The 451,022-nt window shown below is 69.9% G+C and carries 396 protein-coding genes, 1 tRNA gene and 5 pseudogenes (2 of these 402 cut by a window edge); 215 read left to right on the plus strand and 187 right to left on the minus strand.

Annotated elements, in window-relative coordinates; genetic code table 11:
- Positions 1-83, plus strand: the final stretch of a protein-coding gene (locus tag BKK80_RS30460; RefSeq protein ID WP_071018883.1) for an enoyl-CoA hydratase/isomerase family protein. The gene continues 652 nt to the left of window position 1, outside the view; only the last 83 of its 735 coding nucleotides appear in the window; the start codon falls outside the window, past its left edge; the stop codon is at positions 81-83.
- A gap of 222 nt (positions 84-305) precedes the next feature.
- Positions 306-692: a hypothetical protein gene (locus BKK80_RS30465; RefSeq protein ID WP_071072526.1), complete on the plus strand. Its 387-nt coding sequence runs from the start codon at positions 306-308 to the stop codon at positions 690-692.
- A 54-nt stretch (positions 693-746) separates the two neighbouring features.
- On the opposite strand, the gene BKK80_RS36815 is transcribed toward BKK80_RS30465, so the two are convergent.
- Positions 747-1,706, minus strand: coding sequence for a LysR family transcriptional regulator (locus BKK80_RS36815; protein WP_071072528.1), 960 nt, complete (start codon positions 1,704-1,706; stop codon positions 747-749).
- Positions 1,707-2,015: 309 nt separating this feature from the next.
- Between BKK80_RS36815 and BKK80_RS30475 the strand changes: the two genes are divergently transcribed.
- The 6 genes from BKK80_RS30475 to BKK80_RS30500 all read left to right on the plus strand — a co-directional run bounded on the left by BKK80_RS30475 (position 2,016) and on the right by BKK80_RS30500 (position 7,298).
- Positions 2,016-3,227: a M20 aminoacylase family protein gene (locus BKK80_RS30475; RefSeq protein ID WP_071018877.1), complete on the plus strand. Its 1,212-nt coding sequence runs from the start codon at positions 2,016-2,018 to the stop codon at positions 3,225-3,227.
- On the plus strand, positions 3,224-4,543 hold the full coding sequence (locus tag BKK80_RS30480; RefSeq protein WP_071018875.1) for an MFS transporter: 1,320 nt from the start codon (positions 3,224-3,226) through the stop codon (positions 4,541-4,543). Before BKK80_RS30475 ends, BKK80_RS30480 begins: the two co-directional genes overlap by 4 nt.
- Positions 4,544-4,633: 90 nt before the next feature.
- Positions 4,634-5,098: a zinc-finger-containing protein gene (locus tag BKK80_RS30485; RefSeq protein ID WP_071018873.1), complete on the plus strand. Its 465-nt coding sequence runs from the start codon at positions 4,634-4,636 to the stop codon at positions 5,096-5,098.
- A gap of 201 nt (positions 5,099-5,299) precedes the next feature.
- A complete protein-coding gene (locus tag BKK80_RS30490) occupies positions 5,300-6,103 on the plus strand; it encodes an IclR family transcriptional regulator (RefSeq protein ID WP_071040277.1) in 804 nt (267 codons plus the stop codon).
- A 358-nt stretch (positions 6,104-6,461) separates the two neighbouring features.
- Positions 6,462-6,818 carry a hypothetical protein gene (locus BKK80_RS30495; RefSeq protein ID WP_071072530.1) on the plus strand — a complete coding sequence of 119 codons (357 nt, stop codon included), beginning with the start codon at positions 6,462-6,464 and terminating at the stop codon, positions 6,816-6,818.
- Positions 6,819-6,896: 78 nt separating this feature from the next.
- Positions 6,897-7,298, plus strand: coding sequence for a hypothetical protein (locus tag BKK80_RS30500; RefSeq protein ID WP_071018871.1), 402 nt, complete (start codon positions 6,897-6,899; stop codon positions 7,296-7,298).
- A gap of 106 nt (positions 7,299-7,404) precedes the next feature.
- Here BKK80_RS30500 and BKK80_RS30505 read toward each other — a convergent pair whose 3' ends face one another.
- Positions 7,405-8,040 (minus strand): TetR/AcrR family transcriptional regulator, encoded by a 636-nt coding sequence (locus tag BKK80_RS30505; protein ID WP_071072532.1) that lies wholly within the window; start codon positions 8,038-8,040, stop codon positions 7,405-7,407.
- Between the two features lie 212 nt (positions 8,041-8,252).
- Here BKK80_RS30505 and BKK80_RS30510 point away from each other — a divergent pair, with 212 nt between their 5' ends.
- Positions 8,253-9,989 carry a CocE/NonD family hydrolase gene (locus tag BKK80_RS30510; RefSeq protein ID WP_232346422.1) on the plus strand — a complete coding sequence of 579 codons (1,737 nt, stop codon included), beginning with the start codon at positions 8,253-8,255 and terminating at the stop codon, positions 9,987-9,989.
- A gap of 106 nt (positions 9,990-10,095) precedes the next feature.
- Here BKK80_RS30510 and BKK80_RS30515 read toward each other — a convergent pair whose 3' ends face one another.
- From BKK80_RS30515 to BKK80_RS30530, 4 genes are all read right to left on the minus strand, one after another.
- The gene (locus tag BKK80_RS30515; RefSeq protein ID WP_084085011.1) at positions 10,096-11,898 is read right to left on the minus strand and encodes a flotillin family protein; all 1,803 of its coding nucleotides are present in this window, start codon (positions 11,896-11,898) and stop codon (positions 10,096-10,098) included.
- 66 nt (positions 11,899-11,964) lie between these two features.
- Entirely contained in the window at positions 11,965-12,645 is a 681-nt protein-coding gene (locus BKK80_RS30520) for an OB-fold-containig protein (RefSeq protein WP_071072534.1), read from the minus strand.
- A gap of 69 nt (positions 12,646-12,714) precedes the next feature.
- Positions 12,715-13,392 (minus strand): PspA/IM30 family protein, encoded by a 678-nt coding sequence (locus BKK80_RS30525; RefSeq protein ID WP_071018866.1) that lies wholly within the window; start codon positions 13,390-13,392, stop codon positions 12,715-12,717.
- A 359-nt stretch (positions 13,393-13,751) separates the two neighbouring features.
- On the minus strand, positions 13,752-14,642 hold the full coding sequence (locus tag BKK80_RS30530; protein ID WP_157903373.1) for a hypothetical protein: 891 nt from the start codon (positions 14,640-14,642) through the stop codon (positions 13,752-13,754).
- 209 nt (positions 14,643-14,851) lie between these two features.
- Between BKK80_RS30530 and BKK80_RS30535 the strand changes: the two genes are divergently transcribed.
- The 3 genes from BKK80_RS30535 (at position 14,852) to BKK80_RS30545 (ending at position 17,723) form a co-directional block, all read left to right on the plus strand.
- Complete coding sequence (locus BKK80_RS30535; RefSeq protein WP_071072538.1) at positions 14,852-16,144, plus strand: NAD(P)/FAD-dependent oxidoreductase; 1,293 nt, start codon at positions 14,852-14,854, stop codon at positions 16,142-16,144.
- Between the two features lie 127 nt (positions 16,145-16,271).
- A complete protein-coding gene (locus tag BKK80_RS30540) occupies positions 16,272-16,850 on the plus strand; it encodes a TetR/AcrR family transcriptional regulator (RefSeq protein ID WP_071072540.1) in 579 nt (192 codons plus the stop codon).
- A gap of 105 nt (positions 16,851-16,955) precedes the next feature.
- Positions 16,956-17,723 carry an MBL fold metallo-hydrolase gene (locus tag BKK80_RS30545; RefSeq protein ID WP_071038733.1) on the plus strand — a complete coding sequence of 256 codons (768 nt, stop codon included), beginning with the start codon at positions 16,956-16,958 and terminating at the stop codon, positions 17,721-17,723.
- A gap of 34 nt (positions 17,724-17,757) precedes the next feature.
- On the opposite strand, the gene BKK80_RS30550 is transcribed toward BKK80_RS30545, so the two are convergent.
- Entirely contained in the window at positions 17,758-19,146 is a 1,389-nt protein-coding gene (locus BKK80_RS30550) for an aminotransferase-like domain-containing protein (RefSeq protein WP_071018856.1), read from the minus strand.
- A gap of 495 nt (positions 19,147-19,641) precedes the next feature.
- Here BKK80_RS30550 and BKK80_RS30555 point away from each other — a divergent pair, with 495 nt between their 5' ends.
- The 7 genes from BKK80_RS30555 to BKK80_RS30585 are packed head-to-tail and all read left to right on the plus strand — an operon-like array spanning position 19,642 to position 25,471.
- A complete protein-coding gene (locus tag BKK80_RS30555; protein WP_071018854.1) occupies positions 19,642-20,124 on the plus strand; it encodes an MSMEG_0572/Sll0783 family nitrogen starvation response protein in 483 nt (160 codons plus the stop codon).
- An 18-nt stretch (positions 20,125-20,142) separates the two neighbouring features.
- Positions 20,143-21,183 carry a Nit6803 family nitrilase gene (locus BKK80_RS30560; protein WP_071018852.1) on the plus strand — a complete coding sequence of 347 codons (1,041 nt, stop codon included), beginning with the start codon at positions 20,143-20,145 and terminating at the stop codon, positions 21,181-21,183.
- Positions 21,176-22,255: an MSMEG_0568 family radical SAM protein gene (locus tag BKK80_RS30565; RefSeq protein ID WP_071038734.1), complete on the plus strand. Its 1,080-nt coding sequence runs from the start codon at positions 21,176-21,178 to the stop codon at positions 22,253-22,255. The genes BKK80_RS30560 and BKK80_RS30565 overlap by 8 nt, the downstream gene beginning before the upstream one ends.
- The gene (locus BKK80_RS30570; RefSeq protein ID WP_071072542.1) at positions 22,252-22,833 is read left to right on the plus strand and encodes an MSMEG_0567/Sll0786 family nitrogen starvation N-acetyltransferase; all 582 of its coding nucleotides are present in this window, start codon (positions 22,252-22,254) and stop codon (positions 22,831-22,833) included. The genes BKK80_RS30565 and BKK80_RS30570 overlap by 4 nt, the downstream gene beginning before the upstream one ends.
- Entirely contained in the window at positions 22,830-23,855 is a 1,026-nt protein-coding gene (locus tag BKK80_RS30575) for a sll0787 family AIR synthase-like protein (protein ID WP_071072544.1), read from the plus strand. The genes BKK80_RS30570 and BKK80_RS30575 overlap by 4 nt, the downstream gene beginning before the upstream one ends.
- Positions 23,856-23,858: 3 nt before the next feature.
- Positions 23,859-24,146 carry an MSMEG_0570 family nitrogen starvation response protein gene (locus BKK80_RS30580; protein WP_071018845.1) on the plus strand — a complete coding sequence of 96 codons (288 nt, stop codon included), beginning with the start codon at positions 23,859-23,861 and terminating at the stop codon, positions 24,144-24,146.
- Between the two features lie 41 nt (positions 24,147-24,187).
- Entirely contained in the window at positions 24,188-25,471 is a 1,284-nt protein-coding gene (locus BKK80_RS30585; protein ID WP_071072546.1) for an MSMEG_0569 family flavin-dependent oxidoreductase, read from the plus strand.
- Between the two features lie 36 nt (positions 25,472-25,507).
- Here the strand turns inward: BKK80_RS30585 and BKK80_RS30590 are convergent, their stop codons facing one another.
- Both BKK80_RS30590 and BKK80_RS30595 read right to left on the minus strand, forming a co-directional pair.
- Positions 25,508-26,413, minus strand: a complete 906-nt coding sequence (locus BKK80_RS30590) for a LysR family transcriptional regulator (protein WP_071018841.1) — start codon at positions 26,411-26,413, stop codon at positions 25,508-25,510.
- A gap of 132 nt (positions 26,414-26,545) precedes the next feature.
- Positions 26,546-27,319: an SDR family oxidoreductase gene (locus tag BKK80_RS30595; RefSeq protein ID WP_071072548.1), complete on the minus strand. Its 774-nt coding sequence runs from the start codon at positions 27,317-27,319 to the stop codon at positions 26,546-26,548.
- Between the two features lie 263 nt (positions 27,320-27,582).
- On the opposite strand from BKK80_RS30595, the gene BKK80_RS30600 reads away from it, so the two are divergent.
- On the plus strand, positions 27,583-29,013 hold the full coding sequence (locus BKK80_RS30600; RefSeq protein ID WP_071038738.1) for an HdeD family acid-resistance protein: 1,431 nt from the start codon (positions 27,583-27,585) through the stop codon (positions 29,011-29,013).
- 267 nt (positions 29,014-29,280) lie between these two features.
- On the opposite strand, the gene BKK80_RS37845 is transcribed toward BKK80_RS30600, so the two are convergent.
- A complete protein-coding gene (locus BKK80_RS37845; RefSeq protein WP_269466355.1) occupies positions 29,281-30,045 on the minus strand; it encodes a LuxR C-terminal-related transcriptional regulator in 765 nt (254 codons plus the stop codon).
- A 379-nt stretch (positions 30,046-30,424) separates the two neighbouring features.
- Between BKK80_RS37845 and BKK80_RS30610 the strand changes: the two genes are divergently transcribed.
- The 3 genes from BKK80_RS30610 to BKK80_RS30620 all read left to right on the plus strand — a co-directional run bounded on the left by BKK80_RS30610 (position 30,425) and on the right by BKK80_RS30620 (position 33,078).
- Complete coding sequence (locus BKK80_RS30610; protein WP_071018834.1) at positions 30,425-30,733, plus strand: DUF485 domain-containing protein; 309 nt, start codon at positions 30,425-30,427, stop codon at positions 30,731-30,733.
- Complete coding sequence (locus BKK80_RS30615; RefSeq protein WP_071018832.1) at positions 30,730-32,460, plus strand: cation acetate symporter; 1,731 nt, start codon at positions 30,730-30,732, stop codon at positions 32,458-32,460. Before BKK80_RS30610 ends, BKK80_RS30615 begins: the two co-directional genes overlap by 4 nt.
- Positions 32,461-32,751: 291 nt before the next feature.
- Positions 32,752-33,078: a hypothetical protein gene (locus BKK80_RS30620; RefSeq protein WP_071072553.1), complete on the plus strand. Its 327-nt coding sequence runs from the start codon at positions 32,752-32,754 to the stop codon at positions 33,076-33,078.
- Between the two features lie 364 nt (positions 33,079-33,442).
- On the opposite strand, the gene BKK80_RS30625 is transcribed toward BKK80_RS30620, so the two are convergent.
- The 4 genes from BKK80_RS30625 to BKK80_RS30640 all read right to left on the minus strand — a co-directional run bounded on the left by BKK80_RS30625 (position 33,443) and on the right by BKK80_RS30640 (position 38,274).
- Complete coding sequence (locus BKK80_RS30625; protein WP_084545820.1) at positions 33,443-34,450, minus strand: Bug family tripartite tricarboxylate transporter substrate binding protein; 1,008 nt, start codon at positions 34,448-34,450, stop codon at positions 33,443-33,445.
- 147 nt (positions 34,451-34,597) lie between these two features.
- A complete protein-coding gene (gene mhpD, locus BKK80_RS30630; RefSeq protein ID WP_071018828.1) occupies positions 34,598-35,389 on the minus strand; it encodes a 2-keto-4-pentenoate hydratase in 792 nt (263 codons plus the stop codon).
- A gap of 43 nt (positions 35,390-35,432) precedes the next feature.
- Positions 35,433-36,383 (minus strand): 3-carboxyethylcatechol 2,3-dioxygenase, encoded by a 951-nt coding sequence (locus BKK80_RS30635; RefSeq protein ID WP_071038740.1) that lies wholly within the window; start codon positions 36,381-36,383, stop codon positions 35,433-35,435.
- 1 nt (position 36,384) lies between these two features.
- Complete coding sequence (locus BKK80_RS30640) at positions 36,385-38,274, minus strand: bifunctional 3-(3-hydroxy-phenyl)propionate/3-hydroxycinnamic acid hydroxylase (RefSeq protein WP_083384439.1); 1,890 nt, start codon at positions 38,272-38,274, stop codon at positions 36,385-36,387.
- Positions 38,275-38,630: 356 nt separating this feature from the next.
- Between BKK80_RS30640 and BKK80_RS30645 the strand changes: the two genes are divergently transcribed.
- The 4 genes from BKK80_RS30645 to BKK80_RS30660 all read left to right on the plus strand — a co-directional run bounded on the left by BKK80_RS30645 (position 38,631) and on the right by BKK80_RS30660 (position 42,706).
- Positions 38,631-39,455 (plus strand): DNA-binding transcriptional regulator, encoded by an 825-nt coding sequence (locus BKK80_RS30645; RefSeq protein WP_071018824.1) that lies wholly within the window; start codon positions 38,631-38,633, stop codon positions 39,453-39,455.
- Between the two features lie 259 nt (positions 39,456-39,714).
- Positions 39,715-40,692 carry a chromate resistance protein ChrB domain-containing protein gene (locus tag BKK80_RS30650; RefSeq protein ID WP_071022335.1) on the plus strand — a complete coding sequence of 326 codons (978 nt, stop codon included), beginning with the start codon at positions 39,715-39,717 and terminating at the stop codon, positions 40,690-40,692.
- Between the two features lie 272 nt (positions 40,693-40,964).
- Positions 40,965-41,669, plus strand: coding sequence for a hypothetical protein (locus BKK80_RS30655; protein WP_071072554.1), 705 nt, complete (start codon positions 40,965-40,967; stop codon positions 41,667-41,669).
- Positions 41,666-42,706, plus strand: coding sequence for a S1C family serine protease (locus tag BKK80_RS30660; RefSeq protein ID WP_083384437.1), 1,041 nt, complete (start codon positions 41,666-41,668; stop codon positions 42,704-42,706). The genes BKK80_RS30655 and BKK80_RS30660 overlap by 4 nt, the downstream gene beginning before the upstream one ends.
- A gap of 82 nt (positions 42,707-42,788) precedes the next feature.
- On the opposite strand, the gene BKK80_RS30665 is transcribed toward BKK80_RS30660, so the two are convergent.
- On the minus strand, positions 42,789-44,774 hold the full coding sequence (locus tag BKK80_RS30665; protein ID WP_071072555.1) for an alkyl/aryl-sulfatase: 1,986 nt from the start codon (positions 44,772-44,774) through the stop codon (positions 42,789-42,791).
- Positions 44,775-45,053: 279 nt separating this feature from the next.
- Between BKK80_RS30665 and BKK80_RS30670 the strand changes: the two genes are divergently transcribed.
- The gene (locus tag BKK80_RS30670; protein WP_083384436.1) at positions 45,054-45,764 is read left to right on the plus strand and encodes a TetR/AcrR family transcriptional regulator; all 711 of its coding nucleotides are present in this window, start codon (positions 45,054-45,056) and stop codon (positions 45,762-45,764) included.
- A gap of 51 nt (positions 45,765-45,815) precedes the next feature.
- Here BKK80_RS30670 and BKK80_RS30675 read toward each other — a convergent pair whose 3' ends face one another.
- The 3 genes from BKK80_RS30675 to BKK80_RS30685 all read right to left on the minus strand — a co-directional run bounded on the left by BKK80_RS30675 (position 45,816) and on the right by BKK80_RS30685 (position 47,202).
- Positions 45,816-46,070: a translation initiation factor 1 gene (locus BKK80_RS30675; RefSeq protein ID WP_071038743.1), complete on the minus strand. Its 255-nt coding sequence runs from the start codon at positions 46,068-46,070 to the stop codon at positions 45,816-45,818.
- Between the two features lie 219 nt (positions 46,071-46,289).
- The gene (locus BKK80_RS30680; RefSeq protein WP_071018816.1) at positions 46,290-46,568 is read right to left on the minus strand and encodes an isochorismatase; all 279 of its coding nucleotides are present in this window, start codon (positions 46,566-46,568) and stop codon (positions 46,290-46,292) included.
- A gap of 427 nt (positions 46,569-46,995) precedes the next feature.
- On the minus strand, positions 46,996-47,202 hold the full coding sequence (locus tag BKK80_RS30685; RefSeq protein ID WP_071022330.1) for a hypothetical protein: 207 nt from the start codon (positions 47,200-47,202) through the stop codon (positions 46,996-46,998).
- Positions 47,203-47,518: 316 nt separating this feature from the next.
- On the opposite strand from BKK80_RS30685, the gene BKK80_RS30690 reads away from it, so the two are divergent.
- The gene (locus BKK80_RS30690; RefSeq protein WP_071018814.1) at positions 47,519-47,722 is read left to right on the plus strand and encodes a cold-shock protein; all 204 of its coding nucleotides are present in this window, start codon (positions 47,519-47,521) and stop codon (positions 47,720-47,722) included.
- Positions 47,723-47,822: 100 nt separating this feature from the next.
- Here BKK80_RS30690 and BKK80_RS30695 read toward each other — a convergent pair whose 3' ends face one another.
- Positions 47,823-48,107, minus strand: a complete 285-nt coding sequence (locus BKK80_RS30695; RefSeq protein WP_071018812.1) for a hypothetical protein — start codon at positions 48,105-48,107, stop codon at positions 47,823-47,825.
- 651 nt (positions 48,108-48,758) lie between these two features.
- On the opposite strand from BKK80_RS30695, the gene BKK80_RS30700 reads away from it, so the two are divergent.
- The 9 genes from BKK80_RS30700 to BKK80_RS30740 all read left to right on the plus strand — a co-directional run bounded on the left by BKK80_RS30700 (position 48,759) and on the right by BKK80_RS30740 (position 57,511).
- Positions 48,759-51,239: a type VI secretion system Vgr family protein gene (locus tag BKK80_RS30700; protein WP_071038744.1), complete on the plus strand. Its 2,481-nt coding sequence runs from the start codon at positions 48,759-48,761 to the stop codon at positions 51,237-51,239.
- Positions 51,240-51,527: 288 nt separating this feature from the next.
- The gene (locus BKK80_RS30705; RefSeq protein WP_071072557.1) at positions 51,528-52,349 is read left to right on the plus strand and encodes a DUF4123 domain-containing protein; all 822 of its coding nucleotides are present in this window, start codon (positions 51,528-51,530) and stop codon (positions 52,347-52,349) included.
- Between the two features lie 33 nt (positions 52,350-52,382).
- Positions 52,383-52,796, plus strand: a complete 414-nt coding sequence (locus BKK80_RS30710) for a hypothetical protein (protein WP_071072559.1) — start codon at positions 52,383-52,385, stop codon at positions 52,794-52,796.
- Between the two features lie 153 nt (positions 52,797-52,949).
- Positions 52,950-53,159 (plus strand): hypothetical protein, encoded by a 210-nt coding sequence (locus BKK80_RS30715; protein WP_335582963.1) that lies wholly within the window; start codon positions 52,950-52,952, stop codon positions 53,157-53,159.
- 13 nt (positions 53,160-53,172) lie between these two features.
- A complete protein-coding gene (locus BKK80_RS30720; RefSeq protein WP_071072563.1) occupies positions 53,173-53,664 on the plus strand; it encodes a DUF3304 domain-containing protein in 492 nt (163 codons plus the stop codon).
- Complete coding sequence (locus tag BKK80_RS35955; protein ID WP_084545822.1) at positions 53,661-54,314, plus strand: DUF3304 domain-containing protein; 654 nt, start codon at positions 53,661-53,663, stop codon at positions 54,312-54,314. Before BKK80_RS30720 ends, BKK80_RS35955 begins: the two co-directional genes overlap by 4 nt.
- A 158-nt stretch (positions 54,315-54,472) precedes the next feature.
- Positions 54,473-54,964: a DUF3304 domain-containing protein gene (locus BKK80_RS30725; RefSeq protein ID WP_071072565.1), complete on the plus strand. Its 492-nt coding sequence runs from the start codon at positions 54,473-54,475 to the stop codon at positions 54,962-54,964.
- Positions 54,961-57,003: a T6SS phospholipase effector Tle1-like catalytic domain-containing protein gene (locus tag BKK80_RS30735; RefSeq protein WP_084545824.1), complete on the plus strand. Its 2,043-nt coding sequence runs from the start codon at positions 54,961-54,963 to the stop codon at positions 57,001-57,003. The genes BKK80_RS30725 and BKK80_RS30735 overlap by 4 nt, the downstream gene beginning before the upstream one ends.
- Positions 57,004-57,217: 214 nt before the next feature.
- Positions 57,218-57,511: a hypothetical protein gene (locus BKK80_RS30740; RefSeq protein WP_071038751.1), complete on the plus strand. Its 294-nt coding sequence runs from the start codon at positions 57,218-57,220 to the stop codon at positions 57,509-57,511.
- A gap of 96 nt (positions 57,512-57,607) precedes the next feature.
- On the opposite strand, the gene BKK80_RS30745 is transcribed toward BKK80_RS30740, so the two are convergent.
- Positions 57,608-58,033 carry an organic hydroperoxide resistance protein gene (locus BKK80_RS30745; protein ID WP_071072570.1) on the minus strand — a complete coding sequence of 142 codons (426 nt, stop codon included), beginning with the start codon at positions 58,031-58,033 and terminating at the stop codon, positions 57,608-57,610.
- 481 nt (positions 58,034-58,514) lie between these two features.
- Between BKK80_RS30745 and BKK80_RS30750 the strand changes: the two genes are divergently transcribed.
- Positions 58,515-58,937: a YciI family protein gene (locus tag BKK80_RS30750; protein WP_071018807.1), complete on the plus strand. Its 423-nt coding sequence runs from the start codon at positions 58,515-58,517 to the stop codon at positions 58,935-58,937.
- 79 nt (positions 58,938-59,016) lie between these two features.
- On the opposite strand, the gene BKK80_RS30755 is transcribed toward BKK80_RS30750, so the two are convergent.
- Positions 59,017-59,871: an isocitrate lyase/PEP mutase family protein gene (locus tag BKK80_RS30755; RefSeq protein ID WP_071072572.1), complete on the minus strand. Its 855-nt coding sequence runs from the start codon at positions 59,869-59,871 to the stop codon at positions 59,017-59,019.
- Between the two features lie 276 nt (positions 59,872-60,147).
- Between BKK80_RS30755 and BKK80_RS30760 the strand changes: the two genes are divergently transcribed.
- The gene (locus BKK80_RS30760) at positions 60,148-61,218 is read left to right on the plus strand and encodes an MBL fold metallo-hydrolase (protein WP_071022325.1); all 1,071 of its coding nucleotides are present in this window, start codon (positions 60,148-60,150) and stop codon (positions 61,216-61,218) included.
- Between the two features lie 146 nt (positions 61,219-61,364).
- A pseudogene (locus tag BKK80_RS30765) lies at positions 61,365-61,906 on the plus strand (GNAT family N-acetyltransferase).
- Between the two features lie 58 nt (positions 61,907-61,964).
- Here BKK80_RS30765 and BKK80_RS30770 read toward each other — a convergent pair.
- The 3 genes from BKK80_RS30770 to BKK80_RS30780 all read right to left on the minus strand — a co-directional run bounded on the left by BKK80_RS30770 (position 61,965) and on the right by BKK80_RS30780 (position 65,315).
- On the minus strand, positions 61,965-62,936 hold the full coding sequence (locus BKK80_RS30770; protein ID WP_071072574.1) for a PDR/VanB family oxidoreductase: 972 nt from the start codon (positions 62,934-62,936) through the stop codon (positions 61,965-61,967).
- Positions 62,936-63,991 carry an aromatic ring-hydroxylating dioxygenase subunit alpha gene (locus BKK80_RS30775; protein WP_071022319.1) on the minus strand — a complete coding sequence of 352 codons (1,056 nt, stop codon included), beginning with the start codon at positions 63,989-63,991 and terminating at the stop codon, positions 62,936-62,938. Before BKK80_RS30775 ends, BKK80_RS30770 begins: the two co-directional genes overlap by 1 nt.
- Positions 63,992-64,163: 172 nt before the next feature.
- Positions 64,164-65,315: an ABC transporter substrate-binding protein gene (locus BKK80_RS30780; protein WP_071038753.1), complete on the minus strand. Its 1,152-nt coding sequence runs from the start codon at positions 65,313-65,315 to the stop codon at positions 64,164-64,166.
- Between the two features lie 122 nt (positions 65,316-65,437).
- Between BKK80_RS30780 and BKK80_RS30785 the strand changes: the two genes are divergently transcribed.
- Both BKK80_RS30785 and BKK80_RS30790 read left to right on the plus strand, forming a co-directional pair.
- The gene (locus tag BKK80_RS30785) at positions 65,438-66,433 is read left to right on the plus strand and encodes a LysR family transcriptional regulator (protein ID WP_071022316.1); all 996 of its coding nucleotides are present in this window, start codon (positions 65,438-65,440) and stop codon (positions 66,431-66,433) included.
- Positions 66,434-66,542: 109 nt separating this feature from the next.
- Complete coding sequence (locus BKK80_RS30790; protein WP_231908224.1) at positions 66,543-68,681, plus strand: acyltransferase family protein; 2,139 nt, start codon at positions 66,543-66,545, stop codon at positions 68,679-68,681.
- A gap of 421 nt (positions 68,682-69,102) precedes the next feature.
- Here BKK80_RS30790 and BKK80_RS30795 read toward each other — a convergent pair whose 3' ends face one another.
- Positions 69,103-69,540 (minus strand): DUF29 domain-containing protein, encoded by a 438-nt coding sequence (locus BKK80_RS30795; RefSeq protein WP_071072576.1) that lies wholly within the window; start codon positions 69,538-69,540, stop codon positions 69,103-69,105.
- A gap of 50 nt (positions 69,541-69,590) precedes the next feature.
- Positions 69,591-69,824 (minus strand): hypothetical protein, encoded by a 234-nt coding sequence (locus tag BKK80_RS35960; RefSeq protein ID WP_084085037.1) that lies wholly within the window; start codon positions 69,822-69,824, stop codon positions 69,591-69,593.
- Positions 69,825-70,381: 557 nt separating this feature from the next.
- Between BKK80_RS35960 and BKK80_RS30800 the strand changes: the two genes are divergently transcribed.
- From BKK80_RS30800 to BKK80_RS30815, 4 genes are all read left to right on the plus strand, one after another.
- Positions 70,382-70,645, plus strand: a complete 264-nt coding sequence (locus tag BKK80_RS30800) for a helix-turn-helix domain-containing transcriptional regulator (protein WP_071072578.1) — start codon at positions 70,382-70,384, stop codon at positions 70,643-70,645.
- Positions 70,646-70,754: 109 nt separating this feature from the next.
- Positions 70,755-71,612, plus strand: a complete 858-nt coding sequence (locus tag BKK80_RS30805) for an ABC transporter ATP-binding protein (RefSeq protein ID WP_071038756.1) — start codon at positions 70,755-70,757, stop codon at positions 71,610-71,612.
- 5 nt (positions 71,613-71,617) lie between these two features.
- On the plus strand, positions 71,618-72,454 hold the full coding sequence (locus BKK80_RS30810) for an ABC transporter permease (protein ID WP_071072580.1): 837 nt from the start codon (positions 71,618-71,620) through the stop codon (positions 72,452-72,454).
- A 32-nt stretch (positions 72,455-72,486) separates the two neighbouring features.
- A complete protein-coding gene (locus BKK80_RS30815; RefSeq protein ID WP_071040281.1) occupies positions 72,487-73,290 on the plus strand; it encodes an ABC transporter permease in 804 nt (267 codons plus the stop codon).
- On the opposite strand, the gene leuB is transcribed toward BKK80_RS30815, so the two are convergent.
- Entirely contained in the window at positions 73,269-74,363 is a 1,095-nt protein-coding gene (gene leuB / locus BKK80_RS30820) for a 3-isopropylmalate dehydrogenase (RefSeq protein ID WP_071072583.1), read from the minus strand. The genes BKK80_RS30815 and leuB overlap by 22 nt on opposite strands.
- Before the next feature lie 442 nt (positions 74,364-74,805).
- Between leuB and BKK80_RS30825 the strand changes: the two genes are divergently transcribed.
- Entirely contained in the window at positions 74,806-76,308 is a 1,503-nt protein-coding gene (locus tag BKK80_RS30825) for an aminotransferase class V-fold PLP-dependent enzyme (protein WP_071018795.1), read from the plus strand.
- 264 nt (positions 76,309-76,572) lie between these two features.
- Positions 76,573-77,091 (plus strand): NADPH-dependent FMN reductase, encoded by a 519-nt coding sequence (locus tag BKK80_RS30830; RefSeq protein WP_232346424.1) that lies wholly within the window; start codon positions 76,573-76,575, stop codon positions 77,089-77,091.
- A 155-nt stretch (positions 77,092-77,246) separates the two neighbouring features.
- Here BKK80_RS30830 and BKK80_RS30835 read toward each other — a convergent pair whose 3' ends face one another.
- Positions 77,247-78,155 (minus strand): LysR family transcriptional regulator, encoded by a 909-nt coding sequence (locus BKK80_RS30835; RefSeq protein ID WP_071072585.1) that lies wholly within the window; start codon positions 78,153-78,155, stop codon positions 77,247-77,249.
- A gap of 141 nt (positions 78,156-78,296) precedes the next feature.
- Between BKK80_RS30835 and BKK80_RS30840 the strand changes: the two genes are divergently transcribed.
- The 3 genes from BKK80_RS30840 (at position 78,297) to BKK80_RS30850 (ending at position 82,007) form a co-directional block, all read left to right on the plus strand.
- Entirely contained in the window at positions 78,297-79,490 is a 1,194-nt protein-coding gene (locus BKK80_RS30840) for a M20 aminoacylase family protein (protein ID WP_071072586.1), read from the plus strand.
- 76 nt (positions 79,491-79,566) lie between these two features.
- Positions 79,567-80,574, plus strand: a complete 1,008-nt coding sequence (locus tag BKK80_RS30845; protein WP_071072588.1) for a tripartite tricarboxylate transporter substrate binding protein — start codon at positions 79,567-79,569, stop codon at positions 80,572-80,574.
- Positions 80,575-80,798: 224 nt separating this feature from the next.
- The gene (locus BKK80_RS30850; protein WP_071072590.1) at positions 80,799-82,007 is read left to right on the plus strand and encodes a GGDEF domain-containing protein; all 1,209 of its coding nucleotides are present in this window, start codon (positions 80,799-80,801) and stop codon (positions 82,005-82,007) included.
- On the opposite strand, the gene BKK80_RS30855 is transcribed toward BKK80_RS30850, so the two are convergent.
- The 10 genes from BKK80_RS30855 to BKK80_RS30895 all read right to left on the minus strand — a co-directional run bounded on the left by BKK80_RS30855 (position 81,965) and on the right by BKK80_RS30895 (position 95,708).
- Positions 81,965-82,513 (minus strand): GNAT family N-acetyltransferase, encoded by a 549-nt coding sequence (locus tag BKK80_RS30855; protein ID WP_071018772.1) that lies wholly within the window; start codon positions 82,511-82,513, stop codon positions 81,965-81,967. The two genes, BKK80_RS30850 and BKK80_RS30855, sit on opposite strands and share 43 nt — an antisense overlap.
- Positions 82,514-82,826: 313 nt before the next feature.
- On the minus strand, positions 82,827-84,224 hold the full coding sequence (locus tag BKK80_RS30860) for an MFS transporter (protein ID WP_071072592.1): 1,398 nt from the start codon (positions 84,222-84,224) through the stop codon (positions 82,827-82,829).
- A 173-nt stretch (positions 84,225-84,397) separates the two neighbouring features.
- Positions 84,398-84,961: a tautomerase family protein gene (locus BKK80_RS30865; protein ID WP_071072595.1), complete on the minus strand. Its 564-nt coding sequence runs from the start codon at positions 84,959-84,961 to the stop codon at positions 84,398-84,400.
- A gap of 201 nt (positions 84,962-85,162) precedes the next feature.
- Positions 85,163-86,167, minus strand: a complete 1,005-nt coding sequence (locus BKK80_RS30870; protein ID WP_071072597.1) for a GlxA family transcriptional regulator — start codon at positions 86,165-86,167, stop codon at positions 85,163-85,165.
- A 253-nt stretch (positions 86,168-86,420) separates the two neighbouring features.
- A complete protein-coding gene (locus tag BKK80_RS37615; RefSeq protein ID WP_236903843.1) occupies positions 86,421-86,543 on the minus strand; it encodes an HAD family hydrolase in 123 nt (40 codons plus the stop codon).
- A 209-nt stretch (positions 86,544-86,752) separates the two neighbouring features.
- The gene (locus BKK80_RS30875; protein WP_071073441.1) at positions 86,753-88,690 is read right to left on the minus strand and encodes an acyl CoA:acetate/3-ketoacid CoA transferase; all 1,938 of its coding nucleotides are present in this window, start codon (positions 88,688-88,690) and stop codon (positions 86,753-86,755) included.
- Positions 88,691-89,332: 642 nt separating this feature from the next.
- Positions 89,333-91,498, minus strand: coding sequence for a 3-hydroxybutyrate oligomer hydrolase family protein (locus tag BKK80_RS30880; RefSeq protein ID WP_157903433.1), 2,166 nt, complete (start codon positions 91,496-91,498; stop codon positions 89,333-89,335).
- 242 nt (positions 91,499-91,740) lie between these two features.
- Positions 91,741-93,207, minus strand: a complete 1,467-nt coding sequence (locus BKK80_RS30885; RefSeq protein WP_071072601.1) for an extracellular catalytic domain type 1 short-chain-length polyhydroxyalkanoate depolymerase — start codon at positions 93,205-93,207, stop codon at positions 91,741-91,743.
- Positions 93,208-93,900: 693 nt separating this feature from the next.
- Positions 93,901-94,308 (minus strand): DUF4440 domain-containing protein, encoded by a 408-nt coding sequence (locus BKK80_RS30890; RefSeq protein WP_071072603.1) that lies wholly within the window; start codon positions 94,306-94,308, stop codon positions 93,901-93,903.
- A 20-nt stretch (positions 94,309-94,328) separates the two neighbouring features.
- Positions 94,329-95,708, minus strand: coding sequence for an MFS transporter (locus BKK80_RS30895; RefSeq protein WP_071072605.1), 1,380 nt, complete (start codon positions 95,706-95,708; stop codon positions 94,329-94,331).
- A gap of 112 nt (positions 95,709-95,820) precedes the next feature.
- Between BKK80_RS30895 and BKK80_RS30900 the strand changes: the two genes are divergently transcribed.
- Both BKK80_RS30900 and BKK80_RS30905 read left to right on the plus strand, forming a co-directional pair.
- A complete protein-coding gene (locus BKK80_RS30900; RefSeq protein ID WP_071038769.1) occupies positions 95,821-96,765 on the plus strand; it encodes a LysR family transcriptional regulator in 945 nt (314 codons plus the stop codon).
- A 308-nt stretch (positions 96,766-97,073) separates the two neighbouring features.
- Positions 97,074-97,874: a PhzF family phenazine biosynthesis protein gene (locus tag BKK80_RS30905; protein WP_071072608.1), complete on the plus strand. Its 801-nt coding sequence runs from the start codon at positions 97,074-97,076 to the stop codon at positions 97,872-97,874.
- A gap of 169 nt (positions 97,875-98,043) precedes the next feature.
- Here the strand turns inward: BKK80_RS30905 and BKK80_RS30910 are convergent, their stop codons facing one another.
- The 3 genes from BKK80_RS30910 to tauA all read right to left on the minus strand — a co-directional run bounded on the left by BKK80_RS30910 (position 98,044) and on the right by tauA (position 100,812).
- Complete coding sequence (locus BKK80_RS30910; RefSeq protein ID WP_071022307.1) at positions 98,044-98,916, minus strand: ABC transporter permease subunit; 873 nt, start codon at positions 98,914-98,916, stop codon at positions 98,044-98,046.
- 10 nt (positions 98,917-98,926) lie between these two features.
- Entirely contained in the window at positions 98,927-99,703 is a 777-nt protein-coding gene (locus BKK80_RS30915; RefSeq protein WP_071018752.1) for a taurine ABC transporter ATP-binding protein, read from the minus strand.
- 110 nt (positions 99,704-99,813) lie between these two features.
- Complete coding sequence (gene tauA / locus BKK80_RS30920; protein WP_071038772.1) at positions 99,814-100,812, minus strand: taurine ABC transporter substrate-binding protein; 999 nt, start codon at positions 100,810-100,812, stop codon at positions 99,814-99,816.
- Between the two features lie 489 nt (positions 100,813-101,301).
- Between tauA and xsc the strand changes: the two genes are divergently transcribed.
- The 4 genes from xsc to BKK80_RS30940 all read left to right on the plus strand — a co-directional run bounded on the left by xsc (position 101,302) and on the right by BKK80_RS30940 (position 106,563).
- Positions 101,302-103,110 carry a sulfoacetaldehyde acetyltransferase gene (gene xsc / locus BKK80_RS30925; RefSeq protein ID WP_071038773.1) on the plus strand — a complete coding sequence of 603 codons (1,809 nt, stop codon included), beginning with the start codon at positions 101,302-101,304 and terminating at the stop codon, positions 103,108-103,110.
- A gap of 241 nt (positions 103,111-103,351) precedes the next feature.
- Positions 103,352-104,404, plus strand: a complete 1,053-nt coding sequence (gene pta / locus BKK80_RS30930; protein WP_071072610.1) for a phosphate acetyltransferase — start codon at positions 103,352-103,354, stop codon at positions 104,402-104,404.
- 50 nt (positions 104,405-104,454) lie between these two features.
- Positions 104,455-105,204 carry a sulfite exporter TauE/SafE family protein gene (locus tag BKK80_RS30935; RefSeq protein ID WP_418235922.1) on the plus strand — a complete coding sequence of 250 codons (750 nt, stop codon included), beginning with the start codon at positions 104,455-104,457 and terminating at the stop codon, positions 105,202-105,204.
- A 306-nt stretch (positions 105,205-105,510) separates the two neighbouring features.
- Positions 105,511-106,563 carry a porin gene (locus BKK80_RS30940; RefSeq protein WP_071038775.1) on the plus strand — a complete coding sequence of 351 codons (1,053 nt, stop codon included), beginning with the start codon at positions 105,511-105,513 and terminating at the stop codon, positions 106,561-106,563.
- A 74-nt stretch (positions 106,564-106,637) separates the two neighbouring features.
- Here BKK80_RS30940 and BKK80_RS30945 read toward each other — a convergent pair whose 3' ends face one another.
- The gene (locus BKK80_RS30945) at positions 106,638-107,441 is read right to left on the minus strand and encodes an alpha/beta fold hydrolase (protein ID WP_071072612.1); all 804 of its coding nucleotides are present in this window, start codon (positions 107,439-107,441) and stop codon (positions 106,638-106,640) included.
- A 372-nt stretch (positions 107,442-107,813) separates the two neighbouring features.
- Here BKK80_RS30945 and BKK80_RS30950 point away from each other — a divergent pair, with 372 nt between their 5' ends.
- The 3 genes from BKK80_RS30950 to BKK80_RS30960 all read left to right on the plus strand — a co-directional run bounded on the left by BKK80_RS30950 (position 107,814) and on the right by BKK80_RS30960 (position 110,760).
- Complete coding sequence (locus BKK80_RS30950; RefSeq protein ID WP_071072614.1) at positions 107,814-108,848, plus strand: Bug family tripartite tricarboxylate transporter substrate binding protein; 1,035 nt, start codon at positions 107,814-107,816, stop codon at positions 108,846-108,848.
- Positions 108,849-108,876: 28 nt separating this feature from the next.
- Positions 108,877-109,527 (plus strand): c-type cytochrome, encoded by a 651-nt coding sequence (locus BKK80_RS30955; RefSeq protein ID WP_236903845.1) that lies wholly within the window; start codon positions 108,877-108,879, stop codon positions 109,525-109,527.
- Positions 109,528-109,626: 99 nt separating this feature from the next.
- Complete coding sequence (locus BKK80_RS30960) at positions 109,627-110,760, plus strand: acetamidase/formamidase family protein (RefSeq protein WP_071072616.1); 1,134 nt, start codon at positions 109,627-109,629, stop codon at positions 110,758-110,760.
- Between the two features lie 31 nt (positions 110,761-110,791).
- Here the strand turns inward: BKK80_RS30960 and BKK80_RS30965 are convergent, their stop codons facing one another.
- The 5 genes from BKK80_RS30965 to BKK80_RS30985 form a co-directional block, all read right to left on the minus strand.
- Positions 110,792-111,643: a helix-turn-helix transcriptional regulator gene (locus tag BKK80_RS30965; RefSeq protein WP_071072617.1), complete on the minus strand. Its 852-nt coding sequence runs from the start codon at positions 111,641-111,643 to the stop codon at positions 110,792-110,794.
- Positions 111,644-112,016: 373 nt separating this feature from the next.
- A complete protein-coding gene (locus tag BKK80_RS30970; RefSeq protein ID WP_071072618.1) occupies positions 112,017-113,084 on the minus strand; it encodes an Ldh family oxidoreductase in 1,068 nt (355 codons plus the stop codon).
- Positions 113,081-113,956, minus strand: a complete 876-nt coding sequence (locus tag BKK80_RS30975) for an alpha/beta hydrolase (protein WP_157903374.1) — start codon at positions 113,954-113,956, stop codon at positions 113,081-113,083. The genes BKK80_RS30970 and BKK80_RS30975 overlap by 4 nt, the downstream gene beginning before the upstream one ends.
- A gap of 102 nt (positions 113,957-114,058) precedes the next feature.
- Entirely contained in the window at positions 114,059-114,598 is a 540-nt protein-coding gene (locus BKK80_RS30980) for a GlcG/HbpS family heme-binding protein (RefSeq protein WP_084545827.1), read from the minus strand.
- A gap of 518 nt (positions 114,599-115,116) precedes the next feature.
- Positions 115,117-116,271, minus strand: a complete 1,155-nt coding sequence (locus BKK80_RS30985) for an RNA ligase RtcB family protein (protein WP_071072622.1) — start codon at positions 116,269-116,271, stop codon at positions 115,117-115,119.
- 795 nt (positions 116,272-117,066) lie between these two features.
- On the opposite strand from BKK80_RS30985, the gene BKK80_RS30990 reads away from it, so the two are divergent.
- Together BKK80_RS30990 and BKK80_RS30995 are read left to right on the plus strand one after the other, a co-directional pair.
- On the plus strand, positions 117,067-117,939 hold the full coding sequence (locus tag BKK80_RS30990) for an alpha/beta fold hydrolase (RefSeq protein ID WP_071072624.1): 873 nt from the start codon (positions 117,067-117,069) through the stop codon (positions 117,937-117,939).
- 55 nt (positions 117,940-117,994) lie between these two features.
- Positions 117,995-119,359, plus strand: a complete 1,365-nt coding sequence (locus BKK80_RS30995; RefSeq protein ID WP_071038782.1) for an MFS transporter — start codon at positions 117,995-117,997, stop codon at positions 119,357-119,359.
- Here the strand turns inward: BKK80_RS30995 and BKK80_RS31000 are convergent.
- Both BKK80_RS31000 and BKK80_RS31005 read right to left on the minus strand, forming a co-directional pair.
- On the minus strand, positions 119,287-121,242 hold the full coding sequence (locus BKK80_RS31000) for a cobaltochelatase CobT-related protein (protein ID WP_071072626.1): 1,956 nt from the start codon (positions 121,240-121,242) through the stop codon (positions 119,287-119,289). The genes BKK80_RS30995 and BKK80_RS31000 overlap by 73 nt on opposite strands.
- Positions 121,239-122,216, minus strand: a complete 978-nt coding sequence (locus tag BKK80_RS31005) for an AAA family ATPase (RefSeq protein ID WP_205683754.1) — start codon at positions 122,214-122,216, stop codon at positions 121,239-121,241. The genes BKK80_RS31000 and BKK80_RS31005 overlap by 4 nt, the downstream gene beginning before the upstream one ends.
- Before the next feature lie 469 nt (positions 122,217-122,685).
- Here BKK80_RS31005 and BKK80_RS31010 point away from each other — a divergent pair, with 469 nt between their 5' ends.
- From BKK80_RS31010 to pdxR, 6 genes and pseudogenes are all read left to right on the plus strand, one after another.
- Positions 122,686-124,122 carry an amino acid permease gene (locus BKK80_RS31010; RefSeq protein WP_071072630.1) on the plus strand — a complete coding sequence of 479 codons (1,437 nt, stop codon included), beginning with the start codon at positions 122,686-122,688 and terminating at the stop codon, positions 124,120-124,122.
- A 284-nt stretch (positions 124,123-124,406) separates the two neighbouring features.
- Positions 124,407-124,808 (plus strand): nuclear transport factor 2 family protein, encoded by a 402-nt coding sequence (locus BKK80_RS31015; RefSeq protein ID WP_071018721.1) that lies wholly within the window; start codon positions 124,407-124,409, stop codon positions 124,806-124,808.
- Positions 124,809-124,836: 28 nt separating this feature from the next.
- Positions 124,837-126,276 carry an NAD(P)/FAD-dependent oxidoreductase gene (locus BKK80_RS31020; protein ID WP_071072632.1) on the plus strand — a complete coding sequence of 480 codons (1,440 nt, stop codon included), beginning with the start codon at positions 124,837-124,839 and terminating at the stop codon, positions 126,274-126,276.
- Positions 126,277-126,354: 78 nt separating this feature from the next.
- Positions 126,355-127,626 (plus strand): SorA family sulfite dehydrogenase catalytic subunit, encoded by a 1,272-nt coding sequence (sorA, locus tag BKK80_RS31025; RefSeq protein WP_071072634.1) that lies wholly within the window; start codon positions 126,355-126,357, stop codon positions 127,624-127,626.
- A gap of 11 nt (positions 127,627-127,637) precedes the next feature.
- Positions 127,638-127,991: a SorB family sulfite dehydrogenase c-type cytochrome subunit gene (gene sorB / locus BKK80_RS31030; protein ID WP_071018716.1), complete on the plus strand. Its 354-nt coding sequence runs from the start codon at positions 127,638-127,640 to the stop codon at positions 127,989-127,991.
- A gap of 664 nt (positions 127,992-128,655) precedes the next feature.
- Positions 128,656-130,195 (plus strand): annotated as a pseudogene (pdxR, locus tag BKK80_RS38050) (MocR-like pyridoxine biosynthesis transcription factor PdxR).
- Between the two features lie 40 nt (positions 130,196-130,235).
- Here pdxR and BKK80_RS37850 read toward each other — a convergent pair.
- The 26 genes from BKK80_RS37850 to BKK80_RS31165 form a co-directional block, all read right to left on the minus strand.
- A complete protein-coding gene (locus BKK80_RS37850) occupies positions 130,236-131,870 on the minus strand; it encodes a methyl-accepting chemotaxis protein (protein WP_071018712.1) in 1,635 nt (544 codons plus the stop codon).
- A 680-nt stretch (positions 131,871-132,550) separates the two neighbouring features.
- Entirely contained in the window at positions 132,551-133,321 is a 771-nt protein-coding gene (locus BKK80_RS31045) for a ferredoxin--NADP reductase (RefSeq protein WP_071018710.1), read from the minus strand.
- 324 nt (positions 133,322-133,645) lie between these two features.
- Complete coding sequence (locus BKK80_RS31050) at positions 133,646-134,662, minus strand: CobW family GTP-binding protein (protein WP_071072636.1); 1,017 nt, start codon at positions 134,660-134,662, stop codon at positions 133,646-133,648.
- Complete coding sequence (locus BKK80_RS31055; RefSeq protein WP_071038786.1) at positions 134,662-136,323, minus strand: amidohydrolase; 1,662 nt, start codon at positions 136,321-136,323, stop codon at positions 134,662-134,664. Before BKK80_RS31055 ends, BKK80_RS31050 begins: the two co-directional genes overlap by 1 nt.
- A gap of 108 nt (positions 136,324-136,431) precedes the next feature.
- Positions 136,432-137,574, minus strand: a complete 1,143-nt coding sequence (locus tag BKK80_RS31060; RefSeq protein WP_084545828.1) for an ABC transporter ATP-binding protein — start codon at positions 137,572-137,574, stop codon at positions 136,432-136,434.
- Between the two features lie 29 nt (positions 137,575-137,603).
- Positions 137,604-138,659 (minus strand): ABC transporter ATP-binding protein, encoded by a 1,056-nt coding sequence (locus BKK80_RS31065; RefSeq protein ID WP_071018702.1) that lies wholly within the window; start codon positions 138,657-138,659, stop codon positions 137,604-137,606.
- A gap of 11 nt (positions 138,660-138,670) precedes the next feature.
- A complete protein-coding gene (locus BKK80_RS31070; protein ID WP_071018701.1) occupies positions 138,671-139,498 on the minus strand; it encodes an ABC transporter permease in 828 nt (275 codons plus the stop codon).
- Positions 139,499-139,508: 10 nt separating this feature from the next.
- Positions 139,509-140,486 carry an ABC transporter permease gene (locus BKK80_RS31075; protein WP_071072638.1) on the minus strand — a complete coding sequence of 326 codons (978 nt, stop codon included), beginning with the start codon at positions 140,484-140,486 and terminating at the stop codon, positions 139,509-139,511.
- 89 nt (positions 140,487-140,575) lie between these two features.
- Complete coding sequence (locus BKK80_RS31080; protein ID WP_197524055.1) at positions 140,576-142,201, minus strand: ABC transporter substrate-binding protein; 1,626 nt, start codon at positions 142,199-142,201, stop codon at positions 140,576-140,578.
- 471 nt (positions 142,202-142,672) lie between these two features.
- Positions 142,673-143,593 carry a carbohydrate kinase family protein gene (locus BKK80_RS31085; RefSeq protein WP_071072640.1) on the minus strand — a complete coding sequence of 307 codons (921 nt, stop codon included), beginning with the start codon at positions 143,591-143,593 and terminating at the stop codon, positions 142,673-142,675.
- Positions 143,590-145,272 (minus strand): glucose-6-phosphate isomerase, encoded by a 1,683-nt coding sequence (gene pgi, locus BKK80_RS31090; RefSeq protein ID WP_071073453.1) that lies wholly within the window; start codon positions 145,270-145,272, stop codon positions 143,590-143,592. Before pgi ends, BKK80_RS31085 begins: the two co-directional genes overlap by 4 nt.
- Positions 145,273-145,410: 138 nt before the next feature.
- Complete coding sequence (gene zwf / locus BKK80_RS31095) at positions 145,411-146,901, minus strand: glucose-6-phosphate dehydrogenase (RefSeq protein ID WP_071072642.1); 1,491 nt, start codon at positions 146,899-146,901, stop codon at positions 145,411-145,413.
- Between the two features lie 30 nt (positions 146,902-146,931).
- The gene (locus tag BKK80_RS31100) at positions 146,932-147,867 is read right to left on the minus strand and encodes an ABC transporter substrate-binding protein (RefSeq protein WP_232346492.1); all 936 of its coding nucleotides are present in this window, start codon (positions 147,865-147,867) and stop codon (positions 146,932-146,934) included.
- Between the two features lie 142 nt (positions 147,868-148,009).
- The gene (locus BKK80_RS31105; RefSeq protein WP_083384430.1) at positions 148,010-149,005 is read right to left on the minus strand and encodes an ABC transporter permease subunit; all 996 of its coding nucleotides are present in this window, start codon (positions 149,003-149,005) and stop codon (positions 148,010-148,012) included.
- A gap of 94 nt (positions 149,006-149,099) precedes the next feature.
- Positions 149,100-150,752: a sugar ABC transporter ATP-binding protein gene (locus BKK80_RS31110; protein ID WP_071072646.1), complete on the minus strand. Its 1,653-nt coding sequence runs from the start codon at positions 150,750-150,752 to the stop codon at positions 149,100-149,102.
- Positions 150,739-151,998 (minus strand): ROK family protein, encoded by a 1,260-nt coding sequence (locus BKK80_RS31115; RefSeq protein WP_071072648.1) that lies wholly within the window; start codon positions 151,996-151,998, stop codon positions 150,739-150,741. Before BKK80_RS31115 ends, BKK80_RS31110 begins: the two co-directional genes overlap by 14 nt.
- Positions 151,999-152,239: 241 nt before the next feature.
- Complete coding sequence (locus tag BKK80_RS31120) at positions 152,240-152,461, minus strand: hypothetical protein (RefSeq protein WP_071018689.1); 222 nt, start codon at positions 152,459-152,461, stop codon at positions 152,240-152,242.
- Positions 152,462-152,684: 223 nt separating this feature from the next.
- The gene (locus BKK80_RS31125) at positions 152,685-152,873 is read right to left on the minus strand and encodes a hypothetical protein (protein ID WP_071038793.1); all 189 of its coding nucleotides are present in this window, start codon (positions 152,871-152,873) and stop codon (positions 152,685-152,687) included.
- A 329-nt stretch (positions 152,874-153,202) separates the two neighbouring features.
- Positions 153,203-153,544 (minus strand): hypothetical protein, encoded by a 342-nt coding sequence (locus BKK80_RS31130; RefSeq protein ID WP_071018686.1) that lies wholly within the window; start codon positions 153,542-153,544, stop codon positions 153,203-153,205.
- Between the two features lie 384 nt (positions 153,545-153,928).
- Positions 153,929-154,219 carry a type II toxin-antitoxin system RelE/ParE family toxin gene (locus tag BKK80_RS31135; protein ID WP_071072650.1) on the minus strand — a complete coding sequence of 97 codons (291 nt, stop codon included), beginning with the start codon at positions 154,217-154,219 and terminating at the stop codon, positions 153,929-153,931.
- The gene (locus BKK80_RS31140) at positions 154,216-154,668 is read right to left on the minus strand and encodes a hypothetical protein (protein ID WP_071018684.1); all 453 of its coding nucleotides are present in this window, start codon (positions 154,666-154,668) and stop codon (positions 154,216-154,218) included. Before BKK80_RS31140 ends, BKK80_RS31135 begins: the two co-directional genes overlap by 4 nt.
- 128 nt (positions 154,669-154,796) lie before the next feature.
- Positions 154,797-156,275 carry an efflux transporter outer membrane subunit gene (locus BKK80_RS31145; protein ID WP_071018682.1) on the minus strand — a complete coding sequence of 493 codons (1,479 nt, stop codon included), beginning with the start codon at positions 156,273-156,275 and terminating at the stop codon, positions 154,797-154,799.
- Positions 156,272-157,171 (minus strand): efflux RND transporter periplasmic adaptor subunit, encoded by a 900-nt coding sequence (locus BKK80_RS31150; RefSeq protein WP_071038795.1) that lies wholly within the window; start codon positions 157,169-157,171, stop codon positions 156,272-156,274. The genes BKK80_RS31145 and BKK80_RS31150 overlap by 4 nt, the downstream gene beginning before the upstream one ends.
- Positions 157,168-157,377 (minus strand): DUF1656 domain-containing protein, encoded by a 210-nt coding sequence (locus BKK80_RS31155; protein WP_071018678.1) that lies wholly within the window; start codon positions 157,375-157,377, stop codon positions 157,168-157,170. The genes BKK80_RS31150 and BKK80_RS31155 overlap by 4 nt, the downstream gene beginning before the upstream one ends.
- Before the next feature lie 31 nt (positions 157,378-157,408).
- On the minus strand, positions 157,409-159,556 hold the full coding sequence (locus BKK80_RS31160) for an FUSC family protein (protein WP_071072652.1): 2,148 nt from the start codon (positions 159,554-159,556) through the stop codon (positions 157,409-157,411).
- A 119-nt stretch (positions 159,557-159,675) separates the two neighbouring features.
- Entirely contained in the window at positions 159,676-159,909 is a 234-nt protein-coding gene (locus BKK80_RS31165; protein ID WP_071038796.1) for a hypothetical protein, read from the minus strand.
- Between the two features lie 195 nt (positions 159,910-160,104).
- On the opposite strand from BKK80_RS31165, the gene BKK80_RS31170 reads away from it, so the two are divergent.
- Both BKK80_RS31170 and BKK80_RS31175 read left to right on the plus strand, forming a co-directional pair.
- Positions 160,105-160,998: a LysR family transcriptional regulator gene (locus BKK80_RS31170; protein ID WP_071018672.1), complete on the plus strand. Its 894-nt coding sequence runs from the start codon at positions 160,105-160,107 to the stop codon at positions 160,996-160,998.
- 145 nt (positions 160,999-161,143) lie between these two features.
- A complete protein-coding gene (locus BKK80_RS31175) occupies positions 161,144-163,276 on the plus strand; it encodes an EAL domain-containing protein (protein ID WP_071038797.1) in 2,133 nt (710 codons plus the stop codon).
- 52 nt (positions 163,277-163,328) lie between these two features.
- On the opposite strand, the gene BKK80_RS31180 is transcribed toward BKK80_RS31175, so the two are convergent.
- The gene (locus tag BKK80_RS31180; protein ID WP_071018668.1) at positions 163,329-163,850 is read right to left on the minus strand and encodes a hypothetical protein; all 522 of its coding nucleotides are present in this window, start codon (positions 163,848-163,850) and stop codon (positions 163,329-163,331) included.
- Positions 163,847-164,485: a hypothetical protein gene (locus tag BKK80_RS31185; RefSeq protein WP_236903847.1), complete on the minus strand. Its 639-nt coding sequence runs from the start codon at positions 164,483-164,485 to the stop codon at positions 163,847-163,849. Before BKK80_RS31185 ends, BKK80_RS31180 begins: the two co-directional genes overlap by 4 nt.
- Before the next feature lie 258 nt (positions 164,486-164,743).
- Between BKK80_RS31185 and BKK80_RS31190 the strand changes: the two genes are divergently transcribed.
- The 4 genes from BKK80_RS31190 (at position 164,744) to BKK80_RS37790 (ending at position 167,623) form a co-directional block, all read left to right on the plus strand.
- Positions 164,744-165,775 carry a 5'-nucleotidase gene (locus BKK80_RS31190; protein ID WP_071018666.1) on the plus strand — a complete coding sequence of 344 codons (1,032 nt, stop codon included), beginning with the start codon at positions 164,744-164,746 and terminating at the stop codon, positions 165,773-165,775.
- Positions 165,772-166,089: a YnfA family protein gene (locus BKK80_RS31195; protein WP_071018664.1), complete on the plus strand. Its 318-nt coding sequence runs from the start codon at positions 165,772-165,774 to the stop codon at positions 166,087-166,089. The genes BKK80_RS31190 and BKK80_RS31195 overlap by 4 nt, the downstream gene beginning before the upstream one ends.
- A gap of 184 nt (positions 166,090-166,273) precedes the next feature.
- A complete protein-coding gene (gene adhP, locus BKK80_RS31200; RefSeq protein ID WP_071072654.1) occupies positions 166,274-167,296 on the plus strand; it encodes an alcohol dehydrogenase AdhP in 1,023 nt (340 codons plus the stop codon).
- Between the two features lie 204 nt (positions 167,297-167,500).
- A complete protein-coding gene (locus BKK80_RS37790; protein ID WP_257786786.1) occupies positions 167,501-167,623 on the plus strand; it encodes a hypothetical protein in 123 nt (40 codons plus the stop codon).
- A 34-nt stretch (positions 167,624-167,657) separates the two neighbouring features.
- Here the strand turns inward: BKK80_RS37790 and BKK80_RS31205 are convergent, their stop codons facing one another.
- Positions 167,658-167,900 (minus strand): hypothetical protein, encoded by a 243-nt coding sequence (locus tag BKK80_RS31205; RefSeq protein ID WP_071022287.1) that lies wholly within the window; start codon positions 167,898-167,900, stop codon positions 167,658-167,660.
- A 513-nt stretch (positions 167,901-168,413) separates the two neighbouring features.
- On the opposite strand from BKK80_RS31205, the gene BKK80_RS31210 reads away from it, so the two are divergent.
- From BKK80_RS31210 to BKK80_RS31220, 3 genes are all read left to right on the plus strand, one after another.
- Positions 168,414-169,352: an alpha/beta hydrolase gene (locus BKK80_RS31210; RefSeq protein WP_083384429.1), complete on the plus strand. Its 939-nt coding sequence runs from the start codon at positions 168,414-168,416 to the stop codon at positions 169,350-169,352.
- Positions 169,353-169,437: 85 nt separating this feature from the next.
- A complete protein-coding gene (locus BKK80_RS31215; RefSeq protein ID WP_071072656.1) occupies positions 169,438-171,504 on the plus strand; it encodes a penicillin-binding protein 1A in 2,067 nt (688 codons plus the stop codon).
- 90 nt (positions 171,505-171,594) lie between these two features.
- Complete coding sequence (locus BKK80_RS31220; RefSeq protein WP_071072658.1) at positions 171,595-172,851, plus strand: arsenic transporter; 1,257 nt, start codon at positions 171,595-171,597, stop codon at positions 172,849-172,851.
- Positions 172,852-172,873: 22 nt separating this feature from the next.
- Here the strand turns inward: BKK80_RS31220 and BKK80_RS36820 are convergent, their stop codons facing one another.
- On the minus strand, positions 172,874-173,071 hold the full coding sequence (locus BKK80_RS36820; RefSeq protein WP_156811444.1) for an arsenite efflux pump ArsB: 198 nt from the start codon (positions 173,069-173,071) through the stop codon (positions 172,874-172,876).
- A gap of 217 nt (positions 173,072-173,288) precedes the next feature.
- Here BKK80_RS36820 and pstS point away from each other — a divergent pair, with 217 nt between their 5' ends.
- The 4 genes from pstS (at position 173,289) to BKK80_RS31240 (ending at position 176,717) form a co-directional block, all read left to right on the plus strand.
- On the plus strand, positions 173,289-174,383 hold the full coding sequence (pstS, locus tag BKK80_RS31225) for a phosphate ABC transporter substrate-binding protein PstS (protein ID WP_236903848.1): 1,095 nt from the start codon (positions 173,289-173,291) through the stop codon (positions 174,381-174,383).
- A 133-nt stretch (positions 174,384-174,516) separates the two neighbouring features.
- On the plus strand, positions 174,517-175,242 hold the full coding sequence (gene folE / locus BKK80_RS31230; protein ID WP_071022283.1) for a GTP cyclohydrolase I: 726 nt from the start codon (positions 174,517-174,519) through the stop codon (positions 175,240-175,242).
- Between the two features lie 11 nt (positions 175,243-175,253).
- Positions 175,254-175,697: a BLUF domain-containing protein gene (locus tag BKK80_RS31235; protein WP_071018656.1), complete on the plus strand. Its 444-nt coding sequence runs from the start codon at positions 175,254-175,256 to the stop codon at positions 175,695-175,697.
- A 711-nt stretch (positions 175,698-176,408) separates the two neighbouring features.
- Entirely contained in the window at positions 176,409-176,717 is a 309-nt protein-coding gene (locus BKK80_RS31240; protein WP_071038802.1) for an H-NS histone family protein, read from the plus strand.
- A gap of 70 nt (positions 176,718-176,787) precedes the next feature.
- Here the strand turns inward: BKK80_RS31240 and BKK80_RS31245 are convergent, their stop codons facing one another.
- From BKK80_RS31245 to BKK80_RS31270, 6 genes are read right to left on the minus strand one after another with little or no spacing between them, the layout of a single operon-like run.
- Positions 176,788-178,242, minus strand: a complete 1,455-nt coding sequence (locus BKK80_RS31245; RefSeq protein WP_236903851.1) for an efflux transporter outer membrane subunit — start codon at positions 178,240-178,242, stop codon at positions 176,788-176,790.
- Between the two features lie 4 nt (positions 178,243-178,246).
- Complete coding sequence (locus BKK80_RS31250; protein WP_071072660.1) at positions 178,247-180,223, minus strand: MacB family efflux pump subunit; 1,977 nt, start codon at positions 180,221-180,223, stop codon at positions 178,247-178,249.
- A 13-nt stretch (positions 180,224-180,236) separates the two neighbouring features.
- Positions 180,237-181,478 (minus strand): efflux RND transporter periplasmic adaptor subunit, encoded by a 1,242-nt coding sequence (locus BKK80_RS31255; protein ID WP_071018649.1) that lies wholly within the window; start codon positions 181,476-181,478, stop codon positions 180,237-180,239.
- 5 nt (positions 181,479-181,483) lie between these two features.
- Positions 181,484-182,977, minus strand: a complete 1,494-nt coding sequence (locus tag BKK80_RS31260) for an efflux transporter outer membrane subunit (protein ID WP_236903852.1) — start codon at positions 182,975-182,977, stop codon at positions 181,484-181,486.
- Complete coding sequence (locus tag BKK80_RS31265) at positions 182,974-186,129, minus strand: efflux RND transporter permease subunit (RefSeq protein WP_071072661.1); 3,156 nt, start codon at positions 186,127-186,129, stop codon at positions 182,974-182,976. Before BKK80_RS31265 ends, BKK80_RS31260 begins: the two co-directional genes overlap by 4 nt.
- 3 nt (positions 186,130-186,132) lie before the next feature.
- Positions 186,133-187,503, minus strand: coding sequence for an efflux RND transporter periplasmic adaptor subunit (locus BKK80_RS31270; protein ID WP_084545830.1), 1,371 nt, complete (start codon positions 187,501-187,503; stop codon positions 186,133-186,135).
- A gap of 251 nt (positions 187,504-187,754) precedes the next feature.
- Here BKK80_RS31270 and BKK80_RS31275 point away from each other — a divergent pair, with 251 nt between their 5' ends.
- Both BKK80_RS31275 and BKK80_RS31280 read left to right on the plus strand, forming a co-directional pair.
- The gene (locus BKK80_RS31275; RefSeq protein ID WP_197524069.1) at positions 187,755-188,444 is read left to right on the plus strand and encodes a response regulator transcription factor; all 690 of its coding nucleotides are present in this window, start codon (positions 187,755-187,757) and stop codon (positions 188,442-188,444) included.
- Between the two features lie 40 nt (positions 188,445-188,484).
- On the plus strand, positions 188,485-189,861 hold the full coding sequence (locus tag BKK80_RS31280; protein WP_071073461.1) for an ATP-binding protein: 1,377 nt from the start codon (positions 188,485-188,487) through the stop codon (positions 189,859-189,861).
- An 18-nt stretch (positions 189,862-189,879) separates the two neighbouring features.
- Here BKK80_RS31280 and map read toward each other — a convergent pair whose 3' ends face one another.
- Together map and BKK80_RS31290 are read right to left on the minus strand one after the other, a co-directional pair.
- Positions 189,880-190,710: a type I methionyl aminopeptidase gene (gene map / locus BKK80_RS31285; RefSeq protein ID WP_071018643.1), complete on the minus strand. Its 831-nt coding sequence runs from the start codon at positions 190,708-190,710 to the stop codon at positions 189,880-189,882.
- The gene (locus tag BKK80_RS31290) at positions 190,710-190,934 is read right to left on the minus strand and encodes a ParD-like family protein (RefSeq protein ID WP_071018641.1); all 225 of its coding nucleotides are present in this window, start codon (positions 190,932-190,934) and stop codon (positions 190,710-190,712) included. Before BKK80_RS31290 ends, map begins: the two co-directional genes overlap by 1 nt.
- 201 nt (positions 190,935-191,135) lie before the next feature.
- Between BKK80_RS31290 and BKK80_RS31295 the strand changes: the two genes are divergently transcribed.
- Entirely contained in the window at positions 191,136-191,423 is a 288-nt protein-coding gene (locus tag BKK80_RS31295) for a nicotinamide mononucleotide transporter (RefSeq protein ID WP_071018639.1), read from the plus strand.
- A gap of 53 nt (positions 191,424-191,476) precedes the next feature.
- Here BKK80_RS31295 and BKK80_RS31300 read toward each other — a convergent pair whose 3' ends face one another.
- Positions 191,477-192,112: a LysE family transporter gene (locus tag BKK80_RS31300; RefSeq protein WP_197524054.1), complete on the minus strand. Its 636-nt coding sequence runs from the start codon at positions 192,110-192,112 to the stop codon at positions 191,477-191,479.
- Positions 192,113-192,202: 90 nt separating this feature from the next.
- Here BKK80_RS31300 and BKK80_RS31305 point away from each other — a divergent pair, with 90 nt between their 5' ends.
- The 3 genes from BKK80_RS31305 (at position 192,203) to BKK80_RS31315 (ending at position 195,730) form a co-directional block, all read left to right on the plus strand.
- Positions 192,203-192,658 carry an Lrp/AsnC family transcriptional regulator gene (locus BKK80_RS31305; protein ID WP_071018637.1) on the plus strand — a complete coding sequence of 152 codons (456 nt, stop codon included), beginning with the start codon at positions 192,203-192,205 and terminating at the stop codon, positions 192,656-192,658.
- Between the two features lie 290 nt (positions 192,659-192,948).
- Entirely contained in the window at positions 192,949-194,247 is a 1,299-nt protein-coding gene (gene cqsA, locus BKK80_RS31310) for an alpha-hydroxyketone-type quorum-sensing autoinducer synthase (protein WP_071018635.1), read from the plus strand.
- Positions 194,248-194,395: 148 nt separating this feature from the next.
- Positions 194,396-195,730 carry a sensor histidine kinase gene (locus BKK80_RS31315; RefSeq protein ID WP_071018633.1) on the plus strand — a complete coding sequence of 445 codons (1,335 nt, stop codon included), beginning with the start codon at positions 194,396-194,398 and terminating at the stop codon, positions 195,728-195,730.
- A 64-nt stretch (positions 195,731-195,794) separates the two neighbouring features.
- Here the strand turns inward: BKK80_RS31315 and BKK80_RS31320 are convergent, their stop codons facing one another.
- Entirely contained in the window at positions 195,795-197,231 is a 1,437-nt protein-coding gene (locus tag BKK80_RS31320; RefSeq protein ID WP_071018632.1) for an MFS transporter, read from the minus strand.
- 63 nt (positions 197,232-197,294) lie between these two features.
- Positions 197,295-198,182 (minus strand): isocitrate lyase/PEP mutase family protein, encoded by an 888-nt coding sequence (locus BKK80_RS31325; protein WP_071018630.1) that lies wholly within the window; start codon positions 198,180-198,182, stop codon positions 197,295-197,297.
- A gap of 233 nt (positions 198,183-198,415) precedes the next feature.
- Here BKK80_RS31325 and prpR point away from each other — a divergent pair, with 233 nt between their 5' ends.
- On the plus strand, positions 198,416-200,386 hold the full coding sequence (gene prpR, locus BKK80_RS31330; RefSeq protein WP_071018628.1) for a propionate catabolism operon regulatory protein PrpR: 1,971 nt from the start codon (positions 198,416-198,418) through the stop codon (positions 200,384-200,386).
- A 73-nt stretch (positions 200,387-200,459) separates the two neighbouring features.
- Here the strand turns inward: prpR and BKK80_RS36825 are convergent, their stop codons facing one another.
- Together BKK80_RS36825 and BKK80_RS37630 are read right to left on the minus strand one after the other, a co-directional pair.
- Positions 200,460-200,624, minus strand: coding sequence for a hypothetical protein (locus BKK80_RS36825; RefSeq protein ID WP_157903375.1), 165 nt, complete (start codon positions 200,622-200,624; stop codon positions 200,460-200,462).
- A gap of 262 nt (positions 200,625-200,886) precedes the next feature.
- Positions 200,887-201,054, minus strand: coding sequence for a hypothetical protein (locus BKK80_RS37630; RefSeq protein ID WP_236903853.1), 168 nt, complete (start codon positions 201,052-201,054; stop codon positions 200,887-200,889).
- Positions 201,055-201,726: 672 nt separating this feature from the next.
- On the opposite strand from BKK80_RS37630, the gene BKK80_RS31340 reads away from it, so the two are divergent.
- Complete coding sequence (locus BKK80_RS31340) at positions 201,727-205,080, plus strand: DEAD/DEAH box helicase (protein WP_071072663.1); 3,354 nt, start codon at positions 201,727-201,729, stop codon at positions 205,078-205,080.
- A 218-nt stretch (positions 205,081-205,298) separates the two neighbouring features.
- The gene (locus BKK80_RS31345) at positions 205,299-206,021 is read left to right on the plus strand and encodes an alpha/beta hydrolase (RefSeq protein WP_071072664.1); all 723 of its coding nucleotides are present in this window, start codon (positions 205,299-205,301) and stop codon (positions 206,019-206,021) included.
- Here the strand turns inward: BKK80_RS31345 and BKK80_RS31350 are convergent.
- Positions 206,018-206,794 carry a helix-turn-helix domain-containing protein gene (locus BKK80_RS31350; protein WP_071072665.1) on the minus strand — a complete coding sequence of 259 codons (777 nt, stop codon included), beginning with the start codon at positions 206,792-206,794 and terminating at the stop codon, positions 206,018-206,020. The two genes, BKK80_RS31345 and BKK80_RS31350, sit on opposite strands and share 4 nt — an antisense overlap.
- Positions 206,795-206,942: 148 nt before the next feature.
- Between BKK80_RS31350 and BKK80_RS31355 the strand changes: the two genes are divergently transcribed.
- A complete protein-coding gene (locus tag BKK80_RS31355) occupies positions 206,943-207,572 on the plus strand; it encodes a YebB family permuted papain-like enzyme (RefSeq protein ID WP_071072666.1) in 630 nt (209 codons plus the stop codon).
- Positions 207,573-207,647: 75 nt separating this feature from the next.
- Here the strand turns inward: BKK80_RS31355 and BKK80_RS31360 are convergent, their stop codons facing one another.
- Entirely contained in the window at positions 207,648-209,084 is a 1,437-nt protein-coding gene (locus BKK80_RS31360; protein ID WP_157903376.1) for an aminotransferase-like domain-containing protein, read from the minus strand.
- A 363-nt stretch (positions 209,085-209,447) separates the two neighbouring features.
- Between BKK80_RS31360 and cyoA the strand changes: the two genes are divergently transcribed.
- The 5 genes from cyoA to BKK80_RS31385 are packed head-to-tail and all read left to right on the plus strand — an operon-like array spanning position 209,448 to position 213,813.
- On the plus strand, positions 209,448-210,314 hold the full coding sequence (gene cyoA / locus BKK80_RS31365; protein ID WP_418235923.1) for a ubiquinol oxidase subunit II: 867 nt from the start codon (positions 209,448-209,450) through the stop codon (positions 210,312-210,314).
- Positions 210,315-210,316: 2 nt separating this feature from the next.
- Positions 210,317-212,293: a cytochrome o ubiquinol oxidase subunit I gene (cyoB, locus tag BKK80_RS31370; RefSeq protein WP_071018605.1), complete on the plus strand. Its 1,977-nt coding sequence runs from the start codon at positions 210,317-210,319 to the stop codon at positions 212,291-212,293.
- A gap of 3 nt (positions 212,294-212,296) precedes the next feature.
- Positions 212,297-212,938 (plus strand): cytochrome o ubiquinol oxidase subunit III, encoded by a 642-nt coding sequence (cyoC, locus tag BKK80_RS31375; protein WP_071018604.1) that lies wholly within the window; start codon positions 212,297-212,299, stop codon positions 212,936-212,938.
- Positions 212,935-213,327 carry a cytochrome o ubiquinol oxidase subunit IV gene (gene cyoD / locus BKK80_RS31380; protein ID WP_071072667.1) on the plus strand — a complete coding sequence of 131 codons (393 nt, stop codon included), beginning with the start codon at positions 212,935-212,937 and terminating at the stop codon, positions 213,325-213,327. Before cyoC ends, cyoD begins: the two co-directional genes overlap by 4 nt.
- 45 nt (positions 213,328-213,372) lie before the next feature.
- Positions 213,373-213,813 carry a hypothetical protein gene (locus BKK80_RS31385; RefSeq protein ID WP_071018600.1) on the plus strand — a complete coding sequence of 147 codons (441 nt, stop codon included), beginning with the start codon at positions 213,373-213,375 and terminating at the stop codon, positions 213,811-213,813.
- A gap of 28 nt (positions 213,814-213,841) precedes the next feature.
- Here the strand turns inward: BKK80_RS31385 and BKK80_RS31390 are convergent, their stop codons facing one another.
- The 3 genes from BKK80_RS31390 to BKK80_RS31400 form a co-directional block, all read right to left on the minus strand.
- Entirely contained in the window at positions 213,842-215,323 is a 1,482-nt protein-coding gene (locus tag BKK80_RS31390) for a CoA transferase (protein WP_084545832.1), read from the minus strand.
- 100 nt (positions 215,324-215,423) lie between these two features.
- Positions 215,424-216,650: a DJ-1/PfpI family protein gene (locus tag BKK80_RS31395; RefSeq protein WP_071073468.1), complete on the minus strand. Its 1,227-nt coding sequence runs from the start codon at positions 216,648-216,650 to the stop codon at positions 215,424-215,426.
- A 26-nt stretch (positions 216,651-216,676) separates the two neighbouring features.
- Entirely contained in the window at positions 216,677-217,450 is a 774-nt protein-coding gene (locus BKK80_RS31400; protein ID WP_236903855.1) for a DJ-1/PfpI family protein, read from the minus strand.
- 75 nt (positions 217,451-217,525) lie between these two features.
- On the opposite strand from BKK80_RS31400, the gene BKK80_RS31405 reads away from it, so the two are divergent.
- Positions 217,526-218,536, plus strand: coding sequence for a GlxA family transcriptional regulator (locus BKK80_RS31405; protein WP_071073471.1), 1,011 nt, complete (start codon positions 217,526-217,528; stop codon positions 218,534-218,536).
- A gap of 65 nt (positions 218,537-218,601) precedes the next feature.
- On the opposite strand, the gene BKK80_RS31410 is transcribed toward BKK80_RS31405, so the two are convergent.
- Positions 218,602-219,633, minus strand: a complete 1,032-nt coding sequence (locus tag BKK80_RS31410; protein ID WP_071038816.1) for a tripartite tricarboxylate transporter substrate binding protein — start codon at positions 219,631-219,633, stop codon at positions 218,602-218,604.
- Positions 219,634-219,998: 365 nt separating this feature from the next.
- On the opposite strand from BKK80_RS31410, the gene BKK80_RS31415 reads away from it, so the two are divergent.
- From BKK80_RS31415 to BKK80_RS31475, 13 genes are all read left to right on the plus strand, one after another.
- Positions 219,999-220,541, plus strand: coding sequence for a sigma-70 family RNA polymerase sigma factor (locus tag BKK80_RS31415; protein ID WP_084085056.1), 543 nt, complete (start codon positions 219,999-220,001; stop codon positions 220,539-220,541).
- Positions 220,542-220,598: 57 nt separating this feature from the next.
- Positions 220,599-221,654, plus strand: coding sequence for a FecR domain-containing protein (locus tag BKK80_RS31420; RefSeq protein WP_071072668.1), 1,056 nt, complete (start codon positions 220,599-220,601; stop codon positions 221,652-221,654).
- Positions 221,655-221,770: 116 nt separating this feature from the next.
- On the plus strand, positions 221,771-224,233 hold the full coding sequence (locus BKK80_RS31425; protein WP_071072669.1) for a TonB-dependent receptor: 2,463 nt from the start codon (positions 221,771-221,773) through the stop codon (positions 224,231-224,233).
- On the plus strand, positions 224,233-226,071 hold the full coding sequence (locus BKK80_RS31430; protein WP_236903857.1) for an enterochelin esterase domain-containing protein: 1,839 nt from the start codon (positions 224,233-224,235) through the stop codon (positions 226,069-226,071). The genes BKK80_RS31425 and BKK80_RS31430 overlap by 1 nt, the downstream gene beginning before the upstream one ends.
- A gap of 376 nt (positions 226,072-226,447) precedes the next feature.
- Entirely contained in the window at positions 226,448-227,437 is a 990-nt protein-coding gene (locus tag BKK80_RS31435; protein ID WP_084545833.1) for an amidohydrolase family protein, read from the plus strand.
- Positions 227,438-227,500: 63 nt separating this feature from the next.
- On the plus strand, positions 227,501-228,508 hold the full coding sequence (locus BKK80_RS31440) for a Bug family tripartite tricarboxylate transporter substrate binding protein (RefSeq protein WP_071072670.1): 1,008 nt from the start codon (positions 227,501-227,503) through the stop codon (positions 228,506-228,508).
- 132 nt (positions 228,509-228,640) lie between these two features.
- Positions 228,641-229,327, plus strand: a complete 687-nt coding sequence (locus BKK80_RS31445) for an RraA family protein (RefSeq protein WP_071018593.1) — start codon at positions 228,641-228,643, stop codon at positions 229,325-229,327.
- Positions 229,324-230,259 carry an NAD(P)-dependent oxidoreductase gene (locus tag BKK80_RS31450; protein ID WP_071018591.1) on the plus strand — a complete coding sequence of 312 codons (936 nt, stop codon included), beginning with the start codon at positions 229,324-229,326 and terminating at the stop codon, positions 230,257-230,259. Before BKK80_RS31445 ends, BKK80_RS31450 begins: the two co-directional genes overlap by 4 nt.
- Positions 230,260-230,535: 276 nt before the next feature.
- The gene (locus tag BKK80_RS31455) at positions 230,536-231,468 is read left to right on the plus strand and encodes a tripartite tricarboxylate transporter substrate binding protein (RefSeq protein ID WP_071022241.1); all 933 of its coding nucleotides are present in this window, start codon (positions 230,536-230,538) and stop codon (positions 231,466-231,468) included.
- A 370-nt stretch (positions 231,469-231,838) separates the two neighbouring features.
- The gene (locus BKK80_RS31460; RefSeq protein WP_157903435.1) at positions 231,839-232,777 is read left to right on the plus strand and encodes a tripartite tricarboxylate transporter substrate binding protein; all 939 of its coding nucleotides are present in this window, start codon (positions 231,839-231,841) and stop codon (positions 232,775-232,777) included.
- A 121-nt stretch (positions 232,778-232,898) separates the two neighbouring features.
- Positions 232,899-233,810: an amidohydrolase family protein gene (locus BKK80_RS31465; protein ID WP_071038817.1), complete on the plus strand. Its 912-nt coding sequence runs from the start codon at positions 232,899-232,901 to the stop codon at positions 233,808-233,810.
- 20 nt (positions 233,811-233,830) lie between these two features.
- Complete coding sequence (locus BKK80_RS31470) at positions 233,831-234,766, plus strand: SMP-30/gluconolactonase/LRE family protein (protein ID WP_071072671.1); 936 nt, start codon at positions 233,831-233,833, stop codon at positions 234,764-234,766.
- Between the two features lie 134 nt (positions 234,767-234,900).
- Positions 234,901-235,368, plus strand: coding sequence for a hypothetical protein (locus BKK80_RS31475; protein ID WP_071018585.1), 468 nt, complete (start codon positions 234,901-234,903; stop codon positions 235,366-235,368).
- Between the two features lie 50 nt (positions 235,369-235,418).
- On the opposite strand, the gene BKK80_RS31480 is transcribed toward BKK80_RS31475, so the two are convergent.
- Entirely contained in the window at positions 235,419-236,180 is a 762-nt protein-coding gene (locus BKK80_RS31480; protein ID WP_269466356.1) for a FadR/GntR family transcriptional regulator, read from the minus strand.
- A 481-nt stretch (positions 236,181-236,661) separates the two neighbouring features.
- On the opposite strand from BKK80_RS31480, the gene BKK80_RS31485 reads away from it, so the two are divergent.
- From BKK80_RS31485 to BKK80_RS31545, 13 genes are all read left to right on the plus strand, one after another.
- Positions 236,662-237,909, plus strand: coding sequence for a branched-chain amino acid ABC transporter substrate-binding protein (locus BKK80_RS31485; protein ID WP_071072677.1), 1,248 nt, complete (start codon positions 236,662-236,664; stop codon positions 237,907-237,909).
- 140 nt (positions 237,910-238,049) lie between these two features.
- A complete protein-coding gene (locus BKK80_RS31490) occupies positions 238,050-238,991 on the plus strand; it encodes a branched-chain amino acid ABC transporter permease (RefSeq protein WP_071018579.1) in 942 nt (313 codons plus the stop codon).
- A gap of 14 nt (positions 238,992-239,005) precedes the next feature.
- Positions 239,006-240,292, plus strand: coding sequence for a branched-chain amino acid ABC transporter permease (locus tag BKK80_RS31495; RefSeq protein WP_071038819.1), 1,287 nt, complete (start codon positions 239,006-239,008; stop codon positions 240,290-240,292).
- Positions 240,289-241,047: an ABC transporter ATP-binding protein gene (locus BKK80_RS31500; RefSeq protein WP_071072678.1), complete on the plus strand. Its 759-nt coding sequence runs from the start codon at positions 240,289-240,291 to the stop codon at positions 241,045-241,047. The genes BKK80_RS31495 and BKK80_RS31500 overlap by 4 nt, the downstream gene beginning before the upstream one ends.
- Positions 241,044-241,805 (plus strand): ABC transporter ATP-binding protein, encoded by a 762-nt coding sequence (locus tag BKK80_RS31505; RefSeq protein WP_071018573.1) that lies wholly within the window; start codon positions 241,044-241,046, stop codon positions 241,803-241,805. The genes BKK80_RS31500 and BKK80_RS31505 overlap by 4 nt, the downstream gene beginning before the upstream one ends.
- A gap of 20 nt (positions 241,806-241,825) precedes the next feature.
- On the plus strand, positions 241,826-242,638 hold the full coding sequence (locus BKK80_RS31510) for an SDR family NAD(P)-dependent oxidoreductase (protein ID WP_071022235.1): 813 nt from the start codon (positions 241,826-241,828) through the stop codon (positions 242,636-242,638).
- A gap of 119 nt (positions 242,639-242,757) precedes the next feature.
- Entirely contained in the window at positions 242,758-244,947 is a 2,190-nt protein-coding gene (locus BKK80_RS31515) for an alpha-ketoacid dehydrogenase subunit alpha/beta (RefSeq protein WP_071018571.1), read from the plus strand.
- Positions 244,948-244,990: 43 nt separating this feature from the next.
- Positions 244,991-245,479, plus strand: a complete 489-nt coding sequence (locus BKK80_RS31520; RefSeq protein ID WP_071018569.1) for a VOC family protein — start codon at positions 244,991-244,993, stop codon at positions 245,477-245,479.
- Position 245,480: 1 nt separating this feature from the next.
- On the plus strand, positions 245,481-246,773 hold the full coding sequence (locus BKK80_RS31525) for a pyruvate dehydrogenase complex dihydrolipoamide acetyltransferase (protein WP_071072679.1): 1,293 nt from the start codon (positions 245,481-245,483) through the stop codon (positions 246,771-246,773).
- 9 nt (positions 246,774-246,782) lie between these two features.
- Positions 246,783-248,198: a dihydrolipoyl dehydrogenase gene (gene lpdA / locus BKK80_RS31530; RefSeq protein ID WP_071072680.1), complete on the plus strand. Its 1,416-nt coding sequence runs from the start codon at positions 246,783-246,785 to the stop codon at positions 248,196-248,198.
- Positions 248,199-248,263: 65 nt separating this feature from the next.
- Positions 248,264-249,004 (plus strand): SDR family NAD(P)-dependent oxidoreductase, encoded by a 741-nt coding sequence (locus BKK80_RS31535; RefSeq protein WP_071038825.1) that lies wholly within the window; start codon positions 248,264-248,266, stop codon positions 249,002-249,004.
- Positions 249,005-249,097: 93 nt separating this feature from the next.
- Positions 249,098-250,546 carry an NADP-dependent succinate-semialdehyde dehydrogenase gene (gene gabD / locus BKK80_RS31540; protein ID WP_071072682.1) on the plus strand — a complete coding sequence of 483 codons (1,449 nt, stop codon included), beginning with the start codon at positions 249,098-249,100 and terminating at the stop codon, positions 250,544-250,546.
- A gap of 422 nt (positions 250,547-250,968) precedes the next feature.
- Positions 250,969-251,805, plus strand: a complete 837-nt coding sequence (locus BKK80_RS31545; RefSeq protein ID WP_071072684.1) for a shikimate dehydrogenase family protein — start codon at positions 250,969-250,971, stop codon at positions 251,803-251,805.
- 69 nt (positions 251,806-251,874) lie between these two features.
- Here the strand turns inward: BKK80_RS31545 and BKK80_RS36835 are convergent, their stop codons facing one another.
- From BKK80_RS36835 to BKK80_RS38055, 3 genes and pseudogenes are all read right to left on the minus strand, one after another.
- Positions 251,875-252,072 (minus strand): hypothetical protein, encoded by a 198-nt coding sequence (locus BKK80_RS36835; RefSeq protein ID WP_156811437.1) that lies wholly within the window; start codon positions 252,070-252,072, stop codon positions 251,875-251,877.
- 21 nt (positions 252,073-252,093) lie between these two features.
- Positions 252,094-252,170: transfer RNA gene (locus tag BKK80_RS31550), tRNA-Arg, on the minus strand.
- A 159-nt stretch (positions 252,171-252,329) separates the two neighbouring features.
- A pseudogene (locus BKK80_RS38055) lies at positions 252,330-252,521 on the minus strand (RidA family protein); the annotation flags it as partial.
- A gap of 182 nt (positions 252,522-252,703) precedes the next feature.
- Between BKK80_RS38055 and BKK80_RS31560 the strand changes: the two are divergent.
- On the plus strand, positions 252,704-253,363 hold the full coding sequence (locus BKK80_RS31560) for a carbonic anhydrase (protein ID WP_071018556.1): 660 nt from the start codon (positions 252,704-252,706) through the stop codon (positions 253,361-253,363).
- A 197-nt stretch (positions 253,364-253,560) separates the two neighbouring features.
- Positions 253,561-254,139: an antibiotic biosynthesis monooxygenase gene (locus BKK80_RS31565; protein ID WP_071018554.1), complete on the plus strand. Its 579-nt coding sequence runs from the start codon at positions 253,561-253,563 to the stop codon at positions 254,137-254,139.
- A gap of 43 nt (positions 254,140-254,182) precedes the next feature.
- On the opposite strand, the gene BKK80_RS31570 is transcribed toward BKK80_RS31565, so the two are convergent.
- Positions 254,183-255,385 (minus strand): FAD binding domain-containing protein, encoded by a 1,203-nt coding sequence (locus BKK80_RS31570; protein ID WP_236903858.1) that lies wholly within the window; start codon positions 255,383-255,385, stop codon positions 254,183-254,185.
- A 379-nt stretch (positions 255,386-255,764) separates the two neighbouring features.
- Between BKK80_RS31570 and BKK80_RS31575 the strand changes: the two genes are divergently transcribed.
- The 11 genes and pseudogenes from BKK80_RS31575 (at position 255,765) to BKK80_RS31625 (ending at position 268,010) form a co-directional block, all read left to right on the plus strand.
- Positions 255,765-256,967 carry an MFS transporter gene (locus BKK80_RS31575; RefSeq protein WP_071072686.1) on the plus strand — a complete coding sequence of 401 codons (1,203 nt, stop codon included), beginning with the start codon at positions 255,765-255,767 and terminating at the stop codon, positions 256,965-256,967.
- Positions 256,968-257,013: 46 nt separating this feature from the next.
- Complete coding sequence (locus BKK80_RS31580; protein WP_071072688.1) at positions 257,014-258,144, plus strand: alkene reductase; 1,131 nt, start codon at positions 257,014-257,016, stop codon at positions 258,142-258,144.
- A gap of 182 nt (positions 258,145-258,326) precedes the next feature.
- Positions 258,327-259,622, plus strand: coding sequence for a cytochrome c (locus BKK80_RS31585; protein ID WP_071072690.1), 1,296 nt, complete (start codon positions 258,327-258,329; stop codon positions 259,620-259,622).
- A complete protein-coding gene (locus BKK80_RS31590; RefSeq protein ID WP_071018543.1) occupies positions 259,619-260,107 on the plus strand; it encodes a (2Fe-2S)-binding protein in 489 nt (162 codons plus the stop codon). The genes BKK80_RS31585 and BKK80_RS31590 overlap by 4 nt, the downstream gene beginning before the upstream one ends.
- Positions 260,104-262,392, plus strand: coding sequence for a xanthine dehydrogenase family protein molybdopterin-binding subunit (locus BKK80_RS31595; RefSeq protein WP_071072693.1), 2,289 nt, complete (start codon positions 260,104-260,106; stop codon positions 262,390-262,392). Before BKK80_RS31590 ends, BKK80_RS31595 begins: the two co-directional genes overlap by 4 nt.
- A gap of 229 nt (positions 262,393-262,621) precedes the next feature.
- Entirely contained in the window at positions 262,622-263,116 is a 495-nt protein-coding gene (locus tag BKK80_RS31600; protein ID WP_071072695.1) for a VOC family protein, read from the plus strand.
- Positions 263,113-264,336, plus strand: a complete 1,224-nt coding sequence (locus BKK80_RS31605) for an FAD binding domain-containing protein (RefSeq protein WP_071072697.1) — start codon at positions 263,113-263,115, stop codon at positions 264,334-264,336. The genes BKK80_RS31600 and BKK80_RS31605 overlap by 4 nt, the downstream gene beginning before the upstream one ends.
- A gap of 29 nt (positions 264,337-264,365) precedes the next feature.
- Positions 264,366-264,725, plus strand: a complete 360-nt coding sequence (locus tag BKK80_RS31610; RefSeq protein ID WP_071018535.1) for a DUF485 domain-containing protein — start codon at positions 264,366-264,368, stop codon at positions 264,723-264,725.
- Positions 264,722-266,364: pseudogene (gene actP, locus BKK80_RS31615) on the plus strand (cation/acetate symporter ActP). The gene BKK80_RS31610 and the pseudogene actP overlap by 4 nt, the downstream one beginning before the upstream one ends.
- A 121-nt stretch (positions 266,365-266,485) precedes the next feature.
- On the plus strand, positions 266,486-267,163 hold the full coding sequence (locus tag BKK80_RS31620; protein ID WP_083384416.1) for a TetR/AcrR family transcriptional regulator: 678 nt from the start codon (positions 266,486-266,488) through the stop codon (positions 267,161-267,163).
- Between the two features lie 172 nt (positions 267,164-267,335).
- Entirely contained in the window at positions 267,336-268,010 is a 675-nt protein-coding gene (locus tag BKK80_RS31625; RefSeq protein WP_236903860.1) for an LLM class flavin-dependent oxidoreductase, read from the plus strand.
- A gap of 45 nt (positions 268,011-268,055) precedes the next feature.
- On the opposite strand, the gene BKK80_RS31630 is transcribed toward BKK80_RS31625, so the two are convergent.
- The 6 genes from BKK80_RS31630 to BKK80_RS31650 form a co-directional block, all read right to left on the minus strand.
- The gene (locus BKK80_RS31630; protein WP_071018527.1) at positions 268,056-268,358 is read right to left on the minus strand and encodes a UBP-type zinc finger domain-containing protein; all 303 of its coding nucleotides are present in this window, start codon (positions 268,356-268,358) and stop codon (positions 268,056-268,058) included.
- Positions 268,355-268,489 (minus strand): hypothetical protein, encoded by a 135-nt coding sequence (locus BKK80_RS37795; protein WP_257786834.1) that lies wholly within the window; start codon positions 268,487-268,489, stop codon positions 268,355-268,357. Before BKK80_RS37795 ends, BKK80_RS31630 begins: the two co-directional genes overlap by 4 nt.
- 181 nt (positions 268,490-268,670) lie before the next feature.
- Complete coding sequence (locus tag BKK80_RS31635; RefSeq protein ID WP_071018525.1) at positions 268,671-269,051, minus strand: OsmC family protein; 381 nt, start codon at positions 269,049-269,051, stop codon at positions 268,671-268,673.
- A 370-nt stretch (positions 269,052-269,421) separates the two neighbouring features.
- Positions 269,422-270,450, minus strand: coding sequence for an SGNH/GDSL hydrolase family protein (locus BKK80_RS31640; protein WP_071018524.1), 1,029 nt, complete (start codon positions 270,448-270,450; stop codon positions 269,422-269,424).
- Positions 270,451-270,661: 211 nt separating this feature from the next.
- Complete coding sequence (locus BKK80_RS31645; RefSeq protein ID WP_071018522.1) at positions 270,662-271,021, minus strand: hypothetical protein; 360 nt, start codon at positions 271,019-271,021, stop codon at positions 270,662-270,664.
- A gap of 100 nt (positions 271,022-271,121) precedes the next feature.
- Positions 271,122-271,913, minus strand: coding sequence for a COG4705 family protein (locus BKK80_RS31650; RefSeq protein ID WP_071018520.1), 792 nt, complete (start codon positions 271,911-271,913; stop codon positions 271,122-271,124).
- A gap of 609 nt (positions 271,914-272,522) precedes the next feature.
- On the opposite strand from BKK80_RS31650, the gene BKK80_RS31655 reads away from it, so the two are divergent.
- Together BKK80_RS31655 and BKK80_RS31660 are read left to right on the plus strand one after the other, a co-directional pair.
- Positions 272,523-273,011 (plus strand): BON domain-containing protein, encoded by a 489-nt coding sequence (locus tag BKK80_RS31655; protein WP_071018518.1) that lies wholly within the window; start codon positions 272,523-272,525, stop codon positions 273,009-273,011.
- A gap of 117 nt (positions 273,012-273,128) precedes the next feature.
- A complete protein-coding gene (locus tag BKK80_RS31660; protein ID WP_083384752.1) occupies positions 273,129-273,275 on the plus strand; it encodes a DUF3096 domain-containing protein in 147 nt (48 codons plus the stop codon).
- 95 nt (positions 273,276-273,370) lie between these two features.
- Here the strand turns inward: BKK80_RS31660 and BKK80_RS31665 are convergent, their stop codons facing one another.
- Both BKK80_RS31665 and BKK80_RS31670 read right to left on the minus strand, forming a co-directional pair.
- Positions 273,371-275,470, minus strand: coding sequence for an acyl-CoA dehydrogenase (locus BKK80_RS31665; RefSeq protein ID WP_071022228.1), 2,100 nt, complete (start codon positions 275,468-275,470; stop codon positions 273,371-273,373).
- Positions 275,471-275,648: 178 nt separating this feature from the next.
- The gene (locus BKK80_RS31670) at positions 275,649-276,005 is read right to left on the minus strand and encodes a SpoIIAA family protein (RefSeq protein ID WP_071018514.1); all 357 of its coding nucleotides are present in this window, start codon (positions 276,003-276,005) and stop codon (positions 275,649-275,651) included.
- Positions 276,006-276,409: 404 nt separating this feature from the next.
- Between BKK80_RS31670 and BKK80_RS31675 the strand changes: the two genes are divergently transcribed.
- The 4 genes from BKK80_RS31675 (at position 276,410) to BKK80_RS31690 (ending at position 281,941) form a co-directional block, all read left to right on the plus strand.
- Positions 276,410-277,315 (plus strand): LysR family transcriptional regulator, encoded by a 906-nt coding sequence (locus tag BKK80_RS31675; RefSeq protein WP_071072699.1) that lies wholly within the window; start codon positions 276,410-276,412, stop codon positions 277,313-277,315.
- A gap of 540 nt (positions 277,316-277,855) precedes the next feature.
- Positions 277,856-279,337, plus strand: a complete 1,482-nt coding sequence (locus BKK80_RS31680) for an aldehyde dehydrogenase (protein WP_071018500.1) — start codon at positions 277,856-277,858, stop codon at positions 279,335-279,337.
- Between the two features lie 22 nt (positions 279,338-279,359).
- On the plus strand, positions 279,360-280,838 hold the full coding sequence (locus BKK80_RS31685) for an FAD-dependent oxidoreductase (RefSeq protein ID WP_071018498.1): 1,479 nt from the start codon (positions 279,360-279,362) through the stop codon (positions 280,836-280,838).
- Between the two features lie 83 nt (positions 280,839-280,921).
- The gene (locus tag BKK80_RS31690) at positions 280,922-281,941 is read left to right on the plus strand and encodes a Bug family tripartite tricarboxylate transporter substrate binding protein (RefSeq protein WP_083384412.1); all 1,020 of its coding nucleotides are present in this window, start codon (positions 280,922-280,924) and stop codon (positions 281,939-281,941) included.
- 100 nt (positions 281,942-282,041) lie between these two features.
- Here BKK80_RS31690 and BKK80_RS31695 read toward each other — a convergent pair whose 3' ends face one another.
- Positions 282,042-282,968 carry a LysR family transcriptional regulator gene (locus tag BKK80_RS31695; RefSeq protein WP_071038848.1) on the minus strand — a complete coding sequence of 309 codons (927 nt, stop codon included), beginning with the start codon at positions 282,966-282,968 and terminating at the stop codon, positions 282,042-282,044.
- Between the two features lie 323 nt (positions 282,969-283,291).
- Here BKK80_RS31695 and BKK80_RS31700 point away from each other — a divergent pair, with 323 nt between their 5' ends.
- Positions 283,292-284,485: a serine hydrolase domain-containing protein gene (locus BKK80_RS31700; RefSeq protein WP_071072701.1), complete on the plus strand. Its 1,194-nt coding sequence runs from the start codon at positions 283,292-283,294 to the stop codon at positions 284,483-284,485.
- A gap of 585 nt (positions 284,486-285,070) precedes the next feature.
- Positions 285,071-285,508 (plus strand): hypothetical protein, encoded by a 438-nt coding sequence (locus BKK80_RS31705; protein WP_071072703.1) that lies wholly within the window; start codon positions 285,071-285,073, stop codon positions 285,506-285,508.
- Between the two features lie 49 nt (positions 285,509-285,557).
- On the opposite strand, the gene BKK80_RS31710 is transcribed toward BKK80_RS31705, so the two are convergent.
- Positions 285,558-287,069 carry an MmgE/PrpD family protein gene (locus tag BKK80_RS31710; protein ID WP_157128504.1) on the minus strand — a complete coding sequence of 504 codons (1,512 nt, stop codon included), beginning with the start codon at positions 287,067-287,069 and terminating at the stop codon, positions 285,558-285,560.
- 374 nt (positions 287,070-287,443) lie between these two features.
- A complete protein-coding gene (locus tag BKK80_RS31715) occupies positions 287,444-288,319 on the minus strand; it encodes a LysR family transcriptional regulator (protein WP_071018486.1) in 876 nt (291 codons plus the stop codon).
- Between the two features lie 116 nt (positions 288,320-288,435).
- On the opposite strand from BKK80_RS31715, the gene BKK80_RS31720 reads away from it, so the two are divergent.
- From BKK80_RS31720 to BKK80_RS31745, 6 genes and pseudogenes are all read left to right on the plus strand, one after another.
- Positions 288,436-289,428 carry a tripartite tricarboxylate transporter substrate binding protein gene (locus BKK80_RS31720; protein WP_157903377.1) on the plus strand — a complete coding sequence of 331 codons (993 nt, stop codon included), beginning with the start codon at positions 288,436-288,438 and terminating at the stop codon, positions 289,426-289,428.
- A gap of 4 nt (positions 289,429-289,432) precedes the next feature.
- Positions 289,433-290,290 carry an HpcH/HpaI aldolase/citrate lyase family protein gene (locus tag BKK80_RS31725; RefSeq protein ID WP_231908208.1) on the plus strand — a complete coding sequence of 286 codons (858 nt, stop codon included), beginning with the start codon at positions 289,433-289,435 and terminating at the stop codon, positions 290,288-290,290.
- A 46-nt stretch (positions 290,291-290,336) separates the two neighbouring features.
- Positions 290,337-291,570: pseudogene (locus BKK80_RS31730) on the plus strand (CaiB/BaiF CoA transferase family protein).
- Positions 291,567-292,553 carry a cyclase family protein gene (locus BKK80_RS31735; RefSeq protein WP_071072705.1) on the plus strand — a complete coding sequence of 329 codons (987 nt, stop codon included), beginning with the start codon at positions 291,567-291,569 and terminating at the stop codon, positions 292,551-292,553. The pseudogene BKK80_RS31730 and the gene BKK80_RS31735 overlap by 4 nt, the downstream one beginning before the upstream one ends.
- Before the next feature lie 38 nt (positions 292,554-292,591).
- Positions 292,592-293,569, plus strand: a complete 978-nt coding sequence (locus BKK80_RS31740) for a Bug family tripartite tricarboxylate transporter substrate binding protein (RefSeq protein ID WP_071018481.1) — start codon at positions 292,592-292,594, stop codon at positions 293,567-293,569.
- A gap of 44 nt (positions 293,570-293,613) precedes the next feature.
- Complete coding sequence (locus BKK80_RS31745; RefSeq protein ID WP_071072707.1) at positions 293,614-294,726, plus strand: porin; 1,113 nt, start codon at positions 293,614-293,616, stop codon at positions 294,724-294,726.
- Positions 294,727-294,817: 91 nt separating this feature from the next.
- Here the strand turns inward: BKK80_RS31745 and BKK80_RS35975 are convergent, their stop codons facing one another.
- On the minus strand, positions 294,818-295,036 hold the full coding sequence (locus BKK80_RS35975) for a Tn3 family transposase (protein WP_418235906.1): 219 nt from the start codon (positions 295,034-295,036) through the stop codon (positions 294,818-294,820).
- A gap of 87 nt (positions 295,037-295,123) precedes the next feature.
- On the opposite strand from BKK80_RS35975, the gene BKK80_RS31750 reads away from it, so the two are divergent.
- Genes BKK80_RS31750 through BKK80_RS31765 form a run of 4 tightly spaced genes read left to right on the plus strand, consistent with a single transcriptional unit; the run spans position 295,124 to position 299,113 of the window.
- Positions 295,124-295,723, plus strand: a complete 600-nt coding sequence (locus BKK80_RS31750; protein ID WP_071018477.1) for a GbsR/MarR family transcriptional regulator — start codon at positions 295,124-295,126, stop codon at positions 295,721-295,723.
- 14 nt (positions 295,724-295,737) lie between these two features.
- Positions 295,738-297,105, plus strand: coding sequence for a cytochrome ubiquinol oxidase subunit I (locus tag BKK80_RS31755; protein ID WP_071072709.1), 1,368 nt, complete (start codon positions 295,738-295,740; stop codon positions 297,103-297,105).
- A complete protein-coding gene (locus tag BKK80_RS31760) occupies positions 297,102-298,124 on the plus strand; it encodes a cytochrome d ubiquinol oxidase subunit II (protein WP_071072711.1) in 1,023 nt (340 codons plus the stop codon). The genes BKK80_RS31755 and BKK80_RS31760 overlap by 4 nt, the downstream gene beginning before the upstream one ends.
- A gap of 53 nt (positions 298,125-298,177) precedes the next feature.
- Positions 298,178-299,113: an oxygenase MpaB family protein gene (locus tag BKK80_RS31765; protein ID WP_071018471.1), complete on the plus strand. Its 936-nt coding sequence runs from the start codon at positions 298,178-298,180 to the stop codon at positions 299,111-299,113.
- Between the two features lie 55 nt (positions 299,114-299,168).
- On the opposite strand, the gene serC is transcribed toward BKK80_RS31765, so the two are convergent.
- From serC to BKK80_RS37855, 4 genes are all read right to left on the minus strand, one after another.
- Positions 299,169-300,263, minus strand: coding sequence for a 3-phosphoserine/phosphohydroxythreonine transaminase (gene serC / locus BKK80_RS31770; RefSeq protein ID WP_071018469.1), 1,095 nt, complete (start codon positions 300,261-300,263; stop codon positions 299,169-299,171).
- Positions 300,263-301,528 carry an ATP-grasp domain-containing protein gene (locus BKK80_RS31775; RefSeq protein ID WP_071018467.1) on the minus strand — a complete coding sequence of 422 codons (1,266 nt, stop codon included), beginning with the start codon at positions 301,526-301,528 and terminating at the stop codon, positions 300,263-300,265. The genes serC and BKK80_RS31775 overlap by 1 nt, the downstream gene beginning before the upstream one ends.
- A gap of 715 nt (positions 301,529-302,243) precedes the next feature.
- Positions 302,244-303,725, minus strand: a complete 1,482-nt coding sequence (locus BKK80_RS31780; RefSeq protein ID WP_232346493.1) for an MDR family MFS transporter — start codon at positions 303,723-303,725, stop codon at positions 302,244-302,246.
- 309 nt (positions 303,726-304,034) lie between these two features.
- Positions 304,035-306,044 (minus strand): methyl-accepting chemotaxis protein, encoded by a 2,010-nt coding sequence (locus BKK80_RS37855; protein ID WP_071018464.1) that lies wholly within the window; start codon positions 306,042-306,044, stop codon positions 304,035-304,037.
- Between the two features lie 920 nt (positions 306,045-306,964).
- Here BKK80_RS37855 and BKK80_RS31790 point away from each other — a divergent pair.
- The 7 genes from BKK80_RS31790 to BKK80_RS31820 all read left to right on the plus strand — a co-directional run bounded on the left by BKK80_RS31790 (position 306,965) and on the right by BKK80_RS31820 (position 313,372).
- A complete protein-coding gene (locus BKK80_RS31790; RefSeq protein ID WP_071072713.1) occupies positions 306,965-307,294 on the plus strand; it encodes an RNA chaperone Hfq in 330 nt (109 codons plus the stop codon).
- A 182-nt stretch (positions 307,295-307,476) separates the two neighbouring features.
- Entirely contained in the window at positions 307,477-309,213 is a 1,737-nt protein-coding gene (locus BKK80_RS31795) for a flagellin N-terminal helical domain-containing protein (RefSeq protein WP_071018460.1), read from the plus strand.
- Between the two features lie 124 nt (positions 309,214-309,337).
- Complete coding sequence (gene fliD / locus BKK80_RS31800; protein ID WP_071072716.1) at positions 309,338-310,855, plus strand: flagellar filament capping protein FliD; 1,518 nt, start codon at positions 309,338-309,340, stop codon at positions 310,853-310,855.
- Between the two features lie 24 nt (positions 310,856-310,879).
- A complete protein-coding gene (gene fliS / locus BKK80_RS31805; RefSeq protein ID WP_071018456.1) occupies positions 310,880-311,290 on the plus strand; it encodes a flagellar export chaperone FliS in 411 nt (136 codons plus the stop codon).
- A 1-nt stretch (position 311,291) separates the two neighbouring features.
- Entirely contained in the window at positions 311,292-311,621 is a 330-nt protein-coding gene (locus tag BKK80_RS31810) for a flagellar protein FliT (protein WP_071018455.1), read from the plus strand.
- Positions 311,622-311,759: 138 nt separating this feature from the next.
- Entirely contained in the window at positions 311,760-313,079 is a 1,320-nt protein-coding gene (fliK, locus tag BKK80_RS31815) for a flagellar hook-length control protein FliK (protein WP_071072718.1), read from the plus strand.
- On the plus strand, positions 313,076-313,372 hold the full coding sequence (locus BKK80_RS31820; RefSeq protein WP_071018450.1) for an EscU/YscU/HrcU family type III secretion system export apparatus switch protein: 297 nt from the start codon (positions 313,076-313,078) through the stop codon (positions 313,370-313,372). The genes fliK and BKK80_RS31820 overlap by 4 nt, the downstream gene beginning before the upstream one ends.
- Before the next feature lie 163 nt (positions 313,373-313,535).
- On the opposite strand, the gene BKK80_RS31825 is transcribed toward BKK80_RS31820, so the two are convergent.
- From BKK80_RS31825 to fliE, 14 genes are all read right to left on the minus strand, one after another.
- Positions 313,536-314,663, minus strand: a complete 1,128-nt coding sequence (locus tag BKK80_RS31825) for a DegT/DnrJ/EryC1/StrS family aminotransferase (protein WP_071073479.1) — start codon at positions 314,661-314,663, stop codon at positions 313,536-313,538.
- Between the two features lie 53 nt (positions 314,664-314,716).
- Positions 314,717-315,823 (minus strand): class I SAM-dependent methyltransferase, encoded by a 1,107-nt coding sequence (locus BKK80_RS31830; RefSeq protein ID WP_157903378.1) that lies wholly within the window; start codon positions 315,821-315,823, stop codon positions 314,717-314,719.
- Positions 315,824-315,934: 111 nt separating this feature from the next.
- A complete protein-coding gene (locus tag BKK80_RS31835; RefSeq protein ID WP_071072722.1) occupies positions 315,935-317,089 on the minus strand; it encodes a class I SAM-dependent methyltransferase in 1,155 nt (384 codons plus the stop codon).
- On the minus strand, positions 317,086-317,946 hold the full coding sequence (locus BKK80_RS31840) for a phytanoyl-CoA dioxygenase family protein (protein WP_071018444.1): 861 nt from the start codon (positions 317,944-317,946) through the stop codon (positions 317,086-317,088). The genes BKK80_RS31835 and BKK80_RS31840 overlap by 4 nt, the downstream gene beginning before the upstream one ends.
- 14 nt (positions 317,947-317,960) lie before the next feature.
- Positions 317,961-318,776 (minus strand): cephalosporin hydroxylase family protein, encoded by an 816-nt coding sequence (locus BKK80_RS31845; RefSeq protein WP_071072724.1) that lies wholly within the window; start codon positions 318,774-318,776, stop codon positions 317,961-317,963.
- 126 nt (positions 318,777-318,902) lie between these two features.
- Positions 318,903-319,592 (minus strand): metallophosphoesterase family protein, encoded by a 690-nt coding sequence (locus tag BKK80_RS31850; RefSeq protein ID WP_071018441.1) that lies wholly within the window; start codon positions 319,590-319,592, stop codon positions 318,903-318,905.
- Positions 319,573-320,553, minus strand: a complete 981-nt coding sequence (locus tag BKK80_RS31855; RefSeq protein ID WP_071072726.1) for an ATP-grasp domain-containing protein — start codon at positions 320,551-320,553, stop codon at positions 319,573-319,575. Before BKK80_RS31855 ends, BKK80_RS31850 begins: the two co-directional genes overlap by 20 nt.
- Positions 320,554-320,555: 2 nt before the next feature.
- A complete protein-coding gene (locus BKK80_RS31860) occupies positions 320,556-321,371 on the minus strand; it encodes a WbqC family protein (protein ID WP_071073481.1) in 816 nt (271 codons plus the stop codon).
- Positions 321,364-322,596, minus strand: coding sequence for a class I SAM-dependent methyltransferase (locus BKK80_RS31865; RefSeq protein ID WP_071072728.1), 1,233 nt, complete (start codon positions 322,594-322,596; stop codon positions 321,364-321,366). The genes BKK80_RS31860 and BKK80_RS31865 overlap by 8 nt, the downstream gene beginning before the upstream one ends.
- Complete coding sequence (locus BKK80_RS31870; protein ID WP_083384407.1) at positions 322,593-323,156, minus strand: dTDP-4-dehydrorhamnose 3,5-epimerase family protein; 564 nt, start codon at positions 323,154-323,156, stop codon at positions 322,593-322,595. Before BKK80_RS31870 ends, BKK80_RS31865 begins: the two co-directional genes overlap by 4 nt.
- Entirely contained in the window at positions 323,141-324,232 is a 1,092-nt protein-coding gene (gene rfbG / locus BKK80_RS31875) for a CDP-glucose 4,6-dehydratase (protein WP_071040308.1), read from the minus strand. The genes BKK80_RS31870 and rfbG overlap by 16 nt, the downstream gene beginning before the upstream one ends.
- Positions 324,214-324,984, minus strand: coding sequence for a glucose-1-phosphate cytidylyltransferase (gene rfbF, locus BKK80_RS31880; RefSeq protein WP_071072730.1), 771 nt, complete (start codon positions 324,982-324,984; stop codon positions 324,214-324,216). The genes rfbG and rfbF overlap by 19 nt, the downstream gene beginning before the upstream one ends.
- Positions 324,981-327,236 carry an O-linked N-acetylglucosamine transferase, SPINDLY family protein gene (locus BKK80_RS31885; RefSeq protein ID WP_083384406.1) on the minus strand — a complete coding sequence of 752 codons (2,256 nt, stop codon included), beginning with the start codon at positions 327,234-327,236 and terminating at the stop codon, positions 324,981-324,983. Before BKK80_RS31885 ends, rfbF begins: the two co-directional genes overlap by 4 nt.
- Before the next feature lie 160 nt (positions 327,237-327,396).
- Positions 327,397-327,720: a flagellar hook-basal body complex protein FliE gene (gene fliE / locus BKK80_RS31890; protein WP_071018431.1), complete on the minus strand. Its 324-nt coding sequence runs from the start codon at positions 327,718-327,720 to the stop codon at positions 327,397-327,399.
- 367 nt (positions 327,721-328,087) lie between these two features.
- On the opposite strand from fliE, the gene fliF reads away from it, so the two are divergent.
- From fliF to BKK80_RS31935, 9 genes are all read left to right on the plus strand, one after another.
- Complete coding sequence (gene fliF, locus BKK80_RS31895; RefSeq protein WP_071038869.1) at positions 328,088-329,785, plus strand: flagellar basal-body MS-ring/collar protein FliF; 1,698 nt, start codon at positions 328,088-328,090, stop codon at positions 329,783-329,785.
- On the plus strand, positions 329,772-330,767 hold the full coding sequence (gene fliG / locus BKK80_RS31900; RefSeq protein WP_071018428.1) for a flagellar motor switch protein FliG: 996 nt from the start codon (positions 329,772-329,774) through the stop codon (positions 330,765-330,767). The genes fliF and fliG overlap by 14 nt, the downstream gene beginning before the upstream one ends.
- Positions 330,754-331,581, plus strand: coding sequence for a flagellar assembly protein FliH (gene fliH, locus BKK80_RS31905; protein ID WP_084545839.1), 828 nt, complete (start codon positions 330,754-330,756; stop codon positions 331,579-331,581). The genes fliG and fliH overlap by 14 nt, the downstream gene beginning before the upstream one ends.
- Positions 331,574-333,001: a flagellar protein export ATPase FliI gene (gene fliI, locus BKK80_RS31910; protein WP_071018426.1), complete on the plus strand. Its 1,428-nt coding sequence runs from the start codon at positions 331,574-331,576 to the stop codon at positions 332,999-333,001. The genes fliH and fliI overlap by 8 nt, the downstream gene beginning before the upstream one ends.
- 8 nt (positions 333,002-333,009) lie before the next feature.
- Positions 333,010-333,462 carry a flagellar export protein FliJ gene (fliJ, locus tag BKK80_RS31915; protein ID WP_071018425.1) on the plus strand — a complete coding sequence of 151 codons (453 nt, stop codon included), beginning with the start codon at positions 333,010-333,012 and terminating at the stop codon, positions 333,460-333,462.
- Positions 333,463-333,514: 52 nt separating this feature from the next.
- Entirely contained in the window at positions 333,515-335,086 is a 1,572-nt protein-coding gene (locus BKK80_RS31920) for a flagellar hook-length control protein FliK (protein WP_071072732.1), read from the plus strand.
- A 161-nt stretch (positions 335,087-335,247) separates the two neighbouring features.
- Entirely contained in the window at positions 335,248-335,901 is a 654-nt protein-coding gene (gene alkB, locus BKK80_RS31925) for a DNA oxidative demethylase AlkB (RefSeq protein WP_071072734.1), read from the plus strand.
- 84 nt (positions 335,902-335,985) lie between these two features.
- Entirely contained in the window at positions 335,986-336,909 is a 924-nt protein-coding gene (locus BKK80_RS31930; protein WP_071072737.1) for a LysR family transcriptional regulator, read from the plus strand.
- A gap of 573 nt (positions 336,910-337,482) precedes the next feature.
- Positions 337,483-338,487, plus strand: coding sequence for a porin (locus tag BKK80_RS31935; RefSeq protein WP_231908236.1), 1,005 nt, complete (start codon positions 337,483-337,485; stop codon positions 338,485-338,487).
- 390 nt (positions 338,488-338,877) lie between these two features.
- Here the strand turns inward: BKK80_RS31935 and acnB are convergent, their stop codons facing one another.
- Positions 338,878-341,469, minus strand: coding sequence for a bifunctional aconitate hydratase 2/2-methylisocitrate dehydratase (acnB, locus tag BKK80_RS31940; RefSeq protein WP_071038884.1), 2,592 nt, complete (start codon positions 341,467-341,469; stop codon positions 338,878-338,880).
- Positions 341,470-341,911: 442 nt separating this feature from the next.
- Between acnB and fliL the strand changes: the two genes are divergently transcribed.
- The 11 genes from fliL (at position 341,912) to BKK80_RS31995 (ending at position 353,255) form a co-directional block, all read left to right on the plus strand.
- Entirely contained in the window at positions 341,912-342,394 is a 483-nt protein-coding gene (gene fliL / locus BKK80_RS31945; RefSeq protein ID WP_071018417.1) for a flagellar basal body-associated protein FliL, read from the plus strand.
- A 146-nt stretch (positions 342,395-342,540) separates the two neighbouring features.
- The gene (gene fliM, locus BKK80_RS31950) at positions 342,541-343,551 is read left to right on the plus strand and encodes a flagellar motor switch protein FliM (RefSeq protein WP_071038886.1); all 1,011 of its coding nucleotides are present in this window, start codon (positions 342,541-342,543) and stop codon (positions 343,549-343,551) included.
- A complete protein-coding gene (gene fliN, locus BKK80_RS31955; RefSeq protein WP_071018413.1) occupies positions 343,544-343,975 on the plus strand; it encodes a flagellar motor switch protein FliN in 432 nt (143 codons plus the stop codon). The genes fliM and fliN overlap by 8 nt, the downstream gene beginning before the upstream one ends.
- Positions 343,972-344,439 (plus strand): flagellar biosynthetic protein FliO, encoded by a 468-nt coding sequence (fliO, locus tag BKK80_RS31960; RefSeq protein ID WP_071038888.1) that lies wholly within the window; start codon positions 343,972-343,974, stop codon positions 344,437-344,439. Before fliN ends, fliO begins: the two co-directional genes overlap by 4 nt.
- Entirely contained in the window at positions 344,436-345,230 is a 795-nt protein-coding gene (gene fliP / locus BKK80_RS31965; protein WP_071018411.1) for a flagellar type III secretion system pore protein FliP, read from the plus strand. Before fliO ends, fliP begins: the two co-directional genes overlap by 4 nt.
- A gap of 69 nt (positions 345,231-345,299) precedes the next feature.
- Positions 345,300-345,569 carry a flagellar biosynthesis protein FliQ gene (gene fliQ / locus BKK80_RS31970; RefSeq protein ID WP_071018409.1) on the plus strand — a complete coding sequence of 90 codons (270 nt, stop codon included), beginning with the start codon at positions 345,300-345,302 and terminating at the stop codon, positions 345,567-345,569.
- Between the two features lie 10 nt (positions 345,570-345,579).
- Entirely contained in the window at positions 345,580-346,365 is a 786-nt protein-coding gene (gene fliR, locus BKK80_RS31975; RefSeq protein ID WP_071018407.1) for a flagellar biosynthetic protein FliR, read from the plus strand.
- 413 nt (positions 346,366-346,778) lie between these two features.
- Complete coding sequence (locus BKK80_RS31980) at positions 346,779-348,431, plus strand: M30 family zinc metallopeptidase (protein ID WP_335582966.1); 1,653 nt, start codon at positions 346,779-346,781, stop codon at positions 348,429-348,431.
- Positions 348,432-348,532: 101 nt separating this feature from the next.
- The gene (locus BKK80_RS31985; protein WP_071072739.1) at positions 348,533-350,242 is read left to right on the plus strand and encodes a hypothetical protein; all 1,710 of its coding nucleotides are present in this window, start codon (positions 348,533-348,535) and stop codon (positions 350,240-350,242) included.
- 119 nt (positions 350,243-350,361) lie between these two features.
- On the plus strand, positions 350,362-351,897 hold the full coding sequence (locus BKK80_RS31990) for a metallophosphoesterase family protein (RefSeq protein ID WP_083384401.1): 1,536 nt from the start codon (positions 350,362-350,364) through the stop codon (positions 351,895-351,897).
- On the plus strand, positions 351,867-353,255 hold the full coding sequence (locus BKK80_RS31995; RefSeq protein WP_071072741.1) for a cytochrome-c peroxidase: 1,389 nt from the start codon (positions 351,867-351,869) through the stop codon (positions 353,253-353,255). Before BKK80_RS31990 ends, BKK80_RS31995 begins: the two co-directional genes overlap by 31 nt.
- A 32-nt stretch (positions 353,256-353,287) precedes the next feature.
- Here the strand turns inward: BKK80_RS31995 and BKK80_RS32000 are convergent, their stop codons facing one another.
- Both BKK80_RS32000 and BKK80_RS32005 read right to left on the minus strand, forming a co-directional pair.
- Positions 353,288-355,504 (minus strand): putative bifunctional diguanylate cyclase/phosphodiesterase, encoded by a 2,217-nt coding sequence (locus BKK80_RS32000; RefSeq protein ID WP_071038890.1) that lies wholly within the window; start codon positions 355,502-355,504, stop codon positions 353,288-353,290.
- 15 nt (positions 355,505-355,519) lie between these two features.
- Entirely contained in the window at positions 355,520-357,175 is a 1,656-nt protein-coding gene (locus BKK80_RS32005; RefSeq protein WP_071072743.1) for an ATP-binding protein, read from the minus strand.
- Between the two features lie 659 nt (positions 357,176-357,834).
- On the opposite strand from BKK80_RS32005, the gene BKK80_RS32010 reads away from it, so the two are divergent.
- Both BKK80_RS32010 and BKK80_RS32015 read left to right on the plus strand, forming a co-directional pair.
- Positions 357,835-359,004 (plus strand): MFS transporter, encoded by a 1,170-nt coding sequence (locus BKK80_RS32010; RefSeq protein WP_236904006.1) that lies wholly within the window; start codon positions 357,835-357,837, stop codon positions 359,002-359,004.
- Positions 359,005-359,122: 118 nt separating this feature from the next.
- Entirely contained in the window at positions 359,123-360,514 is a 1,392-nt protein-coding gene (locus BKK80_RS32015; protein ID WP_071038893.1) for an MFS transporter, read from the plus strand.
- A gap of 214 nt (positions 360,515-360,728) precedes the next feature.
- Here BKK80_RS32015 and BKK80_RS32020 read toward each other — a convergent pair whose 3' ends face one another.
- The 3 genes from BKK80_RS32020 to BKK80_RS32030 form a co-directional block, all read right to left on the minus strand.
- Positions 360,729-361,700, minus strand: a complete 972-nt coding sequence (locus tag BKK80_RS32020) for a tripartite tricarboxylate transporter substrate binding protein (RefSeq protein ID WP_071018396.1) — start codon at positions 361,698-361,700, stop codon at positions 360,729-360,731.
- A 119-nt stretch (positions 361,701-361,819) separates the two neighbouring features.
- The gene (locus BKK80_RS32025) at positions 361,820-362,632 is read right to left on the minus strand and encodes an SDR family oxidoreductase (protein ID WP_071018395.1); all 813 of its coding nucleotides are present in this window, start codon (positions 362,630-362,632) and stop codon (positions 361,820-361,822) included.
- Positions 362,633-362,706: 74 nt separating this feature from the next.
- Positions 362,707-363,600, minus strand: coding sequence for an IclR family transcriptional regulator (locus BKK80_RS32030; protein WP_071018393.1), 894 nt, complete (start codon positions 363,598-363,600; stop codon positions 362,707-362,709).
- 382 nt (positions 363,601-363,982) lie between these two features.
- Here BKK80_RS32030 and BKK80_RS32035 point away from each other — a divergent pair, with 382 nt between their 5' ends.
- The 5 genes from BKK80_RS32035 to BKK80_RS32055 all read left to right on the plus strand — a co-directional run bounded on the left by BKK80_RS32035 (position 363,983) and on the right by BKK80_RS32055 (position 368,719).
- Positions 363,983-364,846 (plus strand): branched-chain amino acid ABC transporter permease, encoded by an 864-nt coding sequence (locus BKK80_RS32035; RefSeq protein ID WP_071038896.1) that lies wholly within the window; start codon positions 363,983-363,985, stop codon positions 364,844-364,846.
- Between the two features lie 13 nt (positions 364,847-364,859).
- The gene (locus BKK80_RS32040; protein ID WP_071018390.1) at positions 364,860-365,885 is read left to right on the plus strand and encodes a branched-chain amino acid ABC transporter permease; all 1,026 of its coding nucleotides are present in this window, start codon (positions 364,860-364,862) and stop codon (positions 365,883-365,885) included.
- Positions 365,878-366,642, plus strand: a complete 765-nt coding sequence (locus BKK80_RS32045; RefSeq protein ID WP_071018388.1) for an ABC transporter ATP-binding protein — start codon at positions 365,878-365,880, stop codon at positions 366,640-366,642. Before BKK80_RS32040 ends, BKK80_RS32045 begins: the two co-directional genes overlap by 8 nt.
- Positions 366,629-367,336: an ABC transporter ATP-binding protein gene (locus tag BKK80_RS32050; protein ID WP_071072745.1), complete on the plus strand. Its 708-nt coding sequence runs from the start codon at positions 366,629-366,631 to the stop codon at positions 367,334-367,336. The genes BKK80_RS32045 and BKK80_RS32050 overlap by 14 nt, the downstream gene beginning before the upstream one ends.
- A gap of 210 nt (positions 367,337-367,546) precedes the next feature.
- Complete coding sequence (locus BKK80_RS32055) at positions 367,547-368,719, plus strand: ABC transporter substrate-binding protein (protein WP_071018384.1); 1,173 nt, start codon at positions 367,547-367,549, stop codon at positions 368,717-368,719.
- Positions 368,720-368,800: 81 nt separating this feature from the next.
- Here BKK80_RS32055 and BKK80_RS36840 read toward each other — a convergent pair whose 3' ends face one another.
- Both BKK80_RS36840 and BKK80_RS32065 read right to left on the minus strand, forming a co-directional pair.
- Entirely contained in the window at positions 368,801-371,449 is a 2,649-nt protein-coding gene (locus tag BKK80_RS36840) for a DUF6600 domain-containing protein (RefSeq protein ID WP_157903379.1), read from the minus strand.
- 261 nt (positions 371,450-371,710) lie between these two features.
- Positions 371,711-373,036 (minus strand): putative bifunctional diguanylate cyclase/phosphodiesterase, encoded by a 1,326-nt coding sequence (locus BKK80_RS32065; RefSeq protein WP_071018381.1) that lies wholly within the window; start codon positions 373,034-373,036, stop codon positions 371,711-371,713.
- 288 nt (positions 373,037-373,324) lie between these two features.
- Between BKK80_RS32065 and BKK80_RS32070 the strand changes: the two genes are divergently transcribed.
- From BKK80_RS32070 to BKK80_RS32105, 8 genes are all read left to right on the plus strand, one after another.
- On the plus strand, positions 373,325-374,944 hold the full coding sequence (locus BKK80_RS32070) for a methyl-accepting chemotaxis protein (RefSeq protein WP_071072749.1): 1,620 nt from the start codon (positions 373,325-373,327) through the stop codon (positions 374,942-374,944).
- Positions 374,945-374,961: 17 nt separating this feature from the next.
- Positions 374,962-375,429, plus strand: coding sequence for a chemotaxis protein CheW (locus tag BKK80_RS32075; protein WP_071018378.1), 468 nt, complete (start codon positions 374,962-374,964; stop codon positions 375,427-375,429).
- Positions 375,426-376,730, plus strand: a complete 1,305-nt coding sequence (locus BKK80_RS32080; RefSeq protein WP_335582967.1) for a CheR family methyltransferase — start codon at positions 375,426-375,428, stop codon at positions 376,728-376,730. Before BKK80_RS32075 ends, BKK80_RS32080 begins: the two co-directional genes overlap by 4 nt.
- Positions 376,723-377,418, plus strand: a complete 696-nt coding sequence (locus BKK80_RS32085) for a chemotaxis protein CheW (RefSeq protein WP_071073490.1) — start codon at positions 376,723-376,725, stop codon at positions 377,416-377,418. The genes BKK80_RS32080 and BKK80_RS32085 overlap by 8 nt, the downstream gene beginning before the upstream one ends.
- Positions 377,415-379,802: a hybrid sensor histidine kinase/response regulator gene (locus BKK80_RS32090; protein WP_071072751.1), complete on the plus strand. Its 2,388-nt coding sequence runs from the start codon at positions 377,415-377,417 to the stop codon at positions 379,800-379,802. The genes BKK80_RS32085 and BKK80_RS32090 overlap by 4 nt, the downstream gene beginning before the upstream one ends.
- Positions 379,802-380,833, plus strand: coding sequence for a chemotaxis response regulator protein-glutamate methylesterase (gene cheB / locus BKK80_RS32095; protein WP_071073494.1), 1,032 nt, complete (start codon positions 379,802-379,804; stop codon positions 380,831-380,833). Before BKK80_RS32090 ends, cheB begins: the two co-directional genes overlap by 1 nt.
- 65 nt (positions 380,834-380,898) lie before the next feature.
- Entirely contained in the window at positions 380,899-381,909 is a 1,011-nt protein-coding gene (locus tag BKK80_RS32100; RefSeq protein WP_197524048.1) for a response regulator, read from the plus strand.
- 258 nt (positions 381,910-382,167) lie between these two features.
- Positions 382,168-382,704 carry a dihydrofolate reductase family protein gene (locus BKK80_RS32105; protein WP_071072753.1) on the plus strand — a complete coding sequence of 179 codons (537 nt, stop codon included), beginning with the start codon at positions 382,168-382,170 and terminating at the stop codon, positions 382,702-382,704.
- Positions 382,705-382,824: 120 nt separating this feature from the next.
- Here BKK80_RS32105 and BKK80_RS32110 read toward each other — a convergent pair whose 3' ends face one another.
- From BKK80_RS32110 to BKK80_RS32125, 4 genes are all read right to left on the minus strand, one after another.
- Positions 382,825-383,151 carry a helix-turn-helix transcriptional regulator gene (locus BKK80_RS32110; RefSeq protein WP_071018370.1) on the minus strand — a complete coding sequence of 109 codons (327 nt, stop codon included), beginning with the start codon at positions 383,149-383,151 and terminating at the stop codon, positions 382,825-382,827.
- A 280-nt stretch (positions 383,152-383,431) separates the two neighbouring features.
- On the minus strand, positions 383,432-384,934 hold the full coding sequence (locus BKK80_RS32115) for a tripartite tricarboxylate transporter permease (RefSeq protein ID WP_071018368.1): 1,503 nt from the start codon (positions 384,932-384,934) through the stop codon (positions 383,432-383,434).
- Positions 384,935-384,946: 12 nt separating this feature from the next.
- Positions 384,947-385,408 carry a tripartite tricarboxylate transporter TctB family protein gene (locus BKK80_RS32120; RefSeq protein WP_071018366.1) on the minus strand — a complete coding sequence of 154 codons (462 nt, stop codon included), beginning with the start codon at positions 385,406-385,408 and terminating at the stop codon, positions 384,947-384,949.
- A 524-nt stretch (positions 385,409-385,932) separates the two neighbouring features.
- Positions 385,933-387,351 (minus strand): MATE family efflux transporter, encoded by a 1,419-nt coding sequence (locus BKK80_RS32125; protein WP_071072755.1) that lies wholly within the window; start codon positions 387,349-387,351, stop codon positions 385,933-385,935.
- A gap of 289 nt (positions 387,352-387,640) precedes the next feature.
- Here BKK80_RS32125 and BKK80_RS32130 point away from each other — a divergent pair, with 289 nt between their 5' ends.
- Positions 387,641-388,153 (plus strand): MarR family winged helix-turn-helix transcriptional regulator, encoded by a 513-nt coding sequence (locus BKK80_RS32130; protein WP_071022186.1) that lies wholly within the window; start codon positions 387,641-387,643, stop codon positions 388,151-388,153.
- 51 nt (positions 388,154-388,204) lie between these two features.
- On the opposite strand, the gene BKK80_RS32135 is transcribed toward BKK80_RS32130, so the two are convergent.
- The 6 genes from BKK80_RS32135 to BKK80_RS32160 all read right to left on the minus strand — a co-directional run bounded on the left by BKK80_RS32135 (position 388,205) and on the right by BKK80_RS32160 (position 394,895).
- On the minus strand, positions 388,205-389,167 hold the full coding sequence (locus BKK80_RS32135; protein ID WP_071072757.1) for a tripartite tricarboxylate transporter substrate binding protein: 963 nt from the start codon (positions 389,165-389,167) through the stop codon (positions 388,205-388,207).
- Positions 389,168-389,249: 82 nt separating this feature from the next.
- Complete coding sequence (locus BKK80_RS32140) at positions 389,250-389,987, minus strand: enoyl-CoA hydratase/isomerase family protein (protein ID WP_071072759.1); 738 nt, start codon at positions 389,985-389,987, stop codon at positions 389,250-389,252.
- 78 nt (positions 389,988-390,065) lie between these two features.
- The gene (locus BKK80_RS32145) at positions 390,066-392,177 is read right to left on the minus strand and encodes an acetate--CoA ligase family protein (RefSeq protein ID WP_071072762.1); all 2,112 of its coding nucleotides are present in this window, start codon (positions 392,175-392,177) and stop codon (positions 390,066-390,068) included.
- Between the two features lie 119 nt (positions 392,178-392,296).
- Positions 392,297-393,064 (minus strand): enoyl-CoA hydratase/isomerase family protein, encoded by a 768-nt coding sequence (locus BKK80_RS32150; RefSeq protein WP_071073496.1) that lies wholly within the window; start codon positions 393,062-393,064, stop codon positions 392,297-392,299.
- The gene (locus tag BKK80_RS32155; protein WP_418235924.1) at positions 393,061-393,615 is read right to left on the minus strand and encodes a cysteine dioxygenase family protein; all 555 of its coding nucleotides are present in this window, start codon (positions 393,613-393,615) and stop codon (positions 393,061-393,063) included. The genes BKK80_RS32150 and BKK80_RS32155 overlap by 4 nt, the downstream gene beginning before the upstream one ends.
- Positions 393,616-393,698: 83 nt before the next feature.
- Positions 393,699-394,895 carry a CaiB/BaiF CoA transferase family protein gene (locus BKK80_RS32160; RefSeq protein ID WP_071038913.1) on the minus strand — a complete coding sequence of 399 codons (1,197 nt, stop codon included), beginning with the start codon at positions 394,893-394,895 and terminating at the stop codon, positions 393,699-393,701.
- A gap of 161 nt (positions 394,896-395,056) precedes the next feature.
- Here BKK80_RS32160 and BKK80_RS32165 point away from each other — a divergent pair, with 161 nt between their 5' ends.
- Entirely contained in the window at positions 395,057-395,854 is a 798-nt protein-coding gene (locus tag BKK80_RS32165; RefSeq protein ID WP_071018346.1) for an IclR family transcriptional regulator, read from the plus strand.
- A gap of 180 nt (positions 395,855-396,034) precedes the next feature.
- Positions 396,035-397,462 (plus strand): NAD-dependent succinate-semialdehyde dehydrogenase, encoded by a 1,428-nt coding sequence (locus BKK80_RS32170; RefSeq protein WP_071018345.1) that lies wholly within the window; start codon positions 396,035-396,037, stop codon positions 397,460-397,462.
- Between the two features lie 96 nt (positions 397,463-397,558).
- Here BKK80_RS32170 and BKK80_RS32175 read toward each other — a convergent pair whose 3' ends face one another.
- The 11 genes from BKK80_RS32175 to BKK80_RS32225 form a co-directional block, all read right to left on the minus strand.
- The gene (locus BKK80_RS32175) at positions 397,559-399,121 is read right to left on the minus strand and encodes a flavin-containing monooxygenase (protein ID WP_071072767.1); all 1,563 of its coding nucleotides are present in this window, start codon (positions 399,119-399,121) and stop codon (positions 397,559-397,561) included.
- On the minus strand, positions 399,114-399,911 hold the full coding sequence (locus BKK80_RS32180) for an alpha/beta fold hydrolase (protein ID WP_071072769.1): 798 nt from the start codon (positions 399,909-399,911) through the stop codon (positions 399,114-399,116). The genes BKK80_RS32175 and BKK80_RS32180 overlap by 8 nt, the downstream gene beginning before the upstream one ends.
- Positions 399,912-400,050: 139 nt before the next feature.
- Positions 400,051-400,824: an SDR family oxidoreductase gene (locus BKK80_RS32185; RefSeq protein ID WP_071072771.1), complete on the minus strand. Its 774-nt coding sequence runs from the start codon at positions 400,822-400,824 to the stop codon at positions 400,051-400,053.
- Positions 400,824-401,588 (minus strand): TetR/AcrR family transcriptional regulator, encoded by a 765-nt coding sequence (locus tag BKK80_RS32190; RefSeq protein ID WP_071072773.1) that lies wholly within the window; start codon positions 401,586-401,588, stop codon positions 400,824-400,826. The genes BKK80_RS32185 and BKK80_RS32190 overlap by 1 nt, the downstream gene beginning before the upstream one ends.
- 149 nt (positions 401,589-401,737) lie before the next feature.
- Positions 401,738-402,952, minus strand: coding sequence for a DUF2252 family protein (locus tag BKK80_RS32195; RefSeq protein ID WP_071018337.1), 1,215 nt, complete (start codon positions 402,950-402,952; stop codon positions 401,738-401,740).
- Positions 402,953-403,057: 105 nt separating this feature from the next.
- Positions 403,058-403,417, minus strand: a complete 360-nt coding sequence (locus BKK80_RS32200; RefSeq protein WP_071018335.1) for a cytochrome C oxidase subunit IV family protein — start codon at positions 403,415-403,417, stop codon at positions 403,058-403,060.
- Between the two features lie 8 nt (positions 403,418-403,425).
- Positions 403,426-404,118: a heme-copper oxidase subunit III family protein gene (locus BKK80_RS32205; RefSeq protein ID WP_071038918.1), complete on the minus strand. Its 693-nt coding sequence runs from the start codon at positions 404,116-404,118 to the stop codon at positions 403,426-403,428.
- Positions 404,119-404,172: 54 nt separating this feature from the next.
- The gene (locus BKK80_RS32210) at positions 404,173-404,805 is read right to left on the minus strand and encodes a cytochrome c oxidase subunit 3 (protein WP_071018331.1); all 633 of its coding nucleotides are present in this window, start codon (positions 404,803-404,805) and stop codon (positions 404,173-404,175) included.
- Entirely contained in the window at positions 404,802-406,553 is a 1,752-nt protein-coding gene (gene ctaD, locus BKK80_RS32215) for a cytochrome c oxidase subunit I (RefSeq protein ID WP_071073498.1), read from the minus strand. Before ctaD ends, BKK80_RS32210 begins: the two co-directional genes overlap by 4 nt.
- A 25-nt stretch (positions 406,554-406,578) precedes the next feature.
- Positions 406,579-407,754, minus strand: a complete 1,176-nt coding sequence (locus BKK80_RS32220; RefSeq protein ID WP_071072774.1) for a cytochrome c oxidase subunit II — start codon at positions 407,752-407,754, stop codon at positions 406,579-406,581.
- Between the two features lie 223 nt (positions 407,755-407,977).
- Positions 407,978-408,484 (minus strand): hypothetical protein, encoded by a 507-nt coding sequence (locus tag BKK80_RS32225; protein ID WP_071018326.1) that lies wholly within the window; start codon positions 408,482-408,484, stop codon positions 407,978-407,980.
- A 421-nt stretch (positions 408,485-408,905) separates the two neighbouring features.
- Between BKK80_RS32225 and BKK80_RS32230 the strand changes: the two genes are divergently transcribed.
- Positions 408,906-409,088, plus strand: a complete 183-nt coding sequence (locus BKK80_RS32230; RefSeq protein ID WP_071018324.1) for a hypothetical protein — start codon at positions 408,906-408,908, stop codon at positions 409,086-409,088.
- Positions 409,089-409,143: 55 nt separating this feature from the next.
- On the plus strand, positions 409,144-409,305 hold the full coding sequence (locus BKK80_RS37140) for a hypothetical protein (protein ID WP_167366699.1): 162 nt from the start codon (positions 409,144-409,146) through the stop codon (positions 409,303-409,305).
- A gap of 118 nt (positions 409,306-409,423) precedes the next feature.
- Here the strand turns inward: BKK80_RS37140 and BKK80_RS32235 are convergent, their stop codons facing one another.
- Entirely contained in the window at positions 409,424-409,654 is a 231-nt protein-coding gene (locus tag BKK80_RS32235) for a rubredoxin (RefSeq protein WP_071018322.1), read from the minus strand.
- Positions 409,655-409,755: 101 nt separating this feature from the next.
- Positions 409,756-413,736 (minus strand): DUF748 domain-containing protein, encoded by a 3,981-nt coding sequence (locus BKK80_RS32240; RefSeq protein ID WP_071072776.1) that lies wholly within the window; start codon positions 413,734-413,736, stop codon positions 409,756-409,758.
- A gap of 303 nt (positions 413,737-414,039) precedes the next feature.
- Here BKK80_RS32240 and BKK80_RS32245 point away from each other — a divergent pair, with 303 nt between their 5' ends.
- Entirely contained in the window at positions 414,040-415,350 is a 1,311-nt protein-coding gene (locus tag BKK80_RS32245; protein WP_071018318.1) for an MFS transporter, read from the plus strand.
- Positions 415,351-415,375: 25 nt separating this feature from the next.
- On the opposite strand, the gene BKK80_RS32250 is transcribed toward BKK80_RS32245, so the two are convergent.
- Positions 415,376-416,461 (minus strand): extracellular catalytic domain type 1 short-chain-length polyhydroxyalkanoate depolymerase, encoded by a 1,086-nt coding sequence (locus tag BKK80_RS32250; RefSeq protein ID WP_071072778.1) that lies wholly within the window; start codon positions 416,459-416,461, stop codon positions 415,376-415,378.
- Between the two features lie 395 nt (positions 416,462-416,856).
- Here BKK80_RS32250 and BKK80_RS32255 point away from each other — a divergent pair, with 395 nt between their 5' ends.
- Entirely contained in the window at positions 416,857-417,504 is a 648-nt protein-coding gene (locus BKK80_RS32255) for a helix-turn-helix domain-containing protein (RefSeq protein ID WP_335582890.1), read from the plus strand.
- A 21-nt stretch (positions 417,505-417,525) separates the two neighbouring features.
- On the opposite strand, the gene BKK80_RS32260 is transcribed toward BKK80_RS32255, so the two are convergent.
- Complete coding sequence (locus BKK80_RS32260) at positions 417,526-417,912, minus strand: hypothetical protein (RefSeq protein WP_071072781.1); 387 nt, start codon at positions 417,910-417,912, stop codon at positions 417,526-417,528.
- 64 nt (positions 417,913-417,976) lie between these two features.
- A complete protein-coding gene (locus BKK80_RS32265) occupies positions 417,977-418,264 on the minus strand; it encodes a transposase (RefSeq protein ID WP_071018312.1) in 288 nt (95 codons plus the stop codon).
- Positions 418,265-418,923: 659 nt separating this feature from the next.
- Here BKK80_RS32265 and BKK80_RS32270 point away from each other — a divergent pair.
- The 3 genes from BKK80_RS32270 to BKK80_RS32280 all read left to right on the plus strand — a co-directional run bounded on the left by BKK80_RS32270 (position 418,924) and on the right by BKK80_RS32280 (position 422,141).
- Complete coding sequence (locus tag BKK80_RS32270) at positions 418,924-419,880, plus strand: LysR family transcriptional regulator (RefSeq protein WP_071018310.1); 957 nt, start codon at positions 418,924-418,926, stop codon at positions 419,878-419,880.
- Between the two features lie 168 nt (positions 419,881-420,048).
- Positions 420,049-420,750 carry a response regulator gene (locus tag BKK80_RS32275; protein WP_071018308.1) on the plus strand — a complete coding sequence of 234 codons (702 nt, stop codon included), beginning with the start codon at positions 420,049-420,051 and terminating at the stop codon, positions 420,748-420,750.
- A gap of 47 nt (positions 420,751-420,797) precedes the next feature.
- The gene (locus tag BKK80_RS32280) at positions 420,798-422,141 is read left to right on the plus strand and encodes a cobyrinate a,c-diamide synthase (protein ID WP_071072783.1); all 1,344 of its coding nucleotides are present in this window, start codon (positions 420,798-420,800) and stop codon (positions 422,139-422,141) included.
- 184 nt (positions 422,142-422,325) lie between these two features.
- On the opposite strand, the gene BKK80_RS32285 is transcribed toward BKK80_RS32280, so the two are convergent.
- The 6 genes from BKK80_RS32285 to BKK80_RS32310 all read right to left on the minus strand — a co-directional run bounded on the left by BKK80_RS32285 (position 422,326) and on the right by BKK80_RS32310 (position 428,225).
- Positions 422,326-422,787 carry a MarR family winged helix-turn-helix transcriptional regulator gene (locus BKK80_RS32285; protein ID WP_071018304.1) on the minus strand — a complete coding sequence of 154 codons (462 nt, stop codon included), beginning with the start codon at positions 422,785-422,787 and terminating at the stop codon, positions 422,326-422,328.
- A gap of 58 nt (positions 422,788-422,845) precedes the next feature.
- The gene (locus BKK80_RS32290) at positions 422,846-424,444 is read right to left on the minus strand and encodes an MFS transporter (RefSeq protein WP_071018302.1); all 1,599 of its coding nucleotides are present in this window, start codon (positions 424,442-424,444) and stop codon (positions 422,846-422,848) included.
- 269 nt (positions 424,445-424,713) lie between these two features.
- Positions 424,714-425,538 (minus strand): penicillin-binding protein activator LpoB, encoded by an 825-nt coding sequence (locus tag BKK80_RS32295; RefSeq protein WP_157903380.1) that lies wholly within the window; start codon positions 425,536-425,538, stop codon positions 424,714-424,716.
- 16 nt (positions 425,539-425,554) lie between these two features.
- Positions 425,555-426,166, minus strand: a complete 612-nt coding sequence (lpoB, locus tag BKK80_RS32300; protein ID WP_071018299.1) for a penicillin-binding protein activator LpoB — start codon at positions 426,164-426,166, stop codon at positions 425,555-425,557.
- 54 nt (positions 426,167-426,220) lie between these two features.
- Complete coding sequence (locus BKK80_RS32305; protein WP_071018297.1) at positions 426,221-426,637, minus strand: YcfL family putative periplasmic lipoprotein; 417 nt, start codon at positions 426,635-426,637, stop codon at positions 426,221-426,223.
- Between the two features lie 106 nt (positions 426,638-426,743).
- Positions 426,744-428,225, minus strand: coding sequence for a COG3014 family protein (locus BKK80_RS32310; RefSeq protein WP_071018296.1), 1,482 nt, complete (start codon positions 428,223-428,225; stop codon positions 426,744-426,746).
- A 715-nt stretch (positions 428,226-428,940) separates the two neighbouring features.
- Between BKK80_RS32310 and BKK80_RS32315 the strand changes: the two genes are divergently transcribed.
- Positions 428,941-429,282 carry an amino acid ABC transporter permease gene (locus BKK80_RS32315; RefSeq protein WP_071018294.1) on the plus strand — a complete coding sequence of 114 codons (342 nt, stop codon included), beginning with the start codon at positions 428,941-428,943 and terminating at the stop codon, positions 429,280-429,282.
- A 199-nt stretch (positions 429,283-429,481) separates the two neighbouring features.
- Here BKK80_RS32315 and BKK80_RS32320 read toward each other — a convergent pair whose 3' ends face one another.
- Together BKK80_RS32320 and BKK80_RS32325 are read right to left on the minus strand one after the other, a co-directional pair.
- Entirely contained in the window at positions 429,482-430,429 is a 948-nt protein-coding gene (locus tag BKK80_RS32320; protein ID WP_071072787.1) for a helix-turn-helix domain-containing protein, read from the minus strand.
- A 274-nt stretch (positions 430,430-430,703) separates the two neighbouring features.
- Positions 430,704-431,138, minus strand: a complete 435-nt coding sequence (locus tag BKK80_RS32325) for a VOC family protein (protein WP_071018287.1) — start codon at positions 431,136-431,138, stop codon at positions 430,704-430,706.
- 180 nt (positions 431,139-431,318) lie between these two features.
- Here BKK80_RS32325 and BKK80_RS32330 point away from each other — a divergent pair, with 180 nt between their 5' ends.
- Positions 431,319-432,248: a LysR family transcriptional regulator gene (locus tag BKK80_RS32330; protein WP_071018286.1), complete on the plus strand. Its 930-nt coding sequence runs from the start codon at positions 431,319-431,321 to the stop codon at positions 432,246-432,248.
- A gap of 50 nt (positions 432,249-432,298) precedes the next feature.
- Here BKK80_RS32330 and BKK80_RS32335 read toward each other — a convergent pair whose 3' ends face one another.
- The 3 genes from BKK80_RS32335 to BKK80_RS32345 form a co-directional block, all read right to left on the minus strand.
- Entirely contained in the window at positions 432,299-433,021 is a 723-nt protein-coding gene (locus BKK80_RS32335) for a DUF2076 domain-containing protein (protein ID WP_071038929.1), read from the minus strand.
- Positions 433,022-433,177: 156 nt separating this feature from the next.
- On the minus strand, positions 433,178-434,383 hold the full coding sequence (locus BKK80_RS32340; protein ID WP_071072788.1) for an MFS transporter: 1,206 nt from the start codon (positions 434,381-434,383) through the stop codon (positions 433,178-433,180).
- Positions 434,384-434,428: 45 nt separating this feature from the next.
- Positions 434,429-434,671 carry a hypothetical protein gene (locus BKK80_RS32345; protein WP_071018281.1) on the minus strand — a complete coding sequence of 81 codons (243 nt, stop codon included), beginning with the start codon at positions 434,669-434,671 and terminating at the stop codon, positions 434,429-434,431.
- 113 nt (positions 434,672-434,784) lie between these two features.
- Here BKK80_RS32345 and BKK80_RS37935 point away from each other — a divergent pair, with 113 nt between their 5' ends.
- Positions 434,785-435,423 carry a HigA family addiction module antitoxin gene (locus tag BKK80_RS37935; protein ID WP_335582968.1) on the plus strand — a complete coding sequence of 213 codons (639 nt, stop codon included), beginning with the start codon at positions 434,785-434,787 and terminating at the stop codon, positions 435,421-435,423.
- Between the two features lie 100 nt (positions 435,424-435,523).
- On the opposite strand, the gene BKK80_RS32360 is transcribed toward BKK80_RS37935, so the two are convergent.
- The 3 genes from BKK80_RS32360 to BKK80_RS32370 form a co-directional block, all read right to left on the minus strand.
- Positions 435,524-435,736, minus strand: a complete 213-nt coding sequence (locus BKK80_RS32360) for a YdcH family protein (protein ID WP_071018275.1) — start codon at positions 435,734-435,736, stop codon at positions 435,524-435,526.
- 279 nt (positions 435,737-436,015) lie between these two features.
- A complete protein-coding gene (locus BKK80_RS32365; RefSeq protein WP_071072789.1) occupies positions 436,016-438,370 on the minus strand; it encodes a cytochrome P450/oxidoreductase in 2,355 nt (784 codons plus the stop codon).
- A gap of 89 nt (positions 438,371-438,459) precedes the next feature.
- Positions 438,460-439,452 carry a Bug family tripartite tricarboxylate transporter substrate binding protein gene (locus BKK80_RS32370; RefSeq protein WP_083384393.1) on the minus strand — a complete coding sequence of 331 codons (993 nt, stop codon included), beginning with the start codon at positions 439,450-439,452 and terminating at the stop codon, positions 438,460-438,462.
- Positions 439,453-439,759: 307 nt separating this feature from the next.
- Here BKK80_RS32370 and BKK80_RS32375 point away from each other — a divergent pair, with 307 nt between their 5' ends.
- On the plus strand, positions 439,760-440,503 hold the full coding sequence (locus BKK80_RS32375) for an IclR family transcriptional regulator (RefSeq protein WP_157903437.1): 744 nt from the start codon (positions 439,760-439,762) through the stop codon (positions 440,501-440,503).
- A gap of 57 nt (positions 440,504-440,560) precedes the next feature.
- Here BKK80_RS32375 and BKK80_RS32380 read toward each other — a convergent pair whose 3' ends face one another.
- Positions 440,561-441,817 (minus strand): SDR family oxidoreductase, encoded by a 1,257-nt coding sequence (locus tag BKK80_RS32380; protein ID WP_071072792.1) that lies wholly within the window; start codon positions 441,815-441,817, stop codon positions 440,561-440,563.
- 9 nt (positions 441,818-441,826) lie between these two features.
- Positions 441,827-442,588 carry a MipA/OmpV family protein gene (locus BKK80_RS32385; RefSeq protein ID WP_071018267.1) on the minus strand — a complete coding sequence of 254 codons (762 nt, stop codon included), beginning with the start codon at positions 442,586-442,588 and terminating at the stop codon, positions 441,827-441,829.
- A 225-nt stretch (positions 442,589-442,813) separates the two neighbouring features.
- Here BKK80_RS32385 and BKK80_RS32390 point away from each other — a divergent pair, with 225 nt between their 5' ends.
- Both BKK80_RS32390 and BKK80_RS32395 read left to right on the plus strand, forming a co-directional pair.
- Positions 442,814-443,542, plus strand: coding sequence for a response regulator (locus BKK80_RS32390; protein ID WP_071018265.1), 729 nt, complete (start codon positions 442,814-442,816; stop codon positions 443,540-443,542).
- Positions 443,543-444,886: an ATP-binding protein gene (locus BKK80_RS32395; RefSeq protein WP_071018263.1), complete on the plus strand. Its 1,344-nt coding sequence runs from the start codon at positions 443,543-443,545 to the stop codon at positions 444,884-444,886.
- Between the two features lie 31 nt (positions 444,887-444,917).
- Here BKK80_RS32395 and BKK80_RS32400 read toward each other — a convergent pair whose 3' ends face one another.
- The 4 genes from BKK80_RS32400 to BKK80_RS32415 all read right to left on the minus strand — a co-directional run bounded on the left by BKK80_RS32400 (position 444,918) and on the right by BKK80_RS32415 (position 449,657).
- Complete coding sequence (locus tag BKK80_RS32400; RefSeq protein WP_071072794.1) at positions 444,918-446,243, minus strand: MFS transporter; 1,326 nt, start codon at positions 446,241-446,243, stop codon at positions 444,918-444,920.
- A 221-nt stretch (positions 446,244-446,464) separates the two neighbouring features.
- Positions 446,465-446,671, minus strand: coding sequence for a DUF2783 domain-containing protein (locus BKK80_RS32405; RefSeq protein WP_071018259.1), 207 nt, complete (start codon positions 446,669-446,671; stop codon positions 446,465-446,467).
- Between the two features lie 179 nt (positions 446,672-446,850).
- A complete protein-coding gene (locus tag BKK80_RS32410; RefSeq protein WP_084545843.1) occupies positions 446,851-448,644 on the minus strand; it encodes an FAD-dependent oxidoreductase in 1,794 nt (597 codons plus the stop codon).
- Between the two features lie 53 nt (positions 448,645-448,697).
- Positions 448,698-449,657 (minus strand): MBL fold metallo-hydrolase, encoded by a 960-nt coding sequence (locus BKK80_RS32415; RefSeq protein ID WP_071018256.1) that lies wholly within the window; start codon positions 449,655-449,657, stop codon positions 448,698-448,700.
- A gap of 335 nt (positions 449,658-449,992) precedes the next feature.
- Here BKK80_RS32415 and BKK80_RS32420 point away from each other — a divergent pair, with 335 nt between their 5' ends.
- Positions 449,993-450,781, plus strand: coding sequence for an IclR family transcriptional regulator (locus BKK80_RS32420; protein WP_071018254.1), 789 nt, complete (start codon positions 449,993-449,995; stop codon positions 450,779-450,781).
- On the plus strand, positions 450,778-451,022 hold the beginning of the coding sequence (locus tag BKK80_RS32425; RefSeq protein WP_084545844.1) for an IclR family transcriptional regulator. Its footprint extends 622 nt past the window's final position; only the first 245 of its 867 coding nucleotides appear in the window; its start codon is at positions 450,778-450,780; its stop codon lies off the right edge, out of view. The genes BKK80_RS32420 and BKK80_RS32425 overlap by 4 nt, the downstream gene beginning before the upstream one ends.

The following is a 451,022-nucleotide window of genomic DNA, read 5'->3' on the forward strand; positions in this document are numbered from 1 at the left end:
CCGCGCTGGCCGCCAGCGAGGACTACCGGGAAGGCGTCAAGGCCTTCGCGGAAAAGCGCAAGCCTGACTTCCGCGGGCGCTAGCACGCCCCGTCAGCCGCCGTGCCGAGCGCCGGGCATGGGCCTGGCCGGGGAGGCTCCCCTTCCCCGGCCAGGACAGCGAATACCCGGCGCGCCATGAAAGAGGACACAAAAGAGGAGACAAGAAAAGAGAAAACAAGCGCGCCGCCGAATCTCACAGACGTGCCCGGATAGCTGTTATGCTTGCCATTGTCTTTCAAGAGAAACAAAAGAAACAATACTCCTGTGCAAGACAATACGTCCGAGCTTCCTCACCCTGCCTCAGACCTCTATACCGTCCACCTGGCCTGGCTTCGCTTAGCCATCGCCTGCTATCGAGAATACGTTTCAGTTGCAATCACCACGCTTTCCGAGCCGTATCGCGCAGGCTGGATCGAGTGGGACGGGCGGACCTATTACTACGTGTGCGGCCTCGACGCGCATAGCGCGCTCGGCCTTGGCCAGGTCTTCAGCGCGGCCACGCATGGCACGCTGGTCGTCATCGACCCGGCCGCCTATCCACCGGCACTTCTGAGCCTCTTCCCGATCGATCCCCGGCTTCTCTGCAGCGAGACGATCTCGCCGTCCTCGCTCGCCGGATGCCAGCAGCAGCCCGGCGACACCGGGCCGTAGCAGGCCGCCGTCCACGCTTCGATCCGGATCCCCCGATTCCGGCCCCGCCGGCCATCAGCAGACGTCCACCATGCTGAAGATGCGCCGCATGCCCGTGTCGGTGGAACGGGCGTGCTCGCGCGTGGTGCGGAACAGGCAGTCGAGGAAGGCAATGACGGCGCCGGGCATCGGTTCGAAGCTGCGCGTCACCAGGCAGGTCGCGCTCTCGCCAAGAGTCTCGCCGTCCAGGTGCAATGTCGTCACACGATCGCGCATCTCCGTCGTCTCGACGAGCGGCCACGGCACGAAGGTCAGCATATCGGTGTCGCGCACGATGGCCAGCGCGGCCTGCACCGAACGGACGACGTGCAGGCGCTGCACCTTGCCGCGGCGAACCGTCGCGAAAAACTCGCGCAATACCGGCGACAGGTGTTCGACCGGGCGGCTGACCAGCCAGTCGTAGTCCTTCAGGTCGGCCAGCCGGCGCACGCCGGCGGCCGGGTGCCCGAGGCGCCCGACCACCGCGTAGGTGTAGCGGAACAGCCGGCGCGTCTCCAGCACGCCCGCCTGCGAGGCGTCCGGCGGCGGCCCGAGGGCGAAATGGAGGGCGCCGCTGCGCACGTCCGGGTATTCGTCGCCCAGGTGCTCGGCGATGTACAACTGCACGTCCGGGCGCAAGGCGCGGTACTCGCGGATCGTGGCCGGCAGCACACTCTGCAGCAACCAGGGGGTGACAGCCATGCGCACCTCACCGCCGGTCTTGCTGCCCCGCTGGAGCATCTCCTCGCCGGCGCGCTGCAACTGCCCCAGCACCAGCCGCGCATGCGCCAGCAGCGTGGCGCCCGCTTCGGTCGGCACCAGGGCCTGCGCGTGGCGCTCGGTCAGTGCCGTGCCCACCTGCTGTTCGAGTTCCCGCATGGACTTGCTGACCGCCGCCGCCGAGCGGCCCAGCGACAGGGCCGCCTTGCGCACGCCGCCGTGGTCCACCACGGCCACCAGGCACTCGAGTTGATGCAGTTTCCAGTGGATCGTCATCGCACGCTCTCCGCTTACTGACTGTGCGCCGGCCTGGCGCGGATGCGGCTTCGTTCGCTGCGGCACGCCGCGCTCCGACGGCGCGCCGCAGCCGCGCGCACCGGAAAGATCATCCTGGCCCCGCCCAATGGTGTCAATCAACGGTTGACGGCGAGCGCTCCCACGACCTTTTTCCGCGCCGACGGCTTGGCTACCATGCGCAGCAGGTATAGCGGCACGGCACCCGGTGCGCCGCCATCGCCGATATGGCCGGCGCGTGCTGCCGCCCCCTTCTCCCCCTTCTGCCACCCCACCCGCTTCCCGACGACCATGCCGACCACCGCACCCGATATTCCGCAAGCGATCCGCGACAGCGAAGCCGAGATGCGCGCGCTGCGCCACCGCATCCACGCCCATCCCGAACTGGCCTACGAAGAATTCGCCACCAGCGACCTGGTGGCCGAATGCCTCAGCGGCTGGGGCTACACGGTGACGCGCGGCCTCGGCGGCACGGGCCTGGTGGGCACGCTGCGCGCCGGCAGCGGCACGCGCGCACTCGGGCTGCGTGCCGACATGGATGCGCTGCCGATCCACGAGGCGTCCGGCAAACCCTATGCCAGCACCATCGCCGGCAAGATGCACGCCTGCGGACACGACGGCCACACCGCCACCCTGCTGGCAGCCGCCAAGCACCTGGCCGCGACGCGCCGCTTCGACGGTACCGTGCACCTGATTTTCCAGCCGGCCGAGGAAGGCCTGGCCGGCGCGCGCAAGATGATCGAGGACGGCCTGTTCGAGCGCTTCCCCTGCGACGCAGTGTTCGCCTTCCACAATATGCCGGGCTTCCCGGTCGGCAAGCTGGGCTTCCGCGCCGGCCCGGCCATGGCGTCGTCCGATACCGTCGTGCTGACCGTGCATGGCCGCGGCGGGCATGGCTCGATGCCGCACGGCACCATCGACCCGGTGGTGGTTGCCGCCCATATCGTGGTCGCGCTGCAGACCATCGTCTCCCGCAACGTCGACCCGCGCCGCATGGCCGTGGTCACCGTCGGCGCCATCCACGGCGGCGATGCGCCCAACGTGATCCCGGACTCGGTCGAGCTGCGCCTGTCGGTGCGCGCGCACCAGCCGGAAGTCCGCCTGCAGCTGCGCGAGCGCATCGAGGCGCTGGTGCAGGCGCAGGCCGCCGTGTTCGGCGCCCGCGTCGACATCGACTACCGCTGGCGCTACCCTGCCCTCGTCAACGACGAGGCCATGACACGCTTCGCGCGCGAGGTCGCGCGGGAATGGCTCGGCGCGGACGGGCTGGTCGAGGACTTCGAGCCCCTGACCGGCAGCGAGGACTTTTCCTTCATGCTCGAACAGTGCCCGGGCAGCTATTTCATCATCGGTAACGGCGACGGCGAGCTCGGCTGCAGCGTCCACAATCCCCATTACGACTTCAACGATGCCATCCTGCCGATCGGCGCCGCTTACTGGACCCGCCTCGTCGAGCGTTTCCTGCCGGTGAACGGCCAGGCCCGCGAGGAGGGCGCCGCATGAGTGCCGAGCACGCCCCTGCGGTGCCGCCGCGGGCCGCCGCCGCGGCCGGCGGCCAGGCCAGCCTGCCCAGGAAGATCGCCGCCATCACCATCGGCAACGGCCTCGAATTCTTCGACTTCGCCATCTACACCTACTTCGCCACGATCCTCGGCAAGCAGTTCTTTCCGGCCAGCTCGCCGATGACCCAGCTGCTGCTGTCGCTGGCCACCTTCGGCATCGGCTTCGTGGTGCGCCCGCTCGGCGGCATCGTGATCGGCAGCTACGCCGACCGCGCCGGCCGCAAGGCAGCCATGAGCCTGACGCTCTGGCTGATGGCCGCCGGCTCGGCGGTCTTCGTGGTGGTGCCGACCTATGCGCAGGCGGGGCCGCTGGCGCCTTGCCTGCTGGTGCTCGGCCGCTTGATCCAGGGCTTCGCCGTCGGCGGCGAGGTCGGGGCCTCCACCTCGATGCTGCTGGAGTATGCCGGCCCGCGCAACCGCGGCTTCTTCGCCAGCTGGCAGTTGTTCAGCCAGGCGCTCAGCACCCTGCTCGGCTCGCTGGTCGGGCTGGGCCTGAGCGCAGCCCTGAGCCCGGCGCAACTGGAGGCCTGGGGCTGGCGCATCCCCTTCCTGATCGGCCTGGCGCTGATCCCGCTCGGCACCTACGTGCGGCGCCATCTCGACGAGACCCATGCCCGGGCCGACGTGCGCGGCGGCAAGGCCGCCGGCACCCCCGTCATGGCCGTGCTGCGCGACCACCGCCGCAAGGTCGTGCTGGGCGTGCTGATGACCGCGGGCGCGACCTCCTCCAACTACATCGCGCTGCACTACCTGACCAACTACGCGGTCGGCGTGCTCAAGCTGCCATTCTCGACCGGACTGTGGGCCTCCCTGCTGGCCGGCGCCCTGCAGATGGTGCTGGCGGCCGCCGCCGGCATGGCGAGCGACACCTGGGGCCGCAAGCGCGTCGCCAACGTCGCCCGCGTGCTGCTGCTGGTGGCCATCCTGCCCGCCTTCGGCTGGCTGTCGGCGGCACCGGGCATCGGCCGCCTGCTGGCCGTGGCCGCGATCCTGGTGGTACCGACGGTGTTCATCTCCGTCAGTACGGTGACGATGATCACGGAGGTCTTTCCGCGCGCCGTGCGCGCCACCGGGCTGTCGATCGTCTACGGCATCGGCGTGTCGATCTTCGGCGGCTTCGCGCAGTTCCTCTCGACCTGGCTGATCGAGCTCACCGGCTCGCGGCTGGCGCCGGCGTGGTACGTGATGGCCCTGGGCGTGCTCGCCTTGTGGGCGGTCACGCGCTCCGAGGAGCAGGCGGGACGCGCGCTCGACTAGTCTCCACGGCTGCCGCGCCTGCCCGCGCCTCCCGGGCAGGCCCGCCGCGCATGCTACGATTGGGCGCTTTCCCTCCCGCCCTTCCCAGCCATGCGTGTCGGCCGCCCGATTCCTGCGCCACCGCAGCCCGTCTGCGATTTCTGCGGCGCCAAAGCCGTGCTCATGCAGCCCGGCGAATCCGCCTACCCCTACCGTGACGACCACGGCCCACTGTGGGTGTGCACCCCCTGCGAAGCCTGGATCGGCACCTATCCACGCAGCAAGCGCCACGTCCCGCTCGGCCGCCTGGCCAATGCCGAACTGCGCCAGGCCAAGTCCGAGCTGCACCAGGCGCTGGAGCCGCTGGTGGCGGCCAAGATGCGGCGCGACGGCTGCCGCGCCTTCGAGGCGCGCGCCAAGGGCATCCGCTGGCTGGCCGCCCAGCTCGGCCTGGCGGACACTTCCGGCAGCATCCACGCCTTCGACGCCGCCCAGTGCCGCCAGGCGATCGGCTTGATCGGGGCCTTTCTCGCCCAGCGCCGCGGCGCTGCCGGGGAGCCCGGCGACGAAAGCTGAGCGCGGCACCTCCCTGGCGGGCCCCTCCCTGAGCGAAGGCCTGCGGCTGCACCTGCCGCCGGGCAGAAGTACAATCTATCCGTCTCGTTTTCCGGAACGGAGGTTGGATTGAAAACCGCCACGGCTGCCCGCACCAAGTCCAGGACGGGCGGCACCAAGCCCGCCGCCAAGGCGTCCGCGCCCGCCACCGCGCGCACGCCCCTGCGCACCGCACCGCCCACGCCCACGCCCACGCCCGAAAGCGACGCCGCCGGCGAGCGCGCCGACACGCCGACGCTGCGCGCCTTCTCCCTGCTCGAATTCCTGGTCGCCGCCGACCGGCCGCTGACGCTGGCCGAGATCATGCAGGGCTTCGACGCGCCCAAGGCCTCGCTGCACCGCATGCTGGGCGCGCTGGAGGCTGGCGGCCTGGTGATCCGCGAGCCCGGCGCGCGCAATGCCTACGCGGTCGGCCCGCGCCTGGCGCGCCTGGGCGTCGCCATCGTCACGCACTCCGGCACGCGGCAGTTGCGCCACGCCATCCTGGCCCGCCTGGTGGCGGACATCGGCGAGACCGTCAACCTGACCATGCTCAACGAGACCGAGGTGCTCTACCTGGACCGCATGGAGGCGCCGTGGCCGCTGCGCCTGGACCTCAAGCCCGGCTCGCGCGTGCCGCTGCACTGCTCGGCCAGCGGCAAGCTGCTGCTGTCGCTGCTGCCGCGCGAGCAGCGCGCCGCGCTGGTGCGCCAGCTGCGGCTGGAGCGCTTCACGCCCAACACCATCACCGACGTCGAGCTGCTGGAGGCCGAACTGGACCGCTCGGCGCACAAGCAGATGGGCGTCGACAACGAAGAGTTCGTGGCCGGCATCTCCTGCGTCGCCGTGCCGGTGCACGACACCGCCGGCCATGTGGTGGCGGCCCTGGCCGTGCATGCCCCCACCGCCCGCTCGCCGCTGTCGCGCTCGCTGCAGTTCGTGCCGCGGCTGCAGGATGCGGCGCGGGAACTGGCCGGTACCTTCTGAGGCGCCTGCCGCGCATCCACCGCGCCCCGCTGGCCGGTGGTGCGGCGACGGCATGGCACCGGCCCGCGCCGTCCCGGGCGCGGCAGCGATTCCCCGCCTGATTCCCTCCCCGCCGTTCAGCAGCTTACGCACCACCCCCAGGAAAAGACTGCTTTTCTCTCCGCTCACGCATTTGGCACCGAGCCACCGCTAAACTGGCGCGCACTTGCCGCCGGGCACCGTAGCAGAATGCACCGAATCACCGTGCGGCGATTCACCGCGCGAGCCGGCGCGGCCCAGGCCAACGACGTGGAGAAACGCGCACGCGAATGACCGCGCCCGGCACGGCTTGCGCGCCCCGATGGCGAGGCTGGCTCGGATGATCGAATCGCTCGCGCCATCACTGCTTCTGCTTTGTGCCATGGCAGGCCTGCGATTCGGCCCCGACTTCTGCGCCCGGCGCGGGCCGCCGCGCCTGCTGGGCGCGCTCGCGGCCGGCATCGCCGTGTCCACGCTGTTGCTGGCGGCCCTGCTCGCGCAGGAGCGGCTCTATCCGGTTCATGGGCGGACCTATCCGCACTGGCTGGCCCGCAACCTCGGCACCCTGGATGCCGCCGCGCTCGATCGGCTGCGGCGGACCGACTGCCTTGGCCATCGTCTCGAAATGTTCGAGAAGGATGATGGTGCTGGGTGGTCCGATGCGGCTTCACGTGGCTGGAGGGTCGGACATTGCTGAGCCCGCCCTACCCCGGCCGGGTCCCCGGTGTCGGGCACCCCGGACTAGGCGTCATCCGACACATTGGAGGAAATACCGTTGTCATCCCAACAGATCTGGCTGTCCCTCTGCGTCCTGGCTTCGCTGGAAGGCGCCGGACTCTTCGTCATGGCCCTCGGCAACCCGGCCGCCGCCATGCTGTGCGCGCTGGCCGGCCTGTGCGCAGGACTCGCCCTCGCCTTCCGGCTGCTGGCCAGCCACCCGCCCCACGGCGATGCGCGCCTGCAGCGCCGCCGGCTCGCGCATGCGGCCAGCGCCGGCGCGGCGCTGGGCCTGGCACTGAGCCTCGGGCTCCAGGCCTGCGCACTGCCGGACGGGGAGATGGCCGCGGGCGCCGGCCCGGCCGCGTCTTACCACTGGCTCTGCCTGCTCGCGATGGTGTGGGCGATCTTCAGCTGGGCCGCCTACCGGCTTGCCCTGGCGGAGCGCCTCACCGCTTGAACCACCGCTTGAACCACCGCTTGAACTCAGCCGTCCCGCCCAAGGCCCCGCCCGGGGCCGCGGGCGGATGCGGAGCGGCGCCGCGATGGAACTGCCCGGAAAGCGATTACGAAGATTGCGGGGCACGCCGGACCGGCCGGCGGTCGAGCAACGACAGCTGCGCCGCGCTCAGCGTGTCGAAGTAATCCATCACGAGGCTATCCTGGCCGAACCTCCGGCGATCGAGCGCCGCGTGGGCGAGCAGCATCGAACTCTGGTGCCGCAGGGTCGCACAGACCCTGATCTCGTCGGGATCGGCCTCGGGGTGCTCCTCCGCCAGTCCCAGCGCGATTTCGTCGATCATCCGGCCGACAACCTGCTTCAGTTGTGACGGCGGGAAATCCTCCCGCTGCGTCACGGCGGTCAGGTTGAGATGCAGCATGGGATGGCTGCGGTGATCACGCAGCACTTCGAGAAAGGACAGGCGCATGCGTTCCTCGACCGGGCAGCCGCGCGAGGCGATGCGGATCTCACGCAAGAGGCCGACCGTCTGCTCGAGATGCTGGTGCAGCAGGCAATGCGCGATGGCCTCCTTGCTGCCGAAGTACTGGTAGAGCGAGCCGATGCTGACACCCGCCACCTCGGCAATGTGGTTGGTGGTCGCTTCGGCCAGCGGGACCGCGTCCAGAACGCGAGTTGCCCCCGCGAGGATGCACGCGACCATGTGCTCCGAACGTGCCTGTTTCGGGACCTTCTTCAGCATGATGCCTTTCCTGTCCGCGACGGCGAATGCGAGTTTCCGCGCCCTGTACCGCCGCCTATGATTTGACGCACCGCCTCCCCTGCAAGCCCGACGGATCACGGAAACCGGCAGATGCCTGCCATGCCGGCGATCGGATGGGCCAGGAGGAGACCACAGTGGTACGCGGATATTTGCACCTCGCCAACTTTCTGACAACCGGATTGATTTTCACCATGACCGAATCGAGCCTTGCGCAGCACGTGGAGACCGGCGTGCCCGGGATGATCTTCGAGCGCAATGTGGAAGTGCCCATGAGCGATGGACTGACGCTGCGGGCCAATGTCTACCGCCCCGACCAAGCCGGCCGCTTTCCGGTCGTGATGCTGCACGGGCCCTACGGCAAGGACACCAGGGACGCCGACGCGCCCGCCTACCAGGACGCCTGGAACAAGCTTGTCGCCGGGAACCCGGAACTCTGCAAGACCTCGTCCTGCCGCTTCATCCGCTGGGAAGCGCCGGATCCGGAGCACTGGGTGGCGGACGGCTACGTGGTCGTTCACGCCGACTCGCGCGGCAGCAATGCCTCGCCCGGCATGCTCGATCCCTTCTCGCCGCGGCAGACCGAGGACTACGCCACGCTGATCACCTGGGCATCGCGCCAGCCCTGGAGCAGCGGCAAGATCGGCCTGCTCGGCATCTCCTACTACGCGATCAACCAATGGCAGGTCGCCGCGCGCCAGCCCGAAGGGCTCGCGGCCATCGTCCCGTGGGAAGGCGCCTTCGACCACTATCGCGACATCGCCTATCACGGCGGCATCGCCAGCACGGAGTTCCAGAAGATCTGGTTTGCCCGCCAGATCCTGCTCAACCAGCACGGCAACGGCGAGACACCGTATGTCGACGCAATCTCCGGCCAGAAGACCACCGGCGAGCCCTTGCCGCAGCACGTGCTCGAAGCCAACCGCATCGCGCCGACCGAGGCGCACCGCCGGCAGCCCTTCGACACGGCTTTCTACCGCGAGCGCACCCCGATCGGCGCCCGCATCCAGGTGCCCCTGCTGTCGGTCGGCAACTGGGGCGGCCAGGGCCTGCATGGGCGCGGCAACATCGAAGGCTATCTCGCCGCCGGCAGCCGGCAGAAGTGGCTGCGCATCCATACCGGTGATCATCATGCGCCGTTCTACGCGCCGGAGTCGGTCGCGCTGCAGAAGCGCTTCTTCGATTTCTTCCTGAAAGGGGAGAAGAACGGCTGGGATGACGAGCCGCCGATCCAGCTCGCCATCCGGCGTCCGGATTCGATTGCCTGGCGCAGCGAAACCGAGTGGCCGCTGCCAGGCACGCAGTGGCAGCGCTTCTACCTCAACGCCGAGGACACCAGCCTCGCTCCCGGCCGCAGCGGCGCCCCCGCCGCCGAACGTTCCTATCCGGCCATGAGCGGCGCCCAGACTTTCAGGACGGCGCCATTCAGCGAGGAGGCCGAGTTCACCGGCCCGGTGAAGCTGAAACTGTGGGTGCGTTCTTCGACGGCCGACATGGACATCTTCGCGACGCTGCGCCTGCTCGACCCCGAGGGCCGCGACGTGACGTTCGACGGGGCGTCCGAGCCGCATGCGCCGGTGTCGCAGGGCTGGCTGCGCGTGTCGCATCGCGCGCTCGATCCGGCGCACTCGACCGAATACCGGCCTTATCACGCGCACCTCGCCAGCGAGGCGATGGTGCCGGACCGGCTCTATGAGGTCGACGTGGAGATCTGGGCGACCAGCATCGTGGTACCGAAGGATTTCCGGCTCGCGCTGACGGTACAAGGCTCGGACTGGGCGCAGCCGGGCCTCGACGGTCCGTTCCACGGCTCGGGCCCCTTCCTGCACGCCGATCGCGATGATGTGGTCTATGGCGGCGTCAACACCATCGCCACCGGCGAGGGCCAGGAGTCCTACCTGCTGCTGCCGCTGATCCCGCGGCAACGCTGACGGGGGATCGGGCAGGACGAGATGGCGCGGCCATTGCAACCGGACCTGGTGGCCGGATGCCTTCCGCTTTTGCCCCCGGCCTTGCCCCCTGCCTCTTGCCTTCCGCTTATGCTCCGACCCGCGGCGGCCGCGCCTCGCCCGCGCCGCCGCGCGCCTTGCCGCCCCGCTCCTCCTCGGTCCACCCTTCGCCGGCTCGCGTTCCGGGCTGGGCATGCGGCCCCGGGGAGGCAAGGCGCGCCGCCGGCGCCTCCTCCAGCTTCGGCGCCAGGCCCTGCAGCGAACGCCCATCGATCCCCACCTCCTGCAACAGCGAATCGATCAACGGCGCATGCGCCCGGTACGACAATGCGGCCGACATCGCCTGCTCGGCAAGGTTGCCGCCCCCGCCGGCCGCCGGGCCGGCCGCCTCGGCGCCGCCGCCCCGGTTCAGGCCGTCCACCTGGATGATCTTGATGCCGTCGATGGCCTTGATCGGCTCGACCGAGTGCTGGATGATGCCAGGCAGCGCCTGCAGCAGGGCCAGCCTGAACTTCAGGCTGGTCTGGTCGGACGACAGCGCATTGACGGCGTCGTTCAGCGCGCGCTGCGCCTCGGCCTCCGCCAGGCCCTTCTGGCGGGTCGCCTCGGCCAGCTCGACGATGGCCGCGGCCTGCAGTTCCGCCGCCTCGCGCTCCGCGCGAGCCCGCGTGGTCACGTGCACGGCCTGCATCTCCGCTTCCTGGGCAGCCTCGATCAGCGCCACCTGCTTGGCACGATCGGCCTCGGCGGTGCGCCGGGTCGTCTCCACCATCTGCTCGGCCTTGACCGCCTCGGCCAGCGCCTCGTTGGCGCGTGCCTGGGCCTGGGACTGCGCCTCCGATTTGCCGGCGATGACGATGGCCTTCTCCTGCTCGGCGATCTCCGTCACCTTGGCCTGCTCGATGGCGGCCATCTGGGTCACGCGCTGCAGTTCGATCTCCTTGACGCGCACGTCGCGCTCGGCCTCGACCTTGCGGCCGCGCACGGCCTGCTCGCGCTGGATCTCGGTTTCCTGCACCTGCCGCTCGGCGGAGATGCGGCTCTGCTCGGCCTCCTGGTGGCGCTCGGCCTCATAGGAAGCGATGCGCGCGTTCTGCTCGGCGCTGCGCGTCTTCACCTGCTGTTCCTGCTCCAGCTTGAGGAAGGCTTCCTCCTGCTCGATGGTGAGCTTGCGCTCCAGCGCGTTGCGGTTCTTCTCGCGCACCGACACCTCGGTATCCTGCTCGACTTCGTTGCGCTCGCGCCGGCGCCGCTCGGTTTCCTGCGTCAGCTTGGTCAGGCCTTCCGCATCGAAGGCGTTGTTCGGGTCGAAGAACTCCTTGGAGGTCTGGTTGAAGTTGGTCAGCGACACGCTTTCCAGTTCCAGCCCGTTCTTGGTCAAGTCCTCCGCCACCGTGTTCTGCACGCCCTGCACGAACTGCTCGCGCGCGTCCTGCAGGTCCTGCATGGTCATCTGTGCCGCCGTGGAACGCAGCGCGTCGACGAACTTGTCGTCGACCAGCGAACGCAGGCTCTCGGGCGCCAGCGTGCGCTGGCCCAGCGTCTGCGCGGCGGTGGACACGCCCTCCACGGTCGGCTTGACGCGCACGAAGAACGCCACCACGACATCCACCCGCATGCGGTCCTTGGTGATCAGGCTGTCGCGCGTGGCCCGGCTGACCTCGAGCTTGAGCGTGTTCATATTGATCGGGATAACCTCGTGAAACACGGGCAGCACGATCGCGCCGCCGCTCATGATGACCTTCTGCCCGCCCAGCCCCGTGCGGACGAAGGCACGCTCGGCCGAGGCGCGTGTGTACAGGCGCGAGAAGATCACGCCGATCACGACCAGGCCGATGATGCCGGCCAGGGCGATGACGCTCCAGAAAACGAGGGAATCCAGGTTGGCCATGGGGTTGCGAGTCTCCGTCAGCGGAAAGTGGATGAAGCAGCCGGCGATTGCCCCGGCTGGCGGCCCCTACAACAGATCGGGCCGCGGATTGGGAATCGCGCGGTAGAGGCTGCCGGAGGCGCGCGCCACCACCAGCACCTCCTGGCCGCGCGACAAGGTCTGCGTGGCGTCCTCCGGCGCGACCCGGATGTAGTGCGCGCGGCCGTGATCGTCGATCAGGCGCGCGCCGGCCGGGTGCTCGGCGCTTGCCTGGCCCAGCGTGATCCTGGCGACGCGCCCGACGAAATCGGACTCGGACACCGCCGAGCTCTCGTCCTGCGGGAAATAGCGCACCAGCAGGCCGCCGGCTCCCCTGACGAACGGCAGCGCGGCCAGCGTGGCCAGCGCCGCCGCCACGGCGCCGGGAAGCAGGTGCGCCGTGGCGGTGGCCAGCAGCCATTGCAGCAGCAGGCCGGCAATGGAGAAACCTGTCAGGAACAGGATCAGCAGCATCAGCAAGGGCACGCGTCCGACGTGCAGCCAGCCCAGGCATGCGCCGACGATGCCGGCGCCGCCGCCTTCGCCCGCATCGAGCGCGCCGGCGGCCGCCGCATGCGGGCCCGGCAGGTGGGCGGTCAGGAAGTGGTCGGCGTGGCCGGTCAGTGTCAGGCCGGCCAGCAAGGCAAGCGCCTCCAGCGTGCCGATGGCGACCATGGCACCGATAGCGACCACGAACGGCACATAGCCGGGATGCAGGAGTTCACTCATGAGAGGGCAGCACAGGACGGTTCAGGAAGGCCGGACCCGCGGGCCGCGGCGCAAGCGGTGGCGCACGGCCTAGGCGGCGGCGCTGCCCTGCCTTGTCCGCAGCCGTTCGAGGCGCTCGCTGACGCGCTGCTCCTTGAGCAGGGCGTCGAGCTGCCTGAGCGATGCCGCGTCGGCCTGGGCAGGCGCCGCCCCCCCGGCAGGGAGCCCGCTGGCGCCGGCCATCGCACGGCTGAAGCCCAGGCCCAGCTGCTGCGCCCGCGCCGATGGTGCCGACGGCGCCGCTGGGTGCAAGGAAGCCGACGCCCGCGCGGCGAGCAGGTCGGACAGTGCCAGTTCCATCTCTTCGCGCTTGGCGCGCAGGGCCAGCAGTTCGGCCTCGGCCGCGCCGGTCCGCTCGACCGTCTCCTGCAAGCGCTGATGCAGCAGCACGAGGCTGTCCTCCAGTTCGATCTGCCGCGCGGCGCCGGTGCGTGCCAGCGCCTCCTCCCCGCTGCGAAGCGCGACGGCGATCTGCGCGTCGAGCCGCCCGATCTCGTCGTTCACGCGGGCGATGGCCTTGGTCGACTGGTAGCGGGCGGCCTCGTGCCGGCCCAGGTGCACGCGCGCCCGGCCGATCACCTCGTCGAACTCGCGCAGGTATTGCTCCAGGACAGCCAAGGGAGTCCGGCTCTCGATCGAGCCGACCAGCGCATGCACGTTGGCCGCCAGCAGTCTCGCGATGCGGCTGTGAAGTCCTTCGCTGTTCATGGCGGCTCTCCTCGGTGGACGGTGGCTGCGACGCATGGGGAAAGGCGACGCTGGCAGGCAGGGCAACGACGCATCCGGCAGCGATTCTTGCGGTGCGTCTGGCGGCAGGTACGAGGCGCGGGCCGGGAGGGGGCGGGACAGGTTCAGGATCGCGCCGGCCCGCGCCGTCGCGCCAGGTACCGGGGCGATTCTCGTCGGCGCTGCAATCGCTGGGCTTCAGACCATTCTCGAGATCGGCGTAATCCGTCTGAATTGCAGGAATCGCGTGGGATGCCGCGACGCCGGGCAGCATCCGACCAGGTGCGCCCGCACGCCTTGGCCCCGGGCATGGCTGCACGGAACAAGGCGCCGCCGGTGGCTCAGCGCAGCCCCAGCGCCTGCGCCAGGCTCCGGGCCTGGGGGAACCAGTGCTGCAACGCCAAGCCCAGGCCGATGGCCAGCGCCGCCACGGCAAGCGCCGGACGCGCCGACACCCGCACGGCGGCGCGCAGCCAGCCGGCCTCGTCGGCACGGCGTGCCACGCGCAGCAGGCCGCCGGCCAGCAGGGCCTCGAACGCGATCTCGGCCAGCATCAGCGGCCCCTGGCTGAACACGTAGGCGGCACCGATCACGGCGGCGGCCAGCAAGCCGAGGGCAAGCAGGACCACGCCGAACAGGTCGTCGGCATCGGCCGCGCCGTCCAGCAGGTCGCCGGCGCCGCGCCCTGCCGCTTTCCCGGTCTCACCGAGGTCCGCCAGGCCGGGCAGGTCCGCCGCCGCCACATCGAAATCGCCGGAGGCGCCACCGCCATCGAAGGTACCGCCCTGCCCCGCCACCGAGCGCGCGCCGCGTGCGGCGCCGCCCGCCCCGCCGCGGGGCAGCGGCAGGCAATCCACCAGATCCACGCCCCCATCGGCCCCGTCGCTCGCGCGCGCCGGTTCGTCACCGGTCCCGCGGCGCCCAGCGGGCAGCCCGACATAGGCCAGCCAGACGCGCACCGCGCACAGGAAGCCGCAGTAGGCCGCGACCGTCGCCAGCCCATAGCGCAGCGGCAGCGACGACAGCCCCGCGAGCCAGAGCAGCTTGCTGGCGAGCACACCGATCGACAGCGACCACAGCGCGATCAGCATGACGTGGCAACTGATGAAGAAGCGGCTGGCCAGCATGGCCAGCACGCGGCGCTTGGCGAGCGGCTCGGGCAAGGCCCGTTCGGCGCCGGCACGCTGGCGGCGCCCGGCCGGGCGCGATGTCGGGTTCGCTTTGATGGTCATGCGGCGCATGATACCCGGCACCAGGCGCCGGGCGCCCGGATGAGCGCGACCGCGTCTATCACACGCCAGTGCAGGCAACGCTGGCAACGCAGGCAACTGGGGCACACCGACTCACACCGGCGCTCCTCCAAGCCGTCGACCACATACATACATTCACGCATGTATGTATAATCCGGCGCATCTCATGCCCGAGCAAAGGAACGCACAAGATGCAGCCGCAACAGATCGTCATCGTGGGTGGAGGGGTAGCAGGCCTCGAGGTCGCCACCGCCCTGGGCAGGCGCTCCGCACGCGCCGGACGGACCATGGCCGTCACCCTGGTCGACCGCGACTCCGCCCATGTCTGGAAGCCCATGCTCCATACCATCGCGGCAGGCACGCGCGACGTCTCCCAGCAGCAGACCACCTTCCTCGCCCAGGCCCGCGATGCGGGCTTCACCTACCAGCCGGGCGAACTCGCCGGCCTCGACCGGGCTACACGCGAGCTGCGGATCGCTCCGCTGCACGCGCCCGACGGGCGCCTGCTGGTGCCGGCCAGGCGCCTGGCCTACGACGCGCTGGTGCTCGCGATCGGCAGCGAGGCCAACGACTTCGGCACACCGGGCGTGGCCGCGCACTGCTTCAAGATCGACTCCCGCCTGCAGGCCGACGCCTTCAACCGCGAAGTCCGCCTGCGCATGCTCCAGTGCCTCGCGCAGGACGAAACCCTGTCGATCGGCATCGTCGGCGGCGGCGCCACCGGAGTCGAGCTCGCGGCCGAGCTGGTGCAGCTTGCGCAAGCCGCGGTCGCCTACGGCGCGCAAGGCTTGCCGGCCCGCCTGTCGATCACCCTCATCGAAAGCGGGCCGCGCCTGCTCGCGGCATTTCCGCAGGACATCTCGGCCGCCACCCAGGCCCGGCTCGAAGCGCTGGGCGTGCGCGTGCGCACCGCCACGCGCGTGACCGAAGCCACCGCGGACGGCTTCACTCTCGCTGACGGTGGCCAGGTGACGGCCTCGCTCAAGGTGTGGGCGGCCGGCGTCAAGGCGCCCGGCCTGCTGGCACGGCTGGACGGTCTGGAGGCCTCCCATGCCAACCAGTTGCTGGTACACCCCTCGCTGCAGACCACGCGCGATCCGCGCATCTTCGCCATCGGCGACTGTGCCAGCCTGACCCTGCCGGGCAACCAGCGCCCGCTGCCGCCGACGGCGCAGGTCGCCCACCAGCAGGCACAACACCTGATCCGCCATCTTCCCGGCTGGCTGCGGGGCGACAAGATTCCCGCCTTCTCCTATCGCGACTTCGGCGCCCTGGTCTCGCTGGGCGACTACGACGCCTTCGGCTCGCTGGGAAAATTCGGCCTGTTCAAGGGCCTGACGATACGCGGGCGGCTCGCGCAACTCAGCCACGCGCTGCTGTACCGCAGCCACCAGGCGCGGCTGTTCGGCTTCTGGCGCGGCGGACTGCTGTGGCTGGTCGACCGGCTCAACACCCGGCTGCGCGCGCCGATCCGGCTCGATTGAGGGCATCCCTCTCCGGGCGGGGTCCAGTGCCCGTCCGCGGCACACAAGCCAGTTATGGACCCAGCGGTCCATAACTGATATGCTGCCGGACATTGAAACTGCCCGCGAGCGCGTTCCCCGGTCCACCATGGCAAGGCCACAGGAATTCGATACCGCCGAAGCCTTGTACAAGGCGATGGACGTATTCTGGCGCAAAGGCTATGAGGCAACCTCGCTGGCCGACCTGCTCGACGCGACCGGACTGAGCAAGAGCAGCCTGTACGCCACCTTCGGCGGCAAGCGCGAGTTCTTCCTGGCCGCCTTCGACGCCTACCGCCAGGGGCGGGCAGCGGAGATGCACCGCATTCTCGGGCACGGCCCCGCGCGCCAGGCCATCGAGCGCTTCTTCCGCACGCTCTTCGCCGATGTCGCGACGCCCGGTCCCTTGCGCGGCTGCATGAGCATCAACCAGGCTGTCGAAATGGCCCCGCAGGACGTGTCCATCCGCGAGCGGGTCATCGGCGACCTGCAGTACATCCAGGCGGCGCTGACCCAGGAGGTTGAAAGGGGCCGCGCGGACGGCTCGATCGCCGCCACGCGCGACCCCGCCGAACTGGGACGGCTGCTGGTGCTGGGCTTCCCCGGCCTGCAGGTGATGGCGCGCGCCGGCTTCCCGCCGCAGGAACTCGAGCACGCCCTGGCGCTGCTGCTCTCCCACCTCGACTGAACCGCGCCGGGTCCATGCGGCAACCGCGCCAGCCCGCCGATTTCATTTCCCCATTATGGACTGCTCGGTCCATATCCATCCGAAGCGCCCTCTCAGGAGAACTCCATGCGCATCCAGCAAGTCCGCAATGCCACCTTGGTCATCGAGTACGGCGGCAGCCGCTTCCTGATCGACCCGATGCTCGCCGAGCAAGGCGCCTACCCCGGACTGCCGGGCACGGTGAACAGCCACCTGCCCTACCCCACCGCCGCGCTGCCGGTGCCCGTCGCCTCGTTGCTCGACGTCGACGCCGTGATCGTGACCCATACGCACCCGGACCACTGGGACGAAGCCGCCCGCACCCTGGTGCCGAAACACCTCCCCGTGTTCGTCCAGCATGAAGCCGATCGCGCCTTGCTTGCTTCGCAGGGCTTCGGCGACGTCCGCCTGCTGCGCGACGCGATCTTCCAGGGCGTCACCCTGCGCCAGACCACCGGGCAGCACGGCTCGGACGCCGCCATCGGCGCCATCGGCGACATCCTCGGCGAGGTCTGCGGCGTGGTCTTCGAGCACGCCGGCGAGGACACGCTGTACCTGGCCGGCGACACGGTATGGAACGCGCAGGTCGAGGACAACCTGCGGCGCTACAACCCGCAAGTCGTGATCCTCAACGCCGGCGACGCCCGGGTGATCGGCCTCGGCGCCATCATCATGGACGCGCAGGACGTCTGGCAGGCCTATCAGGCCGCGCCGGGCGCGACCTTGATCGCCTCGCATATGGAAGCGGTCAACCACGCCGTGCTGACGCGCCGGGCACTGCGCGAATTCGCCATCGAGAAAGGCATGACGGACCGCCTGCGGATTCCGGAGGACGGCGAGGCTTACCGGCTCTGATGCCGAGCGGCCGTCGCGGGCCGCGCCCGCCGCCTCACAGCATCGCCGAATGCAGGTGATGCGGGTCCTCCAGTGTCTCGGCCACGATCTGCAATGACTCTTCGATCTCGTCGCGCTCGCTCGGGCCGCCCAGGCACAGTCGAATGGCATCAGGCGGATTACCGTCGGTGGAGAAGGCAGAGCCGGAGACCGCGCCGATGCCGCGCGAGCGCAGATGCAGCGCCAGTTCGGAGGGGCGCCAGGCACTGCCGTCGAGCGGCAGCCACAGGTGGAAGCCCTCGCCATCCGCCTCGTAGGGATGAGCACCCAGCACGCGCGCGGCGATCGCCTGGCGCGCGGCGTTCTCCTGGCGCAGCACGGCGAGCATTTCGTCGGCGGTGCCATCCTCGATCCACGCGCGCGCCAGCAGCGTGGTGAAGGGACTGGCCATCACCGAGGTGGCGCGCAGCGTGCCGGCCAGGCGCTGGGCCTGGCGCGGCGTGGGCGCGTGGACGAAAGCGGTGCGCAGCCCTGCGCCGAAGCACTTCGACAGTCCGGTGAGGTAGTAGGTCAGTTCCGGCGCCAGCGCAGCGAAGGCATCGGGCTTGCGCCGCGGCAGCATGCCGTAGGCATCGTCCTCGATGATCGGCACGTTGTAGCGCAGCGCGATATCGGCCAGGATCTCGCGCCGCGCCTGGGGCATGGTGCGCGTGCTCGGGTTCTGCAGGGTCGGGTTGCAATACAGCACCGCTGGCCGCTGCGCCTTGCAGAAGGCTTCGAAGGCCGCCCCCAGCATGCCGTCTTCGTCGCCCGGCAGCGCCTGCAGGTGAACGCCAAGCTGGGCAGCGATGGCCTTGATGCCCGGATAGGCCAGCGCCTCGACGCATAGCGTCTGCCCGCTGCGCGCCACTTGCGACAGCAGCGCCACGAGGGCGCTGTGGATGCCCGGGCAGACCAGCAGCGTGTCGCCGCCGGCGGCCGGCACCAGCCGCCGCAACCAGCCGGACACCGCGGCCCGATCGGAGGGCGTTCCGCCGAAGTCCTGGTAGCGCAGCAGTTGGTAGGGATCGGTGCCGCCGAGCAGCGCGGCGGCCGATTCGCGCAGCCGCGCGGCCAGCGCCGGCGGCTCCGGCGGCATGTTCATGGTCATCTCCGCGCTGGTGCCGGCACGCAGCGGCAGCGCGGGGGCACGGCCGCGCACATAGGTGCCGCTGCCGGCCTTGGCATCGATCAGGCCGCGCTTGCGCGCCTCGCCGTAGGCGCGCGCCACGGTGGAATAGTTGAGCCGCAGCGCCTCGGCCATGTCGCGCAGCCCCGGCAGGCGGTCGCGCGCCTGCAGCCGGCCATCGGCGAGGGCCTCCTCGATCAGGTCGGGGATCATCAGGTAGGCGGGCTTGGGGCTGTCAGCGATGCGCTTCGCCCAATGACTGGTCAGGCCGGACACGGCTCTCTCCTTCTGGAACGTGCGCCGCGGCGGCGCCAGCGCTGCCGATGCATTTCGCGTGCCATCCGGACGTCATGGCGCCACGCGCCAGTCTCGCCTGCGCTTCGCTCCATGCATGGCCATGTGCGCCTGCATTGTTCGCATCATTGATCGCATCCTTGATTGCATTCCGGATCGCCACTTGATGGTGCGCGAGGCATCGCCTGCACCAAGCCGATGCCTCGCGCGGGCAGCCTCCGCGCGCTCGCGGTGCAGGGCCGCGGCGCCGCCAGGCGCCATGCCGGCGCGGCACGTGGCGCCGAGGCCATCGCGCGGATGCGATCAAGCATGCGATCGATCGCTCGCCGTATGAATGATCGGTCCTTGATCGCATGGTCGAGCGGCACCGATGGCATATCGCTTGCACCGCTGCCCATGCCGGCGGCGAGCGCCGGCCGGACCGCCCCGAGCCTCGCGCCGTCCGCTCAACGCAACCCATACGCACTGGAGCCAAGCATGCCCGCAGTCAACCACCCCGCCCACAAGGATGGCGATGTCCTCGTCGATTTCGAGGAGAAGGTGTTCGAGGACGTCAAGGCCGAGCCCGGCGAGAAGGCCCTGGTGACCTTCCACACCGTAGCCTTCGAAGGCTCGATCGGCTTCGTCAACCTGCTGCAGGCCACCCGCCTGCAGCGCAAAGGCTTCGACACCAGCATCCTGTTATACGGCCCGGGCGTCACGCTCGGCCTGCAGCGGGGCTTTCCCACGCTCGGTGACGAGGCCTTCGCCGGCCACCTCAACTTCAACAAGCAGCTCAAGAAGTTCATGGCAGAAGGTGGCAAGGTGTACGCCTGCCGCTTCGCGCTGCAAGCGCTCTACGGCCATGGCGAAGCGTCCCTGGTCGAAGGCATCCGCCCCATCAATCCGCTCGACGTGCTCGACCTGAAGCTGCTTCACCGCAAGGAGAACGCGCTCATCCTCGACACCTGGACCGTCTGAGCCGGCAGGGGATCCGCCATGTCCGACCCACGCATCGTGCGCGCCGCCGCCGTCCAGATCGCACCCGATCTCGACAGCGGCGCCGCCACCCTCGCCAAGGTGCTCGACGCCATCGACCGGGCCGCGCGCGACGGGGTACGGCTGATCGTCTTCCCCGAGACCTTCGTGCCCTACTACCCCTACTTCTCCTTCGTGCGCCCGCCGGTGCAATCAGGCCAGGAGCACTTGCGCCTGTACGAACAGGCCGTGGCCGTCCCCGGTCCCGTCACCGAGGCCGTGGCAGCGCGTGCGCGCCGCCACGGCATGGTGGTGGTACTGGGCGTCAACGAGCGCGACCACGGCAGCCTCTACAACACCCAGCTCATCTTCGACACCGAAGGCCGGCTCGCACTCAAGCGACGCAAGCTGACGCCTACCTTCCACGAGCGCATGATCTGGGGCCAGGGCGATGCCGCCGGTCTCCAGGTGGCAGAGACGGCCATCGGCCGCGTCGGGGCGCTGGCCTGCTGGGAACACTACAACCCGCTGGCGCGCTATGCGCTGATGGCCCGGCACGAGGAGATCCACTGCAGCCAGTTCCCCGGTTCGCTGGTAGGTCCCATCTTTGCCGAGCAGATCGAGGCCACCATCCGCCACCACGCGCTGGAGTCCGGCTGCTTCGTGGTCAATGCAACCGGCTGGCTGACGGAGGCGCAGATCGCTTCGGTCACCACCGACCCCGCATTGCAGAAGGCGCTGCGCGGCGGTTGCCACACCGCCATCATCTCGCCCGAGGGGCAACACCTGGCGCCGCCCTTGCGCGAAGGCGAAGGCATGGTGGTGGCCGACCTCGACCTGGCCCTCATCACCAAGCGCAAGCGCATGATGGATTCGGTGGGCCACTACGCGCGCCCCGAGCTGCTCAGCCTGCTGATCAACGACCGCCCGGCGGCCCCCGTGTCCGTCATGCACGCACCACGGCCCCAGGTGCCAGCAGCCGCCATCCACCCAGACGACCGGAGTCCAGACCATGCCTTCTCGCGACACGCTGCCGGCCTCGAGCCGGCAGTTGATGACTGAACTGCAGTCCATCGGGCTGCGGCTGGAAGACCCGCGCGCCGGCGCTGCCAGCCGGCGCGGCGGTGCCGGTCCGTCCGACCACAAGGCCGTCACCATCGACGGCGTGACCATCATGGTGCCGGTCCATACCAGTACCGCCTGGCACTCGCCCTACGTGGCAGCCACGCCCGACGCGCACGGGCGCAGCACGCTCATGCGCGGCGCCATCCCGATCGCCAGCGTGAGCTTTCCACGCACGCCGCGCTTCTATGCGATGCAGACGCTGGACGGCGTTCCGTACTCGCACATTGCCACCCTGCACGGCGCCGATGTGCTGGCGACCACGGTACTGCAGGACTGCATCCGCTACCAGAGCCGGCGCAAGACCTGCCAGTTCTGCGCGATCGGCCAGTCGCTGGCGGCCGGCCGCACCATCGCGCGCAAGACTCCGGAGCAGCTCGCCGAGGTGGCGCGCGCGGCGGTGCTGCTCGACGGCGTCAGGCACATGGTACTGACCACCGGCACGCCGCCGACGCCGGACCGCGGTGCCGCCCTGTTGTGCGACAGCGCCTTCGCCATCCGCGCCGCCGTGGACCTGCCGATCCAGGGCCAGTGCGAACCACCCGACGACGACCGCTGGTTCGCGCGCCTGCGCGCCGCTGGCATCGACAGCCTGGGCATGCACCTGGAAGCGGTGACGCCATCGGTGCGCGCGCGCATCATGCCCGGCAAGGCCACCGTGCCGCTGTCGCGCTACCTCGATGCCTTCGCGGCGGCGGTCGGGGTGTTCGGCCGCGGCCAGGTCAGCACCTACATCCTGGCCGGCCTGGGCGACACCGCCGAGTCCATCCTGTCGATGTCGCAGCGGCTGCTGGAGATCGGCGTCTATCCCTTCGTCGTGCCCTTCGTGCCGATCTCCGGCACGCCGCTGGAGGATCATCCGGCCCCCTCGCCGGACTTCATGCGCGCCGTGCTGGCGCCGTTGGGCCGCATGGTGGCCGCGGCCGGGCTGCGCTCGGCGGACATCAAGGCCGGCTGCGGCAAGTGCGGGGCCTGCTCCTCGCTGTCGGCCTACGAGGGGGATGCGGCATGAGACCCGAGTTATGCGTGGAGGTGCCGGCCGCGCCGGCCTACCAGGTGCGCTGGGCCGAGGCCGGCTGGGAGATCGAACAAGCCTACGCACTGCGCCGCGCGGTGTTCTGCGCCGAGCAAGGCATTTTTGCCCAGGACGACCGTGACGCGGTCGATGACGCCGCACAGCTGCTGGTGGCGGTGCGCTGCGACGAGGCCGCTGGCGGCCCGCCCGGCGCGCGCGGCCCGGTGGTCGGCACCGTGCGCATCCATGAAAGCGAGCCCGGGGTCTGGTACGGCTCGCGGCTGGCGGTACAGGCGCCCTACCGGCGCCACAGCCGGCTCGGCGCCACGCTGATCCGCCTGGCGGTGAGCAGCGCGCATGCGCTGGGCTGCCGGCGCTTCCTCGCCCACGTACAGAGCCAGAACGTGCCGCTGTTCCGCCGCCTGCACTGGACCACGCTGGCCGAGGAGACGCTGCTGGGCTGGCCGCACCACCTGATGGAGGCCGACCTGCACCACTATCCGCCCTGCCATGCACCGTATGCCGGCTTCGTCATCGACGACGGGAGCGCACAGCACGACAGGAGGCCGTCATGAGCGCCGCCACCCTGGCCGACCTGCTGCGCGCCAGCCGCGGCTTCGGCCACAAGACCGATATCGCCGGCCTGCTCGCCCGCCTGCAGCAGGCGCTGCCGGCCGGCGCGCAGGCGGAGGCGCGCGGCATCCTGCTCGGCGACGACTGCGCCGCCATCGCGGATGGTGACAGCCATCTGCTGTTCGCCATCGAAGGCATGGTCGGCGATTTCCTGCGCGCCATGCCCTGGTTCGCCGGCTACAGCGCGGTGATGGTCAACGTGAGCGACATCTACGCCATGGGCGGGCGCCCCCTGGCGGTGGTGGATGCCATCTGGAGCGAGGGCCTGGACCCGGCCGACGAAGTCGTGCGCGGCATGGCCGCTGCCGCGGCCGCTTACGGCGTGCCGCTGGTGGGCGGCCACAGCAACGCGCGCAGCGACGGCCCCCAGCTTGCAGTGGCCATCCTCGGGCGCGCGCGCCGGCTGCTGACCAGCTTCGGCGCGCGCCCCGGGCAGCGCCTGCTGATGGCGGTCGACCTGCGCGGCCGCTTCGAGGAGCCCTATCCCTACTGGAACGCCACCACCGGCGTGCCCGGCGCGCGCCTGCGCGCCGACCTCGAACTGCTGCCGGCATTGGCCGAGGACGGCCTGTGCGCTGCCGCCAAGGACATCAGCATGGCCGGCGCGGTCGGCACCGCCTTGATGCTGATGGAATGCTCGGGCGTGGGCGGCACCATCGACCTCGACGCGTTGCCGATCCCGCCGGGCGTGCCGCTGCCGCGCTGGCTGTCAGCCTTTCCCAGCTACGGCTTCCTGCTCGCCGTCGACGCGGCCGACGCCGCCACGGTGGCGGCCCGCTTCCACGCGCGCGGCCTTGCCTGCGCGGAGATCGGCATGCTCGACGCATCGCGCCGCGTGACAATCGCCCAGGCCGGCGAGCGGGCCTTGCTATGGGACTTCGGCTGCGAGCCCTTCATCCTGCCCCGGCCCGCCGCGGCCGGCTTGCCACCCGCCGGCATCGATGCCGTGCCTCTGGGAGCCTGAACCATGCCCGTCACGCACTTCCGCGTCCGCTGGCCCGACCAGCGCGAAACGCTGTGCTATTCGCCCTCTTCCGTCGTGACCGAGCACCTCGAGGCCGGCGCGGCCTACCCGCTGCCGGTGTTCCTGGACCGCGCGCGCAGCGCGCTGAACCAGGCCTCCGAGCGGGTGCGCCGCCGCTATGGCTTCGCCTGCTCGGCGGCCCAGGACCAGCTCGACGTTATCGAAGCCACCGCCGCCCGCTTTGCCGGCCAGGCCGGTGCCACGGTGACGGTACTCGCCTTCGAGCGCTAGAACGCCCTCCGTGAACCTCCCTCTGCCAAGGAACCCGCGTCATGCCTGACACCACGCCTACCCCTCCCGCCACCAGCGAGGCCCGCCACTACTCCGTCATCATTGTCGGCGGCGGCCAGGCCGGTCTCTCGCTCAGCTACTACCTGCGCCAGGCCGGCATCGAACACCTCGTGCTGGAGCAGCACACCATGACCCATACCTGGCACACCCAGCGCTGGGATGCCTTCTGCCTGGTCACGCCGAACTGGCAGTGCGCACTGCCTGGCCACCCCTATGCCGGCGACGACCCGCACGGCTTCATGAAGAAGGACGAGATCATCGCCTACCTGGACGGCTTCATCCGCGCGGTCGCCCCGCCCGTGCTCGAACACACCGAAGTACGCAGCGTCAAGGCGCGCCCGCAGGGCGGCTTTGCGGTGGTCACCACACGCGGTACCTTCGGCGCCGACCAGGTTGTGGTAGCGTCGGGCGGCTATCGCACGCCGATCGTGCCCCGCCTGGCCGAGCGGCTGCCGGCATCGATCAGGCAGGTCCAGTCGGCCGACTACCGCAACCCGCAGGCCTTGCCCGAGGGCGCGGTGCTGGTGGTGGGCTCCGGCCAGTCGGGCGCGCAGATCGCCGAGGACCTGCACCTGGCCGGGCGCCAGGTCTACCTCGCCGTGGGCGAAGCCCCGCGCTGCGCGCGCTTCTACCGCGGCCGCGATGTGGTCGACTGGCTGGCCGAGATGAAGTACTACGACCTGCCTGTCACCGAACACCCCCTGCGCGAAGGCGTGCGCGACAACACCAACCACTACGTGACCGGACGCGACGGAGGACGCGACATCGACCTGCGCCGCTTCGCCGCCGAGGGCATGGAACTGTATGGCGTGCTGGAGGACTACCGCGACGGGCGCCTGCGCTTCGCACCCGACCTGCGCCGGAACCTCGACAATGCCGACGCCACCTACAACCGCATCAACGCCGGCATCGACCAGTACATCGCCGCGCACGGCATCGACGCGCCGCCGCCCAGCCTCTACACACCGGCCTGGACACCCGCGGCCGAACGCACCGAACTCGACCCGCAGGCAGCGGGCATCGGCAGCGTGATCTGGTGCATCGGCTTCCGGCCCGACTTCGGCTGGCTGGAGGTGCCGGTATTCAACGGCCGCGGCCACCCCGGGCACGAGCGTGGCGTCAGCGCGCATCCCGGCCTGTACTTCCTCGGCCTGCCATGGCTGCACACGTGGGGCTCGGGCCGCTTCTCCGGCATCGCGCGCGACGCGCAGTACCTGGCGGAGAGGATCGCGGCGGCGTGCTCGCCGGAGGCGCTGGCGGCTTGAGGCCCACCGCTCGGCCGCATGCGCGGCCGCTCGCCGCTATGGCTCGACGCTCGGCGCGATCAGCGCCTCGAACCATTCGAAGAAGGCATTGAGGCGCGCGGAGCGCTGGCGCCGGTGCGGATAGACCAGCGAGAGCGGCATCGGCGCGGCGCGGTGCTGCGGCAGGACTTCGACCAGTTCGCCGCGGTCCAGCAGGTCCTGCACGTCGAAGCGCGGGATCTGGATCAGGCCGATGCCGGCAAGGCAGCAGGCGATATAGGTCTCGGCATTGTTCGCCACCACGCGGCTCGGCATCGACACCGTGACGGTCTCGTCCTGGTGGCGGTACTCCCAGGGCAGCGTCCGGCCGGTGAGCGCATTGGCGTAGCCGACCGCGACATGGCCACGCGCCAGGTCCTCGGGCGCGCGCGGCGTGCCGTACTCCCCCAGGTAGCCCGGGCTGGCGCAGTTGATCAGGGCCAGCCGCCCGACCGGGCGCACCACCAGGCTGCTGTCCTGCAGGGCGCCGACCCGGACCGCGCAGTCCACGCCTTCCTGCACCAGGTCCACCATGCGGTCGGTCGAACCCAGCACCAGTTCCAGGCGCGGGTGGCGCCGCAGCAGCGCGGGCAGCGCCGGTGCGACCAGCCGGCGTGCGATACGGCTGGGCACGTCCACCACCAGCCGGCCGACCGCCTTGCGCTGGCCGGCGCGGAACAATTGCTCGACCTCGTCCGCCTGCGCCAGCAGGGGGCGCACGCGTTCCAGCAACTGCAGGCCATCGGCGGTCGGGCGCACCTGGCGCGTGGTCCGGTGCAGCAGGCGCGTGCCGACCCCCGTTTCGAGCTGCTGCACCGCGGCCGAGACCGAGGCACGCGGCAGTTCCAGCGCGTGGGCGGCCTTGATGAAGCTGCCCATCTCCGCCACGCGCACGAAGACGCGGTATTGTTCGAGTCGGTCCATCTCGGCCTTGTGCTCAAGCAGGGAATCCGCGCGGCGGACGCCGCGCCACGGCCCCTCTCCGGCGCACGGCAGCGGCGCTCACGGGGGAGGCGACGGCCGCATGATAGCGCGGCACCCCGCCCGTGCCGGTTCCTACCTGGTGGTGTAGCCGCCGTTGATCAGGATGGTCTGTCCGGTGATCCACCAGCCGTCGCTGACCAGGTGGCGGACAAAGGGCACCACGTCCTCGATGTCGGTGAGCCCGGTGCGGCTGAAGGCCGACAGCGCGGCCGCGGTCTTGTGGTAGGCCACCGCATCGTCGCCCTCGGCGGGATAGAAGAAGGGCGTGTCCATCGGGCCCGGCCCGACCGCCGTCACCGAGATGCCGCGCGCGCCGAACTCCTTGGCGGCGGCGCGCGTGAAATGCTCGACCGGCGCCTTGGTGCCGGCGTAGGCGGCATAGAACGGCGTGAAGGCTCCCAGCAGCGAGGTGACCAGGGTCACGATCCTGCCGTGGTCGTTGACGTGCTTGCCGGCCTCGCGCAGGAAGAAGAAGGCGGTCTTGGCGTTGACCTCGGCCATGTCGTCGTATTCGGCCTCGGTGATCTCGGTGAAGGGCTTCTTCAACACCTTGCCGATGGTATTGATAGCGATATCGGGCCGGCCGACCGCCTGGACCACATCGGCGAACAGGGCTTCCATGGCGCCGGCGCGGCGCAGGTCGGCCTGGAAGGCGACGGCCTGCGCACCGGCCGCCTTGAGCGCGGCCACGGTCTCCACGGCGGCCGCGCGGGTGGCGTCGCTGTTGTAGTGGATCGCCACCGCGCGGGCGCCGTGCCGGGCGAGGTCGCGCGCGATCAGCCCGCCGAGGTTCTTCGCCCCGCCGGCGATCAGGACGGTCTTGCCTTGGATAGAGTGGTCAGCCATGCATGCCTCCGCATCGATTCGAGAGTCTCAAGACTAGGCGATCGCGCCGGCCTGCGCAGCCCGGCGCGGCTGGATGGATTGTCCAGGAATCCGTTCCAATCGCATGCCGCAGCACCGCAGCGCTTCGACACCGCAGGCGCCACGGCCGGCGGCTTGGCGACCGGCGGCGGCCCGTGCTATGGTCCTCCGGCAATGCATGCGGCCCGCGCGCCGGCCTGCCGCGCGGGACTGGACCCCGACAGGCCCCATACTCAGGAGGGGATATGGTCAGACTGGTGCTGCTGCTGATGGGCATCGACTACCTGCACCGCCGCGCCCGCGCCATTCTCTGGACGGGCGCGCTCTGGGCGGTCGCCGGCATCGCCATCTTCATCGACGCGCTCGACGGCGCCCTGCATTTCCCCATCCAGTTCTTCGCCTGGCTCTTCCTGATCGAAGGCCTGGCGACGCTGGTGGTCGCCTGGAGCGGCGTGGGCGGCCAACGCGTGCTGCGCTACGTCAAGGGCATCGCCGTGGTCGGCGCGTCGGCCCTGATCTTCGCCGGCCACCACTACGGCCACTTCCTGCTGTCGATGATCTTCGGCGCCCTCTTCCTCATCGACGGGCTGCTCCAGTGCGTGTCGGCGTGGGTGGTGCGCTACCGGCGCTGGCACGTCGCCCTCGCCTGGGGCGTGGCCGAACTGCTGATCGCGGTGTTCTTCTTCCAGCCCTACCCGACCCACTATGTCGGCACGCTGCCCTACGGCCTCGGCCTGTTCCTCTTCTTCGGCGGCCTGAACATGCTGACGCTGGCCGCGCGCGTCAGGCGGCTGGCCGCCAATCCGGCGCTGCGCGGATCGTCGCGGCCCGGCCGGCTGCCCGAGGCCGACGTGGCGGGGACCATGCCGGAGGAGGACGGCGGCGGCAACGCTGCACCGGCACCGCCCGCCTTCGACCGCGCCGAATGGGACGGGCCGCCCGCCGACGGCGAACATGCGCTGACGGTGCACGTGTGGACGCCCACGGGATCGGCCAGGACACCCGCGCAGTCGCCGCCGATCATCCGCCGCTACATCGCCGCGGTCGACGCCAACGGCGTGATCTCCACCGGCCATGCCGCGCTGGAAACGCCGGAAGGCATCTACATCAGCCTCTACCCGGCGGTCGAGATCGACCGCTCGCCCGACGACTTCGGCCGCCTGCTGCGCGCCACCGCCGACAACGACGTACCCGGCCTGTTCCAGCCCGACTACGCCACCGAAGCGCAGGCCTGGTGTCCCTCCACGACGCGCGTGCGCATCCGCAACTACGATCCCCTGCGCTTGCAGGCCTTCTGGCAGCGCTACCGCCGGAACACCACCTACAACCTGACGCACCGCAACTGCTCCAGCACCGTCGCCCACGCGCTGGAAGCCGCGCTCGAAGGCGCGGTGGGCCGCCTGCATGGCGATCGTGCCGGCTGGCGCAGCCTGCTGCGCGTGCTGGTGACGCCGGAGCTGTGGGTGGCCGCGCAGATCCGCAAGCGCGCGGTGACCATGGCATGGACGCCCGGCCTCGCGCTCGACTACGCGCGCGCGCTCAGCATGCTGGCCGATCCCCGGCCTTTCGCCTGGCGCAAGGCCGCGCGCGCCGCGCGCACCACGCTCGCCCGGCTGCGCCAGCAACGGCGCGACTGGCAGGTGCAGGACGAAGACGCCGGCAGCGCGCGGCGCTGAGGCCGGCAGGCTGCCGGGCGCTCAGGCGGACGCATCCCGCCAGCCGTCGCAACGAGCGATCGACGGCAGCATGCCGGGCTTCGCGCGAGTCGAGGCCTCCTGCCGGCGCGCCGGCCGCCCCTCCCGCACACGTGAACCGGCACACGGAGACGATCGGCGCCGCGCGGCAGGCGATGCGGGACACCGCCTCGCACGGCCTCGCACGGCTTCTCGACAGGCCTGGTGATTCCACGAATTCAAGAACCGGGACACCAGGGCACCAGGGCACTAGGACTCAGGGCACAAGTGCAGCTCGAACTGCCGCATCAGCGCCATCACCTGCGCGCGTCGCGGCGTCTTCAGCGCCATCAGGATGGCGCTGACGTGCTCCTTGACGGTGTCTTCGCGCAAGCCAAGCCGCCTGCCGATGACGCGATTCGAGAGACCGTCGAGCAGCAATTGCAGCACGTCGCCCTGACGGCGGGTGAGACCCAGCTCCGCCGGCGTGATCGGTTGGCGCGGGACGCCGGCGCACGGCGTGTGCGGCGGCATTGCTGGTGACAGGTCCCATTGCGCCGGCGCAGCCGCTGCCGGGGCCGGCAGCGGCGCCTGCCGGATCAACTGGCGGCGGTCGCGCACGCAGTGCTTGGCGAGGATGGCAGAGACATGCTCCTTGACCGTACCCTCCTGCAGGCCGAGCAGCAGGGCGATGCGCTTGTTGGAGAGACCGTCGACCAGCAGCGCGTACACGCTGGCCTGGCGCGCGGACAGCATGGGCAAGGCCACGGCCTGCGCATGCGGGGACCGTTCGTCCCCGGGGCAGCCCGGCAGCATCGCGCCGACGGCCTGGCTCTCGTCTGCGACCGGCGCAAGGGCGCAACCCGCCGCGCCGTCCTTGCCACCACCGTCCGGCAAGCCGTCAGCGCGCATCGGCAAGGGCAAGCCCCGCCGCGCTTCCTGCTGCTCGCCGCAGGTCCGCACCTGCGTGTCGACACATGGCATCAGAACCCCAGCCCAGCCGGTCATCTTGTCGTTGTTACCGGTGCCTGCCACAGCGCAGTCCCTTCCCGCTCGATGGGTGGCCTGTCGGCCACCACGTTGCCCCTCCATTCCCGCATAGCCAGGACAGCTCTGACGTCCGGCTGTTTTCCGCGAAGTATACCGAGAAGGCAGCGCCCGTAAGGAAGCATCGCATGACGGGTTGCGCGCGCGAGACACCCGGGCCCTTGCCGTGCAGAGAACGCCATGCGGCAAGCGCCGATGGCTGCCATCGATCGCAGCCGGAGCGCTGCGCGACGGCACGGCGCACATGGCACGCTAGGGAAAGCACTGATCCGATCGCCATGCTTCCGCGGCACCGCTGTAAGTCCCGCGTCAGGTCAACTGCCGAGAATCCAGGCTATCCAACTCAAGACACTAAAGGAGACGCTTCATGTCCACCGACCTGATCGGGAAGATCCAGGCGCACCCGAAATACGCGGCGCTCAAGCGCAGGCGCAACAGCCTCGGCATCCTGCTGACGATGCTGATGCTGATCGTCTATTACGGCTACATTGCCCTGATCGCCTTCGACAAGACGCTGCTGGGGCAGCCCTTCCGCAGCGGCGTGACCAGCATCGGCGTGCCGGTCGGCTTCGGCGTCATCCTCTTTACCGTCGCTATCACCGGCATCTACGTGCGGCGCGCCAACCGCGAGTTCGACCGCCTGACCGTGGACATCCTGGAGGACGTGGCGAAATGAAGACCCCATCCTTGCGCATCCTGGGCGGCCTCGCGGCCGCCACCGCCTGCGGCGCGGCATTCGCCGGCGGCGGCGACGTCGGCGAGACCGCCAAGCAGGCCACCAACACCACGGCCATCGTGCTGTTCTCGCTGTTCGTCCTCGGCACCTTGTGGATCACCAAGTGGGCGGCCTCGCGCACGCGCTCCGCCGCGGACTTCTACACCGCGGGCGGCGGTATCACCGGTTTCCAGAACGGCCTGGCGATCTCCGGCGACTACATGTCCGCCGCCTCCTTCCTCGGCATCTCCGCGGCGGTGATGAGCAGCGGCTACGACGGCCTGATCTACTCGATCGGCTTCCTGGTCGGCTGGCCCATCATCACCTTCCTGATGGCCGAGCGCCTGCGCAACCTGGGCAAGTTCACCTTCGCGGACGTGGCGGGCTACCGCTTCGCGCAGGGCCCCATCCGCAGCTTCGCCGCGCTCGGCACGCTGGTGGTGGTGGCCTTCTACCTGATCGCGCAGATGGTGGGCGCCGGCCAGCTGATCAAGCTGCTGTTCGGCCTCGACTACTGGGTGGCGGTGGTGATCGTGGGCGCGCTGATGATGGTGTACGTGCTGTTCGGCGGCATGACGGCGACCACCTGGGTACAGATCATCAAGGCCTGCATGCTGCTGGCCGGCGTCACCTTCATGGCCATCATGGTGCTGGCCCAGTACGGCTTCAGCCCCGAGGCCCTGTTCGCCAAGGCGGTCGAGGTCAAGACGGCCATCGCCAGCGCCTCCGGCAAGAACCCGGACGAGGCCGCCAGGATCGGCCTGTCGGTGATGGCCCCGGGCGGCTTCATCAAGGACCCGATCTCCGCCATCTCCTTCGGCATGGCCCTGATGTTCGGCACGGCCGGCCTGCCCCACATCCTGATGCGCTTCTTCACCGTGCCGGATGCCAAGGAAGCGCGCAAGTCCGTGCTGTGGGCCACGACCTGGATCGGCTACTTCTATGTGCTGATCTTCATCATCGGCTTCGGCGCCATCACCCTGGTGCTGACCAACCCGGAGATGGCCGACGTGGCCAAGGGCGTGATCAAGGGCGGCGCGGGCACCGCCAATATGGCGGCCGTGCTGGTGGCCAAGTCGGTCGGCGGCGACGTCTTCTTCGGCTTCATCTCGGCGGTCGCCTTCGCCACCATCCTGGCGGTGGTCGCCGGCCTCACGCTGTCGGGCGCCTCGGCGGTATCGCACGACCTGTACTCGACCCTGCTCAAGCAGGGCAAGGCCAACAGCCATGAGGAACTGCGCGTCTCGCGCATCACCACGGTGGTCCTGGGTATCGTCGCGGTCGCGCTCGGCATCGCCTTCGAGAAGCAGAACATCGCCTTCATGGTGTCGCTCGCCTTCGCCATCGCGGCTTCCGCCAACTTCCCGGTGCTGTTCCTGTCGATGCTGTGGAAGGGCTGCACCACGCGCGGCGCTGTCATCGGCGGCTTCCTCGGCCTGGTGTCCTCGGTCGGCCTGACCATTGTCTCGCCTTCGGTGTGGGAAGCCACGCTCGGCTACCCGAAGGGTTCGGCCTGGTTCCCGTACACCTCGCCGGCACTGTTCTCGATGGCGATCGGCTTCGCCGGTGTCTGGCTGTTCTCGCTGCTCGACAACAGCGCACGCGCCAAGGCTGAACGCGCCGCCTTCGACGCACAGGAAGTGCGCTCCGAAACCGGCCTGGGCGCAGCCGGCGCCTCCTCGCACTGAGGCATCGGCCCGGTGCCGACGGGCCCGGCGGCGCCACGCGCGCCGACGGGCCTGGTTCCTCCTCCCCCTCTGCCCCTCTCCCCCACCTCGCGCGCGGCAGCGCCCGCACCGCCCTGTGTCGACATCCGCGGCACAGATTCGGGCGTTTCTCATGTGGAATCGGAAATCTCTTGAGACACCGCTGGCGTCGCGCCGATAGCCTTGGCGCTCTCCCCATATGCCCGCCAGCCTGTCATGCCAAGCGCCTCACCCGCTCACGCCCCAGCCGCCGCCCCGCTGCGATATCGATGGTTGATCCGGGTACTGGGTATCGACTCGGCACTGCTGATCCTCGTGCCCTATCTGCTGTTCGTGGTACTGGCCATGCTGGGAGGCGGCATGTGCAACGGCTGCTCGGTCGGCTGGCGCGATGCGTCAGCGCTGATGCCCGCCTTCGGATGGGTGCTGCTCGGCGTGAGCGCACTCTTTCAGGTCGCACTCAGCGCAGTCGTCTATTTCGTGTGCCGCTGGATCGATCGTCCGCCGCACCGCTGGCGCCCGCTGGCCGTGATCCTGCTGCTGGCCTACCTCTGCTGGCCCCTGCTCGCGCTCATTGCGGGCGGAGCTTCCGCTCCCTGAGCCACGCCCCCCCGCGACATTCCCGCCGGCTCGCGGAAGCGCGCCCCGCACAAGGCAAGCAGGACAAGAAACGCGGCATCGCTGCAGCGAAAGGCATGGTGCGCATCCTCACCTTCGACAGGAAAGGCGCCAAGACCAAGCGCGGGATGGCCTGGCCTTGACGCTGACCGGTGCGCGCTACCTCGGCACGGAGGCTCGAAGGCGCGTACCGGCGGCGGCGCTTGCATTCCCTATGGCCACGGACGTGGCCGAGCAGCGCATGCCGCGCGGGTGGATAGCGGCCTGATCATGTTCTGCTCACCGGCAGCAATGGCGGCGTCAGGCAAGGCCCGGCGCCGCCGCACGGCCTCCTCCTCGCTCAGGTTCACTCCACCACCGCTCCGCTGGCCTTCACCAGCGGCGCCCAGCGCCCGCTCTCGCTCTGCAGGAAGGCGCCGAACTGCCGCGGCGACATCGGCATCGCCTGCAGCCCCTGGTCGTCGAAGCGCTTGACCACCTCCGGCGCCTTGAGCGCCTTGCGAGCCTCTTCGTTGAGCCGGTTGACGATGGCGTCCGGCGTGCCCGCCTTGACCACCATGCCGAACCACACGCCGGCATCCAGGCCGGGCACGCCCAGCTCGGCCAGCGTCGGCACCTCGGGCAGCTGGGCCGCGCGGCGCGGCGCGGCGATGGCGAGCGGCTTGACCTTGCCGCCCTGGATCAGCGGCGAGGTGGTGATGACCGGGTCGAACATCATGTCCACCTGCCCTGCCATCACGTCCTGCAGCGCGGGCGCGGAGCCCTTGTAGGCCACGTGGGTGAAACGGCCGCCGGCCTTGTCGGCGAACATGCCGCCCAGCAGGTGGCCGATCGAGCCGATCCCCTGCGAGGCATAGTTGACGCCGCCAGCCTTGCTGTGCGACAGCGCCATCAGTTCCTTGACCGACGCGGCCGGGCTGTTCTTCGGCACCACCAGCACCAGCGGCGAGGTCGCCAGCGCGGTGACCGGCTTGAAGTCCTTGAGCGGGTCGTAGGAGAAATTGCGGTACAGGCCCGGGTTGATGGCGAACATCTCGGTGGCGGCGATGAAGACGGTGTAGCCGTCGGCGTCGGCGCGCTTGACCTGCAGGGCGGCGATCTGCCCGCCGCCGCCCGGACGGTTCTCCACCACCACCGGCTTGCCCAGGCCGTTGCCCATCTGCTGGGCGAGCTGGCGCGCGATCATGTCGGTGATGCCGCCGGCCGGGAACGGCACCACGAAGGTCAGCGGCCGGTTCGGGAAGGTGTCGGTATCGGCGCCGGCGGCGGGTGCCGCCAGGCAGGCGGCGGCCGCTGCGGCGGCCGCGCCCAGTGCAAGGCGCGCGAACGCGCGCCGGGGATGGCGATGGCTCATGCTCTGTCTCCTGTTTCCTGTTTCTCGTTGTGGACGGGGCCGTCGATGCGGCCCTCTGGATGGCGGCGCGGCGCCGGTGCCGCGCCGCCGTGGTACGGCGGCCTGCGCTCTGAGGCCTCGGGTCCGGGGCCTGAGCGCCGGCGGGCCTCAGGCCGCGGCGAAGCTCGCGCGCACGCTGCCGACGCCGCTGATGCGCGCCTCGTAGCAACGGCCGGGCTCGGCCGCCACCATCGGGCCCAGCGCGCCGGTCAGCACCAGGTCGCCGGCACGCAGCGGATCGCCCAGCGAGGCGAGCTTGCGCGCCAGCCACACGGCGGCATTGAGCGGATGGCCGAGGCAGGCCGAGCCCTGGCCCGCCGAGACGCGCGCATCGCCGGCAAACATCTCCATCTGCACGGTCTTCAGGTCCAGCCCGGCCAGCGGCACCGGCACCGCGCCCAGCACCACCAGCCCGCTGGAGGCGTTGTCGGCCACGGTATCGACGTAGCTGATGTTCCAGTCGGCGATGCGGCTGCCGACCACCTCGATGGCGGGCAGCACGTAGTCGACCGCGCCGATCAGGTCGACCAGGGTGGCATCGGCGGCGCTCACGTCATGCTTGAGCACCAGTGCCACTTCGGCTTCCACCTTTGGCTGCAGGGTGCGCGCCGGCGGGATGGGCTCATCGTCGCCGTACACCATGTCGGCGAACAGCGTGCCGAAATCGGGCTGGTCGACGCCGAGCTGGCGCTGCACCGCCGGCGAGGTCAGGCCGATCTTGCGGCCGACCACGCGGCGGCCGCGCGCCTGCCAGAAGGCGACGTTGGCGCGCTGGATGGCATAAGCGGTGTCGGCATCGCCGGCGGCGATCTCGCCGCGCAGCGGCGCGACCGGGCTGCGCTCCTGCTCGGCGCGGCGCAGGCGCTCGGCCAGGGTGGCGATGAGGTCTTGCTGGGTCATGTCTGGGGCGTCCTGTCGTTGGAGGGAGGGTTGGCAGCCGGTCTCAAGCGTCCGTTCCGGCCTGCGCAGCGTGCATCACGGCGAAGCCGGCGATCCATTCAGGAATCGCACGGTAGTAATCGATCTCGGCCTGGTAGGGACCGGCTGCCGCCAGCGCGGCGAAGGCGCCGATCCAGGTGCGGATCTCGTGCGCCGACTTGCCGCCCTCGCGCGTGATGGCGGCATCGGTCATGCCGTCCACGGCGCTCAGCTCGCCCCGCTGCAGGGTGGCCAGGAAGGCCTGGTCCCATGCCGGGTTGAGCGCGTGCATGGCGCTATCGCCGGCGGTGAAGGCGCGCGCCGCGGCGACGGTGCGCGCCTGCCGCGCCGCGCGCGCCTCGGGCGAGGGATTGCGCCCCGCGATCAGCCGCTCAGCATTCTCGGGGCTGGCCGTGGCCAGCTCGGGCACCGGGGGCTCGTGCGAGATGCCGCCCGAGCCCACCACCAGCACACGCTTGCCGCTGCGCGCGGCAAAGCGGCCGATGGCATCGCCCAGCAGGCGCGCGCGCCGGCACGAGGCCATCGGCGCGGCCACCGAATTGATGAAGACCGGGATCACCGGGTAGCGGTCGAGGCTCCCGGTCAGCACTTCCAGGGCCTGGGCGCAGCCGTGGTCGACCTGCATGCGGTAGGACAGCGCCACGTCGACGTCCGCCGCCAGCACCGCCTCGGCCAGCGCCAGCGCGGTGTCGCGCGGCACGTCCAGCGGACCGGCCAGACTCTGGAAATCGCCCACCGCGCTCGCCGCCGCGCCGATGCAGAACGGCGGCATCAGGTCATAGAAGAAGCCGTTGTAGTGGTCCGGCGCGAAGGCGATGACCAGTTCGGGATCGAAGGCGGCCACCCGCGCGCGCGCTTGCGCCAGTACGCCCTCCACTTCCGCCAGCACCGCCGGCACCGGATCGAAGTAGCCGTGCAGCGGCGTGTGCGACAGGCATTCGAGATGGATGGGCATGTCAGGCTCCCGCCACGCGTGCCAGGGCCGGCCCGCCGGCATCCGCCGCGCGGCCCGGCTGCGGCGCCGGCTGCGCCGGGCCTGCCGGGGCTGCGGCCACGCCTGCGGCGACGGGCAGCGCCAGCTTGTCCGCCACGCCGAGGATGGCGCGCGAGACATCCTGCGGCGAGCAGGTCGCGGCCACGAAACGGTCCGGACGCAGCACCACCACCGAGTCGGGCTGGCCGCCGAACCAGTCCTTCAGGCGGCCATGCACATCGCCCACTGCCAGCACGCCGTCCGGCACGTCGTCGCGGAATTCCAGTTGCGGGTCGGGCTTGGCGATGACGAAGCAGGCCCCCAGCCGCTGCCACGCCTCGCGCGCCGGGGCGCTGAGCCCGAAGGTCGGGTCCATGCCCCAGCTCAGCACGGCGAAGCGGTTGCCGATCACGTCGTCCAGGCGCGCGATGCGGCCGTCCTCGCAGCGCACCAGCGGCTGCAGGAACATGCGCCCCACCGGCGAGGCACCGAGCGGATCGGGCCCGTGCACCAGGCGCCCCACCAGCGATTCGCGCTTCTCGCTCATCAAGCCCAGCAGGCGGCCGAGCGCCGAGTTGCCGGCTCGCTCCAGGCGCCGCGCGAGGAAGCCGGGCCGGGTCTCGCGCTCGGGCACCCCGGGCAGCAGCACCACGCCCTGCTCATAGCGCGGCATCGGTTTGAAGCGCATCTCGACGAAGTAGCGCTTGGCCGACGGGAAGGCGTTCATCACCCGCGTGAAGGCGTCGCGCAGGCGCGCCGCGCCACGGCTGGCCGGCGCGAAGATGTCGCCCGCCACCTCGGACAGGTGGATCATCGAGCGGGCATGGGCGCGCCGCTCCTGCGTGTAGCTGTCGAGCAGGCGGTCGCCGGCCTGGCCCTTGGCCACCATGGCCAGCTTCCAGCCCAGGTTGGCCGCGTCGCGGATGCCGCTGTTGTAGCCCTGCCCCTGCCACACCGGCATGATGTGGGCGGCATCCCCCGCCAGCAGCACGCGCCCGGCGCGGAAGCTGCGCGCCAGCCGCGCGTTGTGGGTGTAGACGCGCTTGCGGATGTAGTCGACCTTGTCCGGCTCCGGCACCAGCTTGCGGATCAGCGCCGCCATGTTCTCCGGCCGCGACAGTTCTTCCTCGGTCTCGCCGGGCATCACCATGAACTCGAAGCGGCGGATGCCGTGCGGCAGCGCGGCCGACACATAGGGGCGCTCCGGGTCGCAGTGCATATAGATGTGGGGCGTGCCGATGGGATCGTTGCGCACGTCCACCACGATCCACTGGTTGGGCTTGGTGCGGCCCTCGAAGGGCATGTCCAGCGCGCGGCGCACGAAGCTGTTGCCGCCGTCGGCGCCGACCAGGTAGGCCGCGCGCACGCGCACCGGCCGGCCGGCCTCGTCGGCCGAATCGATGGTGACGCCGTCGGCATCCTGGGTGAAGCCGCCGACTGCCTGGCCGAACAGCACCTGCACGTGGGGGAAGCGCGCCAGCCCTTCGTAGAGCACACGGTCCGCCAGTGGCTGGATGAAGGCGTTGCGGCGCGGCCAGCCGTACTCGTCGGTGCGCGGCTCGATCGAGGCGAAGCAGCGCCCGCCCGGCGTGACGAAGCGCATCCAGTGGTTCGGCGTGGTGTGCGGCAGCAGCGCGTCGGCCAGGCCGACCGACTGGAATACGCGCAGCGCCTCGTCGTCGAGGCCGATCGCGCGCGGGTAGTCGATGATCTGCTCGAGCTTCTCCAGCAGCACGACGCTCACGCCCTGCAGGCCGAGGATGTTGGCGATCATCAGGCCCACGGGGCCGGCGCCGATGATGGCGACGTCCGCGCGCAGGTCGTGGGGACGGCCGTCTCCGGCCGCCTTGTCCTTGTCGAAGGCGGGGTTCATGTCTCCTCCTTGTTCCCTGGCGGGCCGGTGCCGGCAAGCCTGGCGACCGCGGGCCCCGCAGGGAATCGATGTGGATACGGTTGGAAAGGGTGCGATGCGGGAGCGTTGCCGGACGGCTTACCGCGGCTTACCGCGGCTTACCGCAGCCGAGCGCGGTGGAACGCGGCTCGGCGCGGCGGCATGGCCGCCGCGGGCCGGGGCCTGGCAACCGCGGCGAGGCGGTGCGCGTGGGACATTGTCTGCTCCAGAATCGGTCTTGGTATGGGCTGCAGTCTAGAGTTCCGGTTGCCGCCGGACAAAAAAACGTTCAACATGTGCAAGGAATGCACGCCATTGATTTACAAGGATTTTTTTCCATGCCAGCCACCCCGGTAAAGCGCACGGTCCGACACTCGCCCTATGCCAACGTACGCGGCCTGTCACGCGGCCTGGCCGTGCTGCGGGCGCTCAACCGCATGGAAAGCGGCCGCGCCACCGCGCAGCAGCTCAGCGAGGCCGCCGGCCTGCACCGCACCACGGTGCGCCGCCTGCTGGAGACACTGATCGAAGAGGGACTGGTGTGGCGCAGCGAGTCCGACGACAGCTACCGCCTGACGCTGCAGGTACGCGCGCTCAGCGAGGGCTTCACCGACGACGAATGGATCTCCACGCTGGCCGCGCCGCTGATGGGCGAACTGCTGCAGCGCGTGGTCTGGCCCTCCGACCTGGCCACGCCCGACGGCGACGCCATGATCATCCGCGAGACCACCCACCGCTTCAGCCCGCTCTCCTTCCACCGCGCCATGGTCGGGCGCCGCCTGCCGATCCTGCTGACCTCGGCGGGACGGGCCTATTTCGCCTTCTGCAGCGACGCCGAGCGTGACAGCGTGCTCAAGGTGCTGCGCGCCGGCGGCGGCGGCCCCGAGCAGGCCGCGCTGGCCCATGACGAAGCCTTCCTGCGCCGCCTGGTCCAGCGCGTGCGCGACGACGGCTTCGCCACCAACCGCAGCGACTGGACCGAACAGCGCAAGATCGGCGCGCTGGCGGTACCGGTGCGGCACGGCGAGCGCGTGCTGGGCAGCCTCAACGTGGTCTACCTGGCCGCCGCGCTCGGCGCCAAGGAGGCCGTGGAACGCTTTGCCGCGCCCTTGCAGGAAGTGGCGGCGCGGATCGAGGCGGCCCTGGCCGGCAGGGCGGCCTAGGCATGCGTTGACGATGCGCTGACGATGCGCCGACGATGTGCTGACCATGCGCAGGTACACAGCGCTGACGCTGGCCGCGCCGCCGGAACCCTTCATGCCGGCCGGGATCCGCGCCATCGCGCATGAGGATCCACACAAGGTGCATTGGCCATCCGGCAGGACATGGATGGCGGATGGCGCGCTCGGTGCCCGGCTGCGGTGCTTTGTAGACCTTGCTACATGCTTGAAATGGGTGCTGCGCCCGCCTAGGATGAGCCGCATGAAACCCGCTCCTGCTCCGGCCGGCGCCGACTGGCGGCTCCTGGTCATCAGCCTGCCGACGACCGCGGCCACCGCCCGCATGCGATGCTGGCGTGCCATCAAAGCGCTGGGTGGCGCCGCCCTGCGCGATGGCGTCTACCTGCTGCCCAACCGGCCCGAACTGCTTCAGCCCTTGCAGGCCATCGCCGACGATGCGGCGGCCCAGGATGGCAAGGTGTGGCTGCTGCCGGTGCTGGCCATGCCGGAAGAGGCCGACTACCAGGCGCTGTTCGACCGGTCGGCCGAATACGCGGCGTGGACAGACGAACTGGCGGCGGCACGCGCGGCCATGGCGAGCCTTGGCGAGGCCGAGCTGCTGCGCTTGGCACGCCGTCTCGGGCGGGGCTACGACGCGATCCGGCGCATCGACTTCTTCCCCGGCGAACTCGCATCCATTGCCGAAGCGAAGTGGCGCGACTTCAATGCCGCGATCGATGCGGTGTTGTCGCCAGGCGAACCGCGTGGTGCCGCGCGGGGCATCATCGCGCGGCGCGACCCCGCGCAGTACCAGGGGCGCCGCTGGGCCACCCGCAGGCATCTCTGGGTCGACCGGGTGGCGTGCGCCTGGCTGATCCAGCGCTTCATCGATCCCCATGCGACCTTCCTGTGGCTCGACGACGTGCGGCAGTGCCCGGCAGACGCCCTGGGTTTCGACTTCGACGGCGCGACGTTCACGCACTTCGAAGACCGCGTGTCGTTCGAGGTCCTGCTGGCCAGCTTCGGGCTGGAGGAAGACAAGGGGCTGTCGAAGCTGGCGCAATTGGTGCACGTGCTGGACGTCGGCGGCGCGCCGGTCGCCGAGGCGAGCGGGTTCGAGGCTGTGCTGACCGGTGCGCGCCAACGCCTGCCGGATGACGACGCCCTCTTGCAGGAAATGAGCGCGGTGCTGGAGTCCCTCTACACCCACTATGCCGGCGCGGCCCGGCGCAAGCGATAGCGCTGCTCGAATGCGGCAGACGCCACGCCACGGCGCCGGGCCTGGCGAAGAACGCCGCCGGCGATCATGGCTTGCAACTGCCGACGGCTTAAATCGCCGCAGGCCGGCAAACCCGGTCGATTCTCGATCGGAGCCCTGCCCCCCCACCAACGAGGGGTGTGGTCAGCCCCGGGGGCGGACGATACGTTAGCGACGCTGGCGGAATATAGGCGATGCCGGAACGAGGCACGGGCCGCCGCGGGACAAACCATAAGACATCACGGGGAAACGATATGCGGGTCATCGGCCTGGCGGCGCTCGCCGCCTGCTGCCTGGGGAGCCGGCCGATGCCGGGCCGGGACCATCGTCCCCAGGCACGCCACCGCCCGCCAGCCTATGCGCGCCCCCAGGGCCCCGGCGCGGCGGTCGTAGCGGCGACGGTGGCGACGGTGGCGACGCTGCTCACCGCATGCACTCCCGTACAGCCCTACGTACCGCCGACGCGCGGCGACACGGCGCGCCTGCTGCTGCGGCCGACGACACCGGCCAACATGTCCTTCGCGCTCTACGCCTACGATGACGCGCATGCCTGCCACAGCCCGGCACGGGTGATGACGGGCAATGCGAGCACCGGCCACCAGTCGAGTACGCTGCGCGCCGGGCCGCTGGCGACGCTTTCCTATGTCGGCGTGGACGGCAGGCGATCCTGCCGCGTGGTCTTTTCCTTCTATCCGAAGGCAAACCACACCTATCTGCTGGCGATGTCGCAGGACGGCATGCGCTGTGCCGTGAACGTGCTCGATGCCTCCGATGGCGACAATCCCCGGCCCGAGCGCTCCTTGATCGCACGCACCCCGCGCGCCGGCGGCTGCGACCCCGTCAACAAGAATGCGCGGGCCGACGAGGCGATCAAGTCGACCTACGACGGTGCCACGCCGGACAGCGGCCAGCGTGCCGCCAACAGCCTGGACGATTTCAACGACCTGCTGCCGAAATGAACATCTTGCTCCACAAGGGATGGCGCGCCGCATGCCTGGGCGCGGCCTGGCTCGCGCTGGCGGCCCCGGCCGCGCAGGCCATGGCGCCTGACCAGTTCTTCAAGAAGACGGCGCCCAGCGTCTGGCGTGTGCTCACCTACGACGCCGACGGCATCCAGTTCGCGCGCGGCAGCGCGGTGGTGATCGGCAAGGAGACCCTGCTGACGAACTGCCACGTGCTGGCCAAGGCGAAGCGCTTCGTCATCAAGCAGGACAACATCAGCTACGAAGGCAAGCTGCAGTACCTCGATGTCGAGCGCGATCTCTGCCAGATCACGGTGCGCAACCTGAACGCACCGGCCGTGCCCCTGGGCGACAGCGACAAGCTGGTGGTGGGCCAGCACGTCTACACGCTCGGCAATCCGGAGAATCTCGAACTGACCTTGAGCGAAGGCCTGGTCTCCGCCTTGCGCCAGGATGAGGAATCCGGCCTGAAGCTGATCCAGACTTCCGCGCCGTTCTCGATGGGGTCGAGCGGCGGCGGCCTGTTCGATGAAGAAGGACGCCTGATCGGCATCACGACCCTGATCCATCGGCGCGGGCAGAACCTGAACTTCGCCATGCCCATCAACTACCTGCGGGAACTGCCTGCGCGCAGTGCCGCCGCACTGGCCAGGCGCTCGGCCGCGCTCGCGGCCGGGGCCGGGTCCAGTCCGGTAGCGGCACAGGGCCGTGCCCCCGTGGGCGACAGGCCCGGCGGACGCCCGGCACCTGCCGCTTCCGGCTATGCCGAAGTGAACGACATCGACAAGCTGCTGCAGGTCGCTCCGCGCGCCCGTGCCGGCTACGAGAGCTTCCTGAGCAAGCCGCAGCCGCGCGCCTTCGCCATCGCGGAGAACGGCGGCTGGTGGATCTCCTATGGCATCAAGCCGAAGGACCCCGCCGCCGACCCGGATCCCGCCGTCCGCGCCGTGCCCGACTGCGAGACATTCCATCGGCGCCGGTGCACCCTGTACGCCATCGACAATGTCGTGGTGTACAAGCCGGAAAAGCAATGAGCGGGCGGCAATGAGCGCGCGGCCCCTGCCCGGCAGGACCGAGGCGGAACTCGCGCGGGATTAGCGCAGGACCAAGGCAGGACTAGGGCGCCACGATCTCGAACTGCGGATCGAAGTTGTCCAGCATCCCCATCCAGGCCTGCAGCACGGCCGGGTCGCCTTCGATCTTCGCGCGCCCGGCGCCGACCGCCTCGCGCAAGGTGGTCTGGCCCAGCAGCGCGCCGATCAGCACGGCACGCGGCACGGTCAGCGTGGCCTGGGCATCGGCATGCTGCTGGTCGGCCTTGTAGCGGAACACCGCGTTCTCCACCGTGAGCGCATAGCGCTTGCCGGTATCGGGCTGGACCCAGTTGATCTTGAGCGTGCGGCCGGCGGCGCGCTCGCCGTTCAGGCGCACCGCCAGGTAGTCGAGGAACATCGGGTCGGTCATCGCCTGCACCATGTCCGGGCTGGCCGACTGCGTCGAGGCGAGGCGCTGCACGCCGTTGCGCAGTTCGCGCGCGCCCATCAGGTAGGCGCTGCGCCAGCTGGCCGACTCGGCCTGGTAGCCGAGCTGCTCCAGCGCGTCGGCCTCGAGCTTGCGCGCGGCCTGGTTGTCCGGGTCGGCGAACACCACGTGCTTGACCACCTCCGCCACCCAGCGGTAGTCGCCCTGGGCATAGGATTCGCGCGCCTGCGCCAGCACCTTGTCGGCGCCGCCCATGTACTGCACGTAGCGCTTGGCCGCTGCCTCGGGCGGCAGCGGGTGCAGGTCGGCCGGGTTGCCGCTGTACCAGCCCAGGTAGCGCTGGTAGACCGCCTTGGCATTATGGTTGACGGTGCCGTAGTAATCGCGCAGGTCCCACTGGCCGGCCAGCGCCGGTGGCAGCTTCACCCTTTCGCCGATCTCGGTCATGGTGTAGCCCTGGTTGGCCAGGCGCAGCGACTGGTCGTGGATGAACTTGTAGGCATCGCGCTGGCGGCCGAGGAAGGCGTCGATGTTCTGCTGCCCCCACTTCGGCCAGTGGTGCTGCGCGAACAGTACCTCGGTGCGGTCGCCGTAGCGGTCCAGCGTGGCATCGAGCGCGCGCCACCACTGGTTGGCGTCGCGCACCTGGGCGCCGCGGATGGTGTACAGGTTGTGCAGGTTATGGGTGGCGTCCTCGGCCGCGCACAGTGCCTTCCACTGCGGGAAGTACATCAGCATCTCGGCCGGCGCCTCGGTACCCGGCGCCATCTGGAACTCGATCTGCACGCCGTCGATGGTGCGCGTCTCGCCGCTCTTGCGCACCAGGTCGGTGGGCGCGATCAGCGTCACGGTACCGAGCGAGACCGTCTTGCCCAGGCCGGCGTCGACCTGTCCCGTCGGCCCCTTGGGCAGCAGCGCGCCGTACATGTACTGGGCGCGGCGGCTCATGGCATTGCCGGCGTAGATGTTCTCGCTGACGGCTTCCTCCATGAAGCCCTCGGGCGCCAGCACCTTGACGCGGCCCGCCTTGACGTCTTCCTCGCGGATCACGCCCTTGACGCCGCCGAAGTGGTCGACGTGGCTGTGCGTGTAGATCACCGCCACCACCGGCTTCCTGGGCCGGTGCTGGTAGTACAGCTCGAGCGCAGCGTGCGCCGTCTCCGCGGTCAGCAGCGGATCGATGAGGATCAGGCCGGTGTCGCCCTCGATCAGCGTCATGTTGGAGAGATCGAAGCCGCGCACCTGGTAGATGCGATCGGTGACGCGGAACAGGCCGTGCTTGAGGTTGAGCTGGGCCTGGCGCCACAGGCTGGGGTTGACCGTGGCCGGCGCGGCATCGGCGCGCAGGAAGGCATAGTCGCTCAGGTTCCACACCACCCGGCCCTGCGCGTTGCGGATTTCACTATCGGCCAGCGTGCCCAGCCAGCCGCGCTGGGCATCCTCGTAGTCCTGGCGGTCATTGAAAGGCAGCTGCTGCAGCACGGCCTCGTTGGCCTGGCGGGTGGCGGCGGTGGCATCGCCAGGCGTGGCGGCCGCGTCGGCCGCCAGCGCCGGGGGCATGCCGGCGGCGCCGGACAGCAAGGTCAGGGCCGCGGCCAGCGCGGCGGGCTTGCGAAGCATGGTGTCTCCTCGTTGTGTTCTCGTGGTGTTCCTGCACCTGCCAGGGGCGGCCGGCCCGGCTGCGGACGGCTCCGCCCGGCAGCATGACGCATCCCCTGCCCCGGCGGCAAGACTATAATTGTTCTGAACGTTCAGTACAATTCTAGTGTGCGAGCGATCCCCTTGCCCTGTCAAGGTGCCGGGATATCGAGGGAGGGTCCGGCACAAGGGGGCATCTGGCCGAGGCGGAGGGGCCAGTGCCCGCTGCTACAATTTTCCGCCGACCCAGTACCCCTGCCCATGACTGCCCCAGCCTCCGCCGCGCCCGCCACTCCGGCCACGCCAGACGCCCAGGCCACGCCGGCCAAGAACCGCCGCGGCCTGGAGACACGCCAGCGCGTCATCGCACTGACCAAGGGCCTGATCGCCGAACACGGCTATGCCGAAGTCACGCTGGACCAGATCTCGGCCGCTGCCAGCGTGGCCAAGAGCAGCCTGCTATGGCATTTCGGCAGCAAGGAAATGCTGCTGGCGGAGGCAGCCATCAGCCTGTTCCGGGAAATCGAAGGGGAGATGCAGGCGCGCGCCCCGGCCGGCCGGAGCCAGGCCGAGCGCCTCGACAATCTGTTCGATCGCGTCGCCGACTATTTCACGCGCCACCCCGAGACCAAGGGCGTGGTGCTGGCACTGCTGTTCTCAGGCAGCGTTCCCGAGGCCGTGCGCGAACACATCCGCGCGGGTTGGGACGGGCATGTGCGCGCGCTGGTGGAGGCGCTGGGCACGCCGGAGCGGCCGCTGCCACCGGAGATGGCGCGGCTGCTGCTGGCGGTGTTCCATGGGTGCTATTGCCATTGGTATGCCAACGGGCGCGGCGAGCCGATCGCAGCCTACCTGGCGCCGGCGCGCGAGCTGATGCGGCAGTGGCTCACGGCGCCCGCTGGCGCAGCGCCGGCGGCAGGGGCAGCGGCGATCGAGCCCGGCGCCGCTGCGGCTCGCCGCAGGCGGTCTTGATGCAGGGTGAGGGGTGATGGCCGCACCCGCGCCGGCATGCGGCAAATAGGACTAGATGCTGAACGTCGGGTTGCCGAACTGCGCCAGCAGGGACTCGATCAAGCCGATGTCCTCGGTATGCGGCGTGCGGTCTTCGGTGATGCGGGAAGGCCCCGCGTAGATCGCGGTGATGTGCCGGCGCACGGTCAGCACACCAGACTGCGGCGCATCGACCTCGACCTCCAACCAAGGTATGTGCCGGTAACTGCCGGCAACCCAGCCGGTCGAAGTCAGATGCTGCACTTCCCACTCTTCGCTGTTCGGCATGTCTTGAACTTCCTCCTGTAGTCAGATCGTTGAGATCGGTCAGATCGGATGGCGCGTGGCCATCGCGGGAGCGGCGAAGCCGCTCATGTTTTGTGTCGGCATCGGATCGGGCCCTTGGCCGGCCCGCACCGCGGCATCTCCGGCCTGGCGCGCAGGCGGCGGTCCGGATGCACCGACAACCTCCTGTCGCAGACCCGCGTTTGCCAAGGTCGTTCCCGCTCAGCGCGGGGACTTGCCGCCGGGCAGCCGAAGGCCGCCGGCCTTGGCGCCGCGCAACTGGCGCGCACGCAGATGCGCCGCGGCGCGTTCGCCGGCGCTGCGCGCGGCCTGCTTGGCACGGGCTTCCGAACGGTGCGTGGCGTGCCGCATCGAAACATTGGCGACGACTTGCTCGACACCATTGCGGTACTCGGAAATGACGTAGTTCGCGAACCAGATGCCGGGTTCTTGCTGAATGGGGTACACCGAAACGGTGAACGGGGTGATGCTCTGATTCAAGTTGTTTCCTGCTTTGCCAGTGCGCGCGCCAGGGGCCTGGCGCCGCGCACTGCGGTCAACACGGACTGGTGCGGCTTCGGCCTCCAGTCGACGTGGAAAAAACAATGCGCGTCATGCCCATCGGCAGAATCGCTTGCACTGTTCGGGGAGGACCATGCTTGCGCTCGCCATCGCGCCCTGTACATGCGCGATCGCCGCGGAGCGGCGGTGCCGCTGGTCGGATAGTGACAGGCGCGTGGCGCCCGGAAGGGATCGGGTGTACACCCGAGCGGCCGCCGAGCTTGTTCTCTTCTATTGATGATGTGTCGCGGCCTGCCTATGGCTTATCACCGGCATGCGGTGATAAGGCGCAATGATACCATCTTCGATACCTGCCAGCAGGAACCGGCCCGTTCCCCCACGCCGCCGGCACCCCGCGCGTGCAGCGCTATCGCTGCCACCCCGCCTCGGGATCGCGCTTCTGGTCGCGATACGTCCACTGCGTTCCGCAGACCTGGCACACGAAGGTGCTGACAGTCAGCGCAGGCCCTCTGGCCGGCTTGATGCGCTGGGTATCCGTGATCCGCAAGGCGGGGTGCCCGGGTGCGCCGAACTTGTGCATTTCCATGGCCTGGCAGGCCGGACAGAGCGTCATATCGCGTCCTTCGTGAGTGATGGGGGCCACGGCCAATGTCCTGGGCAAGGAACGGCCCCTGCCAAGGGTAGCCATCATGAACGGGAAAGCCGGCGCCGCACAGGCGTGACGCTCCATGCGCCCGATCGGACACAGCCGCCGGGGCGAATCCTTGACATTCCATCCACATACAGGTATAAGGAGCTGGCAAGATTTTCAGGCAGTAACTTTGAAGTACTGGGTGCGTAACACACTTCAAGCGTTTCCTCGTTTCTTCCTTGATCGTCATGCTCCGCCAGCGGTTTTTCCTGGCGGAAATTCTTTGAGGAATCCAAACATGGAAACCGGTACCGTCAAGTGGTTCAATGACTCCAAGGGCTTCGGCTTCATCACGCCCGACGCAGGTGGCAACGACCTGTTCGCGCACTTCTCGGAAATCCAAGGCAGCGGCTTCAAGTCGCTCCAGGAAGGCCAGAAGGTCCGCTACGTGGCCGGCGTAGGCCAGAAGGGCCCGGCAGCGACCAAGATCGAAGCGATCTGAGTCTCGCCTCCCAGGCAGAAAAGCCCCGCAATGCGGGGCTTTTTTTGTGCCCGCCGGGATCCCGGTTGGAGCCCGCCGCGAGACGGTCAACGGGCCCGGCTCAAAGACCGGCCGTGCTCATGCCCTCCACCAGGCCGTCGATGATTTCCTCACCGGTCTTGACGGCGGCACGCTTCGCGGCACCCAGGCTCTCCCACTGCGCGACCGGCAGCGCGAAGACCCTGCCATGCTCGGCATTCGGCGGACTGCCTTCGCGGCAGATCACGACCGAGGCGTTGTACGCGCGGTCGGGCCGGGGCTCATGCCATTCCCGCGGCGGCTCGTATGGGTAAACCAGCGGGTAGAGATCGAAGCCCTTGTAGTTGGCGCTCGGGTAGGCATCCACAGCCTTCTCCGGTTGATGGTATGCCCCCCACTGTACGCGCATTCCCCACGTTCAGCGGGAATATTTGGCGATCGCCGGCACCGCCCCCCCTGGCGGCTGAACGCCGGCACTCGCGAACGACCGACGGCGAACCGCGTGGCTGAGTCAACCGCACCGGCTGCGGTATCGCGCTGGCTCGGTTCGACCGCGCAAGCCCTTCGCTGGCATCCATTGGCGCACGCCGCGCCACTGTGGCCCGCTGCCCGCTGGCGCCAGCCTAGCCGATGCAGGCACCACCCATTGCCTTGGCCCGATGCCCGCGCATCGACCCATCCAGGCCAGTTGCAGCGTCTTGCGCCAGCGACCGCTACTCAGCTCAGGAAAACCTCCATCCTTCGTTTGGAAGGATCGGGGAATGACCATCGATTGCCGCAAATTGCCGCCAAATTTCGGTGATTTTGGGAATCGTCCTGTGGAAATCCCTCTCTTGCTGCACCAGCATCTAAGTTGCCTGGGCGCCATCTCTGGTTGACGCCGGCCCGGCTTACGCACGGTGGAGCACCGCCGCATGGGTAGCGACCGCCGCTCGCGCGTTCGCGCGGCGCCGCCCTGCGCCAGGTTTCCCATCCCCCCTTTCCGATCGCTGCGCTTTCCTTCCCTGGAGTCTGACTCATGGGTATGCCTCCGCCTTCTTCCTCCCGCACTGTCAAACTCCGCGGCGACGGCTTGCCGGAAATTCTCGCCCAAGTAGCATTGACCGTTGCCCGCGTACAGGGCTCCGAAGGCATCAACGACCTGTTCACCTATACGGTGGATCTGAAGACGCCTGATGAACGCTGGGGACTCGGGGGACCGGAGGCAAACCTGGACCTGCCGCAGATGCAGGGCCAGGAACTGACGCTGGAGATCGAACTCGACGGCAGCGGCACGGGCCCGAGCGGCGGTTTCGGCGCGGGCGAGCGGGAGATTACAGGAATTGTCACCGAGATCACCGGGCCGATTCCCGAGGGACGACATTTCTTGTATCGGCTGACGCTGCGTCCCTGGCTCTTTCTGGCATCGCTCACCACGGACTACAAGATATTCCAGCAAAAAACGGTGGTCGAAATCCTTGACGAGCTGCTGGCCGACTATTCCTTTCCGGTCGAAAAGCGGCTGGACGTGGCCCGTTACCCCAAGCGGGAATATCAGGTCCAGTACGGCGAGACCGACTATGCGTTCTTCCAGCGCCTGACCGAAGAATGGGGGATCAGCTTCTTCTTCGAGCACTCCAGCGGCCGCCATCGTCTGGTCCTGTCCGACGGCAACGGGGCGTTCCGCCGCGTCGCCAGCCCGGCCTATCACACACTCGAATGGCGCCAGTCTTCCGACCGCGCGGATGCCGAACATCTGTATGCGTTTCATGTGCGCGACCGACTGGTCTCGGGCAGATGGGCAAGCACCGACTATGACTTCGTAAAGCCCCGCGCCGACCTGCATGTGGCGTGCCACGACCCGCGCGACACGGCCCATGCCGACAGCGAGATCTACGCGTATCGCGGCGGCCACGCGCAACCGGCCACCGGTAACGACCCATGGAAGGAGGGCGATATGCTCGCCCGCATCCGCATGGAAGCCATCCGGCAGCACGGCAGCCGCGTGTCCGGGACCGGTAATGTCCGTGCCGTCGTGCCAGGCACGACCTTTGCCCTCAAAGGCTTTGCGCAGACCGCCGCCAATCGTGAGTATCTGGTATTCGCGACGCAGTTGACGCTCGAGGACGTGGGCGAAGTCTCCGGGCAGGGACAATCGTGGCGCTGTGAAGTGCAATTCGACGCGCAATCGACTGCCGAGATTTTCCGCCCCGACCGTACGCGATCCAAACCGCATACGCACGGGCCGCAGACGGCCCTGGTCGTCGGCCCCGAGAATCAGGAGATCTGGGTAGACGAGTTCGGACGGGTCAGGGTGCAGTTCCATTGGGACCGCGTCGGGCAGCGCAACGCCAACAGCTCGTGCTGGGTGCGTACCGCGCAGGCCTGGCAGGGCAACCAGTTCGGCGCAAGCCACCTGCCGCGCATCGGCCAGGAGGTGATTGTCAACTTCCAGTCGGGCGATCCGGACTGCCCCATCATCACCGGCCGCGTGGTGAACCACGTCAACCGGTCGCCGTGGAACCTGCCGGACCAGCACGCGCTGTCGGGCTTTCGCAGCAAGGAGTTGTTCGGCGAACGCCACAACACCTTCCTGCAAGACGACACCCAGGGCCAGATTCAGACACAGCTCGGCAGCGACCATCAGGCCACGATGCTCAGCATGGGCTACATCGTGCGCGTCCCCGGCCATGCGGGACGGCGCGACCAGCGCGGCGAAGGGTACGAGCTGCGCACGGATGCCTGGGGTGTCATGCGTGCCGGCTCGGGCCTGCTGTTGACCACGGAAATGCGCGCGCATGCCGCCAACCATCACAAGGACGTTTCCGAGACGACACAGCGGCTGGCACGCGCGCATGAAATCCACCACGAACTGGGCGACGCCGCGGACCACTTGCACGCGCAGCAGTCCGAGCAGCTGGACGTCGCCCGCGCGCTGCAATCCCAACTCAGCACGCTGAAAGGCCACGGCGAGCAGGGGGAATTCTCGGCGCCGCATCTCGTGGCGGCGAGTCCCGCAGGCATCGCGGTGACAGCCGGGCAGGAGATCCATCTGCACAGCAACTGCCATACGGCGATGACGACGGGCGGACACCTGTCCCTGGCAACGGGCAAGAGCCTGGTAGCCAGCGCCCTGCACCGAATCGTGCTGTTTGCGCGCAAGGCCGGACTGCGCCTGTTTGCCGCCAAGGGCAAGATCGAGATCCAGGCGCAGACCGACGACATCGAGATCATCGCGCAGAAGGTACTGCGCGTGATCAGCGCCATGGACAGCATCGAGATTGCGGCAGCCAAGGAGGTGGTGGTCAATGCCGGCAGCAGCTATCTGCGGCTCAATGCGAACGGCATTGAACACGGCACCACCGGCAGTTGGGCAGCACACGCGGCCAGCCACGCCATGCCCGGGCCGAAGTCCTTGCCACCTCCCCGGCAGATGATGCCCAACGGCATCTGCCTGGAATGCATGACGCTGGCGGCAAGACAAGGAGCAGCGCTGAGCCAGGCGAGCCGCGCCGGATGAAGCGCGGCCCCAGGCGGACAGCCCGCTTGAGAGGCTGGCGGCCACTCGCGCCGTGGCTTCTGTGGCTTGGCTGCGCCGCATCGCCACCCGCGCCGGTGCCATGCATGGCCTGCGCCGCCCAGGCCGCCCAAGCTCGCAGCGCCGTAGCGGCGATGGGCGCGCCACCGATGAGCGCGAAGCCCCCCCTTCTGAAAACGGATTGGAGCCCTCGTGTACTTTGCTGTAGCAGAATCATCGCCACAACTTCCTGGCGAATTGGTAGGCATCTTGCGGCAATGCGCCGAGGCAATGCCGGCATCGCGCCTGTATGCGCTGGTCGATTGCCTGCTCGTCAGGGAGCTGCCGGACCTGTGCCGGCAACACGGCTGGCCGGCGCCGCTCTCCGTCTACGCCGGCTCCCCCGGCTATGACAGCGGCCGCGACTGGGCACCTCATCTGCTGGAATTGCCGCATGACCTGAACCAACTCGCGCAACACACGGCGACACTCGTGTCCCGTTGCAGCGGCCTGCCGGCATTGGGCGTGCTGGTAAGCCGCCATCCGGCTCCCGTCGTACAGGCCCAACTGATGCGCACGGCCGGCATCACGGACGGCAGCGGCAAGCGCTGGCTGTTGCGCTTTGCCGATACCCGTGTCTGGCCTCCCGCGCCCGGATGGCTGAACGCGGAGCAGCAAGCGCACGCCTTCGCGGGAATTGGCGCCTGGATCATCGTCAACCGGCACGGGCAGGCCCAATCCTTCGACGGCGCGCCCGATGCCGAGCCCGCCCGGCCAGACGAACCTGTCGAGGACTTCCGGGTGACCGAACGGCAACTGATCCAACTGTTCGACGTCGGAGAGCCGGACCAGCACCTGGCCAGGATGGCCGAAAACCCCTACCACGCCCAGTTGGCGCGCAGCCCCATCGAACAATACGACACCGTGCATCGGGCATTGGCCACGCTGGACCGGATCGGCATCGATGACGATCAACAGCGCTTTCTCTACGCCCGCTTCGCGGTGCGCTTTGCGGGCGACTGCGAGCAAGACCCCGCCGTGCAGCAAGCACTGCTATGCGCGCGCCACAAGGAAGGCATCCTGTCCGATCTGCTCAAACGGCTGCCACGCTGAATGCGAGCCAACATCTTTCGAGGAGACTGTCTTATGCGAAAACGCTGCAAGCTGCTTCTTTCCGCCTTAGCGCTTACCCTGGCATCGACCTGCGCGGGCGCCGCGCCGACTGAGCGAGACAACGACCGGCCAGCGACACCGCCTTTCGCCGCGGATCCTGGCGACGAGAGCAGGGCTTGCTTCCGCAGCATTGATTTCGTACTCAAAGAAGCCATCAATAGCCGCTTTCAAGACCGGGAAACCCTGGACACCGCGCATAGGCGAATCGAGGAGAAGCAAAGCACGATGCCGACGCCGCCCCAAGTCGCCGCGATGACCAGGAATATCGTGAGCCACGTCTATTCCCCGGATTTCTCCGCGCTCTATCACCCCGACAGCGCGCAGCAGGTGACACAGGAGATCGCAGCGCTCATGACGGTTCAGTTCTGTCAGGGGCGCGCCCGATAGGCATTCCCATGCCCACGTCAGGCAAGCGCAACCAAGCCCGCATGACGTCCGCGTGAACGGCCCATCCAGCGAGGATCCTCACGCCCCGGGAAGCGCTCGTCACGAGAACGGTGCCCCGGACGGCCGCATAGGAGAGCCGCATGAATTCCCCCCTTGCCCCGCGTGGTGGGCGGCAACGTCGAGGAATGGCTCTTTCCCGGCGTGCATTCGGATGTCGGCGGCGGCTACGCGCCCGGCAACCAGGGACGCTCGCGTGGCGGGCACGCAGCGCTGCTGTCGCAGATTCCACTGGTTCGCACGTATCGGCTGAATGAGGAACGCGATTCTCGCCGCGTCTATCGCCATCCCCTGCGCGTTCACTGACAAGGACTCACCCATGCCACGGCTACACCATCTGATTGCGGTATGCCTCGTCTCCACCTTGCTGGCCGCCTGCGCCAGTAACAGCGGCGGCCTGTCTACGCGCGATGCCGACAAGGCCTATATCAACGCCTCCATCGGACCGGTCAACCATACCAGTCAATTTCTCTATGGCTTCACCGTCAATGGCCAATTTGGCGCGAATGCCAGGGCATACGGCGCGGACATCGCGAGTACATGCTGCGTCCGCTTGCCGCGAGTCTGGCGGCCGGGTCTGACGGTCGATATCCAGTACGACCTGTTGATCAATGACGGGAAGGATGACAACTGGAAGACCAAGAAAGGGGTCCCGGTCGAGCCCTACACGGAGCCCGGCAGCGTTTATGTGCACTTCTTTCCAGACGACCAAATCCGGGTAGTCGTGACGAATTGGGCCCCCAATGCGGCAGAGCACCCCATTCCCTTTCCGGTGAATCCGAACAAGAAACGCGGAGGGAGGAGCCAATGAGCCAACCCGGCAGCCAGGCGCTCAAGAATCAGGGCACTCAAGCGCCGGGGACGCGCCGCTCCTGCGGCAGCCTCGGTTGGCTCACCAGCGCCGGGCGAACGAGGCGCGAGATTCTCGCCGGTCCACATCCACGCTCTCTTACTGAAAAGGAATCCCCCATGCTACGGCTACGCAATTTGATCGCGGTATGCCTCGTCTCCACCTTGCTGGCTGCCTGCGCCAGTAACAGCGGCGGCCTGTCTACGCGCGATGACGACAAGCGCTATATCAATGCGTCCGTTGGGCCAGTCAATCATACAGATCAATTTCTATATGGATTCACCGTCAATGGCGCATTTGGAGCAAGTGCGAACGAATACGCCTGGCGTAATGCTGGTACTTGCTGTGTGCGTCTCCCCCGTGTTTGGCGACCAGATCTGACGGTCGATATTGAATACGACCTGACACTGGATAACGGAAGTAAGCACAACTGGAAGACCAAGAAAGGGGTCCCGGTCGAGCCCTACACCAAGCCCGGCGATGTGTATGTGCACTTCTTCCCCAATGATGAGATTCGCGTCGTAGTGTCGAATTGGGACCCTGATGGAGAGGGCCACCCCATCCCATATCCTGTCAACCCAAATGGGAAGCGCGGAGGCAACGCTCAATGAGCCAACCCCGCAGCCAGGCGCTCAAGAGTCAGGGCACTCAAGCGCGGGGACGCGCCGCTCCTGCGGCAGCCTCGGTTGGCTCACCAGCGCCGGGCGAGCGAGGCGCGAGATTCTCGCCGGGTCCACATCCATGCTCTCCTACTGAAAAGGAATCCCCCATGCTACGGCTACGCAATTTGATCGCGGTATGCCTCGTCTCCACCTTGCTGGCCGCCTGCGCCAGTAACAGCGGCGGCCTGTCTACGCGCGACGATGACAAGCGCTATATCAATGCCTCCCTCGGTGGCGTCAACCACACGGGGCAATACCTGTATGAGTTCTCCGTGAACGGTCAATTCGGCGGCAATGCAAGCAAGTACGGTGGCGGAAATGCGGGCGTGTGCTGTGTGCGACTGCCTCGTGTCTGGCGGCCGGGATTGACGGTCGATATCCAGTATGACCTGTTGATCAATGACGGGAAGGATGACAACTGGAAGACCAAGAAAGGCGTGCCGGTCGAGCCCTACACGGAGCCAGGCGACGTATATGTGCACTTCTTCCCCAACGACGAGATTCGTGTCGTCGTGTCGAACCCCGGCCCAAGAAGCACGCTGCATCCGATTCCATATCCCACCCGCCCATACGATCCGACGGGAGACAAGCGTCAATGAGTAAATCCGTTCAGAGCCCAAGCATTACCACGCAATACGCACCCGCGGCTAACTATTGCAAGCTGACGCTTGAGGAAGAAGATCACCTGATCGATACCTTCCCGGAAGCAATGTATTTCCGGAAAGGCGCCGAGCCGAACTGCCATCACGCTGTCAACATCGGGCTGTTCTTCGATGGCACGAACAACAACTTGCAACGGGACTACGAAAGAACAACACCTGCGGAACGCTGTCACAGCAATATCGTTCGGTTATATCACGCCTATCCAGATGCCCCCGACAATCGGAAAGGATTCAGCAATCAGTATTACCGCTACTACATTCCAGGCGTCGGCACACCGTTCAAGGAGATCGGCGAGCATCAGGAAACGACAGAAGGCAAAGCGTTCGCCAAGGGCGGACAAGCTCGCATCCTCTGGGCGGTCTTGCAAGTCTATAACGCCGTGCATCGCACAGTATTTGACGATCAACCGATGCTCCGAAGAGAGGAAATGGCCGCCCTCATCCAGGACTACGAAGCCAAGGTCGATCAAGGGAAACGCCCCGATCCAGCGTCTGCCCCACTGAAGCGCCATGAGTGGTTCAAGCCGTTGTCGGACCGGCTGTCGCAGAAGCTGCGCGAGCGCCTGCTGGCCAAGCAGACCCCGAGCGTGCCCAAGGTGACGCTCTCGGTGTTCGGCTTCTCGCGCGGCGCGGTCGAGGCCCGTGCCTTCTGCTACTGGTATCGGGATACACTGCAGGATGGCAAGTTCCTGGGCGCCATCGATACGGAAATCCGGTTCCTGGGCCTGTTCGACTCGGTGGCTTCGGTGGGCGCGTCGGCGTCTTTGCACGAGCAGTTCGCCCTCTGGATGTTCAGCGGCCATTGCAGTTGGGCAGCGGAAATCCTGCTGCCCCTGCCCGCCCTCGTCACGAAGACGGTGCACCTGATGGCCGCGCACGAGAACCGCATGAATTTCCCCCTGACCCGCGTGGTGGGCGGCAACGTCGAGGAATGGCTCTTTCCCGGCGTGCATTCGGATGTCGGCGGCGGCTACGCGCCCGGCAACCAGGGACGCTCGCGTGGCGGGCACGCAGCGCTGCTGTCGCAGATTCCACTGGTTCACATGTATCGGGCGGCACTGGTCTATGGTGTGCCGTTTGTGCGCCTGGAAAACATGGAGGAGCGGGTGCGCCGAGACTTCGAGGTTGACCCCGGCGTGTTCTCGGCCTTCAACCTCTACATGCAGCGCCTGCGTGCGGATGGGGTAACCGATTTCCGCAAGGTCTACCTCAAGCACATGCGGCTCTATTACCGCTGGCGCTCGCGGATGCTGCACACGCCACAGGGATCGATTTCGCAGCACGCGGCCACGGCGCAGGACAAGCAGGATCTGGAGGAATCGAATGAGAATCTGCAATGGGACCTGCGGGTGATGCATTCGCGCGCCGACGACAACGCGCATATCTACGGTAACCGTAACGTGCTCCTGTCCCCGGCCGAGCGCGCCGGGGCGAGCCAGATGCAGGTCCTGTACGCGGACAACGGGATCCCGCTGACGCCGTGGGAGCATTGGGCGAAAGACATCTTCGCCGCCCCCCTGGAAAACCACCAGCGTCCCCATTGGACGGAGGCTGTCCTGTTCGAGCACTATGTGCACGATTCGCTGGCCGGCTTCTATCTCGCGGGGGCCGTAACCCGGTATGACAAGGAGCAGGACTTCGAGGACATGTGCAAGGCAAAGGCCGGCGGAAAGCGCTTGAACCCGTTCTGGCAACGCCTTTATGAGCAGAACCGGCATTATGCGGATGCCCGTATCGCGTCCCTCCGCAACGGTGCCGCATTGCCCAAAGACGGCGACCAGTACGAACTGGACTATCCGCTCATGCGGGACGACGATGCCCCGGCGATGCGGGTCGCGGTCATTCGGCTGGTGACCAACAGCCGGCGCGAAGGCGGCGGGTATTTCCGGCAACGCTGGGTGTACATGCCGAAAGCGGGCGATGCCGATAACGAAACACGAGACATGGACCCGCGCCAGGGGGAAGTGCATCCGTGACGCATCCGGCTGATGCGCATGGAGCAGGAGGCGCAGCGCGCAGCATGGCCAGCCCCTCCACCTCTGCAAACGTTTCGATCCGAAACATCGCGGCCCATCAGTCCGCGATACGCTCACTGTGTTGCCGCAACCACGGCAACCGGGATTGGCGTCCCGACCACGTAGACGGCCGCGAGCACGCGGCCGGATCTTGCAATCGCCCTGGAGGACGCCCATGCCCGAACCCACCCGCCAGACCCTGGCCGCCGAACGCAGCGGCCCCGACCTCTACCTGACCACGCGCTTCCCGCTGGAAACCCCGCTGAGCGTGGCCGAGCAGAAGGCCGCCCAACTGCATGCGCTGCTGCGCCTGCTGTGCGAGCAGGCGCCGGGCGATGGCGGCCCCGACGCCGGCGATGACTGCGCGCAGCACAGCGCGCTGTCGCTCGCGGCCGAGCTGGCGCACCAAACCCTGGTATTCAGCGAGATGGCGCTGCGGCACGCGCCGCAGACCGCCGGCATCGGCTAGCAAGAACACAGCAAAGCGGCCGGCATGGCCGGCCGCGCTGGCGACGCTCCGCCGGCCAGGGCTCGACCCGACGCCCTGGCACCATTCGCGCAGGTCTTACAGCACGGTCAGGCGCACGTCGATATTGCCGCGCGTGGCGTTGGAGTACGGGCACACGGTGTGCGCCTTGTCCACCAGCGCCTGGGCGAGGTCGAGCTCCAGGCCCGGCAGCGCGATGCGCAGGTCGACCTCGATGCCGAAGCCGGTCGGGATCGCGCCGATGCCGACGTTGCCGGTGATCGCGACATCCTTGGGCAGCGCCACCTTGTCGCGCGCGGCGACGAATTTCAGCGCGCCGAGGAAACAGGCCGAATAGCCGGCCGCGAACAGTTGCTCGGGGTTGGTGCCATCACCACCGGCGCCGCCGAGTTCGCGCGGCGTGGACAGCTTGACTTCCAACGCGCCGTCGGACGAGACGGCGCGGCCGTCGCGGCCTCCGGTGGCGGTGGCTTCGGCGCGGTAGAGGACTTTTTCGATCGACATGACAGGACTCCTGCTTGGGTTGTGATGGGCGGGCCGACAGGCTTCCGCCGGAATTTTCATACGATTAAATCGCACACTACTTATTTGCTGCAGCGACACCAGGGAAAGACTCCAGCCCCCAATTCCGCACAAGCCATCAGCAAAATCAGCAAAGGCGATCCGCTGCCGCTCGGGATCCCCTCGGATCCCTGCGCCGTCGCGCTCGCCATGGAGAGGAATATAGATCGCGCACGATTTAATTGCAAGCTACTTTTCACCAATGGAGGCAACCGGATCATGCGTCCGATGCGTCACTCCCTGCGGCAGGCGTCGCTCACGTAGCGCCCCGATCAACACTTCTTCGCGCCAGCCAACGATTTTCATCTGTCCTTGTCGATTTCCGCCTGCCTCCTTCGTCGTACCATCAGAGCCGCCCGCCACGCGAGAACCGCCGAAGGAGGGCAGGCTCCCCCTATGTCCCCGATCCCAACAGGAGAGAACAATGCGAGTCATGGTGATAGTGAAGGCAAGCGCCGAATCGGAAGCCGGCGAGATGCCCAGCACGGAGCTGCTGGAGGCCATGGGCAAGTTCAATGAGGAACTGGTCAAGGCCGGCATCATGCAGGCCGGCGAGGGCCTGCAGCCCAGCGTGCGCGGCAAGCGGGTGCGCTTCTCGGGCAAGGAGCGCACGGTGATCGACGGCCCCTTCGCCGAGACCAAGGAACTGATTGCCGGCTTCTGGCTGTGGCAGGTCAAGTCGATGGAGGAAGCGGTGGAGTGGGTCAAGCGCTGCCCCAACCCGATGGAAAGCGAATCGGAGATCGAGATCCGCCCGCTGTTCGGCATGGAGGACTTCGGCGATGCCATGACGCCGGAACTGCGCGAGCAGGAAGCGCGGCTGCGCGCCCAGACCCCGGGTCGATAAGCGCGGCGGCGGCGCGCGCGCCCTACCCTGCTTCCGCAGCGCGGCCCGGTCGGCTCACCCGGCCGGACCGCGCCGCCCTTCATTCGTACTGCTTGCCCAGCGCCAGCATCCCTGGCGTGCCGATGACATCGTTGAGCGCCGCGAAGGACAGCATCTTGTCCAGGTAAGGCGTGGTGGTACCGTGCGCGCCAAGGCTCTGCAGGTAGTCGCGCAGCGCGAAGCTCAACGCGCGCACCGTGCCACCGGGGAAGATCGCCAGGCGGAAGCCGATCGCCTGCAGCTCGGCCGCGGACAGCACCGGCGTCTTGCCGCCTTCGACCATATTGGCCAGCAGCGGCGCGCGGCCGCCCAGGCGGGCGATGGCCGCGCTCATGTCTGCGCGGCTGCGCAGCGCTTCCACGAACAACACGTCGGCGCCGGCTTCCGCATAGCGCTCGGCACGCGCCAACGCCGCCTCCATGCCTTCCACCGCGACCGCGTCGGTGCGCGCCACGATCAGCGTGTCGGCATCGCGGCGCGCATCGCAGGCGGCGCGGATCTTGCCGGCCATTTCCGCCGCCGGGATCAGCGTCTTGCCGTCGAGGTGCCCGCAGCGCTTGGGCATGGCCTGGTCTTCCAGCTGGATGGCCGAGGCGCCGGCACGCTCCAGCACGCGCACGGTCTGCATCACGTTGAGCGCATTGCCGAAGCCGGTATCGGCATCGACGATCAGGGGCAGGGCCACGCGCTCGCGGATATGGCGCATGACCGAGGCCACGTCGTCGAGCGAGAGCAGGCCGATATCGGGCCGCCCGAGGCGCGTGTAGGCGATGCTGGCGCCGGACAGGTAGGCGGCCTCGAAGCCGGCCTGCTCGACCAGCAGCGCCGACAAGGCGTCATAGACACCGGGGGCGGTGACGATGTCGGGGCGTTGCAGTCGTTGCTTCAGAGTCATGAAAGGTCCTGGTGAGTGGATGACGTCTGCCCGTGGCACATGGCCGGGCGTGGCGTGGCGTGGCGTGGCGTGGCGTGGCGTGGCGTGGCGTGGCGTGGCGTGGCCGGCACTGTAGCGCGAAGCCGCCATCGGCGCACCCTGTCCCGGCATGGCCGGCCGCTGCCGTTCCCGCCACCGGCAACTGGTGGACTAGAATGCAAGCAACGCCCGGACCACCCCAGGATCCGGCCGCAGGCCCCTCCACCACGCGGCCTGCCCCTCAGGACCCCCGCCATGCTGATCTTCCGCCAACTCTTCGACCAGACCTCCTCCACCTATACCTACCTGCTCGGCGACAGCGCCAGCGGCGAGGCGGTGCTGATCGATCCCGTCTTCGAGCAGGCCCGCCGCGACCTGGCCTTGATCGCCGAACTGGGCCTGCGCCTGCAGTGGACGGTCGACACCCACGTGCATGCCGACCATGTGACCGGCGCCTGGCTGCTCAAGCAGCATGCCGGCAGCCGCATCGCCATCTCCGCGGCCAGCGGCGCCGAAGGCGCCGACCGCTACCTGCAGGACGGCGACACCGTCGCCTTCGGCCCGCGCCACCTGCTGGTGCGCGCCACGCCCGGGCATACCAACGGCTGCATCAGCCTGGTGCTCGACGACGAGAGCATGGCCTTCACCGGCGACTGCCTGCTGATCCGCGGCACCGGCCGCACCGACTTCCAGCAGGGCAACGCCAACGCCCTGTTCCACGCGGTGCAGGACAAGCTCTTCACGCTTCCCGACGCCTGCCTGCTGTACCCGGCGCACGACTACCGCGGCCTCACCGTCACCAGCGTCGGCGAAGAACGGCGCTTCAACCCGCGCCTGGGCGGCGAACTGTGCGAGAGCGACTTCGTCGGCTATGTCAGCAACCTGCGCCTGCCCCATCCCCGCCAGATCGACATCGCGGTGCCGGCCAACCTGCAGTGCGGCGCCGCCGCCAGCGCTCCGTCCCAGCAGGCCGAGCCGGTCTGGGCGCCGCTCAGCTATACCTTCGCCGGCATCTGGGAGCTCCAGCCGCAATGGCTGGAGGAACACCTGGAAGCGCCACAGATCATCGATGTGCGCGAACCCGCCGAATTCGACGGCCCGCTGGGGCGCATCCCCCACGCCCGCCTGATCCCGCTCGGCGACCTTGCCGCGCGCAGCGGCGAGATCGCGCCGGAGCGTCCGGTCGTCACCGTCTGCCGCGCGGGCGGCCGCTCGGCCCAGGCCACCGTGATCCTGCGGCAGGCAGGCTTCGAGTCGGTGGCCAATCTCGCCGGCGGCATGCTGCGCTGGCGGGCCGAGGGACGGGTGGTGGAGAACGCAGGCGTGTAGGCGGCGGCTGTCACCCCGGCGGCGATGGCAAGGCCGCTCGCGCGGCCCGTCCGGCCAAGCCGCCCGGCGAACGGATGACGCGCCGGCTGCCGAAGCGCCGGGGCGCCTCGCTACAATGCCCTCACCTGGACTTATCCCACTTGACGGTGAGAATCGACCATCCGCCCTCTTCCGGCCTCCCGGGCATCCTGCTGCGCCAGCTCGAGCCCATCGACATGGCCGCGTGGCATGCCTACCTGAGCCTGCCCGAGGTCTATGAGCACACCAGCTGGAACCTGCACGCCGCGGCGGACCTGGCGCCGCAGTTCGAGGGCTTCGCCTCCGCCGCACCGGACTCGATCCGCCGCATGGCCATCGTCGACCAAGCGACGGCCGGGGTGATCGGCACCATCGGCTTCCATACGGTGTCGACGGCCAACCGCACGGCGGAGATCGCCTATGACCTGTCGCCTGCGTACTGGGGCCGAGGCATCGCCCGCGCCGTCTGCGCCTCGGTCACCGCGTGGTCCTTTCCCACTACGGCTTCCAGCGCGTGCAGGCGGTAGTCTTGCGCAGCAATGCCCGCTCGGCGCGCGTGCTCACCGCCTGCGGCTACCGCTGCGAGGGCTTGCTGCGGTCCTATCGGATGGTGCGGGGCCGGCCCGGGGACTTCTCCATCTACTCGCGGCTGGCCACTGACCCGGCTTGACCCGTGGACCCGCGGGCCCACGCATGCCGCCAGGCGATCGCGCCGGGTCCCTCCCCGCCTACAAGTCCAGCACCAGCTCCCCGCCCGCCGCCCGCGACACGCAGATCAGGATCGAGCGGTTCGCTTCCCGTTCCGCCTCGCTCAGCACATAGTCCCGATGGTCCGCCCGGCCCGCCAGCAGCGGCACCTCGCAACTGCGGCACAGGCCTTCGCGGCAGGAGGACGGCAGGCATAGTCCGTGGCCTTCCAGCACGGACAGGATGCTCTGCCCGGCCGGCACCGTGAAACGCCCGCCCTGCCGTGCCAGCGCCACCTCGAAGGCACCGTCCGCCGGGCCCGCCCCCTCGCCGCCCTCGGCGGCTTCGCCCTGCGCGGACGGCGGCGCGAAGCGCTCGAAGTGCACGGCCGGCGCGGGCACCCCGGCCGCGCCGGCGCCGGCCGACACCGCGTCCATCATCGCGCCCGGGCCACAGCAGTACACATGCCAGCCGGCGGGCAGCTCGCGCAGGCTGGCGTGCAGGTCCGCCGGACCGCCCTGCTCGTCGTCGGCGTGGAGCCGGCAGCGCGCCGCATGGGGCGCGAGCGTCTCCAGGTAGGCTGCATGGCGGCGCGAGCGCACGCAGTACAGCAGGCGCCAGGAGCGCTGGTGGTCGATGCACCAGCGGATCATGCTCAGGATGGGCGTGATGCCGATGCCGCCGGCGATGAACAGGTGCCCCGCCGCATCGGCGTCGAGCTGGAACAGCGCGCGCGGCGCGCCGACCTGGAGCCGGTCGCCCGGACGCAGGCGCTCGTGCGCATAGCGCGAGCCGCCCCGCGAAGCCGGCGCCAGGCCGATCCCGAGCCAGTAGCGGGAGCCATCCCCGGCGCTGCTGGCAATCGAATACTGCCGCGTGCAGCCGTTGGGAAAGGCCACATCGACATGCGCGCCGGGCACGAAGGCCGGCAGCGGCGCGCCGGCCGGATCGCGCAGCTCCACGCCCAGCACCCCCTCGGCCTCCCGCCGCAGCGCGGTAACGAGCAGTTCCATCACGCCACCTTTGCCTGCGGGGACGCTGCGCGCTGGCGTGCCTCGTCTTCGAGGCGGCGCGCCACCGCCCAGCGGAACTGCGACAGTGCCGCATCGATGGAGAACGGGATCATCTTGAAATCCGGTTCGAGCGCCAGCGAGCGCTGCTGCGCGGTGATGATGTCGCGGTCCTCGGCGAAGGCGGCCACCACGCTCTCGTGGATCGAGCGCGTCACCTCCGGCTGGTCGATGGCGAAGTTGTGCGGATGGGCGAAGAAGTAGTGCGTGGAGTGCTCGGTCTCCGGCGTCAGCGCCTGGCAGCCGCGGAACTCGGCCGCATCCACGCGGTGCCCTTCCGGCGCGCCGGTGCCGGCCGGCGCCATGCCCGAATCCATCACCAGGATGGCGGGCAGCGTGAAGTTGTAGATATTCCAGCGGTCGACCTTGCCCGGCCACTGCTTCACCTGCCTGGCAAACGGCGGCGCCTCGGTGCCGAGGGTCCAGCGCGTGATGCGCACGCCGTCCTCCAGCCGCTCCACCTGCGGCTGCACGCTGGCGTAGTCCTCGCTGCCGCCCAGCGTGGTGGGATGCACGAAGGGCAGGTGCGAGAAGTCGAGCAGGTTGTCGGCGATCAGCAGGTAGTTGACGTCATAGTGGATATAGCCGTCGAGGCTGCGCCAGGCGGGATCGTCCAGCCAATGCGTATCCGGGATCAGGGACGGATCGGCGGCCTCGGCATCGCCCATCCAGATCCACAGCCAGCGGTGCCGCTCCACCACCGGGAAGGTGCGCACCTTGGCCTGCGGCGGGATGCGCTGCTGCGCCGGCGCCTCCACGCAGCGCCCGCCCGTGTCGAACTTGAGCCCGTGATACAGGCAGCGCACGCAATCGCCCTCGCGCCGGCCGATCGAGAGCGGGGCGCCGCGATGGCAGCAGCGGTCTTCCAGCGCGACCACCTTGCCCTGCGCGTCACGGTACATCAGCACGGGGATGCCGATGATGGTGCGCGCGAAGAGCTCGCTCGGGCCGACTTCCTTGTCCCAGCCGGCGACATACCAGGTATTGCGGATGAACATCTTCGTTTCTCCCAGGTGCGGCAATGGCACGGCCATTGCCAGCCTTTGCAATGTGCAGCGGCGCGATGCGCCTGCATGGTGGGGCGGGCATCGGCCGGTTTCAGTGATTCGGGGATTGGGTAATTCAGTGATTCAGTGATTCAGTGATTCAGTGATTCAGTGATTCAGTGATTCAGTCGACGATCTTCCAGTCGCCGCCCTGGATCTGCACCATCGCCACCGCGCGGCGGTCGTAGCCGGAATGGTCGGTGGCGGACATGGTGCAGACGCCCTGCGTGGTCACCACGTCGCGGGTCGTCTCCAGCGCATCGCGCAGCGCCGCGCGGAAGGCCGGGCTGCCCGGCCTGGCCGTCGCCAGCGCCTTGCCCAGGGCCTGGCGCAGCACGATGCCGGCGTCCCACACATTGGCGGCGAACACCGATACCGACTGCTTGCCGTGCGCCGCCTCGTAGCGCTGCACGAAATCGGCGGCGACCGGGCGCACCGGGTTGGCGCCGGCCAGCTGGCCGGCCACCAGCACCGGCCCGACCGCGAAGATCGCGCCCTCCGCGTCCTTGCCGGCCACGCGCAGGAAATCCCGGTTGGCGATGCCGTAGGTCTGGTAGACCTTGCCACGGAAGCCGCGCTCGGCCAGGGTCTTCTGCGGCAGCGCGCCGGGTGTGCCGGAGGCCGCGATGAAGACCGCGTCGGGCTTGGCCGCCATGACCTTCAGCGCCTGCGCCACCACCGAGGCATCGGTCTTGGCATAGCGCTCCTCGGCCACCAGCCGGATACCGGCGGGCGGTAACTGCGCGCGCAGTTCGCCGAGCCAGGCCTCGCCGTAGGCGTCGCCGAAGCCGACGAAGGCCAGCGTGCGCACCCCGTCCCGCTGCATGCGCGCCAGCGTGGCCTGCATCATCAGGGCCTCGTTCTGGATCACCTTGAAGACCCAGCGGCGCGTGGCATCCATCGGCTGCACGATCTTGGCGCTGGCAGCCAGGCTCAGCAGCGGCACGCCCTTCTCGGCGGCCACCGCCGCCAGCGGCAGCGTGGCCGGCGTCGACGAGGAGCCGAGCACCACGTCGACCTGCTGTTCGTCGGCCAGGCGGCGGAAGTTGCGCACGCTGAAGGCGGGATCGGACGCGTCGTCCAGCACCGTGTAGCGGATCGCCTCGCCGCCGACTTCGCGCGGCAGCATGTCGACCGCCTGGCGGGCCGGAATGCCCAGCGATGCCGCGGGGCCGGTGAGGGACAGCGTGACGCCGACCTGGACGTCGGCCCAGGCGGCAGGACTGCACAGGCCGGCGAGCGCAAGCAGCCAGCCCAGCGGGTGGGAACGGACCATGGTTGTCTCCTGTGTTGTGGTGATCGCGGTGATCGACGCCTTCTGCGAGGCGTGTTGACAGGAGTCTAGGCAGCGGCCCAATATGTCTCAACCTCATGACGAACATGATTGGAATGTACGCCATGCATAACGATGCCTTCGACTACAACCTGCTGAGCGTGTTCGACGCCATGCTGCGCGAGCGCAGCGTGACGCGCGCCGCCGAGCAGCTCGGCCTCACCCAGAGCGCCATGAGCCACGCCCTCAACCGGCTGCGCGACTACTTCGACGATCCGCTCTTCGTCAAGACCGGCAAAGGCATGGCGCCGACCACCAAGGCCGAGGCCCTGGCCGGCCCCATCCTCGAAGTGATGACCGCCATGCGCACGCGCGTGCTGCCGCAGGCGAGCTTCGACCCGGCCACCATGGAGCGCACCTTCACGCTATGCATGACGGACATGGGCGAGCTGGTCTTCCTGCCCCCGCTGATCAAGCACCTGCGCGTCATCGCCCCGCACTGCACGCTGCGCACCATGCAGGTCCCCATTCCGCAGATCGAAGCCCTGCTCGCCTCCGGCGAAGCCGACCTGCTGCTCGGCTCGGTACGCACCGCGCCGGAAACCTTGTTCCAGCAGCAGATCTTCATGCACGGCTTCGCCACCATCGTCAGCACCAAGAACCGCGACGTCGGCGAGCACCTCACCCGCGAGCAGTTCGAAACCATGCCGCACATCGCCGTCAGCCTGGCCGGCCGCACCAGCCCGGCCTACGACGCCGCCTACGAAAGCCACGGCCTGCGCCGCCGCATCTACCTGCACACCCCGCACTTCCTCGCCGTACCGCTGCTGATGGACGAGCAGCCCGACCTGATCGCCACCGTGCCGCAGGAACTCGCCAATGTGTTCTGCCGCTACGGCATCGTGCGCACGGTACAGCCACCCGTCACGCTGCCGCCGTTCGCGCTCAGCCAGTACTGGCATCCGCGCTTCCACCATGACCCGGCCATCGTCTGGCTGCGGCAGTGGATCAAGCAGATCTTCGACCGGTATCCGGTGATCGAGGCGGTGGGGGGGACCGTCCGGGACGCGGCGGTGGCGGCAAGGCGCAGCAAGCAGCCCGCCAAGGGCAGACGCATGTGAGAACCGCCAGAACCGGCAGCCCAAAGCAATGATGCCATCCGTCCATCTGCCTCCCCGATCCGCTGCGCAGAACGACACGCTGGCGCCAGCCTGAGCGACGGTCCTGTAAGTGCCCGCTGCCGCTGCCGGCCCGCCGCAGCACGAAAACGGCGCATCGGGTGTGGAGAAAGAGAGCACGGCTTACCACGCATATCGCCGCTTTGATTCCGCAACGCTTGGGGGAAAATCGCGACCTTCGACCTGTGCACGGGCACGGAAATTCGCGGGCGAGATTGCGGGAAACATGGGGATTTCAGGGGAAGGCGTCGGCCGCAGTGCGGTGGCCACGCCATATCACGCTTCGCACGCCGCGCCACTGACCCACGACCGCATCGCAGGATACCGCGCGGACGTCGACGGCCTGCGCGCGATATCGGTACTCGCCGTCCTGGTTTTCCACGCATTCCCGGGGTTCCTGCGCGGGGGCTTCGTCGGTGTCGATATCTTCTTCGTGATATCGGGGTACGTCATCACGAAGCACATGCTGCGCGAGATCGACGCCGGCAATTTCAGCTTCCTCGGCTTTTACAGCAGGCGGATACGGCGGATCTTCCCGGCGCTATTGCTGGTCTTCGTCGGACTCTATGCCTTCGGCTGGTTCAACATGCTGCCCGAGGAATTCAAGCAACTGGGCAAGCACATCGCGGCGGGCGCCGCTTCCATCGCGAATCTCGTGCTCTGGCGTGAAGCCGGATACTTCGACGTTTCCGCGGAACTCAAACCTCTCCTCCACCTGTGGTCGCTCGGCGTCGAAGAGCAGTTCTACCTGGCCTGGCCGGTTCTCCTGCTCGCCACGTTGCGCGCGCGCCAGTCCCCGCTCTGGCCGATCGCTATCGTAGGTCTCGGATCGTTCGCGCTGAACATCAGCAGCGTAGCGCACCACCACGCCGTCGCCGCCTTCTACTCCCCACTGACGCGCGCCTGGGAGCCGATGATCGGGGCGCTGCTTGCCTATCGGCACCATTCGGACCATGCGCGGCAGGCTGCGGCAGGGCGATCGGCACCGCTTGGCCAGGTCAAATCGATGGCCGGCTTCAGCCTGTTGGCGCTGTCGCTCGCCTTCGTCAATGCCTCCTCGGCGTTTCCCGGCTGGTGGGCGCTGGGCCCGACCATGGCGGCCTACCTGCTGATCGACGCCGGAGCCACTCGGACCATTGCTCGCCGCGTACTCGGCTGGGCGCCGCTCGTCGCGATCGGGCTGGTGAGCTACCCGCTCTATCTCGCCCATTGGCCACTCCTTTCGGCACTGCGGATCATCAGCAGCGGCACAGCCCCGGTGACATGGCGCGCCCTTGCCCTGCTGCTCAGTCTGCTACTGGCCATCCTGACCTATCGGTATCTGGAAATGCCGATCCGCCAATCGCGGCATCCGCGACGGATCGTCGGCATGCTCCTGCTGCTGATGGCGGGATGCGGCCTCGCCGGCTACAACGCCTACCAGCGTGACGGCATGGGATTCCGCATGTCGAGGATGGTCGGCGCCTTCGCCGATGGCGTGCAGTTCGACCGCGACAAGCTCTGGCGGCGCGGCGCATGCTACCTGGAAGGTGCGGACCGCGTTTTCAGTACCTCGTGCGTGGACCCCGGCACGGGAACGCTGGTCATGCTGTGGGGCGATTCCCGATCCGCCGCCCTCTATCCCGGCGTGCGCAGCGCCAGCCAGGAGCGGGGCGTGCGACTGGCGCAATTCAGCACATCGGGATGTCCGCCCCTGATCGGTGGCGAGGCCCGTTGCGCGCAGGCCAATGCACAAGCCTTGGCGCGCGCCAGAGAAACGCGGCCTGCGGTCGTGTTACTGACGGCAAACTGGACCACCGACCGCCTGCAGGCACTACGTGGCACCGTTGATGCGCTGCATACCATCGGAGTCAAGCGCATCGTCCTGATCGGACAGGTCGCCACCTGGCAAAGCTCGCTGCCCAAGCTCTATTGGCTGTTCTGGCGCGAGCACCACGAGACCATGCCAGCACGAACACTGTTCGGGCTCGACCCATTGTCGAAGCAGTACGATCAGGAGGGATCCGCAATCGCGAAGAGCCTGGGCATCGAGTACATTTCCGCGTACGACGCTATGTGCAATGCCTCGGGCTGCCTGACGCGGACCGGCCCGGGACGCGGCAATATCGTCATGTTCGACGATTCCCACCTTACCCCCGCCGGCGCCGAAGCGGTAATGGGGCGCATTGCGCCGCGGGTCTTCAACGACTAGCTGCCTGGCGGCGTGCCGGAACGCGGGAAACTGGCTTTCCCGGTGCGCTCGGGCGCAGGAAAGCAGCCCCGCGCTGCGTCACCCTTCCACGCGGAATTTGGCAGGTGGCTCCGGCCACATTCGCACTCAGCCAGTACTGGCATCCACGCTTCCACCATGACCCGGCCATCGTCTGGCTGCGGCAGTGGATCAAGCAGATCTTCGACCGGTATCCGGTGATCGAGGCGGTGGGGGGTGGTGGGGCAGGCGTCGGCGCCGGGAAGCGGCCAGGCGGTGGAAGACGGCGGTAAGCGCCGCGGCACACTGTGGTCGACTGGCAGGCGACACGGCGAAGACGTCGAGTGAGACGTCTTCCGAGTCAGGTGCTGGCGAGTGGCACCGGAAATAGCGCGTGCCTTGCGTATTGCGGCACCGTCATTGGCTATTCCGGGTAGAACTCTTGTGAGAGCACGTCATCGACGGCCCAAGGTAACGCTTCCGGGAACACATCGAGGTCCAGGCCGGTTTCATTGCTCGCAATACTGCGGGCCTTCGACCACACGATGTCGAGCCATGCTGCATCGTTGAACTTGCCGCGCAGACTGGGGGCCTCGTTCAGGACGTAGGCAACCTCCTTGCGCTGGGTACGAATGGTGAACTGCCAACTCTTGCTCCGACGTGAAGGCTGGAACTGCCACTTCAAGAGATGCGCCAGCAGGATGGACATACGGCTTGCCAGTTCGCGTTGCTCGCTTTTGCCCACGTCCTCGATCTCCTCTGCAATGTGCAGGACGTCGATGGCCGACAGATTGCCAGCGCGAAGCAGTGCGGCTTGCTCGCTCGCCCATGCCACTACGTCCGTTTCATAGGTCGTACCCATGTACTGACTCCATCCAAAGTGTTCAGTTCAAGGTGCAGATGTGCACCGCTTCAAGCTTGTTGCCTGAGCTTGCCGATAGTCTTTTTGGCGTGGTTGATGACCGCCTCGGGGCAATTGCGTCGCCGGGCACTGTCGGGGGCCGCCAAGTACGATTTCCAAGTGGACATAGGTATCGGAAAGGCCTGCCTTCTGTTGATCAATGCAAGCGCTTCGGCCTGGGTAATTCCAGCGCCCTCGATCAAGGCGCGGAGTGCTGCGCCGTTGTCCTCATTTACTACGTCCATGGCCTGGTTCTTTGGTGTACTTGTGCACCAAATAATAGCACGAGTTCACGCCTCGGATTTTCGGCAGCGGCCGCCTGCTATTTGGCGACCGGCTTCTTCCTCAAGTAGGGTCCGCAATCAGCGGACGCGAAGGACGAGCAAGGTGTGACGAAAGCACCTAAGCCAAGACCACCTCGGCGATGAAGCATCTCCAGCCCCGATGCACCGTGGCAGCACACTGCCTGTGTGGAAGTCGTCTGTGGCCCCACAAAAGGTATCATTCGGCAACGCATTGAATGCCGATACCGGGTACCGTCTTCTTGTCGCTGCGACAACAGCGACCGGGTTTAGCAGCCCGAGCCACGTAGGCGGACGCTCGCCATCCGATGGCATTCGATCGCGTCCGAAGTGCCAATGTACGCCTCCTGACGACTGCGGGCGGGTCTTGGCGGGGGAGCCTCAGGGCTCGCCGGGGCTACGTGCCGGTCTGCTAACCCTGCCTTGCGTCCGCCCACCCCGATTAGAAGCGGGGAGCGGAATCCATCCGCAAACGTAGGAGCCGATCCCATGACGAAGCCATGGCCGAGCTGTACCGCGACGACCCGGCGCTGGCGCTGGACGTGATCAACGACGTCATCGCCGGCGGCGACCAGGGCGAGCTGCTGACCGTGCTGCGGCAGCTGACGCAGGCCTTCGGCGGGGTCCAGGCGGTGGCCGGGCAGGCCGGGCTGAATCCCACGCAGCTCTATCGCACGTTGTCCGCGCAGGGCAATCCGGCATTGAGCAGCCTGACGTCGATCCTGAAGGCGATGGGGCTGCGGCTGGCAGTGCGGCCGCTCTAAGCCTTGCGGCCTGCGGCCACCGCGGGTGGCGCGCCGCCACGCCTTGCGCCACGCAAACCCATCCGGTAGAATCCCGCCCCCACCCGTTTGGCCGAGATTGTCCGCCGCCATGCCTCAGATCGTCGTCAGCCATCTGCGCAAGACCTATCGCATCCATGAGCGCGACCCCGGCGTGCTCGGCGCCCTGCGCGCGCTGGCGCGGCCGCGCTATCGCACGGTGGAGGCGCTGGCCGACGTGTCGTTCACGCTGGAGCGCGGCGAGCTGCTCGGCTTCATCGGGCCGAACGGCGCCGGCAAGTCGACCACCATCAAGGTGCTGGCGGGCATCCTGCGGCCCGACGGTGGCCGCGTCGAGATCGACGGGCGTGTGCCCTTCGCCGACCGCGAGAAGCACGTGGCGCGCATCGGCGTGGTGTTCGGCCAGCGCACGCAGCTGTGGTGGGATCTCCCGGTCGGCGACGGCTTTGCCCTGCTGCGCGATATCTACCGGGTCGACCCGGTGCGCTTCGCGCGCACGCGCGACGAACTGGTCGCGCTGCTGCAGCTCGAGCGCCTGCTCGACCAGCCGGTGCGCCAGTTGTCGCTGGGGCAGCGCATGCGCGCGGAGATCGCCGCGGCGCTGCTGCACGAGCCCGACATCCTGTTCCTCGACGAGCCGACCATCGGGCTCGATGCGCCGTCCAAGCTCGCGGTACGCGACTTCATCCAGCGTGCCAACCGGGAACGCGGCACCACGGTGCTGCTGACCACGCACGATATGCACGACATCGAGGCCCTGGCCCGGCGCGTGATCGTGATCGGACACGGCCGCGTGCTGGCCGACTGCCCGGTCGACGCCCTGCGCGCGCAGGTGGTCGCGGCCCGCCGCCTCGACGACGGCCTGCCGGAAGACGCGGAGGACGAGGGCATGACCATCGAGGCGGTCATCACGCGCTTCTACGCCATGCACGGCGCGGCCGAGGCCTGACCCGCATGCCGCCACCCGACCGCCTGCGCCCCTACCTCGCCGCCTTCCGCTCGCGCTTCCTGCAGATGCTGCAGTACCGCACGGCGGCCTATGCCGGCTTCGCCACCCAATGCTGGTGGGGCGGCATCAAGATCATGATCCTGGCGGCCTTCTACGGCGGCGCGGCGGCGGCAAGCGCGCCCATGTCGCTGGCGCAGTCCGTCACCTATACGTGGATGGCCCAGGGCCTGCTTGCGCTGCTGCCCTGGGGCGGCGACCCCGAGATCGCGCTGTCGGTACGCACCGGCGCGGTGGCCTATGACCGCCTGCGGCCGGTCGACGCCTATGCCTTGTGGTTTGCGCGCTCCGCCGGCTGGGCCGCCGCGCGCGTGCTGCCGCGCGTGGCGCTGATGCTGGTGTTCGCGGCCATCGCGCTGCCCTTGGCCGGGCTCGGCGAATGGGGCTGGCAGCCGCCTGCCGGCCTGGCCGAGGGCGCGGCCTTCCTGCTCTCGGTGCTGCTGGCGCTGCTGCTGTCCACCGCGCTCGTGATGCTGCTGAACATCGCCGCGGCGGCCGCGCTCAACGAGCGCGGCATCAATGCGCTGGCGACGCCGATCGTGATCGTGCTGTCCGGCAACCTGCTGCCGCTGGCACTGCTGCCGGACACCTGGCAGATGGCGCTGCTGATGCAGCCGCTCGCCGGCGTGCTGGATATCCCGGTGCGCCTCTACTCCGGGCAGCTGGCCGGCGCGCGGGCGCTGGCGGGACTGGGCCTGCAGGCCTTCTGGATCCTGCTGCTGGTCGGCGTGGGCCACGCGGCCATGGGCCGCACCATGCGCCGGCTCGAGGTCCAGGGGGGATGAGGACGATGAGGGGAATGCGTGAAATGAAGCCCATGGGATCGCTCGCCTTGTTCGCCCGCCTCGCCCTGTCCTCGCTGGCGGGGCAGGCGCGCTACCCGGCCTCGGCGCTGATGCTCACCCTGGGCCAGTTCCTCGCCACCGGCATCGAGGTGGTGGCGGTGTGGGCATTGTTCCACCGCTTCGGCGAGGTGCAGGGATGGAAGATCGGCGAAGTGGCGCTGTGCTACGGGCTGGTCAACTGCATGTTCGCCCTCGCCGATGCGCTGGGGCGCGGCTTCGACGTGCTGGGCACGACCCTGCTGCGCACCGGCGAATTCGATCGCCTGCTGCTGCGCCCGCGCCCGCTGGCGCTGCAACTGATGGGCTACGACGTGCGCATCAGCCGGCTGGGACGGCTGCTGCAAGGGCTGATGGTGCTGGCCTTCGCCACCGTGCAGGGCGGCATCGCCTGGACCCCGGCGGCCACCGCGATCGCCCTCTTCGCGCTGGCGGGCGGCGTGGCGCTGTTCCTCGGCATCCTCGTGCTGCAAGGCACGCTGTCCTTCTGGACCATCGAGAGCCTGGAGATCGCCAATGTGTTCACCTACGGCGGCGTCGAGGCGGCCCAGTACCCGATCGCGCTGTACGCCGCCTGGTTCCGCCGCATCCTGACCTTCGCCGTGCCCCTGGCCTGCGTGGCCTACTATCCCGCGCTGGCCATCCTGGGCAAGCCCGATCCGCTCGGCGCGCCGGCCTGGACCGGGCTGGTGTCGCCGCTCGCCGGATTCGCCTTCCTCGCCATCGCCTTCGGCGCCTGGCGCATCGGCGTGCGCCACTACACCTCGACCGGCAGCTGACCCGCGCGCAAGGCGGCGACGACGGCGTCACCCATCGCGGATGTCCCGACCCGGGTCGTGCCTGCGGCATGGATGTCCGCCGTGCGCAATCCCGAGGCGATGACATCCCTGACCGCCGCCTCGATGCGGTCCGCGGCGTCTGCCTGAGCGAGCGAGAAGCGCAGCATCATGGCGGCCGACAGGATCGTCGCCAGGGGATTGGCGATGCCCTGGCCGGCGATGTCGGGGGCGCTGCCGTGGCTGGGCTCGTACAGTCCCCGCTTGCCCGCCCCCAGGCTGGCCGACGGCAGCATGCCGATGGAGCCGGTGAGCATGGCGGCTTCGTCGCTGAGGATGTCCCCGAACATATTGCCGGTGACCACCACGTCGAACGCCTTGGGCGCCTTGACCAGCTGCATGGCCGCGTTGTCGACGTACATGTGCTCCAGCGCCACGTCCGGATAGGCCTTGCCGACTTCGCTCATGACGTCGCGCCAGAGCCGGGAGGTTTCCAGCACATTGGCCTTGTCCACGCTGGTGACACGCCGGCGGCGCCGGCGCGCTGCCTGGAAGGCGACATGGGCGATGCGCTCGACCTCGGAACGCGCATACCGCATCGTGTCGAAGCCCTCGTCATCGCCCGGGAAATGCCCGTCCGCCGCCATGCGGCGTCCGCGCGGCTGGCCGAAGTAGACGTCGCCGGTGGCATCGCGGAGGATCAGGATATCGAGGCCGGAGACCAGCTCGGGCTTGAGGCTGGAGGCCCCGGCCAGCTGCGGATAGCAGAGCGCCGGCCGGAGATTGGCGAACAGGCCCAGGTCCCGGCGCAGCCCGAGGATGGCCTGTTCAGGGCGCAGGTGGCGCTCCAGCTGGTCGTAGCGCCAGTCGCCCACGGCACCGAACAGCACGGCATCGGCCTCTCTCGCCAGTTGCAGCGTGGCTTCCGGCAGCGGATGGCCGTGCGCCGCATAGGCGACCCCGCCTGCCGGCGCGTGGTCCATTTCGATTGGCAGGTCGAGGGCATCCAGGACCTTGGTGGCTTCCGCGACGATCTCGGGTCCGATACCGTCGCCGGGGAGGATGGCGATCTTCATGGGCAGGTGCTCCTTGGCGAAATCAGGTCGCACGCTCGATCCGCTTGGAGCCGCTTGGAGCCGCTTGGAGCCGCCGGAGCCGCGCAGCCGGGTTGCCCGGCCCGCGGTCCTTGCGATGGACTTGCCTGGCTTAGCCAAGCCGGCACCATGTTCTCGCAGCACGGGGCTGGCGGCGGCAACGGATCCTCCGGTGCCCGGAACGAGCGCGCGATGGGTGAGTGAACGCGCATTGTTCGCCGGCTCTGGAAGCGCAACAAGGCAAGCATCGATCCTGGTATAGGAAGTGCCAGTATCGGAGTCCGCTCATCCGGTGGAAAATTATTCCTTTTTCTTTTTATTTATTAGGATTTCATCCCAATAAGGTCCGCACCTGCAGCCCATTTTGGAATCGCCCTCCGCGTGCGCCGCGTAACATTTCCATCACTCTCAAGGATGACGGATCATGAGCACGGACACTCTGCGGTACTTCGATTACGCGGCAACGACCCCGGCGGATCCCCGGGTCATCGCGGCAATGCTTGGCTGCCTGGGCGCCGACGGCGCCTTCGGAAACCCGGCGTCGAACACGCATGCCGCGGGGCGGCAGGCCAGGGCGCTGGTCGAGCAGGCCCGCGCGCAGGTCGCCGGCCTGATCGGCGCGGAGGCCGATGAGATCATCTGGACCTCCGGCGCGACCGAGTCGAACAACCTGGCCCTCAAGGGCTTCTTCGACGCCGAGCCGGCGCGCCGCCACCTGGTCACCAGCAGGCTCGAGCACAAGGCCATCCTGGACACGGCATGCCACCTCGAACACCTCGGGGTTGCCGTCACCCGCCTGTCGCCCGACGCGGCCGGCGAGATCTCTGCGGCCGCCGTCGCCGCGGCACTGCGCGCGGACACCGGCATCGTCTCCCTGATGCTGGTGAACAACGAAATCGGAACCCTCACCGACGTCGCGGAGATCGCGCGCGCCGTCCACGCTGCCGGCGCCCTGCTTCACGTCGACGCGGCACAGGCCGTCGGCAAGACCGGGATCGACGTGAAGGCGATGGGGATCGACCTGCTGTCGATGTCGGCCCACAAGTTCTATGGGCCGAAGGGCATCGGCGCACTCTATGTGAATCGCCATATCGCGCCCCGCATTGCCTGCCAGATGCACGGCGGCGGCCATGAGCAGGGACTGCGCTCCGGCACCCTGGCCACCCACCAGATCGTCGCCATGGGCACGGCATGCGAGCTGGCGCGCGCGGAGATGGCGTCGGACAACCAGCGCATCGCGCAATGGCGCGAACGCCTGCTGGACGGTGTGCGGGCACTGGGGGTCGTCACCCAGAACGCCCGCGGCGCCAGGCGGATTCCGCACACGGTCAGCCTGACCGTGGCGCTGCCCGGCTTCTCCCCTTCCATGCTGGGCGACGACCTGGCCATCTCGTCCACCTCGGCCTGCAACTCGGCGGCCGGCAAACCCTCCCACGTGCTGACCGCGATCGGCCTGGACGCGGACGCCGCGGCACGCACGGTGCGGCTGAGCCTCGGCCGCTTCACCACCCAGGACGATGTCGACTTTGCGGTCGCGTGTTTCCGCCGGGCCATCGAGCGCTGCCGGGAAGCGGAGGAAAGCGGCCAGACACTTCAGGTCAAGCAGCTATCGGATGAGGTGGGTGTCAGCGCGCAGTTGAGCGGCACCGACGTACGCGCCGCGCACGCCATCGGCTTCCGCTCCATCGTCTGCAACCGGCCCGATGGCGAGGCCGCCGGACAGACGCCGTTCGCGCAGATCGCTGAGGTCGCCGGCGCGCTCGGCATGACGGTGCGCTACCTGCCGGTGGAATCCGGCCGCGTCACCGACGAGGCCGCCGCGGCCTTCCGCGCGCTGGTGGCAGGCCTGCCGAAGCCGGTCCTCGCGTACTGCCGCACGGGCACGCGCGCGGAGATGCTGTGGAATTCGGCCGGCATGCCACGATGACGATGGCTGCCTGCCGAGCGGAGCGCGCCGCCGCTCGGGCCGGCTTCCACGCCGGCGATGCCGCCATCCGGCCGGCTTCCGAGGGCATGGCCTTTGCCGACGCGCCAAGGCCGTCGTCGCGCCGAGGCCACGGGGCTATGATGCGGGTAGCAGCCACCCGCGCAGAGGTGGAACCGCCTCCGTAAGGAAACCCGCCTCTACCTCGTTCCCATGCATCTATTAGCCATTTCCGGCAGCGCCCGCGAGGCCTCCACCAATACCGCCATGCTGAAAGCGATGCAGGCGCTCGCGCCGGCCGGCATCGAGTTCTCGGTCTTTCACCATCTCGACAGGCTGCCGGTCTTTTCCCCGGACTTCGAGCAACATGCCCCGCTCGAAGTCGCCAGGTTCCTGGACCTCGTCGCCCGGGCCGACGGGCTCATCATCTCGAGCCCCGAGTATGTCCGCGCCATCCCGGGTGGCCTCAAGAACGCCATCGATTGGATGGTCTCCCGCTTCGAGATCGTCGGCAAGCCGGTGGCCCTGGTGCACGGCTCGCACCGGGGCGATGACATGCTGGCCTCGCTGAGGCTCGTGCTCGCGACGGTAAGCAGCAGCTTCCTGGAGCAACCGTTCCTGCGAATCCCGCTGATCGGCAGGACGCCGGAGGACATCGCGACGTTGCTGCATGCCCCGCCATACGCCGCGCAGATCGGCGAGTTCCTGCGCGACTTCACGGCGGCCATCGCCCAAGTCCAGGGGCACGACGCCGGGCGCACGGCCCCGCCTGGCCGGGGCGGGTAAGATCGATCCTCCCGAAACGGAGGACGCATGCCAGATACCCTGCAAGCCAGCGAACGGCTGTTCTCATACGGTACCCTGCAGGCACCCTGCAGTTCGAACAGGGCTTGACGGAGCGCGCATGGCAGCGCGTGGCCGCCAGCGAGCGACCGGCGCGCTCAAACCTTCGGAAACACCTCCACCACATGCCGCAGCAGCCTGCCCGCCACCGGCGACAACGGCCGCCCGCTGCGCGTGACCACATGGATCCGGCTGTGGTTCAGGATCGGGTTGGCCAGCGGCAGCGACACCAGGTCGGTGAACTGCGCGCCTTGCAGCGGGATCGAGCGCGGCGTCATGATGTAGCCGAGCCCCAGCGCGGCGAACTCCCATAGCACCTTGAACGAGTTGGTGACGAGCGTCGGCTTCAGCGTGACCTGCTCGTCCAGTTCCGCTGCCTGCACGTGCTTGCGCACGCCGAAGGACTCGACCAGTGCCGCGCCCTGGTGCGGCGCCAGGTCGGCCAGGCTCAGCGCCTTGCGGCGGCGTGCCAGCGGATGGTCCTTGCGCACGTGCACGCGGATCGGGGAGAGCCGGGAATAATGCGAGCGCAGGCGCGCGTCGTTGGGCGGCTGGAACACCAGGCCGATATGCGCCATGTCTTCGACGATGCAGCGCACGGTCTCTTCGGTGCCGGCCACGCGGATGTTGTAGGTCACGCCCGGATGCGCGACCAGGAAGTCGCGCAGCACGGGTTCGAGCACCATGTCGATGAAGCCCTCGCCGAAGGCCAGTTCGATGTGGCCGCGCTGGGCGTTCTTCAGGCTGTTCACCTCGGCCAGGAAGGTGTCGTGCAGGTCCTGCTGGCGGCGCGCGAACAACGCGAGCATGCGCCCGGCATCGGTCACCACCACGCCCCGTCCGCGCCGTTCCAGCAGCGTCAGGCCGGTGTCCTGCTCCAGCTTGGCCACGGCGCGGCTGACCACCGACGGGTCCAGCGACAGCACATCCGCCGCGCCGCGCACCGAGCCGGTCTCGATGATCTGCAGCAGGCACAGCGCCCGCCTGCGGTCCAGCACATCCTCCATCCGTTCTTCCATGGCGCCGGCGCCTCGTATGCGGTGATTCGAATGTTGTCATTTATACAACGATTCTCCACTTCCGCTGTCATGGATGCGACGGACGCCTCTGCGGATAATGCGACCAACCACCCCCGATCCCAGCGCACCATGACCGCATCCACCGCCCCCGCCACCCCTTCCGCCTTGCTGCGCGCCATCGACGCCATCGCCCCGGAGTTCGTCGCCATCCGCCACCGGATCCACGCGCATCCCGAACTGGCCTTCGAGGAACGCCGCACCAGCGACCTCGTCGCCGAACGGCTGGCCGCCTGGGGCTACGAGGTCCATCGCGGCCTCGGCACGACCGGCGTGGTCGGCCGGCTGCGCAAGGGCTCGGGCACGCGCGCCCTCGGCATCCGCGCGGACATGGATGCGCTGCCGATCCAGGAAAAGACCGGGCTGGACTACGCCAGCACGCTGCCCGGCAAGATGCACGCCTGCGGGCATGACGGCCACACCGCCATCCTGCTGTGCGCGGCGCGCTATCTGGCCGAATCCGTTGACTTCAACGGCACGCTGAACCTGATCTTCCAGCCTGCCGAGGAAAACGAGGGCGGCGCGCTGCGCATGCTGGAGGACGGCCTGTTCGAGCGCTTTCCCTGCGATGAGGTCTACGCCCTGCACAACACGCCCGGCCTGCCGGTCGGCCAGGTCGGCCTGATCGCCGGCCCGGCCATGGCCTCGTTCGACCGCGCCACGGTGACGCTGCATGGGCGCTCGGCCCACGGCGCCATGCCCCACCACGGCATCGACGTGATGCAGGGCGCGGCCAGCATGGTGCTCGGCCTGCAGTCCATCGTCAGCCGCGAGATCGACGCGCTGAAGGCGGCAGTCATCACCGTGGGCTCGATCCAGGCGGGCGCCACCTACAACGTGGTACCCGAAAGCGCGACCATCAAGATCGGCGTGCGGGCGCTCGATCCCAAGGTGCGCACCCATATCGAAGCGCGCCTGCGCGACTTCGTCGCGGCCCAGGCCCGCAGCTTCCAGCTCGAGGCCGAGGTGGTCTACGAGCGCAAGTATCCGGTGCTGGTCAATCACGAGCGCCAGACCGAGCGCGCGCGCGAAGCGGCGGTGCGGCTGCTGGGCGAGGACAAGGTGGTGGCGCGCGGGCCGGTGATGGGCAGCGAAGACTTCGCCTACATGCTGGAGCATCGTCCCGGCGCCTATATCCGGCTCGGCAACGGCCTCGGCGAGGACGGTGGCTGCATGGTCCACAACCCCCTGTACGACTTCAACGACAGGGCGCTGCCGGTCGGGGCGGCGTTCTGGGCCAGCCTGGCGCAGAGCTACCTCGCCTGAGCCCATCCGACCGCCCCCCCCGAATCCACAAGAAACCACAAGAAACCACAAGCCATCGTCAGACAGGGAGACAACCATGACCTCGCAGACACGCCGCCGCTTCCTCCAGTACGCCGGCCTGGGCGCCGGCTCCACGCTGCTCGCCGGCCTGCCCGCCCGGGCGGCGGAACCTTATCCAAGCCGGCCGCTGTCGCTGGTGGTGCCCTACCCTGCCGGCGGCGCGACCGATGCGTCCGCGCGCATCTTCGCGGAGTCCATCGGCAAGAGCGTGAAACAGCAGGTCGTGGTGGAGAACTACGGCGGCGGCACCGGGCTGATCGGCGCCAACAAGGTGCTGGCGGCGCCGGCCGACGGCTATACCTTCTTCGCAGGCTCGATCAACGAGGTATTCCTCGCCCCGCTGCTGAACCCCTCCGCCCGCTACAAGCCCCAGGACTTCCTGCTGGCCGCCCCGGTCAGCGACGCCAACATCGTGCTGCTCGTGCGCAGCGGCCTCGCGGCCGACTCGCTGGACAAGTTCCTGGACCTGGCCAGGCAGAACCGGAGCAAGCCGCTCACCTACGCCACCGTCGGCATCGACTCGATCTACCACCTGATGGGCGACGCCCTCGGCGCGCGCACCGGCGCGACCTTCCTGCACGTGCCCTACAAGGGCGCCGCGCCGGCGCTGCAGGGCCTCGCCGGCGGCGAAGTGGACTTCGCCATCCTGCCCTACCAGTCGAGCTTCGACAGCATGCAGGGAATGGGGCGGCTCAAGGTGCTGACGAGTTTCTCGCGCGCGCTGCCGGCGCCGCTCAAGCACATCCCGCTGATCTCGCTGAGCCGACAGGTACCCGACTTCGAATACACCATCAGCGGCGGCTACTTCGTCAGGCAGGGCACGCCGGCCGAGCGCGTCGCGGCACTGCGCAAGGCCATCGGCGAAGCGCTGGCCAAGCCCGACGTCCGCGCCAGGCTGGAGGCCGAAGGCCGCACCGTGGAGCGGCCCATCGACAGCCAGGCCCAGGCCGACCAGTGCTTCGACCAGTACATGGGCCGCGTCACGCAATTGCTGCGCAGCGTCGGGCGCAAGGCGGTCGCCTAGCGTGCGGCCGGGCGCGGCCGCGCCTGGCCGTGCCGCCCGATCGGACGGCCTCGCCAGGGCGGGAACCGCCCTGGCTGCCGCGATGCCGGCGCCCGGGTGAAGCGCCCGCAACTTCGGCTCGCCCGGCGGCGCACGGATCCGCCCGCCCCCCGCGCTCCCTCGTGTTTCCCACGTAGAATTCGGCTGCCGCCGCGATGTACCGGCGCCATGCCTTGATATTCGGGATGCACGTCGATCTCCTCACCCTTTACTTTCTTGCGGTCGGAACGCTTCTCGCCAGTGCGGGGATGATGTTCTGGGAGCATCGGACACACCCACGGCGCAGCCGGTCGCTGCGGATCCTGGCGGCAGGATTCGGCACGCTGGCGCTTGGCTGCATCGCGGTGCTGCTTCGCCACGACCTGCCCGGCGCGCTCGGCTCCGCCATCGCCAACCTGGTCATGCTGTGCGGCTACCTGCTGGTCCTCGCCGGCGTCGCCTCCTTGCGCGGGCGGCAGTACCGCGCCGCCTCCGCCGGCCTGCTGCTCGCCATGGCGGTGGTCTGGGTGGCCGGCGGAGTGCATTGGCAGGACGCCATCTGGAACTACGCCAGCGCGCTCCCGATCGCGCTCATCAGCGGCCTGACCGCGTGGGAGATGCGGCGCTGCGAGGCGATGAAAGCGCTCCATGCGCGGCGCATCGTGGTCGCGGTGGCGGCCCTGCATGCGCTGATCTACGCGGCCCGGACCTTCGTCCTGCCGTGGCTGGTGACGGCCGGCGGGGAGCCCATGCAAATGCTTGCCAGCCAGATCACGATGTATGAGGGCGTGCTGTACTCGGTCATCCTGCCGATGACCCTGCTGAAGCTGGTGCGCGAGGAAACCCACGGACAACTGCTGCGCGAATCGCAGACCGACTACCTGACCCGCCTGGGCAACCGCCGCTGGTTCTTCGAACAGGGCGGGCGCCTGATGCGCGGCGCGGCGCAAGGCGGGCCGCTCGCCATGCTCGCCTTCGACCTCGATCACTTCAAGGCCATCAACGACCGCTACGGCCACCAGGCAGGCGACCAGGTACTGGCGGCCTTCGCGGAGACCGCCCGCGGCGTGCTGGGACCCGAGGCCATCCTGGCCCGCATCGGCGGCGAGGAGTTCGCCGCACTGCTGTGCGGCGACGGCGCGCGCCGCGCGCGGGCACTGGGCGAGGCCGTGGCGGGCCGTTTCGCCGAGACGGTGGCCCGGCAGGTCGACGGCCCCGGCATCGCGGCGACGGTCAGCATCGGCCTTGCGCAGTTCGAGCACGATCTGCCCACACTGGCCGACGGGCTCGCCGCGGCGGACCGGGCCTTGTACCGTGCCAAGTCACTGGGCGGCAACCGCCTCGAAGTGGCGCGGCGCGACCCGCGCCCGCCTCAACCATCCACCGGGCAGGCCGGCGTCTCCAGCGTGAGCTGATAGAAGGCGGCATCGAGCCAGCGCCCGAACTTGAATCCGACCTGCTGGATGGTCCCCGCGTGGACGAATCCCAGCCGGGTGTGCAGGCCGATGCTGCCGGCGTTGGAAGCATCGATGCACCCCACCAGCACGTGCACCTGCGCCTCCCGCGCGCGCCGGACCACCTCCTCCAGCAGGCGCACGCCGAGACCGCGCCCGCGGTGCTCGTGGTGCACGTAGATGCTGTGTTCCACCGTGTACTTGTACGCCGGGAACGCCCGGAAGGTGCCCCAGCTGGCGAAGCCCAGCAGCGTGCCCGCGCCGTCGACGGCACCGATCACCGGGAAGCCGCCGGCGCGCTTCGCCGCGAACCAGGCCGCCATCGCCTCGGGCGGACGGGGCCGGTAGTCGTACAGGGCGGTGGAATTGGCGATCGCCTCGTTCAGGATCTCGAGGATGGCCGGCGCGTGCTCCGCTTCGGTGCAGTCGATCAGGGAAATACCGTCGCGCGGGTCTTGGGGGGTCATGGAAGCTCCTGGGTGTACGGATGGGCCGGCGCCGCGCGCCAGGCCTCGTGCCGAGGATTATGCCGTGTTACCGGCCGGGCCTGGAGGCCACCGACGGAACGGACCGTACACATTGTTGGCGACCAGCGTAGCCGCCGTCATCAGGATCATCGAGCCGGCACCGCTGCGGTCAGCATGCCCGCCACGCCGATGATGCCGATACACCAGGAAGCGGAGGCCTGCAGCACGGCAGAGAAGCCGACGAACGAGAGGAGCAGCAGCATGAGCTGGCACGGACGTTCCCGCGCCCTGCTATCCCGCTTGCGATCCGGGCTCACAAGGCGTGCGGCGAATGCCCTCCGCCATGCGCCGACGCATCGTCATATTCGCGCGAGATATCCTGGTTGGTGTAGTCGCGCAGCCGCGAGGCGGCAAACACGCTGAGCGCCGCGCACACCAGCACGTAGATGGCGATCGCATAGCCGGAGTGGTAGCGGGCGAACAGCGCCGTGGCGATCAGCGGCGCCGGGCCGCCGGCGATCACCGAGGCGAGCTGGTAGCCCATCGACGCACCGCTGTAGCGCAGCCGCCCGGTGAAGGTCTCGGCGATCAGCGCGGCCTGCGGGCCGTACATCATCGCGTGCGGCACCAGCGAAAGCACGATCGCGGCAAACACCCAGGCCGGGTTGCGGGTGTCGACCATGGCGAAGTACAAGAAGCCGAACACGCCCACCGCCAGCGCGCCCGCGATGTACATGCGGCGGCGCCCCAGCAGGTCGGACAGGTGGCCGAAGAACGGGATGGTGAAGAACTCGAGCACCGCGGCGGCGAGCACGGCGGTCAGCAGCAGGTCGCGCGACATGCCGAGCGTCATCACGCCATAGGTGAAGACGAAGGCCGTGAAGATGTAGAACGGCGCCTGCTCTGCCATGCGCACCAGCGCCGACAGCAGGATGTCCCCGGGCTGGCGCCGGATCACCTGCAGCATCGGCGCCTTCTCGATGCGATGCTCGGCCAGCAGCCGCGCGAAGACCGGCGTCTCGAGGATGTTCAGGCGGATATAGAGGCCGATGGCGACCAGCACGATGCTGAGCAGGAAAGGAATGCGCCAGCCCCAGGCCAGGAAAGCGTCGCCGCTCAGCCGGCTCACGGCCAGCACGGCGAGGTTGGCCAGGAACAGCCCGGCCGGCACGCCGAACTGCGGCCAGGAGGCGACCAGGCCGCGATGCGCGTCGGTGCGCGCCCACTCCATCGACATCAGCACCGAGCCGCCCCACTCGCCGCCGACGCCCACGCCCTGGAGGAAGCGCAGCAGCGTCAGCAGGACCGCGCCCCAGATGCCGATCCGCGCGTAGGATGGCACGAAGGCGACGGCGAAGGTGGCCAGGCCCATCAGCAGCAGCGTGGCCACCAGGGTCGCCTTGCGGCCGATGCGATCGCCGTAGTGCCCGAAGATGGCCGCGCCGATCGGCCGGGCGATAAATCCGACCGCGTAGATCAGGAAGGCCTGCAGGGTGCCGACCAGGGGATCGGATTCAGGGAAGTACAGCTTGGCGAACACGAGGCCGGTCACCGTGCTGTAGAGGAAAAAGTCGTACCACTCGATGGTGGTGCCGACGGTGCTGGCGATCACGGCGCGGCGCAACTGGCGGCGAGCCTCCGTTTCGGACAGGGGTATCACGGAGGGGGATATCACGGAGGGGGACTCAACCCCGGATGGTGCGGGATCCATTTGCATGCCCCCAGCATGTCCACAGCGATAATGTATAGACAACCCGGCGGCCGGCGGGGTTCCGGCCGGCAGGGGTGCGGCACCCTGCGCCGGCGGCTGCGCGGCCGGCCGGTCTCGCATAGAAGACTTGCCTCGCGCCGGCGACGCTTGCCGCTCCCCGCCGATCCCTGGGCTCAGGATGCCTTGACGTTCTCGCTATGGTCCGCACCGCCGTCTTCACCTCCGGCCAGCGCCCCGGCCAGCGCGCCGATGAGCCGGCCGGCATCCACGCGCCGCTTTGCCGCCAGGCGGCGCTCTCCCAACTCGCGCAAGGTGGCGCCACCGAAGGACTCCATGATGTCCGGCAGCCGGCGCACCGCGCCGCGGGCGCCCCAGCAACCGTCATTCACTTCGGTGGGGAAGACCCAGACCCGCTTGCCGATGACGTCGGCCGGCACACCTTCCGCGCGCGCTACCGCAGCGGTCACTTCCTTCACCAGCCCGGCGCGCGCGGCATCGGTGTACTGCCCTTCGGGCACCGAGGGCACGATGCGGTAGATCGGCGCGGTGGCCGGCTCGCCGGCGCGGTACACCGCCGCCGGCCGGTGGACGAAGATCCAGGTGACGTCGCGCACGCGCGGATTGCGCGGGTCGAGGCCTTCGTGCTGGATCAGGATATCGGTCAGATCGCGCATCAGCTGCGCTTCGGCCTCCGGGGGCAGCGCCCCCTGCGGCAGGTAGGCATCGATCATGGGCATGGCGGACTCCTGTCGACTGGCTCGCAGTCTCTCGTGCTGCCGCCCCGACCACCGGGGCGACTGGAGGCCAGTGTAGGGATGCGCCCCGGGACCTGATAAGTGGCCGAACTGCCATTACACGGTGGCATTTCAGACAGCGGGATTTCGGACAGGGCAATACCCGCTGCAGGCACCGCCGCCGGGCCGGCGGCGGACCCGCCATCATTGCGCGGGCTGACGCGCGAAGCGGCGCCGGTACTCGCTCGGCGACACGCCCGCGATGCGCTTGAACAACTGCCGGAAGCCGCTCAGGTCGCTATAGCCGACCCGTTCGCACACCGCCTCGATGGCGATGCGCTGCTCCGCCAGCAGGCGCTTGGCCACCTCCATGCGCAGGGTCTGCAGGTACTTGAGCGGTGGAGCGCCGACGGCCTGCTTGAAGCGGCGGTTGAGCGTGCGTTCGCTGACCGCGAGCCGCTCGCACAAGCGCGCGAGGTTGAAGGGCTCGCGCAGGTGCTTCTGCATCCAGCGCTGGGCCTGGGCCACCAGCGGATCGTCGTGCTCCAGCCGGTCGATGCGGTCGAGGTCGATGAAGGTGTCCTGCGAGTCACGGTGACGGTCGATCAGCATCACCTTGGCCGTGGCCGCCGCCAGCTTCTCTCCCGCCAGCCGCCCCACCAGCTGCAACGCGAGACTCTGGTACGAGGTGACCGCACCGCTGCACAGGATGCCATCCTGCTCCGTCAGCACCTCGGCGGCGCGCAGCTCCACCGCCGGATAGCGCGCGCCGAAGCTCGCCGCCCGCGACCAGTGCGTGGTCGCCCTGCGGCCATCGAGCAGACCCGCCTCCGCCAGCAGGAAGGTTCCCGTGCAATAGGCCGCCAGCAAGGTGCCGCGCTCATGCTGGCGGCGCAGGGCCGCCAGCAGCGGCGCCAGGCGCGCGGGGCGGCCCAGCAGCTTGTCGACGTCGGACACGAACGGCCCGGCCACCCACACGGCATCGGCCGCGCTGCCGCCGTCGATGCGGCCGTCCACCGCGATCATCTGGCCGGCAGCCGAACGCACCGGTGCGCCATCGAGCGATTCGACGCGCCAGCGGAACACCGCGCCGGACTTGCCCCCGGCCGCCGCGCCGGCCAGGCGGTTGGCGGCCAGCAGGATGTCGATCGGGGCGGCAATGCCCGAGCCCAGCGCGTGGTCCAGCGCCCAGATGCGGATAAGAGGCATGGTTGGCAGGAATGGCCTTGTATGGGGCCGATCCTAACATCCCAAGGGCAAGCGGACCGGGCGGGACGCGCGCGATGCAACCGAGACACGCGCCGATGTGAAAGCGGCCGGCACGTCCTGCCCTACGGCTTTCAGCCGGACCAGTCGCCAGGGCAAATCCCGCCTGCCCGCACGCGGCCAGCCACCTCCCCGATATGCTCCCTGATCGCCACCTCGCCCCGCGCCGACCAGTCCCGGCGCGACATCGCCCCGCTCACCACGCCCACGAAGCGCCCCCCCGCCGCCCATGGCGGGTGCATTCGAGGATGCCGCTGGAAGAATCGGCCAGCGTGAGGTCGAAGTCGAACATCACGGCGGCGGTCTGCTGGCCTGTCACGTGCCATCTCCTGCGAGCCGGCGGCTCTTGCTATGCCCGGCACGCCCGGGCCCTGGTCCACTGCGTCATTCGACAAGCCCCCCCGATCGACAGCGCCTCCGTATGCGTCGTTGCAAAGGCTCGCCATCTCCGTGCCATGGCTGCGCTTTGCGCCTGGCCTGCGACCTGGAGGCACCGCCGCTCGGGTGCATTTTCCCTGACGCCGTGGACTATTCCAGATGCTCCCCCGCTTCGTTCTCGCTGGAAAACAGCCGGAGTTCTCCCAGGTGCTGTGCCAATGCGCTCTTGAGTTGAGCGCGCTCGAAGGCGCTGGTGGTATAGCGCGTCACACTGCGGTAGTAGCGCTCGCTCAGATCGGCCATCATCCCCGCATAGGCTTGGGCCAGCTCCGGCAGGAAACTGAAATGTTCATAGTTGACGATGGCGGATACCTTCTCGCCGACCGGCGCCAGGCGCTCCTCGACCGCGCGGCGGATACGCTCGATATCCTCGACGCTGCGCACCTCCATGCCCTCGAGATTGATATAGAGACACTTGCTCCCTGCGTCGTAGCGCAGGCGTTTCGCCATCGGCAGATCCAGCAACTGCGCACGCAATCCCATCGGGGCGTGGGCAAAGATGCGAGCGTCCATGATTTTCAGCGGCGTGCGCACGACCGGGCGGAAGGTCATGTGCGAAAGAATGTCCTCCTGCAGATCGATCCCCGGTGCGATCTCGGTCAGCTCGAGCCCGGACTCGCCCAGTTCGAATACGCATCGCTCGGTGATGTACAGGACCACCGTGCCGTCCTCCCGGGCGAATCCACCACTGAAGGTCCGGTGCTCCACGGCATCGACGAACTTCGATGCCGGCCTGTCGTGGCGCACGCTCAGCTTGCCGTCTGCGACGGCGAGCTCGAACTTGTCGGCGGTGAAGGTGCCGACAAAGACGACCTTGCGCGCGTTCTGCGAGATATTGATGAAGCCGCCCGCCCCAGCCAGGCGGTGGCCGAAGCGACTGACGTTGACGTTGCCTTCCGCGTCCGCCTGCGCCAGGCCGAGAAAGGCCACGTCGAGCCCGCCGCCATCGTAGAAATCGAACTGGCTGGGCTGGTCGATCACGGCCTGTGGATTGGTCGCGGCGCCGAAGTTCAGTCCGCTGGCCGGGATGCCGCCGATCACCCCTGGCTCCGCCGTCAGCGTCAGCAGATCGAAGATCTGCTCTTCGGCGGCCACGTTTGCGATGCCCTCCGGCATGCCGATGCCCAGGTTGACCACGTCGTTGTTGCGTAATTCCATCGCCGCGCGCCGGGCGATGATCTTCCGGGCGTTCAGCGGCATGCTGCCGATGCTCGACAGCGGCACGCGCAACTCCCCCGCGAAGGCCGCGCTGTATGGCGTGGAAAACGTCTGCATGTGGTATTCGGGCTTTTCGGCCACCACCACGGCGTCGACCATCACCCCCGGAATCTTCACCTCGCGCGGCTTGAGCGTGCCGCGCTCCGCCAGGCGCTCGACCTGCGCGATGACGATGCCACCGCAGTTGTGCGCGGCCATCGCGATGGCTTGTGCCTCGAGCGTCAGCGCCTCGCGCTCCATCGTGATATTGCCGTCGGGATCGGCCGTGGTGCCACGGATGATCCCGACGTGGATCGGCAATGCCTTGTAGAAGAGATACTCGCGGCCGTCGATCGGCATCAGCCGCACCAGGTCGGCCTGCGTGCGGGCATTGAGCTTTCCCCCGCCCCACCGTGGATCGACAAAGGTACCGAGGCCGACGCGCGTCAAGGTGCCGGGCTTCCCTGCAGCGATATCGCGAAACAGGTGGCAGATCACCCCCTGCGGCAGGTTCCACGCCTCGATCGCGTTGTTGACGGCCAGCTCCCCCAGGCGCGGCACCAGGCCCCAGTGTCCCCCGATCACACGCCGGACGAGACCGATGTGGCCGAGGTGGTTCAGCCCCCGGTCCTTGCCATCGCCCTGCCCGGCCGCGTACACCAGTGTCAGATTGCGTGGACAGCGCAGGTCCGATGCCTCGCCAGCCTGGCTTTCCAGGAACAACTCTTCCATCGCGACCGCGATGTTCTCGGCGAAGCCGATACCGACGAAGCCGCCGGTGGCAACGGTATCGCCGTCACGTATCCATTGCACGGCCTGGCGCGCGCTCATGAGCTTGCCGGTCTGTGTGCCGTAGAGGTCTTGCCTGGCCAAGAAATCGCTCACCTTGTTGTCTCCTGCGCGCCTTGAGCTGCGCTCCGTCGGCTGGCGCTATGGTGTGATGCCCATCCAGCCATGCACTGCGATCCCGCAGCGAATCGACGGCTGTCTTGAGGCAAGTGATTAGCCGCACGTCCTGATCCGGCTCTCCGCTTGCCAGTCCGGCCACGGGGAGCACCGTGCGGACGCGGGACTTCGCACAAAGCGTGCCACCGGAGCCAAATCCCTTGTTCCGCGCGGCACCGCGGCCGTCCTGGTGGGGCCCGGCAAGCACGCGGGCCCGCCGGGCCGGCGCTTGCAGCCACGAACCGTCCCGGATTGGAGACAACTGCTGGTGCGATCCGCGCTCCACGGGCCACTATCGCCCCCGGAAGCCGCGGAGAACGCCAGAAATGAAGGCGACGGCGATATCTCCACTCGTGGAAAAGCCGTCTCCAAATCGAGACACGAGGCCGATTTGCCGGCGTGGTGCGCACTATGTGCGACGACGACATGGCCTCAACCACGGCGGCGCACTACGGCCCGCCACCGTCACGTACACAGGCGGCCCGGGTGGCGGCGCGCCAGCAGGCCCGCCGCCACCCGATGCTCTCCTCAGTTCGGCACGGAAACCGTCGCCACGCCACCCGAGACGCTCACCTGGATACGGTCACCGGCAGCCGGAGTCATGGTGAAGTTCGGCACGTTGGCGGCCGTGATCGGCGGCGCCGCTCCTGCCGCACCGCCGCGCGGCGTCGTGCGTACCACTTGCGACGGTGGCAGCGGCGTGCCGCTCCTCAGGTTCGCGTACACGGCGTCGAGCGCGCGTTGCTCATAGACGGCCAAGGGCACGAAGAGCGAGTCGTATCCCGGCAACAGATCAATGAAGCCGTCGAAGTGCTGCGCGTTCGTGACCTCGATATACGACAGCTTGCTGCTCCCATCGACCCGCGCATTGAGGCCCAGGTACGGGCGGGCGCCGTGGTTGACCGGCAGCAGGGCATCGTTGCGCCCCTGCACGATCAGGGCTGGCTTGCCTCGCAGATTGCCGCTGCGCAGCGTCTGCGACAGGCCAAGCTGCAGCGCCTGCGAGGCGGCGTCACTGCCGCTCAGCAGGTTGCGCAGGCACAGCGCGCCATCCAGGTTGGCGGCCTGCGTACCGGAGGAGTCGATCGACTGCCTGCTCTGCGCCGCGCCACCCTGGGCAAGGTTGTTGATCAACTGCACGCCGGTCGTGGGCGGGATACCGTTGCCGGTCGCGGCCAGTTGCGCCAGCAGCGTGGCGTTCATCGTGGCCGGGTGGAACGAGCCATCCACCGCCGCAAAGCTGAGGTCGCACAGGTTGTCGAACACGCTGGCGCGCGCCAGGGCGTTGCCGAAGGTGGTGGCCACCGACGGATCGATCTCGAAGTACGCCATCGAGGCATGCAGGAGGTCGGATTCGGGCTCCCAACCGTAGTCGCGCATCTTCTGCAGCGCCTCGTCGGCCTGCGCCGCCGTGGTGGTGGCCGACAACAGGCCCTTGGCGTGCAGCGCTGCGCAGCGGTTCGCCTGCACGCTGGCAGGCCAGCCGAACGCCACGGCAAAGTAAGCCTGCGTCGGCGCGCTCGCCACGCTGGCCGACAGCGCCGCGCACAGCCGGAACTCGTTGGCATAGCTGACGTAGTCGAACAGCGGCTTGCCGTTGATCGGCAACGTTGCGCCGCCGCGCTGGACCTGCACGTTGATCGAGGGCGGCAGGCTCAGCGCGGGCTCGCCGACCGCCACGCCATCGATCAGGTTGTCGGTGTCCTGCTCCGCCGCCGCAATCGCCGCGCCGCCACCATTGGACACGCTGGAAGCGATCACGATGGTGTTGCCGGGACGCACCGGCAACTGGCTGACGGTCTGCCCGCTGGAGACGCCCAGCTTGTCGTTGATGGCCCAGAAGGCGAACTGCACCGCCTGCAGCGTGAAGAGGCCCCAGTCCTTCTCGGGGTTGCGCTGCGAGTGCGCATGCTTGAACGCCAGCCGGTTGGGCGTTGCCACGTTGAAGGCGGCAAGCCGGCTCGCGGCGAGCGGCGCGGCGAATTGCGCCTGGCTGCCGGCGAGCGTACGCGTCGTGCGCGTGCCGTCCTGCAGCGGCACCGTATCGGTGGCCAGGTCGTGCGGGCCGGCGCCGGTGCCCTTGTCGGTATAGGCGACGGCGCACTTGCGCTTGAGTCCCCACTCACCGGTCGAAATGGCCCCGTAGATACCGCGCGAACCCGACGAGGTCGCGGTGATGATGCACGGATGCGCGGCATCGAATGCGTCGGGGATCTGCACCAGCAGCACCACGTTCTGCTGGCCGGAGCCGTCATCCGAGTACGCGACATACTCCGCGCCGGCCACCATGCCATTGCCGGAGGTGACGTTGCCGTCGGCATCGACGTTGGGGCCGTAGAGTGTGCCGTAGCCACCCTTGGCGCTGGTGTCGATCAAGGCGCGATAGTTGTTGTAGATGGTCAGGCGCCGCAGCTCTGCCGCGGTCGGCGCAACGGCGTTGGCCACGGCGGGTGCCGTGGCCGAGGCCAGCCCGGAGGCGCCCAGGCCCGCGGTCAGCAAGTCGTCGCTCACACCGTCGAAGCGCCTGACGGTCACGGTACCGACGAAGGACGGCTTGGTATTGCTCACCGTATTGCCGTTGTTGTTGCCGTTGCCGCCGGCATTGCCATGGTTGGCCGCTGAGTTGCCATCATCACCGCCACCGCACGCCGCCAGGCCGATGACGCCGGACGCCGCCATCGCTGCCAGCAGCATGCCGCGCGAATACCAGCGGCCCGGACTCTTCCCTTGTATCGTTTTCATTCTGTCTCCTGTTTTTGATATCCACTGCAAATCGATCGCCGGGCGGGCGGAGGCAAGGTCGCGAAGGCATAGCCTGCCGCACCACCCGCCACGGGGTGGACTGGCAGTTCCACCGGGCACGGCCAGCCTTGCGGCGGGCGTGCCGGATCAGACCATCTGTGCGAGAGGGTCGCCCCGCGCTCCCGGCGAGGTAGTCATGGACAATTGCCGACGATGTAGTAGCCGGCGGCCGTCTGTGCCAGCGTGCTCGTGTAGAAGAGGTTGTCGAGCCCCATGCTCTGGTTCGAGCCGTTCGCGTAGGCAATGCCGCCACTGTCGTGCGCGCGCCCGGCCTGCACGTGCGCGTAGTTGCTGGCCGTGGTGGCGGTACAGGTGAAGGACGATTTGGTCGTCGCCGATACGGCGGCCGAGGGTTGGCTTTCCCCTGCCGTCGGATCGACCGCGGTCACCGTGTAGCTGTAGGTCGTGCCGGCGATCAGGCCGGAATCGGTATAAGCGGTGGCCGTCGCCGAACCGACCTTGCTGCCGTTGCGGTAGACGCCATAGCTGCTGGCATTGGCGACGGCGTTCCACGACAGCGAGACCGATGTGGAGGTCGTTGCCGTGACCGCAAGCCCCGTCGGCGCGCTGCCCGCCTGCCCCGTCCCGCTGCCGGCGCGCAGGTTGTTCTTGACCCAGTAGTCCATGACGAAGACCGGATAGTTGATGTGGGTGGCATCGACATAGTTGGTATTGTCGCCGCCGGTGCCGGCCGGCCACGCGTGGGCCATGCCGGAGACCGGGATCTCATGGGTGCGCACCTTGCCGTTGCTGTCGGTGTACGGCGTATTGGTGCCGCCGCCCGAAATCGACACCTGCGAACCCTGCGTGAAGGTGCCGCCGTAGACGAGACGCATGGCCGCCGCATCCATCGGGCCGTACGCCTGCGCCACGGTGTAGTCCGAGGTGCCCCAGACCGCGCCGGCGATCTGCGTGGAGAACTTGCCCGCGTTGGAGCCTGCCCACGCCTTGCATTGGTTCGCCGCCGTCGCCGCCGTGAAGCCTGACGGCACGTAGCCGATCTGCGCGGTGGTGGTGCCCGGCGGCGGACCGGCGTTGATGCCGATGCCGGCGAAGATGTCCGGCGCGATGCAGCCCAGCACCATGGTCATGCCGCCGCCGGAGGACAGGCCGGCCACGTAGACCTGGTTGGGGTCGATGGCGTACTGCGAATTGGTGACGAAGCGATTGACGAGGTCCAGCAGGACGCCGACGTGACCGGCCGTGCGGCTGGGCGAGGTGTTCGCGTAGTCCCAGCAATGGTTGCTGTAGACGTTCCCCGTGGCATTCGGGGCCAGGATCACGGCGCCATACTGGTCGGCGACCGACTTCCAGTTGAAGCCGGCGCCATTGGCGTTGTCGATGACGTCGCCCGAGGCCGTCTGCACGCACCCGTGCAGCACCAGGACGAGCGCGCGCTTGCCGTTGGGCGTGGTCGGCTGGCTGGCCGGCCAGTAGAAGTAGCCCGTCAGGTTACCGCCATTGACGGAGTCCGCCGCCCAGGTCTGCTGGCTGCTCCATGCACCAGGCCCCGCCGTGGCGGCATGCAATGGAAATGCGCACAAGATCGCCACGCAGGCCGCCAGCCAGCCTGCGATCCGTCGCCATAGTCTTCTCGCCATGATGTCTCCTCGCCTTCTTTTGTGGATGTCTTCGGGATTGCCAGCGCTGCCAGAACGGCAGGCTGGAGACGCCTGGAACAGGCCTGAAGCGGAGTCGACCAGTGACGCAAAGGCTGCGGCCGAGGCACAGTCCTGAACATGACAGCTGATTCATGTTTCATGCTAGTGGGAGCGCGGGGCGGCTGTCAACCCATCGTTGTGACAGGGCTCGCATGGCCTGCGCCGCCGGGCCGGCGCCACGCCGCAAGCGCTCGGCCCGCGGCGCCTCGTGTCCGGGAAGGCTGCCGGCGACCGTGCCGGCCGGCCAGCGCGATCGCCCGCGATCTGCCCCGAAATGACACGCTTCATGCCACGTTTAGTACTTTCGTCATTAATGTCATATGTACTAAACAAAGATCATGGATCTCCCCGACTGCCGAAGGCTGGGGCCGCCCCGGCCACCGCGTTCGGCCGCGGCGACGTTCCTGGCCGCGCCTCAAGGCGCCGCACCACCGCCCCACAACGTCCGGCGTCGCTGCCTTGCCCGTCAGCGCACGACAGTCGTTCGCTCCATTGACGAAGCGATGCCTCAGGCCAGAAGCCTCGATTCAGGGGCAAGCAGCTTACGGATGGTGGAACTGGACCGTGCGCCCAGCACAGACGGAAAGCACTCCAGATGCCGGGGGAGTACTGCGGCAGGTCAATACATTCTGCCTAGGCCGGCGCACCTGCGACCGCGGTCTCGTGCAGATGGCGCCAGGCGATACGCCCCGCCCCGTCGCGCTCGAATACCACGGTAGCGCGCCGCACGGTGCGGCAGCCCGCACCATCGGTCTGCGTCTCGCGGTAGGCTACGACCGCGCCGCCAGGCCACGCGGCAATCTCGCTCAGCGCATCGATCTCGATGCGCAGGCCGGGACGCTTGCCGTGACCCTGCGAGAACAGCGTGTCGAGAGCGGCGCGATCGCATGCCGCGCCGGGCAGCGTGACCATGGAGAAACGCGGCGAGAAGCGTGCCAGCAGCGCGTCGAGTCGAGCGGGCCCGGCGCGCCCGGACAGCCATTGTTCGATGTCGACGTGCGCGTCGACGACTTCCTGGAAGAAGGGGTTGTGTGGAGGCATGGCGCTCAGGTCAGGTGGAGTCATTGGGAAACGGGGCGCGCGGCGGCAGCGCGTGGCGGTGCGAGCCGCGCCACCAGCGGCAGGGGCAGCAGCGTCAGCAAGGCAGCGAGCAGCAAGCATTGCCGATACGCCAGCGGCGCCGTGCCGGCCGCCTGGCGCGGCAGCAGGAAGTTCAGCGCGCTGCCGAGCACCGCAACGCCGATGCAGAAGCTCAGCTGGCGGTTGATGTTCCACAGCGCGCTCGCCTCGCCCATGCGCGCTGAGGGCACGTCGAGAAACGCCGCGCTTTGCGACGTGCTCGTGCACAGGCTGGCGCCGAATCCCATCGCGGCGAAGGCCAGCACCCGCCCCGCCTCGTGCATCGCGATGGGCGTGGCGAGCAGGACTATGCCCGCGCAGTCCACCGCGATCCCGCTGAAGAAAAGCGGCCTCGCGCCCCAGGCCGGAAAGCCACGGCGCACGATCGCGATCGCGAGGAAAGACGCGGCAGCCCACGGCAGCATCAGGGCCCCCGTCTGCGTCGCGCTCAGTCCGAGCGCGCCCTGCAGGTAGAGCGCGGCGACCAGGTTCACCCCGGAAAAGACCCCCGGCACGCACAGATAGATCACGATGCCCATGCGCAGCAGCGGCTGCGCGAGCAGACCCAGGTCGATGAGCGGGGCGGCCGCGCGGCGTGCGTGATGCACATAGGCCGTGCCGGCGACGAGCGCGACGGCAAGCGGCGCGACGGCGAGGTGCGTGCCGCCGTGCTGGCCCGCCAGGGTCAGGCCGAACAGCAGCGCGGCCAGCGCGAGCACGCTCAGGGCCAGGCCCGGTACATCGAGCGGTGGCAGCTCGGCCGCCGCGGTGCCGGCGGGCAGCCAGGCCAGCGCGAGGCCGCATGCGGCCCCGGCGAGGGGAAGCATGCCGGCGAAGATCCAGCGCCACGATGCGTGATCGGCCAGCACGCCACCGAGCGCGGGAGATAGGGCTGGCACGAGCAGCGCGACCATCATCACCACCGATGTCAGCCGCGCGCGCGCTTCGGGCGCATAGGCTCGATAGGCCATGGCCTGCCCGACGGGTATCAGCAGGCCGCCGCCCAGCCCCTGCACGAGGCGCCAGCCCAGCAGCGCGCCGATCGACGGCGCGACGGCCGCGCCCGCGCTGGCGAGGCCGAACAGCAGCAGCGACCCCACCAGCACCCGCCGCTCGCCGCAGCGGCGCGCGAGCCACGCACCGAGCGGGATCACCACGGTCAGCCCCAGCATGTACGCATTGCCGACCCACGCAAGCTGCGCGACCGACGCCTGCAGTTCGCGCTGCAGCGCCGGGTACGCGGCGTTCGCCACGAACATATTGGCAAGGTCGATGGCGAAGCCCAGCAGGTAGACGGCAGCGACTTTCGAGCGATCGGACATGGTCGGGGCAGGCAGGATCAGGCGCCGTAGTGTAGAGTCCGGGATTCGCTCGGGTAAGGCTGATAATGTGGCAAGACTGGTCGAATACATTTGACAATCGCAGGGGCCGGCGATGGTAAGCCTGGATCGTTTCGAGGTATTCCGCGCGGTCGTCGAGGCCGGCTCGTTCACGGCCGCGGCCGCGGTGCTCGGCCAGGCGCGGGCCGCGGTCAGCTTTCACGTCAAGCAGCTCGAGGCCGAGCTGGGCGTGACCTTGCTGACGCGGACGACGCGGCGCATTGCGCTGACCGACGCGGGTGAGCGCTTCTACCAGCGCTGCCTGCGCGTGCTCGCCGAAGCCGAGGGTGCGATCGAGGAAGCGCGCGGCGAGCACGGCGGCATGCAAGGCGTCCTGCGCCTGACATCGACCGTCGAATACTCGCTGATGGTCGTGGCCCCCGCGCTCGACGCCTTCATGCAAGCGCATCCCGGGCTGCGCGTGCGGCTGGAAACGCATACCGCACAGGTCGATCTCGTGCGCGAACGCTTCGACGTGGCGATCCGGCTGGGCCGGCTCGAGCAGTTCCAGCACCTGCCCTACCGCGGCGTGTGCCTCGACACCTATGAGGTGCGGCCGGTGATGTCGCCCGCGCTGCTGGCCGGCGCCGGCCTGGCGCGCATCGGTTCGCCCGACGCGCTGGCGCGCCTGCCCCAGCTCGGCCACAGCCGGCTGGAGCGCATCGCCGCCTGGACGCTGCGCGATCGCGAGGGCCGCGAGCAGGTGTTCCGGCCGGCCGCGAAGCCGCGCCTGGTCGCGGACAATGCCTCGGTGCTGCTCGCGCTGGCGCGCCAGGGCAGCGGCGTCGCCCTGCTGCCGGAATGGCTGGTACGCGGCGACCTGGCCAGCGGGGCACTGATCGACGCGCTGCCGGGCTATCGCTTCCCCGAGCAAGGTGTCTATGCGCTGTATGCGCCGACGCGGCATGTGCCGCAGAAGATCCGCGCCTGGGTGGACTTCATGAAGCGCTATGTCCGCCGGCGCGCTGGGCAGGCCGGTCCCGATGCCGCGCCGGCGTGAGCGCGGATGCCGGCCGTGGATCTATCCCGCCGCCGGCACACCTGGCGCACGCCTCGGTACGCCGTGGGCACCGCCGCCACGGTGCCTTCCTGACCGCCGCCCAGGGCGGCCGGACCGACTGTTCGGCCCAGACAGGGACATTCGCGATCGGCCGGTACGCACGGCGTCGTCGCTTCCCGTGAACGGACACTTTGCGGTATCGCACATTGCAAACTGTATATGTTCGGCATGTGAAACGGGCTGATATCGTATTCGCCTGATACAGATGAATAGCGCCGATCCACTTCCCGTCTTGCACGGCCCGCCGAATGAAACTGCCGATCTATCAGATAGACGCATTTACCGATAAGGTCTTCAAGGGCAACTACGCTGCGGTAGTGCCACTCGAACGCTGGTTACCCGATAGCCTGATGCAGGCGATTGCCACTGAGAACAACCTGTCTGAAACCGCCTTTTTTGTAGAAAATGCCGACGGCGTGTTCGACATCCGCTGGTTTTCGCCGCTCACGGAGATCGCCTTTTGCGGACACGCCACGCTGGCGAGCGCATACGTGATCTTCAAGCGCTGCAGTGATACCAGGGCCATCGAGTTCTTTGCCGAGGCAGTCGGCCGGTTCAGCGTTCTGCAGACGCGTAATGGCCTGATCGAAATGAGTTTCCCGCAACGCCGGCCGGAAAAACTGGAAGAAATCCCTGAAAATCTTCTCCAAGGGCTTTCGATAGCACCCCGGGAAGTCCTGGTCAATCAGCAAGCCTACGTCGCCATCTACGATACGGAACACGAGGTGAGGTCCGTCGTGCCAGAACTCAATCTGCTCTCGGCACTGGGTCCGCTCGATGTCGTCGTGACAGCGCGCGGCGACAATCACGATTTCGTATCGCGCTACTTCTGGCCTGCCAATGGCGGCGACGAAGATCCCGTGACCGGGTCGATTCACGCGGCGCTGGCGCCATTGTGGTCCGAGCGACTGGGCCGGTCAGAACTCGAGGCCATGCAGGTATCGCGCCGCAGCGGATTGCTGCATTGCCGCGTGCAGGACGACCGGGTCTATGTCTCCGGTCAAGCTGTCCAATACCTAGAAGGAACGATCGAGGTCCCGGAAGCTTAAGGTGACCGTCGTACCGGGCAAGCGGCCGTTCCAGTGGAGGCCGCCGACGACTGGAGATCGCAAATCGACAGTCCGGCGGCGGCTGAATCCCAACGACTTGTGTTTCGCCACATGGTTTTCCCGGACGGCCCCCGGGGCAGCGCGCCGCCGATGACGACGCCCCCCTCACTCACATGCGGCCCTTCCACGGCACCAGCCAGGTCTCCGTCTTGCGCATCAGCAGGTCGAACAGGTAGGCGATCAGCCCGATCAGCATGATGCCCATGATCACCACGTCGGTGCGCAGGAAGTTGGAGGCATTGAGCACCATCTGCCCGAGGCCGGCGGTGGCCGCCACCATCTCGGCCGCCACCAGCGTGGTCCAGCCGAAGCCGATGGCGATACGCATGCCGGTGAGGATGTCGGGCAGCGCCGCCGGCAGCACCACGTGGTGGATCACCTGCCAGGGCGTGGCGCCCATCGAGTAGGCGGCGTTGATCTGCTCGATGGTGACCGAGCGCACCCCGGCGCGCGCCGACATGGCGAGCGGGGCGAAGCAGGCCAGGTAGATCAGCAGGATCTTGGAGGTCTCGTCGATGCCGAACCAGATCACGATCAGCGGCAGGTAGGCCAGCGGCGGCAGCGGCCGGTAGAACTCGATGGGCGGATCGAAGACACCGCGCGCGATGCGCGAGACGCCCATCATCACGCCGATCGGCACCGCCGTGGCCACCGCCAGCGCGAAGGCGCCGAACACGCGCACCAGGCTGGCGCGGAAATGCTCCAGCAGCGGCAGCCCGCCCTGCACATTGCCGTTCCAGGCGTCGACGAAGGCGGCGACGATGGCTTCCGGCGTGGGCAGGAACAGCGGCGGCAGCCAGCGCAGGTGGCTGGCCAGCCACCACAGGGCCAGCAGCGATACCACGGTGACGGTGGAGATGCGCGAGCTGGAGCCTTCGCCGGGCAGGCGGTAGCCCGACACGGTGCGCAGCGGGCGGCGCGGCGCGGCCGGCGCGGCGCGCACGGTGGCCGCGGCTTCGAGTCTCTGGGCGGGAGCGGTCATGGTCTTGTCCTCAGTGCGTGGCATGGATCAGGTCGACGATTTCTTCGCGGTAGCGGATGAACTCCGGGTCGGACTTGACCGCGCGCGCGTCGCCGCACTCGATGTAGCGCCGCGCGAAGGGCAGCTCGTAGCTGTGCTCGATGCGGCCCGGCGACGGCGTCATCACGATCAGCCGGGTGGCGAGGAAGAGCGCCTCCTCCACGCTGTGCGTGATGAAGAAGACGATCTTCTGCTCGCGCGCCCACAGCCGCAGGATCAGCGCCTGGATCGATTCGCGCGTGAGCGCGTCGAGCGCGCCCAGCGGCTCGTCCATCAGCATCACCTCGGGGTCGTTGGCGAGCGCGCGGGCGATGCCCACGCGCTGCTGCATGCCGCCCGAGAGCTGGTAGACCGGCTTGTCGGCCACCTTCTCCAACCCGACCTGGGCCAGCTTCTCGCGCGCCACGCGCAGCCGTTCGGCGCGCCCCACGCCGCGCAGGCGCAGGCCGAGCGCAACGTTGTCGACCACGTTGAGCCAGGGCATCAAGGCGTGTTTCTGGAACACCACGCCGCGCTCGGCGCCAGGACCGTGCACGGGCTTGCCGTCGAGGCGGATCTCGCCCTCGGACGGCTGCATGAAACCGGCGATGCAGGACAGCAGCGTGGTCTTGCCGCAGCCCGAGGCGCCGAGGGCGACGACGAAGTCGCCGCGCTCCATTGTGAGGTTGACCTGCGAAAGGGCCAGCGTCTGGGCGCCACCGCGGCCGCCGTAGTTGACGCTGAGATTGTCGATTTCCAGCTTGGACATGACAGACTTCCTGAAGAGGCTCGAGGCCCCGCCCCGCCATGGTGCGGGGGCCTGCTGCATTCCCCGGCGCAGGGCACTGCGTGCCGCCGCCGGTGCCACGCGTGCCCGGCTTACTGCGCCGCGCGCCGCACCCACTCCGCATTGACGCCGGTGCTGTAGTCCGGCAGCACGTTCTGGATCGTGCCCTGCTCCTTCAGGAAGAGCGCCGCCGAGCGCAGCGCGCTGGCCGCGCCGCCGCCCAGCCAGCGCGCCGAGGCCTGTTCCTGCAGCGTGGGGAAGCTGTACAGCGCCATGCTGGCGGGCACCTCGTCCGCCTTGGCGCCGGTGATGCGCGCCACCGCCTTGACCATCGGCGAGTCGGCGTTCCATGCTGCCTTGTTGTTGCGGTAGTTGTCGTCGGCGGCGGCCAGCACGCGCACGAACTTGACCATGAAGTCGGGGTTGTCGTGTGCGAACTTCTTGTTGGCGATCATGCCGTCGAAGGTGGACTTGCCGGTCTGCGCGGCGATCTGCCCCGATGTCACCAGCACCTTGCCCGAGCGCTTGACCTTGGCCAGCACCGGGTCCCAGATGAAGGTGGCGTCGATGTCGCCGCGCTCCCACGCCGCGGCCACTTCGGGCGGCCGCATGTTCATGATCTTGACGTCCTTGGGATTGACCTTGGCCTCCTCCAGCGCCACCAGCGTGTGGTAGTGCGTGGTGGAGACGAAGGGCACGCCCACGCGCTTGCCCTTGAGATCGGCCACGCCGTTGATCTGCGTGCCGTTGCGCGCCACCATCGCCTCGGCCGCGTTGATGTCGTCGAGGATCCAGAACAGTTCCACCTCCAGCCCCTGCGACAGTGCCGAGGCGATCGGCGAGGTGCCCGCCTCGCCGATGGCGATCTGGCCGGAAGCCATGGCGCGGATCACGTCGCCGCCGCCGGAGAACTGCCGGAACGAGACCTTGTAGCCGGTCTGCTTCTCCACCTCCTTCATTTCCTGCGCATAGCGCCACGGCACCACCATGTCCTGGTAGGCGATGACGACTTCCTTGCCCTGCGCGTGGGCGGCCGGCGCCAGGACGGCTGCCAGTGCCACGCTTGCTGCGAGTTGCTTGATCCAATGCATGGTCGGACTCCTCGATGAATGAGACTGCGTTCACGCCGCCCGCGGGGACGGCGCGGTGGACCGGTACCGGCGCGCCGCCCGCTTGCGGTGCGTGCAAGCGGGCTTGCTACGGTGCCTGTGCGAGGAGGAGAGGTTGATAAGCATGAGGCATGCCAGTGTCTCCTTTTGCCGGGGACGTCTCGGTGCGTCCTCTCGTTGTGCCGTCTGGCGCGCTGCCGGTGGCCCGGCGGCGCCGCGACATGCCGCTCTGCGCCGCATGTATGCGCCATGTTAGGGAGCCCGACCGGGCGGAGTTAGTGCCACCGGGGGCTTGTTATGGGTCCACCCGGCACGGTGTTCCGGTCACGCCCCATTTCTTATATTTTTCGATACGAATCGTACCGATTTACCAATTTCCTGATTGACCCCGGACGACTTCCGTCCTACATTCGCCTCACAAACTCTTTCCGGAACATTTAGTTCCGTTTTTTAACACATCGGAGACAAGCCATGCCAGAGCAACGCACCACCGCAGCCACCGGCCCGCAAGCCATGACGCCGTCCGAAGCCTTCGTCGAGACCATGGCGGCCAACGGCGTGACCGACATCTTCGGCATCATGGGTTCGGCCTTCATGGATGCCATGGACATCTTCGCGCCGGCTGGCATCCGCCTGGTGCCGGTGGTGCACGAGCAGGGCGCCGCGCACATGGCCGACGGCTACTCGCGCGTGTCCGGCCGCCACGGCGTGGTGATCGGCCAGAACGGCCCCGGCATCAGCAACTGCGTCACCGCCATCGCGGCCGCCTACTGGGCGCACTCTCCGGTGGTGATCGTCACGCCGGAAGCCGGCACCATGGGCATCGGCCTGGGCGGTTTCCAGGAAGCCAACCAGCTGCCGATGTTCCAGGAATTCACCAAGTACCAGGGCCACGTGACCAACCCGGCACGCATGGCCGAGTTCACCGCGCGCTGCTTCGACCGCGCCATGGACGAGATGGGCCCGACCCAGCTCAATATCCCGCGCGACTACTTCTACGGCCAGATCAAGGCCGAGATCCCGCAGCCGCGCCGGCTGGACCGCGGCCCCGGCGGCGAGCAGAGCCTGAACGAGGCGGCCGAGCTGCTGGCCCAGGCGAGGTTCCCGGTCATCATCTCCGGCGGCGGCGTGGTGATGGGCGATGCGGTGGCCGAATGCCAGGCGCTCGCCGAGCGCCTGGGCGCGCCGGTGGTCAACAGCTACCTGCACAACGATTCCTTCCCCGCCAGCCATCCGCTGTGGTGCGGCCCGCTGGGCTACCAGGGCTCCAAGGCAGCGATGAAGCTGATCGCGCGCGCCGACGTGGTGCTGGCGCTGGGCTCGCGCCTGGGACCGTTCGGCACCCTGCCGCAGCACGGCATGGACTACTGGCCCAAGGACGCCAAGATCATCCAGGTCGACGCCGACCACAAGATGCTCGGCCTGGTGAAGAAGATCTCGGTCGGTATCTGCGGCGACGCCAAGGCCGCCGCCGCGGCGCTGACCCAGCGCCTGGCCGGCCGCACGCTGGCCTGCGACGCCACCCTCCGTCAGCGCGCCGACGAGATCGCCGCCGAGAAGGCCGCATGGGAAAAGGAACTGGACGAGTGGACGCACGAGCGCGACCCGTACAGCCTGGACATGATCGAAGAGCAGAAGCAGGAACGCACGCCGAACGGCGGCCACTACCTGCACCCGCGCCAGGTGCTGCGCGAACTGGAACGCGCCATGCCCGCCGACGTGATGGTCTCCACCGACATCGGCAACATCAACTCGGTGGCCAACAGCTACCTGCGCTTCGACAAGCCGCGCAGCTTCTTCGCGGCCATGAGCTGGGGCAACTGCGGCTACGCCTTCCCCACCATCATCGGCGCCAAGGTCGCCGCGCCGCATCGCCCGGCCATCTCGTACGCCGGCGACGGCGCCTGGGGCATGAGCCTGATGGAAACGCTGACCTGCGTGCGCCACAACATCCCGGTGACGGCCGTGGTATTCCACAACCGCCAGTGGGGCGCGGAGAAGAAGAACCAGGTGGACTTCTACAACCGCCGCTTCGTCGCGGGCGAACTGGACAGCCCGTCCTTCGCCGGCATCGCGCGCGCCATGGGTGCGGAAGGCATCGTGGTAGACCGCCTGGAGGACGTCGGCCCGGCGCTCCAGCGCGCCATCGACCTGCAGATGAACCACGGCAAGACCACCATCGTGGAGATCATGTGCACGCGCGAACTGGGCGACCCGTTCCGCCGCGATGCGCTCTCCAGGCCGGTGCGCTTGCTGGACAAGTACAAGGACTTTGTCTGAGGGCGGAGCAGGGGCCTTCGCACTGCCGATGTTCTGCTCCCCTCTCCCACTCGTGGGAGAGGGGCCGGGGGTGAGGGTGGGCGCCGGCGCGAAGTGCATGCCGTCGTGCTGGCGCAGGCCTGCCCTCTCCCCCAACCCCTCTCCCGCACGCGGGAGAGGGGAGCCCGGTTGTCGGCAAGGCCAGGGCTTTCGCGCTGCCGAGGCATCGCCCCTTTGAACACCGCACTATCGAGTCCACACCATGAAAGCGCTCCACCGCATCATCGACCATGCCCGCGCCCAGCCACGCCGCATCGTGCTGTGCGAGGCCGACGACGTCCGCGTGCTGCAGGCCGCGCAGCGCGCAGCGCGCGAGGGCATTGCGCGCATCCTGCTGGTGGGCCGGCCCGACGTCGCCTGCCGCACGGCGCTGCAGGCGGGCGTGCCGCTGGACGGCATCGAGCTGGTCGATCCGGCCACCTCCCCGCTGGCTCCGGCGCTGGCGGCCGAACTGCATGCGCTGCGCGCCGCCAGGGGCATGACGGCGGAACAGGCGCAGGCGGCAGTCCTCGATCCGCTCTGCTTCGCCAACCTGATGGTCCGCGCCGGCCATGCCGACGGTTCGGTCGCCGGCGCGCTGCACACGACCGCCGACGTGGTGCGCACGGCGCTGCAGGTCATCGGCGCGGCACCCGGTTGCAGGCTGGTCTCCAGCTTTTTCCTGATGATGTTGTGCGAGCCCTTCCACGCCCTCAAGGGCGGCCTGATCTTCTCCGACTGCGGCCTGGTGGTCGACCCCGATGCGCAGGGGCTGTCGGAGATCGCCATGGCGGCCGCGGACAGCGCGGCCGGCCTGCTGATGGAGGAACCGCGCGTGGCCATGCTGTCCTTCTCCACCAGCGGCAGCGCGCGCCACGCGGCGGTGGACAAGGTGGTGGCGGCCACCGAGCGCGTGCGCGCGCTGCGGCCCGAGCTGGCCATCGATGGCGACGTGCAGCTCGACGCGGCCATCGTCGCCGAGATCGCGCAGCGCAAGGTGGCGCATTCGCGCGTGGGCGGACATGCCAACGTACTGGTCTTTCCCAGCCTGGAAGCCGGCAACATCGGCTACAAGCTGGCCGAGCGGCTGGGTGGGGCCAAGGCCATCGGCCCGCTGCTGCAGGGGCTGGCCAAGCCGGCCAACGATCTCTCGCGCGGCTGCAGCGCCGAGGACATCTTTCACGTGATCGCCGTCACCGTGGTACAGGCCCAGCGTGCCGATGCGGCACGCACGCCGGCGGCCGATGCCACGGCGACCGCGGCCCCGGCACCATGAGCGCCCTGCCCGCCGCCGGCGCGGCGGCGCTGTTCGCGGGGGCGCTGCCCATGCTGGCCGTGATGGCCGCCGCCGGCTACTTCCAGACGGTGACCGGCTTCGGCCTCGGCATGATCGTGATGGGCGCGGCCAGCGTGCTGCAGCTCGCCCCGGTGGCGACGCTGGCCGTGCTGGTCAGCCTGGTGACGCTGGCCAACAGCGCGGTCGCCCTGCCCGGCCGGATGCAGCGCATGGACTGGCCGGCGGTGCGCGCCGCCACGCTGGGCCTGCTGCCCTCGGTGGTGGCGGGCGCCCTGCTGCTCGATTACCTCGACCGGCGCGCGGCCGACCTGCTGCAACTGCTGCTGGGCGCGGTGATCCTGTACGGCGGCCTGGGCGCGGCCTGGCGGCCCGAACCGCTGCAGCGGCGTTCCAGCCAGCGCAGCTTCTTCCTGAGCGGGGTCTTCGGTGGCCTGCTCAGCGGCCTGTTCGGCGTCTCCGGACCGCCCCTGATCTTCCAGTTCTACCGGCAGCCGCTGCGGCTGGCGGAGATCCGCGGCGCGCTGATCCTGGTCTTCACCGTGAGTTCGACGATACGCACGCTGTTCAGCCTGAGCCAAGGGCGGCTCGATGCCGCGCTCTGGCTGCAGGCGGCACTGGCGGTGCCGGTGGTGGCGCTGGCCACCGCGGCGGCGCGGCGCTTTCCGCCACCGCTGTCGGCGGGCGCCACGCGCCGGCTGGCCTTCGGCGTGCTGGTGCTGATCGGCGGCGGCCTGGCGGCGCCGGCGCTGCTGGCCTTGCTGCGCGGCGGCGCCGCCTGACGCAGCGGCGCGACTGCGCCGACGGCTGCCAGCCCAGCCCCAGGCTCTTCTGCAGAGAGGTCAGGCCTCGCAGGGCGGCAACTGCGGCCGCCCTCGTTTCTCCACGCTCGCGGGCATCGCGCGTGCCGCGGTGCGCCGCCATCCCCGCCCCGTACCATACCCGCCACCGCATTCCGGACCCCTGCCCAATTGGCGGGACGATTGGGTTAGCGCCCGCTCCCTCCCCCCTCGTACCCTTGCTGCGCCGGCGTATCGCCGCGCGGACAACCATAACGCCTGACACGGCGGAGGAACGAGGAGAAACGCATGAAGAGAGCGGGAGCATGCCTGGTGGCAGCATTGGGCGCGGGAGCGGGTACGGCAAGCGCCCAGTCGGGCGTGACCCTCTACGGGGTCGCGGACGTCTACATGGAGTACGTCAAGTCCGGCGCCAACCATGCCATGCGCATCGAGGATGGCGGGCTGTACCAATCCCGCTGGGGACTGCGCGGCAAGGAGGAACTCGCATCGGGACTCGCCGCGGTGTTCAACCTGGAAACGGGCCTGGCGCTGGACAGCGGCAACGTCCAGCAAGGCGGACGGCTGTTCGGCCGCCAGGCGTGGGTCGGCCTGAGCAGCACCACCTGGGGCGCGCTGACCCTGGGCCGGCAGAACACGCCGATCTACTACATCGAGGGGCAGGCGTCGGCCTTCGGCTTCTCACCGTATGGCCCGCTCGGGCGCCTGCAGAACAGCGGGCCGGCCGGCAGCAGCCTGACGGCGCGCGCCGATAATTCCATCCGCTACGAGACGCCCGAGATCGCCGGCCTGCAGGCCAGCGCGCTGTTCTCCTTCGGCGCCGAGCGCACCGGCCCGCCGCGCGACGCGGACTGGCTGAAGGCGGTGGGACTGACCTACTCGCGCGGCCCGCTGTGGCTTGGCCTGGCCTACGAGCGCACGTACAGCATCGCCGCGGTCGCCAATGCCGACCGCGACGAACGCGCGATCGGCGCCACCTACGAACTGCCCTGGTTCAAGCTGTTCGTCAACGGGCGCCAGGCCACGCGCTGGGTGCCGGGGCAGGCAACGCTCAAGGACCGCGGCTTCCACGTCGGCGCCACCATTCCGGCGGGCCCGGCCGGCCTGGTGCTGCTGGCCTACGGCATGCAGCGCTCGGTCGACACGCCGAACCGCGGCCAGCAGGCCTCGATCGGCTACCAGTACTCGCTGTCCAAGCGCACCACGCTCTACGCGAATGCCAGCAAGATCTGGAACAAGAACAAGGCCAACTATACGTTCTCCAATGTGCCGAACGAGGTCACGCCGGGCGGCGTTTCCAACCCGCAGGGCATCATGGCCGGGATGCGGCACCTGTTCTGAAGTACGGCGGCAAGGAGGCCGGATACGGCCTCCGGGCGGGCGCTCCGCGCGGCAGGCGGAGTGCCGCGCCGCGCTCAGCCGCGCGGACCTTCCCCCATGCCCGCGAGCGGGATGCCGCCGAGAAAGCGCTCGACCCGCGTGGCCAGGTCCACCGGCGTCTCGTCCATCGGATAGTGGCCCGCATTGCCGATCGCTTCGATCGCCAGTTCGAGGAACAGCGCACCGTAGGTCTGCTTCATGACCTCGGCGGTCAGCGACGGGTCGTGCTCGCCGACCAGCAGCAGCGTCGGGATACGGGTGCCGGCGAGCTGGGCGGAATGATCCGTATCGGCCCAGGCCCTGAAATAGGCCGCGAAGGCCTCGGCGTCGGCGTGCCGCTCCGACTCGCGGACCATCTTTTCCACCCAGTGCCGGCTCAGCCGATTGCCGGTCGAATAGTCGATGATGCCGAAGCGCGCCTCGGCATCTCCGGAGGCGCGCTCGAACAGGCTGCGCGAGGCTTCGTCGAACGGCACCGCGGTCGGCGGCACCGGCGTGACACCGACCATGGCGGCGACGCGCGCGGGGGCGAGCGCCGCCACCGCCTGCATGCCCTTGCCTCCCATCGAGTGCCCGAGCAGCGCGAAACGCTGCCATCCGAGCGCATCGGCGCAGGCCAGCACGTCGCGCGCGATCTCGCGCATGGAGAACTCGCCCCGGACCGCCTTGCGGCTGCCGTAGCCCCGGTAATCGATAAAGGCGTAGGTGAAGCGCTCGCCGTCCAGCGCGTCGGTGAAGGCGCCCCAGCCCCGTGCATGGCCGAACCAGCCGTGCAGGGCGATGACATGCCTGGGACCGGTGCCGACCGTGAAGATTGCGGCGTCGATATCGCGGCTCATTGCGTCTCGCATTGCGTCTGCCATTGCGTCTCCCGTTGTGATTGGATCGGACGGCCATCTTGCCGCACGCGCCGCGCGGCCGGCGTCCCGGCGGCGAGATTCCCGGACCATCGGGTAAGCGCCCGGCCCGTCCGGCGCCGCCGCGCAGAACGGTGGACGCTTGGGTAAACGCCTCGCCATTGCGGGAAGCGGGCCGCCGCCAGATCCGTAGAGTAGCAGCCGGGATACGCACGGTTTTCCGGCGCGTCGCGGCCGTGCAACACGGCACATTTCGACAAGACACGACGCCGTGCGGCGCACCGCCACGCACCACCACGCACCACCACGCACCGCCACGCATCATCGGCACCAGTCATGAGGAGACAAGATCCAATGCACCACCGCAAGCACCTGACCTGGCGCGCCGCTCCCGCGCGGCTGGCCGCGCTCGCCATCCTGGCCGCCACGCTCGCGGGCCTGCCGGCCGGCGCGGCACGGGCCGCGGGCACGGACGGGGCCCCATCGCCTGCGCCGTCGCCGGGCTGGAAGCCGACCAGGCCGATCGTCTTCATCGTGCCCTTTCCCCCCGCGGGCATCAACGATGTGCTGGCCCGCACCGTGGCCCAGCGCCTGTCGACCGCGCTGGGCCAGCCCGTGGTGGTGGAGAACCGCCCTGGCGCCAGCGGCAACATCGGCGCGGAGGTGCTGTCGCGGGCAACGCCCGATGGCCACACGATCGGCATCCTGAACAGCATCCACGGGGTCAACGCCGCCTTCTACCGCAAGCTGCCCTACGACATCACGCGCGATCTCGTACCGGTGGCGCCGCTGGGCGAATCGCCGCTGGTGCTGGTCACCAATCCGCGCACGCCCTACCAGTCGGTCGCCGAACTGATCGCCTATGCCAAGGCGAATCCCGGCAAGGTCAACTACGGCGGGCCGACCAGCTACCCGCTCGAGATGATCAAGACGATGGCCGGCGTCGATATCACCAACGTGCCCTACAAGGGAAGCGGACCGACCATCAACGACATGATCGCCGGCCACATCGACCTGGCGACCGGCCCGCTGCTGGAATATATGCCCCACGTCAAGACCGGCAAGCTGAGGCTGCTGGCCGTGGGCACCGCCAACCGGCTCAAGGCGCTGCCGGCCGTCCCCACCGTCGCGGAGAGCATCCCCGGCTATGACATCACGGTGTGGTACGGCGTGTTCGCGCCCAAGGGCACGCCGGCGCCGATCGTGGAACGCCTGCGCGGCGAGATCCGCAGCCTGATGAAGGATGCCGAGATACGCGACAAGCTGGCGGTGCTCAGCGTGGATACGGCCTTCAGCCAGGCCGGCGCGAATGCGCTGCCGAACCGCGTGGCCAGCGAAACCGAGCGCGCCAAGCGCATCGTCGCCAGGACCGGCGGCTATCTCAACTGAAGCGGCGGACCGCCGAGAGGAGGCAGAGGTGAGTGACCTCTTTCCACTGCGCCGCCGCTGCGCCGCCATGCTGGCCGCGTGCGCCCTGTCCGGGCCGTTGCTGGCACAGCCGCTGCCGCCCGAAGCAGCAGCTGCGGCGGCGCGACGTACGGCGGAACAGGTCTGCGCGGCGTGCCACGGAAAGGCGGGCCAGAGCACGCAGGCCCGATATCCCAGCCTGGCCGGCCAGGATGAAACGTATCTCTTCAAGCAGCTGCGCCAGTTCCGCGCGGCCGACGGCAAGCCGGCACTGCGCCAGGACGCCACCATGGCCGCCGTGGTCCACGGCATGGGCGACGAGGAGATGCACGAGCTGGCCCGCCACTTCAGCCGCCAGCCCCATGCGCGCGGACAGGCCGCGCAGCCGCAGCTGGTCGAGGCCGGCCAAGCCATCTATTGGCAAGGCAACCCCGCCAGCCGGCTGCCAGCCTGCGTGACTTGCCATCGGCCCGACGGCGGCGGCATCCCGCCGGACTTCCCGCGCCTGGCCGGCCAGCAGCCGGCCTATGTCGTCAAGCAGCTGCACGCATGGAAGGCCGGCACGCGCGGGGGACCGGGCAAGCTGATGAGCCTGCTGGTCCCGCTGATGAGCGACGAGGAGATCGAGGCGGTCGCGCAGTATGTCGCGCAGCTGCCCTGAGCGGACCGCCCCCCTCGGCAAGAAAGGCTTTCGCCGTCCCGCCGTACGCTTGCCGGCGACGGCTCCACCAGGAAGCAACAGAGGAAGAGAGTACGCAAGATGAAGATCGACAGGAGACAGTGGTTCAAGACCGCCAGCGCCCTCGGCCTGGGGGCCGCATCGTTCAAGGCGCTGGCGCAGGGCAGCCCCGCGGATGCCCGCGCCATGCCCGGCGGCGCGGCGCCGCTGCCGGTATCGCGCCCGGGCAGGATCCATACGATCGAGTCCGGCAGCGAGACGGTGCGTGTCGGCATCCTCGACCCGAAGGCGGCACCGGTCGTGCGGATCGAATCCGGCGATCTCGTCAAGTATCCCGACACCTGGGTCAACTGGGCCAACGGCGCCAAGTACGGCATGCGCTACGAAGACCGTGAGCCGGTGCGCAAGCGCTTCCCCCAGGGGCCCTACTCGAACGTGGGGCCGGTGGAGCTGCTGGGAGCGATGCCGGGCGACGTGGTGGAGTGCCGCATGGTGCGGCTGCGGCCGATCGGCTGGGGCTGGAACTCGGCGCCCAAGGGCGTCGGCGCGCTGCCGAACGATTTCGCCAAGCCCTACCTGCGCTACTTCAAGTTCGACGAGGAACGCCGGTACACCGAGTTCGCGCCCGGCATCCGCATCAAGCTGGCGCCGTTCCAGGGCGTGATGGCGGTGCAGCCGGCCGGCGACGAGCCCGTCAGCGGCATCCTCAGCGGTCCTTACGGCGGCAATCTCGTGCTGCGCGAGCTGGTCGAGGGCACCTCGCTGTTCCTGCCGGTCCAGCGCCCCGGCGCCATGATCTGGACCGGCGACTCCCATGCCGCGCAGGGCGACGGCGTGGTCAACCAGACCGCCATCGAGACCGCCATGGAAGACATGCGCATCCAGTACTTCCTGCACAAGCGGCGCGCGCTGGCCCTGCCGATGGCGGAAACGCCCGGCCACTGGATCGTGCTCGGCTTCGGCAAGAATCTCGACGAGGCGCTGACCGCCTGCCTGCGGCAACTGATCGAATGGGTCAGCGCGGCGGCAGGGATGGATCCGCAGGATGTCTATTCGCTGGCCAGCATCGCCGCCGACTTCCGCATCACCCAGTACTCCAACCAGACCGCCAGCAACTACACCTCGATTCCGGCCAAGACCGTGCACTGCATGCTGCCCAAGGCCGTGTTCGACGCCGCCATGCTCGACCAGCTGTCGCGCTCGCTGCGCGGCTGACGGGCCCGCCCCTCGGCTGCCGCGCGGTGCCTCAGCCGGCCCGCGCGGCGCCGGTCATGCCGACGCGGCGGAACTCCGAGGGGCTGAGCCCGAGGTGCTGGACGAAGAAGCGCGTGAAGTGTCCCTGCGCGCTGAAGCCGAGCTGGTGCGCCACGTCGCTGATGCTCGCCTGCTGCTCGGCCAGCAGGCGCGTGGCGATGCTGACCCGCACCCAGTCCAGGTACTGCTGCGGCGAGATGCCCATGCAGGCCTTGAACTGGTCGAACAAGCGGCTGCGCGACATGCCCACGGCACCGGCGACCGTTTCCACGCTGGGGTTCTCCCACACATGCGCGCGGATATATTCCGCGGCACGCTTGATGCGGTAGTCGAGCGGCCTCGCGCTGGCCAGGACTTCGGTCATGGAGCGGCGCTGCACGTGGCGCGCGGCCACCTGGCCTACCAGCCCGGCGAGCGCGGCTTCGCAATCCGCCGGGCCGTCGCCGGCGTCATGGGCCAGGCAGCCGGCGAGCGCTGCCAGCGCCGCGGCGGTCGGCGCGTCCATGCGCACGAGCGGCTGCGGAAAACGCAGGCCGACGGCGGGATGGTCGGCCGCGAGCGTATCGCCCAGCCATTGCGGTTCCAGCAGCAAGGCCAGCAGCAAGGAAGGCTCGCCCTCCTGCGGCAGCTTGGCGTGCGTCGCCCAAGGATTGATCAGCAGCGCGCAGCCGTCGCCCAGCCGGTGCTGCTCGCCGTCGACCTTGAAGCAGGCGTCCGCGCCGCCGAGCTTGAAGATCAGGTGGAATTCCGCATGCGCATGGGCCACGAGCGGCCCTGCGGTCAGGTGCAGGGTGGCGCGCCCGAAGCTGCCGAGGGCGATGCGTATCTGGCGGTCTCTTGCCATTCAGAATGTCTCCGCGTGAACCGCGCCGGCCGGGCTGTCCTGCGGACGGCCCGGCACCGCCGCGCCGCGGGCCCGCGCACAGGCAGGCGTGCGGGGGCGGGCGCGGACGTTCCGGCTCGGGTGGGATCGAGTCCCTCTCGCTTGAATGCAAACGTTTGCATTCCGCCAGCGCATTATCGATGCCGCGCCAGGAGCGTCAAGAGGCGTATCGCAGACACTGGTCGCACGGACGCCGTGCCCACGCGAGAATCTCCAATGAAGACAAGGAGATAGCGCACGGCATCGGAAATCATCGGAAATACCCTAGGGTTGCCTGGGCACCACGGCAAGTGCTGCCTGCGGCGCACCAGGAACGCTCCCTGGTCCCGCTCGCTCAAGCCCCGCTCCACGGCGGCGGCACCTCCAGCCCGCGTGCCAGCCCTTCCAGCGCTGTCACGGTGGCGCCCGGCAATGCCACGCCATCCGCGCGGCGCGCCCGCGCTTCGGCATAACCGCGCTCGCCAGGCAAGCGTGGCGGGCCTTCGGCCGAAGGAGGCAGGCCGCGGATGGCCGCGGCCAGTTCGCTCACCTGCGCGTGGAAGCGGGCCGGCTCCATCAACTGGGCAATGTCGATGGCGAGGAACCACGCATTCTGCGTGTGGCGCGCTGCCCCCGCGCCCGCCTCCGCGCCGAGCGCCGGGGCAAGGATCGGATGGCCGGCCAGCAGGCTGCAGGCGATCTCGGCCATCAGGGCCAGGCCGGAGCCCTTGGCCCCGCCCAGCGGCAAGGGAGTCGCCGCCCGCCGCGCGTCCGTGGTCGGCCTGCCCTCGGCATCGATGGCCCAGCCAGGCGCCAACGGCATGCCGGTGGCGCGCGCCTGCATCAGCTTGCCCAGCGCGACGGCCCCCGAAGCCATGTCGAACAGGATCGGGTCAGACGGGTCAGACGGCCCCGGGCAGGCCATCGAGAGCGGCGCGGTCGAGACTGCCGCGGCGGCGGCACCGTGGTAAGCCATCAGCGGGCCGGAGGCCGCCATGGCCATGGCGAACAGCCCGGCCCGGGCGGACCGGGCGGTGTGGAAACCGAGCGCGCCGGTATGCGTGGTCTCGCGCAGCAGCACCAGGCTGGCCCCGGCGCGCCTGGCCCCGGCTTCGGCCAGTTCGCGTGCCGCGCGCATGCCGACCGCGCCGGCGCAGCGCCCGCCTTCCACCACGGACAGCGCCGGCAGGCACAGGCCGGGGCGCGGCTGTGCCTGGCCGTCCATCTCGCCGCTGGCCAGCCAGCGCGCATACAGCGGCAGGCGTGCGACACCGTGCCCGTGCGCGCCGCGCAGGTCGGCCCACACCAGGCTCTCGGCGACCAGCGCGGCATCCGGGGCTTGCAGGCCGGCACAGGCCAGCAGCGAGGCGGCGAAGGCCTGCAGCCGCGCGGCATCGATGCGCAGGGGAGCCGCTTCGCTCATGCCGCCTGCTCCCGCTCGCGCCGCACGGGGAAGTACTTGTGCAGCCAGTCCGCGACCAGGTTCAGGACCATGCGGTTGTCATCGGAGAAGATGAAGTGGTCGACATTCGCCACCAGGTGCAGGTCGGCCGGCATGCCGGCGTGGCGGAACAACTCGATCGATTGCTCGGTCGGCGTGACCGAGTCGTCGGCGGGATGCAGCAGCAGCAAGGGCCTGGGCGCGATCTTCGCGACCACCGCATTGGGGCGGAAGCGCAGCATGCTCTCGACCACCTCGAAGGGAAACTCCAGGAAGGAGCCGGCCGGCAGGTTGCCGCGCAGGCTGGGCGGAATGGGCACGATATCGAAGCGCGACACCGGCATCGACACCCCCTGGCTGCGCTGCGCGCGGCCGCGCGCCACCATCTCCTCGAAACGCTGCCAGGCCTGCGCGCCGGCGTGCTGCTGGCGCAGCTTGGCTTCGCCATCGCCCCAGCCGGCCGAGGCGATGCAGGCGGCGATGCGCGCATCCACGCCGGCCGCGTAGACGGCCACCGCCGCGCCGAAGCTGTGGCCCATCACCGCCACCCGCGCGGGATCGACCTGCGGCAGGCCCTGCAGGAAGCTGACCGCATGGCGCGTGTCGGCCACCTGGTCTTCGCACAGTACCTTGGCCCGCTCGCCCTCGCTGTTGCCGCAGCCGCGCATATCGAAGCGCAGCACGACGTAGCCGAGCGACGAGAACAGGCGCGTGGCCAGCTGCACCATGCCGTCGTCCTGGTTGCTGCCGAAGCCGTGCAGGACCGCGATGGCGGGCCGGCGCTCGCCGGGCTCGGCATCGGCGGGCAGATGGAGCGCTCCCGCCAGCAGGAGGCCGTCGGAGTCGAATGTCACAGGGGTATGCACGTTGTGTTTCCAGGGTGGGTTGACAGGAAGTCGTCGGCCCGGGCGAGCGGGCCATGGATACCGCCGGCGCAGCGGCGTTGTGCGAGCGGCTCAGCGGCCGCCGCGCTCCGCCAGCGCGCCGATGGCCCGGATGCCGGCGCGTACCGCATCCTCGTCGGTCTGCGACGAGGCCGCGCTTGCGCCGGCGGCGCCCACCAGCGTGTCGCCGAAGAAGATGGGCAGGGAGCCCTGGGAGGGGAACATCGGCCCGCCATACGACAGCGCGCTGATCTGGCCGAACACGATCGGATTGGCCCGGTAGCGCTCCATCAGTTCGCGCCCGCTGACGCCGCCGGTGGCGACGCTGGCGAGCGCCTTGCCGCGCGCCACGTCGAAGCTGCCGAACGGCACACCGCTCATGCGGGCAGCGGCCACCACATGCCCGGAGGCATCGACCACAACGATGGAGATACCGGTCTGCTGCGACTTCGCATAGGCCACCGCGGCCTGGATCAGCGCTTGCGCCTGGTCGAGGGAAATGTGGGCGGCCGGCACGGTGCCCGCGGGGGCCGCCGGCTGCGCGGACGCGGACGCCGCCGCGCCGAAGCAGGCGGACAGGACAAGGGAAGCCAGGGCTTTGCTCAGGGTCATGGGAGCTCCAGTGGAGTGAAACCTGCGGCCGCGCCGGCAGCGCGGCGGCGCCTCGCATGACATCGCCGTGCCGCCCCAGGGCCATCGACCATGAGGGTAAAGGCCCACCGTGCCAGCGCAGGCACCCAAGACTCCACTGGCTTGCCCAATGGTCCGATTCTGTCCGGCCGGCATCCGTGCACCCTGTCCGGCGCGCCAGGCCGAGGCGGCATGCATCACCGAAGTGCGCAGCAGGGCCGGCTGACGGCTCGCATTAGAGACATTACGGGCCACCCGGCTGCCAGCGGGCGTGGCCGGACTTCCAAGCCACCGGACGGACGGCAAGGCGGACCCGCAATGTCCCAGCACTCACAAGAAGTAGCTCTCAACCCACATTCAGCATGCGCATTGCGCCACGATGACACTCCGCCCGTGCCGAACACGATACAAAGACCGCGCGATGGCGAGCGAAGCGGAACCAGACCGCGCCTCCGGCACGCGGGTGCCGCCGCCACCGCGCCCCAATGCGGCGCGGAGCCTCACCCCCGCTGCCCCGCCCCCCGCATCCGGTAGGTCAGCACCGGCCGCAGGCGCGCCAGGATGGTCAGCAGGCCTTCATCGCGCAGGGCATGCACCACGCTGTCGATCGGCTTGTAGGCGTCGGGGGCTTCCTCGTAACGCAGCGCGTGGTCGCCGCAGATGACCAGGCTGCCGAACCGCGTGCGGGCGAGCTGGTCGGGCGTGTAGCGCCGCGCCAGCCGCTCGCGGCTTTCGCCACGCGACCACTTGCGGCCGGCGCCGTGGGCGAGCGAGAACAGGCTGTGCGCGGCGGGCAGCGGCCGCACCAGGTAGCTGTAGTCGCCGCGCGAGCCGGGGATCACCACCGGGCCCTGGTCGGCCGGCGCCGCGCCCCGGCGGTGCAGCCAGCCGCGCACGCCGTCCACTTCGGCCGCCGCCACGAGGTTGTGATGCCGGTCGAGCAAGGCCTGCCCCGCACCGCCGCCCAGGCGTGCCAGCACACGCCGCGCGAGCAGGGCGCGGTTGGCGCGCGCCAGGCCTAGCGCCTGCGCATGGCTGGCGAGGTAGGCGGCGGCCTCCGTGCTGCCTTCCGCCAGGCCATCGTGGCCGCAGCGCGCCATGTGCTCGTGCAGGACGGTCTCGCCCAGTCCGCGCGCGCCACCGTGCACCAGCAGCAGCAGGCGGGCAGGATCGATGCCGAGCGCCGCCACGGCGGCGGCGTCCTCGATACCGTCGACCTGCTGCAGCTCAGCGAAGGGATTGCCGGCCCCCGGGCCACCCAGGGCGTCGAGCACGGCAGCGTGGCTGCCGTGCGCCGCCGCCAGCCGCGCGGCCTCGTCCTGCCAGGCGGCATCGGGCGGACCGTCGAGGTCGCCCAGGCTCCGGTCGAGGCGCTCGGGGCTGGCTGCCGCGGCGTCGACGCCGGTCTGCCACAGCGCCATGCCGGCGCCGATATCGCCGCCGACCAGCGCCGGATAGAGGCGGCCGACGGCGAAGCTGGCGGCGCCCGCCGGATAGGCACGGCCGGGATGCAGGCCGGGCATGGCGACCAGCCGCCGCATGCCGGGCAGCTCAAAGGTGGAGTGGAGTTGATGGACAGCCTGGCTGTCGATCCAGGTGTCGTCCGAAGCGATCAAGGAGATCCCCTCGGCAAAATGCACGATGCCGTTGCCCATAGGCCTTTCCGGAGAGATTGCGGGAAGCAGGAACCAGAGGTGGCAGGCCGGAGCCGGGCAACGCAAGCCTTCCCGCGCAGGAGCGGGAAACGGGGAACAGGGTCAGCCGAGGCGCGGTCTGCAAAGAATCAGAACAGTCTTCATGTCGATCTCCTTTGCATAGCGGTTGGGTTGAGGCAAGTTGGCGATGCTAAGCCGGCCAGGTGTGCGCGGCAAGCCCCACGGCCGGGTGGAATGCTTCGCTGTCGCGACGGCACGACAGCGGCCGGCCCGGCCGCGCCGGCGCCCGCCGCGCCGCGGCGCCTGCTCGCAAACCCGGAGCCCGGGTGCCGGTGGCGCTGTCCGGCCTCCACCGGCGCCGCCTTTTTTCCTTGTGCATCAAGGCTGTGCAACCCTTGCACGTTTTCGAGAATCGTTTTACGCGAGGACCGGACCCGCCTAGCATGCGCTTACCCCTTCGATCCGGACACGAGACCGGCCACAGGAGACAGCATGCGATCGCACCACCACGGCAAGCCGCCGTCCGGCTGAAGCCCCGCTTCCGCTGCCACCGGACAGACCGGTGCAGCGGCAACAGGTAACAGGCCAGCCGGCCTGGCCGCCCCGCCAGGCCGCCTATTCCGACGCTTGATGCGCACGCGCGCCCGGTCCCCGCGAGGGCACCGGCCGGCCGCGCTTGCGCCCGGCGCCACCGCATTGCCGCATTACCGGATGACTTGACCGCCCGCCGCCAGCCGCGGCGGTTCCCCTCTCCGAACGAGATCAACGAGACCAACGAGACCAACGAGACCAACCATGACCCCCTCCTCGCAAGCGATCACCGAAGCCGCCACCAGCCGCTTCGTCACCATCCAGGAAGCCGGCCAGGACCTGCGCATCCACTACAACGACGTCGGCAGCGGCGCCGAGACCGTCGTCATGCTGCACGGCTCCGGTCCCGGCGCCAGCGGCTGGGCCAACTTCAGCCGCAATATCGAGCCCTTCGTCGCGGCCGGCTACCGCGTGCTGCTGGTCGACTGCCCAGGCTGGAGCCGGAGCGACACCATCGTCTGCACCGGCTCGCGCTCCGAGCTCAATGCGCGCGCGCTGCTGGGCGTGCTCGACGCCATCGACCACCCGGGCCCCGTGCACATCATCGGCAACTCCATGGGCGGCCACAGCGCCGTGGCCTTCGCGCTGGCCAATCCGGCGCGCGTCGGCAAGCTGGTCCTGATGGGCGGCGGCACCGGCGGCCCGAGCCTGTTCCAGCCGATGCCGCTGGAGGGCATCAAGCTGCTGCAGGGCGTCTATCGCGAGCCGACCCTGGAGAACCTCAAGAAGATGCTGAACGTCTTCATGTACGACGCCAGCCGCCTGACCGAGGAACTGATCCAGGCCCGCCTGGACAACACGCTGGCGCGGCGCGACCACCTGGAGAACTTCGTCAAGAGCCTGGCCGCCAACCCGCGCCAGTTCCCCGACGTGGGCCACCGCCTGGGCGAGATCGCCGCGCCGGCGCTGGTCATCTGGGGCCGCGACGACCGCTTCGTGCCGATGGACGTGGGCCTGCGCCTGGTCTGGGGCATGCAGAACGCCGAGATGCACATCTTCAACCGCTGCGGCCACTGGGCGCAGTGGGAGCATGCCGAGAAGTTCAACCGCATGGTGCTCGACTTCCTCGCGCACTGAGCCGTCCGTCCAGCGCCCCCCGCCACCACAGAACCACTACGGAAGAGACAACAGCATGGACGTTCGTGAAGCCATCCGCACGCAGCCGATGCGCCGGCTGCAGTGGCAGACCGTGGCGGTCTGCCTGGTGCTGACCATGATCGACGGGTTCGAGATCCTGGTCATGGCCTTCGTCGCGCCGCACCTGGCCAAGGCCTGGCACCTGAGCCCGGTGGAGGTCGGCTACCTGCTGAGCGCCGGCGTGCTCGGCACGGCCCTGGGGGCGATCTTCCTGTCGCCCCTGGCCGACCGTATCGGCCGGCGCCCGCACGCCATCGCCTGCCTGGTCCTGATCACGCTTGGCATGGGCCTGTCCGCGGCCGCGCAGAACGTGCCGCAGCTGGTGGCGTTCCGCGCCTTCGCGGGGTTGTCGATCGGCGCGCTGGTGGCCACGCTCAACATCACCGCGTCCGAATACAGCTCGCAGCGCCGGCGCGGCGTGGTGATGGGGATCTACGGCATCGGCCTGCCCGCCGGCGCCGCCCTCGGCGGCGCCCTCAGCGGCCTGCTGATCGCCGCCTATGGCTGGCGCGCGCCCTTCATTTTCGGCGCGCTGATCACCGCGCTGATGCTGGTGGTGGTCATCGCCGTCCTGCCCGAGTCGATCGACTACCTGGTGGACAAGCGCCCCCGGCGCGCGCTGGCGCAGTACAACGCGATCGCGCGCCGGCTCGGCTACGCTGCCGTGGAGCAGCTGCCCGAGGCCGCCGCGCAGGCCCGGCGCGGCGGCGTGCGCCAGGCCATCTTCGGCGGCGTGATGGCGCGGCGCACCGCCTTCCTGTGGCTGTCCTACGCGCTGCTGACGGCCGCCTTCTACTTCGCCAACACCTGGACCGCCAAGCTGATGGCCGACGCCACCGGCAGCCCCGAGCTGGGCCTGCGCGCCGGCGTGCTGGTGCCGCTCGGCGGCGTGCTGGGCGCGCTGCTGTTCGCCGCCCTGACCCTGGTGGTGCGTCCGCGCCTGGCGACCCTGTTCATCCTGTGCGGCGGCGCCGCCGCCTTCCTCGCCTACGCCAATGCGCTGGGCCACGGCGCGGTCGGCCTGTCGCTGGCGCTCGCGCTGGCGGTCGGCGTCTTCGCCAATGGGGGCATCGCCGCCTTCTACGCCATCAGCCCCTCGGTCTACCCGGCGGCGGCGCGCGGCGCCGGCGTGGGCTGGATGATCGGCTTCGGCCGCGTGGTGTCGATCCTGTCGCCGCTCGCCACCGGCTACCTGCTGGCATCCGGCTGGGCGCCGCGGCTGACCTACCAGCTGTTCGCGGGGTGCCTGCTGCTGGCGGGACTGGCCTGCTGGCTGCTCGACCGCACCTACCGCGGTACTGACGGCGGCACGGAGAGCGCTTCCGGCGCGGCCGGGGCCTCGCCGGAAGCCGCCGCCTGAGTGGACGCGCCGGCGGCGCCGGAGGCCCCGGCGACGCCCGGCGCCGGCCCGGCCTGGTCCGCCGGCAAGGCATGCCCGCGCGTGGCCAGCCAGCGCACCACGCCGCCCAGCAACGCGGTATCCAGCGGCCGTGCCGGGTCCAGCGCCAGGCTGCGCCGGTAGTAGGGACTCAGGTCGAGCCCCACCCCCAGGCCCAGCACTTCGATCTCGCCGCGCGCCTCCTCGCGCGCGACCACCTGCTGCAAGTGGCGGTCGAGGTAGTGCGCATCGTTGGCGAGCGCGGTGGCACTGTCCATCGGGCTGCCATCCGAGATCACCACCACGATGCGGCGCGCGCCGGGCCCGCCCGCATCGAGCGCGCGCAAGCGCCCGCAGGCCCATTGCAGGGCCTCGCCGTCGATGCCTTCGCGGAACAGGTCGGACTTGAACAGCGCGGCAATGCCGGCCCGCGAGCGGCGCCAGCCGCGCGCCGCCTCCTGGAACACCAGGTGGCAGCGCTCGTTGAGCCGGCCGGGACGGGGCGGGCGCCCGCGTGCCAGCCAGTCCTGGCGGGCGCGGCCGCCATGCCAGCCACCAGTGGTGAAGCCCAGCACCTCGGCCGGCACGCCGGCCAGTTCGAGCGCGCGTGCCAGCGTGTCGACCAGCATCGCCACCAGTTCGACATGCCCCTTCATCGAGCCCGAGCAGTCGACCAGCAGGCTGACCGCGCAAGCGGCCCGCGGACGCAGGCGCTCCTGCCGGAACACGCGCCGCTCGGCCGGCGAAGCGGCCAGCAGCGCCAGCCTGCGCCCGTCGATGCGGCCGCTTTCCTCGCCGAAGGACCAGCCCTGCGGACGCGGCTGCGCCAGGGCGGCGGCCAGTTCGCGCGCCAGCCGCGCCAGGTTCAGCCCGCGCGCGGCGAGCAGGCGGTCGAGCCGCTCGCGGTATTCGCGCAGCAAGGCTGGCCGCACCTGCTGCGCGGCCTGCAGCTCGCGGTCGTAGCGCGTGGTGAAGACGCGATAGGCATCGGCGCCGTGCACCATGCCGGGCGCGGCCGCCAGCCCGCCGGCGACCGCCATCCAGCCGCCGGCCTCCTCGTCGACCTCGAGCCAGAGCGCGAAGGCGGCGCGCACCGCCGCCTGCCTGTCCTCGTCCTTGCCGTCCTCCGCCGCGGCCGGCTGCCCGAAGCCCGCCGCCGCCAGCATGGCGCCGACCTGGCGCGACAAGGCCAGTGCATGCGTGGCATAACCGCGCTGGTCGGCGCGGTGGCGCCTGAGGCCGGCCAGCGCTGCGCCCAGCGCGGGCACGATGGCCGCGCGCGTGGCTTCGATCAGGTCTTCGGTATCTTCCAGCACCGGCCGGCCCTGCACGCGCGACCAGGCGATCTGCGCCACCGTGTACAGCAGGATGCCCGCGTGGCCGTCGGTGAAGCCCGCCTGGTGGAAGCCGCGCGACCAGTCTTCGAAGCGCGCGCGCAGGTTGGCGGCGACGCCGCGCAGCGCCGGCGGCACCAGCGCCTCGCAGCGCATCTGTTCCAGCCATTCGAACAGCAGCCGTTCGAGCGGATCGTGCGGACAGAGCGCGCGGTGCACAGCGGCATCGGAGTACGCCAGGCGCAGCGCCACGCCGTCGGCCGCGCCGCGCTGTCCGGCCAGGCCGTCGGCGGTGTCGGCGCGCAGATGGGGGGCCTGCAGCGGCAGCGGCCGCAGGCCGCGTGACAGGCGGCCTGCGCGGTAGTGCAGGCTGGCGTCGCCGCTGAGCGCGCGCGCCGCCGCCGCGCACAGTTCCTGCCGGCGGCGCAACCGGGTGGCCGCGACGTTTGCCGCCGTGCCGGCGGTGCCGGCGCCACCCCTGCCCTCGTTGCCGTCGTTGCCGTCGTTGCCGTCGTTGCCGTCGCCGCTCATGCGGCCAGCCTCTGCAGCGGTGCGGCGGGTGCCAGCGCCATTTCCAGTTCGCGCCCGAACACGCGCTGGAAGTACTCGGCCACCACCGGCCGCTCGGCTTCGTCGCACTTGTTGAGGAAGGTCAGGCGGAAGGCCTGGCCGGGGTCGCGGAAGATCAGGCTGTTCTCCGCCCAGTCGATCACGGTGCGCGGCGACATCAGGGTGGACAGGTCGCCGCTGGCGAAGCCGGCGCGCGTGAGCGCCGCCACCGCCACCATCGCCTCGGCCAGTTCGCGCCCACCCGCTCCACCCGCTCCACCCGCGCCCGCCAGCCCGGGCACGCACGCCAGCACGATCGCGACCTCCTCCCCGGCCGGCAGGTAGTCCAGCGTGGCCACCACGTTCCAGCGGTCGAGCTGGGCGTGGTTGAGCGCCTGGGTGCCGTGGTACAGGCCGTTGAGGTCGCCGAGGCCGACGGTGTTGCAGGTGGCGAACAGGCGGAAGGCCGGATGCGGCCGGATCACCCGGTTCTGGTCGAGCAGCGTGAAGCGGCCGTCGCGCTCCAGGATGCGCTGGATCACGAACATCACATCGGGGCGGCCGGCATCGTATTCGTCGAACACCAGCGCCACCGGCCGCTGCAGCGCCCACGGCACGATGCCTTCCTGGAACTCGGTGACCTGGCGCCCGTCGCGCAGCACGATGGCGTCCTTGCCGACCAGGTCGAGGCGGCTGATGTGGCCGTCCAGGTTCACCCGCACGCAGGGCCAGTTCAGGCGCGCGGCCACTTGCTCGACATGGGTCGATTTGCCGGTGCCGTGCCGGCCCTGCACCATCACGCGCCGCCCGCGCCCGAAGCCGGCCAGGATGGCCAGCGTCGCCTCCGGCTGGAAACGGTAGGCCGGGTCGACCTCCGGCACATGCTCGTCGCGCTCGCTGAAGGCGGGCACCTGCAGCGGCACATCGATACCGAACACCTCGCGCACCGGAACCATGCGGTCCGGTCCGGCCATCACGCTTTCCGTCACGGCTTCCTCCTCGTCTGCGTCACATTGCGGCCCGCCACGCGGCGGGCCCGCCTCCCTGGATGATAGTACCGTTTCGTTTTTCTGTACAAATCATTCCGTTTAATGGTTTACAGCATTGACCTTCTCGCAACCAGATCCTAGAGTCACGCTCAAACAAAGATGTTTACGGGACTAATCGTTCCGTTTAATTAACAAGAAAAGGAAACACGAAAAGGAGATCGACCGCATCCCGGATGCCGTGCGCGCCGCCCCCGCGGCCGCATGGCGCCGCCCGGGTGCCGGGCATGCGCCACATGCCCGCGCATCCGTTTTCCCCGACGCACGCGCTGCCGCCTTTCTGGCACCATGCCGACAGGCGCGCAAGGTAGTACAACAAAGCAAAGCACATGACAGCGCGGCGTCTTCCAACCCAAAGACGCATTGGAGACAGCAAGCAATGAGCAGTAATCCGCAACAAGGCAACGGGCTGCAGCACGGCCTGAAGCAGAGGCACATGACCATGATCGCGCTGGGCGGCGTGATCGGCGCGGGACTCTTCGTCGGCAGCGGCGTGGTGATCCGCTCGGCCGGCCCCGCCGCCGTGATCTCCTTCCTGCTGACCGGCCTGCTGGTGGTGCTGGTGATGCGCATGCTGGGCGAGATGGCGTGCGCCATGCCCGGCGGAGGCTCCTTCTACGAATACGCGCGCGAGGCCTGGTGCGACAAGCCGGCGGTGGGCGAGCTGGCCGGCTTCCTCAGCGGCTGGATGTACTGGTACTTCTGGGTCATCGTGGTGGCCCTGGAGGCGGTCGCCGGCGCCGACCTGATCCGCTTCTGGCTGCCCGGCGTGCCGGCCTGGAGCATCAGCCTGGTGCTGCTGATGCTGCTCACGCTGACCAACCTGATCTCGGTGAAGTCCTTCGGCGAGTTCGAGTTCTGGTTCGCCTCGATCAAAGTGGCGGCCATCGTCGTCTTCCTGTTCGTGGCCGGCCTCTACGCGCTCGGCATGTGGCCCGGCGCCAGCGCCGCGGCCAGCGTCGCCACCCTCACCGGGCACGGCGGCTTCGCCCCCCACGGCATCATGCCGGTCCTGACCGGCGCGGTGGCCGCCACCGGCTTCTACTTCGGCGCCGAGATCGTCACCATCGCCGCCGCCGAGACCAGCGAGCCGCAGAAGGCGGTGGCGCGCGCCACCAGTTCGGTCATCACGCGCGTGCTGGTCTTCTACGTCGGCTCGGTGCTGCTGGTGGTATGCCTGGTGCCGTGGGACTCGGACGGCATCGCCACGCCCTACGTCAGCGCGCTCAACGCCATGCGCATCCCGGCCGCCGCCCAGATCATGAACGCGGTGGTGCTGACGGCGGTGCTGTCGGCGCTGAACTCCGGCCTGTACGCCTCCTCGCGCATGCTGTTCGCGCTGACCGCGCGCGGCGACGCCCCGCGCGCGCTGGCCAAGGTCAGCCGCAGCGGCGTGCCGGTCAACGCCATCCTGTTCGCCACGCTGTTCGGCTACGGCGCGGTGGTGATGTCCTACGTCTCGCCGGACAAGGTGTTCGCCTTCCTGGTCAACTCCTACGGCACCGTGGCGATCTTCGTCTACATCCTGATCGCGGTCTCCCAGCTGCGCCTGCGCGCGCGCATCGAGCGCGAAGCGCCCGAACGCCTGCGCGTGCGCATGTGGGCCTTCCCGTGGCTGACCTACCTCGCCATCCTCGGCATGGCCAGCATCGTGGTGGCGATGGCCTTCATCCCCGACCAGCGCACGCCGCTGCTGCTGGGCGTGGCCAGCCTGTGCCTGCTGCTGGGCGCCTTCCTGCTGCGCCGCCACCTGCGCCGGCACGCCGAGGCCGCCATGCCGGCCGGCGCCTCGCGCCCGCGCCTGCGCAAGCTCTGACCACGGCGGGCCGCCGCCGCGGCCCGCTCTTCTCCCCCCTACGTCCTTTCCCTCTCCGCGGGCGCGCCGAGCCATGGCGCCCCGCCGTGCCGCCATGCCGCCGGCCCTGGTACCAGCCGTACCAGCGGCCGTACCAGCCGGCGGCGCCGGCCCGCCCCGCTGGCCCAATCGATTCCCGCGCCTGGCCCTACAGCATCGCCGCCGCGCTCTCTATGCTGGTGGCATCACCGACGGGGCGGCAGCGCCGGCTCCCCGCACCACCCGAGAGAACGAGGAGAGACAAGATGAGCGACACGCAGGTCACCGTGGCCACGCTGCAGGCCTTCAACGACGCCTGGAACCGGCACGACATCGACGCGCTGATGGCCTTCATGGCCGACGACTGCGAATTCCACGCGGTGGCCGGCCCCGAACTGACCGGGCGCGCCTTCCGCGGCCGCGCGGCGGTGCGCGAGGGCTTCCTGCTGGCCTGGCAGACCTTCCCCGACGCGGCCTGGGTCGACGGCGAGCACTTCGTCAGCGGCCAGCGCGGCGTCAGCGAATCCACCTTCCGCGGCACGCGCGCCGACGGCACCCGCATCGAGGCGCGCATGGTCGATGTGTTCACCTTCCGCGACGGCCGCATCGCGGTGAAGAACGCCTACCGCAAGGACCGCCCGCCGGTGGCCGCGCCCGCAGCCAACTAAGCCGCCACGCCGGACCAAGGAGACCACCATGGACGCCATCGCCACCCGGCTGATCCTGCCCGAGGGATGCAGCACCGCGCCCCAGCGGCCCTACGATCCCGCCTACGATCCGCTGGTCGCGCCCAACCCGGGCGAAGGCCGCGAGTACGCGCCGACCTACTGGATCGGCACCGCCGGCGAACCGCCGCCGGACGACGGCCCGATCACGCAGGACGTGGACGTCGACGTGGCCATCATCGGCTCGGGCTTCACCGGGCTGACCTGCGCCATCTTCCTGGCCCAGGAGTACGGCATCAAGGCCACGGTGCTGGAAGCCAACCGCGTCAGCTGGGGCTGCAGCACCCGCAACGGCGGCCAGGCCCAGTGCGCCTCGGGACGCCTCAAGCGCTCGCAGTGGATCGAGCGCTACGGCCTGGAGACGGCGCTGCGCCTGCACCGCGAGGTGTGCGACGGCATGCAGACCTTCAAGGACCTGATCCGCGACATCGAGTGCGACCCGCAGCCCGGCGGCCACCTGTACGTCGCGCACCGGCCCCAGGTGATGCCGGGACTGGAGAAGGAGGCCAAGGTGCTGCGCGAGGTCTTCCACTACGACGCGCGCATCCTCGATGCCGACACGGTGCGGCGCGAGTACGTGGACGACAAGGAAACGGCCGGCGCGATGCACGAGCCGGAAGGCATCGGCATACACGCCGGCAAGCTGGCCTTCGGCTACCTGCGCCGCGCGCGCGCGCTGGGCGCCACCGTGCACCCCGCCAGCCCGGTGCAGGGCTGGACCACGCGCGGCGGCGTGCACTACCTGCGCACCCCGGGCGGCACCGTGCGCGCCCGCGCGGTGGCGGTGGCGACCGGCGGCTACACCTCGCCCACGCTGCACCCGCAACTGAAGAACCGGCTCTTCCCCATCCTCTCCAATTCCATCGTCACGCGCCCGCTGACGGCGGCGGAGATCGAGGCCTGCAACTTCCGCACGCGCCAGGTCATCACCGATACCCGCATCCTGCGCCACTACTACCGGCTGATGCCGGACGGACGCCTGCAGATCGGCAGCCGCAGCGCCATCAGCGGCAATGATGCGCCGCAGAAGAAGTACGAGCAGAAGCTGATCCAGGACATGGTGCGCAAGTTTCCCGCGCTGGCGGGCATTGCGCTCGACTACTCCTGGTGGGGCTGGGTCGACGTCAGTCACGACATGATGCCGCGCATCTTCCAGCCGGACCCGGCGCAGAGCATCTACTATGCAATGGGCTATGGCGGCAACGGCGTGATGTATTCCGCCCAGGCGGGCAAGCGCATGGCGGCGCTGGTGGCGGGCAAGGGCAAGGAGCTGGACCTGCCCATCTTCGGCAGCGCGCTGCCTTTCCCCAATGTGCGCGAGATGGTGGAAGCGCAGGCCTTTGCGCCGTTCCGGCGCCTGGGACAGTGGTTCCTGTACCGCTGGTACCACCTGAAGGACGACGTGCTGTAGCCGCCCGCGCCAGGGCGGCGCGGGCCGGAAGCCAGGCCCGCGCCGCCGCATCGAGAACGAGACCAAGAGGAGACCGGTATGGCAGCAAGACCCCGCAGTGCCCCCTTCCCCGCCCAGGCCGAGCCGCCGCTCCATGGCGGCCGCCGCCAGGCCCTGCGCACGCTCGGCGCGCTCGGCACGGCAGCGGGCGCGGCCGCCGCGTTGCAGCCGTTCGGCGCCCTCGCCGCCGGCGTCACCATGCCTTTCGCCAACGGCGAGCGCGAGCTGGTGGCCTTCCCGCAGAAGCGGCCGCTGATCCTGCTGACCAGCCGCCCGCCCCAGCTGGAAACTCCGTTCGAGGTCTTCGACCAAAGCCTGATCACGCCCAACGACGCCTTCTTCGTGCGCTACCACTGGAGCGGCATCCCCACCGAGATCGACCCGCAGAGCTACCGGCTGCGCGTGGGCGGCAAGGTCGAGCGTCCGCTCGAACTGTCGCTGGCGGAGATCCGGCAACTGGCCGATGCGGTCGAGCTGGTGGCGGTCAACCAGTGCTCCGGCAACAGCCGCGGCTTCTCCGAGCCGCGCGTGGGCGGCGGCCAGCTCGGCAACGGCGCGATGGGCAATGCGCGCTGGACCGGCGTGCCGCTCAAGGCCCTGTTGCAGAAGGCCGGCGTGCAGGCCGGCGCGGTACAGGTCAGCTTCAACGGCCTCGACCAGCCGCCGCTGGGCAACGGGCCCGACTTCGTCAAGGCGCTGCCGCTGGACCACGCCATGGACGGCGAGGTGATGCTGGCCTGGGGCATGAACGGGCAGGACCTGCCGATGCTGAACGGCTACCCGCTGCGGCTGGTGGTGCCCGGCCATTACGGCACCTACTGGGTCAAGCACCTGTCCGACATCCAGGTCCTCGACAAGCCCTTCGACGGCTTCTGGGTCAGCAGCGCCTATCGCATCCCCGACAATCCCTGCGCCTGCGTGCCGCCGGGCACGGCCCCCGCGCGCACGGTGCCGATCAACCGCTTCAACGTGCGCTCCTTCATCACCAGCCTGGCCGACGGCGCGCGCGTGGCGGCCGGCCGCGCGGTCACGGTGCGCGGCATCGCCTTCGACGGCGGTTACGGCATCGCCGACGTGGCCTTCTCGGCCGACGGCGGCCGCAGCTGGCAGGCTGCCCGGCTCGGGCGCGACGACGGGCGCTATGCCTTCCGCGAGTGGACCGCCACCTTCACGCCGCCGCGCCGCGGCAGCTACGTGCTCAAGGTCCGCGCCACCAACCGCATCGGCCAGAGCCAGCCGATGGAGGCGCTGTGGAACCCGCCCGGCTATATGCGCAACGTGGTCGAGACCACGCGCGTCAGCGCGGTTTGAAGGAGGATGCCATGACGATGCACCATACCCTGCTCGCCGGCACCTTCTGCCTGGGCGCGCTCGCCGCCGGCCCCGCGCCGCACGCGGAGACCATCACGCTGCCGCAGGAAACCGCCACCTTCCGTGAAAGCACGCTGCCGGGCTACAACCTGGTGCTGCGCAACTGCATGGTCTGCCACTCGGCACAGTACGTGCTGACGCAGCCGCCGACGCTCGGCCGCGCGTACTGGGAAGCCACCGTGAAGAAGATGAAGGCACCGTTCGGCGCGCCGTTTCCGGAGGAGGACATGCCGGCGATGGTGGACTACCTGGTGAAGACCTACGGGGCCGAGCGGCCGGCTGGGGCGAAGGCGCCCGAGCGCTGAATGCGGCGGGACTTGCGGGGGGATGGCGATGGCTGATGGCTGATGGCTGATGGCTGATGGCTGATGGCTGATGGCTGGTGGCTGATGCCGGTGGGCGGCGGGCGTGATCGTGGCTGCATGCGCCGGCCCTCACCCCCGCCCCCTCTCCCACGATGTGGGAGAGGGGAGCAGACCGTCGCCAGCGCGAAGGTACGCAGGCACGCAGGCACACAGGCACGGAGATACGGCGGAGATACGGAGATACGGAGATACGACGGCACGCAGGCGCGAAGGCACAAGCCTCGCCAGCGCCCGGGCTCCCCTCTCCCGCTTGCGGGAGAGGGGCTGGGGGAGAGGGCGAGCGCTGGCTGCGCCGCGGTGGCTTGGCATCGCACCGTGGGCTTCGTCCCACGCCTGCTGACTGGACCACGCCGTTGGCTGCGACCCTGCACTCGCGTGCCGGACCACACCGTTGGCTTCGCTTGAGCGTGGTGCCCTGCTATCCCACCCCTCTCCCTGGCCCTCTCATGAGGGGAGAGGGAGAACACCTGTTGGCTCGCCCGGGCCGCCTGGGTGCATCCGGCAGATCCGCCCGATCGACCCGGGTGCATCCGCAGGCCCGTCCGGCTTCGGCCATAATCCCTCCAACCGCTCCATGGACACCACCACCCTCAGCAGACCCGGCATGGCGACCCCCGCGAAGACCGGCACCAATACCTTCTGGAACCGCCTGTTGCAGCTGTCCCCGGATGCCGGCGTCAGCCTGCAGGCGCAGTTGCGCCAGCAGCTCGTCTCGGCCATCCTCTCGCGCCAGCTTCCCGAGGGCAGCGCGCTGCCCTCGAGCCGCGAGCTGGCGGTGACGCTCGGCATCGCGCGCAATACGGTGATCCTGGCCTTCCAGCAACTGGTCGAGGAGCACTTCCTGGAGACGCGGCCGCGCCGCGGCTATTTCGTCGTCGAGCAGTTGCCGCGTGCCGTGCGTCCCGGCGCCGGGACGCCGGCGGCCACCGGTGCCGCGCCCGCGGCCGGCACAGCCGAGCCGCCGCCGGCCGCGGCCGGCCCCGACTGGGGCGCGCGCCTGCCGGACCTGACCGGCCTGCACGCCATCGCCAAGCCGGCCGAGTGGCAGAACTACCCCTACCCCTTTATCTACGGGCAGTTCGATCCGGCCCTCTTTCCCACCGCCGAATGGCGCGAATGCTCGCGCATGGCGCTCGCCGTGCTGGAGATCCGCGGCTGGGCCTCCGACCTGATCGACCGCGACGATCCGCTGCTGATCGAGCAGCTGCAGAAGCACATCCTGCCGCGCCGCGGCGTGTGGGCCAAGCCGGACGAGATCATGGTCACGCTCGGCGCCCAGCACGCGCTCTACCTGCTGGCCGACCTGCTGACGCGCGGCGCGCGTGTCGGCCTGGAGGAACCGGGTTACAGCGATGCGCGCCATATCTTCGGCATGCGCGCGCGAGGTGGTGCCGCTCGCGGTGGACCAGTCGGGCCTGTGCCCGGACGAGGCCTTCGGCCAGTGTGACTATGCCTTCGTCACGCCCAGTTACCAGTGCCCCACCACCGTGACGATGCCGCTGGAGCGCCGCGAGGCACTGCTGCGCCAGGCGCGCGAGCACGACGTGGTGCTGATCGAGGACGACTACGACACCGAGAACCCGGCGCTGACGCAGCCGATCCCGGCCCTCAAGAGCCTGGACCGCGACGGCCGCGTGCTCTATGTGGGCAGCCTGTCCAAGTCCTTCGTGCCCGGGCTGCGCCTCGGCTATATCGTGGCGCCGGCGGCCGTGATCCGCCAGGCGCGCGCGCTGCGCCGCTACATGCTGCGCCATCCGCCGGCCAACAACCAGCGCGCCACCGCGCTGTTCATCTCGCTGGGCCACCACGACGCGCTGCTGCGGCGCGTGGCGCCCATCTTCCAGCGCCGCGCCGACATGCTGCGCGAGCTGCTGCCGCGCTACCTGCCGCAGTGCCGCATCCAGAACTCGCCGGGCGCTTCCTCGTTCTGGATCGAAGGCCCGCCCGGGCTGGATGCGCGCCAGCTCGCCACCACCGCGCTGGCACACGGCGTGATCATCGAGCCGGGCGATGTCTTCTTCGCCGCCGGCGCGCCATCGCCGCACTTCCGCCTCGGCTTCACCGCCATCGGAGAGGAACGCATCGAGGAAGGCGTGCGCCTGCTGTCCCAGCTGATCGCGCACGCGGCGACGCCGCGGCGCTAGCGCCGCCGCCCTCCGCCGGGCACCGGCCCGGCGCAGCGCTTCAGGCCGCCCAGGCCCGCGCCGCCCCGGCCCGGTATGCTTCCTGCGCCGCGCCAGCCGGCGCCGCCGTGGCCGCGCCGGCCGCAGCGGGCAGGCGGAACACTTCGACCGCGCGCAGCATCTCCTGCGCCTGCGCGCGCAGGTTCTCCGCCGCTGCCGCGCACTGCTCCACCAGCGCGGCGTTCTGCTGGGTGGCCTCGTCCATCTGCGTCACCGCCTGGCCCACCTGGCCGATGCCGGCGCTCTGCTGCGCGCTGGCCGTGCTGATGCCGGCCATCAGCGCGTTGACCTCGCCGATGGCGCCCACGATCTCCTCCATGGTGGCGCCGGCGCGGTCGACCAGCGCGGTGCCCTGGTCGACGCGCGCCACGCTGGCATGGATCAGTTCGGCGATCTCCTTGGCAGCCTGCGCGCTGCGCTGGGCCAATGTACGTACCTCGCCGGCCACCACGGCGAAGCCGCGTCCCTGCTCGCCGGCGCGCGCGGCTTCCACCGCGGCATTGAGCGCCAGGATATTGGTCTGGAAGGCGATGCTGTCGATCATGCCGACGATGTCGGCGATCTGGCGCGAGCCCTGGTTGATCTCGCGCATGGTTTCCACCACCTCGCCCACCACCGCGCCGCCGCGCGCCGCCACCGACGCGGCGTCGTGCGCCAGTTCGCTGGCCTCGCGCGCGTGCTGCGCGTTCTGGCGCACGGTCACGCCCAGTTGCTCCATCGCCGCCGCGGTCTGCTCCAGCGCGCTGGCCTGGGCCTCGGTGCGCTGGCTCAGGTCCAGGTTGCCCTGCGCGATCTGGGCGCTGGCCGTGGCCACGCCCTCGGCATTGCGGCGCACCCCGGCCACCACGTCGCCCAGGCTCGCCTGCATGACCTTGAGCTGGGCCATCAGGCTGTCTTCGTCGCCGTCGCGCAGGGCGATGGCCACGCTCAGGTCGCCGGCGGCCACCCGGCGCGCCAGGCTGGCACCGTCGCGCGGCTCCGCACCCAGTTCCCGCGCGATCGCCTGCACGATGCGCAGGCCGGCCAGCACGGCCGCGGCCACGCCCAGGCCGATCAGCAGCAGGAAGACCATGCGCAGACGCAGGTAGCGCGCGGTGGCCGCCTCGAACTCGCGCCGCGCCTCGCTGGCCTGGAGTTGCTGCAGGGCCTGTCCGCCAGCGCGCACCGGCGCGAACAGCGGCCGCAGCTGCTCGACCACCAGGCGCCGGGCCTCGTCGAGGTCGTTGCCGCGCAGGGCGGCCAGCGCGGGATACAGGCCATCGCGCAGGAAGCGCTGGCGCGCCGTGGCGAAGGCCTCGGCCAGCTTCGTCTCTTCCTCGGTCAGGGCGGTCTCCTGGTAGGCCTTCCAGGTCGCATCGAGCGCGGCCATATTGGCCTCCACCGCCGCCACGCTGGCGGTGACGGTGGCGGCGTCAGGTGTCAGCGCGGCCGAGGCCAGCGCGAGCCGGTCCTGCATCAGGCGGTCGTTGATGTCGGCCAGGTAGCGCGTCGGCTGCAAGCGGTCGACGTAGACCGACTCCAGGCCGGCCTCGGTGGAATGCACGCCCCACAGGCCCAGCGAGCCGATGGCCGCCAGCAGGACGGACAGCGTGGCGATCAGGACGATCAGGCGGGTGGAGATCTTCAGATGATTCATGACAAGTGCCTCGCAATCGATATCGGAAGTGTTGTGGCGATGGGCACGCTCCGGCACGGAACCCGGTGCCGACCCGGCCGTGCCGGGCGCCGGGCAGCCTGCCGGAGACGCAGGACGGCCGGGCCCCGGCAGCGCTGCCTCCCCCGCGAAGGCATTGCCGCCGGCACCTGGCCTGCTGGGCCTTACGTCGCCCGCGGGGGTCGCCGCATACTACTTTCGTGGGGGGTCGGAGTCCCAGGCGTGCAATTGCGTAGAGCCCGATTTCCGCCTGGGATTGGCCTGTCAGAATTGGCTTAGAAAATCACCGGAAAGGCGGCAGTCACACTTCGGCGGTGCATTCGGCGACGAGCCGGGGGCGCACTCGCCTCCACGCGCAAGGCGGGACGAAATGAGCAGCATCCGCGCGGCGCCGGACCGATGGCGGATGGCGGGAAGCGGAGGACGCGAAGGGAAAAACGGGAGTGAAAAGCGGGAGGGGAAAAACGGAGGGAAAGGCGCGCAGCAGACAGCAGACAACGGACAGCGAACGGCTGGGGCCGGCATCCGGCATGGCGGCTCCGGCCCGCAAGCGGGGCCGGTCCGTGGCGGGCAGGCGCGGCGAAAGCGCGCCGCGGCCCGGGGAGGCAAGGCAGCGTGGCCGGAGCGGCAACGCTGCCACCCCGTGTGCGCCGCCGGTGCCGTCAGTCGACGAAGGCGCGCTCGATCACGTAGTGGCCCGGCGTGCTGTTCTTGCCTTCGACCAGGCCGGCCGGCTTGAGCAGCGCCACGGTGTCGCGCAGCATCGCGGTGCTGCCGCACAGCATCACGCGGTCGTGCTCGGGCGAGAAAGGCGCGGTGTCCAGGTCGCTGAACAGCTTGCCCGAGGCGATCAGGTCGGTGATGCGGCCTTCGTTCTCGAACTCCTCGCGCGTGACGGTCGGGTAGTAGGTGAGCTTGTCCTTGATCACGTCGCCGAGGTACTCGTGGCCCGGCAGGTCGTGCTTGATGTAATCCATGTACGCCAGCTCGCCCTTGTGGCGGCAGGTGTGGGTCAGGATCACGCGCTCGAAGCGCTCATAGATGTCCGGATCGCGGATGATGGACATGAACGGCGCCAGGCCGGTGCCGGTCGACAGCAGCCAGAGGGTCTTGCCGGGCAGCAGGTTGTCGACCAGCAGCGTGCCGGTCGGCTTCTTGCCGATCAGCACCTCGTCGCCGACCTTCAGGTGCTGCAGGCGCGAGGTGAGCGGGCCGTCCTGCACCTTGATGCTGAAGAATTCCAGGTGCTCTTCGTAGTTCGGGCTGACGATGCTGTAGGCGCGGGCCAGCGGCCTGCCTTCGACATCCAGGCCGACCATGGTGAATTCGCCATTGTTGAAGCGCAGCCCCGGGTCGCGCGAGCAGGTGAAGCTGAACAGGGTGTCGGTCCAGTGGTGGACAGATTGGACGGTTGCGATATTGAATTTGCTCATAGTCTTGCGAGTTCCAGTATCCGCCGGCACGGCAGCGCCAACGGCGGGAACGGCCCCCCAAGGGCGGCTCCCGCTTCAGCGAATGGGACGCGTCAGCAAGCCAAGCGATCACCGCGTCGACCAGCACGTCCACTTCGTCGGGCGCTATTGTAAAGCCCAATCGCGGGCAGCACCGGCACTCGGGCATGAATCTTGATAGTCATAATTCACATATGCTTATGCCGCCCCAGGCCCGGCGGCACGCCGGCCCGGCCCAGCCACGCCATTCCGGGCCATTCCTGGCCATTCCGGGCGCCCCAGACGCCGCCCGCGCGTGCGCCGGCCTCACCCCGGCACCCGTGCCCCGGTGTCGGCCAGCGCGCCCGCGAAGTGGGAAAACGGGTCGAAAACGTCACCTTTCCGCTCGCCTTGCCGCTCAGCTTGCCCGTCACCTCTCCCCTTGCGCACCGCGATCAGGACCAGGGTGGAGCGCCCCGCCGCCGCGCCAGGCTCGGGCCGGCCCAGGGACCAGCGCTTGCCGCAGAGCTGCAGCAGGCGCGGCGCAGCCTCCCCTTCGAGCCATACCATGCCTTTGGCCCGCAGCACCTGCGGCGGCAGCGTATCCAGGGCCTGCGCCAGCGCCGGACGCGAGAACGGCACATGGCTGTCGAAGCGGCTGGCGGCGAAGCGGGCCGCATGCGGTGCGTCCGCCTCCGCCTCCATATCAAGCCCTGTGGCCCCGGCGTCCCCCTCCACCCCGATGCCGAACACCAGGCGCGGATCGACCCTGCCCTGGTGGCAGGCGAGCAGGCGCGCATCCGGCACTTCGGCGGCCAGCCAGCGGCGCAGGCCGGCAAGCGCGGCCGCGTCGGCCAGGTCGGTCTTGTTGAGCAGCAGCAGGTCGGCGGCGCGCAACTGGGCGCGCACCGTATCGCCCACATAGCGGTCGTCGGCGAGCCGGCGCACCGCCTCGGCGTCCACCACGGTGATCACGCCGTCGCCGCGGAAGCCGCCGCCGGCGCGGCCGATCTGCGCGATGCGGCCCGGGTCGCCCACGCCGCTGGCCTCCACCACCACCCGGTCGGGCGGCTCGGGCAGCGCCAGCACCTTGAGGAAGGCCTGCATCAGGTCGCCGCCGACCGCGCAGCAGGCGCAGCCGTTGGTCAGCTGCAGGATGCCGCTGCTGGCGGAGGCGCCCGCGCCGCGCGCGATCAGCCCGGCATCGACGTTGACGGCGCCGAAGTCATTGACCATCACCAGCACGCGCTCGCCGCTGCCGCGCCGCAACAGGTGGTTCAGCAGCGTGGTCTTGCCGGCGCCGAGGAAGCCGCCCAGCACCGTGAGGGCGATGTCGCGCGCCATCAGGACTGCCCCGGCGCCGGGAAGACGCGCCCGCCCAGCACCGTGCCCCACACCGGCACATAGCGCAGGGCCTCGCGCGGGACTTCGAGCGGGTCCTGCTCCAGCACGGCGAAGTCGGCATACTTGCCCACCTCGATGCTGCCCGCCACGTGGTCCAGCTTGAGCGTGCGCGCCGCGCCCAGCGTCATCGCCTGCAGCGCGTCGTAGACGGGGATGCGCTCCGACGGGCCCAGGATGCGGCCCGCCGCGGTCTGCCGGTTGACCGCGCACCAGGCGGTGAAGAGCGGCCCGATCGGCGTGATCGGCGCATCCGAGTGCATCGAGTAGGTCAAGCCGCAGGTGCGCGCGGTATTGGCCGCGTTCATGCGGTTGGCGCGGTCCGGCCCCACCGTCATCGCATAGTGGGCATCGCCCCAGTAGTAGAGGTGGTTGGCGAACAGGTTGACGCACATGCCGAGCGCGGCCATGCGGCGGAACTGGCTGGCGTCGGCGAGCTGGCAGTGCTGCAGCGTGTGGCGGTGGTCCCAGCGCGGCTGCTCGCGCAGCACCGCCTCCAGCGCGTCCATGGCGACGTCGGTGGCTTCGTCGCCGTTGGTGTGGATATGCACGGTCAGGCCGGCGCCGTGGTAGGTGGCCAGCAGTTCCTTGAGCTGCTGCGGCGGCACCAGCCACAGGCCGTTGGGCGCGCCATTGTAGTAGCCGGGCCAGCGCAGGCGCGCGGTGAAGCCCTGGATGGAACCGTCGATGACCAGCTTGACCAGGCCGAAATGCAGCTTGTCGGTGTTGTGCGCGCGCGCCTGCCCGACGCGCGCCGCGCCCTTGCCTTCCAGGTCGCGCATCGGCGCGTAGGCCGGCACCAGGCGCAGCGGGTAGTCGGGATCGGCGGTGACACGGGCCAGGTTTTCGATCGAGTCGTCGCCGAGGTCGTTGACGAGGTCGGTGGCGATGGTCACGCCAGCCTGCTGGGCCACGCGCCCGAAGTTCCAGATGCCCTCCTCGGTCTGGCCGGCGTCGAAGAAGACGTTGCCGATGGTCTTGAAGACCAGGAACATCGCGGCGAATTCCTGCAGTTCGCCGCTGGGCCGGCCGTCCTCGTCGCGGGCGATGCCGTCGACCGGCGTCTCGGCGTCGATGCCCGCCCGGCGCAGCATGGCGCTGTTGACGTTCATCAGGTGCACGCTGGCGTGCAGCACCACCACCGGCCGCTCGCCCGAGACCTGGTCGAGCTCGCGCACGGTCATGCGCGCGCTGCCGAAGTGGATGGGGTCGAAGCCCCAGGCCAGCAGCGGGCGCGCCGGGTCGTCGAGCGCGGCCTCGGCCTCGCGCAGCCGCGCCACCACGTCCTCCAGCCGGGTCAGGCCGGGCCAGACACGCCCGTCCGGGCCGCGCCGGTCGTAGTAGCCGACGTAGACGAACTTCCACATGCCCCCTTCCAGCAGGTGCGAATGGCCCTCGATCATGCCGGGCATCAGGATCTTGTCGGCGAAGGTCTCGTCGATGCGGGCCGGTCCCCAGCCGCGCACCGAGGCGGCGTCGCCGACGGCGAGCACGCGGCCGTCGCGCACCGCCACGTGGGTGGCGCTCGGCTGCAGCGGATTCATCGTGAGGATCTTGCGGGCGACGAAGACGGTGGTGGATTGCGCCGTGGTCGAGTGGGGCATGGAAGACTCCGTGTCGGGTCGGGAGAAGGGTTGGCCGGCCCGCCGGAGCGAGGCCGGGCGAGCACCGGGCGGCAATCGGACGAGCGCCGGGACGCAGCCGGGACGCAATCAGGCAGCGCACGCCGCCGCGCCGTCCGCCGGCACCCCGGCGGGCGCGGCCCCGGGCGCGAACGGCGGCGGCGGGCAAGCCCGGCCGTCGCGCCACGCCACGCGGTGGCAGGCCACATGGTGCCCGCCGTCCAGCTCGCGCAGGGCCGGTGCCTCGCTGCGGCAGCGCGCCTCGGCGGCCGGGCAGCGCGTGTGGAAATGGCAGCCCGCCGGCGGATCGAGCGGGCTGGGCGGATCGCCCTGCAGCCGGATGCGGCTGTGCCCGTCGCGCCGGGCCGGGTCCTTGACCGGCTCGGCCGACATCAGCGCATGGGTATAGGGATGCAGCGGCGTGCCGAACAGCTGCGCGCGGCTGCCGCGCTCGACGATGCGCCCCAGGTACATCACCGCCACCTCGTCGCACAGGTGCTGCACTACCGCGAGATCGTGCGAGATGAAGACATAGGTCAGGCCGCGCTCGCGCTGGATGCGCGCCAGCAGGTTGATGACCTGCGCCTGGATGGCGACGTCCAGCGCCGACACCGGCTCGTCGCAGACCACCAGCGCCGGATCCACCGCCAGCGCGCGGGCGATGCCGATGCGCTGGCGCTGCCCGCCCGAGAACTGGTGGGGAAACAGCCGCTTCTGGTCCTGGCGCAGGCCCACCAGGGCCATCAGTTCATCGACGCGCGCGGCGATGGCGGCGGGCGCCAGCGCGGTCAGCTGGCGCATCGGCTTGGCGATGATGTCCTGCACGCGCTGGCGCGGATCGAGCGAGGAATACGGATCCTGGAAGATCATCTGCACCTTGGCGCGCAGCGCCGCCAGCGCGGCACCGCGCGCGCCGAGCAGGTCGGCGCCGTCCAGGCTGGCGCTGCCGCCGCTGGCCTCGACCAGGCGCAGCAGCGCCAGCGCGGTGGTGGACTTGCCGCAGCCGGACTCGCCGACGATGCCGAAGGCGCTGCCGCGGCGCACGCGGAAGCTGACGCCGTCGACGGCATGCACCGTCGGCGCCGCCGCGAAGGGATGCGGGCGGCGCAGCGCGTAGTGCACGCGCAGGTCGCGCACGTCGAGCAGGACGTCGTCGCGCGGCACGTCATCGCGCAGCACGTCATCGCGCTGGCCGGAACCATGGGAGGCGGCGGCAGGCTGGCTGGGAAACATGGGCTTGTTCTCCTGCGGGCGGATCGGGATCAGGACAGGATGGACACAGCGGCCGCACCGGCCGCGCCGGACACGGTGGCGCCCTCGTGCGGCGCGGCCGCGCGCTGCCAGCAGGCGGCGGCATGGGCGGCCGGCCCGCCCCCCAGGTCCACCAGCGCGGGCCGCTCCTGCCGGCAGCGCGGCAGGGCTTCGCGGCAGCGCGGGGCGAAGGCGCAGCCGGGGCCGAGCTGGTCGAGCGCCGGCACCATGCCGGGGATCTCCGGCAGCGTGCCGGTGCCGGCGCGGGCGGCGGCCGCGCCGGTCTCCAGGTGCAGCACGCATTCGAGCAGGCCGCGCGTGTACGGATGCGCGGGACGCGCCAGCACATCGGCCACCGCCCCCTCCTCGATCTTGCGCCCGGCGTACATCACCATGACGCGGTCGGCCAGTTCGGCGATGGCGCCCATATTGTGGGTGATCAGGATGATGGCGGTGCCGAACTGGCGCCGCACGTCGCGCAGCAGGTCGAACACCTGCGCCTGCACGGTGACGTCGAGCGCGGTGGTCGGCTCGTCGGCGATCAGCAGGCGCGGCTGGCCGGCCAGCGCCATGGCGATCATGGCGCGCTGGCGCATGCCCCCGGACATCTCGTGCGCATACTGGCCGGCGCGCCGCCGCGGCTCGGGAATCCTGACCGCGTCGAGCAGGGCCACCGCCTCCTCGCGCGCGGCGCGCCCGCGCAGGCCGCGGTGGCGCTCGATCACCTCGACGATCTGGCGGCCCACGGTGAAGACCGGGTTGAGCGCGGTCATCGGCTCCTGGAAGATCATGGCGATCTCGCCACCGCGCACTTCGCGCATGCGCGCCGGCCCCAGCCCGAGCAGCTCGGTGCCGTCGAAGCGGATGCTGCCGGCGGCGATGCGGCCGGGCGCGGGCACCAGCTGCAGCAGCGCCAGGCTGGTCATGCTCTTGCCGCAGCCGGACTCACCGACGATGCCGAGCACTTCGCCGCGCGCCACGCGCAGGTCCATCCGGTCGATCACGCGCAGGGGGCCGCCGGCACCGGCGAACTCCACGCACAGGCCATCGACTTCGAGCAGGGACATGCGGGCCTCCTTCAGCGCTGCCGCAGCTTGGGGTTGAGAGCGTCGTTCAGGCCATCGCCCACCAGGCAGATGGCCAGCACGGTCAGGAAGATGGCGGCGCCTGGGAACACCACCGACCACCAGGCCTCGAAGATCTGGTCGCGCGAGCTGCCGATCATGTAGCCCCAGCTGGTGACGTCCGGGTCCGACAGGCCGATGAAGGCGAGACCCGACTCGAACAGGATGGCCACCCCCACGTTGAGCGCCAGGGCCACGATCAGCGGCGGCGACGCGTTGGGCAGGATCACGCGCAGCATGATGTCGCGCCCGGAGGTGCCGATGGCACGCTCGGCGCGCACGAACTCGCGCTCGCGCAGCTTGAGGAACTCGGCACGCGTGAGCCGCGCCAGCGGCGGCCAGCTGACCAGCCCGATGGCCAGCACCACATTGCCGATCTTGGGCCCGAACACCGCCACCAGCACCATCGCCAGCAGGATCGGCGGCAGCACCTGGAAGAACTCGGTGACGCGCATCAGCACGTTGTCGACGTGGCCGCGGTGGTAGCCCGCCAGCGCGCCGACCAGCACGCCGATCACCAGCGTGGCGGCGGTGGCCGCGAGGCCGATCGCCAGCGTCACGCCGGCGCCGTGCAGCAGCCCGGCCAGCACGTCGCGGCCGAGGTAGTCGGCCCCCAGCGGCGCATCGGCCGAGGGCGGCGACAGCGGCGCCGCCACCACGTCCTGCGGATTGACCGCGTACAGCTGCGGCCCGAGCAGGCCCGCCAGCGCGATCAGCAGCAGCACCAGCGCGCCGAGCACGGCGCCGCGGTTGTGCAGGAACAGCTTCCAGCCCGTGTTCATCGGCGTCTCCTCAGCCCGTGGTGCGGATGCGGGGATCGAGCAGGCTGTAGAGCCAGTCGGTCAGGATATTGGCCGCAACCACCAACAGGCCGGACATCAGCAGGATGCCGAGCATCAGCGGGTAGTCGCGGTTGAGCACCGCGTCCGAGGCCAGGCGCCCCAGGCCCGGCCAGTTGAACACCGTCTCCACCAGCACCGCGCCCGCCATCGCATGCGAGAACTGCAGGCCGGCCAGCGTGACGATGGGCAGCAGCGTGTTCTTCAGCGCGTGGCGGTACACCACCACGCCTTCGCTCATGCCCTTGGCGCGCGCGGTGCGGATGTAGTCGGCGCCCAGCACGTCCAGCATGGTGGCGCGCGCCTGGCGGCTGTACTGCGCCAGGTAGATCATCGACAGCGACAGCACCGGCAGCACCAGGTGGTGCAGCACGTCGAGGACCAGGACCCAGCCCTGGCCGCGCTCGCCCATGGTGTACATGCCCGAGGCCGGGAACAGCGGCAGCCAGTAGGCGAACACGATCAGCAGCATCATGCCGCTCCAGAACACCGGCGCGGCGAAGCCGGCCAGCGAGATGAAGGTGACCACCGCGCTGAGCGCGCCGCGCGGCCGGTGCGCCGACACCGTGCCCAGCAGCGTGCCGGCCACCACCGCCAGCAGCAGCGCCGGCAGCACCAGCATCAGCGTGTTGGGCACGCGTTCCAGGATCAGTTGCAGCGCCGGCTGGTGGAAGAACAGCGAATCTCCCAGCCGGCCGTGCAGCACGTTGCCGACATAGGCCGCCAGGCGGTGGCCGAGCCCGGCATCCAGGCCGAGCTGGCTGCGCAGCGCCGCCACCTGCTCGGCGGTGCCCCCGCCCGACTGCGCGGCGATCACGTCGGCCACGTCGCCCGGCGCGGCCGACAGCAGCAGGAAGTTGAGCACGATCACGGCCAGCACCATCACGGCGCCGGCGCCGAGGCGGCGCCCCAGGTAGAACAGCGTCTGCATCGAAGCCTCTCGCTATGCGCGCGCGGCGGCGCGGCGCCAGGCGCATGGCCCGGCCCCGCCGCCATCGCAGGGGATCCTCGTCGGGCCGCTCACTTGGCCCAGTACACCTCGTCGAACGGCGCGAACACGCCCCAGATGCCGTCCGGCAGGCCGCGCAGCTGCTTGCTGGCCACCGTGCTGTACGGCGTGGTATTGAGCCAGGCTACTGGCAGCTCGGTATTGACGATCTGCTGGAAGCGGTCGTAGATGGCTTTGCGCCGCGCGGGATCGGTCTCGACAGCGCCCTGCGCCAGCAGCTTGTCGACCTCGGCGTTGGCGTAGCCCTGGGTGTTGGACCAGATCACGCCCTTCTTGATATTGCTCGACATATAGGTGCGCGCCACCCCGATCACCGGGTCGCCCCAGTTGAAGACCGCGTCGGTGGTCATGTCGAAGTCCCAGTTGGCGATGCGCTGCGACCAGGTGGGGAAGTCCGGCGAGGGCCGCAGCTGCACCTGCACGCCCACCTTGGCGAGCTGGGGACGCAGGTACTCGGCGACCAGTTGCGAGGTGTCGGGCGCGCCGGGCAGGAAATCGAGCCGCAGCGCGAAGCGCATGCCGTCCGCCTTGCGCGCGAAGCCGGCCTCGTCGAGCAGCTGGTTGGCGCGCGCCAGGTCCAGCTTGTAGGGATTGAGCGTCTTGTCGTAGAGCGGGCTGGACGGGTGGATCGGGCCCAGCGCCGGCTGCGAGCGGCCGCGCTGCAGCTTCTGCGTGATGAAGTCGCGGTCGATGGCGTAGGCGATGGCCTGGCGCACCTTCAGGTTGGCCAGCGGTCCCTGGCGTACGTTGAAGGCCAGCCAGTTGAGCGCGCCCACGCCCTCGTAGCCCGCCTTGCCCACCACCAGCTTGGGGTCGGCGGCGAGGCGGTCGAGGTCGGCGATGCGGAACGGTGCGTAGGCCACATACTGGATATCGCCGCGCTGCATCGCCAGCGCGGCGGCGGCGCGGTCCGGCACGATGTTGTAGGTGATCTTGTCGAGGTAGGGACGGCCCTTGCGGAAGAAGCCGTCGAAGCGCTCCAGCACGAGGTATTCGCCGGGCTTGTACTCGCCGAACCTGAACGGGCCCGAGCCGATCGGCGCGTTGTTGTGCGGGTTCTGCCGGATCGGCCCGTCGCCGTACACATGCTTGGGCAGGATGGGCATCAGCGACGGCGTGGACAGCGCCAGCAGCAGCGCCGGATCGGGCTGCTTGAGGCGGAACACGGCGGTATGCGGGTCGGGCGTCTCGACCTTGTCCAGCGCGGCCAGCATGGCCGGGCCGAAGGGATGGTTGGCGCGCACCGCCTCGGCCGAGAAGGCGACGTCGGCCGAGGTGACCGGCTTGCCGTCATGGAAGCGCGCCTCGGGATTGAGCTTGAAGGTGTAGGACAGGCCGTCCGGCGCCGCGCTCCAGCTATCGGCGAGGTAGGGCTTGAACTGCCACCTGGCGTCGGCCTGCAGCAGGCTGGCGAACAACTGCGCGGCCGGCACGCCGGTCGCCACGCCGGACTGGATGGCCGGGTTCAGCGAGTTGATGGCGGTGATCGACAGCACGTTGAGGTTGCCGCCGCGCGCCGGCTGGGCGGGCTGGGCGGCTTGTGCGGCGGCGCTGCCGGAGACGGCGGCGCACCACATGGCCGCACTGGTGCAAAGCCCCGCCAGCAGGCGGCGCGGGCGCGTAAGACACGTCGACATCGATGCTCCCCTTTTGCCATGCCGGCCTGGCGGCGGCACGGCAGGATCGAAGGCACCCCGCGCCGGCGCGGGCAGGCGGGGGCGGCGTTCTGCATGCTGCGTGTTGCGTGTTGCGTGCTGCGTGCTGCGTGCTGCGTGCTGCGTGGTGGCTGGCATGCGGCGCGGCATGCAGTCCTGCGGGGAAGCGCCGCGGCATCGCCGCCCAGGCGCGATGCCGGCTTCGCATGGAACCGTCGAGCGGCGGAGCGGTGGAAGGTCGGACCGCCCCGGGCCGGCTGGCGCACAGGCAACCCCCGTGGCCCCTTTATATGCGAGCCAGGGAAGCTGCCGTTAGGTCCAGTTGGGACGTATCGCTTGGGCCAGCAGGATCGGCGCGCGGCGCCCCCCAGCCGGCAGGCGGGGGAGCGGCTCGCGCGCGGTCTGTCAATGGCGGATTTCCTGGGCGGGCTGGCGGGCGCCGCCCGGCAGCGCTCAGGCGGCGGTCGCAGCCAGCAGGGCCTCCACCTGCGCCAGCGCCGGCGCGTGGGCGCCGGCATGGGTCGCGGCCACGGCGGCGCTGGCGGCGGCCCAGCGGGCCTGGCGCGCGGGCGCGGCACCGGGCTCGCGCAGCAGGCCGGCCATCCAGCCGCCCATGGCGGCGTCGCCGCAGCCGACGGTGTCGGCCACGGCCACGGCGAAGGCCGGCTGCTCGTAGCGCTGCGCGCCATCCAGCAGCACCATGCCTTGCGCGCCGCGCGTCAGCAGCACGCGCGCGCGCGGCGCCAATGCGCGCAGCGCGGCCAGCGCGCCGGCTTCGTCGTGCCGCGGGTAGAGGCCGCGCAGGTCCTCGTCCGAGACCTTGATGTAGTCGGCCAGACGTGCCAGGTGGGCGAACACCTCGGCGTAGTCCGGCGCGCGCATCGGCTCGCGGAAGTTGGGATCGAAGGCGATGCGCTTGCCGGCGGCGCTGGCCAGCGTGGCCTCCTCGCACAGGCGCGCAGCCAGCGGCTGGCGCGCCAGGCTGAGCGAGCCGAAATGCACCACGCGGGCCGCCTGGCGCCAGCCCTGCGGCAGGCGCGCCGGATCGAAATGGAGGTCGGCGCTGTCGTCGCCGACGAAGAAATAGCGCGGCGGATGCTGGGCACCGACGAAGGCCAGCAAGGGCGAGCGCGGCACCCGCTGCAGGAAGCGCAGGTCGAGGCCGGCGTCCGCGCTGGCCTCGGCGAGCTGGTCGCCCAGCTGGTCCTCGCTGATGGCGCCGGCAAAGGCCGTCGGCACGCCCAGGCGCGCGCCGACGCGCGCCACGTTCCAGCACGAGCCGCCCGGCAGGCCCAGCCATTGCTGGCCGCCCTGGTGGACCATGTCGGTCAGGGCCTCGCCGAACACGACGTAGGCAGGCAGGGTGGCATTCATCCGGCGATCTCCTCGGGCAGCGCGGCTGCGCTGGCGGCACTGGCGGCACTGGTGGCAGCGGCCGCCGTGGCGGCGGCACGCGCGCGGCGGATCAGGGCGGCCGTGGAGGCATCGTGCGCGCACGCCGGCCCGCCCTCCAGCTCGCGCGCGATGGGCGCGGCGAGCTGCTTGCCCAGCTCCACGCCCCACTGGTCGAAGGAATTGATGTTCCACAGGGCGCCCTGCACGAAGGTGCGGTGCTCGCACAGGGCTAGCAGCGCGCCGAGATGGCGCGGGTCGAGCCGCTGCAGCAGCAGGGTATTGCTGGGACGGTTGCCTTCGAACACCAGGTGCGGCACCAGTGCCTCGTCGCGCACGCCCTGCGCACGCACCTCGTCGGCGGTGCGCCCGCGCAGCAGCGCCTCGGACTGGGCGAAGCAGTTGGCCAGCAGCTTGCTGTGATGGCCGGGCACCGCGTGCACCGGCTCCAGCGCGGCAATGAAGTCCACCGGCACCCAGTGCGAGCCCTGGTGCATCATCTGGAAGTAGGCATGCTGCCCGTTGGTGCCGGTGGTGCCCCACACCACCGGCGCGGTCCCGCAGGCGGCCGGCGTGCCGTCGAGCTGCACCGACTTGCCGTTGCTCTCCATCTCCAGTTGCTGCAGGAAGGCCGGCAGCAGTTCCAGCGGCTCGCAGTACGGCGCCACGCAGCGGCTGGCGGCGCCGAGGAAGCTGCGGTTCCACACGTCGAGCAGGCCGAGCACCAGCGGCATATTGGCCGCCGCCGGCGCCTCGGCGAAATGCCGGTCCATCTCGCGCGCGCCGTCCAGCAGCGCGCGGAAGGCGTCGAAGCCGAGCGCCAGCGCGATCGGCAGGCCCACCGCCGACCACAGCGAGAAGCGGCCGCCCACCCAGTCCCAGAAGGGAAACATCTGCTCCGCGCCGATGCCGAAGGCAGCCACCGCCTCGCGGTGGGTGGAGACCGCGGCGAAATGCCGGGCCAGCTGGTCCTCCGGCACGCCCTGGCGCAGGAACCAGGCGCGCGCGGTATGCGCGTTGGCCATGGTCTCCAGGGTGGTGAAGGTCTTGGAGCAGACCACCACCAGCGTGGTGGCCGCCTGCACGCGCGCCAGCGCCGCGGCCAGGTCGCTGCCGTCGACATTGGCGACGAAATGCAGGCGCGGGCCGCCGCCCAGGTGGCCGAGCGCGCGGCACACCATGCGCGGACCGAGGTCGGAGCCGCCGATGCCGAGGTGGATCACATCGGTGATGGCGCGGCCGTCCCAGCCGCGCCAGGCGCCCTCGCGCACCGCGCCGGCAAAGCGCGCCATGCGCGCCAGCACGGCTTCCACCTCTGCCGCCACCGGCACGCCGGCCGCCTGGAAGCCGTCCTCGGGGCGCGCGCGCAAGGCCATGTGCAGGGCCGCGCGCCGCTCGGTGGTGTTGACCGGCTCGCCGCGGAACATGGCGTCGCGCTTGCACAGCACGCCGGCCTGCTGCGCGAGTTCGTGCAGCAGCGCGATGGCGCCGGCGTCGACGCGGTTCTTGGCGTAGTCCAGCGTCAGGCCGGCCGCCTCCAGCGTGAAGGCGGTGCTGCGCGCCTCGCCGGCGGCGCCGGCGAACCAGTCGCGCAGGTGGACGTGGCGGATGCTCTCGGCATGGGCCTGCAGGGCCCGCCAGGCAGGTAGGGAGGACAAGATCATGTCGGCTCGGGTGTAGTCGTGGGCGGACAGGCTGGGGACGATAGCAGAGACGGGCGCCCGGCGTCCCGCATGTCAGCGCGCTTTGTCACGGTCAATTCTTCGCTTGGGCCGGTGCATTCCCGCGGCATGCCGCTCTCACAGCTCCTCGTGCCACACCGCGCCGTCGCGCGACAGCAGCGCCGAGGACGCGGCCGGGCCCCAGGTGCCGGCGGTATAGAGCTTGGGCGCGAGGCCGCTGTCGGTCCAGGCCTGCTGGATGGGCGCCACCCAGCGCCAGGCCTGGGCCTGCTCGTCGCGGCGCACGAACAGCCCCAGGCGGCCGCGGATCACGTCCAGCAGCAGCCGCTCGTAGGCTCCGGTCTTGCGTTCGTGGCGGGCGCCCTGCCCGCGCGGCAGCATGCGCTGCAGGTCGAGCGTGGCCGGCTGCAGCGCCTGGGTGTCGCCGGGCTGCTTGACGAGGAAATGCAGGCGGATGCTCTCCTCCGGCTGCAGCGTGATCACCAGGCGGTTGCCGGGCTCATGGTCGAGCGGGCGCGGGAACACCGAGTAAGGCACGTCGCGGAACTGCACCACGATTTCCGCCACGCGCGCCTGCATGCGCTTGCCGGTGCGCAGGTAGAACGGCACGCCCGCCCAGCGCCAGTTGGCGATCTCGGCCTTGATGGCGACGAAGGTCTCGGTGCTGCTGTCGGCAGCGATGCCGGGCTCGCCGGCATAGCCGGGCACCGGGTTGCCGGCGGCGGCACCGCGGCAATACTGCCCCCGCACCACCCTCTCGGCCACCTCATGCTGGGCGAGCGGGCGCAGCGCCTTGAGGATCTTCAGCTTCTCGTCGCGGATGGCGTCGGCCGACAGGCTCGACGGCGGCTCCATCGCCACCATGCACAGCAGCTGCAGCAGGTGGTTCTGCACCATGTCGCGCAAGGCGCCGATGCCGTCGTAGAAGTTGCCGCGCCGCTCCACGCCCAGTTCCTCGGCGATGGTGATCTGCACGTCGCGCACCCACTCGCGCCGCCACAGCGGCTCGAACAGCGCGTTGCCGAAGCGGATCGCCATCAGGTTCTGCACCGACTCCTTGCCCAGGTAGTGGTCGATGCGGTAGATCTGTTCCTCGCCGAAATGCCGCCCCACGGCGTCGTTGATCGCCTCCGACGAGGCCAGGTCGTGGCCCAGCGGCTTCTCCAGCACCACGCGCACGCCGGCGTGGTTGAGCCCGGTGCGGGCGAGCTGCTCGCAGATGGGCACGAACAGGTGCGGCGCGGTGGCCAGGTAGCACACCACCACCGGGGCGCCGCGCGCCTGCACCAGCTCGGCCAGCGCGTCGAAGCCCTCGGGCGCGCGGGCGTCCACCTGCTGGTAGGCCACGCGCTCGAGGAACTGCCGCCAGGTGTCGACAGCGACGGCGCCCGGCAGCATGGGGCGCACCTCGCTCTCCAGCATATCGAGATAGGCCTCGCGCGACATCGCCTGGCTGCCCAGCGCCAGGATGCGGCCGCGCGGATGCAGCGTGGCGCTGGCATGGGCGTCGAACAGGGCGGGCAGCAGCTTGCGCCGGGCGAGGTCGCCGGTGCCGCCGAACAGGACGAAGTCGAACTCGGGCACGGCGTTGGGGTCAGGGCGGTTCATGGTGCGGTCTGTCGAAAGGAGGGGCGCCGGTCAGCGGGGGGCCGACCAGCCTTGGTATTGGCCGACGTTGGCGCGCGTGACCAGTGTCGGCGGCAGCAGCACGGTGCGGCTGGCCGGCGCCTGGCCGTGCATCAGGCCGATGCCGATCTGCACCGCGGCGCGGGCGATGGCCCACGGATCCTGGCTGGCCGAGGCCTGCACCAGGGTGTCGGACTTGAGCGCGGCCTCGATGTCGGGCGCGCCGTCGACCGAGGCGATCAGGATGCCACGGCGGTTGAGCTGGCGTGCGGCCAGGTCGGCGCCGATGGCCTGCGGGTCATTGATGGTGAAGACAGCGTCGATCTTCGGGAAGCGCGTCAGGTAGAGCTGCATCACGTTGAGGCCGCCCTCGCGCGAGCCCTTGGCATCCTGGTCGTCGGACAGCAGGTGCAGGCCGGGATGCTCGGCCAGCACGCGCTTGCAGCCGCGCACGCGGTCCAGCACCGCCGACACCGGCGGGCCGTTCTGGATGATCACGTTGCCGCGGCCGCCCAGGCGCTCGGCGAGGAAGCCGCAGGCCAGCTCGCCCGCCCGCGTGTTGTCGGTCTGCACCACGGCGTCGGCACCGGCGGCCCCGACGTCCACCGCCACCACCACGATGCCGGCGCGGCGCGCCTTGCGCACCGCCGGTTCGATGGCGCGCGCGTCGGCGGCGTTGATCAGGATCAGGTCCACCTGCGAGACGATGAAGCTGTCGATCTGCGTGAACTGCTTGTTGAGGTCGTAGTCGGCCGACAGCACGGTGACCTTGGCCTGCGGGTTGGCGGCCTTGGCCGCGGCCTCCGCGCCGCGCGCCAGCGCGACGAAGTAGGGGTTGCCCAGCGAGCCCAGCGTGACGCCGACCTTGCGCAAGGGCCGTTCCGCCGCGGCCGCCGGCGGCGCGGCGGCCGGTGCCTGCGCCGCGCTGCGGCCGCTGCCGGCGGCCAGGGCCGCCAGCAGCGCGACGGCAATGGCGGCGATGATGGCGGCGGCACGCGCCAGCGCTGTGGGGAAGTAGCGTGTCAGCACGTCGTATCTCCTGCCCGATGCGTCTCGTTCCCGTTTCCCGTGTCCCATGTCCTGTGTCCCGTCAGGTGCGCGCCGAATCGCGGCGGCGGTAGCGGTCCAGCGCCACGGCGCCGATGATCACCAGGCCCTTGACGATGTACTGCCAGATATCGGAGACGCCCAGCAGCACCAGGCCGTTGGACAGCACCGCGATGATCAGCGCGCCCACCAGGGTGCCGCCGATCGAGCCGGTGCCGCCGACGAAACTGGTGCCGCCCAGGATCACCGCGGCGATGGCGTCGAGTTCGTAGGACTGGCCGAGCTGCAGCCCGTTGGCGGCATACAGCCGCGCCGCCGACATCACGCCGCCCAGGCCCGACAGCAGGCCGGACATCGCGTAGACGAACAGCAGCACCACCCACACCTTGATGCCCGACAGGCGCGCGGCCTCCGCATTGCCGCCGACCGCGTAGATCTGCATGCCCAGTACCGTGCGGCGCAGCACGAACCAGCACAGCGCCACCACCGCGCAGGCGATCACCACCAGCCAGGGCACGCCGAGCAGCTCGCCGTTGCCGAGGAAGGCGAAGCCGATGTCGGGGTTGTAGAGGGTGCTGTCGTGGCCGGCCAGGCGGGCCAGCCCGCGCACGGCGGTCAGCGTGCCGAGCGTGACGATGAAGGGTGGCAGCTTCATGAAGGCGACCAGCGCGCCGTTGACCAGGCCGAACGCCAGGCCGCACAGCAGCGCCGCCGGCACGCTGAGCGCGCCGAGCTGCGGCACCAGCGACACCAGCATGGCGGCCACCGCCGAGATCGACAGGATGGAGCCGACCGAGAGGTCGATGCCGCCGGTCAGGATGACGAAGGTCATGCCGGCCGCCAGCACCAGGTTGATCGAGGCCTGCTGGGCCACGATGGAGAGGTTCTGCCAGCTGGCGAAATGGTCGGTCAGCACGGCGAAGGCCGCGCACAGCAGCAGCAGGATGGGCAGCATGCCCAGGGCGCGCAGGCGTTCCTGCGCGGTGGGTCCGGCGCCGGCCAGGGCCGCGCCGGGGGCGTGGGTCAGCGAATCTTGCATGGTCGTCTCCTGCGGGGGCGGGCGTGGCGCCCTTCTGGTCTGTGGGTTCCGGTCCAGGGTTCCGGTCTGTGGTCCGGGTGTGCGGCCGGCGGCCTCAGTGCCGGAGCGGACCGGCGGCGGCAGCGCCCGCTGCCGCGGACATGGCCGCCACGGTTGCCGGCATGGCGTCGTCCGGCCCGGCCGCGCCGGTTGCCAGCGCGATGATGCGTTCCTGCATGCGTGCCGCGCTGTCGCCGGGATGCACCTCGCCGGCGATCTCCCCCGCGCGCATCACCAGCACGCGGTCGCACAGGCCCACCACCTCGGGCAGCTCGCTGGAGATCAGCAGGATGGCCACGCCTTGCCGGGCCAGGGCATCGATCAGGGCGTAGATCTCCGACTTGGCGCCGATGTCGACGCCGCGCGTGGGCTCGTCCAGGATCAGCACGCGCGGACGGATCTCCAGCAGGCGCGACAGCATCACCTTCTGCTGGTTGCCGCCCGACAGCGCGCCGACGTTGACGCGCGCGTGCGGCACGCGGATGCCCAGCGCGCGGATGGCGCGCTCGGTGCGGCCGCTGCCGGCGGCGCGGTCGAGCCGGCCGAAGCGGCGCGCGTCGCGCCCCGCCACGATCAGGTTGATGTTCTCGTGCACGCTGTGGTCGAGGAACAGCCCCTGCAGCTTGCGGTCCTCGGTCAGGTAGGCGATGCCGGCCTCGATGGCCTGGCGTGGCGTGTCCAGGCGCACCGGCGCGCATGCGCCGCCGCCCTGCCCCGCCAGCCGCACCTCGCCGCGCAGGCGCGCGTCGGCGCCGAACACCAGCCGCGCCAGTTCGGTGCGCCCCGCTCCCACCAGGCCCGCCAGTCCCAAGACCTCGCCGGCGCACAGGTCGAAGCTGCAGCCCTTGACGCGGCGCCCGTCCGCCATGTCGCGCACGGACAGCACGGCCCGGCCGGCGCCGGCCTGCTGGCGCGCGGCGCCGTGGTCCTTGGTATAGAAGCCGGACAGGTCGCGTCCCACCATCATCTTCACCAGTGCCGCCTGCGACAGCTCGGCGCGCGCCAGCGTGCCGACGAAGCCGCCGTCGCGCAGCACCGTGACGCGGTCGGCCAGTTCGTCGATCTCCGCCATGCGATGGCTGATGTAGAGGATGGCCAGGCCCTGCCGGCGCAGTTGCCGGATCAGCGCGAACAGCCGCTCCGTTTCATGCGTGGACAACGGCGTGGTGGGTTCGTCCATGACCAGGATGCGCGCCTCGAAATGCACCGCGCGCGCGATCTCCACCAGCTGGCGCTGGGCGATCGACAGGCCGGCCACGGCATCGAGCGCGCCGAAGTCGGCGCCCAGGCGCGCCAGCGTGGCGGCGCAGGCCTGCGCCATGCCGGCGCGGTCGACCAGGCCGTGGCGGCGCAGCGGACGGCCGAGATAGACGTTCTCGGCCACGCTCAGGTTGGGGGCCAGGCTCAGCTCCTGGTAGATCACCGCCACGCCGAGCGCGCGCGCGGCCTGCGGCCCGTCGATGGCCGCCTCGCGCCCGTCGATGCGGATGCTGGCGCCGGCGTCGGGCAGGTAGGCGCCTGACAGGATCTTCATCAGCGTGGACTTGCCGGCGCCGTTCTCGCCCATCAGCGCATGGACCTCGCCCGCATAGGCGGTGAGCTGCACGTCGCGCAGCGCGCGCACGCCGGGGAAGGTCTTGCTGATATGGCGCAGCGCGAGCAGCGGCGCGGTGCGCGCGGCATCGACGGTATGTTCAGGCGACGACATCGCTGGCCTCCGGGATCCGGGCCGACGCACCCTTGAGCCATTCGGCGCGCGGCGAGAAATTCATGAACAGCGGCAGCGCGGCGGCGCCCACGGCGCCGGCGTTGGCGCCGAAGCCGCCGCGCACCACGCGCGGCGCCCGCCGCGCCTCCGGCGCCCCCTCGTCGAGCGCCGCCTGCAGGCGCGCGATCAGCGTGCCGACCAGGCCGGCATCGACGTCGGCATCGAAGACCAGCAGGGGCACGTCGAGCACCGCCAGCGCCGCCTGCATGGCCGGCGCCAGCGCGTCGATGCAGTCGTCGAGCCACTGCGCCACGGCCGCATGGCCCTGCGCGATGTGCGCCTCCAGGTCGGCGTGGCCGTCCACCTGCGCGCCGTGGTGGCGCAGGTGGCGCGCCAGCGCGTTGAGCGAGGCGCGCGCCAGCAGGATGTCGCGGGCCCGCCCGGTGCGGGGCGCCGAGTCCAGCGTGCTGGGCGCCACCGGCATCATGCCGATGTCGCCGGCATTGCCCGACACGCCGCGCACGCAGTCGCCGTCGAGCACCACGCCGCCGCCGATCGCCGGGCCGAGGAAGACATAGAGGAAATCCTGGGCGTGGTGGCGGCCGTAGAACAGCTCGGCGATGGCGGCCGCGGTGCCATCGTTCTCGCTGAACACCGGCAGCCCGGTGGCGGCGGCCAGCGCCGCGCCGAAATCGGTGTCGTCCCAGGCATGGAAGCTGTCGCGCAGGGCCGCGTCCTGCAGGTCCAGCTCGCGCAGCCAGGCGCCCAGGTTATAGGGCTGGGCCAGGCCGATGCCGAGCAGGCGCTTGCGCTCGGCCGGCGCCAGCGCCTCGCATAGCGCATCCAGGTCTTCGCGCACCATGGCCAGGGCCTGCTGCGGATGGGGCAGGACCTGCTGGCGCGCACGGCTGGCCAGGATGCGGCCGCTGAAGTCGACCAGCACGCACTCGATGCTGGCTCGGTCCAGCCGCACCCCGAGGCCGAAGGCGCCGCGCGGCTGCAGCCGGATCAGGCTGGCCGGCTGGCCGCGCTGCCCGTCCTGGCGTCGTCCCGCTTCGCACACCAGCCCCTCCTCGGTCAGCGTCTGCACGATGCTGCCGACCGCGGTGTTGGTCAGCTCGGCCATGCGTGCCAGGTCGGCCTTGGAAGCCTCGCCGGCACGGCGCAAGGCGAGCAGCAGGGCCCGCTCGTTGTAGAGGCGGAGGCTGGCGGAGTTGACCCCGCGTCCGGCCTTGGAAAGCGACATGCTGTCTCCTGTCCCGGTCGTGCGCGGCACCGGCTGGTCCGGACCGCGTCACGCCTCGATTAATTAATTCACGTTGAATTAAAGATTAGGACGGAGACCGGCTCAAGTGGGGACAAACCCGGAGACGACGGTTGGAGAGGGTGCGGCTACCCGCTGCGGGAAGCTGAAAATGCAGATTGCGACACTTACGACCGGTCAGCCGCTCGGCCGCCCAGTGGCGCAGGCTGCGCCCGGACCGCGCTCAGTCGGCCTTGGCGGCAGGCGCGCTGGCCGCCACGCCGGCGAGCGGGAGCGGCTCGAAGAGATGGTGGTGGAGATGGCCGCCGGCATAGACCGGCCGCTGCGTGCGCACGCGCTCGATCACGGCCCGGTCGGAGCCGCTGGCGGCCGAGCGGTACAGCAGCGGCACCGCGGCCAGCGCCAGGGTCACCACACAGGGCAAGGCAAGGTGCAGCAGTTTCATGGCCGGCCGCCGGCGCACGGGAAGTGCGCCCGCAGGCGCTGCAGCGACAGGGGAATCGACGGGGACGGCGGGGGGCATGCAATCGAACGGCGGTAGAACGCAACGCTACGGCGCAACACTGCAGCGCAGCGCAAAGACCGCGATCCTCGCACAGCGGCGGCCGCATGACCAGAGGCAGACCGGCCGCGCGGCGTGGCCGCCGCCCGCCAACGGCAGCGCAGGCTCAGCCGGCGCGGGCCGGCGTGGGCGCCGTGGCGGCCTGGCCGCAGGAAGCCTGCTGCAGCGCGGCGCGTTGCGCGGCACGCTTCTCGGCGCGGGCGCGTTCGATCACGGTCCAGTCGGGACCGGCGAGGGCAGGCAGGGCGGCGGCCAGGGTAGCGGCGCCGGCCAGGGCGAGGATCAGGGTCTTCATGGCGAGGAGGAGAGGGAGTCGGGGGGGCAAGGCGGGGGAGCGGAGCGGCCGGCAGGCCCGGACAGGCACCGGACCTGCCCTGCTGCGCCTGCCGGCGGCGCCCGCCTTCCCCGAACTGGGGGAGGAGGAAGGCGGTCCGCCGCCGGCCCGTGCAGAAAGGCCCGCCGCCCTGCCCCGCCATGCCGGCGCGCTCTCCTGGAGGACGAGGCGCGGCGGTCATGGCGGCACGCATGCCGGACGGCGGACAAGGCGAAGCCTGGTGTGATGCCTGTGCTGCGATGCCTGCGGGCAGCGCTTGCTGCCCGAGCCGGCCGTGCCGGCCGGAAACGTCAGACGGGTTGAGCGGAAACGCCGGTCAGGTCGCGGCCGGCCAGGTCCATGCCGCCGGCGCGGTTGCCTTCGCTATAGGGATCGCGCGGCGCGTTGCCGCGTGCGCCTTCGCTGTAGGGATCGCGCTTGCCGAGGTTGGCACCTTCGGAGTAGGGGTCGCGCTTGCCGAGGTTGGCGCCTTCGGAGTAGGGGTCACGCTTGCCGTTATGCATGGTGTAGCCGTAACGGTCGCCGGCAATGCCGCTATCCCGCGGACCCGATGCATTGGCCTGAGCGCTGGCCAGGACGCAGGCGCTGAGGGCGGCTGCGGTTGCAAGGGTCTTGAGGAGCTTCGTGTTCATGATGGTTAAGCAGGTTTGGGGGAGGACGGCACTTCCATTTTCACGGTGCGGGATGGGCGGATCTGCGTCCCGCGCGCCGTCCTGTTCGCCTTTTGAGCTGTGCATTCGGCAATCGCGTCGTGCACAGGAACCCAGTGTAGCCATGGGTCACTCATTCTAGAAGTGATTTATTTTTCTTTTGTCCAGTCGGTTTTTTCATAGAGAGAACCGGACAAGCGGGCGGGCAGGCAATCTGCGCTTCAGTCAGATCGGCGGGGACATGCTGGGACTAACGCCGACGGCTTGGCAGGCAAGGCATGGCAAGGCGCGTTCGCTGCCGGACGCAGCTTGGCGCTTCGCGCTTGCCTCAGGCGCACCTCACGCGAAGGGAAGAAGCCGGGCAGCTCAGGTTGCAGGTGGTCCGGGATAGCGTTGACGCGCGTGGAGCACGGCCAGCGCCGTCACGATCATCTCGTTCTCTTCCAGGATAACGAGATAGTTCTCGTGCGCGACCAGTTCGCGCGTGCCGGCAACGCGGCCCGGCCTGCGGGGAAACAAGGGGTCGGCCCGTCTAGCCACCTGGTCATCGATGTGGGGCCACAGCGTGGCGCCTGCGCGCGGATTGCCCTGCGCAATATAGGCCTCGATTTCATCCAGGTCGTCCCGGTAGCTCTGCGTGCGCAGCACGACCTTCATGGGCTATCGAGCTGACGCCGCTTGGCCGCCCGGATCGCTTCCCATTGGTCCGGCTCGATGCGCTGGTTGCTGCCGTCGTCGAGGCCGGCACGCGCTGCCTCGACCTTCTGCTGCAGCCATTCGGCATGGGACAGTGCCTCATGCGCCGCCTTCATCCGCGCCGCAGCATCCTCGCGCGTCCGCTGGCCCGCGGACACGCTGTAATTGCTGGCGTCGATCCCGTCGATCCTGACGATATGCAACTCCCTCCGCAGGTATTCGACACAACTGTCCAGGCTGCGCCAGGTGCGCGGCCTGTCGTCACGTTGGGTCCCCAACGGGGTGTCCTGCGCGCCGATCCGCAAGGTCACGGACCAGCCACCGGGCTGGCCGACAATGGCGGCACCGGTGATGACCGACGCCTCGACGAGACGACGGGCGTTGGGCGTGTCTATGGTTCGGGTCCTCACTCGCACCTCCTTCACACAACAGGAAGCAGTCTGACAAATACTAGATAAAAACTCAATTACCTCACAAAAAATGCAGCATCAAATACTTTCAGGAATGGGAAATCCGTCTCGCCGACGACGAATTGCCATCAATCGCGCGCCGTAGCCGGCACTTCCCGCACCGCCGGCGCCTGCTGCCAGCCCCCGCCCAGCGCCACGAACAGGCCGATCTGGTTGAAGGCGAGCTGGCTGTCCGAGGCGGCCAGGTCCATTTCCGCCGATGCCAGGCTGCGTTCCGCGTCCAGGCTCGACAGGTAGGGCGTGCGCCCCGCCTGGTAGAGGCGCCGCTGCTGCGCGGCGGCACCGGCGGCCTGGTCGCGCGCGGCGCGCAGCGCGGCATTGCGTTCCTGCTCGCGCCCGTAGCGGCTCAGCGCCGTGCGGGTCTCCAGCAGGGCCTTGAGCACCACGCCGTCGAAGCGCGCCAGCGCCGCGTCGGCGCCGGCTTCCATGCCGTGGATGCGCGGGCGTACACCGTTGGTGGGCAGGTTCCAGGTGATGCCGGGGCCGATGCCCCAATGCGCGGTCGGCCCGGTGCCGAAGTCCGACAGCATGCCGGTGAGGCCGGCCGAGGCGCCGATGCGGATGGACGGATACAGATCGGCCGTGGCCACGCCGATGCGCGCGGTGGCGGCAGCCAGCTCGCGCTCGGCCTGGCGCACGTCCGGGCGGCGCTTGAGCAGCGCGGCGCCGTCGCCCACCGGCAGCGGACGGCTCAGGCGCGGCTCCTCCTCGCAGGCGAAGGCCTCCGGCGCCAGCGAGCCGGGCGGCTGGCCCAGCAGCGCGGCAAGCCGGAAGCCCGCGCCTTCGCGCTCGGCCTCGAAGCGCGGCAGCGCCGCGCGCAGGGTGTCGGCCTGGGCCTGCGCGCGCATGGCGTCGGCAGGCTGGCCGCGGCCGGCGGCCACCAGCTTGCGTACCAGTTCGGCCTGGTGTTCGGCCAGCCTGGCCTGCTGCGTGGCCACCTCGTGCTCGTGCGTGGCGGCGCAACCCTGCACATAGGCACGCACCGTCTCGGCGACCACGCCGACGCGCGCCGCGTCGAGCGCGGCGGCACCGGCTTCGGCGCCGGCCAGCGCGGCTTCGTCGGCGCGCGCGAGCTTGCCGAAGAAGTCGATCAGGTAGGACACCGAGAAGCCCGCATCGCCGATGCTCAGGGCCGGGATCTTCTCCGTCTTGAGCAGGCTCTCGCCGGACAGCTGGGTGCGCTGCGCGCTGCCCCAGAGCGCGCCCTGCGGCAGGTTCTCGGCCTCCACCTCGTGGTAGATGGCGATGGCGCGGCGCAGGTTGGCGGCGGCCGCGCGCAGGTCGGTATTGGCGGTCAGCGCCTGCCGCACCAGCTGGTCGAGCCTGGCATCGTCGTACAGGCGCCACCAGTCGTCGGGCGGCGCGTCGGCCGAGACCCCGGCCGCGGCCCGGGCCCCGTCCGCGCCGTCGCCGGTAAGCGGGCCATTGGCGGCGGGCGCCTGCACCAGCGCCTGCGCCGGCACGTGGTAATCGGGGCCGACGGTGGTGCAGCCGGCCAGCAGCGTGGCGACCAGCAACGGCAGCGCAGCCAGGCGCGGGGTCCTCATGAGCGGCTCCCCTGCGGCGCCGCGGCCGCGCCGTCTTCCCGCACCGACACCGTGGCGGTGCGGCCGGACACCAGCCGCACGCCGGCCGGCACCGCGTCGAAGACGATGCGCACCGGCACACGCTGCGCCAGCCGCACCCAGTTGAAGGTCGGGTTCACGTTGGGCAGCAGGGTCGCGCCGTTGCTGCGGTCGCGGTCTTCGATGCCGGCGGCGATGCTCTGCACGTGGCCCCGCAGCGGCTGCGCTTCGCCCATGATGCGGATGTCGACCGGCGCGCCGACACGGATGCCGTGCAGCTTGGTTTCCTCGAAGTAGCCTTCGACATGGAAGGACTCCACGTCCACCATCGAGAACACCGGCTTGCCGGTGCTGACATAGTCGCCCAGGCGTGGCAGGCGGTCGTTGACATAGCCCTCCACCGGGCTCAGCACGGTGGTGCGCGCCAGGTTGAGCTGCGCCACCGCCACCGCGGCCTCGGCCTGGGCCAGCGCCGCCGCGCCCTCCTCCACGCGCGCCCGCCCCTCTTCCACCACCTCGGCCGACACCACGCCGCTCAACGCCACGCTGCGCGCCGCCTCGCGCCGCGCCTGCGCCAGCACCGCGCGGCGGGCCGCGGCGTTGGCCTGCGCCTGGCGCAGCGCCAGCGCGAAGCGGTCGCGGTCGATCACGAACAGCGGCTGGCCGCGGTGCACGCGCTGGTTGTCCTTGACCAGCACCTGCGTGACCAGTCCGGAGACATCGGGCGCCACCTGCACCACCTCGGCACGCACATGGCCGTCGCGCGTCCAGGGCGCCACGGTGTAGTACTGCCACAAGTGGAAGGCGACGCAGGCGGCGAGCGCCGCCGCGGCCAGGGTCAGCACGACGGAAAGAAGGGAACGCGGACGGAAACTCATGGGTGCAACCAGCGCGCGGCGGCCACGACGCCACCGAGCAGCAGGGTGTAGAGAGCAAGGTTGAACAGGGAACGGTGCCAGACCACGCGATAGAAGCCGGCGCGGGCCAGGCCGGCGCGCAGCAGCACCATCAGGACCAGGGCCAGCAGCATCAGCAGCAGCAGCGTCGGCACGAACACGCCATAGACGTTGATCTCGCCGCTCATCGCATCTCCCGGCGGGCAGTACGGCGGCGCCTCATGACGCACGTCCCGGCATGTCGTGGCAGGTCGGATAGAGCGTGACCTGCAACACCACCAGCGCCGCGCGGGCCTCGCGCGCGGCCCGGTTGGGCGGCGCGGCGAGCTGGACCAGGGCGGCATCGATGCCGAGCGACAGCGTGCTCGGCGCGGGAATGTGCGCGGCATGCAGCCGCCCGCGGAAATGCGCGGCCATGCCGTCCAGCACGCCGGCCACCGCCGCGCGCGCCGCCGGCGGCAGGGCCGGCAGGCTGCGGTGCAGCGCCAGCGCGCTGAAGCCGGCCTGCAATTCGGCAAAGCCATCGCTGGACAGCGAAGCGTCGCTGGCGGCCAGGCGCGGCACCAGCTGGCTGAGCCGGTCCAGCATGCGGCCGCCCAGCGCGCCAGGGCCGGCACCCGCGCCGGCGACGCGCGTCACGGCGGCGTCGGCCAGGTCCTTCCAGCCGGCGCGGATCAGGCGGTGCGCCGCCACGCGGGCGCCGAAAGGCCGCGTCACCATCGACCAGAACGGCGCGAACAGCATGGCGCCGACGCTGGCCAGCATGGTGTTGAAGATGCCGAGGAAATTGACATCGTAGACGCTGTGGAAATTGGCCAGCGAGGCGGTGTTGACCGACAGCAGCATGGCGATCAGGTTGAAGCCGGGACGCTGGATCAGCACGCCGATGCCCAGGTAAGGCAGGGCCAGCAGCGCGGCCAGGGTCTCGAAATCGTGAGTGGTGGGCACCACCAGGAACAGGTAGAAGCAGGACACCGCCAGGCACATCGCCGACCAGCGCACGAAGGTGCGTGCCACCGGGCGCGGCTCCTCGATGGTGGCGAAGAAGCAGCAGGCGATCGCGGCCACCGCCACCGCGCCACCGCCGTCCTCCCAGCCCGAGGCGATCCACAGCAGGCCGGCGCAGAACACCGCCAGGCCGGTCGAGCCGGCGTACCACAGCAGCATGCCGTGATCGTGGTGGTGGGCGCGCACCACCGGCTCGCCGCGGTGGCGCAGGCGCGGCCCGCGCAGGCCGCGCAGCCCGGTGCGCCGGCCCGCCAGGCGCCGCTGCAGCGTGCGGCAGTCCTCGCACAGCGCGGCCAGCGTGCGCAGGTGGTCGGCGGCGGCGGCAACCAGGCTGGCATGCCAGCGGCGATGGCCGGCCAGCGTATCGGTGGCGTCACCCGCGGTGGCGTCACCCGCGGTGGCGTCACCCGCGGTGGCGTCACCCGCGGTGCCGTCACCCGCGCCGGCCTCATCCGCGCCGGCGGCCGCAGGGGCCTGGCCGCTGCCTTCGAGGTCGCCGTCCAGCCGCGGCGCGGGCCCGGCAAAGCCGGCGCGGCACCAGGCGCGCAGCCGCGCCATGGCGTCCGCCAGCGGCGCCGGGATGCCCTCGGGATGGCGGCGCAGGTCCTGCATCACGCCGGCCAGCGAGGACAGCACCGGCAGCAGCAGGGTCATGCGCTCGCGCAGCGCCGCCGCCATGCGCAGCACCTGCGCATTCTCGGCATCGTAGGACAGCTGGGCGATCAGCTGGTCCAGCGCCAGGATGTCCGCCGCCAGCCGGTGGCGGCTGCCGTGGCGCAGTACGCTGGCCTCGGCGTCGGCCGACAGCATGTCGCCGGCCCACAACGCCGCGTCGGCCAGCCAGGCGGCGGCACGCGCGCCCAGCGCGCTCGCCACGTTGGCCGGAAAGACCACCGAGCCCACCACGCCGGCGCAGACGATGCCGATCACGATCTCCTCGATGCGCGCCACCGCGATGTCGAAGATCTGCTCGGGCTGGCCCACCGCGGGCAGCGCCACGATCGGCAGGGTGTAGGCGGCCAGCAGGAAGACGTAGCTGCGCGGGGTGCGCTGCAGCAGCGACAGGTACAGCAGCAGCGCGGTCCACAGGCTGACCGCCGCCATCAGCAGCACCGGGCCGTTGACCAGCAGCGGCACCGTCACCACCGCCGCGCTGGCGCCCAGCAGCGTGCCGAGCACGCGGTAGGCCGCCTTCGAGCGGGTCGCGCCGGTCAGCGGATGGGAGACGAAATAGACGGTCGCCATGGCCCAGTAGGGGCGCGGCAGGTCCATCCACAGCGCGATGTAGAGCGCCAGCATCGCCGCAAGGAAGGCCTTCAGCGAGAACAGCCACTGCCGGGCACTGGGCCAGCCGGACATGGTGACGAACCTGTTGGAATGGAATGGGAATGGATGGGGCGCCGGCACGGCCGCTGCGCTGGCGGCCGCGCCGTGCGGAAGGGGCGGCGCGCGCCGGGGCGGGCGCCGCGCGATCGTCGTCAAGCGATGCCGGCGACCTCGGCCAAGGGCAGGCTGCGGCATGCCGACCGGCCCGCGCGCCGCGTGCCGGGCCTGCGCGGCGTGTGCGCGCTGGCGCCGTCGAGACGGGCCAGGCCGCCGGACAGCTCACGGGCGCGCGCATTGCCCGCGGGGAAAATGCAACAGCCCGCCGCGGCCACGATGGCGACGGCCGTCGCGACGGTGGCGGGACGCGCATGCGCACGGATCATCATCTTGCTTCCTTCATTCTGCGAAAACCGGCGGATGGCCCGGCCCGCGCCCGCCGAGGCAAGGCGCGCGGTGTGGCGCGGGGGCCACGGGGGCATCCGGGGGCACCGGTGGAAACAAAGTGTAGTCAAATCCCCGGCATTCTCAGAATGATTTAATATTACACATCGCATTCGCTTTTTTCATACAAGGAGGCCACCGTGGCCATGGACATCCGCGCCCTGCGCTATTTCGTCGAAACCGCGCGGCTGAGGAGCTTCACGCAGGCCGCCGCCTCCCTCTTCGTGACCCAGTCCACCATCAGCAAGATGGTGCGCCAGCTGGAAGAGGAGGTCGGCCAGCCGCTGCTGATCCGCGAGGGCAAGCAGGTGCGCCTGACCGACGTGGGCCGGGTGGTCTACGAACGCGGCCAGGAAGCGCTCGGCGTGGTCCACCGGCTCCAGCTCGAGGTGGCCGACCTGTCCTCGCTCGGGCGCGGCCAGCTCACCGTGGGCATCCCGCCGATGGCCAACCTGTTCTTCTCTCCGGCGGTCAGTGCCTTCCGCCAGCGCTACCCCAACCTGGAACTGCGCCTGGCCGAGCACGGCGGGCACCTGGTCGAGCAGCAGGTGGCCAGCGGCGAACTGGAGGTCGGCGCCACCGTGCTGCCGGGCGACAGCGGGCTGGCGCTCGCCTCGCGCCAGTTCGCCAGCCATCCGATCTGGGTGGCCGGGCCGCGCAAGGCCAAGTGGGCCAAGGGCAAGACCGTCACGCTGGCCGCCCTGCGCGACGAACCGCTGGTACTGCTCAACGACGACTTCTCGCTGACGCGCAAGCTGCGCCTGGCCTTCCTCGACGCCCGCATCGAACCGCGCATCGTGGCGCAGAGCGGGCACTGGGACTTCCTAGCCTCGATGGCGGCGGCCGGCCTGGGCACGACCTTCCTGCCGCGTCCGCTGCTGGCCAAGCTGCACATCGAGGACGACCTGGCCGTGGCGCGGCTGGTCGAGCCCGATATGGACTGGGCGCTGGCGCATATCTGGCAGCCCGGCCGCTATCTGTCGCATGCGGCGCGCGCCTGGCTGGACGTGTGCAGCGAGGTGCTGGGGGCCTGAGCGGCACCGGACCGGGCTGGCCGCCTTCAGGACCGGCGCCCGGCTGCCGTTATCCGTCGCAGGGCAGTCACGACAAGCCGGAGCCTGGAACAGGCACGGCGGCGTGCGCCGGCTCGCCGCTGCCCGCCGAACCACGCTCCGACGCATGAACACCACAGACTACCGCAGCGACTCGAGGAGCGACGCTTCCCAGCTATACGGCACCGCCTGCGCCGCCCCGCTGCGGGACCTGGGCACAGACCTGCGCCTCGCCGCGCCCGCCATCGTCGACGAGTTCTACGACCGTCTGGCACGGCTTTCCGGCCGGCAGCCGCTGCTCGAGGCGCTGTCGGCCGCCGAACTGGCCCGGCTCAAGCAGCTCCAGCAAGGCAACCTGCTCGCGCTCGCCGCAACCGACCTGAACGAGACGGACCACGGCACCATGGCGATGCGGGTCGGCAAGGTGCATGCCATGGTCGGCCTGGCCAGCGAGGCCCTGGTCCACAGCGAGGACATCCTGCACACCGCCGTCCACCGGCACCTCGACGCCAGCCGGCACGGCGAAGCCCTGTCGATCTTGTCGCGCCGGCTGATCCGCGACGTGGCCTGGCAGATCCGCGCCTACGAGGAGATGGAAAGCTCGCGCCACCAGGTACTGCTGGACATCACCCGCCTGGCCTGGGCGGCCGGCAGCTATACGGACCTGATCGGCCAGGCCGTCGGGATCCTCGGCCGGCATGGCGAGATCGCCGGCTGCTCGATCGGGCGGCCGGACCAGCACGGGCGCTTCCGCTTCGAGGCGGCCAGCGGGACGAACATCGAACCCTACCTGACCTATCTGGAGCATTCGCCGGCCAGCGCCATCGAGGCCGACAGCGGCAGCCGGGGCCGTGGGCCCACCGGCCGCGCCTGGCTGGGCCGGACCATCGAGCGCTGCCTGAACTTCGCCACCGACGCCCGCATGGCACCGTGGCGCGACGCCGCGGCGCAGGCCGGCTACCGCTCCAGCGCGGCGATCCCGCTGCACCAGCCCGGCTGCGCGCCGACCGCGGTCCTGACACTGTACTGCGCCTATCCGGGCGGCTTCGCCGGGCCGCACCACGAGGCCTTCCTGACACAGCTGCAGGCCTTGCTGACCTTCGCGCTGGCAAGGTTCGACCTGCGCACGGGACTCTCGGTGGCGATCCCCTACGTCACGCGCCAGCACTGGGCCGCGCTGCTGAGGTCGGACGCTCTCGAGATGCACTACCAGCCCTTGCTGGACCTGCGCTCGGGCACCGTCAGCAAGGCCGAGGCGCTGGCCCGGCTGCGCGACGGCGAGCGGCTGCTCGCTCCCGGCACCTTCCTGCCCGCGCTGTCGCCGGAGGACTTCCTTGAACTGTATGCCCGCGGCCTGCGCCAGGCGCTGGCGCAGCGACGGCACTGGCTGCGCCACGGCTTCGACCTGGACCTGTCGCTCAACCTGCCGTTCAGCGGACTCGGCGACCGCCGCTACTTCGAGGCCACCCGGCAATTGCTGAGCGAGCAGGACTGCCCCGGCCACAAGCTGACCCTGGAGATCCTGGAGACAGACGACCTTCCGCGCGGCATCGACATCGGCGCAGAGCTGGCCCGCTTCAAGACGCTCGGCGTGCGGCTGGCCGAGGACGACCTCGGCTCCGGGCACAGCAGCCTGACGCGCCTGCGCAACCTGCCTTTCGATACGATCAAGATCGACCGCAGCCTGGTCGCCGCGCGCGCGGACCAGCCCCCGGGCGACAGCGCCCTGCACTTCATCTACCAGCTGACCCGTCTCGGCCATGCCCTGGGCAAGTCGGTCATCGTCGAAGGTGTCGAGGACGAAGACCTGCTGGAAGCCATCGCGATTCTCGGCGCGGACGCGGTGCAAGGCTATGTGGTGGCCCGCCCGATGTCCTCCGGGCAGCTGCTGGAATGGCTGGCCGGCAGGCAGGCGCGGCTTCCGGCAAGTCCGCCGGCACCGGGCAGCACGCTGGCCAGGCTGGCCCGGCTGCTGGTGTGGGAGGAGACCCTCCACCTGCTGCTGCGCGAAGCGCCGGAGCGCACCGCCGACGGCGGCGCGGACGCACCGCCGCCGGGCGCGGCCGGGGCCGGCCCCCGGCACGCTTCCCTGGCGGGCATGGCCGAACTGCTGCTGGCACCGGCGCCCCCGCGCGCCAGGAGCCGGCACCTGCATCAACGCATGCATGACCTGCTCCATGCGGCCTGGTCGCACGGGCCGCGCAGCCCGGCCTACGCCGCCGCGCGCGAACGCCTGGTCTCGACCCTGTGCGCGGCCTAGACCGCTGAATCATGGAAATAGACCAGCAGTGGACTAGTGGACTCGTGCCCCGCTACTGCAGGTTGCCCCAGCGCGGCACCGCCGGCTCGGCGGCAGCCCACTTCCAGCGCCCGCCCTGCTCGCAGGCCGTGGTGAGGAACCAGGCGCGCCGCCGCGCGGCGTCGTCGTCGACCGAAAACAGGGCTTCCTTGCAACGCGCCAGCGGCGTGTCGATGACACGGGTGACGCGCAGCCAGCCATGCGCGTTGCCATAGGGCAAGGGGTGGCGGATCTCCCAGCGCTCCAGGCGATCGGGCTCGAGGGTGCCGATGACGGCGGCGATGCTGTCCTGCTCGGCTTCGTGCCAATGGCGGAAGAAGGCCTTGCCGGCGGCGTCGGCCGCCGCACTGACGCCGATCGCCACCCCCGCGCCCAGCGCCGGATTGGCGGTCAGCGCACCGGTGGCGACACCGGCCACCGCACCGGAGATATCGCCGAACGAGGAACAGCCGCCCAGCGATGACAGCAGCGCGCCGGCCGCCAGGATGCGCAGCAGGACGCGGCGCGGCGCCTGCGCCCCCGGCACCGCATTCATTGCAGGTTGCCCCAGCGCGCCGTGGCCGGCTCCGCCGAGGCCCATTTCCACTGGTCGCCGTCGCGGCAGATGGCGGCGACATAGAAGGCGCTGCCGCCCCCCGGCGCCGCCGCCGCGGGCGACGACGCCGGCAACGATGCGGCACCGGCGGGCGCCGGCGGATCGACCGAGAACACGATTTCCTTGCAGCTCAGTTGCTTGTCGCCGATCAGGCGGCTGACCGTCACGCGGCCGCGCTCTTCCGTCTCCAGCGGCGCCGCGTGGTCGGTGGCCCAGGAGGCCACCGCGCCCACCGCCAGCGCTCCGGCGGCCTGCGCGATGCGGTCTTGCGCGGCGGCGTGCACCTGGCGCTGGCTGTACTGCAGCGCCGCCTTGGCGCCGGCCTGCACGCCGAGGCCGATGCCGGTCGCCACCGCGGCATTGTCGGTTACCGCGCCCGCGATCGCGGCACCGGCCACGCCGGCCCCGGCCGCCGTGCCCTCGTTGAGCAGCGAGCTGCAACCCGTGCCGGCCAGGGCGGCGGCGGCCAGCAGCAACGGCAGCGCGCTGCGCGCGGCCGCGCCGCGCAGGATGGCGACAGGGGAAACGAGGCGGAGCAGGCAGAGGGAACGGGGAAGGCGGCGGAGGCTGTGCATGCGGGACGGTAGGATCGGCAATGGCCGCGCCGCTGCCTCCCGCCGCTGCCCCGCGCACTCGCGCGAGGCCGGACAGCGCCGGCGCAAGGCGTGCACGGCTGGAATCGGCGCCAGCATACGCGAGGCCACCAAGTGACGAAAGCGCCTTAATGTAAGAAAATGCAATACGCCCGGACGCCGGCCCGGCGGCGGGAAAGGATTGCGGCGCCCCATGCCGATGCCGCGCCGGCCCCTGGCTTGCCCCTATACTGCGTCCCCATGGCCTACGATCTCACCGACAAGCTCGTCATCGGCATCTCCTCGCGCGCCCTGTTCGACCTCGAACAGGCCAATGCCATCTACCAGAGCGAGGGCGTGGCGGCCTACGCCGAGTTCCAGCGCCGGCACGAAGACGAGGCGCTCTCGCCCGGCACCGCCTTCCCGCTGGTGCGGGCGCTGCTGCAGCTCAACGCCCTGATCCCCGGCCGCCGCCTGGTGGAAGTGGTGGTGATCTCGCGCAATTCGCCGGACACCGGCCTGCGCGCCTTCAACGCCATCGCCGCGCACAAGCTGGATATCACGCGCGCGGCCTTCACCGGCGGCGCCCCGATCGCGCCCTACCTGCAGGCCTTCAAGGTCGATCTGTTCCTCTCGCGCGATGCCGAGGACGTGCAGGCCGCCATCGACGGCGGCGTCGCCGCGGCGCAGCTCTACGCCGCGCCCGACGGCTTCCGTGCGCGCGACGAGCAGATCCGCATCGCCTTCGACGGCGATGCCGTGCTGTTCTCGCCCGAGTCCGAGCGCATCTACAAGGAGAAGGGACTGGACGCCTTCGTGCGGCACGAACAGCGCCACCGCCACAAGGCCATGGCCGAGGGCCCCTTCGCCAAGCTGCTGCTGCGCCTGGCCGAGATCCAGCAGCAGTTCCCGCCCGGGCACGGCCCGGTGCGCATCGCCATCGTCACGGCGCGCAACAGCCCGGCGCACACGCGCGTGGTACACACGCTGCGCGCCTGGAACGTCAGCATCGACGAAGCTTACTTCCTCGGCGGGCTGCCCAAGGACCGCGTGCTGGCCGCCTTCGGCGCACACATGTTCTTCGACGACCAGGACGGCCACGTGAGCGCCGCCGCCGCGGTGGTGCCGGCCGGGCGCGTGCCCTACAAGGGGGGCGAGCTGCTGCCGCCGCGCAAGCGCGCGCGGCGCGCGGCGGCGCCGGACAACGTCCACGGCGATGCGGCAACGGAAACGACAGCGGCAGCGGCGGGCGATGCCTCCCGGTGCACCGACGGCGCAGAGCCGGCCGCATGAAGACGGTCCTGCTCTACCTGCTGACCGCCTGCGCCGAGATCGTGGGCTGCTACCTGCCCTGGCTGTGGCTGCGCCAGGGCGCCAGCGCCTGGCTGCTGCTGCCCGGCGCGCTGGCGCTGGCCGCCTTCGCCTGGCTGCTGACGCTGCACCCGGCCGCCTCGGGCCGGGTCTACGCGGCCTACGGCGGCATCTATATCGCCACCGCCATCCTCTGGCTGTGGCTGGTGGACGGGGTGCGGCCGAGCCCCTGGGACCTGGCCGGCGCGGCGGTGGCGGTCGGCGGCATGGCCATCATCGCCTTCCAGCCGCGCTGAGCCGGCACCGCGCCCGGCCCCCGGCCACCCCCGGGGGCCGGCATTCCAGCCGCCTGTCCCGCCTCTTTGATCCAGCGCAAGTCCACCCGCACGTGGCATGACATCATCGGCAGGTCCCCGGTGGCGCCGGCGGCCCGCGCCGCCGCGCCCCGGCCTGTTCCCGTTCATGCTACGAGGAGTCGACATGCCAGCGACAATGAAAGCCGCCGTGGTGCGCAAGTTCGGTGCGCCGCTCGAGATTGACGAGGTGCCCGTACCGGAGCCGGCGCGCGGCCAGGTCCAGGTGAAGATCGAAGCGTCCGGCGTCTGCCACACCGACCTGCACGCCGCCGAAGGCGACTGGCCGGTCAAGCCCACGCTACCGTTCATACCGGGCCACGAAGGCGTCGGCTACGTCTCCGCGGTAGGCGCCGGCGTCACACGCGTCAAGGAAGGCGACCGCGTCGGCGTGCCATGGCTGTACAGCGCCTGCGGCTACTGCGAGCACTGCCTGCAAGGCTGGGAGACGCTGTGCGAGAAGCAGCTCAATACCGGTTATTCGGTCAACGGCGGCTACGGCGAATACGTGGTGGCCGACCCTGACTACGTGGGCCTGCTGCCCGACAGCGTGGACTTCGTCGAGATCGCCCCCATCCTGTGCGCGGGCGTGACGGTCTACAAGGGACTCAAGGTCACCGACACGCGCCCGGGCCAGTGGGTGGCCATCTCCGGCATCGGCGGCCTCGGCCACGTGGCGGTGCAGTATGCTCGCGCCATGGGCCTGCGCGTGGCGGCCGTCGACATCGACGACGACAAGCTCCGGCTGGCCGAGAAACTGGGCGCCGAGGTCACGGTCAATGCGCGCCACGCGGATCCCGCAGCCTTCCTGCAGACGGCCATCGGCGGCGCGCACGGCGCGCTGGTGACCGCGGTGTCGCCGCAGGCCTTCTCGCAGGCCATCGGCATGGTCCGGCGCGGCGGCACCATCGCGCTCAACGGCCTGCCGCCGGGCGACTTTGCCACGCCGATCTTCGATGTGGTGCTCAAGGGCATCACCATCCGCGGCTCCATCGTGGGCACGCGCAGCGACCTGCAGGAAGCACTGGATTTCGCCGCGCACGGCGCCGTCAAGGCCACCGTGTCCACGGCGCCGCTGGAGCAGATCAACGACATCTTCCAGCGCATGCGCGCCGGGCAGATCGAAGGACGGGTGGTGATGAAGATGTAGGCCCGTTCAGGGCGGGGGGCGGGGGGCGGGGGGCGGGGGGCGGGGGGCGGGGGGCGGCGGACGGCCGCGCTGACGCCGCCGCCGTCACAATCGTTTACCGCGGCCCGCCCTGGCCCTGCCACAGAATTCCACCATGCACCCGGCGCCGGACGGAACTGCCCGGCGGCCGGTGCGCTGCCGAGCCATGCTTGTGGAGAAGCCGCCATGTCAGACATCCAGGATCCCGATACCCGCCACGCGCGCAACAACCGCACGCTGCTGTTCGCGACCGTGACGCTGGTGGCGACGCTGGCCGCCGCCAACCTGGCGCGCTATCTGCTGGGCTGAAGCGCCGGCCGCAAACGCGGCGCCGGACGCCGGCTCAGCGGTTGCCGTCGAGCAGGTCGTTCAGGATCTCGTCGAACGCCTGCTGCGCGTCCTCCAGTGCCTGCAGGGCCGCGTCGAAGGTCTGCAGGGCCAGCTTGGACGGCTTGCCGCTGCCGTCCGGCGGGAACTGCGACTGCAGCGCGTTGAATGCCACCTGCACCTGGCGCGTCGCGCTGACCACGCGCTCCATCGCCTGTGCTTCTTCTGCCCGTGCCTGGGCTGCGTTCTGCTCTTCCATCCCGATCACTCCCTTGCGCGGCCGCTCGCCGCCTTGCTGCGGCGGCGTGCCGGCGCGCATGCGCTTTCCCTGGCGGAGCCCGGAGGCCTGGAAGCGCCCCCTGTCCGCACCGGGCGCCCTCCGGCGCCGTTGCCCCACATTCTACCGATCCCCTTGATGGGCAGCACGCCCGCCGCCGCGGAACGGGCGCAGCGTCTCGTCCGCCCTGCCGCAGGACGAGGCGCACGACGACAAGCGGGCCGGGCACCACGGCGTGGCAGCGCCTGCTGGTCTGGCGGCTCTCGCTGCTGCCGTTGGAACCCCTGCTGTAGCGGTAGCCGTAGCGACAGCTGCAGCGCAACGGCACGGCATGAACCTGTGGCCGGACGCACGGTCCAACCCGCGCTGCCGCCCGACCTGACCTAAGCTCCAACAGGGAGCCGCTGCCGCAAGGGCGGCACGAGCGCGCACGCAGCGCCTACACTAGTCCACTGCCCCTGCCCCCGCTCCCACCTGCCAGCATCACCATCCGCCATGACGGCCCCTCTCCGCCCCTTGCCCGTGCTCGCGCGCACCGCCCTCAAGGCGACGCTGCTCGCTGCCGGCGGCTTCGCCTGCTATTGGACCTACCTGACCGTGAACCAGGGCCGCCTGCTGTTCGATGCGCGCCGGCGCCCGGCCCAGGAGGTGCTGCCGGATGGCATCTCGCTGTACGCGCACGAGGTGCCCGGCGGCATGCTGAGCGGCTACGTCTACCAGGATGCCGGCGCCGGCGGCGTGCGCGACCTGCTGTTCTACCTGCCCGGACGGGGCGAAGACGTGCTGCAGACCATGCAGCACCTGAAATGGCTGCCACGCCACATCGGCTTCGCCAGCTTCGACTACCGCGGCCTCGGCCATTCCGACGGGCGCCCGGGCGAGGCAGCGGCGGTGGCCGACGCCAGCCAGTTCCTGCTGCACCTGCGGCGCGCCCTCCCGGGCACGCGGGTCCATGTGGTCGGGCGCAGCCTGGGTACCGGCGTGGCGATCCAGCTCGCCGACCTGCAGGATTTCGAGAGCCTGCAGCTGATCACCCCCTACGATTCCCTGCTCGAACTGGCCAGCAAGCGCTTCCCGCTGGTGCCGATGCGCCAGCTGATGCGCCACCACTTCGACTCCATCTCGCATTGCGAAAAGGTCATGCAGCGCACCAAGGTGCTGCTGGCGGAACACGACAACGTGGTGCCGCATGCGTGCTCCGAGCGGCTCATGGCGGCGTGGCCCGGCCAGGTGGCGCGCCAGACCATGGCCGGCACCGACCACTACACCATCATCGAACAACCGGAGACCTGGCTGGCCCTGAGCGAATTCGCCCTGCAGTCCGACATGGGGTGCCAGGCGTCCCAGGCGCCCGCCGCGCCATTGCGGGAGGTCCAGCCGCCCGGCGAGGCGGCCCGGCAAGATGCCTCCGTGTTCGGTGCCGACGCCGCATGATGCGGGCCGGCAGCGGAACCAGGGCCGGGAAAAGTGCCGCCGACACCATACGGCCGCCCGTCGGCCGGCACTGTAGAATGCGCGCATGAACAGAATTGCAGCAAAAGCCGCCGGCGCCTTCCTGGCGCTGGCCGCAGCCGGTGCCCTGCTGGGCGGATTCGCCACCGTGCTCAGCCTGGAGCAGCTTCCCTCGGTGGAATCCCTGCGCGACTACCACCCCGACCTGCCGCTGCGCGTCTTCACCAGCGACAACGTGCAGATCGGCGAATTCGGCAACGAACACCGCGAATTCATCCCCTTCGAGCGCATGCCCAAGCGCATGACCCAGGCCCTGCTGGCCGCCGAGGACGACCAGTTCTACGAGCATGCCGGCGTCGACTTCTCCGGGCTGGCGCGGGCGGCGCTGGCCGACATCAGCGAGGGCTATGCCCAGGGCGCTTCCACCATCACCATGCAGGTGGCGCGCAACTTCTACCTGTCGCGCGCAAAGACGCTGTCGCGCAAGTGGTACGAGATCCTGCTGGCCTGGAAGATCGATCGCACGCTGCCCAAGGACCGCATCCTCGAGCTGTACATGAACCAGGTCTACCTGGGCGAGCATGCCTACGGCTTCGGCAGCGCGGCGCAGGCCTACTACGGCAAGCCGCTGGCCTCGCTGTCGCTGGCCGAGACGGCCATGCTGGCCGGCCTGCCCAAGGCGCCCTCGACCATGAACCCGGTGGTCAACTACCCGCGCGCGAAACGCCGCCAGGAGTATGTGCTGGGCCGCATGCTGGCGCTGGGCATGATTTCACCCGACGAGTTCAACCAGGCCAAGGCCGAGCGGGTCGCCGTGACCGATGGCGCCGGCGGCCGCTTCGGCTCCCATGCCGAGTACGTGGCGGAACTGGCACGCCAGCTGGCCTATGAGCGCTTCGGCGACGCGGCCTATACGCGCGGCATCAATGTGTACACAACGGTGTCGTCGGTGCGCCAGACGCTGGCCTACGATGCGGTGCAGGCCGGGCTGCAGGGCTATGCCCGCCGCCATGGCGGCAAGGGTCCCGCGCCGCAGGCGGCGCTGGTGTCGCTCGATGCGCGCACCGGTGCCATCGAAGCCATGGTGGGCGGCTCGGACTTCACCGTCAGCCGCTTCAACCACGCCACCCAGGCCCAGCGCCAGCCGGGCTCGACCTTCAAGCCCTTCATCTATTCGGCGGCGCTGGAACGCGGCGTGTCGCCGGCCACGCTGATCAACGACGCGCCGCTGGATACCGCATCCGGCTGGCAGCCGGGCAATGACGACGGCCGCTTCCTCGGCCCCATCACGGTGCGCCAGGCGCTGGCGGAATCACGCAACCTGCCGGCGATCCGCACGCTGCAGACCATCGGCATCCCCTACGCGGTCGACTACGCCGGCAAGTTCGGCTTTTCGCCCACGCGCCTGCCGCGCTACCTGCCGCTCGCGCTCGGCACCGGCGAGACCACGCCGCTGCGGCTGGCCGCCGCCTATGCGGTGTTCGCCAATACCGGTTTCCGTGTCGAACCTTACCTGATCGCGCGCATCACCGACGGCGACGGCAAGGTCCTGTTCGCCGCCGACCAGGACCAGCCGGCGCCGCAGCGGGTCATCCCGGCGCGCAACGCCTTCGTGATGGACAGCCTGCTGCACAGCGTGGTCGACAGCGGCACCGGCAACGCGGTGCGCCGCTACCTGCGGCGCGGCGACGTGGCCGGCAAGACCGGCACCACCAACGACGCCATGGACGGCTGGTTCGCCGGCTATGCGGCCGACATCGCCACGGTGGCATGGATGGGGTTCGACGATAACCGCAGCCTGGGCAACCACGAGTTCGGCGCCACCACGGCGCTGCCGATCTGGGCCGCCTACATGGAGGGCCGCCTGGCCGGCCTGCCGGAATCCGCGCCGCCGGCACCGTCCGACGTGGTGCGCAACGGCGGCGACTGGATCTATGCCGAGAATGCCGACGGCAGCCATGGCGTCGCCGCCATCGGCCTGCCGCCGCCGCAGCCCGACGCATCCGGCGACGCCGCCGGCGCGGCGGCGGCCGACGCCGAGGCCCAGTCCGCCGGCACGGCCGGGCAGCAGATGATGCCGGCGGCCGTGCCCACCGGCGGCGGCCCGCGCGGCGGCAACAGCGCCCCGCTCTAGTCCCAGGCAGAAAGCGGACACCGGTCGGCGGCACGCAGCCGCCGCCTCACGAACGAGAACAAGAAGCGCGCCGCGCGGCGCGGGCACGACATGGCCGATTCCTCTTCAAGCATCGCGATGATCTGGGGCGTGGCCGCGCTGGCCACCGTGGGGGTGCTGCTGCGCCCGTTCCGCCTGCCCGAGGCGTTCTGGGCCACGGCCGGTGCCGCCGTGCTGTGCCTCACCGGCCTGCTGGCGCTGCCGGCCGCGGCCGCCGCCGTGGCCAGCGGCTGGGATGTCTACCTGTTCCTGGCCGGCATGATGCTGATCGCCGAACTGGCGCGCAAGACCGGCCTGTTCGACCACGTCGCGGCACGCGCCGTGTGCCAGGCGCGCGGCTCGGCGCGCCGCCTGTTCCTGCTGGTCTATGGCTTCGGCGCCCTGGTCACCGCCTTCATGTCGAACGACGCCACCGCCGTCGTGCTGACGCCCGCCGTGCTGGCGGCGGCGCGCGCCGCGCGCCTGCGCCGGCCGCTGCCCCACCTCTACGCCTGCGCCTTCATCGCCAACGCGGCCAGCTTCGTGCTGCCCATTTCCAATCCGGCCAACCTGGTCGTGTTCGGCGAGCGCCTGCCGCCGCTGGCCGGCTGGCTGGCGCGCTTCGCGCTGCCGTCCGCCGCCGCCATCGCAGCGACGCTGGCGGTGCTGTACTGGACGCAGCGCGAGGCCCTGCGCGAGCCGATCGCCGCCGCGGTGCCGGTGCCGCCGCTGTCGCGCCAGGCCTGGCTGACCGCGCTGGGCATCGTGCTGACCGGCGTGGCGCTGCTGGCGGCTTCGCGCTTCGGCCTGCCGCTGGGCTGGCCCACCTTCGCCGCCGGTGCGGCCACGCTGCTGCTGGTGTGCGCCTCGCGCCCGGCGCTGCTGGTGCCCTCGCTGCGCGGGATTTCCTGGAGCGTGCTGCCCCTGGTGGCGGGCTTGTTCGTGCTGGTGGCCGGACTGCAGCAGACCGGCGCCATCGATGCGCTCGGGCGTGCCGTGTCGGCCGTTGCCGAAGCCGACGGGGTGGCCAGCCTGTGGGGCATCGGCACGGTGGTGGCGCTGGCCTGCAACCTGGCCAACAACCTGCCTGCCGGCCTGGTCGCGTCATCGGCGCTGGCGGCGGGACACGCCTCGCAGACCGTCACCAGCGCCGTGCTGGTCGGCATCGACCTGGGCCCCAACCTGTCGGTGACGGGCTCGCTGGCCACGCTGCTGTGGCTCACCGCACTGCGGCGCGAAGGCCATGCCGTGGGCACGCTGCAGTTCCTGCGCGTCGGCATGCTGGTGACGCCGCCCGCGCTGCTGGCGGCGCTGGCCGTGCTGGCTTGAACCTGCGGGCGGCTGGCGGCAGCTAGCGCGGCCGCGCCGGCCCCGGCGCCGAGGGGGAGGCCGATCCGATCGTCACGCGCAGCAGGCGCGCGCCGCCGGCGCCCTGGGTCGCGTCGGGTCGCTCCAGCACACCGTGCTCGACCATCGCCTGCGGCGGCGGCACGGTTGCAACGGGCAGGAGAAGAAGGCTGCTGCAGGGAAACGCGATCAATGGATTCACTTGCCCGTCCTCACAGGTTCGCCGCCTCGGGGCGCAAGCTTGTCGTTGGCGAGATAGGCGTCGTCGGGGCCAGGAACGCCCCGGTTGAGCATTATGTCTGCATAACGGTGCCCTTTTGTGGCGGCTTGAGTACTGTCACAAAGAATTCACAAGAGCCTGTGCCAAGACGTGCTTTCCTCTAGGCTTTCGGCGCCAGGCCTGGCGCCGGCTCCATCGCATGCACCGCTCCGCCTTCATGTTCCCGCCCCGCCTTCGCGCCCTCCTTACCACCTTTGTGCTGCTGGCCTGCTGCGGCGCCGCAGCCCAGGCCCAGATCCGCGGCGCCGGTTCGACCGCCGCCGCCCCCGTCTACCGCGTCTGGGCCGACAGTTTCCGCGCCGCCTCCGGCAGCGCCGTCGCCTATGACGCCGTGGGGTCGGGCGAAGGCATGCGGCGTATCCGCGCCGGCGAAGTGGATTTCGGCGCCTCGGACGTGCCGCTGGCCCCGGACGAGGCCCGGCGCCAAGGACTGGTGCTGGTGCCCACGGTGGTGACGGCCGCGGTGCCGGTGGTCAACCTGCCCGGCGTACCCGCCGGCCAGTTACACCTGAGCGGCGAGGCGCTGGCCGCGATCTACCTCGGGCAGATCGAGTCCTGGGACGCGGCGGAGATCCGCGCGCTCAATCCCGGCCTGGCGCTGCCGCGCCTGAAGATCCGCCCGGTGGCCCGCACCGACGCTTCGGGCACGACATTCCACTTCACCAGCTACCTGAGCGAGGTCAGCCCCGACTGGAAAGCGCGTTTCGGCGCGCGCTCGACGGTGGCCTGGCCGGCCGGCTTCCTGCCGGCCAAGGGCAGCGGCGAAGTGGTGCACGCGGTACAGGGCACCAGCGGGGCCATCGGCTACGTCGACTACAACTATGTGCTGGAGGCCGGCCTGAACGCCGTGCTGCTGCGCAATGCCTCCGGCCAGTTCGTCGCCGCCGGCGTCAACGCCTTCCGCCAGGCCGTGCTCAACAGCGACTGGAACCGCAAGGGCGATTTCGCCAGTCCCCTGGTCAACCGCGGGGGGCACGATACCTGGCCGATCACCATGGGCACCTTCATCGCCGTGCCGGCGGTCAGCCGTGACGGCCCGCGCACGCTGGCGGCGCTGCGCTTCCTCGCCTGGGGCTACCTGCACGGCGACGAGCTGGCGCGCCAGGCCCGCTTCGTGCCGCTGCCCGAGCGGGTGCAGGCGAGCGCCTACCGCGAACTGGCCGGCGTCACCGACCGCGCCGGCAACGCCATCGGCCTGCAAAGCATGGGCGGGCCGGCGGCCGGCGCGCGCTGAAAGCGCCGCCGCGGCGCGCGGACACCGCTTGTCCTCCCTTGCCGCCGCTTGCTTGTCGCCCCCCGGTGCGTGCCATATAGTGGCGTAAGGCATGGCATCCGGCTTCGCCGCCACTTTCCAGGACGCGAACGACATGAGCAAGCAGCACCCGGTCCCGCCCCGTCCGGACCAGGCCGACGGCCCGCCGGTGTCGGAGCAGATCCGCGCCCGGCTGCAAGCGGCGCGCCAGCGCTTCCACGCCAACGACAATATCGCCGCCTACCTGGAGCCCGGCGAATTCGAGGCGCTGCAGGAGGAAGTGCAGGCGCGCATGGAGGACGTGCTGCGCAGCCTGGTGATCGACGTCGAGCGCGACCACAACACGCGCGAGACGGCGCGGCGGGTGGCCAAGATGTACCTGCGCGAGGTCTTCGGCGGCCGCTACGTCGGCGCGCCCAATGTCACCGAATTTCCCAACGTCGAACAGCTCAACGAACTGATGATCGTGGGCCCGATGCGTGTGCGCAGCGCCTGCTCGCACCACCTGTGCCCCATCATCGGCAAGCTGTGGATCGGCGTGATGCCGAACCAGCACTCCAACCTGATCGGCCTGTCCAAGTACGCGCGCCTGGCCGAATGGGTCATGCTGCGGCCGCAGATCCAGGAGGAAGCCGTGGCCCAGCTCGCCGACCTGCTGCAGGAAAAGATGAATCCGGACGGCCTCGCCATCGTGATGGAGGCCGAGCATTTCTGCATGCACTGGCGCGGCGTGCGCGACACCGACGCCAAGATGACCAACAGCGTGATGCGCGGCTGCTTCCTCAAGGACGACAGCCTGCGCCGCGAATTCCTGACCCTGCTGAGCCTGAACCGTAGCTGACGGAGGCCGCCATGCTCGTCCGCCTGCTGTACGCAAGCCGCGCCCGCCAGCCGCTGGCGCCCGCCGCGATCGACGACATCCTCGCCACCAGCGTGGAATACAACCCGCGCCACGGCATCACCGGCGTGCTGTGCCACGGCAACGGCGTCTTCCTGCAGGCGCTGGAAGGCGACCGCGAGGAAGTCAATGCGCTATACCAGGCAATCTCGCGCGATGCGCGCCACCATGAGCTGGTGCTGCTGCAGTTCGAGGAAATCGTCCAGCGCGACTTCCCCGGCTGGTCCATGGTCCGTGTCAATGCGGCCAAGGTCAATCCGGCCACCATGCTGAAATACTCCACGCACGGCGAGCTCGACCCCTACCGCACCAGCGGCGCGGCCTCGCTGGCCCTGCTCAAGGAACTGATCGCCGGGGCCTCGCTGGTGGCGCGCAATCCGGAGCGCGGGCGCAGCTAGCCGCCCCGCCGGTCCCGGGCCAGGCCCCTGCCACGCGGCTTCCCTCGCCCTGTGCCGGCGGCACGCCGGCCGCGCGGCGGCCGAAACAGGCAGGCAATGGAAAAGCGCCCTGCCCTGGCATCGGCAGCCGCTCGCCCGCTCGCAAACCCGGCGTCGAGCGCGGCGCAATGGGAACGGCGGAAACCACGGCTTTGCCGGATGCGGTCAAATACGCTTGCCTACCGTCCCGGATTATTCCCAATCGGATTGCCAGCCTCCCTTTTTGCTGCAGCCGCGCTTGCGGTATTCGCAGCGTTTAAATCGCCTTGCCGGCAGCGCCATGCATGTGCGGGAATTGGGCGAAGGCGCTTCGCCCGGCCTCACTGCGGCGCAAGCCAGGCGCTATCCGCAGGCCGCCACGCGCGCCCGCCACATGTGCACCACATGTGTGCCACAGGTGCGCTGCATATGCGCCGTATATGCGCCGCCTATGCAGCGCAGGGACGGCGAACGATCGCGGCCATTAAAGGAAAAAAGAAAAGGGAAATCACCCGGGCACTGGAAATCACTGCAAGAGAATACATCCTGAGCGCCGCAATGGCTGGCGGATACCTCGCGCAGGCCGGCCGATTTGGTGTAATTCAACAATTCGATTTGCCCTTCCCAATGAGAATGCCATATGATGGAAAGTGTTTGATTATTTCTATGCGCCCCCCTTCAAGGATAACGACAATGGCCACTTACAAGCAGTTGCTGGCGGAAAAGAAAGCATTGGAAGAAAAACTCGCGGAAGTCCGGGCCAACGAGATTGCCGGCGTCATCGAGCAGATCCGCGCGCTGATGGCGGAATATGACTTGTCGGTGGACGACCTGGCTCCCCGCAAACGGGGCCGGCCGGCGGGCAGCAAGACCCGGCACAGCGAACCGCTGCCGCCGAAGTACCGCGACCCCAAGACCGGTGCCACCTGGTCGGGCCGCGGCCGCGCGCCGGCCTGGCTCGGCAAGAACCGCGCCCGCTTCCTGATCCAGGACGCCGAGTAATCGCCCGCGGCATCCCGGGCATCCCGGGCGACCTGCCCCGGCCAGGCCGGGGCAGGTCAACGCATTCTGCTTAAACATCTCCCCCCAGTGCCTGGAATAGCGTCACCGCCGCGGTGAGCTGGTTGTAGCGGTTCTCGGCCAGCGTCCGTTCCGCCGCGCGCGCGCTTTCCTGCGCCTCCAGCCAGGCCCGCAGCGACACCTGGCCGGCGCGGTAGCGCACCGCGTAGACCCGTTCTGCCGCGCGCGCGGCGGCCAGCGCCCGTTGCTGCTGCTCGCCCTGCTGCAGGTAGTGGGTGCGGGCCGACAAGGCGGTTTCGACATCCGTGAGCGCCACATACAGCGTCTGCCGGAACGACACGGCCGCCTTGTCGTAGCTGGCCTGGCTGGACTGGATGCTGAGGTCGCGCTGGCGCCAGTTGAGCAGCGGCAGGGCCAGGCTCACGCCGAGCGTGCCGATCGGATTCTTGAGCAGGTCCACCAATGCCGTGCTGGAGGTGCCCAGCGTGCCGGTCAGCGCCAGCGTCGGATAGTAGCTGGCGCGGGTGGCGTTGACATTGGCGAACTGCTCGCGCAGGCGCAGCTCCGCCGCGCGCAGGTCCGGCCGCCGCGCCAGCACCCCGGCCGGCACGCCCGCGTCGATGGCCGGCGCCCGCAGCGAGAACAGGGGCGGCGGCGCCGACACCAGGTCCGCCGCGGGATCGGCCAGCAGCGCGGCCAGCGACAGCCGCGCGGCGGCCTGCTGCGCCTGCAGCTGCGACAAGGTGGCACGTTCCGATTCCAGGCTCTGCTCGGCTTCCAGCATCTCCAGTGGCGAGGCGGCGCCGGCCGCACGCTGCACCCGCACCAGTTCCAGCACCCGCTCCAGGTAGGCCACGCTGTCCTGCTCGCTGGCGATGCGCTGCGCCAGGTAGGCCAGCTTCCAGTACAGGTTGGCGGTGGTGCCGATCAGCGACAGGCGCGTGCTGGCCAGGTCCTGCTGCGTGGCGAGCGCCTCCCAGCGCGCGGCGTCGGTCAGCTGGGCCAGCTTGCCCCACAGGTCGGCTTCGTAGCTGACGGTGCCGGTCAGCGCGTGCGACGTGGCACTGCCGCCGCGGGCGAGCCCGCGCGCGTGCGCGCCATCGTATTCGGCGGCCAGTGTCGGCAGCTCGCCGGTGTGGGTCAGCCGGGCCTGCAGCTGGGCGGCGTGCACGCTGATGGCGGCGGCGGCGAGATCGCCGTTGCGCGCCAGCACTTGTTCGATCAGCCGGTCCAGGCCGGCATCGCCGAAGCGCCGCCACCAGCCGTCGCCGTCGGCGGCCGGCGCGACCCTGGCGGCGCCCCCGCCGCCCCCCTCGCCACCGTTCTCGGCGGCCCCGCGCGCGGCGCCCGCCGCCTCCTGCCGCCAGCTCCCCGGAACCGCCAGCGCCGGCTCCTGGTAGGGTGGATTGACCAGCCCGCCGCAACCGCCCAGCGCGGCGGCCAGGGTCGCCAGCATCCATGCCGCGCCGGCCCGGCGGCGAAGTACGGCAGACAGACGATGCGTCATGGCCTTACTCCCGCGCCAGCGCATCGATCGGCTTCATGCGCGCCGCATTGCGCGCGGGCAGGAAGCCGAACAGCACGCCGATGGCGGTCGAGCACAGCAAGGCGCCGCTGACCGCCGCCGCCGAGAACACCATGGGAAAGCCATCGGCGAAGACCGTGAAGGCCAGCCGGCCCAGCCCTGCCAGCAGCACCCCGCCGATGCCGCCGGTCAGGCACACCAGCGCGGCCTCCAGCAGGAACTGCACGCGGATGTCGCCCGGGCGCGCGCCCACCGCCATGCGCACGCCGATCTCGCGCGTGCGCTCGGTGACCGACACCAGCATGATGTTCATCACGCCGATGCCGCCGACCAGCAGCGAGATCACCGCGATCAGGGAGATCAGCAGCGTCATGGTGGCGGAAGTGGATTCGATGGTCTGGCGGATGGTGTCCATATTGTTGACGTAGAAATCGCTGCGTCCGTGGCGGCGCTGCAGCAGGCTCTCGATGGCGGCCTGTGCCGCCGCGGTGGGCACGTCGTCGGCCACGCGCACCGTGATCGATTTCAGGTAGTTCTGTCCCAGCAGGCGCGTCATCGCCGTGGTGTAGGGAATCCACACCGTCAGGCTGTCGTTGCCGCCGAAGGTGCTCTGCTTGGGGGCGGTCACGCCCACCACCCGGCAGGGCACGTTGCCCAGCACCAGGATCTTGCCGACGGCCTGCTGCGCACTGGCGAAAAAGGCCTTGCGCGTGTTGTCGTCGATCACCGCCTGCTGCGCCCGCAGCCCCACCGCGTCCTCGCCGAACCAGCGCCCGGCCGCCAGCGTCAGTCCGCGCACGTCCGCATAGCCGGCGCCGACGCCCGCGATGCTGGCGGTGGCCGACACGTTGCGGTAGCGCACCGAGCGCGAGGCGCTGACGCCCGGCGACACGCTGGCGACGAAGGGCTGGCCGGCCAGCGCGTCGGCATCGCGCGTATTGAGCGTCTGCACGCGCGCGGCACGCTCGTCGCCGAAGCCGGCGCCCGGATAGACCTCGATGGTATTGGTGCCGATGGCGCTGATGTCCTGCAGGATGCGCTGGCGCGAGCCTTCGCCCAGCGCCACCACCGACACCACCGAGGCGATGCCGATGATGATGCCCAGCATGGTCAGCAGGGTGCGCAGCTTGTGCGCGCGCATGGCGATGGCGGCCATGCGCCCGGCCTCCGCCAGGCGCGGCCATGCCGCGGCGCCGTGCCGGCCCGCGCCGGCCGCAGGCAGGGCCGCGGCGCCGGCCTCGATCCGCGCCGGCGCCGCCGCGGCCGATGGCGCAGCGCGCCGGTCGGCCACGATGCGCCCGTCGCTGATCTCCACCACGCGCCGCGCGTGTGCCGCCACCTGCATGTCGTGGGTGACCAGGATCACGGTGTGGCCGGCGGCGTTGAGCGCTTCCAGGATGCCCAGCACCTCCTCGCCGCTGGCCGAGTCCAGCGCGCCGGTCGGCTCGTCCGCCAGGATGACCTGGCCGCCGTTCATCAGCGCACGCGCGATCGACACGCGCTGCTGCTGGCCGCCGGACAGCTGCGCCGGCCGGTAGCCGATGCGGTGCGGCAAGCCCAGCCGCTCCAGCAAGGCGCGTGCGCGCGCGGCGCGCGCGGCCGGCGGCGTGCCGGCATAGACCGCCGGCATGGCGACGTTGTCCTGTGCGTCGAGGTCGCCCAGCAGGTGGTAGCGCTGGAACACGAAGCCGAAATGCTCGCGCCGCAGCCGCGCCAGCTGGTCGTCGTCCAAGGTACGCGTGTCCTGCCCGGCGATGCGGTAGCTGCCCGTGCTGGGCTGGTCCAGGCAGCCCAGCAGGTTCATCAGGGTCGACTTGCCCGAGCCGGACGGGCCGACGATGGCCACCATCTCGCCCGCGCCGATGTCCAGGTCGACGTCGCGCAGCACCGTGACGCTGTCCTCGCCCGCGGGAAAGCTGCGCGAGACGCCGCGCAGGGCCAGCAATGGTTCTGCCGTGTGCATGCCGTCCCCGCCCTCACATGCCCATCGGCGGCGGGCCCATCGGCCCCCCGCGGGAGGACGACTGCGCCGCGGCCGGGTCGCCCACCACCACCCGCTCGCCATCCGCCAGGCCGCCGAGGATCTCGGCGCTGACATGGTTGTTGATGCCGACCCGCACCCAGCGCGGCCGTGGCCGGCCGTCGGCGCCGAGCACGCGCAGCCGGTAGCGGCCGTCGTCGCCGCGCGCGCCCAGGGCGGCCGCCGGCACGGTCAGCGCGCCGCGGTGCGCCGCCACCGTGACCGCCACCTGCGCGGTCATCGAGATGCGCAGCTTGCCCTGCGGGTTGGGCACGTCGAACTGGCCGTAGTAGTAGATCGCCGAGCTGGAAGTACTGCTGCTCGACGAACTCGAACCGGTCGACGTCGACGCGCTGCTGCTACTGGTGGCGGTACTGGTGCTCGACATCGATTCCGGGCCCGGCTCGATCGAGGCCAGCCGCGTGCGGTAGGGCTGGTCGGGCTCGCCCAGCACGGTGAACGAAACCGGCATGCCGGGCTTGACCCGCAGCACGTCCGCCTCGGAGATCTCGGCCATCACGGTCATGGTGCCGAGGTCGGCCAGCGTGACCAGGGTCGGCGCCGACTGCGCCGCGTTGACGGTCTGGCCGGCCTGCACCGGCACTGCCACCACGGTGCCGTCCATCGGCGCCACGATGCGCGTGTAGCCGAGGTTCACCGTGGCCGTGTCGACGGCGATGCGGGCCTGCTCGATCTGCGCGTCGAGCGAGGCGATGCCCGCGCGCGTGCTGTCCAGCAGGGCCCTGGCGCTGTCGTAGTCGGCCCGGCTGCCCGCATCCTGCGACAGCATGACTTCCTGCCGCGCGAAGGCCAGCTCGTACTGCTGGAGCAGCGCTGCCTTGGCGGCGCGCTGCGCCTGCACGTCGCGCAGCGCCGCGCGGGCGTTCTTCAGGGTGTTCTGCTGCGTCAGCGAATCGATCTCCGCCAGCAGTTCGCCGCGCTTGACCTGCTGGCCCACCGACACCGCGAGCGTCTTGATCTGGCCAGACACCTGCGCGCCCACGTAGACCTGCCGCGCCGCCTTGATGATGCCGCTGGCGAGCACGGTGTCCTCGATGTCGGCGCGTACCGCGGCGGCGCTCAGGTAGGCCGGCGGCTGCGGGCGGCCGCGCCAGGCGAACGCCGCGCCGGCGAGCAGCAGCACCGCGCCGGCCGCCGCCGGCCAGCGCCAGCGCGGCTGCGCCAGGATCTTCGGCATCCGTCTCATGCGCCACCACCCAGGACCTGGTAAAGCGTGACCAGGTTGTCCTGCCACGCCAGTTGCAGCGAGATGTCGTCCTGCTGCGCGCTGTACCAGCTGCGCTGCGACGTCAGCACCGTGGTGTAGGACTCGACGCCGGCGCGGTAGCGCGCCAGCGACAGCTCATAGGCCGCCTGCGCCGACGCCACCAGGCGCTGCTGCGCCGTGCGCCGGTCGGCCATGGTGGCGCGCACGGCGAGCGCGTCGGCCACCTCCTTGAAGGCGTTCTGCACCGCTTTCTGGTACTGCGCCACGGCGATGCGCTGCGCCACCTTGGCCGATTCCAGCGAGGCGCGCAGCGCGCCGCCGTCGAAGATGGGCAGGTTGACGCTGGGCGCGAAGCTCCAGTAGCCGGTGCCCGCCTTGAACAGGCTCGACAGGCCGGCGCTGGCGGTGCCGCCGGCCGCGGTCAGCGTGATGGTGGGAAACAGCGCGGCGCGCGCGGCACCGATGTCGGCATCGGCCCCGCGCAGGGTCTGCTCCGCCTCCACCACGTCGGGACGCGCCAGCAGGACCGTGGAAGGCAGCCCGGCATCGATCTCCTTGCCCGCCGCGACCGCCGTCACCGCTTCCACGCCGGCCGGCGGCGCCAGTTCCACCGGCACCGGCGCGCCCAGCAGCAGCGCCAGCGCGTTCTCGTCCTGCGCCACCTGGGCGGCATACCTGGCGACATCGCCCTGGGCCGCAGCGACCGACTGCTCGGCCTGCTTCACATCCACGGCCGAAGCCGTGCCCAGCGCGGCGCTGCCGCGCGTGATCTCGTAGGAAGCCTGCTGGCTGGCCAGCGTGCCCTGTGCCAGCCGCTCCAGCGCGCGGTCGGAGGCCCAGGCCAGGTAGGCGCTGGCGACATTGGCCACCAGCGTGATCTGGGCCGCGCGGCGCGCCGCTTCCGTGTTCAGGTAGCTGGCCAGCGCCGCGTCCTTCAGGCTGCGCACGCGGCCGAACAGGTCCAGCTCGTAGCTGGAGGTGCCCAGCGTGGCGGTGTACTCGTGCGAAACCGTGGCGGCACCGCTCGACGACAGGCCGGCCGGCGTGCGCGTGGCGGTGCCGCTGCCGCCCGCCGACAGGGTCGGCAGCAGCGCGGCGCGCTGGATGCGGTAGGCGGCGCGGGCCTTCTCGATTTGGAGCACCGCGACACGCAGGTCGCGGTTGTTCTCCAGCGCGATGGCGATCAGCTTGCGCAGCCTGGCGTCGGTGAAGTAGTCCTGCCAGGGCGTCTCGGCCGGCATCAGGCGCTGCTGCGCGGCGGTGGCGGTGGCCGCGGCGGCTGGGAACGTCGACGGCACGGCGCTCTCGGGCTGCTGGTACGCCGGCGCCAGCGTGGTGCAGCCGGCCAGCGCCAGGAGCGCGGCGGCCAGCGCGGCCGCGGCGTGGCGGCGGTACCCCGGCGCCACGGGCACGACGGCCGCGGCGGGCACGATTCGCTCGATGGTCTTGGTGGGCATGGGCATGGTCATGATCCGATCCGCGCTGCCGCCTGGGCCGTGGCGGCGCGCTCGCGCCGCCGCCCCAGCCAGCCGGCGACGAGGGTGTAGAACAGCGGGGCGTAGACGATCCCCAGCACGGTGGCGGCCGCCATGCCGCCGATGACGCCGGTGCCGATGGCGTGCTGGCTGGCCGAGCCGGCACCATGGCTGACAGCCAGCGGCACCACGCCCAGGATGAAGGCCAGCGAGGTCATCAGGATGGGGCGCAGGCGCATGCGCGCCGCCGCCAGCGTGGCGGGCAGCAGCGCCTCGCCGGCTTCGTGGCGGGCCTTGGCGAACTCGACGATGAGGATCGCGTTCTTCGCCGTCAGGCCGATGGTGGTGAGCAGGCCGACCTGGAAATAGACATCGTTGGAGAGTCCGCGCAGGGTGGCCGCCAGCAGCGCGCCGAGCACGCCCAGCGGCACCACCAGCATCACCGAGAACGGGATCGACCAGCTCTCGTACAGCGCGGCCAGGCACAGGAAGACCACCAGCACGGATACCGCGTACAGGGCCGGCGCCTGCGAGCCGGACAGCCGCTCCTCGTAGGACAGGCCGGTCCATTCGGCACCGATGCCGGCGGGCAGCTGCTGGACCAGGCGCTCCAGTGCCGCCATGGCATCGCCGCTGGCGTACCCGGGCGCGGCGCTGCCGACGATCTCGATCGACGACAGGCCGTTGTAGCGCTCCAGCCTGGGCGCGCCATAGGTCCAGGCGGCCGTGGCGAAGGCCGAGAACGGCACCATCCCGCCACTGCTGTTGCGCACATACCATTGGGCGATGTCCGCGGGCTGCATGCGGCTGGACGGCTCGCCCTGCAGGTAGACCTTCTTGACGCGGCCCTCGTGCAGGAAATCGTTGACGTAGGCGCCGCCCCAGGCCGTCGACAGCACATCGTTGACGTCGGCCACCGCAACGCCCAGCGCGCCCGCCTTGGCGAAGTCGACCGACAGCTGCACCTGCGGCGTATCGTCGAGGCCGTTGGCCCGCACGCCGGCCAGCGCCGGCTCCTTGGCCGCGGCGGCCAGCAGCGCGTCGCGCGCGGCCACCAGCTTGTCGTGGCCGAGGCCGCCGCTGTCCTGCAGTTCCAGGTCGAAGCCGCTGGCATTGCCCAGGCCCTGCACCGCCGGCGGCATCATGGCGAACACGCGCGCGTCGCGCAGGCCGGCAAAGGCGCGGTTGGCGCGCGCCGCCACCTCCGCCGCGCCCTGCCCGGCGCCGCGCGCGCTCCAGTCCTTGAGCTTGACGAAGGCCATGGCGACGTTCTCGCCGCTGCCGGCGAAGCTGAAGCCGGCCACGCCGAACACCGACTCGACCGCGCCCGCCTCGTGCTGCAGGTAGTAGCGCTCCACCTGCTCGAGCGCCGCCACGCTGCGCGCCTGGGTGGCGCCGGCCGGGAGCTGCACCGAGGTCATGATGATGCCCTGGTCCTCGTCGGGCAGGAAGGAAGTCGGCAGGTGCAGCAGCGCCGCCACCATCACCGCGCCCAGCACGGCGAACACGGCCAGCCAGCGGCGCGGGCGCGTCAGCACGCGGCGCACGCCGCCCTGGTAGCCGGCGGCACCGCGCGCGAAGGCGCGGTTGAACCAGCCGAAGAAGCCGCCGCCCGCGCCGTCACCGCCACCGTGCCCGCCCGCGTGCGGCGCCGGCGCGCGCAGCAGCGTGGCGCACAGCGCCGGCGTCAGCACCAGCGCCACCAGCACCGACAGCGCCATGGCGGAGACCATGGTCACGGAGAACTGGCGGTAGATCACCCCGGTCGAGCCGCCGAAGAAGGCCATCGGCACGAATACCGCGGCCAGCACCAGGGCGATGCCGACCAGCGCGCCGGTGATCTGCGGCATCGAGCGGCGTGTGGCCTCGCGCGGCGACAGGCCTTCCTCGGTCATCACCCGCTCGACGTTCTCCACCACCACGATGGCATCGTCCACCAGCAGGCCGATCGCCAGCACCATGCCGAACATGGTCAGCGTGTTGATCGAGAAGCCCAGCGCCGCCAGCACGCCGAAGGTACCCAGCAGCACCACCGGCACGGCGATGGTCGGGATCAGGGTGGCGCGCAGGTTCTGCAGGAACAGGTACATCACCAGGAACACCAGCACGATGGCCTCGGCCAGGGTCTTGATCACCTCCTCGATCGAGATCTTGACGAAGGGCGTGGTGTCGTAGGGATAGACCACCTCGACGTCGGCGGGCAGCTCGAGCTGCGCCAGCCGCGCCTTGACCGCGTTGGCGGTCTTCAGCGCGTTGGCGCCGGTGGCCTGCTTGACGGCCAGCCCGGTGGCCGGCTTGCCGTTGAAGCGCGACACCGAGTCATAGCTCTCGCTGCCGATCTCCACGCGCGCCACATCGGCCAGCCGCACCTCCGAGCCGTCGCTATTGGTCTTCAGCAGGATGCGGCGGAACTGCCCGGGGGTCTGCAGCCGGCTCTGCGCCGTCACCGTGGCCTGCACCTGCTGGCCGGCCAGCGCCGGCGCGGCGCCCACCGAGCCGGCCGAGACCTGGGTGTTCTGCGCCTGCAGCGCACTGGTCACGTCGGCGGGCTCCAGCGCGTACTGCTGCAGCCTGGCCGGGTCGAGCCAGATGCGCATGGCGTACTGCGCGCCGAACAGCTGCACGTCGCCCACGCCGTCGACGCGCGCGATCGGGTCCTGCACGTGGGCGGCGACAAAGTCGGAGAGGTCGGCCTGGCCGAGCTTGCCGGTACGGGAGACAAAGCCGGCGATCAGCAGGAAGCTCGACGAAGCCTTGGTCACCGTCACGCCCTGCTGGCGCACCGCGGTGGGCAGCAGCGGCTCGGCCAGCTGCAGCTTGTTCTGCACCTGCACCTGGGCGATGTCGGGGTTGGTGCCGGCATTGAAGGTCAGCGTGATCCTGGCATTGCCCGCCGAGTCGCTGGTCGAGGCCATGTAGCGCAGGTTGTCGATGCCCTTCATCTTCTGCTCGATCACCTGGGTGACGCTGTCCTCGATGGTCTTGGCGGAGGCGCCGGCATAGGTGGCGGAGATCGAGACGGAGGGAGGCGCGATGTCGGGATACTGCGCCACCGGCAGGGTGGTGATCGAAAGCGCGCCGGCGAGCGCGATCACCAGGGCGATGACCCAGGCGAAGACCGGACGGTCGATGAAGAAGCTGGCCATCGCTTACCTCGCCGCGGTGACGGTGGCGGCCGCGCCGGCGGCCGGGCTGGCGGCGGGCACGGACGCGGCGTCCTGGCGGACGGGGGCAGCGGCGGTAGCGGCGGTAGCGGCGGCGGCTTCCACCGCCTTCACCTGCATGCCGTCGCGCACCGTCTGCAGGCTGTCGACCAGCACCTTGTCGCCGCTGGCGAGGCCGCCGGCGACCAGCGCGTCGTTGCCGGCGTTACCGGCGGCCCCGGCGTTACCGCGCACCGTGACGGCGCGGGTCGCGACGCGCCCGCCGGCGTCGACCACCTTGACCGAGGCATTGCCCTTGGCATCGCGCGCCAGCGCGAGCTGCGGCACCTTGATGGCCTGCTCGTCCACCCCCTCCTGCAGCAGCGCGCGCACGTACATGTTCGGCAGCAGCAGGCCGTCAGGATTGGGAAAGGTGGCGCGCAGCGTCACGGTGCCGGTGGTCTCGGAGACCGTGACGTCGGTGAAGGCCAGCCGGCCCGCGTGCGGGTAGAGGCTGCCATCTTCCAGGCGCAGCCGGACCTCGGCGCCATCGCCGGCCTGGCGCAGCCTGCCGGCGGCCAGTTCCTTCTTGAGGCGCAGCAGCTCGGCGCTCGACTGCGTCACGTCGACGTAGACGGCCGAGAGGTCGTTGATGGTGGCCAGCGCGCTGTCCTGGCTGGCGGTCACCAGTGCGCCGGCGGTCACGCTCGACTTGCCGATGCGCCCCGAGATCGGCGCCTGGATGCGGGTGCGCTCCAGGTCGATGCGGGCGCTGCGCAGCGCGGCGCGGTCCGACACCACGGCGCCGGCGGCCGACTTGGCGCTGGCCACCGCGTCGTCGTAGTCCTGGCGGCTCACGCCCTGGATCTTGAGCAGGCCGGCATAGCGCTCGGCCTTGGCCTGGGCGGTGGCCAGCGTGGCCTCGGCCTGGGTCAGCGTGCCGCTGGCGTTGTCGACAGCGGTACGGTAGGTCGCATCGTCGATCTCGTACAGCACGTCGCCCGCCTTGACCATGGCGCCCTCGGTGAAGCGGCGCTGGCGCACGATGCCGCTGATCTGCGGCCGCACCTCGGCGCTCTGCACGGCGGACACGCGGCCCGGCAGCTCGCTGGTCACGGCGGCCGGCGCCGCGCGCACGGTCACCACGCTGACCTCGGGCACGGCGGCGGCCTGTGGCGGTGGCGCCTGGCGGCCGCAGGCGGCCAGCGCGGCGGCCAGGCACAGGGCCACGGCCAGCCCCCCGGTACGGCGCGGGTGCCCGCGCTGCGGCAGGGATTGGGGAAGCACTTCGGGGCGGTGCCCGACGAGGAATGCTGGGCCGCGATGCGAGGGCTCGCGGGTGCCGCGCCGGCCACCCGGCCCGGACGGGAATATCATGCCTTGACTCCGGTCTGCGCGCGATCGTGCGCCATGGCCAGATTGTCCCGAGAGCGCGCCGTCGCAGGGGTAAGCAGCCGGCAAGCAAGGTGTAAAGAAGGTGTAAAGGCGGGTGACGGCAGGTCACGGCGCATTGCCGGCGCCCGGGCCGCCACCCATAATGGCGCCGCATGGGGGCCATATGAACGGCCCCCTGACGAGACCCGAATGTGAAGATCCTGCTCATCGACGACGACGCCGAACTGTGTGCCATGCTGGCCGAATACCTGGGAGCCGAAGGCTTCGAGGTCACGGTATGCGGCAACGGCGAAGCCGGCACCGAGGCCGCCGTGAGCGGCGCCTACGACGCCGTGGTGCTCGACATCATGCTGCCGCGCATGAGCGGCATCGACGTGCTGCGCGCGATCCGCCAGCGCGCCGCCGTGCCCGTGCTCATGCTCACCGCCAAGGGCAGCGACGTGGACCGCGTGGTGGGCCTGGAACTGGGCGCGGACGACTACCTGCCCAAACCCTGCTATCCGCGCGAGCTGGTGGCGCGGCTGCGTGCCGTGCTGCGCCGCACGCAGCACGGCGGCGGCATGCCGGGAACGGGACAGGGGCAGGGACAGGGCCAGGGCACGGGGCCGGCGGACCAGCTGGCGGCGGCCGGCGTGGTCCTGCAGCCGGCGCAGCGCATCGCCCGCTTCGCCGACACCTTGCTGGAACTGACCGTGACCGAGTTCAACCTGCTCGAATACCTGCTGCGCAACGTCGACCGCGCCATCTCCAAGGACGAGCTCTCCGAGCGCATCCTGGGCCGCGCGCGCGAAGCCTACGACCGCAGCGTCGACGTGCACATCGGCAAGCTGCGGCAGAAGCTGGCGGCGGCCGGCGGCCCCGATCATCTGATCGCCACGGTGTGGGGTTTCGGCTACCGGCTCGAATCCCGGCCGGTGGCCTGAGCGGCCGCCCGTCCACGACCCGCGCGGAGCGCACATGCCCATGGGACGCTTGTTCTGGAAGATCCTGCTCGGCTTCTGGCTGACGCTGGTCGCCGTCGCCGGCGGCACCGGCCTGTGGTTCACGCTGCAGCGCGCGCACCCGCCGCAGGATGCCGCGCTCGGTGCGCTGGCCGCGCGCACCAGCGAAGCCGTGGTGCGCAGCGCGGCCACCACGCTGTCCCTGGGCGGCACGGATGCGCTATCGCGCTGGCTGGCCACGCTCGGCCCTGACCAGCGCCGCCATTTCTCGGTGCAGGAAGACGAGACGCCAGCCCCGTCGGAGACTCCGGCGCAGGCCCCGTCGCCGCCCGCGCCCGGCGCGGTCACGGTGGAACGCGGCGAACTGCTGGCCCCGCAAGCCACCATCCGCGCCGCCGCGCCCGACGGACGGCGCTACCGGCTGCAGTACCGCGAGACCGTCGAGGGCCTGCCCTACGAGGGCGACCCCGGCCCGCCGCCCGAGCTGCTGATCTCCTGCCTGCTCGGCAGCCTGGCCTTCAGCGCCCTGCTGGCGTGGTACCTGACCTCGCCGATCCGGCGCCTGAGCCGCGCCTTCGACCGTTTCGCCGCCGGCGACCTGGGTGAGCGCGCGGCGCCCGCCGTGGGCAGCCGCCGCGACGAGGTGGCCGATCTCGCGCGCGACTTCGACCAGATGGCCGAGCGCATCCAGGGCCTGATCGCCGAACGCGAGCGCCTGCTGCACAACGTTTCGCACGAACTGCGCTCGCCGCTGGCGCGCCTGCACGTGGCGGTCGACCTGGCGCGGCAGGATCCCGCCAGGACCGCCGGCGCGCTGGCACGCATCGAGCGCGAGGCCGAACGCCTGAACACCCTGGTCGGCGAGCTGCTGACCCTGTCGCGCATCGAGCACGGCAGCCTGGAGCTGGACGCCTATTTCGATCCGCGCGCGCTGTGCGCCGCCGTGGTCGAGGATGCCGGCTTCGAGGGCTCCGCGAGCGGCAAGGCGATCCTGCTGGAAAGCGGCGCCGCGCTGGGCGGCACCGGCGAGGCGCCCGCCGCGCTGATGCGCGGCAACCCGGAACTGCTGCGCCGGGCCATCGAGAACGTGGTACGCAATGCGCTGCATGTGAGCGCCGAAGGCGTGCCGGTGGAGGTCCGCTTCACACGCGATGCCGCCACGCAGACCTACGCCATCACGGTCAGCGACCGCGGGCCTGGCGTGCCGCCGGAGGCGCTGAAGACGATGTTCGAGCCCTTCGTGCAGGCGCACGACGGGCAGCGCGAAGGCTTCGGCCTGGGCCTGGCCATCGCCAGCCGCGCGGTGGCGGCCCATGGCGGCACCATGCAAGCCGCCAACCGCAGCGGCGGCGGCCTGGCCGTGACCATCCGCGTGCCGATGTGCGACGAGGCCGCTTAGCAGGCATGCGCGGCGCGCTCAGCCCGCTGCCGGCAGGGACAGGTCACCGGGCGGCTGCGCCGCCGGGCCCGCTTCGACCGCGTCGGGCCACGGTGTCAGGATCTCGTAGCCGTCCCGCGTCACCACCACCATATGCTCCCACTGGGCGGACAGGGAACGGTCCCGCGTCACCACCGTCCAGCCGTCGGACAACTGCTGCGTCTCCGCCCGGCCGGCGTTGAGCATCGGCTCGATGGTGAAGATCATGCCGGGAGAAAGCCGCAGGCCGGTGCCGGGACGGCCGTAGTGCAGCACCTGGGGCTCGTCGTGGTAGATCCGCCCGATGCCGTGGCCGCAGTATTCGCGCACCACGCCGAAACCCTCGCGCCGCGCCACCGACTGGATCGCATGGCCGATGTCGCCCAGGGTCGCGCCCGGGCGCACCGCCTCGATGCCGGCCATCATCGCCTCCAGCGTGGTGCGGACCAGGCGCTGCGCCAGCGCGCTTGGCTGGCCCACGATGAACATGCGGCTGGTGTCGCCGTACCAGCCGTCCTTCTCGATGGCGATGTCGAGGTTGACGATATCGCCGTCCTTCAGCACCTGCCCGGAGGGAATGCCGTGGCAGACCACGTGGTTGACCGAGGCGCACAAGGTCTTCGGATAGCCGTGGTAGCCGACATTGGCGGGCCGGGCCTGCAGGACCTCGACGATGTAGTCGTGGCAGAAACGGTCCAGGTCGTCGGTCGTCGCGCCCGCCTTGACCCGCGGCGCGACGGCTGCCAGCACCTGGGCCGCGAGCCCGCCGGCCCGGCGTGCCATGGCAACGGCGGAGGGGGGATGGAGAGGAACCCGCGCGGAACGCACCATCACGCCGCCCTCGCTTCGCCGGCGCCGTCCGCCGCGGTGCCGCCCTCGGCTTCCGCCTCGACCAGCATGCGGCAGATCTCGGCATAGCTCAGGGTCGGATTGAGTTCGGCCAGCATGCCGATGCGGAGCCAGTGCTCCGCCTGGGCGTTGACGGAACGGCTCAGTGCGCCGCTGGCCTGGCGCAGGGACGCGTGCATGGCGTCCGAGATCTTGACGATGCCCATGGCAGGTTGGGTATATACGATTTATAACGTTTCGTATATTAGCAGCACAGCGCCTCCGGCGCCACAGCATCCGCGCGCCCCGCCCTTCCTCATCACCGGTGGCGCTTGCGTCGCGGCACCGTTCCGCGCTAAAGTCGCGGCCGATTGCATGCAATTTTGTATGCAAAATATGAACACAAAATAATCGAGGAGACAGTCACCATGGAGCTTGCCCAGCAAGTCTTTCCCAATCTGCTCAACGGGCTCGAGTGGTCCGGCTGCGCGCTGGCCATGAGCGGTTCGCTGCTGGTCGCGCTGCACAACAAGGCCTCGCGCTGGGGCTGGATCTCCTATCTGTGTTCCAACCTGGTCTGGAGCGCCTTCGCACTGGTCACCGGCACCTACGGGCTGTTCGTCCAGCAGCTCGGCTTCACCGCCACCAGCCTGTACGGCTTGTACCGTCACACGCAGTACCACCGCGACCTGGACGCCGGCAAGCAGCCGGCATGATCCGGCGCGGGCCGGCGCAGGCCACCTTGGCCGGCCAGCCGGTCAGCAGCCGGTCAGCCGGCCAGGCCGCGCGCCAGCACCACCAGCTGGAGCGCCGCGAAGCCGCCCAGCACCAGCGCCGAACCGCGCCGGATCCAGCGCATCCGGGCCGGGCTGACCGCGTGGCGCAGCCGCGCCACGCACGCCACCAGCACCAGCCACCAGGCCGCCGAGCCGGCGAACACCCCGGCCACCATCCACGCGGGCGAGGCCGCACCGACGGCGGCGGCCAGCGTCGAGAAGATGGCCACGAAGGAAAGGATGGTGGCCGGATTGGCCAGCGTCAGCGCGAAGGTGGCCGCAAAAATCCCCAGGGGCCGCCCACGCCCCGGCCGCGCCACCGCACCGCCCGCGCCGGCGCCTCCTCGCCAGGTTCCCCACGCCAGCCATAGCAGGAACAGGGCGCCGCCCAGGCCCAGCGCCACGCGCGCGCCGGACAGCAGCGCGATCAGCGCGCTCACGCCCCAGGCCCCCAGCGCGCCATAGAGCGCATCCGCACTGGCCGCGCCAAGGCCGGCCGCCAGGCCGGCCCGCGGCCCCTGCTCCAAGGTCCGCTGGATGCAGAGCAGGCCGATCGGGCCGACCGGCGCGGCGATCGACAGGCCGATCAGCGCGGCCTTGGCAAACAATATCGGGTTCGTCATGTCCATGCGGCCAGTCTAGCGAACGCCACTTTCAACATGAATCGCCATTTTTAGGCAAAACTACGGTTTGGCCTGAATTTTTTCCGGCGATCCGCCATGAAGCCGAAACAGCCCGAAATCGATGACAAGTCCTGGCGCCTGCTGGGCGTCCTGCAGGCCGACGCGCGCTGCCCGTTGAAAACCGCCGCGGCGGCCGCCGGCCTGTCGATCCCGGCGGCGGCCGAGCGCGTGCGCAAGCTCGAGGAGGCCGGCATCATCCGCGGCTACCACGCCGACATCTCGCCTGCCGCTGCCGGCTACGGCATCCAGGCGGTGATCGGCATCACAGCTCCGCAACCCCAAAAGCGCAAGCTGCTCGACCTGCTCGGCCGCTCGCCGCAAGTGCTCGAATGCCTGCACGTCACGGGGGCCGACTCCTACCTGCTGCGCGTGGTGGCGGCCGACATCGCCGAATTGGAACAATTCATCGGCACTATCAACGGCTATGGCGAGACACGCACTTCGATCGTCATGTCGGAGCCGCTGCCCCGGCGCGGCCTGCAAAGGCCCTGACCGTGCCATGGCGGCGACCCTGCCCGGGAGCGGGCGGGCACGCGGCCCGACCGCACGCGCCCCGCACTCCCGGACCTCCGCGCTGAGCGGGACCAGGATTGCGGCACTGCCGCCTTGCGCGCCGCCGCCACGCCCACCGCCGGCCGGCGCGGCGAAGGAACGGCCCTGCCGCCTCCCGCGCGGAAGCGGTGCATCACCACGTCCCCGGACGCATCCGTGGCGGCGGCAGCCGCGCGGCCCGGCGCCCGGCCGGTAGTTTCCGCAGTCCACTCCGAACCGAGGAACGGTCCATGAACGCCCAAGCCGCGAACATCATCTCCCTGCGCAAGCCCGCCCCGGCGCGCGACACCCCCCCTCTGCCGGAGTGGATCCAGGCACGCATGCGACGGCATTTCGACGACCGGCTGGGCCGGCTCTGGGGTGGCGACCACCTGCTGCACGGCCGCGTGCCCGGCGCCGACGCCCTCTACCTGAACAGCAACGACTATCTCTGCCTGCTCGGCGAGCGGACGCTGGTGCGGGCCCAGGCGCGCACGCTGCTGCGCGGCGAGCGCGAACTGCTGATGTCGACCGTGTTCCAGCACGGCGACACGCCGCAACGCCGCGCCGAACGTCGCCTGGCAGCGCTGATGCAGGCCGAGGACGGACTGATCGCCCAGTCCGGCTGGGCCGCCAACGTCGGCCTGGTGCAGTGCATCGCCGGCCCGGGCATCCCGGTCTACATCGATATGAATGGCCATGCCTCGCTATGGGAAGGCATCACCGCGGCCGGTGCCCAGGCGGTGCCGATCCGCCACAATGACGTCGACCACCTGCGGCGCCAGGTGGAACGCCTGGGACCGGGCGTGATCCTGGCCGACTCCGTGTACAGCACCACCGGCGCCGTCGCGCCGCTGGCCGGGCTGGCCGATGTCGCCCAGGCCAGCGGATCGGTGCTGGTGGTGGACGAATCACACTCGCTCGGCACGCACGGACCGGGCGGCGCGGGCCTGGTGGCCGCGCTCGGACTGGGCGCGCGGGTGCATTTCCGTACCGCCTCGCTGGCCAAGGCCTTCGGCGGACGGGCCGGCTTCATCGCCTGCTCGCCGCAGTTCAAGGACTTCTTCGCGGTCGAGGCGCGGCCGGCCATCTTCAGCTCCGGCCTGCTGCGGCACGAGATCGCCTGGTTCGAAGCCGCCGCCGACTTCATCGCCGCCGCCGACGAGCGGCGCGCCCGCCTGCACGCGATCACGCGCAGCACGCGCGACGCCATCGCCGCGCTCGGCTACAACATCAGCGACGGCAGCGAACAGATCATCGGGCTCGAGGCCGGCTCGGAACCCCAGGTCATGCTGCTGCGCGACGCGCTGCAGGCCCGCGGTATTTTCGGCTCGGTCTTCTGCGCTCCCGCAACCCCCAGGAATCGGGCATTGATGCGCCTTACCCTGCATGCCAAACTGACGGCCGCGGAAATCGAGCGCCTGCTCGGTGTGCTGGCCGAGATCCGCGACGAGGTGCGGCTCGACCAATGGTCGTCGACGCGGCGCGCCCGCCGCGCCGTGCCGGGCATGCCTGGCACGCAGCCGCCGGCGCAATCGCTCGCTGCCTGACGGCGCGGGCGGCCGTGCCGGCCGGCGCGCGGTCATGCGGTCATGCGGCACAACCAAGATCGTCATAGAACGGTCACTGTACGGTCACAATGTGACAAGGCAGCAAGACGGAACGATGCGCTGCCATACGGGAAAATCGGCACACAGGATGAACAAGACGCATCAGCGCAAGCACAGCGGCGGGGCCTGGACCGGGCGCTTCGCGCGAGCCTGGCAGGCCGTGTTCGATACGGCCGCGCGCGCGGCGCTGCTCGACGAGGAGAGCGTGGCGCGGCTGCGCCGCATCCAGCTGGTGGGGATGCTGGGTGTCGTCGGCCATCCGCTCTACTACTGGATCTGGAGCCATGTCTTCCCGCAGCGCTACGAAAACCTCGGGCTGCGGCTGCTGTGCACCGCCCTGTTCATTCCGCTGCTGTTCGCTTCGCGCCTGTCGCGGCACGGCTGGCTCTCGCCCTACGCCCTGTTCGCCATCACGGTCGGCCTGCCCTTCGCCTTCGTCTTCTTCTACCTGGAGAACGCCGGCGCGCTGGCCTGGGCGGAATCGGTGCTGATCGCGGTGGTGATCCTGTACCACTTCAGTACCGCCTTCGCCACCATCTCCCTGCTGAGCGGCACCGCCGCCGCGGTGGCGGTGTTCCTGCTGGGGGGCAACTCCATGGCCAGCATCCCATGGGACGCGGTGCTGCTGCAGCTGCCCATCCTGGCCTTCGTGATCGCCGTGCTGTTCGTCATCAAGATCGACCGCCAGGTGCTGGTCGAGCAGAAGCAGCGCGGCATGGCGGCGGCACTGGCCACGGTGGCGCACGAGCTGCGCACGCCGCTGACCAGCCTGGCCATGACGGTCGACGGCATCCGCGCGCGGCTGCCGCGCGTCCTGCCCGCCACCGACCCGCAGCTGCCGGTCCTGCTGGAGGCGGCCGAGCGCATGCGCGCCGACCTCGCCCACGTGCACAACAGCATCGAGCTGCTGGTGGCCAATTCCAAGGACCCGCTCGCCGCCACCAAGGCCCTGTTCGACCCGGGCACGGCGATCCACGAGGCCATCGCGCGCTTTCCCTTCGAGCCGGGCCACGCCCGCCTGGTCCGCATCGAGGGCTGCGAGCCCATGCAGGTACTGGGCAATGCGCAGCTGTTCGAACTGGTCATCACCAACCTGACCAAGAACGCGCTCGAAGCCATCCGGCGCGCCGGCAAGGGCGAGATCCACGTGCGCTGCGCCATCACCGGCGACAGCATCGAAGTGGTGTTCCGCGACACCGCCACGGGCGTGCCGCCGCACGTGCTCAAGCAGATGTTCCAGCCCTTCTTCTCCTACCCGGCCCACCGCGGCACCGGCATCGGCCTGGCCTTCTGCCGCAACGTGCTGCGCAGCTGGGGCGCGTCCATCTCCTGCGACTCGGTGGAGCACGAGTACACCGAGTTCCGCATCCGCTTTCCGCGCCCGGAGCTGCGCGCCGAACTGCTGGTCGGCCTGCACCATTGAGGCGCCGGCACCTTGGCATGGCGGGTGCCGCCGCGCCAGCGCGCGCGGCGGCACCGGGCACGCCTCAGGCCGTGCCGCGCCGGTGCGTGCCGCCGCCGACGCTCTGCCCGGCATCGGGCGCCATGCGCCAGTAGCCCCACATCGACACCAGTGTCAGCACGCCGGCGAAGAGGAAGGCCAGGCGGAAGTCGGCCAGCGTGAAGGCGCGCCCCGCCTCCTCGCCGTGGATCAGCGCCGCCGCGCGCAGCGACACCGCGCCATAGGCGATGCCCAGCCCGATCGTCATCTGCGCCGCCGCGCTCCACAAGGTGCTGGCGGCGCTGGTCTGCGCCGGCGGCACGTCGGCATAGGCCAGCGTGGCCAGCGTCGAGAACTGCATCGAGCGCGCCACGCCGTAGACGAAGACCACGATCAGCACCCAGGCCAGCGGCGTCTGCGGCGTCAGCATGCCGCAGGCGATGGTGAAGACACCGGCCACCGCCACGTCGACGATCGAGACCAGGCGGAAGCCCCAGCGCCGCAGGATGCGCGTGGTCAGTGCCTTCATGCCCAGGTTGCCGAGCGCGCTGGCCAGCAGCAGCAGGCCCGACTGGAAGGCCGACAGGCCGAAGCCGATCTGGAACAGCAGCGGCATCAGGTAGGGCACCGCGCCGATGCCGATGCGCGTCAGCGAGCCGGTCACCACCGTCACCGAGAAGGTGGGGATCTTCAAGGTGGAGACGTCGATGAGCGGATGCGGATGGCGCGCCGCGTGGCGATAGGCGACCCAGCCCAGCAGCAGGCCGCCCAGCACGCAGCCGGCCGCCACCCACACGCCGGCACCCGGCTGGCTGGCCAGCTCGGCACCGTACAGCACCGCGGTCAGCGCTGCGCCGCTGAGCACCAGCCCGGCCACGTCGAGCGGGCGGCGCTCGCTGCCGCGCAGGTTGGGCACCAGCATGGCCACCGCCACCAGCACCGCCAGGCCGAACGGCACGTTGAGCAGGAAGATCCAGCGCCACGACGCGTAGGTGGTGATGAAACCGCCCACCGGCGGCCCCACCACCGGCGCCACGATAGCCGGCCAGGTGATGGTGGAGATGGCGCGCATCAGGCCGCTCTTGTCGGTGCTGCGCACCACGATCATCCGCCCCACCGGCACCATCATCGCCCCGCCCAGGCCCTGCAGCACGCGCGCCGCGGTGAACTGCACCACGTCCTGCGACAGCCCGCACAGCACCGAGGCCACGGTGAAGATCACCACGGCGCTGAAGAACACGGTGCGCGAACCGCAGCGGTCGGCCACCCAGCCGCTGGCCGGGATGAAGGTGGCCAGCGCCAGCATGTAGGCGGTCATGCCCAGGCTGAGGCTGTTGGGGCCGACGCCGAAGGAGTGCGCCATCTGCGGCAGCGCGGTGGCGATCACCGTGGTGTCGAGGTACTCCATGAAGAAGGTGGCCGCCACGATATAGGGCAGCCAGCCGCTGACGGCGCCGCCGCGCCCTGCGCTCCTCTCAGCCATGCCCGCTCTCCCGCGCCGGGTGCCGCGCCGGTTGCCGCGCCTGATGCCGGGCGCCGCGCGCCGTCATGCGCCGCCCTCTGCGTAGAGGCGGTCGAGGCGGTCGTACAGCGGCTTGTCGACCAGGCGCTGGCGCTCGCCGAAGGGGATCACCAGCGCAGGATCCTCGTCCAGGCGGCCCTGCGCGGCGAGCTGGCCGAGCGCGCGCTGCATGCCCAGCACCGCGCCCTGCAGCGCCGCGTTGGCGTACAGCACGATGCCGTAGCCCAGCTTGGCCAGCGCCTCGCGCGACTGCACCGGTGTCTTGCCGCCGATGACGATATTGATCAGCTGCGGCGCGGTGAACAGCCCCGGCAGGCGTTCGATGTCGGCCAGCGACTCGGTGGCCTCGATGAACAGGATGTCCGCGCCCGCCTCCAGGAAGCGGTGGCCGCGCTCGATGGCGTCCTCGATGCCGTGCACCGCGGCGGCGTCGGTGCGCGCGATGATCTGCAGGTTGGCATCCTCGCGCGCGTCGACCGCGGCGCGGATCTTGCCGACCATCTCGCCGGCGCCGATCACCTCCTTGCCGGCGAAGTGGCCGCACTTCTTCGGCATCACCTGGTCCTCGAACTGGATCGCGTCGGCGCCGCTGCGCTCCAGCGTGCGCACCGTGTGGCGCACGTTGAGCGCGTTGCCGAAACCGGTGTCGGCATCGACGATCAGCGGCAGCGCGACCGCGTCGCGCACGCGCGCGGTGTGCTCGGCGATCTCCGCCAGGCCGATGAAGCCGAGGTCGGGCAGGCCGAGCGACATATTGGTGACACCGGCGCCGGTCAGGTAGAGCGCCTCGAAGCCGGCGTCGGCGATCACGCGCGCACTGAGCGCATTGAAGGCGCCGGGCACCAGCAGGCCACGGCGCTCGGCGACCTTGGCGCGGAAAGCGGCACGGCGTTGGGCGGAAGACGAAGACATGATGGAAATTCCTGTGGAGGGAAGAAGCCCGCGTTTTGCGAGAATCGTGCCAGTCGGCCCGGCCACGCGCCGCGGCCCCCGGCGGGCCAGTCAAATCAAGGACTTGCGCGCCGTGCGGGCGGCGTACGCGCAACGGCGCCTCATGGCAGAATGTTCCACCGTTTCAAGAAACGCAAGCTGGAACGTTCCAGCCTGGAACGCTCCGGCTCCCACCCTTTCCAGCGACCGCCCGCATGGACTCCGACCTGCCCCGCCACGCCGCCTCCCCGTCCACCGCCACGCCCCCGGGCGACCGCCCCGGCGTCGCGCTGGTCAGCATCAGCCGCCTGCAGACCCTGTGCGAAAGCGTGGCGCCGCGCTACGCGGACCGCGCCCGCTTCCTCTCCGTGCGCGCCGGCTACGGCGCCGCGGTGGCGGCATTGCAGGCGCACGTGGAAGCCGGCAGCGTCGACGTGGTGCTGGCCGCCGGCTCCAACGGCGCCTACCTGCGCGACAACCTCAACGTGCCGGTGGTGATGGTCAAGGTCAACGGCTTCGACGTGCTGCGCGCCATCACCCAGGCGGTGGCCGCCTGGCCCGGCGCCGACATCGGCCTGGTGCTGCACGAATCCATCTCCAAGGAGCTGGCCGCGCTCGGCGCCTGGCTCAACGTCGGCCTCCGGCAGCGCGCCTACCGCTCCATCGACGAGGTGCGCACCGCGGTGGACGCACTGGCCGCCGAGGGCTGCAGCGTCATCATCGGCCCCGGCATGGCCTGCGACTTCGCCCAGCAGGCCGGCCTGGAAAGCGTCTTCCTCTATTCGCTGGGGGCGGTGGAAGAGGCGTTCGAGCGCTCGGTGGAGCTGGCCCGCGTAAGCCGGCAGAAGGAGTCCAAGCGGGTGCGCCTGAACACCATCGTGGCCCACTTGCGCGATGGCGTGGCCGCCTTCGACGGCAACGGCCAGCTCGAGGCCGTCAACCCCGCCATGCTGGAACTGCTGGGCCTGGCGCGCGAAGCCGAGGTACCGGCACGGCTCGCACAGGTGGCCGGCTCGCTGCTGCGCGAGGCCGGCGAACAGGGCACGGCCATCGTCGAGCGCATCGAACAGATCGACGGGCGCGCGCTGATCGTCAATTGCATGCCCATCGTGGAGCACGGACAGCGCGCCGGCTCGGTGGTGACCGCGCAGGATGCGCTGGTGGCGCAGCGTGTCGACCGTTCCTTGCGCACCAGCCAGCGCCCCAAGCACCTGGTGGCGCGCCACGGGCTCGACGACCTGGCGGGCGCGTCGCCGGCGCTGGAGCGGGTGCGGCGGCTGGCGCGCGCTGCCGCCGCGCACGACGCCACCGTGCTGCTCAGCGGCGAGAGCGGCACCGGCAAGGAACTGGTGGCCCAGGGCATCCACAACGCCAGCCGCCGGCGCGGCAACCCCTTCGTCGCCTTCAACTGCGCGGCGCTGCCCGAAGGACTGATCGAAAGCGAACTGTTCGGCCACGAGGAAGGCGCCTTCACCGGCGCGCGGCGCGGCGGCAAGCCGGGGCTGTTCGAGATCGCCCACACCGGCACCATCTTCCTCGACGAGATCGGCGAAATGCCCGCCGCGCTGCAGAGCCGCCTGCTGCGCGTGCTGCAGGAGCGCGAGGTGATGAAACTGGGCTCGGGCCGCGCCACCCCCATCGACGTGCGCGTGATCGCCGCCACCCACCGCGACCTGCACGCGCTGGTGGCCCAGGGCAGCTTCCGCGCCGACCTGTATTTCCGTCTCAACCTGCTGCCGATCCGGCTGCCGGCACTGCGCGAGCGCCGCGAGGACCTGCCGCTGCTGGCGCACCACCTGCTGGCGCGCGCCGCCTCGCAGTACGGCCTGGCACGCGAAGGCAGGCAGCGCGTGCTGGACTTCCTCGCCCCGCTGTTCGACGGCTACGACTGGCCCGGCAACGTGCGCGAACTGGAGAACCTGCTGGCGCGCGCGGCCATCTACCTGCACGCCCCCGGCGCCGCGCTGGACGAGGAGGCACGCGAGGCCTTCCCGGAATTCGGGCGCATGACCGGGCAGGCGGCGAGCGAAAGCGGCGCGGCAAGCCCGCCCGCCCCCGAGGCACGCGCGCCCGTCACGCGCGAGGCGGTGCTGCAGGCGCTGGCGCGCCACGGCGGCAACCGCGCCGCCGCCAGCCGCGAGCTGGGCATCGGGCGCACCACGCTGTGGCGGCTGATGAAGGGATAGCCGCGCCGCCGGGCCGGGATGGACCGGGCGCGCGCGCCGAACAGCGCGTTCAGAAGATGGTTGAACATGGTGATTACCTGTGCTGAGCCGGCGTACTCCGGACCGGGGCCGGGGCCTGGACCTGCGCCGCCTTCGCCACGAAGATCCGCTCGGGAACCCGCGGGTTGCGCAGCTCCAGCGCCTCCAGTGGCCCGCGCCCGACCGCTGCGCGCACCTCGAAGCGGATCGGATAGACCATGTGGGCCGGCGCCGCGAGCCCCCGGCGCGTGGCAGCAGGCTCTCGGGACTCTCAGGGTTGTCCGCCCCGGCCGCCGCGGCGCTGTCACCCGGGCCCGCTGCCTCCGTGTCAGGGACGGCCTGGAAGGTGAGCTGGACGGTCGCGCTGTCGATGGGCGTCACCTGCGCATGCTCCAGCATGCGCACCCAGGCCCAGACGCCTTCGGTCTCGTAGTGCTTGTTGGTGCCGGCGCGCTCCGTCTATGGGGTCGAGCTGGGTGGGCTCAGCCATGGGTTCCTCCCGTCGTGGATGCCTTGGGTTGGTTGCGCCTCAATTCCTCGACAAGCGGCGTGGCCAGGTTCTCCATGGCCGCACCGAAGGCGCCGGGCCTGTCCTTAGTCTCGGCGAGGATCTTCTGGATCGCGGGGTGTTGATCGAACTTCGGATTCATCAAGAGGGTGTAGTCGACATATTGCTCAAGATCCTGCGTATCGGCAAACCGGTACTTAGTCCAGCCCTCTGCAGCAATCTTTGTCGTTCTGCGGAATGCGACCCAGTCCTCAAGCGTGTCGTGGAAAACCTTACCCTGCTTCGTCAGCAGCCACGTATCAATGTCTGAGTAAAAGATCCTCGTACCTCGCAGATCCGTACGGAATTCGAATTCAATATGATCGCGGGGTAGAAGTGCAAGCCAAGCACGCGCTCGCCGAGCCCTCCTTTCACCTTGGTTGGCGGAAAGTGGGCCTGGCTAGTCTTTTGAATCTTCTTGATTGGCTCGTGCGCGTCAACTGACCGAATGGCCTCGACAGCAGCCGATCGACCGTAAGCAGAAGAGAGAGAGATAAATATGCGCCGGAGATCGAGCGCCGTCCTGAAGCCGAGGCCCGCCAGCCCTGCGAGTTTGAGTCTGGCGCCGGGCGGATGGGGCTCGAAGTACGTCCCCAGGCAACCCATCCAGCACGCCTACACGCCTACACGCCTACACGCCGCCGAAGGATCGCGTGCCGCTCGACAGCGACGATCCGCTGACCACGCCGGAGCGCCGGCCGCGGGACGTCGAAGCGACCGGCCGGAGGGCTCGCAGCGTAGAATACTCGCCGCCTGTTCAACCTGAATCCCGCCAATGCCTGTCTCCTACAATTCCGCGCAGATTAAGGAGTGGCTAGGCCCCTACACCGTATCCAAGGCCCGCTCCTACGCGCGCGCGGTCTCCAAGCTTCACTGGACGGACGACGATACCTTGGCGGGCCTGGTGCAAGGCACGCGCAGCCTCCCCTACGCTGTGCATGTCTATTTCCATCACACGAAGGAAGACGTGTCGATGAAAGGCGAATGCACGTGCCCGGTCGGCGTTGACTGCAAGCACGTGGCAGCGCTCCTGATCGCCGCTCTCGCACACGGCGCCGATCCCGCGCACCACGCCGGCCTCGCACAGCGGCCCAGGCCGGCAGCCGTCGGCGTGCGCGCGGAATTGATGTCGTGGCTGGACGGTTTCCGTGCCAGACGCGCGGCGCCCGCTTCCTCGGCCAGGCAGAAGGCCGCCAAGGCCACCCATGCGCTGGCCTATGTGGTCGGGCAGACCTATCGCGGCGTCGAGGTCTTCCTGTACAAGGCCCGTGTGGGCGTGGACGGGTCGATCCGCTCGCTCGACGCCCCCTGGCAGAACCTGGAGAGGGCGCTGATCGAGCCGCCGAAGTTCGTCAGCGAGGAGGACCTGCCGATCCTGCGCGGCTTGTGGCTGGACCGCTCGCGTGGTACCTACACCGGCAGCTTCAGCCTGCAAGGTGCTAATGGTGCCGGCACGTTCGAGAAGCTGGTCGCTACCGGCCGGCTGTTCGCGTCTTCCGCCACGGGCCCGACGCATTCCGGCACGCGCTGCCTGGTACGCGGCGGGCCTGCGCGCAGTACACAGATCGTGTGGCAAGCACAGGCCGACGCGCGCCTGCGGCCAGTCTTGCAGGCCGAGCCGCCGGCCGCCCTGCTGCTGACCGCCATCCGGCCATGCTGGTATGTGGATACGCACTCCGGCGAGGCCGGCCTCCTCGCTTTGCCATGGCCCGCGGAGCAGGTCGAGGATTTCCTGTCGATGCCGGCCATCACGCCGGAGGAATCCGCGCTGGTCGGCAAGGTGCTGCGTGACATTGCGCCCGACCTGCCCGCCCCTCCGTCGCATGAGGCCGCGCCGGTGCGGATCGTCGACACCGCGCCCGTCCCCGTGCTGGCACTGGACACCTTGCCGACCTGGGCATCACCGCAGGATTTTGCTACGGTCAGCTTCGATTACGCAGAGCACAGCCTTCCGGCACACAGCAACACGACGCTGGTGCGCAACGCCGGCGAAGAGGTCGTCCAGATCAGACGAGATGCCGACGCCGAACGCCAACGCCTGACCGAGCTGCACAAGGCCGGATTGCGGAAACTCCGGGCTGATCGCATCTTCGGGCCAAAGCCGTTCCCGGATGGCATGCTCGGTCCCGACAACAGCGGAGACTGGCCGGAGATCGTGAAACGGGGCCTGCCCGCGCTCAGGGCGAGCGGCTGGCGCGTCGTGATGAGCGACGCGTTCCGGCACAACGTGATCGAGATCGAAGCGATAGACGGCACGCTGCGCCCGACTGGCGACGGCTGGTTCGACGTGGAGATGGGCATCAGCGTCAATGGCCGTACGGTGCGCCTGGAACCGCTGCTGGCAGACCTCTTCCGTCGCGATGCGCGCTGGTTGTCCGGCAAGCTGGATGCGATCGCCGACGATGAGGCGATCGACCTGAAGACCGATCGCAACGAGCGGCTTCGCCTGCGTGCCGATCGGCTCAAGCCGGTCGTACGCGTGCTGATCGACTTGTTCGACGCGCTCGGCACCGGCCTGCGCATTGCCCGGTGGGATGCGGCCAGGCTGCATGCCCTGGATCAGTCGGGGCGCTGGCAGTTTCACGGTGATGCATCGGTCCGGCAACTCGCGCAGCGCCTGATGGCCGGGCCCGGCATCGCCGACGTGCCGGTGCCGCGCGGGCTGCACGCCGAACTGCGCGCCTACCAGCGCCAGGGACTCGCCTGGATGCAGTTCCTGCGCGAGCATGGGCTGTCAGGTGTGCTCGCCGACGATATGGGCCTGGGCAAAACCGTCCAGGCGCTTGCCCACATCCTCACCGAGAAGGAAGGTGGCAGGCTGGACCGGCCGGCACTGGTCGTGGTGCCGACGACCTTGATGCACAACTGGTGCGAGGAAGCGCAGCGCTTCACGCCGACGCTACGCGTGCTGGATCTGCATGGCCCTCAACGCCGCGATCGGTTCGACCGGATCGGCGCGCACGATGTGGTCCTGACCACCTACGCATTGCTGTGGCGCGACCGCGAGATCCTTGCCGGGCACGACTATCACCTGCTGATCCTGGACGAGGCGCAGTATGTCAAGAACGCCGCCACCAAGTCGGCGGCGACCATCCGCGAACTGCAGGCGCGACACCGCCTGTGCCTGACCGGGACCCCGCTCGAGAACCATCTTGGCGAACTGTGGGCCCAGTTCGACTTCCTGCTGCCGGGGTTCCTCGGCACCCGCCAGGACTTCACCCGGCGCTGGCGCACCCCCATCGAAAAGGGCGGCGATGCGGTACGGCGTGAACTGCTCGCGCGGCGCATCCGCCCGTTCATGCTGCGCCGGCGCAAGGATGAGGTCGCCACCGAATTGCCGCCGAAGACAATGATCGTGCGAACGGTCGAGCTCGAAGGCGCGCAGCGTGACCTGTACGAGACGGTACGTGCCGCCATGCAGGAAAAGGTCCGGGCGGCCGTTGCTGCCAAAGGCCTCGCGCGCAGCCATATCATCGTGCTGGAGGCCTTGCTCAAGCTGCGCCAGGTCTGCTGCGATCCGCGTCTGGCCAAGGTCGGGCAATCGGCCCGGGTCAAGGAATCGGCCAAGCTCGGACTGCTGCTCGACATGCTGCCCGAACTGATCGAGGAAGGTCGCCGCATCCTCTTGTTCTCGCAGTTCACCAGCATGCTCGACCTCATTGCGGCGGAAGTGGAAAAGGCCGGCATTCCCTATGTCCTGCTGACCGGGGATACCGCAGATCGCGCCACGCCGGTCAAGCGCTTCAAGCAGGGCGAGGTGCCGCTTTTCCTGATCAGCCTGAAGGCCGGCGGTGTCGGCCTGAACCTGACGGCGGCGGACACCGTCATTCACTACGATCCCTGGTGGAACCCCGCCGTGGAAAACCAGGCCACCGACCGCGCGCACCGGCTCGGGCAGGACAAGCCCGTGTTCGTCTACAAGCTGATCACCGCCGGCAGCGTGGAGGAGAAGATCGTCGCGATGCAGGAACAGAAGGCGGCGCTCGCCGAGGCGATCCTGTCGGAGGATGCCGCCGGCGCCGTCAAGTTCTCCGCCGAAGACATCGAGGCACTCTTTGAACCGATCCCGACGGCGCAGGCTGTCATGCCCGCGACGAAGGCGCGGTCTCGTACCAGGGCGGGAACATAACGGGAAGCGCGCCCATACGCGGCGGCGATGCGGCGGCTCACGCCATCGTTCAGATCGGCACAGGGCAGACTCCCCGTCCTGCGACAACGCACTCGCCGCCGCAGTGCGGCTGGCTGACGGCCGCCATCGAGAGCCATCGGCAGCCATCGACAGCCGTCGGCGCGGCGTAGAATGACCGCGCCTGCGCCGGCCCGGCGCGGCCTTGCTCACCGGATGCCATGCACGCGCCGCGCCCCTTCACCATCGACACGCCCGACGAAACCCTCGCCGCCGACCGCCTCGACGCCGCCAGCGGCATCCGCTGCCTGCTGCTGCACGGTGCCGGCACCAGCCACCGCGGCCGCTGGCTGGCGGTGCGCCAGGCCCTGGCCGCGCGCGGCATCGGCAGCCTCGCCATCGACTTCTCCGGCCACGGCGAGAGCAGCGCGCGCACGCCGAACTCGCTGGCCAAGCGCCACGCCGAAGCGGCCGCGGCCTTGTCCTGCCTGGATACCGACGGCCCGCGCAGCGTGATCGGCATCAGCATGAGCGGCGAGATCGCCGTGCGCCTGGCCTGCGACCCGCGCCACCGCATCGGGCACCTGGTCACCGTGGTCGGCGCCGCCTACGACGAAGCGGCCTTTGCCACGCCCTTCGGGCCGGCCTTCAGCGCGCAGATCCGGCGCGAGCAGAGCTGGCGCCGCTCGCGCGTGTTCCGCGACATCGCCGCCTTCCGCGGCCGCATGACCCTGGTGCGCGCCGGCCACGACCAGGTCATCCCGCCCGAAATCGCCGCCACGCTGCAGGCCAACGCCGCGCAGGCGCAGGACGCGCGCATCGTCGACCTGCCCGGCGCCGGCCACATGCTGTCGGTGCAGGCCGCGCAGGATGCCGCACTGATGGCGCGGCTGTGCGCGGTGCTGGCCGAGGCGGTGGGAGCGCCAGGTACGGCCGCCGCCTAGCTGCCGGTCAGCCGCCGGACCGTCGCGCAGGCCGCGGGAGCGGGTTGGCGCCACTGCGCGAAGCTGGCCGGCTCCCACTCGCGCACGGCCAGCAGCATGCCGACACCATGCCGCTGCGCGGGAGGGGCAGCGCGCGACTCTTCATGCCACTGGGCCAGCCGGGCGCGCAGGCGGCGCAGCTCCTGCTGCAGTTGCGCCAATGCGAGGTCGGTCAGCATGGCGTGGGCGAATTCCAGCGCCTGCCCCTGTGCGTCGAAACGGCTGTCAAGGAAATCGGCCAAGCCTTCCTGCAGGAAGAAGGCGCGGATCGGCCCATCCGGCAGCCATTGGAAATCGCGCATCACGCGCAGGCGGATGCGATCGCCGGGCAGCAATGCCAGCAGCCCCATCCGCTCCAGCACCAGCAGCCGCTTCAGGCATTCCGCGCGGGTCATGCGGTAGCTTGCGACCACCTCCTCCACCGACCAGTGATTCAATGCGCAGATGGCCACCAGCAGCAGCTTGCGGTCGGCCACCAGTTGCGCCTCCTGCGCGCGGCTGAGGCCGCTCAGCGCCGGCACGGTGTTGGCTGCCTCCTGTGCGAGTTCCGCCAGCGTCATGCCGAGCAGCGCGCTGACCTGCGCCAGGCGGTCCACGGTCATGCGCCCGCTGGCAAAGCAGCGCTTGATGCTCGCTTCCGACAATCCCAGCGCGCGTGCGACGTCGCCATACGTCAGGCCCTGCGCCTTCAGCATGCGTTTGATGACGGCAATCAGCATCGTGGCTTCGTTCATGGTCGCTCCTCTTCCGGCGGGTTCTGCTCAAGAGTAGCGGAATACGCTACCAGAGGCGGCAGTCTTCGCCACGATAGCAGCGAATCGTTTATCTATTCGATACCCATTGGCATGCTGCGGCGGACCCTATCCCTTACGGAGACCGCACATGCCAACCGAAGCCAGCCTGCACCACCTCGCCACCACGCTGCAGATCGGCGACATCGTCTTCATCCGCGTGCGCGCCCTGCCGTTCCGCGCGGTGGCGGCGGCGACCGCCTCGTGGACCAACCACGTCGGCATCGTCGTTGCCACGCACTGCGGCGGCGCACACGCCGAGGCGAGCATCGCGGAAAGTACCTTTCCCTTCAGCCGTACCACGTCTCTCGTACGCTTCGCGGACCGCTCCGAACATGGCCGCGTCGCGGTGGCGAGACCGCGGCAGGCGCTGACGCCGCCGCAGCAGCGGCACCTTCAGGCTGCCGCCGGCAAGCGCCTCGGCATCCGCTACGACACCGGCTTCAACCTGCGCTCGCGCGGGCAGTTCTGCTCCCGCTTCGTGCACGAGGTCCTGGAGGAAGCCGCCGGCATCCACGTCGGTGAGGTCGAGCACTTCGCCGCCCTGCTGGCGCGCCAGCCGGCGGCATCGCTCGGCTTCTGGCGGCTGTGGTACTTCGGCCGCATCCCCTGGCAGCGCGAAACCATCACGCCGGCCAGCCTGCTGCGCAGCGCGGCACTGGAACTGGTGTTCGACGGGCATGTGAGTCCCCGCACGCACGGCGCCAGGGCCAGGCCCTGAGCACCGCCGTGCGGCCGTGCCCGCGCGGCGGTCCTCACGCTGCGCCGGGGTTGCCGCCGGGCCGCGCCGGCGTGACTACACCACGATCTCCTGCGCCCCCTGCGGTCGCCGCGCCAGCAGCGCCGACAGCTTCTTCAGCGCCGCGCCCAGCGCCGCGCGGTCGCGCACGCCGCCGAGCGAGATGCGGATGGCGCTGGCGGCCGCGCCGCCGGCCTGGAAGGCGCCGGCGGGCGTGACCGCCAGGCCCTCGGCGCGGGCCGCGTGGGCCAGGTCGGCCGGCGTCCAGTAGCTCGGCAAGGGATACCAGACGTGGATGCCCGAGGCGCCGCCATCGAGCCCGCCCGGCGCGCCGCCCAGCACCTGCCCGGCCAGGCCGAGGCGCAGGCGCGCTTCCTCGCGCACGCCCTGGTGCAAGGCGTCGGCGCTGCCGTCGTGGATCCACTGCGTGACCAGCGCCGTGGTCAGCGGTGTCGACATCAGCGCGAACGAGCGCAGCGCCGCCAGGAAGCCGTCCTCGCCGACACCGTCGGGCAGCAGCACGAAGGCGGTGCGCAGTCCCGGCGACAGGCACTTGGACAGGGTCGAGATGTAGTAGACGCGCTGCGGCGCGAACTGCGCCAGCGGCGGCGGCGCGGCGGCGGCGGCGAAGCGCCAGTAGGGATCGTCCTCGATGATGCGCAGGTCCAGCCGCGCCGCGGTCTCGGCCAGCGCGCGCCGGCGCGCCGCGGACAGGGTCGCGGTGGTCGGGTTCTGCTGGGTCGGGTTGAGATACAGCAGGCGGGCGCCGTGCGTGCGGCAGGCGCGCTCCAGCGCGTCGGGCAGCATGCCTTCGGCATCGCACTCCACCGCCACCAGGCGCCGGCCGAACTGCTCGGCGGCGGCGCGCACGCCGGGATAGATCAGCGGCTCGGCCAGGATGACGTCGCCGGGCGCGCTGAGCGCGAGCACCAGCGCCGCCAGCGCGGCCTGGGCGCCCGGGCAGACCACCACGCGCCGCGCGTCCACGCTGCCGAACATCGGCGCCAGCCACAGCGCGCCGGCCTGGCGGTCGGCCTGGCCGCCGCCGCCGAGATGGTAGGTCATCAGCAGGTCGGCATCGGCGCGCAGCAGCACCTGCGCCAGTCCGCGCTTGAGCATGTCCTCGAGATCGAGGCCGGCCGGCGGCGGCGGGATGTTCATGCCGAGATCGACCAGGCCCTCCAGTTCCACCTTGGGCGCGGTCACGTAGCTGCCCATGGCGCCGCGCGCCTCCAGCAGGTGGCGCCGCTTGGCCTCGGCGTAGGCGCGCGTGACCGTGGTCAGGTCCACCTGCAGCCAGTCGGCCAGGCGGCGCTGGGCCGGCAGCCGGTCGCCGACGCGCAGGCCGCCGTCGGCGACCGCGCGCTCGATGGCATCGACGATCTGCTGGTAGCGCGGACCGGCGCCGCGCACGAAGCCGCCGATCCAGGCCGGCGGCGGCGCGCCGGGTGCCGCGGCGTCCTGGCTGCCGCCCGTCCCTTCCGTCTCTTGCATGGTTCCGCGCTGCGTCATTTTGTCGCTGATGTATGGATTATGTCTTACTTTAGCATCGCGCCAACCAAACCAAAACACATACATCCAACGTCTTGTATGCGCCCCCTCTTCCGGCCGCCGCGTCCCGCGCGGGTCGGCACGGGCCGTGACGGGCCACGCAGCCGGGTCGGCGGATGGACCGTGTGCTCCGTAACCAAGATGCGTGATATGTGCGATGCAGCAGCAAGAGCCGACGGATCGCGGGCCAGCCCGTCCCGTGCCGGCTTCCAGGCATTCCTTCCCCCAGGCGCCCGGGCGGCCGCCGGCAGGCTGGCCGGCGCCGGCCTGCTGGTGCTGCCGGTGCTGCTGTCCGGCTGCAGCCAGCTGGAACTGATGAACCCCAAGGGCGCCGTCGGCGAGCAGGAGAAAGGGCTGATCCTGGTCGCCCTGTTCCTGATGCTGCTGGTGGTGGTGCCGGTGATCGTGCTGACGCTGTACTTCGGCTGGCGTTACCGCGAAACCAACACCCAGGCGACCTACGCGCCGAAATGGTCACATTCGACCCCGATCGAGATCGTGGTCTGGAGCATCCCCTGCGTGATCGTCGCGGTGCTTGCCGTGCTGATCTGGAAGACCACCCACGAGCTTGATCCATACAAGCCGATTGCCTCCCAGACAAAGCCGGTGCGGGTCGACGTGATCGCCCTGAACTGGAAGTGGCTGTTCATCTACCCCGACTACGGCGTGGCCTCGGTCAACCGGCTGCAGATCCCGGTCGACACCCCGGTCGAATTCCGCCTGACCGCCGAGTCGCTGATGAACTCCTTCTTCATTCCCCAGCTCGGCAGCATGGTGTACGCGATGGCCGGCATGCAGACCCGCCTGCACCTGGTCGCCAACCACACCGGCACCTACCACGGCCTGTCGGCCGCCTACAGCGGCGAAGGCTTCTCCGACATGCGCTTCGACGCCATCGCCAGTTCCCGCGCCGAGTTCGACGCCTGGGTGGCGCAGGCGCGCCGCTCGCCGCTCAAGCTGGACCCAGCCAGCTACCGCGAACTCGAGCAGCCCAGCACCAGACACCCGGTCACCGTCTACGCCAACGCCACCCCCGCCCTGTTCGAAGGTGTGGTCAACCGCTTCATGCGCGGACCGTCGGGTGAGGACATCTGCCGCAACGATGTCCGTGACACCCCCTTCGCGCGCGTGATCGCGCAACGCAACGGGAACCAGGCCGCAGAAGAACAGTAATCATGCTCGGAAAACTCAATCTCGACGCCATCCCCACCCACGAGCCCATCATCATGGGCACGCTGGCGGCCGTGGCCATCCTCGGCGCCGCGATGCTGGCCGCCATCACCCGCTACGGCAAGTGGACCTACCTGTGGAAGGAGTGGATCACCTCGGTCGACCACAAGAAGATCGGCGTGATGTACATCCTGCTGGCGCTGGTGATGCTGCTGCGCGGCTTCGCCGACGCCATCATGATGCGCACCCAGCAGGCCATCGCCGCCGGCGGCGAAGCCGGCTACCTGCCGCCGCACCACTACGACCAGATCTTCACCGCGCACGGCGTGATCATGATCTTCTTCGTGGCGACGCCGCTGATCGTCGGCCTGATGAACGTGATCGTGCCGCTGCAGATCGGCGCGCGCGACGTGGCCTACCCCTTCGTCAACTCGCTGAGCTTCTGGCTGTCGGCGGTGGGCGCGGTGCTGGTCATGCTGTCGATGTTCGTCGGCGACTTCGCCGCCACCGGCTGGGTCGCCTATCCGCCGCTGTCCGGCCTGGGCTACAGCCCGACGGTGGGGGTGGACTACTACATCTGGTCCTTGCAGATATCGGGGCTGGGCACCACGCTGACCGGCATCAACTTCATCGTCACCATCCTGCGCATGCGCGCGCCGGGCATGAACCTGATGAAGATGCCGGTGTTCACCTGGACCGCGCTGATCACCAACATCCTGATCGTCGCCGTGTTTCCGGTGCTGACCGCCACGCTGGCGCTGCTGTCTGCCGACCGCTACCTCGGCATGCACTTCTTCACCAACGAGCTGGGCGGCAACGCCATGATGTACATCAACCTGATCTGGGTGTGGGGCCACCCCGAGGTGTACATCCTGATCCTGCCCGCCTTCGGCGCCTTCTCCGAGATCATCGCCACCTTCTCGCGCAAGCCGCTGTTCGGCTACAAGTCGATGGTCTACGCCACCTCGTCGATCGGCATCCTGTCGTTCTTCGTCTGGCTGCACCACTTCTTCACCATGGGTTCGGGCGCCAACGTCAATGCCTTCTTCGGCATCATGACCTCGATCATCTCGATCCCGACCGGCGTCAAGCTGTTCAACTGGCTGTTCACCATGTACCGCGGCCGCATCCGCTACCACTCGGCCACGCTGTGGACGATCGGCTTCATGGTCACCTTCGCCATCGGCGGCATGACCGGCGTGCTGCTGGCGGTGCCGGGCGCCGACTTCGTGCTGCACAACAGCCTGTTCCTGGTGGCCCACTTCCACAACGTGATCATCGGCGGCGTGCTGTTCGGCTGCCTGGCGGGCATCAGCTTCTGGTTCCCCAAGGTGTTCGGCTTCACGCTGGACGAGTTCTGGGGCAAGGTGGCCTTCTGGTGCTGGCTGGTCGGCTTCTACCTGGCCTTCATGCCGCTCTATGTGCTCGGCTTCAAGGGCATGACCCGGCGCATGAACCACTATGACGTGCCGGGCTGGCAGCCGTGGCTGATCGTCGCGCTGGTCGGCGCGGTCATCATCGCCCTGGGCATCCTCGCCATCGCCGTGCAGTTCTACGTCAGCATCCGCCGCCGCGACGCCAACCGCGACCTGACCGGCGATCCCTGGGACGGCCGCAGCCTGGAATGGTCCACGTCCTCGCCCGCGCCCTTCTACAACTTCGCCCACGTGCCGCAGATCACCTCGCTGGAGCAGCACTGGGACGACAAGGAAGCCGGCCGCGCCTACCAGCAGCCGGCCCGCTACGAGGACATCCACATGCCGCGCAACACCGGCGCGGGCGTGATCATCTCGGGCTTCGGCCTGGTGCTGTGCTTCGCCCTGGTCTGGCATATGTGGGTGGTGGCAGCGATCGGCCTGGTCGGCGTGATCGCCACCTTCATCGCCCGCACCTATGACCGGGATGTCGACTACTACGTGCCGGCGTCGGAAGTCGCCCGCATCGAGAACGCGCGCTTCGCGCAACTGCGCGAGGCCGCCTGAGCCATGACCACCGTACTCGTTCACCAACAACCCGGCCACGCCCACGGCCACCAAGCTCACCAGGCTCACCACGCTCACCACGGGCATGACGACGGCTCCCGCACCACGCTGGGGTTCTGGATCTACCTGATGAGCGACTGCCTGATCTTCGCCTGCCTGTTCGCCACCTTCGCGGTGCTGGCCAACAGCACCGCCGGCGGCCCGACCGGGCGCAACCTGTTCGAGCTGCCCTTCGTGCTCGGCGAGACCATGCTGCTGCTCGCCAGCAGTTTCACCTTCGGCATGGCCATGCTGGGCATGCAGGGCGCCCGCCCCGGCCGCGTCAACGCCTGGCTGGGCCTTACCTTCGTGCTCGGCGCGGCCTTCATCGCCATGGAGGTCTACGAGTTCGCCGAGCTGATCCACCAGGGCGCCGGCCCGCAGACCAGCGCCTTCCTGTCGGCCTACTTCGGCCTGGTCGGCACCCACGGCCTGCACGTCAGCGTCGGCCTGCTGTGGCTGCTGGTGATGATGCACCACGTGCGCCGCTTCGGCCTGGACGCGCCGACGCGCCGCCGCCTGGCCTGCCTCAGCCTGTTCTGGCACTTCCTGGACCTGATCTGGATCTGCGTGTTCACCTTCGTCTACCTGCGCGAGTTCGTATGAAGCCCACCTCCCTGCATGCCCACCACGGCGCCCACCATGACGGCCATGCCGGCGGCGACCATGGCAGCCTGAAAAGTTATGTGATCGGACTGGCGCTGTCGCTGCTGCTGACGCTGGCCTCGTTCGGCGCGGTGATGACCGGCCTGGTGCCGCGCGGCATGGCGCTGCCCGCCATCGTGCTGCTGTGCGTGGCGCAGCTGGTGGTGCAACTGGTGTACTTCCTGCACATCGGCACGGCGCCCTCGCAGCGCGAGAACGCCGGCATCTTCCTCTGCTCGGCCGGGCTGATCGCCATCATCGTGGCCGGCTCGCTGTGGGTGATGCACAACGCCAACACCAATATGATGCCGACCACCATGTCGGTGGAAAGCGCCAAGGCACGAGAGTAGTCCGCCATGCGGGCGGCATCGGCCGCCCCGGCAGAAGGGGGCCCCATGAACCAGGACGAAGGCGAACACACCATGGCCGGCGGCGCGGACGGCGCCCGCCTCGGCATCGAGAGCGTCGACCGCAACGGCCAGCAGTGGTACCGGCTCACGCTGGACGGCAGCGGCGCCGCGGCGGGCACGCCGGCCGGTGTCGCGGTCGGCCCGGCCTTCCGCGCCGAAGAGCTCGGCGACGCCATCGCCGCCGTGCTGTCCGCCTACCTGGCCATGCGCGACCGCCGCGCGCCGGGCCACGAGCGCCTGGCCGACACCCTGCGCCGGGTCGGGCCCGAACCCTTCCGCGCCGCCGCCGCAGCGGCCGCCACCGCCGCCGCCGCCGCGGCCGATGCGGTGCGCGCGCGCCGGGCCCCTTCCCGTCCGGCCGAGGCCGCCGCGGCCGCCGGCGTGCCGGCGCAAGCCATGAGCGCGCTGCCGGCCTGCTGCGCCTAGCCGCCGGGGCCGGCGGCCACGCCCGGCTTCAGCGCGCCACCCACTCGGGCGCCGACGACCCCAGCGTTCCCGCCGGCAACTCCCAGCGCATCGGCGTGCCGGCCACCGTCACCGGCATGCGCAGGCGCTGTGCCGGCCCCCAGCTGGTGTGCTCGATGGCCGCATCGAGATCGTCCACGCCTTCCGCCGCCAGCGTGCCGGGGCGTCCCGGCAACGGCGCGCCCGGCGCCGCCGGATGGGCCAGCAGCAGGCCGGCCGTGCGCGCCAGCGAAGCGCGCGCGCTGCCGCCCTCCCCCGTCGCCAGCCGCCGCGTCAGGCCACGCAGCGCCGCCGCCGCCAGCAGATAGCCGGTGGCATGGTCCAGGGCCTGCCCGGGCAAGGGCACCGGGCGCGCGCTGCCGGTCACGCGCATGCCCGCCTCTGCGATCCCGCTGCTCATCTGCACCAGGCTGTCGAAGCCGCGCCGGCCCTGCCAGGGGCCGCTCCAGCCATAGGCATCGAGCGAAACGTCGACCAGCGCCGGATTGAGCTCGCGCCGGCGCGCCGCATCCAGTCCGAGGCGCGCCAGCGCATCCGGGCGATAGCCATGCACCAGCACATCGGCCCCGCGCAGCAACTGCTCCAGGCACGCGCGATCGCCGGCCTGCTTGAGGTCCAGGCGCGCGCGGCGCTTGCCCACCACCACTTCCGGCACCGTGCCCGGTTCCTCCCAGCCCGGCGGATCGATGCGCAGCACCTCGGCGCCGAAACCGGCCAGCCAGCGCGTGGCCACCGGACCGGCCAGGATGCGGGTCAGGTCCAGCACGCGGATGCCGCGCAGCGGACGCTCGGGCGCCAGCGCCCAGCCCGGCCGGGCCACCGCGCCGGCGGCCTCGCGGTGCAGCAGCGGCTCGGCCGCCACCGCCCTGCCCTGCGGGTGCGCCGTCCAGGCGGCGGCCGAACGCATCGCCGCCGCGCAACCGCCGCGCCCGACCACCGCCGCCTCCAGCTCGTCGACACGCCAGCGCGCCACCGCGCGCGCCACCGCCTCGCGCTCGACCGGCGCCTCCAGCACCGCCAGCGCGGCGTCGCGGTGATGCGGCGCGTTGGTGTGCAGGCGGATCCAGCCATCGGCGGCCTGGTAGTCGCCGGCCACCGGGTCCCACTGCGGCGGCAGCGCCCAGCCCTGCGACCGCAGCGAGGTCAGGAACCAGAAGGAAGCCAGGCGCCGGTCGACAGCCACGTCGGGCCAGCGGCCCGAGGTCGAAGCGACCAGCTCGGCCAACGCCAGGCTGGCCGCGCCGACAGCGCCGGCGGCGAAATCGGTGAAGGCGAAGGCCGAAGGCGCGGCACCGGTGCCGGTGAACCGCAGCCTGGCCAGGTCGGCTTCGCTGCCGCCCGTGGCCAGCCAGAAGTCGCGCAGTACGCGCTCGGCGACGGACGCGCCGGTGGCGGCAGGCGTGGCGGTGGTGGTGGAAGGAGAGGAGGAAGGAGAGGAGCCGGCAAGGCTCGCGGAGGCTTCGTCGCGCATGATCGACCTCGGGTGTGGGAGAGACTGGATGGTTCGGACGGCTTGCGTTCGATGCGAAGCTTAGTCCCGCCAGCCGGCCAGTCAATCTTGATCCTTGCGATCAATGTATCGGCCGCCGCGCCTCCGGATACTCGAGCTGGAGCGCGACGAAGCCCGCCGTGGCATCGTCGTAGCGGGCGGCGATGCCGCGCAGCGCCGCAGCGAGCGCGGGCACGGCGGGCAGCCCCGCGCCGGCATCGGGCAGCGGCGCCGGCAGTGCGGCGCCGTGGCGCTCGGGCAGGAACACCAGTCCGCTGCGCAGGCGCACGCCGGCCGGCGATGGCGCGGTCGCCACGACCTGCGTGCGGTAGGTGCGCGCATAGGCATCGGCCACCAGGGCGAGCGCAACATCGTCGGCGCCCGGGCGCAGGGCCGCGCCCAATGTCTCATGCCGCCAGAACGCCAGCCAGTTGCGTGCCGCCGTGTACAGGTCCCGCACGCCGAGCTGGAACGGCGCGGCGTCATAGGCATCATCCCAGCCGCCGGCACCGAGACGGCGTGCCACCTCGATGGCGCGCGCGCGGCCGCCGATGGCTTCGACCAGTGCCAGCGAGACCGGCACCGAGGCGCTGACGCCGGTGGTGGTGACGACCGGGCCGTCGACCACATAGCGCCGGTCCTGCACCCACCGCGTGCGGGGAAACTGCCGCGCCAGCGCGCTGCGCGAATACCAGTGGCCGGTGGCGCGGCGGCCGTCCAGCACGCCGGCGCGGGCCAGCACCCAGGCGCCGTCGCAGATGCCGATCACGGTCGCGCCCTTGGCGCGCTGCTGCCGCACCCAGTCCAGCAGCGCGGGATCGTCGTCCTCGTGCACGGCCGGCACGACCACGTAGTCGGCGCCCTCCGGGAAGCGCGCGTCGAATGCCGCCAGCGACGCATCGGGCACCACCGAGAACGCCGGGAAGAGCCGCACCGGTCCCGGCCCGGTGCCCAGCGCGAGGACCTCGGCCACGTCGGCCAGCTTGAGCACACCGTAGGGCACGACGTAGTCGGTCAGTTCGGTGAAGGTATTGTGGCCGACCACGGCGACGACCGGCCGTTCCCGTCCCGGACGCGCCGGCGCGGGGGCGATGCGTGCGCTGGCCGGGCCGGGCGCGGCGGCTGGCGCTTGGACGGGCGCTTGGACGGGCGCTTGGACGGGCGCTTGGACGGGCGCCATGTCCCGGGCGGACGCCGCGTCCTGCGCCGCGCCGCCAGCGGCGCAGGCCAGCAGCGCGGCGCCGCAGGCCAGTCCTCGCAGCCGCCGCCGCGCGATCCTGACGCAGGCGCTCGCGACAAGCGCGCTCATGACAAACCCGGTCATGGCGAGCGTGCTCACGACAAACGCGCCACGGCCGCGTCGAGCGCCGCCACCGCGCGCGCGATGGTGGCGGCATCGGCCTGCTCCGGCCGGCCGCAGTCGAACGGCGGCGCCGGCGCGTACTCGAGCATCAGGGTGATCGCTCGGGCCTGGTCGCGCCCATGCGTCAGCGCAGCGAGTTCCAGCGCGAAGTCGATGCCGGCCGTCACGCCGCCGCCGCTCACGCGGTTGCGGTCGCGCACGATGCGCGCCGCGTCGGGGACGGCGCCGAAGCGCGCCAGGTGCTCGCGGTAGTTCCAGTGGCAGGCGGCGCGATAGCCTTGCAGCAAACCCGCCGCGCCGAGCAGCAGCGAGCCGGAGCAGACGCTGGTGACCCAGGCGGCCCGCTCGCCCTGGCGGCGCAGCCAGGCCAGCGTCGGCGCGTCGCGCATGGCCGCCAGGGTGCCGGGGCCACCGGGCACGCACAGGATGTCGAGCGGCGGGCAGGTGTCGAAGTCGGTGGTGGGCGTCAGCGCGATGCCACCGTCGCAGGGCACGCTGGCGCGCGCCTTGGCGACCAGGTGGAGGGTGGCGCCGGGCAGGTGGGAGAAGACCTGCGCGGGACCGGTCAGGTCGAGTTGCGTCAGGTGGGGGTAGAGAAGGAAGCCGATCGACAGCGGTGCGTGCATGGCGGGTCCCGGAAGGCTGCGCGGTGGCGCGGGGTAGTGGAAGGTACGGAAGGCGGCGCGGCTTCGATGCAGCGCCGCCAGGGCGAGTATCTTGACGCGCGGGTCTGGCGGCAATGACAATGATTTGTCGATTCCTGCCAACCAGCGGCGTAGCGCAATGCAATGCACAGCAGCGCGCCGGCCGCCCGCTCCCGCATGCCACCGAAATCGCCGAAGCCAGCCACCAAGCCCGCCACCGCGCCAACGCCCCTGCGCCAGGTGGCGCTGGTCGCCTTCCCCGAGTTCCAGATGCTGGACATCGCCGGCCCGGCCGACGTGTTCGCCATGGCCAACGCCTTCCACGTGGAACCGGCCTATCGTGTCACGGTGGTCTCGGCCGCCGGCGGGCCGCTGGTGGCCTCCAACGGCATCGCGCTGCATACCGAGCCGGTCGCGTCCCTGCCGGCGCGCCGCGTCGACACCTGCCTGGTCGCCGGCGGCGAGCGCGACGGCCTGGTGGCGAGCGTGGCCGACCACGCGCTGGCCGACTGGGTGCGCCAGGCCAGCCGGCACGCGCGCCGCTACGGCTCGGTCTGCACCGGGGCCTTTGCGCTGGCGCACTGGGGCCTGCTCGACGCCCACCGCGCCACCACGCACTGGGCCTCGGCCCACCTGCTGCAGCGTTACTACGGCGGCGTCGACGTGCAGGCCGAGGCGCTCTACGTGCAGGACGGCAAGGTGTGGACCTCGGGAGGGGTGACCTCGGGCATCGATATGTGCCTGTCGATGGTCGAGCAGGACCTGGGGCGCTGGGTGGCCGCACGCGTGGCCAAGCAACTGATCCTGGCGGTGCGCCGCATGGGCAACCAGTCGCAGTATTCGCTCACGCTGGAAGCGCAGTCGGGACAGTACGCGGAGCTGGTGGACTGGCTGCGCGCCCGCCTGGACCAGCCCATCGACGTGGAGGCGATGGCGGAGCGGGCCGGCGAGGCGCCGCGCAGCTTCCACCGCCGCTTCCTCAAGGCCACCGGCATGACGCCGCACGCCTTCCTCGAAACGCTGCGCCTGCAGGCCGCGCGCGCCCGGCTGGAAGCGGGCGAGTCGGTCAAGGCCGCGGCGCGGGCCGCGGGCTTCGGCTCGGAAGCCCACCTGGCCAAGGCCTTCCGGCGCCGCTTCGCGTTGACGCCATCGCAGTACCGGGCGCAGTTCGGCGCCCGGGCCGGCTAGCCGGCTGGCCGGCCAGCCGGCCGAGAGATCGGGGAGCCGGGGCGCCGCGCGCCCGGCGGCGGCGCTCAGTCGAGCGAGATGTGGCCCGCCTTGATGATCTCCGCATAGCGTGCGCCATCGCGCTCGATCAGCTTCTGGAACTCCGCCGGCGTGCTGCCCACCGCCACATAGCCCAGGTCTTCCAGGCGCTTCTGCACCTCGGGCTGGCGCACCACCTCGGCGATGGTGCGCGACATGCGGTCGACCACCGCCTGCGGCGTGCCCGCCGGCGCCAGCAGGCCGGTCCAGGAGCTCATCACGAAGCCCGGGAAGCCGGCCTCTTCCATGGTCGGCACGTCGGGCGCCGCCGCCAGGCGCTTGGCCGAGGCCACCGCCAGCACGTTGATCTTGCCGGCGCGAGCCTGCGGCATCGGCACCAGCAGCGGATCGAACACCATCGACACCTGGCCCGACATCAGGTCGGTCAGGATCGGCGCGCTGCCGTTGTAGGGAATGTGGGTCATCTCCAGCTTGCTGACCATGGCGAAGCGGGTGCCCACCAGGTGCGCGCTGGAGCCGGTGCCGCTGGAGGCGAAATTCAGCTTGCCGGGATTGCGCCTGCCGTACTCGACCAGCTCGGCCACGCTGCGCGCGGGAATCTGCTTGGCACTGAACAGGAACAGCGGCAGGTCGGCCATGTGGCTGACGGGCTTCAGGTCGGCGGGCTTGTAGGGCAGCGACTTGTACAGGCTGGGATTGGCCGAGTACGCCGCCAGCACCGCCAGGAAGGTGTAGCCGTCGCCCTTGGCGCGGGCGGCCACCGTGGTGCCCACGGTGCTGTTGGCGCCGGGCCGGTTCTCGACGATGATGGTCTGCTTGAGACGCTCGCCGACCTTCTCGAAAACCACGCGCGCGACCGTATCGGTCGAGCCGCCGGGGGTGTAGGGCACGATCACGCGGATGGGCTTGCTGGGCCAGGCGTCCTCGGCCGCGCCGGCGGCGGGCGCGGCGGCGCCCAGGCCCAGCAGGGCGGCGCACACGCCGGCAAGGCGGGTCAGGTGGGTGAGGCGGGTGCTGGCGGCCGGCAGGCGGCCGGCAAACGGTTGGGGTACTGCCATGGTGCTCCTCTTGTCGTTCTGATGTCGCTCTGGTTAGCCGCGTGCCGGGGCCACGCCGGTGCGGTCTCCGCGCACGCTGCCTAACCATGCCATGCCTTGACGGAAAGTAGGGACATTGGGACAAGAACGGCTGGTTTTTTTGTGCGGTCACCGGCAGGCGGCATGCCTTCCGTCAGCCCCAAATAATTGCGAATCATTCTCATTCGTAATATAATCGCGACTTCCGCGATACCTGCGCAACACGCAACACGCAACACGCAACACAAGGCACGGCGCAACGCACGGCACGACACAGCCGACCCTGCCCGCCCGGCGTTGCGCAGCCACGGGGCCGCGGCGCCATCGCTTTCCACCTCCTCGCTCGCATGCAAGCCACCGGCACCCCCGGCACCCCAGGCACCGCCAGCGGTGCCGCCGAGCCTTCCCTTCACCAGGAGATCCGCGCGCTGTACCGCGACCACCACGGCTGGCTCAAGCACTGGCTGCGACAGCGCCTGGGCAGCGCCGGCGATGCCGCCGACCTCGCGCACGACACCTTCCTGCGCCTGCTCGCGCGCGACGCGGCCATCGTGGCGCGCGAGCCGCGCGCGCTGCTGGCCACGGTGGCACGCGGCCTGGTGGCCAATTTCTACCGGCGCCGCCAGATCGAGATGGCCTACCTCGAAGCCCTGGCAGCGCAGCCCGAAGCCACCGCGCCCGATCCCGAGGCGCGCGCGCTGGCGCTGGAAGCGCTGGTCGAGATCGACCGCCGCCTCGACGGCCTGGCGCCCGCGGTGCGGCGCGCCTTCCTGCTGTCCCAGCTCGACGGCCTGGGGCAGGCGGAGATCGCCGCGCAACTGGGGGTCTCGCTGGCCACCGTGCAGCGCTACCTGGTCAAGGCGCTGCACCAGTGCTGCTTCGCGCCCTGAGCCTGCGTCCGCCCGATCGCACCCGCTTCCACCAGATCCTCGCCAGCCCCCGCCGCCATGTCCGCCGACACCGCCCCGAAATCCGCCGCATCCTGGCCCGCCGCCCCCGAGCCCCCGATCGATGAGGCCGTCACCCTGCGCGCCACCGAATGGATGGTGCAGCTCATGGCGGCCGCCGGCGACGCGCGAAGCGAGGCGGAATGCGAGGCGCAATGCCGGTGCTGGCGTGCCGCCCATGCCGACCACGAACGCGCCTGGCAGCACCTGTGCGCGGTCGGCGCGGCGCTGCGCGGCCTGCCGGCGCCGGTGGCCCATGCGGTGCTGGCGCGCCCGGCACGGCGCACCGGCGCTCCGGGCGGTCCGGGTGCTACGGGCGGCCGGCGCGGTGCACTGGCCTTGCTGCTGGCCGGCGGCGCCGTCGCCATCGGCTGGCAGTTCGAGCGCGCCGGCGGCTGGCCGGGCTTGCGCGCCGACTACCGCGCGGGCGTCGGCCAGCGCCGCCGCATCGCACTGGTGGACGGCACCGTGGTCGACCTGAATACCGACAGCGCGATCGCGCTGCGCTACGGCCCGGCCGAGCGCGTGGTGGTACTGCTGGCCGGCGAGATCGCCATCGCCACCGCGCCCGACCCGGACCGTGCCGGCGCCGCCCGCCCCTTCCTGGTGGAGACCGGGCACGGCCGCCTGCGCGCGCTCGGCACGCGCTTCACCGTGCGCCTGCTGCCAGGACACAGCGAGGTCGGCGTGCAGCAGGGCGCGGTCGAGATCCAGCCCGCCGGCGGCGGCCCCACGCGGACCCTGCAGGCCGGCGAGCGCACCACCTTCACGCGCGCCGGAGCCGCCCCGCCGACCCCTGCCAGCCCAACCGACACGGCCTGGACGACTGGCATGCTGGCGGTGCACGACATGCGCCTGGAGCGCTTCCTGGCCGAGCTGTCGCGCTACCGCCACGGCCGCCTGGGCTGCCGCGCGGACGTCGCCGACCTGCGCCTATCGGGCATCTTCCCGCTGGCCGATACCGAGGCCGTGCTCGAGACCCTGCCGCACCTGCTGCCGGTGACGGTGCATCGCTTCACGCGCTACTGGGTCGACGTGCGCCGGCGCCCGGACTGACGCGCCCGCGGGCGCCACAACAAAAAATAATCTGCAGGACCTGAGGTCTTTTTCCGTTTCGCGTGGCCTGGCAGGAGAAGGCCGCATCGCGGCCGCTCGCGAAAGGAAACCCTCCGATGTACAAGACCTCCTCCCGTCCGCCCCGTTCTGGCCTGCATGCCGCCGCCCTGCGCGCGCTGGCCCTGGCCGGCGCCGGCGCGGCCGCCATGGCGCTGCCGCCGCCGGCTGCGGCCCAAACCACCGCCGCCACCGCCACCGCCGCCGCCACAGACGCCACCGCCACCCGCCGCGGCTATGCCATCCCGGCCGGCCCGCTGCAGGACGCGCTGACCCGCTTCGGCATCGAGGCCGGCGTGCTCGTCTCCTACGAGGCGGCCGAGGTCGGCGGCCGCCGCAGCGCCGGGCTGCAAGGCAGCTACGGCGCCGCCGACGGCCTGGCCACGCTGCTGCGCGGCACCGGGCTCGCGGCCCAGGCCGTCCCCAACGGCTTCCTCGTCCGCTCCGTTCCGCCCGCCGCCGCCGACGGCGCGACGCTGCCGACGGTCACGGTCAGCGCCACCCGCCACGATGCCGAAGCCCTGCCCCTGCCCTACGCCGGCGGCCAGGTCGCGCGCGGCGCGCGCCTCGGCATGCTGGGCAACACCGACCTGATGGACGCGCCCTTCAGCGGTGCCGCCTACACGGCGGCCACCATCGAGGACCAGCAGGCCAGGACCGTGGCCGACGTGCTGGCCAACGATCCGACCGTGCGCTTCACCACCACGGCCGGGCATATCTACGAGAACTACACGGTGCGCGGTTTCGACATCACCTCCAGCGAGCTGGCGCTCAACGGCATGTACGGCCTGGCGCCCTCCGGCCACGCACCGACCGAGTTCATCGAGCGTGTCGAACTGCTGCGCGGCCCCACCGCCCTGCTGACCGGCATGGCGCCCGGTGGCGCCGTCGGCGGCGTCATCAACCTGGTGCCCAAGCGCGCCGGGGCCGACCCGCTGACGCGCCTGTCCACGACCTACCGGTCCTCGGCCAACTTCGGCGGCAGCCTCGACGTGAGCCGGCGCTTCGGCCCCGACAAGGCCTTCGGCATGCGCTTCAACGGTGCCGCCGACGATGGCCGCACCGGCATCGACGGCCAGTCCAAGCAGCGGCTGCTCGGCGCCCTCGCGCTCGACTACGCCGGCGAGCGCCTGCGCCTGTCGCTGGACGCTTATGCCAACCGCGAGCGGGTCAGCAACGGCAGCGCGTGGATGGCCTCCTTCACCGGCCCGGTGATCCCCGCCGCGCCCAAGGCCGGCACCAACATCCTGCGCGGCACGCACGGCGAGATCGACAACATGGCCGTGGTCGGCCGCGGCGAGTTCGACCTCAGCGACGACTGGACCGTCTACGGCGGCGTCGGCACGCTCAGCCACCGCTACGCGGGCTTCCTCAACGGCACGCGCGCCAACGGCGTCAAGCCCTCGGGCGACTACACCGGCTACACCTACAACCAGCGCGGCTTCACCGACACGCTTTCGGCCGAGGCCGGCGTGCGCGGCACCGCGCGCACCGGCCCGGTCGAGCACCGCCTGGTGCTCGGCTTCAGTTTCCTGAACCAGCGCACCGGCACCCTCAACAAGAGCTCGGGCGCCTATCTCTCCAACATCTACCAGCCGATCGCTCCGCCGCTGGCGGCCGACCCCGGCAGCGCGCCGAAGACCTCGGACAGCACGCTGACCAGCTTCGCGCTGGCCGACACGCTGGCCTTCGCCCGGGACACGGTGCAGCTCACGCTCGGCCTGCGCCAGCAGCGCGTGCAGGCCGACACCTTCGCCGCCGCCACCGGCGCGCGTACCGCCAGCTACGACGAAAGCGCGGTGACGCCCGCGCTCGGGCTGGTGCTCAAGCCATGGGGGCCGGGCCTGTCGCTGTTCGCCAACTACATCGAAGGGCTGAGCCAGGGCGACACCGTCACCGACACCGCCGCGCGCAACTTCGGCCAGATGTTCGCGCCCTACAAGACCCGGCAGATGGAGGCCGGCGTCAAGTGGGACAGCGGCCGGCTGACGCAGACCCTGAGCGTGTACCAGATCACGCGGCCCAGCCTGGTCCAGGACCTGGCGACCCGCACCTACCACCCGGACGGCGAGCGCCGCCACCGCGGCATCGAATGGAATGTGTTCGGCGAAGCGGCGCGCGGCGTGCGCGTGCTCGGCGGCGTGGCCTACACGCGCGCCGTGCTGACCCGCACCGCCAACGGTGCCTACGACGGCAATACCGCCTTTGGCACGCCGCAATGGGCCGCCAACCTCGGCACCGAATGGGACCTGCCCTGGCTGCCCGGGCTGACGCTCTCGGGCCGCGCCACCTACACCGGCACGCAGTACGTCAATACCGCCAACACGCAGAAGATCCCCGCCTGGTGGCGCTTCGACGCCGGCGCGCGCTACATCACGCGCATCGCCGGCAAGCGCGTCGGCTTCTACGCCAACGTCGACAACCTGTTCAACGAGAGCTACTGGGCCGGTTCCTTCAACGATGGCTACGTGACCATGAACGCACCGCGCACGGTCCGGCTGACGACCACGGTGGACTTCTGATGCGGCGGCTCTCCCGTCTGCGCGCCCATGCCGCCCATGCCGCCCATGCCGTCAGCGCCGCCATGCTGCTGGCTGCGGGCCTGCCGCCCGCCACCGCATCCACCGCCGCGACTGCTGCGACTGCCGACACCCCGGACGCCGCGCCCGCCCAGGCGAGTGCCGCCACGCCGCGCGCGCTGCCCGGCCAGCCGCTGCGCCTCGCCACCGCTCAGCAGGCACCGGCCACCGCCACGCTCGCCCTGCAGGCCGGCGACTTCGTCGAGGGCACGCTGGACGGCCCCGCCGCCACGCTCGACCTGCTGGACGCGCAGGGCCGCCACCTGCGCCGCCTGGTCGCCGCGGATGGCCTCTCGCGCGGCTTCCTGTTCGTGGCGCCGAACGATGCCGACTACCTGCTGCGCGTGCAGCCCGCCGATCGCTCAGCCGCCGCCGCGCCCCATGTGCTGACCATCGCGCCGCCGGTGCCGCGCGCCCGGCAACGCGCGCCCGGCACGCCATTGGAGAGCCCGCGCCTGCGCCGGCTGGCCCGGGATCTCGCCGAGGGCGGCGGCAGCGAAGCGTTCTGGCACGAAATGGCGGCACGCGGCACGCCGCTGGTCGAGGCCCTGGCAGATACCGCAAGCCCCGCGCAGACGTCCACCGGCGGCCCCGCCGAGGTCCTGGTGACCTTCCTGTGGCGCGGCGCCGCCCACGGCGTGCGGCTGCTGGGCAGCCCGGCCGGCGACCACGACCCGCTGGCCCGCCTGGGCGACAGCGATGTCTGGTACCGCAGCTACCGCGTCCCCGCCGGCACGCGCCTGAGCTACCAGCTCGCGCCGGACGTGCCGGAGCTGGACGCCCCCGCCGCGCAGCGCCGCCGCGCCATCCTCGCCACGGCCCGGCGCGACCCGCTCAATCCGCAAGCGTTTCCCGCGTTGCCCCCCGATGCCCCAGATGCCTATGCGCAGAAGTCGGTGCTGGAACTCCCGGGTGCCCCGCCCCAGCCGTGGCTCGCGCGGCGGCCGGGCGTGCCGGCCGGCACCGTGCAGCGCCACCGCCTGGCGAGCCGCCTGCTCGGCGACACGCGCGAGGTCTACGTCTACCGGCCCGCCCCGGGCGCGGCGGCCGGCCAGCGGCAGGCGCCGCGCGGAGCCCGGGCGGCAGCGCTGCTGGTGCTGTTCGACGCCCACGCCTACCTGTCCACGGTACCCACGCCAGTCATCCTCGACAACCTGGTCCACGACGGACTGCTGCCGCCCATGCCAGCGCTGATCCTGGCCAACCCGAGCGCGCAGGCTCGCGCCACCGACCTGCCGCCCAGGCCCGCCTTCGCGGATTTCCTCGCCGAGGAACTGCTGCCCTGGGCCGCCGCGCAAGGCGTGGCGGCGCCGGCCGCGCGCACCATCGTCGCCGGCTCCAGCTATGGCGGGCTGGCGGCAGCCTACGCGGCACTGCGCCACCCGCAGCGCTTCGGCCTGGTGCTGAGCCAGTCGGGCTCCTTCTGGTGGGCCCCGGGAGCGGCCCCCGGCACGGGCCCGGCGGCAGGCGACGCGGCCCCCGAATGGCTGACGCGCCGCTACGCCGCCAGCCCGCGCCTGCCGCTGCGCTTCTACCTGGAGGCGGGCCGCTTCGAGGACGGGCGCGGCCCGACCGGCATCCTCACCACCACGCGCCACCTGCGCGACGTGCTGCGCGCACGCGGCTACCCGGTGCGCCATGCCGAGTTCGCCAGCGGACACGACTACCTGCAGTGGCGCGGCACCCTGGCCTGCGGGCTGATGGCGCTGGCCGGCACCGCCAAGGCGCAGCGCGAACTGGCGGGCGACGGCGAGGTGGCGCGGGCCTGTCCGATGTCGTGACACGGCCGGCCGGCGCGCGGCCACGCCGCACCGCTTCCTTGCCAGGCACTCCTTGAGTGCCTGTTTTTTTTGGGGGAGAGCGCTGGCCCCACCCGCGGCGGGTGCTCCACCAGCCGCCTGCCGTTGCTCATCGCGCAATTCGTTTCGCTAAACGAAACGCCATTGTGCAGGCCGAAACGTAAATCTATAGTCACCTTCCAATAGCCCGGTGCAAACGATAGCGCCGGCACGACATAGAAACGGAGACAAGCCATGCCAACCCGGTTCCCGCGCGCCGCCTCGCCACGGCGGAAGAGACCCGCCAGCCGTCCCGGCACGTCGCGGGGCTGAGCGCCCTCCCGCGCTGCCTTCGCCCCGCATCCGGACCACCGGCCCCATGGATCACGCCAGCCCGCTCGCGCCCGTGCCGTTCTCGGCAGGGCATGCCGCCCCCCGCACCGCGCTGCCCGCCGGCGCCTGCGATTGCCATGTGCATGTCTACGACGGACGCTTCGCCGCCGCGCCGGGCGCCAGACTGCTGCCGCCCGACGCCTCGGCCGACGACTATCGCCGGCTCCAGCGCCGGCTGGGCACGCAGCGCGCGGTGCTGGTGACGCCGTCCACCTACGGCAGCGACAACCGCTGCATGCTCGCCGGCCTGGCGGCCCTGGGCACGGACCGCGCACGCGGCGTCGCCGTGATCGACGGCACGGAAAGCGACGGCGAACTGGAGGCCCTGCACGCGCGGGGCGTGCGCGGCGTACGGCTCAATCTCTCGCTGGGCGTGGTCGGGTCGGCCGAACAGGTCGAGCCGCTGGCGCAGCGTATCGCGCCGCTGGGCTGGCACCTGCAGCTGCTGATGGCGCCGGACCTGCTGGCCGCGCTCGCCCCGGTGCTGCGGCGCCTGCCGGTCGCGCTGGTGTTCGACCATTGCGGCCGCATCGCCCCCGCGCAGGCCGGACAGCACCCCGCGCACGCCCTGCTGCTCGCCCTGCTGCAGGCGGGGCGCGCGTGGATCAAGCTCTCCGGCGGCTACCTCGTGAGTGCGCGCCACAGCGTCGAAGACCCCGCGCTCGATGCCCTGGCCGCCGGCTACCTGCGCGCCGCCCCGGAGCGCGTGGTGTGGGGCAGCGACTGGCCGCATGCCACCGCCAGCGCCGGCCTGCAGCCCATGCCCGACGATGCCCGCCAGCTCGACCGCCTGGCCGACTGGACGGCGGCGGCAGGCGGCGCGGCCACGCTGCGGCGCGTGCTGAGCGACAACCCGGCCGCGCTGTACGGCTTCCCTCCCGCCCCGCCCAGGGGGGCACTGGTGCCCGGCCGTCCCGGCACGGCTGCGACGTCACCGCAGCAGCACGGAATCAGCCACGGAACAAGCACGGAATAAGCACGGCGATACCGCGGCGACACGACCGCGACACGACAACGACAACGACACGAGAGACGACAGATGCCCTTCCACCCTTCCCCGCTTCCCGCCCACGGCGCGACCCGCCGGCGCGTCCTGGCCACCCTCGGCGCGGCGCTGGCCGCCGGCTCCGGCCTGGCACGGGCCGCCTGGCCCGACGGCCGTGCCATCACCTGGGTGGTGCCCTATCCGCCCGGCGGCAGCACCGACGTGCTCGGCCGCAACGTGGCGCAGCGCATCGGCGCGGCGCTGGGCAGCACGGTGATCGTGGACAACAAACCCGGCGCCACCGGCACCATCGGCGCGGCCTTCGTGGCCAAGGCCGCACCCGACGGCCATACGCTGCTGGGCACTTCGATCGGCCCGCAGGCGATCGCGCCGCACCTGCTGGGCCACCTGCCCTACGACCCGATCGCCGGCTTCGCGCCGGTGATCACCCTCGGCACCATTCCGCACCTGCTGGTGGTCGGCGCGAGCCAGCCCTTGCGCAGCGTGGCCGACCTGCTGGCGGCCGCCCGGGCCCAGCCCGGCAAGCTCGCCTTCGCCTCGGGCGGCAACGGCACCATCCTGCAGATGCAGGGCGAACTGCTGCAGCAGCAGACCGGCACGCGCTTCGTCCACGTGCCCTACAAGGGCGACACGCCGGCGCTGCAGGACACGCTGGGCGGCCAGGTGCAGTTCATGTTCGCGCCCGCCGCCGCCGCCCTGCCGCACGTGCAGGCCGGCAAGCTGCGCGCCCTCGCCGTGACCTCCGCCCAGCGCCTCGCGGCCCTGCCGGACGTGCCCACCATGGGCGAAGCGGGCCTGCACGATTTCGTGGTCGAGCAATGGCAGGCGGTGTTCGCGCCGGCCGGCACGCCGGCCGCCGTGGTGCAGCGCCTGAACCAGGAGATCGCCCAGGCGCTGCGCGACCCGGCCATCGTCGCGCTGGCCGGCCGGCTCAGCGTGACCCTGGTCGGCGGCACCCCGCAACAGCTCGGCGCGCTGCAGAAGGCGGACTCCGCCAAATGGGCCGCGGTCATCGCCAAGGGGAATATCCGCATCGATTGACGCCCCTGCCAGGCCCGGCGCGCAGCCTGCTGGTCTCCGTATGCCGTACGCAGCTTTCCGCTTTCCGTTCTCGCTTTTCACTTTTTGCTTTTCGCTTTCCCCTGCCCTCCATTCCTTGATCGAGTCCGCACCATGAACCAGCTTCCCGAAGTCATCCGCAACATCGAGCGCGTCAGCGCCGAGGTCGTCCAGCAAGCCGCCACCTTCCAGGCCGCCATCCTGGCCGACGTGGCCGGCCGCCGCGGCACCATGCATGCCCGCGTGGCCCCGGTGCATGCGCGCATGAAGCTCGCCGGCCCGGCCTTCACCGTCGAGGTGCGCCCCGGCGACAACCTGATGATCCATGCCGCCATCGCCCTCGCGCAGCCCGGCGACATCCTGGTGATCGACGGCAAGGGCGACCAGACCGCCGCCCTGATGGGCACGCTGATGCTCAGTGCCTGCAAGCAGCGCAAGCTCGGCGGCGTGGTGGTCGACGGCGCCATCCGCGACAAGCTGGAACTGCTGGAACTGGACTTCCCGGTGTTCAGCGCCGGCTTCAACCCGGCCGGCCCCACCAAGTTCGTGCCGGGCCGCCTCAACCATCCGATCACCGCCGGCGGCGCCACCGTGAACCCGGGCGACCTGGTGGTCGGCGACGCCGATGGCGTGGTGGTGATCGAACGCGCCAAGGCGCCCGCCATGATGGCCCTGGCCACCAAGAAGGTGGCCGACGAGGCGGCGCGCCTCGACGCCATCGGACGCGGCGACACCGCCGCCAAATGGCTGCCGGCCGCGCTGCGTGCCGCCGGCGTGCTGGCCGAAGGAGAGGCGCTGTGAGCCGCCCGACCATTCTCATCACCGCCGCCGACCTGGCACCCCAGGCCCTGGCGCTGCTGGCCGGCTACGAGATCGTCTACGCCGGCAAGACGCCGACGGAGGACGATATCGTCGCCCTGTGCGGCCGCCACGACCCGGTCGCCATCATCGTGCGCTACAGCAAGGTCGGCGCCGCCGCCATGGATGCCGCGCCTTCGCTGCGGGTCATCTCCAAGCACGGCAGCGGCACCGACACCATCGACAAGGCCGCCGCCAGGGCGCGCGGCATCGAGGTGGTGGCCGCGGTGGGCGCCAACGCCGCCGCGGTGGCCGAGCAGGCCCTGGCGCTGCTGCTGGCCTGCGCCAAGTCGGTGCCGCAGCTCGATGCGCGCATGCACGCGGGCCACTGGGACAAGGCCACGCACAAGAGCGTGGAGCTGGGCGGGCGCACCATCGGCCTGGTCGGCCTGGGGGCGATCGGCCGGCGCTTCGCCGGCATGGCCGCGGCGCTGGGCATGCGCGTGATCGGCTTCGATCCCTTCGCCGGCGAGCTGCCGGACTTCGTGCAGCGCGTCGACCTCGACACGCTCTGGCGCGAAGCGGACGCGATCTCGCTGCACTGCCCCCTGACCGAGGACAACCGCGGCCTGCTCAACGCGGCCACGCTGGCCCGCTGCAAGCCCGGCGTGATCGTGGTCAATACCGCACGCGGCGGGCTGATCGACGAGGCGGCGCTGCTGGCCGCCGTGCAGGACGGGCAGGTGCGCGCCGCGGGACTCGACAGCTTCGCGGTGGAGCCGATGGTGGCCGGCCATCCCTTCCAGCGCCAGCCCGGCTTCATCCTGAGTCCGCATATCGGCGGCGTGACCAGCGATGCCTATGTGAACATGGGCCTCGGCGCCGCGCGCAATGCGCTGGCCGTGCTCGAGGCGGCCGGCACGGTGGCGGCCTGAGGCAGCCCCGGCACCTGCAGCGCCTGCTGCACCCGCAGTACCAGAGACGCGCGAAGCACACGAGGCACTCGGCGTGTCCGAAGTGCTCGAAGCACTAGAAGCGCAATGAGAAGTGCAACTGGAAGCGCAACCGAAAGCGCAATATGGGCGCCGGCCGCACGGCCGGCGCCCCGAAAGGAGACAACATTGATACCACGAACCTCGCCGGACGGCCCCGTCGCCGGCATCCTGCGCGCCATCGCTTCCCTGGCCTCGCTGGCCGCCCTGGCGGCGGCCATGCTGGCGCTGGGCGCCGCGCCGGCGCAGGCACAGTCCTGGCCCGAGCGGCCGATCCGCCTGGTCGTCCCCTATCCGGCCGGCGGCAACGCCGACAACACGGCCCGTCTGCTGGCCACCCAGCTGGCCGGCCGCCTGGGCCAGCCGGTGGTCGTGGACAACCGGCCGGGCGGCAGCGGCACCATCGGCGAAACGGCGGTCGCCAAGGCCCGGCCGGACGGCTACACGCTGCTGCTCGATGCCACCGCCTTCACGGTCAACCCGAGCCTGTTCCCCAGCCTGCAGTTCGACGCGGCCAAGGATTTCACGCCGATCTCGCTGGTCAACCAGGCCCCCCTGCTGCTGGTGGTGCCCGCCGCCTCGCCGTTCAAGACCCTGGCCGACGTGATCGCGGCGGCCAAGGCCCGTCCCGGCAAGCTCACCTTCGCCTCGGCCGGCAACGGCGGCGCGCAGCACCTGGCGGGCGAACTGTTTCAGCAGGCCGCGCGGATCTCGCTCACCCATGTCCCGTACCGCGGTGGAGCGCCGGCCCTGACCGACCTCATCGGCGGCCAGGTCGACCTGATGTTCAGCGCGACCACCGCCAGCGGCCCCCTCGTCAAGAGCGGCAAGCTGCGCGCCCTGGCCATCACCTCGGCCGAGCGCGGCCAGGGCTGGGCACAGGTGCCGACGATGGCCGAAGCCGGCCTGCCGCGCTTCCAGGCGCACGAATGGAACGGCCTGTTCGCGCCGGCCGGCACGCCTGGCGCGATCATCGCGCGCCTGGAGGCCGAGACGCGCGCCAGCGTCGCCAGCCCGGGCATGCGGCAGCGCTTCGCGGAACTGGGCGTGCAGGGCGTGGGCTCGAGCGCGCGCGAATTCGACGCGTTCGTCAAGGCGGAGACCGGCAAGTGGGCCGGCGTGATCCGCACCAGCGGCATCCACCTGGAATGAGGGCCCCTGCCATGGACAAGCGACATCGTGGCCACCGCGCCGGCCGCGTGCGCCGCGCCGGCCAGGCCCTGGCCGCGCTCCTGCTGGCCGTGTCCGGCGCCTGCCTGGCGCAGGCCGGCACCTATCCGGCCAGGCCGGTGCGCCTCGTGGCGGGCTTCGCCGCCGGCGGGCCGACGTGGTGGCGCGCGCCTTCGCCGACTATGCCAGCCGCGCGCTGGGCCAACCCTTCGTGGTCGACAACAAACCCGGCGCCAACACCATCGTCGCGGCCCAGGCGGTCGCCACCGCTCGCCGGCAACTGGAGACATCGACAATGAAGCGCTTTCCATCCTATCCGCGCGCCCGGCGCGCCTTGCAGGCCATGGGGACCATGCTGGCCGCGCTGGCCTGCCTCGCCCTCCCCGCGGCGCACGCGGCCTATCCCGAACGCCCGATCACCATCGTCGTGCCCTACGCGCCCGGCGGCGCCGCCGATGCCGTGGCCCGCCTGCTGGCCAACCGCATGAGCGCCAGGCTGGGCCGCAGCGTGATCGTCGACAATCGCGCGGGCGCCAGCGGCACCATCGGCGAGGCCTTCGTGGCCAAGGCACCCGCCGACGGCTACACCCTGCTGTACGATGCCACGCCGTACTCCATCAATCCGCACCTGTTCCCGAGGATGCCCTATGCGAGCCAGGCGCTGCAGCCGCTGTCGCTGGTGCTGCTGGCGCCGAACATCCTGATCGTCAAGGCCGACTCGCCGTTCAAGACCGTCGGTGACCTGGTCGCCAGGGCGAAGGCGCAGCCGGGCCAGCTCAATTTCGCCTCGGGCGGCGGCGGCACGGTGCAGCGCCTGGCGGCCGAGCTGTTCCGCCAGCGGCTCCACCTGGAGATGGTGCATGTGCCGTACAAGAGTGGCGGGCCGGCGATTTCGGACGTGATGGCCGGGCAGGTGGACTTCATGTTCAGCACCGTGGCCGCCTCCTATCCCCTGATCGCGGGCGGCAAGCTGCGCGCGCTGGCGGTATCCGCGCCGGTCCGCTCCAAGCGCCTGCCCGACGTGCCCACGGTGGCCGAGGCGGCCATTCCCGGCTACGAAGCCTACGAGTGGAACGGCATCTTCCTGCCGGCGGGAACGCCCCCCGCCATCGCCGGTACCCTGCACAAGGCCGTGGTGGACGCGCTGGAGGACGAAGACGTCAAGCGCCGCCTGGCCGACCTGGGAGCGCAGCCGGTGGGCTCCTCGCCCGCCGACTTTGCCGCCTTCCTGAAGAAGGAAGACAGCAAGTGGGCGACGGTCGTGCGCCAGGGCAATATCCATCTGGACTGAGCCACCGGGGCGCCGGTCCCTGCGACTCCTGCAACTCCTGCGCCCCTTGAGATTCCGAGATTCCGAGATTCCGAGATTCCGAGATTCCTGAGATTCCTGAGACCCCTGCCACGCCACACCCATGTTCGCCACCAGCCCCCCTCTGGATCCCGTGCCGGGCGATTCCGCCGTGCCGCACTCCGCCGGCCTCAACCGGCCGGCGCAGGCCGTGCCCGCGCTGGCCTGCGACAGCCATATGCACATCTTCGACCCGCGCTTCGCGCCGTCGCCGCACTGGCGGCGCACGCCGCCGCATGCCGACGTGGCCGCCTACCGGCGGTTGCAGGCGCGCCTCGGCACCGCGCGCGCGGTAGTGGTCACGCCGTCCACCTACGGCACCGACAATGCCTGCACGCTCGACGCGCTGGACCAGCTCGGCAACTGCGCGCGCGGCGTGGCGGTGGTCGGCCACGAGGTGGCCGAGCACGAACTGGACCGCCTGCACGCGCGCGGCATCCGCGGCCTGCGGGTGAACTTCGTCACGCCGCAGTCGTGGGGCGAGACCACGGCCGCCATGCTCACCACGCTGGCCGGCAAGGCCGCGCGGCTGGGCTGGCATATCCAGGTCTTCGTCCATCCCGAGCAGCTGGTGGCGCTCGAACCCGTGCTGGCGGCGCTGCCGGTGCCGCTGGTGGTCGACCACCTGGCCCGCATCGACCCGGCCGAGGGCACCGCGGGCGCGGCCTACGCGGCGCTGCGCCGCCTGCTCGAGCGCGGCAGCACGTGGGTCAAGCTGTCGGGCGCCTACATGCGTTCGGCCGTGCACGGGCCGAGCTACGCCGACACGCTGCCGCTGGGACGGGCCCTGGTACAGGCCGTGCCGGAACGGCTGGTATGGGGCAGCGACTGGCCCCACACCACCGAGGCCGCGGGCACGGTCAACGATGCCGACCTGATGGACCTGCTGCATGCGTGGGCCGGCTCGGCCGCCGCGCTGGAACGCATCCTGGTGGACAATCCGGCGCGCCTGTACGGATTCGAGCCCGCCGCGTGAAGCGCCAAGGAAGCCAAGCCATGTTTCTGCTGCAAGCCCCCCAGGTCCGTGAGTTCGAATGCTTCACGGCCATGCCCGAGTCCTTCCGCCGCCGCGAGCGCAGCGAGTGGGCCGACGCCAACCGCGGCGGCGCCGTCGCCGATTCCTTCCTCGAAGGCCCGGTGTTCGACGACGCGGGCCACCTCTACGTGACCGACATCCCCTGGGGCCGCGTCTTCCGCATCGACCCGCAGGGCTGCTGGACCCTGGTGGCCGAATACGACGGCGAGCCCAACGGCATGAAGTTCCTCGATGCCGGCACGCTGCTGATCACCGACTACAAGAACGGGCTGATGCGCCTCGACCTCGCCAGCGGGCGCGTCGCGCCCTGGCTGGAGCGGCGCAACAGCGAGCGCTTCAAGGGCGTCAACGACCTCGTCTTCGACAGCGCCGGCAACCTCTATTTCACCGACCAGGGCCAGAGCGGCCTGCACGACCCGTCGGGCCGCCTCTACCGCCTGCGGCCGGACGGACGGCTCGACCTGCTGCTGGCCAACGTGCCGAGCCCGAACGGCGTGGCACTGTCGCCCGACGAGCGCGTGCTCTACCTTGCCGTCACGCGCGGCAACTGCGTGTGGCGCGTGCCGCTGCTGGCGGACGGCAGCGTCGCCAAGGTGGGGCAGTTCTTCACCGCCTACGGCCCCAGCGGTCCGGACGGCCTCGCCGTGGACGCCGAGGGCCGCCTGCTGGTGGCCAACCCGGGGCTGGGCTACGTCTGGGTGCTCAACGGGCGCGCCGAGCCGGTCGAGGTCCTGCGCGGCACGCCGGGCAGCTCCACCACCAACCTGGCCTTCGGCGGCGAGGACAGGCGCACGCTCTACGTCACCGACTCGACGCACGGCCGCATCCTGCGCGCCGGGATGCCGGCGGCGGGGCTGCCGCTGCACCGTGGCGCGCCGGCCGCGCGGGGGGCCTGAAGCGGCTGCCCCTGCAGGCGCCGGCAAGGCAGAGCGGGCACTGCTAGAATCGGCGCGCCCCCGCACTCATGCGCCCATGCGCGGCCGGCGCCCCTGCCTGCGCGGGCCGGCCACGTTCCCGACGGAATCCGATCGTGCCTATCATCCTGCTCGTCCTCGCCATGCTCGGCGCCCTGGTCTACGGCGCCGTGCGCCTGTACCTGACGGTGGCCTCGGCCTTCGGCACGCTGGCCGGCGCCGGCGCCGTGCTGGCGGCCGCCGCGCTGCTGGCGGCGCTGGTCGCCGGCCTGGTGCGGCGCTACCGCAGCATCCACGGCACCACGGTCAAGGGAGAACGCATCCTGACGCTCGAAGGCCCCTGGGGCAGCGTGTGCGTCGACGCCGAGCACAAGCATGGCCTCCTGACGCTGCACGAAGCGCGCTCGCGCTTCATCTTCGCGGATATCGCCGGCGCCGAGCCCGGCGGCGCGGACGGCAAGTGGTCGCTGGCGCTGCGCCTGGAGCACAATGCCCGGCCGCTGTGGCAGATCCCCATGGCCTCGCGCAAGGAAGCGCTGCGCTGGGCCAGGATCTTCACCCTGGCCGCGGCGCAGAAGCTGTAGCGCCCCGCACCTCGCTGCTTTGATCGGGGCCGGGAAGCGCGACGGCCGCGCTATCCCTTCAGGTACATGTTCAGGCGCTTGGCGGCGTTGCGCAGGTGGGATTCGGCCGCCTCCGCCGCGCGCTCGGCATCGCCCGCGACGATGGCATCGTAGATCCGCTTGTGCTCTTCCTGCACCGCCTCGACCAGGTCCGCGTGGCGGCTCTTGGTATTGCTGCGCGCCTGCCGGATCAGCCGGCGCGCACCGTGCTCGAGGTGCTCGCTGAGGGCGCGGAAGTGCGGATTGTGGGTGGCATCGACGATGGCCTGGTGGAAGGCGAAATCCTCGTCGTCGCCGAGCCGGTCATTGGCGATCTCGTACTCCATGCCGACCAGCGCGCGGCGGATGCGCTTGAGGTCCTCCGGCGTGCGGCGCATCGCCGCGAAGCGGGTGGCGGCCACCTCGATGGTGACCAGCAGCTCCATCACCATCGACAGCGAGTGCTTCTCGTCGATCACCACGTCCTGCATGCGGAAGGCCTGGCGCTGGCTGCGCTCGATGACGAACACGCCGCTGCCGGCCTTGGATTCCACCAGGCCTTCGGACTTCAGCTGCGACAAGGCCTCGCGCACCACCGCGCGGCTCACCGAGAACTGCTCGCACAGCAGGCGCTCGCTCGGCAGCCTGTCGCCGACGGCGAACTCCCCCGCCTGGATGGCCTGGCTCAGCCGCCGCGCGATCTCGTCCGGCAGGTGCTTGGCCTCCGGATGGAACATCACGCTTGGCGCGCGCTCGGCGCCGCTCGGTGCCGGTTCTGGCACGGTCTTGCTCACGGTTCTCTCCCTCGCGCCGCCTGGCGCGCACTGTACGTGTTCGTCTTTCGTCTGGTCCCGTACGTCTCCGTACGTTCTGTGCCCGGTTCCGCCCGGCCGACAGGCAGGCCGACAAGATAGGCCGGCAAGATAGGCCGGCAACTGGCCTTACAGGTCAATGTAGCACGTCTTGCCCCGGGCGCCACCCCCGCTCTCCGGGGCAGTCGCGGCAGCCGGCGCCGGCCCTGCGGGCTGCGCTCGCGACCGCCCGCGGCAAACCCGCAGGCCAGGGCGAATGCATGATTTTCCCCGTATTTCCCTGTGTTTTCCGCTATCAGTGGAAACCCGAAGACGCCCCTTCCGCCGTTGACGCCTCCCGCCCGACTCCCTATAGTAAACCTGTCTGACCACTTTTATAACTGTCAGACCAATAATCGTCGGACAAATAAAGGGATGACGCCGCCAGGCGCATCCGGATGGCCCAACTATCAAGGAGACATGCATGAGCGGTAGCCGTATTTCCCGTCCTTTGCTCGCGGCAGCGGCACTTTCCCTGCTGGCAGGCACGGCATCGGCGGCCCCGGTGAAGATCGCGCTGGTCGAGACCCTGTCCGGGCCGCAGGCATCGACCGGGCTGATGTTCCGCGCCGCGGCGCGCTTCGCCATCGACCGGCTCAACGCGGCCGGCGGCTGGAACGGCGAGCCGCTGCAACTGGTCGAGTACGACAACCAGGGCGGCCCGGCCGGCGCCGCCGACAAGCTGAAGGCCGCGGTGGCCGATGGCGCGCAGATCGTCATGCAGGGATCGTCCTCCGCCGTGTCGGGGCAGATCACCGAGGACGTGCGCAAGTTCAACCTGCGCAATCCGGGCAAGGAGATCCTCTACCTGAACCTGGGTGGGGAGGCGATGGAGCTGACCGGCGAGAAGTGCCACTTCTACCACTTCCGCTTCGCCACCAACGCGCAGATCCGCGTCAAGGCGCTGGTTGCCGCGATGAAGCCGCTGAACGCGCTGGGATCGCGCGTGTACTCGATCAACCAGAACTACTCCTGGGGCGCCGACATGCAGAAGGCCATCGGCGACTACGCCGGCCTGGGCGGCTACACGGTGGTCGACAAGACGCTGCACGACGTCAACAAGGTGCAGGACTTCTCGCCCTACGTGGCCAAGATCGCCGCCGCCAAGGCCGATACCGTGATCACCGGCAACTGGTCGAACGACCTGCTGCTGCTGATGAAGGCGACCAAGGCGGCCGGCCTGAAGACCCGCTTCGCCACCGTCTTCCTCGACCAGCCCGGCAACGTCGGCAATGCCGGCGAGGTCGCGCTCGGCCACTATGTCGCGCACCCCTTCAATGCCGAGGCGGGCGGCGCCGACGGCGAGAAGCTCGCCAACGACTTCAAGGCCAAGGAAGGCCACCTGCCGGTCTTCATCGAGCCGCAGTCGATCTTCGGCATCGAGATGCTGGGCGAGGCGCTGAAGTCGGTCAAGCCGGAGGGCGGCAGGCTCAGCACCAAGGCACTGGCGCTGGCGCTGGAAAAGGCCAGGGTCAAGACCCCGCTGGGCGAGATGAGCATGCGCGCGGCCGACCACCAGGTGCTGCTGCCGATGGTGGTGTCGGTGGTCAGCAAGGAGGCGAAGTTCAAGGTCGACGGCACCGACCTGGGCTTCAAGCCCGTCAAGGCCTTCTCCGCGGCCGACGCCGCCACGCCGCCGCAGGCGAGCTGCAAGATGCAGCGCCCCGGCTGATCGCCCTCTTCCCGCAACGCTGACCGGCCCGCGCCATCCGTGGCGCGGCCCGGCATGCGCGCCGCGCGCCGTCCGCCCGCAGGTCGATGGCAGTGCCGCGCACAGGACCCGCTCGTCCTTACGAAAGCCCAGGAAGCCTCATGGAATACTTCATCGTCTCGCTGCTCAACGGCGCGATCTACGGCCTGCTGCTGTTCATGGTATCGGCCGGCCTCACGCTGATCTTCGGCATGATGGGCGTGCTGAACTTCGCGCACGCCTCCTTCTACATGCTCGGTGCCTACCTGGCCTACACGCTGCAGGGCGTGCTCGGCTTCTGGCCCGCGCTGGTGGTCTCCCCCATCCTGGTCGGCCTGGCCGGCGTGGCGGTCGAGCGCTTCTTCCTGCGCCGCGTGCACCGCTTCGGCCACGCGCACGAACTGCTGCTGACCTTCGGCCTGTCCTTCATCATCGCCGAACTGATCAAGCTCTTCTTCGGCAACTTCCCGGTCGATTACCGCGTGCCGCCCGCGCTCGACTTCGCCGCCTTCCAGCTCGGCGCCACCGCCTATCCCTTCTACCGCATCCTGATGGGCGGCATCGCGCTGGCCATGTTCGGCCTGATCTACCTGCTGCTGACGCGCACCCGCGTCGGCATCGTGGTGCGCTCGGCCATCTACAAGCCGCGCATGGCCGAGGCGCTCGGCCACAACGTGCCGCTGGTCTTCATGGGCGTGTTCGGCGTCGGCGCCGCGCTGGCCGGGCTGGCCGGCGCGGTGGCCGGCGCCTTCTACACCACCAACCCGAACATGGCGCTGGAGCTCGGCGTGATGGTGTTCGTGGTGGTGGTGGTGGGCGGCCTGGGCTCGCTCGGCGGCGCCATGCTGGCCTCGCTGCTGATCGGCCTGATCACCTCGCTGTCGGTCGGCGTCGACCGCAGCCTGGCCGACCTGCTGGCCCTGGCCGGCCTGCGCGAATGGGCCGAGCAGGTGGGCGGCCTGCTCACGCTCAAGCTGTCGAGCCTGTCCGCCACCATCCCCTTCGCCTTGATGCTGCTGATCCTGCTGGTCCGCCCGTCCGGGCTGATGGGCGAGAAGGAATAAGCCACGGAGCCCGCATGACCCCGATCCAGAAAACCCTCCTGCTGCTCGCCGTCGCGGCCCTCGCCGCGCTGCCCGCAGTGCTTTCCCCGGCCCTGGTCAACGCCTCGATCCAGATGCTGATCGCGGTGCTGTTCGCCGCGGCCTTCAACCTGCTGAGCGGCCAGGGCGGCATGCTGTCGTTCGGCCACGCCGCCTACTTCGGCATCGGCACCTTCGCCACCGTGCACGCGATGAACGCCTTCGGCGGCAACGGCCTGCTGCCGACGCCGCTGCTGCCGCTGGCCGGCGGCGCCATGGGCCTGCTGGCGGGCCTGGCGGCCGGCTGGTTCGCAACCCAGCGCGCGGGCGTCTACTTCGCCATGATCACGCTGGCCCTGGCCGAGCTGCTGCATGCGCTGGCGCCCCACCTGGCCGGCTGGTTCGGCGGCGAGGCGGGCATCTCCACCATGCGCATGCCGGCCTGGGGCTTCAGCTTCGGCGACAGCACGCAGGTCTACTACCTGACCCTGGCCTGGGTGCTGCTGTCGCTGGGCCTGCTCTACCTGTACACGCTGACGCCGGTCGGCCGGCTCACGCTGGGCCTGCGCGAGAACGCCAACCGCCTGCGCTTCCTCGGCTATGACGTGCACCGCCTCGGCGTGCTGGTGTTCGCCGTGTCCGCGATGTTCTCCGGCGTCGCCGGCGGCCTGCAGGCCATCAATATGGAAGCGGCCAACTACGTGGTGTTCGATGCCTCGGCTTCCGCCGCGGTGGTGCTGAACAGCTACATCGGCGGCGTCAAGCTGTTCCTCGGGCCCGCGCTCGGCGCGGCGGCCATGACCTTCTTCGGCTATGCCGTGTCCGACCTGACGCGCTCCTGGCTGCTCTACCAGGGCATCCTGTTCGTGCTGGTGATGCTGTTCGTGCCGGCCGGGCTGGCCGGCCTGGTGCAGTCCTTGCTGGCCAACTGCCGCACGCACGGCCTGCGCCGCATGCTGCCGCTCGCGCTGGCCTTCGTGCTGGGCGCGCTGCTGCTGGCGGCCGGCACGGTCTTCACGGTGGAGATGCTGCAGCGCGCCTTCTCGCAGGACTACCGCGCGATGGCAGCCCTCGCCGGTGGCGGCCTGCCGCCGATCCCGCTGTTCGGCCGCGACTGGGACCCGCTCTCTCCGTTCACCTGGCTGGTGCCCGCCGCGCTGCTGGCCGCCGGCGTGCTCCTCGCCCGCCTCGCCAACGGCGCCTGGCTGCGCGTCAAGGACGCGGCCGATGCCGCCGCGGCCCCGGCCCGGCCTTCCGCCAACGCCCACAGGAATCCGGCATGAACCCGCAAGCCATCCTTTCGCTGCGCGGCCTGCGCAAATCCTTCGGCGACGTCGACATCATCCGCGGCGTCGATCTCGAGGTGCGCGCCGGCGAACGCCACGCGCTGATCGGTCCCAACGGGGCCGGCAAATCGACCCTGTTCCACCTGATCTCGGGCCGCCTGCCCGCCAGCGGCGGCCAGGTGCTGCTGGACGGCGCCGCCATCCAGGGCTTGTCGCCGCAGGAAATCAACCGGCGCGGGCTGGCGCGCTCCTTCCAGATCACCAATATCTTCGCCGGCCTCAGCGTGTTCGAGAACGTGCGCCTCGCCGTGATGCGGCGGCACGGCCTGCAGTACGTGCTGTGGCGCTTCGCCAACCGCCTGCGCGCGGTGCGCGACGAGACCATGCAGCTGCTGGACCAGGTGCGGCTGGGCGCCCGCGCCGGCACCGTCGCCGGCGAGCTGTCCTACTCCGAGCAGCGCTCGCTGGAGATCGCCATGACGCTGGCCTCGGACCCCAAGGTGATCATGCTCGACGAGCCGATGGCCGGCATGTCGCAGGAGGAAACCGACTACACCGCCGGACTGATCCGCGAGTTGTCGCGAGGGCGCACGCTGATGATCGTCGAGCACGACATGGACGTGGTGTTCTCGCTGTCCGACCGTATCAGCGTGCTGGTCTACGGCGAGATCGTCGCCACCGGCAGCCCGGAGGAGATCCGCAACAACCCACGCGTCAAGGAAGCCTATCTGGGCGAGGAGGCCGCCGCATGAGCGCAGGTATCGGACAACAACACAGCGGGCAGGGCGTCCGGCAAGCCGGCACGCGGCTGCTATCGGTGGAAGGACTGCACGCCCACTACGGCAAGAGCCACATCCTGCACGGCGTCGATTTCCACGTCGAGCAGGGCGAGGTGGTCAGCCTGCTGGGACGCAACGGCGCCGGCCGCTCCACCACGCTCAAGGCCATCATGGGCCTGGTGCCGCCCAGCGCGGGCCGGATCCGGCTGCGCGGGCGCGATCTCGCCGGCGCCGCCCCCTATGCCATCTGCCGCAGCGGCATCGCCTTCGTGCCCGAGGAACGCGAGGTGTTCGCCAACCTGAGCGTCGACGAGAACCTGCGCATGGGCGAGCAGCGTGCCCAGCAGGGCGCGCCGAAGTGGACGGTCGAGCAGATGTTCGACTACTTCCCGCGCCTGAAGGAGCGGCGCAACACCAAGGCCGGCAGCCTGTCCGGCGGCGAGCAGCAGATGCTCACCATGTGCCGCTCGCTGCTGGGCAACCCGCTGCTGATCCTGATCGACGAGCCCACCGAAGGGCTGGCGCCCAAGATCGTGCAGGTGGTGGGCGAAGCCATCGCCGACATCCACCGCCGCGGCGTCTCGGTGGTGCTGGTCGAGCAGAAGCTGGCCATCGCCCTCAAGGTCTCCAACCGCGTCTGCGTGATGGGCCATGGCCGCATCGTCTACGAAGGCACGCCCGCGCAACTCACCGCCAACACTCAACTGATGAAGGACTGGCTCGCCGTATGAACACCGCACAACCGCAAGGCATGCAGCACGGATATCCCGACGCCCAGCCGTTCGCGCCCGCCCGCTATCCCGGCCTGGCCGGCAAGGTCGTGCTCGACACCGGCGCCGCCAGCGGCATCGGCCGCGCCATGGCGCACGGCTTCGCCCGCCACGGCGCGCGCCTGATGCTGCTCGACCTCGACGCCGGCGGCCTGGCCGCCGCCAAGGCCGAGCTGGAGGCCGCCCATCCCGGCGTGGAGGTGGAGACCGTGCGCGCCTCCATCACCGACCCCGAGGCGGTCGAGGCCGCCTGCGCCGCCACCGAGGCGCGCTTCGGCCGCATCGACGTGCTGCTCAACAACGCCGGCATCTCGATGAACAAGCCCTCGCTGGAGCTGACGCCGGACGACTGGCGCCGCGCCATCGACATCGACCTGAGCGGCGTCTTCTTCTGCACGCAGGCCGCGGCGCGCCGCATGGTGCGCCAGGGCGGCGGCAACATCCTCAGCACCGCCTCGATGTGGGGCCTGGCCTCGTCGGCCCGGCGCCTGGCCTATTGCGCGGCCAAGGCCGGCGTGGTGTCGCTGACCAAGTCGCTGGCGGCCGAATGGGCCGAGCACAACATCCGCGTCAACGCAGTGTGCCCGGGCTACACCCGCACCGCGCTGGTCGACTCGCTGCTGGCGCGCGGCGCCATGGACGGCGAAGCCCTGCTGGCGCGCACGCCGCTGCGCCGCTTCGGCACGCCGGAAGAGATGGCCGAGGTGGCGCTCTTCCTCGCCTCCGACGCCGCCGCCTTCATCACCGGCCACGCGCTGGTCTCCGACGGCGGCTGGACCGCCGACGGCTTCTGAACGCGGGCGCCCCGAGCCGCCCCGGGGCCACCCGAGACGACAAGACACCACACCACACCACACGACGCGCCGCAGTGCGGCGCATCGCAAGAACCACTGGACCACAAGGATTCCTTCTCATGTCTGAACGTAGCACCCTGCGCCCCGCCGCCGAATGGGTGGAACTGCGCGCCACCGACGAAGACTGGGCGCGCGCCGACCCCGCCCTGCTGGGCTCGCTGCTCACCCATATGCACCTGATCCGCGGCTTCGAGGAAGCCGTGCTGGAGCTGGCCGCCGAGGGCCTGGTCCACGGCCCGGCCCATTCGAGCATCGGCCAGGAAGGCGGCGCCGCCGGCTCGCTGGTCACGCTGAGCGGCGCCGACCAGATCAACGGCTCGCACCGCGGCCACCACCAGTTCCTGTCCAAGGCGCTCGGCTACCTGGCCCCGGCCGGCCTCGACCCGCGCGCGCCGCTGGCGCCGGCGGTGCAGACCCTGCTGCAGCGCACGCTGGCCGAGATCCTCGGCCTGGCGCAGGGCTTCTGCAAGGGCCGCGGCGGCTCCATGCACCTGCAGTGGGCCGAGGCCGGCGCGCTCGGTACCAACGCCATCGTCGGCGGCGGCGTGCCGATGGCCGCCGGCGCGGCCTGGTCGCACAAGCACGCGGGCACCGACGCCGTGGCCATCACCTACTTCGGCGACGGCGCGGTCAACATCGGCTCGGTGCTGGAGACCATGAACCTGGCGGCGGCATGGCAGCTTCCGCTGTGCTTCTTCATCGAGAACAACCGCTACGCGGTGTCGACCACGGTGGAGGAATCGACCGCCGAGCCGCGCCTGTCCGCACGCGGACTGGCCTTCAACATCCCCAGCTGGAAGGTCGACGGCATGGATCCGCTGGCCGTGCACCTGGCCACGCAGGAAGCGCTGGCGCACATGCGCGCCGGCAAGGGCCCGACCATCATCGAGGCCGACCTGTACCGCTTCTTCCACCAGAACGGCCCCTTCCCCGGCAGCGCCTTCGGCTACCGCAGCAAGGAAGAGGAACAGCAATGGCGCGCGCGCGACCCGCTCGAACTGATGGCGCGCCGCATGCAGGAGCGCGGCCTGGTCAGCGCCGAAGAGATCGCCGCGCTGCGCGAGCGCGTCAAGCAGGCCATGCGCGAGGCCGCCGCCGCGCTGACCGAGGCCGATCCTTCGGGCAAGCCGGGCAAGCGCCGCATCCGCCCCGAGCTGTGGCCCAGCCCGGACTTCCGCGACGTCGGCATCCGCAGCGACCTGCGCGAGCTGCAGGGCCTGCGCTACGCCGAGCAGGACAGCTTCGGCGGCAAGCTGGAAACGCGCAAGTTCATCGACGTGGTGGCCGACGTCATGCACCGGCGCATGCAGGCCGATCCCTCGGTGGTGGTGATGGGGGAAGACGTGCACCGTCTCAAGGGCGGCACCAACGGCGCCACGCGCGGCCTGCGCGACAGCTTCCCGGCGCGCGTGCTCGGCACGCCGATCAGCGAGAACGCCTTCGTCGGCCTGGGCGGCGGCATGGCGCTGGATGGCCGCTTCAAGCCGGTGGTCGAGTTCATGTACCCCGATTTCATGTGGGTGGCGGCCGACCAGGTCTTCAACCAGATCGGCAAGGCGCGCCACATGTTCGGCGGCGAGAGCGACGTGCCGCTGGTGCTGCGCACCAAGGTGGCGATGGGCACCGGCTACGGCTCGCAGCACTCGATGGACCCGGCCGGCATCTTCGCCACCTGCCCGGGCTGGCGCATCGTCGCGCCGTCCAGTCCCTTCGACTACGTCGGCCTGATGAACACCGCGCTGGCCTGCAAGGACCCGGTGCTGGTGATCGAGCACGTCGACCTGTACAACAGCTCGGGCACGGGCCCGGTGGATGACCTCGACTACCACCTGCCGGTGGGCAAGGCCGCGCTGCGCCGCCAGGGTGCCGCGGTGACCGTGATCGCCTACCTGTCGATGGTGGGCCATGCGCTCGAAGCGGTGGAGCAGACCGGCGTCGACGCCGAGGTGATCGACCTGCGCTGGCTCGACCGCGCCAGCCTCGACTGGGACACCATCGAGGCCAGCATCCGCAAGACCAACAATGTGCTGATCGTCGAGCAGGGCGCGCGCGGTACCTCCTACGGCGGCTGGCTGGCCGACGAGATCCAGCGCCGCTGCTTCGACTGGCTGGACCAGCCGGTGCAGCGCGTGACCGGCGCCGAAGCGGCGCCCAGCATCTCCAAGGTGCTGGAGCGCGCCGCCGCGGCGCGCACCGAGGAAGTGGCCGCCGGCCTGCGCCAGGTGATGCGCGACCAGGGCGCCGCCTGATGCGCGCCTGCCCCGACCCATCGATGCAGCCAAGGATTTCCCCATGACCCTGAACATGATCGTTCCCCTCGAGGTCGGCATCGCCGTGCGCGACCTCGCTCCGATGCGCCGCTTCTACGAGCAGGTGCTCGGCCTCGCCTTCGTCAGCGAGGTGCAGGTGCCGCCGGCCGCCGCCGCGCAGGCCGCCATGCACCGCGACGGCTACACCGCCGTGCGCCTGCAGACGCCGCGCGGCGAGCGCGTCAAGCTGCTGGCCCCGGCCACGCCGCCGGCGCCCGCCGCGGTGCCCGGCTATATCCTCGACAAGGCCAACGCCAGCTACCTGACCTTCATCGTCGACGACCTCCAGGCCGTGGTCGAGCGGCTGGCCGCCGCCGGCGCACGCCTGCTGACCGGGCCCCGGCGCGTCGAAGTCCGCGCCGGCACCTGGCTGGCCTTCTGCCACGACCCCGAAGGCAATGTGCTGGAGTTCGTGCAGTACGACGACATCGCGGCCTACCGGCCCGACCTGTTCCCGGCGGAGGCGCACTGACATGGCGATTCTGCTGCGCATGCCCGAGGTGGCGGCCAATGCCACCCATGCCACGCTGCAGGCGTGGACCCGCGAAGAAGGCGAGACGGTCGCCGTGGGCGACTGCGTCGCCGAGATCGAGACCGACAAGGCGGTGGTCGAGCTGAACGCCGACGCGACCGGCGTGCTGGGCCGCCGCCTCGTCGCCGCCGGCCAGGAGGTCGAGGTCGGCGCGCCCATCGGCGTGCTGCTGGTCGACGGCGAGAGCGCCATCGATATCGACGCGCTGATCGCCGCCGCCGGCGGTGGTGGCGCGACCCCGACCGCGGCCGCTGCGGCCGCCGCGGCCGAACCGACGCCGGCCACCGCACCGGCGGCCGGCGCGGCCAGCCCGGCCGCCGCGCCCTCGTCCCGCGTGTTCGCCAGCCCGCTCGCGCGCCGCCTGGCGGCCCGGCTCGGCGTCGACCTCGCCGCGCTGCGCGGCAGTGGCCCCAACGGCCGCGTGGTCAAGCGCGACGTGGAGCAGGCCGCGCAAGGCGGCCGCCCGCCGGCGGCTCCGGCCGCTGCCCCCGCCGCCTGCGCCAGCGCTGCCGTGCCGGCAGCAAGCACAAGTGCCGCCGCGCTGCCCGCCGATGCCGCTTTCACCGAGGTGCCGCACAGCAATATGCGCCGCACCATCGCGCGGCGCCTGTCGGAAAGCAAGGCCACCATTCCCCACTTCTACCTGGTGGCCGACTGCCGCATGGAGGCGCTGCTGGCGCTGCGCGCGCAGGTCAATGCCGGGGCCGCGCGCAAGATCTCCGTCAACGACTTCATCGTGCGCGCGGTGGCGGTGGCCCTGCGCGAGGTGCCCGGGGCCAACGTGGGCTGGACCGACAGCGCGATGCGCCACTACCGCGAGGCGGACGTGGCGGTGGCCGTGTCGACCGGGACCGGCCTCATCACCCCCATCGTGCGCGGCGCCGACCGCAAGCCGCTGTCGGTGATCAGCGGCGAGATCGCCGACCTCGCCGCGCGTGCCCGCGCCGGGCAGCTGCGCCCCGAGGAATACCAGGGCGGCAGCTTCAGCGTCAGCAACCTGGGCATGTTCGGCGTAAGCGAGTTCTCGGCCATCATCAATCCGCCGCAGGCCGCCATCCTGGCGGTCGGCGCCACCCAGGCGGTGCCCGTGGTGGAAGACGGCGAGCTGCGCCCCGGCCAGGTCATGCGCTGCACGCTGTCGGCCGACCACCGCGCCATCGACGGCGCGCTGGCCGCGCAGTGGCTGGCCGCGTTCAAGCGGCTGGTGGAAAACCCCTTGTCAATGTTGATCTGAGGACGCGACGTGACTGCATCCGCATTCGACCTGGTCGTCGTCGGCGGCGGCCCCGGCGGCTACGTGGCCGCCATCCGCGCCGCGCAACTGGGCATGAAGACCGCGCTGGTGGAAAAAGCGCAGCTCGGCGGCGTCTGCCTGAACTGGGGCTGCATCCCGACCAAGGCGCTGCTGCGCTCGGCCGACGTGCTGCGCCTGGTCAATGGCGCGGCCGCCTTCGGCGTGCGCGCCGGCAGCGCCAGCGCCGACCTGCCGGCCATGGTGGCGCGCTCGCGCGCGGTGGCCGCCCAGCTCAACAAGGGCGTGACCCACCTGATGAAGAAGCACGGCGTGACGGTGATCAGCGGCCACGCCCGCCTGGCCGGCCGCGGCCGGCTCGAGGTGGAGGGCGGGGCGGAGAGCGGGGCCGACGGCGGCCGCCAGGCCCTGTCGGCCCCGCACATCATCCTTGCCACCGGCGCGCGCGCGCGCCAGCTGCCGGCGCTGCCGGCCGACGGCAAGACGGTGTGGAGCTACCGCGAGGCGCTGGCGCCGCCGAGCCTGCCGCGCCGCCTGCTGATCGTCGGTGCCGGCGCCATCGGCATCGAGTTCGCCAGCTTCTACCGCGCCGTCGGCGCCGAAGTCACGGTGGTGGAGATGGCCGAGCGCATCCTGCCGGTGGAGGACGAGGAGATCTCGGCCCAGGTCGCCGCCAGCCTCAAGCGCGACGGCATCGCATTGCATGTGGCGACGGCGCTGGAGCGCGCCGAGCGCCACGGCGAAGGCTGGGCGCTGACGCTGCAGCCGCGTACCGGCGCCGCCACGCGCGTGGAAGCCGACGTGGTGCTGGTGGCGGCCGGCATCGTCGGCAACGTGGAAGACCTCGGCCTGGAGCACACCGCGGCCAGGGTCGAGAAGACGCATCTCGTCACCGACGGCTTCGGCCGCACCGGCGAGCCCGGCCTGTACGCCATCGGCGACGTGGCCGGTCCGCCCTGGCTGGCGCACAAGGCCAGCCACGAAGGCGTGATCTGCGTCGAGCACATCGCCGGCCTGGATCCGCACGCGCTCGATCCCGCGCGCATCCCGGCCTGCACCTACAGCCACCCGCAGGTGGCCAGCGTGGGCCTGACCGAGGCCCAGGCGCGCGCGCTCGGGCGCGAGGTCAAGGTGGGCAGGTTTCCCTTCGTCGGCAACGGCAAGGCCATCGCCATGGGCGCCACCGCCGGCCTCGTCAAGGTGGTGTTCGACGGCGCCAGCGGCGAGCTGCTGGGCGCCCACATGGTCGGCGAGGAAGTGACCGAGATGATCCAGGGCTATGCCATCGCGCAGACGCTGGAAACCACCGAGGCCGACCTGATGGCAGCCGTGCTGCCCCACCCCACCCTGTCGGAAGCCATGCACGAAGCCGTGCTGGCGGCGTACGGCCGCGCCCTGCACATCTGAGCGGCCCGGGCCCCGAGCCGCGCGACCGACACCTGCGCCACAGACAACCCTATCCAGGAGACACCATGTACGACTTCGACCAACGCACCCTGCTGCTGACCGGCGCCAACGGCGGCATCGGCCGCGAGACCGCCCGCCTGTTCCACGCGCACGGCGCGCGCCTGGTGCTGACCGACCTGGACGAGGGCGGCCTCGCCGCCTTCGCGCGCGAGCTCGACCCCGCCGGCGAGCGCGTCGCCACGCTGCGCATGGACGCGGCCGATCCCGGCGACAGCGCACGCGCCGTGGCGCTGGCGCAGGAACGCTTCGGCGGCATCGACTTCCTGGTGCCGTCGGCGGGCCTGTACGAGGCCCAGCCGGTCGACGGCATGAGCGACGAGCAATGGCGGCGCACGCTGTCGATCAACCTCGACGGCGTGTTCTACCTGGTGCGCCGCGCCATGCCGGCGCTGCGCGAGGGCAGCGCCATCGTCAACCTGACCTCGGTGGCCGCCCACCGCGGGGCCTACTACAACGCACACTATTCGGCCTCCAAGGGCGGCCTGCTGAGCCTGACGCGCAGCCTCGCGCGCGAGCTGGGCCCGCGCACGCGGGTCAACGCGGTCTCGCCCGGCATCATCGCCACGCCGATGACGGCCGATCTGATCCAGAAGCGCGGCGCCGACTCGGTCGAGCAGACGCCGCTCAAGCGCCTCGGCCAGCCGCGCGAGATCGCCACCGCGATCGGCTTCCTGTGCAGTTCGGCCGCCAGCTTCATCACCGGCGAGGTGCTGCACGTCAACGGCGGCCTTTACATCGCCGGCTGACGCCGGCAGTAGAATCGAAGCGGAGCCCGCCGCCGCGCGGGCACCGGTCACCTTGCAGCGCCCCCACTCTCATCGTCGCCAAGGAATCCCATCATGCTCACGCTCAAAGACCCCTCCCTGCTGCGCCAGCAGTGCTATATCGACGGCCGCTGGGTCGACGGCGCACGCCATATCGCCGTCCTCAATCCCGCTACCGGCGAGCACGTGGCCCAGGTGCCGCAATTCGGCGCCGAGGAAACCCGCCAGGCCATCGAGGCCGCCAACCGCGCCCTGCCCGCCTGGCGCGCGCGCACCGCCAAGGAGCGCTCGGCGCTGCTGCGCAAGTGGTTCGAGCTGCTGCTCGCCAACCAGGACGACCTCGCCGCCATCATGACCGCCGAGCAGGGCAAGCCGCTCACCGAGTCGCGCGGCGAGATCGCCTATGCGGCCTCCTTCATCGAGTGGTTCGCCGAGGAAGGCAAGCGCGTCTACGGCGAGACCATCCCAGCGCCGATCAGCAGCCAGCGCATCGTCGTCACCAAGGAGCCGGTGGGCGTGTGCGCCGCCATCACGCCGTGGAACTTCCCCGCCGCCATGATCACGCGCAAGGCCGGCCCCGCGCTGGCGGCCGGCTGCACCATGGTGCTCAAGCCGGCCTCGCAGACGCCGCTGTCGGCGCTGGCGCTGGCCGTGCTGGCCGAGCGCGCGGGCATCCCCGCCGGCGTGCTGTCGGTGGTGACCGGCTCGGCCGCCGCCATCGGCGGCGAGCTGAGCCACAACCCGCTGGTGCGCAAGCTGACCTTCACCGGCTCCACCGAAGTGGGCCGCGAGCTGATGGCGCAGACCGCCTCCACCATCAAGAAGGTATCGATGGAACTGGGCGGCAACGCCCCCTTCATCGTCTTCGACGACGCCGACCTCGATGCCGCGGTCGAAGGCGCCATCGTCTCCAAGTACCGCAACGCCGGCCAGACCTGCGTATGCGCCAACCGCCTGTACGTGCACAGCAAGATCTATGACGCCTTCGCGCAGAAGCTGGTGGCCGCGGTCGCCGCGCTCAAGGTGGGTAACGGCATGGACGACGGCGTGCGCATCGGGCCGCTGATCGACGGCAAGGCGGTGGCCAAGGTCGAGGAACACATCGCCGACGCCGTCTCCAAGGGCGCGCGCGTGCTCTCCGGCGGCAGACCCCACGCGCTCGGCCACACCTTCTTCGAGCCCACCGTGCTGGCCGACGTCAAGCCCGGCATGCTGGTGGCGCGCGAAGAGACCTTCGGCCCGGTGGCGCCGCTGTTCCGCTTCGACACCGAGGACGAGGTGGTGGCCATGGCCAACGACACCGAATTCGGCCTCGCCAGCTACTTCTACGCACGCGACCTGGGCCGCGTGTGGCGCGTCTCCGAACGGCTGGAGTACGGCATGGTGGGCGTCAACACCGGTCTGATCTCGAACGAAGTGGCACCGTTCGGCGGCGTCAAGCAGTCAGGCGTCGGCCGCGAAGGCTCGCACTTCGGCATCGAGGACTACCTGGTCGTGAAGTACACGTGCATGGCGGGAATCTGAGGGGGTGCCTGGTGCCGCTGGCAGGCACCATCATCCCGGATACGGGCCTGGGCGCGACGCTGGCGCCTGCCCTCTCCCCCGGCCCCTCTCCCGCAAGCGGGAGAGGGGAGCGAACCGGCGCGGTGCAAACCCCGTCGCGCTGAACGAAGCCGAAACGAGATGCACCAGCACCGCACACCAAGCATAGTGTCTTGGCTCCCTCTCCCCGCATGGGGAGAGGGCGGGGGAGAGGGGTGGTCTAGCAAGGCACCACATCCAGCGAAGCCCTCGGTGAGATCCAGCACACGAGCAAACCAACGAAGCCCTCAGCACGATCCAGCACGCGAGCAAACCAACGAAGCCCTCGGCGCCCGCATCACCAAGTCCTCCACCGACAACCCTCCCAACCACGGCAGCATCACCCAACCAACGCCAACCACACCATGCAGATCGACGGCAACACCCAACTCGTCGGCATCGTCGCCGCGCCGGTTTCCCATGTCCGCACCCCGCAGCTGTTCAATGCCGCCACCGCCAGGCAGGGCCTCAACGCGGTCTGCGTGCCCTTCCACGTCGCCCCCGAGGAACTGGCCGCTTTCCTCGACGGCGCCCGCGCGATCCAGAGCCTGAACGGACTGGTCGTCACCGTGCCGCACAAGGAAGCCGTAGTGGCCGCCTGCGGCGCGCTGAGCGACACGGCGCGCCTGGTCGGCTCGGTCAATGCCATGCGTTTCGACCGCGACAAGGGCTGCTGGAGCGGGGGCAACTTCGATGGCGACGGCTTTGTCGCCGGCCTGCGCGAACGTGGCCACGCGCTGGCCGGCAAGCGCGTGCTGCAGCTCGGCGCGGGCGGCGCGGGCAAATCGATGGCCTATGCCATGGCGCGCGAGCGGCCGGCCGAGCTGGTCATCCACAACCGCTCGGCCGACAAGGCGCAGGAGCTGGCCGCGCGCCTGCGCGCGGCGGTGCCCGGCGTCGACATCCGCGCCGGCGGCGACGATCCCGCCGGCTTCGACGTGGTCGTCAATGCCACCGCGCTGGGCCTGCGCGACAGCGACCCGCTGCCGCTCGCGGCAAAGCGCCTCGATGCGTCGACCCTCGTCTGCGAGGCGGTGATGCGGGAAGAGGAGACGCCGCTGCTCAGGGCGGCACGCGCACGCGGCTGCGCCATCCATCACGGGCAATGGATGCTGTATGGGCAGATCGTCGAGATCGCGCGCTTCCTGGGCGTGCCGCTGCGCGCGGAATGCGTGGAGCGCATCCTCGGCCCGGCGGACTGAAGCCGCTGCGCGGCGTGGACTTTCGGCAACGGCGGGATGCTGCGCACGGCACGCGGCGACGGGCAGACATCATTGTTTGCAATCGGCGGCGCAGCGCGCGGCTACGATCCAGTCCGCTGTGGCAATTCCGCTGATCTGCCGCAGCTTGCGCCGTCCGCCGCCGCAGCGCGGACGGCGCTTTTCCTTGCCGCCGGGGCCGCACCCCGGCCGGCCGGCGCGGGCGCATAAAAAAACGGCCTGGAAGCTTGAGGCTTCCAGGCCGTCCATCTGCTACATCCTGAGAATAGGTGGCGCGGCTGGCAGGATTCGAACCCACGACCCCTTGGTTCGTAGCCAAGTACTCTATCCAACTGAGCTACAGCCGCACGCGAGGACGTGACTATAACTGAACCACGGAAAAAGGCAAGTACTTTCGTCGATCGCCCTGCGATGCGGTCCGCGTCGCGGCCGCCGTGGACCCAGGCAGCCGCGACCGCCTTGATCTCGACCAGCAGGTTCGGCCGCGCGAGCGACGCCACGCCGAGGATCGTCCAGGCCGGGAATTCGCGCGTGATGCAGCGCGCCTTGATCTCCCGGAACGCGCCGAGCTGTTCGTCGATCCGGACGTGGTAGGAGACCAGCTCGACCAGGACCTCGAAACCCAGCCCCTCGTGGACCAGGACCGCACCCAGGCGCCGGAAGGCGAGCTCGATCTGCTCCTCCACGCTATCGGGCACCGTGCCGTCCGGGCGGATGCCGACCTGGCCGGAGATGAAGACAAGGCCGCCGGCAGTGCGCCGGAACGGGGCGGGTCCCCGTGCCCCGGGAGGCCCGACATCGGCGATAATCTGGGCCGCACCGGCATGGCAGCGTATCGAACGACCATGCCAGTATCGAGCATTCGAATCGGGAGGACGCCATGCGTGACATCATCGACGGCTTTCTGCGCTTCCAGCGCGAGGTCTATCCGCAACGGGTCGAGCTGTTCAAACAGCTCGCCACGACACAGAACCCAAAGGCACTGTTCGTCACCTGTTCGGATAGCCGCGTCGTGCCTGAGCTGCTCACCCAGCGCGAGCCGGGCGAGCTGTTCGTGATCCGCAACGCGGGCAACATCGTGCCGTCGTACGGCCCGGAGCCCGGTGGCGTGTCGGCCACCGTCGAGTACGCGGTGGCGGTGCTGGGCGTGCGCGATATCGTGATCTGCGGGCATTCGGACTGTGGCGCGATGGGCGCGATCTCGCGCTGCACCTGCCTTGACCACCTGCCGGCGGTGGCGAACTGGCTGCGCCACTCCGATGCGGCCAAAGCCATCAATGCGGCCCATCAGTTCGATACGCCTCGCGCCAAGCTCGATGGCCTCGTGCGTGAGAACGTGATCGCGCAACTGGCCAACCTGCGCACCCATCCATCGGTGGCGCTGGCGCTCGAACAGGGACGCATGAGCCTGCACGGCTGGGTCTACGATATCGAGACCGGCAGCATCGATGCGCTCGATGGCAAGACGCGCCGTTTCGTACCGCTCGCCGAGTCGCCGACCACCGTTGCCGTGTCTTCGCGCAACCGCGGACAGGTGTGACAGCCTTCCCGCCCGGGAACAGGAGACCTGCGCCTGCAGCCGTCTCGCACGAGACGGCATCCGCTTCAGCAGCCGTTCCCGCTTCAGCGCCCCCGCGGTGACGGGCACCGCGGCCCCGCCGCTTTCCGCGTAAGATGGAGCGCTTCGGCCACGGCGCCGCCTCGGGCCGCCGGCCTCCGCCACCCACCGGAAGCGCGATGAACCCGACCGCCCCCATGCCGCAGGAAGCGCCGCAGGAAATCGTCACCAGCATCATCGTCCATGACGTCGCGCCCGACGCCGTCGCGCAGTACGAGGCGTGGCTGGCGGACATCCGCGCCGCCTCGTCGAAATTCCCCGGCTACCTGAGCACCGACGTGATCCGTCCGGCCGGCGGCAGCCGCGAGTACGCGACCATCGTCCGCTTCGCCGACTTCCACAGCCTCAGCGCCTGGATGGAATCCGATGAGCGCCGCCGGCACATCGCCGACATGGGCCCCGCGCTGCGGCAGGGCGACCGCTACGAGATCAAGACCGGGCTCGATTTCTGGTTCACGCCGAAACACGCGCCGGTCAAGGTCCCGACCGCGTGGAAGCAGTGGCTCGTCACCTGGAGCGCCATCCTGCCGCTGAGCATCGTCGTGCCATGGGGCGTCCTGCCGCTGCTCGGGCAGCTCGGCTTCGACCACGACGCCTTCGTGAACAAGGCGGCCGTGACCGCGGCCATCGTGTTCCTGATGGTCTATGTGGTCATGCCGCGCTATACGCGGCTCGTCGCGCCCTGGCTGTTCAAGTAAGCGGCGCGCGGCGGGCCGAGCCGGCCGGCCCCGGCACCCGCGCTCAGACAGCACCGGCCGTGGCGGCCCCGTGGAACAACAGCAGGTTGCCGGTCTCGGTACCCTGGCGCCGCAAGGCCTTCCCATACGCGACCTGGGCCGGCTCCCAGCGCGCCAGCGCCGCGGCGATATCGGCCGGCGCAGATTGCAGCGCATCCGCCAGCGCCAGCGCATTGGCCGCCGCCTTGGACGTGCTGGCCGCCGTATGCGGACGCGGGATCGAGCCGGCGTCGCCCAGGATCGCGATGCGGCCGGACACCATGTGTTCGGAAGCCAGGTCCCGGATGGCCTGCGCGAACGGCTGCTCCGTCGCCGCGACGATCGCGCGGAAGGGCTCGGGCAGCAGGGCCTCGGCATCCTGCTGGAGATGGGCGAGCCAGCGCTCGTCGAGCAGGCCCTCCGGCACCGAGTAGCCGCGCGCCTTGCCATTGCGGTCGGTCATCACCGCAGCGAGCATGCGTGCGTCCGCGACGCGGTACCAGACCCAGTTGTAGAAGCGGTGGCCAGGGCGCGTGTCGTTGTGCTCGCCCGGCACCAGATAACCGAGGATGTGCGAGCCCCGGTTGTTGGCGAAGCCGAAATCGCCGGCCAGCATCTGGCGTGTCGACTCCGGCATGCGGGACTCCGGGACCAGCCCGCGCCAGGCCAGGTAGCCGGCATACGAGGGCCGCGCTTCGGGCCAGATCTGCTGGCGCACGGTCGAGTTGCCGCCGTCGGCGCCGATCAGCAGGTCGCCGGTCTCGACGCTGCCGTCGGCAAAGCGGGCGGTGACGGTGCCGGCCGCCGCATCCTGCTCGATGCCGACCAGCGTCCTGCCCTGCTGATAGCCGGCCTCGCCGAAGGCTGCGCGCAGCCGCGAGTAGATCAGGGACCACGATGTCTGCATCTGGGGCGCGAAGCGCCGGCTGCGCACCGTCCCGTCCGGCTCCAGCACGGTCCGGTAGCGGGAGGCGACGCCCAGCTCGACCTCGCCGGCATCGATGCCCAGGCGGCGGAACACCTCGATCACCTCGGGCTGCAGCACGATGCCGCCGCCGCGGCTGTCGAGGGCATGCGGCGAGCGCTCGTAGATGTCGACCTGCCAGCCGATGCGGCGCAGCAGGTTGCCGATGAACAGTCCCCCGAGGGAACCGCCGATGACCAGCGCGCGGCGCGCCGGGGTGTGCTTGGTATCTATGACAGGCCTCCTTGTTTTGTCGGAGGCCACAGTACGCGCGGCGCGGCCGCGGGAGAATCGCCACGCAGCGCTGCACAGCTTTGCGTCCGGCGCAACGCCTGCGCTGCGGGCCGGCAGGACGGTGCGGAACCGGCCGCGCCGCGCCGGCGCCAGGCCGGCGGCCCCGCCGCAAGCGCCGCCGCCGGCACTTATTGATCAATAGATCATCAACGGACCGCCTGCGGCGCCTCCTGCCCTGGCGCCGGCCGCTTGCCATGGCCGGCGCGCGCCGGCCACCACCCGCAGCGACGTCCCGACGGCGGCTTTGTGCTGGACGCAACGCTACCTTGCGCTGCGCCCTCATTCCAAGCCCGCCTTGCGCCACCTAAGCTTCGGCACATCCCAACCCCGATGCCCGAAACCCGAAGCCATGGAAACCACGACCTCCTCCCTCCACAGCGGCTCGCACCAGGCGGCCGCGCCGATGTCCCCGGCGCTGATTGCGCTGTTCTCGCTGTCCGCCGGCGTGCTGGTGGCCAACCTCTATTACGCACAGCCGATCATCGAACTGATCGCACCGGCCATCGGGCTCTCGCCCCAGGGGGCGAGCGTCATCGTCTCGCTGACCCAGATCGGCTACGCGATCGGCCTGTTCTTCCTGGTGCCGCTCGCCGACCTGCTGGAGAACCGCCGCCTGCTGATGCTCAGCGGCGCCGCCGCCGCGCTCAGCCTGGTCGGCGCCGCGCTGTCGTCGCAACCGGGCTGGTTCCTGCTCGTCTCGCTGCTGCTCGGCCTCAGTTCCGTCAGCGTGCAGATCCTGATCCCGCTGGCCGCGCACCTTGCCCCCGAGGCGCTGCGCGGGCGCACCGTCGGCACGATCATGGGCGGCCTGCTCTCCGGCATCCTGCTGTCGCGGCCGCTGTCGAGCATGCTGGCGCAGTTCTTCGGCTGGCGCGCCGTGTTCTTCTCGGCGGCCGCGATGACGCTGGCCACCGTCGCCATCATCGCCATGACCCTGCCGCGCCGCGTGCCGCAGCATCGTGCCAGCTACGCCAGCCTGATCGCCTCGCTCTGGCACCTGCTCGCCCGCTACCCGGTGCTGCGCCAGCGCGCGCTCTACCAGGGCCTGCTGTTCGCCGCCTTCAGCCTGTTCTGGACCGCCGTGCCGCTGGAGCTGGCCAGCCGCCAGGGCCTGTCGCAATCGCAGATCGGCATCTTCGCCCTGGTCGGCGCGCTGGGCGCCATCGCCGCGCCGATCGCCGGCCGTCTTGCCGATGCCGGCCATACCCGCCTGGCCTCGTTCGGCGCCATGGTCGCCGCCGCCGCCAGCTTCCTGCCCGGCCTGGCCGCAGGGCACGCCGCGCTGTACGGCCTCGCGCTGACCGGCATCGTGCTCGACTTCGCCGTGCAGATGAACATGGTGCTGGGCCAGCGCGCGATTTACGCGCTCGATGCCGCCAGCCGCGCACGGCTCAATGCGCTGTACATGACGTCGATCTTCGCCGGTGGCGCGCTCGGATCGGCAGTCGCCAGCACGCTGTATGCCCACGCCGGCTGGCATGGCGTGATCGCCGCCGGCAGCGGCCTGGCCCTGGTATCGCTCGCCGCGCTGGCACTGGCCCCGCGCCGCTGATTCGGCCCGTTCCCCGATAACGCTCACGACCGGAGGTATCCCTGTCATGGACTCCCGACTCTTTTCCCCCATCTCCATCGGCCCGCTCCAGCTCGACCACCGCGTCGTCATGGCACCGCTGACGCGCTCCCGCGCCGGACAACCGGGCAATGTGCCCACCGCGCTGAACGCCGAGTACTACCGCCAGCGTGCCTCTGCCGCGCTGATCATCTCGGAGGCCGCGCAGATCTCCCAGCAGGGCCAGGGCTATGCCTGGACGCCCGGCATCCATACCGAGGCGCAGATCGCCGGCTGGTCCGCCGTGGCGGATGCCGTGCACGCCGCCGGCGGGCGCATGTTCCTCCAGCTCTGGCACGTGGGACGCGTGTCCCACCCCGTCTTCCAGCCCGGTGGCGCCCTGCCGGTGGCGCCCAGCGCGCTGCCCGTGCCGGGCAAGACCTTCATCCTCGACGAACACGGCCGTGGCGTCTGGGGAGAGATCCCGGTGCCGCAGCCGCTGAGCGTCGAAGGGATCGCCGCCATCGTCGCGGACTACCGCCAGGCCGCGCGCAACGCCATCGAGGCCGGCATGGACGGCGTGGAAATCCATGCGGGCAACGGCTACCTGCTGGACCAGTTCATCAACTCGGCAAGCAACCAGCGCACCGACCGATATGGCGGCAGCATCGAGAACCGTGCCCGGCTCCTGCTGGAGGTGGTGGACGCGGTCGCCGCCGAAATCGGCGCCGCGCGCGTGGGCGTGCGCCTGACGCCGATGGGCCGCTTCATGGGCATGGACGACGAGACGCCCGAGGCCACCTTCGTCCATATCGCGCGGCGCCTGAACCAGTGGCCGCTGGCCTACCTGCACCTGGTCGAGCCCGCCATGGTGGGCACCGTCAAGGACGAGGCCACGGACCCGCGCTGGGACCGCATGATCCGCATGATGCGCGACACCTACCAGGGCGTGCTGATGCTGGCCGGCGGCTACGACGGCCCGTCCGCGGAGAAGGCGCTCGCCGAGGGCCGCGCCGACCTGATCGCCTTCGGCCGGCCCTTCATCGCCAACCCCGACCTGCCGCTGCGCCTGCGCACCTCGGCGCCGCTGAACCAGCCGGATCCGGCCTCGTTCTTCGGCGGCGACGCAGCCGGCTACACCGACTACGCGCCGCTGCCCGACTACGCGCCGCTGCGGTAAGCGACAGACGGTCACGTACCGGGCGCCCTGCGCGCCCGGCCTAACACCTTCGTCTGGTGCGGTCACGACCATTCCGCAATGGCTGCGGTCCGCGCCGCCTCCTACACTGCCGAAATCGGCCAGCCCGGGCATGCCGCCCACCGACGCCGGTGCCACGCACCGGAAGCCAAGGAGATTTCCCCATGCCCTCTCGACGCCAATGGTGGATGCTGATCTGCGCCATCGTCCTGGCAGGAGGCGGCCTCGCGCTGTACCTGATGCTGGAGCGGGAGATCGCCCCCGTCCAGCCGCCGGCACCGGAATCATTCGAGCGCGCGCAGGTACTGCGCGGCGCCCGCGTGGCGGCGCTGGGCGATTGCGCGGTCTGCCACACCGCGCCCGGCGGCCAGCCCTATGCCGGCGGCCTGCCGCTGCGCACGCCGTTCGGCACCATCTATTCGACCAACATCACGCCCGATCCCGAGACCGGCATCGGCACCTGGTCGCTGGCGGCCTTCACGCGGGCCCTGCGGCGCGGCATCGCGCGCGACGGCCATCAGCTTTATCCCGCCTTCCCGTATGTCCACTACACGCGCATGTCCGACGACGACATCGCCGCGGCCTACGCTTACCTGATGCGGCGCGACCCGGTATCCGCCGCCGCGCCGCGCAACGACCTGATCTTCCCGCTCGGCTTCCGGCCGCTGGTGGCGTTCTGGAACGTGCTGTTCCTCCGCCCCGGAGCGCAAGCGCCCGACAGCGCCCGCAGCGCGCAATGGAACCGCGGCCGCGAACTCGTCAACGGCCTCGGCCATTGCGCGGCTTGCCATTCTCCGCTGAACCTCATCGGCGGCGAGAAGTCCGGCCAGGCCTTCGCCGGCAACCTCATCGACGGCTGGGAGGCACCTTCGCTGCTCCACCTCGCCAACGGCGCCGTGCCGTGGACCGAGGCACAGCTCGCCACCTACCTGCGCACGGGCATCTCGGGCGCACACGGCGCGGCGGCGGGCCCGATGCTGCCGGTCACGCAGGAACTGGCCACGGTGCCTGCATCCGACGTGGAGGCCATGGCCACCTATCTGTTCTCGCTGCAGCAGCCCGCGCCCGACGACCGCGAGCGGCCGCGCGACACCGCCGGCGCCCCGGTCCCGGGCGATGCCGATGCCGTGCAGCGCGGCCGGGTCCTGTTCGCCGGAGCCTGTGCCTCATGCCACGGCGAGCGCTCGCCCATGCAATCGCTCGGCAAGCGGCCGAGCCTCGCCACCAGCAGCGCGCTCCACTCGGCCAGCCCGCGCAATGCCATCCAGATGATCCTGTACGGCGTGCCATGGCAGGGCGAGCAGGCGCTCCACTACATGCCGCCGTTCCAGCAGGTGCTGGACGACAGCCAGGTCGCCGACCTGGCGGCCTATCTGCGCGCCGCCTACGCCGGGCGGCGGCCATGGGACGGCGTGCCAGCCACCGTCAGCAGCATCCGCAAGGGAGTGATGTCGCAATGATCACGCTGAGAGTCAACGGCAAGAGCCACGCGCTCGATATCGATCCGTCCACGCCGCTGCTGTACGCCTTGCGCGACGAGCTCGGGCTGCACGGCGCCAAGTTCGGCTGCGGCCTCGGCCAGTGCGGAGCCTGCACCGTGCTGGTCGACGACCGGCCGGTCTTCTCCTGCCTGGTCCCTGTGGCCGCACTGGGGCAGCGCGCGGTCCGCACGATCGAAAGCCTGGGCTCCGCCGAGCGGCCCGGCCCGCTGCAGCAGGCCTTCATCGAACACCAGGCGGCCCAGTGCGGCTACTGCATCGCCGGCATGATCATGCGCGCGCAGGCGCTGCTCGAAGCGAACGCCCACCCCACCGAAGCGGAGATCCGCGCGCACATGGAACCCAATCTCTGCCGCTGCGGCACCCATATGCGGATCCTGGCGGCGATCCGCGCGGCCGCCGCCGGCACCCGCGGCGCGGCCAAGGCGGCGGAGGCCACGCGATGAGCCGCGAGCTCCCCGACGGCCCCGACGGCCCCGACAACCCCGCGCGCCGGGCCCTGATGATCGCGGGCTCCCTGGTGGTCGGCTTCACCCTGCTGCCGGCGCGGCGCCCGCTCGCGCAGACGGTGCTGGCCGACGAGGGTGCCGCGGTCACGGTCGCCAGGCAGTTCGTCGCGCTGGCGGGCAGCCTGAAGACCAATCCCTATCTCGACGCCTGGATCCAGGTCGCCCCCGACAACCAGGTGACGGTCTACACCGGCAAGGTCGAGCTCGGCACCGGGGTGCGGACCGCCCTGTTGCAGGTCGCGGCCGAGGAGCTGCAGATCGAGCCCCGCCGCATCGTCTTCCTGACCGCCGACACGGCGCGCTCTCCCGATGAGGGCCTGACCGCCGGCAGCCATACCATGGCGGACAGCGGCAGCGCCTTGCTGAATGCCGCCGCCCAGGTGCGTGGCCTGCTGGCCGACGCCGCCGCGCGCCGGCTGCGCGTCGACCCGGCCAGCCTCACCCTGCGCGACGCCCGCATCGCGGCGCCGGACGGCCGCTCGCTGACGTTCGCCGAGCTGCTGCCGTACGTCAATCTCCACGTGCAGGCCAAGCCCGTCTCGCCGCTGCGCGATCCGGCGGCCTTCACCGTGATCGGCGCGTCGATGCGGCGTCTCGATATCCCCGCCAAGGTCTCGGGGGGACCGAGTTACGTACAGGACCTGCGCCTGCCCGACATGGTGCACGCGCGCGTCGTGCTGCCGCCCGCCTACGACGCGCCGCTGCTCGCGGTCGACGAGGCCGGCGCGCGCGCCACGCCAGGGTTCCTTGCCATCGTGCGCGACGGCAGCCTGCTGGCCGTGGTCGCGCAGAAGGAATGGCAGGCCGTGCTGGCGCAGCGCGCCTTGTCGGCCGGCTGCCGCTGGGGCAAGGGGCGCGCGCTGCCGGCGCCTGACGAAGTGGCCGCGCAGCTGCGGCAGATCGCCACCCAGCACCTGACCATCGCCGACGCCAAGGCGCCTATGCCGGCGGCCGCGCGCACGCTGGAAGCGGCCTACAGCAAGCGCTACCTGATGCACGGCTCGATCGGCCCCTCCTGCGCCGTCGGCCGCATGGAGAACGGCCGGCTCACGGTCTGGACGCACTCGCAGGGGGTCTATCCGCTGCGCGACGGCCTGGCCGAGATGCTGTCGATGCCGAAGGAGAAGATCCGCTGCGTCCATGTCGAGGGCTCCGGCTGCTACGGTCACAACGGCGCCGACGACGCGGCGGCGCATGCCGCCCTGCTCGCGCGCGCCTTGCCGGGACGCGCGGTGCGCGTGCAATGGATGCGCGACCAGGAAAACCTGTGGGACCACTACACGCCCGCCATGATCACGCAGGTCCGGGCCGGGCTGTCGGCCGACGGCACCATCGTCAGCTGGGACTATGCCTTGTGGAGCAGCTCGCACAACGAGCGCGTGGTCAACGCGGGCCGGCTGCTGCCGGCCACCCAGCTGGCCAAGCCGTTCACACCGGCGCCGTCGGTGCCGATGCTGCAGCCGGAGGGCGGCGGCGACCGCAACGCGATTCCGCCGTACCGCCTGCCAGCCAGGCACATCGTCAATCACTTCTCGCCGACGATGCCGCTGCGCACCTCGGCCATGCGCTCGCTCGGCGCGCATCTCAACGTCTTCAGCATCGAGACCTTCATGGACGACCTCGCGCGCGCGGCCGGCATCGATCCGGTCGAATTCCGCGTGCGTCACATGGATGACCCCCGCGCGCTCGAGGTGATCAGGCTGGCCGCGCGCGAGTCCGGCTGGCCGCGCAAGGCGAAGGCCGCGCGCGCGGGCAAGCGGGGCGTCGGCTTCGCCTTCGCGCGCTACAAGAACCTGATGGCCTATGTCGCCATGGCGGTGGAGGTCTCGGTCGAGCGCGACAGCGGCAGGGTGCGCCTCGAATCGGCGCAAGTCGCGGTTGACTGCGGCCAGGTCGTGAACCCCGACGGCGTGCGCAACCAGATCGAAGGCGGCATCCTGCAGGCCGCCAGCTGGACGCTCTACGAGCAGCTCCGCTTCGACCGCGACGGCATCCGCAGCGTCGACTGGAGCAGCTATCCGATCATGCGCTTCTCCACCGTGCCCGCGCAGATCAAGGTCCACCTGATCGACCGGCCCGGCGCCCCCTTCCTCGGCGTGGCGGAAGCCGCCATGGGGCCGACCGCCGCCGCCATCGGCAACGCCCTGCTGGATGCCACCGGCCTGCGCCTGCGCGACCTGCCGCTGGGCGGCGAAGCGCTGCGCGCGCGGCTCGCCCCCTGAGCCCGCCACCGCCGCGGCAGCAATGCCGCGGCGCCGGCCGGTGGTTCCCGGCTGCCGGCTGCCCGCCATCGACTGCCGCGCCGCCGGTGCGCCTCGCACTTCATTTATCACTCGAAAAACAGCGATTCATCAGGGTAACTACTGCCTGAATCGTTCTTGGTCGCCTGTCACCTCCAACCTATAATTTATCAACCGATCACTGATCGACTGATAAATTAAGGAGAGAGCGATGGCACTGGCCAGGCTTGCACACTATTCCATCCGTACCACCGACCTGGAGCGCTCATGCGCGTTCTATGAGCGTGTCCTGGGCTTCCGGCGCGGCTTCCGGCCGGCCTTCGACTTCCCGGGCGCCTGGCTCTACCTGGGCGACGACGAAAGCGGCTTCGGCACCGTGCACATCATCGGCGTCGATCCGGACAGTCCCGCCGGCCTGTCCGCCTACCTGGGCGACCGCACCCTGCCCGCGTCCGGCACCGGCACGCTCGACCACATCGCCTTCCTCGCCACCGGTGTCCGGCAGATGTGGGCCACCCTGCGCGCCGCGGGAATTCCCTGGCGCGATCGCACGGTTCCCGGCCTGGGCCTGCACCAGGTCTTCATCGAGGATCCGTCCGGCGTCACGATCGAACTCAACTACCCCGCGGCGGAAGTCGCCGGCCTCGACATCGCCGGCCTTGCGCAGCCCGACGGCACCCATGCCCTGACTGGAGAACTGGAATGACTACCACACGGCTCACCAAGCCGAAGGCGATCGTCGTAGGCGGCTCGCTCGGCGGCCTGCTTGCCGCCAACATGCTGATGCGCGACGGCTGGGACGTCGAGATCTTCGAGCGCACGCCCGAAGCCCTGGTCGGACGCGGCGCCGGCATCGTCACGCATCCGGAGCTGTTCGAGGCGCTCGCCGCCGCCGGCGTGGCGGTCGACGACAGCATCGGCGTGCACGTGGACAGGCGCATCACGCTGTCGCGCGAGGGCAAGGTCTTGTCGGAACGCGCCATGCCGCAGACGCTGACCGCCTGGGGCAAGATCTACGAGGTCCTGAACCACGCCTTTACGGGCACTTACCGCACCGGCGCCACCGTGGTATCGGCCGATACGCATGGCGACCATGCCGTGGTGACGCTGCAGGACGGCTCGGCGCACCGCGCCGACCTCGTGGTCGCCGCCGACGGCTTCCGCTCGGGGCTGCGCGAGCAATGGCTGCCGGCGGCCGGGCTCGAGTACGCCGGCTACATCGCCTGGCGCGGCCTGGTCGACGAGGCGCAGCTCTCGGCCGGCACCCGCGCGGACATCTTCGAGCAGTTCGCCTTCTGCCTGCCGCCGCACGAGCAGATCCTCGGCTATCCCGTGGCCGGCGCCGCCAACAGCACCGCGCCGGGCCAGCGCCGCTACAACTTCGTGTGGTACCGCGCCACGCGCGAGGACGACGAGCTTCCCGACCTGCTGACCGACGCCAGCGGCAAGTGCTGGCGCAACGGCATCCCGCCCGCGCTGATCCGCCCTGGCGTGCTTGCCGACATGGAGAGCGCGGCCACCGAGCTGCTGGCGCCGCAGTTTGCCGAGGTGGTCGCCAAGACCGCCCAGCCGCTGTTCCAGCCGATCTTCGACCTGACGGTGCCGCGCATGGCGTTCGGCTGCATCGCCCTGCTCGGCGACGCCGCCTTCGTCGCGCGCCCGCACTGCGGCATGGGTGTCACCAAGGCCGCCGGCGACGCCATGGCGCTGGTGCGCGCGCTCGGCAGCGGTGCGCCGGTGGCGGACGCGCTCGCGGCCTACAGCAGCGAGCGTGTGCAGATCGGCCACGCGATCGTCGAACATGCGCGCCATCTCGGCGCCTACATGCAGGCGCAACTGAAGAGCGACGAGGAGCGCGCGATGGCCGAGCGCTACCGCACGCCCGAGGCGGTCATGCGCGAGACCGCGGTGTCCCGGCGCTTCTGAGCCCCCTGCCATTGATCGGAGACCCTGCCATGCCCCAAGCCGCCCCCTACCCCTCCCATGCGGACGCCACCGAGCGCGATGCACCGGTGGTCCCCCACCCCATCCTCGGCCGCCCGGACTTCGCCCGCCTGCAACGCATGCGCCGCCGCTTCGCCTGGACGCTGACGGCGGCCATGCTGATGGCCTATTTCGGCTTCATCCTCACGCTGGCCTTCCGGCCGGCCCTGCTGGCCGTGCCGCTGGTTGCCGGCCGGCCCATGACCGTCGGCATCCCCATCGGCTTCGGCATGTTCGCCTTCACCTTCGCGCTGGTCGCGCTCTACGTCCATCGCAGCAATACCGTCTACGACCGGCTGATCGCCGGCATCCGCCAAGGAGAACTGCAATGAAGCGCCTGCTGAGCCTGGTCTTCGCGCTGGCCGCGGCCGCTCCGGCCCTGGCCGCCCCCCCCCGGTCGGGCAGGGAATGAACCTGACCGCGATCGGCATGTTCCTGGTGTTCGTCGCGGCCACCCTGGTGGTGACGCGATGGGCCGCCCGCCGCAACCACAGCGTGGCCGACCACTACGCGGCCGGCGGCAGGATCACCGCGCTGCAGAACGGCTGGGCGATCGCCGGCGACTATATGTCCGCCGCCTCGCTGCTCGGCATCTCGGCGCTGGTGTTCACCAGCGGCTACGATGGCCTGATCTACTCGATCGGCTTCCTGGCCAGCTGGCCGATCATCCTGTTCCTGATCGCCGAGCCGCTGCGCAACCTCGGGCGCTACACCCTGGCCGACGTGTTGTCCTACCGGCTGCGGCAGCGCCCGATCCGCGCCTTCTCCGCCACCAGCTCGATCGTGATCGTGCTGCTGTACCTGGTTTCGCAGATGGTCGGCGCGGGCAAGCTGGTGGAACTGCTGTTCGGCTTCAGCTATACCTCGGCGGTGGTCCTGGTCGGCGTGTTGATGGTGGTCTACGTGTTCTTCGGCGGCATGCTCGCCACGACCTGGATCCAGATCATCAAGGCGGCCCTGCTGCTGGCCGGCTGCGCCTTCATGGCCTTCATGGTGATGAGCCGCTTCGGCTTCAGCCTGGACCGCCTGTTCGAGCAGGCCATCGCAACGCACGGCAAGCACGCCGCCATCATGCGCCCTGGCGGCCTGGTCTCGGACCCGGTCTCGGCCATCTCGCTCGGCCTCGCCCTGATCTTCGGCACCGCCGGCCTGCCGCACATCCTGATGCGCTTCTTCACCGTGAGCAACGTCAAGGCCGCGCGCAAGAGCGTGCTCTATGCCACCGGCATCGTCGGCATCGGCTATGCGCTGATCATCGTGATCGGCTTCGGCACCATCGCCCTGGTGGCCGGCGATCCGCTGTACCACAACGGCTCGGGCGCGGTGATCGGCGGCGTCAACATGGTGGCGGTACACCTGGCCCATGCGGTCGGCGGCAACCTGTTCCTCGGCTTCATCTGCGCGGTGGCCTTCTCCACCATCCTGGCCGTGGTCGCCGGGCTCACGCTGGCCGGCTCCTCCGCCATCTCGCACGACCTCTATGCGACCGTCGTGCGCCGCGGCCAGGCCACCGACCACGAGGAAATGCGCGTCTCGCGCGCCACCACGCTCGTGCTGGGCGTGCTGTCCATCCTGCTCGGCATCCTGTTCGAGAAGCAGACCATCGCCTTCATCGTCAGCCTGACCTTCTCGATCGCCGCCAGCTCGAATTTCCCCGTGCTGCTGCTGTCGATCTACTGGCGCGGCCTGACCACGCGCGGCGCGGTCATCGGCGGTACCCTGGGACTGCTCACCGCAGTGGTGCTCACGATCCTGAGCCCGACGGTGTGGGTACAGGTGCTGGGACATGCCACGGCGATCTACCCGTACGAGTATCCGGCGCTGTTCTCCATGCTGGTGGCCTTCGCCGGCATCTACGTCTTCTCGGTGACCGACCGCTCCGCGCGCGGCGCCTGGGAGCGCTCGGCCTACGCCAACCAGCAGGTCGCCAGCGAGCTCGGCATCGCCGGCAGCGGGAAAGCCGGCGGATGAACGCGGCGCCCGCCTGCGCGCCGACGCGGCGCAGGCGGGCCCGGGCCGTTGTTTATCGGTCGATCGGCGGCTTGGTAGAATCCCCGGACATCACCCGCACCCGATCGTCAGAGGGCATCCCATGGAAGCAGGCAGCGCAGCGGACAGCGACGACAACAGGATCACCCGCAGGCTCCTGCCGGAGGAGCGGGAACAGCAGATCGTCGACAAGGCCATCGAGCACTTCACCCGCAACGGCTTCGGCGGCAGCACCCGCGAGCTGGCCCGCCAGATCGGGGTCACGCAACCCTTGCTCTATCGCTATTTCGACAGCAAGGAGGCGCTGATCGAGCGCGTCTACAACGAGGTGTTCAAGTGGCGCCCGGAATGGGAGCGGCAGATCGCCGACCGCTCCATTCCGCTGGCCGAGCGGCTGTACGTCTTCTATCTCGACTATGCCTCGGTGATCCTGCGCGAGGAATGGATCCGCCTGTTCATCTTCGCCGGCCTGACCCACGAGGGCATCAACAACAAGTACCTGAGCAAGCTGCGCAGCAAGGTCTTCCTGCCGGTGCTGGCCGAAGTGCGCGAGGCCTTCGGCATCGCCCCGCCCCGCCATGCCGCCGACACCGAGGCCGAGATCGAGATGATCTGGGGCCTGCATGCCGGCATCTTCTACCTGGGCGTACGCAAATGGATCTACGGGCTGAAGGTGCCGGGCGACATGGCAGCGGTGATCCGCCAGAAGGTCGACGTCTTCCTGCACGGCGCGCCGGCGGCGATGCGCAAGCTGCGCGACGGCGGGCGTACCGCGCCATAGCGGCGCGACCGGATCGTCCGCCCCGGCCCGCGCGCAACGGCATGGCGCGCCGGCTCGATGCCGGGCGGTGAAGATCGGCGTTGCGAGCAGTACAACGCAGCTTTCGGCCTGACCCCGCTTATCGCCGTCGCGCGCGGGGCGCATCATGGCTCCATCACCTGGAGAACCAGCCATGACGGCCGGGATCGTGCTGCCGCTGCGCCATCCGCTGCATACGGCGAAGGCCGCCGCCTCGGTCGACGTCGTCAGCGGGGGGCGCTTCGTGCTGGGCGCGGCCTCGGGCGACCGCCCCGCCGAGTATCCCGCCTTCCATCTCTCGCACGAAGCGCGCGGCGCGGCCTACCGGGAAGATATCGAAGTGATCCGGCGCAGCACCGCGGAAGACTTCCCGCGGCTGTCCGGCAGCTTCGGCACCCTGGACGGCCTCGACCTGCTGCCCAAGGCGAGCGGACGCTACCTGCCCATGCTGGCGGTCGGCAGCGCGCAGCAGACGCTGCAGTGGATCGCGCGCAATCTCGACGGCTGGGTCACCTATTTCCGCCCCATCGAAGCCCAGAAGCCGAGGATCGACATGTGGCGCAGCGCGGTCGAGACCCAGGCCCACGGGGCCTTCCGTCCCTTCGCCACGTCCATGTTCATCGACCTGGCCGACGACCCGGACGCCGCGCCGTCGCCGATCTTCCTCGGCTATCGGCTCGGCCGCCACCGCCTGCTGGAAGAGCTCGACGCCCTGGCCAGGCATGGCGCGAACCACGTGGCTTTCAACCTGCGCCACAGCACGCGGCCGGCCGGGGAGGTCCTGGAGGAACTGGCCGAGTTCGTGCTTCCGCGCTATCCCAGCGCTTGAATGGATGGCAGCGCGGCAGCCGCCGGCGCAAGCCGGCAGTCGGTCTCAGACAAAGCGTGGGATAGGCCCGCGTTGCGGTGTCTGGTTCGGCAGATCGACTTCCTGCCGGTCGATGTAGCACCATCCCCAGCCCTCCGGGGGATCGTAGCCCTCGATGATGGCGTGCCCGGTCGCTTCGAAATGCGCGCGGGCATGCTTGTGCGGCGAGCTGTCGCAGCAGCCGACGTGGCCGCAGGTCCGGCACAGGCGGAGGTGCACCCACGCGCTGCCGATCCTCAGGCATTCTTCGCACCCCCGTGCGCTGGGTACGACATCGAGTATCCCGTCGGTGTGCTGGCATGAGTTCATGCTGACTCCTTGTTCAGGCTGCTGAGGTAAGCGTGGATCTGGGCGATGGCCGCCGCCCCGTCGCCGACCGCCGCCGCGACGCGCTTGGTCGAGCCGGCGCGGACGTCACCGATGGCGAAGACCCCGGGCATGCCGGTCTCGAGCCTGGACGGCCGCCAGGACGGGGAACATCTGGTGCCTGCGCCCCCGGCGTCATCTGCGTGCGGCTGGGTCATGGACCTGCTCCCATGGTCAACGGCGCCCGGCGGGCGCATCGTCCAGCGCAGCCGCCGCCGTGGAATCCCCGGGCGGTTGGCATGCTGCGGCTCCGCGCTACGCGAGGCGGGTATCGATCGGCAAGCCGGACTTCAGCGTCAGCGTCACAGGCGTGCGCTCGGCGATCTCCGCCAGGCGCGCCTTCTGGCCGTCGTCCAGCCCCTGTATCGCCAGCGTCCGTTCGATGCGGCGCTCCTCGCTGCCCACGATGCGCAGCGAGACATCGAGCGACGCGAAGGACCAGCCCTTGCGTTCGGCATACATCTTGAGGGTGATCGCCGTGCAGGCGCCGAGGCTGGCCAGCAACAGGTCATAGGGTGCAGGGCCCGCGCCTTTGCCGCCCAGCGCGGGCGGCTCGTCCGCCGTGATGGCGTGTCCGCCCACGACGATGTCCGTGCGATAGGGCGTCGATTCGATATGGGCGCTGCCGTGCGTCATGGTACCGGCTCCTCGGGATGATGTGGCGAAGCATGGAATAGGGCCCGCTCACCGCCAGCCTGCCTCCAGCATCCTCGCAAAACGACGGTGACACCAGTAAACCTTTGGTATGCACCGGCAAACCCGCGTCCTGCCGGCCCTGCGCCCACCTTGCAGGGCACGGCGTCCGGAATGTACGGTAGCGCGCTGCGGCGTGGCGGTGCGGGGCCTTGTGGACCATGGTGCAGGCATAGTCGACACGTGTCTGCCGGCTTGGAAGCGGCAGGGCCTGCCCGCAGGTCCATGCGCCCCGACGACATCGAGGCCGCGAGGTCAGGCCGGATGGGCGCGGACCCCGCGATGCAGCTTGCGGGTGGCCCCGCCCGCCGGCTCAGTGGCCAAGACCGCTCGCCGCGATCTGCTGCTCCACGAACTGGGCGAACAGCGCATGCAGCCGTGTCGTCGGGTGAAGGTCGTCGGCGAACATATAGGTCTGATCGGCATTGGCCGTCACGTAGGTGGGCGGCGAGCACAGCAGGGCCGTGTTATCGGGCGTCTTCGCCGGGTCGCAGGCGACGCTGGTGTTCGACACCAGGAAGCCATCCGCCTTGAAGTTCGCGATGACCTGGTTCTCCCATGTGTAGGAATCGATCTGGATGACCTTGCCCTGCACGCCGTCGGCCTGCAGCGCCGAGTTCAGTCTGTCGTTGAAGATCTGCGACAGCTGTGTCAGGGTTGCCCCGCCGTCGGCCGCCGCAAGCCCTTTGGGCGCCAGTCCGATATTCGGGACATTGACCACGACCACATGCGTGGCGCCATTCTGGACGATCTGCGCGACCACCTGGGCCAGGGTACTTGCCGCGGTCTGCACGGTCTGTGCCGCGGCCGGCAAGGCTCCGGCGCGCAGCACGTCGTTCGCGCCGGCGAAGACCAGCACCAGTTGACTGGAGTCGAAGCGGCCGTGCGTGTTCAGGTAGGACGAGACCTGTTGCGTGACCGGCATTTCGACATTGCCGATCACATCGGTCAGGAAATCGTACAGATTGGCCGCCGTTGCCACCGTGGCGCCGCCCTCCGCATAGCCGAAGCCGCCGTGCGCGCTCAACTGATGTGCCGCGCTGATCGTGAATGCCGCGGTGAGCGTGTCGCCATAGTATTGGGCGACGTCCTGGGTCCAGACCTGGCCCGGATTGGTCGTGAAGCGCCCTCCGCCGACGGCGCTGGCGAGCGGCGCATAGGTGCCGACATCCGACAGGCTGTCGCCGAACGAGACGATCTGCAGGTGAATGCCGCCCGCCGGGGCAGCGGCGCCATTCGAGCCCCCTCCCCCACCGCCGCCACCGCCACCGCCACATGCAGCAAGCAGTGAAAGCACCGTGGCAAGCATGGCGCCCCGTACCTTGTGATGGCTTCCTTGCATCGCTCCTCCACCGTGGAAATCGGCCGCAGGCGGCCACGAACATCAGGCCGGTGCCTCCGGGGGCACCTTCCCTTCGGTGGGCGAGCAGCGAGTCCGGGACCGGACGCGGGTTGCCCGTCGACTTTCATTGTAGGCAGCACGCGGTGGCATTGGCAGGCGGAGATCGTGACCGGCGGAGGCGGCCTCGGCCGCGAGCGTTCCCGCGCACACGCTAGCCACGGCGATCGTCGCGGTGGTCGTCGCGGCGGTCGTCACGGCGGTCGTCACGGCGGTCATGGCGGTAGTCATCTCGGTGGTCATCATGATGAAACGCCCTGCCTTGCGGATGGCGACGGTTCCACTCTTCGCGTGCCCACCACCGGCGACCGTCCCAATAGCGGTCGCCATGCCAGCCGATGACCACATTCGGCTCCTCCACGACAGTGGGCGCCTGCCCATAGACCGCCGGCGGCGCCGGCTCGACATAGGCCAGGGCACTCCGCTCGTCCGCGGACTCATGCGCCAGCGTGACGGCCGAGGCCGCCATGGCGAGGATGCCGAGGGAGAAACAGGTCGCGTAGCATCGGAGCATGATCCACCCCCATTGGGAAAGCCATCGAGTACTTCCACTCTATGGCGGCGAACCTGCCGGCTGCCTGCGGCGCAGGCTGAAAGGCCTGTCGGTCCTTGTCCTACATCGCCGAGTTCACCCGGGATGCCGCACGCTGCGGGAGCAGCAGGATGCAGCCTGCAATGAAGGCAACCAGGACACCCGACGCATAGAAGCGGCTGAAGTGCAGGCCGCCTTGCGCGACAGGCTTGTCGAGCAGGTCGCCGAGGGTCGCGCCAAGCGGACGCGTGAGCACGAATGCGACCCAGAAGAGCGCGGTGCGCGAGATCCTCGGCCAGAGCCGGAGCAAGGCCGTGATGAGAAGCCCGCCAGAGAAGATCGCCGCGCCGACTTCATAGCCGAGCCCGAGGCCGCCCCGGTCCTCGCCGGCCACCCAATCGCCGAGTGCGGTTCCGAGCGTCTGCGAGAACATGATGGTGATCCAGTAGAACCATTCCGCGCGCGCGCTGACGACGCTCCCGACGGAAACCGTGCCCTCGACGCGGTACCAGACCGCCAGGCTCGCGACCAGCAGCGTGGCGACGATGGAGACCCCGCCCGGATAGCCGACGCCGAGCGAGCGGTCGCAGAAGTCGGCCAGCGTCGTGCCAAGCGTCGTCGTGGCGACGATCGTGGCCCAGTACAGCACCGGGTAGAACCGGCTCGCACGGATCTGGGCCGAGACCAGCACGAGGAAGCCGGCAAGGAAGATCAGGGAGCCGACGAGATAACCGAGCTTGAGCGACATCGTCACCCAGTCGCCGCTGGTTTCACCAAGCGTGGTCGCTGCAATCTTGATGATCCAGAAGCCGAACGTGATCGCCGGCACCTTGCTGACAGCGTCTTCGAGGGGACTTCGGGGATTGGAACGCATAGGTAGGGTCCTTTGCTGCCGCCTTGCCGCGCACGGATGCGCGCGGATGGGAATGCAGCCGATGCGGGCAGTTCCTTTCCCTGTTCGATGCCGTGCGTGGCGAGGGTTCAGCCAGCGTTGTGACGGTTTGTAACCGGTGGTCCGATCCGCTCGCACCTGCTGGATCCGCCTGGCGCGCCTGGATCCGCCTGAAAGGGAGCAAGCGCCACGCCGGGTCTTTGCCTGGGGCGTCCCGGGCTCACATCGAGCGGTTGAGCCGGCCATCGTTTCGCAGAATAGGAGATCGTCCGACATCCGTATCGACGGCCCCATCCTAGAACGAAAGCACAGCCACGTGAAACGCGGTGTGTCAATACCAGCGGCGCGATGAGATGAAGAAGCGGCAGTTGTGATGGACTGCAGGAAAGACCCAGGGCCGATGAGCGTTCCAACACCTGATGCCGTGTCGCGGCAACGCGCCGTTCTCATCAAGCGGCAAGCGCTGGCGCGGCATGCGGGATAGATGGGATAGATGGGATAGGTGGGATAGGGATCGTGCGGCCTTTGCCGCGTCGCCTGGAGCGGACGCGGCGGCGACGAATCCTCCATGCCATCCTCAAAGGAGAGACCATGCGCAAGACCCGAACGACCCGAACGACCTCGCACACCCGTGCGTTCCGCAAGACCTGCCTGGCAGCAGCGCTGGCAGCGGCCACGGGTACCGTGCTGGCACTGGATAGCGGCGGCATCGTGCGCACAGCCGCGGACGACTACTCGACAACGGCGCCGGCCACCGCGCCGGCCAACCCTGCGGCGCCTGCCCAGTCCGGCCGCATGCAGGGCGAGCGTGACACGCAACAGCCCGCAACCCCGGCCATGAGTTCAGACAAGGCTAAGGAGAAACTGAGCGACAGCACCATCACCACCAAGGTCAAGGCCAAGCTGCTGACCACCAAGGACCTGAAGTCCACCGGCATCCACGTCAAGACCAGGGACGGCGTGGTCAATGTCAGCGGCAACGTGCCGAGCAAGGAGCAACACGATCGCGCGCTCGAGACGATCCGCAGCGTGAAGGGCGTGAACTCCGTCCACGACACCTTGAAGATCTCCTCACGCTGACGCAGCTGACGCAGCCGACGCAGCCGACGCAGCCGACGCGCCGCCCGGCCCGTCCCCCGCGCCCCGCGCGGGAGGGCCGGAGCGATGCGACCCATCGCCCGCCTCGAAGGAGTCATCGTGCACCTCATCACCAGCGCTGGCCCACTTATCTCGCTGATCGCTGGGATCCTGATCCTGCTGATTCCGCGCCTGCTCAACTACATCGTCGCCATCTACCTGATCGTCATCGGCTGCCTGGGATTGTTCGGCGGGCATGTGCGTTGAGTGCAGGCACGTACCGCGTCCTGGCGACACGGTCAGGGAGCGGTCGCAGGCCGCGTCGGCGTCGATGCCTTGGCGCGCATTGACGCCTTGACCTTCTATTCCGGGAAGCTGTCCACCTGGATCACCTTGTCGAGCGCACGCAGGAAGGCCAGCGCCTGCGGTGCGGCTGACGTCGCGGCGATTTCCTCCAGCGCCTTGGACTGGCGGATGGCGCCGGCCAGCCGCTGGCTCTCCTCTTCGCCGATCTCCTGCGCCAGTGACAGCAGATCATGCAAGTCACGGAGGCCCCCCGCACGGGGCAGACCCATATCCGGGCAAAGCCGGCCGATGACGAGCGGATCGTCAAGTGCCTCGGCAATCGCCAGGGTTTCCGCGTCACGCAAGCGCCGAATCGGCCGGAGTCCCCCCAGCGCGACCATGCCGGCCACCCTCAGCGCCGGATTGGAGACATTGCCATACAGCGCATGCAGGGCTGCACTGGCGAGCCAGATCTGCTGCCGGACAGCGCCATGCACGACCGGCGCGAGTCCCGCATCCGGCTGCCCGGCGTATCGCCACAAGCAGGCACATGCCATATAGAGATGCGACAGCGCATCGCCCAGACGCGTCGACAGCAATTCGAGACGCTTGAGCTTGCCACCCAGGATCCCGACGCAAACGTCCGTGGTGAAGGCAAAGCTGGCGGCGAGCCGGGTAATCGTGCGTGCCTCGCGCTCGAAACCCCGAGGGACCTGGCCCAGCAGCGGCGCCTGGAGAAGAATGCCGCGCAGGCAGTGCAGCACTTGGCCGCAATGCCCGAGCAGGGCTTCGCCGAGGGCACTGGCGTCGCGCTGCTCGACTGCCTGGATTTCCCTCAGCAGATAGGGATGGCAACGCACCGCCCCCTGCCCGAAGATGATCAGCGCGCGGGTGAGGATGTTCGCCCCTTCGACGGTGATGGCGATCGGCGCATGGCGATAGGCGATCGACAGCAGGTTGGACGGGCCGGCGCAGATGGCCTTGCCGGCGAGGATGTCCATGCCGTGGTTGAGCGCTCGGCGCGCCGCTTCGGTCGAATGGTATTTCACGATGGCGCTGGCTACGCTCGGCCGCTCGCCCTGGTCGAGGACGCAGGTGGTCAGCCGTCGCGCGGCATCGGTGGCATAGAGCTCGGCGGCCATCTGCGCCAACGGCGTGGCGATGTTGGGGAAGCGGTGGATGGACAGGCCGAACTGATTGCGCAGTCGCGCGTAGCCGTTGGCCACATACAGCGATGTCTGCTGCAGCGCCACGCTGAGGGCAGGCAACGATATCCCGCGGCCGGTGGCCAGGCACTCCATCAGCATGCGCCACCCCTTGCCGATGTTCTGCTTGCCGCCGATGACCCAGTCGAGCGGAATGAACACGTCTTCGCCCTGCACAGGTCCGTTCATGAAGGCCCCGTTCATCGGCCTGTGGCGTGCGCCGATGCGCAGGCCCGGATGCGGCACCGGGATCAGCGCACAGGTGATGCCCAGCTCCTGCGAGCCCGCGGGCCTGGCCGGATCGATGGCGTTGAAGGCAAGGCCGACGACCGTGGCAACCGGTGCCAGTGTGATGTAGCGCTTGGAGAAGGTCAGCGCGAAGCCCGGGGTCATGGCACCGTTCCATTCACGCTGCGTCAGTACCCCGACATCGGGGATCGCCGCCGCGTCCGAGCCCGCATAGGGAGAGGTCAACGCAAAGCACGGCAGATCCTCGCTGCGCGCCAGGCGTGGCAGGTAATGCGCTTTCTGAGCCTCGGTGCCGTAGCGCAGCAGCAATTCGGCGGGCCCGAGCGAATTCGGCACCATCACGGTCACCGCCGCGGCCAGGTTGACGCTTGCGATGCGCGTGACGACGGCGGCATGGGCGGCATGGCTGAACTCGAGTCCGCCGTAGGCGCGCGGGATGATCATGCCGAAGAAGCGATGCCTGCGCAGGTAGCTCCAGACTTCAGCCGGCAGGTCGTGCGCCTCGTCGATGGCGAAGTCGTCGAGCATGCCGCACAGTTCGGCCACCTGCTCTTCGAGGAAGACCCGCTCCTCCTCATCCAAGCGCTCGGCCGGGATCGCCGCCAGCCTGGCGAAATCGGCTTTGCCCGCAAACAGGCAGCCTTCAAACCCGACCGTACCGGACTCCAGCGCGGCCCGTTCCGTCTCGCCGATCTTCGGCAAGGCCTCGGTGAACGCGGCCATCAGGAGCCGTCCGAGCAAGGATGACAGCATCGGCGTGTGCCAGGTCGGGGGATTCGGTGGCACGCCCTGCGCCGCGCCGGTTCCCGCCAGGCGCGCGGCGGCCGGCCTAGGCCGATTTCCTCGCGCCCGTCAGGGGCAGCACCAGCACCAGCACGATGCGCGATGCGCCGGGCGGCGCTCAGGCATGGATCCAGGCCCGCGCCTGCTCCAGTTCGTCGATGTGGAACGTCTTGACTTCTGCCTTGGTGAAGAACCGCGCCAGATGCATCGAAGCGTGGATCCATCCCGCGTCGGCCACCACGGCGGCGCGCGTGATCCTGCGCGCCAGCGGAACGCCGAGCGTCAGGTCGGTCCACAAGGCCTTGGGTTCAATGCCGGTGAAATGCTCGATGCGCTCGAGCACGCGGGTCTTGCCATGCAGTTCGAGATCCCCGCGCATGCGCTCGATCGCGTCGCGCAGGTCCTGGTCGGTGACCTTGCCTTCGACCGATATTTCGACGACCGGGGAATCGGGGTCGGTGTGGTAGAGGATCATGACGGAACCCCCTGGCTGGAAAGACGTGACATGAAAGACGTGACACGCTCAGGCACGGACAGAGCCGGCGTTCGATCACGCTTTGATGGTACGCCTTTTCATCGGGCCCGGATCACAAGGGGGCTGCAACAGGCGATGTCGCCGCCACCGTGGGAAACCCAGGCCGGAGCCGGGTCCACCGCGCCGGAGCCGGAATCGGCGCCCCGGCGCCACCAAGGCTGAACGGTCCGGCTCAATCGAAGTACAACTGCGCCGCTGCCGATGGCTCGGACCGCCGGAAGCACCCTGTGACCCGGGGTAAGCCGGGGACTACCCTGTTCCCTGCCTGCTAAAGCGCCGTCTTCCGCCATTGCGCCATAATCTGCGACCGATGCGATTCGCGCACGCCAGAAAACATATGCTCTATGAGACGCAAAATCCCTAGTACGATTGCGCTCGCGGTGTTCGAAGCCGCTGCCAGGCAGGGCAGCTTTGCGCGTGCCGCGAGCGAAGTCTGCCTGACGGAAAGCGCGGTCAGCAGGCAGATCGCTTCGCTGGAGACCTATCTTGGCGTCAAGCTGTTCACGCGCGTGCGCAAGCAGGTCGTCCTGAACGATGCCGGGCGGCTTTACCTCAAGAACATCGCGCGCAACCTGTCCGACATCGAAGCGCATACCGCCGCGCTGATGTCTCATAAGGGCGTGGGGGGTGTGCTGGAGCTTGCCGTGATCCCCACCTTCGCCAATCGCTGGTTGCTGCCGCGCCTGAGAGACTTCCGCGAGCGCCACCCCGACATCATCCTGAATCTCTCCGAGCGGCCGTTGCCGTTCGGTTTTGACGAGACGAACTTCGATGCGGCCCTGAATTTCGATCATCCCTCCTGGACCAATGTGGTCAAGGTGGACCTGTTCGACGAAGAGTTGGTGCCGATCGTCAGCCCACGCTATTTCGACGCCCTGCTGCTCGCCGCGCCGGCTGACCTGGCCCGCATGCCGCTGCTGCATAAGGCCACGCGGCCGGAAGCCTGGAAGCACTGGTTCGAAGCGGCCGGGGTGGCCGACTTCACGCCGGTGCCGGGCATGCATTTCGAGCTGTATGGGATGGTGATCGAGGCGGCCCGTGCCGGCTTGGGCGCCGGGCTGGTGCCGCGCGTCTATGTGCGGGATGAAATCCAGCGCAACGACCTGATCGTTCCCTTCGATCTTTCGCTCAAGCATGAAAAGCGCTATTGCCTGGTCTATCCCGAGCGCAAGAAGGACTCTGAACTGGTGCGGGTGTTTCGGGACTGGGTGGTCGGCATCGAGTCCGGCTTCCATGCCCGGCTGACATAGCGCAGCGCCGAGCCTGTCGTCCGCAAGCGCCCCGCCTGCGGACGCCATGCTTGCGCCGTCCCCTCCTTTCCCCGGCGCCAAGGCAGTGCTGGCCGGCGTAGTCCGGGTCTGTCCGCCGACGCTTCCACTATCTACGCCGCCCACCGTCTACGCCGCCCACCGGTCGATGCCTTGCTGCCGCGCGGCATCGCTCAAGACTTCCGCTCTATCCCCCGCCGGACAGGCCTGTCCGGCTCCCGCGTCTCGAATGCCGCGCCGGCGCCGACCTTGCGCAAGCACGATGCCGACCACCGCCTCGCACCCGTGCCGTGCGCGCCTGCGTGGCAGCACGGGGCAGCCGGAGCGTGCCCGCGCAGGCGGCGGCCCGGGCAATTCCCCTCCGCCTGCGGACTGCCTCGGAGAGTTCATGACAAAACCTCATCTTCTCTGGAGTTCTTTTCGTTTGCCAGCGGCAAGCGCGATCACCAGAATCGACACGCAGGAAACGACACATCTCGACACATCCACCGGGCTTCCTGCCACTCACAGAGGACACTTTGCATGCCATCGCATTACCAGCTCCTGATCAACAATGAATGGGTCGACCCTGTCCAGGGCGAATGGTTCGATTCGCTCGACCCGTACTCCGGCGAGCCTTGGGCACGGATCCCACGGGGGACACGGGAAGACGTCGACCGTGCGGCCCAGGCCGCGGCCGCGGCCATGAAGGGGCCATGGTCCAGGCTTTCGCCCACCGCGCGAGGCATGCTGCTCTACAAGCTCGCCGGCCTGATCGAAGAGAACCTGGAGCTGCTCACCGAAGTCGAAGCACGCGATAACGGCAAGCTGCGCAGCGAGGTCCGCGGCCAGGTGGGTTACGTCGCCAAGTATTTCTACTACTACGCCGGCATGGCGGACAAGATCCAGGGCGCCGTCATTCCGATGGACAAGCCGAAGGTCTTCAATTACACCCGCATGGAGCCGGTCGGCGTCATCGGCACCATCACCCCGTGGAACTCTTCTCTCCTCCTGACTGCCTGGAAGGTGGCGCCCGCCCTGTGCGCCGGCAACACGATCGTCGCCAAGCCGTCGGAACACACCTCCGTTTCGCTGCTGGAACTGGCCAAGCTCTTTGTGCAGGCGGGGTTCCCGCCGGGCGTGTTCAACGTGGTGACCGGCTTCGGCAAGGATGTCGGCGAGCCGCTGGTGGAACATCCCCTGGTTCCCATGATTGCCTTCACCGGCGGTGACGAGGGTGGCCGGCGCGTCAACATGGCGGCCGCCGCGCATTTCAAGAAGGTCACGCTCGAGCTTGGCGGCAAGTCCCCCAATATCGTGTTCGACGACGCCGACCTGACCAATGCGGCGAATGGCGTCATCACGGGCATCTTTTCCGCCGGCGGCCAGACCTGCATGGCCGGTTCCCGGCTGCTGCTGCAGGAGAGCATCCACGACGCGTTCGTCGATCGCCTGATCGCGATCGCCGGCAAGGCCAGGCTGGGCGACCCATCCCGCCCGGACGTGCAGATGGGACCGGTCGCCACGCGTCCGCAGTTCGACAAGGTGGTCGACTATATCCGCATTGCCAAGGAGGAAGGCGCGACTTGCGCCTTTGGCGGCAATGTCCGCAGCGGCCCCGGATTCGGCGCCGGCCAGTTCGTCGAGCCCACCATCTTCACCAATGTCTCGAACGAGATGCGCATCGCGCAGGAGGAGGTGTTCGGCCCCGTGCTGTCGGTGCTGAAGTTCAAGGATGAGGACGATGCGCTGCGCATCGCCAACGACATCCGCTTCGGCCTGGCCGCGGGTGTATGGACCAAGAGCCTGCACCGGACCATGTACATGTCCGAGCGGCTGCAAGCGGGCACGGTCTGGATCAACAACTATCGCTCCACCAGCTTCACCACGCCGTTCGGCGGCTACAAGGACAGCGGACTCGGTCGCGAAGGCGGCATGGAGGCCGTGAAGGAGTTCATGGAGACCAAGAGCGTGTGGATCTCCACGGACCTGGAAATGCCGGACCCGTTCATCCGCAAATACTGACCCCACCGCGAGGAGACACATCATGAGCACTGCGCACAGTGCCGACAGCTTCGACGTGATCGTGATCGGCTGCGGCATCTCCGGCCTCTCGGCAGCCGTTGCCGCGGCCGGCCGTGGCGTCAGCGTCGCTGTCATCGAGCGCGCCACGCGCGAGGAATCCGGTGGCAATACCCGCTGGACCGAGGCCTACTTCCGCATGAAGAGCGATACCGAGGTCAGCGACGATTTCGACGAGTTGCTCAGCGCGAACGCGGGCGACAATCTCGACCCCGATGTCATTCGCAGCATGGCCGCTCCCTACGAGGACTGGCCACCCCAAGTCAAGGCTCACGGCATGCCGGATCCCGAATTGCTGTCGACGCTTTCGAGCCAGGCCGGGCCGACCGTGCAGTGGCTCAAGTCCTTCGGTATCCGCTTCGATGCGCTGCCCACTTACTTCGTCACCGCCGCGGCCCCCCGCCTGATGCCGGTAGGCGGAGGACTGGCCATGATCGAAGCGTTGCATGCCCACGCCTCCGATCTTGGCGTGCGGTTCTTCTACGAAACCACGGCCAGCCGTCTGGCACGCCGGGATGCCAGCGGCAATCTGCGGCTCGGCCTGGTGGACGGCGGTGGCAATGCCTTCGCGCTGCGGGGACGCCATGTCGTGATCGCATCGGGCGGCTTCGAGGGAAATCCGGAGATGCTGGCGCAATACCTTGGCCCGGCGGCACGCTACATCCGTCCCGTGGCTCGCGGCGGCTATTACAACAAGGGCGAAGGCATCCGCATGGCGCTGGCCCTCGGCGCAGCGCCTGCCGGCGACTTCAGTTCCTTTCACGCCGAACCGCTGGACCCCCGCTCGGCCCAGGTCGAGGCGCTGGTCATGAACTTTCCCTATGGAATCCTCGTCAACAAGCTCGGCCAGCGCTTCACCGATGAAGCACCGGGACCGGTCGATGTTCACTACGACCATATCTCCCGGGCCTTCAAGGACCAGCCCGGCGGGATCGCATTCGTGATCTTCGACGGACGGATCGACGACGTGCCGAACTGGAGGAAAGGCATCCGCACCGACCAGCCGCCCCTGCGAGGCGAGAGCATCGCGGAACTTGCCGCGAAATGCGGCATTGCGCCGGAGGGTCTGGAGAAGACGGTGCAGTCCTTCAATGCCGCATGCCGGCCGGGCGAGTTCCGTCCGCTCGAAGTCGATCATCTCTGCACTTCCGGCATCCATCCGCCCAAGTCCAACTGGGCACGGCCGGTCGATACGGCCCCGTACTACGCCTACCCGATCATGCCGGGCATCTGTTTTACCTTCGGCGGCATCAAGGTCAATCGCCACGCCCAGGTGGTGGATACCGACGGCAAGGCGATTCCAGGGCTCTATGCGGCCGGCGAAGCTGCCGGCCTGTACTACCAGGTCTACACCGGGGCGACCTCGGTGATGCGGGGCGCCGTGTTCGGCAAGCTGGCCGGCGAGCATGCCGCGGCACAGGCGGGAAGACACCAGGAACGTTGACAAGCCCCCGCGGCCGCAGGAGATGCGGTCGCCCAGGATGCGGCCGCCAAAGAACAGGAAGCTACGGAACGTAGCAGGAGACAATGATGACCAACGCAACCCAGGCGCGGCGCCTCTCGCGCGTCGTCGGGGCAGGCACGCAAGTGGCCGCCCTCGCTATCGCCCTTGCCATGACGTTCGGCAGTATCCAGCCTTCCCGGGCGCAAGGTGGCTGGACCCCGGGCAGGCCCATCCGCCTGATCGTTCCTTACGCCCCCGGCGGAGGCACGGATGTCCTGGCCCGGCTGGTGGTGGCAGGTATCGAGAACGGCCTCGGCCAGCCGCTCATCGTGGAGAACCGCCCCGGCGCGAACGGCGTGATCGGTGCGAACCTCGTCTATCGCGCACCGCCTGATGGCTACACCCTGCTCTTCGCCGCCGCCGACTTCATATCGGTCGCCCCGTACATTCACCCGAAGGTCGTGCAGTTCCAGCCCAACAACTTCCGCCCCGTGGCCCCGGTGGCAAAGATGGGATTCGTCCTCGCCGGCAGGCCCGACGCGGAAACCCGGACCGTGCAGGACATCGTCGCCAAGGCGAAGAACGGCCCTGTCTCGTACGGGCACTGGGGCCCGGGCAGCATGGCGCAGATGGGCATGGAGATCCTGAAGACGAAAGCGCATATCGGCACGATGCTCGAGGTTCCCTTTGGCGGCGCCGCGCCGGTCATGACGGCCGTGATGGGGGGACAGGTCGACTACGCCTTCATCCCGACGCCGCTGGCGGTCGCCAACAAGACCAAGCTGCGTCTCTACGCGCTGGGATCACCGGAACGGTTCCCGTCGATCAAGGATATCCCCACCCTCGCGGAAAGCGGCTATGCCGTCGATGCCGATACGTGGTTCGGCATTCTCGCCCCGCCCGGCACGCCGCAGGCCGTGGTCGACGCCATCCAGGCACAGGTGGCGCGCGTCACCGGCCAGGCCGACTTCCGCGCGCGCCTGGCCGACATGGGATATACGCCGATCACGATCGATCCGAGGAAGTTCGGCGAGTTCGTCCAGGCCGAGAACCAGCGCTGGGGCGCGGCGGTCAAGGCGGCCCGCATCCGTGTGGAAGAGTGAGGCCGTGGCCGTGGCCGTGGCCGTGGCCGTGGGCAGGCGGCAAGCGGGTCCGCCAGGCCCGACGTAGCGCGGGTCAGGGGCGTGGCGCGCGGGGGCGAAGTCACCGGGTGGCGCGGTCGGATGGCATGCCGAAGCCCTGGCCCGCGAAGAGTCTCTCGGCCATGAAGTCGATGAACACGCGCAGTTTCGGCGCCAGGTGCTTGCTGGAGGGCCAGAGCAGGCGGAAGGTGCCTTGGTGTTCTATGTGCTTGTCCAGCACGGTGGTCAACTCGCCCAGTTCGAGCGCCGTGCTCACCATGAAATCAGGCAGGCAAGCGATGCCCAGGCCATCCTTGGCCACATCGAGCAGTGCTTCGGACGTGTTGCAGACCATGGTCGCCGGCAGCACCACGTCCGCCGCCGCCGCGTGGCTGCGCTTCAGCGGCCAGGCTTCGAACTTGCCGGTGCTGGGGAACTTGTGCTGCAGGCAGGCATGGCCGGCCAGATCGGCGGGCACCCGCGGCGTACCGTGGCGGGACAGATAGCCGGGCGACGCGACCAGCAGCAGGCGGTAGGTCCCGAGCGGACGGGACATCAGGCGCGAGTCCGTGGGCTCGCCGGTGCGCACGACGGCATCGAATCCTTCCTCGATGACATCCACCAGCCGATCCGAAAAATCCACGTCCAGTTCGATGGCCGGATAACGATGCATGAAGGCGGTCAGCGCCGGCATGACCAGCCTGCCGACCAAGGGCAGGCTGATGCGCAGCCGCCCTTGCGGGGCCTGGCGCGTCTCGGACAGTTCCAGCTCGGCGGCCTCGACCTCGCACAGGATGCGCCGGCAGCGCTCCAGGAACAGCGTGCCTTCGGCGGTCAGCGTAATGCTGCGCGTGCTGCGGTGAAGCAAGCGGACGCCCAGCCGTTCTTCCAGCCGCGCCACGCTTTTGCCGACGGCGGAGGACGACACGCCAAGATTGCGCCCGGCCACTGAAAAGCTGCGCGTTTCGGCCGCCTGCACGAAGAACGCGATCCCGCTGAGTGATTCCATACCTCCATACCGCGAAGATTTAAGACTTTTTGTCCGCTATGTTCTGAACATTAGCATTATTGTCTTGCGTTCGCCATCAGCCTAAGGTAGTCGCCTGCGCTTCACGTGCGATCCCTGTGCGTGCAAGCGGCGCGCTGAACAGGCAGACCATGACGATTTCGACAGGAACAGGAACGCCCGGCAACGAAGGCAAAGCCGTGGAAGGATGCGGCCGGCTTCCCAGTTCGTGCGGGCGTTTTCGGTTGCCTGCGCGGCGCGCCGGAACGGCTTTCCGCCCTGCCCGATCGCGCTGACCCCATCCACTCAATACTCTGGAGCTTTCCATGCCGCACGCTTCGGCCCATCGTCTGCCGCTCCCCTCGACCCTGCCGCTTGCCAGCCTCACCGAGCGCGTCGATTCCGTCATCGACACCGCCATTGCGGAGCAGCGCGTCGTCGGCGCCACCGTCCTGATCGCCAGGCATGGCGAGACGGTCTACTCCCGGGCCGCCGGGTTCGCCGACCGGGAAGCCGGCCGTGTGCTGGCGCCGCACACACTGTTCCGGCTCTCCTCCGTCTCGAAGGTCTATGCATCGGTCGCGGCCATGGTACTGATCGGGCAGGAGCGGATCCGTCTCGATGCGCCGGTCACGACCTGGCTCCCCGACTTCCGGCCGGCAGCGCCGGACGGCAGCGTGTGCGACATCACGGTCCGTCATCTGCTCACCCATACCGCGGGCCTGGGCTATGGCTTCTTCGAGCCTGCCGACGGGCCGTACCATCGCGCCGGCGTATCGGACGGGATGGACATCGCCGACGTATCGCTGGAAGAAAATGTCCGGCGTATCGGCACGGTGCCGCTCCTGTTCGCGCCCGGCTCCGCGTGGAGCTACTCGCTTGCGACCGATGTGCTCGGGCTCGTGATCGAGAAAGCGTCCGGCCTGCCGCTTGCCGAGGCGATCCGGGCACTGGTGACGGCACCGCTCGGCTTGGCCGACACCGGCTTTTCCGTGGCCGACTCCGCCCGTCTCGCGGCGGGGTATATCAACGAGGGTGGCGCGTCCCGCCGCATGACCGACCTCGAACTGGTCCGCCTGCCCTTTATCCCGGAGGCGGAAGGCATGCGCATGGCACTGGGGCGGGCCTTCGAGAGCCATGCCTTTGCCTCGGCCGGCGCGGGCATGATCGGCTCGGCCGAGGATCTGCTCGCCCTCCTCGAAACCCTGCGCAAGGGCGGCGCGCCGCTGCTGTCAGCGTCCCAGGTCGAGGCCATGGCGACAGACCAGGCGCCGGGCATGGACCTCCTGCCATGGCCGGGCCGCGGCTTCGGCCTCGGCTTCACGGTGCTGCGCGATCCAGCCGCGGCCAACTCGCCCGAACCCGCGGGGACGTGGCGACTGGGCGGTGCCTACGGGCATTCGTGGTTCGTCGACCGCGCCAACGGCCTGACCGCCGTCGCCTTCACCAATGCCGGCCTGGAAGGCCAGTCGCCTGGCGGACGGTTCCCGGATGATCTCGCCAACGCCATCTATGGGTGATCGGCTGAGCGGGGAGGATGAGCCAGCGTGAAGGCGGCAATGCAGCCTCCGCAATGGCGTGCAATGGGGAGGCCGGAAGAAGACCATGCGAACGAGTCGCTGGGTTGCACCCTGAGATTGGGCCTGCTTTGCGTAGTGGGAAGCGGTGGCCGAGGATCGACGCGCAACGAATCGCCGGCATCTGAATGATCCCTGCTTGAGGAGGGCGAGATGCCAAGCGATCTTCGCTAAAGTTCCGGAAAAACGGTGCCATCCAATACAAGAATGGCAGAGATTTTCAGGGAAAAGAACCTTAGGAATCGCTGATCCATGAGGCTTGCGCTTGATGTTGCACAAGCCAAGGATTTGCCAGGGATTTCGGTTTTCGCAACGCGGCAGAGAGGGACGCTTCAAGCCATTTTTCTCTCGTTTCGCACCTTTCCTGGCGCGCTGTGCGCGCTCAGGACGGATTGCTCCCCTGTGAGGCCGACAACAGCTTCCTGGTGAGCGCCAGATTCGCCAGGCCAGACAGGCTGAACCACCCGCGTCGCCAAACGCGTGCTTCAGATGACTGCCGTGCTGATTAAATCAGTCTTTCCCTAACTCATGAAAACGATCTTGCTCCCTATCCATCTCGCAGCCATGGGCGTGTGGCTTGGTTGCGTTCTCACAGAAGCACTATTTGAGCGGGCACTTTTGGGCAAAAGCCGGGAGCATGAGTTGCTCTTGTCAGCCCTTCACAAGCGCGTCGATATCATCGTCGAAATCCCGGCGTTCATAGTTGTGCTCGTCACAGGCTGGATCATGCTCCCGAGCGCGGCATCGAGCTCGCTATTGCTCACCAAAGTGGCCTCAGGCCTTGTCGCCATGGCAGCGAATGTATTTTGCGTTGGCTTGGTCTTCAAACGCTACGCTGCCGCATCGGCCAACAACTGGGATGTCTTTGCCCGTCTTGATAGACTTCAACACAAGGTGGGCGCTGTTGTTCTTATCGGCATCCTGGGCGCGATGAGTGTTGGTTTTTACTTGTATGCACGCGCCTGACGGACTGCTGAAGTCGACTTCCTGGCACGCTCACGGCACAGTCCAGACCTCAGCCCTGCCGCGCCTGGGCGGCGGCCTCAAACAACTCGTCGACGCTGGTGGCTTTCTCCAGCGACCAGATGGCGCTGAGGAGCTGCTCACCGTGAGGCCTGCTGATCGCCGACCCCACCGTGCGCCAGAACTTCGCCTCGATGCCCGCGCGCGTCAGCGGGAACCGGGAAGAGCCCCACAGGTCCTCCGCCTGCTCGGTCAGCGTCTCACCGGACTTCAGCGTGACCGACACCCGGTTTGGAATCTGGCGCGGCGTCATTGCCGTCAGCACAGGGTCCTCGACCACCTTGATCTTCGCCATCAGCGCACGCACGTCCGGGGCCGCCAGGTTGGCTTCGGCGTAGCTGGCGTTGGTGATCGTTCCATCGAGCAGCGCGCGCGCCACCACGTAGGGCATGCTGTGGTCGGCCGACTCTTTTGTCGCCGGGGCCCACATTTCCCGCTCACTGCCGGTGAATCGGTATCCGAACTGCGTTGTGGCGACCAGCACCCGCTCGATCTGGTTGCGATCCGGAATCCTCTTCGACAGCCGGATCGCGGACTCTACGGCGGTGATGGTGTGGCCTTGCGCTGGATAGGGCTTGACCAGCACGTCATGAATGCGGAAGCCCGTGCCCCGGGTGCCGAAGCCCGCCGTGTCCAGTTCAAGACCGGCGCCGGCCACCAGGCGGTTGAACCCCATCGTTCCCTCGAAGATGGGGCTGGGACCGGTGATTCCCTCCCTCGCCAGGCGGGCGGCGAAGACACCGCTGCGCGACGCCGATGCATCGGCGAGCCCCTTCCAGTTCGAGAGCACCTGGACCCGGGTCTGATTCATGGCGACATGGTCCACCAGCGCGATGTTCACGGCTTGTGTCAGCTGTTCTACCGGTAACCGCATCAGCTTGCCAGCAGTCAACGCAGCCGTCACCACACCATAGCTGGGGTTGTCCCAGCCGCGCGCGCTGAGCGATGCCGCATCGAACAGCCGGCACTCAATCTCGTAGGCCGCGATCGCCGACACAATGAAGTCGGTGATCGAGCGGCCTTCAGACTGGGCCACGGCCAGGCACACCGAGAGGTGATCGCTCGGATGGCCCGCCTCCTTGGACAGGTAGCCATCATTGAGGTCGTAGTACCGGATTGCCGCGCCGTTCGCGAAGGCGGCCAGTTCCGCCGAGCTCCGGCGGCGCGTTCCGATCAGCGCCGCTTCGGCCGGGCCGCTCGCGTCGGCCAGGCCGAAGCACCTGGCAATGACCGGCTCGTCCAGCGCGGCCAGCGCGCAGCCGAAGGTGTCGACCAGGCGCAGCTTCAGCGCCTCCAGCGTCGCCGCGTCGATGTCGGCTTCGCCGAGCGCGTGCACGTACTCGGCCAGCCGTTGCGCCAGCGGCGCTGCATCGGAACGCGGCGCAACCGGTGCCCCCCGTGCCAGCCCGCCAGCCCCCATGAGGCCGATGGCCGCTGCAGCCGGCAAGGCCCTGAGGAGAAACCCGCGCCTGCGATCCGACGTGTGACTCGTTGCCTGTCTCACTGCCTGTCTCCTTGTCTTCCGAGTTGGTTCTTGTGTGTGAATCGGCCGGTCGCGCTGCGACTGCGGCGATGGTTGTCGCTGCGGGAGACGCCCATCACGTTTGCGGTGAGGCGACCGGCTCGCCCGCAGCCGTCATGGAAGAGCCCACCGGATCGCAATACGAACATCATGTATGCATTCGACTGATTTTTCAAGACAGGAATGCATAAAACATCATGCAATATGCCAAAATGCATACACCAAGAGAAAGGAGATCTTCACATGCCTGGCCTCACATCTATCCGCCGGACCCGTCCCGCGCGCCGGTGAACGGCGACTCCCTCCTGCTGGAGACACCTGCCGGGCAGACCAAGGCGCCGCTGACGTCAGGCTCCTTATCTCACCCGCGCATAGGCATCCTCAAACGCCCGTACCACGGCATCGAAAGCACGGGCGCCGTGCCCGCTCTCGATCCGACAGAAAGCCAGTTGCCGCCAGGGCGCCTCCTTTCCCAGGTTCATCTCCCGCAGCGGATAGGCGGCCCGCAACTGCTGCCGCGGCCGCGGTATCACGGTGGCGCCCATGCCTCCGGCAACCATGGCAACGATCGCGTCCGTGGACTCGATCTCTGCAACGGCTTTGGCATTGGGCGCGATCTGGCGCACGAAGTCGGCGGCAATTCTGCCGCCGGTGATGCCGCGGTGATAGCGTATCCATCCGTGCATGGCCAGCGCTTCGGCAGGCGAGCGGGCAGTGGAGCCATGCGGTGCAAGCAGCGCGAAGACCTCGCGCGCGAGATCGCGCCAATGCAGCCGTGACGATCCGCCCGACAGCGGCCGCACGAGGAGCGCAGCGTCGATGCGGCCGCCTCTCAGATCGTCCAGCAGTGTGGCCGAGGGCGCGGATGTGAGCCGGATCTCCAGGCCGGGATACTGCTGGCGCAGCTTCTGCAAGGCGACAGGCCCGGCGCTGACCAGCGCACTTGGAATCAGGCCCAGCCGCAGGATTCCCTCGATACCTGGGCTGCGTCGCGAACGCATCGCCTCGATCGCCGCCATGGCTTCCTTCACCACGGCCGCCGTCTCGAGCCCGAACGGCGTAGGCGTGACGGAGGCGCCGGAGCGGTCGAACAAAGGATGTCCGAAGTATTGCTCCACTTGCTTGATCTGCAAGCTGACCGCGCTCGGCGTGAGGCTAACCCTCTCGGCGGCCGCCACGAAGCTGCCGCTCTCGACCACCGCCGTCAGCGTATTCAACATGTCGAGCTTCATAAGGTTTTCTCACTTTGTGATCAATGAAAAATCAGCTTCCTTTAGGCTCACGAAGCTTAAGATCTGATGCAGCCCATGACAAGGGCGACACAAGAACAGAATCGAAGGAGACAGCATTGACACCCCATTTGCGCTGGCACCGTGGGGCCGCGGCGCTCTGCGCGGCCATGGTGATGAGTACCGGTGCGGGCGGTGCCCAGCCTGCCGCTGGCAAATTTCCGTCCCGGCCGCTGACCCTGGTGGTGCCCTATCCCGCAGGGGGTTCCAATGACAATGCCGCCCGGCTGCTGGCCAGGAAGCTGAGCGATGCGTTGGGTCAGCCGGTCGTGGTGGACAACCGGTCTGGCGCCAGCGGTACGCTGGGCGCCGAGCATGTCGCCAGGGCCGCGCCGGACGGATACACGCTGCTCTATGCATCCTCGTCCTTCCTGACGGCATCGGTGCTCCGGGCGCGCCCTGTGTACGATCCACTGAAGGATTTCGTGCCGGTGGCGCGTGTCAGCCGTGCTCAGTTCGTGATCACGGTCGGCAAACACGTATTGGCAAAAACGCTTCAGGATCTGATTGCGCAAGCCAGGACCCATCCTGGCAAGCTCAGTTATGGCAGCTCGGGTATCGGCAGCATCAACCACTTCGCCACGGAAGCCTTTGCCGAGAGCGCCGGCATCAGGCTGACGCATGTGCCCTATCGTGGCATGACACCTGCCATGCAAGACCTGGCCGGCGGCCATGTCGACATCGTGCTGGGCAGCGTCCCTTCCACCATGGCGCAGGTGAAGAGCGGGCGCGTACGCGCACTGGCAGTGACGGGGGAAAGCGCAGCGCCGCAACTGCCGGGATTGCCGATCGCGGCGTCGGCCGGCGCGCCGGGATTCACCTTCGACGCCTGGTCTGGCGTGCTCGCGCCGGCAGGCACGCCGCAGGCTCTGATCGACCTGCTCGGCACTGAGGTCGCGCTGGCACTGAAGGACCCCGCCCTGCGTGCCGCCTTCGAAGCCGAAGGCGCGAGCCTGGCACCAATGGGTTCCGCGGAGTTCAGCCGGATCCTTGCCACCGAGCTGCAGCGGTTCCGCCAGCTCGCCCAGAAAGCCGACATCCGGGCGGAGTGAAAACATGGAATATATGCGCAGCAAGCTGTTCCTGCCTGCCACCCGGCTTGATCTGGCCGGCAAGGCACTGGCCAGCGGTGCGGACGCCGTCTGCATCGACCTCGAGGACGCCGTGACCAAAGCCGGCAAGGACGACGCGCAGCGAGCCGCCAGCCTGTACCTGCAATCCGTCAGGCGCTCGGTGAGCCCGCCGCTGATCGTGCGGATCAATGCCGTGGGCGGCGACCACTGGCGGCAGAACCTGGAGGCGGTGGCCCTGCCGTCTGTCGTGCAGATCAATCTGCCGAAAGTCGAGCAGCCCGACGCGATCCTCATGGCAGCGGCCGCGCTGGATGTTCTGGAGCACCAGCGCGGCATCCTTTCGCCCATCGGCCTGCTGATCAACATCGAAACGCCTGCTGCGCTGGCCCGGGCCGCTCAGCTTGCCAGCGCGCATCCGCGCGTCGCGGGCCTGCAGGTGGGCTTCGGCGACCTGTTCCTGGCGTGCGGCATCGACCGCAACAACGCGGCTGCCCGTGACCATGTCCGCATGACGGTCTCGGTTGCGGCCGCGCAGGCAGGCATTCCCTGCTATGACGGTGCCTTCGCTGACGTACGCGACACGGCCGGCCTTGAGCGCGAGGCGCGCAACGCGCGGGCCTTCGGCTTTACAGGCAAATCTTGCATCCATCCGCGCCAGGTTGCCACCGTCAACGCGGCGTTCACGCCGGGCGGTGACGAGATGGCCTGGGCCCGCAAGATCGTCGAGGCCGCAGGTCATGTTGACGACCCCGGCCAAGGCGCCTTTCTTGTCGATGGACAGATGGTGGACGAGCCGCTGTTGCGGCTGGCCCAACGCCTGCTCGCGAGAGCGCCAGTCTGAGCGCCTTATCGCCTTATCGCCTTATCGCCCTATCCGGAACCCCATCATGTCATGTCCATCCCAGTACACGACGGGCCGTGGCGGCCCGCTCGCGGGCATCACCGTGCTCGATCTCAGCGCCTATCTGGCAGGCCCTTACGGCTGTACTCTGCTGGCCGACCTCGGCGCGCGGGTCATCAAGATCGAACCGCCGGGAGGAGACAATGTGCGCCACTACCCTTCGACACTCAAGCCGGAGGCACGTGGCTTCGTTGGAAACAACCGCAGCAAGGAAGGCATCGTACTCGACCTGAAGCACCCCGATGGGCTGGCGGCGCTGAAGCGCCTGATCCGGCAGTCTGACGTGCTGGTACACAACTTCCGCCCCGGCGTGCCGGCCAGGCTGGGCATCTCATATGCGTGCCTGAGCACTGACCATCCCCGCCTGGTCTACTGCGCCGTGACGGGCTACGGCGAGTCCGGGCCGCTGAAAGACCATGCGGGGTACGACCAGGTGCTGCAGACCATGACGGGCTTGTCTGAAGCGCAGGGCGCAGTACGGAACGAGCCACCGCAACTGCTGATGGGGTCGATCGTCGACTACTACACCGCTTGCATGGCTGCATTCGGCATCGTATCGGCACTCTATGCCCGCGAACACACTGGCTGCGGCCAGTACGTCGGTGCTTCGCTGATGCGTAGTGCGCTGGCGATGCAGGCCGGGCGTTTCGTGTGGGCTGACAGCGAGCCGCTCGACGCCGGCAGAGAGTTTGGTTCGGGGGGGCGTGACAGGCTTGCATCCGACCCGCGATGGCTGGCTCTACATTTCGGCCAATACGCCGCATTTCTGGAAGTCACTGTGCCGCCTGCTGGGGCTGCCAGCCTTGGGCGACGACGATCGCTACGACAGTATCCGCAAGCGTGCGGAGCGCGCCAGCGAAATCGTGCCGGCCATCCGCGAGGCCCTGCTGGCATGCAGCGCCCTGGAGTGGGAAGCCGTCTTTGGCAGCGAGGTGCCGTGCGCAGCCGCCCGATCGGTCAGCGCAATGTTCAGCCATCCGCAGGTTCTGGCCCAGGACCTGGTGCATCGCTACGAGCACCCGACGGTGGGCTCGTTCCTGGGCTTCAAGAACCCGATCGAGTTTGGCGCCACGCCCTGCCCCGCCCCCTTTGCCTCGCCGACGTTGGGCCAGCACACGCGAACGGTGCTCGCCTCATTTGGCTTCGAGCCAGCGGAGATCGAAGCCCTGGAGCGGCAAGGAACGACCAGCATGCATCAACCTGCCCAGGCGTCAGCATGAATACCACCCAGACCCGTTGGCGCTTCCGGCCCGATCACTCCAATTGGGGCGACTATGGCCCCGACGACCGGCTAGGCCAGTTGAATGAGATTACCCCGGAACGAAGGCGGCGCGCCCTGGAGGAAGCGACGGATGGCATCGCCTTCTGCCTGTCGCTGCCACTGGACAAGGGTCCACGGCTCAATGCGAGCCGGCATCCGCCGAGTCTCGCCGCGGCGCTCCGCGACGGTCGTCCGCGCTACAACCAGTGCGCCCGCGACCTGCATGCCGGTCTGACCGACGTGGTATGCGACGACAGGGTTACGCTCTACACGCAGTTTTCAACACAGTGGGACGCCCTGGCGCACGTCGGTGCCTTGTTCGATGCGGACGGTGACGGCGAGCCAGAGATCCGCTACTACAACGGCTGGCCGCCAGCCGACATTGGCTTATCCGCCCTCGGGATCGAGCACATGGCTGCGACGGGTGTGCAGGGCCGCGGGGTGATGATCGACCTGCACCGGCACTTCGGCACGACGCGCGTGCAGGTGGGCTACGAGAAGCTCGCCCGCATCCTCGACATCGACGGCATCGTGGTGGAGCCGGGCGACATGGTTTGTTTGCACACCGGTTTCGCGCAACTGCTGCTGGATGGGGTGCCGCGGACAGCCGAGGATCTCGCGCAGGCCTGCCCTGTGCTGGACGGCTCCGATCGGCAATTGCACGAATGGATTTCCGCAACACGCATCGCTGTGCTTGCTGCCGACAACGTCGCGGTCGAAGCGCGGCCCGCCGCGCCGGAGGCTGGCTATTCCGGGCCACTGCTGCCGCTCCACGAACACTGCTTGTTCAAGCGAGGCGTGCATCTCGGCGAGTTGTGGCACCTCACCCCGCTCGCCCGATGGTTGCACGCCCACCAACGTTATCGCTTTCTGCTGACGGCCCCGCCGCTGCGGCTGCCGGGGGCCGCCGGGTCGCCCGCTACGCCGGTCGCCACCGTGTGACAGCCGGCGATTCGTCCATCATTCGTCGGAGCTACCTCATGCAACGTACCCAATTCAGGCTGCTGACTGCTTTTCTGGTCGGTGCGGCGGCACTCGTGCCTGCCCTCCTGCACGCACAGCCAGCGTGGCCCGGCAAGCCGATCCGGCTCGTGAGTCCGGCGGCCCCCGGCCAGGCTGCCGACGTCATCGGGCGGACGGTGGCTCAGGGACTTGCCACTGCCCTTGGCCAGCCGATAGTGGTCGAGAACAGGCTGGGCGCGGGCGGAATGATCGGCACTGACGCCGTAGCCAAGGCGGCGCCTGACGGCTACACATTGCTGATCGCAAGCAGTGGCCCGCTGGTGATCACGCCGGCGGTGTTCCGGAAGGTACCTTATGAGCCGATCAAGGACTTCGTGTACGTCGCCAGTCTGGCCACGACGCCGCAAGTCCTTCTGGTTCGCGCCGACTCGCCCTACAGGACCTTGGCCGACTTCATCAACGCGGCCAAGGCCAGGCCGGGCGAGCTTGCCTATGGATCGACCGGCACCACGAGTCAACTGGCCATGGAATCGCTGGCGATGCATGGCGGCATCAAACTGAACCATGTGCCCTTCAAGGGCAATACCGAGGCAACGACACAGCTGCTCGGCGGGACAATCGCCGCGGTGTACGACACGGTTCCCGGCTCGCTGACGCTTGTGCGATCGGGCAAGCTGCGGCCGCTCGGCGTGGCAGCGCCGAGGCGCTCGCCATTCCTGCCAAACACCCCGGTTTTGGCTGAAGCCGGCTTTGCCGGCGCCGAGGCAGTGGGCTGGATCGGCATCGCCGCGCCAGCTGGAACGCCGGCGGCAATCGTGGACCGGCTGCACGCGGAGATCAGCAAAGTGCTGGAGAGGCCTGAAGTGATGGCGCAATTCCAGCGCCTCGGCTTCGCGCGTGCCGGAGCGGGCAGGCTGGAGTTCGAGTCGTTCGTCAGGGAGGAAAAGAAGAAATGGGCCGAAGTGGCCAGACGAACGGGAGTAGAGGTTCAGTAGTGCCGCAGCAATACCAAGAACAAAATACTCAGGAGGCATGTGTAATGAAGAAGAAGCTTGGACTCTTAACCTTGCTGGGCGCCGCCTCGGGGCAGGCGGTCGCGCAATCGAATGTCACGCTGTACGGGCTCGTCGACACCAATATCGAGTACGTCAGCAATTTCTCGGCAATCCCACCCACTCAGCAAGGATTCCCTGGCCCATCTCGCAACAGGTTCGCCATGGCCTCCGGCGGGCTGTCCGGCTCGCGCTGGGGTCTGCGGGGCACCGAAGATCTGGGCGACGGCATGAAGTCCCTCTTTGTGCTGGAAAGCGGCTTTTCAAGCGACGACGGCAGGATGCAGCAAGGTGGGCGTCTCTTTGGCCGTCAAGCCTATGTCGGCCTGCAGCGCAACGGCATCGGCACGGTCACGTTCGGGCGCCAGTACACCTCGATTTTCAACGCCTTATCGGATTTCTCCCCGACCAAGTACGGCTCTCAGTACGAGCCTCTCGGCCTTCAGCTCGGTTTGAACTACCGCTCCGACAATGTCGTGAAGTATGTCGGCAGCTTTGGCGGGCTGACCGCCAACGCCTACTGGTCCTTCGGAAACGGTGCCGCAGGTGCCGGCGAAGTTGCCGGCCAGTTCCGTCGCGACACAGGCTATGGTGGAGCGCTCAGTTATGCCGAGGGATCGTTCGGCGCGACCGCCGTCTATGACCAGTACAACCCTACGCTTTCCGCCACGACGGGCGCAACCGGCAGCTTCAGGAAGTTCGCCGTCGCGGCCAGCTACGAGGCGGGTCCGGCAAAACTCATGGGCGGATATCGCTGGGGGCTGAACAAGAGCGCCACCGATGCAATCCTCTTGCGGGATGACTACTACTGGGTCGGCATCAACTACAAGGCAGCCTCTGCCCTCACGCTGACGCTCGGCTACTACTATGACGACGTGAAGAACCTGGCCGGTACAAAGGTCAAGAATCCGTGGCAGCTTTCGTTTATTGCGGACTATGCCTTCTCAAAACGTACGGATATCTATCTCACCACCGCCTATGCCAGGCACTCCGGACTGAACTTTGACACTTCCGCAATCAACTTCGCCAACGGCTATTACCTTGCCGCCGGCAAGAACAGCATGACGGGCGTGGCGATCGGCCTGCGCCACCGGTTCTGATGCCAGCGCGTCGCCAGCACCGTCTGTAGGCGCTGAGTTCCGCGTACTCGTCGCACGGCTCGCTGGAACGTGTGAGCCGCCTCGCCGCGGCTCAAGGCATGCATGCTGCATGCTGCATCTCATGGTGGAACAGAGGATCGGTGGAAGCGTCGATGAGGAAGATCGTGCGGAACAACCGACCGAGATGCACACCAGCCTCATAGACGGGTTGACCTTTCGCCGCCGCGCCGAAGCGCATCAGAGCCCGCACTGTCGAGATAAAACCCGCTAACTGTGGGACGTGGCATGTGGGACGCGACACCCGCGACATCTTGTCCCACCCCGCCCATATGCAGTGCAGCAATCCGCATTCCCCACTAAACTTTCACAAATTACTAAAAATTCAAAACAGACAATCATGCAGCTATCGCCCCTGGTCCAGCGCTTCGTCCTGCATTTCGGCGAGATGGGAAGCCGCTGGGGTATCAACCGCACTGTCGGCCAGATCTACGCGCTGCTGTTCACCGCCGCGCGGCCGCTCAATGCCGACCAGATCGCCGAGGCCCTGGGCTTTTCCCGCTCCAACGTCAGCATCGGGCTGAAGGAGCTGGAGTCCTGGCACCTGGTCAAGCTGAGCCACCAGCCCGGCGACCGCCGCGAGTATTTCTCCGCGCCGGACGATGTCTGGGCCATCTTCCGCACGCTGGCGGAGGAGCGCCGCCGGCGTGAGATCGACCCCACCTTGTCGATGCTGCGCGAGGTGCAGCTCGAATCCCCCGCCGACCCCGACGACCGCCATGCGCAACAGCGCATGACCGAGATGTACCAGTTGATCCTGCTGGTGACGAGCTGGTTCGGCGACATGCAGAGGCTGGATGTCGCCACGCTGGAAAAGCTGATGCGCCTGGGTTCGCGCGTGACGCGGCTGCTGGAGGCCAAGGACAAGCTGAGCGGCGCCCTTGGCGGCAAAGCCACGCGCGCGGCCGGCAGCGGCAAGTCTTCCCGTAGCAAGCAGTAAGGAGTCGCCCCCCCATGTTTTCCGAGCTCGACCCGGTCATGCTGGCGCGCGTGCAGTTCGGCGCCAACATCACCTTCCACATCCTCTTCCCCACCATCAGCATCTCGCTGGCGTGGGTCCTGCTGTTCTTCAAGCTGCGTTTCAACAAGACCGGCGACGCGCGCTGGATGGCCGCCTACCGCTTCTGGGTCAAGGTCTTCGCGCTGACCTTCGCGCTCGGTGTGGTCAGCGGCATCACCATGAGCTTCCAGTTCGGCACCAACTGGCCCGGCTACATGGAGACGGTCGGCAATATCGCCGGTCCGTTGCTGGCCTATGAGGTGCTGACGGCTTTCTTCCTCGAGGCCACCTTCCTCGGCATCATGCTGTTCGGCACGCGGCGCGTCAGCAACCGCGTGCACACCGTCGCCACGCTGCTGGTAGCCGGCGGCACCACGCTGTCGGCCTTCTGGATCCTGGCACTGAACTCCTGGATGCAGACCCCAGCGGGCTTCGAGATGATCGACGGGCGCGCCCACGCCACCGACTGGCTGGCGGTGGTCTTCAACCCGTCCTTCCCCTATCGCCTGGTCCACATGCTGCTGGCCTCGGGCCTGACCGTGGCCTTCCTGGTGGCGGGCATCTCGGCCTACCGCTGGCTGCGCGGCGACCGCGCGCCCGAGGTCCGTTCCACGCTGCGCACCGGCGTCGTGCTGGCGGCGGTGCTGATCCCGCTGCAGATCGTCGCCGGCGACCTGCACGGACTCAACACGCTGCACCACCAGCCGGCCAAGCTGGCGGCGATGGAAGGCATCTGGAAGACCGGGAAGGGCGCCCCGGCGGTGCTGTTCGGCCTGCCCAACGCCAGCACGCGCAGCAACGACTTCGAGATCGCCATTCCCAAGCTGGCCTCGCTCTACCTGACGCACAGCCTCGATGGCGAGATCCGGGGCCTCGACGCTTTCGGCGAGCGCCATCCGCCGGTGGCGCCGGTGTTCTTCGCCTTCCGCATCATGGTGGGGATGGGCCTGCTGATGCTGGCGGTGTCCTGGCTGGCCGCCTGGCAGACCCAGCGCGGACGCGAGCCACGCCGCTGGCTGGCGCGCGCGCTGATGGCCATGACCTTCTCGGGCTGGGTGGCGCTGGTGGCCGGCTGGTACGTCACCGAGGTCGGCCGCCAGCCCTATCTCGTGTACGGCGTGCTGACCACCGCGCAGGCCGCCTCCAAGGTGCCGGCCACCATGATCGGCAGCACCCTGGTGATGTACCTGACGCTCTACGCGGCGCTGATCGCGGCCTATGTCTCGGTGGTGTTCTACCTGGCGCGCAAGGCCGGCGAGGCCGATGCGCAGGCCGATATTCCCCGCGGCATGATGCCCAGCCACTTCCGGAGCGCGCAATGACCGACCTGAGCCAGGCCTCCGGCTGGATGCCGGTGGTATTCCTCGCCCTGATGGGCCTGTCCATGCTGATCTACGTGATCCTCGACGGCTACGACCTCGGTGTCGGCGTGCTGCTGCGCCGTGCCGACGACGCCGAGAAGGACGCCATGATCGCCTCCATCGGCCCCTTCTGGGATGCCAACGAAACCTGGCTGGTGCTGGGCGTTGGCCTGCTGCTGACCGCTTTCCCGCTCGCCCACGGCGTGATCCTGACCAACCTCTACCTGCCGGTGGCGCTGATGCTGGCCGGCCTGATCCTGCGCGGCGTGGCTTTCGATTTCCGCGTCAAGGCGCGTGCCCACCACAAGCCGTGGTGGAATGCCGCCTTCTATGCCGGCTCGCTGCTGGCTGGCTTCTCGCAAGGACTGATGCTGGGCCTGTACATCACCGGCTTCCGCTACGACCTGCCCAACCTGCTGTTCGCCGTGGTGGTGGGCCTGTGCCTGGTGGCGGGCTACTGCCTGCTGGGCGCCGGCTGGCTGGTGATGAAGAGCAGCGGCCGGCTGCAGCGGCGCGCGGTCTACTGGGCACGGCGCAGCCTGTGGCTGACGGCGGTGGGCGTGAGCGCGATCTCGGTGGTGACGCCGCTGGTCAGCGAGCGCATCTTCGACAAGTGGTTCTCGCTGCCGAACCTCATCCTGCTGGCCCCGGTCCCGCTGGTCACGGTAGCGCTGTTCGTCATCGTCGACCGCCTGCTGCGCCGCATGCCGGCGCTGCTGGACGCCGGCAACGAGCGCTGGTGCTGGGTGCCGTTCGCGGCGACCGCCGCGATCTTCCTGATGGCCTTCAACGGCCTGGCCTACAGCCTCTTCCCCTTCCTGGTGGTCGACCGCATCGACATCTGGCAGGCCGCCAGCGCACCGGAATCGCTGGGCGTGATCCTGGTGGGCGCCGCCGTGGTGCTGCCCACCATCCTCGGCTACACGGTCTACGCCTACCGCGTGTTCTGGGGCAAGGCCACCGACCTGCATTATTATTGAAGATGTGAAGCCGGCCGCCCGCGAGGCCGGCCGGCTGCCCTTCCCCGACTTCGATGCAAGGCCTGCACCGTCCCGACCCTTCCCTTGCCAACGGCCTGGCGCCGCGCCTGCTGGCACGGCTGCGCGAGCGCGCCGGCGCCCAGGTGCGCGCGCTCACACGCAGCAATTCCGGCCTGAGCCTCGACTACGACAACCCGCCCGGCGACCCCGGCCTGTTCGGCCCGGCGGCGCTCTGCTGGCGGGTGCACGCGGATTTTCCCGCCATGCTGGCGGGCGGTGTCAGCGCGCTGCTGATGCAGACGCTGCATCCGCTCGCGCTGGCCGGCGTGTGGGACTTCTCCACCTTCCGCACCGACATGCAGGGCCGCCTCGGACGCACCGCGCAGTTCATCGCCGGCACCACCTATGGCAGCCGCGCCGATGCCCTGGCGCTGATCGAGCGCGTGCGGCGCATCCACGCCGGCGTGCGCGGCACCGCGCCCGACGGCCGTGCCTATGCGGCGGACGACCCCGCCCTGCTGACCTGGGTGCACGTGGCGGAAGTCTCCAGCTTCCTGGCCGCCTACCTGCGCTACGTCGGACCGTTGTCGGTGGCCGAGCAGGACAGCTACTACGCAGAGCAGGCGCGTATCGCCGAATTACTCGGCGCCACCGGGGTGCCGCGCACGCGCGCCGCCATCGCCGACTACCTGCAGGCGATGCGGCCGCAGCTGGAAGCCAGCGAGCGCACCCATGAAGTGGTGCGGCTGGTGATGCAGATGCCGGTGGCCAATCCGCTGCTGGTGCCGGCCGTGCGCATCATGGCGGACGCCGGCATCGCCCTGCTGCCCGACTGGGCGCGCCGGCAGCTGGGCCTGCACGGCGCCTCGGTGCGCCGCCCGGCCTCGCTGGCCGGCATGCACCTGCTGGCGCCGGCGCTGCGCTGGGCGCTGGGCCCCGGACTGGCCGCGCGGGCGCGGCGCCGCGCGGCACGCCCGCCGGCATCCTGACGCCGGCACGCCCGGCAGGGCCGCGGCGCTCAGCCGGCAATGCGGCCGGGCAGGTTCAGGCGTGCGCCTGGCAGAAGGACTCCATGGCCTGCGTCAACGTCCGCACCGCCCCTTCGGTGACCGCGTTGTAGAGCGAGGCGCGCAGGCCGCCGATCGACCTGTGCCCCTCAAGCCCGACGATGCCCTGCTCGCGCGCCTCGGCCATGAAGGCCTGGTCGAGCCGCGCATCGCCGAAGGTGAACGCCACGTTCATCTGCGAGCGCCACGGCCGGCTCGCGTGGATCGAGACCGCGTCGCCCAGGCTTTCCAGCGTCTCGTACAGCATGCGCGACTTGCGCTGGTTGATGCGCTGCATCGCCTCCAGGCCGCCGATCTCGTCGCGCAGCCAGCGCGTGACCAGCGTCAGCACATAGATGGCGAACACCGGCGGCGTGTTGTAGTTGGAGCCGTTGGCGATGTGCGTCCTGAAATCCAGGATCGCCGGCAGGCCGGCGGGGATGCGCTCCAGCAAGGAGCGCTTGACGATGGCGACGGTCACGCCGGATGGCCCCAGGTTCTTCTGCGCGTGCGCGTAGATCATGGAATAGCGATCCGTGCGCAGCGGCGCGGAGAGGAAATCCGACGACATGTCCGCGATCAGCGGCACCGGCGCCATCCGCTCCGGCGCGGCGAACTGCAGTCCCTCGACCGTCTCGTTCGACACATAGTGCAGGTAGGCCGCCGCCGGATCGATCTCCAGCCGGTCCAGCGAGGGCAGCTCGCGATAGCCCGTCGCGGCACCATCCCAGACCACCTGGCTCGGACGCACGCGCGCGGCTTCCAGCGAGGCCCGCTTGCTCCAGTAGCCCGAATCGATGTAGGCCGGCGGGCCGAAGCCCTCCCCGGCGAAGTTCATCGGGATCATGGCGAACTGGAGGCTGCTGCCGCCTTGCATGAAGACGACGGCATAGTCCTCGGGCAGGCCGAGCAGGCGGCGCAGGTTGTTCTCCGCCTCGAGCAGGATGTCGCGGAACCACTCGGACCGGTGGCTCATGCCCAGCACGGAGATGCCGGTCTCGGGCAAGGCCGCGATGGCCTGGCGGGTGTGCGCCAGGACGGATTCGGGAAGCGCGCCGGGGCCGCCGGAGAAGTTGAGCTGGTTCGGGTTCATCAGTGGTCGCGATGATTGGTTTCAGGGCTGGACCGGGATGCCGCGCGCAGCAGCATGCCGGCAAACGCTTCGAATACCTTGCGCATCTGCGCTGGCTTGTGGGGGAAGGTGGCGGGGTCGTCCATGTCGTGCACGACCATGGCGGTGGCAACCTCGAAGACCAGCAGGCGGCCATCGGGCGCCTCCGCGCAATCGAAGCCGATATAGTCGAGGCCCGACTGCGCCGCGATGCCTTGCAGCGCGTCGCGATGCCGGGCGGCGAAGCCGGTATCGAAGTCGGCCATGAAGCGGGCCTCTTCTTCCCTGCGCTCCGGGTGGGCGATCATCTCCTCGTAGGGATAGTGGACCATCCAGTGGCGCGAGATACCCATGTGGCAGACGTAGGGCACGCCGTCGATCAGGACGATGCGGTACTTGCGGAAGAGGCCGTCCGCGCCGCTGTAGTCGATGAACGGCGCCACGTAGAACGTATCGGCCTCGGCGCCTTCCAGGTACTGGCGCAGTTCCGCCTCGTCCGCCACCCGCGCGAGGCCCTTGCCGGCGTGGGAGCCGACCGGACGCACGATGAACGGATACTGCCCGTCGACTTCCTGCGACAGGTTCCACTCGCCCCTGGCGGCGGCCAGCAGGCGCTCGCGGCCGACGCGGACCGTATGCGCCATGGCGATGCCGGGCAGCTTGCCCAGCAGGGCATAGGCGGCCTCGCGCGTGGTCAGGGCGATGTGCTCGGGCCGGTTGAGCACCGGGCGCGCCGAGGCGGCGATCAGCTCGGCCGCCCGTCCGAGCGCGCCGGCATTGGCATCCAGCGCGCACGCGGCGACCAGCAGGACATCATGCTCGGGCAAGGCGGCGGGCGGCGCCAGGCCGGGGTCGACATAGAGCGCTTCGACCTGGATGTCCGCGCCGGCGAGCAGGCACTCGAACGGCGTGTTCGCCATCAGGTCGCCCGGCGCCTTCAATGCCAGCAGACGCACGGGCCGCGGTGCCACCGCCTCCTTGAGGCGATAGTGCGTGCGGGTATGGAGCGCGAGTTTCTGGACGTCGAGGGCGGCATCCTTTTCATACTTCATCTCGAGTACCAGGGCCAGGTCCAGCAGGGCCTGCGGATCGTCATGCGCCTGGCAGTACTCGAGCAGGTGCGCGCCGACCGGTGTCAGGTCCTCGCCTGCTACGGCTTTTCTCAGCAACGTGGCCAGTCCGAGCGGCTGGTATGCGGGCGAATGCGGCGGACGCTGGTCGACAGCGTCGGTTTCGATGGGGGTCATGGGTGCCCGGTTGCCTATGGGTTCGGTCGGTTCGGTCGGTTCGGCCGGTGCGGTCCGCGCGGAACGGGCGGCGGCATCGGCCGCCGGCGCGGTCGCCGCGAAACGTTCAGTTGCTGCGGCCTGGACCGGCTTGCGCGCATGCGCCGGAGAAGGAAGCCGCCTCGCTCACATAACCGACCTCCTCCTCGAACCACCCCCGCAGAAGCGAAGCCGACGGCACGCCGCGGCCAAGCGGCGCCGGAACGGGAACCGCTTGCGCACGGGATGAGACCAGCCTCAGCACGACGGCACCACGGCGCCTTGCCTGTTCACTCATACGATTCCTTTCATTGGCTTGTACCGACCGGCAGGCGGGCGGCGGGCAGCGACACGACGCCCGCGAGCATCACGGCGCCGGCCGGGCCGGGTAGTTGGAGCACAAGGGTACCCCTGGCCAGCGGCCCGCAATCGAATGAAAAGACATGGGAATTGACGCAAGCTTGCGTTTGCCGGCCGGAGCGTGGATAGCGCACGCCCCGTGCCCGGGCGGCCGGGCGGACAACGGCCTGCCCGGGTGACATCCGGCCGGGCAACCGCCGAAAGGCGGCGATCGAGGCGGGCCTGGCCGGTGACCGCTGATCCGCGGCCGGCGGTGAGCGCTATCCGACAGCTATCCGGCCGCTATCGGACACCTATCCGACACCTATCCGACAGCTATCGGACTGCAACTCGGCAACTACTCGGCAACCGCGGCGGAACTGCCGGCGGAGCCGCGCAGCGCGGCTTCGGGCAGGCGGGCCACCAGGAAGGGCGACAGCAGCGAGGCCGCCGCGCTGAGCAGGAACAGGGTGCGGAAGGCCTGCTCAGCGGCCTGGCGCACGGCGGCCGCGTCGCCGTCGCCGGCCCCGGACATGGCGCGATGGAACATGCTCATCAGCACGTCTTCGCCCCCCTTGAGTTCGGCCACGCCCACCCCGCTATGGCGCAGCAGGGCGATCAGGATGGTGGTCAGCACGGCCACGCCCACGGCGCCGCCGAGCATGCGCGAGAAGGCCGTCAACGCAGTCGCCACGCCGACCTGGCTGGGCGGCACGGCGTTCTGCGTGGCCACCAGGGCGCTGGGCAGCTGCAGGCCGATGGCCAGCCCCAGCGCACTCATCACCAGCGCGCACAGCCAGGTGGTGCGCGGATCGACGAAGGCCAGCGCCAGGATGGCCACCGGCGCAACCAGCGCCCCCACCAGCTGCAGCGGCTTGTACCGTCCGCTCCAGGACATCAGGCGACCGGAGATGAAGGCGCCGAAGGGGATCGCCAGCGTCAGCGGCACCAGGCGCAGCGCCGCGGTATCGGCGTGGGCGCCGCCCACCACCTGGAAGCGCAGCGGCAGCAGCACCGACATGGCGATCAGCTGGAAGAAGCACAGGAACAGCGTCACGCAGCAGATCGCCACCGTCGGCACCCCCATCATGCCCAGCGGGATCATCGGATCGGTGGCGCGGCGCTCCTGCCACAGGAACAGCGCCAGCCCGAGCACGCCGGCCAGCAGCAGTGCCAGCGAGGCCGGCGCGGTGGCGGCCTGGCCCTGGCCCAGGCGCGTCAGGAACACCAGCAGCCCGCTCAGGCCGCCGCCGAACAGCAGCGCGCCCAGGTAGTCGATGCGGTGGCGGCGCCCGCCCGCGGGCAGGTGGCGCAGCGCACGGCGCACCACCACCAGCGCCAGCAGGGACAGCGGCAGGTTGATCCAGAAGATCCAGCGCCAGGACAGGTAGTGGGCCAGGTAGCCGCCGATCACCGGGCCGGCCATGCTGGCCACCGCCCACACGCCGCTGACATAGCCCTGGTAGCGGCCGCGCTCGCGCAGCGGCACGACGTCGGCGATGGTCGCCTGCGAGACCGAGATCAGGCCGCCGCCGCCGAGGCCCTGCAGGATGCGGGCAAGGATCAGCTGCGGCATGGTCTGCGCCATGGCGCAGGCGAGCGAGGCCAGCAGGAACAGCGCGATGGCGAAGGTCAGCACCGAACGCCGGCCCAGCAGGTCCGACAGCTTGCCGTAGATCGGCGTCACCACGGTGGAGGCGACCAGGTAGGCGGAAATGACCCAGGCCATCACCTCGAAGCCGTTCAGCTGCATGGCGATCTCGGGCAGCACCACGGCGACGATGGACTGCTCCAGCGCGCCCAGCAGGATCGCCAGCATCAGGCCGAAGATCACCTGCATGACCGGCACGCCGGGCGGCGCAGCGGACGAGGGTGCGAGGGAAGGCGAAGCGGAGGCAGGCGCGGCGGCGCCGCCCTGGGCGGACGGCGTGTCGGGGGGACGGACTGTCATGTCGGGAGAGTGCGGCACGGCCGGCCGCGCGGCGAAGCGCGTGAAGACGCGCCGTGAGCCATGCCGCGCCCTGCTGCCCCGGCCGTTGCTGCTGTTTTTTGTGTTGGGGGCAAGCGAAGCCGGTATTGTAGGCTGAAGCCGGCCGCGCTGCCGGCCGCAGCATGGGGCGGCGGGGCCGGCGCGCGGCTGGAAGCTCGGCTAGAAGCTCTCCCAGTCCCCGCTGGCATGCTCCGCACTGGCGGCCCGCCGTGGCGCCTGCGCCACCGGCCGGCCGGCGGCGGGGCGCGACGCCTCGCGCCGGGCCGCTGGCAGCACACCATCCTGCGGCTTGCGCGTCACCGGTGGGCGGGCCTTGCTGGGCAGCACCGGCTGGCGGGCCGGCTCAGCGGCGGCGGAGGGCGCTTCGCTCCCGGTCCTGGCGGCCCTGGCGGACCCGGTGGCCCTGGGAGGCTGGGGGGGCTTGCCGGCCGTTGCGCCCGCATTCGCTCGCGCACGCGCGGGAATCGCCGGGGCGGCGGCCGGGCGCGCCACGGCGGCCCGGCGCGGCGCCGCCGGGGCCGGCGCGGGATCCTGGCGGGTCCATGCGGACGCGGCCAACGCGGATGGCGTGGACGGCGTAGATGGCGCCGCGACCGATACCGGCGCCGCCGGCGCGGCACCGACCTCGAAGCGAGAGGCCTCGTCGACCAGCCGCGCCGCCTGCCCCTTCAGGCTGTCGGCCGCCGCCGCGGCCTGCTCCACCAGCGCGGCATTCTGCTGCGTCACGCTTTCCATCTGCGCCACGGCGCGGTTGATCTGCTCGATACCCGATGACTGCTCCTGGGTGGCGGCCGAGATCTCGCCCATGATGTCGGTCACGCGGCGCACCGACGCCACGATCTCGTCCATGGTGCGGCCGGCATGCTCGACCTGGCGCGCACCGTCGTCCACCTGGCGCCCCGATGCCGTGATCAGCTCGCCGATCTCCTTGGCCGCGGCCGCGGAGCGCTGCGCCAGGCTGCGGACTTCGGATGCCACCACGGCGAAGCCGCGGCCCTGCTCGCCGGCGCGCGCGGCCTCGACCGCGGCGTTCAGCGCCAGGATGTTGGTCTGGAAGGCGATGCCCTCGATCACGCCGATGATCTCGGTCACGCGCGCCGAGGATTGCGAGATGCTCTGCATGGTCTGCACCACCGCGCGTACCGCCTGCCCGCCGGCGTCCGCCACCGCCGACGCGCCGACGGCCAGCTGGTTGGCCTGGTTGGCGTGGTCGGCGTTCTGCCGCACGGTGGAGGTCAACTGCTCCATCGAGGCGGCAGTCTGCTGCAGCGAGGCGGCCTGCTCCTCGGTGCGCTGGGACAGGTCGGTATTGCCGCGCGAGATCTCGTCAGTGGCGGCACCGATCGAGGCCGAGGCGCCCTGCACTCCGCGCGCCAGCGCCGACAATTGGCCGAAGGCACGATTCAGCGCCTCCAGCATGCGGCCCAGTTCGTCGCGCCCGTGCCGGGTGACGGAATGGTTCAGCCGCCCCTGGGCCAGCGCCTCGGCGGCCGCCAGCGCCTCGCGCGCGGCCGCGGTGATGGAACGCGTGATGGCGACCCCGGCCACCACCGCCAGCAGCACCGCCACCAGCGTCAGGCCGGCCAGCAGGTTGCGCGCGGTCGCATAGCTGGTATCGGCATCCCGCAAGGCGCTCACGGCCAGTTCGCGGCCGGTCGCGGCGAGTCCGTTGAGCTGCTCGAAGTAGGGTGCCTGGGCAGCCGGCAGCGTCGCCACCAGCGATGCCCGCGCCCCGGCGAACTCGCCGGAGCGCAACTGCCTCAGCACCATGTCGAGCTGGCCGTTGTAAGTGTCACGCGCCGACTTCAAGGCACGCATGCGTTCCTGCACCTCCGGCCTGCCGCTGGCATTGAGCACGCGATCGAGCTCGTCCAGCGTGGCGGACATCTGCTGGCGCAGGACATCGATCTGATTACCATTGCGCTCCACCGCCGTGGGATCCTCGCTCAGCGTGGCATCGCGCACCATCACCCCGATGGTCAGCGCCGACTCCTTGACCCGGTCCAGGTCCAGCACCTTGAACAAGCGCTGCTCGACAGTCTGGTGCATGGACACATTCAGCGCATGCAGGGAAAACGCCCCGACCAGCGCGACCGCCACCAGCAGTACCGCCACCAGCGCGAAAGCCCCCGACAAGCGGAAGCCGATGCCGACATTGCGCAAACGCATCTGCTCAATCCTCCTCAATCCTCGGTCTCTACGTTATGAACGCACACGCGCCGGCATGGCCCCGCAAGGCAGACGCTGACGCAAGCGGCGCTAACGGCCGCGCCATGCGCCACCTTGAGCGGAAAAACGAATAGAGGGGGAAAGCGCCGCCTGTTCCGCCAATGGGCAGGACAGCGCGGCGCGTCTAATACAGATGAGGTACCCCGGACAACGCCGGAAGCAGGACATCGCGGCTCCGGCCGCGATGTATCCATGCAGCGGGCCAAAAAAAGAAGCCCACGCGCGGGGTGCTCGTAGGCTTTCGAGGACTGCCAAGAGCCGAACGGCTCTGCTGTGAATATAAACGCGCTTACATGAGGTGTAAATCCTGCTTCCATCAGGGAAACCCCGGATGGCGCAGGTGTAGCTTCTGCCACTTTTTTGTGAACGGAAGGATGACGCGCACCTCTTGCCAGCGCAAAGAAGACGCCCCCTCCCGGCCGCCAAGCCTTGCAGCGACGTGGTCCGGGAGTCATGCGCCCGAACCGGCAGCCCGGCACCGGAAGATACCAGCAGATAACATTTCACGGTTCTCACGCTGCGTTTTAGAGGTAAACCTCTAAATGACGAGAGTGAGGACTGAGTCAATCTCCGAAAAACTTTGTTACTCTCGCCGGCTGAAGTGTTCCCCTTCTCTCCTGGCGACACCTCTCGGCCCCAGCCGCAGGGCAGCCCAGCGTCCCGCAACGGACCCTGCCCGATGCGCGCCGAGACGGTCAGCCCCTGCGGCCCTTGCGCCGGCACCGAGAGCGAATGTTTCATCCCTCGCCGCCATCGGGTTGCCGCGGTTTCCGCCCTGCTCTCGCCCGCAGCGAAGCCTGGAACCGATCCCCGAAGCGTAGTCAGCCGCCAGGACCCGTTCGGGCTCTTCCGGAGAAGCCGTGCACAAGAAGGTAACCAGGCCAACCCGCAGCAAGCGAAAACTGCAGTCGCTCCATTACACCGCGCACTACGGTACGCACTCGCCGGTCGTCGTCCATCTCTCCAACGGCGTCCGCCTGCAGGGCCTGGTGCTGCGCATGGACGACTACGTGCTACTGCTGGGCAAGCATGTACAAGACCAGCAGCCGCAGGTGGTATACAAGCACGCCATTTCCTGGGTGATGCCGGCCGCCGCCGCCAACTCTCCCTTCGATGCCCACCGGGACGAGGCCATCAACTCGCCCGAGTTCGTCGATCTCTTCATTCCACGCGGCCGCCGGCGGGGCTAGTTCCCTGCCCGCCGGGCTCCGGAATGCCCCGCTTGCAGATTCGACGCGAAGATCACTCTAAATCTTCTTCCCGCCCTGTCGATAACCCTTGCAACGGAGGCACCACTGATCCTGCAACGCAGGTGGCCAACGTTACGGCACCCGCCGGAATGTGCATATATCACTGGAAATAGGAGCCCACCATGTCAATGGTCATCAATACCAACGTGTTGTCTCTGATGACTCAGAACAACCTGAACGCGTCGCAGTCGAACCTGAGCACTGCGATCCAGCGCCTGTCGTCGGGCCTGCGCATCAACAGCGCCAGCGATGACGCCGCCGGCATGGCCATCGCCGACCGCATGACGTCGAACATCAACGGCATGACGCAAGCGCAGCAGAACGCCAACGACGGCATCTCGCTGGCCCAGACCACCGGTGGCGCCCTGAGCTCGATCACCGACAACCTGCAACGTATCCGCCAACTGACGGTGCAAGCGCAGAACGGCACGAACTCGGCTTCGGACCTGCAATCGATCCAGGACGAAATCACCCAGCGCCTGCAAGAAATCGACCGCACCTCGCAACAGACCCAGTTCAACGGCATCGCCGTGCTGTCGTCCAAGGCCAGCGCAGTCAGCATCCAGGTCGGTGCCAACGACGGCCAGACCATCTCGATCGGCCTGCAGGAAACCAGCACCAAGACCCTGAACCTGACGGGCTTCAGCGTGGCCGGCCAGCAGAACGCCGCCGCCAGCCAGACCGACCTGCAGAACGCCGTCGCCGCCGGCACCGCCGTTCAGGACGCCAACAACAAGAACCTGTACCAGGTCACCACCAAGAACGTGTTCGCGACCTCGGCACAAGTGCTGTCGAACCTGAAGGATGGCGACACCGTTGCAGTGGCAGGCGGCAACACCTACACCTACAACGCAAGCGCCGGCAACTTCAGCTACACGGTCAACACCACCTCGGGTAACGTTGCCGCGCTGGCCAACTCGCAGAAGCCGGCCTTCGGCCAGGCCACCGGCACGTACACCAACCAGACCGGCGCGACCGTGCAGTTCAAGGTCGACAGCTCGGGCAAGCTGACCGCCGCCGACGGCACCACCACGCTGTACGACGACGGCTCGGGCAACCTGACCACCAACAACACGACCGGTTCGTACGCCCAGGCCACGCTGGCATCGACCTTCACCGCCGCGTCGGGCGCCGCTGCCGGTAAGGCAACCATCTCGATCAACGGCACCACCTACAGCTCGGATGGCGCCAACGGCCTGAACAACACCGCCACCGCGACGAGCAGCGACGTGCAAGCGGCCATCCTGGCCGGCGGCTCGGGCAATGCCACCACGGTCACCCTGGGCAAGACCAGCGGCCTGAGCACCACGGTCAAGATCGACGGCGCCAGCGGCAAGACCGACGGCGCCAACGGCGCGACCTCCCAGTACATCGACGCTAACGGCGGCCTGACCAACACCGCCAGCTACACCACCAACTACCTGGTCGACTCGACCACGGGCAAGGTGAGCGTCGCTGCCAACAACGCCAGCACGGTTGCGGCAAACGATCCGAACATCAACGCCAAGGTCGGCCAGACCGCCTACGTGGATGCTTCGACCAACGCCTTCACCACCGCCGCTCAGTCGTCCACCGGCGCTTCGACGGCCGACCCGCTGACCGCCATCGACAAGGCCCTGGCCGCCGTCGACAAGCTGGCTTCGAGCCTGGGCGCGGTGCAGAACCGCCTGTCCTCGGCCCTGACGAACCTGGGTACCAGCATCACCAACATGAGCTCGGCCCGTTCGAACATCCAGGATGCCAACTACGCGACGGAAGTGTCGGCGATGACCCGTTCCAACATCCTGCAACAAGCCGGTACCTCGGTGCTGGCCCAGGCGAACCAGTCGTCGCAAAGCGTGCTGAAGCTGCTGCAGTAAGCTGAAGCCCCGCCAGCGCGGGGCCGGACGCCAGTCCGGCCCCGCGCGGGAGCATTTCCGCAGGGCTCCGGCCCTGCGAAAGTCCTTCCTTTCCTGATGGGTTCGGCCAAGCCAGGAACACCCCATGACGACCACCTCCTCGACCTCCAGCAGCTCCAGCCCCCTGATCACGTCACTCGGGGTCGGCTCCGGCCTGGACCTGAGCACCCTGCTGACCCAGCTGACCACGGCCGCGCAGACGCCGCTGACGCAGATCAAGAACCAGGAGACGGCCTACCAGACCAAGCTGTCCGCCTATGGCCAGCTGCAGAGCATGCTGACCGCCTTCCAGACCACGGCGCAGCAGCTCTCCAAGCCGAGCTTCTTCAATTCCACCACTGCCACCTCCAGCAATGCCGGCACGGTGGGCGCGACCTCCAGCACGAGCGCGGTGGCAGGCAGCTATGCGGTCAACGTGACGCAGCTCGCGCAATCCCAGTCGCTGGTCAGTACCGGCCAGGCCAGCCAGACGGCCAGCACCATGACCGGCACCATCCACATCAACCTGGGCACCATCTCCGATCCGAACAACACGCTCAGCAACGGCGTCTACGGCAATGGCACGACCTTCGCCGCCAAATCGGGATCGAGCGGCGTCGACATCACGATCGACAGCAGCAACAACACGCTGCAGGGCATCGCCGGTGCCATCAACAAGGCCAACGCCGGCGTCACCGCCAGCATCATCAACGACGGCTCGGGCACGCCCTACCGCCTGGTGCTGACTTCGAACGCGACCGGCGCCAACAGCAGCATGCAGATCACGACGAGCAACGAGTCCGGCAGCGGCGCCTCGCTGTCGTCCCTGCTCGGCTATGACCCCACCGGGGGCAGCGCGCAGAACATGCAGCAGGTGGTGGCCGGGCAGAACGCGAAGATGACGGTCAACAACATCGCGATCCAGAGCGCCAGCAACAGCGTCACCGATGCCATCCAGGGCGTGACCTTGTCGCTGTCGCAGACCGGCGCGTCGACCGTGGCGGTGAAGCAGGACACCAAGACGATCGAAACCGGCGTGCAGTCCTTCGTCACCGCCTACAACAACCTGCAGAGCACCATCACCAGCCTGTCGGCCTATGACGCCAGCACCAAGACGGCCCAGCCGCTGACCGGCGACTCCACGCTGCAGGTGCTGCAGCAGCAACTGCGCTCGGTGCTCAACGCCGCGCAGAGCGGCAGCGGCAGCGGCGCAAACGCGATCAAGACGCTGGCCCAGGCCGGCGTCACCTTCCAGAAGGACGGCACGCTGTCTTTCGACTCCACCACGCTGGACAGCGCGCTGTCCAGCAACCCGAACGGCGTGGCCGCGCTGTTCGCCAACACCAACGGTGTCAGCGGCTACGGCAACCAGATCAATTCGCTGGTCACCAGCATGACCGGCACCAACGGCGCCCTCACCGCTGCGACCAACGGCATCAACCAGACGCTGACGAGCCTCAGCTCCCAGTACACGGCCTTGCAGGGCACCATCAACGCGCAGATCCAGAACTACCAGACGGAGTTCAGCCACCTGGACGTGCTGATGTCGCAAATGCAAAATACCAGCAGCTATCTCACGCAGCAGTTCAACGCGATGACCAAGAGCAGCAGCACCTCGGGTTGATCGCCGGAGCCGGAGCCAAGAATCATGTATGCACGCAATGCCGCCAATACCTACGCCAAGATCGGCGTGCAGACCGGGGCCATGTCGGCCAGCCCCCAGCAGTTGATCACGATGCTGTACGATGGCGCCCGCGGTGCCATCGCCCGCGCCAAGTTCCACATGGCCGACGGCAACATCGCCGACAAGGGCAAGGCCATCGGCCATGCCATGCGGATCATCGACAACGGCCTGCGCGCCTCGCTCGATCATGAGGCGGGCGGCGACATCTCGGCCAGCCTGGAACAACTCTACGAGTACATGTCGCGCCGCCTCTTCCAGGCCAACCTGAACAACGACGCGACCATCCTCGAAGAAGTGGACCGCCTGCTGGAGAACCTGGCCTCGGCCTGGGCGCAGATCGCCGCGACGCCGCAGCCGGTCGCCATGGAGTCCTGACATGCCGGCAAGCAGCCCGATCCTTGCCTGCTACGTGGAACTGGAGGCGCTCGCCAAGCGCATGCTCGGCGCCGCGGAAGCTGGCAGGATGGACGATGTCTACGCGCTGCAGGAGTCCTACCTGGCGCGCGTGGAACACCTGAAGACCCTGGACCACGACGCGCCCGCCAGCGTGGACGAACGCGACCGGCGCCGCGGCCATCTCGAGCGCATCCTGGCCTGCGACGCGGCCATCCGCGACCTGCTGATGCCCGAATGGAACCGCCTGAGCGACCTGCTGCGCAACAGCCGCCGCCAGCGCGACCTGCACCAGGCCTACCAGCCCGCCTGAGTTTCCCGCCGCCCTCGGCCCGAGCCCCCCCCCTCGAACCCGTCCCCCGTCCCCGCACCGCGCCCGGCCGCCCCCGGCGCCCGCCACCCGGCAATGCGGAACGGTCCAGGGCACAACGCGGCCTGACGAACGCCAGCCATGACCAGCATCCCGTCCTTGCCCGACCCTTCGCTGCTGACCGGCGCTTCGGCCTCGCAAGTCCGCTCCGCCCTGACCGCGTCGCGCCTGGCCACGCTGCTACCCCTCTCCGATGTGCCGGAAAGCGGGATGCAGAGCACCAGCGGCGGCACCGTGGAAGCGCGCGGGCTCGGCCAGGCCACCGCCGCCGGCACGCCCGGCGGCCCGCTCGCTGCGGGCGGCTCCACGCGCGAGACCTTGAGCTGGACCGCGCGCACGATCCTCGACCTGGTCGAGCGCACCGACGGCACGGCGGTACGCGGCGGCCAGCCCCTGCTGCCGGCCGCGCCGGCCGGGGCCGCAGCCGCGGCCACGCTGCGCAGCGCGCTGACGATGCTGGTCAACCAGAGCGGCATGTTCTACGAGAGCCATCTGGCGCAGTGGTTCAACGGCGCGCGCTCCCTCGATGCGCTGCGCCAGGAACCGCAAGGCCGTCTGCCGGCCGCACCGCGGCCGGACGCGCAGGATGGCGCCGCCGCCGGCACGACGGCGCAGGCAGCGCAGGCGGCGCCCGCGGCCACGCCCGACGCCCGCCCCGCCCCCCCGGTGCTGCTGCTGCCGGCCCCCACGCCAGCGCCAGCACCAGCGGATGCGGCCGCCCGCCCGGCGCTGCCGGCCGGCGAGACACTGCTGGCCGCCCAGCCCGACGGCGACACCGATGCAGCGAGCCACAGCCCACCCCGCCCCGCCCAGCCGGATGGCCACGCGGCCCAGCCCGGCGCGGCAGCGCCGAGGCCCGGCAACCTCGCCGCCGAAGCCTACGCGGCGGTCGCCCGCGGCACCGCGCGCCCGGCGCGTGAACTGCAGGCAACGGGCAGCGACAGCGCCGCGCAACCGGCCCGCGCCGGCGTGCCCGACGCCCAGGAGGCGGCGCGCGGCGCGGCTCCGATCATCCATCCGGCCAGCGAGAACCTCGTCAGGCAGCAGCTCGACCTGCTGGCCAGCCAGCAGTTCCGCTGGACCGGCGAAGCCTGGCCCGGCGTTCCCCTCGACTGGGAAATCCAGCCGCAGACGTGGGACGACACCGGCGGCGGCGCGACGGACCGCGCCTGGTCGACGCGGCTGCGCCTGACATTGCCCAATCTCGGCGAAGTCGAGGCGCGCCTCAGCCTGCACGGTACCGGCCTGCAGGCGCTGCTGCTGACCCCCGACCGCGCGGTCGCCACCCGCCTGAATGCCGAGCGCTCCGCGCTGGCGGGCAATCTCTCGGCCAATGGACTGGTACTGATGCGGCTGGACGTCGAGGCCCTGCCGGCGAGCACGCAGGAGGCCGCGCCATGAACGGATCCGATGGACAGGATGCACGCGCGGCCGCCGTCGCGCTGCGCTACGACCCCGAGCATGGCCGCGAAGCCGCCCCGCGCGTGGTCGCCAAGGGCTATGGTGTGGTCGCCGATGCGATCATCGCGCGCGCCAAGGAGGCGGGCGTCTATGTGCACGACTCGCCGACGCTGCTCAACCTGCTGATGCAGGTTGACCTGGATGCGCAGATTCCGCCCGAACTGTACGTTGCCGTGGCCGAGCTGCTGGCCTGGCTTTACCGGCTGGAGCAATCGTCGCCCGAGGCGGGCTGACGCCGACGGTGCCGCGGGCGCTGCGCCACCGGCCCGATCGGTGCATCGGGCGCGCCGGGCGCATCCGGCGCGACACCTCCTGCCACGCGCCCTGCCCCGGACCTCCGCCCGGCGCCTTCGCCATCGAGCCGGCCACCCGCTTGCGGAGAGCCGATGCCTCGCTTCAGGCCGAGGCCAGCAGCCCCTCCAGCTCCCGCGCCACGCGCTCCACGTCGGCACGCTCGAGCTGCAGGCCGGAAGGCAGGTTGATCGCATGCGGCCCGATCTCGTAGCAGACGCGGTTGCGTTCACGCGCCTGCAAGGCCGAGGCGCTGCCGGCATAGGCCTGCAGGCTGCTCAGCGGGCTGAAAAAAGGGCGTGTGTCGATGCCGCGCTCGGCCAGGTGCCGGATCGCGGCGACCTTGCCGCCCAGGCGCTCGGGCAGCACCGCCGTGACCATCCAGTAGCTGTTGCGCACATGCGGCGGCTCGCTGTTGAGCGTGATGTCTGAGCAGCCGTCCAGTGCCTCGCGGTACCAGGCGAAGATCTCGCGCTTGCGCGCCACCAGTTCCTCGATGCGCTCGATCTGCGCCAGCCCGAGCGCCGCCTGCAGGCTGCTCATCTTGTACTTGTAGCCGACCTCGCGATTGTCGAACAAGGTGTCGCCGGGCTGGCGGCCGTGGTCGCGCAGCACCAGCACGCGGCGGTAGATGGCATCGTCATCGGTGATCAGCATGCCGCCTTCGCCCGTGGTCAGTGTCTTCGAGCCATGGAAGCTGAAGGTGCCGACCGCGCCGAGCGTGCCGGCCGCGCGGCCCCGGTACTGCGAGCCGGCGGCCTCCGCGGCGTCTTCGATGACGGCAATGCCATGGCGCCTGGCCACCGCGTGCAGCGCCTCGTAGTCCGGCATGCCGCCGTACAGGTCGACCGCGATCAGCGCCCGCGTGCGAGGCGTCACGCAAGCCTCCACCGCCTCGGCCGACAGGCACCAGGTGTCGCGCTCGATATCCGCGAACACCGGGGTCGCGCCGACGTAGCTGATCGGCGCGGCACTGGCGATCCAGGTGCAGTCCGGGACGATCACCTCGTCGCCCGGGCCGATGCCCAGAGCCAGCAGCGACAGGTGGAGCGCCGACGTGCACGACGGCAGCGACACCGCATGCCGCACGCCGTGGTAGTCGGCGAAGGCACGCTCGAAGCGCTCGTTGTAGACATTGGCGTTCGACAGCCAGGCATGGGAGACCGCGTCGGTCACATAGGCGATCTCTCGCTCGGTGATGGAGGGGCCGGAGACGTGGATGCGTTTCATCATGGACAGGAGGTTCGGGACATGGGCCACGGGCGCCAGGCGCGCCGTGGACACCTTCAGAGATAGAGGAAGTCCAGCCCGCGGCTGCGCCAGCTCTCGACCGACTCGATGGCGGCGCGCGCATTGCGCGGATTGACGCCAACCAGGACTCGCCGCACCCCGGCGGGCAGCGCTTCCGGCGGCACCACCGGTCTGCCCCAGCAAGGCCGTCCGTACAGATGCACGTTGCGGTCGACGAAGCAGGTGACGTGATCGATCGAAGCCAGGCTCGCGGCGACGAAGTTGCCGTAGAAGCCGGCGCCATAGATCGCGCTGGCGCCCTCCGCGCGCTGCTCGAAGACCTGCACGCGCGTGGCGGCCTCGCGCCAGTAGCGTGCCATCTCCAGCGCCGCTGCCTCCAGCCCGGCTATGGCGGCCGCGTCCGGCGGCACCACGGCGCCCTGCGCCTGCCTGGCCCGCCGCGCCGTCACGACGAACACGACGTCGTGGGACTGTTCATCCACCTGTACGTCGGTGAAACCATTCGCGACCAGCAAATGGCGCAATGACTCCGGCGTGAAGTGGTTGAGATGGTCTGCGACGATGAAGTCGCCGATATTGCGCCTCACGTTGGGAACGGTGAAGTGGAAGGTACCGTCCGGCGCCAGCAGCGCACGGATCTCTGCCAGCACCTGGGCGAGCCGCGGGATATGTTCCAGCGCGAAGAACGACAGCACCACGTTCATGGAGCCCGCCCAGGCAGGATCAACGCGGTGCGTCGCCCATCGGGCCGGGACCGGGAAACGCTCCCACAGCGGGATGTACTTGTCCGTCACGTCGAACAGGAAGGGTACGATGCCGGGTGCCAGTGTCGCCGCGACGCGCAACGTGTCAGCCTTGGCGCAACCATAGTCGAGCACACGGCAACCGGGCCGCAGTTCGACCTTGGACAGCAGCACCCTGGCCTGGTGCTCGGCCAGCGCTACCGGCCTGCCGTCGACGATGGTGTACTCGGTGGTGGTAAGAATCTCATAGGAATTGGCGTAGTAGTCCGCCAGGTCGAGCAGCTCGCCGGTCTGCAGATGACCGCAGTGGCGGCAGAAGTACACCTCGGTGCGTCCCGCCACACGCGAGTTCATCGTGGTGAACGAGCTATCGCTGGCCGAACGGTAGATCGGTGCCACCAGCGGGGTCCCGCATACATTGCAATCACATGCCACTGTCATTCCCCCGCGCCGCTGCGCGGCGCTGCGTTGATCGATCGGCGGTCCGCCCGCCGGAGCGCTGCGGGCGCCTCAGAGATAGAAGAAGCTGATGCCGCGGCCACGCCAGGCCTCGACGGCCTCGATCGCGCCGCGCGCGGCGCGTGGGTTGACGCCCACCAGCACGCGCCGCACATTCTCGGGCAGCTCGTCCGGAGCCACCACGGGACGGCCCCAGCAGGCCTGCCCGTGCAGATGCGTGTTGCGGTCGACGAAGCAGTCCACGCGCTCGGGCGACGCCAGGCTGGCCGCGATGAAGTTGCCATAGAAACCCGCCCCGTAGATGGCGCAGGGCCCGTCGCCGTCCGCCTCGAAGGCACGGATCCGCGCCGACGCCTCGTTCCAGTACGCCGACATCTGTCGCGCCGAGGCTGCCAGCGCCCCCAGTTCCACCGCGTCCGGCAGCGGCGGCCGCGGCACCGGTGCTGCGGCCAGCCGCGCCGTCACCACCAGCGCGGCATCGTGCGCTTCGTCGTCGACCTCGACGGCATCGAAGCCGTTGGCAGCCAGCAGGTAGCGCATCGAGGCCGGCGTGAAATGATTCACGTGGTCGGCCACGATGAAGTCCGCGGCATTGCCCAGTACGTTCGGCACCACCAGGTAGAAGGTGCCGCCCGGCTTGAGCAGCGCCTTGATGTCGGCCAGCGCCCGCTCCAGCCCGGCGATGTGTTCGAATGCGAAAAAAGACAGCACCACGTCCATGCCTGCCGCCCAGGCCAGATCGACCTGGTGGGTCGCCCATTGCGTGGGCACCGGGAAGCGCTCCCAGTACCCGACGTACTTGTCGGTCACATCGAACAGGAATGGCCGGATCTCCGGGCTGGTGGCCACCACCTTGCGCAGCGTCGCGGCTTGCGCGCAGCCGTAGTCCAGCACCCGGCAGCCTGGCGGAAACTCGACCTTGGCGCGCAGCACTCGGGCCTGATGATCGGCGCGATAGACCGGCTGGCCGTCGACGATCTGGTACAACTGGTCAGCCTCCGCGCTGGCCAGGTTGATTTCGTAGACCTTGGCATAGTAGTGGGCCAGGTCCGGCAGCTCACTGGTCTGCAGGTGGCCGCAGCGGGCGCAGAAATGGACCTCGGTGCGGCCGCCGACCGGGGTGTTCATCGTGGTGAACGAGCGATCGCCGGCAGACCGGTAGACCGGCTCGCCCAGCGCGCCCGCGCAGACATTGCAGCAATTCACGAGTCCCCTTCCTTGACGAAGTATTCCTGGAACAGCGCTTCCACTTCAGCGCCCGCGCTGATCGACGGCTTCCAGCCCAGCCGCATGCCGTAGTCATCGCGGAAGTTGAAGAAGCGCGACTGCATCGACCAGCGCGCCTCGCTCGAGACGTTGAATCCCGATTGGTGGATCACCAGGAAATCCAGTACGATCAGGTCGCCTGGGCGCGTCAGCGGCGCGACCTGCTCGTAGCCCGCAGCCACCTGCTCGTCGTCGACGATCCCGATGCGGTAGGCGCCGGCCTTGGCCGCGCCGGCGCCGCTCTTGCTGCAACGGCGGATGCCGTCGCGATGCGAACCGCGGCACACCACCACGGGCCCGAGTTCCGGCGTCAGCGCGCGCAGCGGGCTCCACAGCACGATGCCGTCGACGCTCTGCGGCTGGAAAATGAACTCCTGGTGCCAATGGCTGCGGAACTGCTCTTCATGCGGCCGATCGATGCGGATGCCGTAGCTGGCGCCACCGATGCCGGCCAGGTCGGTGTTACGCAGCTGCTTGAGCAGTGCTTCCGACTTCTCTGCCGCGACCAGGCGCAGGAAGGCGGGAATCTGCTTGACCAGGTCGTAGACTTCGCCGCCCAGCCGCCGGTCGTGCGCGACCAGCCGCTCATAGCCCGCATCGAAGCACTCGGGCCGAAAGTCGCCGCGAGCCAGCGCGACGCCATGCCGCTGCGCCACCAGGCCGATGATCTCGTGGATCGCCCGCTGGATCGGCAGGATCTCGCGTTCCACGTCATAGAAGCCGCGCAGCACCAGCACACCGTCTCGCGCGAACGCCTGCCGCATGGCGCCATCCAGCCCCGCCGACACCGCCTCCATGTCGCCCTCCCCCCTCACACGCGCTTCAGGTAGCCGTCCGGCGCCACGGTGATCTGCAGCTTCGTCTCGAGCGCGAGATCGATCTCGAAGTGCAGGTCCTCACCGTCAACGCCCTGCGCCGGCTCGCGCTTCAGCGCTTCCAGATAGGCCCATACCGCGGTCTTCGGGCTATTCCCCTTGCCCCATGGACGATCCGCCGAGAGATGCGGTGCCTGGTCCTCGACCAACGTATCGAACACAACGCAGTAGCTGCCGCGGCTGGTCAATGGCGCGTAGGCCTGCAGTTCCGCCAGCACGTGATCGTGGGTGTGGTTCGAGTCCAGCATGACCAGCACGCGCTGGTAGCCGGCGGCGCGGCGGCGGACTTCCGTGACGACGGCGGGGTCGATGCTCGAACCTTGCAACATGTCGATCTTGTGTGACAGCGGATGACGCTCGATCTCGGCGCGGTTGTGGGCGCGGATGTCGATATCCAGCCCGAGCACTCGGCGATGCGAGGCGCGCGGATCGAAGGCGGTGCCCGCTTCGACCGCCTCGCAATAGTCGAGCATGGCCAGCATGGAGGCGCTCAGGATGAGCGAACCACCATGGGCGATGCCGGTCTCGATCACCAGGTCGGGACGCACTTGCCAGATCAGTTCCTGCACCGCCACGATGTCCTGCGGATACTGGATGATCGGACGTCCCAGCCAGCTGAAGTTGTAGCAATACCTGCCTGCCGCGGCCACCTTCTGCATCCAGTCCAGCGAGGCGCCACGCAGCGAAGAGTCGGCGCCGAGCCGGCGGATGTTGTCTTGTACTTCCTGTTGGAATTGCTCAATCGGATTCATGTCGTTCCCGCTTGCGTTCCGGCGCGCTTCCTGTCACGGCGCGCCGCTGTCGTTTAGCCTCTTGCTGCCCTTCCCCACGCGCCGGTAACCGGTGCCCCGCCGTGTGCGTCAGTGCGCCGATTCCCGTCAATATTCGATGGCAACCTTGTCGATGCGCCCGCCGATCTGAGCCCCCTGGTACAGGCAGGACGCATAGTGCGGCGGGAACCCCGCGCGCGCCATCGCCTCTGCTGTCTGCGCGATGTCATAGGCGACCCGCTGCAGGCGGATCTCTTCTCCGTCCAGCACCGCGAACGCCGCACGCGGATCGCCATCGCGCGGCTGGCCGACCGAGCCGGGGTTGCAATAGGTCCGCTCGCCGATGACCGCCAGCGTCTGCACATGGGTATGGCCGGAAAACAGCCTCCTGGCCTGCGCCGGCACGGTCTGCGCATCGATGCGGTAGAGGTACTCATCCATCGGGTCGTTCCAACCGCCATGCACGAAGCGGTTGTCGCCTTCGGCATGCATCGGCACCGACTGCTCCAGCCAGGCGCGTTGCTCGGCGCTGACCACGCCTCGCTGGTAGGCGATGATCTCGCTGACCAGGCGCGAGCGCGGGCAGTCGACCGCCGAGACCAGGTAATAGTCATGGTTCCCCATGACGTTGAGCGCGCCCAGTTCGCGCAGCAGGTCGATGCATTCGCCGGGCTGCGCGTAGTAGCCCGCGACGTCGCCCAGCGAGAGAAAGCGGTGGCAGCCGAGCCCGCGCGCGGCGTCGACCACCGCGCGCAATGCCGGCAGGTTGCCGTGGATATCAGAAAGAATCGCCAGCATATTCGACGAAGTCCTCCGCGTAGCGCCAGGCGCGCCCCGCTCGCAGCACCGGCGTGGCAGGACGGCGCGCGTGCGCGTAGAAGTCCACCGCCATGACGGCCTCGTTGTATCCGAAGGCCGTGCGCAGCGAGGCACTGCTGGAAAAGCGCGGATTGATCTCGAGCAGGTAAGCCTGCCCGGCCTCCACGCGGAACTGGAAATTGGTCGGACCGAGCGGACGCAGATGGCGCACCAGGGTCCCTGTAGCGGCCACCACCGCCGGCTCGTGCGCGGTCTCGGCGAAAGCGGTGTTGCCCGCCTGGGCCAGGCGCCGGCGCATCACGATGGGGGGCAGCGCCTCACCGTCGCCAAAGCCGAACACGCCGACGGTGTACTCCTCGTCGTCGCTGCCGACGATGCGCTGGACCAGGTTGTTGCCGCCATGGCGGCCGCGCCAGTAGGCATGGTCCGCAGCGTCGTGCAAGCGCACCACGCCGCGCGAACCGTTGCCGTCACGCGGCTTCATCAGCAGGGGGGCGGGACCGAGAGCCGACAGCAGCATCTCCCAGTCACCGTCCTGCCGTGTCGGGATGGCCGGCAGTCCGAGCGACGCGACCGCCTGGCCGCAATGCCACTTGTCAGCCGACAAGGCGATCAGTTCACTACGATTCAGCGCCAACGGCACGCCCAGCCCGGCGAACAGCTCGCGCTGGCTGTCGAGATAGAGCACATCGAGTTCGAGTGCCGGAAGCACCAGGCCCACCTGCTCGGCACTGGCCAGCTCGCGCCAGAAGCGCCGGTAGGCTGGATCCGACTCGTCGCAGCGCGGCTTGGCGTGGAAGGCATCGCACAGCGAGCGGCCCACGCTGTCCGGGTTGCGATCCACCCCGACCACGCGCAGCGGCAGGCCGCTGGCGCGCAGGCTGCGCACCACGCCTTGCCCGATGATGGCTCCGACACCGGTGACGACGACGGTCAGCACGATCAGTCCTCCTCTGCCCGTGCCGGTGCCGGTGCCGGCGCGGCGGCGGCCTGGCGCGCCAACATCTCGCGCCAGCCGATGGTGCCCGAGACGATGTGCCGGGCGCCCTCCCGGCCGCAGTTTGCCACCAGGTCGAGAGCGCTAACGTAGGGCGTGAAGGCGCCGTGTCCCTGCGCATAGGGCCGCAACTGGTAATCCATGTATTCGACGGCGATGCCGGCTTCGTCGAAGCGGGCGTGCTCCAGATAGCGGCTGGCGCCGTGCCCGGTGACATAGCGCGCCGCGCCGACATGCCGGCAGATGTCCAGCAGCCGGACCGTCTTCGCCCCTGGCACGCCAAGCCGCGAGCTGTCGCGGAAGGCGGTACCAGCGGCCAGACCGAAGTAGTCAGCCAGCGCTACCATCGAGGCGCGAGCCAGTTCGCACAGCGAAGTGGTGGGCAGGCCCAGCACCCCGTCGAGCAAAGCGAGTGCGTCCTGCAGGTGCGGCGCGCCGCGGCAACTTTGCGCCAGCTGGGCCCGGTGCTGCTCGCGCCAGCCCTCGCTGTCGTCGACCTCGACCTCGTCGATGCGGTCGTCGAAGCCTGGCGCACGCAAGGGCACGCTCATCCAGCGCACGCCCTGCGCAGTCTTCAGCTGGACCCGTTTGGTGAAACTGCGGCGCGCGAACTGCACGTCGTCGTAGAAGACGAAGGTATCCGCCAGGCGGATCTGCTCCAGCATGCCCACCCACGGGAAGTACATCGGCTGCGACACCACCACACAATGCGCGCGGGCGGCGGCAGGCGCGGCTACCACCGCGGAAGTGCGATCAGTCATGGCCGACACGGCGGATCTCCGGCACGGCGACGACGAACTCGCCCCCCCAATCGTTGACATGGGCCTGTTGCGCCGCCACCTCGCCGGCGATGTTCCAAGGCAGGATCAACACCACGTCCGGCCGGTCCTCGCGCAACCGCTGCGGCGGCAGCACGGGAATGTGGCTGCCCGGCAGGAACTTGCCCTGCTTGGAAGGCGCGGCATCGCAGACGTAGGGCAGCAGGTCGGGCCGGATGCCGGCGTAGTTCAGCAAGGTATTGCCCTTGGCGGCCGCGCCGTAGCCGGCCACGCGCCGCCCGAGGCGCTTCTGTTCGAGCAGGAAGCGGCACAGGCCGTCCTTGACGCCGTCCGCGCGCGCCTGGAAGCCGGCATAGGTCGACAGCCGGCACAGGCCGAAGCGCTCCTCCTCCGCCAGCACCTGCGCCACGGCGGGCGCGTCCGCTCGCGGGTCGGCCTGGTGGCAGCCGAACACCCGCAGGCTGCCGCCGTGCGTCGGCAACTTCTGCACGTCGCACACGCGCAAGCCTGCGGCGGCGAAGATCCGCCGCACGGCGGACAGCGACAGATAGGAAAAATGCTCGTGGTAGACCGTGTCGAACTGGATCTGCTCGATCAGCCGCTGCAGGTGCGGAAACTCCAGCGTGATGGTGCCACCCGGCTTGAGCGCCGCGCGCAGCCCCTGCGTGAAGTCATTGATGTCCGGCACATGCGCGTAGACATTGTTGCCGGCGATCAGGTCTGCCTGCCGGCCCGACGCGGCGAGCCGCTCGCCCAGTTCACGGCCGAAGAACTCGCGCAGCGTGGGCACCCCCGCACGCTCGGCGGCCTGCGCGGTGCCCAGCGTCGGCTCGATCCCCAGGCAGGGAATGCCGGCGCGGACGAAGTTGCGCAGCAGGTAGCCGTCGTTCGAGGCCACTTCGATGACGAAGCTGTCCGGGCCCAGCCCGAGCCGCCCGCTCATCTCGCGCGCGTAGCGCGCCGCGTGCTCCAGCCAGGTCTGGGAGGTCGAGGAAAAGTAGGCGTAGTCGTGCCGGAACAGCTCGTCGGCGCGGGCGTAGTCCTCGGTCTGCACCAGCCAGCAGTGCGCGCACACGCGCAGCTTGAGCGGGAAGTGGGTCTCGGGTGCATGCAGGTCGGGCTCGCTCAGGTAGGCATTGGATGGCGGCGCGAAGCCGAGATCCAGGAAGACGTGCTCGAGCGGCGCGGCGCAGTGTCGGCAGTTCATAGGGCGATTCCAGGAAAATCCGCCGTCAGCAGGGCATGTCCGCGGTCGCGCGCGGAGACATCGGCCACCGGCAGCGGCCAGCCGATGCCGGCGCGCGGATCGTCGTGACGGACCCCGCCTTCGGCGGCCGGCGCATAGGCTGCCGTGTGCAGGTACAACAGTTCGCTGTCCGGCTCCAGCACCTGGAAGCCGTGGGCGCATCCTTCGGGGATGACGAGCATGTGGCCGTTGTCGGCGCTGAGCTCGAAGGCCTGCCAATGCAGGAAGGTGGGCGAGCCTGCGCGCAGGTCGAGAGCCACGTCCCAGACGCGGCCGCGCAGGCAGCGCACCAGCTTCATTTCCGCATGCGGCGGACGTTGGAAGTGCATGCCGCGCACCGCGCCCACGCGGGCGGTGCGCGAATGGTTGGCCTGCACGATGCGGCGCGCGCCGAGCAGCGGCGCCAGCTCATCGCTGCAGAACAGGCGCGCGAAGGCGCCGCGATGGTCGGCGAAGCGCTCGCCGCGCACCAGCGCGAGGCCGCCCAGGCGGGCCGGCTCGATGCTCAGGCGCTTGTCCATACCGCTCCGGCGCCGGCGGCGCAGTCGATGTAGTCGGCCAGCTGGGCATGCGTCAGTCCGGCGCCGCCCTGCAGCGCCTGGCGGTACCACTGGGCGGTGGCGCGCAGTGCATCGTCCAGTCGCCACACCGGCGCCCAGCCCAGCAGCTTGCGCGCCTCGGCGCTGTCCAGGCCGAGCAGCGCGGCCTCGTGCGGACCGGCGGTGTCGGCATCGACCCAACCGAGCTCGGGCCAGAATGCCCGCATGCGTTCCAGCACCGCGCCGACGCTGCGGTTGTCGTCGGCCGCCGGGCCGAAGTTCCAGGCCCGCGCGCAGGACGCGTCGCCCGCCAGCAAGCGCTGCCCGAGCAGCAGGTAGCCGGACAGGCAGTCCAGCACATGCTGCCAGGGGCGCGTGGCGCGCGGCGAGCGTACCTGCAGCGGCTGCCCGGCCGCCTGCGCGCGCACCAGGTCCGGCAGCAGGCGATCTTCCGACCAGTCCCCGCCGCCGATCACGTTGCCCGCGCGGGCGGTCGCCAGCAGGATGCCGCGCGCCTCGAGGAAAGCCTGCCGGTAGCTCTGCGCCGCCAGTTCGGCGGCCGCCTTGGAGGCCGCGTAGGGGTCGATGCCGCCGAGCGTGTCGCTCTCGCGGTAGCCCCAGGCCCATTCGCGGTTGTGATAGACCTTGTCGGTGGTGACCACCACCACCGCGCGCACCTGCGGGTGCCGCCGGCACAGTTCGAGCAGGTTGGCGGTCCCCATCAGGTTGACGGACCAGGTGTCGAGCGGCTCGCGGTAGGACTGCCGCACCAGCGGCTGGGCGGCCAGGTGGAAGACGATCTCGGGACGGCTCGCGGCAAAGGCAGCGTCCAGGCCGGCGAGGTCGCGCAAATCGCCCTCGCGGTGCGCCACGGGAAGATCGAGCTGCCGCCAGTGGTTGCGCTCGCCCGTGGGCGCCAGCGCATAGCCGGTCACGCTGGCGCCGAGGCGGGTCAGCCACAGCGCCAGCCAGCTGCCCTTGAAGCCGGTATGCCCGGTCAGCAGGACACGCCGTCCCGCGAAGATATCGCCGAACTGCTTCACTGCCAGACCTTCCACGCCGGCTGGCCGCCCGCCCACTGTTCCTCGAGCTGGTTCTTGTCGCGCAAGGTATCCATCGCCTGCCAGAAGCCGCCGTGGTGGTAGGCCGCCAGGTGGCCGCTCGCAGCGAGCCGCATCAGCGGCTCGCCTTCCCAGCTGCTCTGGTCGCCGTCGATCAGTTCGATCACGGACGGATCGAGCACGAAGTAGCCGCCATTGATCCAGGCGCCGTCGCCGGCCGGCTTCTCCTGGAAGCTGCGCACCGCGCCGCCGTCGATATTGAGGGCGCCGTAGCGCCCGGGCGGCTGGATCGCCGTCACCGTGGCGGGCTTGCCGTGGCTGTGATGGAAGGCGACCAGCTTGCCGATGTCGATATCGGCCACGCCGTCGCCGTAGGTGAAGCAGAACGGTTCGCGGCCGAGGTATTCGCGCACGCGGCGCAGGCGGCCGCCGGTCAGGGTGGCCTCGCCGGTATCGACCAGCGTGACGCGCCAGGGCTCGGCGTGCCGCTGGTGTACCTGCAGCTCGTTGGCCCGCATGTCGAAGGTCACGTCCGACATGTGCAGGAAGTAATTGGCGAAGTACTCCTTGATGACGTAGCCCTTGTAACCGAGGCAGATCACGAAGTCATTGATCCCGTAGTGGGAGTAGATCTTCATGATGTGCCACAGGATGGGCTTGCCGCCGATCTCGATCATCGGCTTGGGCCGCAGGTGCGACTCTTCGGAGATGCGCGTGCCGAGGCCGCCGGCCAGGATCACCGCTTTCATGCCGCCTCCCGCTGCGGCTCGGCCGCGACGCCGGCGATCTCCCGCCGCGACGGCACGCCCTGCCGGTCCAGGTAGGCCAGGTCGATGCCGAAGCTGTCGCGCAGGAAGGCATCCAGCACCTGCTTGTCGCGCCCGCACTCGTCGAGCCGCGCGCTCAGCAGGCGATACAGCGGCAGCGAGTACTTACGCTGCGCCGCGCTCTCGATCAGCAGGTCGAGCGCGCGCTCGCGCTCGCCGCGGGCATATGCCATCTCGCCGAGCGCATAGGCCACCAGCCAGTGCTTGTTCCATTTCGCCGAGATGTTCTCCAGCAGGTTGCTCAGCGCCTCGTGCTCGGCCCGGTCCAGGTGGCCCATCACCAGCTGGACCAGCTGCTCCAGCGGATACCAGGCGCCGCCGAGGAAGAGACCCTCGCCCGCGCGCGCCGGCACCTGCGGCACGTCGCGGTATTCGGCGACCAGCGCCGTGGCCTGCTGCTCGAACCAGCGGCAGAACGGTGCCGCATCGCCCAGCGCGCTCTGCTCGAAGCGCGAGCGCAGGGTCAGCCGCAGTGCATTGAGGCCCGGCACGTCGCCGGCCAGCTCGACCGCCGTGGCCACATAAGCGTCCTCGCTCTCGCAGGCGAGGCCGCCGAGGCCAACGGCGTGCACGCAGGCCGCGGAGATGCGCTCGTGGAAGGCGCGGCCGGCCAGCGTCACCACCGGAACGCCCATCCAGAGCGCATCGCAGGTGTTGGCGCCACCGGTCATCGGCGCCGTGTCCAGCACGATGTCGAAGCTGTTGTAGAGCACGTACTGGTTGACACGGGAGCGCGGCACGCAGACCACGCGCTGCGGATCGATACCGGCCTGCTCCATGCGCGCGAGCAGCAGTTGCTTGACTTCGTCCTTGTCGAGTCCGTTGCACTCGACCATCAGGCGGCTGCCCGGACACCGGGCCAGCACCGCGCTCCACAGGCCGAGCGTGCGCTCGCTGATCTTGGCCAGGTTGATGCAGCAGCCGAACGTAACGAAGCCGGCCTCCAGCGCAGGCGTCTGGCGCACCGCGTAGTGAGGCTCGTAGACGCTCAGCGGCACATTCACCAGCGGGGCATACGTCGCGGCGATCACCGGCGCGCGCAGCAGCTTCTCGGTGTAGTTGGCCTCGTTGCCGGCCGGGTCGCTGATGCCATCGCTGATGCGGTAGTGGATGGCCGGCAGCCCGGTGGTGCCGGGGTAGCCGATCCAGGTCATCTGGATCGGTGCCAGGCCGTAGCTCATGTAGGTCACCGGCGTGACCCCGGTGTAGCCGCCCAGGTCGATCAGGATGTCCAGGCCGGCGGCATCGATCTCGTCGGCGATCTGCGTCTCGGACTTGCCCGCCAGGTCGACGAACCTGTCGGCATAGAGCGCGAACTTCTCCGAGACGTTGTCCCGGTGCGCATTCAGCGCGAACAGCTCCACTTCGAAGCGGTCACGGTCCAGGTTGGCCAGGAATGGCAGGATGAAGTACGCGCACGCGTGGCCGTACAGGTCGTTGGAGAGCATGCCCAGGCGGATGCGGCCCGACACGGGCGTCGCACCGCGGCGCTTGCGGCCGGTGCGCTTGCGGGACAGCAGCCTGGCATAGGCCTGCGCTTCGCGGCGCAGGTCCATTGCCGTCACGCTGGTTTCGAACAACATCGTGAACAGCAGGCTGCAGCGATGCAGCTCGGCCTCAGGCGCGATCTTGCTGATGCGCATCAGCACGCGCATCGATTCCGCCACGTCGCCGAGTTCCTTCAGGGAATTGGCATAGTTGAGCAGCCCTTCGATATTGTCGGGCTCGAGCTCCAGCGCCCGCGCCGCCGCGTTGCGCGCGGCCAGGAAGTCGGTGTGGGCATACAGCACGGCGGAGTAGGACACCCAGGCCGGCACCATCTCCGGCGCACGTTCCAGGCAAGCCTCCATCACGACGCGCGCCTCGACCTGACGGCCGTCCTCGCTGAGGAAGCAGCCCTGCATCAGGAGCAGCTCCGGCGAGTCGGGAAAGCGTTCGAGGCCGCGTCCGACCATCTCGATGGCCTGCGGACGGCGCCCCAGCCCGACCAGCGCCGCTGCGGCCCAGCGGTAGGCCTCGGAACTGGCCGAGGCCTCATCCGCCAGCGCCTTCTCGGCGTGACGCAGGGCCTGCTCGAAGCGGCCGGCCAGGCAGCCGGCGCGAGCGCGCTCGGCCAGATCGGTGTGTTTGCGGCTGCCCCGGTGGGCGGCCTTGGCGACGACGGGATGAGTCATGGGTGCAAGCGGGCTGGCGGCCAGGAGCGGTACCGATCGCCAGCGCCGGTGAAATAGATGCGATGAAGGGAACGAGGGGCAGGAACGCGCAGCCAGCCGCGGGGGCGCCCTTGCGGCCGCCACGGACCCGGAGCAGGCAGCGCCGGGAACGTGGCCGTGCTCAGACCGTCATGTTCATGATGTCCTGATACGCCGTGACCAGCCGGTTGCGTACCTGCACGCCGGTCTGGAAGGAGATGTTGGCCTTCTGCATCTCGATCATCACGTCGTTGAGCGAGACACCGGGCTTGCCCATGTCGAAGGCCTCGGCCAGGCCGTAGGCATGCTCCTGCACCGCGTTGATGCGCTTGAGCGAGCGCTGCAGCTCGCCGGCGAAGCCGCCCGACTGCAGCGCGGTGGTGTCGGCGGGCGACCCGCCACCGGCCGCCTGGGCCAGCCCGCGCAGCTGCTGCAGCATGCCTTCGATAGGGGAAATGGTGCTCATGGCGCTCTACCGCTCCAGAATTGCGTCTCAAACATCACATTAAGGCCTGGACACGCACGATCCAGGCCTTCGACGATGCCGAAGCGTACCCGCCCCCCCGCCGCACGCATGCGCTGAATTCGGGTGGAAAACCCATGCTATTCGCCCGATTGTCCGCCCCCTTCGTCGCCGATCATCGCTAGCGTGCCGTCCATGGCGCGGACTATCCGCCACGCCGTGCCGCCGGTACGCCAAATGACCAACTACCGCGGGGAGTACGCGTGTTTTTTCTGCAGCGTGATCTGAGCCACATCGATGCCGCCACCCTGGCCGGCGCCAGCGGCGGCAAGCCCGGCAGCCGGACCGGCGCCGGCCTGGAGACCGGCGCATGACCGCGGCCGCCACGCTGCCCAGCCGCGCTGAGCTGGTCGAGCGCCTCAAGGCCAACCCGCGCCTGCCGCTGATGCTGGGTGGCGCGGCGCTCGCCGCGGCGATCGCCGTGGGGGTGCTGTGGTCGCGCAGCCCCGACTACCGGGTGCTGTACAGCAACCTGTCGGAGCGCGACGGTGGCGCGGTGATCGCCTCGCTGCAGCAGATGAACGTGCCGTACAAGTTCGCCGAGGGTGGCGGCGCCATCATGGTGCCCGCCGACAAGGTGCCGGAGACCAGGCTGCGCCTGGCCTCGCAAGGCCTGCCCAAGAGCGGCAACACCGGCATGGAACTGATGGATGCGCAGAAGTTCGGCATCAGCCAGTTCGCCGAACAGGTCAACTACCAGCGCGCCCTGGAAGGCGAGCTGGCACGCTCGATCGAGTCGATCTCCGCCGTGCAGTCGGCGCGCGTGCACCTGGCCATCCCCAAGCCCACGCTGTTCGTGCGCGAGCGCCAGAAGCCGACCGCCTCGGTGGTACTGCAGCTCTATCCCGGCCGCGCCATCGACGAGGGCCAGGTCGCGGCGATCGGCCACCTGGTTTCCTCCAGCGTGCCGGAACTGACCCCCAAGGCCATCTCCATCGTCGACCAGCACGGCAACCTGCTGTCGGGCAGCGGCGACAACCAGCGCCTGCTGGACGCGACCCAGCTCAAGTACGTGCAGACGCTGGAACAGGGCTATGCCCAGCGCATCGAAGCCATCCTCTCGCCCATCGTGGGCCAGGGCAATGTGCATGCGCAGGTCACGGCCGACGTCGACTTCTCCATCGTCGAGCACACCGACGAGTCGTACAAGCCCAACCAGGACCCGGCCAACGCGGCCGTGCGCAGCCAGCAGACCAGCGAGTCGTCCTCGCAAGGCTCGACGCCGGTCGGCGGCGTGCCCGGCGCGCTGTCGAACCAGCCGCCCCCGGCGGCCACCGCCCCCATCGCCACCGCGCAGGCGCAGCGTCCGGGCCAGCCTGGCCAGCCCGGCCAGCCTGGCCAGGCCGCCCAGCAGCCGGCCCAGGCCGCCACGGCCAGCACGCAGTCGAGCGGCCCGAGCAACAGCCGCCGCGACACCACCACCAATTACGAACTCGACCGCAGCGTGCGCCACGTGCAGCAGTCGCCGGGCGGCGTGCGCCGCCTGTCGGTGGCGGTGATCGTCAATTACCGCCAGAAGACCGGCGCCAACGGCAAGACCGTGGCGGAGGCGCTGCCGGCGACCCAGCTCAAGCAGATCGAGAACCTGACCAAGGAAGCCATGGGCTACTCCGGCGACCGCGGCGACTCGCTCAACGTGGTCAACAGCCCCTTCACCCAGCCGCGCGACGAGACGCCGGAACTGCCGCTGTGGAAACAGCCCGACATGATCGAACTCGCCAAGACACTGGCCGGCTACCTGATGCTGGCACTGCTGGCGATGTTCCTCTGGTTCAAGGTGGCGCGCCCGGTGCTGCGCAAGTACACCGCGCCGCCGCTGCCGGCACCGGCCGAGCCCGAAAGCGGCGAAGCGGTCCTGCTGCCTGCCGAGGAACAGGCCAATCCCGAGACCCTGCGCCTCACGGCCAAGTACGAGAGCGATCTCGCCCTGGTGCGCGACGCCGCGCAGCGCGATCCCCGCCTGGTGGCCAGCGTGATCAAGAACTGGATTGCCAATGACGACAAATAACGGCTTGCAGAAGAGCGCCATCCTGATGATGGCGATCGGCGAGGACGCGGCCGCCGAAGTGTTCAAGCACCTGTCGCCGCGCGAGGTGCAGACCCTGGGCTCGGCCATGGCCGACCTCAGCGCGGTCACGCGCGAGCAGATGGCCGAGGTGCTGGGTGATTTCCGCGACGAGACCGAACAGTACCTGGCGCTGAACGTCGATTCCGGCGCCTTCATCCGCAGCGTGCTGAACAAGGCGCTGGGCGAGGAGCGTGCCGGCTCGATCATCGAGGACATCCTCGAGTCGCGCGATCCGGGCGGCGGCATCGATTCGCTGAACTGGATGGATTCGACTTCGGTGGCCGAGCTGATCCGCGACGAACACCCGCAGATCATCGCCACCATCCTGATCCACCTGGACCGCCAGAAGTCGTCCGAGGTGCTGGGCATGTTCACCGACCGCCTGCGCAACGACGTGATCCTGCGTATCGCCACCTTCGGCGGCGTGCAGCCGGGCGCGCTGCAGGAACTGACCGACGTGCTGACCAAGCTGCTGGCGGGCCAGAGCCTGAAGCGCAGCCGCATGGGCGGCGTGCGCACCGCGGCCGAGATCATCAACCTGATGAGCACGGCGCACGAGGAAGCGGTGATCGACGGCGTGCGCCAGCACGACAGCGACCTCGCACAGAAGATCATCGACGAGATGTTCCTGTTCGAGAACCTGCTGCAGGTCGACGACCGCGGCATCCAGCGCGTGCTCAAGGAAATCGCCACCGAATCGCTCATCGTCGCGCTCAAGGGCGCGCCGCAGGAGCTGCGCGACAAGTTCATCCGCAATATGTCGACCCGCGCCGGCGAAATGCTGCGCGAGGACCTCGATGCGCTGGGCCCGGTGCGCGTGTCGCAGGTCGAGACCGAGCAGAAGGCGATCCTGCAGGTGGTGAGACGCCTGGCGGAAGCAGGCGAAGTCCAGATCGGCGGTGGCGACGATGCCTACGTTTAAGCGCCCCGATCCGCACGCCTACCGGCTGTCCGCCGGGCCGGAGCCGCGCCGCGAGGCGCAGGCCGACGGCTTCACGCCGGCCTTCCGGCCGGCGCCGCAGCCCGACTTCTCCGCCCTCGATCCGCAGCCGGCCCCGGCCGCGGCGGGGCGCGGCGACTGGCGGCGCTGGAAGATGCGCTCGCTCGATCCGCGCGACGACCTGCCGCCGCCTCCGCCGCCGCTGCCGTTCGAACCCGCGCCGCCGCCGATCGATTTCGAGGCGATCGATGCCATGCGCGAAGGCGCGCGCAAGGAAGGCTATGCCCAGGGCTACGCCCAGGGCCAGACCCAGGGCTATGGCGACGGCCACCGCGAAGGCTATGCGCGCGGGCTCGAACTGGCGCGCGGCGAGGCCGCCCGCCTGCAGGAACTGGCCGGCACCTTCCGCGGCGCCCTGACGCACCTGGACGAGGAAGTCGCGCAGACCCTGCTGTCGCTGGCGCTGGACGTGGCGCGCCAGCTGGTGCGCGGCACGGTCGTGGCCGATCCGGCCATGGTCCTGCCGGCAGTGCGCGAACTGCTGGCCACCGAACCGGCGCTGTCGGGCTCGCCCTGCCTGCTGCTGCACCCCGACGACGTGGCCCTGGTGGAAACGCACCTGAGCGGCGAGCTGGAAGCCGCCGGCTGGACGGTGCGCGCCGACGGCGGCATCGAGCGCGGCGGCTGCGTGGCCAGCGCGGCCAGCGGCGAACTCGACGCCACGCTGGCCACGCGCTGGAGCCGCGTGGTCAAGGCGCTGGGCCGCGCCGACAGCTGGGAGCCCCCGCATGGCTGACAGCGCCGAGCGCCTCGAGGCGCCGATCCTGCACAGCCAGCACTGGCGCGACACGCTCAACGGCGCGCGCGCCCGCCTGGCCGAGATCAACAGCATCCGCAACTGCGGCCGGCTGACGCGCGCCGCCGGCCTGGTGCTCGAAGCGGTCGGGCTGCGCCTGCCGGTGGGCAGCGACTGCCTGATCGAACTGCCGGCCGGCCAGCGCGACGGCCAGGGCCGCCGCACCGCCGAGGCCGAAGTGGTGGGCTTCGGTGCCGACCGCCTGTTCCTGATGCCGCAATCGGACGTGACCGGCCTGCTGCCCGGCGCACGGGTCTACCCGCTCGAACCCTCGCCGCTGCCGCCGGGCGACCATGCCCCGCGCGAGCCCGGCTCCAAGCGCCTGCCGGTCGGCGAAGGCCTGCTCGGGCGCGTGCTCGACGCGGCCGGACGCCCGCTCGATGGCCTGGGCCCGATCAGCGCCGCCCAGGAAGTGCCGCTGGCAGGCACGCAGATCAACCCGCTCGACCGCGCGCCGATCGAGACGGTGCTGGATACCGGCGTGCGCGCCATCAACGGCATGCTGACGGTGGGACGCGGCCAGCGCATGGGCCTGTTCGCCGGCTCCGGCGTGGGCAAGAGCGTGCTGCTGGGCATGATGGCCCGCTACACCAGCGCCGAGGTCATCGTGGTCGGCCTGATCGGCGAACGCGGCCGCGAGGTGAAGGACTTCATCGAGAACATCCTCGGCGCCGAAGGCCGCGCCCGCTCGGTGGTGGTGGCGGCGCCGGCCGACACCTCGCCGCTGCTGCGCATGCAGGGCGCCGCCTACGCGACCCGGCTGGCCGAGTACTTCCGCGACCAGGGCCGGCACGTGCTGCTGATCATGGATTCGCTGACGCGCTATGCGATGGCCCAGCGCGAGATCGCGCTGGCCATCGGCGAGCCGCCGGCCACCAAGGGCTACCCGCCCTCGGTCTTCGCCAAGCTGCCCACGCTGGTGGAGCGCACCGGCAACGGCCCGGAGGGCGGCGGCTCGATCACCGCCTTCTATACCGTGCTGGCCGAAGGCGATGACCAGCAGGACCCGATCGCCGACTCCGCGCGCGCCATTCTCGACGGCCACATCGTGCTGTCGCGCAGCCTGGCGGAAGCCGGCCACTATCCGGCCATCGACGTCGAAGCCTCGATCAGCCGCGCCATGACCGCGCTGATCACCCCGGCCCAGTTCTCCAAGGTGCGGCGCTTCAAGCAGCTGATGTCGCGTTACCAGCGCAACCGCGACCTGATCAGCGTCGGCGCCTACGCACCCGGCCACGACCACGAACTGGACCTGGCCATCCAGATGCATCCGCGCATGGAAGCCTTCCTGCAGCAGGACATCCACGAACGCGCCGACTATGACGGCTCGATCGACCAGCTGTCCGCTCTCTTCGAATAGGAGTGAACATGGCCAAGCCCACCCCGCTCAACCTGCTGGCCGACCTGGCCCAGAACGACACCGAGGCCGCGACGCGCGAACTCGGCCGCCTGCAAGGGCTGCGCACCCAGGCCGAACAGCAGCTCGCCGCGCTGAACAAGTACCGCGAGGAATACCGGGCGCGCATGCAGGCGATGGCGCAGGACGGCATGACGGCCACGCGCTGGCAGGACTACGCGCAGTTCCTGACCTCTCTCGACGGCGCGATCCGCCAGCAGGGCCAGGCCCTGGCCCAGGCCGAAGCGGCACTGCTGACCGGGCGCGCCAACTGGCAGTCGCAGAAGCGGCGCCAGAACTCCTTCGACACGCTGGTGGCACGCGCCGAGGCGCGCGAGCAGGCCGCCGGCGCGCGCCGCGAGCAACGCGCCAACGACGAGTACGCCGCCCGCCTGGCGCGCGCCGCAAGCCACCGCCAGGACTAAGAACGAAAGCCAAGCAGGCGCCGCCGCACCTGCGCCCGACGACGACGAAGACATGATCGACATCAGCCAGATTACCGCCGGCATCGCCAAGCTGGCCAACGCCGCCAACACCAGCAACACCAGCAACACCGGCAACGCCAGCAATGCCGCCGGCACGACCGGCACCGCCAACGGATCGGCCGGCGCCAGCGGCAACAGCAACGGCGCGGGCTTCGGCGACGCGCTCGCCAAGGCGCGCGACAACGGTGGCAGCAGCAACAGCAACAGCAACAGCAACAGCAACAGCAGCAGCAGCAGCAGCAGCAACGGCGGAAACAACGCCAGCACCGGTAGCAGCAGCCAGTCCGGCAACGCGGCCGCGTCGACGGCGGACAGCAACGCGGGCAAGGCCCAGCAGGCGGCCCCGTCCAGCTCGCAGGCCGCCGCCGCGCAGGCGCCTGGCAATGCATCCGGCACGACCGCGGCCAAGCCAGGCGCCGCTGGCAAGGACCAGGACGACGACAGCGCGGTCGACGCCGCGCAGGCCGCCATGCCCGACAGCGCCGCCCTGGCGGCCCTGGCCGCGGCGCAGATGACGCCGTTCCATGCGGCCACGGCTGCGCTTCCCGACGGCAAGCTCCAGGCGGGCAGCGGCGGCGATGCGGCGGCACTGCCGGGCGCCGGCGGCAACGGCAGCGCCGCGGCAGGCAATGCGGCCGCCACCACGCTGGCGGCGATCGCCTCGCAGCGGGCGGCGCTGCAGGGCAATGCCACCGCGACGGCCGGCAATGCGGACGACGCCGACGCGGCCCAGGCCCCGTCGGTCAGCGCTGCGCAGGACGCCAAACCCGCCGCAGCCACCGCCACCGCCACCGGCAAGCAGGACCCGCTGCAGGCCTTGCTGGCAGGCCAGGCCGGCAAGAACGGCACGGGCACGACGACGGGCACCCAGGGCACGGCGCTGGCCGCCACGGCCGCACCGGGCGATGGCGCCAAGGGTGCGGCCCAGGCCGCCACCGCGCCGAGCGCCGCCGTGACCGGCGCCGGCGCCGCCACCACGGCCGCTGGCGCCAAGACCGCCGCCACCGACACGGCGAAGAGCATGGACGCCGCCACCTTCGCCGCGATGGCCGGTGTCCAGGCCGGCGGTACGCAGGCCGCCCAGCCTGCCGCGACGGCGGCGCAGGCCGCCCCGCTGGCGGTATCGCCGCCGCTCGGCGACGCGCAGTGGCCGCAGGCGCTGGGCCAGCAGATGGTGCGCCTGACCACGCAAGGCAGCCACACCGCCGAGCTCGACCTCAATCCGCCCAACCTCGGGCCGCTGAAGGTCGTGCTGAACGTGGTCAACGACCAGGCCCAGGCCCAGTTCGTCTCGCCGCACCAGGCCGTACGCGCGGCGGTGGAAGCGGCGCTGCCGCAACTGCGCACCTCGCTGGCCGAAAGCGGCATCCAGCTGGGCCAGACCTCGGTCGGCGCCGACAGCTTCGCCGGCCAGCAGCCCGGCAACGGCCAGTCCCAGCAACGCCAGGCCTCGAGCGGCGGCTTCGCCCGGCTGGCCGGCGTGGGCGACAGCAACGCGCCCGTGCAGACCGTGACCGTGCCGGTCCGCCAGCTCGCGCGCGGCGAGATCGACACCTTCGCCTGAGCACCGGCGGGTGACCGCGGGTGCCGGAAACGGTACCCGCCGCCCCCACCCTTCCCGCCCCCTTCCGGCCCCCTTCCCGCCTGCCCGGCCGCGCCGGGCGCCGGTATCATGGCAGTGACGAACGGCGGCGCCGCACCCGGCGCGCCGTGCCGCGTGCAGCCATGACCTTCGACCTCTTCGACGATCTCCTCCCCGAAACCCCGCATACCGAGCCCCTCGCGGCCGGCGCGGTGATCCTGCGCGCCTTCGCCCATGCCGCCGCGCCGGCGCTGCTGGAGGCGGTGGCCCGCATCACGGCGAGCGCGCCCTGGCGCCACCTCGTCACGCCGGGGGGGCAGCGCATGTCGGTGGCCATGACCAACTGCGGCAGCTTCGGCTGGGTGTCGGACGCGCGGGGCTACCGCTACGAGCCGGCCGACCCGCTCAGCGGGCAGCCCTGGCCGGCCATGCCGGAGCCGTTCCGCACCCTCGCGGCCGAGGCCGCGCAGGCGGCCGGTTTCGCCGGCTTCGCGCCGGATGCCTGCCTGGTCAACCGCTACCTGCCCGGCACCCGCCTGTCGCTGCACCAGGACCGCGACGAGCGCGACCTGCGCGCGCCGATCGTGTCGGTCTCGCTGGGCCTGCCCGCCACCTTCCTGTTCGGCGGCCTGCAACGCACCGACCGCACCGCGCGCGTGCGCCTGGCCCATGGCGACGTGGTGGTGTGGGGCGGTCCGTCGCGGCTCGCCTACCACGGCGTGGCGCCGCTGGCGGACGGCGACCATCCTCTGTGCGGGCACGAACGCATCAACCTGACCTTCCGCCGGGCGCGCTGAGGCGCCCGCCGCTGCGCCGGGGCCTGGCACGCTCCCTGCTAGTGAGAGCACAACGCTCTCACACGGCCTCGTCCGCACGCACCGATGCTGCACCCGCCCAGACTCTATCTCTACCTCGACGCGGTGGCCCGCCACGGTTCCATCCGCAAGGCCGCGGCCCAGCTGCACGTGGCCTCCACCGCCCTCAACCGCAAGATCCTCGAAGTCGAGGAACAGATCGGCACCGCCCTGTTCGAGCGCCTGCCGCGCGGCGTGCGGCTGACCGCCGCCGGCGAGGTGCTGGTCGCCACCATCCGCCGCAGCCTGGCCGATCTCGATGCCGCCGCCGCGCAGATGTCGCAGCTGCGCGGACTGGTGCGCGGCAGCGTGCGCCTGGGCGCCGCCGAATCGGTCGCCAACGACTTCCTGCCGGAGGCGATCGGCCGCTACCAGGCCCGCTATCCGGGCGTGCAGTTCCGCGTCACGGTGGCCGGCACCGGCGACCTGCTGGCGGCCTTGCGCGAGGACGAGACCGACCTGCTGCTGACCCACGATCCGCCCGCCTCGCCGCTGCTGCAGGAACTGGCGGTATCGTCGCAACCCTTCTGCGCGATGCTGCGGCCCGACCATCCGCTGGCCGGCCGCAGCACCTTGCGCCTGGCCGACTGCCAGCCGTATCCGGTCGCGCTGGGCCCGGAGTGCTTCGGCAGCCGGCGCCTGATCGACGCCATCTGCGCGCGCAACCGCCTGAGCCTGCGCGTGATGCTGCAGGCCAGCAGCGTGGAGATGCTGAAGAGTTTCGCGCGCGAGACCGGTGCGATCTGCTTCCAGTTCCAGGCGGGCACGCTGCGCGAGGCGCGCGCGGGCACGCTGCACGCGCTGCCGCTGAGCGACCCCGAGCTGTGCGCCGGCCGCCTGGTGCTGGCCACGCGCAAGGGCCGTGCGCTGCCGCCCGCGGTGGCTGCCTTCGCCGAGCACCTCAAGGCCTCGCTGGCGGGTCTGCACCAGCCCCTGAGACAGGCGGCCTGAGACCGTGGCGCGGCATGCCGCGCCACGGTGCGCGCCGCGCACACATTTTGCGCGCGCCATGAGCCAAAAATAGTGCTGGTTGCGCGCAGGCGAATTCCGCAAACTGGACCCGACACGAACCGGCACCGCCGCCTGGCGACCGGCGCCGACAGCAGCCACCTGCGCGCAATGCAGGGGAAACCATAAGACCGACGCAGGACGAGCCGCCATGCCCGCCACCCACGCTACCGCCACCCTCAGCACCATCCTCGCCGCCACCCTCGTCGCCATCCGCCCGCGGCGCGCCGGCAGCCCGCCACACGGTATGCGCCGCGCCGGCTAGTACCGCGCCGCCCCCCTCCTGACGCCCCCTCGCGCCGTCACCACGGCAAGAGCCAGCCGGCACCGGTCCGCCTCCGCGCGACCGGCCGGCGCGGGGGAGCTTTTGCCTGAACCATCGCAACCACGACCAGGGAGTCCTCCATGTTCCAGTTCCAGCCCCACCCCCGCACCCGTCCGCACGCCAGGCTGCGCGCCACCACCGGCAAGGCCCTGCTGGCCACCGCCGCCGCGCTGCTGGCCAGCGCGGGCGCCATGGCACAGTCCAGCGTCACGCTCTACGGCCAGGTCGACACCTATGTCGGCAGCTCGCGCGCAGCCGGCGGCCAGCGTGCCTGGCAGGTCGGCGCGGGCGGCATGCAGACGTCCTACTGGGGCATCAAGGGCACCGAGGACCTCGGCAACGGGCTGAAGACCATCTTCGACCTGAACGGCTTCTACCGCGCCGACCAGGGCGCGATGGGCCGCTTCACCGGCGACACCATGTTCAGCCGCAGCGCCTTCGTCGGCCTGCAGAGCGACAAGGCGGGCACCATCCGGCTGGGCCGCAACACCACGCCGTATTTCATCTCCACCATCCTGTTCAACCCGCTGGTGGATTCCTATGTGTTCGCGCCGTCGATCTTCCACACCTACTTCACCGCGCGCAGCGGCGCCGTCTACGACCCCGGCATCATCGGCGACTCGGGCTGGAGCAACTCGCTGGTCTACTCCACGCCCAACTTCGGCGGGCTCACCGCCAACTTCATCTACGCCTTCGGCGAGCAGGCGGGCGACAACGGCAAGAACAAGTGGGGCGGCAACGTGCTCTACTTCAACGGCCCCTTCGCCGCCACCGTGGCCTTCCAGCAGGTCAAGTTCAACAGCGTGCCGGGCGACGTGACCTCGCCGGCGGCGCTGGCGGGCTTCGACAAGCAGAACGCCGTGCAGGTCGGCCTGTCCTACGACTTCAAGGTGGTCAAGCTGTTCGCGCAGGGCCAGTACATCAAGTCCAACGTCAACAACACAATCGGCGACATCAAGCACACCAACGGCCAGCTCGGCGCCTCGGTACCGATCGGGGCGGGCAGCGTGCTGGTGTCGTATGCCTATGACAAGACCAAGAACAATGTGGGCGATTTCAACCGCAATACCGTGGGCATCGCCTACGACTACAACCTGTCGAAGCGCACCGACCTCTATGCGGCCTACTTCTACGACAAGCTGAGCGGGCAGTCGCACGGCGACAGCCTGGGCGTGGGCATCCGCCACAAGTTCTGAGGGACGCGCGGATGCGCGGCGGATTGCGCCCCGGATTGCGCGCTTCGACACTGCCTGGCTGAATGGCGGCTTGGCCGGTCCTTCGGACCGGCCGTTCGCGGACGGCTACGGCAACTCAATCGCCAGCCGCGCGCGGCTGGCGCTCCGGTGGAGCGCGCCGATGCGATCCATCCAGCCTAGTCCAACGGATCGCTGAAATCGGACGGTGCGGATAGTGCGGATGGTGCAGATCGTGCGGATGATGCCCGCCGCGGCGGGCATGCCGCGTGCGGCGCCGCGCGCCTGACCGTGGCGGGAGGGCGCTGCCGCGGCCGCCCGCCGAAAGAAAACGGCCCCGCGCTTGCGCGCGGGGCCGTTCACCTGCTTACCGCTGTGTGCGGGCGGGCCGGCTTACACCGACACCGTGTCCGCGACTTCCTTGAAGTCTTCGATCTGGTCGAAGTTCATGTACTTGTAGATCTTGTCGCCGTTGGCGTTGATCACGCCGATGTCGGCCATGTACTCGTCCTTGCTCGGGATGCGGCCCAGGCGCGAGCAGATGGCTGCCAGTTCGGCCGAACCCAGGTACACATTGGTGTTCTTGCCGAGGCGGTTGGGGAAGTTGCGGGTCGAGGTCGACATCACCGTGGCACCTTCGCGCACCTGGGCCTGGTTGCCCATGCACAGCGAGCAGCCCGGCATTTCGGTACGCGCGCCGGCGGTGCCGAACACACCGTAGTGGCCTTCCTCGGTCAGCTGCTTCTGGTCCATCTTGGTCGGCGGCGCGACCCACAGCTTGACGGGGATGTCACGCTTGCCTTCCAGCAGCTTGGAGGCCGCGCGGAAGTGGCCGATGTTGGTCATGCACGAGCCGATGAAGACTTCGTCGATCTTGGCGCCAGCCACGTCCGACAGGGTCTTGACGTCGTCCGGGTCGTTCGGGCAGGCCACGATGGGCTCGTGCACGTCGGCCAGGTCGATCTCGATCACGGCGGCGTAGTCGGCGTCGGCGTCCGGCTCCAGCAGCTTCGGATCGGCCAGCCATGCCTCCATGGCCTTGATGCGGCGCTGCAGGCTGCGCGGGTCCTGGTAGCCCTCGGCGATCATCCACTTCAGCAGCGTGATGTTGCTGTTGATGTACTCGATGATCGGTTCCTTGTTCAGGCGCACGGTGCAACCGGCGGCCGAACGCTCGGCGGAGGCGTCGGACAGTTCGAACGCTTGCTCGACCTTCAGGTCGGGCAGGCCTTCGATTTCCAGGATGCGGCCGGAGAAGATGTTCTTCTTGCCTTGCTTGGCCACGGTCAGCAGGCCTTGCTTGATGGCGTACAGCGGGATCGCGTTGACCAGGTCACGCAGGGTCACGCCGGGCTGCATCTTGCCCTTGAAGCGCACCAGCACCGATTCCGGCATGTCCAGCGGCATCACGCCGGTGGCGGCAGCGAAGGCCACCAGGCCCGAGCCGGCCGGGAAGCTGATGCCGATCGGGAAGCGGGTGTGCGAGTCGCCGCCGGTGCCGACGGTGTCGGGCAGCAGCATGCGGTTCAGCCACGAGTGAATCACGCCGTCGCCCGGGCGCAGCGAGATGCCGCCGCGGGTGCTGATGAACTGCGGCAGGGTGTGGTGGGTCTTGACGTCCACAGGCTTCGGATAGGCCGCGGTGTGGCAGAACGACTGCATCACCAGGTCGGCGGAGAAGCCCAGGCAGGCCAGGTCCTTCAGCTCGTCGCGGGTCATCGGGCCGGTGGTGTCCTGCGAGCCCACCGAGGTCATCTTCGGTTCGCAGTAGGTGCCCGGACGGATGCCCTTGCCTTCGGCCAGGCCGCAGGCGCGGCCGACCATCTTCTGCGCCAGGGTGAAACCCTTGCCGGTGTCGACCGGGTTCTGCGGCAGGCGGAACAGCGTCGACGGGGCCAGGCCCAGCGCTTCGCGCGCCTTGGCGGTCAGGCCGCGGCCGACGATCAGCGGAATGCGGCCGCCGGCGCGCACTTCGTCGAACAGCACGTCGGACTTGACCTTGAACTCGGCGATCACTTCGCCGTTCTTCAGGGCCTTGCCGTCATAGGGACGCAGTTCGACCACGTCGCCCATTTCCATCTTCGACACGTCCAGCTCGATCGGCAGCGCGCCGGCGTCTTCCATGGTGTTGTAGAAGATCGGGGCGATCTTGCTGCCCAGGCACACGCCGCCGAAGCGCTTGTTCGGCACGAAGGGGATGTCTTCGCCGGTGAACCACAGCACCGAGTTGGTGGCGGACTTGCGCGAGGAACCGGTACCGACCACGTCGCCCACGTAGGCGACCAGGTGGCCCTTGTCCTTCAGCGACTCGATGAACTTGACCGGGCCGCGCTTGCCATCTTCCTCGGGCTGGAACGCAGCGCCTTCGCGCTTGTTCTTCAGCATCGCCAGCGCGTGCATCGGGATGTCGGGACGGGTGGTGGCGTCCGGGGCCGGCGACAGGTCGTCGGTATTGGTTTCGCCCGGCACCTTGAACACGGTGATGGTCAGGCTCTGCGGCACTTCCGGACGGCTGGTGAACCATTCGGCGTCGGCCCAGCTCTGCAGCACGGCCTTGGCGTTGGCGTTGCCCTGGTCGGCCTTTTCCTTGACGTCGTGGAAGGCATCGAACATCAGCAGGGTCTTCTTCAGCGCGTCGGCGGCCACGCCACCCACTTCGGCGTCGTCCAGCAGCTCGATCAGCGGGGAGATGTTGTAGCCACCCAGCATGGTACCCAGCAGCTCGGTCGCCTTGGCGCGGCTGATCAGTGCGCAGGTTTCCTTGCCCAGCGCCACGGCGGCCAGGTAGGAGGCCTTGACCTTGGCGGCGTCGTCCACGCCTGCGGGCACCCGGTGCGTGATCAGGTCGACCAGGACCTGCTCCTCGCCGGCCGGCGGATTCTTCAGCAGTTCGATCAGGTCGGCGGTCTGCTTGGCGGTCAGCGGCAGCGGAGGAATGCCGAGCGCGGCGCGTTCGGCGACATGGGCGCGATAGGTATCAAGCATGGGAACCTGCTATGTAATAGGGTTTCAAAAAAACGCGTGGCTACGCGATTGTAAGGCTAAGTGCGCCCAAGGTCAAATGTCTTATATCTTATATAAGAGTAAGCCGACCAAGACCGCCCCCCATAGAGAGCGCTCACTCTCCCTGCGCCGCCTGAAATACCGGAACACCGCCTGACTGGCAGCACAAGATCGGCAGTCCGCCGGCATCCGCAACAGACATGCGGTCATGCCGTCCGGCTGGCAACCACCCGGTGCGCCGCCGGGTCCCGCTCAAGTTCCGCTTGCGGCATTCGTTAACCTGATGCATATGCGATCCGTACCGCGCATGACCCGATCCGTCCGCCTCAAACGGTCGATCTGACCGGGTTTCGCCCTTTTTTTCGACCCTTTGCCTGCCGCTGATTCCCACAAGAATGGCAGGGCATTCCAAGACAGGCTTCTCATGGCGAACACGCTTTCCCCCTCCCAGGCCGGCGGCAACACGAACAAGCGCGGCCGGCTACTGCTGATCGGCGCCGTGCTGGTCGCAGTCCTGGGCGCTGGAGGCTTTTTCCTCGGCAGCCTGCTCAGCAACCGGCAGCCGGCGGCGCCGGCCGCGCCCGTCATCCCGCCGCCCATCTTCGTGCCGCTGGACGCCTTCACGGTCAACCTCAAGAGCGAGGATGGCGAGCGTTTCCTGCACACGGCGATGTCGCTGAAGGTGGCGGACGAGGATTCGCGCACGCGCCTGACGGCCTACCTGCCCGAGGTGCGCAGCCGCATCCTGCTGCTGCTCTCGGCCAAGCGGCCGGAGGAACTGGCCACGGTCGAGGGCAAGCGGCAGCTGGCGCAGGAACTGCAGCGCGCGCTGACCGAACCGTTCACCAAGGGCTTGCCGCCGCAGAAGATCGTGGATGTTCTGTTTACTTCCTTCGTGGTGCAGTAGGCCGATGCCCTGCCCCGCGAGCCAATCCGATATGAAGCCGCCACCCGCCTCGTCTCCGATCCGCCGGCCCGCCAGCCGGCAGCGGGCGGGCTGAGCCGGAATCCAAGCGCTTCGACCAATCAGCCGCTCATGGGGCAGGACACTAGATGGCCTACGACAAGTTCCTTTCGCAGGACGAGGTAGACGAACTACTCAAGGGCGTGACCGGTGAAACGGACACGACCGAAGATGCCGGCACCGCCGTCTCGGAAGACGGCGTGCGCCCGTACAACCTGGCCACGCAGGAACGCATCGTCCGCGGCCGGCTGCACACGCTCGAGATCATCAACGAGCGCTTCGCGCGCCAGCTGCGCACCGCGCTGTTCAACTTCATCCGCCGCGGCGCCGACATCTCGGTCGGCTCGGTGCGCATCGAGAAGTACGGCGAGTTCGTGCGCAACCTGCCGGTGCCGACCAACCTGAACCTGGTCCACATGAAGCCGCTGCGGGGCACCGCGCTGTTCGTGCTGGACCCGAACCTGGTCTTCCTCGTCGTCGACAACCTGTTCGGCGGCGACGGCCGCTTCCACACCCGCGTGGAAGGCCGCGATTTCACCCAGACCGAGCAGCGCATCATCCGGCGCATGCTCGACCTGACCCTGGAGAGCTACGGCCACGCCTGGCGCACCGTGCACCCGATCGAGTTCGAATACGTCCGCTCGGAAATGCACACCAAGTTCGCCAACATCGCCATCCCCAACGAGGTGGTGGTGACCACCGCCTTCCATATCGAACTGGGAGCGGTGGGCGGGCAGATGCACGTCTGCTTCCCGTACTCGATGATCGAGCCGGTGCGCGACCTGCTGATGAACCCGCTGCAGGACGAGGTCGAGGTCGACAAGCGCTGGCTCCAGCAACTTTCCCAGCAACTGCGCGCGGCCGAAGTGGAACTGGTCGCCGAGTTCACCCATGTGCAGAGCAGCGTGGCCGACGTGCTGGCGCTGCGCGCCGGCGACGTGCTGCCGATCGAGCTGCCGGAGATGATCTTCGGCAAGGTCGACGGCGTGCCCGTGATGCAGTGCGGCTACGGCACCATGAACGGCCAGTACTCGCTGCGCGTGGAACGGATGCTCAATCACCAAGAAAGCGATTCCAACAAGGAAACCGATCATGACTGACGGCAAAGAGGACAAGCCGGTCGACCCGATGGACGACTGGGCCAGCGCGCTGGCTGAGCAGACCAGCGCCACCGCTGCCGCCGAGGCGAGCACGCCGGTAGCCGCGCCCGCCGCGGCCACCGTCTTCCCCCCGCTGGCCCAGGAGGCCCCGACCGGCTTCCACAACGATATCGGGATGATCCTCGACATCCCGGTGCAGCTGACGGTGGAGCTGGGCCGCACCAAGGTGCCCATCAAGAACCTGCTGCAACTCGCGCAGGGCTCGGTGGTGGAGCTCGACGGCCTGGCCGGCGAGCCGATGGACGTGCTGGTCAACGGCTACCTGATCGCCCAGGGCGAAGTGGTGGTGGTCAACGACAAGTTCGGCATCCGCCTGACCGACATCATCACGCCGTCCGAGCGCATCCGGAAGCTGAACAAATGAGTGTGAGTGTGTGCGTGCGCCGGCGGTGGCGGGACAAGGCGACGCCAAGCGCGCTGCTCCTGCTGCCGCCCGCGGCTCACGCCTTCGCCCCGGCCGCCTCCGAGGCGACGGCCCACGCCGGCAGCGGCGCGGCCGCCAGCCTCGCCCAGCTCGGCCTGGGACTGTTCTGCGTCATCGCGCTGATCCTGGCGCTGGCCTGGTTCGCGCGCCGCTCCGGCCTGGTGCGGCAGGGCCAGGCCGGCGTCATGCGCACGATCGGCAGCGCCATGCTCGGCGCGCGCCAGCGCCTGGTGCTGGTCGAGGTCGGCGATACCTGGCTGGTGCTGGGCGTCAGCCCCGGCGAGATCCGCACCCTCCATACGCTGCCCGCGCAGCGTGCCGAGGCCGCGCGTGCCGAAACGACCTCGGCCAGCAGCTTCACCGAGAAACTGCTGCGCTCGATGCAGGAAAACCTGAAGTCATGATTCCCCTGCATGCTCCGGCGGCGCCACGCCGCCGGTACTCTTCCCTGTTGCTGCCGGCGCTGCTGTGCGCGGCGGGTGCCGCGCTGGCGCTCTCCCCCGCGCTGGCGGGCGCGCAGGCACTGCCCGGCGTGATCAGCAAGCCGGCACCGGGCGGCGGCCAGATCTGGTCGCTGTCGGTGCAGACGCTGGTCCTGCTGACCTCACTGTCCTTCCTGCCGGCGGCCATGCTGATGATGACGGGCTTCACCCGCATCATCATCGTGCTGGGCCTGCTGCGCAGCGCGATGGGCACCGCCAGCTCGCCGCCCAACCAGGTGCTGGTGGGGCTGGCGCTGTTCCTGACCTTCTTCGTGATGTCGCCGGTCTTCGACCGCATCTACAACGATGCCTACAAGCCGCTGGCGGAAAACAAGCTGAGCCTGGAAGACGCCGCCGCCAAGGCCAGCGTGCCGCTCAAGAGCTTCATGATGAAGCAGACGCGCGAGAAGGACCTGGCCCTGTTCGCGCAGATGGCCAAGACTCCCGAGATGCAGGGCCCCGAGGATGTGCCGCTGTCCATCCTCGTGCCTGCCTTCGTCACCAGCGAGCTGAAGACCGCCTTCCAGATCGGCTTCACCATCTTCATTCCCTTCCTGATCATCGACCTGGTCGTGGCCAGCGTGCTGATGGCCATGGGGATGATGATGGTGCCGCCGGCCACCATCTCGCTGCCGTTCAAGCTGATGCTCTTCGTGCTGGTCGACGGCTGGCAGCTGCTGCTGGGCTCGCTCGCGCAGAGCTTCCTGAACTGATCCGCCCGACGGCACCGACCGTCCCAACCGTCCGATCCGTCCCACCGCGGCACGCGCCAGGCTTCCGACATGACTCCCGAGACCGTGATGACCATCGCCACCCAGGCGATGAAGATGACGCTGCTGCTGGCGGCGCCGCTGCTGCTGGTGGCGCTGGCCGCCGGCCTGGTGGTCAGCCTGTTCCAGGCCGCCACGCAGATCAACGAGATGACGCTGTCGTTCATCCCCAAGCTGGTGGCCCTGTTCGCCACCATGGTGCTGGCCGGCCCCTGGATGATCAACACCTTCGTCGACTACATGCGCGAAGTCTTCCAGGGCATCCCGGGACTGGTGCACTGACGGCCGCCCCGTGCTGAACGTCACCTCGGTCCAGCTCTACACCTGGATCGCGACCTTCCTGTGGCCGCTGTTCCGCCTGCTTGGCCTGTTCAGCGCGGCACCGCTGTTCAGCGAGGCGTCGATTCCGCGCCGCGTCAAGCTCGGCCTGGGCATGGCGCTCGCCGCCATCGTCGCGCCGACCATCGGCGAGGTGCCGGTGGTACCGGTGTTTTCCTATGACGGCCTGCTGATCATCGTCAACGAGGTCGGCATCGGCCTGGCCACCGGCTTCACCATGCGGCTGGTGTTCGCCGCGGTGCAGTCCGCCGGCGAGATCATCGGCCTGCAGATGGGCCTGTCCTTCGCCACCTTCTTCGACCGCAGCGCCGGCGGCCAGACCATGGTGCTGGGGAGCTTCCTCAACGTCGTGGCCATGCTGATCTTCCTGGCGATGGACGGACACCTGGTGATGCTGGCCACGCTGGTCGACAGCTTCAACAGCCTGCCGATCGGCGGCACGCCGCTGTCGGGCCAGGGCTGGCTGGCGGTGGCGCGCGCCGGCGGCACGATCTTCTCCTCCGGGCTGCTGCTGGCCCTGCCGCTGATCGCGGCCCTGCTCACGCTGAACCTGGCCATGGGCATCCTCAACCGTGCCTCGCCGCAGTTGTCGATCTTCGCCGTCGGCTTCCCGGTCACGCTGGCGGGCGGCCTCCTGGTGATGTCGCTGGTGATGCCGCAGATGGGCACCTACATGCTGCACCTGATCGAGATCGGCCTGTCCTCGCTGAACGCCGTGCTGGCGCAGCTCGCGCACTGAGACGCACCCGCGCGCACTGACGCGCACTGACGCGACCGACACGTACCGACACGTACCGACACGCACTGACACGCACTGACACGCACTGACACGCACCAACACGCACCGACACACAACGGAGCGCGCCGCGGTGCGCCCGTCGCCTGGCCACTGTGGCGCCACGGCCACTTCAATCCCCTCTTCGCGGCCTTCAACCCCCGCGCTTCCGCTGCCGATAACCCCTTTCAGCAGGAGCAAACCGCGCGCGCCCCGACACCTGCCCAACGTGAAAGCTAACAAGGGAGAGACCCATGCATTCATTGCAGGGAAATCACCGGCTCGTGGGGTCAACCAACCCGTGTGCATGCCATGCAGGCCAGCGGCCACAAGCATGCCCCGACACCCATGCCGTCGCAACGATACGACGCCCCGCCTTGCGCGGCGCACTGGCCGGCTTGCTGTCCTGCCTGGTGCTGGCCGCCTGCGGCGGTGGCGGCGATGACAGCGCCGGCAGCAGGAACGGCAGCGGCACCACAGCGACCTCGTCGCCGACCGACACGACCACGCAGCAGGTCACCATGGCGGCCGCCTGCAACGGTTGCAGCGCGCTCGGCCCGCACACCTATGCCGGCTCCGGCATCGGCGTCTGGCAGGGCAGCAATGACGGCAGCGATACGGCCACCGTGCCGGTCAGCATCGCCGGGCTGACCGGGCAGGATGTCACGCTGGTGCTCACCAACACCAGTTCGGCAGCGGCGACGATGCCGCCGATCACGCTGGCGGTCGCGTCGCTGGTCGAGCCGTCCCGCACCATCCAGCAGGCCGGACAGAGCGCAGAAAGCGCGCGCACCGATATCAGCGACTTCAACCGCAGCGGCTGGGCCAGGCTCGCCACCGCCGCCAACGCGCCGCGCCTGTCCGTGCAGTCCGCGGCCAGCGTCACGCCGGCCGCGCTCGGCAGCACGCGCGACTGGTACTACAAGGACGGCTCGGTGCGCAGCGCCACGCTGCAGGGCCAGTGGACCGGCTCGGACGGCGCCGTCATCAACCTGTGGGTGGAGAACAGCGAGTCCGGCCCCGGCATGGTGACGCCGGCCCTGGTCAGCACGCTGGGCTCGACCTACGCCCGCGCCGGCGGCATCTATGACATGCTGCGCACGGTGGGCGGGCCGGTCTGGGGGCCGCACAACTACAACAACCTGATCGCCGGCAGCGGACAGCCGATCGACCTGGTGGTCATGAACTTCGACCGCAACAACGCCCCCTACGGCCTGGTCGGCTACTTCTGGGCGATGAACAACTTCGTCAACAGCAGCACCACGCCGCTGAGCAACCAGTCGGTCTCGCTGTACCTCGATTCGGAGACGCTCTACCTCGGCGGCAGCCGGGGCGTGCAGACCATCCTGACCACCATGGCGCACGAAAGCCTGCATATGCAGAATTTCTACCGCCGCAGCATCAGCATGGGCCCGCTCTACGCGTTCTCGACCTGGCTCGAGGAAGCCACGGCGATGATGATGGAAGACTTCGCCGACTTCACCATCGACCCGAGCTACAACGCCATCCGCGATGTCCGCCTGCCGGACTACATCGCCTACGGCGGCGGCAGCTACGACTGCGGCCTGACGGTCTGGACGCCGTTCTCGGGCAGCTGCGAGAGCTACTCCGTGTCGGGCTCCTTCGGCGGCTTCCTCAACCGGCAGCTCGGCCTGGCCTTCTACAAGAACCTGCTGACCAGCGCCAGCAGCATGGATTCGCTGGCCTCGCTGGATGCCGCCATCAAGTCGGTGCAGCCGGACTCGGGCGTGGTGGACCAGCTGACGCGCTGGGGCGCCACCACGGGGGCCCTGATGAGCGCCGCGCAGACGCCCTCCGGCTACGGCTATCCGCTGCGCGCCGACAGCGGCTTCACGCTCCCCGCGATCGACCCGGCCACGCTGGCGGCCCAGCGCACGCTGGCCAGCACCGTGCCGGCCATGCTGCAGGCCTACGCCAGCTTCCCGGTGGTGCGCAAGGCGGTCAGCGGCACCTACAAGGAAGCCGTACAGGTACCGGCCGGCAGCACGCTGTCGATCGTGGTCCAGTAGCGCTGCGTCGGCGCGGCGCAGGAGCGGCCGGCGGCATGCCGTAAGATGCGGGGCAGCCGGCGCGGGCGGCATCGAGCCCGCGCCACGTCCGCGCCTCGCCCATGCCCCTTCGCCCGCCCCCCCTGATCGTCGACCTGTCCCCGCCCTGCCGCGTCGATGGGCAGCCTGCCCGGCCCCAGTCGGTCTGGCTGCTGGCGCGGCTGCGCTACGCGCAGCTGGCCGGCGAGGACGGCGTGACGGCCGCCACGGTGCGGGCGCGCTTTGCGCGCGCGGCCGATATCCGCATGCCGGTGTCGCGCGCCTTTGCCGACTTCCGCCGCTGGCAGGTAGCGGTCGGCTGGGGCCTGGAGCGCGGCACGGCGCCCGCCCGCCTCGATCCGGCACGGCGCAGCCAGGGCCCGTTCTGGCTCGCGCCCGGCGCGGGCCGCCGCCTCGCCTTCATGCTGGACGGCAAGCGCGCCGGACGCGCGGCACTGGCCCGCTATCTCGACCTGGCCTCGGCGGCGGCACCGGGCGGCGAGGCGCAGGATGTCGCGGCGGCCCCGGCGGGACTCGGCTATGCCCTGGCCGAGCCGGCCTTCTGGAACCACCTGACCCACGCCATGCGCGGCCTGCGCATGGGCGCGCCCGGCAGCCCGGACAGCGGCATGGCGGCCGCCTTCCAGGCCGCGCGGCGCTGTGCCAGCGACGATTTCCAGCATGCCCTGGTACTGCTCAAGGAGAGCCTGGCCTGGCGCCGCAACGATGAACTGGAGCGCTGCCGCGCCGCGCTGTACCGCTTCGACCGTATCGTCATCGGCGGCGGCCTCAGCCAGTCGCTGCCCACCTTCGCCGCGATGGCCCACGTGGTGCGCGGCTGGGAGCGCTATGCGCGCGGCGACACCGCCGCGGCACGCGCCGAGCTGGACAGCCTGGCCGCGGCGCGCGCGCTGCGGCCGGTGCTGCGCTACAACCCGCGCGTGCGCTTCGAGTACCTGAACCTCGGCGCGCTGCTGCACAAGCACGACGCCATCGCCGCCACGCAGCCGGCGCCGTCCGGCGCGCGCCAGCCGCGGCGCCGGAGCACGGCCGGCGCCAAGGCCGCGCAGGCGGCCCTGGCCGCCTTCTCAGGCGCGCTGCAGGCCGCCTACGAGGCCGACTCGGTGGAAGCCGCGCAGCATGCCGCGGCCAACCTCGGCTGGTGCCTGTGGCTGTTCTGGCAGCACGGCCTGATCGATGGTGAGCGCGCACTCGCGCCGGCCGCCGTGCAGTGCCAGGCGATGCGCTGGCTCGGCCTGTCCGAATGGATCTGCGACCGCTTCGGCGTCGGCGGCGGCTCGGCCTGGAACCTCATCTTCCTGTTGCGCGTGGCGCGCGGCAACTGCCGCCCGGCCGACGGCAGCGTGGCGGCCTTCCGCGCGCAGCAGCCGCTGCGCGTGGCGGACGCGGTCGAAGCCCTGCGCCCCTTCCACGCGCCGCTGGCGCCGGCCAAGGGCTTCGTGCGCTGGTCCTCGGCGGCGGCCTTCGCCATCGAAGAACACGACAGCGGCCATGCCCGCCTCGGCGCGCTGCAGCTGGCCAACCTGCTGCTGGAATCCGCCTGGCACCTGACCCGCGAAGAAGGCGGCAGCCGCGCGGCCTGCGCTGCCATCGAGCGCCTGGCCCGGCAGGTCAGGGCGCTGCGCCCGGCCGAGCGGCGCTTCTTCGCCGACCAGGTGCGGGCCTTCCCGGACACGCTGCGCGCGGTGGCTGGCGAAGCCGGCGGGGCTGGCGCGGCCGACGAGACCAGCGCATCCGGTCGCGGCACACGCCGGCGGGCCCCCGCGCGCTGACCCGGCGGCGCCCGCCGCTCGCCGCAACTCGCGGCCTGCCTGACTGCTCGCGCGAACAGAGCGTCATCTTTCTTTCACAGTGATGGGCTACCTTGCCGGCTCCGATCAGGGAGGAACCCATGCGCACACAAGAAAGGGGCGGCCTGCTGGCCGTACTCGCCGCGCTGACCACCGCAGGCATGCTGTATGGCTGCGGCAGCGACAATCCATCCGGCGAAAGCGCGACGGCGCCCATCGCCACCCAGCCGCAACCGCAGCCGCAGCCGTTGGGCGACGCCGCCAGCGTGAGCGCCAACATCCAGTCCGCCTGGGTGGTGCTCGGCGAGGACAACCAGGCCATCGCCCGCGCCATCACCAGCTACAGCGCGCCGCTGCCGGCCTCCGGCAGCGCCGACCCCAACGCCTCCTGCCCGCTGCTGACCGTGGATGGCAAGGCCAGCCGCATGACGCTGCGCGTGGCCGCCGGCACCGTGCCCCTGCGCACCACCGCGAGCGCTCCGGCCGACTCCAAGCCGTCCAGCTTCCCCGTCAATGTCTGCGAAGCGAAGCTGCCGGCCGGCGCCGCCACGGCCAGCGTGGCCGGCCAGAAGCTGCCGCTGCCCAAGGCCGAGCCACAGCGCATCCTGGTGCTGGCCGATACCGGCTGCCGCCTGAAGAAGGCCGACAACGCCTACCAGCCCTGCAGCGACGGCACCGCCTGGCCGTTCGCCGCGCTTGCCACCACCGCCGCCGGCTTCAACCCCGACCTGGTGCTGCATATCGGCGACTACCACTACCGCGAGAACGCCTGCCCCGACGACATCGCCGGCTGCAAGGGCAGCCCGTGGGGCTATGGCTGGGACACCTGGCAGGCCGACCTGTTCAAGCCCGCCGCGCCGCTGCTGGCCAAGGCGCCCTGGATCATGGTGCGCGGCAACCACGAAGAATGCGCGCGCGCCGGCCAGGGCTGGTACCGCTTCCTCGATACGCGCCCCTACGCCAGCGCCACCTCCTGCGACAACCCGGCCGACGACAACACCGCCAACTATTCGGAACCGTATGCGGTGACGCTGGGCAGCGAATCGCAGGTGATCGTGTTCGATACGGCCAAGGTGGGCAAGGCCGCGCTGAAGACCACCGATGCGCAGTTCCAGGTCTATCGCAAACAGCTGCAGTCGGTGGCAGCGATGGCGGGCAAGACGGGCATGAGCACCACCATCTTCACCAACCACCATCCGATCCTGGCCTTTGCGCCGGTGGCCGGCGCCAATCCGGCCCCGGGCAACCTCGCCATGCAATCGGTGATGACCGACCTGAACGGTACCGCCTACTACCCGACCGGCGTGCAGGTAGCGCTGCACGGCCACGTGCATGACTTCCAGGCCATCAACTTCGCTTCCACGCACCCCGCCACCATCGTCTCGGGCAACGGCGGCGACAACCTGGACGTGGCCCTGCCCGACCCGCTGCCCGCCGGCATCCTGCCCGCACCCGGTACGACGCTGGACAAGATCACCCATCACAGCAGCTTCGGCTTCATGCTGATGGAACGCCGCGCCTCCCCTGCCAAAGGCTGGCTGTTCAAGTCCTACACCGTGGCGGGCAAGCTGCTCACCACCTGCACGCAGACCGGCAGCAGCCTGGCATGCGACAAGAGCGGCTTCGTCGCGCCCTGAGCGCGGCAGGCCTGGCGGCGGCGCTGGCGCTGGCCGGCACCGCCGCGCACGGCGCTCCGGCGGCGGCGGCGGCCGGCGTCACGCTGCTGCCGGGCGCACCTCCCGCGCGCGTGGTGGCGGTCATCGGCGCAGGCACGCCGCAGGTGGCCGCCAAGGTGGATCCCGCAGCCGCGGTGTTCCGCGCGGACGCCGGGCTGGCCGCGCTGGGCCGGCGCATCTTCTTCGACGCGCGCCTGTCCGAGCCGCGCGGCCAGTCCTGTGCCGGCTGCCACGACCCCGCGCGTGCCTTCTCGCCCACGCTTTCGCCGGCCGCGCTGCAGGGCCCGGGCGTGCCGCAAGGCAGCCGGCCGGGACGCTTCAGCCTGCGCAACGCGCCCTCGCTGCTCTACGTGCGCTACGTGCCGCGCCGCCACTTCTACCAGGATGACGATGCGCTGCAGCCGGTGCCCTTCGGCGGGCTGTTCGCCGACGGCCGCGCCGACACGCTGGCCGAGCAGGCGCGCGGCCCGCTGTTCGACCCCAACGAGATGAACAACGGCTCGCCGGCCGCCCTGCTGCGCAAGGTCAACCGGACCGAGCTGGCGCCGGCGCTGGCCGCGCGCTTCGGCGCGGCGGTGCGGCACGATCCCGAGCGCCTGGTGCGCGCCCTCGGCGAGGCGCTGCAGGCCTACCTGCAGAGCGACGAGATGGCGCCCTTCAGCTCGCGCTTCGACGACTACCTGCGCCGCGGCACGCCGCTGAGCGCGCAGGAGCAGCGCGGCCTGGCGCTGTTCAAGAGCCCGGACAAGGGCAACTGCATGAGCTGCCACACGCTGTCGGACACCGCCCGCCGGCCCGAGCGCTCGCTCTTCACGGACTTCGGCTACGACGCCATCGCGGTGCCGCGCAACCGCGCCCTGCCCGCCAACCGCGACGCGCGCCACTTCGACAACGGCCTGTGCGACAGCGCGCGCAGGCTGCGCTGGCCCGAACCCACGCAGTGGTGCGGCTACCTGCGCACGCCCGGCCTGCGTAATGTCGCCGTACGCCAGCGCCTCATGCACAACGGCGTGTTCGGCTCGCTGCGCGACGCGGTGGCCTTCTACAACACGCGCTCGACCGATCCGCGCCGCTGGTACCACGGCGCCCCGACCTTCGACGACGTGCCGGCGGCCTACCGCGCCAACATCAATGTCAACTCGATGCCGATGAACCGCCCGCCCGGCATGGCGCCCGCGCTCAGCGAGCAGGACGTCGACGACATCGTCGCCTTCCTGCGCGCGCTCACCGATGCGCCCTACGTCGGCGCCATGCCGCCGGCGGCGGGCACGCGCGCGGCGGCGGCTACCGTGCCGGCGCCGGCGCCGGCACGGCCCTGAGCCGGGGCGCGATGCCGGGCTCCCCGCCAGCGTCAGAGCAGCGGCTTGCCGCTCGCCAGCAATTGTTGGAGCTCGCGCGCCGGCACCGGCTGGGAGAACAGGTAGCCCTGCCCTTCCTCGCAATGCATGGCCTGCAGCGCGCCCAGCTGCAAGACGGACTCGATGCCCTCGGCAATGGTGGTCAGGCCCAGCTGGCGTCCCATGGTGACGATCAGGCGGGCGAAGGAGGCATCCTTGTCGATCATGCTGACAAAGCTGCGGTCGATCTTGATGCGATTGAGCGGCAGCTGGCGCAGGATCGACAGCGCGGAGTAGCCGGTGCCGAAATCATCGATCGCCACCGTCGCGCCCAGCGCACGCACCTGGTTGAGCTTTTCGATCAGCGCCTGGGTGTTCTCGACGGCGACCGATTCTGTCAACTCCAGCTCGATGTTGGTGGCCGGCACCCGGCACTCGGCCATGGTGCGCGCGAACTGCATGACGAAGTCGGGCTCGCGGAACTGCGCGTGCGAGACATTGATGGCCATGCGGAAGCCGGTATGGCCCAGGTCGATCAGGCGGCGCAGCTCGCCCAGCGCCGAGCGCACCACCCAGGCACCGATCGGCACCATCATGCCGGACTGCTCCGCCAGCGGGATGAAGCGGCCCGGCGGGATCAGCTCGCCGCTCTCGGCGCGGCAGCGCAGCAGCGCCTCGGCGCCGACGATGACACCGCTGCGCAGGTCGACGACCGGCTGGTAGACCAGGAACAGGCGGTTGGACGACAGCGCGCTGCGCAGTTCGTTGAGCAGCCGCATGCGTTCGCGCACCAGCTCGGACTGCGAGACATCGTAGTGCAAGGCCTGTCCGCGCGCCCGCGTCTTGGCCTGCTTGACGGCGATCGACGACTTCGTGATGGCGTCGTGGCCGATGCCGCGCGCGCCGGCCGGCACGTGCAGCAGGCCGGAAGTCGCCGACAGCCGCAACATCTGCCCTTCGATGACGAAGGGTTCGGCGAACACCTGCGCGATGGCCGCCGGCGTGATGCGCTGCGGCAGGCCGAGCAGGCCGAACACGTCCACCGAAAGGTAGGCCAGCCGCGTCGGCGCCGGGAAGCACTGCGCCAGCCGCGCCGCCACCGCCTTGAGCACGAGGTCGCCGAAGTGCTGGTCGAGCGTCGAGTTGATGTCGGCGAAGCCGTCCAGGTCGATCTGCGCCACCACCGCGTCGCTGGTACTGCCTTCGTCGAGCCAGTCGATCAGGGCGTTGCGGTTGGGCAGCCCCAGCAGCGACTCCGAATAGGCCAGCCGGGTCATGCGCTCGTTCAGCAGCACGTTGTCGAAGCCGGCGGTGATATTGGCCACGAAGACTTCGATCAGGCGCTGGTCGACCTCGCTGAGCGAGCCCGGCACGTCGATATAGGCCGCCATGCCGGCCATGCTGGAAACCGGGAAATACAGGCCCAATGCCTTGCCGGCAGTGCTCCTGCGCTCGCGCAGCGTCGCGTGCAGCAGCGTGATGACCTCCTGGTGGGCCGGCGCGCAGTGCGACAGCGGCTGCCCGATCATGTCGGCGTAGCGCCGCGAGGCGGCGACCACCAGCGGGTCGAAGCGCTCGCTGGTACTCAAGGCGCAGACCAGGCCCTCGTTCTGCACGCCGAGCAAGGCGCAGAGCTGGATCACGACGCCTTCCGCGAAGCTTTTCAGGCCACGCAGCCGGCTCAGGTCCATGCTGGCGCTGATGATGCTCTCCAGCCCCTGCCGGGTGGCTTCCACCTGCCGCAGCTGCTGGTATGAGCGGATCGCGACCATCAGCGTGGTGAACAGGCGGGTGCGCGTGAGCTCCGTCTTGGTCTTGTAGTCGTTGATGTCGTAGAGCCGGATGGTGTCCATCTCCGGCGCATAGCCGGGCTGGCCGGTACGCAATACGATGCGCAGGCAGCCGCGCCGCGCCTCCTCGCGGATGTAGCGCACCAGTTCGAGGCCGGCGTCCGGCGTCTCCATGACCACGTCGAGCAGCACCACGGCAAGCTCGGGCTCGGCGTCGATGCAGGCGCGCGCCTGCGCCGCCGAGCGGGCATGCAGGAACTGCAGCGGGCGGCCGAGCACCTCCAGCCCGCGCAGCGCCAGTTCGGTGGTGTCGTGGACGTCGGGCTCGTCATCGACGATCAGGACCTTCCAGGGCTCCGCGGCGCTGGGCGCGGGCTCGAGGGACTCCTCGGCGAAGACGATGTCGTCGAGGTCGCTGGCAGGCGGAGAAAGGGGACGCATGTTGTTGGAATCGATTCAAAGAGACGGTGCTGCCGGGCTGGCGTGCAGCGGGATCTTGAGCACGAAGCAAGTACCGCGGCCAGGCACCGAATCGGCCTTGAGTTCACCACCGAGGATGGTGGTGGCGATGCGGTGGGCGATGGCAAGGCCCAGGCCGGAGCCGCCGGTGCCCAGCCTGGTGGTGAAGAAGGGCTCGAAGATGCGGCCCAGCACATCGGCCGGCATGCCCACGCCGTCGTCGCTGACGCGGATTTCCAGCGCATCGCCCGCGGGCCTGCAGTCGATCGTGATGCGGCCGCCCGCGCGCCCCTCGAAAGCATGCAGCACGGCGTTCTGCAGCAGGTTGCCGACGATCTGGCCGATATGGCCCGGCAGCGAGTGGCAGACGATGCCGGGCGCGATCGCGTTGACCACCCGCACGTCGCGGTGCTTCCAGTTCGGCCGCAGGCTGGCAACCAGGTCGTCGACGCTCTGGCGCACGTCGAACTCGCGCCGCCGCTCCGAGGTCTGGTCCACCGCGATCTGCTTGAAGCTGGCCACCAGCTTGGCCGCGCGCGAGACCGAGCGCTGCAGCAGGCGCATGCTTTCGTCCAGTTCGGCCAGTCCTTCCTGCAAGGTGGTGCGCTTGAGCGTGCCGCCGGCCAGGTGCCCCAGCAGCTGCCGCAGCCGCTCGGCGGCCACGGACAGGATGGTGACCGCCACGCCGAGCGGGGTATTCAGTTCGTGCGAGATGCCCGCCACCATCGAGCCCAGCGAAGCCAGCTTCTCCACCTGCACCAGCTCATGCTGCGTCTGCTGCAGGTGCGACAGCGCCTGGCTCAGTTCGGCGGTGCGCGCGGCCACGCGCTGGTCCAGCTGCGCATTGATGCGGACCAGTTCCTCGCGTCCGCGCACGAACACCATGACGATCTCGGCGATGACCAGCAGGTAGCCGAGCAGGCGCACCGCGTGCAGCCCCCACCAGTTCAGGCCCCATGAATTGCTGAGCACGAACATGACGCCCGCGATGCCGAACAGCGCGCAGAACACCGAGAACGACCAGGCATGCGGCCTGGCGCGGCCCCGGATCGCACGCTGGCAGACGCCGGCGGCGAACAGGAAGCCGAGACCGCCGCCGACGTTCAGGCACTGGGTCAGCAGCGTATAACGCCCGGCCGCCTGCACGCGCGGGGCCAGTTCCGGCCAGATCAGCGCCGGCACCCCGATGATGAGGGCCGCCAGCGTGACCAGCGCCAGCCAGGCCAGGGCCTTGCGGGTCGGAATGAAGCGGCGCGAGACCGAGGCCGCCATGAACACGCCGCCGCAGAAGGTGGCCAGGCTGTGCAGCCAGACGAAGGCCTGGTTGTAGCTGCTGAGGCCGTGGAAGCCGTCGAGCAGGCTCATGGTGCTGAGCGCGCAGATGGCCCACGGGTTGGCGTAGCGGCGGCGGTCGTACAGGAACAGGATCAGCAGCATGACCGCCAGCAGCGAGCCGGAGAAGAAGCCCAGCATCTCGATGGCGGTATGGACCTGCAGGCTGAACCAGCGCTGGTCGTCGCTGAGCGCGCGCAAGGCGAGCAGCGCGGCCGCCGGAATGGCATAGGCCACGCCCAGCCGCCAGCGCATGCGGCCCGGCGGCAGGGGGGCGGCGGCATCCGGCGGCGGTGCCCGGTGGCTCTGGCGTTGCGGCATCGCGGATCAGCCCGGCCGCGTGGCGCGGCGCGCGGCGGCGCCCACGCCCCGGACAACCCGGGCGGCGGAGGCGCTGCCGGGGCAGCCGCGTCGGTCACAAGGCGCGCGCCAGGCATACGCCGGGCGGCGCGGCGCCAATGCGCCGTGCTGGCTCCCGCCGGGCCGGCAGTTCCGGGCCCGGCGACGGAACCAATTCCCAACCGGTCCGACGTCGAGTGGCTTGAGCATGGGCGACAAGAGAGGAGCGAGGCGCACGCCGAGGCGTTCCGCGCCAACGGATCACGCCTTGTCTTATCGGCAGCGCGAACGGATTCAGTAGGGTCCGGGTGCCTCGCGCGTGTCGCGAACGGTGCCTGTACCCCTTGCGAGGGGGCCAGGGGGGGGACAGCAGGCAAGCCTGGCATCGCCCCCGCGCGCCGCCCGTGCCGCCCTGCAGAACGCATGCGCGCCGATCGCCCGGCAAAGTGCCGGGCGCGTTGACAGCCGCTTGCCGCCAGGCCTACGCTCGTCCGATGCCCCGGCTCTCCCGGGCAGACAAAACATACAAGAAAACAATAAGAACAATAAGAACAATAAGAACGACAACCGAGACACCCACCGTGCCAAACCGACTCTCCGTCCTGCGCCCCGCCCTGCCCATCCTCCTCGGCGTTTCCGTCATGCTCAGCCTGGCCATGGGCCTGCGCCAGAGCCTGGGCATCTTCATGCCACCGCTGACCCGCGACATCGGCATCACGGTCTCCGACTTCACCGTCGCCATCGCCGTGCAGAACCTGTCCTGGGGGCTGCTGCAGCCACTGGCCGGCGCCTGGGCCGGACGCCTGGGATTCCGCCGCCTGATGCTGGGCGGCTCCGTGCTCTACCTGGCGGGGCTGGTCCTGCTTGCCACCGCGCACGGCCTGGTCGGGGTCACGCTCGGCGCCGGCGTGGCGATCGGGGCGGCCATGGCCTGCACCGGCAGCGCGATCTCGCTGGCGGTGGCGGCACGCCCGGTGCCCGCGGCATTGCGCAGCACGGTGCTGGGCCTGGTGTCGGGCGCCGGCTCGCTGGGCGCCCTGCTGGCCGCGCCGATCGGCCAGCTGGTGACGCAGGCGCATGGCTGGCGCAGCGGCATCGGCGCCTTCATCCTGCTGGCGCTGCTGATGCTGCCGGCCGCCTGGTTCGCCGGACGGGTCGACCGGCTGCCGCTGCCAGCCAGCGCCGGCGGCGGCGACCAGAGCGCGCGCGCGGCGCTCGGCACGGCGCTGCGCCATGCCCCCTTCGTGGTGATGGCGCTGGCCTACTTCGTCTGCGGCATGCAACTGGTGTTCCTGACCACTCACCTGCCGACCTATCTCGACGCCTGTGGCATGGACCCGATGCTGAGCGCCCAGGCGCTCGGCATGATCGGCGGCTTCAATGTGCTGGGCAGCCTGTTCTTCGGCTGGGCCGGCGGGCGCTACAACAAGCTGCTGCTGCTCGGCGGCATCTACACCACCCGCTCCCTGGTGCTGACCTGGTATTTCTCCTCGGCGCCCACGCCGGCCAGCACGCTGGTGTTCGCCGCCATCATGGGTTTCCTCTGGCTGGGCGTGGCGCCGCTGGTGTCGGGCTGGATCGCCGAGACCTTCGGCCTGCGCTGGCAGGCCATGCTCGGCGGCGTGGCCTTCTTCAGCCACCAGATCGGCAGCTTCGTCGGCGCCTTCGGCGGCGGCCTGGTCTATGACGCCCTCGGCTCCTACACCATGGCCTGGCGGGCCGGCGTGGTGATGGGACTGAGCGCCGGCCTGGCCCAGATCGCCTTCGCGCTCGCCACCCGGCCCCGCCCGCCACGCGTGGTCCCCACCTGAACCCACGCGCAATGCACCGATACAACTTCCCGCTTTGCGCACCGGCGCGGGCGGGCAGATAATGGCGGGCGCCCGGCCGACGCCCGCCCGGGTGCCCGCCTCCGCCGCCATCCGTCCCATGCCGTCACACCAAGGCCTTCCCCATCCCCAGCGCGCCTGGGCCGTCCTGACTGTGTTCAGCGGCCTGGTCCTCGCCGTGCTGGACGGCTCCATCGCCAATATTGCCCTGCCCTCGATCTCGCGCCAGCTCGGTGCCGCGCCGGCGGACACCATCTGGGTGGTCAACGGCTACCAGCTCGCGGTCACGGTCTGCCTGCTGCCGCTCTCCTCGCTGGGCGATATCCTCGGCTACAAGCGCGTCTACCGCGCCGGGCTGGCCATCTTCCTGCTGGCCTCGCTGCTGTGCGCGCTCTCGGTCAACCTGCCGATGCTGGTGGCGGCACGCGTGCTGCAGGGCCTGGGCGGCGCCGGCATCATGAGCGTCAACACCGCGCTGGTGCGCTTCATCTATCCGCCCCGCAGCCTGGGCCGCGGCATCGGCCTGAATGCACTGGTGGTGGGCATCACCACCGCCATCGGCCCCTCGCTCGGGGCGCTGATCCTGTCGGTGGCGGACTGGCCCTGGCTGTTCGCCGTCAACGTGCCGGTGGCGCTGCTGGCGCTGACGCTGAGCCGCCGCTCGCTGCCCGAGACACCGCCGCAGCCGCGCGATTTCGACTACCCGAGCGCAGCGCTGTCGGCGGTGGTGTTCGGCCTGTTCATCCTCGGCGTCGACGGCCTCGGCCACGCCTCGCTGCGGCTGGCCGGCGGCGCCGGACTGGTTGCCGCGCTCGCGCTGGGCTGGGTGCTGGTGCGCCGCCAGCATGGCCGCCCCGCCCCGCTGGTGCCGGTGGACCTGTTCCGCAGCCGCGCCTTCACGCTGGCGGTGGGCACGTCGTTCTGCTCCTTCATGACGCAGATGCTGTCCTTCGTCGCCATGCCCTTCTACCTGGAGTACCAGCTCGGCCGCTCGCTGCACGAGACCGGCCTGCTGATCACGCCCTGGCCGCTGATGGTGGCATTGATGGCCCCGGTCTCGGGACGGATGTCGGACCGCTACCCGGCCAGCGTACTGGCCGGCGGCGGCCTGGGCCTGCTCGCCACGGGCCTGCTGAGCCTGGCGCTGCTCGACAAGAACGCCGGCAATGTCGACGTGATGTGGCGCATGGCGATGTGCGGGCTCGGCTTCGGCCTGTTCCAGTCACCCAACAACCGCGCCATGATCGGCGCCTCGCCGCCCGAGCGCAGCGGCGGCGCCAGCGGCGCGCAAGCGACCACGCGCCTGCTCGGCCAGACCACCGGCACCGCGGTGGTCGCGCTGCTGTTCAGCCTCGACCGCAGCGGCGCGGCACGCATGGCGCTGGTCGTCGCGGCCTCGGTGGCCACGCTGGGCGCGGTGGTCAGCCTGAGCCGGCTGCGCGACGACAAGGCAACGACGCACGGCCACGCGGCGGCGGAACCGGACGCCTGAGCATCCCAGCGACGCCAACAAGGCCAACAAGGCACGCCAAGCATAGTGTCTTGGCGCCCTCTCACCGCACGGAGAGAGGGCGGGGAGAGGGGTGGTTTAGCAAGGCGCCACGCAAAACGAAGCCGTCGGTGTGATCCAGCACGCGAGCACAAAAGCGAAGCCGTCGGTGTGATTCCCGCCACCGCGGCACCGAAAGCGCCCGCACCCCCACCACTCAATCCGCCTTCGCTCCCGAAGCCTTGATCACCTTGGCCCACTTGGCGATCTCACTGCGCTGGAAGGTGGCCAGCCGCTCCGGCGAGCCGAGCATCGGTTCCAGCCCCAGCGTCTTCATCTTGGCCTGCACGTCCGGCAGGCTGTAGACGCGGTTGGCCTCCGCATTGAGCTTGTCCTGCAGTTCCTTGGGCAGGTGCGCGGGCGCGAAGATGGCGAACCAGGAATCGGCATCGAAGCCCGGCAGGCCCTGCTCGGCCAGCGTGGGGATGTCGGGCGCCGAGGGCGAGCGCTTGAGGCTGGTCACGCCCAGCGCGCGCAGCTTGCCTTCGCGCACCACCGGCAGCGCCGACGGCAGGTTGTCGAACATCATGCTGATGTGGCCGCCGAGCAGGTCGGGCAAGGCCATCGCGCGGCCCTTGTAGGGGACGTGGGTCAGCTTGACGCCGGCCAGGGTATTGAACATCTCCCCGGCCACATGCGGCGAGGTACCGACCCCGGGCGTGCCGAAGGTCAGCGCGCCCGGCCGGGTCTTGGCCAGCGCGATCAGCTCGGCCACGTCCTTGGCCGGCACCGAGGGATTGACCACCAGCACGTTGGGCGTGGACGCCACCAGGATGATGGGGGTGAAGTCCTTGACCATGTCATACGGCATCTTGCTGTAGAGCGAGCCGTTGATCGAGTGCGTGCCGACCGTGCCCAGCACCAGCGTATAGCCGTCGGCAGGCGAACGCGCGGCCGCTTCGGCGCCGATATTGCCGCCCGCGCCGGGCTTGTTGTCGACCACCACCGGCTGGCCGAGCGCCGACTTCTCGGCGAACAGGCGGGCCAGGATATCGGGCGCGCCGCCGCCGGGGAAGGTCACCACCATCCGGATCGGCTTGCTCGGGTAGGTGTCGGCGTGCGCCGGAGCGGCGGCCACGACGGCAAGGGCGGCGGCGGCGAGGGCCGTGCGCCAGGACTGGATTCGCATGCTGTTGTCTCCTGCAGGCCCGCTTCTGCCGGGGGCCTTGCCAAGTTGGCTTCGGTTCGTGAGAGGGCGTGGCGCGGCCCGCCCGGGCCGCGCCACGTCCGCGCGGGGAGCCGGCCCCGTCAGACGGGCAGGTTGCCGAACTCCTGCATCACTTTATCGTGCAGGCGGCGCATGCCCTTGAGCCAGCGGTCGTAGTCCTGGCCCTTGCGGCGGTAGTACTCCAGTACTTCGGGGTGGGGCAGGACCAGGAAGCGCTCGTCGGCGATGCCCTCCAGCGTGACCGCGGCGACATGCTCCGGCGTGACCGAGCCATCCTGCAGGAAGCCCTTGCGCTCGCCCTTTTCGCCATACAGCATCTTGGTCTGCACGCCCTGCGGGCAGATGCAGCTGACCTTGATGCCGCGGTCACCGTAGGTGATCGACAGCCACTCGGCAAAGCCGATGGCGGCGTGCTTGGTGACCGCATAGGGCGCCGAGCCGATCTGCGACAGCAGGCCGGCCGCCGACACGGTGTTGACGAAATAACCGTCGCCACGCGCCAGCATCTGCGGCAGCACCGCGCGTGCCGCATGGATGTGGGCCATCACGTTGATCTCCCAGATGCGCTGCCATTCCTCCGCGCTGGCGTCGAGCGCCTTGCGCAGGATGATGCCGGCGTTCGAGCAGAACACGTCGACCTGCCCGAAGCGGCGGGTCGCCTCGTCGGCCAGCGCCTGCACCGCGGCGGCATCGGCCACGTCGGTACGGCGGGCGAAGACCTCGCAGCCCGGCGCCTCGGCGGCCGCGGCTGCGGCGACCTGCTCGGCGCCGTCGGCGTCGATGTCGGCCACGGCCACGCCGCGCGCGCCGGCGCGGGCGAAGGCCAGCACCAGCGCGCGGCCGATGCCGGTGGCACCGCCGGTCACGACTACCGTCTTGTTGCGGATATCCATCTCATGTCTCCTGTTGCTGTGTTGTTGCTGTGTTGTTGCTGTGTTGGGGAATGGGCAGGATGAAGGGGTACGGATCAGGGCAGGCGCTCCTCCGTGCTGTCGCCGCCCTGCCAGAGCCGGTGCTGGATCGCATCGGCCAGCGCGCGCACGCGCGGACCGAGGTTCGCTTCCAGGATCTCGGGCGGCAGCCGTTCGGCCGCGCCGCCGATATTGATGGCCAGCACCTCGGCGCCGCCCTGCAGCCGCACCGGCGCGGCCGCGCCGGCGACGCTGCGCTCCCACTCGGCGTGGGCGAGGCAGAAACCGTGCCGCGCGTAGTCGCGCAGCGCACGCTCCAGGCGGCTGCGCACGCCCGGCCAGCGCGGGCCGTAGTGCCGCTCCAGCGTGGCCAGCACCGGCTGTCGGCGCGCCGGCGGCAGGCCGGCCAGCCAGGCGCGCCCGATCGCCGAGGTGGCCATCGGCAGGCGCGAGCCGGGCGTCAGGCGCTTGACCAGCGCGCCGCGCGGCTGGCAGGCCTCCAGGTAGATCATCTCGTGCCGGTCCGGCATCGCCAGCGCCACCGTGCAATCGGTGGCGAACGACAGCGACTGCATCAGCGGCCGCGCGATGTCGCGCAACCGTGAGCCGGCGATATAGCGGTGGCCCAGCACCAGCACGCCCTGGCCGAGCCGGTATTTCTCGCGCTCGGGTGCATAGACCAGATAGCCCAGCCGCGCCAGCGTGTAGCTGAGCCGGGACACCGTGGGGCGCGGCAGCCCGGTGCGGCGCGACAGCTCGGCATTACCGAGATAGTCGTCGTCGGGGCCGAAGGCACGCATCAGTTCCATGCCGCGCGCGAGCGCGGTGACGAAGCTGCGGTCCGCCTCGCCATCCTCCGCCGCTGCCGCCACCGGCGCGCCGGAAGCGGCGCCGGCAACGGGCGCCGCGCTCGCATCGGTTGACAAAGGGATCGTTATGGTGCGCTTCATGACGACAACGACAGGAAAAACGACGACCAGCGGCCTGGGCCGCCAGGGCGTGAGAACGACCTATTTCGCGCAGCGAAATACATCTCCGTATTCCTTGACTGTGCATCAGGCCGTATGCAACAGTCAATTAGAACGAACGATCGTGCGGGAATATCAGGGCTGACCTGCCTTCCACGACACGACGGGCCACGGCGCCGGTCCACGCCGCCGGGCCGCCAACTTCAGGAGACAAGAGATGCACCACACCTTATCCGCCACCGCGCCGCCACGCCGCTAGCGCTCGACGCCTTGGCGGCGCACCTGCCGCCCACCCTGCTTCGCCGCGTCCGGGCCCGCACGGCCCGTGCGTGCCTTCGTTCGCGATTCGAAAATAGGCAAGTCTGTGGCACTGTTCCTTCAGCAATTCCTCAATGGCCTGACGCTCGGCGGCGTCTACAGCCTGGTGGCGCTGGGCCTGACCCTGGTCTACGGCATCCTGCATGTTCCCAACTTCGCGCACGGCGCCTTCTACATGGCCGGCGCCTACGTGTCCTATTACGCCATGACGGCGCTCGGCTGGAACTACTGGCTGGCCATGGCGGGCGCGGCGCTGGCCGTGGCGCTGCTGTCGATGCTGGCCGACCGGCTGGTGTTCCATCCGCTGCGCAATGCGCCGGAGCTGCACGACATGATCGCCGCGATCGGCATCATGCTGTTCCTCGAGGCCGGCGCGCAGGCGCTGTGGGGCGCCGACTTCCAGCGCATGCCCACGCCCTACGGCCAGCTCGTCGACCTGTTCGGCCTGACCGCGCCGGCACAGCGCCTGCTGATCATCGTGGCGGCCTTCGCGCTGATGGTGCTGCTGCACCTGTTCCTGACCCGCACCGTGACCGGCGCCACCATCATGGCGATGGCGCAGAACCGCGAGGGCGCGGCGCTGGTCGGCATCGACGCCACCCGGGTGACGCTGCTGGTGTTCGCCATCTCGGGTGCGCTGGCGGCCGTCGCGGCCACGCTGTACGCGCCCATCAACCTGGTCTACCCGAGCATGGGCAACCTCGTCATCACCAAGGCCTTCGTCATCATCATCCTCGGCGGCATGGGCAGTTTCCCGGGCGCCATCGCCGGCGGCCTGATCATCGGCATGGCCGAGAGCTTCGGCGGCTTCTACGTGTCGACCGATTACAAGGACATCATCGCCTTCGTGCTGCTGGTGGCCATCCTGTCGGTGCGCCCGCAGGGCCTGTTCGCCGCCAAGACCGCATAAGGAGCCGGAAGCCATGAACGCATTGCAAGGCAAGACGGGCTGGGCGCTGCTGCTGGCCCTGGCGGTGGCCTTTCCGCTGGTCGCCTCCAACAGTTACTTCCACACCGTGATGACGCTGGCCTACATCTACGCCATCGCCACCCTCGGCCTGAACCTGATCACCGGCTACACCGGCCAGCTCAACCTGGCGCATGGCGGCTTCATGGCCATCGGCGCCTACACGCTGGGCATCCTCACGGTCGACCACCAGGTGCCGTTCTGGACCGCGTTCGCGCTGTCCGGCGTGGTCTGCATGGTCATCGGCTACTTCGTCGGCCTGGTGTCGCTGCGGCTGCGCGGGCACTACTTCTCGATCTTCACGCTGTGCGTCGGCTACATCATCTACCTGCTGATCGAGAAGTGGGAAAGCCTGACGCACGGCACCGTGGGCCTGATCGGCATCCCGGTGCCGGCGGCCATCGGGCCGCTGCAGTTCGACAGCGTGCTGGCGCAGTACTACCTGGTGCTGGCCTTCCTGGTGCTGGGCACCTGGCTGATGCACCGCATCGTCAGCTCGCTGCTGGGACGCAGCTTCCTGGCCGTGCGCAACAGCGAGGCGCTGGCCGAAGCGCTGGGCGTCAACCTGATGCGCACCAAGGTGCTGTCCTTCGTGCTGTCGGTCGGCTATGCGGGCTTCGCCGGCGCGCTGTATGCGGGCCAGGTGCGCTTCCTCGGCCCGGACATCGCCCGCACCGACCTCACCTTCGACATGGTGATGGCCATGCTGGTGGGCGGCACCGGCACCTTGCTGGGACCGCTGCTGGGCTCGGTGCTGGTGCCGTGGGTGACGCAGACGCTGCAGTTCCTGCAGGACTACCGCATGCTGGTGTTCGGCCCGGTGCTGATCCTGCTGATCATCTTCGTCCCGGACGGCATCGTCGGCTCCTGGCTCAAGCGCCAGGCGCGCCGCGAGGCCGCGATGCGCCGCACCGCACGGCAACCGGGCACGGCCCAGGCCGCCCGCGCCGCCAGCCCCACCGCCGGAGCCGACCATGCTTGAGATCCGCAACCTGACCAAGAAATTCGGCGGCCTGACCGCCGTGCACGATGTGTCGGTCAAATTCGAGGCCGGCCACATCAATGCCATCATCGGCCCCAACGGCGCCGGCAAGACCACCTTCTTCAACCTGATCGCCGGCACGCATGCGCCCAGCTCGGGCCAGATCCTGCTGCGCGGCAGGGACGTGGCCGGCCTGCGCGCCGACCAGATCGCGCGCCTGGGCGTGGCCCGCACCTTCCAGGCCACGCACCTGTTCGACCGCGCCTCCGTGCTGGACAACCTGATCGTGGGCCACCGGCTGCGCACGCGCTCCGGACTGGCCGACGTCATCTTCAACACGCGCCGCCTGCGCGAGGAAGAGCGACTGTGCCGCGCCAAGGCCGAGGAGGCACTCGACTTCGTTGGGCTCTCCCACCTGGCGCACGAAGTGGCGGCGGACATCACGCAGGAACAGCGCAAGCGCGTCGCCTTTGCGCTGGCGCTGGCCACCGACCCAGAACTGCTGCTGCTCGACGAACCAGCCGGCGGCGTCAATCCGGAGGAGACCGTGGGCCTGGCCGAACTGATCCGCAAGATGGTGCGCCATGGCAAGACCGTCTGCCTGATCGAACACAAGATGGACATGATCATGCGCATGGCCGACAAGATCATGGTGCTGAACTACGGCGAGAAGATCGCCGAGGGAACGCCCGCGCAGATCCAGCAGGATCCGCTCGTCATCGAGGCCTACCTGGGAGCCGACCATGTTGCAGCTTGAGCGCGTCTCGCTTTCCTACGGCAGCTTCCGCGCCCTCGACAACATCAACCTGCACGCCGGCGCCGGCGAGCTGGTGGTGCTGCTGGGCGCCAACGGCGCCGGCAAGAGCTCGATCTTCCTGGCCCTGAGCGGCATCCACCGCACCAGCGGCGGCAGCATGCGCTTCGACGGCCGCGAACTCGGCGGCATGAAGCCGTCGCAGATCGTGCAGGCCGGCCTGGTGCACTGCCCCGAGGGACGCAAGCTGTTCCCCGCCATGAGCGTGGAGAAGAACCTGGTGCTGGGCGCCTACGTGCACCGCGGCGACCGCGCCGGCAGCCAGCGCACGCTGGAAGAGCTCTACCAGATGTTCCCCATCCTGCGCGAGAAGCGTCACCAGGCCGCTGGCTCGCTGTCCGGTGGGCAGCAGCAGATGGTGGCGCTGGGCCGCGCGCTGATGGGCCGCCCGCGCGCGCTGCTGCTCGACGAGCCCTCGCTCGGCCTGGCGCCGCTGGTGGTCAAGCAGATGTTCGAGGTGATCCAACGCATCAACCGCGCCGGCACCACGGTGCTGCTGGCCGAGCAGAACGCCTACGCGGCACTGGGCATCGCGCACCGTGCCTACGTGATCGAAGGGGGGCGCATCGTCATGGAAGGCGACCGCGACACCCTGCTCAAGGACGAAGGCATCCGCAAGGCGTACATCGGCGGGTGAGCGATGCAAGCGGGCCGAGGGTGTCATCCTCGCAGCCCCGACCAGCGGGCTCCTGCCCTCTTCCCCGGCCCCTCTCCCGCAAGCGGGAGAGGGGAGCACACCGGCAGCACTCCACGGACCCGGCTACCCGCCCTGCTCCCTGGGCACAGCAACACGATGAACAAGCAAGCCATACCCGAGCAATACGCAACGACAACAGGAGACAGCCTCATGCAGCAAAAGACGATCCGCCGCATCTTCCCGCTGGCCGCCACCGCCATGGCCGCCCTGCTCGCCTCGGGCGCCGCGCTGGCGCAGGAAGTGGTCAAGCTGGGCTACACGGGCCCGCTTTCCGGCGGCGCCGCCCTGTACGGCAAGAACGTGCTGTCCGGTATCCAGATGGCCGTGGACGAGATCAACGCCAAGGGCCTGGAGGTGGGCGGCAAGAAGGTCAAGCTCGAGGTGGTGTCGCTGGACGACAAGTACTCGCCGGCGGACGCCGCCATCAACGCGCGCCGGCTGGTGCAGCAGTACAAGACGCCTGCCGTGTTCGTACCGCACTCGGGCGGCATCTTCGCGCTGCAGGCTTTCAACGAGCAGGAGAAGTTCCTGGTGATGGCCTACTCCAGCGTGCCGCGCATCACCGACGTGGGCAACAAGCTGACCATCCGCATCCCGCCGGCCTATACCGGCTATATCGAGCCGTTCATCAAGGCGGAGATGAAGCGCTTCGGCAAGAACGTCGCGCTGGCGCCGGCCGACCACGACTACGCCAAGGCATGGGTGCAGGCCTTCGTGCCGGCGTGGGAGGCCGCGGGCGGCAAGGTGGTGGCCAACAATCCGATGTCCTATACCAAGGCCACCGACTTCTACAGCGGCGTGTCGCGCGTGCTGGCCGACAAACCCGACGTGATGTTCGTCGGCGGCCCTTCCGAGCCCACCGCGCTGGTGGTCAAGCAGGCGCGTGAGCTGGGTTTCAAGGGCGGCTTCATCGTGATGGACCAGGCCAAGCTCGACGAGATGGCCAAGGTCACCAACGGCCTGGCCATGCTGGAAGGCTCGATCGGCGTGCTGCCGCTGGTCAACGATGCGCGTCCGGCGGCGCAGGCATTCAACGGCCGCTACAAGAAGCTGCATGACGGCAAGGATGCCACCACCGAGATGTCGTTGAACTACACCATGGTGTACGCACTGGCCGGCGCCATGAAGCTGGCCGGCACCACCTCGGACGCCACGGCCATCCGCGCCAAGCTGCCCGATGCGGTGAAGACCATGGCCAAGGATGCCAACCCCAACGAGGTGGAGGGCATCGACGCCAAGGGCGGCACGGTGGCCGACACCATCGTCGGCGTGGTGCAGGGCGGCAAGATCGCCCAGGTGCGCCTGTCCGAACTGGGCAAGTAAGCCGGCACCGCCGGAAAGCCTGCGGCGCGCGGCGGGACACTCCCGCCGCGCGCCGCTTGCCTTGGGGCCCTCCGCCCAGGACTAGCGCTGCGGTTGCTGTTGTTGCTGCTGTTGCTGTTGCTGCTGCTCTCGCTGGCGCCGCTGCGCGTCCTGCTGCTGGCGCTGCTGTTCCTGCATCTGCTGCTGTTGCCGCTGTTGCTGCTGTTGCTGTTGCTGTTCCTGCATCTGCCGCTGCTGCTGGAACTGCTGGCGCTGCTGCTCGGCCTGCTGGCGCTGTTGCTCCTGCGCCTGCCGCTGCTGGTCAGCCTGGCGACGCTGCATCTCCTGCATCTGCCGCTGCTGTTCCTGCATCTGCCGTTGCTGTTCCTGCATCTGCCGTTGCTGCTGCTCCTGCATCTGGCGTTGCTGGTCTGCCTGCCGGCGCTGCTGCTCCTGCATCTGCCGCTGCTGCTCGGCCTGCTGGCGCTGCAGCTCCTGCGCCTGCCGCTGCTGGTCAGCCTGGCGGCGTTGCATCTCCTGCTGCTGGCGCTGCTGTTCCTGCATCTGGCGCTGCTGGTCCGCCTGCTGCCGCTGCTGGTCGGCCTGGTGGCGCTGCGTTTCCTGCTGCTGGCGCTGCTGTTCCTGCATCTGGCGCTGCTGGTCCGCCTGCTGCCGCTGCTGGTCGGCCTGGTGGCGTTGCATTTCCTGCTGCAGGCGCTGCTGCTCCTGCATCTGGCGCTGCTGGTCGGCCTGCTGCCGCTGCTGGTCGGCCTGGTGGCGTTGCGCCTCCTGCTGCAGGCGCTGCTGCTCCTGCATCTGGCGCTGCTGGTCCGCCTGCTGCCGCTGCTGGTCGGCCTGGTGGCGTTGCGCCTCCTGCTGCTGGCGCTGCTGCTCCTGCACCTGGCGCTGCTGGTCCGCCTGCTGCCGCTGCTGGTCGGCCTGGTGGCGTTGCATTTCCTGCTGCAGGCGCTGCTGCTCCTGCATCTGGCGCTGCTGGTCCGCCTGCTGCCGCGGCATCTCCTGCTGCTGGCGCTGCGGCGTCTCGAATGGTTGAGCCGGCCCCGCGCGTCCCGGCTGCGTGCCCGGCATCGGTGCGCCAGGCATGCCCGGTCCGCCGCGCGGGAACTCCTGCGATCCGCGCGCTGGCGGCACCGCCGGCGGCTGGCGCGGCGGCTGCGCGCCGATCGCCGGCACCTGGGCGCGCGGCGGCTGCCCCGCGCGGCTGAGGCGCAGGCCGGGCCCGGGTGCGGCGGACGGGGCCGGCACCGGCGCCGCGTGCAGCGCCGCGCCCGCGCCGGGCACGGTCGCTCCCTCCCTGGCGAAGCGGCCGGCCAGTTCGTCCGGCGGGCGGCGCGCCGGCGCGCGCAGTGCCACCACCGGGCGGGACCAGGCGCCGGCCGGCGGCGGTGCGTGCCGCGCCGCGGCTGCGCCGGCCAGGCTGGCCTGCACCGGCGCCAGCAGCGGCGCGCCTTGCCCCTCGCCGGCCGGCAGGTGGCGCCAGTCGCCGCGCCGGGCACCGTGTGCCACCGGGCGGCCCTGGACGAAGGCGGCAGCGCTCATCACGCTGATCGCACCGGGCACCAGCCGGTTCGGCACGGCACCGGGCGCCGGCGCGCCGAAGGGCCGCCCCCCGCCGCCGGCGACGTTCACATTGACGTTGACATTGACGCGGGCCACATAGGCCGGGCTGGCCCGGTAGACCGGACGATAGGGCTCGGCCGGCCCGAGCGGATACCAGGCGACGCCAGGCCCGGCGGCAGCAGCGGCGCCGACGAAGGCCACCAGCGCCGGCGCATAGCAGGGATGAGACACCCGCGGCCCGGGCACCCAGCCCCAGCGGTGGCCGATGAAGGCCCAGCGGCCATAGTGGAAGGGGGCGAAACCCCAAGGCTCGCTATCCACCCAGGTCCAGCCCCACGGCGCGATCCAGACCCAGTTGCCGCTGCTGTAAGGCACCCAGTCCGCCGCCACCACATTGGGGTACCAGACCGCGCCGTAGCCCTGGTCCTGCTCCCAGGCGCCGTAGGCGTCGAGTTCCTGGTAGCCCGGCATCTCCGGCGAGACATAGCGGGCCGAGCGCGAAGCGTCTTCGCGTGCATCGCGTGCCAGCGTCCAGCGGTCGAAATCGTCCTCCGGGCCATACGGCACCGGCCCGGCATCGGCGAGGTCGGTGCCGCCGAGGCGGATGCGCTCGCCGGCGGCCAGCGCCAGCGAGCGGGTGTCGCCATACAGCTCGGCGCGGCCGCGCCGTACCGTGACCATGGTGGTGGAGCCATCGGCGGCGACGTCGAGGCGGTAGTCGCCGGGTTCGGCCGGCACCAGCGCCAGGTTGGGCGTATCGATCTCGACCGACTGGCCGGCCGGCAGCGCGCGCACGCGCAACTGCAGGGTGCCCTGCGTGAGGCGCACCTGCGTCATGGTGTCGTCCAGGTTGAGCACGCCGATGGCGGTGCCGCCGCCGAGCCGCAGCGCGGTCGAGCCGATATGCAGTTCGGTGCGCCCGGCGGGATCCACCCAGAGGCTGTCGCCGGTGCTGATGGGTCGGTTGGGGCTGGCCTGCACCCAGGCATCCGAACCCGCCGGCGCCAGGCTCAGGCCACCGGACCGCTCGGTCACGGTAGCGACGCGCGCGGGAGGATCGGCCTGCTGCGCGCGTGCCGGCGCGTGTGCGGCCAGGAGCAGGGCCGTGGCCAGCATGGCCGCGCGCAAGGTCGCCTGGACAGCGCGCCGGGAAAGCGGAAGGGTATGCATGATCGGTGTGCCGGCGGGGCCCGAAGCCCGCCGTCCTGTACGGAGCCTATACCGTGGAACGCGCCGCCGCCGTTTGCGCGCACGTGATTTTGTAAGCAGATCTGTCTCCCGCCGGGCATGCCGGCGGCGTGCCGGAAAGCGGGGATTCAGAAGGAATCCAGAAGGAATCCAGAAGGAATTCGGGGGGATCCGGACGGAATTCGGAGGGGAAAGGCGGGCCGGAGCGAGCACGGGCACGCCCCGGGGCGTGCCCTGTCCGGGTCAGCCGGTCTGGCTGCGGATGTACTCGGTCAGCCGCTCCGCCGACATGGGGCGGCCATAGAGGTAGCCCTGGGCCTCGTAGCAGCCGTTGGCGAGCAGGAAGTCGCGCTGCTCGGCGGTCTCCACCCCTTCGGCCACCACGCCGATGCGCAGGCTGGCGCCGACGTCGATCAGCGAATGGACGATGGCGGCGTCCACGGGGTCCTGCGTGACGTTGCGGATGAAGCTCTGGTCGATCTTGAGCCGGTCGACCGGGAACGACTTCAGGAAGCTCAACGACGCATAGCCGGTGCCGAAGTCGTCGCAGGTCAGGGTCACGCCGTCGCGCCGCAGCGCCTGCAGCTGGTCGGAGATCTCGTCGCCCTGCTGCAGGGCGATGGTCTCGGTGATCTCCAGTTCCAGCCGCTCGGGCGCCAGCTGCAGCTCGCGCAGGACATGGCGCACCTCGGTCAGCAGCCGGCTCTCGGCCAGCTGTGCGGCGAACAGGTTGATGGCCACGCGTGGCGCATTGGCGAAACCCAGCGTCCACACCCGGGCCTGGGCGCAGGCGGTATGCAGCAGCCACATGCCGACATCGCCGGCGACGTTGCTGGCGGCCAGCGCGTCGATGAAGCTGGCCGGCTGCAGCAGGCCCAGGGTCGGGTGGCGCCAGCGCATCAGCGCCTCGGCGCCGACCACGCGCCCGTCGCGCAGGTCGACCTGGGGCTGGTAGAGCAGTTCGAACTGGCGCTGCGCATAGGCTTCGCGCAAGGCCTGCACCAGCGACAGGCGCGTCGCCACGTCGGTGCGCATCTGCGGCTTGAAGAAACGGATGGTGCGGCCGCCGTCCCGCTTGGCCCGGCCGAGCGCCAGGCTGGCCGAGGCCAGCACCTCGGACACGTCGTTGCCGGCGGCGGGTACCACGCAGGCGCCGACGCTGGCCAGCACATGGTGGCGGCGGCCCTCGACCTCATGGAATTCGGACAGCAGGGACAGGATGGCGGCGCTGATATGGCGGACCAGGGTCGGATCGGAGATCGAGGGCAGCAGCACGCCGAACTCGTCGCCGCCCACGCGGCCCAGCTCGGCGTCGCGCGGCGAAGCATCGCGCAGGCGGCGCGCCACCTGGCGCAGGATGGCATCCCCCTCGCCGAAGCCGTGCATGTCGTTGAAGGCGCGGAAGTCGTCGATGCCGATCAGCAGCAATGCGCAGCGGGGCACCGCCTCCTGTGTCAGGCGTGCCTCCAGCCGCTTCAAGAATGCCTGGCGCGAGGGTATCCCCGTGAGCGGATCCACGTCCGCATCCGGCGAGGCACCGGTCGCCTTGGCCTCCGACCTGGCCACCATTCCAGCCTTGTAGGTGATTATCGACATCGTTCGGATCTAGCTATTTGGCTAGTGTGACGAAAACTTGGAAAAAATCAAGCGCCCCGCATCGCTTTTGCTGCGGCGCAATAGTACAAGCCGCCATCCCGTCGCCGGCATTGAAATGGCCTGGACGTTACAGTACCCTACGCCGCACAACTGCGCCGGCGGCCCGGCCGCGCCCGACCCAAGCCCGCCCGCGGCCCGGCCGCCGGCGGGCTGTCGCCGTCCCGCCCGACGCAGAACCAAGCCGCTACCGGAAACCGCACCGTGAACCACTGGACCATCCGTACCCGCATCCTGGCCAGCTTCTCCTTCATCCTGCTGGTGATGCTGCTGATGAGCGTCGTCGCCTACAACCGCCTCACCGCCATCGACCACGAGGCGGTACAGATGCAGCGCGACGCGCTGCCGGGGCTGAACTACAGTACCGGCCTGCGCGGCGTCTGGGGCGAACTCTACGTGCTCGGCTGGGAAACCGTGAGCGCGGCCAGCGACAGCCAGCGCCAGCAGTTCCAGGAGCAGACGCGCGACGCCCTGCAGCGCCTGGACAAGCTGCAGCAGCAGTACGAATCGACCATGTTCCGCGACGACGACCGCGCCCGCTTCGCCGCCTATACGGCGGCACGGGCGCGCTATGAGGAGGCCGCGCGCGCCTTTGCCACGCCCGACGCGTGGAAGGGCGCGGCCCCGGCCGAGGCGGCGCTGCGCGGGCCGGCGCACGAGCGCTGGACCGAGGCGCGCAAGGTGGTGCAGGAGATGGTCGACGACAACAACGCGGTGGCCAACCGCGCCTCCGGCGCCATCGTCGGCGCGGTCGATGCGGCCAAGACCAGCATCGAGGTCGCGCTGGTGGTGGCGGTGCTGGCCGCCATCGTCTGCGGCTACCTGCTGCTGCGCGCCATCACGGTGCCGATGCAGTCCATCGTCTCGCTGCTGGGGGGCATCCGCGGCGGCGACCTGCGCCTGCGCATGGCGCTGCGGCGCCATGACGAGTTCCTCGCCGTCGAGGAGGGCTTCAACCAGATGTCGGGCGAGCTGACCGGCCTGGTCAGCCAGGCCCAGCGTTCGGCCATCCAGGTCACCACCTCGGTCAACGAGATCGCCGCCACCGCGCGCCAGCAGCAGGCGACGGCGACGGAAACCGCCGCCACCACCACCGAGATCGGCGCCACCTCGCGCGAGATCTCCGCCACCTCGCGCGACCTGGTGCGCACCATGTCCGAGGTGTCCGGCGCCGCCGAGCAGACCGCCGGCCTGGCAGGCACCGGCCAGGCCGGCCTGTCGCGCATGGAGGGCACCATGCAGCACGTGATGGACGCGGCCGGCTCGGTCAACGCCAAGCTGGCCACACTCAACGAGAAGGCCGGCAACATCAACCAGATGGTGACCACCATCGCCAAGGTCGCCGACCAGACCAACCTGCTGTCGCTGAACGCCGCCATCGAGGCCGAGAAGGCCGGCGAATACGGCCGCGGCTTCTCGGTGGTCGCCACCGAGATCCGGCGTCTGGCCGACCAGACCGCGGTGGCTACCTACGATATCGAGCAGATGGTGCGCGAGATCCAGTCGGCGGTGGCGGCCGGCGTGATGGGCATGGACAAGTTCTCCGAAGAAGTCCGGCGCGGCATGTCGGAAGTGACCCAGGTTGGCGACCAGCTGTCGCAGATCATCGGCCAGGTGCAGTCGCTGGCGCCGCGCGTGCAGATGGTCAGTGAGGGCATGCAGGCCCAGGCCAACGGCGCCGAGCAGATCAACCAGGCGCTGATGCAGCTGTCCGAAGCCGCGCAGCAGACCGTGGAATCGCTGCGCCAGTCGGGCCAGGCCATCGACGAGTTGACACTGGTGTCCAACGAACTGCGCGCCGGCGTCTCGCGCTTCAAGGTGTAAGCCCCGCCGAGGCCGCCATGAAGCTCTTCCTGCTGTTCGGCATCGGCGCCGACCGCTATGCACTCGATGCCGGCGAGGTGATCGAGGTGCTGCCGCTGACGGCGCTCAAGCAGATCCCCGGCGCGCCCGCCTGGGTCAGCGGTCTGCTGACGCACCGCGGCGGCCCGGTGCCGGTGATCGACCTGAGCGCGCTCGCCACCGGCGCGCCGGCGGCCGCGCGCACCAGCACGCGCACGGTGCTGGTGCACTACCGCCGCGCGGGCGAGACGCAGGTGCATTGCCTGGGCCTGCGCCTGGAACGCGCCACCGAGACCCTGCGCTGCGATCCCGCCGAGTTCGTCGACGGCGGCATCGCCGCGGGCGAAGCGCGCTACCTGGGCCCGGTCCGGGCCGATGCGGGCGGGCTGGTGCAATGGGTCCGGGTCGACGCGCTGCTGCCTGCGGCCGTCCACGCCCTGCTGTTCGCGGCGGCGGAGGCATCATGAACCGCCTCGCCCCCATGAGCCTGCCGGCCCAGATCGCGGCGCTGCTCAAGCAGCGCACCGGGCTGGATGCCGAAGCCCTCGGGCCCGGCGCCATCGCGCGCGCCGTGCAACAGCGCCTGGATGCCATCAATGAAACCGATCACCAGGCCTACTGGCTCAGGCTGCACGGCGAAACGGAAGAGTTCCAGGCACTGATCGAGGCCGTCGTGGTGCCCGAGACCTGGTTCTTCCGCCATCGCGAAGCGTTGCACGCGCTCAGCCGCTTCGCCGTGCAGCGGCTGCGCGGCATCGATCGTCCGCTGCGCCTGCTCAGCCTGCCCTGCTCCACCGGCGAGGAGCCCTATTCGATCGTCATGGCGCTGCTCGACAGCGGCGTTCCCGCCCACCGCTTCCAGGTCGAAGCCGTCGACATCAGCGCGCTGGCGCTCGAGCACGCGCGCGGCGGCCGCTATCGCGACCATGCCTTCCGCAGCGGACCGCTGGACTTCCGCGACCGCTATTTCCGCAGCGCGGCGGGCAGCTACCAGCTGGACGAGCGCGTACGGGCCCGCGTGCGGCTGCGCCGCGGCAACCTGCTGGAGCCCGGCCTGCTCGACGGCGAGGCGCCGTTCGACTTCGTCTTCTGCCGCAACCTGCTGATCTACTTCGACCCCGCCACCCAGCGCCAGGCCGTGGCCGCGCTCGCACGCCTGACGCATCCGGACGGCATGGTCTTCGTCGGCCCGGCCGAGGCCAGCCTGATGACCGCACGCGGCTTCCACTCGGCCAAGGTGCCGCTGGCCTTTGCCTTCCACCCGCCCGGCCATGCCGCCGCGCAGGCGCCGGCCGTGGCGTCGCGGCCAGCGCCGATGCCGGTGCCGCCACGCCCGCCGGCACGCCAGGCCGCCCCCCTGGCGCGCCGGATCCAGCCTGCGCCGCGCGCCGCCGACACCTCCGCCTCCCCTCCGGTCCACCCGCCCTCCGGCAGCGCCACCGATGCCGGCAGCGCGCAAGCGCTGGCCCGCATCGCAGCGATGGCCGACGGCGGCGCACTGGAAGCCGCGACGCGGGCCTGCGAGGATTGGCTGCGCGCCCACGGCGACAACGCCGATGCCCACTGCCTGCACGGCATCCTGCAGGATGCCGGCAGGCTGCCGGCGCTGGCGCGCGAGTCGTATCGCAAAGCCTTGTACCTCGACCCCACGCACGAGGAGGCGCTGCACCACATGGCCGCGCTGCTCGAAAGCGAAGGCGATGCGCAAGGCGCGCTGCGCCTGCGCCAGCGCGCCGAGCGCCATGCACGGGACCGACGCCATGCTTGAAGCCGGCCTGCCCCCACCTTCCGCCGAGCCAGCCATCGACGCCTGCTGGCGCCGCATCGGCGTGCGCGGCGACGGCAGCTGCGAGCGGCTTGCCGGCTTCGTCCACTGCCGTAACTGCCCGGTGTACGCGCAGGCCGCGGTCGCGCTGCTGGACACCATGGTGGCCGGTACCTCGCCGTCCGCCGGCGCGCCGGCGGGCGCGCCCCGCGCGACGCACCAGCCCGGGACGGAACACGGACCGGCGCTGTCCTGCCTGGTGTTCCGCGCCGGGCAGGAATGGCTGGCGCTGCCGGCCACCGCCCTCGGTGAGATCACCACGCCCTGTCCCATCCATTCCCTGCCCCACCGCCGCCACGCCGCCGTGCTGGGCGTGGCCGGCGTGCGCGGGCAACTGCTGGCCTGCATCAGCCTGGCCACGCTGCTGGGAGGCCAGGCCGCGGCGCAGGACGGCGCCGCGCCAGGCACGCGCGTGCTGGTGCTCGGCCAGGGCCGCGCCGCCATCGCCCTGCCGGTGGACGAAGTGGCCGGTGTGGAGCGCTTCGCGCAGGACCGCGTGCTGCCGCTGCCCACCACGCTCTCGCGCGTCGCCCTGCCCTACCTGCAGGGGGTGCTGCACAGCGGCGGACGCCACGTCGGCCTGCTGGATCCCGACCGCCTGCGCCAGGCCCTGCTGGAGATCCTCGCATGAATCCCGAGCAACTCCGCGATGCTTCGCTGCTGGAGCTGTTCGCGCTCGAAGCGGAAGCGCAGACCGCCGTGCTCAACGACGGGCTGCTGGCGCTGGAGCGCGATCCCGGGGCCGCCCGCCAGCTCGAGGCCTGCATGCGCGCCGCGCACTCGCTCAAGGGCGCGGCACGCATCGTCGGCCTGGAAGAGGCCGTGCGCGTGGCCCATGCGATGGAGGACTGCCTGGTCGCCGCCCAGCAGGGCAGCCTGCGCCTGAGCGCAGCCCACATCGACGCGCTGCTGGAGGGCACCGACCTGCTGCAGCGGATCGGCCAGCCCGGCACGGCACCGCACGAGCAGGTGTCACGCATCGAGCCCTTGCTGGCACAGCTCGAGGCGCTGCTGGCCGCGCCACAGGCGCCGGCGGCGAAGCCGTCGGCGGGCGTCCCCGCGCCGGAGGCCGTCGCTGCCGAGGCCCGCGCCTTGAGCCCAACCGTGACGGAACCGGACCTGGTAGCGGAGGCCATGGCCGCGCTATCGATGCCGGACTTCGGATCGCTATCCTCCCTGTCCGCGCCGGCCACGCCAAGCGCATCGGCCACGCCAAACGCATCGGACACGCCGACCGCGCCGGCGCCGCAGGCGGATGGCCGCGAGCGCGTGCTGCGCGTCAACGCCGAAACGCTCAACCAGCTGCTGGCCATGGCCGCCGAAGGCATGGTGGAATCGAACGGCCTGCGGCAATTCGGCGACGCCATGCAGCAGATGCGCCGCCTGCAGATGCGCGCCACGCGCGCGCTCGACACGGCCCGCGCCGGGCTGTCCACCGAAACGGCGGACCAGCGCGGCCTGGCCGCGCTGGCCGAAGCGCAGGACCTGCTGGCCGGCATGCATCGCCAGTTCGCCGAGCACCTGGCCGGCTTCGAGCAGTACGACCACCGCGCCGGTCGGCTGTCGCGCCGCTTGTACGACACGGCGCTGGCGTGCCGCATGCGGCCGCTGTCCGACGCCATCGCCGGCCACACCCGCATGGTGCGCGACCTGGGCCGGACCCTGGGCAAGCAGGTGCGGCTCGAACTGAGCGGGGCGCAGACGCAGGTGGACCGCGACATCCTGGAGCAGCTCGACGCCCCGCTGGCCCACTTGCTGCGCAACGCCGCCGATCACGGCATCGAGCCTCCTGCGCAGCGCGTGGCGCAGGGCAAGCCGGCGGAGGGATGCATCACGCTGCACGCGCGGCACAACGCCGGCCGGCTGATCATCGAGATCGCCGACGACGGCGCCGGCGTGGACCTGGAGCGCCTGCGCAGCGCCATCGTGCGGCGCGGGCTGGCGAGCGAGCAGACCGCCGGCAGGCTGTCGCAGGGTGAGCTGCTCGAATTCCTGCTGCTGCCGGGCTTCAGCATGCGCGACACCGTGTCGGAGATCTCGGGCCGCGGGGTCGGGCTGGACGCCGTGCAGGAAATGATCCGCCAGGTCCACGGCAGCCTGCGCCTGTCGCAGCGCAGCGGCGAAGGCATGCAGATCCACCTGGAGCTGCCCTTGACGCTGTCGGTGGTGCGCGCGCTGCTGGTGGAGGTCGACGGCGAAGCCTATGCCTTTCCGCTCGGGCGCGTGCAGCGGGCCACGTCGGTGCCGCGCGATGCCATCGAGCAGCTCGAGGGCCGCCAGCATTTCCACTTCCGCTTCGCGCAGCGCCAGGTCGGCCTGGTCGAGGCGGCCCAGGTGCTGCAGCGCCCCGTCGGCGCGGCCGTGCGCGATGAAGTGCCGGTGGTGGTGATCGGCGAACACGAACACACCTACGGCATCGCCGTCGACCGCCTGCTCGGCGAGCGCACGCTGGTCGTGCAACCGCTGGCCGAGGCGCTGGGCAAGGTCAAGGATATCGCCGCGGGCAGCCTGACCGACGACGGCACGCCGGTGCTGATCTTCGACATCGACGACCTGCTGCGTTCGGTCGAGCGGCTGGTGGCCGAGGGCGGCGTCGCGCGCGCCCGGCAAGCCGGCACCGAAGCGGAAACCCTGCGGCGCCGGCGCGTGCTGGTGGTCGACGACTCGCTCACGGTGCGCGAGCTGGAGCGCAAGCTGCTGGCCGGGCGGGGCTATGATGTCGGGGTGGCGGTCGACGGCATGGACGGCTGGAACATGCTGCGCGCAGAGTCCTTCGACCTGGTCATCACCGACATCGACATGCCGCGCATGGACGGCATCGAGCTGGTCACCAGGATGAAGCAGGACACCGCGCTGCGGCCGATCCCGGTCATGGTGGTGTCATACAAGGACCGCGAGCAGGACCGCCGCCGCGGCCTGGAGGCCGGTGCGGATTACTATCTGGCCAAGGGCAGCTTCCACGACACAGCGCTGCTGGATGCGGTGCGGGACCTGATAGGCGAGGCGCGCGCATGATGAAGATCGGTATCGTCAACGACTCACCCGCCGCCGTGGCCGCGCTGCGCCGCGCGCTCGCGCAGGATGCGTCGCTGACGCTTGCCTGGGTGGCGGCCGATGGCGCCGAGGGCGTCAGCCGGGCCGCGCGCGACACGCCCGACCTGATCCTGATGGACCTGTTGATGCCGGTCATGGACGGCGTCGAGGCCACGCGGCGCATCATGGCGGCGACTCCCTGCCCCATCGTGGTGGTCACCACCGACGTCGAGCGCAACACGCGCCTGGTCTTCGACGCCATGGGCCATGGCGCCATCGATGCGGTCGACACCCCCACCCTGGTCGAGCCCGACGCGCAGCGCGCTGCGGCTCCGCTCTTGCGCAAGATCCGCACGGTGGCGAGCCTGGTGGGCGGGCAGAGCCGGCAGCCGGCGGCCGCGCCGGAGACGCCGCGACGCTCCACCACCCAGCGCCTGGTGGCAATCGGCGCCTCGGCCGGCGGCCCGGCGGCGCTGGCCACCCTGCTGGGCGCGCTGCCGGCGGAATTCCCGGCGGCGATCGTGGTCGTACAGCACGTCGACGAGGCCTTTGCGGCCGGCATGGCAGCCTGGCTGGACGAGCAATGCCGGCTGCCGGTCAGGCTGGCGCTGGACGGCGAGGCGCCGCGGCCGGGCACCGTGCTGCTGGCCGGCACCAACGACCACCTGCGGCTCACCGGCGCGACGCAGATGGTCTACACGGAGCAACCGAAAGACTGCCTCTACCGGCCGTCGATCGATGTGTTCTTCGACAGCGTGGCGACCCACTGGGCCGGCGACGCGACGGGCGTGCTGCTGACCGGCATGGGACGGGACGGCGCGATCGGGCTGAAGGCCATGCGCGAGCGCGGCTTCCTGACCATCGCGCAGGACCAGGCTTCCAGCGCTGTCTACGGCATGCCCAAGGCCGCGGCGGCGCTCGGCGCCGCCCGCGAGATCCTGCCCCTGGAAAGGATCGCCGCGCGTCTGCAGAGCGTGGGCGGCGGGGCGATGTTCGGCAAGCAACCGGGGTAGCACGGCGGTCCCTGCCGGCCGGCACGACGCCAGCGGGGCCCGTCCAGCGATATTGAGGAAGTGAGATGGCAACACAAGGTGAATTCGGCACCGGCGGCGGCAACCAGTACGACTACCAGGCCATGGTGTTGCTGGTCGACGACCAGGCGATGGTGGGAGAAGCGGTGCGGCGCGCTCTGGCGGGCGAGCCCGACATCGACTTCCACTACTGCGCGCAACCCGCCGAGGCCATCGGCGTGGCGGAACTGACGCGCCCCACCGTGATCCTGCAGGACCTGGTGATGCCCGGCGTGGACGGCCTGACCCTGGTCCGACGTTACCGCAACAATCCTGCCACGCGCGACATCCCCATCATCGTGCTGTCGACGAAGGAGGAGGCGCAGATGAAGAGCGCAGCCTTCTCGGCAGGCGCCAACGACTACCTGGTCAAGTTGCCTGACAGCATCGAGCTGGTGGCACGCATCCGCTACCACTCGCGCTCCTACCTGAACCTGCTGCAACGCGACGAGGCCTACCGCGCCCTGCGGCAGAGCCAGCAGCAGTTGCTGGAGATCAATCTCGAACTGCAGCGCCTGACCAATTCGGACGGTCTCACCGGCCTGTCCAACCGGCGCTACTTCGACGAGTACCTGAACGCCGAATGGCGGCGGGCGCAGCGCGAGCAGAGCCAGCTTGCGCTGCTGATGATCGACGTCGATGCCTTCAAGGCCTACAACGACACCTACGGCCACGTGGCCGGAGACGAAGTGCTGCGGCGCGTAGCCAGCGTGATCCGCGAGAACTGCGCGCGGCCGGCCGACCTGCCGGCCCGCTTCGGCGGCGAGGAATTCGCCATGATCCTGCCGGCCACCTCGCCGGGCGGCGCGCGCCTGCTCGGCGAGAAGGTGCGCCGCGCGATCGAGGCGCTGCAGGTGCCGCACGAAGGTTCGCCGACCTCGCCGTGGCTCACGGTCAGCATCGGCGGCGCGGTGATCGTGCCGGCGCCGGACCAGGTCTTCAGCCGCCTCGTCGAGCTGGCCGACACCGGCCTCTACCAGGCCAAGCGCAACGGGCGTAACCAGGTGCTGATGGCTTGAGGCGTGAGGGGCCCGGAGGTATCGGGGCCGCCGGGATCCTCGCCAGCCTCGGCAAGGCGGCCCCATCCCGGGAAAATCCACCTCGGAATGGACCGCACACTGCGCCACGGGTATTGCTTTCGCGATGCTTCCGCCGGGCATCCAGGGCACCGCGTGGCTGTACGCATCAATCTTTGCACCGCCCCTTGCACCAGCGGTCGCAGCCGGCTGAATCCGCGGTCATAGTCGGCTATCCAGGCACCACAGACTTCATCGACAATGATCACAGGACACGTCTTTATCGCCACCAGCCTTGACGGCTTCATCGCGCGGACCGATGGCGACATCGGCTGGCTGCTGGAACGGGATGATCCGGCGGAAGACCATGGTTATCCGGCCTTCATCGCCGACAAGGACGCGATCGTCATGGGCCGGGGCTGCTACGAGAAGGTCCTCACGATGGGCGAATGGGTTTACGACAGGCCCGTGCTCGTACTGTCGCGGCAATTGGCCGGCAAGCCGGTACCGGATAACTTGCAGGGAAAGGTGCGCTTCTCGGACAGCACGCCCGCGCAAGCGATGGCGCAACTGGAGGCCGCCGGCGCGCGCCGCGTGTACGTCGATGGCGGCCGCCTGGTCCAGTCGTTCCTGCGCGATGGCTTGATCGCCGACCTGGTCATCACCACGGTGCCGGTATTGATCGGGGCAGGCAGGCCACTGTTCGGCGCCCTGCCGCGCGACGTGAGCCTGGCACTGGAATCGAGCCGGCGCTTTCCTTCCGGCCTGGTGCAGTCGACCTATCGCGTGCTGGCCTGATCCGCGGCGATGTGGTGATGAGGCATGGGGCTGGCGCATCCGGCGCCGCGATCGGCGCTGCCTCGGCGGGCGCAGCGTGACAGCGCCGTCATCGCCCGTTCGTCGCCCGTACGTCGCCCGTCAGCCGCCGTCTTCCCGGCCCTGGCCCGGCGAGGGCTCGTTGCCGCGCTCCGACTGCAGGATGTCCAGGTGCGCGAGATAGCGGTCGAGCTCGGCGCGGCCTTGCTCGGTGATGCAGTAGACCCGGCCGCTGCCTTCGACCAGTTCGGCCGTGATGGCCCTGGCGATCATCAGGCTGCGCAGGATGGGCCGCAGCGAGCGGATGTTCTTGTCGATGCCGTGCTCGCGCAGGCGGTCCACCAGGTTCAGCACGGTCGCGGGCCGTGCCTTGACGAACTTCAGGATGTAGAGGCGCGAAACGAATCGGTCGAGTGTGGGTGTCTTCATGGGCACTGGCCCCGCGCCGCCGGCAGGCCGCCAGCAGGCACGGGAGGAAATGACATCAGGCTCAGGCCATGACTGCTGCTCCGGCAGTCGGCGGCTTCTCCATCATCGGCGCGGGCGCTGCCCGCATGCCGGGACCCGCTCGGGCCCCTGGGTCGGTCGATCCGCGCCGCGGTGCGCGCGGGCGGTCATGCAAAAAAAAAACGGGGTGCCCCAAGAGCACCCCGAGTACCACTTCATCTTGCGCGCGCCGGCCGGATGGCCGGCGCCTGGTCGTGGGGCGTCACTCTTCCTGGAACGCTTCCTCGCGCTTGGCCTTGATCGAGGGCAGCGCCACCACGGCAACCAGCGCGGCCGCGGCGATCAGCAGGCCGAGCGACAGCGGGCGGGTGACGAACACGCTGAACTCGCCGCGCGACAGCAGCAGGGAACGGCGGAAGTTCTCTTCCATCATCGGCCCCAGCACGAAGCCCAGCAGCAGCGGTGCCGGCTCGCACTTCAGCTTCAGGAACAGGTAGCCGATCACGCCGAAGCCAGCCGCCATGAAGACGTCGAAGGTCTGGTTGTTGACCGAATACACGCCGATGCCGCAGAACACCAGGATGGCGGGGTAGAGGAAGCGGTACGGCACGGTCAGCAGCTTCACCCAGACGCCGATCATCGGCAGGTTCAGGATGATCAGCATCAGGTTGCCGATCCACATCGAGGCGATCAGGCCCCAGAACAGCGCGGGGTTGCTGGTCATCACCTGCGGGCCCGGCTGGATGTTGTGGATGGTCATCGCGCCCACCATCAGCGCCATCACCGCGTTGGGCGGGATGCCCAGCGTCAGCAGCGGGATGAAGGAGGTCTGTGCCGCGGCGTTGTTGGCCGATTCCGGACCTGCCACGCCTTCGATCGCGCCCTTGCCGAATTCGTGCGCGTACTTGGAGGTCTTCTTCTCCAGCGAGTACGCCGCGAACGAGGCCAGTGCCGCGCCGCCGCCCGGCAGGATGCCCAGCGCCGAACCCAGGAAGGTGCCGCGCAGCACCGCCGGGATCATGCGGCGGAAGTCTTCCTTGGTCGGCCACAGGTTGGTCACGTGGTCGGTGAAGGTCTCGCGGGCTTCCTTCTGCTCCAGGTTCGCGATGATTTCCGCGAAGCCGAACATACCCATGGCCAGCGCGACGAAGTCGATACCGTCGGTCAGTTCGGGGATGTCGAAGGAGAAGCGCGCGGCGCCCGAGTTCACGTCGGTACCGATCAGGCCCAGCAGCAGGCCCAGCACGATCATCGCCACCGCCTTCGGCAGCGAGCCCGAGGCCAGCACCACGGCACCGATCAGGCCCAGCACCATCAGCGAGAAGTACTCGGCGGGACCGAACTTGAAAGCCAGTTCCGACAGCGGCGTGGCGAAGGCGGCCAGGATCAGCGTGGCCACGCAGCCGGCGAAGAACGAGCCCAGGCCGGCGGTGGCCAGCGCCACCCCGGCGCGGCCGCGCCGTGCCATCTGGTAGCCGTCGATGGTGGTCACCACCGAGGACGATTCACCGGGCAGGTTGACCAGGATGGCGGTGGTCGAGCCGCCGTACTGGGCACCGTAGTAGATGCCGGCCAACATGATCAGCGCGGCCACCGGCGGCAGCGTGTAGGTCACCGGCAGCAGCATGGCGATGGTGGCCAGCGGCCCCAGGCCCGGCAGCACGCCGATCAGGGTGCCCAGCACGCAGCCCAGGAAGGCATAGGCCAGGTTCTGCAGCGACAATGCCGTGGAGAAGCCCAGGGCAAGGTGTTCGAACAATTCCATGGGACCGACTCCTTAACCGGTGATGAAGGCAGGCCACACCGGCATCTGCAGATTGATGCCGTACACGAAGGCGCCGAGGCTGATCAGCACCAGCACCACGCCATTGAGGAGCGCGCCCTTCCAGCTGAATTCATGGCTGGCCATCGACGACACCAGCACCAGCACGAACACCGACAGCACCATGCCGAGCGGCTTGAGCAGCAGGCCGAACAGCACCACCGAACCCAGGATCCACAGCAGGGTCTTCAGGTCCCAGCGCGCCAGGTGGTCTTGCTCGCCCTTGCTCGACAGCGAGCCGATCAGGACCAGCGCGCCCAGCAGGGCGAGCACCAGCCCGAGCAGGAATGGAAAGTAACCGGGTCCCATCTTCGCCGCCGTTCCCATGGAATAGCCGCGTGCGACCCAGGAAAAGCTCAAACCGACCAGAATGAACATCAGGCCGGAGGCAAAGTCCTTTTGGCTGCGTATGCGCAAAACGATTCTCCTCGAAGTACACGAAATGCATCTGCCGCACATCTCTGTTGCTGCCCGGCAGTCCCCCCTCAGCGTCGGTACATTGACCCCATCCGCCCGAGAATGGGTGCAACGTTAGATAGGTGTGCTTTCATCCGCCTTTCAGTTGTCTTGAACTAGGGGTATTCACCGATGCGCTGCCTGCACGCGCGCCGCGCGTGCCGATGCGTCGCGATCCCAGCCATGTCAAGCGAATCCGGCCGTTTGCGGTCAACATGTCTGAGGGAAAGGACATCGAGGCGGCGCCTGTCTGTCTGCTCGCCTCCGGAGACGAAACAGTACGCCCTTACAAAGAGCTTTCATTTCAGGCTTCAGCCAGAGGGGACGGCGCAGGCCATATCCGCGGCGATGCGGATGAAAGCCATCCGAAAGGAAGACCCGCCCTGCACAGGCGGCACGGCCGGCGGCGATGATCGATGCCCGCAGTGGCGGAAACCGGCGGCAGGCGCCGCCGGAAAACAACGGGGCATGCACCCCGCGCGCGGCTAGCTGCGCGGATTGGCGCGCACGCCGGCCGGCACCGCGGCCGGCACACTGCCGGCTGCCAGCATGTGGCTGGCGCGCCAGGTGCCACGCAGGTAGTAGAGCGTCGCCAGCGTCACCGACACCACCGAGCCCACCGGGAAGCTCCACCAGATCGCGCCCGCGCCGAAGGGCCCCGAGAGCACGCTGGCGAACGGCAGCCGTACCAGCCACATCGACACGAAGAGGATGACCAGCGGTGCCATCACCGCCCCGGTGGCACGCACCGTGCCGAACAGCACGATGGTGAAGCCGAACAGGATGAAGGACCACAGCACGACGGCATTGATGTGCTGCGCGATCTCGATGGCCTCGCCGTCGCCCGGCAGGAACAGGCCCAGTGCATGGCGGTTGAATACGTAGATCAGCGCCACCAGCGCCCCCGTCATGGCGAGGTTGAAGGCCAGCCCGGTGCGCGTGATGCTGTTGACGCGGTGCCACAGCCCCGCACCGACGTTCTGCGCCACCATCGACGACACGCTCGCGCCTACCGCCAGCGCCGGCATCTGCACGTAGGTCCACAGCTGCGACGCCACACCGTAGGCCGCCGTGGTCTGCGAGCCGTGGCGGTTCACCAGCGACATCATCACCAGCGCCGATGACGAGATCACCACCATCTGCATGCCCATCGGCAAGCCCTTGACTACCAGCGAACGCAGGATGGCGAGATCGGGCCACAGCAGCGACAGCTCGCCGCGTGGCAGCCAGAGGAAGTGGCGGCGGCGGCGCAGCAGCGCCAGCATGGCCACCAGGCTGGTGGACTGCGCGATCAGCGTCGCCAGCGCCGAGCCGGCGATGCCCAGCGCCGGCACCGGTCCGGCGCCGAAGATCAGCAAGGGGTTGAGCGCCACGTCGAGGCCGACGGACAACAGCATGAACCAGAACGGCGTGCGCGAATCGCCCGCGCCGCGCAGCGTCATCATCACGAAGTTGTAGAAGTACATGAAGGGCAGCGCGACGAAGATGATGCGCAGGTAGGCGATGGCGAACGGCGCCGCGTCGGCCGGTGTGCCCATGGCCAGCAGGATCTCCGGCGTGAAGACGTAGCCGAAGGCCGACGCCGCCACCGACAGCAGCACGAAGAAGGTGGTGCTGGTGCCCACCACCCGCCGCGCCTGCGCGATATCGCGCGCGCCCACCGCCTGCCCCACCAGGATGGTGTTGGCCATGCTGACGCCGAACACCACGCCGAGCAGGAAGAACAGGATGATGTTGGCGTTGGACGTGGCGGTCAGCGCCGCTTCGCCGAGGAAATGGCCCACCCAGATCGAATTGATCGAAGCATTGAGCGACTGCAGGATGTTGCTGCCCAGCACGGGCAGCGAAAACAACAGCAAGGTCCGTGCGATGGGACCGGTGGTGAATTGCGCCTTGTTCTTCATCTTGGCCTGTCGGGTCGGCTGGTGACTGGTGGCTCGGCAAAGCACCATCTTCGTGCGAGTCGGCCGATTCTGGCAAGCGCCGGGAGCGGCAGCGCCATTCAGGGTGCCCGCGCCGCCGATCGCTGCGATAATGTCAGGCCACGAACAACTTGCCATCCCGACCATGCGCAGCGCAAGCCAGGGCCCCCGCAAACGCCCCCAAGCCGCCCAGGCGCCCCGGGCCGAGGAGCGCGCGGCGGCCACGCCGCCTGCCGGCGCCGCCGGCGACCCCGCGGCCGACGCCCGCCAGTTGGCGCACCGCCCGGTGCCGCGCGCCGGAGAGGGCAAGCGCGGCGAAGCCGGCCACCTGGGCTACCTGCTGCGCCAGGCCAGCGCCGGCAACCGCCTGCGCATGGAGCGCGCGCTGTCCGACCTCGGCGTCACTTCGCCGCAATTCGTCGTGCTGACCATGGCCGGCGCCTATCCTGGCCTGTCGGGTGCCGACGTCGCCAGGCTGGCCCTGCTGACGCCGCAGACCGTCAGCGTGATCGTCGCCAACCTGGAGAAGGCCGGCGCCATCGCGCGCCGGCCTCACCCCGTGCACGGACGTATCCAGGCCATCGCCCTGACCGCCGCCGGGGAAGCCCTGCTGGCACGCTGCCGCGAACGCGTGATGGTCAACGAGGCGCGCCTGCGCGCCACCCTGTCGCCAGAGGAAGAGGCGGTGGTACGGCGCTGGCTGGCAAGCCTGGCGCTGGATGCGGATGACGCGGACGCTGCGGCGGACGCGGATAAAGCGGGCGACGCAGGAAGCGGCGGCTGAAACACATCGCGCCCTTTCGCGCCGACGGCCCGCGCGCGCCCCTGCCGCCCCCTACTCCAGCCGGATATTGCCGGCGCGGATCAACTGCTGGTAGAAGGCATCGTCCTTGAGCAGTTGCCGGCTGAACTCGGCCGGCCCCTGGAAGGACGGGTACTGGCTGAAACGGATCAGCAGGCCTTTCATGTCGGGCGCGGACATCACCCGCCCGGCCGCCGCGGCATAGCGCTCGACCGCCGCCTGCGGCGTAGCGCGCGGCGCATAGAGCGCAAACCAGCTCGGCAGCGCCAGGTCGAGATCCTGTTCATGCAAGGTCGGCACGTCGGGCAGCTCCGGATGCCGCTCGGTGCCGGTCACCGCCAGCGCCTTGAGCCGGCCGGCCTTGATCTGCGGCAGCGCGACGCTGTCGTAGATCACGTCGATACGCCCCGCCAGCAGATCGTTCATCGCCTCGGCCGAGCCCTTGTAGGGCACATGCAGCATGTTCACGCCGGTCTTCATGCCGACCACGGCGCCCTGCAGGTGGGTGATGGTGGCCAGGCCGGCGGAGCCGTACGACACCTTGCCCTCGTGCGCCTTGGCGTAGGCGATGAACTCGCGCATGTCCTTGGCGGGCAGGTCGCGCCGCGCCGTGACGATGCCGATCGAAGACGACAGCTTGGCCACCGGCACGAAATCCTTCAGCGGGTCGTAGGGAACGGCGCGCAGGTGAGGCGTGATCACGTGCACGGCGGTAGGCGCCAGCAGCAAGGTACTGCCGTCCGGCGGCGCGTTGGCCACCGACTGCGCGCCGATGGTGCCGCCCGCGCCGACCTTGTTCTCCACCACGAAGGGCGTGCCCAGCTCGCGGTTCATGCGTTCGGCAAACAGCCGTGCCAGCGTATCGGCATTGCCACCGGCGGGGTAAGGGACCACCAGCCGCACCGGCCCCTTGTAGTCGGCCAGCGCGGCCGGTGCCGCCGCACAGCCCGCCATCAGCGCCAGGCCGGCGGCCAGCGCCCTGAAGGTTCGCGTCATGTTCCCGGTCTCCTGCGCGCGGCGCCGGCCGGCATGCGCCGGGCCCCGCCGCCGTTGTCATCCGCCCCTGCGCCGCCGGCGCTCAGCGCCCCTGGTACTGCGCGCTGCGCTTCTCGCGGAAGGCGCGCATGCCTTCCTGCGTATCCTCGCTCTCGCGCACCACGGACAGCTCGCGCACGGCATCCGCCATCAGCTCGGAAGGGCCCTTCGGCATCACCGTCTGCGCGACGAAGCGCTTGAGCGTGGCCAGCACCAGCGGTGCCGAGCGCGACAGCTCGTCGGCCATCTTCAGCGCGGCTTCCACCTGGCCGCCGACCGGCACGATGTCATTGACCAGGCCCACCTCGCGCGCGCGCTGCGCATCCACGGTGCGCCCGAGCAGCATCAGCTCCATGGCGACCTTGTGCGGCACCCGTGCCGCCAGTCCCGCGATCATGCCGCCGGTGAAACCGAGGCGCGCCTCCGGGTAGGAAAAACGCGTGTTGTCCGCAGCCACCGCCAGGTCGCACATCATGTGGAGCACCAGCGCCCCGCCCACCACCCAGCCTGCGGTGGCGGCAATGATGGGCTTGTCGGTGACGAAGCCCGAGCCCGGGATGCAGCGCCACAGTTCCGGCAGGTTGCCGACATCGGCGCCGGCCGAGAAGGCCTCGTTGCCGGCGCCGGTGATGACCGCCACGCGCTGCGCGGACGCGTGGAACTCGCGGAAGCCCTGCTGCAGCAGCTCGGCCGTCTCCTTGCAGATGACGTTGCGCTTCTCGGGGCGGTTCAGGGTGAACAGCGTGACCTTGCCATGCTGTTCAATGGTGACGACGCTCATGCTCTTTGTCTCCTTGTCCGATGTTGTCCTTGCCGGCAAGCTTCCGGCAGCCTCGCGGCGACCCGCTGCCGCGCGCGGCTAGCCGATGCGCGCGCGCGCATCCACCGCCACGCAACCCGCGCCAGCGGCGCGCACCTTGAGCGGATTGACTTCGATCTCGAAGTCGCGCTCGCGCAGGGCATGCGCCAGCCAGCCCATGCGGACGATGACGGCGGCCAGCGCCTCCACATCCAGCGCCGGCCGTCCGCGCCACCCCTGCAGCAGCGGCGCCACCCGCAAGCGCGCCAGCGCCGCCAGCGCGCTCTCGCGTGACAGCGGTGCCGGCAGCACGACGATGTCCCGCAGCAGCTCGACCAGGATGCCGCCGCTGCCGAGCACCACCTGCGCGCCGAACTGCGCGTCGCGGCGCGCGCCGACCAGCAGTTCCAGCTCCCCCTCTTCCTGCGCCTGCAAGGAGAAGCCGGTGATGGAAGCCTGCGGCGCCAGCGCAGCGATGCGCTCGCGCATGGCCTGCAGCCCGGCGCGCAGCGCCTGCGCATCGGCCACCCCCAGCAGCACGCCGCCCACCTCCGACTTGTGCACGATCTCGGGCGACACCACCTTGACCACCAGTGGAAAGCCGATGGCCGCACTGCCGGCCACGGCGGCCTCGGCGTCGGCGAACACCTGGCCACGGTTGACCGGGATGCCGGCACTGCGCAGCAGCGCCTTGGCCGCGGCCTCGTCGAGGGTGCCAGCCAGGCCGGCCGGCAGGACCATGTCCACGCCCGGCTGCGCCACCGATTCCGGCCGCCAGGCGGACCAGCGGCACCAGGCCGCGAGCGCCTCCACTGCCTCGCCGAGGCTGTTGGTAAAGGGCACGCCCGCCTCCAGCAGCCGGGCGCGTGCCGCAGCGGCGGCCTTGCCCGGCTGCATCACGAACAGCATCGGCTTGCCGCTGGCCGCGCCACCCTGTGCCAGCCGGGCGGTGGCATCGGCCAGCGCGGGCGCGGTGGTCATCACGAACAGGCCGAGGTCCGCCTGGGCATCATCCAGCGCGAGGGCCGCCGTGCGCTCGCCGACCTCGGCGGCGTCCGCGCCGTCCTCATGGCGGCGCCCGCCGAGGTCGATCGGATTGCCTGCCTGGCCTTCGGAATACAGCGCCGCCAGCGCTTGCTGCGTGGCCTGCCCGAAGCGCGCCAGCGGAATGCCGGCTTCGGACAGGCGGTCCGCGCTGAGCGCGCCGCCACCGCCCGAGGTGGTGACGATGACGGCGCGCTCGACCTGCCGCGCCGGGTAGCGCGCCATGGCGGCCGCCAGCACCAGCATGGCGGCAGGGTCGTCCATCAGCACCACGTTCTCGCGCCGGCAGACGGCCTCCAGGCTGGCATGGTCGCCCGCCAGGCTGGCCGTGTGCGAGAAGGCCGCACGGCTGCCGTCGGCGGTCTTGCCGGCCTTCACCGCCAGCCAGGGCTTGCCGGCGGCGCGGGCGCGCCGCGCCAGCTCGATGAAGCGCGCGGGCGACTTGATCCCTTCGATGTAGGTGCAGATCACCCGCGTGCGTGGGTCGGCGATCAGGAACTCGACGAAATCGCACAGTTCCAGGTCGGCCTGGTTGCCCACCGAGACACAGTGCGTGAAGCCGATGCCGATGTCGTAGGCGCGATCGAACAGCGTGGCCATCAGCGCGCCGCTCTGGCTGACGAAGCCGATCGGACTCTCGATCAGGGTGTCGACCTCGAGCGCCGGCGACGAGCACAGCACCAACCGGTTGGCCGGACTGATCACGCCCAGGCAGTTCGGCCCGATCAGGCGCATGCCGCGCGCGTTGGCGATCTGCACGATCTCCCGTTCGAGCGCCGCGCCTGCGGCGCCCGCGTCCGAGAACTTCGAGGTGATGATGATGCCGGCCCGCGCGCCGCGTGCGGCACAGGCCGCCACCTGTTCCTTCACCTTGGGCTGCGGCACCGCCATGATCACCATGTCTGGCGCCTCGGGCAACGCGTCGATGCTCGGAAACGTCTTCAGCCCGAAGAGCGTCTCGCGCACCGGGTTGATCGGGTAGACGGTGCCGCCGTATTGGTGCTTGAGCAACATGCGGAACAGCCGTCCGCCGAACTTGCCCTGATCTTCCGATGCCCCGATCACCGCCACCGAGCGCGGGGAGAGCAAGGCCGCGAGATTGTCGGCCGAGGTCTTTGCTGGGTCCATGCTTTGTCTCCGTCTTGTCGTTCTTCTGGCGCGGGCCGGATCGGCGTCCGGCTTCCGCTGCACTGCATGCCCGGCGTGCCCGCACGGCGCGCTCAAGCGGGGCGCTTCAGCGGGGCACCTCAGCGGCGCGTGGCCGCCCGGTATGCCGCGATGCGGTCTTTCAGTCCCGGGCGCGCGGCGGAGCGCACCAGGTCGGCAAGCTGGCCCGCGCGTGCTGCAGCGCCGGCGCTGCCGCCCAGGGCGGCGGCATGGATCGCGGCCTGCGTCGATGCCTCCAGGCGGCACGCCTGCTCCAGCAGCGCCGCCAGGCCGGCCGCGCGCGCGTCGGGCACGACCATGGCGTCCACCAGGCCGGCGCGCAGCGCGTCCTCGCTGCCGATCGCGCCACCGCCGGCGATCCAGCTGCGCGCGCAAGTGGCGCCGACCAGCGCGGCCAGCCGCTCGGTACCCAGCACCAGGCCGAAGCCGGCGCCGGGAAAGGCGAAGCTGCTGCCCGGCGCGGCCCAGCGCCGCGCGCAGGCGGCGACCAGGTCGGCGCCCGCGCCCATGGCGCGCCCCTGGACCAGCGCGACGGTGACGAAGGGCGCGGCATGCACGGCCTGCAGCAGCAGTTCGACGCGCACGAAGCGCGCCAGCAGCGAGTCGTCGCTTTCCTGCTCCAGGTCCTCCAGGTCGAAGCCGGTGCAGAAGTGCTTGCCGGCACCTTCGATGGCCAGCAGGCGCGTGCCGTCCGTGTGGCAGGCCTCGACCGCTGCGGCCAGCGCCGCCACCAGCGCCGCGCTGAGCGCATTGCCGCGCGCCGGCCGGTTCAGTGTCAGGTGCGTCAGCGGGCCTTGCCGGGCGATGCGCAGCAAGGGCTCGGCAGCGGATGCGGGGGCGTGGTTCATGCGGCGGGGCGCGCCCACAGATTGGGCACCATGGCGTTGGAGTAGCCCGACACGAAGGGCTTGGCCTGCCCGCTCTGCGGGTCGTAGACGTGGCGGTCGATGCGGCCGATATTGCCGCCGTACAAGTGGATGCTGACCGAGACGCGATCATCGTAGGCATTGCGCACGCGGTGCACGTCGCCCAGCGTCGGCGATATCGCGGCCACCTCGCCGCGCTCGAGCCTCACCGGCTCGCCGTCCGGCACCATGCGGCCCGCTTCCTGGCGGAAGCGCTGGTCGATCTCGGCGCCGCGCAGCACGCCGATCAGGCCCCACACGGTGTGGTCGTGCACCGGCGTCTGCTGGCCCGGCCCCCACACGAAGCTGACCAGCGAAAAGCGATCGAGCGGATCGCCGTAGAGCAGGTGCTGCTGGTAGTAGAGCGCGTGCGGCCGCGCCAGGCTCTCGGGCAGCCAGTCGTCATGCGACACCAGGTCGCGCAGCGGCGCGGTGAGCGCGGCCAGCAGCGCGGCCTCATTGCCAGCCGCATTGCCACCCGCATTGCCACCCATCTCGCTGCCGTCGCGCTGCGCGCGTTCCACCTGCGCGCTGACAGTCGCCACGAAGGCGCGCAAGCGTTCGATCGGATGCTGCATCATGCCTCTCCCGTGATGTCCTGTTGCGCGCCGTGGCTGCCACCGGCGTGGCGCGCGCGCACCTCGGCGTTGTGCTCGCCCAGCGCCGGGGGGTCTAGCCGGATCGGCAGGCCCAGGCCGTCGAAGCGCAGCGGCGAGGCGAAGGTGCGCGTGCGATGCCCGCCCGGCAGCGTCAGCGGCCGCACCCAGTCCATGTGGCCGACCTGCGGATCGTCCAGCGCGGCGGCATAGTCGTTGATGCGGGCATGCGGCACGCCGGCAGCGCGGAAGGCGGCGATCCAGTGCTCGACGCCCTGCTCGCCGAAGCGGACCTCCAGCAGGTCCTTGAGCGCCTCCTGGTGCTGCGCGCGCTCCCGCGTGCTGGCGAAGCGCGGGTCGGCGGCCAGCTCCGGCAGGCCGACCACGCGCACCACTTCCAGCCACAGCTTCTGGTTGCCGGCGGCGATGGCAAAGTAGCCGTCGGCGGCGCGGAAGGCCTGGTAGGGCGCATTGCGCGGATGCGCGGAACCCAGCTTGACGGGGCTGCGTCCGTTGCCGAAGTACTCGCTGGTCTGCAGTGCGGCGATGCCCAGCGTGCAGCCGTACATCGGCACGTCGATATGGGCGCCGGCGCCGCCGGCGCGCACGCGCGCCAGCGCGCTGGCGATGGCGAAGGCGGCGTACAGGCCCGAGGCGAAGTCCGCCAGCGGCACGCCGCACTTGACCGGCGCGCCGCCGGGCTCGCCGGTCACGCTCATCACGCCGGCAGCGGCCTGGATGGTGAGATCGAAGCCGCCTTCGCCGGCACGCGGGCCGCTCTGGCCGTAGGCGGACACCGAGCAGTAGACCAGGCCCGGCTTCTCGTCGCGGAAGGCGGCGTAGCCCAGCCCCAGGCGGTCCATCACACCCGGCCGGTTGTTCTCCACCACCACGTCCGCGTCGAGGACCAGGCGGCGCGCCAGTGCCGCATCGGCGGGATCCTTCAGGTTGAGCGCCACCGAGTGCTTGTTGCGGTTGAGCGAGGCGAAGTTCTCGGAGAAACCGGCCGACAGCGGCGGCCACTGGCGCAGCGTATCGCCCTCCGGCGGCTCCACCTTGATCACCTCGGCACCCATGTCGGCCAGCAGCATGCCGCAGAAGGGACCGGCGGCCACCGTACAGAACTCCACCACCTTGACGCCTGCCAGCGGCAGGTCTTGTTCACTGAGATCGGGCATTGCAACGTCCGTGGAAATTGGCGGCCGCGGCACCACCGCTGGGCCCGGCCGGATTGCGATCGATTATAGGAACGTTCCAGATTCGGCTACAATCGTTCCACATTTGAGAACGCACCCCTCCTTGTCGGCCGGCACCGCGCGGGCAAGGACGCCCGAACCGCATGAACAACACCCTGATCAAGGGCCTGGGCGTGATCGAGCTGCTGGCGCACAGCGAACGCCCGCTGGGCCTGAGCGAGATCGCCGCCGAGCTCGGCCTGGCCAAGAGCAATGTGCACCGCCTGCTGCAGGCGCTGACGGAGCTGCGCTACGTCATCCGCGCCGGCGACGGCAGCGGCTACAGCGCCTCGATCAAGCTGTGGGAGCTGGGCTCGGCCGTGCTGTCCCGGCTCGACCTGCGCCGCCACGCCGAGATCTGGATGGACCAGCTGATGCACGCCAGCGGCGAGAGCGTGCACCTGTCGGTGCTGGACCGCGGCGAGGTGGTCTACGTGCACAAGATCGACAGCCCCAACCCGGTGCGCGCCTACACGCAGATCGGCGGACGCGCGCTGGCGCACTGCGTGGCGACCGGCAAGGCCATGCTCGCCTTCCTGCCCGAAGCCACGCTGCAGCGCATGGCGGCAGCGCTGGTACCCTCCACGCCCCACAGCATCGTCGAGCCCGCGCGCTTCCTGCGCGAGATGGAGAAGATCCGCAAGCAGGGCTACGCCGTCAATCGCGGCGAATGGCGCGAGACCGTGTCCGGCATCGCCGCGCCGATCACCGACTGCCACGGCCATGTGATCGCCGCGGTCGGGCTGTCGGGTCCGGCCGAGCGCTTCCGTCCCGGCCGTCTCAAGCCCTTTGCCGACATGGTGCAGGAGGCGGCCGCCGAGATCACCGCCAGCCTCGGCGGCGGCAGCCACGACGCGCTTGCCCTGGCTACCCGCAGCATGGCGGACCTGCGGCGGCGCTGAGCCCCGCCTGGGGCGTCGGCCTGTCCCGGGCATGGCGCGAAAATGCTCCGCAATGTTCCGTACCGCGGAACATTCTCGCGCCATGCGGCACATGCAGAAATCCTGGCAAGGCGCTATGCTTGCGCTTTTCCCCCGCCCCCCGGCGGGCGGCGCCCAGCAGACAACCACCAGGAGAATGGCATGTATCAGGATCTCGCTCTCTACATCGATGGGGAATTCGTCAAGGGAGGAGGCCGGCACGAGCAGGACGTGATCAATCCCGCGACGCAGGAAGTGCTGGGCAAGCTGCCCCACGCCAGCAAGGCCGACCTGGACCGCGCGCTTGCCGCCGCGCAGCGCGCCTTCGAAAGCTGGAAGAAGACCTCGCCGCTGGAGCGCTCCAAGATCCTGCGCCGCGTCGGCGAGCTGGCGCGCGAGCGTGCCAAGGACATCGGCCGCAACATCACCATGGACCAGGGCAAGCCGCTGGCCGAGGCGGTGGGCGAGGTGCTGGTGTGCGCCGAGCATGCCGACTGGCATGCCGAGGAATGCCGCCGCATCTACGGCCGCGTGATCCCGCCGCGCCAGCCCAATGTGCGCCAGATCGTGGTGCGCGAGCCGATCGGCGTCTGCGCCGCCTTCACGCCGTGGAACTTCCCCTTCAACCAGGCCATCCGCAAGATCGTCGCCGCCGTCGGCGCCGGCTGCACGCTGATCCTGAAGGGGCCGGAAGACTCGCCCAGCGCGGTGGTGGCGCTGGCCCGGCTGTTCCATGACGCCGGCCTGCCGGCGGGCGTGCTGAACATCGTCTGGGGCGTTCCCAGCGAAGTCTCGACCTACCTGATCGAGTCGCCGATCGTGCGCAAGATCTCCTTCACCGGCTCGGTGCCGGTCGGCAAGCAGCTGGCCGCGCTGGCCGGCGCGCACATGAAGCGCGTCACCATGGAGCTGGGCGGCCATTCGCCGGTGCTGGTGTTCGACGATGCGGACGTCGAACCGGCCGCCGAGATGCTGGCCCGCTTCAAGCTGCGCAACGCCGGCCAGGTGTGCGTGTCGCCGACGCGCTTCTACGTCCAGGAGAAGGCCTACGACAAGTTCCTGGCGCGCTTCACCGAGGTGATCGGCTCGATCAAGGTCGGCAACGGCCTGGAGACCGGCACCGAGATGGGCCCGCTGGCACACGAACGCCGCGTGCTGTCGATGCAGCAGTTCCTCGACGACGCCAGCCACCGCGGCGGCAAGATCGTCGCCGGCGGCTCGCGCATCGGCGACAAGGGCTTCTTCTTCGCCCCCACCGTGGTGACCGACCTGCCCGACGACGCCAAGCTGATGGTCGACGAGCCCTTCGGCCCGGTCGCGCCGGTGACCCGCTTCAAGGACACCGAGGAAGTCCTGCGCCGCGCCAACAGCCTGCCCTACGGCCTGGCCTCCTACGTCTTCACCAATTCGCTGAAGACGGCCACGCAGGTCTCGAACGGCCTCGAGGCCGGCATGGTCAACATCAACCACTTCGGCATGGCGCTGGCCGAGACGCCCTTCGGCGGCATCAAGGACTCCGGCATCGGCAGCGAAGGCGGCCAGGAGACCTTCGATGGCTACCTGGTGACCAAGTTCATCACCCAGGTCTGAAGCCCGCGGCGCGCACGCGGCACCGGCCCGCACGGGCCGGCCGCATCCACGCCGTGCCGACCTCGCGGCGCACCACCCGGTGCGCCGCGCTCCCCCTCAGCGCGCCGGCGCCCGGCCGCCATAGGCGAACACCGCGTCATCGAGATCGATGGCGGGAAACTCGTCCTTCTCCCCCCAGTAGTCCTGCGTGTGCTGCCATTCGCGCTTGCTGCCGCGCTTGGGCAGCAGGTGCATGCCGCGCATCAGGTAGCCCGGATTGAAGTTCTCCGGGTCCACCCAGCTGCCGAGCGCCATCTCGCGGTCCTCGGGCCGCAGCACCGGCACCACGCTGCCGACACCCTTGTCGCGCATATGGCACAGCAGCCGGCAGACGAAATCGCCGATCAGGTCCGCGCGCAGCGTCCAGCTGGCGCGGAAGTAGCCGAATACCCAGACCAGGTTGGGCACGCCGGTGAACATCATGCCGCGGTAGGTCACGCTGTCGGAGAACACCAGCGGCTTGCCGTCGATGGTGAAGGCGATATCGCCGAGCACGCTGAGGTCGAAGCCGGTCGCGGTGACGATGACGTCGGCCTCCAGCGTGCGGCCCGACTTGAGCTGGACACCCCCTTCGACGAAGCGCTCGATCTCGTCGGTGACCACCGAGGCCTTGCCTTCGCGCACGCTCTGGAACAGGTCGGCGTCCGGAATGTAGGCGATGCGCTGCCGCCAGGGCCGGTAGCGCGGCGTGAAATGGGTGTCGACGTCGAAGTCGGGCCCGAGGCTGGCGCGCACCCCCGCCAGCAGCTCGGCCTTGACCGTTTCCGGTTCCTGCTGCGCGCGCTGCGTGAACACCGCCTGGTCGTGCAGGATCTTGCGCCGCACGATCTCGTGGATCCAGCTCTCGTCGATCTTCAGCTGGCGCAGTTCGTCGGCCAGCACGTTGGCATTGCGTCCGGTGATGAAGTAGGTAGGCGAGCGCTGCAGCATGGTCACGTGCGCGCAGCGTCCGGCCAGCGCCGGCACCAGCGTGGCCGCGGTCGCGCCGGAGCCGATCACGAGCACGCGCTGGTCCGTGCAGTCCAGGTCCTCGGGCCAGTCCTGCGGATGGACGATGCGGCCGCGGAAATCGGCCATGGCCGGCCATTCCGGCGTATAGCCCTGGGCGTGCCGGTAGTAGCCCTGGCACATCCACAGGAAGTTCGCCGTGAAGCGGACCGTCGCGCCGGTATCACTGCGGCTGGCTTCGATGGTCCACAGGCTCTGCTCGCTCGACCATGAGGCCGAACGGATCGCGTGGCGGTAACGGATATGGCGCGCCAGCCCGTTCTCGGCGATGACTTCGCCCATGTAGGCGAGGATCTCCGCCGCGGTGGCGATCGGGGTGCCGGTCCAGGGCTTGAAGCGGTAGCCGAAGGTGTAGAGGTCGCTGTCGGAGCGCACGCCCGGATAGCGATGCGTCAGCCAGGTGCCGCCATAGCCCGCCTGCGACTCCAGCACTACGAAGCGCATTTCCGGACACTGGTCGTTCAGGTGGTAGGCAGAGGCGATGCCGGAGATGCCGGCGCCGACGATCAGCACGTCGAAGTGTTCGGCCGCGCCGACGGCCTCCGGCACTGGCGCCGCGTTGGTGGCGTTGGTGGCGTTGGTGGCGTTGGCAGTGAATGCAGCTTCAGTCATGACGCTCCTCCAGATGGCGTTCGATGCGTTCCAGCAGGCGCTCGGGCTGTTCCAGCATCACCAGGTGCCCGCAATCGATCTCTTCGTAGCGCGCGCCGGGCACGGCCTGTGCCAACGCGCGGCAATGCGCCGCCGGCACCAGGCGGTCCTGGGCCAGCCCGATCACCAGCGTGGCGGCGCGGACCGCCGGCAGGCAGGCACGGATATCGACGATGGCGTCGAGCGCCGCCTGCCGGTCGCTGCCCGGCGCCAGTCCGGTGGCAAAGCGCGCCAGCACGGTCTCGACCAGCGACGGGTCGCTGGCGGCGAAGAAGCGCTCGGAGACACCGTTGAGCAACAGCAGGCGGGCAAGCTGCGTGTGGTCGGTGCGGGCCAGTGCCTGCCACAGGTCGAACTGCACGCGCATGCGCAGGTCGGTCGCGGCCCAGCCGCCCAGCACCACCAGCCGGCGCACCTGTCCCGCCAGCCTGGCCGCGGCCGCCGCCGCCACCACGCCGCCCAGCGAGTAGCCGACCAGGTCCAGCGCTTCGCCCTCGGCCAGGGCGGCGACGGCCTCCACCTGCCCGACCAGCCGTTCCAGGGTCAGCGCCGAGCCGTCGTCCACGCTCAGGCCCGAGCCGGCCAGGTCGGGCACCAGGCAGCGCCGCCGTTCGGCGAGGCGCGCCAGGATGGGCGCCCAGCCCGTCTCCGCGCTGGACGATGTGCCATGCACGAGGATGGTGGGCCGGCCGCGGCCGGTGTCGATCAGGCTGGTACGGACGCCTGCCGCGTCCACGGTCAGTCTTTGCATTGCGCCATGTCTCCTGTCTGTTTTCCTGCTTCTGGTGGTGCCGCCAGCAACGTGATGGCGGCGGCGCGGCCGGGACGGCGCTGTCCGCGGCGGGACGGGCACCGCGACGTGCGCCCTGCCGTCCGCCCTGCCGCCCGCCCTATTGCGCGGTCAGCCCGCCGTCGACGGTGAACTGCGCGCCGGTGATGTAGCGCGCCTCGTCGGAGGCGAGCAGCAGGAAGGCGCCGACGATGTCGTCCGGCGTGGCGAGGCGGCCGAGCGGCGTGATGCCCTCGATGCGCGCCCGCGCGGCCGCCGCCGCGCCGGCGTCGAGCGCACCGATCGAGCGCAGTACCATCGGTGTCTCGACGAAGCCGGGATGGATGGAGTTGACGCGGACCGGCGGCGAGCACTTGGCGCCGTGCAGGGCCGCCGAGCGCGTCAGCAAGGTCACGCCGCCCTTGGCGGCGCAATAGGCCGCCACCTGGTCGCCGCCCACCAGCCCGTAGATCGACGACACGTTGATGATCGAGCCGCCTCCCTCGCGCATCAGCGGCAGGGCCGCGCGACAGCCGAGAAAAACCCCGGTCAGGTTGACATCCAGGGTGCGCTGCCAGTCGGCCAGCGAGCAATCGGCAATGGAGCCGCGCAGGGCGATGCCGGCGTTGTTCACCAGCACATCGAGCCGGCCGTGGCGGCGCTCGACCTCCGCCATGGCTTCCTGCCAGGCCGTTTCGCGCGCCACGTCCAGGTGCAGGAACAGGGTGTCGGCACCCGCTGCGGCCAGCGCCTCGCACAGCGCCTGCCCGGCATGCGCGTCGATGTCGGCCAGCACCACCGCGGCCCCCGCCTCGGCGGCCGCGCGGCTGAAGGCAGCGCCGAGCCCGGAGGCCGCGCCGGTGACCATCACGATCTTGTCTTGCAGGCGTGGCATCAGGCCCTCCCTTGTCGGTGACCGCGCTGCGCGGCGGTCGGTGCTTGCTCCTGGGTCCGCGCCTTGTCCTGCGCCTTGTCCTGCGCCGGTTCGGCGCCGGCATCCGGTGGCAGGCCGAGATGACCCCGCACGAGATCGCTGAGCGCGGCGACCATGCGCTCAGGGTCCGACGGCAACGGCGATTGCGGGTTGTAGAGGCTGTTGAAATGCATCGCACGCGCGGCATGCATGGCCAGCATGATGCGGTCGCGCCAGCCGGGGATCGCGGTCACCTCGGGATAGCGCGCCAGCGTATCGACCAGGCGCCCGCTGACTTCGTTGCCGAGGCGGCCGACCGGCTCCCAGGCGGCCGGATCGTCGAGCGCGCGCTTGAGCACCGCGCGCAGCACGCCCTGGCTGCGGCTCTGGATCTTCACCGCCAGGTCCACGCAGGCGACGATCACCGCCGCGGGCGGCTTGTCCTGCATGACCGCGTAGGCCAGCAGCGCATCCGTCTCGGCGCGGATGCGATCGAAGGCGCGCGCGAGCGCGGCCTGGACGAAGCGCTCCTTGTCGCCGAAGCGGAAGTAAAGCGCGCCGATCGAAGCACCCGCGCGCTCGGCCACCAGCGCCATCGAGGTGGCCTCGATGCCGACCGCCTCGATGCAGGCCAGCCCTGCATCGAGCAAGGCGTCTTCGGTGGCCTGGCTGCGCGCCTGCTTCGGCCGGCGGCGTTCGCCCGCTCCGCCCTCCTGGGACGGCACCCGCTCCACGCTTGCCTTCATCTGCGCCGCTCCGGAAATAGAACGATGGTTCCACTTATAAGCGGCAAGCCCGGTTCACGCAAGCGGTGCGTCGCCGGATACCCGGTGCGTGGCCGGATGCCGGATGCGGCCCATGGCCGCCACGGCGCCCGCCGGAGCGGGCGCGGGCCTCAGCGGCGCTTGCGCGCCGTGCCCTGGCGGGCACGCCGGTAGTCGTCGGCAAAATCGCGCCACTGCGACAGCGAGACCGAACAGCCGTGGCGCGCCAGCCGCAGCACGGCAGCACGCCAGCGCGTGCCCGCCGCGAACTCCTGCAGTTGCTCGATCGGATCGGCCGACTGGTGCCGGCAGCTGCGCAGGTGCGCCCAGGCAGCGGCATGGGCCATGGTGTCCAGCACCAGGCGCAGCTCTTCGGCACTGGTGGGACGGCCCAGGTCGACGCGGTCGGCGGTGGGCTGCAGGCTCTTGACCACGTAGGACAAGCCGTTCATCTTCACCGCCGCCAGCAGTGCCGGCGAGGCGGCCTGCATGACCTGCTGCACCTGCACCACGCGCGCGGCCTCGCCTTCCCAGCGCGGCTGCCGGCGCAGGCGCATGCCGCTCCAGGCGGTCGGCGCCGCCAGCTTGACGTCGATCAGGCGCTGCGCCACCGGCGGCATGCCCACCTCGTGCGCCAGCACCACGTAGCGCTCCAGGCCCAGGCTGCCGGTGCCGGCGATGCGGCGCGCGGCATCATCGGCCACCAGGCGGTGCCCGTGCGGCAATTGCGAGTACATGTGCAGGATGGCGGCCGCATGTTTGCGCTGCGCCTTGTCGGCCGCCAGCGCATGGCGCCCGTCGATGCGCAGGCGGCGGCGCTCCTTGCGGAACTCGGTGCGCTGCGCCAGCAGTTCGCCGCGCCGGCGCCGCTTGACGCGGCGCAGCAGCTCGGCCACCAGTCCCTGCGCGGTGGCACGTTCCAGCCAGCGCGGCTTGCCCTGGGCCAGCACCGCCGCATAGCTCGACAGCATCCGTTCGCTGGCGTTGCGCGCATCCTCCTCCGACAGCCCGAGCTGCGAGGCGGCGATCATCAGGCTGGACAGCATGCGTACCACGTCAACCGTCAGCGGCGCCAGCAGGGCATCGTCGAAGTCGTTCAGGTCGAAGTACACCAGGCCGTTGTCGCCCTTGAAGCTGCCGAAGTTCTCCAGGTGCAGGTCACCGCAGACATAAGTGTGCGGGGCATCGAGCAGCGCCTCCTCGTGCTGCACGGAGGCGGCGTAGAGATGATTGCTGCCGCGGAAGAAGGAGAACGGCTCACGTGCCATCGCGTCGAGCTTGCGCGTCAAGCGCTCGGGATCGCGGCCGTGGTTGAAGGTCAGGATGGCCTCGGTGGCGGGATGCATGGCGGGCTGGGCTCCTCGGAGCGATGGCGCGCGGCCCGCCAGCGGGCTCGGCGCCGTACCCGGCAGTAGCGCTGCCGGCCGCGAGCGCCGGCTGTCGCCACCCGCTCAGTGGAGGAACAGCCCGCGCAAGACGAAAGTGTAATCCGCCTCGGTCGCCATCAGGCCGACCAGCAGCAACAGTGCCAGCGGCGGCAGCAGGATGGCGCAGGCCAGCGCCAGCCGCTCCCAGGCCATGTGCATGAACACCGCGACGATCAGGCCGGCCTTGAGCACCATGAACAGCACGATCAGCGTCCAGCGCAGCATGCCGGTGAAATGGAAATAGTCGACGAGATAGGACATCGTCGACAGCACGAACAACAGCCCCCACACCTTCAGGTAGAGGGCGATGGAATGCTGCTGCCCCCCGTGTTGCGACGGCTCGGAAGGCGCCGGCGGCGCGGTGGCGGTGGTCGTCTGTGTCATGGCCGGCCTCACCAGAGATAGAACAGCGCGAAGATGAACACCCACACCAGGTCGACGAAGTGCCAGTAGAGGCCGGCGATCTCGACGATCTGGTAGTTGCCGCTGCGCTCATAGCGGCCGCCCAGCACGCGGCTGGCGACGGTCAGCAGGTAGATCACGCCGCAGGTCACGTGCAGCCCGTGGAAGCCCGTGATCATGAAGAAGCTGGCACCGAACTGCGCGGCTCCCATGCCGTTGCCCCAGGGACGCACGCCCTCGGTGAAGATCAGGTGGCTCCACTCGAAGGCCTGCATGCCGAGGAAGGCCAGACCGAACAGCGCGGTGGCCGCCATCAGCGCCGCGCAGCGGCGGCGCTCGCGCCGGTAGGCGAAGTTCACCGCCATCGCCATGGTGCCGCTGCTGCTGATCAGGGTGAACGTCATGATGGCGATCAGCAGCAGCGGAACCTCGGCGCCGCCGATATGCAGCGCGAACACGTGGCTGGGATTGGGCCAGGCCACGGTCGACGCCATGCGCACGGTCATGTAGCCGGTCAGGAAGCAGCCGAAGATGAAGGTATCCGAGACGAGGAAGATCCACATCATGGCCTTGCCCCAGGACACCTGGAAGGCGTGCTGGTCCGAGCGCCAGTCGGCGACCAGGCCGCGCCAGCCGCTCGGTACGTAGGGCGCCCGCTCGGGCGCGGCTGCTTGCGTGACCATCTCTCGCCTCCCGCTGCCGTTTTGCTGCCGTTCCGCTTCGGCTCCGCCGCGGCCTCACGCGCCGCCGCAGAGGAAGCGCACCACCTCGGGCGTGAGCCAGCGCAGCACGACCAGCAGCACCAGCCAGAGCGCCAGCAGGAAGTGCCAATAGCGCGCGCACAACGCCATGCGCAGCGCGGCGCCGGCATCGCCTCGCCCGCTCCCCCTGCGCAGCGTCACCAGCAGCCACGCGGCCACGCCGCCCAGCACGTGCAGGCCGTGCATGGCGGTCAGCAGGTAGAAGAAGCTGCCGGCGGGATTGCCCGCCACGCTCACCTGCCTGCCTTGCAGGGCATGCCATCCCCATAGCTGCGAAGCGATGAAGAGCACCGCCGCCAGGCCGCCCAGGCACCAGGCGAGGCGCGCCGGGCGCGCGCGCCCGGCGCGCGCCGCCCGCGCCGCGTCCGCCATGGCCAGGCTGCCCGCCGCCAGCAGCGCGGTCGACAGCCAGACCTGCCACGGCAGGCGGATCGCACGCCAGTCCGGCGCGCTCATGCGCATGGTGTAGGCCGCGAGGAAGAGCAGGAACAGCACACTTGCCACCCCGATGAACACGCCGGTGCCGAGCGCCGCTGGCGCGCCATGGCGTCCGGCCGGGCCGTCGCCCGGATCGTCCCGGCCAAGGCGCAGGAAACCGGTCTGGTTCATGCCAGCGCTCCGCGCCCGGCCTCGGCCTGCGGCCCCAGCCCGCCCGCCTCGGGTGGCGCGTTCTGGGCGATGAAATCCTCGCGCGCGCCGGGCACGCTGTAGGCATAAGCCCAGCGATAGACCACCGGCGTCTGCTCGCCCCAGTTGCCGTGCACCGGCGGCGTCTGCGGCGTCTGCCACTCGAGCGAGGCGGCGCGCCACGGGTTGGGGCCGGCCGCCTTGCCATGGCGCAGGCTCCAGGCCAGGTTGAAGAGGAACAGCAGCTGCGCCAGCGCCACCGCGAAGGCCGCCACCGAGATCGCGGTGTTCAGCGAATGGGCAGACTGGGGGATGAAAGCATAGTTGTCGTAAGCGTAGTAGCGGCGCGGCATGCCCAGGATGCCGAGGTAGTGCATCGGGAAGAAGATGGCATAGGTGCCCAGGAAGGTGATCCAGAAGTGCGCGCGCCCGAGCACGTCGTTCAGCAGGCGTCCGGTGACCTTGGGATACCAGTGGTAGAGGCCGCCGAACACCACCAGGATCGGCGATACGCCCATCACCATGTGGAAGTGGGCCACCACGAAGTAGGTGTTCGACAGCGGGATGTCCACGCTCACGTTGCCGAGGAAGAGGCCGGTCAGGCCGCCGATGACGAAGGTGCTGAGGAAGCCGATGGCGAACAGCATCGGCACGCTCAGGTGGATGTCGCCCCGCCACAGCGTCATCACCCAGTTGTAGACCTTGATCGCGGTGGGCACCGCGATGATCAGCGTGGTGGTGGCGAAGAAGAAGCCGAAATAGGGATTCATGCCGCTGACGAACATATGGTGCGCCCACACCGTCACCGACAGCACGCCGATCACCAGGATGGCCCACACCATGGTGCGGTAGCCGAAGATGCTCTTGCGCGCGTGCACGCTGATCAGGTCGGAGACGATGCCGAAGGCCGGCAGCGCCACGATGTAGACCTCGGGGTGGCCGAAGAACCAGAACAGGTGCTGGAACAGCAGCGGGCTGCCGTCCTTGTAGGGCAGCTGCTGGCCGAGCGAGACGATTGCCGGCATGAAGAAGCTGGTGCCGAGCACGCGGTCGAGCAGCATCATCACGCCCGAGACGAACAGCGCCGGGAAGGCGATCAGCGCGAGGATGGTGGCCGTGAAGATGCCCCACACCGACAGCGGCATGCGCATCATCGTCATGCCTTCGGTGCGTGCCTGCAGCACTGTGGTCACATAGTTGAGGCCGCCCATGGTGGCCGCGGCGATGAAGATCACCAGCGACACCAGCATCAGGATGATGCCCCAGTCATGGCCCGGCGTGCCGGGCAGGATGGCCTGCGGCGGATACAGTGTCCAGCCGGCCCCGGTCGGCCCGCCCGGCGCGAAGAAGCTCGCCAGCAGCACCAGCACCGACACCAGGTAGACCCAGTAACTCAACATGTTGAGGAAGGGGAAGACCATGTCGCGCGCGCCGACCATCAGCGGGATCAGGTAATTGCCGAAGCCGCCGAGGAACAGTGCCGTGAGCAGGTAGATCACCATGATCATCCCGTGCATCGTGACGAACTGGTAGTAGCGGTTGGCGTCGATGAACTGGAAGTGGCCGGGAAAGCCGAGCTGCAACCGCATCAGGTTGGACAGCACCACGCCGACCACGCCCACCACGATGGCGGTGAGCGTGTACTGCACGGCGATCACCTTGTGGTCCTGGCTCCAGACATAACGGGTCCAGAAGCTGCCGTGCCCCCCTGCATCGTGCGCGTAGGCCATGTCTTCCTCCTGCCGCTGCGCCGCGTCAGCGCGCCGGCGTTGCCGGGCTGCCCGCCTGCGGCGCGGCCGCGGCGGCGGTGGTCCCATTGGCGCGGATGTAGGCCATCAGCGCCTTGAGTTCGTCCTCGCTCAGCGGGATGGTGGGCATCACCGGGCCGAAGCCCTTCACCAGCCGCGCCTGCGGGGTCAGGATCTCTTCGCGCAGGAAGGCATCGTCGACCCGCGCGCTGCTGCCGTCCGAGAAGGTCTGCACACTGCCGTACAAGCCCTTCCAGCTCGGCCCCACGCCGACGCTGCCATCGACGCTGTGGCAGCCCACGCACCCCTTGCTGAGCGCCAGTGCCTTGCCTTGCGCCGCCAGCATGTCGGTGACACTGGCACCTGCGCCGGCGGCCGGCGCGGCCGGCGCCGGGTGCTGCGTGGCAGCGAAGGTGGGCTGGCGCGCCAGCCAGGCTTCGAAGGCCGCCGGCTCCTCGACCACGACCTGGCCGCGCATGTTGTAGTGGCCGATGCCGCATAGCTGGGCGCACAGGATGTCGAAGCGCCCGACGCGCGTGGGCGTGAACCAGAAGGACGTGACCATCCCGGGCACCAGGTTCATGCGGGCGCGGAAGGGCGGCACGTAGAAATCGTGCAGGACGTCCTTGGAACGCAGCAGCACCTTGACCGGCCGGTTCAGCGGCAGGTGCAGCTCGGGACCGTTGACGATGCGGTTGTCCTGCCCGCGCGGATCGCCGGGATCGATGCCCAGCGGATTGGCCGGCGTGACGAAGCTCGCGTCGGCACGGCCGAGCGCGCCACCCTGGCCCGGGAAGCGATAGCTCCACTGCCATTGCTGGCCGACCACTTCGACTTGCATGGCGTCGCGCGGCGCGCTCACGTACTTCGCGTAGACCACCAGGCCCGGCGCCAGCAGGGCGATGATGCCCACCGAGGTGCCGGCGATCAGCCAGCGCTCGAGGCGGGGGTTCTCGGGTTCGTAAGCCGCACGCTGCCCGCTGCGGTGGCGATAGCGCCAGACCAGGTAGCCGACCAGGAGATTGATGACGATGAAGAAGGCGCCGGTGATGATCAAGGTGATCGTCAGCGTGTCGTCCATCTGCTGCCAGTTGGACGCCAGCGGCGTTGCCCACCAAGGGCTGAAGACATGAAAGAGCACTGTGGCCGCGACCACCGCCACCAGCGCTATCGCAAGCGCCATGTCCGACTCCTGCTCACCATCCGCCCGGACCGGTTGTGCCGAGCCGTATGCAATACAGACTAGTGCATGCGCGCGAGGCACGCCATGCCACACCGTACGGTGCAGGTGCGGCGCGGCCGCGGCTTGGTGCGCTGCGCCACAAGGCAGACGGCGGATACCGCAGGTGCGGCATCCGCCGTCCAGGACCGCCCGGCCACGGCCGGGCGTCTGCGTTGCGCGGGTCTCAGCGCATCGCGCCTTCGCGCCGTTCGAACCACCAGTAGCACAGCGCCGCCGCCATGCCGAACAGCAGATGGCCAACGAAGGTATGCCAGCCGCGCGCGTCGATGAACCAGGTAAAGGCGCGCGTCATCACGTGGAAGTTGAACAGGTACACCAGGGCGCCGAACACAGCGCCGGCCAGCATCGCCATGCCGCTGCTCGAGTCGAGCTGGAAGGGCGCGATGATGGCCGCCAGCACCATGCCGAGTATCGCCCCGAGCACGAAGTGGATGACCAGCGCCGCCGCCACCGTGCCTACGCTGAACAGCGAGGTCTGCAGGACGTCCGGCCCCATCAGGATGGCGGCGATCATGCGCGTGGTGCCCCACGGATTGACGCCGGCCACCATCGAGGACCAGAACAGTTCCACCACGACCAGCAAGGCGCCGGCCACCAGCCCGGCTACCGCCGCCGCAGACCAGTCCGGCATCCTGCGCACATAGTGGTGCGAATGCATGTGAAGTTCCATAGCCACCTCCGCTGCTGCTGTCATGCCATCACGCCCCCAAGGGCGTTGGCGCGGCCGGGTCATGCGCCCGCACCGCTGCTCTCAGCATAGGACATGCCCCGGGGATGCCTGGAGCGTGCCTCGGCACGCTTGCGGGCCATGCATCCGCTCGCGGCGCAGGCGTGATGCAGCGCGCGCAAAGCGGCGCCCGCACGCCCGGTCGCGGCATGTGCGCGCGATGGAAGCGGTACTTGAGCGGTACTTGAGCGGTACTTGAGCGGTACTTGAGCGGTACTTGAGCGGTACTTGAGCGGTACTTGAGCGGTACTGATGCGGCGGCGGCGGCACCACGACTGCGGGACAACCCCGATGGGGATGACTGGGCGAAGCCGGCACACTGCCTATACTGGATGAAGGAAAGAACGAGAGAGAGGAGACCGCCATGACGCCGCTGCGTTTGTACGATCTTGTCTTCCTGATCCCGATGGCGCTGGTAGGCATCATCGCGATGGGCGCGGTCCCGGTGACCGCGCGCTTCCTGCGCATCAGTTGCCGCGCCGCGGGCGCGCTGCTGGGTGCCGCAGTCGCGATCCTGCTGCTGGAGGCCTTGCCGCTGCTGATCTGAGCGGGCGGCCCGCCAAGGGCCGCCTTGGGAAGTCCTCGTTGGGAAGGAGGCCGGCATGTCCATTGGCCTGATCGCCGCCTGCATGGCGGCCCTGCTCGTGCTGACCGTGTCGGCCGCGCTGTGGCGCTGCAGCCATCCATACCGGATGCGCTATCGCCGCTGCGCGAGGCGGCGCGCTGCCTCCGGCCTGTGCCGGCAGGCGCCGCTGCGCCACTAGCCGACATCCCCGCCACCGCTCAGCGGGCTCCCGGATGGCGCTCCCGTCCCTTGGTGCGGGCGCACCTCCCGCGGGCGCAAGCCGCGCGGATCCTGCTCGGCTCCTGCCCGGAGTCCGTTCAGATCTCGATCATGGCGAAGTCGGCCTTGCCGACGTCGCATTCGGGACAGCGCCAGTCGTCAGGAATGTCCTCCCAGCGTGTGCCCGGCGCGATATCGTCTTCCGGCCAGCCCTGTGCTTCGTCATACACCCAGCCGCAGATCAGGCAAACCCAGGTCTTGTAGATAACCGCGTCGTCTTGCTGCAATGTTGGCTCCTGTCCATGTTTTACCGATGCGGGCGGAATCATACGCGGTTTTTCCAGGCTGGCGTCCCGCCTGCCGTCCTTGGCGGCAGGCGGGACGCCAGGTACCGGCGCGCGCAGGCGGGCGCCTGCCGCACCTGCCGCACCTACTGGCGGATGGCGAAGTCCACCCGGGTGGGCGCGCCCTTGTCCTTGATGCCTTCGGCGTCGAGCTTGGGTGAGGTCAGGAACAGCCTGGACTCGGGCACCTTCTCATCGCGATCCAGCACCTGCTTGACCACCAGCGCGCGCTGCTCGGCGAGCTGGCGCAGGCCGGCCTCGGTCACCGGCGCATTGTCCAGCAGCAGCTTCTCCATCTCGGCGGTGGGCAGCGACTTGGCCAGGCCGATCAGATTGCGCGGCTTCTTGAACGAGGCGCGCTTGTAGACAGCTTCGAGGTACTTCGGGTACTCCTGCGGCGTCACCGTGACCTTGGCGCCCTGCTCGCCCTCCTCGCTTTCCTCCAGCGGCGCGCCCGCCTGCGCGCTCTTGCGCTGCTCGCGCACCTTCTCCTCGGCCACGCGTTCATCGAGCCAGGCGCGGCGCGCACCGGCGGCGTCGGTGGCAGGGTCGATGCGGCCGCTGATCTCCAGCTTCAGGCCAGGCCGGTCGTTGAGCGCCTTGCCGAGCGTGTCGAGCTTCTTCTTCGCCTCCGGCGTCAGCGTGGCGGTGCCGGCCGGGAACTCCACGTAGCCGAGTTCGTCGCCGCCGCCGAAGGCATGGGCGATCAGCGAGAACGGCGAGGTGACGGCCTTGGCCAGCAGGTTGACGATGACACGCACGATCACGCCGCCGATGCTGAACTCGGGGTCGGACAGCGAGCCCGACACCGGCAGGTTGACGTCGATCACACCATTGCGGTCCTTCAGCAGCGACACCGCCAGCAGCACCGGCAGCTTGGTGGCGTCGGGACTGTCGACCCTGTCGCCGAAGGTGAGCTGGTCGAGGTAGAGGTGGTTCTGCGCCTCGAGCTTGCCGCTGTCGATCTTGTACGAGACGTCCACGCTCAGCTTGCCCTTGGTGATGGGATAGCCGGCGTACTTGGCCGCGTAGGGCGTCAGCCGCGTCAGTTCGATGCCCGTGGCCTTGGCGGCGAGGTCGAGATAGAGCTGCTGGCTGAAGGGGTTGACCTTGCCGCTGACGTTGACGGGCGCGTCGCCGTCGACGCGGCCGTTCAGCACCACGTCGGCGGGAGTCGGATCCGCCGTGGAGACCTTGGACACCGAGCCCGTCATGTCGGTCAGGTTGGCGGTGTAATTGGGCTTGACAAAGAAGTCGGAGAAATTGATGTTGCCCTTGTCGACCGACACGCCGCCGATGCGGATCTGCGGCTTGGGCCCGCTCTCGGCCGGCGCCGCCTTGGCCTGTGCCGCGGACGCGGGTGCCGCAGGCGCCGCCGGGACGGAGGCCGCCGCCCGCGCGGCCGGCGGCGCCGATGCCGGGTTGGCCTGCGTCAGGCTGGTGCGGGGCTCGGCTTCGCCCTTGGCGGCGCCGCCGGCCATCACGTCCTGCAGGTTCAGGCGGCCGTTGGCGTTCAGGATCACTCGGGCATAGAAGTCGGACAGCGCGATCTTGCCGAGGCCGACCTGCATCGGCCCTTTGGCCGGGTCCATGGCGAAATCGATGCCCGACACCGTCAGCGTACGCCAGCGCAGGAAGTCGTCGCCGGTCAGGCGGTCCACCGAACGCACGTTGCCCACCAGCGCGTTGCCGGTGAAGCGCGCGGCGAGCGGCTTGCCGGCCGGCGCCGACACGTTGGCGCGGCCCTTGACCGTCAGGCTGCCGGCACGCAGCGCGGCATTGAACTGGTTGCCCAGGTACGGCTGCAGCGGCGCCATGTCGAATTCGCGCAGGTCGATGTCGACCTGCGCCGTCGGCGCGGTCGGCTGCGCACTGCCCGACAGCGAAAGGCTGCCGCGGCGGCCCGCGTCGGCGCGCAGCTTGAACGGCACCGCGCCCGGCGCCAGCGGCCAGCCGACGGCGCCGGTGCTGAGCGCGATGTTGCGGTACTGGTGGACGACCGGCCGCCCCTGGTTGGCCTCGGCCGGCTGGAAATCGGTCAGCTGCGCCGCGCCGCGGTCGAGCGAGATCTTGCCGAGCCGCGCCTTCCAGCCGGCGGGCTGCCCTGTCGTGGCGGCCGGTGCAGACCGCCCGCGCGTGGCCGGTGCGGACGGCGCAGCCTTGCCGGTGGCCTGCGCCACCCAGATGCGCGCCACCTCGACCAGTTCGCCGTGCGGGTCGCGCGTGGCGGCGACCTCGGGCTTGGCCACCACCAGTTCGTCGGCCGCGAAGGACTGCTTGGCGAGATCGAACGCGATGCCCTCGAGCGCGACCTTGTCGGCGCGCAGCAGCGGCAAGGCTGCTGTACCGGAGCCAGCGGCGGCCGCGCTGCGCCCGCGGCGCGCGGCGCGCGGGGCCTTGGCGGACGCGGGCGGCGTGTAGGCGGCACCGGTGGCGGCCACGTACAACGGCGCCACTTCGACCCGCGACTTGTCCAGCGTGAACTGCGGGGCGCCGCTGCCCCAGGCCGCGCTGTAGTGCAGCTCGGCATTGACGGCGGTATCGCCGAGCTGGCTCTTCAGCGCGGACGGCCACCAGGCGGCGAAACCTTGCGGCTTGACGCCGCTGGCCTGCAGCGTGCCGCTCAGCTTGCCGTCCGGCAGCGACAGCTCGCCGCTGTGCTGCAGCGTCTGGCCCTCGGCAAGGGTCAGCTTGGCCTCGACCGTGGCCGGCTTGCCGCCGCTGCTGGAGAGGCCGTCCACCTGCACCTCGAGCGGGCCGAGCGCGAGCGTGCCCGGGCCCGAGGGCGCGGCCTCGTCGCGCAGGCCCAGCCTGGCGTCCTTGAGCGTGATGTGGTCCACCGCGTAGGCCCAGCCGGGTGCGGCCTTGGCGGCGCCAGCCTGGGCCGCGGGCGCGGAGGCAGCCGCCGCGGAAGCCGGCGCTTTGGCGCCCGCCTTGCCGGCGCTGCCTGCGCCGGCCGCTGCGGCCTGACCGGCCGCCGGCTTGGCGGGCGCGGTGGTCGTAGCGGGCGCGACCGCGCGCGGCAGCAAGGCGCTGGCCAGGTCGACCGTGCCGTCGGGGCGGCGCAGCGCCTGCACGCCCAGGCCTTCCAGGCTGACGCTGCGCAGGTGCGCATGCCGTGCCAGCGGCTCGATGCGGTCGATGTCCAGCGCGAGCCGGTCGGCCTTCAGCAGCGGCGAGCCGTCGTGCTTGACGATGTCGGCGTTACGCAGCGTGACCGTGCCGCCGAGGAAGATGTCCTGCGTGTCCTTCTGCTGGCGGAATCCCAGCGTCAGGCGCGAGTCCAGCAGCGCGCTCTTGACCTCGGCATCCCGCAGCGCCGGCGCGAACGGCATGAAGCGCACCAGGTCGAGGCCGTTCAGGTTCAGGTTGAGGTGCGTCTCGCGCGAGTCGGCGAAGGGCAGCATGGTGCCGTCCAGCGCCAGTGGCGTGCCGTTGACCAGCGCGCTCAGCGTCGGCCGGGTGACGATCTCGACGTCATGCGGCAGGTTCGACAGGAAGGGCAGGGTCAGGGTGAACCTGTCGACCCGCTGCACCTGCTTGAGCTGCTGGTCGTCGAAGACGAAGCTCGAATCGGTCACCGCGATGTTGTTGACCGAGAAGCGCGCCGGCTTCGCATTCGGCGCCTTGGGCTGGGCCGCGAAACGCCGCACGATGTCGTCGAAGCTCATGCCGCCGTCGGGCGCGCGCGTCACATGCACGGCGAGGGCGTCGACGTGCAGGGCATCCACCACCGGCGCCAGATGCCACAAGGAGGCCAGCGAGGCTTTGGCCTCCGCCGAACCCAGCGTCAGCATGGGCCGCTTGCCATCCGCCTCAAAGATGGCGAGATCCTGCAGCGTGACGCCCAATGAGAAGGGGCGCACCTGCGCCCCGCCCAGCGTCACCTTGCGCCCGAGCGCGGCGCTTGCCTGCTTTTCGATCTGCCACTTCAGCAGGGGAGGGCCGCCGAAATATCCCGCCAGCCCGAATACGGCCAGCGCTGCCACGATGCCGCCGCCCGCGCGCACGGCCAGCCGCCGCCGCGGGGTGGCCATGGCGGCCTGCATGGAGAACTTGGAGTTCATGTCACCTCAGAAGATTTGACCCCACCCAGCTGCAGTGACCGCAGCTTTGTGCCCGAAATTTCACTTTTTTCCCACATTATGGCAAGGCGTTACAGCATTGCAAGGGCATTTGCAGTCTTTTATATAAGACAAGGCTCCGGGCGATCTGGTAATCTTCCCGACTTTGCGAAGCGCCCGTCGCAAGCCTGCGGCTTACCCGCCACTCAGAGCCTGCGTCCCTGCGCTGTACCCTCCGGCCGCCCCCAACTCCACGTCATCCGTGTTGCCCGCTTCGCATGCGATCTCTTCCATGCGAGTCTCCACATGTCTACCAGCAGCACCGTCGGCACGGCCGGCGCGCGCGGCAGCGCGCACGCCCGTCCGCTGACCGGCCAGGATTACAAGACGCTCGCGCTCGCCGCCCTCGGCGGCGCGCTCGAGTTCTACGATTTCATCATCTTCGTCTTCTTCGCCACCGTGATCGGGCAGTTGTTCTTCCCGCCCTCGGTTCCGGAGTGGCTGCGCCAGCTGCAGACCTTCGGCATCTTCGCCGCCGGCTACCTGGCGCGCCCGCTGGGCGGCATCGTCATGGCCCACTTCGGCGACCTGCTGGGCCGCAAGAAGATGTTCACGCTGTCCATCCTGCTGATGTCGGTACCGACGCTGCTGATGGGCCTGCTGCCGACCTATCACGTGATCGGCCTGTTCGCCCCGCTGCTGCTGCTGTTACTGCGCGTGATGCAGGGCGCGGCCGTGGGTGGCGAGGTGCCCGGCGCCTGGGTCTTCGTCTCCGAGCACGTGCCGGCGCGCCACGTCGGCTATGCCTGCGGCACGCTGACGGCCGGCCTGACCGCCGGCATCCTGCTGGGCTCCCTGGTGGCGACCGGCATCAACACCATCTTCAATCCTGCCGAGCTGGCCGATTGGGGCTGGCGCGTGCCCTTCCTGCTGGGCGGTGTGTTCGGCATCGGCTCGATGTACCTGCGCCGCTGGCTGCACGAGACACCGGTGTTCGCCGAACTGCAGCAGCGCAAGGCGCTGGCCGCCGAGATGCCGCTCAAGGCGGTGGTACGCGACCACCGCGGCGCGGTGGCGGTGTCGATGCTGCTGACCTGGATGCTGTCGGCCGGCATCGTGGTGGTGATCCTGATGACCCCCACCTTCCTGCAGAAGCTCTACGGCTTCGACGCGCGCACCGCGCTGGTGGCCAACAGCGTGGCGACGCTGTGCCTGACGGTAGGCTGCGTGGTGGCCGGCCTGGCCGCCGACCGCATCGGCGCGCGGCTCACGCTGTTCGTCGGCGGCGCGCTGCTGGCAGCCAGCGCCTACGCCTTCTACACGGTCATCCATGACCGCCCCGACCTGCTGCTGCCGCTCTACGCGCTGGCCGGCTTCTTCGTCGGCACCATCGGCGCAGTGCCCTACGTGCTGGTCAAGGCCTTCCCGGCCCAGGTGCGCTTCTCCGGCCTGTCGTTCTCTTACAACCTGTCGTACGCGATCTTCGGCGGGCTGACGCCGATGATCGTCACGCTGATGCTGAAGAGCAACCCGCTGGCACCGGCTCACTATGTGGTGGCGCTGTGCGTGCTGGGCATGCTGACGGCCCTCTTCGTCAAGCAGCGCGCGCCCGACTGAGCGCGCGCCACGCGGCATCGGCCGGCTAGCGCCAGCGCCGGTGCGCGCGGAAGAAGTCCCACATCATCGCGCTGGCGTCCGGGCCGAGGTCCGCGTGATAGCCGTAGCGCGCGTCGCCACCGCTCCACGCATGGCCCAGGCCGGCGACCTCGTGCAGCACGACGAGGTCGCGCTGCCAGCGGCCGAACCGTACCTCGGTACACTCCCCCGGCGCCAATGCCTGCGCAGCCGTCCCCGCCAGCGCAGGCAAAGCCCCGCCCAGGCGGTTGTAGGCGAGGAACTGGCGGGCCAGCAGGCGCCCGTTGAGCGGCGCGACCGCGTCGTCGGCCAGCCCGTGCATCACGATGGCAGGCATCGCCGGCCCGCCTGGCACGATGCCGGCGGCATCCAGCAGCACGGCCGGATCGGTGACGGAGCCCGCACGCATGGCGGTCAGCCCGGCACGCGCCGTGTCGGCCGCCCCCACCACCACGCCCGAGTGCAGGCCCACGGCGGCGATCTTGTCCGGATGGCGCAAGGCGACCACCGCTGCCATTGCGGCGCCGGCCGACATGCCCGCCAGGTAGACCTGGTCGGAACATACGCCCGGCTCCAGCGCCAGCGCGTCGATCAGCGCGGCGATAGCCTGCACCTCACGCCCGCCCTGCTCCGATGCCAGGTCGAACCACTGCCAGCAGCGCTGCAACTGGCGGCGCAGCGGCTGTTGCGGATAGGCCACAAGGAACCCTTCCCGCTCGGCCAGGGCATTCATGCGCGTGCCGGCGGCCAGCTCCTCGGGCGTCTGCCGGCAGCCGTGCAGCATCACCACCAGCGGCAGCGGCTCGCGCGGATGCGCCCAGGACGGCACGTACAGGCGGAAGCCGAGCTGCGGCAGCAGTTCGCCCGGCTTGGGCGGCAGCCGCAACTGCTGGCTGTACCACTTGCCCGGCGGGGGCTCGGAAGGATGTTGCGGTGCAGGCGGGAGGGTGCGGCGCGCCTGCCGCGGGGGACTTGCCGGATTCAGCGCATCGAGGCGATCCAGCCAGGCTCGCAACTGCCGCGCGGTCTGGTCCTGCACCCGGCTGAACCGTCGCAGTTGCGCGCGCCAGTCGCCTGACAGGCTATTGGCCATGTGGACTCCTGCTCGTCGAGCGCGGGTTTCGCGTCTCGCTCTTTGTTACTGCATGACTTTGTTGCTGCGTTGCAGCATAGCACAGAGCCACCACCGATGAAGGTGACAAATTCGGCACATAGAAGCCGGAGAATGTCCAGACCCCAGCCTGGTATGCGCGAAAATCTTCAATTCGCCGACTAAAAGAATGCATCACGCCGGCAAGCTGCACGGCAGCAAGGCGCCCTTATACTGGCGCCAGCATCGGCAACCGGAATGATCGAGATATGGCCAGGCCGCACGACGACGCCCCCGCGTGCCCTCTCTGCCCCTTCCGCCAGGTCTGCAGAAGTGCGGAGCGCATCGCACCCTCCCAGGATCCCCCGCCGCGCGACCTGTGTCCCTCGCGCATCCAGTTGCGCGCGGGACAACTGCTGTACCAGCAGGGCCGTCCGGCGCTGGCGGTCTATCCGCTGCGCAAGGGCAGCATCAAGAATATGTTCGAGTCGTCGCTGGGATGGCGCCAGATCACCAGCTTCACACTGGCCGGCGACGTACTCGGCCTGGAAGCGCACGACAGCACCGCACACACCACGAGCGCCATCGCCCTGCAGGATGCGAGCTGCTGCGTGGTGCCGGTCGAGAGCCTGCGCATGCAGATGCGCCTGCCCGAGTTCCGCGCCATGGTGCTGGACACCCTGCGCCGGAACACCGAACGCGAGCGCACCTTGCTGGTGGCGATCGGTTCGATGAAGGCCGCGCAACGCCTCGCCATGCTGCTGCTGGACCTGGCCGGCGAACACGGCCGGCGCGGCGGCGGCGACTCGCTGACCCTGGCCATGTCGCGCAACGACATCGCCAGCTACCTGGGACTGACACTCGAAACCGTCTCGCGGCTGCTGTCGCGCTTCGCCTCGGCGGGCCTGATCACCGTGCGCCACAAGCTGCTGCGCATCGTCGACCAGGGCGGGCTTGCCGCCGTCTACGCGGATGCCAGCCATCTCCCCGACCCCCACGGCACGGCCGCGCGCGGCACCGTGCACGCCAGCCGCCAGGCCGCCTAGGCGCGCCGCCGCGCCGGCGGATCAGCGCCGCCGCTGCGCGCACTCCTGCCGATAGGCCTCCTGCAAGCGCTTGCGGTCGGCCTGCCGCTCGAGCGACGGATACGTGCGGCCGTCCGCGGTGGTCACCGAGGATCGCCCCACCGACCATTGCGGTCCCGCAGGCAGCGCATTGATCTGGTTCAGCAGATCCTCGCAGCGCTGCCGCTGGGCCGGCGACAGCGTGCCGTCGTCATTGCCCGACGCCGGCAAGGCCGGCATCGTATCGGCGCCGCTCGCGCCGTCGATCAGGCGCGGCGGTGGCGGCGCCACCATCGGCTGGGGCAAGGAATCGTCCGCCTGCACGGTAGCCGGCGCGGACCACAGCCACAGCAGCAGGGGGAGGACGAAGGAAACGCGGATCGTGTTCATGTTTACCTGAGTGTTGCAGCAGGGCGGGAAACTGCGCGGTCCGAACCGCCAGCCATCACAGGATTCAGCGCTCCTTGGCAGCGGCTTCGCGGCCACCGCGGCGGCGCAGCATCTCCAGCTTGAGCAGGGCATCGGCCAGCATCCCTTTCAGACGCGCGTTTTCTTCCTGCAGTTCGCGCAGCTTGCGGACTTCCGCGCTGCTGCCCGGCGGCCTCTGTCCATAACGGATGCGCCAGCCGTAGAACGATGCATCGCTGAATCCATAGCGTGCGCACAACTCGCGCACCGGCACGCCGCTGGCGGCTTCCGCCAGGTAGGAACGGATCTGCTCCTCGGAAAAGCGTCTATTCACGGGGTTCCCTCCGCACTCGGTGACATCGCCCGCGGCGCACCGCCGATCATGCGGTGGCCGGTCCTTGTCCGCGACGTTAGCCGAGTCCTGCCGGGGAAGGCAATTCAGTGTCTTCGCGGCCCGTATTAAGCCGATTGCACTCACCCGCGCGCGGCGCCACGGACGCGCGCCCAGGCATTCCGGTCACCGCGCGGGCGCTCATGTCACCATGTACGAACAAAAATGCTACCCGATTCGGACCCGTTCGAATTGCCATGGAAAACCGCCTGAACGCCTAGTATCGATCTAGTTACTGTATTAAGCTTGCCAAATTGAAACAAAATTTCGATCCCCCGCGTCATCCGTCGCACGTCAGATCACACGTCAGATCAGAGGGGGACGCGGCGCTGCCGCACCGGCCACTGCCAGGCCGGTCATGCCGGTCTGCGATAGGGAGCGCCGACGCAGCCACCGGTCTGCAAGGAATTGGGGAGACACTGCCGACATGCCGGTTTCATCCGGATGGCAGCGCTTGCCTGTCGCCTCGCCGCAATCCATCCGCACACCGCGCTAGTCCAGGTGTGCGCGCGGCGGGCAGCAAGCGGCGTTGCACAGCCGGATGCCGGCTCCTAGCGAAGTGTCGCCGCAGCGCGGCGGCAAACAGAACGGGAGTAGTCAGCATGCGACACGTCAGCACCAAGCTGCTGCAGATCTTTGTCTTGCTCATGGAGTACCGCGACCTCGGCGCGGTGGCTGCCTATACCCGCGGCCGCGTGCCGACCGTCGCCTACAGCCTGGCACGCCTGCGCGAAATCACCGGCGACCCGCTCTTCATCAAGCGCAAGGGCGTGCTCGAGCCGACCCCGCATGCCCTGCGGCTGGAACAGACCGCTCGCCTGATGCTCGCCAAGTGGGCGCAGATCGTGCGCGGCGACGAGCCGCCGCCCGAAGCGGCGGCACATGGCGCGCGCGTCAGCATCGGTTTCTCCGCCTCGATCGGCGACCCGGTCATCACGGAAATCCTCACCGCCCTGTGCGAGCAATTCCCGCACAACCATTTCGTTACGCGCCCGGTGCGCGCCGATGCGGCGCTGTCGCGGCACCTGGAACAGGGCGAGATCGACTGTGCCTTCGTAATCGACAGCCAGTACGCGGCGGCAGGCATCGCCCAGCACAGCATCCTGGCCACCCCGCGCCGCCTGGTCAGTGCTGCCCGGCCGGGCAGCGAGGCGGAGCCGCACGCCGATGGCGACTGGATCCTGCTGCAGGAGGACAGCGAGCCGGGCAGCCCGCTGCGCACCTACCTTGCCCGCCATGCGGGGGATCCCGGCCACCGCGAGACCGTGGCGCCCTCCTGGCATACGCAGATCTCGCTGTTGCGCGCCACCGGTGGCATCTGTCCGCTGCTGGACTTCAACGTACCGCTGGTAGCGCGCGACCAACCTACCCGGCTGCTGCCCACGCCCAATAGCTTCCCGGACTGGGCCGCCCTGCATTTCTGGATGCCTGCGCGCACGCGCGCCACCGCGCTGCACGAGATGATGGAGATCGGCAGCGCCATCCTGCGCGACCCGGCCAAGGCCCTGGAGCAGCGCCGCGCGGCAAGCGAGCGGCAGGCCGCCTGCGCCTCGGCGTGAGGTCGGGAAGCCGGCGCCGCGCTGGCACCTGGGCGGGGCCGCTGCCTCCGCCACGGCAGGTAATTTGCGAAAAGTCTTCCTCCCGTGCGCGGTAGCGGCCGCTATCCTCGCCTAGCCGCGGCCCCTCGCCTGGCATGCCGCGCTCAACGATGGAGGGAGACGTCCGACATGGCATTGAGAATCCTGATTGCGGATGACCACCCGATCGTCCCCGCCGGCCTGCGCGGCCTGCTGCACGGGCGACCGGGCTGGGAGGTCTGTGGCGAGGCTGCGAGCGCGGCCGAACTGCTGAGCGCCACCGAGGCCTTGCGCCCCGACATCGTGCTGACCGACTACCACATGCCCGCGCCCAACGCCAAGGACGGCATCCGCCTGCTGCGCGCGCTGCGGCGCTGCCTGCCTCAAGGCCAGGTCATCGTCCTCACCATGATCACCAACCCTGCGGTGCTGCGCGCCATCCTGCGCACCGGCGTGCACGGACTGGTGCTCAAGGACGCGCCGCCGGCGGAGATGGCGCTTGCCATCGCGCAGGTGCAGCGCGGCCTCTTCTACGTGGGACGCTCCGCCTTGCGCATCCTCGCCGCCGCGCTCGGCTACGGCGAACCGGGCGAGCCGGGCCTGCCCGGCCTGCAAGGGCTCAGCCCGCGCGAGATCGAAGTGCTGCGCCTGTACCTCAACGGCAGCTCGCTCACGGACATCGCGCGCGCCAGCCACCGCAGCATCAAGACCGTCAGCAGCCAGAAACTGTCGGCCATGCGCAAGCTGGGCGCATGCAACGACCAGGAGCTGTTCGCCTACGCCGCGCACAGCGGCCTGGTACTGCCGGGCACCGCCGCTACGGTCGCGCTGGCGCGGAGCGGCCCGATATAATCCGGCGCCGACAAACCGCCCGCCGCCCTGCCGCGGCCGCTTCCGCCATGCCCCGCCCCGCTTCCGCTCCGCCCGCCACACTGCGCGTCCCCGCGCTGCTGGTCGCCGCTCCGGCCTCCGGCCAGGGCAAGACCACGGTGACTGCCGCGCTGGCGCGCCTGCACCGCCGCCAGGGCCTCCGCGTGCGCGTCTTCAAGGCCGGCCCCGACTTCCTCGATCCGTCGCTGCTGGCCTATGCCAGCGGCGCTCCGGTGCACTCGCTCGACCTCTGGATGACCGGCGCCGACGATGCCGCCGCGCGCCTGGCCGAGGCCGCACGTGACACCGACCTGCTGCTGGTGGAAGGCGTGATGGGCCTGCACGACGGCGAGCCCAGCAGCGCCGACCTGGCGCGCCGCTTCGGACTGCCGGTGCTGGGTGTGATCCAGGCCGGCGCGATGGCGCAGACCTTCGGCGCGATCGCCCTCGGGCTGGCGAACTACGGCGGTGCGCTGCCCGGCATGCAGGTACTGGCCAACGGTGTCGCCTCGGCACGCCACGCGCAGATGCTGCAGGCCAGCGTGCCGGCCGGCATCGGCTGGGCAGGCACGCTGCCACGCGAGGCGCGCGCCTCGCTGCCTGAACGCCATCTCGGCCTGCTGGCAGCCGATGAACTGCCCGACCTGGGCGAGCGCCTCGACACCCTGGCCGACCTGCTCGCGACGCAGCCGGTCGCGCAACTGCCGGCGCCGGTAGCCTTCGCCGACGTGGCGGCCATCCCGCCGCCGCCGCTGCTGGCCGGCAAGACCGTCGCGGTGGCGCGCGATGCCGCCTTCCGCTTTCTCTACCCGGCCAACCTCGAGCTGCTGGCGGCGATGGGTGCGCGCCTGGCCTTCTTCTCGCCGCTGGCCGACGCCAGGCTGCCCGCCTGCGATGCGCTGTGGCTGCCCGGCGGTTACCCGGAACTGCACGCCGCGCAGCTGGCCGCCAACCGCGGCATGCTGGATGCGCTGCGCGACGCCCACGGTGCCGGCCTGCCCATGCTGGCCGAGTGCGGCGGCATGATGGCGCTGTTCGATACGCTGGTCGACAAGGAAGGGCTCAGCCACGCCATGGCAGGCCTGCTGCCGGGCACCGTGCGCATGCAGCGCCGGCTCAGCGCACTCGGGCCGCAAGCGGTGGCGTTGCCCGAGGGCACGCTGCGCGGCCACACCTTCCACTATTCGCAGGCCGACAGCCCGCTGGTCGCGGCCACGCACGCCACCTCGCCGCGCGACGGCGCGCGCGGCGAGGCGATCTACCGCTGCGGCAGCCTGACGGCCTCTTACGTGCATTTCTACTTCCCGTCCGATCCGCACGCCGTGGCGGCCTTGCTCGGCGCTGGCGCGCCGGCACCGGGCAGCGGGTACTGACGGAGAGCGGGGCCGCCGGCGGCCAAACCCGGCCATCGGACCACGGCGGACACGGCGCAAGGGAAAGCGGAAGGCCGCGCACGCGATCCGGCGCGCGACACGCAGGCGGGAATCAGGAAGGGCCGAGGAGGTAGTCCGGCGCCGCAGGGACGAGCCGGCGTGGCCGGCTGCGGCTGCCCGGCGCTCAGGCCACGTCTTCGGCGTCGCGCACGCGCGCCAGTGCTTCGGCGATGCCGGCTTCGAGCTGTTGCAGCCCTTCCGACAGATGCTCCAGCTTGTCGGCGGTCACCTTGTCGAGCACGTCCTGCAGGAAGGCCGAGCGGCGCGGCAGGTTCCGCGCCACCACCTCGCGGCCGGCCGCGGACAGCGTGACGTGCGTCACGCGATTGTCGCGCTCGCTCGTATTGCGCTCGACCCAGCCCAGTTCCTGCAATGCCTTCAACTGGCGCGTCAGCGCGCCCGGGTCCATGGCCACACGATCGGCCAGCGGCTTCTGCGCGATCGGCTCGGCATCGTTGTAGAGCGCGTAGAGAATGCGCCAACGCGGCATCGGCAAGCCGACGCACTGCTCGAACGCCGAGGCGTAGGCCCGATAGGTCCGCCCGAACTGCTGCAGCACCGCCAGGCTTTGTCGCTCCAATTCCACTCCAGTTCCTCCAGGCTTCCGCCTTGATGCTTCGATGCTTCGATGCTTCGGTGCCGTGCTATTCGGCAGCCATCGTCGCCTGCTTGACGGCGCGCTCCAGCTTGATCGGCGGCACGCGGCGCGCCAGCCAGATGCCGAGGGCGGCTACCACGGCGCCGAGCACCAGCCCGAGATGGATCGCCCCGACCAGCGACAGGCGCGCCTGCTCCAGCAGCAGCGCCCCGTTGTGGCCGGCCTGGTGCAGCTGCGCCAGCAGGCCGGACTGCGCGGCCTTGTCGATCAGTACCTGCGGATCGCCCAGGCGCGGCATCCAGTCGTTCGCTCCCGCGCCGGCAAGCGCCGCGCGCACGCCATCGGCATAGCGGCGGTCGACCAGCGTGCCGATCAGCGCGGTGCCGGCCATGCCGCCCACCATGCGCAGCGACTGCAGCATCGCCGTGGCGATGCCCAGTTGCGTGCGGCCCGCGGTCTGCTGCGCGAACACGGTCAGGTTGGGCATGATGAAGCCCAGGCCGAAGCCGCCCACCAGCATCAGCGCCAGCAGCAGGTGCCGCGACATGTCGCGAGTCGCCTGCGACAGGCCCAGGCAAGCCAGCGCCAGCATGATAAAGCCCGCATACAGCATGGCGTTCGGGTTGCGCACGCGCGTGATGATACGGCCGTTCAGGATACTGCCCACGGTGATGCAGACCACCAGCGGCGTGACCAGCAGGCCGGCCTCCTTCGGCGAGTAGCCGAAGCCGCCCTGGAACAGCAGCGGCGCGTACAGCAGCAGCGAGAACATCGTGAAGCCGACCAGCACCGCCAGCAGGAACAGCGGCGCCAGGCCGGGATTGCGGAACATATCGAGCGGCAGGATCGGATTGGGCGAGCGCCGCTCCCAGTGCCACAACCCCACCAGCGCCGCCACCGCGAGCAGCAGCAGACCGACGGTACCGGCGCCGAAACCGTGGCGCGGCAGCAGTTCCACGCTCAACTGCAGGCTGCCCAGCCCCAGGCCGATCAGCGCCGCGCCCAGCCAGTCCACCCGGATCGGACCCGCATGCGACTGGTGGCGCAGGTGCGGCAGGTAGCGCCAGGCAAAGACCAGGCCCAGCAGGCCGACCGGCAGGTTGACGTAGAACACCGCGCGCCAGCCGTACCACTCGGTCAGCACGCCACCCAGCGACGGCCCGATCGCATTGGCGATGCCGAAGGCCGCGCTCATCATCACCTGCCAGCGCAGGCGCACATGGGAATCCGGAAACAGGTCGGGAATGCAGGCGAAGGCGGTGCCCACCAGCATACCGCCGCCGATGCCCTGCAGGGCGCGCGCCAGCACCAGGAAGGGCATGCTGGTGGCCATCCCGCACAGGGCGGACGCGCCGGTGAAGACAATGATGGAGGCCATCACGAAAGGCTTGCGCCCGTAGTAGTCGCCCAGACGGCCGAAGATCGGCACCGTGATCACGGACGCCAGCAGGTAGGCCGTGGCCACCCAGGCGTAGTACTCGAAGCCTTGCAGCTCGGCCACCACGGTCGGCAGCGCCGTGCCGACCACGGTCTGGTCCAGGGCCACCAGCATCACCACGAAGGCGATGCCGAACATCGCCATCAGCGACTCCCAGAAAGGCAGCACCTGGCCGGCCGGGGGTGCCTCGCGTGACGTGATTGTCATTTATTGCGCCATCAATCATTGCGTAGTCAATGATTATAGGACAAGGCGGCAATGTTGCCAGTGCCTTGGATGCGATGGCCGCGCTCCGCCCCGGCAACGGACCGGAGCGGGGCGACGCGCCGGCAGGATGGCGGACGGCCAGGCAGGCTGCGATGCCGCCCTGCCGTCCGGCGGTCGCTCAAGGAACAGGGAAGGCGGTGCGGATCACCGCACCTCGCCGCGGCCCGCCGGCTCTGCGCGGCGGACCGCCCCGCCCGCTGCGGCGCGGCTCAGTCGAACACCTTGACCGCAGGAGCCACGGCTTGGCGCCGGTCGGCACCACGCGCGGCGGCGGACGCCACGCCCGGGTCGCCATCCCCCGCCGTGGCGCGGCCGCCCGCCGCGCCGAACTGCTCATCCAGCTGGCGCACGGCGTCCTCCGCGAGGGAACGCGACACGGCCTGCATGACACGGGCCTTGTTGGGCGTCAGTACGGCGCCGGCGGACCAGATCTTGTTGTCGTTGCCCTCGCCCACCGCGGAGAACGCGGCGCGCACCTCCATCGTGCGGGTATTGATCAGGCTGAACTCGGTGCCCAGTTCCAGGCTGTAGAGCAGCATGGAGTTGCGCGTGCCCTGCACCGGCTGGACATCGTTGCGCCACTCGACGCTGTTGACCACGCCGAACAACACGTAGTCGGCCCCCGCGAAGTCTCCCTTGCGGATGCGCTCGCGCACATTGAACAGCGCCTCCGAAGGCGGGCCGGAGTACGGCTTGCCCTGCACCACGCGCACGGCACGGCCCTTGATCAGCTCGCCCTTGATATCCGCGGTGAAACGGCGCAGCTCGCCATACTCGATCCGCGTCATCTCGCCGCTCGCCTTGACGTAGCCGGACTCCTGCGACGAGGCAAAGGCGGCCCGGCCGCTGCCCGACCAGGCGCCGTCCTGATAGCTGGCGGAGCCGCTGTCACGCGACTTCTGATAGCCGGCCTCGTAGTAGAAGGACTCGCGCACGGTATCCTTGTAGGCAAGGTCCGCCACCGCGATCTTGACTTGCGCGACGGCGCCGGAACAGGCCACGGCGGCCACCACCGCCAGCATGAAACGTAGCATCGGTCTGCTCCCTGCCTCAGCGCGCCGAGGTCTTGCGGATTTCCTTCTCGTCGGCCCACTCCAGCATCCCCGACTCGTTGTCGACCAGGGTCAGGTTGAAGATGTAGTAGACGTCCTTGACGCTCGCGGTGCGCTTGGTGATCGAGGTGATGTTGCCCTCCAGGCGGTACTTGGCCGCCTGCATCTGGCCCATCCTGGCCTTGCCACTGTTCTTGTAGAGGCCGGTCTGGTTCTGGCGCTGCAACTCGTCGAGCTGGCCCTGCATGTCGGTCCCGGCCGTGGTGAAGCGTACGGCGCCGCTCTTGAGCAATTGATTGCGGATCTTCTCGGTAATCGCGCGGGTGTCGATGTATTCACCAGTCTTGTTCCTGACTTCGGCCAGCGTCAGCACAGGGGCTTCGCGCGGTGCCGTGATGGGGCGCGACTGCAGCAGGGAGCGCGTCATCGCCTCGGCGATGGTCTGCAGGTCGGTCGAGCCGAATTCGTTGGTCAGGGTCTCGACTGCCTTGGCATCGCCATACGTGACATTGCCTTCCACGCGCGGGCCGGCGACATTGGCACAGCCGGCCAGCAAGGTGCCGGCGGCGAGCACGGCGGCAAGAGAGGAGGATCGCAGGAGCGGAGTCATGATGCAGGGTTCCTTTTATCGGGTCAGGCTATACAAAGCAAAGGGAAAGCCGGGCTAACGGGCACCCATCGCCGGGGCGGAGTTGTCAACGGCATGCACTTCGATGCGGAAATCGGTAGCGGTGCGGGTCGGCGCCAGCGCCTGGACGCTGACCGATTGCAGGCCGTTCAGCATCAGCGGCTTCCAGGCTTCGTCCTCCCAGACGCTGAACTGGTCCTGGTCCAGCCACTTGACCCGGTAGGCAAGGGACTGGTAGCCGGTCGAGGCGTTGGTGAACTGCACCTGCAGCAGCAGGTGGCCATTGCGCTCGGTGGCGCGCAACGCGCTCACGCTGACCTGGTTCATCTGGCCCAGCTGCACGACCTTGGAGGCGATGGTCTCGGCATGCGCGGCCGCCAGGGGCACGGCCGGCAGCGTACAGACGGCCACCAGGGCAGCCAGGGGAAAGGCACGGAATATCGGCTTCGTCATAGAGTCGGATACGAATCGAAACGGGAAAAGGAAACGGGAAAAGGGAAAAGGGCCGGCGTGCGCCGGCCCGGATACGGCTGACTGCGCAGCCGTGCGAAGAAACGGCTCACTGCGCCTTGGACACGCTTTTCGCCGTCACCTTGGCCGGACGGTGCGCGACGCGCCGGGACGGCTCGGGCGCGGACGGCGCCGCGGCCACCAGGCCGGAGCCCGGCTGCGACACCAGCGCCGTCAACTGGCTGCCCAGCGGACGCAGCACCACCACCGCGTAGGTGCCGTCCACCTTGACCTCCTGGCGGAGGCTGCCCGGCCCTGCGCCGAACGAGACCGGCACGGTGCCGCTCGGCACCACGGCGCGCGCCAGCGAGATGTTCGCCGGCAGCGTGCGCCACTGCCGCGTATCCGCGTTCTCGTTGATGGCGCCGCCCACGCCGACCGCCAGGCTCATCAGCGATCCGAACGCGCCGCCATTGCGTTGCAGCGCCTCCTGCGCGGCGCCGGAGACGGCCATGCGCACCATGCTGCGTGCCACCATGGCCGGCATCTGGTCCTTCAGCGCGCGCCGCGCCATGGCATCCAGGCTGGTCACCTGGGCAGCCGGCACGGTGCTGTCGCCCACCGTCAGCGAGGCAGGCACGAAGTTGTCGCGCGCGGGACGGATCACCGGATAGGAGGTCGTCAGCAGTTTCACCCCGGCGCCGATCGGCAGCGGCAGCGTGATCTTGACCGAGTCGCGCGCCGGCATGCTGCCGGTCTCGATGATGAACAGCACGTCCGTCTTGCCGGCCGGTACCCGCTTGCCCGCGGCCACGCCTTCCAGCCCCTTCTGCAGCATCGGGATATCCGGGCGCAGCTCGATCGCCTGCCGGTAGCCCGCGGTGGCCAGGCTGGGTTCGCCCAAGGCTTCGAAGACGAAGCCGGCCAGGTAATGCGAGGCCGCGCTCTGGTAGGCATTGCGCAAGCCCGTCACGGCGGGATCGTCGAAGATCTCCACCGGATAACCCTTGATTTCCTTGAGCTGGACTTCGGCGCTCTTGCCGCCCTTCTTCTCCGCCTCGTCCTTGAGGGCCTGTACCTCCTTGTCGCGCAAGGAGGCGATCAGGGCTTCGCGCTCATACATGCGCCGGATTTCCACCCGCGCATCGTCCCAGCGGCCGGCCATCAGCTGGTTCTGCGCCAGGCGCGTGCTGAGCAGGACCTTCTCGTAGTCCTGCCCGTCATAGCGGCTCAGCGATTCGCTCAGCAACAGCGCCCCCAGGTCACCGGCACTCTTGGCCAGCTTGTCGCGGCTTTCGTCCTCCCAGCCCTTGACCTTGTCCGTCGCGGCGAGCCAGGCATCGGTGCTGGCCTGCAGGCTGCCTGGACGCATGCGCATCAATTCGCCGCGTTCCAGGAAATACAGCAGGTCGCGGTCTTCGGGCGCGACGCCCTCATAAGCCTTGTCCTGCGCGGCGATCGCCGCGTCGACGTTGCCCGCGCGGAAGCTGTCGGACGTCGCCGCCACGCGATTGCCGTAGTGCTGCGCGCAGGCGCCGAGCAGCGCTGCGCTGCACACGAGGGCTGTCGTGCGCAAAGTGGCTCCCCACATAGATGTTTCTCCCCAATCCCCGTTTTATGTGTAATGGGACAGGCCATGCGTCGGCCGCCCCTTGCGTTTATCGGCAAGGGGCGGCCTCTCCTTGACCTCCGAGGCCCGCTAAGCCACGGGCAAGCACTGAGGTGGCGACCCGCGAAACCGGTGGCGGCGGAGACCGGGTGGAGCGGGGGATGCGACGGGTGGACGGGGGGGACGGGTACCGCTGGAATGTCGTTCAAGATGCCGCATACGGCACGGAAACGAGCTTGTCCATGATCGATGGCCCGGGGCCGGGGGAATCTCTGCGGATCCGGGGCGGCACGGCACGCGGTTCCGCCATGCAGGCCGGGGCGTCGGCCGAGGATCGCACCATGCGTGGCGCGCGAGGTGCCGTAAAAGGCGCCCCGCCGCATCCGCGCCCGGTATTCTCAGGCCACGCCCGCGCGGCGGCGCCGTTGCCCCTGTGCCGGGCACGGCCAGCGCCACAGTGCGCCGGCAGCCCCGGCAGCCATTTCCGATTGCCGTTCCGATTGCCGCAGCACCACCGCGACCGCGTATTGTCCATGGCAGCAAACAGTGTGTTCAGCCATCTGGTCAGCGGACAGCATTCCTGCGTCAACTCGCCGCTTCCGGCGCACGTTAGCGGAAATGACCGATGTCCGGTCAGCACGTAGTCCCAACGCATTGCGCTGCCAGCAAGGCGGCACCCGACGGAGCCCTCACGATTATGAAGAAGATCGCCATCACCGCTTTTGCCCTTTGCCTGGGCGCTGCCTCGATCGCCGCGCAAGCCCAGACCACCGGCAAGGCCGATCCCTATACCCAGGGCGCCAAGGCCGGCAAGGCCGACCCCTATACCGACGGCGCCAAGATGGGCAAGGCCGACCCGTACACCGATGGTGCCAAGGCCGGCGAGAAGTTCGACCCGTACACCCAGGGCGCCAACAAGAGCACGCGCGCCGACCTGACCAGCAGCAAGGGCAAGGCCTCGCACACGAAGAAGCACAGCAAGAAGGCCGCCCCGGCAGCACCGGCCGCTCCGGCCGCACCCGCTTCCAGCGGCAACTGATCGACGCGGCAGCGGCGGCCACCGCCGCCCTGCCGGCAGACGAAGCCCGGGCACCGCGCCGGCCGCAAGGCCAGGGCGTGGTGCCCGGGCTTTTTTCATTCTGCGACGAGCCGCCGGCCAGTGTCGTCCTGAGGCCGGCTGGTATCGGCCTGAGGCCTGAGGCCTGGGTCTTAAGTTCGTGGAAGAATGAACTTGTGACTCAGTGGACTAAGGCCTGGCGACGCGCGGCAGGGCACGCTGCCATGCCACCTGCTCGCGCCAGCCGGCGCGATACGCCGATGGCGCGATGCCGCGGATCTTCTTGAACTGCCTGGAGAACTGCGCGCCGTCGCAGAAGCCGCATGCCGTCGCGATGGCCTCCATCGCGAGTTCGCCCCGCCGAAAGCAAGGCGCAGGCAAACTCGATGCGCTTGTGCAGCACGTACTGGTAGGGAGACAGCCCGGTCGCGGCCTTGAACACGCGCGAAAAATGGAAGGGACTGAGGGCCGCCAGCCGCGCCAGCTCTTCCAGTGCGATCGGGCAGGCGATTCGCGCCTCGATGTACTCGTCCAGCCGTTGGATGCGGGCCGCGGTCAATGCGGCCGGGCGCCCGTGGCGGCGGGCGCCGGCACCACCGTGGCACGTCAGGACATGGGCCGCCACCAGGCGCGCATAGGTCTGGCCGATCAAGGCGCCGTGCGGGTTGCCATCCTGCAGTTCCCGGTCCAGGGTCTCGAACGCGTTCAGCACGAAATGGTCCGGCGCCTCGGCGAACGCCGGCGCCATGGCGATGCGCGCCACGCCGAGTTCGTCGGCCACCTCGCGCAGGGTGTCCTCGGGCAAGGTCATCAGGCACAGGCTGCCGAGCGGACGCACATAACGCACACTGTGCCCGCAACCGCTGGGCACATAGGCGGTCGAGCCACGGCGCTGCACTTCGGTATGGCGCTTGCCGTCGATGCGGCGCTCCGCGATGGAAAGCGGATTGAGCTTGACCATCAGGTAGTGTCCGTCGATGGCATGTTCGGCGGTGTGGAACAGGCTGTCATCGCGGCGCTCGAAGTAGAGATCCGTCCATCCATGCGCCGCACTGCTGCGCACCGGAGCGCTGGCGAACAGCGCGGCGTGGTCTTCCGGCTTGCGGAAATCGAGCTTGCGTACGGTCATCGCCCTGCCCCCCCGGTCATTGGCTCCCGATTCTACCGGCGCGGCGGGACCGCTCTCCTCCTGGCCCTCCCCTTCGGCCCGGGTCAGTCGGCGGCGGCATGCAGCATGCCCCCGCCGGCATGGCGCAGCGCCTTGGCCAGGCGTATCGCACCGACTTCGGCCCGCGCTTCGTCGATCGTCGAATAGGACAGGCGCAGCGTGTTGTGCTCGGGGGCAGCGGCAAAGAAAGCGGCGCCGGGCGGATGGGCGCGGGCGGGCCGCGCCGGGTGCCGGCTTACTTGGCGAACAGCGAGGCGATGTTGGCGAAGGCCTTCAGTTCCAGCGCATTGCCCGACGGGTCCAGGAAGAACATGGTGGCCTGCTCGCCGACTTCGCCCTTGAAGCGGATGTGCGGCTCGATGATGAACTGCAGGCCGGCGGCCTTGAGCTTGTCGGCGGCTGCTTCCCATTGCGCCATCGACAGCACCACGCCGAAGTGGCGCACCGGCACGGCATCGCCGTCGACCGCGCTGGTCTTGCGGTGGCCGCACTCTTCCGGCGCCAGATGGGCGACGATCTGGTGGCCATAGAAATTGAAGTCGACCCAGTCCTCGGCGCTGCGGCCTTCCGAGCAGCCCAGCAGGTCGCCGTAGAACTCACGGGCGCTGGCGATGCTGTGGACCGGGAAGGCCAGGTGGAACGGGGGCAGGACGGCAGTGGATTCGCTCATGGTGGACAGGCTCTCGCAATCGGTGCGGTTCGGTTGTGGGGTCGGGCGGCCCACCTCGCCTTGGCTGTCTCGGCAGTCGGTGCGAGGTGGGCCGCCACTGAGATGCAGTCTATGCATGACGAATCATGATGAAAAGCGATATATTTTTGACCTTAGCACCACCAAAATTGATGAATCACCATGCTGCGAGAACTGCGCACCTTGATCGCCGTGGCCCGCCACGGCACCTTCGCCGGCGCGGGGGCCCGCATCGGCCTGACCCAGTCGGCGGTCAGCGCCCAGATCCACCGGCTCGAAGAGGAACTGGGCTTCCCGCTGTTCGACCGGACCGGACGCTCGGCCCGGCTCAATGCCTCCGGCCGCGAAACGCTGGCCCTGGCCGAGGAACTGATCACGCTGTATGACCGCCTGGGCCACCAGGGCCTGGCCGCCCAGGGCAACGCCATGGTGCGCATCGGCGCCATCGCCTCGGCGCAGGCCACCTTCCTGGCCGATGCCATTGCCCGCTTCCGCGCCGAGCTGCCCGCATGCCGCATCCGCGTGGTGCCCGGCGTCTCGCTCAACCTGCTCGGCCAGGTCGATGCCGGCGAAGTCGACATCGCGGTGATGATCCGCCCGCCCTATGCGTTGCCGGCCGAGCTGGAATGGCGCTCCCTGCTGCGCGAGCCCTTCGTGCTGCTGGCGCCGGCCGCGCTGGCCGGGCGCGGCTGGCGCGAGGTGGTCGAGAGCGAGCCCTTCATCCGCTACGACCGCGGCTCGTTCGGCGGACGCCTGGTCGACCAGTTCCTGCGCCAGCAGCGGCTGGCCGTGCAGGAGGCCATCGAACTGGACGAACTGGAAGGCATTGCGCAACTGGTGGCGCGCGGACTTGGCGTCGCGCTGCTGCCGCGCACACTGGCGGGCGGCCATTGGCCAGCGCAAGTGGTGGCGCTGCCGCTGGGGGATGAGACCTTCTACCGGGAGGTCGGACTGGTCGAGCGCGCGCGCCACAGCCGGCAGCCGGTGGCAAGCCGGCTCGCCGAACATATCGGGGCGGCGGCGCAGATGCTGGTGGAGGGACAGGAGAAGGCGGCGCGCGTGCGCGGCCGCCGGCGCGCGGACGGACCATGACGGTCCGTGACGGCCGCGCGCAGGGCGCCGCCGGAACCGCCGCCGCGGACTCAGACGATGGACGAGTCGTCGTTCAGGAAATCGTCGTTATCGAGGCCGGCATCGAGGCCGGAATCGAGGAAGCCGCCGTCCGATGCCCGCTCGCGCGCGTCGAAGGCGCTGCCGCCATCACCGTTGTCGTAGTAGTTGTTGACGACCGTGGTTTCGGCCGGCATCGAACCCAGCGCCGGCTGGCCGAAGAAACCGCCGCCGCCGCTGTTGCGGTGGAACAGGTTCTCGAGGCCCTGGAACAGGAAGGCACCTCCGGCCACGCCCGCGGCAGTGCTGGCGATGCTGCCGAGTGCGCCGCCCAGGCCGCCGCCGAGGAAGCCGGGCCGGGCCGGCTGCGGCACGGATTGCGGCATCGGTTGCTGCATGGACGGCGGCATCGGCTGCGGCGCGGGCTGCATCGAGGCCGGCATGGCGGCGGGCGGCACCGCGCGGCCGGCGCTGTTGCCCCAGGCGCTGTCCCCATCGAGGAAGTGGCTGCCACCGTTGACCTGCGCTGCCTGCGCTGCCTGCAACTGGCTCTGCAGCGTGGCGATCTGCGCCTTGGCCGAGGCCAGCGCATGGTCCAGCAGCATGGCGCGCTGGACCAGCAGGTAGGCCGCGTCCGGCTGCCGCGCGGCCGCGTCGGCGATGCGCGCTTCGGCCTGCGCGTCCTTGGTGCCGGCGTTGGCCTGCACCAGCTGGGTCAGGAAGGTGTCCAGGGCCTGCATTTCTTGGGGGGTCATGCTCTCTCCCGTCGGAGTGGTTCAGTACGCCCACAGTCTATGGACCGAGTCTTAAGCGGAAATTAAGAAGGTGCCGGGCGCAACCACGCCAGCCGGCTGGCGCCGGCGCCTGGCTCGCCGCAAACCCGTGGCGGCCGGGGCCGGCAGCCGCCGGCTTCAGTGCGTGGCGACAACCTCGCCCGTGCCATCATGGACCGGCAGGCCGGCGCGCCGGTCGAGGCGCCCGCTCAGCGTGGTCAGGGCCAGCGCGCCCAGCGTGACGAGCCCCGCCAGCCACGGCGTGGTGCCGAGGCCCAGGTGGTCGACGATCAGCCCGCCGGCCCAGGCGCCACCCGCCACGCCGAGGTTGAAGGCGGCGATATTGAAGCCCGCGGCCACGTCGGCAGCCTGCGGCGCGACCGCCCTCGCCTGGCGCACCACATAGAGCTGCAGCCCGGGCACATTGCCGAAGGCCACCGCGCCCCAGGCCAGCACCGTCAGCGCCGCCGCCCAGCGGTAGTGCGCGGTGACACCCAGCACCAGCAGCACCACGGCGAGCAGCAGGAAGATGCGCTGCAGCGCCGGTACCGGGCCCAGCCGGTCGGCCAGGCGGCCGCCCCAGACGTTGCCCAGCGCCACCGAGACGCCGTAGGCGACCAGCATCAGGCTGACCTGGCCCGGGGTGAAACCGGCCAGCTCCTGCAGGATGGGGGCGAGGAAGGTGAAGGCGATCAGCGAGCCGCCGTAGCCGGTCGCCGTCATGGCATAGACCAGCAGCAGGCGCGGCCGCGCCAGCACCTCGAGCTGCTGGCGCAGCGGCGCGGGAGCGGCCTGGGCGATGTTGCCCGGCACGAACAGCAGGCTGCCCAGCAGCGCCACCACGCCGAAGCCGGCCACCACCAGGAAGGTCGCGCGCCAGCCGAAATGCTGGCCGATGAAGGTGCCCAGCGGAATGCCGGCGACGAAGGCCACCGTCATGCCGCTGAACATGGTGGCGATGGCGCGGGCGGCCCGCTCGCGCGGCACCAGGGTGGTGGCGATCACCGAGCCGATCGAGAAGAACACGCCGTGCGCCAGGCCGGTCAGCACGCGCGCGGCGACCAGCACGCCGTAGCCGGGCGCCAGCCAGGCCAGCAGATTGCCCAGCGTGAACAAGACCATCAAGCCCGCCAGCAAGGTCTTGCGCGGCACGCGGGCGGTCAGCGCGGTCAGCACCGGCGCGCCCACGGCGACGCTCAGCGCGTACAGGCTGACCAGCAGTCCGGCCGATGGCAGGCGGATACCGAGGTCGGTGGCGATGGTGGGAATCAGGCCGACGATGACGAATTCCGTCGTGCCGATAGCAAAAGCGCTGAGGGTCAGCGCAAGCAGGGCGAGAGGCATGGTGGACTGGGTCCGGTGGTCACGATGGACCGCAGTCTGCCGCGCTTACCTTTGCAGAAAAAGCAGGGGGAAGCGGAAATACTCTTGAACTGGAATCAACAATGAAGCGCTCGCGGCGCGCGGCAGAGCGGCATCGCGCTGACCCGCGGTCGTGCCATCGCGCCGTGGCTGCCTGTCCACCCCGACATCACGGATCGCGTCTTGTTCGGACAGGATGGGCGACACATGGAGCCAGGCAACGCGCTGCTCCCGGCAATACAAAGGCAATACAAAGGTTGCGATCGGCATGATTCCTGGCCCGGCCCGGGTGCTAGCGTGCACCTGCCTTGTTATGCACATCTCATCGATCTTGTATAGCGTATAGATACGCTATACACTACAAGCACCTTGCCAGCCATCCGATGATCAAGCACTTCGCCCATGCCGGACTCAGGAAGTTCTTCGAAACCGGATCGAAAGCCGGGATCCAGCCTCACCACGCGGACAGGCTGCGCAAGCAGCTCGGCGCCTTGAACCACGCGACGCGTCCTGAAGACATGGGAGTCCCCGCCTGGGGCCTGCATGCACTGAGTGGCGGCATGGCGGGCTGCTGGTCGGTCTCGGTCAATGCGAACTGGCGGCTGACCTTCCGCTTCGAGGACGGCCACGCTTATGTCGTCGACCACCAGGACTATCACCAGCAACACCAGGGAACCATGAAACACCAGGAAACCATCATGACTCCCATGCACAACCCGCCGCACCCCGGCGCGGTGCTGAGCGACTGGCTCGAGGGCCTGGACGGCATCACCATCACCGCCTTCGCGGCACACCTTGGCGTCACGCGCGCAACGCTGTCGCGCATCCTGAACGGCCATGCGTCGATCACGCCGGACATCGCCATCCGCCTGGAGGAAGCCCTGGGTGCCAGCCGCGAGATGTGGTGCGGCATGCAGATGGCCTACGATCTGTGGATCGCGGCGCAGAAGCCGCGCAAGCGTATCGAGCCGCTGGCGCGGCCGGCGACCGCGGTAAAAAAGGAAGACACCACCGGCGCCTGAAAGCAGGAGACCGGGAGATGGCGCGCGGGCCGGCGCCGGGCACTGCAAGCACCGGCGACATGCCCCGTGCCGGGCTACCGTGCCGGCGCGGGCCCGGTGGTCAAGGCTTGCGCGTCAATACCGCATACAGCTTGTCCTTGAGCATCAGCTTTTCCTTCTTCAAGGTCTCGATAGAGACACCATCGATCGGGATCTTGCCCTCCTCCATCTGCTGGATCTGCTGGTCCAGCTCGCTGTGACGATCGACCATCTTGGCGAAATGCCCATCCTTGGCACAAAGACGGTCGATCTGCTCACGGTACTCAGGGAACATGGCTGACTCCTCGCTCTAGGGATGAAGGAAGATGGCCGGCGCACCGCCCCGCAGGGCAGTCGCTGCTTGCATGCGCGCCGGCGGCCTGCCAGGCGGGAACCACGCGGATCAGCGCTGCACGGCTTGCCCGCCTGCGCGTCATGCTATCACCGCTGTCGCGCAGGGCAAGCCCGCCGCTGCGGCGGCCGGCAGCAAGTGCGCAGCACGGCATCCCTCCAGGCACCGGCCCGTGCTCCGCTGCCGCGCGTGCTGCGGCGCAGCGATACGGGGCCGCCGCCTTTACAGTTCCAGCACAATGCGCTGGCCGGTGCGGGCACGCGAGCAGCAGGCCATCATGCGGCCATTGGCCTCGCGCTCGGCTCGCGTCAACACCACGTCGCGGTGCTCGACCTGGCCCGACAGCACGCGCACCTCGCAGGAGCCGCACAGCCCTTCTTCGCAGTCGCTGGCGACGTCGATGTTGGCACGCCGCAGCGTGGCCAGCAGCGTCTGGCCGGCGGGCACCTCCAGCACGAGGCCCGAGTCCTTCAGTTCGACCGTGAAGGGCGCGTCGGCGGCCGGATCCGTGCCGCCGGTGCCGTGGAAATGCTCGATGCGCAGCGCGTCGCCGGGCAGCGCGGCACAACAGTCCTGCAGCGCCTCCAGCATGCGCGCCGGTCCGCAGGCATAGACCTGGGTATCGGCACTGGCGCCGGCCAGCAGCGCGGCGAAGTCGGCGCGCTGCCCTTCGTCGCCGGCGTAGACGTGCAGCCGTTCGCCGTGCAGCGCGGCCAGTTCGTCGAGCAGCGCCATCGAGGCGCGCGCACGGCCGCTGTAGTGCAAGGCGTAGTCGATGCCCAGCTCGCGCGCGCGGCGCGCCATCGCGCTGATCGGCGTGATGCCGATGCCGCCGGCGACCAGCACCGCGCGCCGGCAGCCCTCGTCGAAGCGGAAATGATTGCGCGGGCCGCGGATGGTCAGGCGCGCGCCGGCCCGGACGTTTTCATGGAGCCAGCGCGAGCCGCCGCGCCCGGCCTCCTCCTTCAGCACGGCGATCTCCAGCACGCCCGGGTCGGACGGATCGCCGCACAGCGAGTACTGGCGCGACAGGCCGGTGCCGCCGCAATCCACGTCGATATGCGCGCCGGGCGACCAGCGCGGCAGCGCGCGCCCATCGGCCGGGCGCAGGCGCAGCCGCAGCACGCCCTGCGCCGCGGCTGCCACGCTCTCCACCACCATCGCGCGGCCGGCCGCATGGCGCACCGGCTCGCCGACGCGCACCGGCGCCTGCGCGTCGCGCAAGGCGGGGCGGGCGCGCTCGGGATTGGCGGCCGGGTCCCATTCCACCCACAGGTGCTCCGGACCGCGGAAAGAGGTGTTCGGCACATAGGTGAAGCGCTGTGCCGGCAGGCGCAGGTGCGGCAGGCGCCGGGTCAGTTCCTGCAGGATGACCTGGAGCTCCATGCGCGCCAGGTTCTTGCCCATGCACTGGTGCGAGCCGTAGCCGAAGGTCAGGTGATCGACGGCATTGTCGCGGCGGATGTCGAACAGGTCGGCATCCTCGAAATGCGCCGGATCGTGGTTGGCCGACGAGGTGACGATCAGCAGCTTGGCGCCGGCCGCGAGCGGCACGCCGCCGACCACGGTGTCGCGCGTGACCACGCGGCGCCAGGCCGCCACCGAGCCGTTGTGGCGCAGGCATTCTTCGACCGCGTTGGGGATCAGGCCCGGATCGGCGCACAGCTCGCGCCAGGCGTCGGGATGCTGCAGCAGCAGCTTGATGGCATTGGCGGCGGCATTGGCGGTGGTCTCGTGGGCAGCGACGATGCCCGCCATCATCATTGAATGCAGGTAGGAATCGGTCACGACGTCCGGCAGTTCCCGCTGCTTGCGGATGCCGTATTGCATCCAGCCGGGCGCGTCGGGATCCTGCCGCATCTTGTCGAGGATGCGGCCGGCGAGCTGCCAGAAGTTGCCCACCGCATGCGCCACCGCCACCTGCTCCTCGGAGCGCGGGCGGCCCCAGGTATTGACGGTATGCGCGATCGAGTAGCGCCGCAGCGTGTCCATGTCCTCCTCGGGCACGCCGAGGAAATGCAGGGCGACCGTCAGCGGTACCTCCCACAGCAACTGGTCGACCAGGTCGGCGCGGCCGTCGTCGATGAAGCGGTCGACGTAGTCGCGCACCAGCTGGCGCACCATCGGCTCGTGATGCTGCAGCGCCTCCGGCGTGAAGGGCTCCATCAGCGCGCGCCGGCGCGGCATGTGGGCGGGCTCGTCCTCGTTGACCAGCGTGCGGTTCATCGCATAGCCATAGGACGCCAGCACCGCATTGGCCTCGGGCCCGGTCGGCGTGATCTTCTCCAGCGCGATCGCGGGGCTGAAGGTCAGGTTGTCGCGGAAGACCGCCTTGATGTCGTCGTAGCGGGCCACCACCCAGTAGCCCAGGCGCGGACTGTAGAACACCGGCTCCTGCTCGCGCGCCCAGCGTACATACTCGGGCGGGTCCTGCTGGTAGGCGTCGGAGAAGGGATCGAAGGCGGCCGCCTGCGCGCTGACCGCTTCGGGCGCACCGGCCGGGCAAGCGCCCGCGGCAGGCGGTGCGGCGTGGAAGGGGCAACCCCCGCTCGGTGGCGTGGCGGTGGCGTCGGACATGGCTTGGCTCCTGCGGGAAGGGACGCGGGCCGCGCATACGCGGCCCGTTCGATGCGGTCGATGCGGTCGATGCGGTCGATGCGGTGGCTTCAGTCGAGCGTGATCTTGAGATCGCGGATCAGCTTGTGCCAGCGCGCGGTTTCGGCGCGCAGCATGTCGGCATACTCGGCCGGGCTGTTCCCCACCGGCTCGACGCCGAAGTCGACCAGCTTCTGGTGCACGCCGGGCTCCCTGATGGCGGCCACCACCTGGCGGTTGAGCACCGCCACCACCTCGGGAGGCGTGGCCGCAGGCACCACCATGCCGACCAGCGCCGCCGCCTCCACCTTGCGATAGCCTGCCTCGGCAAAGGTCGGCACCTCGGGCAGCTGCGGCAGCCGCACGGCGTTGGCCACCGCCAGCGGCCTCACCTTGCCGGCCTTGATGAAGGCCGCGCCGGCCGCGTAATCGACCATCATGGCCGGGATCTGGCCCGCGGCCACGTCGGACAGCGCCGGCGCCGCGCCGCGGTAAGGCGCGTGGGTCATGTTCAGGCCGGCCTCCACCTTCAGCAGTTCCATGGCGAGGTGATGCGGGCTGCCGGCCCCGGCCGAGCCGTAGTTCACGCCGGCGGGACTCGCCTTGGCCTGGGCGATGAAATCCTGCACGGTCCTGGCGGGCGAGGCCGGCCCCACCACCAGGATCATCGGGAAGCGGCCCATCAGCGTGACCGGCGCGAAATCCTTGCCCGGGTTGTAGCTGAGCGTCTTGTACAGCGCCGGGTTGAACACCAGGGTGCCGTTGTCGGCCGACAGCACGGTGTAGCCGTCGGCCGGCGCGTGCGCCGTCTCGGCCGCGCCGATGGCGGTATTGCCGCCCGGCTTGTTGTCCACCAGCACCGGCTTGCCGACGCGCGTCGCCAGGCCCTGGCCGATGGTGCGCGCCAGGAAATCCGACCCGCCGCCGGCGGCATAGGGCACCACCCAGCGGATGGGCTTGGCGGGATAAGCATCGGCGCGGTTGCCGTCGGCCTGGGCCGGCGGCAGCACGCCGAACAGGGAAAGGGTCAGCAGGCCGGCAAGGCGGCCGCGGGTCTTGTTCATGGTGTCTCCTGTCTTTCCTTTGGTGGCCGGCGGTCGACTTGCCGCCCGGCTCGTTGCTTTGTCTGTCTGCTGGCTCGTTTGCGTAAATCATATACGCATTGCGTAATTTGATGCCACAGGTTAACTTCGGGGTTTACCTGGGCCCCGCACCGGAGCCCGCCCGCCATTGCCCCACCCGCCCGAGGAATCCATGCCCCGCGCTCCGCATCGCGCCCCGCCGTCCGCCAGCCTCCCTGCCCCGTCCGAGCCCGAGCCGCCGGCGCGGCCGCGCGAGCGCCGCCAGCGCGTGCAATCGGCCGCCACCGGCATGGCCGTGCTGAAGGCGCTGGCGCGCCTGGGCGGGCAGGCCAGCCTGACCGCGCTGGCGGCGCAGGTCGACGAGAGTCCGGCCAAGGTGCATCGCTACCTGGTCAGCCTGGTCGAAGAAGGCCTGGTGGTGCAGCAGGCCGGCAGCCAGCTCTACCGGCTGGGGCTGGAAGCGCTGCAGATAGGGCTGGCGGCGATGCGCCAGGCCGATCCGATCCGCGCGGCCGAAGCCTCGCTGGTACGCCTGCGCGAGCGCCTGGAAGTGACCTGCTTCGTGGCTGTGATGGGCAACAAGGGCCCGACCATCGTGCGCTTCGAGGAGCCGGGCTTGCCGGTCACGGTGAACGTGCGGGTCGGCTCGGTGCTGCCGCTGCTGTGGTCGGCTACCGGCAGGGTCTTCCTGGGCCTGCTCGACGCCGCGCGCGTGCAAGGGCTGGCAGCGGAGGAACTGGCGCAGGCCACGCCGGAGCAACGGGCCCAGCTCGACCCGCGCGACCCCATCGGGCGGCTGCGCGAGACCGTGCGTGCCGGCGGCTGTGCCGCGGTGCGCGACACCAACCTGAAGGGCATCAGCGCCGTGGCGGCACCGGTGTTCGACTGCCACGGCCGCCTGTGCGCGGTCATGGCCGCGCTGGGCGCGACCGGCGGCTTCGACCCGGCACTGGACGGGCCGATCGCGCTGGCACTGCGCGAGGAAGCCTTGGCGGTCAGCCGGGAGCTGGGGTATGGGGGCGCGGCCGACTGAGCGGCAGCGCGCCATCCTCAGGCCCGCGCCGGCGTGCCGGCCGTCCGGCGAGCCGCCTCAGGCCTTGAAATCCCAGCTCATCTGTTCGAGCAGCCCGACCCCGTGCGAGGTACGCATGCACTCGCTCACATAGTCGGTGATGGGCAAGGGCTCGAAGCCGATCTCGTCGCGCAGCCGCTGGTTGTCGAAGACATAGCCCAGTTCGGCGAAGCCTGCGTAGAGGCGCAGCGCCCGCTCGATCAGGCGGCGGTTGCCGAGGCCTTCGGCGCGTGCCACGTCGCGCGCCAGCGCCGGCAGTTCGTCCGGCGCGCAGGCACGGTAAGGCAGGGCCTCTTCGGTGCGTGCGCAATCGTCCATGGCCGCCAGGACCTGAGCGATGGTCGGCGCCGCCGCGCCGGCCGACAGGTGATAGGCGCGGAAGCGCAGTTCGGGCTTGAGGGCGAGGCGCAGCAGCGCCTGCGCGCAGTCGTCCCCGGCGATCACGTCCAGCCGCGTCTGCGGCCGCACGGTATAGCGGCGGGTCCGGTGGATGATGCGGAACAGCCAAAAGATGCTGGCCGAAGGCTGCGTGCCCAGCACGGTGTGGCCCACCACGATGGACGGGCGGGCCACCACCAGCGGCAGCGACGGGTAGCGCTGCCGCAGCAGCTGCTCCACCTCCTGCTTGCTACGCGTGTAGGGCACCAGGTGGCCGCCGGCGTCGTGCGGCGCGCCGGGTGCGGCTTCCATGCCGGTCCCGTCCTGCGCGCCGTGCGCGCTTTCGCCGTGCCCTGCGCGGCCTTCTTCGATCACCGTCTCGGCCACGCGCGCGCCGCGTCGCGTGCCGCAGGCCATGGCCGTGCCCACATGGATGAAGCGGCGCAGCGCGGCGCTGCCGGCGAAGTGCGAGGCGAAGCGCAGCGTATCTTCCACGTTGACCCGCGTCACGCGTTCATCGGCCGAGAACGAGGCCATCGCCGCGCAGTTGATCAGGTGCGTGACACGCGCCAGCCGGGCCTGCTGCGCCAGCGTGAACGGCGTGCCCAGTTCGCCCAGCAGGATGTTCTCTTCGCCGAGCCAGGCGGTGCGGCTGGGCGGCAGCCCGCACTGCCGGGCGTTGGCGCGCAGCCGCCCGAGCGCCTCGGCGGCGCTGCCCGCGCGCACCAGGCACAGCAGGCGGCTGCTCAATCCGGCATTGACCGCGGCCACCAGCACGTTGCCACCGATGAAGCCGGTGGCGCCGGTCAGCAGCAGGCATCCGACCTCGCCCTGCGTGCGGGAGCCCGCGGCACCGCCTCCGATCTGCTGCCCGCTGGCGTGCCAGTTCCACATCATGATGCCCTCCTAGAAGGTGTAGTTGAGCGACGTCATGCCGAACACCTGCTGCCTGCTCTGCACGATGGGACTGTCGCCCGCGTCGCCCAGCAGCCGGCTCACCGTCACCAGCGTGCGCACCGACCAGGCGCGCGACAGTTCGACGTTCCACGCCAGCGACAGGCTGGCGCTGTCGATGCCCGCCTTGGTCGAGTAGGGGCGGAAACCACTGGCGGCCGACTGGACATCGGTGACGCCGAAGAAGGTCTGGGTGTAGCGGCGCGAGCCGAAGTGGATGCCCGGCGTCAGGGTCAGCGTATGCATGCCGCGCTGGTACAGCGGCACGGCCAGGTCGAGATGGCCGCTGAGGCCGCGCTCGCGGTGCGTCAGCGGCACGTCCAGCGTCAGGCTGGCGACGGCGCCGCCATAGACCGGCACGCCGACCTGGAAGGAGCTCATCAGCGAGCCCTGGACCTTGCCCATGCCCTTGAGGTGGTCCGAGCCGGCCAGGTCGGTGCGGTTGCGGTCGCTGCGCCCCGTGGCATAGCCGAAGGCACCGGTGACGAACATGCCGTTGGCGAACTTGTAGGTGTAGCCCGCGCCTTGCAGCAGGTCGATGAAGGCGCCGTTGCCGAAGTCGGCACGGAACAGCGGCGCGCCCAGCGCGCGGTATTGGTTGCTGCCGATGTAGCGCGGGCCGGCGCCGGCGGCGGCGCCCACGGTATAGGTGATCTCGGCCTGCGCGGGCCCGGCCAGCCCGGCCACGACAAAGGCCGCCAGCGCTGGCGGCATGCGGCGCGCCCTGCGGCGCGCACTTTGGCTTTTGCTCTCGACGTCCACACATCCTCCGATTGGTGATCGAAGTCGGCAGATTAGAGAGGCCGGGGCGCGAAGTCTGTCCTGATTCCTCGCGAAATCTTGTCCAATTGTGCCAATTTGTCCGCAAGCGTCGCCGCCAGCCGGCCGCACCGCCAGGACAGCTAGAATCGGCACTTTCCGTACCCCCGAGGATCCGCCATGAACGAGGCGATGGCCAAGCATCAGGTTCTGTTGATCGAGGACGACGACCGCCTCGCCCAACTGGTCAGCGAGTACCTGGGCAACTACGAGTTCTCCGTCCAGGTGGTACGCCGCGGCGACATCGCGGTGGACGCGGTGCGCCGGCTCCAGCCCGATCTCGTCATCCTCGACCTGATGCTGCCGCACCTGGACGGCATGGAAGTGTGCCGCGGCATCCGCGCCTTCTCGCGGGTGCCGGTGCTGATCCTGACCGCGCGCGTGGACACCTACGACCAGGTCGCGGGGCTGGAGCTCGGCGCCGACGACTACGTGGTCAAGCCGATCGAGCCGCGCCTGCTGGTGGCGCGCGCCCGCGCCCTGCTGCGCCGCGCCGCCGCCCAGGGCGGCGCGGCAGCGCACGCCTCGGCCGACGACGACCTGGTGTTCGGCTCCTTGGTGATCTCGCCACCCAACCGGCGCGTGGTCTGGCGCGGCCAGCCCGTCGACCTGAAGACGGCGGAGTTCAACCTGCTGCTGATCCTGGCGCGTGCCGCCGGCAAGGTGCTCAGCCGCGACGACATCCTCAAGCAGCTGCGCGGCATCGAGTTCGACGGCATCGACCGCACCGTGGATTCCGGCATCTCGCGGCTGCGCCGCCGCTTCGAAGACGCGGCGCCAGAGCCGCAGAAGCTCAAGACCATCTGGGGGCGCGGCTACCTGTTCAGCCCCTCGGCCTGGGAGGAATGAATGGTCCGCTCCCTGCTCAAGCTCTACCTGCTGGTGATGCTCGCCGCGGCCGCCGCGGTGATCGGCATCAACAAGACCTTCATCCCCCTGTTCCACGACATCATCACCGCCGCCGAGCGGGAGAACCGCAAGGGCTACGTCTTCGCGCTGCAGCACTACCTGGACCAGTTCCCCGGCGCCCGCCGGGACGAGGGGCTGCGCTATCTGCAGGCACACGCACTGGAGCGCTTCGACATGGCCAGAGCGACCGACATCGCCCGCCTCGACGCCAGCCAGCAGCGTGACCTGCACGACGGCAAGCTGGTGCTGAGCCGCGACGGCCAGCACTACTACGTGCCCCTGCACGACGGCTCGATCCTGCATGCGGCGACGGTCGATTCCAACAACGACCTCAGGATCTCGGTGGTCGGCTATTCGTTGATCGCGCTGGCCACGCTGCTGTCGATCGTGACCTGGGTCTGGTACCACTGGCGCGACCTGGCGCGCCTGCAGCAGGCTGCGCGCGACTTCGGCGCCGGCCAGCTGTCCACGCGCGCGAAACTGTCCCGGCGCTCCAACATCACCGAGCTGGCCCAGCAGTTCAACGAGATGGCCGAGCGCATCGAGGCCTCGATCGTGCACCAGCGCGAGATGATGCACGGCATCTCGCACGAGCTGAAGACACCGATCGCCCGGCTGGAGTTCGGCATCGCGCTGCTGCAGTCCGGCGGCGGCGGCGCCCAGGCCGAGGCGCGCCAGGCGCTGCGCCTGGACGACCTGCGCAAGGACGTGCGCGAACTCGACGAACTGGTGACGGAACTGCTGACGCTGGGGCAGCTCGAGCAGGGGGCGACGCCGATGCTGCTGATGCGCGTGTCGGTCAGCGAGCTGATCGACAGCGTGGTGGCCAGCGTCGCCAATGACGTGGCCGACCAGCAGCTCACGCTCAACGCGGGTACCGGCGGCCCCGTCGGCCACCATGTGTGCGACCCGCGCCTGGTGGCGCGCGCCCTGCTCAATCTTTGCCGCAACGCCACCCGCTATGCGCGCAGCGCCATCCGCCTGCATGCCGAGACCGACGCCGGCGGCTCGCTGCGCCTGTGCGTCGAGGATGACGGGCCCGGGGTGCCGCCCGAGGAGCGCGAGCGCATCTTCGAACCCTTCCACCGTCCCGATGCCAGCCGCAACCGCCACACCGGCGGCTTCGGCCTGGGGCTGGCCATCGTGCGCCGCATCGTCCTGCTGCATGGCGGCCAGGTGACGCTGGACAGCAGCGACAGCGGCGGCGCGCGCTTCGTCATCACCCTGCCGCCGATGGCCGAGCCGGGCATGCTGGCTGCCGGCGCGGCGCCGCGCGTGGCCTGAGCACGCCGCCTCGCTGCGCGCGGCTTGCCGCTCAGCGGCGTGCTGCGTCGCGCGGCACACCCAGCCACATCGCCAGGCCGCTGGCCAGCAGCAGCGCGGACAGCAGGTAGAGCGCGTTGTCCATGCTGCCGGTGTGTGTCTTGATCTGGCCGATCACCCACGGGCTGACGATGCCGCTGGTGATGCCGATGCTGCTGATGAAGGCGATGCCGGCGGCCGCCGTGCCGGCCGGCAGGTGGCTCGGCGGCAGCGACCAGAAGATCGGCAGCGCGGCGAAGATCAGCACGCACGCCAGCGACAGCAGCGCCAGCATGGCGCCGAAGCTGGGCAGGTGCAGCGTCAGCGCGGCCAGGGCCAGCGCCCCGCCGGCGGTGCAGGCCAGGAAATGGCGGTGGCGTTCGGCGCGCCGGTCGGAATGGCGCGCGATCACGAACAGCCCGACGGCGCCGACCGCGTTCGGCACCACCGAATAGAGGCTCACCGAGACCACGTCCTGGATGCCGAAGTCGCGGATCATCAGCGGCATCCAGAAGCTCAGCGTCAGCGAACCGCAGGTCAGCGCGAAGTAGATGAAGGCAAACAGGTAGACGCGCGGATTGGCCAGCGCGTGGCGCAGCGCGCGCAGCGAGTGGGCGTGGGCGGCGTGGGCGCCATCCTCGCGCTGCGCCACCAGGAAGCGCTTCTCCGGCTCCGACAGCCAGCCGGCCTGCGCGGGCCCGTCGACCAGGTAGTACGCCGCGGCCAGGCCGAGCAGCACCGCCGGCGCGCCTTCGAGCGCGAACATCCACTGCCAGCCGTAGAGGCCGAGCACGCCGGCGAAGTCGCGCATGATCCAGCCGGACAGCAGCCCGCCCAGCACGCCCGCCACCGCCACCCCGGCGAAGAAGATGGCCATCACCGCGGCGCGGCGGCGCGCCGGGAACCAGTAGGTCAGGTAGAGCACGATGCCGGGGAAGAAGCCGGCCTCGAACACGCCCAGCAGGAAGCGCAGCGCGTAGAAATGCGCCGGCGTCGAGACCAGCATCATGCCGACCGAGGCCAGCCCCCACAGCAGCATGATGCGGGTGAAGGTGCGGCGCGCGCCGAAGCGTGCCAGCAGCAGGTTGCTGGGCACCTCGCACAGCACGTAGCCGACATAGAAGACCGCGGCGCCGAGGCCGTACATCGCGTCGCTGAAGCCGAGGTCGTGCTTCATCTGCAACTGGGCGAAGCCGATGTTGATGCGGTCCAGGAAGGACACCACGTAGCAGACGAAGAGGAAGGGGATGATGCGCAGCCACACCTTGCGGTAGAGCGCGTCTTCATCGGGCAAGGCGGGGGCCTGGGGCGCGAGCGCCCCGGCATGGGATTGCGTCATGGTAAGTCTCCGGTTGGGGGCTGCCCCCCGCTGCGGGGGGCGCTTCCGCCTACGTCTGTTGCGTCTGGGCGGGACGGCCGGCCGCGGCGCGCTGCCGTGGCCGGCTGGCATGCCGCTGGCGCGGCCGCCGGGTCGTGGCCTGGCCGGCGCTGGCGCCGGCGCGCGACGGCTTCACGTGGCCTCGGGCGGTTTCAGGCGGTTTCAGGCCGCTTCAGGCCGCTTCAGGTGCGCTGCGACAGCACACCCTCGCGCGCCAGCCGCATCGCATCCAGCAGCACGGCATGGTCGCCGATATGGTTGGCCAGCAGCAGGATCAGCTGCGCATTGGCCGCCTGGCTCTGCGCCTCGTCGAGATCGCGGTGCATCTCGATCAGCGCTTCGTAGAAGTCGTCGGGGCGGCTCAGGTTGGGGTGGGTATGGACTGCCATCTGGATGTCTCGCTCGGTGGTACTTGGTGGTACTTGGTGGTACTCGGGATGCTCGGGATGCTCGGTAGTGCCCTGTCGTACTGGCGTCCTCTCGCCAGCGGCCCGGCGCGGGACGCGCGCCGCCACGGCCGCCGCGCAGGCGGCGGGCCGGATCGGCTGCGCGGGCCGGAACGGGACGCTCAGGCCGCGGCGAGCGCGGCCGCCGCACCTGACCCGGCGGGGCCGGCGGCACCCTGCCCTGCCTGGCCCGCCTGGCCCGCCTGGCCCGCCTGGCCCGCCTGCCCGGTCGCCCGGCGCAGCGCGGCCGCGACCGCCGCCGCGTCGGCATGGCGCCAGCGCGCGCACACATGCTGGTCCGGGCGGATCAGGTAGACCGTGCCCGGCTGGGCGTCGTAGCGTTGCGCCGCCAGGCCCTGGAGGTCCGCCAGCACGGTCGCGTCCGGCCAGGCCGGCGTGCCGGCCTGCGCCACGGCGCCCGCGCCGGTGACGAAGACCGGCTTCAGCGGCAGGGACCGCAGCGCGCGCAGCGTGCCGGCGTCGAAACGCTCCGGCGCGCCGAACGCCAGCAGCGTGAAGGCATCGCCCAGGCTGCCCAGCAGCCATGACTCGCCGCGCGCGCCGGCCACCGGCGCGTCGACGCAGGCCGCGCCCGGCACCATGGCGCCGGCGAAGGCGTCGCCATCGGGCGTGTTCAGCGGCGAGCCGTGCAGCACGGCCGGCACCGACAAGCGGCCGCTGTTGACCAGTTGCCGCGCGAAGGCATGCCGCTTGGCCAGCGTCAGCACCGCGTCGCGGAACAACCGGCTGACGGGGCTCTTGGGCGTGATGAAATCGGTGGAACGGGTGGAATTGCGGATGTTCTCGTCAGCGGCGTACTCGCGCTCGCTGGCATAGCTGTCCAGCAGGCTGTCCGGGGCGCGCCCGTCCAGCACGTAGGCCAGCTTCCAGGCCAGGTTCTCGGCATCCTGCACGCCGCTGTTGGCGCCGCGCGCGCCGAACGGCGAGACCCCGTGCGCCGAATCGCCGGCGAACAGCACGTGGCCGTGGCGGAAGCTGTCCATGCGCAGGCAGGAGAAGGTGTAGACGCTGACCCACTCCAGCTCGAACTTCGCGTCCGGGCCGAGCAACGCTCGCACGCGCGGGATCACGCGCTCCGGCGCCTTCTCCAGCACCGGATCGGCATCCCAGCCGAGCTGGAAGTCGATGCGCCAGACATTGTCCGGCTGGCGGTGCAGCAGCACCGACTGGTTGGGATGGAAAGGCGGGTCGAACCAGAACCAGCGCTCACTGGGAAAGCCGGCCTCCATCTTGACGTCGGCGATCAGGAAGCGGTCCTTGAAGGTGCGGCCCTTGCTGTCCAGCCCCATCAGCTTGCGCACCGGGCTGCGCGAGCCATCGGCCGCCACCACGTAGCGCGCGGCCAGCGGGTAGCTGCCGTCGGGCGTCTCCACCGTCAGCACCACGTGCGCGTCGGGGGTGCCCTGCGCGTGCTGCTCGATACCGGCCACCTTGTGCTTCCAGCGGATCTCCAGGTTGGGCAGTTGCTGCGCACACTCCACCAGGTAGCCTTCCAGGTAGTACTGCTGCAGGTTGATGAAGGCGGGCCGGCGATGGCCCTCCTCCGGCAGCAGGTCGAAGGCATAGACCTGCTCGTCGCGCAGGAACACCTTGCCCAGGTTCCAGCGCACGCCCTTGTCGGTGATGCGCTCGCCGCAGCCGAGCCGGTCGAAGATGTCCAGCGTGCGCTTGGCGAAGCAGATCGCGCGCGAGCCGCTCGACAGCGTGCAATCGTCGTCGACCAGCACGACCGGCACGCCCTGGCGCGCCAGGTCGATGGCGGTGGCCAGCCCGACCGGGCCGGCGCCCACCACGGCGACCGGATGGATGGTGCCTGCCGCGCCGGTCTCCCGCGGCGCGCGCTGCTCGGCGCACGGCTGGTAGTCGAACGTCAGGTGCTGGTAATCGATGCTCATGCTGCTGTCTCCGTCCACATTCTTCTCGGCTGTCCCTGCGTCGCGTCGCTGCCTCAGTCCTGCAGCGCGGCCCACATTTCCTTGTCGCGCTCGGCGGTCCAGATGCGCGGGTGGCCGATGCCGCTGGCCTCGTCATAGGCGCGCGACACGTCGAAGGGCAGGCAGTGCTCGTAGATGAAGACCTGGGCGAACTTCGGGTCCATCGACTTGCGCGTATGCGCCATCGCGCCCTTCAGGTCGAGACGCTCGGCCACCGCTTCCTTGCCGGCCTGGTACAGCGTGGTGACGAAGTCCTTGGTGTAGGCGATGCCCTTGGCCACTTCTGCCGGCGTGGTCAGCGCCGGGCCGCGGCCGGGCACCAGCTTCTCGGGCTGCAGCGCGGCCAGCGCGTCCAGCGTGGCCGGCCATTCGGCGAGCTGCGCGTCGCCGCAATAGCAGGCGGCGTCGTACTCCACCAGGTCGCCGGAGAACAGCACCTTCTGCGACGGCAGCCAGACCACGGTATCGCCCTTGGTATGGCCCGAGCCCAGGTGGGCGATGCGCACTTCCAGCTTGCCGAGGAACAGCGTCATCTCCTTCTCGAACACCAGCGTGGGCCAGGTCAGGCCCGGCACCGTCTCGACGCCGGCGAACAGGCGCGGGAAACGTTCGATCTCCGACTTCATGTCGGCCTCGCCGCGCTCCACGATCATCTCGTAGGTGCCGCGGCTGGCGATCACCTGCTGCGCGCCCTCGGCGAAATAGGCCGAGGCGCCCAGCACGCGCACCGCGTGGTAGTGCGACAGCACCACGTACTTGATCGGCTTGTCGGTGACCGAGCGGATCCTGGCGATCAGGTCCTGCGCCATCGCGGGCGTGGCCGTGGTGTCGACGATCAGCACGCCGTCGTCGCCGATGATCACACCGGAATTGGGGTCGCCTTCGGCGGTGTAGGCGTAGGCGTTCTCCGAGAGCTGGGTGAAGGTGACTTTCTTGGCTTCCAGGTCGGCCTGGGACGCGAATGCTTTTGCCATGCTTGCCTCTCTCTAGGGGGGTTGGATCGAGGCGGACAGCGTGGCGGGCGGCGGGCGGGCCGGCTGCGCGCGGGGGACTGTCTCGCCCCGTATTGGTCTTGGATCTTGGCGCCGCGATGGCGCCGGTATCGGGGTAGAGGCATCTTAGGAAAGCCCTCATTTTTAGTCAATAACAAATTGTGTTGTCTCTGACTAAAATGAAGAGGAGGACAGCCAGGAGGCCAGAACCCAGGGAAAACCCCGAGAGCGCCGGCTGCCCGGCGCGCAAGGCGCCCCGCTCACCGGCGGCGCGACCATCGCATCGATTACCATCTGGGCTTTCGAACGGGAGCAGCATGAGCACAGCAGCGCAAGCGAGCACCGCGGCAGCCGACAAGGCCCAGCGCGGCATCCAGAGCGTGGAGGTAGGCGGGCGCTTCCTGCGCGCGCTGGCCGACGCGCGCCGCCCGCTGGCGCTGGCCGAGCTGGCCGCGCAAACCCAGGTGACGCCGGCCCAGGCCCACACTTACCTGGTCAGCCTGACGCGCCTGGGCCTGATCAAGCGCGACCACCTGTCCGGCCGCTACGAGCCGGGACCGCTGGCGCTGCGGCTGGGCATGCTGCGGCTCGACCACGATCCCGCCTATCGCGCGGCGGTGCCGCGCGTCGATGCGCTGGCCGAGGCGATCCGCTTCAACGTGGCGATCAGCAGCGTGTCGCCGCGCGGGCCCACCATCGTGCGCTACGCGCACGCCGGCACGCCGCTGCACGTCAACCTGCACGTGGGCACGCTGATGTCGCTGCCCGCCACCGCCACCGGGCGCGTGTTCTGCGCCTTCCTGCCCGAGACCCGCTGGCATGCCGCCTGGGCCCACCAGCAGAGCGGCGCCGCCGCCGCGGCCGGCTTCGATGCGGCGCTCGATGCCATCCGCGCGCGCGGCATCGAGCGCGCGGTCGACGCCCCCAGCCCGGGCGTCAGCAGCCTCGCCGTGCCGGTGCGCGATACCGGCGGGCAATTGCGCCTGGTGCTGACCGCGATCGGCCCGAGCGGCTCCATCGACGTCGACTGGCAGGGCCCGGTCGCGCGGGCGCTGCTGGCCACCGCCGCGGACATCGGCGCGCAGATCCCGGCGGAGGCAGCATGAGCCGCACCCGCAACAGCCCCGACAACGGCGCCGCCGCAGACGACGCCAACGACGCCAACGACGGCGGCGCGAGCGACGGCGGCAGGCCGCAACGCGGCATCCAGTCGCTGGACAACACCGGCCAGCTGCTCGCCGCGCTGGTCGCCGCCGGGCGCCCGCTGCCCTTGTCCGAGCTGGCGCGCGCAGCCGGCATGGCGCCGGCCAAGGCCTTCCCCCACCTGGTCAGCCTGCAGAAGACCGG

Origin of the sequence: Cupriavidus malaysiensis (assembly GCF_001854325.1) — a bacterium.
GTDB lineage: Bacteria > Pseudomonadota > Gammaproteobacteria > Burkholderiales > Burkholderiaceae > Cupriavidus > Cupriavidus malaysiensis.

What these genes read in the sequence shown, in the direction of transcription:
- acnB (WP_071038884.1), bottom strand. Translation starts at nt 341,469, where the DNA reads ATGCTTGATACCTATCGCGCCCATGTCGCCGAACGCGCCGCGCTCGGC.
- BKK80_RS32010 (WP_236904006.1), top strand. Translation starts at nt 357,835, where the DNA reads ATGCTCAGCCTGGCCATGGGCCTGCGCCAGAGCCTGGGCATCTTCATG.
- BKK80_RS32170 (WP_071018345.1), top strand. Translation starts at nt 396,035, where the DNA reads ATGTATCAGGATCTCGCTCTCTACATCGATGGGGAATTCGTCAAGGGA.
- BKK80_RS31525 (WP_071072679.1), top strand. Translation starts at nt 245,481, where the DNA reads ATGGCGATTCTGCTGCGCATGCCCGAGGTGGCGGCCAATGCCACCCAT.
- fliJ (WP_071018425.1), top strand. Translation starts at nt 333,010, where the DNA reads ATGGCCAAGCCCACCCCGCTCAACCTGCTGGCCGACCTGGCCCAGAAC.
- BKK80_RS30965 (WP_071072617.1), bottom strand. Translation starts at nt 111,643, where the DNA reads ATGGCAAGAGACCGCCAGATACGCATCGCCCTCGGCAGCTTCGGGCGC.
- BKK80_RS37630 (WP_236903853.1), bottom strand. Translation starts at nt 201,054, where the DNA reads ATGAATCCGAAGTTCGATCAACACCCCGCGATCCAGAAGATCCTCGCC.
- BKK80_RS30825 (WP_071018795.1), top strand. Translation starts at nt 74,806, where the DNA reads ATGAGCACGGACACTCTGCGGTACTTCGATTACGCGGCAACGACCCCG.
- BKK80_RS31700 (WP_071072701.1), top strand. Translation starts at nt 283,292, where the DNA reads ATGCCGCACGCTTCGGCCCATCGTCTGCCGCTCCCCTCGACCCTGCCG.
- BKK80_RS31135 (WP_071072650.1), bottom strand. Translation starts at nt 154,219, where the DNA reads ATGAAGGTCGTGCTGCGCACGCAGAGCTACCGGGACGACCTGGATGAA.
- BKK80_RS30635 (WP_071038740.1), bottom strand. Translation starts at nt 36,383, where the DNA reads ATGCCCATCCATCTCGAATGCCTGTCGCACACGCCGCTGCACGGCTAC.
- BKK80_RS37850 (WP_071018712.1), bottom strand. Translation starts at nt 131,870, where the DNA reads ATGAATCATCTGAAGATCTCCACCCGCCTGATCGTCCTGATCGCCACG.
- BKK80_RS32220 (WP_071072774.1), bottom strand. Translation starts at nt 407,754, where the DNA reads ATGGCGCTTGCGATAGCGCTGGTGGCGGTGGTCGCGGCCACAGTGCTC.
- BKK80_RS31595 (WP_071072693.1), top strand. Translation starts at nt 260,104, where the DNA reads ATGAGCCGCGAGCTCCCCGACGGCCCCGACGGCCCCGACAACCCCGCG.
- fliH (WP_084545839.1), top strand. Translation starts at nt 330,754, where the DNA reads ATGCCTACGTTTAAGCGCCCCGATCCGCACGCCTACCGGCTGTCCGCC.
- BKK80_RS32015 (WP_071038893.1), top strand. Translation starts at nt 359,123, where the DNA reads ATGCCGTCACACCAAGGCCTTCCCCATCCCCAGCGCGCCTGGGCCGTC.
- BKK80_RS31185 (WP_236903847.1), bottom strand. Translation starts at nt 164,485, where the DNA reads ATGCACAGCCTCCGCCGCCTTCCCCGTTCCCTCTGCCTGCTCCGCCTC.
- BKK80_RS31295 (WP_071018639.1), top strand. Translation starts at nt 191,136, where the DNA reads ATGGAGCTTGCCCAGCAAGTCTTTCCCAATCTGCTCAACGGGCTCGAG.
- BKK80_RS32245 (WP_071018318.1), top strand. Translation starts at nt 414,040, where the DNA reads ATGTCTACCAGCAGCACCGTCGGCACGGCCGGCGCGCGCGGCAGCGCG.
- BKK80_RS31735 (WP_071072705.1), top strand. Translation starts at nt 291,567, where the DNA reads ATGAATACCACCCAGACCCGTTGGCGCTTCCGGCCCGATCACTCCAAT.
- alkB (WP_071072734.1), top strand. Translation starts at nt 335,248, where the DNA reads ATGACCTTCGACCTCTTCGACGATCTCCTCCCCGAAACCCCGCATACC.
- BKK80_RS32045 (WP_071018388.1), top strand. Translation starts at nt 365,878, where the DNA reads ATGCTTGAGATCCGCAACCTGACCAAGAAATTCGGCGGCCTGACCGCC.
- BKK80_RS32150 (WP_071073496.1), bottom strand. Translation starts at nt 393,064, where the DNA reads ATGAACCACGCCCCCGCATCCGCTGCCGAGCCCTTGCTGCGCATCGCC.
- BKK80_RS31515 (WP_071018571.1), top strand. Translation starts at nt 242,758, where the DNA reads ATGTCTGAACGTAGCACCCTGCGCCCCGCCGCCGAATGGGTGGAACTG.
- BKK80_RS30970 (WP_071072618.1), bottom strand. Translation starts at nt 113,084, where the DNA reads ATGAGCGAAGCGGCTCCCCTGCGCATCGATGCCGCGCGGCTGCAGGCC.
- BKK80_RS31510 (WP_071022235.1), top strand. Translation starts at nt 241,826, where the DNA reads ATGCAGCACGGATATCCCGACGCCCAGCCGTTCGCGCCCGCCCGCTAT.
- adhP (WP_071072654.1), top strand. Translation starts at nt 166,274, where the DNA reads ATGCCAGCGACAATGAAAGCCGCCGTGGTGCGCAAGTTCGGTGCGCCG.
- BKK80_RS32235 (WP_071018322.1), bottom strand. Translation starts at nt 409,654, where the DNA reads ATGATTCCGCCCGCATCGGTAAAACATGGACAGGAGCCAACATTGCAG.
- BKK80_RS31755 (WP_071072709.1), top strand. Translation starts at nt 295,738, where the DNA reads ATGTTTTCCGAGCTCGACCCGGTCATGCTGGCGCGCGTGCAGTTCGGC.
- BKK80_RS31985 (WP_071072739.1), top strand. Translation starts at nt 348,533, where the DNA reads ATGCCCCTTCGCCCGCCCCCCCTGATCGTCGACCTGTCCCCGCCCTGC.
- BKK80_RS30900 (WP_071038769.1), top strand. Translation starts at nt 95,821, where the DNA reads ATGGTAAGCCTGGATCGTTTCGAGGTATTCCGCGCGGTCGTCGAGGCC.
- BKK80_RS31495 (WP_071038819.1), top strand. Translation starts at nt 239,006, where the DNA reads ATGACCCCGATCCAGAAAACCCTCCTGCTGCTCGCCGTCGCGGCCCTC.
- BKK80_RS30610 (WP_071018834.1), top strand. Translation starts at nt 30,425, where the DNA reads ATGTCCACCGACCTGATCGGGAAGATCCAGGCGCACCCGAAATACGCG.
- BKK80_RS32115 (WP_071018368.1), bottom strand. Translation starts at nt 384,934, where the DNA reads ATGGAATTGTTCGAACACCTTGCCCTGGGCTTCTCCACGGCATTGTCG.
- BKK80_RS31080 (WP_197524055.1), bottom strand. Translation starts at nt 142,201, where the DNA reads ATGTCGACGTGTCTTACGCGCCCGCGCCGCCTGCTGGCGGGGCTTTGC.
- BKK80_RS30865 (WP_071072595.1), bottom strand. Translation starts at nt 84,961, where the DNA reads ATGCCCATGATCGATGCCTACCTGCCGCAGGGGGCGCTGCCCCCGGAG.
- BKK80_RS31010 (WP_071072630.1), top strand. Translation starts at nt 122,686, where the DNA reads ATGAGCAGTAATCCGCAACAAGGCAACGGGCTGCAGCACGGCCTGAAG.
- BKK80_RS31520 (WP_071018569.1), top strand. Translation starts at nt 244,991, where the DNA reads ATGACCCTGAACATGATCGTTCCCCTCGAGGTCGGCATCGCCGTGCGC.
- folE (WP_071022283.1), top strand. Translation starts at nt 174,517, where the DNA reads ATGAGCAAGCAGCACCCGGTCCCGCCCCGTCCGGACCAGGCCGACGGC.
- BKK80_RS31545 (WP_071072684.1), top strand. Translation starts at nt 250,969, where the DNA reads ATGCAGATCGACGGCAACACCCAACTCGTCGGCATCGTCGCCGCGCCG.
- BKK80_RS31780 (WP_232346493.1), bottom strand. Translation starts at nt 303,725, where the DNA reads ATGCAGGTGATCTTCGGCCTGATGCTGGCGATCCTGCTGGGCGCGCTG.
- BKK80_RS30845 (WP_071072588.1), top strand. Translation starts at nt 79,567, where the DNA reads ATGACCTCGCAGACACGCCGCCGCTTCCTCCAGTACGCCGGCCTGGGC.
- BKK80_RS30795 (WP_071072576.1), bottom strand. Translation starts at nt 69,540, where the DNA reads ATGGGTACGACCTATGAAACGGACGTAGTGGCATGGGCGAGCGAGCAA.
- BKK80_RS32420 (WP_071018254.1), top strand. Translation starts at nt 449,993, where the DNA reads ATGAGCACAGCAGCGCAAGCGAGCACCGCGGCAGCCGACAAGGCCCAG.
- fliF (WP_071038869.1), top strand. Translation starts at nt 328,088, where the DNA reads ATGACCGCGGCCGCCACGCTGCCCAGCCGCGCTGAGCTGGTCGAGCGC.
- BKK80_RS32305 (WP_071018297.1), bottom strand. Translation starts at nt 426,637, where the DNA reads ATGACGAAGCCGATATTCCGTGCCTTTCCCCTGGCTGCCCTGGTGGCC.
- sorA (WP_071072634.1), top strand. Translation starts at nt 126,355, where the DNA reads ATGGCAGCAAGACCCCGCAGTGCCCCCTTCCCCGCCCAGGCCGAGCCG.
- BKK80_RS32135 (WP_071072757.1), bottom strand. Translation starts at nt 389,167, where the DNA reads ATGACGCGAACCTTCAGGGCGCTGGCCGCCGGCCTGGCGCTGATGGCG.
- BKK80_RS30575 (WP_071072544.1), top strand. Translation starts at nt 22,830, where the DNA reads ATGAGCGCCGCCACCCTGGCCGACCTGCTGCGCGCCAGCCGCGGCTTC.
- BKK80_RS31155 (WP_071018678.1), bottom strand. Translation starts at nt 157,377, where the DNA reads ATGAGCGGCGAGATCAACGTCTATGGCGTGTTCGTGCCGACGCTGCTG.
- BKK80_RS31070 (WP_071018701.1), bottom strand. Translation starts at nt 139,498, where the DNA reads ATGAACACGGGCTGGAAGCTGTTCCTGCACAACCGCGGCGCCGTGCTC.
- cheB (WP_071073494.1), top strand. Translation starts at nt 379,802, where the DNA reads ATGAAGATCGGTATCGTCAACGACTCACCCGCCGCCGTGGCCGCGCTG.
- BKK80_RS31930 (WP_071072737.1), top strand. Translation starts at nt 335,986, where the DNA reads ATGCTGCACCCGCCCAGACTCTATCTCTACCTCGACGCGGTGGCCCGC.
- BKK80_RS30670 (WP_083384436.1), top strand. Translation starts at nt 45,054, where the DNA reads ATGACTGCCCCAGCCTCCGCCGCGCCCGCCACTCCGGCCACGCCAGAC.
- BKK80_RS30875 (WP_071073441.1), bottom strand. Translation starts at nt 88,690, where the DNA reads ATGAGCGCGCGCCAGGCCGTGCAATGGATACGTGACGGCGATACCGTT.
- BKK80_RS30870 (WP_071072597.1), bottom strand. Translation starts at nt 86,167, where the DNA reads ATGCCTCTTATCCGCATCTGGGCGCTGGACCACGCGCTGGGCTCGGGC.
- BKK80_RS31245 (WP_236903851.1), bottom strand. Translation starts at nt 178,242, where the DNA reads ATGACGCATCGTCTGTCTGCCGTACTTCGCCGCCGGGCCGGCGCGGCA.
- lpoB (WP_071018299.1), bottom strand. Translation starts at nt 426,166, where the DNA reads ATGACTCCGCTCCTGCGATCCTCCTCTCTTGCCGCCGTGCTCGCCGCC.
- BKK80_RS32125 (WP_071072755.1), bottom strand. Translation starts at nt 387,351, where the DNA reads ATGAAGAACAAGGCGCAATTCACCACCGGTCCCATCGCACGGACCTTG.
- BKK80_RS31055 (WP_071038786.1), bottom strand. Translation starts at nt 136,323, where the DNA reads ATGCCCCACTCGACCACGGCGCAATCCACCACCGTCTTCGTCGCCCGC.
- BKK80_RS32290 (WP_071018302.1), bottom strand. Translation starts at nt 424,444, where the DNA reads ATGACAATCACGTCACGCGAGGCACCCCCGGCCGGCCAGGTGCTGCCT.
- BKK80_RS31685 (WP_071018498.1), top strand. Translation starts at nt 279,360, where the DNA reads ATGAGCACTGCGCACAGTGCCGACAGCTTCGACGTGATCGTGATCGGC.
- fliM (WP_071038886.1), top strand. Translation starts at nt 342,541, where the DNA reads ATGGCCTACGACAAGTTCCTTTCGCAGGACGAGGTAGACGAACTACTC.
- BKK80_RS32380 (WP_071072792.1), bottom strand. Translation starts at nt 441,817, where the DNA reads ATGATGTGGAACTGGCACGCCAGCGGGCAGCAGATCGGAGGCGGTGCC.
- BKK80_RS32210 (WP_071018331.1), bottom strand. Translation starts at nt 404,805, where the DNA reads ATGAACCAGACCGGTTTCCTGCGCCTTGGCCGGGACGATCCGGGCGAC.
- BKK80_RS32140 (WP_071072759.1), bottom strand. Translation starts at nt 389,987, where the DNA reads ATGAGCGTCGTCACCATTGAACAGCATGGCAAGGTCACGCTGTTCACC.
- cyoC (WP_071018604.1), top strand. Translation starts at nt 212,297, where the DNA reads ATGACCACCGTACTCGTTCACCAACAACCCGGCCACGCCCACGGCCAC.
- BKK80_RS31250 (WP_071072660.1), bottom strand. Translation starts at nt 180,223, where the DNA reads ATGCACACGGCAGAACCATTGCTGGCCCTGCGCGGCGTCTCGCGCAGC.
- BKK80_RS31600 (WP_071072695.1), top strand. Translation starts at nt 262,622, where the DNA reads ATGGCACTGGCCAGGCTTGCACACTATTCCATCCGTACCACCGACCTG.
- BKK80_RS31695 (WP_071038848.1), bottom strand. Translation starts at nt 282,968, where the DNA reads ATGGAATCACTCAGCGGGATCGCGTTCTTCGTGCAGGCGGCCGAAACG.
- fliL (WP_071018417.1), top strand. Translation starts at nt 341,912, where the DNA reads ATGGCGAACACGCTTTCCCCCTCCCAGGCCGGCGGCAACACGAACAAG.
- BKK80_RS30580 (WP_071018845.1), top strand. Translation starts at nt 23,859, where the DNA reads ATGCCCGTCACGCACTTCCGCGTCCGCTGGCCCGACCAGCGCGAAACG.
- BKK80_RS31760 (WP_071072711.1), top strand. Translation starts at nt 297,102, where the DNA reads ATGACCGACCTGAGCCAGGCCTCCGGCTGGATGCCGGTGGTATTCCTC.
- BKK80_RS30910 (WP_071022307.1), bottom strand. Translation starts at nt 98,916, where the DNA reads ATGACCGCTCCCGCCCAGAGACTCGAAGCCGCGGCCACCGTGCGCGCC.
- BKK80_RS30690 (WP_071018814.1), top strand. Translation starts at nt 47,519, where the DNA reads ATGGAAACCGGTACCGTCAAGTGGTTCAATGACTCCAAGGGCTTCGGC.
- BKK80_RS32250 (WP_071072778.1), bottom strand. Translation starts at nt 416,461, where the DNA reads ATGGCCAATAGCCTGTCAGGCGACTGGCGCGCGCAACTGCGACGGTTC.
- BKK80_RS30565 (WP_071038734.1), top strand. Translation starts at nt 21,176, where the DNA reads ATGACTGAACTGCAGTCCATCGGGCTGCGGCTGGAAGACCCGCGCGCC.
- BKK80_RS31405 (WP_071073471.1), top strand. Translation starts at nt 217,526, where the DNA reads ATGCCACCGAAATCGCCGAAGCCAGCCACCAAGCCCGCCACCGCGCCA.
- map (WP_071018643.1), bottom strand. Translation starts at nt 190,710, where the DNA reads ATGGTGCGTTCCGCGCGGGTTCCTCTCCATCCCCCCTCCGCCGTTGCC.
- BKK80_RS30650 (WP_071022335.1), top strand. Translation starts at nt 39,715, where the DNA reads ATGAAACCCGCTCCTGCTCCGGCCGGCGCCGACTGGCGGCTCCTGGTC.
- BKK80_RS32415 (WP_071018256.1), bottom strand. Translation starts at nt 449,657, where the DNA reads ATGGCAAAAGCATTCGCGTCCCAGGCCGACCTGGAAGCCAAGAAAGTC.
- BKK80_RS32275 (WP_071018308.1), top strand. Translation starts at nt 420,049, where the DNA reads ATGGCATTGAGAATCCTGATTGCGGATGACCACCCGATCGTCCCCGCC.
- BKK80_RS31505 (WP_071018573.1), top strand. Translation starts at nt 241,044, where the DNA reads ATGAGCGCAGGTATCGGACAACAACACAGCGGGCAGGGCGTCCGGCAA.
- pta (WP_071072610.1), top strand. Translation starts at nt 103,352, where the DNA reads ATGAAAGCGCTCCACCGCATCATCGACCATGCCCGCGCCCAGCCACGC.
- BKK80_RS31125 (WP_071038793.1), bottom strand. Translation starts at nt 152,873, where the DNA reads ATGAAGACCCTGATCCTCGCCCTGGCCGGCGCCGCTACCCTGGCCGCC.
- BKK80_RS31775 (WP_071018467.1), bottom strand. Translation starts at nt 301,528, where the DNA reads ATGACCCCCATCGAAACCGACGCTGTCGACCAGCGTCCGCCGCATTCG.
- BKK80_RS30860 (WP_071072592.1), bottom strand. Translation starts at nt 84,224, where the DNA reads ATGGATCCCGCACCATCCGGGGTTGAGTCCCCCTCCGTGATATCCCCC.
- BKK80_RS31765 (WP_071018471.1), top strand. Translation starts at nt 298,178, where the DNA reads ATGCAAGGCCTGCACCGTCCCGACCCTTCCCTTGCCAACGGCCTGGCG.
- BKK80_RS31870 (WP_083384407.1), bottom strand. Translation starts at nt 323,156, where the DNA reads ATGGACAAGCGCCTGAGCATCGAGCCGGCCCGCCTGGGCGGCCTCGCG.
- BKK80_RS32225 (WP_071018326.1), bottom strand. Translation starts at nt 408,484, where the DNA reads ATGGAACTTCACATGCATTCGCACCACTATGTGCGCAGGATGCCGGAC.
- BKK80_RS31180 (WP_071018668.1), bottom strand. Translation starts at nt 163,850, where the DNA reads ATGAATGCGGTGCCGGGGGCGCAGGCGCCGCGCCGCGTCCTGCTGCGC.
- BKK80_RS30755 (WP_071072572.1), bottom strand. Translation starts at nt 59,871, where the DNA reads ATGACTCTGAAGCAACGACTGCAACGCCCCGACATCGTCACCGCCCCC.
- BKK80_RS31640 (WP_071018524.1), bottom strand. Translation starts at nt 270,450, where the DNA reads ATGCAAGGAAGCCATCACAAGGTACGGGGCGCCATGCTTGCCACGGTG.
- BKK80_RS30685 (WP_071022330.1), bottom strand. Translation starts at nt 47,202, where the DNA reads ATGACGCTCTGTCCGGCCTGCCAGGCCATGGAAATGCACAAGTTCGGC.
- BKK80_RS31015 (WP_071018721.1), top strand. Translation starts at nt 124,407, where the DNA reads ATGAGCGACACGCAGGTCACCGTGGCCACGCTGCAGGCCTTCAACGAC.
- BKK80_RS31820 (WP_071018450.1), top strand. Translation starts at nt 313,076, where the DNA reads ATGAACGGATCCGATGGACAGGATGCACGCGCGGCCGCCGTCGCGCTG.
- BKK80_RS30560 (WP_071018852.1), top strand. Translation starts at nt 20,143, where the DNA reads ATGTCCGACCCACGCATCGTGCGCGCCGCCGCCGTCCAGATCGCACCC.
- BKK80_RS30535 (WP_071072538.1), top strand. Translation starts at nt 14,852, where the DNA reads ATGCAGCCGCAACAGATCGTCATCGTGGGTGGAGGGGTAGCAGGCCTC.
- BKK80_RS31085 (WP_071072640.1), bottom strand. Translation starts at nt 143,593, where the DNA reads ATGAATGCCACCCTGCCTGCCTACGTCGTGTTCGGCGAGGCCCTGACC.
- BKK80_RS30625 (WP_084545820.1), bottom strand. Translation starts at nt 34,450, where the DNA reads ATGAGCCATCGCCATCCCCGGCGCGCGTTCGCGCGCCTTGCACTGGGC.
- BKK80_RS31935 (WP_231908236.1), top strand. Translation starts at nt 337,483, where the DNA reads ATGGCACAGTCCAGCGTCACGCTCTACGGCCAGGTCGACACCTATGTC.
- BKK80_RS31415 (WP_084085056.1), top strand. Translation starts at nt 219,999, where the DNA reads ATGCAAGCCACCGGCACCCCCGGCACCCCAGGCACCGCCAGCGGTGCC.
- gabD (WP_071072682.1), top strand. Translation starts at nt 249,098, where the DNA reads ATGCTCACGCTCAAAGACCCCTCCCTGCTGCGCCAGCAGTGCTATATC.
- BKK80_RS31260 (WP_236903852.1), bottom strand. Translation starts at nt 182,977, where the DNA reads ATGACCATGCCCATGCCCACCAAGACCATCGAGCGAATCGTGCCCGCC.
- cyoB (WP_071018605.1), top strand. Translation starts at nt 210,317, where the DNA reads ATGCTCGGAAAACTCAATCTCGACGCCATCCCCACCCACGAGCCCATC.
- BKK80_RS31565 (WP_071018554.1), top strand. Translation starts at nt 253,561, where the DNA reads ATGAACCCGACCGCCCCCATGCCGCAGGAAGCGCCGCAGGAAATCGTC.
- BKK80_RS31795 (WP_071018460.1), top strand. Translation starts at nt 307,477, where the DNA reads ATGTCAATGGTCATCAATACCAACGTGTTGTCTCTGATGACTCAGAAC.
- BKK80_RS31665 (WP_071022228.1), bottom strand. Translation starts at nt 275,470, where the DNA reads ATGGCCGCGTTCACCGAGGCCTTGCCGAAGATCGGCGAGACGGAACGG.
- BKK80_RS31500 (WP_071072678.1), top strand. Translation starts at nt 240,289, where the DNA reads ATGAACCCGCAAGCCATCCTTTCGCTGCGCGGCCTGCGCAAATCCTTC.
- BKK80_RS31670 (WP_071018514.1), bottom strand. Translation starts at nt 276,005, where the DNA reads ATGATCCTCTACCACACCGACCCCGATTCCCCGGTCGTCGAAATATCG.
- BKK80_RS30775 (WP_071022319.1), bottom strand. Translation starts at nt 63,991, where the DNA reads ATGTTCATCCGCAATACCTGGTATGTCGCCGGCTGGGACAAGGAAGTC.
- BKK80_RS31075 (WP_071072638.1), bottom strand. Translation starts at nt 140,486, where the DNA reads ATGCAGACGCTGTTCTACCTGGGGCGCCGCCTCGGCGCCGGCGCCGTG.
- BKK80_RS35955 (WP_084545822.1), top strand. Translation starts at nt 53,661, where the DNA reads ATGAGCCAACCCGGCAGCCAGGCGCTCAAGAATCAGGGCACTCAAGCG.
- BKK80_RS31825 (WP_071073479.1), bottom strand. Translation starts at nt 314,663, where the DNA reads ATGATGAAACGCATCCACGTCTCCGGCCCCTCCATCACCGAGCGAGAG.
- BKK80_RS30700 (WP_071038744.1), top strand. Translation starts at nt 48,759, where the DNA reads ATGGGTATGCCTCCGCCTTCTTCCTCCCGCACTGTCAAACTCCGCGGC.
- BKK80_RS31105 (WP_083384430.1), bottom strand. Translation starts at nt 149,005, where the DNA reads ATGCAAGATTCGCTGACCCACGCCCCCGGCGCGGCCCTGGCCGGCGCC.
- BKK80_RS30935 (WP_418235922.1), top strand. Translation starts at nt 104,455, where the DNA reads ATGCTGGCCGTGATGGCCGCCGCCGGCTACTTCCAGACGGTGACCGGC.
- BKK80_RS31005 (WP_205683754.1), bottom strand. Translation starts at nt 122,216, where the DNA reads ATGGTTCCGGTGCGCGAGGTGTTCGGTATCGATGTGCCGCTGCAGGTG.
- BKK80_RS30785 (WP_071022316.1), top strand. Translation starts at nt 65,438, where the DNA reads ATGCATAACGATGCCTTCGACTACAACCTGCTGAGCGTGTTCGACGCC.
- BKK80_RS31885 (WP_083384406.1), bottom strand. Translation starts at nt 327,236, where the DNA reads ATGACTCATCCCGTCGTCGCCAAGGCCGCCCACCGGGGCAGCCGCAAA.
- BKK80_RS30515 (WP_084085011.1), bottom strand. Translation starts at nt 11,898, where the DNA reads ATGGCCAACCTGGATTCCCTCGTTTTCTGGAGCGTCATCGCCCTGGCC.
- BKK80_RS30545 (WP_071038733.1), top strand. Translation starts at nt 16,956, where the DNA reads ATGCGCATCCAGCAAGTCCGCAATGCCACCTTGGTCATCGAGTACGGC.
- BKK80_RS31625 (WP_236903860.1), top strand. Translation starts at nt 267,336, where the DNA reads ATGACGGCCGGGATCGTGCTGCCGCTGCGCCATCCGCTGCATACGGCG.
- BKK80_RS31535 (WP_071038825.1), top strand. Translation starts at nt 248,264, where the DNA reads ATGTACGACTTCGACCAACGCACCCTGCTGCTGACCGGCGCCAACGGC.
- BKK80_RS31115 (WP_071072648.1), bottom strand. Translation starts at nt 151,998, where the DNA reads ATGTCGCTTTCCAAGGCCGGACGCGGGGTCAACTCCGCCAGCCTCCGC.
- BKK80_RS32155 (WP_418235924.1), bottom strand. Translation starts at nt 393,615, where the DNA reads ATGGGTGGCAATGCGGGTGGCAATGCGGCTGGCAATGAGGCCGCGCTG.
- BKK80_RS31750 (WP_071018477.1), top strand. Translation starts at nt 295,124, where the DNA reads ATGCAGCTATCGCCCCTGGTCCAGCGCTTCGTCCTGCATTTCGGCGAG.
- BKK80_RS31485 (WP_071072677.1), top strand. Translation starts at nt 236,662, where the DNA reads ATGAGCGGTAGCCGTATTTCCCGTCCTTTGCTCGCGGCAGCGGCACTT.
- BKK80_RS32390 (WP_071018265.1), top strand. Translation starts at nt 442,814, where the DNA reads ATGAACGAGGCGATGGCCAAGCATCAGGTTCTGTTGATCGAGGACGAC.
- BKK80_RS31395 (WP_071073468.1), bottom strand. Translation starts at nt 216,650, where the DNA reads ATGAGCGCGCTTGTCGCGAGCGCCTGCGTCAGGATCGCGCGGCGGCGG.
- BKK80_RS31165 (WP_071038796.1), bottom strand. Translation starts at nt 159,909, where the DNA reads ATGATGATCCGTGCGCATGCGCGTCCCGCCACCGTCGCGACGGCCGTC.
- BKK80_RS32400 (WP_071072794.1), bottom strand. Translation starts at nt 446,243, where the DNA reads ATGACGCAATCCCATGCCGGGGCGCTCGCGCCCCAGGCCCCCGCCTTG.
- BKK80_RS35960 (WP_084085037.1), bottom strand. Translation starts at nt 69,824, where the DNA reads ATGGACGTAGTAAATGAGGACAACGGCGCAGCACTCCGCGCCTTGATC.
- BKK80_RS30675 (WP_071038743.1), bottom strand. Translation starts at nt 46,070, where the DNA reads ATGCCGAACAGCGAAGAGTGGGAAGTGCAGCATCTGACTTCGACCGGC.
- BKK80_RS31130 (WP_071018686.1), bottom strand. Translation starts at nt 153,544, where the DNA reads ATGAACACGAAGCTCCTCAAGACCCTTGCAACCGCAGCCGCCCTCAGC.
- BKK80_RS30645 (WP_071018824.1), top strand. Translation starts at nt 38,631, where the DNA reads ATGCCAGCCACCCCGGTAAAGCGCACGGTCCGACACTCGCCCTATGCC.
- fliK (WP_071072718.1), top strand. Translation starts at nt 311,760, where the DNA reads ATGACCAGCATCCCGTCCTTGCCCGACCCTTCGCTGCTGACCGGCGCT.
- BKK80_RS30835 (WP_071072585.1), bottom strand. Translation starts at nt 78,155, where the DNA reads ATGGAGGATGTGCTGGACCGCAGGCGGGCGCTGTGCCTGCTGCAGATC.
- ctaD (WP_071073498.1), bottom strand. Translation starts at nt 406,553, where the DNA reads ATGGCCTACGCGCACGATGCAGGGGGGCACGGCAGCTTCTGGACCCGT.
- BKK80_RS30520 (WP_071072534.1), bottom strand. Translation starts at nt 12,645, where the DNA reads ATGAGTGAACTCCTGCATCCCGGCTATGTGCCGTTCGTGGTCGCTATC.
- BKK80_RS31610 (WP_071018535.1), top strand. Translation starts at nt 264,366, where the DNA reads ATGCCCCAAGCCGCCCCCTACCCCTCCCATGCGGACGCCACCGAGCGC.
- BKK80_RS31445 (WP_071018593.1), top strand. Translation starts at nt 228,641, where the DNA reads ATGAACCAGCTTCCCGAAGTCATCCGCAACATCGAGCGCGTCAGCGCC.
- BKK80_RS31430 (WP_236903857.1), top strand. Translation starts at nt 224,233, where the DNA reads ATGCGGCGGCTCTCCCGTCTGCGCGCCCATGCCGCCCATGCCGCCCAT.
- BKK80_RS31435 (WP_084545833.1), top strand. Translation starts at nt 226,448, where the DNA reads ATGGATCACGCCAGCCCGCTCGCGCCCGTGCCGTTCTCGGCAGGGCAT.
- BKK80_RS31340 (WP_071072663.1), top strand. Translation starts at nt 201,727, where the DNA reads ATGCCTGTCTCCTACAATTCCGCGCAGATTAAGGAGTGGCTAGGCCCC.
- BKK80_RS30600 (WP_071038738.1), top strand. Translation starts at nt 27,583, where the DNA reads ATGGTCAGACTGGTGCTGCTGCTGATGGGCATCGACTACCTGCACCGC.
- leuB (WP_071072583.1), bottom strand. Translation starts at nt 74,363, where the DNA reads ATGAAGATCGCCATCCTCCCCGGCGACGGTATCGGACCCGAGATCGTC.
- BKK80_RS32410 (WP_084545843.1), bottom strand. Translation starts at nt 448,644, where the DNA reads ATGAGCATCGATTACCAGCACCTGACGTTCGACTACCAGCCGTGCGCC.
- BKK80_RS32030 (WP_071018393.1), bottom strand. Translation starts at nt 363,600, where the DNA reads ATGAAGCGCACCATAACGATCCCTTTGTCAACCGATGCGAGCGCGGCG.
- BKK80_RS31465 (WP_071038817.1), top strand. Translation starts at nt 232,899, where the DNA reads ATGTTCGCCACCAGCCCCCCTCTGGATCCCGTGCCGGGCGATTCCGCC.
- BKK80_RS31345 (WP_071072664.1), top strand. Translation starts at nt 205,299, where the DNA reads ATGCACGCGCCGCGCCCCTTCACCATCGACACGCCCGACGAAACCCTC.
- BKK80_RS32270 (WP_071018310.1), top strand. Translation starts at nt 418,924, where the DNA reads ATGCGACACGTCAGCACCAAGCTGCTGCAGATCTTTGTCTTGCTCATG.
- BKK80_RS31650 (WP_071018520.1), bottom strand. Translation starts at nt 271,913, where the DNA reads ATGCGTTCCAATCCCCGAAGTCCCCTCGAAGACGCTGTCAGCAAGGTG.
- BKK80_RS31725 (WP_231908208.1), top strand. Translation starts at nt 289,433, where the DNA reads ATGGAATATATGCGCAGCAAGCTGTTCCTGCCTGCCACCCGGCTTGAT.
- BKK80_RS32240 (WP_071072776.1), bottom strand. Translation starts at nt 413,736, where the DNA reads ATGAACTCCAAGTTCTCCATGCAGGCCGCCATGGCCACCCCGCGGCGG.
- BKK80_RS31460 (WP_157903435.1), top strand. Translation starts at nt 231,839, where the DNA reads ATGCTGGCCGCGCTGGCCTGCCTCGCCCTCCCCGCGGCGCACGCGGCC.
- BKK80_RS31390 (WP_084545832.1), bottom strand. Translation starts at nt 215,323, where the DNA reads ATGCGCGACGAAGCCTCCGCGAGCCTTGCCGGCTCCTCTCCTTCCTCC.
- BKK80_RS31560 (WP_071018556.1), top strand. Translation starts at nt 252,704, where the DNA reads ATGCGTGACATCATCGACGGCTTTCTGCGCTTCCAGCGCGAGGTCTAT.
- BKK80_RS32310 (WP_071018296.1), bottom strand. Translation starts at nt 428,225, where the DNA reads ATGTGGGGAGCCACTTTGCGCACGACAGCCCTCGTGTGCAGCGCAGCG.
- BKK80_RS31050 (WP_071072636.1), bottom strand. Translation starts at nt 134,662, where the DNA reads ATGGCGCGCGACATCGCCCTCACGGTGCTGGGCGGCTTCCTCGGCGCC.
- BKK80_RS31160 (WP_071072652.1), bottom strand. Translation starts at nt 159,556, where the DNA reads ATGTCCGGCTGGCCCAGTGCCCGGCAGTGGCTGTTCTCGCTGAAGGCC.
- BKK80_RS32385 (WP_071018267.1), bottom strand. Translation starts at nt 442,588, where the DNA reads ATGCCGCCAGCGCTGGCGGCCTTTGTCGTGGCCGGGCTGGCCGGGCCC.
- mhpD (WP_071018828.1), bottom strand. Translation starts at nt 35,389, where the DNA reads ATGACCCAGCAAGACCTCATCGCCACCCTGGCCGAGCGCCTGCGCCGC.
- BKK80_RS30770 (WP_071072574.1), bottom strand. Translation starts at nt 62,936, where the DNA reads ATGGAACTGCTCGTTACCGCGCTGCGGCGGGAGGCCGAGGGGGTGCTG.
- pstS (WP_236903848.1), top strand. Translation starts at nt 173,289, where the DNA reads ATGCACCGCTCCGCCTTCATGTTCCCGCCCCGCCTTCGCGCCCTCCTT.
- BKK80_RS32100 (WP_197524048.1), top strand. Translation starts at nt 380,899, where the DNA reads ATGGCAACACAAGGTGAATTCGGCACCGGCGGCGGCAACCAGTACGAC.
- BKK80_RS30725 (WP_071072565.1), top strand. Translation starts at nt 54,473, where the DNA reads ATGCTACGGCTACGCAATTTGATCGCGGTATGCCTCGTCTCCACCTTG.
- BKK80_RS30570 (WP_071072542.1), top strand. Translation starts at nt 22,252, where the DNA reads ATGAGACCCGAGTTATGCGTGGAGGTGCCGGCCGCGCCGGCCTACCAG.
- BKK80_RS31410 (WP_071038816.1), bottom strand. Translation starts at nt 219,633, where the DNA reads ATGGCAGTACCCCAACCGTTTGCCGGCCGCCTGCCGGCCGCCAGCACC.
- BKK80_RS32295 (WP_157903380.1), bottom strand. Translation starts at nt 425,538, where the DNA reads ATGCTACGTTTCATGCTGGCGGTGGTGGCCGCCGTGGCCTGTTCCGGC.
- BKK80_RS30585 (WP_071072546.1), top strand. Translation starts at nt 24,188, where the DNA reads ATGCCTGACACCACGCCTACCCCTCCCGCCACCAGCGAGGCCCGCCAC.
- BKK80_RS30525 (WP_071018866.1), bottom strand. Translation starts at nt 13,392, where the DNA reads ATGAACAGCGAAGGACTTCACAGCCGCATCGCGAGACTGCTGGCGGCC.
- BKK80_RS31215 (WP_071072656.1), top strand. Translation starts at nt 169,438, where the DNA reads ATGAACAGAATTGCAGCAAAAGCCGCCGGCGCCTTCCTGGCGCTGGCC.
- BKK80_RS32090 (WP_071072751.1), top strand. Translation starts at nt 377,415, where the DNA reads ATGAATCCCGAGCAACTCCGCGATGCTTCGCTGCTGGAGCTGTTCGCG.
- BKK80_RS31740 (WP_071018481.1), top strand. Translation starts at nt 292,592, where the DNA reads ATGCAACGTACCCAATTCAGGCTGCTGACTGCTTTTCTGGTCGGTGCG.
- BKK80_RS30895 (WP_071072605.1), bottom strand. Translation starts at nt 95,708, where the DNA reads ATGTCCGATCGCTCGAAAGTCGCTGCCGTCTACCTGCTGGGCTTCGCC.
- BKK80_RS31240 (WP_071038802.1), top strand. Translation starts at nt 176,409, where the DNA reads ATGGCCACTTACAAGCAGTTGCTGGCGGAAAAGAAAGCATTGGAAGAA.
- BKK80_RS31845 (WP_071072724.1), bottom strand. Translation starts at nt 318,776, where the DNA reads ATGAATCCGATTGAGCAATTCCAACAGGAAGTACAAGACAACATCCGC.
- BKK80_RS32230 (WP_071018324.1), top strand. Translation starts at nt 408,906, where the DNA reads ATGACGCCGCTGCGTTTGTACGATCTTGTCTTCCTGATCCCGATGGCG.
- BKK80_RS32080 (WP_335582967.1), top strand. Translation starts at nt 375,426, where the DNA reads ATGAACCGCCTCGCCCCCATGAGCCTGCCGGCCCAGATCGCGGCGCTG.
- BKK80_RS30750 (WP_071018807.1), top strand. Translation starts at nt 58,515, where the DNA reads ATGCGAGTCATGGTGATAGTGAAGGCAAGCGCCGAATCGGAAGCCGGC.
- BKK80_RS32315 (WP_071018294.1), top strand. Translation starts at nt 428,941, where the DNA reads ATGAAGAAGATCGCCATCACCGCTTTTGCCCTTTGCCTGGGCGCTGCC.
- cqsA (WP_071018635.1), top strand. Translation starts at nt 192,949, where the DNA reads ATGAACGCCCAAGCCGCGAACATCATCTCCCTGCGCAAGCCCGCCCCG.
- BKK80_RS31440 (WP_071072670.1), top strand. Translation starts at nt 227,501, where the DNA reads ATGCCCTTCCACCCTTCCCCGCTTCCCGCCCACGGCGCGACCCGCCGG.
- BKK80_RS32345 (WP_071018281.1), bottom strand. Translation starts at nt 434,671, where the DNA reads ATGCCGATCGCAACCTTTGTATTGCCTTTGTATTGCCGGGAGCAGCGC.
- BKK80_RS31255 (WP_071018649.1), bottom strand. Translation starts at nt 181,478, where the DNA reads ATGCCGAAGATCCTGGCGCAGCCGCGCTGGCGCTGGCCGGCGGCGGCC.
- BKK80_RS30945 (WP_071072612.1), bottom strand. Translation starts at nt 107,441, where the DNA reads ATGAGCCGCGATATCGACGCCGCAATCTTCACGGTCGGCACCGGTCCC.
- BKK80_RS37140 (WP_167366699.1), top strand. Translation starts at nt 409,144, where the DNA reads ATGTCCATTGGCCTGATCGCCGCCTGCATGGCGGCCCTGCTCGTGCTG.
- BKK80_RS30495 (WP_071072530.1), top strand. Translation starts at nt 6,462, where the DNA reads ATGATCGAATCGCTCGCGCCATCACTGCTTCTGCTTTGTGCCATGGCA.
- BKK80_RS32320 (WP_071072787.1), bottom strand. Translation starts at nt 430,429, where the DNA reads ATGACCGTACGCAAGCTCGATTTCCGCAAGCCGGAAGACCACGCCGCG.
- BKK80_RS30540 (WP_071072540.1), top strand. Translation starts at nt 16,272, where the DNA reads ATGGCAAGGCCACAGGAATTCGATACCGCCGAAGCCTTGTACAAGGCG.
- BKK80_RS32040 (WP_071018390.1), top strand. Translation starts at nt 364,860, where the DNA reads ATGAACGCATTGCAAGGCAAGACGGGCTGGGCGCTGCTGCTGGCCCTG.
- BKK80_RS32190 (WP_071072773.1), bottom strand. Translation starts at nt 401,588, where the DNA reads ATGAAGGCAAGCGTGGAGCGGGTGCCGTCCCAGGAGGGCGGAGCGGGC.
- BKK80_RS32085 (WP_071073490.1), top strand. Translation starts at nt 376,723, where the DNA reads ATGCTTGAAGCCGGCCTGCCCCCACCTTCCGCCGAGCCAGCCATCGAC.
- BKK80_RS32405 (WP_071018259.1), bottom strand. Translation starts at nt 446,671, where the DNA reads ATGGCAGTCCATACCCACCCCAACCTGAGCCGCCCCGACGACTTCTAC.
- BKK80_RS30990 (WP_071072624.1), top strand. Translation starts at nt 117,067, where the DNA reads ATGACCCCCTCCTCGCAAGCGATCACCGAAGCCGCCACCAGCCGCTTC.
- BKK80_RS31350 (WP_071072665.1), bottom strand. Translation starts at nt 206,794, where the DNA reads ATGAACGAAGCCACGATGCTGATTGCCGTCATCAAACGCATGCTGAAG.
- BKK80_RS32330 (WP_071018286.1), top strand. Translation starts at nt 431,319, where the DNA reads ATGCTGCGAGAACTGCGCACCTTGATCGCCGTGGCCCGCCACGGCACC.
- BKK80_RS36815 (WP_071072528.1), bottom strand. Translation starts at nt 1,706, where the DNA reads ATGACGATCCACTGGAAACTGCATCAACTCGAGTGCCTGGTGGCCGTG.
- BKK80_RS30880 (WP_157903433.1), bottom strand. Translation starts at nt 91,498, where the DNA reads ATGCTGCTGGCAGCGATGGCGGCGTCCGGCGTCATCGGCCTGGCGGCG.
- fliE (WP_071018431.1), bottom strand. Translation starts at nt 327,720, where the DNA reads ATGAGCACCATTTCCCCTATCGAAGGCATGCTGCAGCAGCTGCGCGGG.
- BKK80_RS31690 (WP_083384412.1), top strand. Translation starts at nt 280,922, where the DNA reads ATGATGACCAACGCAACCCAGGCGCGGCGCCTCTCGCGCGTCGTCGGG.
- BKK80_RS32025 (WP_071018395.1), bottom strand. Translation starts at nt 362,632, where the DNA reads ATGGATATCCGCAACAAGACGGTAGTCGTGACCGGCGGTGCCACCGGC.
- BKK80_RS30885 (WP_071072601.1), bottom strand. Translation starts at nt 93,207, where the DNA reads ATGGCGAGAAGACTATGGCGACGGATCGCAGGCTGGCTGGCGGCCTGC.
- cyoD (WP_071072667.1), top strand. Translation starts at nt 212,935, where the DNA reads ATGAAGCCCACCTCCCTGCATGCCCACCACGGCGCCCACCATGACGGC.
- BKK80_RS31290 (WP_071018641.1), bottom strand. Translation starts at nt 190,934, where the DNA reads ATGGGCATCGTCAAGATCTCGGACGCCATGCACGCGTCCCTGCGCCAG.
- BKK80_RS30890 (WP_071072603.1), bottom strand. Translation starts at nt 94,308, where the DNA reads ATGCCTCCACACAACCCCTTCTTCCAGGAAGTCGTCGACGCGCACGTC.
- fliS (WP_071018456.1), top strand. Translation starts at nt 310,880, where the DNA reads ATGTATGCACGCAATGCCGCCAATACCTACGCCAAGATCGGCGTGCAG.
- BKK80_RS32180 (WP_071072769.1), bottom strand. Translation starts at nt 399,911, where the DNA reads ATGCAAAGACTGACCGTGGACGCGGCAGGCGTCCGTACCAGCCTGATC.
- BKK80_RS31810 (WP_071018455.1), top strand. Translation starts at nt 311,292, where the DNA reads ATGCCGGCAAGCAGCCCGATCCTTGCCTGCTACGTGGAACTGGAGGCG.
- BKK80_RS31675 (WP_071072699.1), top strand. Translation starts at nt 276,410, where the DNA reads ATGAGACGCAAAATCCCTAGTACGATTGCGCTCGCGGTGTTCGAAGCC.
- BKK80_RS31635 (WP_071018525.1), bottom strand. Translation starts at nt 269,051, where the DNA reads ATGACGCACGGCAGCGCCCATATCGAATCGACGCCCTATCGCACGGAC.
- BKK80_RS30905 (WP_071072608.1), top strand. Translation starts at nt 97,074, where the DNA reads ATGAAACTGCCGATCTATCAGATAGACGCATTTACCGATAAGGTCTTC.
- BKK80_RS30640 (WP_083384439.1), bottom strand. Translation starts at nt 38,274, where the DNA reads ATGAACCCCGCCTTCGACAAGGACAAGGCGGCCGGAGACGGCCGTCCC.
- BKK80_RS32020 (WP_071018396.1), bottom strand. Translation starts at nt 361,700, where the DNA reads ATGCGAATCCAGTCCTGGCGCACGGCCCTCGCCGCCGCCGCCCTTGCC.
- BKK80_RS31865 (WP_071072728.1), bottom strand. Translation starts at nt 322,596, where the DNA reads ATGAACTGCCGACACTGCGCCGCGCCGCTCGAGCACGTCTTCCTGGAT.
- BKK80_RS31320 (WP_071018632.1), bottom strand. Translation starts at nt 197,231, where the DNA reads ATGGCTGAGAGGAGCGCAGGGCGCGGCGGCGCCGTCAGCGGCTGGCTG.
- xsc (WP_071038773.1), top strand. Translation starts at nt 101,302, where the DNA reads ATGCCAGAGCAACGCACCACCGCAGCCACCGGCCCGCAAGCCATGACG.
- BKK80_RS31150 (WP_071038795.1), bottom strand. Translation starts at nt 157,171, where the DNA reads ATGAGTTTCCGTCCGCGTTCCCTTCTTTCCGTCGTGCTGACCCTGGCC.
- BKK80_RS31220 (WP_071072658.1), top strand. Translation starts at nt 171,595, where the DNA reads ATGGCCGATTCCTCTTCAAGCATCGCGATGATCTGGGGCGTGGCCGCG.
- BKK80_RS31585 (WP_071072690.1), top strand. Translation starts at nt 258,327, where the DNA reads ATGCCCTCTCGACGCCAATGGTGGATGCTGATCTGCGCCATCGTCCTG.
- BKK80_RS31470 (WP_071072671.1), top strand. Translation starts at nt 233,831, where the DNA reads ATGTTTCTGCTGCAAGCCCCCCAGGTCCGTGAGTTCGAATGCTTCACG.
- fliO (WP_071038888.1), top strand. Translation starts at nt 343,972, where the DNA reads ATGAGTGTGAGTGTGTGCGTGCGCCGGCGGTGGCGGGACAAGGCGACG.
- BKK80_RS32195 (WP_071018337.1), bottom strand. Translation starts at nt 402,952, where the DNA reads ATGCATCCCGCCACCGAGGCCATCCTGACCTTCAACCACGGCCGCGAT.
- BKK80_RS31210 (WP_083384429.1), top strand. Translation starts at nt 168,414, where the DNA reads ATGACGGCCCCTCTCCGCCCCTTGCCCGTGCTCGCGCGCACCGCCCTC.
- sorB (WP_071018716.1), top strand. Translation starts at nt 127,638, where the DNA reads ATGACGATGCACCATACCCTGCTCGCCGGCACCTTCTGCCTGGGCGCG.
- BKK80_RS31270 (WP_084545830.1), bottom strand. Translation starts at nt 187,503, where the DNA reads ATGATATTCCCGTCCGGGCCGGGTGGCCGGCGCGGCACCCGCGAGCCC.
- BKK80_RS32205 (WP_071038918.1), bottom strand. Translation starts at nt 404,118, where the DNA reads ATGGTCACGCAAGCAGCCGCGCCCGAGCGGGCGCCCTACGTACCGAGC.
- BKK80_RS31425 (WP_071072669.1), top strand. Translation starts at nt 221,771, where the DNA reads ATGTACAAGACCTCCTCCCGTCCGCCCCGTTCTGGCCTGCATGCCGCC.
- BKK80_RS31385 (WP_071018600.1), top strand. Translation starts at nt 213,373, where the DNA reads ATGAACCAGGACGAAGGCGAACACACCATGGCCGGCGGCGCGGACGGC.
- BKK80_RS32365 (WP_071072789.1), bottom strand. Translation starts at nt 438,370, where the DNA reads ATGTCCGACGCCACCGCCACGCCACCGAGCGGGGGTTGCCCCTTCCAC.
- BKK80_RS32335 (WP_071038929.1), bottom strand. Translation starts at nt 433,021, where the DNA reads ATGACCCCCCAAGAAATGCAGGCCCTGGACACCTTCCTGACCCAGCTG.
- BKK80_RS31745 (WP_071072707.1), top strand. Translation starts at nt 293,614, where the DNA reads ATGAAGAAGAAGCTTGGACTCTTAACCTTGCTGGGCGCCGCCTCGGGG.
- BKK80_RS30980 (WP_084545827.1), bottom strand. Translation starts at nt 114,598, where the DNA reads ATGACCCTGAGCAAAGCCCTGGCTTCCCTTGTCCTGTCCGCCTGCTTC.
- BKK80_RS31190 (WP_071018666.1), top strand. Translation starts at nt 164,744, where the DNA reads ATGGCCTACGATCTCACCGACAAGCTCGTCATCGGCATCTCCTCGCGC.
- BKK80_RS30655 (WP_071072554.1), top strand. Translation starts at nt 40,965, where the DNA reads ATGCGGGTCATCGGCCTGGCGGCGCTCGCCGCCTGCTGCCTGGGGAGC.
- BKK80_RS32065 (WP_071018381.1), bottom strand. Translation starts at nt 373,036, where the DNA reads ATGGTGGCCAGGTCGGAGGCCAAGGCGACCGGTGCCTCGCCGGATGCG.
- BKK80_RS36835 (WP_156811437.1), bottom strand. Translation starts at nt 252,072, where the DNA reads ATGGACGGCCTGGAAGCCTCAAGCTTCCAGGCCGTTTTTTTATGCGCC.
- BKK80_RS37855 (WP_071018464.1), bottom strand. Translation starts at nt 306,044, where the DNA reads ATGCGTTTGCGCAATGTCGGCATCGGCTTCCGCTTGTCGGGGGCTTTC.
- BKK80_RS30780 (WP_071038753.1), bottom strand. Translation starts at nt 65,315, where the DNA reads ATGGTCCGTTCCCACCCGCTGGGCTGGCTGCTTGCGCTCGCCGGCCTG.
- BKK80_RS30615 (WP_071018832.1), top strand. Translation starts at nt 30,730, where the DNA reads ATGAAGACCCCATCCTTGCGCATCCTGGGCGGCCTCGCGGCCGCCACC.
- BKK80_RS37795 (WP_257786834.1), bottom strand. Translation starts at nt 268,489, where the DNA reads ATGCCCGGGGTCTTCGCCATCGGTGACGTCCGCGCCGGCTCGACCAAG.
- BKK80_RS31355 (WP_071072666.1), top strand. Translation starts at nt 206,943, where the DNA reads ATGCCAACCGAAGCCAGCCTGCACCACCTCGCCACCACGCTGCAGATC.
- fliI (WP_071018426.1), top strand. Translation starts at nt 331,574, where the DNA reads ATGGCTGACAGCGCCGAGCGCCTCGAGGCGCCGATCCTGCACAGCCAG.
- BKK80_RS30660 (WP_083384437.1), top strand. Translation starts at nt 41,666, where the DNA reads ATGAACATCTTGCTCCACAAGGGATGGCGCGCCGCATGCCTGGGCGCG.
- BKK80_RS31175 (WP_071038797.1), top strand. Translation starts at nt 161,144, where the DNA reads ATGAACACCACAGACTACCGCAGCGACTCGAGGAGCGACGCTTCCCAG.
- BKK80_RS32340 (WP_071072788.1), bottom strand. Translation starts at nt 434,383, where the DNA reads ATGCCTCTCGCCCTGCTTGCGCTGACCCTCAGCGCTTTTGCTATCGGC.
- BKK80_RS31420 (WP_071072668.1), top strand. Translation starts at nt 220,599, where the DNA reads ATGTCCGCCGACACCGCCCCGAAATCCGCCGCATCCTGGCCCGCCGCC.
- BKK80_RS30735 (WP_084545824.1), top strand. Translation starts at nt 54,961, where the DNA reads ATGAGTAAATCCGTTCAGAGCCCAAGCATTACCACGCAATACGCACCC.
- BKK80_RS35975 (WP_418235906.1), bottom strand. Translation starts at nt 295,036, where the DNA reads ATGTCGCGGGTGTCGCGTCCCACATGCCACGTCCCACAGTTAGCGGGT.
- zwf (WP_071072642.1), bottom strand. Translation starts at nt 146,901, where the DNA reads ATGAACCGCCCTGACCCCAACGCCGTGCCCGAGTTCGACTTCGTCCTG.
- tauA (WP_071038772.1), bottom strand. Translation starts at nt 100,812, where the DNA reads ATGCATTGGATCAAGCAACTCGCAGCAAGCGTGGCACTGGCAGCCGTC.
- BKK80_RS32260 (WP_071072781.1), bottom strand. Translation starts at nt 417,912, where the DNA reads ATGAACACGATCCGCGTTTCCTTCGTCCTCCCCCTGCTGCTGTGGCTG.
- BKK80_RS31305 (WP_071018637.1), top strand. Translation starts at nt 192,203, where the DNA reads ATGAAGCCGAAACAGCCCGAAATCGATGACAAGTCCTGGCGCCTGCTG.
- BKK80_RS31325 (WP_071018630.1), bottom strand. Translation starts at nt 198,182, where the DNA reads ATGTCTTCGTCTTCCGCCCAACGCCGTGCCGCTTTCCGCGCCAAGGTC.
- BKK80_RS30595 (WP_071072548.1), bottom strand. Translation starts at nt 27,319, where the DNA reads ATGGCTGACCACTCTATCCAAGGCAAGACCGTCCTGATCGCCGGCGGG.
- fliN (WP_071018413.1), top strand. Translation starts at nt 343,544, where the DNA reads ATGACTGACGGCAAAGAGGACAAGCCGGTCGACCCGATGGACGACTGG.
- BKK80_RS30800 (WP_071072578.1), top strand. Translation starts at nt 70,382, where the DNA reads ATGGCCGAGCTGTACCGCGACGACCCGGCGCTGGCGCTGGACGTGATC.
- BKK80_RS31265 (WP_071072661.1), bottom strand. Translation starts at nt 186,129, where the DNA reads ATGGCCAGCTTCTTCATCGACCGTCCGGTCTTCGCCTGGGTCATCGCC.
- BKK80_RS30510 (WP_232346422.1), top strand. Translation starts at nt 8,253, where the DNA reads ATGACCGAATCGAGCCTTGCGCAGCACGTGGAGACCGGCGTGCCCGGG.
- BKK80_RS31045 (WP_071018710.1), bottom strand. Translation starts at nt 133,321, where the DNA reads ATGAGCAAATTCAATATCGCAACCGTCCAATCTGTCCACCACTGGACC.
- BKK80_RS30815 (WP_071040281.1), top strand. Translation starts at nt 72,487, where the DNA reads ATGGGATCGCTCGCCTTGTTCGCCCGCCTCGCCCTGTCCTCGCTGGCG.
- BKK80_RS30940 (WP_071038775.1), top strand. Translation starts at nt 105,511, where the DNA reads ATGAAGAGAGCGGGAGCATGCCTGGTGGCAGCATTGGGCGCGGGAGCG.
- BKK80_RS30995 (WP_071038782.1), top strand. Translation starts at nt 117,995, where the DNA reads ATGGACGTTCGTGAAGCCATCCGCACGCAGCCGATGCGCCGGCTGCAG.
- BKK80_RS32325 (WP_071018287.1), bottom strand. Translation starts at nt 431,138, where the DNA reads ATGAGCGAATCCACTGCCGTCCTGCCCCCGTTCCACCTGGCCTTCCCG.
- BKK80_RS31990 (WP_083384401.1), top strand. Translation starts at nt 350,362, where the DNA reads ATGCGCACACAAGAAAGGGGCGGCCTGCTGGCCGTACTCGCCGCGCTG.
- BKK80_RS31195 (WP_071018664.1), top strand. Translation starts at nt 165,772, where the DNA reads ATGAAGACGGTCCTGCTCTACCTGCTGACCGCCTGCGCCGAGATCGTG.
- BKK80_RS31490 (WP_071018579.1), top strand. Translation starts at nt 238,050, where the DNA reads ATGGAATACTTCATCGTCTCGCTGCTCAACGGCGCGATCTACGGCCTG.
- BKK80_RS32000 (WP_071038890.1), bottom strand. Translation starts at nt 355,504, where the DNA reads ATGCGTCCCCTTTCTCCGCCTGCCAGCGACCTCGACGACATCGTCTTC.
- BKK80_RS32175 (WP_071072767.1), bottom strand. Translation starts at nt 399,121, where the DNA reads ATGACTGAAGCTGCATTCACTGCCAACGCCACCAACGCCACCAACGCC.
- BKK80_RS36840 (WP_157903379.1), bottom strand. Translation starts at nt 371,449, where the DNA reads ATGCATACCCTTCCGCTTTCCCGGCGCGCTGTCCAGGCGACCTTGCGC.
- BKK80_RS30830 (WP_232346424.1), top strand. Translation starts at nt 76,573, where the DNA reads ATGCTGAAAGCGATGCAGGCGCTCGCGCCGGCCGGCATCGAGTTCTCG.
- BKK80_RS32145 (WP_071072762.1), bottom strand. Translation starts at nt 392,177, where the DNA reads ATGGACCCAGCAAAGACCTCGGCCGACAATCTCGCGGCCTTGCTCTCC.
- BKK80_RS30985 (WP_071072622.1), bottom strand. Translation starts at nt 116,271, where the DNA reads ATGGGCAACGGCATCGTGCATTTTGCCGAGGGGATCTCCTTGATCGCT.
- BKK80_RS31065 (WP_071018702.1), bottom strand. Translation starts at nt 138,659, where the DNA reads ATGTCCCTGCTCGAAGTCGATGGCCTGTGCGTGGAGTTCGCCGGTGCC.
- BKK80_RS30530 (WP_157903373.1), bottom strand. Translation starts at nt 14,642, where the DNA reads ATGACCATCAAAGCGAACCCGACATCGCGCCCGGCCGGGCGCCGCCAG.
- BKK80_RS31235 (WP_071018656.1), top strand. Translation starts at nt 175,254, where the DNA reads ATGCTCGTCCGCCTGCTGTACGCAAGCCGCGCCCGCCAGCCGCTGGCG.
- BKK80_RS32160 (WP_071038913.1), bottom strand. Translation starts at nt 394,895, where the DNA reads ATGCCCGATCTCAGTGAACAAGACCTGCCGCTGGCAGGCGTCAAGGTG.
- BKK80_RS32280 (WP_071072783.1), top strand. Translation starts at nt 420,798, where the DNA reads ATGCCCCGCCCCGCTTCCGCTCCGCCCGCCACACTGCGCGTCCCCGCG.
- BKK80_RS31280 (WP_071073461.1), top strand. Translation starts at nt 188,485, where the DNA reads ATGGGACGCTTGTTCTGGAAGATCCTGCTCGGCTTCTGGCTGACGCTG.
- BKK80_RS30850 (WP_071072590.1), top strand. Translation starts at nt 80,799, where the DNA reads ATGCACGTCGATCTCCTCACCCTTTACTTTCTTGCGGTCGGAACGCTT.
- BKK80_RS32360 (WP_071018275.1), bottom strand. Translation starts at nt 435,736, where the DNA reads ATGTTCCCTGAGTACCGTGAGCAGATCGACCGTCTTTGTGCCAAGGAT.
- BKK80_RS30720 (WP_071072563.1), top strand. Translation starts at nt 53,173, where the DNA reads ATGCCACGGCTACACCATCTGATTGCGGTATGCCTCGTCTCCACCTTG.
- BKK80_RS30810 (WP_071072580.1), top strand. Translation starts at nt 71,618, where the DNA reads ATGCCGCCACCCGACCGCCTGCGCCCCTACCTCGCCGCCTTCCGCTCG.
- BKK80_RS30710 (WP_071072559.1), top strand. Translation starts at nt 52,383, where the DNA reads ATGCGAAAACGCTGCAAGCTGCTTCTTTCCGCCTTAGCGCTTACCCTG.
- BKK80_RS31715 (WP_071018486.1), bottom strand. Translation starts at nt 288,319, where the DNA reads ATGAAGCTCGACATGTTGAATACGCTGACGGCGGTGGTCGAGAGCGGC.
- fliQ (WP_071018409.1), top strand. Translation starts at nt 345,300, where the DNA reads ATGACTCCCGAGACCGTGATGACCATCGCCACCCAGGCGATGAAGATG.
- BKK80_RS30480 (WP_071018875.1), top strand. Translation starts at nt 3,224, where the DNA reads ATGAGTGCCGAGCACGCCCCTGCGGTGCCGCCGCGGGCCGCCGCCGCG.
- BKK80_RS31000 (WP_071072626.1), bottom strand. Translation starts at nt 121,242, where the DNA reads ATGAGCGGCGACGGCAACGACGGCAACGACGGCAACGACGGCAACGAG.
- BKK80_RS31275 (WP_197524069.1), top strand. Translation starts at nt 187,755, where the DNA reads ATGCTGGCCGAATACCTGGGAGCCGAAGGCTTCGAGGTCACGGTATGC.
- BKK80_RS31605 (WP_071072697.1), top strand. Translation starts at nt 263,113, where the DNA reads ATGACTACCACACGGCTCACCAAGCCGAAGGCGATCGTCGTAGGCGGC.
- BKK80_RS31680 (WP_071018500.1), top strand. Translation starts at nt 277,856, where the DNA reads ATGCCATCGCATTACCAGCTCCTGATCAACAATGAATGGGTCGACCCT.
- BKK80_RS32165 (WP_071018346.1), top strand. Translation starts at nt 395,057, where the DNA reads ATGAACAACACCCTGATCAAGGGCCTGGGCGTGATCGAGCTGCTGGCG.
- rfbF (WP_071072730.1), bottom strand. Translation starts at nt 324,984, where the DNA reads ATGAAAGCGGTGATCCTGGCCGGCGGCCTCGGCACGCGCATCTCCGAA.
- BKK80_RS32185 (WP_071072771.1), bottom strand. Translation starts at nt 400,824, where the DNA reads ATGCCACGCCTGCAAGACAAGATCGTGATGGTCACCGGCGCGGCCTCC.
- BKK80_RS31060 (WP_084545828.1), bottom strand. Translation starts at nt 137,574, where the DNA reads ATGTTTCCCAGCCAGCCTGCCGCCGCCTCCCATGGTTCCGGCCAGCGC.
- BKK80_RS31850 (WP_071018441.1), bottom strand. Translation starts at nt 319,592, where the DNA reads ATGCTGGCGATTCTTTCTGATATCCACGGCAACCTGCCGGCATTGCGC.
- BKK80_RS30950 (WP_071072614.1), top strand. Translation starts at nt 107,814, where the DNA reads ATGCACCACCGCAAGCACCTGACCTGGCGCGCCGCTCCCGCGCGGCTG.
- BKK80_RS31860 (WP_071073481.1), bottom strand. Translation starts at nt 321,371, where the DNA reads ATGACTGATCGCACTTCCGCGGTGGTAGCCGCGCCTGCCGCCGCCCGC.
- BKK80_RS30555 (WP_071018854.1), top strand. Translation starts at nt 19,642, where the DNA reads ATGCCCGCAGTCAACCACCCCGCCCACAAGGATGGCGATGTCCTCGTC.
- BKK80_RS31920 (WP_071072732.1), top strand. Translation starts at nt 333,515, where the DNA reads ATGATCGACATCAGCCAGATTACCGCCGGCATCGCCAAGCTGGCCAAC.
- BKK80_RS30740 (WP_071038751.1), top strand. Translation starts at nt 57,218, where the DNA reads ATGCCCGAACCCACCCGCCAGACCCTGGCCGCCGAACGCAGCGGCCCC.
- BKK80_RS31580 (WP_071072688.1), top strand. Translation starts at nt 257,014, where the DNA reads ATGGACTCCCGACTCTTTTCCCCCATCTCCATCGGCCCGCTCCAGCTC.
- BKK80_RS30805 (WP_071038756.1), top strand. Translation starts at nt 70,755, where the DNA reads ATGCCTCAGATCGTCGTCAGCCATCTGCGCAAGACCTATCGCATCCAT.
- BKK80_RS32375 (WP_157903437.1), top strand. Translation starts at nt 439,760, where the DNA reads ATGGCCGTGCTGAAGGCGCTGGCGCGCCTGGGCGGGCAGGCCAGCCTG.
- BKK80_RS30960 (WP_071072616.1), top strand. Translation starts at nt 109,627, where the DNA reads ATGAAGATCGACAGGAGACAGTGGTTCAAGACCGCCAGCGCCCTCGGC.
- fliG (WP_071018428.1), top strand. Translation starts at nt 329,772, where the DNA reads ATGACGACAAATAACGGCTTGCAGAAGAGCGCCATCCTGATGATGGCG.
- BKK80_RS31145 (WP_071018682.1), bottom strand. Translation starts at nt 156,275, where the DNA reads ATGAGGACCCCGCGCCTGGCTGCGCTGCCGTTGCTGGTCGCCACGCTG.
- BKK80_RS30665 (WP_071072555.1), bottom strand. Translation starts at nt 44,774, where the DNA reads ATGCTTCGCAAGCCCGCCGCGCTGGCCGCGGCCCTGACCTTGCTGTCC.
- BKK80_RS32005 (WP_071072743.1), bottom strand. Translation starts at nt 357,175, where the DNA reads ATGCCGCAACGCCAGAGCCACCGGGCACCGCCGCCGGATGCCGCCGCC.
- BKK80_RS31020 (WP_071072632.1), top strand. Translation starts at nt 124,837, where the DNA reads ATGGACGCCATCGCCACCCGGCTGATCCTGCCCGAGGGATGCAGCACC.
- BKK80_RS31655 (WP_071018518.1), top strand. Translation starts at nt 272,523, where the DNA reads ATGCGCAAGACCCGAACGACCCGAACGACCTCGCACACCCGTGCGTTC.
- BKK80_RS30705 (WP_071072557.1), top strand. Translation starts at nt 51,528, where the DNA reads ATGCCGGCATCGCGCCTGTATGCGCTGGTCGATTGCCTGCTCGTCAGG.
- fliD (WP_071072716.1), top strand. Translation starts at nt 309,338, where the DNA reads ATGACGACCACCTCCTCGACCTCCAGCAGCTCCAGCCCCCTGATCACG.
- BKK80_RS37935 (WP_335582968.1), top strand. Translation starts at nt 434,785, where the DNA reads ATGATCAAGCACTTCGCCCATGCCGGACTCAGGAAGTTCTTCGAAACC.
- BKK80_RS32105 (WP_071072753.1), top strand. Translation starts at nt 382,168, where the DNA reads ATGATCACAGGACACGTCTTTATCGCCACCAGCCTTGACGGCTTCATC.
- BKK80_RS31455 (WP_071022241.1), top strand. Translation starts at nt 230,536, where the DNA reads ATGCTGGCGCTGGGCGCCGCGCCGGCGCAGGCACAGTCCTGGCCCGAG.
- BKK80_RS31630 (WP_071018527.1), bottom strand. Translation starts at nt 268,358, where the DNA reads ATGAACTCATGCCAGCACACCGACGGGATACTCGATGTCGTACCCAGC.
- BKK80_RS30855 (WP_071018772.1), bottom strand. Translation starts at nt 82,513, where the DNA reads ATGACCCCCCAAGACCCGCGCGACGGTATTTCCCTGATCGACTGCACC.
- BKK80_RS30915 (WP_071018752.1), bottom strand. Translation starts at nt 99,703, where the DNA reads ATGTCCAAGCTGGAAATCGACAATCTCAGCGTCAACTACGGCGGCCGC.
- BKK80_RS32395 (WP_071018263.1), top strand. Translation starts at nt 443,543, where the DNA reads ATGGTCCGCTCCCTGCTCAAGCTCTACCTGCTGGTGATGCTCGCCGCG.
- BKK80_RS36825 (WP_157903375.1), bottom strand. Translation starts at nt 200,624, where the DNA reads ATGGTCTATCCGATCCGCTTCGAGGTGCGCGCAGCGGTCGGGCGCGGG.
- BKK80_RS32075 (WP_071018378.1), top strand. Translation starts at nt 374,962, where the DNA reads ATGAAGCTCTTCCTGCTGTTCGGCATCGGCGCCGACCGCTATGCACTC.
- BKK80_RS30505 (WP_071072532.1), bottom strand. Translation starts at nt 8,040, where the DNA reads ATGCTGAAGAAGGTCCCGAAACAGGCACGTTCGGAGCACATGGTCGCG.
- BKK80_RS31840 (WP_071018444.1), bottom strand. Translation starts at nt 317,946, where the DNA reads ATGGAGGCGGTGTCGGCGGGGCTGGATGGCGCCATGCGGCAGGCGTTC.
- BKK80_RS30745 (WP_071072570.1), bottom strand. Translation starts at nt 58,033, where the DNA reads ATGTCGATCGAAAAAGTCCTCTACCGCGCCGAAGCCACCGCCACCGGA.
- BKK80_RS31315 (WP_071018633.1), top strand. Translation starts at nt 194,396, where the DNA reads ATGAACAAGACGCATCAGCGCAAGCACAGCGGCGGGGCCTGGACCGGG.
- BKK80_RS31360 (WP_157903376.1), bottom strand. Translation starts at nt 209,084, where the DNA reads ATGCAAGAGACGGAAGGGACGGGCGGCAGCCAGGACGCCGCGGCACCC.
- BKK80_RS31120 (WP_071018689.1), bottom strand. Translation starts at nt 152,461, where the DNA reads ATGAAACTGCTGCACCTTGCCTTGCCCTGTGTGGTGACCCTGGCGCTG.
- BKK80_RS30475 (WP_071018877.1), top strand. Translation starts at nt 2,016, where the DNA reads ATGCCGACCACCGCACCCGATATTCCGCAAGCGATCCGCGACAGCGAA.
- BKK80_RS30485 (WP_071018873.1), top strand. Translation starts at nt 4,634, where the DNA reads ATGCGTGTCGGCCGCCCGATTCCTGCGCCACCGCAGCCCGTCTGCGAT.
- BKK80_RS32055 (WP_071018384.1), top strand. Translation starts at nt 367,547, where the DNA reads ATGCAGCAAAAGACGATCCGCCGCATCTTCCCGCTGGCCGCCACCGCC.
- BKK80_RS31205 (WP_071022287.1), bottom strand. Translation starts at nt 167,900, where the DNA reads ATGGAAGAGCAGAACGCAGCCCAGGCACGGGCAGAAGAAGCACAGGCG.
- BKK80_RS31575 (WP_071072686.1), top strand. Translation starts at nt 255,765, where the DNA reads ATGGAAACCACGACCTCCTCCCTCCACAGCGGCTCGCACCAGGCGGCC.
- BKK80_RS31705 (WP_071072703.1), top strand. Translation starts at nt 285,071, where the DNA reads ATGAAAACGATCTTGCTCCCTATCCATCTCGCAGCCATGGGCGTGTGG.
- BKK80_RS30590 (WP_071018841.1), bottom strand. Translation starts at nt 26,413, where the DNA reads ATGGACCGACTCGAACAATACCGCGTCTTCGTGCGCGTGGCGGAGATG.
- BKK80_RS31620 (WP_083384416.1), top strand. Translation starts at nt 266,486, where the DNA reads ATGGAAGCAGGCAGCGCAGCGGACAGCGACGACAACAGGATCACCCGC.
- BKK80_RS31590 (WP_071018543.1), top strand. Translation starts at nt 259,619, where the DNA reads ATGATCACGCTGAGAGTCAACGGCAAGAGCCACGCGCTCGATATCGAT.
- BKK80_RS32200 (WP_071018335.1), bottom strand. Translation starts at nt 403,417, where the DNA reads ATGACACAGACGACCACCGCCACCGCGCCGCCGGCGCCTTCCGAGCCG.
- prpR (WP_071018628.1), top strand. Translation starts at nt 198,416, where the DNA reads ATGGACTCCGACCTGCCCCGCCACGCCGCCTCCCCGTCCACCGCCACG.
- fliP (WP_071018411.1), top strand. Translation starts at nt 344,436, where the DNA reads ATGATTCCCCTGCATGCTCCGGCGGCGCCACGCCGCCGGTACTCTTCC.
- serC (WP_071018469.1), bottom strand. Translation starts at nt 300,263, where the DNA reads ATGAACCCGAACCAGCTCAACTTCTCCGGCGGCCCCGGCGCGCTTCCC.
- BKK80_RS30840 (WP_071072586.1), top strand. Translation starts at nt 78,297, where the DNA reads ATGACCGCATCCACCGCCCCCGCCACCCCTTCCGCCTTGCTGCGCGCC.
- BKK80_RS31300 (WP_197524054.1), bottom strand. Translation starts at nt 192,112, where the DNA reads ATGGACATGACGAACCCGATATTGTTTGCCAAGGCCGCGCTGATCGGC.
- BKK80_RS32050 (WP_071072745.1), top strand. Translation starts at nt 366,629, where the DNA reads ATGTTGCAGCTTGAGCGCGTCTCGCTTTCCTACGGCAGCTTCCGCGCC.
- BKK80_RS37790 (WP_257786786.1), top strand. Translation starts at nt 167,501, where the DNA reads ATGTCAGACATCCAGGATCCCGATACCCGCCACGCGCGCAACAACCGC.
- BKK80_RS32370 (WP_083384393.1), bottom strand. Translation starts at nt 439,452, where the DNA reads ATGAACAAGACCCGCGGCCGCCTTGCCGGCCTGCTGACCCTTTCCCTG.
- BKK80_RS31645 (WP_071018522.1), bottom strand. Translation starts at nt 271,021, where the DNA reads ATGCTCCGATGCTACGCGACCTGTTTCTCCCTCGGCATCCTCGCCATG.
- BKK80_RS31110 (WP_071072646.1), bottom strand. Translation starts at nt 150,752, where the DNA reads ATGTCGTCGCCTGAACATACCGTCGATGCCGCGCGCACCGCGCCGCTG.
- BKK80_RS31995 (WP_071072741.1), top strand. Translation starts at nt 351,867, where the DNA reads ATGCGACAAGAGCGGCTTCGTCGCGCCCTGAGCGCGGCAGGCCTGGCG.
- BKK80_RS32110 (WP_071018370.1), bottom strand. Translation starts at nt 383,151, where the DNA reads ATGAAGACACCCACACTCGACCGATTCGTTTCGCGCCTCTACATCCTG.